Annotated in this window: 395 protein-coding genes, 3 tRNA genes, 1 other RNA gene, 6 pseudogenes and 1 riboswitch (2 of these 406 only partly in view); of the genes and pseudogenes, 197 read left to right on the top strand and 208 right to left on the bottom strand. The window is 61.8% G+C overall.

All coding sequences use genetic code 11. The annotated features are described in order from the left end of the window. The 18 genes from mnmE to glmS all read left to right on the top strand — a co-directional run. Positions 1-1,141: the 3' portion of a tRNA uridine-5-carboxymethylaminomethyl(34) synthesis GTPase MnmE gene (gene mnmE / locus BUE09_RS04340; protein WP_073299441.1), read on the top strand. It extends 227 nt beyond the left edge of the window; the window shows 1,141 of its 1,368 coding nt (coding positions 228-1,368); the start codon falls outside the window, past its left edge; it ends in the stop codon at positions 1,139-1,141. Between the two features lie 606 nt (positions 1,142-1,747). Continuing rightward, complete coding sequence (gene mnmG / locus BUE09_RS04335; RefSeq protein ID WP_073299440.1) at positions 1,748-3,640, top strand: tRNA uridine-5-carboxymethylaminomethyl(34) synthesis enzyme MnmG; 1,893 nt, start codon at positions 1,748-1,750, stop codon at positions 3,638-3,640. Next, positions 3,640-4,287 carry a 16S rRNA (guanine(527)-N(7))-methyltransferase RsmG gene (gene rsmG / locus BUE09_RS04330; protein WP_073299439.1) on the top strand — a complete coding sequence of 216 codons (648 nt, stop codon included), beginning with the start codon at positions 3,640-3,642 and terminating at the stop codon, positions 4,285-4,287. The genes mnmG and rsmG overlap by 1 nt, the downstream gene beginning before the upstream one ends. Positions 4,288-4,305: 18 nt before the next feature. Further along, the gene (locus tag BUE09_RS04325) at positions 4,306-5,094 is read left to right on the top strand and encodes a ParA family protein (RefSeq protein WP_073299438.1); all 789 of its coding nucleotides are present in this window, start codon (positions 4,306-4,308) and stop codon (positions 5,092-5,094) included. Positions 5,095-5,103: 9 nt separating this feature from the next. Next, complete coding sequence (locus BUE09_RS04320) at positions 5,104-5,976, top strand: ParB/RepB/Spo0J family partition protein (RefSeq protein ID WP_073299437.1); 873 nt, start codon at positions 5,104-5,106, stop codon at positions 5,974-5,976. Positions 5,977-6,111: 135 nt separating this feature from the next. Then, positions 6,112-6,510 (top strand): F0F1 ATP synthase subunit I, encoded by a 399-nt coding sequence (locus tag BUE09_RS04315; protein ID WP_073299436.1) that lies wholly within the window; start codon positions 6,112-6,114, stop codon positions 6,508-6,510. Positions 6,511-6,524: 14 nt separating this feature from the next. After that, positions 6,525-7,397, top strand: a complete 873-nt coding sequence (gene atpB, locus BUE09_RS04310) for a F0F1 ATP synthase subunit A (RefSeq protein ID WP_073299435.1) — start codon at positions 6,525-6,527, stop codon at positions 7,395-7,397. Between the two features lie 69 nt (positions 7,398-7,466). Next, positions 7,467-7,694, top strand: a complete 228-nt coding sequence (gene atpE, locus BUE09_RS04305; RefSeq protein WP_019340921.1) for a F0F1 ATP synthase subunit C — start codon at positions 7,467-7,469, stop codon at positions 7,692-7,694. Positions 7,695-7,787: 93 nt separating this feature from the next. Beyond that, positions 7,788-8,258, top strand: coding sequence for a F0F1 ATP synthase subunit B (locus tag BUE09_RS04300; RefSeq protein WP_019340922.1), 471 nt, complete (start codon positions 7,788-7,790; stop codon positions 8,256-8,258). Positions 8,259-8,270: 12 nt separating this feature from the next. Further along, positions 8,271-8,807, top strand: a complete 537-nt coding sequence (locus BUE09_RS04295; protein WP_073299434.1) for a F0F1 ATP synthase subunit delta — start codon at positions 8,271-8,273, stop codon at positions 8,805-8,807. A gap of 15 nt (positions 8,808-8,822) precedes the next feature. Beyond that, positions 8,823-10,367, top strand: coding sequence for a F0F1 ATP synthase subunit alpha (gene atpA / locus BUE09_RS04290; protein WP_019340924.1), 1,545 nt, complete (start codon positions 8,823-8,825; stop codon positions 10,365-10,367). 50 nt (positions 10,368-10,417) lie between these two features. Further along, the gene (gene atpG / locus BUE09_RS04285) at positions 10,418-11,281 is read left to right on the top strand and encodes a F0F1 ATP synthase subunit gamma (protein ID WP_073299433.1); all 864 of its coding nucleotides are present in this window, start codon (positions 10,418-10,420) and stop codon (positions 11,279-11,281) included. 30 nt (positions 11,282-11,311) lie between these two features. After that, positions 11,312-12,688, top strand: a complete 1,377-nt coding sequence (gene atpD / locus BUE09_RS04280) for a F0F1 ATP synthase subunit beta (protein WP_019340926.1) — start codon at positions 11,312-11,314, stop codon at positions 12,686-12,688. An 80-nt stretch (positions 12,689-12,768) separates the two neighbouring features. Continuing rightward, positions 12,769-13,197 (top strand): F0F1 ATP synthase subunit epsilon, encoded by a 429-nt coding sequence (locus tag BUE09_RS04275; protein WP_019340927.1) that lies wholly within the window; start codon positions 12,769-12,771, stop codon positions 13,195-13,197. Between the two features lie 122 nt (positions 13,198-13,319). Beyond that, positions 13,320-14,684 (top strand): bifunctional UDP-N-acetylglucosamine diphosphorylase/glucosamine-1-phosphate N-acetyltransferase GlmU, encoded by a 1,365-nt coding sequence (glmU, locus tag BUE09_RS04270; RefSeq protein WP_073299432.1) that lies wholly within the window; start codon positions 13,320-13,322, stop codon positions 14,682-14,684. Positions 14,685-14,800: 116 nt separating this feature from the next. Further along, entirely contained in the window at positions 14,801-16,948 is a 2,148-nt protein-coding gene (locus BUE09_RS04265; protein ID WP_073299431.1) for a methyl-accepting chemotaxis protein, read from the top strand. A gap of 75 nt (positions 16,949-17,023) precedes the next feature. Next, positions 17,024-17,806: a DeoR/GlpR family DNA-binding transcription regulator gene (locus BUE09_RS04260; RefSeq protein ID WP_073299430.1), complete on the top strand. Its 783-nt coding sequence runs from the start codon at positions 17,024-17,026 to the stop codon at positions 17,804-17,806. 2 nt (positions 17,807-17,808) lie between these two features. Next, complete coding sequence (glmS, locus tag BUE09_RS04255; protein ID WP_073299429.1) at positions 17,809-19,659, top strand: glutamine--fructose-6-phosphate transaminase (isomerizing); 1,851 nt, start codon at positions 17,809-17,811, stop codon at positions 19,657-19,659. Between the two features lie 50 nt (positions 19,660-19,709). Here glmS and BUE09_RS04250 read toward each other — a convergent pair whose 3' ends face one another. The 4 genes from BUE09_RS04250 to BUE09_RS04235 form a co-directional block, all read right to left on the bottom strand. After that, positions 19,710-20,252, bottom strand: coding sequence for a biliverdin-producing heme oxygenase (locus tag BUE09_RS04250; protein ID WP_073299428.1), 543 nt, complete (start codon positions 20,250-20,252; stop codon positions 19,710-19,712). Continuing rightward, positions 20,252-22,651: a hybrid sensor histidine kinase/response regulator gene (locus BUE09_RS04245; RefSeq protein WP_073299427.1), complete on the bottom strand. Its 2,400-nt coding sequence runs from the start codon at positions 22,649-22,651 to the stop codon at positions 20,252-20,254. Before BUE09_RS04245 ends, BUE09_RS04250 begins: the two co-directional genes overlap by 1 nt. Before the next feature lie 68 nt (positions 22,652-22,719). Further along, positions 22,720-23,205 carry a response regulator gene (locus BUE09_RS04240; RefSeq protein ID WP_073299426.1) on the bottom strand — a complete coding sequence of 162 codons (486 nt, stop codon included), beginning with the start codon at positions 23,203-23,205 and terminating at the stop codon, positions 22,720-22,722. Between the two features lie 13 nt (positions 23,206-23,218). Beyond that, entirely contained in the window at positions 23,219-25,477 is a 2,259-nt protein-coding gene (locus BUE09_RS04235) for an ATP-binding protein (protein WP_073299425.1), read from the bottom strand. 211 nt (positions 25,478-25,688) lie between these two features. On the opposite strand from BUE09_RS04235, the gene BUE09_RS04230 reads away from it, so the two are divergent. Further along, positions 25,689-26,096 carry an SMI1/KNR4 family protein gene (locus BUE09_RS04230; RefSeq protein ID WP_073299424.1) on the top strand — a complete coding sequence of 136 codons (408 nt, stop codon included), beginning with the start codon at positions 25,689-25,691 and terminating at the stop codon, positions 26,094-26,096. Between the two features lie 76 nt (positions 26,097-26,172). After that, the gene (locus tag BUE09_RS04225; RefSeq protein ID WP_073299500.1) at positions 26,173-26,547 is read left to right on the top strand and encodes a DUF3301 domain-containing protein; all 375 of its coding nucleotides are present in this window, start codon (positions 26,173-26,175) and stop codon (positions 26,545-26,547) included. 8 nt (positions 26,548-26,555) lie between these two features. Here BUE09_RS04225 and BUE09_RS04220 read toward each other — a convergent pair whose 3' ends face one another. Then, positions 26,556-27,518, bottom strand: a complete 963-nt coding sequence (locus BUE09_RS04220; RefSeq protein ID WP_073299423.1) for a CobW family GTP-binding protein — start codon at positions 27,516-27,518, stop codon at positions 26,556-26,558. A 90-nt stretch (positions 27,519-27,608) separates the two neighbouring features. On the opposite strand from BUE09_RS04220, the gene BUE09_RS04215 reads away from it, so the two are divergent. Further along, complete coding sequence (locus tag BUE09_RS04215) at positions 27,609-27,965, top strand: NADH:ubiquinone oxidoreductase (RefSeq protein WP_073299499.1); 357 nt, start codon at positions 27,609-27,611, stop codon at positions 27,963-27,965. Positions 27,966-28,008: 43 nt separating this feature from the next. On the opposite strand, the gene BUE09_RS04210 is transcribed toward BUE09_RS04215, so the two are convergent. Further along, positions 28,009-28,533: a DUF3617 domain-containing protein gene (locus BUE09_RS04210; protein WP_073299422.1), complete on the bottom strand. Its 525-nt coding sequence runs from the start codon at positions 28,531-28,533 to the stop codon at positions 28,009-28,011. Between the two features lie 131 nt (positions 28,534-28,664). Between BUE09_RS04210 and BUE09_RS04205 the strand changes: the two genes are divergently transcribed. The 4 genes from BUE09_RS04205 to BUE09_RS04190 all read left to right on the top strand — a co-directional run bounded on the left by BUE09_RS04205 (position 28,665) and on the right by BUE09_RS04190 (position 33,975). Beyond that, positions 28,665-29,180, top strand: coding sequence for a sigma-70 family RNA polymerase sigma factor (locus tag BUE09_RS04205; RefSeq protein WP_073299421.1), 516 nt, complete (start codon positions 28,665-28,667; stop codon positions 29,178-29,180). After that, positions 29,181-30,128, top strand: coding sequence for a FecR domain-containing protein (locus BUE09_RS04200; protein ID WP_073299420.1), 948 nt, complete (start codon positions 29,181-29,183; stop codon positions 30,126-30,128). It abuts the gene before it with no gap. 101 nt (positions 30,129-30,229) lie between these two features. Continuing rightward, complete coding sequence (locus BUE09_RS04195; protein ID WP_073299419.1) at positions 30,230-32,719, top strand: TonB-dependent siderophore receptor; 2,490 nt, start codon at positions 30,230-30,232, stop codon at positions 32,717-32,719. A gap of 71 nt (positions 32,720-32,790) precedes the next feature. Next, the gene (locus BUE09_RS04190) at positions 32,791-33,975 is read left to right on the top strand and encodes a PepSY-associated TM helix domain-containing protein (protein WP_073299418.1); all 1,185 of its coding nucleotides are present in this window, start codon (positions 32,791-32,793) and stop codon (positions 33,973-33,975) included. A gap of 77 nt (positions 33,976-34,052) precedes the next feature. Here the strand turns inward: BUE09_RS04190 and BUE09_RS04185 are convergent, their stop codons facing one another. The 3 genes from BUE09_RS04185 to BUE09_RS04175 form a co-directional block, all read right to left on the bottom strand. Further along, the gene (locus BUE09_RS04185; RefSeq protein WP_073299417.1) at positions 34,053-34,454 is read right to left on the bottom strand and encodes a DUF1850 domain-containing protein; all 402 of its coding nucleotides are present in this window, start codon (positions 34,452-34,454) and stop codon (positions 34,053-34,055) included. Continuing rightward, positions 34,451-36,484 carry a TRAP transporter permease gene (locus tag BUE09_RS04180; protein ID WP_073299416.1) on the bottom strand — a complete coding sequence of 678 codons (2,034 nt, stop codon included), beginning with the start codon at positions 36,482-36,484 and terminating at the stop codon, positions 34,451-34,453. The genes BUE09_RS04185 and BUE09_RS04180 overlap by 4 nt, the downstream gene beginning before the upstream one ends. Positions 36,485-36,654: 170 nt before the next feature. Beyond that, a complete protein-coding gene (locus BUE09_RS04175) occupies positions 36,655-37,608 on the bottom strand; it encodes a TAXI family TRAP transporter solute-binding subunit (protein WP_073299415.1) in 954 nt (317 codons plus the stop codon). A 376-nt stretch (positions 37,609-37,984) separates the two neighbouring features. On the opposite strand from BUE09_RS04175, the pseudogene BUE09_RS04165 reads away from it, so the two are divergent. Then, a pseudogene (locus BUE09_RS04165) lies at positions 37,985-38,413 on the top strand (DNA methylase). Between the two features lie 236 nt (positions 38,414-38,649). Next, positions 38,650-38,892: a hypothetical protein gene (locus BUE09_RS04160; protein WP_073299413.1), complete on the top strand. Its 243-nt coding sequence runs from the start codon at positions 38,650-38,652 to the stop codon at positions 38,890-38,892. Between the two features lie 13 nt (positions 38,893-38,905). Here the strand turns inward: BUE09_RS04160 and BUE09_RS20560 are convergent. Beyond that, positions 38,906-39,078 (bottom strand): annotated as a pseudogene (locus BUE09_RS20560) (phosphonate metabolism protein/1,5-bisphosphokinase (PRPP-forming) PhnN); the annotation flags it as partial. Positions 39,079-39,196: 118 nt separating this feature from the next. Here BUE09_RS20560 and BUE09_RS04155 point away from each other — a divergent pair. Together BUE09_RS04155 and BUE09_RS20830 are read left to right on the top strand one after the other, a co-directional pair. Continuing rightward, entirely contained in the window at positions 39,197-39,634 is a 438-nt protein-coding gene (locus BUE09_RS04155; RefSeq protein WP_073299412.1) for a YqaA family protein, read from the top strand. Positions 39,635-39,750: 116 nt separating this feature from the next. Then, positions 39,751-39,828 (top strand): annotated as a pseudogene (locus BUE09_RS20830) (hypothetical protein); the annotation flags it as partial. Here BUE09_RS20830 and BUE09_RS04150 read toward each other — a convergent pair. Continuing rightward, positions 39,825-39,977: pseudogene (locus BUE09_RS04150) on the bottom strand (helix-turn-helix domain-containing protein); the annotation flags it as partial. The pseudogenes BUE09_RS20830 and BUE09_RS04150 sit on opposite strands and share 4 nt — an antisense overlap. 338 nt (positions 39,978-40,315) lie before the next feature. Here BUE09_RS04150 and BUE09_RS04145 point away from each other — a divergent pair. Beyond that, complete coding sequence (locus tag BUE09_RS04145; RefSeq protein ID WP_143164616.1) at positions 40,316-40,510, top strand: hypothetical protein; 195 nt, start codon at positions 40,316-40,318, stop codon at positions 40,508-40,510. Positions 40,511-40,679: 169 nt separating this feature from the next. Here the strand turns inward: BUE09_RS04145 and BUE09_RS04140 are convergent, their stop codons facing one another. Beyond that, positions 40,680-41,048, bottom strand: coding sequence for a PH domain-containing protein (locus BUE09_RS04140; protein WP_073299410.1), 369 nt, complete (start codon positions 41,046-41,048; stop codon positions 40,680-40,682). Positions 41,049-41,186: 138 nt separating this feature from the next. Between BUE09_RS04140 and BUE09_RS04135 the strand changes: the two genes are divergently transcribed. Together BUE09_RS04135 and BUE09_RS04130 are read left to right on the top strand one after the other, a co-directional pair. Continuing rightward, entirely contained in the window at positions 41,187-43,307 is a 2,121-nt protein-coding gene (locus BUE09_RS04135) for a TonB-dependent siderophore receptor (protein WP_073299409.1), read from the top strand. Between the two features lie 57 nt (positions 43,308-43,364). Next, positions 43,365-44,090 (top strand): DUF4198 domain-containing protein, encoded by a 726-nt coding sequence (locus BUE09_RS04130; protein ID WP_073299408.1) that lies wholly within the window; start codon positions 43,365-43,367, stop codon positions 44,088-44,090. 279 nt (positions 44,091-44,369) lie between these two features. On the opposite strand, the gene BUE09_RS04125 is transcribed toward BUE09_RS04130, so the two are convergent. After that, a tRNA-Arg gene (locus BUE09_RS04125) sits at positions 44,370-44,446 on the bottom strand. Between the two features lie 329 nt (positions 44,447-44,775). On the opposite strand from BUE09_RS04125, the gene gabD reads away from it, so the two are divergent. The 4 genes from gabD to BUE09_RS04105 all read left to right on the top strand — a co-directional run bounded on the left by gabD (position 44,776) and on the right by BUE09_RS04105 (position 51,150). Further along, positions 44,776-46,224: an NADP-dependent succinate-semialdehyde dehydrogenase gene (gene gabD, locus BUE09_RS04120; protein WP_073299407.1), complete on the top strand. Its 1,449-nt coding sequence runs from the start codon at positions 44,776-44,778 to the stop codon at positions 46,222-46,224. Positions 46,225-46,649: 425 nt separating this feature from the next. Next, entirely contained in the window at positions 46,650-48,755 is a 2,106-nt protein-coding gene (locus BUE09_RS04115) for a 3-hydroxyacyl-CoA dehydrogenase NAD-binding domain-containing protein (protein WP_073299406.1), read from the top strand. 43 nt (positions 48,756-48,798) lie between these two features. Further along, positions 48,799-49,995 carry an acyl-CoA dehydrogenase family protein gene (locus BUE09_RS04110; protein ID WP_073299405.1) on the top strand — a complete coding sequence of 399 codons (1,197 nt, stop codon included), beginning with the start codon at positions 48,799-48,801 and terminating at the stop codon, positions 49,993-49,995. A gap of 12 nt (positions 49,996-50,007) precedes the next feature. Beyond that, entirely contained in the window at positions 50,008-51,150 is a 1,143-nt protein-coding gene (locus BUE09_RS04105; protein ID WP_073299404.1) for an acyl-CoA dehydrogenase family protein, read from the top strand. A 284-nt stretch (positions 51,151-51,434) separates the two neighbouring features. On the opposite strand, the gene BUE09_RS04100 is transcribed toward BUE09_RS04105, so the two are convergent. Then, complete coding sequence (locus BUE09_RS04100) at positions 51,435-52,337, bottom strand: alpha/beta hydrolase family protein (RefSeq protein ID WP_073299403.1); 903 nt, start codon at positions 52,335-52,337, stop codon at positions 51,435-51,437. 99 nt (positions 52,338-52,436) lie between these two features. On the opposite strand from BUE09_RS04100, the gene BUE09_RS04095 reads away from it, so the two are divergent. Further along, a complete protein-coding gene (locus BUE09_RS04095) occupies positions 52,437-53,018 on the top strand; it encodes a TetR/AcrR family transcriptional regulator (RefSeq protein ID WP_073299402.1) in 582 nt (193 codons plus the stop codon). 92 nt (positions 53,019-53,110) lie between these two features. On the opposite strand, the gene BUE09_RS04090 is transcribed toward BUE09_RS04095, so the two are convergent. Then, the gene (locus tag BUE09_RS04090) at positions 53,111-53,893 is read right to left on the bottom strand and encodes an IclR family transcriptional regulator (RefSeq protein ID WP_073299401.1); all 783 of its coding nucleotides are present in this window, start codon (positions 53,891-53,893) and stop codon (positions 53,111-53,113) included. Positions 53,894-54,524: 631 nt separating this feature from the next. On the opposite strand from BUE09_RS04090, the gene rpmB reads away from it, so the two are divergent. Both rpmB and rpmG read left to right on the top strand, forming a co-directional pair. Continuing rightward, complete coding sequence (gene rpmB / locus BUE09_RS04085; RefSeq protein WP_019339373.1) at positions 54,525-54,761, top strand: 50S ribosomal protein L28; 237 nt, start codon at positions 54,525-54,527, stop codon at positions 54,759-54,761. A gap of 11 nt (positions 54,762-54,772) precedes the next feature. Continuing rightward, entirely contained in the window at positions 54,773-54,928 is a 156-nt protein-coding gene (rpmG, locus tag BUE09_RS04080; RefSeq protein WP_025243687.1) for a 50S ribosomal protein L33, read from the top strand. Between the two features lie 186 nt (positions 54,929-55,114). Here the strand turns inward: rpmG and aptA are convergent, their stop codons facing one another. Next, positions 55,115-56,434, bottom strand: coding sequence for an omega-aminotransferase AptA (gene aptA, locus BUE09_RS04075; RefSeq protein WP_073299400.1), 1,320 nt, complete (start codon positions 56,432-56,434; stop codon positions 55,115-55,117). 204 nt (positions 56,435-56,638) lie between these two features. Between aptA and BUE09_RS04070 the strand changes: the two genes are divergently transcribed. After that, positions 56,639-58,132, top strand: a complete 1,494-nt coding sequence (locus BUE09_RS04070; RefSeq protein WP_073299399.1) for an aldehyde dehydrogenase — start codon at positions 56,639-56,641, stop codon at positions 58,130-58,132. Between the two features lie 327 nt (positions 58,133-58,459). On the opposite strand, the gene BUE09_RS04065 is transcribed toward BUE09_RS04070, so the two are convergent. From BUE09_RS04065 to BUE09_RS04020, 10 genes are all read right to left on the bottom strand, one after another. Beyond that, complete coding sequence (locus BUE09_RS04065) at positions 58,460-59,860, bottom strand: glycosyltransferase family 2 protein (protein WP_073299398.1); 1,401 nt, start codon at positions 59,858-59,860, stop codon at positions 58,460-58,462. Continuing rightward, a complete protein-coding gene (locus BUE09_RS04060; RefSeq protein ID WP_073299397.1) occupies positions 59,857-60,972 on the bottom strand; it encodes a HEAT repeat domain-containing protein in 1,116 nt (371 codons plus the stop codon). The genes BUE09_RS04065 and BUE09_RS04060 overlap by 4 nt, the downstream gene beginning before the upstream one ends. Then, positions 60,962-62,098, bottom strand: a complete 1,137-nt coding sequence (locus BUE09_RS04055; protein ID WP_143164622.1) for a YaiO family outer membrane beta-barrel protein — start codon at positions 62,096-62,098, stop codon at positions 60,962-60,964. The genes BUE09_RS04060 and BUE09_RS04055 overlap by 11 nt, the downstream gene beginning before the upstream one ends. After that, positions 62,098-62,487 (bottom strand): response regulator transcription factor, encoded by a 390-nt coding sequence (locus BUE09_RS04050; RefSeq protein WP_073299395.1) that lies wholly within the window; start codon positions 62,485-62,487, stop codon positions 62,098-62,100. Before BUE09_RS04050 ends, BUE09_RS04055 begins: the two co-directional genes overlap by 1 nt. After that, entirely contained in the window at positions 62,484-65,354 is a 2,871-nt protein-coding gene (locus BUE09_RS04045; protein ID WP_073299394.1) for an ATP-binding protein, read from the bottom strand. Before BUE09_RS04045 ends, BUE09_RS04050 begins: the two co-directional genes overlap by 4 nt. 175 nt (positions 65,355-65,529) lie before the next feature. Further along, positions 65,530-67,161 carry a diguanylate cyclase gene (locus BUE09_RS04040; protein ID WP_073299393.1) on the bottom strand — a complete coding sequence of 544 codons (1,632 nt, stop codon included), beginning with the start codon at positions 67,159-67,161 and terminating at the stop codon, positions 65,530-65,532. Continuing rightward, a complete protein-coding gene (locus tag BUE09_RS04035; protein WP_073299392.1) occupies positions 67,154-67,543 on the bottom strand; it encodes a response regulator in 390 nt (129 codons plus the stop codon). The genes BUE09_RS04040 and BUE09_RS04035 overlap by 8 nt, the downstream gene beginning before the upstream one ends. Next, positions 67,540-69,942, bottom strand: a complete 2,403-nt coding sequence (locus BUE09_RS04030; protein ID WP_073299391.1) for a PAS domain S-box protein — start codon at positions 69,940-69,942, stop codon at positions 67,540-67,542. The genes BUE09_RS04035 and BUE09_RS04030 overlap by 4 nt, the downstream gene beginning before the upstream one ends. Positions 69,943-69,975: 33 nt before the next feature. Beyond that, positions 69,976-70,362, bottom strand: coding sequence for a response regulator (locus tag BUE09_RS04025; RefSeq protein WP_073299390.1), 387 nt, complete (start codon positions 70,360-70,362; stop codon positions 69,976-69,978). 94 nt (positions 70,363-70,456) lie between these two features. After that, on the bottom strand, positions 70,457-73,411 hold the full coding sequence (locus BUE09_RS04020; RefSeq protein WP_073299389.1) for a PAS domain S-box protein: 2,955 nt from the start codon (positions 73,409-73,411) through the stop codon (positions 70,457-70,459). A 273-nt stretch (positions 73,412-73,684) separates the two neighbouring features. Between BUE09_RS04020 and desA the strand changes: the two genes are divergently transcribed. Then, positions 73,685-74,875 (top strand): delta-9 fatty acid desaturase DesA, encoded by a 1,191-nt coding sequence (gene desA / locus BUE09_RS04015; protein ID WP_073299388.1) that lies wholly within the window; start codon positions 73,685-73,687, stop codon positions 74,873-74,875. 141 nt (positions 74,876-75,016) lie between these two features. Beyond that, positions 75,017-76,015, top strand: a complete 999-nt coding sequence (locus BUE09_RS04010) for a GGDEF domain-containing protein (RefSeq protein WP_073299387.1) — start codon at positions 75,017-75,019, stop codon at positions 76,013-76,015. Positions 76,016-76,081: 66 nt separating this feature from the next. Here BUE09_RS04010 and BUE09_RS04005 read toward each other — a convergent pair whose 3' ends face one another. The 7 genes from BUE09_RS04005 to BUE09_RS03975 all read right to left on the bottom strand — a co-directional run bounded on the left by BUE09_RS04005 (position 76,082) and on the right by BUE09_RS03975 (position 82,457). Continuing rightward, positions 76,082-76,414, bottom strand: coding sequence for a hypothetical protein (locus BUE09_RS04005; protein WP_231975551.1), 333 nt, complete (start codon positions 76,412-76,414; stop codon positions 76,082-76,084). A 150-nt stretch (positions 76,415-76,564) separates the two neighbouring features. Next, positions 76,565-77,158 carry a lytic murein transglycosylase gene (locus BUE09_RS04000; protein WP_231975550.1) on the bottom strand — a complete coding sequence of 198 codons (594 nt, stop codon included), beginning with the start codon at positions 77,156-77,158 and terminating at the stop codon, positions 76,565-76,567. Between the two features lie 130 nt (positions 77,159-77,288). Next, on the bottom strand, positions 77,289-77,966 hold the full coding sequence (locus tag BUE09_RS03995) for a hypothetical protein (protein WP_073299384.1): 678 nt from the start codon (positions 77,964-77,966) through the stop codon (positions 77,289-77,291). 22 nt (positions 77,967-77,988) lie between these two features. Then, positions 77,989-79,104 carry an agmatine deiminase gene (aguA, locus tag BUE09_RS03990; RefSeq protein WP_073299383.1) on the bottom strand — a complete coding sequence of 372 codons (1,116 nt, stop codon included), beginning with the start codon at positions 79,102-79,104 and terminating at the stop codon, positions 77,989-77,991. Positions 79,105-79,242: 138 nt separating this feature from the next. Beyond that, a complete protein-coding gene (aguB, locus tag BUE09_RS03985; RefSeq protein WP_073299382.1) occupies positions 79,243-80,121 on the bottom strand; it encodes an N-carbamoylputrescine amidase in 879 nt (292 codons plus the stop codon). Positions 80,122-80,256: 135 nt separating this feature from the next. Beyond that, the gene (locus tag BUE09_RS03980; protein ID WP_073299381.1) at positions 80,257-80,913 is read right to left on the bottom strand and encodes a TetR/AcrR family transcriptional regulator; all 657 of its coding nucleotides are present in this window, start codon (positions 80,911-80,913) and stop codon (positions 80,257-80,259) included. A 167-nt stretch (positions 80,914-81,080) separates the two neighbouring features. Further along, positions 81,081-82,457 carry a glutamine synthetase family protein gene (locus tag BUE09_RS03975; RefSeq protein WP_019340805.1) on the bottom strand — a complete coding sequence of 459 codons (1,377 nt, stop codon included), beginning with the start codon at positions 82,455-82,457 and terminating at the stop codon, positions 81,081-81,083. 251 nt (positions 82,458-82,708) lie between these two features. Between BUE09_RS03975 and BUE09_RS03970 the strand changes: the two genes are divergently transcribed. The 8 genes from BUE09_RS03970 (at position 82,709) to BUE09_RS03935 (ending at position 92,087) form a co-directional block, all read left to right on the top strand. Next, positions 82,709-83,455, top strand: a complete 747-nt coding sequence (locus tag BUE09_RS03970; RefSeq protein ID WP_073299380.1) for a gamma-glutamyl-gamma-aminobutyrate hydrolase family protein — start codon at positions 82,709-82,711, stop codon at positions 83,453-83,455. A gap of 45 nt (positions 83,456-83,500) precedes the next feature. Then, entirely contained in the window at positions 83,501-84,859 is a 1,359-nt protein-coding gene (locus tag BUE09_RS03965) for a glutamine synthetase family protein (protein ID WP_073299379.1), read from the top strand. Between the two features lie 164 nt (positions 84,860-85,023). Then, complete coding sequence (locus tag BUE09_RS03960) at positions 85,024-86,382, top strand: aspartate aminotransferase family protein (RefSeq protein ID WP_073299378.1); 1,359 nt, start codon at positions 85,024-85,026, stop codon at positions 86,380-86,382. Between the two features lie 249 nt (positions 86,383-86,631). Next, positions 86,632-87,729 carry a polyamine ABC transporter substrate-binding protein gene (locus BUE09_RS03955; RefSeq protein ID WP_073299377.1) on the top strand — a complete coding sequence of 366 codons (1,098 nt, stop codon included), beginning with the start codon at positions 86,632-86,634 and terminating at the stop codon, positions 87,727-87,729. 226 nt (positions 87,730-87,955) lie between these two features. Continuing rightward, positions 87,956-89,041, top strand: a complete 1,086-nt coding sequence (locus BUE09_RS03950) for a polyamine ABC transporter substrate-binding protein (protein WP_073299376.1) — start codon at positions 87,956-87,958, stop codon at positions 89,039-89,041. 102 nt (positions 89,042-89,143) lie between these two features. Then, on the top strand, positions 89,144-90,295 hold the full coding sequence (gene potA / locus BUE09_RS03945; protein ID WP_073299375.1) for a polyamine ABC transporter ATP-binding protein: 1,152 nt from the start codon (positions 89,144-89,146) through the stop codon (positions 90,293-90,295). Further along, positions 90,292-91,188, top strand: coding sequence for an ABC transporter permease subunit (locus tag BUE09_RS03940; RefSeq protein ID WP_073299374.1), 897 nt, complete (start codon positions 90,292-90,294; stop codon positions 91,186-91,188). Before potA ends, BUE09_RS03940 begins: the two co-directional genes overlap by 4 nt. Continuing rightward, entirely contained in the window at positions 91,185-92,087 is a 903-nt protein-coding gene (locus BUE09_RS03935) for an ABC transporter permease subunit (RefSeq protein WP_073299373.1), read from the top strand. The genes BUE09_RS03940 and BUE09_RS03935 overlap by 4 nt, the downstream gene beginning before the upstream one ends. 200 nt (positions 92,088-92,287) lie before the next feature. Here the strand turns inward: BUE09_RS03935 and BUE09_RS03930 are convergent, their stop codons facing one another. The 6 genes from BUE09_RS03930 to BUE09_RS03905 all read right to left on the bottom strand — a co-directional run bounded on the left by BUE09_RS03930 (position 92,288) and on the right by BUE09_RS03905 (position 98,884). Further along, positions 92,288-93,544: an NnrS family protein gene (locus tag BUE09_RS03930; protein WP_073299372.1), complete on the bottom strand. Its 1,257-nt coding sequence runs from the start codon at positions 93,542-93,544 to the stop codon at positions 92,288-92,290. Further along, complete coding sequence (locus tag BUE09_RS03925; RefSeq protein ID WP_073299371.1) at positions 93,538-94,362, bottom strand: ABC transporter ATP-binding protein; 825 nt, start codon at positions 94,360-94,362, stop codon at positions 93,538-93,540. Before BUE09_RS03925 ends, BUE09_RS03930 begins: the two co-directional genes overlap by 7 nt. Further along, positions 94,359-95,150, bottom strand: coding sequence for an ABC transporter permease (locus BUE09_RS03920; RefSeq protein ID WP_073299370.1), 792 nt, complete (start codon positions 95,148-95,150; stop codon positions 94,359-94,361). The genes BUE09_RS03925 and BUE09_RS03920 overlap by 4 nt, the downstream gene beginning before the upstream one ends. Continuing rightward, positions 95,147-96,139 carry an ABC transporter substrate-binding protein gene (locus tag BUE09_RS03915; RefSeq protein ID WP_073299369.1) on the bottom strand — a complete coding sequence of 331 codons (993 nt, stop codon included), beginning with the start codon at positions 96,137-96,139 and terminating at the stop codon, positions 95,147-95,149. Before BUE09_RS03915 ends, BUE09_RS03920 begins: the two co-directional genes overlap by 4 nt. Further along, positions 96,139-98,202, bottom strand: coding sequence for a TonB-dependent receptor plug domain-containing protein (locus tag BUE09_RS03910; RefSeq protein ID WP_073299368.1), 2,064 nt, complete (start codon positions 98,200-98,202; stop codon positions 96,139-96,141). The genes BUE09_RS03915 and BUE09_RS03910 overlap by 1 nt, the downstream gene beginning before the upstream one ends. A gap of 112 nt (positions 98,203-98,314) precedes the next feature. Continuing rightward, positions 98,315-98,884 carry a DUF6436 domain-containing protein gene (locus BUE09_RS03905; RefSeq protein WP_073299367.1) on the bottom strand — a complete coding sequence of 190 codons (570 nt, stop codon included), beginning with the start codon at positions 98,882-98,884 and terminating at the stop codon, positions 98,315-98,317. An 86-nt stretch (positions 98,885-98,970) separates the two neighbouring features. On the opposite strand from BUE09_RS03905, the gene bipL reads away from it, so the two are divergent. Next, positions 98,971-99,909, top strand: coding sequence for a phospholipase BipL (bipL, locus tag BUE09_RS03900; protein WP_073299366.1), 939 nt, complete (start codon positions 98,971-98,973; stop codon positions 99,907-99,909). Positions 99,910-99,934: 25 nt separating this feature from the next. Here the strand turns inward: bipL and BUE09_RS03895 are convergent, their stop codons facing one another. Then, on the bottom strand, positions 99,935-100,687 hold the full coding sequence (locus BUE09_RS03895; RefSeq protein WP_073299365.1) for a hypothetical protein: 753 nt from the start codon (positions 100,685-100,687) through the stop codon (positions 99,935-99,937). A 107-nt stretch (positions 100,688-100,794) separates the two neighbouring features. On the opposite strand from BUE09_RS03895, the gene BUE09_RS03890 reads away from it, so the two are divergent. Continuing rightward, positions 100,795-101,403, top strand: coding sequence for a 2OG-Fe(II) oxygenase (locus BUE09_RS03890; RefSeq protein ID WP_073299364.1), 609 nt, complete (start codon positions 100,795-100,797; stop codon positions 101,401-101,403). A gap of 61 nt (positions 101,404-101,464) precedes the next feature. Here BUE09_RS03890 and dctM read toward each other — a convergent pair whose 3' ends face one another. From dctM to rfbB, 9 genes are all read right to left on the bottom strand, one after another. Beyond that, complete coding sequence (gene dctM, locus BUE09_RS03885) at positions 101,465-102,745, bottom strand: C4-dicarboxylate TRAP transporter large permease protein DctM (protein ID WP_073299363.1); 1,281 nt, start codon at positions 102,743-102,745, stop codon at positions 101,465-101,467. Beyond that, the gene (locus tag BUE09_RS03880; protein WP_073299362.1) at positions 102,746-103,372 is read right to left on the bottom strand and encodes a TRAP transporter small permease; all 627 of its coding nucleotides are present in this window, start codon (positions 103,370-103,372) and stop codon (positions 102,746-102,748) included. It lies immediately after the preceding gene. Positions 103,373-103,612: 240 nt separating this feature from the next. Then, positions 103,613-104,608: a TRAP transporter substrate-binding protein gene (locus tag BUE09_RS03875; RefSeq protein WP_073299361.1), complete on the bottom strand. Its 996-nt coding sequence runs from the start codon at positions 104,606-104,608 to the stop codon at positions 103,613-103,615. A gap of 382 nt (positions 104,609-104,990) precedes the next feature. Then, positions 104,991-106,382 carry a sigma-54-dependent transcriptional regulator gene (locus BUE09_RS03870; RefSeq protein WP_073299360.1) on the bottom strand — a complete coding sequence of 464 codons (1,392 nt, stop codon included), beginning with the start codon at positions 106,380-106,382 and terminating at the stop codon, positions 104,991-104,993. A gap of 1 nt (position 106,383) precedes the next feature. Continuing rightward, entirely contained in the window at positions 106,384-108,183 is a 1,800-nt protein-coding gene (locus tag BUE09_RS03865) for a sensor histidine kinase (RefSeq protein WP_073299359.1), read from the bottom strand. 107 nt (positions 108,184-108,290) lie between these two features. Then, positions 108,291-109,202, bottom strand: a complete 912-nt coding sequence (gene rfbD, locus BUE09_RS03860) for a dTDP-4-dehydrorhamnose reductase (protein WP_073299358.1) — start codon at positions 109,200-109,202, stop codon at positions 108,291-108,293. Further along, positions 109,199-109,744: a dTDP-4-dehydrorhamnose 3,5-epimerase gene (gene rfbC, locus BUE09_RS03855; protein WP_073299357.1), complete on the bottom strand. Its 546-nt coding sequence runs from the start codon at positions 109,742-109,744 to the stop codon at positions 109,199-109,201. The genes rfbD and rfbC overlap by 4 nt, the downstream gene beginning before the upstream one ends. Next, complete coding sequence (gene rfbA / locus BUE09_RS03850; RefSeq protein ID WP_073299356.1) at positions 109,741-110,613, bottom strand: glucose-1-phosphate thymidylyltransferase RfbA; 873 nt, start codon at positions 110,611-110,613, stop codon at positions 109,741-109,743. Before rfbA ends, rfbC begins: the two co-directional genes overlap by 4 nt. Beyond that, on the bottom strand, positions 110,610-111,680 hold the full coding sequence (gene rfbB / locus BUE09_RS03845; protein ID WP_073299355.1) for a dTDP-glucose 4,6-dehydratase: 1,071 nt from the start codon (positions 111,678-111,680) through the stop codon (positions 110,610-110,612). Before rfbB ends, rfbA begins: the two co-directional genes overlap by 4 nt. 331 nt (positions 111,681-112,011) lie before the next feature. On the opposite strand from rfbB, the gene BUE09_RS03840 reads away from it, so the two are divergent. Beyond that, positions 112,012-112,311, top strand: a complete 300-nt coding sequence (locus tag BUE09_RS03840; RefSeq protein ID WP_073299354.1) for a hypothetical protein — start codon at positions 112,012-112,014, stop codon at positions 112,309-112,311. Here the strand turns inward: BUE09_RS03840 and BUE09_RS03835 are convergent. The 7 genes from BUE09_RS03835 to BUE09_RS03805 all read right to left on the bottom strand — a co-directional run bounded on the left by BUE09_RS03835 (position 112,308) and on the right by BUE09_RS03805 (position 120,898). Then, positions 112,308-113,435 (bottom strand): ABC transporter permease, encoded by a 1,128-nt coding sequence (locus BUE09_RS03835; protein ID WP_073299353.1) that lies wholly within the window; start codon positions 113,433-113,435, stop codon positions 112,308-112,310. The two genes, BUE09_RS03840 and BUE09_RS03835, sit on opposite strands and share 4 nt — an antisense overlap. 1 nt (position 113,436) lies before the next feature. Beyond that, on the bottom strand, positions 113,437-116,178 hold the full coding sequence (gene rbbA / locus BUE09_RS03830; protein ID WP_073299352.1) for a ribosome-associated ATPase/putative transporter RbbA: 2,742 nt from the start codon (positions 116,176-116,178) through the stop codon (positions 113,437-113,439). After that, a complete protein-coding gene (locus tag BUE09_RS03825; protein WP_073299351.1) occupies positions 116,175-117,251 on the bottom strand; it encodes an HlyD family secretion protein in 1,077 nt (358 codons plus the stop codon). The genes rbbA and BUE09_RS03825 overlap by 4 nt, the downstream gene beginning before the upstream one ends. Positions 117,252-117,363: 112 nt before the next feature. Beyond that, complete coding sequence (locus BUE09_RS03820; protein WP_143164615.1) at positions 117,364-117,984, bottom strand: ABC-type transport auxiliary lipoprotein family protein; 621 nt, start codon at positions 117,982-117,984, stop codon at positions 117,364-117,366. Continuing rightward, positions 117,981-118,919: an MlaD family protein gene (locus BUE09_RS03815; RefSeq protein ID WP_073299350.1), complete on the bottom strand. Its 939-nt coding sequence runs from the start codon at positions 118,917-118,919 to the stop codon at positions 117,981-117,983. The genes BUE09_RS03820 and BUE09_RS03815 overlap by 4 nt, the downstream gene beginning before the upstream one ends. Next, on the bottom strand, positions 118,920-119,705 hold the full coding sequence (locus BUE09_RS03810; RefSeq protein WP_417779571.1) for an ABC transporter ATP-binding protein: 786 nt from the start codon (positions 119,703-119,705) through the stop codon (positions 118,920-118,922). Further along, a complete protein-coding gene (locus BUE09_RS03805) occupies positions 119,702-120,898 on the bottom strand; it encodes an MlaE family ABC transporter permease (protein WP_073299348.1) in 1,197 nt (398 codons plus the stop codon). Before BUE09_RS03805 ends, BUE09_RS03810 begins: the two co-directional genes overlap by 4 nt. A gap of 297 nt (positions 120,899-121,195) precedes the next feature. Here BUE09_RS03805 and BUE09_RS03800 point away from each other — a divergent pair, with 297 nt between their 5' ends. Beyond that, positions 121,196-121,603, top strand: coding sequence for a VanZ family protein (locus BUE09_RS03800; RefSeq protein ID WP_073299347.1), 408 nt, complete (start codon positions 121,196-121,198; stop codon positions 121,601-121,603). Positions 121,604-121,617: 14 nt separating this feature from the next. Here the strand turns inward: BUE09_RS03800 and BUE09_RS03795 are convergent, their stop codons facing one another. After that, positions 121,618-122,271: a DUF2238 domain-containing protein gene (locus BUE09_RS03795; RefSeq protein ID WP_073299346.1), complete on the bottom strand. Its 654-nt coding sequence runs from the start codon at positions 122,269-122,271 to the stop codon at positions 121,618-121,620. A gap of 140 nt (positions 122,272-122,411) precedes the next feature. Between BUE09_RS03795 and coxB the strand changes: the two genes are divergently transcribed. Genes coxB through BUE09_RS03765 form a run of 6 tightly spaced genes read left to right on the top strand, consistent with a single transcriptional unit; the run spans position 122,412 to position 128,889 of the window. Further along, positions 122,412-123,431 (top strand): cytochrome c oxidase subunit II, encoded by a 1,020-nt coding sequence (gene coxB / locus BUE09_RS03790; protein WP_083380606.1) that lies wholly within the window; start codon positions 122,412-122,414, stop codon positions 123,429-123,431. Further along, a complete protein-coding gene (gene ctaD / locus BUE09_RS03785; RefSeq protein ID WP_073299345.1) occupies positions 123,428-125,956 on the top strand; it encodes a cytochrome c oxidase subunit I in 2,529 nt (842 codons plus the stop codon). Before coxB ends, ctaD begins: the two co-directional genes overlap by 4 nt. Continuing rightward, positions 125,953-126,378 (top strand): hypothetical protein, encoded by a 426-nt coding sequence (locus BUE09_RS03780; protein ID WP_073299344.1) that lies wholly within the window; start codon positions 125,953-125,955, stop codon positions 126,376-126,378. The genes ctaD and BUE09_RS03780 overlap by 4 nt, the downstream gene beginning before the upstream one ends. Then, positions 126,375-127,004, top strand: a complete 630-nt coding sequence (locus tag BUE09_RS03775) for a cytochrome c oxidase assembly protein (RefSeq protein ID WP_143164614.1) — start codon at positions 126,375-126,377, stop codon at positions 127,002-127,004. Before BUE09_RS03780 ends, BUE09_RS03775 begins: the two co-directional genes overlap by 4 nt. After that, positions 126,985-128,277 (top strand): c-type cytochrome, encoded by a 1,293-nt coding sequence (locus BUE09_RS03770; RefSeq protein ID WP_083380604.1) that lies wholly within the window; start codon positions 126,985-126,987, stop codon positions 128,275-128,277. Before BUE09_RS03775 ends, BUE09_RS03770 begins: the two co-directional genes overlap by 20 nt. Positions 128,278-128,280: 3 nt before the next feature. Next, positions 128,281-128,889, top strand: coding sequence for a DedA family protein (locus tag BUE09_RS03765; protein ID WP_073299341.1), 609 nt, complete (start codon positions 128,281-128,283; stop codon positions 128,887-128,889). 35 nt (positions 128,890-128,924) lie between these two features. On the opposite strand, the gene BUE09_RS03760 is transcribed toward BUE09_RS03765, so the two are convergent. The 7 genes from BUE09_RS03760 to BUE09_RS03730 form a co-directional block, all read right to left on the bottom strand. Continuing rightward, positions 128,925-130,109, bottom strand: a complete 1,185-nt coding sequence (locus BUE09_RS03760; protein WP_073299340.1) for a polysaccharide pyruvyl transferase family protein — start codon at positions 130,107-130,109, stop codon at positions 128,925-128,927. Positions 130,110-130,117: 8 nt separating this feature from the next. Then, positions 130,118-131,176 (bottom strand): nitroreductase family protein, encoded by a 1,059-nt coding sequence (locus BUE09_RS03755; RefSeq protein ID WP_073299339.1) that lies wholly within the window; start codon positions 131,174-131,176, stop codon positions 130,118-130,120. After that, a complete protein-coding gene (locus BUE09_RS03750) occupies positions 131,173-132,501 on the bottom strand; it encodes a flippase (protein WP_073299338.1) in 1,329 nt (442 codons plus the stop codon). Before BUE09_RS03750 ends, BUE09_RS03755 begins: the two co-directional genes overlap by 4 nt. Before the next feature lie 980 nt (positions 132,502-133,481). Next, positions 133,482-133,557, bottom strand: a tRNA-Thr gene (locus BUE09_RS03745). Positions 133,558-133,632: 75 nt separating this feature from the next. Continuing rightward, entirely contained in the window at positions 133,633-134,865 is a 1,233-nt protein-coding gene (locus BUE09_RS03740) for a methyltransferase (protein ID WP_073299337.1), read from the bottom strand. Positions 134,866-134,958: 93 nt separating this feature from the next. Then, positions 134,959-136,335, bottom strand: coding sequence for a TRAP transporter large permease (locus tag BUE09_RS03735; RefSeq protein ID WP_073299336.1), 1,377 nt, complete (start codon positions 136,333-136,335; stop codon positions 134,959-134,961). Then, positions 136,328-136,873, bottom strand: coding sequence for a TRAP transporter small permease subunit (locus BUE09_RS03730; protein ID WP_073299335.1), 546 nt, complete (start codon positions 136,871-136,873; stop codon positions 136,328-136,330). The genes BUE09_RS03735 and BUE09_RS03730 overlap by 8 nt, the downstream gene beginning before the upstream one ends. A 194-nt stretch (positions 136,874-137,067) precedes the next feature. Between BUE09_RS03730 and BUE09_RS03725 the strand changes: the two genes are divergently transcribed. Next, positions 137,068-138,171 carry a TRAP transporter substrate-binding protein gene (locus BUE09_RS03725; RefSeq protein WP_073299334.1) on the top strand — a complete coding sequence of 368 codons (1,104 nt, stop codon included), beginning with the start codon at positions 137,068-137,070 and terminating at the stop codon, positions 138,169-138,171. A 58-nt stretch (positions 138,172-138,229) separates the two neighbouring features. Here the strand turns inward: BUE09_RS03725 and BUE09_RS03720 are convergent, their stop codons facing one another. From BUE09_RS03720 to BUE09_RS03705, 4 genes are all read right to left on the bottom strand, one after another. Then, positions 138,230-138,655, bottom strand: coding sequence for an OsmC family protein (locus BUE09_RS03720; protein ID WP_073299333.1), 426 nt, complete (start codon positions 138,653-138,655; stop codon positions 138,230-138,232). A gap of 101 nt (positions 138,656-138,756) precedes the next feature. Further along, positions 138,757-139,065: a DUF2388 domain-containing protein gene (locus tag BUE09_RS03715; RefSeq protein WP_073299496.1), complete on the bottom strand. Its 309-nt coding sequence runs from the start codon at positions 139,063-139,065 to the stop codon at positions 138,757-138,759. Positions 139,066-139,143: 78 nt separating this feature from the next. After that, positions 139,144-143,841: a PAS domain S-box protein gene (locus BUE09_RS03710; protein WP_073299332.1), complete on the bottom strand. Its 4,698-nt coding sequence runs from the start codon at positions 143,839-143,841 to the stop codon at positions 139,144-139,146. A gap of 223 nt (positions 143,842-144,064) precedes the next feature. Continuing rightward, a complete protein-coding gene (locus BUE09_RS03705) occupies positions 144,065-145,690 on the bottom strand; it encodes a L,D-transpeptidase family protein (protein WP_073299331.1) in 1,626 nt (541 codons plus the stop codon). A 237-nt stretch (positions 145,691-145,927) separates the two neighbouring features. Between BUE09_RS03705 and BUE09_RS03700 the strand changes: the two genes are divergently transcribed. Beyond that, positions 145,928-146,635, top strand: coding sequence for a murein L,D-transpeptidase catalytic domain family protein (locus BUE09_RS03700; RefSeq protein WP_073299330.1), 708 nt, complete (start codon positions 145,928-145,930; stop codon positions 146,633-146,635). 175 nt (positions 146,636-146,810) lie between these two features. Here BUE09_RS03700 and tfpB read toward each other — a convergent pair whose 3' ends face one another. Together tfpB and BUE09_RS03690 are read right to left on the bottom strand one after the other, a co-directional pair. Beyond that, entirely contained in the window at positions 146,811-148,595 is a 1,785-nt protein-coding gene (tfpB, locus tag BUE09_RS03695) for a type IV pilus assembly ATPase TfpB (protein WP_073299329.1), read from the bottom strand. A 264-nt stretch (positions 148,596-148,859) separates the two neighbouring features. Further along, positions 148,860-150,224: a CYTH domain-containing protein gene (locus tag BUE09_RS03690; RefSeq protein ID WP_073299328.1), complete on the bottom strand. Its 1,365-nt coding sequence runs from the start codon at positions 150,222-150,224 to the stop codon at positions 148,860-148,862. A 104-nt stretch (positions 150,225-150,328) separates the two neighbouring features. Between BUE09_RS03690 and BUE09_RS03685 the strand changes: the two genes are divergently transcribed. The 4 genes from BUE09_RS03685 (at position 150,329) to argA (ending at position 154,970) form a co-directional block, all read left to right on the top strand. Continuing rightward, positions 150,329-151,006 carry a TIGR00153 family protein gene (locus BUE09_RS03685; RefSeq protein WP_045164191.1) on the top strand — a complete coding sequence of 226 codons (678 nt, stop codon included), beginning with the start codon at positions 150,329-150,331 and terminating at the stop codon, positions 151,004-151,006. Positions 151,007-151,044: 38 nt separating this feature from the next. Then, positions 151,045-152,310 carry an inorganic phosphate transporter gene (locus BUE09_RS03680; protein ID WP_073299327.1) on the top strand — a complete coding sequence of 422 codons (1,266 nt, stop codon included), beginning with the start codon at positions 151,045-151,047 and terminating at the stop codon, positions 152,308-152,310. 101 nt (positions 152,311-152,411) lie between these two features. After that, entirely contained in the window at positions 152,412-153,566 is a 1,155-nt protein-coding gene (argE, locus tag BUE09_RS03675) for an acetylornithine deacetylase (RefSeq protein ID WP_073299326.1), read from the top strand. Between the two features lie 102 nt (positions 153,567-153,668). Then, positions 153,669-154,970 carry an amino-acid N-acetyltransferase gene (argA, locus tag BUE09_RS03670; RefSeq protein WP_073299325.1) on the top strand — a complete coding sequence of 434 codons (1,302 nt, stop codon included), beginning with the start codon at positions 153,669-153,671 and terminating at the stop codon, positions 154,968-154,970. Between the two features lie 28 nt (positions 154,971-154,998). Here the strand turns inward: argA and BUE09_RS03665 are convergent, their stop codons facing one another. The 4 genes from BUE09_RS03665 to BUE09_RS03650 all read right to left on the bottom strand — a co-directional run bounded on the left by BUE09_RS03665 (position 154,999) and on the right by BUE09_RS03650 (position 159,897). Beyond that, positions 154,999-155,178 (bottom strand): hypothetical protein, encoded by a 180-nt coding sequence (locus BUE09_RS03665; protein ID WP_073299324.1) that lies wholly within the window; start codon positions 155,176-155,178, stop codon positions 154,999-155,001. Positions 155,179-155,351: 173 nt separating this feature from the next. Then, positions 155,352-156,941, bottom strand: coding sequence for a glutamate--cysteine ligase (gene gshA, locus BUE09_RS03660; protein WP_073299323.1), 1,590 nt, complete (start codon positions 156,939-156,941; stop codon positions 155,352-155,354). A gap of 246 nt (positions 156,942-157,187) precedes the next feature. Next, positions 157,188-157,574, bottom strand: a complete 387-nt coding sequence (locus tag BUE09_RS03655; RefSeq protein ID WP_073299322.1) for a PaaI family thioesterase — start codon at positions 157,572-157,574, stop codon at positions 157,188-157,190. A 1-nt stretch (position 157,575) separates the two neighbouring features. Next, positions 157,576-159,897, bottom strand: coding sequence for a Tex family protein (locus BUE09_RS03650; RefSeq protein WP_073299321.1), 2,322 nt, complete (start codon positions 159,895-159,897; stop codon positions 157,576-157,578). Between the two features lie 230 nt (positions 159,898-160,127). Here BUE09_RS03650 and ompR point away from each other — a divergent pair, with 230 nt between their 5' ends. After that, positions 160,128-160,862, top strand: coding sequence for an osmolarity response regulator transcription factor OmpR (gene ompR / locus BUE09_RS03645; RefSeq protein WP_045423341.1), 735 nt, complete (start codon positions 160,128-160,130; stop codon positions 160,860-160,862). Positions 160,863-161,091: 229 nt separating this feature from the next. Continuing rightward, positions 161,092-162,411, top strand: coding sequence for an ATP-binding protein (locus BUE09_RS03640; protein ID WP_073299495.1), 1,320 nt, complete (start codon positions 161,092-161,094; stop codon positions 162,409-162,411). Positions 162,412-162,486: 75 nt separating this feature from the next. Here the strand turns inward: BUE09_RS03640 and rimK are convergent, their stop codons facing one another. Then, the gene (rimK, locus tag BUE09_RS03635) at positions 162,487-163,392 is read right to left on the bottom strand and encodes a 30S ribosomal protein S6--L-glutamate ligase (protein ID WP_073299320.1); all 906 of its coding nucleotides are present in this window, start codon (positions 163,390-163,392) and stop codon (positions 162,487-162,489) included. Continuing rightward, entirely contained in the window at positions 163,389-163,883 is a 495-nt protein-coding gene (rimB, locus tag BUE09_RS03630; RefSeq protein ID WP_143164613.1) for a retropepsin-like aspartic endopeptidase RimB, read from the bottom strand. The genes rimK and rimB overlap by 4 nt, the downstream gene beginning before the upstream one ends. Positions 163,884-163,957: 74 nt before the next feature. On the opposite strand from rimB, the gene BUE09_RS03625 reads away from it, so the two are divergent. From BUE09_RS03625 to BUE09_RS03605, 5 genes are all read left to right on the top strand, one after another. After that, a complete protein-coding gene (locus BUE09_RS03625) occupies positions 163,958-164,353 on the top strand; it encodes an RNA-binding S4 domain-containing protein (RefSeq protein ID WP_073299494.1) in 396 nt (131 codons plus the stop codon). 132 nt (positions 164,354-164,485) lie between these two features. Then, positions 164,486-165,379, top strand: coding sequence for an Hsp33 family molecular chaperone HslO (hslO, locus tag BUE09_RS03620; protein WP_073299493.1), 894 nt, complete (start codon positions 164,486-164,488; stop codon positions 165,377-165,379). A 153-nt stretch (positions 165,380-165,532) separates the two neighbouring features. After that, positions 165,533-167,074 (top strand): phosphoenolpyruvate carboxykinase, encoded by a 1,542-nt coding sequence (locus BUE09_RS03615; RefSeq protein ID WP_073299318.1) that lies wholly within the window; start codon positions 165,533-165,535, stop codon positions 167,072-167,074. A 305-nt stretch (positions 167,075-167,379) separates the two neighbouring features. Continuing rightward, positions 167,380-167,982: a nitroreductase family protein gene (locus BUE09_RS03610; protein ID WP_073299317.1), complete on the top strand. Its 603-nt coding sequence runs from the start codon at positions 167,380-167,382 to the stop codon at positions 167,980-167,982. Between the two features lie 283 nt (positions 167,983-168,265). Continuing rightward, positions 168,266-170,191, top strand: coding sequence for a RecQ family ATP-dependent DNA helicase (locus BUE09_RS03605; protein ID WP_073299316.1), 1,926 nt, complete (start codon positions 168,266-168,268; stop codon positions 170,189-170,191). Positions 170,192-170,207: 16 nt separating this feature from the next. On the opposite strand, the gene BUE09_RS03600 is transcribed toward BUE09_RS03605, so the two are convergent. Further along, positions 170,208-172,229, bottom strand: coding sequence for an FIST N-terminal domain-containing protein (locus BUE09_RS03600; protein WP_073299315.1), 2,022 nt, complete (start codon positions 172,227-172,229; stop codon positions 170,208-170,210). A 327-nt stretch (positions 172,230-172,556) separates the two neighbouring features. Between BUE09_RS03600 and BUE09_RS03595 the strand changes: the two genes are divergently transcribed. Further along, a complete protein-coding gene (locus tag BUE09_RS03595) occupies positions 172,557-174,191 on the top strand; it encodes a methyl-accepting chemotaxis protein (RefSeq protein WP_073299314.1) in 1,635 nt (544 codons plus the stop codon). A 28-nt stretch (positions 174,192-174,219) separates the two neighbouring features. Here BUE09_RS03595 and BUE09_RS03590 read toward each other — a convergent pair whose 3' ends face one another. After that, the gene (locus BUE09_RS03590; RefSeq protein WP_231975548.1) at positions 174,220-174,363 is read right to left on the bottom strand and encodes a hypothetical protein; all 144 of its coding nucleotides are present in this window, start codon (positions 174,361-174,363) and stop codon (positions 174,220-174,222) included. 311 nt (positions 174,364-174,674) lie between these two features. Between BUE09_RS03590 and BUE09_RS03585 the strand changes: the two genes are divergently transcribed. Together BUE09_RS03585 and BUE09_RS03580 are read left to right on the top strand one after the other, a co-directional pair. Next, positions 174,675-175,592, top strand: a complete 918-nt coding sequence (locus BUE09_RS03585) for an aldo/keto reductase (protein WP_073299312.1) — start codon at positions 174,675-174,677, stop codon at positions 175,590-175,592. Positions 175,593-175,624: 32 nt separating this feature from the next. Continuing rightward, positions 175,625-176,932 carry an NTP/NDP exchange transporter gene (locus tag BUE09_RS03580; RefSeq protein WP_073299311.1) on the top strand — a complete coding sequence of 436 codons (1,308 nt, stop codon included), beginning with the start codon at positions 175,625-175,627 and terminating at the stop codon, positions 176,930-176,932. 138 nt (positions 176,933-177,070) lie between these two features. On the opposite strand, the gene BUE09_RS03575 is transcribed toward BUE09_RS03580, so the two are convergent. Continuing rightward, complete coding sequence (locus BUE09_RS03575; RefSeq protein WP_073299310.1) at positions 177,071-177,778, bottom strand: succinate dehydrogenase iron-sulfur subunit; 708 nt, start codon at positions 177,776-177,778, stop codon at positions 177,071-177,073. Positions 177,779-178,045: 267 nt separating this feature from the next. On the opposite strand from BUE09_RS03575, the gene BUE09_RS03570 reads away from it, so the two are divergent. The 3 genes from BUE09_RS03570 to BUE09_RS03560 all read left to right on the top strand — a co-directional run bounded on the left by BUE09_RS03570 (position 178,046) and on the right by BUE09_RS03560 (position 181,075). After that, positions 178,046-178,468, top strand: a complete 423-nt coding sequence (locus BUE09_RS03570) for an HPF/RaiA family ribosome-associated protein (protein WP_073299309.1) — start codon at positions 178,046-178,048, stop codon at positions 178,466-178,468. A 143-nt stretch (positions 178,469-178,611) separates the two neighbouring features. Next, the gene (locus tag BUE09_RS03565; RefSeq protein ID WP_073299308.1) at positions 178,612-179,175 is read left to right on the top strand and encodes a histidine phosphatase family protein; all 564 of its coding nucleotides are present in this window, start codon (positions 178,612-178,614) and stop codon (positions 179,173-179,175) included. Positions 179,176-179,932: 757 nt separating this feature from the next. Continuing rightward, the gene (locus BUE09_RS03560) at positions 179,933-181,075 is read left to right on the top strand and encodes a sensor histidine kinase (protein ID WP_073299307.1); all 1,143 of its coding nucleotides are present in this window, start codon (positions 179,933-179,935) and stop codon (positions 181,073-181,075) included. A 369-nt stretch (positions 181,076-181,444) separates the two neighbouring features. Here the strand turns inward: BUE09_RS03560 and BUE09_RS03555 are convergent, their stop codons facing one another. Together BUE09_RS03555 and BUE09_RS03550 are read right to left on the bottom strand one after the other, a co-directional pair. Continuing rightward, positions 181,445-181,657 carry a cold-shock protein gene (locus BUE09_RS03555; protein WP_003281102.1) on the bottom strand — a complete coding sequence of 71 codons (213 nt, stop codon included), beginning with the start codon at positions 181,655-181,657 and terminating at the stop codon, positions 181,445-181,447. A gap of 729 nt (positions 181,658-182,386) precedes the next feature. Beyond that, a complete protein-coding gene (locus BUE09_RS03550) occupies positions 182,387-183,295 on the bottom strand; it encodes a LysR family transcriptional regulator (protein WP_073299306.1) in 909 nt (302 codons plus the stop codon). Positions 183,296-183,398: 103 nt separating this feature from the next. On the opposite strand from BUE09_RS03550, the gene BUE09_RS03545 reads away from it, so the two are divergent. From BUE09_RS03545 to BUE09_RS03530, 4 genes are all read left to right on the top strand, one after another. Beyond that, a complete protein-coding gene (locus tag BUE09_RS03545) occupies positions 183,399-184,637 on the top strand; it encodes a 3-hydroxyacyl-CoA dehydrogenase (protein ID WP_073299305.1) in 1,239 nt (412 codons plus the stop codon). A 2-nt stretch (positions 184,638-184,639) separates the two neighbouring features. After that, positions 184,640-186,430 carry an acyl-CoA dehydrogenase C-terminal domain-containing protein gene (locus tag BUE09_RS03540; protein WP_073299304.1) on the top strand — a complete coding sequence of 597 codons (1,791 nt, stop codon included), beginning with the start codon at positions 184,640-184,642 and terminating at the stop codon, positions 186,428-186,430. Between the two features lie 153 nt (positions 186,431-186,583). Beyond that, positions 186,584-187,747: an iron-containing alcohol dehydrogenase gene (locus tag BUE09_RS03535; protein ID WP_073299303.1), complete on the top strand. Its 1,164-nt coding sequence runs from the start codon at positions 186,584-186,586 to the stop codon at positions 187,745-187,747. 59 nt (positions 187,748-187,806) lie between these two features. Next, positions 187,807-188,253, top strand: coding sequence for an acyl-CoA thioesterase (locus BUE09_RS03530; RefSeq protein WP_073299302.1), 447 nt, complete (start codon positions 187,807-187,809; stop codon positions 188,251-188,253). Positions 188,254-188,357: 104 nt separating this feature from the next. Here the strand turns inward: BUE09_RS03530 and BUE09_RS03525 are convergent, their stop codons facing one another. The 5 genes from BUE09_RS03525 to yrfG all read right to left on the bottom strand — a co-directional run bounded on the left by BUE09_RS03525 (position 188,358) and on the right by yrfG (position 195,232). Then, the gene (locus BUE09_RS03525) at positions 188,358-188,819 is read right to left on the bottom strand and encodes a YMGG-like glycine zipper-containing protein (RefSeq protein WP_073299301.1); all 462 of its coding nucleotides are present in this window, start codon (positions 188,817-188,819) and stop codon (positions 188,358-188,360) included. Between the two features lie 201 nt (positions 188,820-189,020). Beyond that, positions 189,021-191,342, bottom strand: a complete 2,322-nt coding sequence (locus BUE09_RS03520; protein ID WP_073299300.1) for an FdhF/YdeP family oxidoreductase — start codon at positions 191,340-191,342, stop codon at positions 189,021-189,023. Then, positions 191,339-192,181, bottom strand: a complete 843-nt coding sequence (gene fdhD, locus BUE09_RS03515; protein WP_073299299.1) for a formate dehydrogenase accessory sulfurtransferase FdhD — start codon at positions 192,179-192,181, stop codon at positions 191,339-191,341. The genes BUE09_RS03520 and fdhD overlap by 4 nt, the downstream gene beginning before the upstream one ends. Before the next feature lie 105 nt (positions 192,182-192,286). Next, positions 192,287-194,383 carry a PAS domain-containing protein gene (locus BUE09_RS03510; protein ID WP_073299298.1) on the bottom strand — a complete coding sequence of 699 codons (2,097 nt, stop codon included), beginning with the start codon at positions 194,381-194,383 and terminating at the stop codon, positions 192,287-192,289. Positions 194,384-194,551: 168 nt separating this feature from the next. Continuing rightward, positions 194,552-195,232 carry a GMP/IMP nucleotidase gene (gene yrfG / locus BUE09_RS03505; protein WP_073299297.1) on the bottom strand — a complete coding sequence of 227 codons (681 nt, stop codon included), beginning with the start codon at positions 195,230-195,232 and terminating at the stop codon, positions 194,552-194,554. A gap of 121 nt (positions 195,233-195,353) precedes the next feature. Between yrfG and nudE the strand changes: the two genes are divergently transcribed. From nudE to BUE09_RS03490, 3 genes are all read left to right on the top strand, one after another. Further along, complete coding sequence (nudE, locus tag BUE09_RS03500; RefSeq protein WP_073299492.1) at positions 195,354-195,920, top strand: ADP compounds hydrolase NudE; 567 nt, start codon at positions 195,354-195,356, stop codon at positions 195,918-195,920. Continuing rightward, positions 195,917-196,738: a 3'(2'),5'-bisphosphate nucleotidase CysQ gene (gene cysQ, locus BUE09_RS03495; RefSeq protein ID WP_073299296.1), complete on the top strand. Its 822-nt coding sequence runs from the start codon at positions 195,917-195,919 to the stop codon at positions 196,736-196,738. Before nudE ends, cysQ begins: the two co-directional genes overlap by 4 nt. A 119-nt stretch (positions 196,739-196,857) precedes the next feature. Continuing rightward, entirely contained in the window at positions 196,858-199,734 is a 2,877-nt protein-coding gene (locus BUE09_RS03490; protein WP_073299295.1) for a hybrid sensor histidine kinase/response regulator, read from the top strand. Here BUE09_RS03490 and BUE09_RS03485 read toward each other — a convergent pair. Together BUE09_RS03485 and BUE09_RS03480 are read right to left on the bottom strand one after the other, a co-directional pair. Further along, positions 199,731-200,723, bottom strand: a complete 993-nt coding sequence (locus BUE09_RS03485; RefSeq protein WP_073299294.1) for an asparaginase — start codon at positions 200,721-200,723, stop codon at positions 199,731-199,733. The genes BUE09_RS03490 and BUE09_RS03485 overlap by 4 nt on opposite strands. A gap of 58 nt (positions 200,724-200,781) precedes the next feature. Then, a complete protein-coding gene (locus tag BUE09_RS03480) occupies positions 200,782-202,227 on the bottom strand; it encodes an alanine/glycine:cation symporter family protein (RefSeq protein ID WP_073299293.1) in 1,446 nt (481 codons plus the stop codon). Between the two features lie 151 nt (positions 202,228-202,378). Between BUE09_RS03480 and BUE09_RS03475 the strand changes: the two genes are divergently transcribed. Then, positions 202,379-203,200: a helix-turn-helix domain-containing protein gene (locus tag BUE09_RS03475; protein ID WP_073299292.1), complete on the top strand. Its 822-nt coding sequence runs from the start codon at positions 202,379-202,381 to the stop codon at positions 203,198-203,200. Between the two features lie 128 nt (positions 203,201-203,328). On the opposite strand, the pseudogene BUE09_RS03470 reads toward BUE09_RS03475, so the two are convergent. Next, positions 203,329-204,088, bottom strand: a pseudogene (locus BUE09_RS03470) (substrate-binding periplasmic protein). Positions 204,089-204,253: 165 nt separating this feature from the next. After that, positions 204,254-205,678 (bottom strand): aspartate ammonia-lyase, encoded by a 1,425-nt coding sequence (locus BUE09_RS03465; protein ID WP_073299291.1) that lies wholly within the window; start codon positions 205,676-205,678, stop codon positions 204,254-204,256. A gap of 192 nt (positions 205,679-205,870) precedes the next feature. On the opposite strand from BUE09_RS03465, the gene BUE09_RS03460 reads away from it, so the two are divergent. Next, complete coding sequence (locus tag BUE09_RS03460) at positions 205,871-206,767, top strand: LysR substrate-binding domain-containing protein (RefSeq protein WP_073299290.1); 897 nt, start codon at positions 205,871-205,873, stop codon at positions 206,765-206,767. A 68-nt stretch (positions 206,768-206,835) separates the two neighbouring features. On the opposite strand, the gene BUE09_RS03455 is transcribed toward BUE09_RS03460, so the two are convergent. Beyond that, positions 206,836-208,218, bottom strand: a complete 1,383-nt coding sequence (locus BUE09_RS03455) for a hypothetical protein (RefSeq protein ID WP_073299491.1) — start codon at positions 208,216-208,218, stop codon at positions 206,836-206,838. A 341-nt stretch (positions 208,219-208,559) separates the two neighbouring features. Here BUE09_RS03455 and purE point away from each other — a divergent pair, with 341 nt between their 5' ends. The 5 genes from purE to BUE09_RS03430 all read left to right on the top strand — a co-directional run bounded on the left by purE (position 208,560) and on the right by BUE09_RS03430 (position 211,758). Further along, positions 208,560-209,051 (top strand): 5-(carboxyamino)imidazole ribonucleotide mutase, encoded by a 492-nt coding sequence (gene purE, locus BUE09_RS03450; RefSeq protein ID WP_073299289.1) that lies wholly within the window; start codon positions 208,560-208,562, stop codon positions 209,049-209,051. Further along, on the top strand, positions 209,052-210,137 hold the full coding sequence (locus BUE09_RS03445; protein ID WP_073299288.1) for a 5-(carboxyamino)imidazole ribonucleotide synthase: 1,086 nt from the start codon (positions 209,052-209,054) through the stop codon (positions 210,135-210,137). Between the two features lie 101 nt (positions 210,138-210,238). Beyond that, positions 210,239-210,490 carry a GlsB/YeaQ/YmgE family stress response membrane protein gene (locus BUE09_RS03440; protein ID WP_019340909.1) on the top strand — a complete coding sequence of 84 codons (252 nt, stop codon included), beginning with the start codon at positions 210,239-210,241 and terminating at the stop codon, positions 210,488-210,490. 50 nt (positions 210,491-210,540) lie between these two features. After that, the gene (locus BUE09_RS03435; protein WP_073299287.1) at positions 210,541-211,071 is read left to right on the top strand and encodes a DUF3299 domain-containing protein; all 531 of its coding nucleotides are present in this window, start codon (positions 210,541-210,543) and stop codon (positions 211,069-211,071) included. A gap of 3 nt (positions 211,072-211,074) precedes the next feature. Then, positions 211,075-211,758 carry a uracil-DNA glycosylase family protein gene (locus tag BUE09_RS03430; protein ID WP_073299286.1) on the top strand — a complete coding sequence of 228 codons (684 nt, stop codon included), beginning with the start codon at positions 211,075-211,077 and terminating at the stop codon, positions 211,756-211,758. 5 nt (positions 211,759-211,763) lie between these two features. On the opposite strand, the gene BUE09_RS03425 is transcribed toward BUE09_RS03430, so the two are convergent. The 19 genes from BUE09_RS03425 to BUE09_RS03335 all read right to left on the bottom strand — a co-directional run bounded on the left by BUE09_RS03425 (position 211,764) and on the right by BUE09_RS03335 (position 230,768). Then, positions 211,764-212,843: an FAD-dependent oxidoreductase gene (locus BUE09_RS03425; RefSeq protein WP_073299285.1), complete on the bottom strand. Its 1,080-nt coding sequence runs from the start codon at positions 212,841-212,843 to the stop codon at positions 211,764-211,766. A 213-nt stretch (positions 212,844-213,056) separates the two neighbouring features. Beyond that, positions 213,057-213,953, bottom strand: coding sequence for a D-hexose-6-phosphate mutarotase (locus BUE09_RS03420; protein ID WP_073299284.1), 897 nt, complete (start codon positions 213,951-213,953; stop codon positions 213,057-213,059). Between the two features lie 171 nt (positions 213,954-214,124). Continuing rightward, positions 214,125-214,814 (bottom strand): ABC transporter permease, encoded by a 690-nt coding sequence (locus tag BUE09_RS03415; protein ID WP_073299283.1) that lies wholly within the window; start codon positions 214,812-214,814, stop codon positions 214,125-214,127. Further along, positions 214,811-215,506: an ABC transporter permease gene (locus BUE09_RS03410; RefSeq protein ID WP_073299282.1), complete on the bottom strand. Its 696-nt coding sequence runs from the start codon at positions 215,504-215,506 to the stop codon at positions 214,811-214,813. The genes BUE09_RS03415 and BUE09_RS03410 overlap by 4 nt, the downstream gene beginning before the upstream one ends. A gap of 62 nt (positions 215,507-215,568) precedes the next feature. After that, positions 215,569-216,324, bottom strand: a complete 756-nt coding sequence (locus BUE09_RS03405; protein ID WP_073299281.1) for an ABC transporter substrate-binding protein — start codon at positions 216,322-216,324, stop codon at positions 215,569-215,571. 16 nt (positions 216,325-216,340) lie between these two features. Next, positions 216,341-217,114 carry an ABC transporter ATP-binding protein gene (locus tag BUE09_RS03400; protein ID WP_019340445.1) on the bottom strand — a complete coding sequence of 258 codons (774 nt, stop codon included), beginning with the start codon at positions 217,112-217,114 and terminating at the stop codon, positions 216,341-216,343. Between the two features lie 276 nt (positions 217,115-217,390). Next, complete coding sequence (locus BUE09_RS03395) at positions 217,391-219,448, bottom strand: BCCT family transporter (protein WP_073299280.1); 2,058 nt, start codon at positions 219,446-219,448, stop codon at positions 217,391-217,393. A 155-nt stretch (positions 219,449-219,603) separates the two neighbouring features. Next, a complete protein-coding gene (locus tag BUE09_RS03390) occupies positions 219,604-220,368 on the bottom strand; it encodes a substrate-binding periplasmic protein (RefSeq protein ID WP_073299279.1) in 765 nt (254 codons plus the stop codon). 96 nt (positions 220,369-220,464) lie between these two features. Beyond that, a complete protein-coding gene (locus tag BUE09_RS03385; RefSeq protein WP_073299278.1) occupies positions 220,465-220,767 on the bottom strand; it encodes a DUF3325 family protein in 303 nt (100 codons plus the stop codon). After that, positions 220,760-222,277 carry a PepSY-associated TM helix domain-containing protein gene (locus BUE09_RS03380; protein WP_073299277.1) on the bottom strand — a complete coding sequence of 506 codons (1,518 nt, stop codon included), beginning with the start codon at positions 222,275-222,277 and terminating at the stop codon, positions 220,760-220,762. The genes BUE09_RS03385 and BUE09_RS03380 overlap by 8 nt, the downstream gene beginning before the upstream one ends. Before the next feature lie 5 nt (positions 222,278-222,282). Continuing rightward, on the bottom strand, positions 222,283-222,591 hold the full coding sequence (locus BUE09_RS03375; RefSeq protein ID WP_073299490.1) for a hypothetical protein: 309 nt from the start codon (positions 222,589-222,591) through the stop codon (positions 222,283-222,285). 42 nt (positions 222,592-222,633) lie between these two features. Further along, on the bottom strand, positions 222,634-224,766 hold the full coding sequence (locus tag BUE09_RS03370) for a TonB-dependent receptor (RefSeq protein ID WP_073299276.1): 2,133 nt from the start codon (positions 224,764-224,766) through the stop codon (positions 222,634-222,636). A 235-nt stretch (positions 224,767-225,001) separates the two neighbouring features. Further along, positions 225,002-225,781, bottom strand: a complete 780-nt coding sequence (locus tag BUE09_RS03365) for a substrate-binding periplasmic protein (protein WP_073299275.1) — start codon at positions 225,779-225,781, stop codon at positions 225,002-225,004. 233 nt (positions 225,782-226,014) lie between these two features. Beyond that, the gene (locus tag BUE09_RS03360) at positions 226,015-226,242 is read right to left on the bottom strand and encodes a hypothetical protein (protein ID WP_197675240.1); all 228 of its coding nucleotides are present in this window, start codon (positions 226,240-226,242) and stop codon (positions 226,015-226,017) included. 161 nt (positions 226,243-226,403) lie between these two features. Beyond that, positions 226,404-226,479: transfer RNA gene (locus BUE09_RS03355), tRNA-Phe, on the bottom strand. Between the two features lie 159 nt (positions 226,480-226,638). Beyond that, entirely contained in the window at positions 226,639-226,911 is a 273-nt protein-coding gene (locus tag BUE09_RS03350) for an oxidative damage protection protein (protein WP_019341951.1), read from the bottom strand. Continuing rightward, a complete protein-coding gene (gene mutY, locus BUE09_RS03345) occupies positions 226,908-227,990 on the bottom strand; it encodes an A/G-specific adenine glycosylase (RefSeq protein WP_073299274.1) in 1,083 nt (360 codons plus the stop codon). Before mutY ends, BUE09_RS03350 begins: the two co-directional genes overlap by 4 nt. Beyond that, complete coding sequence (locus tag BUE09_RS03340) at positions 227,987-230,212, bottom strand: AsmA family protein (RefSeq protein WP_073299273.1); 2,226 nt, start codon at positions 230,210-230,212, stop codon at positions 227,987-227,989. Before BUE09_RS03340 ends, mutY begins: the two co-directional genes overlap by 4 nt. 157 nt (positions 230,213-230,369) lie before the next feature. After that, positions 230,370-230,768 carry an acetyl-CoA sensor PanZ family protein gene (locus BUE09_RS03335; protein ID WP_073299489.1) on the bottom strand — a complete coding sequence of 133 codons (399 nt, stop codon included), beginning with the start codon at positions 230,766-230,768 and terminating at the stop codon, positions 230,370-230,372. Positions 230,769-230,998: 230 nt separating this feature from the next. Here BUE09_RS03335 and hisB point away from each other — a divergent pair, with 230 nt between their 5' ends. From hisB to BUE09_RS03305, 6 genes are all read left to right on the top strand, one after another. Further along, positions 230,999-231,592, top strand: coding sequence for an imidazoleglycerol-phosphate dehydratase HisB (gene hisB / locus BUE09_RS03330; protein WP_019341947.1), 594 nt, complete (start codon positions 230,999-231,001; stop codon positions 231,590-231,592). Next, entirely contained in the window at positions 231,592-232,230 is a 639-nt protein-coding gene (gene hisH / locus BUE09_RS03325) for an imidazole glycerol phosphate synthase subunit HisH (RefSeq protein WP_073299272.1), read from the top strand. Before hisB ends, hisH begins: the two co-directional genes overlap by 1 nt. Continuing rightward, positions 232,230-232,490 (top strand): DUF2164 domain-containing protein, encoded by a 261-nt coding sequence (locus BUE09_RS03320; protein WP_073299271.1) that lies wholly within the window; start codon positions 232,230-232,232, stop codon positions 232,488-232,490. The genes hisH and BUE09_RS03320 overlap by 1 nt, the downstream gene beginning before the upstream one ends. A 99-nt stretch (positions 232,491-232,589) precedes the next feature. Next, positions 232,590-233,333 (top strand): 1-(5-phosphoribosyl)-5-[(5-phosphoribosylamino)methylideneamino]imidazole-4-carboxamide isomerase, encoded by a 744-nt coding sequence (gene hisA / locus BUE09_RS03315; protein ID WP_073299270.1) that lies wholly within the window; start codon positions 232,590-232,592, stop codon positions 233,331-233,333. A gap of 98 nt (positions 233,334-233,431) precedes the next feature. Continuing rightward, positions 233,432-234,202 (top strand): imidazole glycerol phosphate synthase subunit HisF, encoded by a 771-nt coding sequence (hisF, locus tag BUE09_RS03310; RefSeq protein ID WP_073299269.1) that lies wholly within the window; start codon positions 233,432-233,434, stop codon positions 234,200-234,202. Between the two features lie 571 nt (positions 234,203-234,773). Next, positions 234,774-235,520, top strand: coding sequence for a substrate-binding periplasmic protein (locus BUE09_RS03305; protein WP_073299268.1), 747 nt, complete (start codon positions 234,774-234,776; stop codon positions 235,518-235,520). Positions 235,521-235,527: 7 nt separating this feature from the next. Here BUE09_RS03305 and BUE09_RS03300 read toward each other — a convergent pair whose 3' ends face one another. From BUE09_RS03300 to gpmI, 4 genes are all read right to left on the bottom strand, one after another. Next, positions 235,528-236,223 carry a divergent polysaccharide deacetylase family protein gene (locus BUE09_RS03300; RefSeq protein WP_143164620.1) on the bottom strand — a complete coding sequence of 232 codons (696 nt, stop codon included), beginning with the start codon at positions 236,221-236,223 and terminating at the stop codon, positions 235,528-235,530. A gap of 120 nt (positions 236,224-236,343) precedes the next feature. Next, positions 236,344-237,678 (bottom strand): S41 family peptidase, encoded by a 1,335-nt coding sequence (locus tag BUE09_RS03295; RefSeq protein WP_073299267.1) that lies wholly within the window; start codon positions 237,676-237,678, stop codon positions 236,344-236,346. 43 nt (positions 237,679-237,721) lie between these two features. Continuing rightward, complete coding sequence (locus tag BUE09_RS03290; RefSeq protein WP_073299266.1) at positions 237,722-238,990, bottom strand: murein hydrolase activator EnvC family protein; 1,269 nt, start codon at positions 238,988-238,990, stop codon at positions 237,722-237,724. A 117-nt stretch (positions 238,991-239,107) separates the two neighbouring features. Further along, positions 239,108-240,643, bottom strand: coding sequence for a 2,3-bisphosphoglycerate-independent phosphoglycerate mutase (gene gpmI / locus BUE09_RS03285; RefSeq protein ID WP_073299265.1), 1,536 nt, complete (start codon positions 240,641-240,643; stop codon positions 239,108-239,110). A gap of 141 nt (positions 240,644-240,784) precedes the next feature. Between gpmI and BUE09_RS03280 the strand changes: the two genes are divergently transcribed. The 3 genes from BUE09_RS03280 (at position 240,785) to secB (ending at position 242,037) form a co-directional block, all read left to right on the top strand. Beyond that, positions 240,785-241,198: a rhodanese-like domain-containing protein gene (locus BUE09_RS03280; protein ID WP_073299264.1), complete on the top strand. Its 414-nt coding sequence runs from the start codon at positions 240,785-240,787 to the stop codon at positions 241,196-241,198. A gap of 2 nt (positions 241,199-241,200) precedes the next feature. Next, entirely contained in the window at positions 241,201-241,455 is a 255-nt protein-coding gene (gene grxC / locus BUE09_RS03275; RefSeq protein WP_019341935.1) for a glutaredoxin 3, read from the top strand. A gap of 87 nt (positions 241,456-241,542) precedes the next feature. Beyond that, entirely contained in the window at positions 241,543-242,037 is a 495-nt protein-coding gene (secB, locus tag BUE09_RS03270) for a protein-export chaperone SecB (protein WP_073299263.1), read from the top strand. A 63-nt stretch (positions 242,038-242,100) separates the two neighbouring features. On the opposite strand, the gene BUE09_RS03265 is transcribed toward secB, so the two are convergent. Continuing rightward, positions 242,101-243,078, bottom strand: a complete 978-nt coding sequence (locus BUE09_RS03265; protein ID WP_073299262.1) for an NADPH:quinone oxidoreductase family protein — start codon at positions 243,076-243,078, stop codon at positions 242,101-242,103. A gap of 176 nt (positions 243,079-243,254) precedes the next feature. On the opposite strand from BUE09_RS03265, the gene BUE09_RS03260 reads away from it, so the two are divergent. After that, complete coding sequence (locus BUE09_RS03260; protein WP_073299261.1) at positions 243,255-243,659, top strand: flagellar basal body-associated protein FliL; 405 nt, start codon at positions 243,255-243,257, stop codon at positions 243,657-243,659. 26 nt (positions 243,660-243,685) lie between these two features. On the opposite strand, the gene BUE09_RS03255 is transcribed toward BUE09_RS03260, so the two are convergent. Continuing rightward, positions 243,686-244,135, bottom strand: a complete 450-nt coding sequence (locus tag BUE09_RS03255; protein WP_073299260.1) for an EVE domain-containing protein — start codon at positions 244,133-244,135, stop codon at positions 243,686-243,688. 196 nt (positions 244,136-244,331) lie between these two features. On the opposite strand from BUE09_RS03255, the gene BUE09_RS20320 reads away from it, so the two are divergent. Beyond that, complete coding sequence (locus BUE09_RS20320; protein ID WP_167369763.1) at positions 244,332-244,481, top strand: hypothetical protein; 150 nt, start codon at positions 244,332-244,334, stop codon at positions 244,479-244,481. Positions 244,482-244,562: 81 nt separating this feature from the next. On the opposite strand, the gene BUE09_RS03250 is transcribed toward BUE09_RS20320, so the two are convergent. The 4 genes from BUE09_RS03250 to BUE09_RS03235 all read right to left on the bottom strand — a co-directional run bounded on the left by BUE09_RS03250 (position 244,563) and on the right by BUE09_RS03235 (position 245,904). Beyond that, on the bottom strand, positions 244,563-245,165 hold the full coding sequence (locus BUE09_RS03250; protein ID WP_073299487.1) for a 5-formyltetrahydrofolate cyclo-ligase: 603 nt from the start codon (positions 245,163-245,165) through the stop codon (positions 244,563-244,565). A gap of 6 nt (positions 245,166-245,171) precedes the next feature. Next, positions 245,172-245,350, bottom strand: a non-coding RNA gene (ssrS, locus tag BUE09_RS03245) — 6S RNA. Between the two features lie 33 nt (positions 245,351-245,383). Next, on the bottom strand, positions 245,384-245,698 hold the full coding sequence (locus BUE09_RS03240; protein ID WP_019341929.1) for a cell division protein ZapA: 315 nt from the start codon (positions 245,696-245,698) through the stop codon (positions 245,384-245,386). After that, positions 245,695-245,904: a TIGR02449 family protein gene (locus BUE09_RS03235; RefSeq protein ID WP_073299259.1), complete on the bottom strand. Its 210-nt coding sequence runs from the start codon at positions 245,902-245,904 to the stop codon at positions 245,695-245,697. The genes BUE09_RS03240 and BUE09_RS03235 overlap by 4 nt, the downstream gene beginning before the upstream one ends. 124 nt (positions 245,905-246,028) lie before the next feature. Here BUE09_RS03235 and BUE09_RS03230 point away from each other — a divergent pair, with 124 nt between their 5' ends. From BUE09_RS03230 to gcvP, 9 genes are all read left to right on the top strand, one after another. Continuing rightward, on the top strand, positions 246,029-246,583 hold the full coding sequence (locus BUE09_RS03230) for a YecA/YgfB family protein (protein WP_073299258.1): 555 nt from the start codon (positions 246,029-246,031) through the stop codon (positions 246,581-246,583). A 13-nt stretch (positions 246,584-246,596) separates the two neighbouring features. Next, positions 246,597-247,928 carry a Xaa-Pro aminopeptidase gene (gene pepP, locus BUE09_RS03225; RefSeq protein ID WP_073299257.1) on the top strand — a complete coding sequence of 444 codons (1,332 nt, stop codon included), beginning with the start codon at positions 246,597-246,599 and terminating at the stop codon, positions 247,926-247,928. After that, a complete protein-coding gene (gene ubiH / locus BUE09_RS03220; RefSeq protein ID WP_073299256.1) occupies positions 247,929-249,107 on the top strand; it encodes a 2-octaprenyl-6-methoxyphenyl hydroxylase in 1,179 nt (392 codons plus the stop codon). Positions 249,108-249,267: 160 nt separating this feature from the next. Then, complete coding sequence (locus tag BUE09_RS03215; protein ID WP_073299255.1) at positions 249,268-250,488, top strand: 2-octaprenyl-3-methyl-6-methoxy-1,4-benzoquinol hydroxylase; 1,221 nt, start codon at positions 249,268-249,270, stop codon at positions 250,486-250,488. 110 nt (positions 250,489-250,598) lie between these two features. Further along, positions 250,599-251,600 (top strand): extracellular solute-binding protein, encoded by a 1,002-nt coding sequence (locus tag BUE09_RS03210; RefSeq protein WP_073299254.1) that lies wholly within the window; start codon positions 250,599-250,601, stop codon positions 251,598-251,600. A 138-nt stretch (positions 251,601-251,738) separates the two neighbouring features. After that, positions 251,739-253,355: an ABC transporter permease gene (locus BUE09_RS03205; protein ID WP_073299253.1), complete on the top strand. Its 1,617-nt coding sequence runs from the start codon at positions 251,739-251,741 to the stop codon at positions 253,353-253,355. Between the two features lie 137 nt (positions 253,356-253,492). Further along, positions 253,493-254,575 (top strand): glycine cleavage system aminomethyltransferase GcvT, encoded by a 1,083-nt coding sequence (gene gcvT, locus BUE09_RS03200; RefSeq protein ID WP_073299252.1) that lies wholly within the window; start codon positions 253,493-253,495, stop codon positions 254,573-254,575. A 78-nt stretch (positions 254,576-254,653) separates the two neighbouring features. Beyond that, positions 254,654-255,043 (top strand): glycine cleavage system protein GcvH, encoded by a 390-nt coding sequence (gcvH, locus tag BUE09_RS03195; protein WP_073299251.1) that lies wholly within the window; start codon positions 254,654-254,656, stop codon positions 255,041-255,043. A 104-nt stretch (positions 255,044-255,147) separates the two neighbouring features. After that, positions 255,148-258,024 (top strand): aminomethyl-transferring glycine dehydrogenase, encoded by a 2,877-nt coding sequence (gene gcvP, locus BUE09_RS03190; RefSeq protein ID WP_073299250.1) that lies wholly within the window; start codon positions 255,148-255,150, stop codon positions 258,022-258,024. A 62-nt stretch (positions 258,025-258,086) separates the two neighbouring features. Here the strand turns inward: gcvP and yihA are convergent, their stop codons facing one another. After that, complete coding sequence (gene yihA, locus BUE09_RS03185) at positions 258,087-258,743, bottom strand: ribosome biogenesis GTP-binding protein YihA/YsxC (protein ID WP_073299249.1); 657 nt, start codon at positions 258,741-258,743, stop codon at positions 258,087-258,089. Between the two features lie 276 nt (positions 258,744-259,019). Here yihA and BUE09_RS03180 point away from each other — a divergent pair, with 276 nt between their 5' ends. The 5 genes from BUE09_RS03180 (at position 259,020) to BUE09_RS03160 (ending at position 264,097) form a co-directional block, all read left to right on the top strand. Then, positions 259,020-259,652: a c-type cytochrome gene (locus tag BUE09_RS03180; RefSeq protein WP_073299248.1), complete on the top strand. Its 633-nt coding sequence runs from the start codon at positions 259,020-259,022 to the stop codon at positions 259,650-259,652. A gap of 188 nt (positions 259,653-259,840) precedes the next feature. Further along, complete coding sequence (locus tag BUE09_RS03175; protein WP_073299247.1) at positions 259,841-260,470, top strand: thiol:disulfide interchange protein DsbA/DsbL; 630 nt, start codon at positions 259,841-259,843, stop codon at positions 260,468-260,470. Positions 260,471-260,476: 6 nt separating this feature from the next. Beyond that, positions 260,477-261,346, top strand: coding sequence for an endonuclease/exonuclease/phosphatase family protein (locus BUE09_RS03170; protein ID WP_073299246.1), 870 nt, complete (start codon positions 260,477-260,479; stop codon positions 261,344-261,346). After that, entirely contained in the window at positions 261,346-263,172 is a 1,827-nt protein-coding gene (locus tag BUE09_RS03165; protein ID WP_073299245.1) for a GGDEF domain-containing protein, read from the top strand. The genes BUE09_RS03170 and BUE09_RS03165 overlap by 1 nt, the downstream gene beginning before the upstream one ends. A 148-nt stretch (positions 263,173-263,320) precedes the next feature. Then, entirely contained in the window at positions 263,321-264,097 is a 777-nt protein-coding gene (locus BUE09_RS03160) for an N-acetylmuramoyl-L-alanine amidase (RefSeq protein WP_073299244.1), read from the top strand. Between the two features lie 9 nt (positions 264,098-264,106). Here BUE09_RS03160 and BUE09_RS03155 read toward each other — a convergent pair whose 3' ends face one another. From BUE09_RS03155 to algB, 3 genes are read right to left on the bottom strand one after another with little or no spacing between them, the layout of a single operon-like run. Next, on the bottom strand, positions 264,107-264,514 hold the full coding sequence (locus tag BUE09_RS03155; RefSeq protein ID WP_073299243.1) for a DUF1330 domain-containing protein: 408 nt from the start codon (positions 264,512-264,514) through the stop codon (positions 264,107-264,109). Between the two features lie 35 nt (positions 264,515-264,549). Further along, entirely contained in the window at positions 264,550-266,337 is a 1,788-nt protein-coding gene (locus BUE09_RS03150) for a KinB sensor domain-containing domain (protein ID WP_073299242.1), read from the bottom strand. Continuing rightward, positions 266,334-267,680 carry a sigma-54-dependent response regulator transcription factor AlgB gene (algB, locus tag BUE09_RS03145; RefSeq protein ID WP_019341910.1) on the bottom strand — a complete coding sequence of 449 codons (1,347 nt, stop codon included), beginning with the start codon at positions 267,678-267,680 and terminating at the stop codon, positions 266,334-266,336. The genes BUE09_RS03150 and algB overlap by 4 nt, the downstream gene beginning before the upstream one ends. Positions 267,681-267,981: 301 nt before the next feature. On the opposite strand from algB, the gene BUE09_RS03140 reads away from it, so the two are divergent. From BUE09_RS03140 to BUE09_RS03125, 4 genes are all read left to right on the top strand, one after another. Continuing rightward, positions 267,982-268,425 (top strand): ferritin-like domain-containing protein, encoded by a 444-nt coding sequence (locus BUE09_RS03140; RefSeq protein ID WP_073299241.1) that lies wholly within the window; start codon positions 267,982-267,984, stop codon positions 268,423-268,425. Between the two features lie 181 nt (positions 268,426-268,606). Beyond that, positions 268,607-268,843: a hypothetical protein gene (locus BUE09_RS03135; RefSeq protein ID WP_073299240.1), complete on the top strand. Its 237-nt coding sequence runs from the start codon at positions 268,607-268,609 to the stop codon at positions 268,841-268,843. Between the two features lie 68 nt (positions 268,844-268,911). After that, positions 268,912-269,082: a DUF1328 domain-containing protein gene (locus tag BUE09_RS03130; RefSeq protein ID WP_003282841.1), complete on the top strand. Its 171-nt coding sequence runs from the start codon at positions 268,912-268,914 to the stop codon at positions 269,080-269,082. Between the two features lie 461 nt (positions 269,083-269,543). Continuing rightward, positions 269,544-270,773 carry a nucleoside recognition domain-containing protein gene (locus BUE09_RS03125; protein ID WP_073299239.1) on the top strand — a complete coding sequence of 410 codons (1,230 nt, stop codon included), beginning with the start codon at positions 269,544-269,546 and terminating at the stop codon, positions 270,771-270,773. Between the two features lie 55 nt (positions 270,774-270,828). Here BUE09_RS03125 and BUE09_RS03120 read toward each other — a convergent pair whose 3' ends face one another. The 5 genes from BUE09_RS03120 to BUE09_RS03100 all read right to left on the bottom strand — a co-directional run bounded on the left by BUE09_RS03120 (position 270,829) and on the right by BUE09_RS03100 (position 276,153). Then, the gene (locus tag BUE09_RS03120) at positions 270,829-271,851 is read right to left on the bottom strand and encodes an AbrB family transcriptional regulator (RefSeq protein WP_073299486.1); all 1,023 of its coding nucleotides are present in this window, start codon (positions 271,849-271,851) and stop codon (positions 270,829-270,831) included. Position 271,852: 1 nt separating this feature from the next. Further along, the gene (locus tag BUE09_RS03115) at positions 271,853-273,367 is read right to left on the bottom strand and encodes a tripartite tricarboxylate transporter permease (RefSeq protein WP_073299238.1); all 1,515 of its coding nucleotides are present in this window, start codon (positions 273,365-273,367) and stop codon (positions 271,853-271,855) included. Positions 273,368-273,369: 2 nt separating this feature from the next. Continuing rightward, positions 273,370-273,813 carry a tripartite tricarboxylate transporter TctB family protein gene (locus BUE09_RS03110; protein ID WP_073299237.1) on the bottom strand — a complete coding sequence of 148 codons (444 nt, stop codon included), beginning with the start codon at positions 273,811-273,813 and terminating at the stop codon, positions 273,370-273,372. A gap of 69 nt (positions 273,814-273,882) precedes the next feature. Then, the gene (locus tag BUE09_RS03105) at positions 273,883-274,857 is read right to left on the bottom strand and encodes a Bug family tripartite tricarboxylate transporter substrate binding protein (RefSeq protein WP_073299236.1); all 975 of its coding nucleotides are present in this window, start codon (positions 274,855-274,857) and stop codon (positions 273,883-273,885) included. A gap of 33 nt (positions 274,858-274,890) precedes the next feature. Beyond that, complete coding sequence (locus tag BUE09_RS03100; protein ID WP_073299235.1) at positions 274,891-276,153, bottom strand: OprD family porin; 1,263 nt, start codon at positions 276,151-276,153, stop codon at positions 274,891-274,893. 179 nt (positions 276,154-276,332) lie between these two features. Here BUE09_RS03100 and BUE09_RS03095 point away from each other — a divergent pair, with 179 nt between their 5' ends. After that, positions 276,333-277,004 (top strand): response regulator, encoded by a 672-nt coding sequence (locus BUE09_RS03095; RefSeq protein WP_073299234.1) that lies wholly within the window; start codon positions 276,333-276,335, stop codon positions 277,002-277,004. Beyond that, positions 276,997-278,415 (top strand): sensor histidine kinase, encoded by a 1,419-nt coding sequence (locus tag BUE09_RS03090; RefSeq protein WP_073299233.1) that lies wholly within the window; start codon positions 276,997-276,999, stop codon positions 278,413-278,415. Before BUE09_RS03095 ends, BUE09_RS03090 begins: the two co-directional genes overlap by 8 nt. On the opposite strand, the gene BUE09_RS03085 is transcribed toward BUE09_RS03090, so the two are convergent. After that, positions 278,404-280,323 carry a sensor domain-containing diguanylate cyclase gene (locus tag BUE09_RS03085; protein WP_073299485.1) on the bottom strand — a complete coding sequence of 640 codons (1,920 nt, stop codon included), beginning with the start codon at positions 280,321-280,323 and terminating at the stop codon, positions 278,404-278,406. The genes BUE09_RS03090 and BUE09_RS03085 overlap by 12 nt on opposite strands. Positions 280,324-280,839: 516 nt before the next feature. Between BUE09_RS03085 and BUE09_RS03080 the strand changes: the two genes are divergently transcribed. Together BUE09_RS03080 and BUE09_RS03075 are read left to right on the top strand one after the other, a co-directional pair. Next, entirely contained in the window at positions 280,840-281,805 is a 966-nt protein-coding gene (locus tag BUE09_RS03080; protein WP_073299232.1) for a TAXI family TRAP transporter solute-binding subunit, read from the top strand. Between the two features lie 125 nt (positions 281,806-281,930). After that, positions 281,931-284,483, top strand: coding sequence for a TRAP transporter permease (locus tag BUE09_RS03075; protein ID WP_073299231.1), 2,553 nt, complete (start codon positions 281,931-281,933; stop codon positions 284,481-284,483). 109 nt (positions 284,484-284,592) lie between these two features. Here the strand turns inward: BUE09_RS03075 and BUE09_RS03070 are convergent, their stop codons facing one another. Together BUE09_RS03070 and BUE09_RS03065 are read right to left on the bottom strand one after the other, a co-directional pair. After that, a complete protein-coding gene (locus BUE09_RS03070) occupies positions 284,593-286,281 on the bottom strand; it encodes a Na/Pi cotransporter family protein (RefSeq protein WP_073299230.1) in 1,689 nt (562 codons plus the stop codon). Positions 286,282-286,436: 155 nt separating this feature from the next. After that, positions 286,437-287,327 (bottom strand): cache domain-containing protein, encoded by an 891-nt coding sequence (locus BUE09_RS03065; protein WP_073299229.1) that lies wholly within the window; start codon positions 287,325-287,327, stop codon positions 286,437-286,439. A gap of 224 nt (positions 287,328-287,551) precedes the next feature. Here BUE09_RS03065 and recC point away from each other — a divergent pair, with 224 nt between their 5' ends. The 5 genes from recC to BUE09_RS03040 all read left to right on the top strand — a co-directional run bounded on the left by recC (position 287,552) and on the right by BUE09_RS03040 (position 298,020). Beyond that, positions 287,552-290,854, top strand: coding sequence for an exodeoxyribonuclease V subunit gamma (recC, locus tag BUE09_RS03060; protein WP_073299484.1), 3,303 nt, complete (start codon positions 287,552-287,554; stop codon positions 290,852-290,854). Further along, positions 290,851-294,399, top strand: a complete 3,549-nt coding sequence (gene recB / locus BUE09_RS03055; RefSeq protein WP_073299228.1) for an exodeoxyribonuclease V subunit beta — start codon at positions 290,851-290,853, stop codon at positions 294,397-294,399. The genes recC and recB overlap by 4 nt, the downstream gene beginning before the upstream one ends. A 307-nt stretch (positions 294,400-294,706) precedes the next feature. Beyond that, entirely contained in the window at positions 294,707-296,557 is a 1,851-nt protein-coding gene (gene recD, locus BUE09_RS03050) for an exodeoxyribonuclease V subunit alpha (RefSeq protein ID WP_073299227.1), read from the top strand. Between the two features lie 138 nt (positions 296,558-296,695). After that, complete coding sequence (locus tag BUE09_RS03045) at positions 296,696-297,151, top strand: hypothetical protein (RefSeq protein WP_073299226.1); 456 nt, start codon at positions 296,696-296,698, stop codon at positions 297,149-297,151. Positions 297,152-297,237: 86 nt separating this feature from the next. Continuing rightward, positions 297,238-298,020, top strand: a complete 783-nt coding sequence (locus tag BUE09_RS03040; protein ID WP_073299225.1) for a substrate-binding periplasmic protein — start codon at positions 297,238-297,240, stop codon at positions 298,018-298,020. Positions 298,021-298,052: 32 nt separating this feature from the next. Here BUE09_RS03040 and BUE09_RS03035 read toward each other — a convergent pair whose 3' ends face one another. Beyond that, complete coding sequence (locus tag BUE09_RS03035) at positions 298,053-298,961, bottom strand: AEC family transporter (RefSeq protein WP_073299483.1); 909 nt, start codon at positions 298,959-298,961, stop codon at positions 298,053-298,055. Positions 298,962-299,136: 175 nt separating this feature from the next. On the opposite strand from BUE09_RS03035, the gene BUE09_RS03030 reads away from it, so the two are divergent. Continuing rightward, positions 299,137-300,318, top strand: a complete 1,182-nt coding sequence (locus tag BUE09_RS03030) for a GGDEF domain-containing protein (RefSeq protein WP_073299224.1) — start codon at positions 299,137-299,139, stop codon at positions 300,316-300,318. Between the two features lie 6 nt (positions 300,319-300,324). Here the strand turns inward: BUE09_RS03030 and BUE09_RS03025 are convergent, their stop codons facing one another. After that, a complete protein-coding gene (locus tag BUE09_RS03025) occupies positions 300,325-300,726 on the bottom strand; it encodes an acyl-CoA thioesterase (RefSeq protein WP_045423569.1) in 402 nt (133 codons plus the stop codon). A gap of 219 nt (positions 300,727-300,945) precedes the next feature. Here BUE09_RS03025 and BUE09_RS03020 point away from each other — a divergent pair, with 219 nt between their 5' ends. From BUE09_RS03020 to phoU, 5 genes are all read left to right on the top strand, one after another. Beyond that, positions 300,946-301,914 carry a PstS family phosphate ABC transporter substrate-binding protein gene (locus BUE09_RS03020; RefSeq protein WP_073299223.1) on the top strand — a complete coding sequence of 323 codons (969 nt, stop codon included), beginning with the start codon at positions 300,946-300,948 and terminating at the stop codon, positions 301,912-301,914. Positions 301,915-302,125: 211 nt separating this feature from the next. Then, positions 302,126-304,402, top strand: a complete 2,277-nt coding sequence (locus BUE09_RS03015) for an ABC transporter permease subunit (protein ID WP_073299222.1) — start codon at positions 302,126-302,128, stop codon at positions 304,400-304,402. A gap of 54 nt (positions 304,403-304,456) precedes the next feature. Then, on the top strand, positions 304,457-306,127 hold the full coding sequence (gene pstA / locus BUE09_RS03010; RefSeq protein ID WP_073299221.1) for a phosphate ABC transporter permease PstA: 1,671 nt from the start codon (positions 304,457-304,459) through the stop codon (positions 306,125-306,127). Between the two features lie 80 nt (positions 306,128-306,207). Continuing rightward, positions 306,208-307,038, top strand: a complete 831-nt coding sequence (pstB, locus tag BUE09_RS03005) for a phosphate ABC transporter ATP-binding protein PstB (protein ID WP_073299220.1) — start codon at positions 306,208-306,210, stop codon at positions 307,036-307,038. A 303-nt stretch (positions 307,039-307,341) separates the two neighbouring features. After that, positions 307,342-308,067: a phosphate signaling complex protein PhoU gene (gene phoU / locus BUE09_RS03000; protein WP_073299219.1), complete on the top strand. Its 726-nt coding sequence runs from the start codon at positions 307,342-307,344 to the stop codon at positions 308,065-308,067. Positions 308,068-308,253: 186 nt separating this feature from the next. Here phoU and BUE09_RS02995 read toward each other — a convergent pair whose 3' ends face one another. Continuing rightward, the gene (locus tag BUE09_RS02995) at positions 308,254-309,168 is read right to left on the bottom strand and encodes a LysR family transcriptional regulator (protein WP_073299218.1); all 915 of its coding nucleotides are present in this window, start codon (positions 309,166-309,168) and stop codon (positions 308,254-308,256) included. A 79-nt stretch (positions 309,169-309,247) separates the two neighbouring features. Between BUE09_RS02995 and BUE09_RS02990 the strand changes: the two genes are divergently transcribed. Next, on the top strand, positions 309,248-310,195 hold the full coding sequence (locus tag BUE09_RS02990) for a DMT family transporter (RefSeq protein WP_073299217.1): 948 nt from the start codon (positions 309,248-309,250) through the stop codon (positions 310,193-310,195). A gap of 142 nt (positions 310,196-310,337) precedes the next feature. Here the strand turns inward: BUE09_RS02990 and BUE09_RS02985 are convergent, their stop codons facing one another. The 5 genes from BUE09_RS02985 to BUE09_RS02960 form a co-directional block, all read right to left on the bottom strand. Next, complete coding sequence (locus tag BUE09_RS02985) at positions 310,338-311,711, bottom strand: GTPase/DUF3482 domain-containing protein (RefSeq protein ID WP_073299216.1); 1,374 nt, start codon at positions 311,709-311,711, stop codon at positions 310,338-310,340. Between the two features lie 324 nt (positions 311,712-312,035). Beyond that, positions 312,036-313,430, bottom strand: coding sequence for a DUF2868 domain-containing protein (locus BUE09_RS02975; RefSeq protein WP_073299214.1), 1,395 nt, complete (start codon positions 313,428-313,430; stop codon positions 312,036-312,038). A gap of 62 nt (positions 313,431-313,492) precedes the next feature. Then, a complete protein-coding gene (locus BUE09_RS02970; RefSeq protein WP_073299213.1) occupies positions 313,493-314,971 on the bottom strand; it encodes a tripartite tricarboxylate transporter permease in 1,479 nt (492 codons plus the stop codon). A 24-nt stretch (positions 314,972-314,995) separates the two neighbouring features. Beyond that, entirely contained in the window at positions 314,996-315,496 is a 501-nt protein-coding gene (locus BUE09_RS02965) for a tripartite tricarboxylate transporter TctB family protein (protein ID WP_073299212.1), read from the bottom strand. Between the two features lie 13 nt (positions 315,497-315,509). Next, positions 315,510-316,487: a Bug family tripartite tricarboxylate transporter substrate binding protein gene (locus tag BUE09_RS02960; RefSeq protein ID WP_143164611.1), complete on the bottom strand. Its 978-nt coding sequence runs from the start codon at positions 316,485-316,487 to the stop codon at positions 315,510-315,512. A gap of 214 nt (positions 316,488-316,701) precedes the next feature. On the opposite strand from BUE09_RS02960, the gene BUE09_RS02955 reads away from it, so the two are divergent. Then, positions 316,702-317,892, top strand: a complete 1,191-nt coding sequence (locus BUE09_RS02955) for a CaiB/BaiF CoA transferase family protein (protein ID WP_073299211.1) — start codon at positions 316,702-316,704, stop codon at positions 317,890-317,892. 87 nt (positions 317,893-317,979) lie between these two features. Here BUE09_RS02955 and BUE09_RS02950 read toward each other — a convergent pair whose 3' ends face one another. After that, entirely contained in the window at positions 317,980-319,092 is a 1,113-nt protein-coding gene (locus BUE09_RS02950) for a glycerophosphodiester phosphodiesterase (RefSeq protein ID WP_073299210.1), read from the bottom strand. A gap of 154 nt (positions 319,093-319,246) precedes the next feature. Between BUE09_RS02950 and BUE09_RS02945 the strand changes: the two genes are divergently transcribed. Next, complete coding sequence (locus BUE09_RS02945; protein ID WP_073299209.1) at positions 319,247-319,762, top strand: dihydrofolate reductase; 516 nt, start codon at positions 319,247-319,249, stop codon at positions 319,760-319,762. 92 nt (positions 319,763-319,854) lie between these two features. Continuing rightward, positions 319,855-320,562 (top strand): YitT family protein, encoded by a 708-nt coding sequence (locus BUE09_RS02940; protein WP_231975546.1) that lies wholly within the window; start codon positions 319,855-319,857, stop codon positions 320,560-320,562. Between the two features lie 112 nt (positions 320,563-320,674). On the opposite strand, the gene BUE09_RS02935 is transcribed toward BUE09_RS02940, so the two are convergent. Continuing rightward, a complete protein-coding gene (locus BUE09_RS02935; protein WP_073299208.1) occupies positions 320,675-321,130 on the bottom strand; it encodes a metallophosphoesterase family protein in 456 nt (151 codons plus the stop codon). A 104-nt stretch (positions 321,131-321,234) separates the two neighbouring features. Here BUE09_RS02935 and BUE09_RS02930 point away from each other — a divergent pair, with 104 nt between their 5' ends. Then, a complete protein-coding gene (locus BUE09_RS02930) occupies positions 321,235-322,353 on the top strand; it encodes an NAD(P)/FAD-dependent oxidoreductase (RefSeq protein ID WP_073299207.1) in 1,119 nt (372 codons plus the stop codon). Here BUE09_RS02930 and BUE09_RS02925 read toward each other — a convergent pair whose 3' ends face one another. Beyond that, complete coding sequence (locus BUE09_RS02925; protein WP_073299206.1) at positions 322,354-323,742, bottom strand: uracil-xanthine permease family protein; 1,389 nt, start codon at positions 323,740-323,742, stop codon at positions 322,354-322,356. A 285-nt stretch (positions 323,743-324,027) separates the two neighbouring features. On the opposite strand from BUE09_RS02925, the gene BUE09_RS02920 reads away from it, so the two are divergent. Beyond that, on the top strand, positions 324,028-325,761 hold the full coding sequence (locus tag BUE09_RS02920; RefSeq protein WP_073299205.1) for a DUF4153 domain-containing protein: 1,734 nt from the start codon (positions 324,028-324,030) through the stop codon (positions 325,759-325,761). A 53-nt stretch (positions 325,762-325,814) separates the two neighbouring features. On the opposite strand, the gene ilvD is transcribed toward BUE09_RS02920, so the two are convergent. The 3 genes from ilvD to BUE09_RS02905 form a co-directional block, all read right to left on the bottom strand. Further along, on the bottom strand, positions 325,815-327,653 hold the full coding sequence (gene ilvD / locus BUE09_RS02915; protein WP_073299204.1) for a dihydroxy-acid dehydratase: 1,839 nt from the start codon (positions 327,651-327,653) through the stop codon (positions 325,815-325,817). A gap of 376 nt (positions 327,654-328,029) precedes the next feature. Next, positions 328,030-329,226: a class I SAM-dependent rRNA methyltransferase gene (locus BUE09_RS02910; RefSeq protein WP_073299203.1), complete on the bottom strand. Its 1,197-nt coding sequence runs from the start codon at positions 329,224-329,226 to the stop codon at positions 328,030-328,032. A 303-nt stretch (positions 329,227-329,529) separates the two neighbouring features. Continuing rightward, the gene (locus tag BUE09_RS02905; protein WP_073299202.1) at positions 329,530-330,069 is read right to left on the bottom strand and encodes a type 1 glutamine amidotransferase domain-containing protein; all 540 of its coding nucleotides are present in this window, start codon (positions 330,067-330,069) and stop codon (positions 329,530-329,532) included. A gap of 119 nt (positions 330,070-330,188) precedes the next feature. Between BUE09_RS02905 and BUE09_RS02900 the strand changes: the two genes are divergently transcribed. The 3 genes from BUE09_RS02900 to BUE09_RS02890 all read left to right on the top strand — a co-directional run bounded on the left by BUE09_RS02900 (position 330,189) and on the right by BUE09_RS02890 (position 332,387). Further along, positions 330,189-331,052 carry an HDOD domain-containing protein gene (locus BUE09_RS02900; RefSeq protein ID WP_073299480.1) on the top strand — a complete coding sequence of 288 codons (864 nt, stop codon included), beginning with the start codon at positions 330,189-330,191 and terminating at the stop codon, positions 331,050-331,052. Positions 331,053-331,108: 56 nt separating this feature from the next. Then, positions 331,109-331,921 carry a bifunctional DNA-formamidopyrimidine glycosylase/DNA-(apurinic or apyrimidinic site) lyase gene (gene mutM, locus BUE09_RS02895; protein WP_073299201.1) on the top strand — a complete coding sequence of 271 codons (813 nt, stop codon included), beginning with the start codon at positions 331,109-331,111 and terminating at the stop codon, positions 331,919-331,921. Positions 331,922-332,045: 124 nt separating this feature from the next. Beyond that, positions 332,046-332,387 (top strand): multidrug transporter, encoded by a 342-nt coding sequence (locus BUE09_RS02890; protein WP_073299200.1) that lies wholly within the window; start codon positions 332,046-332,048, stop codon positions 332,385-332,387. A 294-nt stretch (positions 332,388-332,681) separates the two neighbouring features. Here the strand turns inward: BUE09_RS02890 and BUE09_RS02885 are convergent, their stop codons facing one another. From BUE09_RS02885 to BUE09_RS02865, 5 genes are all read right to left on the bottom strand, one after another. After that, complete coding sequence (locus BUE09_RS02885) at positions 332,682-332,933, bottom strand: YfhL family 4Fe-4S dicluster ferredoxin (RefSeq protein ID WP_025243441.1); 252 nt, start codon at positions 332,931-332,933, stop codon at positions 332,682-332,684. 138 nt (positions 332,934-333,071) lie between these two features. Then, positions 333,072-333,554 carry a pantetheine-phosphate adenylyltransferase gene (gene coaD / locus BUE09_RS02880; protein ID WP_073299479.1) on the bottom strand — a complete coding sequence of 161 codons (483 nt, stop codon included), beginning with the start codon at positions 333,552-333,554 and terminating at the stop codon, positions 333,072-333,074. Between the two features lie 91 nt (positions 333,555-333,645). Beyond that, positions 333,646-335,241: a GMC family oxidoreductase gene (locus tag BUE09_RS02875; RefSeq protein WP_073299199.1), complete on the bottom strand. Its 1,596-nt coding sequence runs from the start codon at positions 335,239-335,241 to the stop codon at positions 333,646-333,648. A gap of 41 nt (positions 335,242-335,282) precedes the next feature. Beyond that, positions 335,283-335,819 carry a twin-arginine translocation pathway signal protein gene (locus tag BUE09_RS02870; RefSeq protein ID WP_073299198.1) on the bottom strand — a complete coding sequence of 179 codons (537 nt, stop codon included), beginning with the start codon at positions 335,817-335,819 and terminating at the stop codon, positions 335,283-335,285. Between the two features lie 24 nt (positions 335,820-335,843). Continuing rightward, positions 335,844-337,274 (bottom strand): coniferyl aldehyde dehydrogenase, encoded by a 1,431-nt coding sequence (locus BUE09_RS02865; protein ID WP_073299197.1) that lies wholly within the window; start codon positions 337,272-337,274, stop codon positions 335,844-335,846. Positions 337,275-337,406: 132 nt separating this feature from the next. On the opposite strand from BUE09_RS02865, the gene BUE09_RS02860 reads away from it, so the two are divergent. Then, positions 337,407-338,066: a TetR/AcrR family transcriptional regulator gene (locus tag BUE09_RS02860; protein ID WP_073299196.1), complete on the top strand. Its 660-nt coding sequence runs from the start codon at positions 337,407-337,409 to the stop codon at positions 338,064-338,066. A gap of 30 nt (positions 338,067-338,096) precedes the next feature. Here BUE09_RS02860 and BUE09_RS02855 read toward each other — a convergent pair whose 3' ends face one another. The 4 genes from BUE09_RS02855 to BUE09_RS02840 form a co-directional block, all read right to left on the bottom strand. After that, a complete protein-coding gene (locus BUE09_RS02855; protein ID WP_073299478.1) occupies positions 338,097-339,077 on the bottom strand; it encodes a hydrolase in 981 nt (326 codons plus the stop codon). Positions 339,078-339,194: 117 nt separating this feature from the next. Further along, positions 339,195-339,794 (bottom strand): 16S rRNA (guanine(966)-N(2))-methyltransferase RsmD, encoded by a 600-nt coding sequence (gene rsmD, locus BUE09_RS02850; RefSeq protein ID WP_073299195.1) that lies wholly within the window; start codon positions 339,792-339,794, stop codon positions 339,195-339,197. Then, positions 339,794-341,332, bottom strand: coding sequence for a M16 family metallopeptidase (locus BUE09_RS02845; RefSeq protein ID WP_073299194.1), 1,539 nt, complete (start codon positions 341,330-341,332; stop codon positions 339,794-339,796). The genes rsmD and BUE09_RS02845 overlap by 1 nt, the downstream gene beginning before the upstream one ends. Further along, entirely contained in the window at positions 341,325-342,677 is a 1,353-nt protein-coding gene (locus BUE09_RS02840; RefSeq protein ID WP_073299193.1) for a M16 family metallopeptidase, read from the bottom strand. Before BUE09_RS02840 ends, BUE09_RS02845 begins: the two co-directional genes overlap by 8 nt. 239 nt (positions 342,678-342,916) lie before the next feature. On the opposite strand from BUE09_RS02840, the gene ftsY reads away from it, so the two are divergent. From ftsY to rpoH, 4 genes are all read left to right on the top strand, one after another. Beyond that, positions 342,917-344,221: a signal recognition particle-docking protein FtsY gene (gene ftsY, locus BUE09_RS02835; protein ID WP_073299192.1), complete on the top strand. Its 1,305-nt coding sequence runs from the start codon at positions 342,917-342,919 to the stop codon at positions 344,219-344,221. Next, positions 344,218-344,889 (top strand): cell division ATP-binding protein FtsE, encoded by a 672-nt coding sequence (gene ftsE / locus BUE09_RS02830; RefSeq protein WP_073299191.1) that lies wholly within the window; start codon positions 344,218-344,220, stop codon positions 344,887-344,889. The genes ftsY and ftsE overlap by 4 nt, the downstream gene beginning before the upstream one ends. Continuing rightward, positions 344,886-345,896, top strand: coding sequence for a permease-like cell division protein FtsX (gene ftsX, locus BUE09_RS02825; RefSeq protein WP_073299190.1), 1,011 nt, complete (start codon positions 344,886-344,888; stop codon positions 345,894-345,896). Before ftsE ends, ftsX begins: the two co-directional genes overlap by 4 nt. Positions 345,897-346,003: 107 nt before the next feature. Then, a complete protein-coding gene (gene rpoH, locus BUE09_RS02820; RefSeq protein ID WP_073299189.1) occupies positions 346,004-346,858 on the top strand; it encodes an RNA polymerase sigma factor RpoH in 855 nt (284 codons plus the stop codon). Positions 346,859-346,965: 107 nt separating this feature from the next. Here rpoH and BUE09_RS02815 read toward each other — a convergent pair whose 3' ends face one another. Beyond that, a complete protein-coding gene (locus tag BUE09_RS02815; protein WP_073299188.1) occupies positions 346,966-349,518 on the bottom strand; it encodes a hybrid sensor histidine kinase/response regulator in 2,553 nt (850 codons plus the stop codon). Between the two features lie 221 nt (positions 349,519-349,739). Next, positions 349,740-350,450, bottom strand: coding sequence for a monofunctional biosynthetic peptidoglycan transglycosylase (mtgA, locus tag BUE09_RS02810; RefSeq protein WP_073299187.1), 711 nt, complete (start codon positions 350,448-350,450; stop codon positions 349,740-349,742). Between the two features lie 71 nt (positions 350,451-350,521). On the opposite strand from mtgA, the gene BUE09_RS02805 reads away from it, so the two are divergent. The 5 genes from BUE09_RS02805 (at position 350,522) to BUE09_RS02785 (ending at position 354,381) form a co-directional block, all read left to right on the top strand. Beyond that, the gene (locus BUE09_RS02805) at positions 350,522-350,896 is read left to right on the top strand and encodes a DUF423 domain-containing protein (protein WP_073299186.1); all 375 of its coding nucleotides are present in this window, start codon (positions 350,522-350,524) and stop codon (positions 350,894-350,896) included. A 104-nt stretch (positions 350,897-351,000) separates the two neighbouring features. Next, the gene (gene thiS / locus BUE09_RS02800; RefSeq protein WP_073299477.1) at positions 351,001-351,201 is read left to right on the top strand and encodes a sulfur carrier protein ThiS; all 201 of its coding nucleotides are present in this window, start codon (positions 351,001-351,003) and stop codon (positions 351,199-351,201) included. Between the two features lie 86 nt (positions 351,202-351,287). Then, positions 351,288-352,082, top strand: coding sequence for a thiazole synthase (locus BUE09_RS02795; protein ID WP_073299185.1), 795 nt, complete (start codon positions 351,288-351,290; stop codon positions 352,080-352,082). Positions 352,083-352,157: 75 nt separating this feature from the next. Next, positions 352,158-352,868, top strand: coding sequence for a tRNA (guanosine(46)-N7)-methyltransferase TrmB (trmB, locus tag BUE09_RS02790; RefSeq protein ID WP_073299184.1), 711 nt, complete (start codon positions 352,158-352,160; stop codon positions 352,866-352,868). A gap of 175 nt (positions 352,869-353,043) precedes the next feature. Further along, complete coding sequence (locus BUE09_RS02785; protein ID WP_073299183.1) at positions 353,044-354,381, top strand: DUF1329 domain-containing protein; 1,338 nt, start codon at positions 353,044-353,046, stop codon at positions 354,379-354,381. 71 nt (positions 354,382-354,452) lie between these two features. On the opposite strand, the gene BUE09_RS02780 is transcribed toward BUE09_RS02785, so the two are convergent. From BUE09_RS02780 to BUE09_RS02735, 10 genes are all read right to left on the bottom strand, one after another. Further along, on the bottom strand, positions 354,453-354,776 hold the full coding sequence (locus tag BUE09_RS02780; protein ID WP_073299182.1) for a DUF3392 domain-containing protein: 324 nt from the start codon (positions 354,774-354,776) through the stop codon (positions 354,453-354,455). A 9-nt stretch (positions 354,777-354,785) separates the two neighbouring features. Then, positions 354,786-355,973, bottom strand: coding sequence for a radical SAM family heme chaperone HemW (hemW, locus tag BUE09_RS02775; RefSeq protein WP_073299181.1), 1,188 nt, complete (start codon positions 355,971-355,973; stop codon positions 354,786-354,788). Beyond that, complete coding sequence (gene rdgB, locus BUE09_RS02770) at positions 355,970-356,566, bottom strand: RdgB/HAM1 family non-canonical purine NTP pyrophosphatase (protein WP_073299180.1); 597 nt, start codon at positions 356,564-356,566, stop codon at positions 355,970-355,972. The genes hemW and rdgB overlap by 4 nt, the downstream gene beginning before the upstream one ends. Then, on the bottom strand, positions 356,563-356,985 hold the full coding sequence (locus BUE09_RS02765) for a DUF4426 domain-containing protein (RefSeq protein WP_073299179.1): 423 nt from the start codon (positions 356,983-356,985) through the stop codon (positions 356,563-356,565). The genes rdgB and BUE09_RS02765 overlap by 4 nt, the downstream gene beginning before the upstream one ends. Before the next feature lie 25 nt (positions 356,986-357,010). Then, on the bottom strand, positions 357,011-357,610 hold the full coding sequence (gene metW, locus BUE09_RS02760) for a methionine biosynthesis protein MetW (protein ID WP_073299178.1): 600 nt from the start codon (positions 357,608-357,610) through the stop codon (positions 357,011-357,013). Between the two features lie 9 nt (positions 357,611-357,619). Continuing rightward, positions 357,620-358,759: a homoserine O-succinyltransferase MetX gene (gene metX, locus BUE09_RS02755; RefSeq protein WP_073299177.1), complete on the bottom strand. Its 1,140-nt coding sequence runs from the start codon at positions 358,757-358,759 to the stop codon at positions 357,620-357,622. Between the two features lie 81 nt (positions 358,760-358,840). Further along, on the bottom strand, positions 358,841-360,802 hold the full coding sequence (locus tag BUE09_RS02750) for a dynamin-like GTPase family protein (protein ID WP_073299176.1): 1,962 nt from the start codon (positions 360,800-360,802) through the stop codon (positions 358,841-358,843). A gap of 119 nt (positions 360,803-360,921) precedes the next feature. Continuing rightward, positions 360,922-361,512 (bottom strand): YggT family protein, encoded by a 591-nt coding sequence (locus BUE09_RS02745; protein WP_073299175.1) that lies wholly within the window; start codon positions 361,510-361,512, stop codon positions 360,922-360,924. Positions 361,513-361,521: 9 nt separating this feature from the next. Next, positions 361,522-362,349, bottom strand: coding sequence for a pyrroline-5-carboxylate reductase (proC, locus tag BUE09_RS02740; protein WP_073299174.1), 828 nt, complete (start codon positions 362,347-362,349; stop codon positions 361,522-361,524). A 13-nt stretch (positions 362,350-362,362) separates the two neighbouring features. Beyond that, entirely contained in the window at positions 362,363-363,076 is a 714-nt protein-coding gene (locus tag BUE09_RS02735) for a YggS family pyridoxal phosphate-dependent enzyme (RefSeq protein WP_073299173.1), read from the bottom strand. A 66-nt stretch (positions 363,077-363,142) separates the two neighbouring features. On the opposite strand from BUE09_RS02735, the gene BUE09_RS02730 reads away from it, so the two are divergent. Both BUE09_RS02730 and BUE09_RS02725 read left to right on the top strand, forming a co-directional pair. Further along, positions 363,143-364,177 carry a type IV pilus twitching motility protein PilT gene (locus tag BUE09_RS02730; RefSeq protein WP_073299172.1) on the top strand — a complete coding sequence of 345 codons (1,035 nt, stop codon included), beginning with the start codon at positions 363,143-363,145 and terminating at the stop codon, positions 364,175-364,177. A 76-nt stretch (positions 364,178-364,253) separates the two neighbouring features. After that, on the top strand, positions 364,254-365,399 hold the full coding sequence (locus tag BUE09_RS02725) for a PilT/PilU family type 4a pilus ATPase (RefSeq protein ID WP_073299171.1): 1,146 nt from the start codon (positions 364,254-364,256) through the stop codon (positions 365,397-365,399). On the opposite strand, the gene BUE09_RS02720 is transcribed toward BUE09_RS02725, so the two are convergent. Further along, positions 365,400-366,230: a TIGR03915 family putative DNA repair protein gene (locus BUE09_RS02720; protein WP_143164619.1), complete on the bottom strand. Its 831-nt coding sequence runs from the start codon at positions 366,228-366,230 to the stop codon at positions 365,400-365,402. Continuing rightward, the gene (locus tag BUE09_RS02715; RefSeq protein ID WP_073299476.1) at positions 366,227-367,438 is read right to left on the bottom strand and encodes a putative DNA modification/repair radical SAM protein; all 1,212 of its coding nucleotides are present in this window, start codon (positions 367,436-367,438) and stop codon (positions 366,227-366,229) included. Before BUE09_RS02715 ends, BUE09_RS02720 begins: the two co-directional genes overlap by 4 nt. Before the next feature lie 133 nt (positions 367,439-367,571). Here BUE09_RS02715 and BUE09_RS02710 point away from each other — a divergent pair, with 133 nt between their 5' ends. Continuing rightward, the gene (locus BUE09_RS02710; protein WP_073299170.1) at positions 367,572-367,976 is read left to right on the top strand and encodes an NINE protein; all 405 of its coding nucleotides are present in this window, start codon (positions 367,572-367,574) and stop codon (positions 367,974-367,976) included. 54 nt (positions 367,977-368,030) lie between these two features. Here BUE09_RS02710 and BUE09_RS02705 read toward each other — a convergent pair whose 3' ends face one another. The 7 genes from BUE09_RS02705 to gshB all read right to left on the bottom strand — a co-directional run bounded on the left by BUE09_RS02705 (position 368,031) and on the right by gshB (position 373,956). After that, positions 368,031-369,302 carry a dihydroorotase gene (locus BUE09_RS02705; RefSeq protein ID WP_073299169.1) on the bottom strand — a complete coding sequence of 424 codons (1,272 nt, stop codon included), beginning with the start codon at positions 369,300-369,302 and terminating at the stop codon, positions 368,031-368,033. Further along, positions 369,302-370,318, bottom strand: coding sequence for an aspartate carbamoyltransferase catalytic subunit (locus BUE09_RS02700; RefSeq protein WP_073299168.1), 1,017 nt, complete (start codon positions 370,316-370,318; stop codon positions 369,302-369,304). Before BUE09_RS02700 ends, BUE09_RS02705 begins: the two co-directional genes overlap by 1 nt. A gap of 10 nt (positions 370,319-370,328) precedes the next feature. Next, positions 370,329-370,841: a bifunctional pyr operon transcriptional regulator/uracil phosphoribosyltransferase PyrR gene (pyrR, locus tag BUE09_RS02695; RefSeq protein ID WP_073299167.1), complete on the bottom strand. Its 513-nt coding sequence runs from the start codon at positions 370,839-370,841 to the stop codon at positions 370,329-370,331. A gap of 19 nt (positions 370,842-370,860) precedes the next feature. Then, the gene (gene ruvX, locus BUE09_RS02690) at positions 370,861-371,289 is read right to left on the bottom strand and encodes a Holliday junction resolvase RuvX (protein WP_073299166.1); all 429 of its coding nucleotides are present in this window, start codon (positions 371,287-371,289) and stop codon (positions 370,861-370,863) included. Beyond that, entirely contained in the window at positions 371,286-371,855 is a 570-nt protein-coding gene (locus tag BUE09_RS02685) for a YqgE/AlgH family protein (protein ID WP_073299165.1), read from the bottom strand. The genes ruvX and BUE09_RS02685 overlap by 4 nt, the downstream gene beginning before the upstream one ends. Positions 371,856-371,937: 82 nt before the next feature. Beyond that, on the bottom strand, positions 371,938-372,834 hold the full coding sequence (locus tag BUE09_RS02680) for an energy transducer TonB (RefSeq protein WP_073299164.1): 897 nt from the start codon (positions 372,832-372,834) through the stop codon (positions 371,938-371,940). A gap of 162 nt (positions 372,835-372,996) precedes the next feature. Further along, positions 372,997-373,956, bottom strand: a complete 960-nt coding sequence (gshB, locus tag BUE09_RS02675) for a glutathione synthase (RefSeq protein WP_073299163.1) — start codon at positions 373,954-373,956, stop codon at positions 372,997-372,999. Between the two features lie 236 nt (positions 373,957-374,192). Here gshB and pilG point away from each other — a divergent pair, with 236 nt between their 5' ends. The 8 genes from pilG (at position 374,193) to BUE09_RS02635 (ending at position 387,316) form a co-directional block, all read left to right on the top strand. Beyond that, complete coding sequence (gene pilG / locus BUE09_RS02670; RefSeq protein WP_073299162.1) at positions 374,193-374,600, top strand: twitching motility response regulator PilG; 408 nt, start codon at positions 374,193-374,195, stop codon at positions 374,598-374,600. A 42-nt stretch (positions 374,601-374,642) separates the two neighbouring features. Further along, complete coding sequence (gene pilH, locus BUE09_RS02665; protein ID WP_021206021.1) at positions 374,643-375,008, top strand: twitching motility response regulator PilH; 366 nt, start codon at positions 374,643-374,645, stop codon at positions 375,006-375,008. Positions 375,009-375,046: 38 nt separating this feature from the next. Beyond that, positions 375,047-375,583 carry a chemotaxis protein CheW gene (locus BUE09_RS02660; RefSeq protein WP_073299161.1) on the top strand — a complete coding sequence of 179 codons (537 nt, stop codon included), beginning with the start codon at positions 375,047-375,049 and terminating at the stop codon, positions 375,581-375,583. A 79-nt stretch (positions 375,584-375,662) separates the two neighbouring features. Then, a complete protein-coding gene (locus BUE09_RS02655; protein ID WP_073299160.1) occupies positions 375,663-377,711 on the top strand; it encodes a methyl-accepting chemotaxis protein in 2,049 nt (682 codons plus the stop codon). A gap of 60 nt (positions 377,712-377,771) precedes the next feature. Beyond that, positions 377,772-378,638: a CheR family methyltransferase gene (locus tag BUE09_RS02650; RefSeq protein WP_073299474.1), complete on the top strand. Its 867-nt coding sequence runs from the start codon at positions 377,772-377,774 to the stop codon at positions 378,636-378,638. 11 nt (positions 378,639-378,649) lie between these two features. Continuing rightward, entirely contained in the window at positions 378,650-385,801 is a 7,152-nt protein-coding gene (locus BUE09_RS02645) for an Hpt domain-containing protein (protein ID WP_073299159.1), read from the top strand. Further along, positions 385,794-386,849, top strand: a complete 1,056-nt coding sequence (locus tag BUE09_RS02640) for a chemotaxis protein CheB (RefSeq protein WP_073299158.1) — start codon at positions 385,794-385,796, stop codon at positions 386,847-386,849. Before BUE09_RS02645 ends, BUE09_RS02640 begins: the two co-directional genes overlap by 8 nt. Further along, positions 386,846-387,316, top strand: coding sequence for a chemotaxis protein CheW (locus tag BUE09_RS02635; RefSeq protein WP_073299157.1), 471 nt, complete (start codon positions 386,846-386,848; stop codon positions 387,314-387,316). Before BUE09_RS02640 ends, BUE09_RS02635 begins: the two co-directional genes overlap by 4 nt. 57 nt (positions 387,317-387,373) lie before the next feature. Here the strand turns inward: BUE09_RS02635 and BUE09_RS02630 are convergent, their stop codons facing one another. Together BUE09_RS02630 and BUE09_RS02625 are read right to left on the bottom strand one after the other, a co-directional pair. Next, positions 387,374-388,102, bottom strand: a complete 729-nt coding sequence (locus BUE09_RS02630; protein ID WP_073299156.1) for a 16S rRNA (uracil(1498)-N(3))-methyltransferase — start codon at positions 388,100-388,102, stop codon at positions 387,374-387,376. Positions 388,103-388,171: 69 nt separating this feature from the next. Beyond that, positions 388,172-389,578: an adenosylmethionine--8-amino-7-oxononanoate transaminase gene (locus tag BUE09_RS02625; protein ID WP_073299155.1), complete on the bottom strand. Its 1,407-nt coding sequence runs from the start codon at positions 389,576-389,578 to the stop codon at positions 388,172-388,174. 168 nt (positions 389,579-389,746) lie between these two features. Between BUE09_RS02625 and BUE09_RS02620 the strand changes: the two genes are divergently transcribed. From BUE09_RS02620 to adeC, 5 genes and pseudogenes are all read left to right on the top strand, one after another. After that, the gene (locus tag BUE09_RS02620; protein WP_073299154.1) at positions 389,747-390,301 is read left to right on the top strand and encodes a cytochrome b; all 555 of its coding nucleotides are present in this window, start codon (positions 389,747-389,749) and stop codon (positions 390,299-390,301) included. A gap of 22 nt (positions 390,302-390,323) precedes the next feature. After that, the gene (locus tag BUE09_RS02615; protein ID WP_073299153.1) at positions 390,324-390,899 is read left to right on the top strand and encodes a YceI family protein; all 576 of its coding nucleotides are present in this window, start codon (positions 390,324-390,326) and stop codon (positions 390,897-390,899) included. 244 nt (positions 390,900-391,143) lie between these two features. Beyond that, a pseudogene (locus tag BUE09_RS02610) lies at positions 391,144-392,303 on the top strand (efflux RND transporter periplasmic adaptor subunit). A gap of 6 nt (positions 392,304-392,309) precedes the next feature. Further along, on the top strand, positions 392,310-395,444 hold the full coding sequence (locus BUE09_RS02605) for an efflux RND transporter permease subunit (protein WP_073299152.1): 3,135 nt from the start codon (positions 392,310-392,312) through the stop codon (positions 395,442-395,444). After that, positions 395,441-396,871: an AdeC/AdeK/OprM family multidrug efflux complex outer membrane factor gene (gene adeC / locus BUE09_RS02600; RefSeq protein WP_073299151.1), complete on the top strand. Its 1,431-nt coding sequence runs from the start codon at positions 395,441-395,443 to the stop codon at positions 396,869-396,871. Before BUE09_RS02605 ends, adeC begins: the two co-directional genes overlap by 4 nt. Positions 396,872-396,975: 104 nt before the next feature. Here the strand turns inward: adeC and rhlE2 are convergent, their stop codons facing one another. The 4 genes from rhlE2 to BUE09_RS02580 all read right to left on the bottom strand — a co-directional run bounded on the left by rhlE2 (position 396,976) and on the right by BUE09_RS02580 (position 402,933). Further along, a complete protein-coding gene (rhlE2, locus tag BUE09_RS02595; RefSeq protein WP_073299150.1) occupies positions 396,976-398,793 on the bottom strand; it encodes an RNA helicase RhlE2 in 1,818 nt (605 codons plus the stop codon). Between the two features lie 236 nt (positions 398,794-399,029). Beyond that, a complete protein-coding gene (metF, locus tag BUE09_RS02590) occupies positions 399,030-399,884 on the bottom strand; it encodes a methylenetetrahydrofolate reductase [NAD(P)H] (RefSeq protein WP_073299149.1) in 855 nt (284 codons plus the stop codon). Positions 399,885-400,001: 117 nt separating this feature from the next. Beyond that, positions 400,002-401,411 carry an adenosylhomocysteinase gene (gene ahcY, locus BUE09_RS02585; protein ID WP_073299148.1) on the bottom strand — a complete coding sequence of 470 codons (1,410 nt, stop codon included), beginning with the start codon at positions 401,409-401,411 and terminating at the stop codon, positions 400,002-400,004. A 23-nt stretch (positions 401,412-401,434) separates the two neighbouring features. Beyond that, positions 401,435-401,586, bottom strand: a riboswitch (S-adenosyl-L-homocysteine riboswitch). A gap of 93 nt (positions 401,587-401,679) precedes the next feature. Continuing rightward, the gene (locus BUE09_RS02580) at positions 401,680-402,933 is read right to left on the bottom strand and encodes a cation:proton antiporter (RefSeq protein WP_073299147.1); all 1,254 of its coding nucleotides are present in this window, start codon (positions 402,931-402,933) and stop codon (positions 401,680-401,682) included. A gap of 152 nt (positions 402,934-403,085) precedes the next feature. Between BUE09_RS02580 and BUE09_RS02575 the strand changes: the two genes are divergently transcribed. Both BUE09_RS02575 and BUE09_RS02570 read left to right on the top strand, forming a co-directional pair. Next, positions 403,086-403,520, top strand: a complete 435-nt coding sequence (locus tag BUE09_RS02575) for a hypothetical protein (RefSeq protein ID WP_073299146.1) — start codon at positions 403,086-403,088, stop codon at positions 403,518-403,520. 72 nt (positions 403,521-403,592) lie between these two features. Next, the gene (locus tag BUE09_RS02570) at positions 403,593-404,042 is read left to right on the top strand and encodes a c-type cytochrome (RefSeq protein ID WP_073299145.1); all 450 of its coding nucleotides are present in this window, start codon (positions 403,593-403,595) and stop codon (positions 404,040-404,042) included. Positions 404,043-404,063: 21 nt separating this feature from the next. Here the strand turns inward: BUE09_RS02570 and BUE09_RS02565 are convergent, their stop codons facing one another. From BUE09_RS02565 to BUE09_RS02555, 3 genes are all read right to left on the bottom strand, one after another. Continuing rightward, positions 404,064-404,444, bottom strand: coding sequence for a DUF1090 family protein (locus BUE09_RS02565; protein ID WP_073299144.1), 381 nt, complete (start codon positions 404,442-404,444; stop codon positions 404,064-404,066). Between the two features lie 59 nt (positions 404,445-404,503). Further along, positions 404,504-406,177 carry an NAD-dependent DNA ligase LigB gene (gene ligB, locus BUE09_RS02560; RefSeq protein WP_073299143.1) on the bottom strand — a complete coding sequence of 558 codons (1,674 nt, stop codon included), beginning with the start codon at positions 406,175-406,177 and terminating at the stop codon, positions 404,504-404,506. Between the two features lie 68 nt (positions 406,178-406,245). Beyond that, a complete protein-coding gene (locus BUE09_RS02555; RefSeq protein WP_073299142.1) occupies positions 406,246-407,577 on the bottom strand; it encodes a ferredoxin reductase family protein in 1,332 nt (443 codons plus the stop codon). 148 nt (positions 407,578-407,725) lie between these two features. Here BUE09_RS02555 and BUE09_RS02550 point away from each other — a divergent pair, with 148 nt between their 5' ends. Further along, entirely contained in the window at positions 407,726-408,655 is a 930-nt protein-coding gene (locus BUE09_RS02550) for an ABC transporter ATP-binding protein (protein WP_073299141.1), read from the top strand. Further along, complete coding sequence (locus BUE09_RS02545; protein ID WP_073299140.1) at positions 408,652-409,413, top strand: ABC transporter permease; 762 nt, start codon at positions 408,652-408,654, stop codon at positions 409,411-409,413. Before BUE09_RS02550 ends, BUE09_RS02545 begins: the two co-directional genes overlap by 4 nt. A gap of 295 nt (positions 409,414-409,708) precedes the next feature. Here BUE09_RS02545 and metK read toward each other — a convergent pair whose 3' ends face one another. The 4 genes from metK to BUE09_RS02525 form a co-directional block, all read right to left on the bottom strand. Then, on the bottom strand, positions 409,709-410,899 hold the full coding sequence (metK, locus tag BUE09_RS02540; RefSeq protein WP_073299139.1) for a methionine adenosyltransferase: 1,191 nt from the start codon (positions 410,897-410,899) through the stop codon (positions 409,709-409,711). Between the two features lie 14 nt (positions 410,900-410,913). Continuing rightward, positions 410,914-411,915, bottom strand: coding sequence for an ArsR/SmtB family transcription factor (locus tag BUE09_RS02535; protein WP_073299138.1), 1,002 nt, complete (start codon positions 411,913-411,915; stop codon positions 410,914-410,916). 75 nt (positions 411,916-411,990) lie between these two features. After that, positions 411,991-412,593 carry a LysE family translocator gene (locus tag BUE09_RS02530; protein WP_073299137.1) on the bottom strand — a complete coding sequence of 201 codons (603 nt, stop codon included), beginning with the start codon at positions 412,591-412,593 and terminating at the stop codon, positions 411,991-411,993. Continuing rightward, positions 412,590-413,486: a TauD/TfdA family dioxygenase gene (locus BUE09_RS02525; RefSeq protein WP_073299136.1), complete on the bottom strand. Its 897-nt coding sequence runs from the start codon at positions 413,484-413,486 to the stop codon at positions 412,590-412,592. Before BUE09_RS02525 ends, BUE09_RS02530 begins: the two co-directional genes overlap by 4 nt. A gap of 167 nt (positions 413,487-413,653) precedes the next feature. Here BUE09_RS02525 and BUE09_RS02520 point away from each other — a divergent pair, with 167 nt between their 5' ends. From BUE09_RS02520 to fba, 7 genes are all read left to right on the top strand, one after another. Beyond that, positions 413,654-414,574: a LysR substrate-binding domain-containing protein gene (locus tag BUE09_RS02520; protein ID WP_231975545.1), complete on the top strand. Its 921-nt coding sequence runs from the start codon at positions 413,654-413,656 to the stop codon at positions 414,572-414,574. Between the two features lie 96 nt (positions 414,575-414,670). Further along, on the top strand, positions 414,671-416,668 hold the full coding sequence (gene tkt, locus BUE09_RS02515) for a transketolase (RefSeq protein WP_073299134.1): 1,998 nt from the start codon (positions 414,671-414,673) through the stop codon (positions 416,666-416,668). Between the two features lie 120 nt (positions 416,669-416,788). Next, positions 416,789-417,832: an erythrose-4-phosphate dehydrogenase gene (gene epd, locus BUE09_RS02510; RefSeq protein ID WP_073299133.1), complete on the top strand. Its 1,044-nt coding sequence runs from the start codon at positions 416,789-416,791 to the stop codon at positions 417,830-417,832. A gap of 46 nt (positions 417,833-417,878) precedes the next feature. Continuing rightward, complete coding sequence (locus BUE09_RS02505; protein WP_073299132.1) at positions 417,879-419,039, top strand: phosphoglycerate kinase; 1,161 nt, start codon at positions 417,879-417,881, stop codon at positions 419,037-419,039. Between the two features lie 101 nt (positions 419,040-419,140). After that, positions 419,141-419,335 carry a hypothetical protein gene (locus BUE09_RS02500; RefSeq protein ID WP_073299131.1) on the top strand — a complete coding sequence of 65 codons (195 nt, stop codon included), beginning with the start codon at positions 419,141-419,143 and terminating at the stop codon, positions 419,333-419,335. A gap of 17 nt (positions 419,336-419,352) precedes the next feature. After that, on the top strand, positions 419,353-419,685 hold the full coding sequence (locus tag BUE09_RS02495; RefSeq protein WP_073299130.1) for an MliC family protein: 333 nt from the start codon (positions 419,353-419,355) through the stop codon (positions 419,683-419,685). A 170-nt stretch (positions 419,686-419,855) separates the two neighbouring features. Beyond that, positions 419,856-420,920 carry a class II fructose-bisphosphate aldolase gene (fba, locus tag BUE09_RS02490; RefSeq protein WP_073299129.1) on the top strand — a complete coding sequence of 355 codons (1,065 nt, stop codon included), beginning with the start codon at positions 419,856-419,858 and terminating at the stop codon, positions 420,918-420,920. A gap of 67 nt (positions 420,921-420,987) precedes the next feature. Here fba and BUE09_RS02485 read toward each other — a convergent pair whose 3' ends face one another. Further along, complete coding sequence (locus BUE09_RS02485) at positions 420,988-421,365, bottom strand: response regulator (RefSeq protein WP_073299128.1); 378 nt, start codon at positions 421,363-421,365, stop codon at positions 420,988-420,990. Positions 421,366-421,579: 214 nt separating this feature from the next. On the opposite strand from BUE09_RS02485, the gene BUE09_RS02480 reads away from it, so the two are divergent. From BUE09_RS02480 to BUE09_RS02460, 5 genes are all read left to right on the top strand, one after another. Further along, positions 421,580-422,200: a class I SAM-dependent methyltransferase gene (locus BUE09_RS02480; protein ID WP_073299127.1), complete on the top strand. Its 621-nt coding sequence runs from the start codon at positions 421,580-421,582 to the stop codon at positions 422,198-422,200. A gap of 201 nt (positions 422,201-422,401) precedes the next feature. Continuing rightward, positions 422,402-422,680, top strand: coding sequence for a DUF3509 domain-containing protein (locus tag BUE09_RS02475; protein WP_073299126.1), 279 nt, complete (start codon positions 422,402-422,404; stop codon positions 422,678-422,680). 110 nt (positions 422,681-422,790) lie between these two features. Further along, positions 422,791-423,264 (top strand): hemerythrin domain-containing protein, encoded by a 474-nt coding sequence (locus BUE09_RS02470; RefSeq protein ID WP_073299125.1) that lies wholly within the window; start codon positions 422,791-422,793, stop codon positions 423,262-423,264. Positions 423,265-423,557: 293 nt separating this feature from the next. Then, positions 423,558-423,863, top strand: a complete 306-nt coding sequence (locus BUE09_RS02465; protein WP_073299124.1) for a hypothetical protein — start codon at positions 423,558-423,560, stop codon at positions 423,861-423,863. Between the two features lie 76 nt (positions 423,864-423,939). Further along, positions 423,940-424,128: a hypothetical protein gene (locus tag BUE09_RS02460; RefSeq protein ID WP_073299123.1), complete on the top strand. Its 189-nt coding sequence runs from the start codon at positions 423,940-423,942 to the stop codon at positions 424,126-424,128. A 5-nt stretch (positions 424,129-424,133) separates the two neighbouring features. Here the strand turns inward: BUE09_RS02460 and BUE09_RS02455 are convergent, their stop codons facing one another. Both BUE09_RS02455 and yccS read right to left on the bottom strand, forming a co-directional pair. Continuing rightward, positions 424,134-425,309, bottom strand: coding sequence for a BaiN/RdsA family NAD(P)/FAD-dependent oxidoreductase (locus BUE09_RS02455; RefSeq protein WP_073299122.1), 1,176 nt, complete (start codon positions 425,307-425,309; stop codon positions 424,134-424,136). 120 nt (positions 425,310-425,429) lie between these two features. After that, positions 425,430-427,616, bottom strand: a complete 2,187-nt coding sequence (gene yccS / locus BUE09_RS02450; protein WP_073299121.1) for a YccS family putative transporter — start codon at positions 427,614-427,616, stop codon at positions 425,430-425,432. 194 nt (positions 427,617-427,810) lie between these two features. Between yccS and BUE09_RS02445 the strand changes: the two genes are divergently transcribed. Then, positions 427,811-429,292 carry a PhoX family protein gene (locus BUE09_RS02445; RefSeq protein ID WP_073299120.1) on the top strand — a complete coding sequence of 494 codons (1,482 nt, stop codon included), beginning with the start codon at positions 427,811-427,813 and terminating at the stop codon, positions 429,290-429,292. Positions 429,293-429,454: 162 nt separating this feature from the next. On the opposite strand, the gene dbpA is transcribed toward BUE09_RS02445, so the two are convergent. Beyond that, positions 429,455-430,834, bottom strand: a complete 1,380-nt coding sequence (gene dbpA, locus BUE09_RS02440) for an ATP-dependent RNA helicase DbpA (protein WP_073299119.1) — start codon at positions 430,832-430,834, stop codon at positions 429,455-429,457. Between the two features lie 144 nt (positions 430,835-430,978). On the opposite strand from dbpA, the gene rloA2 reads away from it, so the two are divergent. The 4 genes from rloA2 to BUE09_RS02420 all read left to right on the top strand — a co-directional run bounded on the left by rloA2 (position 430,979) and on the right by BUE09_RS02420 (position 434,843). After that, a complete protein-coding gene (gene rloA2 / locus BUE09_RS02435) occupies positions 430,979-431,497 on the top strand; it encodes a retropepsin-like aspartic peptidase RloA2 (RefSeq protein WP_073299473.1) in 519 nt (172 codons plus the stop codon). 691 nt (positions 431,498-432,188) lie between these two features. Beyond that, positions 432,189-432,452, top strand: a complete 264-nt coding sequence (locus BUE09_RS02430; protein WP_073299118.1) for a DUF4212 domain-containing protein — start codon at positions 432,189-432,191, stop codon at positions 432,450-432,452. 6 nt (positions 432,453-432,458) lie between these two features. Further along, positions 432,459-434,228, top strand: coding sequence for a sodium:solute symporter family protein (locus BUE09_RS02425; protein ID WP_073299117.1), 1,770 nt, complete (start codon positions 432,459-432,461; stop codon positions 434,226-434,228). Positions 434,229-434,321: 93 nt separating this feature from the next. After that, positions 434,322-434,843 (top strand): hypothetical protein, encoded by a 522-nt coding sequence (locus tag BUE09_RS02420; RefSeq protein WP_073299116.1) that lies wholly within the window; start codon positions 434,322-434,324, stop codon positions 434,841-434,843. 237 nt (positions 434,844-435,080) lie between these two features. On the opposite strand, the gene BUE09_RS20555 is transcribed toward BUE09_RS02420, so the two are convergent. From BUE09_RS20555 to BUE09_RS02365, 11 genes are all read right to left on the bottom strand, one after another. Then, positions 435,081-435,287: a hypothetical protein gene (locus BUE09_RS20555; RefSeq protein WP_073299115.1), complete on the bottom strand. Its 207-nt coding sequence runs from the start codon at positions 435,285-435,287 to the stop codon at positions 435,081-435,083. After that, positions 435,284-436,408 carry a PepSY-associated TM helix domain-containing protein gene (locus BUE09_RS02410; RefSeq protein ID WP_073299114.1) on the bottom strand — a complete coding sequence of 375 codons (1,125 nt, stop codon included), beginning with the start codon at positions 436,406-436,408 and terminating at the stop codon, positions 435,284-435,286. The genes BUE09_RS20555 and BUE09_RS02410 overlap by 4 nt, the downstream gene beginning before the upstream one ends. Positions 436,409-436,467: 59 nt before the next feature. Continuing rightward, the gene (locus BUE09_RS02405; protein ID WP_073299113.1) at positions 436,468-438,894 is read right to left on the bottom strand and encodes a TonB-dependent receptor; all 2,427 of its coding nucleotides are present in this window, start codon (positions 438,892-438,894) and stop codon (positions 436,468-436,470) included. Between the two features lie 123 nt (positions 438,895-439,017). Continuing rightward, positions 439,018-440,001, bottom strand: a complete 984-nt coding sequence (locus BUE09_RS02400; protein WP_073299112.1) for a FecR family protein — start codon at positions 439,999-440,001, stop codon at positions 439,018-439,020. Continuing rightward, positions 439,998-440,513, bottom strand: a complete 516-nt coding sequence (locus tag BUE09_RS02395) for an RNA polymerase sigma factor (RefSeq protein ID WP_073299111.1) — start codon at positions 440,511-440,513, stop codon at positions 439,998-440,000. Before BUE09_RS02395 ends, BUE09_RS02400 begins: the two co-directional genes overlap by 4 nt. A gap of 120 nt (positions 440,514-440,633) precedes the next feature. Beyond that, a complete protein-coding gene (locus BUE09_RS02390) occupies positions 440,634-441,338 on the bottom strand; it encodes a 3'-5' exonuclease (RefSeq protein WP_073299110.1) in 705 nt (234 codons plus the stop codon). Continuing rightward, on the bottom strand, positions 441,335-443,269 hold the full coding sequence (locus BUE09_RS02385; protein WP_073299109.1) for a putative nucleotidyltransferase substrate binding domain-containing protein: 1,935 nt from the start codon (positions 443,267-443,269) through the stop codon (positions 441,335-441,337). Before BUE09_RS02385 ends, BUE09_RS02390 begins: the two co-directional genes overlap by 4 nt. A gap of 196 nt (positions 443,270-443,465) precedes the next feature. Then, on the bottom strand, positions 443,466-443,870 hold the full coding sequence (locus tag BUE09_RS02380; RefSeq protein ID WP_073299108.1) for a phosphate ABC transporter substrate-binding protein: 405 nt from the start codon (positions 443,868-443,870) through the stop codon (positions 443,466-443,468). An 11-nt stretch (positions 443,871-443,881) separates the two neighbouring features. Further along, on the bottom strand, positions 443,882-445,042 hold the full coding sequence (locus tag BUE09_RS02375) for a hypothetical protein (protein WP_073299107.1): 1,161 nt from the start codon (positions 445,040-445,042) through the stop codon (positions 443,882-443,884). A gap of 20 nt (positions 445,043-445,062) precedes the next feature. After that, positions 445,063-446,685 (bottom strand): methyl-accepting chemotaxis protein, encoded by a 1,623-nt coding sequence (locus BUE09_RS02370; protein ID WP_073299106.1) that lies wholly within the window; start codon positions 446,683-446,685, stop codon positions 445,063-445,065. Positions 446,686-446,886: 201 nt separating this feature from the next. Beyond that, positions 446,887-449,067 carry a malate synthase G gene (locus BUE09_RS02365; RefSeq protein ID WP_073299105.1) on the bottom strand — a complete coding sequence of 727 codons (2,181 nt, stop codon included), beginning with the start codon at positions 449,065-449,067 and terminating at the stop codon, positions 446,887-446,889. A 294-nt stretch (positions 449,068-449,361) separates the two neighbouring features. Here BUE09_RS02365 and BUE09_RS02360 point away from each other — a divergent pair, with 294 nt between their 5' ends. Next, complete coding sequence (locus tag BUE09_RS02360) at positions 449,362-449,880, top strand: glycine cleavage system transcriptional repressor (protein ID WP_073299104.1); 519 nt, start codon at positions 449,362-449,364, stop codon at positions 449,878-449,880. Between the two features lie 249 nt (positions 449,881-450,129). Here BUE09_RS02360 and rarD read toward each other — a convergent pair whose 3' ends face one another. Beyond that, complete coding sequence (rarD, locus tag BUE09_RS02355; protein WP_073299103.1) at positions 450,130-451,017, bottom strand: EamA family transporter RarD; 888 nt, start codon at positions 451,015-451,017, stop codon at positions 450,130-450,132. 200 nt (positions 451,018-451,217) lie between these two features. On the opposite strand from rarD, the gene BUE09_RS02350 reads away from it, so the two are divergent. Beyond that, complete coding sequence (locus tag BUE09_RS02350; RefSeq protein ID WP_073299102.1) at positions 451,218-451,985, top strand: SDR family oxidoreductase; 768 nt, start codon at positions 451,218-451,220, stop codon at positions 451,983-451,985. Further along, a complete protein-coding gene (gene treF, locus BUE09_RS02345; protein ID WP_073299101.1) occupies positions 451,982-453,580 on the top strand; it encodes an alpha,alpha-trehalase TreF in 1,599 nt (532 codons plus the stop codon). The genes BUE09_RS02350 and treF overlap by 4 nt, the downstream gene beginning before the upstream one ends. Positions 453,581-453,766: 186 nt before the next feature. Here treF and BUE09_RS02340 read toward each other — a convergent pair whose 3' ends face one another. The 3 genes from BUE09_RS02340 to BUE09_RS02330 are packed head-to-tail and all read right to left on the bottom strand — an operon-like array spanning position 453,767 to position 456,406. Further along, the gene (locus BUE09_RS02340) at positions 453,767-454,264 is read right to left on the bottom strand and encodes an LEA/WHy family protein (RefSeq protein WP_073299100.1); all 498 of its coding nucleotides are present in this window, start codon (positions 454,262-454,264) and stop codon (positions 453,767-453,769) included. A gap of 9 nt (positions 454,265-454,273) precedes the next feature. After that, positions 454,274-455,035: a slipin family protein gene (locus tag BUE09_RS02335; protein ID WP_073299099.1), complete on the bottom strand. Its 762-nt coding sequence runs from the start codon at positions 455,033-455,035 to the stop codon at positions 454,274-454,276. 3 nt (positions 455,036-455,038) lie between these two features. Continuing rightward, entirely contained in the window at positions 455,039-456,406 is a 1,368-nt protein-coding gene (locus BUE09_RS02330) for an NfeD family protein (RefSeq protein WP_073299098.1), read from the bottom strand. 235 nt (positions 456,407-456,641) lie between these two features. Between BUE09_RS02330 and BUE09_RS02325 the strand changes: the two genes are divergently transcribed. Then, a protein-coding gene (locus BUE09_RS02325; protein ID WP_073299097.1) for an MBL fold metallo-hydrolase crosses the window boundary here: on the top strand, positions 456,642-457,232 show its 5' portion. Its footprint extends 243 nt past the window's final position; only the first 591 of its 834 coding nucleotides appear in the window; the start codon lies at positions 456,642-456,644; its stop codon lies beyond the right edge, outside the window.

The raw sequence follows: 457,232 nt of genomic DNA, 5'->3' as shown, positions 1-457,232 counted from the left end.
CGAGGATGTGCTGGAACTCCAGGGCCATGGCGGGCCGGTCGTGATGGACATGTTGTTGCAACGTTGCGTAGAGCTTGGGATCCGGCCGGCTCGGCCCGGCGAGTTCAGCGAACGAGCGTTTCTTAACGACAAGTTGGACCTGGCTCAAGCAGAGGCGATCGCTGACCTGATCGAGGCGAGCTCGGCGCAAGCAGCACGAAACGCGGTACGGTCGCTGCAGGGAGATTTTTCCCGTCGCGTACATAACCTCACCGAAAGCCTCGTGCAGCTACGCATTTACGTCGAAGCGGCGATCGATTTTCCAGAAGAAGAAATCGACTTCCTCGCGGACGGCCGGGTGCTCGCGCTGCTTGAGCAGGTTCGCGCTGAGTTATCCACAGTACTACGCGAGGCTGGGCAGGGGGCTTTGCTGCGTGACGGAATGAACGTGGTCATCGCTGGGCGCCCCAATGCCGGAAAATCAAGCCTGCTCAACGCCCTGGCGGGGCGGGAGGCGGCGATCGTGACAGATATTGCCGGCACGACACGAGACCTGCTGAAAGAACATATTCAGATTGATGGGATGCCATTGCACATAATCGATACCGCCGGACTGCGTAGTACAGAGGACCAGGTGGAGCGGATCGGGGTGGAGCGAGCGATCAAAGCCATACAGGATGCTGACCGTGTGCTGCTGGTGGTCGATGCCAGTGCGACCTCTGTCCTTGATGATGAGTCCCATTGGCCTGACCTGCTGCTAACGATGCCTGATCCTGCCAAGACTACGGTCATTCGCAACAAGGCCGACCTCACCGGCGACGTGGTCGCGCTCTCAGTCGACCCGGACGGGCATACGACGCTCAGCTTGTCCGCCCGCTCTGGTGAGGGCCTTGAGATGCTTCGTGGGCATCTCAAGCACTGCATGGGCTATGACCAGACAGCGGAAAGCGCCTTCAGCGCCAGGCGCAGGCACCTGGACGCGCTACGCAAGGCCGCTGAGCACTTGGAGCACGGTCATGCTCAGTTAACACAGGCAGGCGCAGGCGAGCTGCTGGCTGAAGACCTTCGGCAGGCGCAGCAGGCACTTGGCGAGATCACAGGTACATTCAGCTCAGACGATTTGCTGGGCCGCATCTTCTCCAGCTTTTGCATCGGCAAATAGTCAGCCAATAGGGTCCTCTTCTTCGAACATTCACCTCAGCGCTGTCCTGGCGTTGAGTCGGGCAGACGCGGCCTCCTTTCCAGACCCCGCCTGGAGACGTTTGGCTTGATTGCCATCACGCGCCCAGCTGCTTCGGGTGCTCAGCCTTATCCTCGCTCGTATTCTCTGATCGACTGATTGTTGCAGAGCGAGTGGTTCGGTTTAGCCAGCGAGCCGATTTAAGCTCTGTGGAAAACTCAAGACGAACCCGGTTAATAAACAGTGCGGAAACGCCAGGTTTCGTACCCTTGTGGATAACATCACGTTTCATGCACAGGGTGTTAACGGGGCGTCCACCGGCTATACCTCAGCTGAGCACAGTGTTTAGTTTGGCTGTAGCCCACTATTTGCAAGAACTACAGGAATGTATCCACAGATATTGCCTGCATAGTTATAAACATAAAAACAAGCTTTAAATAATTTCTTTGTTTTTTTATTTAATCCTTGGCTCCAGCAAGACAAGGTCATTACTGATCATTTTTTGTTCAGGAGGCCTTCTTTCATGCTCACCGAGTGCCTATACTGGCGAGCTTGCTGAGACTCAACCAAACAGGCACGAGGTGCGTGGTGGATTTCCCTTCCCGTTTTGACGTCATCGTTATCGGCGGCGGCCATGCCGGTACCGAAGCTGCGCTAGCAGCCGCTCGAATCGGCGTAAAAACACTCTTGCTGACCCACAATGTCGAAACGCTGGGGCAAATGAGCTGCAATCCAGCCATTGGTGGCATCGGCAAAAGTCATTTGGTGAAGGAAATCGACGCGCTCGGCGGCGTCATGGCGACCGCCACCGACCGCAGCGGAATCCAGTTTCGAGTACTCAACAGCCGCAAAGGCCCAGCTGTGCGGGCAACCCGCGCCCAGGCTGATCGCGTTTTGTACAAGGCCGCTGTTCGTGAGGTATTGGAAAACCAACCGAACCTGTGGATATTTCAGCAGGCGGCGGACGATTTGATCGTAGAGGCAGATCAGGTCAAGGGCGTGGTTACCCAGATGGGCCTGCGTTTTTTCGCCGAATCGGTTGTACTGACAACCGGTACCTTCCTTGGCGGACTTATCCACATTGGTTTGCAGAATTATTCTGGCGGTAGGGCTGGCGATCCTCCCTCGATTGCTTTGGCCAAACGTCTGCGCGAGCTCCCTTTACGGGTTGGCCGCCTGAAGACCGGTACACCTCCGCGAGTCGATGGTCGCAGCGTCGATTTTTCGGTGATGACCGAGCAACCGGGCGACACGCCGATCCCTCCCATGTCCTTTCTCGGTCACGCCGCGCAGCATCCGCGACAAGTGAGCTGCTGGATCACTCACACCAACGCGCGCACTCACGAAATCATCGCCGCCAACCTTGATCGATCACCGATGTATTCCGGTGTCATCGAGGGTGTGGGACCGCGCTATTGCCCGTCGATCGAAGACAAGATTCATCGTTTTGCCGACAAGGACAGCCATCAGGTCTTCATCGAGCCCGAAGGCCTGACCACCCATGAGCTTTACCCGAACGGCATTTCGACTTCGTTGCCCTTTGACGTGCAGCTGCAGATCGTTCAAAGCATTCGCGGCATGGAGCAGGCGCACATCGTGCGTCCCGGCTATGCCATCGAATACGATTACTTCGATCCGCGCGACCTGAAATACAGCCTGGAAACCAAGGTGATTGCGGGTCTTTTCTTCGCCGGACAGATCAACGGGACGACCGGTTACGAAGAAGCCGGCGCCCAGGGCTTGCTCGCGGGAGCCAATGCCGCGCTGCGCGCCAAGGGGCTGGAAAGCTGGTGCCCACGGCGGGACGAAGCTTATCTCGGCGTACTGGTCGATGACCTGATCACGCTCGGGACGCAGGAACCGTATCGAATGTTCACGTCGCGCGCCGAATATCGACTGATTCTGCGTGAGGACAACGCTGATTTGCGGTTGACCGAAAAAGGACGGGAGTTGGGCTTGGTCGACGACCTACGTTGGGCTGCGTTCGAACGCAAGCGCGAGAGCATCGTGCAGGAAGAACAACGCCTCAAGGGCACCTGGGTTCGCCCTGGAACCGAGCAAGGCGATGCGATCGCCGAGCGTTTCGGGACCCCGCTGACCCATGAATACAACCTGCTGAATCTCCTGGCGCGCCCGGAAATCGATTATCGGGGCCTCATGCAACTCACTGGCGGTGGTGCTGAAGACCCGCAGGTCGCCGAGCAGGTAGAGATCAAGACCAAGTATGCCGGCTACATTGACCGTCAGCAGGAGGAAATCCTTCGCTTGCGGGCCAGCGAGTCCATCGTGCTACCCGCCGAGCTGGATTACTCGGGCATTTCCGGGTTGTCGAAAGAGATCCAGCACAAGCTGTCCCAGGCCCGACCCGAGACCCTCGGGCAAGCCTCCCGGATTCCTGGCGTCACGCCGGCTGCAGTTTCGCTGCTGATGATTCATTTGAAAAAACGCAGTGCTGGGCAGAAGCTGGAGCAGAGCGCTTGATGGCAACGGAATTGGCCAACCTTGCTGATGAGCTAAGGCTAGGTGCATTACAGCTGGGGCTCGACCTGAGCAGCCTTCAGCAACAACAGCTGATGGACTATCTCGCGCTGCTGACAAAGTGGAACAAGGCTTACAACCTGACCGCTGTGCGCGACCCGGCGGAGATGGTCTCCAGACATCTGCTCGACAGCCTTAGCGTAGTGCCACAAGCCGAGCAGGGCGGTGCGCGCTGGCTTGATGTGGGGAGCGGTGGCGGCATGCCTGGCATTCCGTTGGCGATCATGTTTCCCGAGCGCAACTTCACCCTGCTCGACTCCAATGGCAAGAAGACGCGCTTTCTCACTCAGGTAAAGCTAGAGCTGAAACTCACCAACGTTGAAGTTGTCCACAGCCGCGTCGAGCAGTTCACTCCGCCGCAGCCGTTCTCTGATATCACCTCGAGGGCGTTTAGCTCGCTTGAAGATTTTGCAAATTGGACGCGCCATCTCAGCGATGCTGATACCCGCTGGCTAGCCATGAAGGGCGTGCATCCGGACGACGAGCTGCAGGCTTTGCCCACGGACTTCCAGCTGGACTGCTGTGCGGTTCTCAAGGTTCCAGGTTGCCAAGGGCAACGCCATCTGCTGATACTGCGGCGCACTTCATGACCCGGACAGACACTGACCATGGCTAAAGTATTTGCCATCGCCAACCAGAAGGGCGGTGTCGCCAAGACCACCACCTGCATCAATCTGGCGGCTTCGCTCGTGGCGACGCGCCGCCGCGTGCTGCTGATCGATCTTGATCCACAGGGCAACGCCACCACCGGCAGCGGTGTGGATAAGTTGGCGTTGGAGTATTCGATCTACGACGTGTTGATCGGCGAATGCAGCTTGGTCGATGCCATGCAGTTCTCGGAGCACGGCGGGTATCAGTTACTGCCAGCCAACCGCGACCTGACCGCCGCTGAAGTCGCCTTGCTGAACCTCCCGGCCAAAGAGAATCGCTTGCGCGAAGCGCTGGCACCGGTGCGCGAGAATTACGACTACATACTCATCGATTGCCCGCCCTCGCTCTCGATGCTGACGATCAATGCGCTGACGGCGGCCGACGGCGTGATCATTCCCATGCAATGCGAGTACTACGCGCTCGAAGGCCTCAGCGATCTGGTCAACTCGATCCAGCGTATTGGTCAGGCGCTGAATCCGGCACTGAAGATCGAGGGTTTGCTGCGCACCATGTATGACCCGCGCAGCAGCCTGACCAACGATGTTACCGAGCAGTTGAAAGCGCACTTCGGTGAGAAGCTCTACGACACCGTTATTCCACGCAACGTACGCCTGGCCGAAGCCCCCAGTCACGGCATGCCGGCGCTGGTCTATGACAAGCAATCAAAGGGCGCTTTGGCCTATCTGGCGCTGGCGGGCGAATTGTCGCGCCGCCAGCGCCGGGCCGCCCGCAGTGCAACCGCATAAGGAAACTTCATGGCGACCAAGAAACGAGGCCTGGGACGCGGTCTGGATGCCCTGCTCGGCGGCACCAATGTGGCGGTGATACAAGAGGAAGCGGCCCACGCCGATGTGCATGAGCTGCAACAGTTGCCGCTTGATGTGATTCAGCGAGGCAAGTACCAGCCGCGCCGTGATATCGATCCGGTTACGCTCGACGAACTGGCCAACTCGATTCGTACCCAGGGTGTGATGCAGCCGATTGTGGTTCGCTCGATCGGCTCTGGTCGCTATGAAATCATCGCCGGAGAGCGGCGCTGGCGTGCCAGCCAGCAGGCTGGCCTGGATCGGATCCCCGCTATGGTCCGGGATGTTTCCGATGAAGCTGCCATCGCCATGGCGTTGATAGAGAACATCCAGCGCGAGGATCTCAGTCCCATCGAGGAAGCCGTTGCGCTACAGCGGCTGCAGCAGGAATTTCAGCTCACACAGCAGCAGGTCGCGGACGCGGTGGGCAAATCACGTGTGACCATTAGCAATTTGCTGCGTCTGATTGCACTGCCGGAGGAGATCAAGACGCTTCTCTCGCATGGTGATCTGGAAATGGGCCACGCTCGGGCTTTACTCGGGCTTCCGGCCGATCAGCAGGTTGAAGGCGCGCGGCACGTTGTCGCACGCAGCCTGACTGTACGGCAGACCGAAGCGCTGGTCAGGCAATGGTTGAGCAAGCCGGAAAACGCCAAGGCTGAGCCGAAAAGTGACCCTGACATCGCCCGTCTGGAACAGCGCCTGGCTGAGCGCCTGGGCTCGCCGGTGCAAATCAAACACGGCGAGAAGGGCAAGGGCCAGCTGGTAATCCGTTACAGTTCGCTGGATGAGCTGCAGGGTGTGCTTGCGCACATCCGCTGATACAAAGTTTATGTAGTGCCCGTCAGAAAGTGCTACCTGACGGTTGAACGCAGGATGGGCTGCTCCTATACTCGCGGCGCTTTTTTTGACTGCAGTCAAGCTAAACGGCAAACGATTCTTGGCGATGGATGCACGGTGAATATACGCAACAAGACACCTCTCCATCGGTTGCCTGTAGTACGTGTGTTAGCCGTACAGGCGGTTGTTGCGTTAGGCGCTGGCGTCGCGTGCGGCTTGATTTTTGGTATTGTCGCCGGCTATTCGGGATTGCTGGGCGGCCTGATTGCGTTATTGGCTAATCTGTACTTCGCGTTCAAGGCGTTTCGCTATTTTGGCGCAAGATCGGCTAGAGCCATCGTGCAGTCCCTTTGGGCTGGTGAAATGGGTAAACAGATTCTGGCAGCAGCGCTTTTTGCGCTGGTGTTTGTAGGAGTGAAGCCGCTGCAACCGGCAGCCTTGTTCGTCGGTTATTTGTTGGTTCTTGGCGCTGGAGCGAGCGCCCTCCTGCTGATGAAAACTAATCCGAAGCATTGAGCACTGAGGCGTTTATGGCGAGTACCCCGGCGGAATATATCCAGCATCACCTGCAGAATCTGACCTACGGAAAACTGCCGGAAGGTTACGTGCGTGCGGACGGCTCAGTCGTTGATCAGGCTGGCTGGACCATTGCTCAATCAGGCCTGGAAGCGCGTGACATGGGCTTCATGGCCGTCCATCTCGACACGCTCGGATGGTCGCTGTTCATGGGCCTGGTCTTCATCTTGGTCTTCCGCATGGCAGCCAAGGGCGCTACGGCCGGTATTCCGGGGCGCCTGCAGAATTTCGTCGAGATGTGCGTCGAGTTCGTCGAAGGCGTGGTGAAAGACACCTTCCATGGCCGCAATGCGCTGATTGCTCCATTGGCACTGACCATTTTCGTCTGGGTGTTCTTGATGAACAGCCTGAAGTGGATTCCGGTCGACTACATTCCTGGCCTAGCCAGCTTGATGGGCCTGCCGTACTTCAAGATCGTTCCGACTGCGGACCCGAATGGCACCTTCGGTCTCTCGCTCGGCGTGTTTATTCTGATCCTGTTCTACAGCTTCAAGGTCAAGGGCTTCGGCGGTTTCACCAAGGAACTGGCATTCACGCCGTTCAACCATTGGTCGCTCGTTCCGTTCAACCTGTTCCTTGAGATCCTCGGTCTGCTGACCAAGCCGCTGAGCCTGGCTCTGCGTCTGTTCGGCAACATGTATGCCGGTGAGGTGGTGTTCATCCTTATCGCGCTGCTGCCGTTCTACGTGCAGTGGACCCTGAATGTGCCCTGGGCGATCTTCCATATTCTGGTGATCCCGCTTCAGGCGTTCATTTTCATGGTTCTGACCGTGGTGTACCTGAGCTCTGCGCATGAAGATCACGGACATGCCGAACTCACACCGTAACCGTTGATCCGGTTCAAACAGCTTCGCTTTACCCAAGAAAACCTTAACCCTTAGCTTCAGGAGCTTTACATGGAACTCGTCTACATCGCCGCCTCTATCATGATCGGTCTGGGTGCCCTGGGCACTGGCATCGGCTTCGCCCTGCTGGGCGGCAAGTTGCTGGAATCCACTGCTCGTCAACCCGAGCTGGCTCCTCAGCTGCAAACCAAGACCTTCCTGATGGCCGGTCTGCTCGACGCCGTACCGATGATCGGTGTTGGTATCGCGATGTACCTCATCTTCGTTGTCGCTGCTTAAGACTTTTCCGGTTCCTGATGGGGTTCGCCTGGCGAGCCCCGTTGCCGTGGAATTGACAACCGCGTCGAACGAGATAGCACGAGGTATATCGCTGTGAACATTAACTTGACGCTGTTCGGTCAAACGTTCGCTTTCGCTATTTTCGTCTGGTTCTGCATGAAGTACGTATGGCCGCCCATCACCAAGGCCATGCAAGAACGCCAGAAGAAAATTGCCGAAGGGCTGGACGCCGCAGGCCGTGCGCAGCAAGACCTAAAATTGGCTCAGGAAAAGGTGTCCAACACCCTCCGCGAGACCAAGGGCCAAGCTGCCCAGATCCTTGAGCAAGCCAACAAGCAGGCCAACGCCATCGTTGAGGATGCCAAGCAACAGGCGCGCGTCGAAGGCGAGCGACTGGTAGCCGGCGCCCGCGCCGAAATCGAGCAGGAAGTGAATCGTGCCAAGGAGCAACTGCGTAACCAGGTAGCCGTTTTGGCTGTCATGGGTGCGGAGAAGATCCTGGAGTCCCAGGTGGACGCCAAGGCGCACAACGATCTGGTCGAAAAACTGGCCTCCCAACTCTAAGCGAGGCAAGCGATGATCAATACCCAGACGCTTGCTCGGCCCTATGCAAAGGCCGCTTTCGAATTCGCCAGCTCGGCTGGCCGGATTGATGCCTGGTCGGGCATGTTGAGCCTGGCTGCGGTCGCCGTTGACGTTCCCCAAGTTGCCGAACTGCTGAAGAACCCGCGTCTTACCAGCGAAAGCAAGGTCAAGACGCTGGTTCAGCTGTTTGGTGGCGACATCGATGAGGCGTTCCGGAACTTCGTTACCACTCTGGGCGATAACGATCGCCTGGATGTGTTGCCGACTATTCGGGAGCTGTTCGAGGAGCTCAAGGCTGAAGCTGAAAAGACACTCGACGTTGAAGTGCAGACAGCCTTCGAGCTGACACCTGCGCAACTCCAAACCTTGGCTGCCGCCCTGTCGAAGCGGCTAGATCGTACCGTCAACCCCCAGCAGGTCGTAAACCCTGCGCTGATCGGCGGCGTTGTTATCCGCGCCGGCGATGTGGTTGTCGATGGTTCGGTCCGCGGCAAACTGAGCCAGTTGGCCGAATCGTTGAAATCCTGATTTGAGGGTCGTGGCATGCAGCAACTGAATCCTTCCGAGATTAGTGAAATTATAAAGCAGCGCATCGGTAGTTCCGACGTGTCTGCCCAAGCGCGTAACGAAGGCACCATCGTCAGTGTTTCCGACGGTATCGTTCGCATTTACGGCCTGGCCGACGTCATGTACGGGGAGATGATCGAATTTCCTGGCGGCGTCTTCGGTATGGCCCTGAACCTGGAGCAGGACTCCGTAGGTGCCGTGGTATTGGGCGCTTACCAGAGCCTGACCGAAGGCATGAGTGCCAAGTGCACCGGTCGCGTACTGGAAGTACCGGTAGGTCCGGAACTGCTGGGCCGCGTCGTCGACGCACTGGGCAATCCGGTTGACGGCAAGGGTCCGGTCAACGCGCAGGCAACTGACGCGGTTGAAAAGGTCGCGCCTGGTGTGATCTGGCGTAAGTCGGTCGACCAGCCGGTGCAGACCGGTTACAAGTCAGTCGACGCGATGATCCCGGTTGGTCGCGGTCAGCGCGAGCTGATCATTGGTGACCGCCAGATCGGTAAGACGGCCCTGGCCATCGATGCCATCATCAACCAGCGCAACAGCGGCATCAAATGCGTCTACGTCGCGATCGGTCAGAAGCAGTCGACCATCGCCAACGTGGTTCGCAAACTTGAGCAGCACGGCGCACTGGCTAACACCATCATCGTCGCTGCTTCGGCATCCGAATCCGCTGCGCTGCAGTTCCTGGCTCCTTACGCCGGCTGCACCATGGGCGAGTATTTCCGTGACCGCGGCGAAGATGCGCTGATCGTGTATGACGATCTGTCCAAGCAGGCCGTGGCCTATCGCCAGATCTCCCTGCTGCTGCGTCGTCCGCCAGGACGCGAAGCCTACCCAGGTGACGTGTTCTATCTCCACAGCCGTCTGCTGGAACGTGCTTCGCGCGTTTCCGAAGAGTACGTCGAGAAGTTCACCAATGGCGCCGTGACTGGCAAGACCGGTTCCCTGACTGCTCTGCCGATCATCGAAACCCAGGCTGGTGACGTATCCGCGTTCGTTCCGACCAACGTGATCTCGATCACCGACGGTCAGATCTTCCTTGAGTCGTCGATGTTCAACGCGGGCATCCGTCCGGCCGTTAACGCCGGTATCTCGGTATCTCGCGTAGGTGGCGCAGCGCAGACCAAGATCATCAAGAAGCTCTCCGGTGGTATTCGTACCGCATTGGCTCAGTATCGTGAACTGGCGGCTTTCGCCCAGTTCGCCTCTGATCTGGACGAAGCGACCCGCAAGCAGCTCGAGCATGGTCAGCGTGTCACCGAGCTGATGAAGCAGAAGCAGTACGCGCCGATGTCCATTGCCGACATGGCGGTGTCCCTGTACGCAGCCGAGCGTGGCTTCCTGCAGGACATCGAAGTAGCCAAGGTTGGTGCCTTCGAGCAGGCGTTGATTGCCTATTTCCATCATGAGCATGCTGCTCTGCTGGACAAGATCAACGTGAAGGGCGACTTCAACGACGAAATCGACGCGGGCATCAAAGCCGGTATCGAGTCGTTCAAGGCCACCCAATCCTGGTAAGCCGCAGCGGGAGCCGCGAGGCTCCCGCTTGCTAACCCGATAGGTGTCAAATGGCAGGCGCAAAAGAGATTCGCAGCAAGATTGCGAGCATCAAAAGCACGCAGAAGATCACCAGCGCCATGGAAAAGGTGGCGGTCAGCAAGATGCGCAAGGCACAGATGCGCATGGCTGCCAGCCGTCCTTATGCGGAGCGGATCCAGCAGGTGATTGGCCATTTGGCCAATACGAACCCTGAATACCGTCATCCGTTCATGGTTGAGCGTTCGGTCAAGCGTGTCGGCTACATCGTCGTCTCGTCCGATCGTGGCCTGTGCGGCGGCTTGAACACCAACCTGTTCAAGGCGCTGATCAAGAACATGAAGGAATGGCACGACAGTAAAGTCGAAGCCGACCTGTGCGTGATCGGTAACAAGGGTGCGAGCTTTTTCCGCAGCTTTGGCGGCAACGTGGTCGCGGCAGTCAACGGGCTTGGTGAAGAGCCGTCGATCAATGATCTGATCGGTAGCGTCAAAGTCATGTTGGATGCATTCGATCAAGGCCGTCTGGACCGTCTCTACCTGGTGTCGAACAAGTTCATCAACACCATGACGCAGAAGCCGACCGTAGCCCAGTTGCTACCGTTGGCTGCGAGCGACGATCAGACCGCGCCGAAAGGTAAGTGGGACTATCTGTACGAACCCGACGCTCGCTTGTTGCTCGATGCGCTGCTGGTTCGCTACGTCGAATCCCAGGTCTACCAGGCCGTGGTCGAAAACGGTGCCGCCGAACAGGCTGCCCGGATGATCGCCATGAAGAACGCAACCGACAACGCCGGTGAGCTGATCAGCGACCTGCAACTGGTCTATAACAAGGCCCGTCAGGCTGCGATCACCCAGGAAATTTCGGAAATCGTCGGCGGCGCTGCCGCGGTTTAAGAACGGTTCAAATATTCAGAGGAACCAAACATGAGTAGCGGACGTATCGTTCAAATCATCGGCGCCGTTATCGACGTGGAATTTCCGCGCGATCTGGTACCGAACATTTATGACGCGCTGAAAGTCACAGGCGCCGAAACCACCCTGGAAGTCCAGCAGCAGCTGGGCGACGGCATTGTCCGTACCATCGCCATGGGCTCGACCGAAGGCCTCAAGCGTGGCTTGGACGTCAGCAACACTGGCGCTGCCATCTCCGTACCGGTGGGCACTGCCACACTGGGCCGGATCATGGACGTGCTGGGTAATCCCATCGACGAAGCCGGTCCGATCGGTGAAGAAGAACGCTGGGGTATCCACCGCGCGGCGCCGAGCTATGCCGAACAGGCGGGCGGCAACGAGCTGCTGGAAACCGGCATCAAGGTTATCGACCTGGTTTGCCCGTTCGCCAAGGGCGGTAAGGTCGGTCTGTTCGGTGGTGCCGGTGTGGGCAAGACCGTAAACATGATGGAACTGATCCGTAACATCGCCATGGAGCACAGCGGTTATTCAGTGTTCGCCGGTGTGGGTGAGCGTACTCGTGAAGGTAACGACTTCTATCACGAGATGAAGGACTCCAACGTTCTGGACAAAGTTGCTCTGGTCTACGGCCAGATGAACGAGCCTCCAGGAAACCGTCTGCGCGTGGCACTGACCGGCCTGACCATGGCCGAGAAGTTCCGCGACGAAGGCAAGGACGTTCTGCTGTTCGTCGACAACATCTACCGTTACACCCTGGCCGGTACCGAAGTGTCCGCGCTGCTGGGTCGTATGCCGTCTGCGGTGGGTTATCAGCCGACGCTGGCGGAGGAAATGGGCGTTCTGCAGGAGCGCATCACCTCCACCAAGAGCGGTTCGATCACCTCCGTTCAGGCCGTTTACGTTCCTGCGGACGACTTGACCGACCCGTCCCCGGCGACCACCTTCGCCCACTTGGACGCCACCGTGGTTCTGTCGCGTGATATCGCATCTCTGGGTATCTACCCGGCGGTCGACCCGCTCGACTCCACGTCGCGCCAGCTGGACGCCAACGTGATTGGTCAAGAGCACTACGACACCGCTCGCGGTGTTCAATACGTGCTGCAGCGTTACAAGGAACTGAAGGACATCATCGCAATTCTCGGCATGGACGAGCTGTCCGAAGCCGACAAGCAGCTGGTATCGCGTGCTCGTAAAATTCAGCGCTTCCTGTCCCAGCCGTTCTTCGTGGCCGAAGTCTTCACCGGTTCGCCTGGTAAGTACGTTTCGCTGAAAGAAACCATCCGTGGTTTCGCCGGCATCCTCAACGGTGATTACGATCACCTGCCGGAACAGGCGTTCTACATGGTTGGCGGTATCGACGAAGCCATCGAAAAAGCCAACAAACTGTAACTGGCGCGCCCGTTCGCGGGCGCCAATAAGCTCAGCTGGCGGCCACCGTTGCCAGCCAAGCTCATTACCGAGGCATAAGTATGGCTATGACAGTCCACTGTGACATCGTCAGTGCGGAAGAAGAGCTGTTCTCGGGGCTGGTGGAGATGGTTGTCGCTCATGGTCACCTGGGTGATCTGGGTATTCTGCCGGGCCACGCTCCACTGCTGACCGACCTAAAGCCCGGTCCGGTGCGAGTGATCAAGCAGGGCGGCGGTGAGGAAATCTTCTACATTTCCGGCGGCTTCATTGAAGTCCAGCCGAACATGGTGAAGGTACTTGCCGATACCGCTACTCGCGCGAAGGACCTGGACGAGGCGGCGGCGAAAGCTGCTGTTACAGCCGCCGAAAAAGCGTTGCACGAGAAAGGTGCCGAGTTCGACTACGGCTCCGCTGCTGCGCGCCTTGCCGAGGCTGCAGCCCAGCTGCGAACGATCGAGGCGATGCGCAAGAAGTACGGCCGCGGTTGATCCGTTAACGACTTCATCGCGCACGAGTAAAAGGGTAGCCTTGGCTACCCTTTTTCTTTTCTTGCATTTCGAAAATCAAACTCTCGCGCTGACCTCAAAGTCACGATTGTTCAGGATCTGCCATGTCTCTCGATATCGTCATTCTTGCAGCCGGTCAGGGTACGCGCATGCGTTCTGCCCTGCCCAAAGTGCTTCATCCGATCGCCGGACAATCCATGCTCGGTCACGTCATCGACACCGCTCGTGGCCTTAAGCCGAAGGCCATCCATGTGGTGATTGGCCATGGCGCCGAGCTGGTACGCGAGCGGCTGGCGTCGGATGATCTGAACTTTGTCGTCCAGGCCGAGCAGCTAGGCACCGGACACGCCGTGGCTCAGGCACTTCCGGCCCTCACAGCCGAACGAGTCCTGATTCTTTACGGCGACGTACCGCTGATCGAGGCCGCAACACTGGATCGTCTTCTGCATAAAGTCGGATCGCAGCAACTGGCGCTGCTCACGGTGAGTCTCGACGACCCGACCGGTTACGGTCGCATCGTCCGCGATGAACGGGGCCTAGTCCAGGCGATCGTCGAGCACAAGGATGCCAACGCCGAGCAGAAGCAGATCAGTGAAGGCAATACCGGGATTCTTGCAGTGCCGGGCGAGCGGCTCGGCGAATGGCTGGGAAGGCTGTCCAATAGCAACGCCCAAGGTGAGTACTACCTGACTGACGTCATCGCCATGGCCGTGGCTGATGGTCTGACGATCGCCACCGAACAACCGCAGCATGCCATGGAAGTACAGGGTGCCAACGACCGCATCCAACTGGCCGATCTCGAGCGACATTATCAGCAACGCGCTGCGCGCCATTTGATGGCCCAAGGCGTGACATTGCGGGATCCGGCTCGCTTCGACCTGCGCGGCGAGGTCACCGTCGGCCGTGATGTACTGATCGACGTAAACGTGATTCTCGAAGGTAACGTCGTTATTGAGGACGGCGTCGAGATCGGACCGAATTGCGTGATTCGCAACAGCACGCTGCGCCGCGGAGCGGTGGTCAAGGCCAACTCCCATCTGGAAGGCGCCGAATTGGGCGAGGGTGCAGACTGCGGACCGTTCGCTCGCTTGCGTCCCGGTGCGGTACTGGGCGCGAAGGCGCACGTCGGAAATTTCGTCGAGGTGAAAAACTCACACATGGGTGAGGGCGCCAAGGCTGGACATCTGGCTTATCTGGGCGATGCGGAAATCGGCGCGCGAACCAATATCGGCGCCGGCACCATCACCTGCAACTACGATGGAGCCAACAAGTCCCGCACGGTCATGGGCGAAGACGTCTTTATCGGCTCCAACAGCTCATTGGTAGCTCCGGTGAACCTTGGGGATGGCGCTACCACCGGTGCCGGATCGGTGATCACTGCTGACGTGCCGGCTGGCAGTCTGGCCCTGGGCCGGGCCCGCCAGACATTGATCGAGGGCTGGCAGCGACCGCAGAAGTTTCGTAAGTGAGCCACAGCCGTCGAGCACTCCGGTGCCCGACGTACGGCGATGCGTTTGTCCTGGAGGCGCTCAAGAGATCGTACATCTAGCCGATCTAGTAGGGCATAACAAAACAGGACGCGCCTATGCTCTCCCTCAATCGACTGTCTATCCAGTGGAAGCTCACCCTGCTGGCTGGTCTCTGCCTGCTGCTGATCGTTGGCCTGCTAATTGGTGCTTCACTTTATCAATCGCGCCAGACCGTGGCTCTGGTCAGTGCTTCGAGCGCTGCCATGCTCGAAGAGTCGGCGCGCGACAACCTGCAGGCACGCGGTTTATCTCAGGCCTTGCGAATCGAGCGTCAGTTCAACGATGCCTATCAGTATGGTCAGGGGTTCGCCCGCCAGGTGTTGTCGCTGCGCGCGCAATCCATCGAGCGCATGTCCAACGCCTTCGAGCTGCGGGAAGACCTGCATCGTCAGGTCAAGACCGCCTTGGAGACGAACCCTGATCTGATCGGTATTTACGTAGTGTTCGAAACCGACGCGCTGGACGACAAGGACGGCATGTTCATCGATAACCCGGAAATGGGCGGCAACGACAGCGGCCGTTTCTCGCTGTACTGGTCGCAACGCACGCCTGGCCAGCTTACGGCCGAAACCATGAGCGAAGAGGTGCTTGCCGACACCACGCCGAGCATCAGCGGCGCACCCTACAACGCCTGGTACAGCTGCGCTCGCGACAGTGCTCGGGCCTGCCTGCTGGACCCTTATTTCGATGACATCGAAGGCCAGCAGCTATTGATGACAAGCGTTGCCTTTCCGTTGATCGTGGGTGACAAGGCGATTGGCGTGGTCGGCGTCGACATCAGCCTGGCGTCGCTCCAACAACTCAGCGAACAGGCACATCAGGAGTTGTATCAGGGCGAAGGCCAGCTCAGTGTTATCAGTCCGGCAAAGCTGCTGGGTGGGCACAGCCGCGACGCCGGTTTGCTCGGCAAATCCTTGGGTGCTGCTTTTGGCCCAGAAAGCGAGGCAATTGGTCGCGCTGTCGATGCGGGCCAGAAGGCGATGCTCGAAAGCGGCGACATGCTTCGCGTGCTGCAACCCGTGCAGCCGATACCCGAACTTGCTCCCTGGGCGATCTTGCTGGAGGTACCACGGCAGGTGCTGCTCGGTCCGGCACAACGTCTTGAACAGGCATTGCAGGCGCAGAGCCGCAAGGACAGCATGATCGCACTGGCCATCGGGCTTGGCGCGGTGCTGTTGGGCCTGGCGCTGATGTGGCTGACCGCGCGAGGCGTCACCCGGCCAATCGAAGGGGTGGCGGCGATGCTCAAAGACATCGCCAGTGGAGAAGGCGATCTCACGCGCCGGTTGGAATACAGCCGTGATGATGAGCTCGGAGCCCTGGCGGGATGGTTCAATCGCTTCCTCGACAAGCTGCAGCCCACCATCGCCGATGTGAAGCGCTCGGTGCAGGATGCCCGCAGCAGCGCTGACCAGTCGGCTGCGATTGCCAGCCAGACCAGCGCCGGCATGCAGCAGCAATTCCGCGAGGTTGATCAGGTCGCGACGGCGTCGCAGGAGATGAGCGCCACCGCGCAAGACGTCGCGCGCAACGCCGCGCAAGCCGCTGAAGCGGCACGGGACGCGGACCAGGCCACCCACGAGGGGCTTAGCGTGATCGACAACACCACGCAAAGCATTGGCAGTCTGGCGGATGAGCTCAACCGTGCCATGACTCAAGTGGAGAGTCTGGCAGCCAGCAGCGAGCAGATTGGATCGGTACTGGAGGTGATCCGCGCGATTGCCGAACAGACCAATCTGCTGGCCCTGAACGCGGCGATCGAGGCAGCACGGGCTGGCGAAGCCGGGCGCGGATTCGCCGTCGTGGCCGATGAGGTGCGCAGCCTGGCCCGGCGCACCCAGGAATCCATCGAAGAGATCCGCCAGGTTATCGAGCGCCTGCAGAGCGGTACCCGCGATGTGGTAACAGCCATGCAGGGCAGCCGTAGTCAGGCTCAAGGCAGCGTCGACCAGGTGGGCAATGCTGTCGCGGCGTTGCGTAAGATTGGGGATGCGGTGGCGGTGATTTCCGACATGAACCTGCAGATCGCCAGCGCCGCTGAGGAGCAGAGCGCGGTCGCTGAGGAGATCAACCGTAATGTGGCGGGGATACGGGACGTTACTGAATCGCTTTCCGGACAGGCGGATGAATCTGCGCGGGTCAGCCAGGCGCTGAACCAGCTGGCGAACCATCAGCAGAGTCTCATGGGCTATTTCCGCGTTTGACGCCTCACGGCGGTTGACGAGCGCGACAAGATAAGTTTTGATTCGCGGGTTATCTTTCGAATCGAAACTTACGCAATGTCGAAACGCAACACACCGCAACGACGCCACGCCATTCTCGCCTTGCTCAATGGGCAAGGCGAAGTGAGCGTCGATGAGCTGTCCAAGCGCTTCGAGACGTCCGAGGTCACCATACGCAAGGACCTCGCTGCGCTGGAAAAAAATGGTCTTCTGTTGCGCCGTTACGGCGGTGCGGTGCCCTTGCCGCAGGAGCTGATTGGCGACAGCGCCCAGCCCGTCTCGCCCTGGAAGCAAGCCATCGCTCGAGCGGCCGTTAGCTGCATCCGCGAGCACGCCCGCATCATCATCGACAGCGGCACAACCACGGCCGCGATGATTCCCGAACTGGGCCACAAGCACGGCCTGTTGGTCATGACCAATTCGCTGGGTGTGGTCAACGCGCTGCGCGAGCTGGAACACGAACCCACGCTACTGATGACCGGCGGCACCTGGGACCCGCATTCCGAGTCTTTCCAGGGGCAGGTGGCCGAGCAGGTGCTGCGTTCCTACGATTTCGATCAGCTGTTCATCGGCGCCGACGGCATCGACTTGCAGCGTGGCACCACGACATTCAACGAATTGCTCGGCCTGTCGCGCGTCATGGCTGAAGTGGCGCGCGAGGTCATCGTGCTCGCCGAGTCCGACAAGATCGGCCGGCGCATACCCAATCTGGAATTGCCCTGGGCCGACATTCATACCCTCATAACGGATGATCGCCTCACCGTCGAGGCGCGTTCAAGCATTCAGGCCCGCGGCGTCAAGCTGATCTGCGCGGCCGTCGAAACCCATCTGGAGACCTGAACATGTGTGGCATTGTTGGCGCCGTCGCCGAACGTAACATCACTCCAATCCTGCTTGAGGGTCTCAAGCGCCTCGAATACCGCGGCTACGACAGCGCCGGTATTGCGGTGCTGGATGGCCATGGCACGCTCAATCGTTTGCGCCGTTCTGGCAAGGTTGCCGAGCTGGAACAGGCGCAACAGCAGGAACAGCTCAACGGTCGTCTGGGCATCGCTCATACCCGCTGGGCCACCCACGGCGCACCCTGCGAGCGCAACGCACACCCGCATTTTTCCGGTGAAGATCTGGCCGTTGTGCATAACGGCATTATCGAAAACCACGAAGCCTTGCGCCATCAATTGAAGGGTCTGGGCTACGTTTTCGTCTCCGACACCGACACGGAGGTCATCGTCCACCTGCTGCGGCACAAGCTCGACGAGCTCGGCGATCTGACTGTCGCGCTCAAGGCGGCGGTCAAGGAGCTGCATGGCGCTTACGGTCTGGCGGTGGTCAGCGCCAAGCAACCGGATCGCCTGCTCGCCGCGCGCAGCGGCAGCCCGCTGGTTATTGGTCTCGGAATGGGCGAGAACTTTCTCGCATCCGATCAGCTGGCCTTGCGCCAGGTAACCGACCGTTTCATGTACCTGGAAGAAGGTGACATCGCCGAGATCCGCCGTGAGAGCGTACAGATCTGGGATGTGAATGGTCAGCCGGTGGAGCGCGAAAGCGTGCAGTACCACGAGGGCGCCGAAGCCGCTGACAAGGGCGAGTATCGCCACTTCATGCTCAAGGAAATCCACGAACAGCCCAAGGTCGTCCAGCGCACCCTGGAAGGCCGCCTCGGAGAGCATCAGGTGTTGGTGCAGGCGTTCGGGCCGCAGGCTGCTGAGTTGTTTGCCAAGGTGCGTAACGTGCAGATCGTCGCCTGCGGTACCAGTTACCACGCCGGCATGGTGGCCCGTTACTGGTTGGAAGAACTGGCTGGCATCCCTTGCCAGGTCGAGGTCGCCAGTGAGTTCCGCTACCGCAAGGTGGTGGTGCAGCCCAACACCCTGTTCGTGACCATCTCTCAGTCCGGCGAGACCGCCGATTCGCTCGCGGCGCTGCGCAACGCCAAGGCGCGTACGGACGAGGAGGGACGCTATCTCGCCAGCCTGGCGATCTGCAACGTTGGGATCAGCTCATTGGTGCGCGAGTCCGACCTGACCCTGCTGACCCAGGCCGGGCCCGAAATCGGGGTGGCTTCGACCAAGGCCTTTACCACGCAGCTGGTCGGCCTTCTGCTGCTGACGCTGTCGTTAGGGCAAGTGCGCGGCACCCTGGCCCCGGCACTGGAAGCGGAGTTGATCGACGAGCTGCGCCGACTGCCGACCCGTTTGGGCGAGGCGCTGGCAATGGATACCACCGTCGAGAAAATCTCCGAGCACTTCGCCGAGAAGCATCACACGCTGTTTCTGGGCCGTGGCGCGCAGTATCCGGTGGCGATGGAAGGCGCGCTCAAGCTTAAAGAGATCTCCTACATCCATGCCGAGGCGTATCCAGCCGGTGAGCTCAAGCATGGCCCGTTGGCGCTGGTTGATGCGGACATGCCGGTGGTGACGGTGGCGCCTAACAACGAGCTGCTGGAAAAGCTCAAGTCCAACCTGCAGGAGGTCCGTGCCCGGGGCGGCGAGTTGATCGTATTCGCCGATCGAGAAGCCGGCATCGAAAACGGCGAGGGCACCTTCATCGTGAGCATGCCGCACATTCACGATGTGCTGGCCCCGATCCTCTATACCCTGCCGTTGCAGCTGCTCTCCTACTACGTCGCGGTGCTGCGCGGAACCGATGTCGATCAGCCCCGCAACTTGGCCAAGAGTGTGACGGTGGAATAAAGGCGACAGCGGTTGAAGTCAGAAGAAAAGCCCGAAAGGGCTTTTCTGCGTTATGGACGTTGGGTTTTTGCGGCGGCGAGGAAGCGTTCGAAGGTATCCATCGCGCCGGCCCGCACATCCTCCCACGGGTGGGTTTTACCGTGCCGCTCGAGCTGCTCGAGGAAGTCTGCCCATGACGGCGTCGTGCCGTGGCCAGCCAGATAGCGCAACGGCGCGTTGGGGTTGCTGCTGGCGACGCGTTTAGCCAGCACGCGCCCGCCTAACCGTGACCCTTCAATGACGTAGGCCGCGCCCAAACACCAGCCAGGCCGAAGTGGATAGGAGATTGATTCCGTTACCGGTGGCCGGCCTTCCAGCTCCGCCAGATCCGCAGACAGCGCGTGGCGTCGTTGACGCTGGGGCCAATCGTTGACCATGGCCTCGATATCGGATGCTTCGAGCGCGACTTCTAGCGGGTCAACGACCTGGGCATGTGCTCGAAGAAAGTCACGGTAGCCGTCGATTTGCTCCAGCGGGAACGCAGAAAAGGCGGCATCGACGCGCTGATGGTGCGGTGCGGTAGCCGCTCGCAGGCGAGAACGGAGCAACTCCATCAGGCCGGCACACTTTCTTTAAGGGCCATATTGAGCTTTGCGGCCAGATGCTCCTCGCGGAACGGCTTCTGAATAATCGTCGAGGTACCCATGCCGAGTTCACCGAGCTCGGCATAACCGGTGACGAATACCACAGGCAGCTTTGGATAACGCGACAAGACAGCGCGTGCCAGTTCGCCGCCATTCATGCCCGGCATGGCGAAATCGGCCAATAGCAGGTCCACGCTTGCGCCATCTTGCAGCAGGTCCAATGCCGCCTGGCCACTGTCAGCCTGGATGACCAGGTATCCGAGGTTGCCTAGCATCTGTGCGGTTACTTCTCGCACGCTGTTATCGTCGTCGACCAGTAGCACCGTGTGGGACGCGTCGCCGATGGGCGTGCTGTGATCGGGCTCGGGCGTACCGGTCGGCAGTTCCGGTGCCATCACGCGGGGCAGGTACACCTTCACCGTCGTGCCGACACCCAGGTCGGTTTCGATGCGTGCGCCGCCACCGGACTGCTTGGCGAAGCCAAACACCTGTGCCAATCCGAGTCCCGAACCTTTGCCCACCTCTTTTGTGGTGAAGAAAGGTTCGAATGCCTTCTGCAGGACCTCATCGCTCATGCCTGTGCCCGTGTCGGTGACGGACAGGACCACATACTCGCCCGGGGCGGGCTCTTCGGCGCGCAGGGCGGGTATGTCCACCACCGCATTGGCCGTACCGAGGGTCAACTTACCGCTGGAGCCCATGGCATCGCGGGCATTGATCGCCAGGTTGAGGATGATCATCTCGATCTGGGTTGGGTCGACCAGCGCATGCCAGAGCCCGGCGCGGGTATCGGTCTCGATGGTGACGGCGCCGCCGAGCGTGCTGTGCAAGAGGCTGAGCAGACCCACCAGTGTGTCGTTGAGATCTACCGCTTTAGGAGCCAGTTGTTGGCGGCGGGCGAAGGCCAGCAATTGGCTGGTCAGGGTTGCGCCACGCTCGCCGGATTCCTGGATGTATTGCAGGCGGCTCAGTGATTTGGCGATCGGTGCGCCTCGCTCAAGGTCGTTCTTGAGGAAGCTGGCGCTGGTGAGTATGACGGTCAGGAGATTATTAAAGTCGTGGGCGACCCCGGCGGTGAGCTGGCCGACCGCCTCGAGACGCTGCATCTGCTGCAGGGTAGCTTCGATGCGCTCGCGTTCTTTGATCTGCTCGGTCAGCTCGCGATTCGCAGCGGCGAGCCGGTCGACCGCTGCGATCTCACTGGTGATGTCACGCCCGGCGGCATACATCCGATCGCCTTCAGGCACCGCCGTCCAGGAGAACCAGCGATAGCCACCGTTGCTGTGCTGCATGCGATTGACGAAGCGATCCGTCACGTTGCCCAGGCGGATGCGGTCGGTTTCCTCGAGCGTGGCACTGAGGTCATCGGGATGCACCAAAGCCCACAAAGGTTGATCTACCAGCTGTTTACGGGGCCAGCCGAGGGTGGCTTCCCAGACGGGGTTGAGGGCGACGACGGTCGTATCGAAGCGCATCACTACGAGCAGGTCGCGTGATAACTCCCACGTTCGGTCGCGCTCCCGAGTGCGCGCCTCCACGCGCTCGCCAAGCGTCTCATTCATCCGCTTGAGCGCCTCGGTGGCCTGCTTTTGCTCGGTGACATCCATCACCACGCCAATGAAGCGTTTGCCTGTTCCGCCTTCGTAGAAGCCCTGACCACGAATTTCCACCCAACGCACCTGCCCGTCGTCGAGCAGGATCCGGTAATCGACAGTGAACTCCTTGTCGCCGGCGTAGGAGAGGGTGGCCCAAATCTCTTCGCGGATGCGCTGTAAATCATCCGGATGGCAGAGCGCTTCGAACTCCCGAATATTGACGGGCACATCGCCTGCCAGACCAAACATTGCGCGGCAGCGTCGATCAAGGATCATCGTGCCGCTCTCCGGCTCGCAATCCCACATGCCCAGGCCGGCAGCATCGATCGCCAGACGAGCGCGCACCTCCACTTCCCGCAGGGCTTCTTCGGCGCGCAGGCGGCCTCGGCGCTCCGTGACTTCGCTGAGGGCACGCTCGACGGCCTTGGGCAGGAATCCGAGGTTTTGCTTGAGTACATAGTCGATGGCGCCGGAGCGCATCATGTTGACGGCATGTTCCTCTCCGAATACGCCGGATAGGAAGATGAAGGGTGTGTCAGGGGCCAGCTGTCTGGCTTCCTGCAACGCCTGGCTACCGGAATAGCCTGGCAGGATGTAATCCGAAAGAATCAGGTCGAAGCGCCGACGCTGCAAGGCTTCGACGACACCTGCGCGGTCGAAGACGATCTCCGTGTCGATGGTGTAACCACACCGCTCGAGGGTCAGCAATGCCAGTTCGGCATCGTGCGGGCTGTCTTCGACGAACAGGACGCTGATAGTAGTTTTCGGCGGCATAACCATCCTGTCGCGGGAGTCGCACGGCGTGTCGTGGTTCAGTTGAGATCGTATGAAGCGCAGGCTTCTCAGTCAGCGGTGTCGTCGTCTGGACGGTCGCGGCGTTGGCGCTTCAGCCGAAACGAGCCCGGTGGCGGTTCGTTGAGCACCGCCCAAAAAATCCCCAAATCCGAAATGGCCGCTACGAAATCCCGAAATTCGACCGGCTTGACGACGTAAGCGTTCACCCCGAGTTCATAGGCTTTTGCCAGGTCGGGTTCTTCACGCGAAGAGGTCAGCATGACCACGGGAATACTGCGCAGCTCGGCGGTCTCACGTACGGTCTTGAGCACTTCCAGGCCATCCACCTTGGGCAGCTTGAGGTCGAGGAGAAGCACGGCCGGGTTGCCACCGGCGCGGCTTGCATAATCTTCACGACGTAGCAGGTAGTCGAGCGCCTCGGCACCGTCACGCATGACGATCACCTCATTGGCCAACTGGCTGCGCTCAAGCGCGACCAGTGTCAGCTCCAGGTCGTGAGGATTATCCTCGACCAACAGAATGGGTTTGAGCATTTAGGGTCCCGTACTAAATGGATGACGCGTAGCTGAGTCTGGGCAGCGAAAAGAAGAAGGTTGCGCCGTGGCCGACCTCACCGTTGGCCCACACCTGACCATCGTGGCGTTCGATGATCCGGCGCACACTGGCCAGACCGATGCCGGTGCCCTCGAATTCTTCCATTCGGTGCAAGCGCTGAAACACACCGAACAGCTTGTTGGCGTACTGCATGTTGAAGCCCACACCGTTGTCACGGACATAGACGATAATTTCTTCGGCACGCTCTTCGGCGCCGATCTCGATGACCGCGTGTTCGCGTTTGCGGCTGTACTTGATCGCGTTGGAGACCAGGTTGCGCAGGGCCATATGAATGAAGGCGGCATCCGCTACCACAATCGGCATCGGATGGACCTGCCATTCTATCTGCCGGCCCTCGCAGTCCGGAGCCATCTCCTGACGAATGGATTCGACCAACGCATAGAGGTTCACGTCAGACAGGCGCAGCGCGGCGCGGCCCATCTGGGAAAAACTCAGCAGGTTGTCGACGAGCGTCCCTGCGAACCGAGCCGCGTCACCAATGTTGTCGAGAAAGCGCAAGCCGCGTTCGCTGAGCTTGCTGCCTTCAAGCTCGCCCAGCAGTTCCGTGTAGCCGGCGATGTGCCGCAACGGGGCGCGCAGATCATGCGAAACGCTGTAGGAAAACGACTCCAGCTCCTTGTTGCTTTCGCGTAGCTCCCCAGCAAGCTGCGCCATTTCCTCGGCCTTGCGCAGCACGATGCCGAGCACGGCGGTACGCAGCTCGAGGGCGCCTTCCAGTTCGACCTGCTGCCAGGGCTCGGCGTAGCCACGGACGGTCTCGCGCCAGCTTTCGAAGCTGTCGCGTGGTGACAACCGGCCGTGCGCGTCACTCTGCTTATCCGCCTGGCCCGCCCAGTTCACCGTCTTGATCTGTTCCGGGCGGAACCAGAGCAGGTAGTGCGGGTGCAGGCGCGAAATCGATACCGCCAACAGGCCGGCACAGTGCTCGGCCAGTTCCGGAATAGCGGCGATATCGCGCGAGACGCAATCGGTGCTGAACGACAGCCGCTCATGCTGCTGCGACAGCCACAACGTCAAACGGATAAGCAGCTCGGACGGCGGAGTCTCACCGACCGTTTCGTGACTTTCGCCGGAAACGATTGCAGCGCCAGTAGCGCCGGCAAACGCAAGCGCCACCGAGGGCAGGCTTTTGAAGCCTTCGATGACGCTGTCGCGATCAGCCATCGCCGAAAGCAGCTCGACGATCTGCCGCCGCAGTTCCAGCTTGCGTTGAGCCAGTACCGCACCTTCCTTGGCCTCGATCTGCAACGAAAGAATTCGCCCCAGCAGCTCGCAGGCCGTGCGGGTCTGGTAGCTCACCGCGCGCGGCGAGGCGTTATGGCAGGAAATCATGCCCCAGAGCTGGTCGCGAATGACGATGGAAATCGACATGGAGGCGAGGGTGCCCATGTTGCGCATGTATTGCAGATGGACGGGCGACACGCTGCGAAGCGAGGCGAAGCTCAGGTCCAGCGGTTTCCCTGTGTTCGGATTGAGCGGCGGAGCCAGCGGGGAGGGCTGGTAGTTCGCGTCCTGAATCACCCGGATCAGGTTGCTCTTATAAAGCTGACGTGCCTGTGGCGGAATGTCTGTGGCCGGAAAGCACAGCCCGAGGTAGCGCGGATAACCCTCGTCAGCATCTTCGGCCAGCACCAGACCGTTGCCTTGTGCATCGAAACGGTATGCCTTGACCCGGCCGAAGCCAGTGATGCGCTTGACCTCGCGCACGGCCAGCTGACAAATGAGCTCGAGCTCCTGCGCCTCCTGGAGCTGCACAACAAAGGTGCGCATCAGTGGATAAAGCGTATCGTAGGCTTGGCCGGAGCTGCCTGCGGATTCAAATTCGACGATCAGTTGCCCAGCAAAGCGGTGAGCCATCAAGGCAAACGAGGGACGATCGGTGCGATCCGGCAGCGTGAAGCTGATATCCCTTAGATGAAACGGATTGTGGTCATCCTCGGCCAGGGTGGCCAAGCGATCGGCAAAGCCGCACTCGCCGATGAGGTCGGTCAAAGGGCGGCCGAGCAAGGCCTGGGCATTGACGCCGAGCCACTTCGAAACGTTCTCACTGGCTTGGATGATGGTCAGCTGCGGCTCGTCAAGCACCAGCAGAAAGCCATGGGGTTGGATACTGCCGGGGATATGGATGGGCTCTTCACCGCATTGGGCGTAAGCCTCCGCGAGCCGTTGTTGTTCTACGGTGGATGCCACGTTATCTCCTCGTCAGGCTCGAGCGACTGAGCGCTACGAGCCGGCATCCGTGCGGCTGTTGTCCAGGTTGGTGCCTGCGGCGCTGCGTTTGCAAGGCGTGAGAAACGCCGTTTTTTCGTGCGGCCGCCACTTTAGCGCGACTGGTACTGGCTAGCCAATGCGAGGGCTTGTATAAACGGCGCATTCTCAAGACCGTCGAAGGGGGACTGTCATGGAAGAAGTAATCGAGCAGCTACGGGAGCTAAACGAACCGGTTCCGGTGCCGCTGGAGCTGCCAGACGACGACCGGTTGGTCGAGGTCGAGGAAGAGTTGCTGATCAACTTACCGTTCGGCCTGCGCGAATTTCTGCTCACGGTCAGTGACGTGGTTTACGGGCGTCTGGAGCCGGTGACCGCGGTCGATCCACAAGCGCACACCTATCTGCCCGAAGTGGCCGCCAACGCCTGGGACGCCGGTGTAGAGCGAGACCTGCTGCCCATTTGCCAGGACGGCCCGGATTTCTACGTAGTGGATCTCGAAGGCGAGGTCATGCTGTTCGATGGCAGCGAGCATGAGATGACTGAGGAGAGCTGGGAGTCGGTCTGGCACTGGGTGCGCGACGTGTGGCTAGAGAGCTGATGCGCCGAATTCCTGTTGCGTCGCGGTCGGCGCTTGATGGTTCGTGCTGCGTGCGGATCTGCCGGCAGTGTCAGGCATGGTGACCCTCGGTAATGTATTCATCTTTCTGGTGCTGCTCAGCATAGGCGCCTGGCTGTGGCACTCCTATGGCATTCGCGAGCGGGCGCTAACGGCTGTGCGGCAGCACTGCAGCAAGATGGATGTAGAGCTGCTTGACGGCAACGTTGCCTTTCGTCGCCTCGGGTTGATCCGGGACGCCCGCAGCCAGCGCCGCTTTGCACGGGTATACGGCTTCGAGTTCACCGTTACCGGTGAGCAGCGGCATCAGGGCAGCATCGTGATGTTTGGTGTCCGACCGGGCCCGATAGAGATGGATGCTCATCCGTTTCCGGCCCGTCAGGACTCCGGGCAGGTCGTTCAGATGGACGATTGGCGGCGTCGCGGCGAATAGCCGCCAGCTCATAGCCGGCACGTAACCAGCGCATCGTTCAGACCTTTTTCAGTCTGCGGCTCAGCGAAGATCAGCTCGAGCCGTGAGTCCTTGCGCCATTCGCTGGGATTGAATGCGAGAGGGTGGCCGTCTAGTGCGTTGGCTGACTGCCAGCCGTGAGCGCCGTGCATGACCAGTTTGGCGCGTCGCCAGTCGAGCGATTCCAGCCATTCCTTGATCCGCCTTAGATCGAAGCGCTGGCTGGGGTGCCAGCGCCAGCCGATGCTCCAGCCCTCGGCGTTACCCTGGCTCTGGCACTGCGGTTGTAGCGGGTCCAGCCAAACACTGCCAAGGCTCGCCTTGGAAGCGGTCAGCGGTAGGGCAGTTTCAGCATTACCAGCGCGCTGATCGATGCCTGGCAAATCCCGGATCGGCAGCTGGCCCTGGTGCGTCCAGCAGACCGGTATCGGTGGCAGCAGCGCTTGCAGTGCATGTCGCTCGGTTGGGTTCAGGCCTTCGCTCTTGTTTATCACCAACAAACCACAGTGGTTCAGTGACTGCTGCTGGCTCTCAGTGAGCGGTTCACCACGGAGCTGTGCCGGCCCGTCAATGACGGCCACACAGGGCTGCACGGCGAGCACATCTTTCCATGGTGGGCATGAGAGCTGATTGAGCAGCTCGGCAGGATGGCCCAGGCCCGAGGGCTCGATGAACAGCCGATCGGGTTTGGATTGGCGCAGCAGTCTGCCCAGGCCGACCTGGAAGGGCACCCCGTTTACGCAACACAGGCAGCCCCCGGCGACTTCTGTAAAGCTGACACCTGAGTCGTCGGTCGTTAGCAGCGCGGCATCGAGCCCGATCTGGCCGAACTCGTTGATCAGCACTGCCCAGTGCTCGTTTGCCGGGCGCTGCGCCAGGAGCGCACGGATCAGGCTGGTCTTGCCGGCGCCGAGTGAGCCGCTGATGAGATGGGTCGGGATTTTGGAAAGCATGGCGGTATGGTGCGCATTCTGCTGAGCGGAGGAAAGCGGTTTTCAGGCTTGCGTGCTAGAGTCGCGGCGTTCGAACCGGAGGAGCTGGTGATGCGTTCGCTGTATGTGCTGCTGATGATGATGGGGCTTTGCGCAGAGGCGCTTGCAGAAGGTTGCATCGTTCACAGCCAGGATGACCGGATCGAGGTAAAAATATGCCAGCAGAATCGCAGCATTCCCGGTGAGCTGTTCCGCACCGGCTTCTGCCAACCCGCCCTCAAGGACCAGAAGGTCGAAGTGACCTTCATCGAGCAGTGCCCGACCGGCGCGTTCGGCATCTGTCGCAATGCCCAGGTTTCGAACATGCCGTATCGCCAGGACATCCATTACTACGGCGTCGCCAGCGATGCACGTTTTCTGCAGCCCGCCTGCGAGCAGAACAGTGCGGGCGAATGGACTACCGAGTAGCTGTTAGCGATCGCGTTGGGTTCCACGTGAAACGTTGCGCTGGTCAGTTCTGAGGCTGCAGTGGGCCGCAGTCTTCGCCAACCCAATGACCGCGCGATTGCATCCGACTGGTGCCTTGTTGCTCGCCCACTGAGTACGACGTCTCGATGGTGTTGGCCACTTCTCGTTCGTTGATGACCTTGGTCTCGCCGTGACCCTTAGCATCCGGGCACTCGAAGCGGAATCGCCACAGGCTGTCGGTTTGCTCAAGCACTTCTTGCGTGCAACCGGGCTCGTCCTGAAAGGGCAGCTTGCGTGATTCGACCTGAGCTTCGCTCAGGCAGATGCGGATGCCGCCGGAACCCAGCTCGACGCCTTGCTCGGCGAGCATGCTTTCCATCATCTTGCGCTGTTCGGGTGGCAGCTCCTTCATCTGCGCCAACATTTCGGACATGCCAGGCATCTGCATGCCATCGACTACCAGCTCTTCGCTGGTGAACTCCCACAGCCCAGGAAGTAGCTGAGCTGCCTGAGCAGGCAAGGAAGCGGCAACCAATGCGACCAGGGTGAGTCGGGCGAAACGGGTCATGAAAGTCTCCTGCCGATCAGTTATTCGATAGCCTAGTCCAGCCGGCCGAAAAGATCAGAGCAAAAAACCCCATAGGACTTTATTGTTGAGAAGCGTTAGCATTCGCGTCTTATATTAAAAGGCGGCGAGTGATGGCAGCTGATGGATTGGCCCGGCAACAACTGGTGCATCGACTTTATGTCGATCATCAGGGCTGGCTGAACGGTTGGCTGCGGCGTCAGCTCGGCTGCAGCCAGAGGGCGGCTGATCTTGCCCAGGACACCTTCGTCCGGGTGCTGAGCAAGGATCGGGGGCTGGATGCGATCCGTGAACCGCGTGCGTATCTGCACATCATCGCCCGCGGCCTGCTGATCAACCATTGGCGCCGTCGGCAGATCGAGCAGGCGTATCTGGAAGCCATCGCGCTGCAGCCGGAGGCGGTTGCACCATCGCCGGAATCCCAGGCGCTGGTAATCGAAACACTGATGCAGGTCGACGCCATGCTGGCTCGACTACCGGACAAGGTGCGACGTGCCTTCCTCCTGTCACAACTGCATGGCATGACCTACGCCTCGATCGGGCTGGAGCTGGGCGTGTCCGAGCGGATGGTCAAAAAATACATGGCGCAGGCCATGTTGCACTGCCTGACCCTGATTGAGGACGACTAGGTGCTGGACTACCAGGTGCTGCAGGCCGCCGCGCAGTGGTTCGCTGTGCTGCAGTCGGACAGTGCCAGCGATGACGACCGCGAGGCGTGGCAGCGTTGGCTCAGCAACCCCGAGCACGCGCGCGCATGGCAACGCGTTGAACAGATCAGAGGTCGATTCGAGCCGCTCTCCCGCGATCCGTTTGGCGCCAAGGCGAGCAGTTTAATGCAGCGCCCTCAGCCGACTCGACGACAGGCACTGAAAAGCCTTTCCGTCATTCTAGGAGGCGGCGTTCTGGCTGTGGCGGGTGGTGTCATGCCCTGGCGCAGCTGGACGGCTGATGAACGCACGGCCGTGGGCGAAGTGCGTGATTGGCCATTGCCCGAGGGTTCGCACCTGTGGCTCAACACCGACAGCGCCGTGGACGTCGTGCTCGATGATCAGGTTCGCCAACTGTCGCTCTACCGTGGCGAGCTGCTGGTGCAGGCAAGCAATGAACCGCGCCCCCTACTGCTGCGCACCGCCGAAGGCAGCGTGGAAACCCACGAAGCCGCTCGTTTCTCGGTCTTGCAGCGTGACGGCAGTACGCAGCTCAGCGTGTTCGATGGCTCCGTTGAGATCCGACCCGTCAATGGACGTGCGCGTATGGCCCTGCAGGGCCAGCAAATCAGCTTTGGCTCCCGACACGCCGAGCCCGAACGGCCGGTCCACATGGGGCGTCAGGCCTGGGTTCGTGGCGTGCTCCTGGCTGACAACCTGCGGCTGGATGAATTTCTCGCCGAACTCAGCCGTTATCGCCAGGGCTATCTGGGCTGTGATCCCCGCATCGCTGGCCTGCGCGTGGTGGGTGCTTACCCGCTCGCGGATACCGAACGCGTGCTGGATGTGCTGGTGAGCACACTGTCGCTGCGGGTCAGCCGGCGCCTGCCGTGGTGGGTCAGCCTCGAGCCGGCGCAATCCGAAGCCTGAAAGCATCCACTAAAAAATTGGCGTTTGCAGTTCCCTTTTTAGCCGGGTCGCTGGGCATAACCGCAACGATCACGAATTTGCTCACGCAAAAAGGATGAATCATGCGCTCCACTGCCTTGCCCGTTTGCCGTCCCCGTTCGCTGTCCCAGGCCATTCGTGCCGCGATGCTCTGCCTGCCTTTGGCCACCGTTGGTGTCGCGCCGATGGCATTGGCGCAATCGATAGAGCAGCAGACTGAACGCACTTATGACATTCCCGCCGGCTCACTCTCCACTGCCCTGAGCCGCTTTGCCGGCGAGGCCGGAGTGATGCTGTCGGTCGATGGCCGCCTGGTCGACAACCGCCAGTCCAGTGGTCTGCACGGCCAATATGGCGTTGCAGAGGGCTTCGATACCTTGCTACGCGGCAGTGGGCTGCGGGCGGTACGGGACCAGCGCGGTGCCTATTTGCTGGTGCCAGCGCCCTCTGGCGAGCAGGCTGAAGCGGTCGAGCTGAAGCCGATGGTTGTGGAGGGCTTCGCCCTGGGCAATGCGCTGGGGGCGATGGAAGGCTACAACGCCACACACAGCAGCGTGGCGACCAAGACGAGCATGCCGTTGGCCGAGACCTCGCAGACTGTCTCGGTGGTGACGCGTCAACAGATCGAAGACCAGGGCTCACGCTCCATTGCCCAGGCCGTACGCTATACGCCGGGCCTGATGAGCTCACCTTACGGTGCCACTACCCGTTACGACTACGTCGCCATGCGCGGCATCACCGATGGCGCGGTGGATAACCTCTACCTCGACGGTCAGAAGCTGCTGGGAGATAGCGGCACCTATAGCAGCCTGCAGGTCGACCCGTATTTCATCGAGCGTATCGACATTCTCAAGGGACCGTCCTCGGTGCTCTACGGACGCAGCCTACCGGGCGGGCTGGTGGCTATGACCAGCAAAAAGCCGCAATACGAGACGCGCCGACAGATCAGGCTGTCCTATGGCAGCGAGGACAACAAGCAGGCCGCCTTCGACTTCACCGGCCCGCTGGATGACGAGCGCATCGCCTATCGTCTGGTCGGTGTCGCGAGGGATGCCGACAACCAGGTCGATGGCATCGAAGAGCAGCGCTACGCCGTGATGCCCTCGCTGAGCATCGACTTCAGCGAAGACACCCGGCTGACGCTGCAGGCCATGCTCCAGCATGACCCCGAAAGCGGCTACCACGGCGGCCTGCCGGCGGACGGCACCGTCACCTCGCACAATGGCCAGCGCATCTCACGCAGCTTCTTCGAAGGCGACGAGGACTACGAAAAATTCGAGCGCGACCAGCAGATGATCGGCTATCAGCTGGAACACCGCTTCAACGATACGGTGTCGGCGCGGCAGAACTTCCAGTACCTCGATTCGACCGTGGAGTCCGGCCAGGTCTACCAGTACGGCTATGCCACGCAGGACGAGCTGGTGCGCTATTACACGGGTGCCGACGAAGTGCTGCACGCCTGGACGCTGGACAACCAGCTGCAGTTTCTTTTTGACACCGGCGCGCTGAGCCATACCTTGGTCACTGGCTTGGACTACCAGCGGCGCAAGGCGAAGGTCGATTACAGCGCGGCCACCGGCGTCGGCACGACCAATCCCTACAGCGGCGCCGCCAACCCGAGCAGCTTTGCCTTCTATCACCAGTACGACGAACTACGCGAGCTGGAGCAGACCGGCCTCTACGTGCAGGATCTGATCAGCCTCGGCAAGTGGCGCTTCTCGCTGGGCGCGCGGCAGGACTGGGTGGACGTTTCCTTCGAGCAGACCGAGTCGATGTACGGTGACCAGGCGGATCAGTCGAAACTTGAGCAGTTCACCGGGCGCGTCGGGGTGCTCTATGCCTTCGACAATGGCCTGTCGCCTTACGCAAGCTATTCGGAGTCCTTCAATCCGAACGCGACGGGTGCCTACAACTACGACTCGGGCACCGGCGCCTATGACATCACGCTGCTCGACCCGACCGAGGGCGAGCAGTACGAGCTGGGCCTGAAATATCAGCCGCTGGGCACCGACGACCTCTACACCATCTCGTACTTCGACCTGAAACAGTCGAACCTGGCGAACAAAGATTCCAACGAGAGCTTCTATCGCGCCGTTGGCGAACTCACGTCCAAGGGCGTGGAAGTGGAGGCGCGCCTGCGTCCGCACGACAACCTCAACGTGATCGCCAGCTACACCTACATGGATGTCGAGTACTCCAGGGATTTCACCGGTGCTGCCGGGGTCAACAACCGCGGCAATACGCCCAACGCGGTGGCCCGCAATATGGCGTCGCTGTGGACTGACTACCGCTTCGAACAAGGTTCGCTGGCCGGATTGCAAGTCGGCGGCGGCGTGCGCTACTTCGGCAAGAGCTGGGCTGATGCGGAAAACATGCTGCGTATTCCGTCCTACACCCTGTACGACGCCATGCTCGGTTACGACCTGTCGCGTGTCGGGTTGGACGGCCTGAGCGCACAGCTGAACCTGAACAACCTGACGGACGAAAAATACGTCGCCGCCTGCAATAGCCTCAACCAGTGTTACTACGGCGAAGCACGAAACGTCATGGCCACACTGACCTACGACTTCTAAGAACCAGGCGAAAAGCCGCTGGCCTGTAATGGGCCGGCGGCTTTGTGCTTTCTGCAAGACGGACCCCAACCATGCGTTCGATCCTCGTACTGCTGCACCGCTACATCGGCCTGGCGACGGCGCTGTTCCTGTTTCTCGCCGGCATCACTGGCAGCGTATTGGCCTTCCATCATGAACTGGATGAATGGCTGAATCCCGAGTTCTACCACACCGCCAGCCAGGGCCCGGTGCTGGCGCCGGGGGCGCTGGTCGAGCGGGTCGAGCAGGCCAACCCGCGCATGCAGGTCTGGTACATGGAATTCCCGGACGAGCCGGGACACGCGGCGTTGATGGCGCTGGTGCCACGTAACGATCCGGCCACTGGCAAACCCTATGATGAACAGCCGGTGGTGCAGTACCTGGATGCGGTGACCGGCGAGCTGGTGGGTACACGCTACTGGGGCGAGTGCTGTTTTTCCCGGCGAAACCTGGTGCCTTTTCTGCTGGAATTTCATTACAACCTGACGCTGCCGGGCAACTGGGGGCTCTGGCTGATGGGCATCGTCGCGATCTGCTGGACCCTAGACTGTTTCGTCTCGCTGCTGCTGACCTTCCCTCGAGCGCAGCCATTCTTCGGTAAGTGGTGGACGGCCTGGAAGATCAAGCGGCAGCGGCTCAACCATGACGTGCATCGCGCCGGCGGATTGTGGCTGTGGTTGCTGCTCACGCCGGTTGCCATCAGCAGCATCGCCATGAACCTGCCGGAGCAGGTGTTCAAGCCGGTGGTTTCGCTGGTATCGGAGGTCGAGCCGAGCGTCTACGAGGCGCGCGGCCGGCTGCCCAAGGACGAACTGGGCACGACCCAGTACGACTTCCATCGCGCTTACGACTACGCCATGCAGCACGCCGCTGAGCTAGGCCTGACCGAAACGATCACCGAGCTGTACTACAGCTTCGAATATAACTTCTACGGCGCCGGCTTCGGCGAGCACGACAGCAACCAGGGCAATGCCTGGCTGTTCTTTCATGGCAGCGATGGCACGCAATTGCTGGGGCAGGAAATACCCGGGCAGGGCACCCTGGGCGAGCAGTTCCATATGTTGCAACCGGCGATTCATGGTGGGCGGATTCTTGGAATGCCGGGGCGCATCCTGATTGCGGTACTTGGCGTGGCGATTGCCGTGCTGTCAGTGACCGGCGTGGTGATCTGGTGGCGCAAGCGGCGCGCCAGACAAGGAATGGCGAGCAAGCGCAGAGAAACGGTGCAAACGGCCTGACTGACAGCTAAACAGCTGGGCTAACGTAGGGCGGATCACGCGTCACCGATCCGCCACGCGGCAAGCCTCAGACAGAGTTAGGAGGAGCTGTCCGTCGAAACGGTGCAACTCCAGAGTTCCAGCGCGGGCTGCTCCGCTTTTGGCGGGCCGAGCCATTCGCTCATCGCGTGGCAACGCTGGTCGAAACACAGTTGATAATCCCCTGCTTCGGGGGTTCGCCCCATTCGCAAGGGTTGTAACGGCGGCATCTGGCGCTGGTAGTGCCAGGCCCCGTCACGCAGTTCGGCGTCATCCGGAATTTCCATCCCGGCACCTGAACCCTTGACTCGCGCTTCGCCGAGCAGCAGCCCGTCCGGCGTCACGCGGTAATCCTCTTCCCAGCGGATCTTCTCGATCGTGTGGTTCCAGGCCAGGGTGAAATCGGCTGTGGGCACCTCTGCCCACACCACCCCGGCCAGTCCCAGACAAAGACCGATCACGCCAGTACCGGGCCGGCCCGGCGGGCCCGCACGATGTGCTGAGCCAGCAGCAGGATGCCGATACCAAAGCCGATTTCATCGGTGATCGGCATGGCCATGATCAGCGTCGCACCGGCGGCAAATCCGAGCACGCGTTCCCACCAGGCCAGTGGCCGCTGCAGATAGCCAATCGAGGCGATGCCCCACAAACCAATGGCGAAGGCCGCCTTTATCACCATGTAGGCGGTCATCCAAAGACTCTCGCCCTGCATCATCAGCGAGGGGTTGTAGACGGCCATGAACGGCACCACGAACCCGGCAACGGCGATGCGCACCGCCCACATGCTGATCTTCAGCCCGGTCTCCTTGGCGATTGGTGCCGCAGCAAAGCAGGCCAATGCGACGGGAGGCGTCAGGTCTGCGAGGATGCCGAAATAGAACACGAACATGTGCGAGACGAGCAGCGGTACACCGAGATCCAGCAATGCCGGCGCGGCGATGGAGCTGGTGATGATGTAGTTGGGGATGGTCGGAATGCCCATGCCCAACACCAGGCAGGTCGCCATGGTCAGCAGCAGCGAGAGGAACAGGTTGTTCTCGCCGACGGCCAAAATGTAGCCGGCAAAGGTCGAGGCCACGCCGGTCAGCGACACCACGCCGATGATCACGCCGACCAAGGCGCAGGCGATGCCCACCGGCACAGCATGGCGCGCGCCTTCCACCAGCGCATGAAGGCACACCAGCAGCGTGTCGCGCCCGCCCTTGATGAACCAGCAGACCGCTACCAGCACGGCAATGACGGCAAAAATCACACCGATGCCGAGCTGGAAGAATCCGGCGCAGAGCACGCCCAAGGCGATCCAGAAGGCGATGCGCAAGCCAAATGACGAGACCCTGAGGATGATTGCCGAGCCAAGGATGACGATGGCTGTCAGCGCTAGACCGACCATCCCGGAGAACAGTGGCGTGCGCCCGGAAAACAGCAGATAGACCAGCACACCCAGCGGAATCAGCAGGTACCAGCGCTGCTTGACCGCGGCCATTGCGCTGGGACATTCCTCTTTCGGCAGGCCTTTCAGATTGGCGCGCTTGGCTTCCAGATGGACCATCCAGAACACCGAGCCGAAGTACAGCAGGGCCGGGATCAGCGCTGCCTTGGCGACTTCAATGAAAGGCACGTTGATGGTTTCGGCCATGATGAAAGCCACGGCGCCCATCACGGGCGGCATCATCTGGCTACCCATCGAGGAGGTCGCCTCGACGCCGCCGGCAAAGGCGGCCTTGTAGCCGAATCGCTTCATCAGCGGGATGGTGAACTGGCCGGTGGTTACGACGTTGGCCACACCGGAACCGGTGATGGTACCCATCAATGCCGAAGACACCACCGACACCTTGGCCGGGCCGCCCAGCTTGTGGCCGAACAGGCCCATGGCGAAGTCGGTGAACAGCTTGATCATGCCCGCCTGTTCGAGGAAGGCGCCGAACAGAATGAACAGGAAGATGTAGGTCGCCGATACGTAAGTCGGAGTGCCGTACAGGCCTTCGGTGCCAAAGGCCAGCTGGTTGACCATCTGATCGATGGCGTAACCACGGTGCGCCAGATCGCCGGGCAGGTACTGGCCAAGCAGGCCGTACGCAAGAAACGTGGCGCAGATGATCGGCAGGGCGATGCCCATGACCCGGCGAGCGGCTTCGAACACCAGAACGATCAGCAGTACGCCGACAGCGAAATCGAGGGTCGTGAGGTCACCGGAGCGCTGGATCAGGTCAGCTTCGAAATACCACTGGTAAAACGCAGTGCCCATGCCAGTCAGGGCCAGAACCCATGCGAGCGGCTGCCAGGGGCGACCTTTGCCCGCAGCGGGAAAATACAGAAAAACGACCATCAACAGAAAGCCGACATGCCCTGCTCGCAGCACCTGGCTGGATACCGGGTGAAACGCGGCCATGACGATCTGGTAAATGGAAAACAGCAGGGCCACATAAAACAGTGCCTTTGGCCAATCGGCCGCATTGCCCGTCAAGCCTTGTTCTTGTTGTAGTTCGCTCATGAAATGCCTCGAGCTGGATAAAACGTGGTCGCGTAGAGCCGCTAACAAAACCTGCCGTGCCTGCACGCTGGTTTTACTAGCGCCTCTTCAGATTCGGATTGGGCGAGCCGCAAGCGTCAGGACCGACGCCTGCGGTTCAGACCGGGCAGCAGGGGCTGCCCGGGGCGTAATCAGAGTACGCCGGCTTCCTTGTAGTAACGCTCGGCACCCGGATGCAGCGGGATCGGCAGCGCCTTGGTAGCGTTTTCCAGCTTGATGTCCTTGGCAGCGGAGTGCGCGTTGCCCAACTGATCGAGGTTCTCGAACAGCAGCTTGGTCATCTGGTAGGCAATGTCATCCGGCACGTCTGAATGGGTCACCAGGATATTGGTAATGGCTACGGTCGGCACGTCGGCTTCCTGGCCATCATAAGTACCGGCTGGAATCTTGGCGGCCTGGTAGGCGTCGTTACCAATCTTGGCGACTACATCTTCCGGGATTTCCACGTAGTTCAGCGGCATGGTGGAGGACAGGTCGCGGATCGCGGCCATACCCAGGCCTGCGGACTGCAGGGTCGCGTCGAGCTGGCGGTTCTTGATCAGCTCTACGGATTCGGCAAACGGCAGGTATTCGACCTTGCCCATGTCCTCGTAGCTCAGGCCTGCGGCCTTGAGGATGGCGCGAGCGTTCAGTTCGGTGCCGGATTTCGGCGCGCCGACGGAGATCGACTTGCCCTTCAGATCAGCCAGCGTCTTGATGCCGGATTCCTTGCTGGCAACGATCTGAATGTAGTTCGGGTAGCTGCCGCCGATGGCGCGCAGCTTCTTCAGCGGTGCCTTGAAGCCCGCGTCTTCCACGCCATTCCAACCATCAGCCACGGAATCACCGAGCGCAAAGCCCAGTTCGCCACGCCCGGCTTGCAGCAGGTTGAGGTTTTCGACCGATGCCTTGGTTGCCTGCACGGAGGTTTTCGCGCCGTCGATGCCTTTGCTGTACAGCTGGGAGATGCCTACCCCGATTGGGTAGTACACGCCACTGGTGCCGCCCGTGAGGATGTTGATGAAGGTCGGCGCGGCCACTGCGGCGGTGCTCGCGGTGAAGGCCGCTGCGGCAGCAAGCAGGCTGAAGCGTTTGGTCAATCTCATGGTGTATCTCCGTTTCGTTGTTATTGGTTTTGCAGAACTGACGATAGACGATCAGCTACAGCGCCAGGGCTGCATGCAACGACAAGAAAAGAGAGACGGCGTCGGATGTGCTTTCACATGGAGAGCAGGAGTGCTGTGCGGCTTTTCTTGTCGTTGGTCGTCGCATCGGGCATTTCAGACATAGCACGAGCTGTGCCATAAACGCTGAAGGCTCTGTTTCGGCGGGTTTCTGGCTGATTACAGCGTCCATTGGCAAGAACCCGCTCATGATCGAAGGCTTCGTAGGCAGATTCTTGCCGATCATCCGGCATATCCGAGCGAACCCTGAGCTGTTGCTGGCGTCGCAACAAAAGAATACGGCGAGCGAGGCGCAGCAATGGCCAGAGATATCAGTGCGAAAGAACTCGGGATCGATATCAACCAGGGCGAAGGGGAGCTGTTCAAGTGGTTCATCGCCAGCTTTCTATTCGGCAAGCGCATTCAGCAGGACATCGCTGCCGACGCCTATCGTGTCATCGTCGAAAAGCACAAACGCGACACGCCGAGAAAGATCGGCAACTGCAGCTAGCAAGAACCGGTGGACATGCTGGGGGAGGGCCACTACGTGCGCTACGACGAGTCGACGGCCGAGCGACTGCTCAAACTGTGCAACAAGCTAAACAGCGAATACGGCGGCAAGCTCGGCAACATCCGCGAGCGAAGCAAGGATCGCAAGGAGCTGGAAAAGCGCCTGGCCGAGTTCGAAGGCATCGGGCCTAAGACCGTGGAAATCTTCCTGCGCGAGGCGGAAACGGTCTGGTGTTGATCAGGGCTTCGACCATGTTACACGTGCCAACCAGCGTTGAACCCAGTCCCGTTGCGCCACGACTGGTGCAGGAGCTAGCTTGCTGACGATCACACCGCGGCGTACCGGATTCTGCTGCGCGGTCATCCCTTGACGGCTGCCCCGCGCGGTTGGCCCTAGCCATCCCGACCGGCCGCGCTTGTGCTACCAAACGATCCGGCTAAAGTGGCGCCAGATACCCAGAGAAACCCAGCCCTATGCGTGCTGTATTGTTCGCGCTCATCGTATGCCTGCCTTTATTAGCCACCGCTGGCCCGGCGCCGTATTACCAATGGCAGAGCAAGGCCGATGGCACGTTGATCTGCCGCCAGACCTCGCCTGGGCATGGCTGGGAACTGCTCAACGGCCAACCTTTCCGCGACCTCAACTGCACCCTGCCAGCTGGCCGCATAGAAAGGCCCAACGCCGTGCCGGGCTTTCATCCGCAGCCCGGCCGGTGAACCGTTAGCGGGCGAACGCATCATGAGTGACGACCTCGGCGGATTCGCCCAAGGCTTCGGCGGAGCGCGTGATGATCCGCCGTGCGACACGTAAGCCGCGCTCGGCCAGGCTTCGCGCGCGGCATCGAGCACGCTGTCCTTGCCCGAGCCCGAGAGGGCGATGAGATAGATCAGCCTGCCTTTCATCGAATGCTCTGTTACTTTGCCTGGCGCGTTGTCAGTGCCGTGCAGCCTCCAGATTTTCGTTGGTATCTGCATATCTCGCCGCTGGCGCTACCTGAGCCCGACACTCCGTACCTTTTAGATGTTTGATCTTTCCGCCTATTTCGGCCTGTTCGGTGCCGCCTTCGCCGCAGCGACCCTCGTGCCCGCACAATCCGAAGCCGTGCTGGTGGGGTTGCTGCTGCATGGATCACAGCCTGCCGCGGCACTGTTGCTGGTCGCCACGGCAGGCAATGTGCTCGGTTCGCTGGTCAACTGGCTGCTGGGCCGCTCGGTCGAACGGTTGCGTCACAAGCGCTGGTTCCCTGTTAGCGATCAACAGCTCGAACGCGCGCAGCGCCGTTACCACCGCTACGGCCGCTGGTCGTTATTGCTGAGCTGGGTGCCGATCATAGGCGACCCGCTGACCGTGGTCGCCGGTACCTTGCGCGAGCCATTGTGGAGCTTTCTGCTGCTGGTCACCCTGGCCAAGGGCGGGCGTTACCTGTTGCTTGCCAGCGTGACGCTCGGCTGGCTTTAAGGTAGTCCAGCGGCATCGTTAACCTCAGCGTAACGAAACGCCTCTGCGCTTGATTGATGACCCTCCGGTCGTCTCCCTACTGTGCGCTCCACAAGCGGAAAAACTGTGGAGTCGCCATGACAACAATAATCTCCCCACCGCCGCAGTGGTCGCGCCGTCGAGCCGAAAAGGCCCGTCGTCTCGATCAGGTGCAGCGCAGGGCGCTCTCCAGTGAGTGAATGGCACGGTGCACGCTGACGTTGCTGGTGTTCAACTCCGCGGCCGCTTTGCTGAGATTGCCGCTGCGCATGAAGGCCAGAAACACCTCCAATTTTTTTAGCGTGAGTTCTTCGTCAATCTGCATGGCGCTTGCTCGAGGGCCGGGCAGTCGAGTATGCCAAAAGGGTCTCCCGGCTGTTTATCTCAGACATCGAGCGAAGCCTGGTGCCGATCATCAGCTCGGTGCCGGTTGTGACCTGCTTCAAAAATCGGCAGACATGCACATCGCAAGGGTGCATTTGGCGAATCGTGCATCATGCAACACAAGGTGAAACCGCGTTACGTATAAGTATTTGATATTTAAGAATAAATTGCTTTCAAGAGATTGGCACGTCGTATGCTCCAGTTGCGTATCGTGACAGGCGTAACACAACAATTCGATCAGCATGGCTGAGCGGCGCGCCAGCCAGGAATATGGAAAGCATGAATAACAGACTGAACGGCAAAACCGAGATATGGGCCGATGGCTATTCATTCATGGAAATGAGCGAGACGTTGCTGACCGCGTTAGGTATCCGCGCAGAAGAACCTAAACCTCCCGAGCCAAGTTCGCGCCGTGCCGACCTGGCGTCTTCAACTGCAAAAGCAACCTGTCCCGGTGTGGAAGTCGAACGGTAACGACGGCCGTTTCGTTTCTGCAGTTGGAATCAAGCTGCTCGCTAACCCAATGCTAGCGAGCCAGGGCTGCTGTCGTTACGTCACCTGATGCACAAGCACAACGAGTCGAACGGTGCACCGCGAACCTGCGGTAAAGCCGCTGCGGTGCAGCCTGCAGTCAATTAACAGTTCAGAGCACGTGTTTGGATATGTACTTCGATATTTCAACGATCGAGGTCCTGCCGGTGAACTCGAACTTGACCTTCCCCAGTGACGAGAAATACACCTCCAGCTCCGAGTCCAGATCGAAGGTCCCGGACGTCTCCACCGAATAGGCGACGATGTTGTTGTAGGGCAGGGAGGTGAAATCCTTCTTGCTGCCGGTAATGCCCTGCACATTGACCGCGATGATCCGCTTGTTGGTAAACACCACGCCGTCACGCATGGACTTGTAGGAATCGATCACCTGTTCGTCGTCCAGTAGCAGCGAGCGGACCCGCTCTGCGTATTCATCGTTCTGCTTTAGCTTGAAGAAACCCTTGTTATCAAAATCGATCATCGCTGCGTTCCTCGTCATGGATCGTTGTCGCTGCATGCTGCCCTAGCTGAACGCGGCTTGCCAGAGCGCCTGCGGCCTTGACAGTGACAGACCGATTCCGATCAAATGTTACGGTATAACATTTGATCGGAAGCGGGCATGAACAGCAGTAGCGTTGCAGCAAGCATTTTGGGACTAGCCGCCGCGGCAGGTTTGGCCAGCATGTCAGCGTTGGCGCAGGAGTCAGACAGCGCAGTTCTTGAAGACGTGGTCGTCACGGCAGACCGGGAACAAGTCTTAGCAGAGGGCTACCGGACTCGGCGTTCAGCGAGCGCCACCAAGACGGATACGCCGCTGGAGGAGGTTCCCCAGGCGGTCAGCGTGATCCCCGCCACGGTGCTTGAAGATCTGGATAGCCCGCGTATCGAAAAGGCGCTGGATTATGCGGGCGGCGTGGCGCGGCAGAACGACTTCGGCGGCCTGACCATGTACGAATACAGCATTCGTGGGCTGACGACCTCTGAGTTCTACAAGGACGGCTTCAGCGTCAACCGCGGCTACATGAACCCTCAGGACCCATCCAACGTCGAGCGCATCGACGTGCTCAAGGGGCCGTCGTCCAGCCTGTACGGTCGCGGTGACCCAGGCGGTACCATCAACATCGTCAGCAAGCGCCCGCAGAACGACAGGTTCGCCCGGCTGGACCTGAGCGCTGGGCGCTGGGATCGCTATCGCGGCAGCCTGGACGTCAACACACCGTTGGATGACGAGGGCAAGATGCTCTACCGCATGAATCTAGCGGTAGAGGACAGCAAGCGTTTTCGCGATTACCGCTCCGGCGAGCGCCAGTTCTTCGCGCCTGCGTTCAGCTGGGATCTGGCGCCGCAGACGCGCCTGCTGGTGCAAGCCGAAGTCATCCGCAACAGCCAGGTGTTCGACCGTGGTGTGGTGGCGCCAAATGATCATCTCGGAAGCGTCTCGCGTACGGAGTTTTTCGGTGAGCCCGGCGACGGTGACATCGACAACAACAACGAGAGCCTGCAGGCTGAGATCGAGCATGATCTGAACGCCAGCTGGACCGTCCGCCTGGCCAGCCACTACAAGCAGGGTCGCCTGAGCGGTGGTGCGACTGAAGCGAGCAGCCTTGCGGCTGACACGCATACCCTCAACCGAGAATACCGCTACCGCGATTTCGATTGGCAGGACAGCATCACCCAGCTGGAGCTGCGCGGTCTGGTCTATACGAGCGACATCGAACACAACCTGTTGATCGGCACCGAATACGAGCGTTACGTCAAGAACGAACGCCTGATGCGCTCCCGTCCTGTCTCGCAAATCGATATCTACGAGCCGGTCTATGGGCAGCTAAGACCGCCGTTTAGTGTTGGCCCCGATGGGCGCAGCACCCACCGCCACGAACGGGTCCATTCCCGTTCGATGAACCTGCAGGATCAGATGCGTTTCAGCGAAAAATTCTTCGGTGTTGTTGGCGCCCGTTACGACCATTACGAGCATCGGCTGGACAACGAAGTCGTCAGCACGCGCATGGAGCAGACCCATGAAAAGGTCACGCCACGCATTGGGGCGCTGTATCAGCTGATGCCTGAAGTTGGCGTGTTCGCCAATGCCTCGCAGTCGTTCAAGCCCAATGGCGGCATTGATGCGTCAGGCACGGCATTCGATCCGGAAGAAGGCGTTGGTTACGAAGCGGGCTTCAAATTCGACCTGCTCGACAGCCGTCTGGGCATGACCGTCGCTGCCTTTCACCTCACCAAGGAAAACGTACTCACTGCCGATCCGGTCGACTCCGCGTATCAGATCGCCGCGGGCGAGGTGCGTAGTCGCGGCATCGATTTCCAGCTGACCGGCCAGCTGACCGACGCGATTCGGCTGATCGGCGCCTACGCCTATGTCGATGCCGAAGTGACGGAAGACAACACCCTCGCGCGCGGCAGTCGCTTGCTCAACGTGCCCGAGCACAGCGGCAGTCTGCTCGGTGTGTATGAGTTTCTCGACGGTGGACTGCGCGGTTTGGAGCTTGGCGGCGGGGTCAATTACGTCGGCGAGCGCTCCGGCAACGTGGCGGACAGCGGCTTCGAGCTGCCGGGTTACACCACCATAGATCTGCTGGCGCGCTACAAAGTCACGCCGGACATGACCTTAGGCGTGAATCTCAATAACGCCTTCGACCGCACCTACTACGAGCGCTCCTACAGCAACGTCTGGGTGATGCCTGGCGAGCCGCGCAACCTGAGCCTGAGCCTGTCACTGAACCTGTAACGCAGAGCCGGCTCGCCCCGGGCCGGCTCGTCACTCACTAGTCCAAAAGGATGGAAGATGAACAAGCACCACGCGAAATACGCCATGACTTTGATCGCTGCACTGATGGCAGGGCAGGCCGCGGCCCACGGCATGTGGACCGAAGAGCGTCGCGGCAACATCGAGGTGATCTACGGTCATGGTGCCGAAGACAACGCCTTTGACCCGAAGAAAATCTCCGGCGCCTGGGCCACAGACCGCCACGGCAGCCGAATCCCTGTCACAGTCGAGCGGCTAGAGAACCACGCACGGCTGAAGCCGATTGAATCGCCGGCGGTGCTCAGCGTGGCGCTGGATAACGGTTACTGGACCCAGGCGCCGGACAAGCAGTGGCTCAACGTCGGAGAATCGAAGGTTCCCGGCGCGCTGGATTCCGGGCGTTACTACAAGTACAGCCTGGCGGTGCTGCATGAGGGTGCGGAACTGCCGGCGCTGGACAAGCTCAAGCTGGCCATCGTGCCGCAGCGTGATCCCTTATCGGTTGAAGTAGGCGAGGCGCTGGAGGTTCAGGTCCTGGTCGACGGCAAACCGGCCGCCGATGTCGAGTTGATCGCCGATCACGTGAACAACCCGGACGAGGTGGCTGCAACCACCAACAAGCAGGGCAAGGCGAAGATCACCGTGCGCAACCACGGCCTTAACGTCATCGCCGCCTCCACCACGGTCCCGAGCGAAGACCCGGACGCACGCGTGCGCGGCATGTTCTCCTCGCTGAGTTTCGTCAGCGCGAAGCACGAGCACTGACCGCGTCGACCTCACAGCGAAACGAGATTGCTCAAAACATAACCACCAAGGGCTCGTTGGTGGTTAGCGACACGGCCTGGGACCGGAAAAGCTCGCTTCAAACGGCCAGCTTGAACGCGATATACGCTTGGATCGTAGAGCTCCAGGCCACACCGCGGCTCGAATGGCCTCAGGTGCAGCACCGATCAGGTTGAGGTGCAGCGCAAATACCTGGCTTCTGACCAGCCGCCCCGAAACGAAAAAGCCCCGGATTTTCATCCGGGGCTTTTTCTTTGGAGGTGGCGCACCAGGCGGGATTCGAACCCACGACCCCTGCCTTCGGAGGGCAGTACTCTATCCAGCTGAGCTACTGGTGCGTTGCGGGCGCAATCATACGCATGTCGTCTGCGGTCGTCCATGGCGCTTCGGCAGCTGCTCAGCGCGCAGTGCTGTGGTTCTGATAGCCGATCGCGGCGTCATCAGGTCTGGTTATGGTGCGTTAATTTTTCCGAACAGGGTGTTGCCCGATGCCAGCCAGCAGGCCTAGCATGCGTTCGATATCTCAAACGCTTTAGCTCACGGCAGGAACCCTGGGGCTGTCCCTTGCTCTGACTTAACTCGAGCAGTTCCACTGCCAATCGCCTTTCCAATCGGCCAGATGGCCTCGGTCCAATCCCGGCACCCTGCCGGCTCTCAGGAGACTGCCATGCAACTCAAAGACAACAAGCTGTTCCGCCAGCAGGCTTATATCGACGGCGCCTGGCAGGACGCGGACAGCGGCCAGACCATCAAGGTCAACAACCCGGCCAGCAACGAGATCCTGGGCAGCGTGCCGAAAATGGGCACCGCGGAAACCCGTCGCGCCATCGAAGCGGCCGAGCGCGCACTTCCGGCCTGGCGTGACCTGACCGCCAAGGAGCGCTCGCAAAAGCTACGCCGCTGGTTCGAGCTGATGATGGAGAACCAGGACGACCTGGGTCGGCTGATGACGCTGGAGCAGGGCAAGCCGCTGGCCGAATCCAAGGGCGAGATCGCCTATGCCGCCTCCTTTATTGAGTGGTTCGCTGAGGAAGCCAAGCGTGTCTATGGCGACACTATCCCGGGCCATCAAAAAGACAAGCGCATCATCGTCATCAAGCAGCCGATCGGCGTCACGGCGGCCATCACCCCGTGGAATTTCCCGGCGGCGATGATCACCCGTAAGGCCGGTCCAGCGTTGGCGGCGGGTTGCACCATGGTACTCAAACCCGCGAGCCAGACGCCTTTTTCCGCGCTGGCGCTGGCCGAGCTGGCGGAGCGTGCGGGTATCCCGAAAGGTGTGTTCAGCGTCGTCACTGGTTCGGCGGGTGACATCGGCAACGAGCTGACCGCGAACCCGACGGTGCGCAAGCTCAGCTTCACCGGCTCGACCGAAGTTGGCGCGAAGCTGATGGAGCAGTGCGCCGCGGGCATCAAGAAGGTGTCGCTGGAGCTGGGCGGCAACGCGCCGTTCCTGGTGTTCGATGACGCGGACCTCGACGAAGCAGTCAAAGGCGCCATGCAGTCCAAGTACCGTAACGCCGGCCAGACCTGCGTCTGCGTCAACCGCATCTATGTACAGAACGGCGTGTACGACGAGTTTGCGAAGAAATTCCAGGCTGCGGTCGAAAAACTGAAGGTTGGCAATGGACTCGATGAAGGCACCGACATCGGCCCGCTGATCGACGACCGCGCGGCGGCCAAGGTCAGAGAGCACATCGAGGACGCCGTCGCCAATGGTGCACAGGTACTCACCGGCGGTAAGGCGCACCAGATGGGCGGCAGCTATTTCGAGCCGACGCTGATGGTCAGCGTGCCGCACCATGCCAAGGTGGCGAAAGAGGAAACCTTCGGGCCGCTGGCGCCGCTGTTCCGTTTCGAAGACGAGGCCGAGGGTATCGCCCTGGCCAATGACACCGAGTTTGGGCTGGCGGCCTATTTCTATGCGCGCGATCTGGGTCGGGTGTTCCGTGTGGCCGAAGCAATCGAGTCAGGGATGATCGGCATCAACACCGGGATGATTTCGACCGAGGTGGCACCCTTCGGTGGCGTGAAGTCGTCCGGTCTGGGCCGTGAGGGTTCGAAGTACGGCATGGATGACTATCTGGAAATCAAATACCTCTGCTTGGGGTTGTAAGGCTTTAGTTCAGCTGCCCGGGGGATCGCTTTCGCCCCGGGGGTTTGCGGTTGCCACGGCTGATTGCTGGGCCGTCAGTTGTTACGTCTTCCGGGTGCCCAGCAGCCTGGAGCGACGAGTCGTCAAGAATTCTGAGCTCATCGCGCGGACGATTCGCCACTGCGATGTTCATTTGCCGCTCCCTGTTCGCCGCCACCCTTAGTGTTGAGCCGCTTGTCGCATTCGATCTTATTGCATCCTCTCTAACGGGCATCGCCCCAGATCTCACTTATGTTTCGAGCGCTGTCGTGGTTATGGCGGTTGTCAGTCGAAGCGATTATTGCCAGTCTCTCGACATGCGGAAATGACTCGACTATTCTGCTGTGCGAAACATGATTCCGTGAAATAACAACTCCAATCATTCATTTCACAAGCGGAGGCCAGCCATGACGGATGCCGTACGGCTCGAAATTCAGGGCGAAATCGCTCTGATCACGGTCAACAACCCACCGGTCAATGCGCTCGGGCACGCCGTGCGCGAAGGCTTGCTGCAAGCCTTTCAAAACGCTGAAACGGACTCGCAGGTGCGCGCCGTGGTGCTGGTCTGTGAGGGCAATACGTTTATTGCCGGGGCCGACATCAAGGAATTCGGTAAGCCGCCGCAGGCGCCGAGCCTGCCGGAAGTGATCGAGGTCATCGAAGGCAGCAATAAGCCGAGCGTGGCGGTCATTCATGGCACCGCTTTGGGTGGCGGGCTGGAAGTCGCGCTGGGCTGTCATTACCGGATCGCCCGCAAGGACGCCAAGGTCGGCCTGCCCGAGGTGAAGCTGGGTCTGTTACCCGGTGCCGGTGGTACTCAGCGGCTCCCGCGTCTGGCCGGTGTCGAGAAGGCGCTGGACATGATTGTCAGCGGCACGCCGATCAGTGCTGCTGAGGCGGTCGAGCACAAGATTGTCGACGAGCTGTTCGAGGGTGATCTGGTGGACTCCGGCCTGGCCTATGCCCGCCGTATGGTCGAAGAAGGCCGCGCACCGCGTCGCACCGGCGAGCAGACCCGCGGCTTGGAGGGTGCCGACAACGAGGCACTGATCCGCGCCAAGCACGCTGAAGTCACCAAGCGCATGCCCGGGCTGTTCTCGCCGCTGCGTTGTATCGCGGCGGTGGAGGCGGCCACCAAGCTGCCGCTGGCCGAAGGTCTCAAGCGTGAGCGTGAGCTGTTTGCCGAGTGCCTGAACTCGCCGCAGCGTGGCGCCTTGGTTCATTCATTCTTCGCCGAACGCCAGGCGGGCAAGATCAACGATCTGCCATCCGATGTGAAACCGCGGCCGATCAAGACCGCCGCGGTGATCGGCGGCGGCACCATGGGTGTCGGTATCGCTTTGAGCTTCGCCAATGCCGGTGTGCCGGTGAAACTGCTGGAAATCAATGACGAAGCGCTGCAACGCGGCCTGCAGCGTGCCCGTGACACCTACGCGGCGAGCGTCAAGCGCGGCAGCCTGACCGAGGAGGTGATGGAGAAGCGCCTCGCGCTGGTCGAAGGCGTGACCGAGTACGCCGCGCTGGCCGATGCCGACGTGGTGGTCGAGGCGGTATTCGAGGAGATGGGCGTCAAGCAGCAGGTGTTCCAGCAGCTGGATGCGGTGTGCAAGCCCGGCGCGATTCTCGCCTCCAATACGTCATCACTCGATTTGAATGCCATCGCGGCTTTCACCAAGCGCCCTGAAGACGTAGTCGGCCTGCATTTCTTCAGCCCGGCCAACGTCATGCGCTTGCTGGAAGTGGTGCGTGGCGAGAAGACCAGCAATGAAGTGCTGGCCACCGCCATGGCCATCGGCAAGCAGCTGAAAAAGGTCTCGGTGGTGGTTGGCGTCTGCGACGGCTTCGTCGGCAACCGCATGGTCTTCCAGTACGGCCGCGAGGCGGAATTTCTGCTGGAGGAGGGCGCCACGCCACAACAGGTCGACGGGGCGCTGCGCAACTTCGGCATGGCCATGGGGCCGTTCGCCATGCGCGATCTGTCCGGTCTCGATATTGGCCAGGCGATCCGCAAGCGCCAGCGCGCGACGCTGCCGGCGCATCTGGATTTCCCCACCGTCTCCGACAAGCTGTGCGCCGCCGGCATGCTCGGGCAGAAGACCGGTGCTGGCTACTACCGCTACGAGCCGGGCAACCGCACGCCACTGGAGAACCCCGAACTCGTGCCTATGCTGGAAGCAGCGTCGCAGGAGAAAGGCATCGAGCGAAAGGCGCTGGACGAGCAATACATCGTCGAGCGCTGCATCTTCGCCTTGGTCAACGAGGGCGCGAAGATTCTCGAAGAGGGTATCGCCCAGCGGTCCAGCGATATCGACGTCATCTACCTCAACGGCTATGGCTTCCCGGCCTTCCGCGGCGGGCCGATGTTCTATGCCGACAGCGTTGGCCTGGACACCGTGCTGGCGCGAGTCAAGGAGCTGCACGCACGGTGCGGCGACTGGTGGAAGCCGGCACCACTGCTGGAAAAACTGGCCGCCGAAGGCCGCACCTTCACCGAATGGCAGGCCGGACAATGAACGCGACCCGCCTGCAATCCGAACGCACCATGAGGACCTTCCCATGAACGTCAACTACACGGCCGAAGAGCTCGCCTTCCGCGATGAAGTGCGCGCCTTCCTGACAAACGAGCTGCCCGCGGACATCGCCGCCAAGGTCAAGCTCGGCAAGCACATGTCCAAGGAAGACCATCAGCGCTGGCAGCAGATCCTGGTCAAGCGCGGCTGGTACGCGCCGGGCTGGCCGGTGGAGCTGGGCGGCACCACCTGGGGCCCGGTTGAAAAGCACATCTTCGACGAGGAGTGCGCCGCCTTTGGCGCGCCGCGCAGCGTGCCCTTCGGCGTCAACATGGTCGCCCCGGTGATCATCAAGTTTGGCACCCAGCAGCAGAAGGACTATTACCTGCCGCGCATTCTTTCCGGTGAAGACTGGTGGTGCCAGGGTTATTCCGAGCCGGGCGCCGGCTCCGATCTCGCCAGTCTCAAGACCCGCGCCGTGCGCGATGGCGACCACTACGTGGTCAACGGCCAGAAGACCTGGACCACCCTCGGCCAGCACGCCAACATGATCTTCTGCCTGGTGCGCACCGACCCCGAAGCCCAGCAGCAGCGCGGCATCAGCTTCCTGTTGATCGACATGAGCACGCCGGGCATCAGCGTGCGGCCGATCATCACCTTGGACGGCGATCATGAGGTCAACGAAGTCTTCTTCGACAACGTCCGCGTCCCGGTGGAAAACCTCGTCGGCGAGGAAAACCAGGGCTGGACCTGCGCCAAGTACTTGCTGACCCACGAGCGCACCGGCCTCGCCGGCATCGGCGCCTCCAAGGCTGCGCTGGCGCATCTGAAACGCATCGCCATGAAGGAAGTCTGCGACGGCAGGCCTATGCTCGAAGACCCGCTGTTCCGCGCTCAGGTCGCGGAGGTCGAGATGCAGCTGATGGCCATCGAGATGAGCACCCTGCGCATCCTCGCAGCGGCGAAAGAGGGCGGCGTGCCCGGCGCGGAGTCCTCGATCCTCAAGGTCAAGGGCACCGAGATCCGCCAGGCCATCACCAGCCTGCTGCGCAAGGTCATCGGTCCTTATGCGTTGCCCTTCCTCGAGGAGGAGCTGCAGCTGGACTACGAAGGCGATCTCTTGCACGCCGACTACAGCGCGTCGCTCGCCGGCGACTACTTCAACATGCGCAAGCTGTCGATCTTCGGCGGCTCCAATGAAATCCAGAAGAACATCGTCTCGAAGATGATTCTCGAGCTGTAAGGGGGCACCGCAATGGACTTCAAACTGACTGAAGAGCAGCAAATGCTGCAAGACACCGCGGCGCGTCTGGTGCGCGACGCCTACCCGTTCGAGCAGCGCGAGAAATTCAGCGAGTCGGAGCTGGGCTTTTCCTCCGAGTTCTGGGGGCAGCTGGGCGAGCTAGGCCTGACCGCCGTGCCGTTTGCCGAGGAGATCGGCGGCTTTGGCGGCGGTGGGGTGGAAACCATGCTGGTGATGACCGAGCTGGGCCGCGGGCTGACGCTCGAACCCTACCTGCAATCGGTGATCTATGGCGGCGGCTTGCTCAATCAGCTGGGCAGCGACGCGCAGAAAACCGATCTGCTGCCTCAGGTCGCGGCCGGTTCGCTGCAGCTGGCGGTGGCTTTCGACGAGCCGCAGAGCCATTACAACCTGCACGATGTACAGACCAAAGCTGAAGCGGTCGACGGCGGTTATCGCCTGAGCGGACGTAAGGCCGTGGTGATTGGCGGACACAGCGCCGGCAGGATCATCGTCTCGGCGCGCACTGCCGGCGACAGCCGCGACGAAACCGGCATCAGCCTGTTCCTCGTCGATCCGAACGCTCAAGGCGTCAGTCGCCGGGTGTACCCGACCATCGACGGGCGCAAGGGCTGCGAGCTGTTCCTCGACAATGTGCAAGTGGGCTCCGACGCGCTGCTCGGCGAAATCGGTAATGCGCTCCCGGCGCTGCGCTACCAGCAAGGCCGCGCCATCGCCGCGCAATGCGCCGACGCGCTGGGCAGCATGGACGAGGCCTGCAAGCTGACCCTCGACTACCTGAAAACGCGCAAGCAGTTCGGCGTTCCAATCGGCAAGTTCCAGGTGCTGCAACACCGCATGGTGGACATGCAGACCGAGCTGGAGCAGGCCACCAGCATGGCGATCCTCGCCGCGACCTTTGCCGATGGCGAAGACAACGACGACCGCCGCCGCATCATCGCCGCCGCCAAGTACATCTGTGCCCGCGCCGCACGCAAGGTGGCCGAGGAAGCGATCCAGCTGCACGGCGGCATCGGCATGACCTGGGAATACAACCTTGCCCACCACGCCAAGCGCCTGGTCATGATCGCCCACCAGTTCGGTGACGATGACCATCATCTGAAGGCTTATGCGAAGCTGATGCAGGTGGCATAACGCACCAATCGCGACACCACGACCGGGCCTTATGGCCCGGTTTTGCTTTGCAGGCATCCCTCTATGAGACGGGCTGGCCGGCGCTCCGCTTTAGCTCACCGTTGTGGTGAAGGTGGTGACGAAGGGCAAGCGGACCTGCCACCCGAGCGCGATGCAAGGCGAAGAGAGCAGCGCTTAAATTGCTGCGTAGGGTGGGGCTTTAGCCCCCCGAGATGGTGTTGGTGGTGGGCTGAAGCCCACCCTACGGGGGGAAGTGCCTTCCTCTGGCCAGTGCGCCTCTTAGCCTAACTCGCGTTGACGAGCGCATCAGGCGGGTTGTGCTGGCATTGTTCAAGTTCTGGCAGCAAATAGCCCGACCAGAGCGTCGGTGCGAAAGCTTCACGGAAGAAGCCGAAATGACCGATACGATCCGCGCCCACTTCACTCGGGGCGATGCGTTGCATGCTCTTCGGTGCGCCGGTATAGAAGCCGTGCAGCGATTCGGTATTGCGCGCCGACATCATCTCGTCATCAGTGAATGACAGCGACGTCAGCGGGGTCCGTACCGCGGCGAACGCCTGGTGCATGGGTTCGCCCTCCACGCCGACCAGATATTCCGGATGCAGGCACCAGCGGCGCCATTGGCGGATGACGCCGGCCGGCAAGTCACCCACTGCGCCGATGCGGTCGCCGGGAAAGTAGCCGGCGATGGCGGTTAGGGCCGGGGCAAGACCGTACCAGAGCAACCAGGCCTTGTGCTTGATCTGCGGGCTGTTTTCGCGCCAGTAACCGCTGCCGGCCGCAATGGTGACGATTCGGGTAAGCCGCTCGTGGCCTTTGACTAGAGGCAGGATCTGCGCGCCGACGCTGTGGCCAATCCAATAGAGCGGTAGCGCGCCAGCCTCCTCTGCAACTGTTGCCAATACCGCGCTGCAGTCGTGGCGAGCCCAGTCGAGGATGTCCACCTTGAGCTGGCGCAGCGGAATCTGGCGCGAGCGGCCCATGCCCAGATAATCGAACGTGACGACCAAATAGCCACGGTCGGCCAGCCAACTGGCGAACGCGGCGTAGAAGCGTTGCTTGACGCCCATGGCCGGTGCAATCAAAACGGCGCCGCGTGGCGCACCGCTCGGTGGGTACCAGTAGCTGGACAAAAGGTGACCATTGCCGTTATCGATCCAACGCTCTCCAGCCTGTATCGTCGCCATCTTTTTGTTCTCCGCACTTTTTGGATTGCCGCGATCGGTGCAGTATACGAACAGTGGAAGATAATTCTAGAAAATAATTCTAGTTACGTTGGAGGTCGGATGGCCCGTAGTAGCCGCAAGCAGGAAATCCTCCAGGCCGCGCTCGCCTGCTTCACCGAGTTTGGGGTTGAGGCGACGACCATCGAGATGATTCGCGACCGTTCCGGGGCCAGCATCGGTAGCCTTTATCACCATTTTGGTAACCGCGAGCGAATCATCGCCGCGCTTTATCTGGAGGGCATCGGTGAATACGCCGCGCGGCTTGAGGCCGGGCTGATCGAAACGCTGGATGCCGAGGCGTGTGTCAGGCTGTTCGTCACGAGCTACATCGATTGGGTCACAGAGAATCCCAACTGGGCACGCTTCGTTCTGCACAACCGCGGACGGGTCGAGGCGGGGGAAATGGGGGAACGACTGCGTGAGGTCAATCAGGCCCATGGCGAGCGGGTCAGCGCCATCTTGCGCCGGCACCGCGATAGCGGCGCCTTTCGACGGATGCCGGGTGATTGCTTTCTGGCCGTGGTGATCGGGCCTTGCCACGATATGGCGCGCAACTGGCTGGCTGGACGATCACGCACCGCGTTGGCGGATTGCCGCGAACTGCTCGCGGACATCGCCTGGGCCAGCGTCAGGGCGCAGTGACGGCGGTCTGATCGCCACCTTTGTGGAGTCGATGAGCGAAAGGTCGGTGAAGCCTACGCGTCCCGCTTGACTGGTTGCCGCTTAGCCAATGATCAGACGCCCAGGCTTTCGATATCGCGTGCGAGCATTTCCAGCTGGTGTGCCAGCGAGCCGCGTAGGGTTTCTTCACTGAGCTGGAACGAGGGCGCGCCGCAGGTCAGCGCCATGATGCTGCCGTCGGCCAAATGAAGCGGTACGCCAGCGGCCATCACATTGCGGTCCCAGTCGCCGAGCGACAGGCAGAAGCCATGCTGGCGGAACTCGGCGAAGGATTTTTCCAGGGATTGCTCCATCGTGGCCCACTCGTCGCCGTATTTGGCTTCCAGCGCGGCCATCAAATGCGCGCGCTCCTTGTTCGGGGTGCCGGCGAGAAAGGCGCGGCCTGCTGCCGTGGTGGCCAGCGGCAGGCGCACACCAGCGTCCATGCGCAGTGTGGAAACCTCAGCCGGCCGGCAGTTTTCGATATAGATCATCGACAACCGGTCACGGCAGGTCAGCCCAACGGACGTATTGGTGCGACGCGAGAACTCGTCCATGTACGGCTTGGCCAGCTGGCGCACGCGCAGATTGGAGACGTAGGCATAACCGAGCGCCAGTACGCCGGAGTCGAGCTGGTACTTTTCCAGCTGCGGCGAGTAGCTGAGGTAACCGAGCTTGGTCAGGGTATAGGTCATGCGCGACACCGTTGGTTTGGGCAACCCGGTGATGCGCGCAATGTCCTGGTTGCCCATCACCACCGAACCGTGGGTGAAGGCACGCAGTACATCCAGCCCGCGTGATAGCGCCTCGACGAATTTTCGGTCCTTGGGAGTATCGGTGTCTTCGATGTCGCTCATGGTGGTGTCGGTCTGTCCGGTGGTAGGGCGGCGGCGCGCACGATAGCAGATCGCCCATCGCTCGGCAGGGGGCTTTAGCTAATGCGCAAGTTGCTTCGGTGGCTGTCCACGACCACGGTCGTTTAGCGCCAATTGGGTCATCATAGCTGATAATAACGGTTCTGCATTTCGCACAGTAAAACCATTGTTCGCTTTTAATGCGAGGCTAGGCGACAAATATGGCTCGTCTCATCTCGTCGTAGGCGGGAGAGTAGTTACAGCGATACGATGGCAGCCCGGCAGCCCGGCAGCCCGGCAGCCCGGTTCGTTGCAACTGACGGCTCTGATTGGTCTCACTGTATAGAGTGGGCAGATGCGCAGGCGACGAACGGTTTGCGGCGGAAGGCCTCGCCAGGCTTGGGTCGGAAAGAAATCGAGGCAGTGAGCGTCGACGCTGTAAAGTCACACCGCGCTTGTTGCCTGGGGGACTTTCTGATATAAAGCAGCGCTCTTTTCTAGGGGCCCGGTTTCTTCGCTTGCCGCGTAGCCGGTAAGACCCCAACGAAACGTGGCGCTGAGCGCCAAAATAGACATTTGAATTCAAGCGGCCAACCCATGCCGGGTTGGGCATGTGGTTTTAGAGGGCTGAGGCATGTCGAGAGTCTGTCAAGTTACCGGTAAGGGTCCGGTAACCGGGAACAACATTTCCCACGCGAACAACAAAACCCGTCGTCGTTTTCTGCCGAACCTGCAGCATCATCGCTTCTGGGTCGAGTCCGAGAACCGCTTCGTACGTCTGCGCCTGACTGCCAAAGGCATGCGCGTTATCGACAAGCGTGGCATCGACGCCGTTCTGGCTGAACTCCGCGCTCGCGGCGAAAAGGTTTAAGGAGAACTATCATGCGTGACCTGATCCGTTTGGTGTCCAGCGCCGGTACCGGCCATTTTTACACCACTGACAAGAACAAGCGCACCACCCCCGACAAGCTCGAAATCAAGAAATTCGATCCTGTCGTACGTAAGCACGTGATGTACAAGGAAGCCAAGATCAAGTAATTGATCGGCCCTTGAAGAAAAACCCGCCAATCGGCGGGTTTTTTCGTTTATGCAGCTATGGCAGTGGTGTTCCAGTAGGGCACCCGTGCTGCCCGATGCGGACTCGGTGAGCCGTTCGTGGCGGCAAATTGCTCGTCCGGCTTTGGGCCGCTCACCGACACGGCCGCCTCTACGGTCATCGCTCTGTCAGGCTGCCTTGCGGATGGCGTCGGCGAGGCGCTCGATCATCGCGTCGATATGCTCGCGCTCGACGATCAGCGCGGGTGACAAGGCAATGGTGTCGCCGCTGGCGCGCGCCAGCAAACCATCCTCGAAGCACTGACGAAACACTTCGTAGCCACGTTTGCCGACGCCGTCCGCATGGGCCGCGAACTGGATGCCGGCCACCAGCCCAACCGTACGGATATCGGTCACGTTTGGCAGTCCCTGGAGGCTGAACAGGGCGTCCTGCCAGTAACCTTCGATCTCGATGGCTTTCTGGAAGAGGTTCTCCCGCTGATAGATGTCCTGGGTCGCCAGAGCGGCTGCGCAGGCCACCGGGTGGCCGGAGTAGGTGTAGCCGTGGAAGAACTCGATGGTGGCTTCCGGGCCTTGCATGAAGGCCTCGTGAATCTGCTCGTCGACCAGCACCGCGCCCATGGGGATCGCGCCGTTAGTCAGGCCTTTGGCGCAGGTGAGAATGTCCGGCGTGACGCCCCAGCGCTGGGCGGCGAAGGCCTCGCCGACCCGACCGAAGCCGGTGATCACTTCGTCGAAGATCAGCAGGATGCCGTGCTTGCGGGTGATCTCACGCAAGCGCTGCAGATAACCCTGCGGCGGCAGGATCACCCCAGCGGAGCCGGACATTGGCTCGACGATCACGGCGGCAATATTTTCCGCCCCATGCAAGGTGACCAGTCGTTCCAACTCGTCGGCTTTTTCCACGCCGTGCTCAGGCAGGCCGCGGCTGAACGCGTTGCGCTGCAGGTCGAGCGTATGCGGCAGGTGGTCGACGCCTGGTAACAGCGCGCCAAAGGCCTTGCGGTTGTTGGCCATGCCGCCGACCGAAATACCGCCAAAGCCGACGCCGTGATAGGCCAGCTCGCGGCCGATCAGGCGGGTGCGACTGCCCTGGCCGATCGCGCGCTGGTAGGCCAGTGCGATCTTCAATGCGGTGTCCGCCGACTCCGAACCCGAGTTGGTGAAGAACACCCGGTTCAGCCCGGCCGGGCTGATCTGCGCCAGCCGCTCAGCCAGCTCGAAGGGCAGCGGGTGGCCCATCTGGAAGGTCGGTGCGAAATCCAGCTGGGCGATCTGCCGGCTCACCGCCTCGGTGATCTCGCGGCGGCCATGGCCGGCGTTGCAGCACCACAGCCCGGCGGTGCCATCGATCACCTGACGGCCATCGGTGTCTGTGTAGTACATGCCCTCGGCGCGCTCCAGCAGACGCGGGCTGCCCTTGAACTGACGGTTGGCAGTGAAGGGCATCCAGAAATGTTCGGCAGAGGTGGCGCGATCGTGGGCCATGGCTAGCTCCGGCAAGGTGACGGGTTCGACGGCTATGCTGTAGCGCGATATCACCCGAGCGCCCAGCGGTTTTGGCGAGTCTATGTTTAATAAAACGAACAAAACAAGGCGGGAACCGGCTGCAGCGTAAAAAATATTGATAGGCCTGGTGCCGCTGGTTTAGGGTGCCTTTCTGATTATTTGACAGACTACCGAGGACGCCACATGACCACCCTGACTCTTGCCGATTGGCAACAGCGTGCCCGCGACCTGCGCATCGAAGGCCGGGCCTTCATCCAGGGCGAATACACTGCGCCCAGCGCCGGAGCCAGCTTCGACTGCATCAGCCCGGTCGATGGGCGGGTGCTGGCGCAGGTGGCGAGCTGTGACGAGGCCGACGCCGACCGCGCCGTGATTAGCGCGCGCATGGCTTTCGAGTCCGGCGTCTGGTCGCGCATGGCCCCGGCCAAGCGCAAGGCGACGATGATTCGCTTCGCCAATCTGATTCAGGCTAACGCCGAAGAACTCGCGCTGCTGGAAACCCTGGACATGGGCAAGCCGATTGGCGATTCGCTGAACGTCGACATGCCGGGCTCGGCCAATGCACTGCGCTGGTCTGGCGAGGCGATCGACAAAATTTACGACGAAGTGGCGGCCACGCCCCATGATCAACTGGGCCTGGTCACGCGCGAACCGGTGGGTGTCGTGGCGGCCATCGTGCCGTGGAATTTCCCGCTGATGATGGCTTGCTGGAAGCTCGGGCCGGCGCTGGCAACGGGCAATTCGGTAATCCTCAAACCATCCGAAAAGTCTCCGCTCACCGCCATTCGAGTCGCGCAGCTGGCGATCGAAGCGGGCATTCCGCCGGGCGTGCTCAACGTGCTGCCGGGCTACGGCCACAGCGTGGGCAAGGCGCTGGCGCTGCACATGGACGTCGATACGCTGGTGTTCACCGGCTCAACCCGGGTCGCCAAGCAACTGATGATCTACGCCGGCGAGTCGAACATGAAGCGCGTCTGGCTGGAGGCCGGCGGCAAGAGCCCGAACATCGTCTTTGCCGATGCCCCGGACCTGGAGGCCGCAGCGAAGTCTGCGGCTGGCGCCATCGCCTTCAACCAGGGCGAGGTTTGCACCGCTGGCTCGCGGCTGTTGGTCGAAAGCTCGGTCAAGGAGCGCTTCCTGCCGATGGTGGTCGAGGCGCTCAAGGGCTGGAAGCCCGGTAACCCGCTGGATCCGGCCACCAACGTCGGCGCGCTGGTCGATACCCAGCAGCTCGACACCGTGCTCGGCTACATCGAAGCCGGTCGCAACGACGGTGCGAAGGTGCTGATCGGCGGCCAGCGGACGATGCAGGACACAGGCGGCCTTTACGTTGAGCCGACCATCTTCGACGGCGTCAGCAATGCCATGAAAATCGCCCGCGAAGAAATCTTCGGACCGGTGCTGTCGGTGATCACCTTCGACACCGCCGCCGAGGCGGTGAGCATTGCCAACGACACGCCGTACGGCCTTGCCGCGGCAGTGTGGACGGCTGATCTGTCCAAGGCGCACCTGACGGCGAAGGCGTTGCGGGCGGGTAGCGTGTGGATCAACCAGTACGACGGCGGCGACATGACGGCGCCATTCGGCGGCTTTAAGCAGTCCGGCAACGGCCGCGACAAGTCGTTGCATGCCTTCGACAAGTACACCGAGCTGAAGGCCACTTGGATAAAGCTGTAAACCATCAGCATGCCGAGGCCGGGTGTCGCTTTTTACGTCCGCCTTGTTTTGCGACCGCGGTGGATCGGTAAAGCGCGATCCACCCTACGAGCGTGCGTCCTCAAAGCCTCAATGAAGACCTGGCCATTGTAGGGTGGATGTCGCCTTTTACATCCACCGATGGCGGCACGCGGCACTGCGGTGGATCGGTAGAGCGTGATCCACCCTACGAGCCGTGCGTTCTCAAAGCGTCGATGAAGAGCTGGCCATGCGTAGGGTGGATGTCGCCTTTTACATCCACCGATGGCGGCACGCGGCACGCGGTGGATCGGTAGAGCGCGACCCACCCTACTGCCCCCAGGTTCCGCTGCGGCGCATCGTTCCCCATTGATGCTTGCGCCGCGAAAACCATTGCCACAGCCCGCGGCAACGCCAGAGCGTATTCAGCTGGCGATAGCCGACGTTTTCCAGCACGGCCATGAGAAACAGCCGCAGCATGTCGCGGCGGCGTTCGTAGACGCGAAACGACATGGTTTCCAGCAGCAGGCCGTTGACAGAGAGCAGGATGCCCATGCCGATCGCGACTAGCAGGAACGCGGCCAGCGCGGCGTAGGACACGACGCCGACCACGAAGCCGCCAATCATGAAGCCGTAGCCGACCAGTTCGATCAGCGGTCCGATCCATTCGAACAACGCCATGAACGGCCAGGCCAGCCAGCCCGGTGTGCCGCCGCGCAGGCTGAAGGCGAGGCGTGCGTGGCGGCTCAGGCTCTCTGCCAGCCCGCGTTGCCAGCGACTGCGCTGACGGCCGAGGGTGCCAAGGTCTTCCGGGCATTCGGTCCAGCAGATCGGGTCGGGTAGGTAGCGGATGCGGTAGGGAATGCGCTTTTGCCGGTGATAGCGATGCAGCCGCACCACCAGTTCCATGTCCTCGCCCACCGTGTCGGTGCGGTAGCCGCCGACGGCCATGACCCGTTCCTTGTCGAACAGGCCGAAGGCGCCGGAGATGATCAGCACGGCGTTCATCGGTGACCAGCCGAGGCGGCCGAACAGAAAGGCTCGCAGGTATTCAACGATCTGAAAGCGTGCCAGCCAGTTGCTCGGCAGTGCGGCACGGATCAAAAAACCACCGCGCACCTCCGAGCCGTTGGCGATGCGGACCGTGCCGCCAGCGGCGACCGTGCGTTCGTCTTCGAGGAAGGGTTGGACAACGCGCAACAGGCTGTCGCGCTGCAGAATAGAGTCGGCGTCGACACCGCAGAACAGCCCGTGCCGCGCGGCATTGATGCCGGCATTAAGTGCGTCGGCCTTGCCGCCGTTGGCCTTGTCGATGACCCGCAGATTGGCGTAGCGCCGTGAGCGGTAGATCGCCTGCACCGGCTGATGCGCCACGGCCTGGCGTAGCGGCTCGGGATGCGGCACCAGTTCGAATTCCTCGATCAGCACGGCGAGGGTGTTGTCCTTCGAGCCGTCGTTGATCACCACCACTTCGAACTCGGGATACTGCAACTGCAGCATCGAGCGCACCGAGGTACGGATCGTCGCTTCTTCGTTGAACGCGGGCATCAGCACCGAGACCGGCGGCTCTACGCCTAGATAGGGTGCGATCTCGCCGGTTTCGGCACGCTGGCGGATATAGCCTATCAGGCTGACCATCGATAGCACGTTGAGCAGGAGGTACATGCCGTTAAGCAGCAGGAAATAAACAATGAAGCCCAGTTGCAGCCACCACAGCCAGTCGATAGTCACCGCTTGAGCTCCGCCATGGCGCGACGCAGGGCGTCTTGCCCGTAGCGATCATGCACTTGCTGGAACAGCGCCAGCAGCCGTTCCGAGGTGACACCCGGTAATGTTGCCAGGCTGTCTGCAGCGGCCTGGCGGACCCACCAGCTGGGGTCGCCCAGTAACGGCATGAACAGTTCGCTGTCGTCAGCGCGGGCTTGTTTATGCAGGGCTTGCAGGGCAGCCAGGCGCACATTCTCATGGCGGTGTTGCAGAGCTCGCAGCAGGCGGCCGCGGTCACGCGGATCGCCCAGTTCGCAAAGGCAGCGTAGCGCGACCTGCACCTGCTCAGGCGCCGCGTCCTCTTCCAGCCGCGCGCGGGCCCAGGGCGCGGCGTGACGGGGGTCGCCATGCACCAGCAAAGGCACCAGTCGCTCGCGGCGCGGATCTTCGGAACCGGAGAGGGTGACCAGTAAAGGCAAGGTCACCGCCTGCTCACCGGCCTGCTGACAGAGGCTCGCCAGGCGCGGCAAGGCCCAGTCGGGGCGGGTTACGGCGGTTGGCAAGATCAGCTGCATGGCGCGGGCCGTGTCCATCGCAATCAATGTCTGCGCGGCGGCCAGTGAGACGGTCACGTTGCGGTTCATCAGCAGTGGCTGTACGGCTTGCCAATAGGCGGGGTCGGCCAGATGACGCAGACAGGTCAGGCCGATCAGCTTGCTGCGGACCCGACCGCGCAGCAGCGCCAGGGCCTGTTGGTCCATGCCCAGCGAGATCAGCGCGTGATTCATGCGCTCACGCGCCGCGCCGCGCAGTTGCAGCTGAGTGCGGTTCCACTGCAACAGGAACCACAGCCGGCGGCTGCGAGGCAATGCTGGAACCGGATCGGGCAGCGCGTCACCCAGGCTGCACAGTGCGAAGAACGGCCGCCATTGGTCGTTGAAGGTTTGCCGCCGCGCTGAGCGGCGGCGAGCGACCTCACCGAGCAGCATGACCTGGAACATCACCAATAGCGTCAGCGCGCCCAGGCTCAGCGCGCAATAAAGCGCCAGTTGCAGCATGCCGTCTTCGGGCCAGATGGCCAGCCAGGCTCTGCGCGGTGCCTCGCACAGCCAGACCGGGCAGAACTCAGAAAGCATGACGCAGGCCGAGCTGCAGCCAGCGCCGCGTGTAGTAGTCGCCCTGACGATGCTGGCCGACTTCCCAGGTCATCGCCCAGCGGGTGTCCAGCCAATGGCGGCCCTGCAGACTGAGGGCACGTACATCGCTGGTGATCAGCTGCTGTTCCTCGACCGCTTCCTCTTCACCGATGGTCAGGCGCAGGCCAGCATAGCTGAGGCCTGCATAGTAGTAGTCCAGCGCCAGGTCGTGTCCGACCGGCGTGCCGGCATTGGCTACGTCGGTGATGTTCAGTGTGTAGCCCGCACGCCACGCGTTCCAGTAGCGTTCGGCGCTGAGGGCCAGCCGCTCGACGCGGGTGGTTTCGTATTCGGTGCGGCGCACGCTGACAGCGCCGAGGAAGCCCGCCGACAGTCGCCGTTGCAGGCGTAGATCGGCATGCCATTGGGGCAGGAAATAGGGCGAAGGCTGATAGCCGACTTCGGGTTGCAGCGTCCAGTTGTCGTCCAGCGCGATCACCGCGCCCGCCTCGACGCCCTGGTCCCATTCGCCAAAGCGCTGCTCGCGCAGCAATGCGCCGTACCAGCCGAGCCCTTCCGGTTGCGTCGAGGCGTAATCCAGCCGTTGGCTACGCCAGTTGTCGAAACCGCTGTCCAGCCAGTCCTGGCGGGCTGAAAGCTCCAGTTCATGTCGCCGTTGTGCCGTGGTGGCGCTGGCAGCCGGCGCTGTGGTCGTGATGGGCGAGGTCAGCGATGCCCGTGCTTGCTGCATCGCCTGCTGGACGTCGGCATAGTCCGGTGCGATCTCCACGGCGCGCTCCAGCGAGACTAGGGCGGCCTGGGGGCGACCTGCCCACAGCAATGCCTGGCCCTGCCCGAGCAGGTAGTCGGCGTTATCCGGCTCGCGTTCCAACAGCTGCTCATACAGTGGCAACGATTGCTCGGGTTGTCCTTGCCAGGCGCGCACCCGGGCCAGCAGGTACAGCGCCTCGCTGTCGCCGGGTTGCCTTGCCAGTTGCGCTTCCAGTGTCGCTGCTGCGGCGCCGAGTTGCTGGGCATCGACCTGGCGTTGGGCGGTCGCGACGTCGGCCAGTGCCATCGAGGACAGCAGCCATACGGGCAATGCCAAGGTAAATGACGTTCGCATCATCGTGGACGCCTCAGCAGACGACGGATACGCGCCAGCAGTTCCTCCGGCTGGAAAGGCTTGGTGACGTAATCGTCGGCGCCCAGCTCCAGCGCCCGAACGATGTCCGCCTCGCGTGCCTTGGCGGTCAGCATCAATACTGGCACCTGTTCCCAGCCGGCTTCTGCGCGGAGCCGCTCGATCAGCTCCAATCCGTCGTGGTAGGGCAGCATGATGTCCATCAGGGTCAGGTCTGGTGGGCTCGATGTGGTGATCTTTTCCATGGCCTGGCGGCCGTCTGCTGCGTGATCGACGACAAATCCGTGCCGTTCGAGCATGAAGCGAATAAGGAAAGCAATATCCTCCTCGTCCTCAATCATCAAGATGCGCTGGCTAGTGGAGTCGCTCATGCATTGACCTCTTCGGAAACCTGGGTTTGGCTGGGCGGCCATGTCTGCAACAGCTGCTGGATCAGCTCGGCGAGCTCGTCGCCGTCATGGCGAGACTTGACCAACTGGCGCAGGGCCAGGCGGCTGTCGTGCACCGGTGAATCCAGCGCGGAGAATATGATCACGGGCGGGGGCGGAACGCTCTGGGCCAGCTGGTCGAACAATTCGCTGCCGTCACCGTCGGGCAGCATCAAGTCGATGATCGCCAGATCGAAGTGTTGCTCGTCGATCAGGTGACGGGCCTCGGTAAGCGTAGAGGCGCCGTGAATATCAATCGCCAATGGCTCGACCAGCCGGGCGAGCAGAACGCGCAGATCTTCGTCGTCCTCAACATGAAGAATTCGCGGGTGGGCGCCGTTGGTTCTGAGGCATGCCTGCACCACTTCCATGACCCGTGACGGGTCGACCGGCTTGTGCAACCAGTCGATTACACCGACAGCCCCGCCGCGCAGGGCGCCATCGTCATTGTCACGACGTTGGGGCTGGAGGCTGACGATCAGCACCGGCAGATGGCGATAGGCATTCTGGCTGCGCAGATTCTGCAGAAAGGCGATGCTGTCCCCGTCGCTGAGCGCGGGGCTCAGCGTTAGCGCCTGGACACTGAACTCGGCCAGCATTTCTCGCGCTTGGGCAGCCGTGTCGGCGATCAAGGTGCCGTAGCCGTGTTGCTGCAGTGCGGTCGCCAGTTGTTCGGCGGCAGCTGCGTCGGGTTCAAGGATGAGGATACGCTCGACCGGTCCATCCTTGCCTGCGGCCTGCAGCGCTGGCGCGACCGTTGGCGTATTGGCTGGCGGAGTCGACGCGACAGGCAGGCGGAGCCAAAAACAGGTGCCTTGGCCTTCCTGCGAGTCGAAGCCAATCCGACCGTGCATCTGCTGCACCAGGGAGCGGGTGATCGCCAGGCCAAGCCCGGTGCCGCCACGCTTACGAGCATCGGAGGAATCGGCCTGGGCGAACCGTTCGAATATGCGTGAGCGGAAGTCTTCTGGAATGCCTTGCCCCTGATCCTGAACGCCGATCTCCAGGTTGTCGCCGTGGCGACGTACATCGACAGTGACGACACCGCCAGCCGGTGAGTGCTTGATCGCATTGGACAGCAGATTGGCCATCACTTGCGCGAAGCGGTCCGGATCGAGGTTGGCTTCGCCCAGGTGCGTGCCGTTTGGCGTCACGAGAACAAGACGGACGCCGTATTCATCGCCGTATGGCTTGAGGTCGACCAATGCCTGTTCAACCAGGGTTAGCACCTCGCAGCGGGCAAAATGGAAGGGCAAGCGCCCTGCTTCGAGCTTTTCGATGTCGAGAATGTCGTTGATCAGGCGGACCAGGCGCTCGCTGTTCTTGTGCGCGATGTCCAGCAGCGGCCGGACGCCGTCACTGATCTCGCCAGCAATGCCACCGACCAGCATGCCCAATGCGCCACGGATGGCGGTCAGCGGGGTGCGCAGTTCATGGCTGACGGTGGAGATGAATTCGGTCTTCATCTGCTCCATGCGGCGTCTGAGCGACATGTCGACCGCAACGGTCACGACATAGCAGACGTTGTTGGACATGGTCATGGGGCGCTTGACTACTTGGAGCCAGCGCTCCTGGCCGTGCGTATCCATGAGCCCGACCTCTGTGATGCGCAGTTCGCCACTGCCACACAGCAGCTCGGCTTCGCCCTGCAACAGAGGCAGCAGCAGTTTTGCCCCGGCGATTTCCTCGGCCCGGCGGCCTTCGATGGCTTCGGGCCGAGCGTCGAGCAGTGCGGTGAAGGCACGGTTGCACAATAGAAAGCGGCCCTGTTCGTCGCGCACGAAGATCAGGTTCTCATCGGTATCGACGACCCGCCGCAGGAAAATTTTCTGGTCCTCGAGCGTGTCGCGGCTACGTTGCAGCTCGGTCACGTCACGGGCTATCGCCAGGTGATCACCGAGGCCGGTAGGCACCAGACGAACCTCGAAGGTCCGCTGCCGGCTCATCTCGCACCAGGTGGTCTGGCGCAGTTGTAACGAGTTATCGGCATGGGGAAGCAGCCCCAGCAGCAGCGACTCGATGGCTTCGGGCGCCGGAGCCTGAACCGCGCTTCCTTGGGACAGGGCGGTGATCCGACGCTGGCCATCAATGGCATACAGGTTGTCGGGAATCGCCTGCAGCAGGGCGCCCAGACGCGCTTCGCCAGCTTGCGCCTTGATCGCCAAGGCCTGACGAATCTGCAGGTTACGGCGAATGGCCCAAAACGCGGCTAAGGACAGCGCTGCAATCAGCAGGCTGCCGATCAGTGCCAGTCTGCGGCTGTGTGCGATAGTGTCGGCCACGGCCTGGTTGGCGGCGGCGAGCTGCTTGCGCTCCTGTTGTTCGACCGCATCGAGCAGGGCCCGCAGACGATCCATGATCAGTTTGCCGCCGGCCTGGTGCAGGCGTTCGGCCGCCGGTTGCAGACCCACGGTGCGGCGGGCCTGGATGTTGTTGGCGGAGATCAACAAGCGATCGGCGATGTTGCGGTCAAGCTGCTCGAACCAACTCTGGTCCGGGAAAACCTGATCCTCCAGCAGCCGTTGCAACCCACGACGGTGTGCTTCGATCTGCCGAAGGCCGAGCTCATAAGGCTCAAGGTAACTGGGATCGCCGGTCAACACGAAACCACGAGAACCGGTTTCAATGTCCTGCAGCGAAGACAGCATCGCCTGGGTCGCGGTGATGACTTCCAGGCTATGGCTGACCGAGAGGTTGGTCGCCAGAACCTGTTGCTGGGTTTGCTTGCCCTGCCAGCCTAATGCGATGAGTAGAATGAAGGCGATCAGGAACGCGAGCCAATGCCAGCTGATCTGGGTTCTTGCGGGCAAACCGGAACTCCTTTCGCCGGTTGAACGATTTGGGACGGCCTCGGAGGCTGGAGCCAGCCCATGCGTGCCGCCGCCTGCCAGCGCCTGCGAACCGGCCGCGACTGCTATGCAGTGTAGTTGGAGTCCTCAATCGCGTGACGGTTCGCTCGTTTTTCCCGCCAGCCAGCTCGGTTCGTTAGGCGATCTGCACCTGGTTTCGACCGTTGTGCTTGGCGACATAGAGCGCCTGGTCGGCCAGTTCGAGCATGGCGCCAGCACCGGAGTGGCCGTCGGTCTCGCTGATTCCGGCGCTGAGCGACACGCTGAAGGTGCGAGCGCCGGCGTGGAAGCTCAAGGCGGCGAAGCGCAGGCGGATCTCGTCGAAGATCCGCTTGGCCTGTTCTGCCGGGCAGTCCGGTAGCACCGCGACGAACTCCTCACCACCGTAACGGCCGATGCTGTCGATGCGGCGCAGACGCTGGCGCATCAGGTTGGCCAGCGAGCGGATGACGTTGTCGCCCGCAGCATGCCCGTACTGGTCGTTGACCTGCTTGAAGTGATCAAGATCGAGCATCACCACGCTGGTGGGTTTGCCACTGCGTTGCGCGCGTTCCACCTCCAGCGCGACTTGTTCCTTGATGTCGGCGTGCTTGAGCAGGCCGGTGAGGCTGTCACGCGACAGCGCCATGCTCAGTGCGCGCGCCCGCTGCACGCGCGAGAACACGGCGGCGGTCAGTGCATTGTCGCTGATGGGTTTGGTAATGAAGTCATCGCCGGCCTTGAGCAGGGCGGCCATCTGCCGATTGATGTCTGTTTCAGCCGACAGGTAGATGATGGGCACTCGCAGCCACTCGTCGTTCAGGCGAATCATCTGCGCCAGCTCAATCCCGGTGAAATCCGGCATGTTCATGTCGAGCAACACCATTTCCGGATCGAAATCGCGCATCACCTCGAACAGTTGACTGGGGTCGCTCAAGGTCTGCACCAGCATTTGCGAGTTACGCAGGACCAGGCTGTAACGCGCGGACAGGTCGTCGTCATCGTCGACGATCAGCACTCGGTACGGCTCGCTCAGCTCCAGGTTGAGGATGTTTTCCAGACTGTTCTCCAGCTGGGTGACGTCCAGTGGCCGAACGAAAAAGCCTTTGGCACCGGCCCGCACGGCCGCCAGCTGGCTGTCAAAATCGGCTCGGTGGCCAATGACCAGCAGCGGTAATGGCATATCCAGGCTCTGCTGCAGCGCGCTGATGGCTTCCAGTTCGCCGTCATGCTGGCTGACAATCAGGGCGTCGGGCAGTTGACCCTGGATAGCGCTCTGCAGCAGTGGGACGTCTGGAAAAATCAGCACTTCATAGCCGAAGTTGCTCAGGGTCTGGCACATTTTCTGGCCAGCATCTGAGTCCTTTTCGAGCAGATAGATCCGGCACCCGGCAGGCAGCGCGTCGGGCATGCCGCTGTGCATCTCGCCATGGTGGTCAGCTTCCCCGGCGCGCTCGGCCGAGGCCATTTGGTTGACCGCCCGAACAAACGCGGAGAGCGCCTGCCCGCTAGGCTTGGCCGCCTCAAGCCAGCGCTCTGCGCGTTGCTCGAGCAACCGCGACTGCTCGCCCAGGGTGGAGAAACCAAAAGTGCCCGCCGTGCCGGCCAGGCGATGCAGGCGCTCATGCAAGTCGAGCATCAGTTGGCGCCGCTGTTCCTGCTCGCGGACCGACAGCAGCTGCTCGGCGGATTGTTCGAGTGCCGCCAATTCCTCGCTTAAACGTTCAGCAAACTTTTCGTTGAGTGCCTGCAATTGGCGTTGCAGCGCTTCGTTGGCGCCTTCATTCATGCTCGGCATTCCATATTTCGTTCAGTTTCGCCGCCAGTTGCAGTGGGTCGAATGGTTTGTGCAGCAGTTTGCGCACGCCCAGGCGTTGCAGTTCCTCAGGGTCCGCCGGGTCGTCCGACTGGCCGGTCAAGAGCACCACGGGGGTTTGCTGCAGGTCGATCAATGGTGCGAGCTGACGCAACAACTCGATGCCGCTGATCTCCGGCAGCATCACGTCGAGCAAGATCATGTCCGGCTTGAATCCTGTTGCCTGCCGCAGCGCTTCCTGAGCGGAGGCGCAGCTGAGCACCTTGAAACCGCCCAGTTTCTCAAGCGCGATGCGGGTCACCACTTGGATGGAGGGGACGTCCTCGACGTGCAGAATACGCAGCAAGGGCCTCACTGGGCTGCCTTATTCAGCGCATGGCAGGGCAGCTCGAACCAGAAGCAGGCCCCGGCACCCGGCGACGAATCGAAGCCGATCTCGCCGTCCATGTGTTCAATCAGCTCCTTGCTGATGGCCAGGCCCAGGCCTGTGCCGCCTTGCTTTCGCGTATCGGAGGAATCGGCCTGCGCAAACTTGCCGAAAATTCGTTTGCGGAAGGCTTCGGTGATGCCTGGTCCTTTGTCGCAGACGCTAACCCGCACCCGTTGCGGCGCGACCAGCCGGGCGCTCATGGCGACGGTTTCACCGGCCGGGGAGTACTTCGCCGCGTTCGACAGCAGGTTGCTCAGCACCTGTTCCAGGCGCATCGCATCGACGGTGATCGACACGGCAGGGCAGTCTCTCAGCTCGATGCTCACGGCATGGCTTTCGGCATAACCCTGATTGCTGCGCAGCGCCTGCTCAAGCAAGGGTTGCAAGGGCTGCGCCCGCAACTCGAAACGCATCTTGCCGGCGTACAGCTTGTCGATGTCCAGCAGGTCATCGATCAATGTGCTCAGGCGTTTGCTGTTCTGGTGGGCGATGTCCAACAGCTCCTGCAGATGTTCGGGCACCTCGCCCATGACCCGACCGCAAATCAGCCCCAACGAGGCGGTGATGGACGTCAGTGGGGTGCGCAGTTCATGGCTGACGGTCGAGACGAAGTCCCGTTGCAGAATTTCGATCTGCTTGCGCTCGGTGATGTCGTGCAGCACGACCACCGCACCGTTCTGCTGACCGTTCGAGGCGTACATCGGATCGGCGTTGGCCAGCACGTATCGGGGTGTGCCATGCAGCACGATGGTCATCTCCAGATTGCGGATATGCTCGCCACGCAAGGCGCGCAACAGCGGGACCTCCTCAGGGCACATCGGCGTGACGCCGTCCGCATGATAGAGATGATAGACACCCGGCCACTGCTCCGGTGCGATCTGCTGGGCATCAAGCCCGTGCCAGCGGCGGGCGGTGTGGTTGAACAGGGTGAGGTTGCAATCGGCATCGCAGGCCACAACCGCTTCAGACAGCGCTTCGAGCAGGCGCCGATTCATTTCCTGCTGCTTGTCCAGCTCCAGCTGTTCGGCCTTGCGCTCGGTGATGTCGGTCACCAGCCCGTGCCAAAGTACCGAACCATCCGCCTGACGCATGGGTGTTGCGCGAGCTTCGACCCAGATCAGGCCTTTGCGCGGATGGTCGATTCGGTGCTCGAAGTACCATGGCGTCAGGGTTGAAGCCGCGTGGCGGATACTCGCCAGCACATGCTCACGGTCGTCGGGGTGAACGCGTGCGTAGATCGGTCCGATACTGGGCTCTATCTCGGCAGCACTCAGACCGTAGATGTCCTCGACACCTTCACTGAGGTAGGGGAACGAACTGTCGCCGTTGGGGCGCCAGCAAAACTGGAACAGCAGGCCCGGAACCTGTGCCGCTATCTGCTGCAGGCGCAGCTGCAGGTGTTCCTGGTGCGCCAGGTCGTAGGCGCTGACGATGTAGCCGCGCAACAGCTCGCGCTCATCGTGGATCGCCGAAATATTCAGCAGCACCGGCACGCCGCTGCCGTTGCGATGCAACAGGCGCCACTCGCGCGTTTCGCGGCGACCTTCGAACAGCGGTGCGGTGAGTACGGCAAATCCCGGCTCGATGGGTTCGCCCAGCTCAATGCCGAGAATGGTTGCGCGGCGCTGCAGCGCTTCCTGCGGGAATAGCGCCGAGGTCAGCGGTTGCCCGATCAGCATCTGCTCGGAATAGCCGAACAGGCGCTCGGCGGTGGGGTTGACGCCTGATATGTGCCCGTCGGCCGTGGTCACCAGCATCGCGCTCGCGGCGCTGTTGAGTAGCGCCTGCTGCAGCGCCGCTTGCTCGGCGTAGCGGTGGGCCTGCAGGCGTTCTTCGAACAGCCGCATGATCTGTCGACTGAGCCTTGTCAGCGCGCCGCGCTGCGCTTCGTTGAGCTGTCGCGGCTGGCGGTCGATGACGCAGAGGGTGCCGAGGTTGTAGCCGTCCGGCGATGTCAGCGGCGCACCGGCATAGAAGCGGATGTTCGGGTCGCCGGTGACCAGGGGGTTATCGCGAAAACGTGCGTCGCGCTGCGCATCCTCGACTTCGAACAGGCCCTGGCCTTCGATGGTATAGGTGCAGAACGACAGTTCGCGTGGGGTCTCGTTGACGTCGAGGCCGAGGCGGCTCTTGAACCACTGCCGATGGTCATCGACCAGAGAGATCAGCGCGATGGGGGTGTCACAGATATAGGCTGCCAGTTGGGTGAAATCGTCGAAGGCCGATTCATCAGGCGTGTCGAGAATCTCGTAGCGCAGCAACGCGGCGAGTCTGGACAGCTCGCGGGGCGGGGCGGGGGCGGGTATCGATTTCGATGACTCCATCTGGCTGGGCTCTCTCGGATTCAGGGCAAGCGGCTACGCGCCGCGGGCCTCCCAGATGGCCTGGATCTGGCTGGCCAGGCGCATCGGATCGAAGGGTTTGACGATCACATCGCGAGCGCCGAGCTTGCGCAAGTGCTCAATCTCGCTTGGCTGGACCTTGGCGGTCATGAACACCACCGGGACTTGTGCCAGATCGATTCGCTCGCTGAGCCGGGTAAGGGTCTCGGGGCCGCCCATCCCAGGCATCATCACATCCAGCAGGACGAACTGCGGAGCGAAGGCTTCCACTTCTTCGAGCGCCTGCTGGCCGGACGAGCACGACTGCACCTTATAGCCGCCGATCGCCTCCAGGGAGACTTTGACAACAGCCTGAATAGACGGATCGTCCTCGACATGCAGAATCCGTTTTAGCTCGCCCATGCGAGACCTCCAACAAAGCGTGCCCAGCGCGCTCGAAAGAAACAGTTTGCCAGCTTGCTCGTCGGCTGACGCGGCACACTGGAAAAATAGTCGGCTAGCCCGGTTCCTGCACGGGCAGTTCGAACCAGAAGCAAGCGCCCTGGCCCAGCTCCGAATCGAAACCGATGCATCCGTTCATGTGCTCGATCAGCTCCTTGCTGATGGCCAGGCCAAGGCCAGTACCGCCTTTTTGACGCGTATCGGACGAGTCAGCCTGGGAAAACTTCTGAAAAATGCGCTGCCGGAAACCCAGTGGAACGCCGGGGCCGGCATCGTCGACGCTTACGCGGATCTGATCGCCGCGGCGCTGGCTGCTCAAGCTTACGACTGCACCCGCCGGGGAGAATTTCGCCGCGTTGGACAGCAGGTTCGCCAGAACCTGCTGCAGACGGTGTGCGTCGACGTTCACGGTTGCCGCGGCTTGCTCGCCCAGCTCGATACGCACCCCGAGCTGTTCGGCGTAGGCTTGGTTCGACTGCAATGCGTCCTCCAGCAGAGGTGCCAGAGACTGCGACTGCAGCTGGATATTCATCTGCCCGGCGACCAGCTTTTCCATATCCAGCAGGTCGTCGATGAGTAATCCGAGGCGCTGGCTGTTCTGTTGCGCGATACCGAGCATTTGCCCCATGGCCGGCGGAACCTCGCCAAGGGCGCCACCGAGGATCAGGCCCAGTGCGCCGGAAATCGACGTCAACGGCGTGCGCAGTTCGTGACTGACGATGGAGACGAACTCGCTCTTCATTCGATCGACACGCTTGCGCTCGGTGATGTCGCGCACCAGGCCGATGAACTTGCGCTCACCGCGGTGGCTGATCTCCGAAACGCGCAGTTCAATGATGAACACTTCGCCATTGCGACGAACCGCCTGCAATTCGCGGTTCTGCTCAAGGCTGCGGCCTTCCCCGCGTTTTTCGTAGTCCTCCAGATAACCGTCATGGGCGGCGCGATGAGGCTCGGGCATGAGAATCGACAGGTTGCGCCCAAGCACTTCCTCTTCGCTGTAGCCGAAGGTGCGTTCAGCGGCGTGGTTGAAGGTCTCGATCAAGCCGCGCTGGTTGATGATGATGATCGCGTCGATGACGTTGGCGATCAGCAGGCGCACGTAACTCTCGCGCTCATGGGCTTCGCGCTGGGCCAATGCGCGGGCGGTGACGTCGCCGATGAAACCGTCGTACCACTGCAGCTGTCCATCGCTGTCTCGCAGTGCGCGGCGGTTCTCTTGAACCCAGAGTGTTTCGCCGCGGGCGTTGATCAGACGGTAGGTTCGCTCGAGCGTGTCCGCGGCGTCGTCCTCCAGACCTGCGCGGTCATCCGGATGGATCAGGCTGCTGTACTGGCGCATAGCCGGCGCCATGAAATCGCTGGCGGGATAACCGGTCAGGCGCTCGATGCCGTCGCTCAGATAGCTGAATGTGCGTTCGGTATCGACGCCGCGGCGGTAAACCACGCCCGGCAGATTACTGACCATGCTGCGAAAGCGGCTTTCGCTGTCACGCAGGGCCAGGGTCGCGCTCATCAGCGGGGTGATGTCGGCGATGAAACCATGCCAGAGGACCGATCCGTCCCGCAGGCGTTCGGCGTATGCGCGTACTTCGACCCAGATCAGCCCGTTGTTCGGATGCTTGATGCGATAGCGTGTGGTGCCAGAACCCAAGGTAGCGGCCGAGCGATCAATCGCCGCTCTGAGACTGGGGAGGTCTGGGTCATACACGGCGGCAAAGGCAATGGCTGAGTTATCGACCAGCCGTTCCGGGCTGACCCCGTAAAGTTCGCGGCAACCTTCGCTGGCGTAGAGAAAGTTGTACCTACCATCCTCGGAGCGCTTCAGCTGATAAACCATGCCCGGCAGCAGGCTGGTGATTTTCTGGCCGCGTTCGAGCAGACGCCGGCGGGCGCGCTCCTGCTGCGTCGAACGGCTCTGGTGAAGTCGCTGCACGATGCCGCGCCGGTGCAGCATGAAAACCAGCATGAGCAGCAATGCCTCGGCGATGAGCCATGCCAGGCCCCACTTCAACAGCACGTGGCGTTCAGCCTGTTGCTGCTCACGAAGCGTCGGGGTGATGTCGCGCCAGACCAGCGCAACGGCCATGGGTAGGCGACCGGGGCTGTATTCAGCCCTGACGTCATGCAACGGAATCTGGTTGAGCAAAAAACTGCGGCCGTCGGACTCGAGCATGCGCAGCGCCTGTCCTGCTTCGGGTGCGGGTAGCGACTGCTGCTCGGCCCATTGCAGGATCTGCGGTGCCGACTGTGTGTCGAGCAACCAGTTGCCGAGTCCCTTGAGCTGAATGCCGACCGGGCGCGCCCAGAGCACCTCTTCCAGTTCGGCTCGGTTGACCAGCAGACCCAGACCGGCATTCAGCTGATCGCCGAGTTCGGTCAGATCCGGAAGAATGTCGAACCCCACCTCCAGAGCGCCGATCACTTCGCTTTCCAAGCTGCTGCTGGCGCGTATCGGTACGATTGCCCGGTTGCCTGCGCTGTGATGGCCGATATCCAGGCCAGACACGGTCTGCCCCTGGGATAGGGCCTTGTAGAGCAACGGCCTGCGGTCGGCCACCGCGTCACCGAAGGCGTCCAGATCCTGCATGCGCAACAGGACGACCCCGGCGTCGCCCCAGTAGAGCTGCAACTGACGAGCACCGTGAGCCTGCATTGCCGTCCAGGTGGGCGTCAGCGACTGGGTCAGCTGCTGGCGTATGCGCGTCATGCGCGGGCCATGCCACTGGGCCCCTGCTCTGATGGTCCGGTCCGCTTGGCGCACCAGTCGCAAGGTGTCGGGGCTGGCGCTGAGCGTACGGGCAAGCAATCGGGCCTGTTTTTCCAGCCCCTGCCTTGCGCTGTGCAATGCCAACGCCTGCACCTCGCCCTGTTGCGCTGTCTGCAATGACCAGACGGTATCCCGAGCTTTAAATCCATTGAATGCCAGGCCGCCGAACAGCAGGGCCAACAGCAGGCTGCCGATGCCAAGTAGCCATCGAGGACTGGTTGAAAGGGGATAGGTGCTCATGGCTCTGTACTGGGGGCAATGATCGGCGCGCCTCACGCGGCTCCGCGTGCGGCAAACGTGCTAATGGATGAAGAAAAGGGTGATGGCTATATGCTATCTCGAAAGCGTCGTCCGTTGCTTCGCTGTATCGACCGCACGGGCCGTTTCTGTCAGACCCTGAAACGAAAAAGAACCGCTGAACGACAGGCGGCGGCTCATCCAGCCAGGCAGCGTAGATAATGAGGCAGGTCCGTGTTTGCGGATCGGCTTTTTACACCGCGAGGCAGCGACACTATGTGGTACACCGGTTTTCTCGACCTTTCCGCCTGGCACGTCGTGGCGTCCACGCTGGTTCTGACTCATGTCACCATCGTTGCGGTCACCGTCTATCTGCACCGTTATTCGGCTCACCGTTCACTCGAGCTGAATGCGGCGCTCAGGCACTTCTTCCGCTTCTGGTTGTGGCTGACCACGGCGATGAATACCCGCGAGTGGACCGCCATCCACCGCAAGCATCACGCCAAGTGTGAAACCCCGGATGATCCGCACAGCCCCGTGCAGAAGGGGCTGGGTACCGTGCTGCGTCGCGGCGCCGAGCTGTATATGGAAGAAGCGAAGAACGAGGAAACCTTGCGCATCTACGGCAAGAACTGCCCGGATGATTGGGTCGAGCGCAACCTGTACTCCCGCTTCCCCAACCTCGGCATCGTGCTGATGCTCGGCGTCGATCTGGCGCTATTCGGCGTGATCGGCCTGACCGTCTGGGCGGTGCAGATGATCTGGATTCCCCTGTGGGCCGCCGGCGTGGTCAACGGCTTGGGACATGCAGTGGGTTATCGCAACTTTGAATGCCGTGACGCGGCGACCAACCTGGTGCCCTGGGGCATCCTGATCGGCGGTGAAGAGCTGCATAACAACCATCACACCTATCCGAACTCGGCCAAACTCTCGGTGCGCAAGTGGGAGTTCGACATGGGCTGGGCCTGGATCAAGCTGTTCAGCCTCTTTGGCCTGGCGAAAGTGAATCGCACCGCACCCATCGCGCACCGCGTCACGCCCAAGCATCAGCTGGACATGGACAGCGCCATGGCCATCCTCAACAACCGTTTCCAGATCATGGCGCAATACCGCAAGCTGGTGATCAAGCCGCTGGTACAGCTGGAACTGCAGCGCGCCGATGCCTCTGTGCGGCATCAGTTCCGCCGCGCCAAGCGGTTGTTGTCGCGCGAGCCTAGCCTGCTGCAGCACGATCAGCAGGCGCGCATCGAAGTGATCCTGGAGCAGAGTCAGTCGTTGCGGGTGATCTACGAGCAGCGCCTGGCGCTGCAGCAGATCTGGACCCGCACCAGTGCCAACGGGCATGAGATGCTGGCCGCGATCAAGCAGTGGGTGCAGGACGCGGAAGCCAGCGGTATTCAGTCATTGCGCGAGTTTGCCGAGCATCTGCGAACCTACTCGCTGCGGCCGGCTGTCGCCCATGCCTGACCTCTGATCGGCGCGAGCTGTGACGCGCGCGCCGCCCGGAACTTTGCCTGCCTGCCACTCTCTGAACTGCATTCTGGTGCTCTTGCGACAGTTACCCAGCGGGTCTCCGCCGGTGCCTGACGTCATGTTTTGGAAGCGGGTATGAATCTGGTGAAGCAGCGAAGCGAAACGAGAGGAGGGATTCTGCCGCCGACCGAGGCGCAAACCCTTTTGGCACTGATGCATGCGCGTGCCGAAGTCGAGCGCTTGAGTGAGCGCGAGCAGCTGTTTAGCACCCTGATGGGAGCTGTCAATGCGGTGCTTTGGGCATTCGATTGGCAGGCGCAACAGATGATCTACGTCAGCCCGGCTTACGAGCAGGTCTTCGGGCGCTCCGCCGCCTTGCTGCTGTCGGACTTTGGCGAGTGGCGCAACAGCATTTACCCGGATGATCTGGAATATGCCCAGCAGAGCATGCTCGACGTGCTCGACAAGGGGGCGGTCGAAGCGCGCGAGTACCGCATCATCCGCACCGACGGACAGCTGCGCTGGCTCAGCGACAAGTGCTTCATCGCACGTAACGCGGACAGCTTGCACGGGCCGATCATCGTTGGCATCGCCGAAGACATCACGGATAAGAAGCAGCTCGAAGGTGAGCTGCAGCGTCTGGCCACCGTTGACGTGCTGACCCAGAGCAGCAACCGGCGGTACTTCTTCGAATGTGCCCAGCGTGAGTTCGATCTCGCCCGGCAGTACGCGACGCCGATGGCGTTCCAGCTCTTGGACATCGATGATTTCAAGCGAATCAACGATACCCACGGACACCAGATGGGTGATCAGGTACTGCAGCGCGTGGCCCAGTGCGGCTCGTCGGTGTTGCGCCGGGGAGATCTGTTTGGCCGGATCGGCGGCGAGGAATTCGCGTTACTGCTTCCAGGCTGTCAGCCCGATCTCGCCGAGCAGATCGCCGAACGCTTGCAGCGCGAGATTCAGCGGCTGGTCTTCACCAGCCCTGATGGGCAGCGTTTTGGCGTCACGATCAGCCTGGGCGTGACCTACCTGAGAGCCAGCGACCCCGACCTCAGCGCCATGTTCGCGCGAGCCGATGCGGCGATGTATACCGCCAAACGTTTGGGCAAGAATCAGGTCATCGTGTCCTGAGTTGCTTTATGAAAGATTGAAGCCGCCCGCCGTGACCGATGATACATCCACCGGCCGCGGGCGCAGTCATTGTGTGAATTGCCGCCCTAACGCTTCCATCTCTTGTTTGAACTCGTCGCATTTCGCCTGATGTTCCGACGCCGGGATGGCTGCCCATTTCGCCGTCGCCTTTTTTTCGCCGGCATCGAAGGCTTCGTCAAAAGCGGCTGCTTTCATGCCGCTCTGGATCGAAAGGGCTCTTTGCTTCTCTTTTTGCTCGGCCAGCTGGTTGTCTGAATAGTCTCCGCAGACCTTGGCGGTTGCGTGCATGGCGCCGCCGAAGTTGGCCAGTTGGGTGTGCATGTTCGGCATGATCTGCTGGTTCGGCTCTTGAGCCTGCCCACTGAGGCTGACCAGCATGAGTGCGCCGGCCACCGACAGCGCTTGCAGACCTGTTGCTAAAGACATGTTCGCTCCTTTTGTTTGGATGTTTGTCAGTACTGAGTTGATGATTCACTGCGCTGGCCAGCGCCTGATGTGTTTAACGTCGTTATCTCGACTTCGCGAACTTCAACGAAGCATGTTGTGAACGGCAACCGCACCTCTGATCGCCTGGTCGTTGGTGATGCCCTGCATGCTCTCGACCTTCTGCAGCGCGACGCCGCCTGCCGCAACGGTAATGGTGACGCGGCCGACAACTACCTGCGGGCCGATGATGCTCAGCTGGGCAGCGGGATCCAACTGCTTGCTCAGATCTATGACGAATCCGCCGATGTGTTCGACCCTGTGATCGTCATAGACCATCCCCATCTGCCGAAGCAGCGTGGCGTCCGACGGCTCCTGGTCAACACTGATCGCAATCGTTAAACCGCCCCCCTTTACCATCTCGAACGCGTTACCAGACTGCATTTCCGGAGATAGCCAGGTACAGCCGATGCCGTAGACACTCACATTGTCGTAGCGCCCACCGCCTTCTTCTTCGACTAGTTTCATGCCTTCGACCATCGGCCCAAGCGTGGCGGCGATCGTGTCGCAGTCCGGAAGCTGCTCCAGGGACGGCGGGACGTATCCAGTGCTGGGATCGGAGCCTGGGTCGCTTTCGTCATCGCAACCGCTGGTGAAAAGCGCAAGGAGCAGCAGAGCCGGCAGGGCAGAACGAGGCATCAGCACAGCAGGTTTTCCTGTTTGGCGGGGTGATCGGCACGGGTGGTTGCTGGGTCGGTCTCGAGATCACTAAAGCTCTGAACTCTAGACCAAATCGGCTGCGCTTCAAGCACGCGACAGTGCGAAGCGCTCAGGGGGTTTTGCGGTAGACGTCGTCGAAACGCACGTTCATTCCGCCGCAGTGGCTGTTGTCGGTGACGACTAGGTTACCGGTAACGTATTGCAGGGTAACGCTGCAGTCGTAATCACCATCGCCCTCGGCGACCTGCAGCAGATCGCCTGCGGGCCAAGCCCTGCCTGAGAAGGCGCCGAGGTGCACGACCCGCTCGCCGAAGCCGTTAAGCCCGCCTTGCCAGATGGCCTGCCCTTCGACGGCTAGTGGCGCATCAGGCGAAGGCTTGGCAATGACAATGGTGTTGCCGCCGGCGATGGGCTCCCAGCGGCCGGTCCAGTCGTCAGCCGTGGGCTTAGGCGCCGGAGGATCGACAGTAAGGTTACGCACCGGCAACCACCCGACGAACTCGCGCTTCTCGGCGAAGTACCAGACGCAGGCCCAGCCGGCCGTCTGTTTGCCGAGCAGCAGCCTGTCGCCATCTATGAGATAGGCTTTCTGTACGCAGGACGCGTTATCAGGGCAACCGGCGGCATCGTCCCTGAAGTGCACCCGTTCGCCCGCATCGGCGGTTATTTCAGCGTGGCGCACCTGACCGGCAAACGCCGGGAAAAAGCCGTTGCGACACGAATAGGCCTCAAGCGCCTGGACGGAGGGTGCCAGCAACACGCACCACAGAAGGGTTGCGAAACGCATGCAAGGACTCCAGTGCTGATTGTTACGTCGACGTACGGCTCGATGCGGCGGGCTGCTGCTGAGTGATGCAGTGGATGTTGCCACCGCCAAGCAGGATTTCGCGACCCGGCACCATGACCACCTGATGCTGCGGAAACAGTCGGCCGAGAATAGCTTCGGCTTCGGCATCGAGCGGATCGTCGAACGAGGGTGCGATGATGCCGCCGTTGACGATAAGGAAGTTCACGTAGCTGCCGGCCAGACGAATCGATGGATCGCGCGGCTGGCTGCCGACCAGCGGGACCACGCCGGCGCATTCGGCTTCGGTGGCATGCAGCGGCCCCGGAATCGGCATCTTGTGCACGATCAGCGGACGGTCCCAGGCGTCGGTTGCCGCCTCGAGCACCTGCATCGCGGCCTGGCAGCGTTCGTAGTTGGGATTGTCGCGGTCGTCGGTCCAGGCGAGCAGCACTTCGCCCGGGCGAACGAAACAGCAGAAGTTGTCCACATGGCCGTCGGTTTCATCGTTGAACAGGCCGTGCGGCAGCCAGATGACCTTGTCGATCGCCAGATGATCGGCGAGCGTCCGTTCGATCTCTTTACGAGAAAGATGCGGGTTGCGATTGTGGTTGAGCAGACACTCTTCGGTGGTAATCAGCGTGCCTTCACCATCGACATGAATCGAGCCGCCTTCGAGGACGAAGCCCTCGGTGCGGTAGCGGTCGCAGCGTTCGATTTCGAGGATCTTCTGCGCCACCTCGTCGTCGCGCTGCCAATCTTCATAGAGCCCGCCGTTCAGCCCACCCCAGGCGTTGAACGTCCAGTCGACGCCGCGCAGGCCGCCCTTGCCATTGATCACGAAGGTCGGGCCGGTGTCACGCACCCAGGCATCATCGCTACTGATCTCCACCACGCGGATACGCGGATCGTCGAGTTGTTCACGCGCCGCCACGTACTGCTCGGCGGTGGCGCAGACCGTAACCGGCTCGAACCGCGCGATGGCTTTGGCTACTGCGGTAAAGGCCGCCTGCGCCTGCGTGCCTTGGTCGCGCCAGTTGTCCGGGCGCTGCGGCCAGACCATCCAGGTCTGGCTGTGCGGCGCCCACTCGGCAGGCATGTGATAGTCGTCGGCACGCGGCGTCGTGGTCAGAGTGGTCATTGGTCTACCTGGAGGCGGCAATCTGTCGTGGCCGGATGTGAACGGCCGTTTATTGGAGGCGATATATGTGACCACGGCAGATGGCGTTCAGCCGCAACGTGTGGTGCGGCTGAAGCCTTTACCGATGAGAGGCCAGGCTCAGGACTCCAGCGAACCGTCCAGCGTCTTGATCGGGCTATACAGGTTCGGGCGGCGATCCCGGAACACACCCCAGGCGCTGCGGACATGCTCGAGCTGATCGAGATCGAACTGGTGCACCAGCACGCCTTCACTGGTCTCGTCCATCTCCTCGACCTTGGCGCCAAACTGATCGGCAATGAACGACGAGCCGTAGAAGGTAATGTCGTAACCGTCCTGCTCTTCGCGGCCGATGCGGTTGCTGGCAATCAGCGGCATCAGGTTAGCGCCGGCATGGCCCTGTTGTACACGCTGCCAGTGGTCGCGCGAGGTGATGCTCGAATCGTGCGGCTCGCTGCCAATCGCCGTCGGGTAGAACAGCAGTTCTGCACCCATTAGCGCCATACTGCGCGCGGTTTCGGGGAACCACTGGTCCCAGCAGATGGCCACGCCGATCTTGGCGTAACGGGTGTTCCAGACCTTGAAACCGGTGTCGCCCGGGTTGAAGTAATACTTCTCGTGGTAGCCGGGACCGTCCGGGATATGGCTCTTGCGGTATACCCCGAGCACCTTGCCGTCGGCGTCGATGATGGCGATCGAGTTGAAGCGCGCGCGTCCGGACAGTTCGAAGAAGCTCACCGGCAGCACCACTTGCAGCTCCGCCGCCACCTTCTGGAAATGCTGGACGGCCGGGTTGTCTTCCACCGAAGTGGCCAGCTGCAGGTACTCAGGATTCGGCTTCTGGCAGAAGTACGGCGTCTCGAACAGCTCCTGAATCAGGATCACCTGTGCGCCCTTGGCTGCTGCCTCGCGGACCAGCTTCTCGGCATTGGCGATATTCGCTTGGCGATCCCAGGAACAGGCCATCTGGGTAGCGGCAACGGTGACGATACGGGACATGAAGAACCTCGCGGATGCTGGCGTAAGGGCAGCCCAGGTCGGGCATGGCGAAATCTATTCGATAGTTATCGGGATGAAAAGTGCTTTTTGTCGATATGTGGTGATCTTGGCGCTTTTTAGACCGATAAATATCGATTAAATCGGTGCGACTCGCTTTGGGAGAAAAGGCGGCAGATACAGACCCAGATACGCGTCGAATACCCGCATGCCTTCCTCGGCCATGCGTGGCGTGATGGCGCCATGCAGGAGCACCGAGCGCGCATAGACGCGATCACCAAGCTCTATCGCCAAGGCGAAAACCTCCACCTCGCTGGGCAGCACCGGCAGCTCGAAGTGTCGTTCAAAGAGGACCCGCATCAACCCGGCGAGTTCGATGTCGTGCTGACGGTCAGCCTGGGTGACTTCTGCCAGACCGTGCTGCGCAAGGATCAGCTGCCGAGCTGCGGCATCGGCCTGATAGATGGCTAGCATGCGTTGCTCGATGAGCCGCGAGAGGTCGTGCCAGCTATTGAGAGCATTGTGCTCCACCGGCTCCTGCAGGCTGGCACGGAAGGCGGCGTGAATATCAGCGGTGAGCGCCTCGAGCAGAGCCGGCACGCTGGCAAAGAAGTGGTAAACCGATGAGGGTGGAATCGCTGCGCGATCAGCCACGCTATAGATCGAAAGCCCGGCCACGCCTGCATCGGCGAGCAGTTCTCGCGCAGCCGCAAGAATCTGCGCAATCCGCGCCTGACTGCTGGCGCGAGGTTTACGGTTGGGCGGTGTACACGGGGTTGATTCGGCTGTGCTCATGACCGTATTGGATGCCAGCCTGCCAACAGATGCAACGGCCTGAAGTGTGCGGTTCACGCCTGCCACGTTGCGGCAGGCTCGCGTCACTCGGCTGAGCGACCGCTGAGCTAGAGCGACTGCTGTTCCAGATCCGACCGGCCCCGCACCCAGCGGTACGGGGCGAGGCATTAGACGGTGTGCAGGTACCAGTTGTATTCAAGGTCGGAGATCGAGTGTTCGAACTCGGCTAGCTCGCTTTCCTTGCAGGCGACGAAAATGTCGATGTACGTGGAGTCGATATAGCGCGCCATGATCTCGCTGTCGTCCAGCTCGCGCAGCGCATCGCGCAGGTTGGATGGCAGGCTCGGTTCGACCTGCTCGTAGGAGTTGCCCTCGATCGGTTCGTCCGGCGCGATCTTGTTGGTAAGCCCGTGGTGAATGCCGGCCAGCACGCTGGCCAGCAGCAGGTAGGGGTTGGCGTCTGCACCGGCAACCCGGTGCTCGATGCGCACGGCGTCGGCGCTATCGGTCGGCACGCGCAGCGCCACGGTGCGGTTGTCCAGGCCCCAGCAGGGCGCGTTCGGTACGTAGAACTGGGCACCGAAGCGGCGATAGGAGTTCACGTTGGGGCAGAGGAAGGCCATGGAGGCGGCCATGGTCTGCTGAATGCCGCCTATGGCGTGGCGCAGCGTTTCGCTTTCCAGCGGATTGCCGGTGGCGAAAATATTGTTGCCGTTCTTGTCCAGCAGCGAGATGTGCACGTGCAGCCCGTTGCCCGCCTGGCCCGGGTAGGGCTTGGCCATGAAGGTGGTGTCCATCTCATGGTCGTAGGCGATGTTCTTGATCAAGCGCTTGAGCAATACGGCGTAGTCGCAAGCCTTGATCGGGTCAGCGACGTGATGAAGGTTGACCTCGAACTGCGCCGGCGCGCTTTCCTTGACGATGGCGTCGGCGGGGATGCCCTGCTCCTTGGCACCCTCGAGGATGTCCTGCAGGCAGTCGACGTATTCATCCAGATCGTCGATCAGATAGACCTGAGTGGAGTGCGGGCGCTTGCCGGAAATCGGCGAGCGCGGTGGCTGCGGTCGGCCGTTGATGTTCTCCTGATCGATCAGGTAGAACTCCAGCTCGAAAGCGGCGCAGATCGTCAGGCCCAGTTCATCGAACTTGCTCACGACCTGGCGCAGCACTTCCCGTGGGTCGGCGAAGAATGGCGAGCCGTCACGCTCGTGCATGGTCATCAACAGCTGGGCGGTCGGGCGTTTCTGCCAGGGCTCGTTGCTCAGCGTGTTGGGAATGGGGAAACAGGTACGGTCAGAGTCGCCGATGTCCATCCCCAGCCCGGAGCTCTCCACGGTGATGCCATTGATGTCGAGGGCGAACAGCGAAGCCGGCAGATTGATGCCTTTTTCATACACCCTGTGCAGGCTGGCGCGCTCGATGCGCTTACCCCGGACGACACCGTTCATGTCTGCGATCAGCAGGTCGACGTACTGGACCTCCGGGTGTTCCTTTAGAAATGCGTTCGCTTCGTTGAGCTGAACGGCACGCGGCGGCGGAAGCATGATGAAGCACCTTAATTGTTAAAAATTTCAATCATCAAACAGCTTGCCTTGGAGTCAATCGAAAAGCCCTGCCGCTGTCAATAGCGCCTCGAAATGCCCCTTCGAGGCCCGCAATGGGCGTTTTCGGGGCAATCCGGCGAACGATCCCGAACCGCTTACATGGCTTTGCGAAGCGGCAACCCTCGGCTATTGTCTATAAAAACGAACAAGACTACTCTCCGACGAGCCCCATCTGGAAAGACGAGTATCCCATGCCTCGCGTGCCATTGATCGGCGTTTCCGCCTGTACCAGGCAGATCGGCCACCACAGCTTCCACATAGCCGGTGATAAGTACCTGCGCGCGGCGGCTGTAGCCGGCATGCCGTTAGTCATCCCGGCGCTCGGCGATCTGATCGACCCTGCTGCGCTTTTAGATTGCGTAGACGGCCTACTCTTTACCGGCTCACCCTCCAACGTCGAACCGCACCATTATGGAGGCCCGGCCAGCACCGAGGGCACGGCCCATGACCCCTTACGTGATCAACTGACGCTGCCGCTTATTCGTGCGGCGGTGGATGCGGGTGTTCCAGTATTCGGCGTCTGCCGCGGGTTTCAGGAAATGAACGTCGCTTTTGGCGGCAGCCTGCATCAGAAGGTTCACGAGGCCGGGCCTTATGCCGATCACCGTGAGCGCGCCGAGGATCCAGTCGAGGTGCAGTACGGTCTAAGTCATCCGTTGCACGTCCAACCGGGCGGATTGCTGCAGCGCCTCGGGTTACCCGCGCAGATTGATGTCAATTCGGTGCACGGGCAGGGCGTCGAGCGGCTCGGCGAGGGCCTGCGCATCGAGGCGCTGGCACCCGATGGGCTGATCGAGGCGTTTTCCGTCGACGGTGCGCGAAGCTTTGCCCTCGGCGTGCAGTGGCACCCGGAATGGAAGGTGCATGAGCATCCTTATTACCTGGCGTTGTTCAAGGGGTTTGCCCAGGCTTGCCAGGAACGCGCAGGACGGCGCTGAGCGCGGGCCGGTTCGGCGCTCGTTTCATTAATTTCTGAGGTCGATATGTCCAGCAAGCTCGACCAGCTTACCGGCTGGCTGAAAGAACGCAAGATCACCGAGGTGGAGTGCCTGATCAGCGACCTGACCGGCATCGCCCGCGGCAAAATTTCACCCACCAACAAATTCCTTGGTGAGAAGGGCATGCGTCTGCCGGAAAGCGTGCTGCTGCAGACCGTGACCGGCGACTACGTCGAGGACGATATCTATTACGAGCTGCTCGACCCTGCGGATATCGACATGTTCTGCCGTCCCGATCCCGATGCCGTGTTCCTGGTGCCCTGGGCCATCGAGCCGACTGCGCAGGTGATCCACGACACCTATGACAAGATGGGCAACCCCATCGAGATCTCGCCACGCAACATCCTCAAGCGGGTGTTGAAGATGTATGCCGATCGGGGCTGGCAGCCTATTGTCGCGCCAGAGATGGAGTTCTACCTGACCAAGCGCTGCGAAGACCCGGACCTGCCGTTCCAGCCGCCGATCGGGCGTTCAGGCCGGCAGGAGACGGGCCGACAGTCGTTCTCCATCGACGCGGCCAACGAGTTCGACCCGCTGTTCGAAGACATGTACGACTGGTGCGAAGCCCAGGGGCTGGATCTGGATACGCTGATCCACGAAGAAGGCACCGCACAGATGGAAATCAACTTCCGTCATGGCGAGGCGCTGCACCTGGCCGATCAGATTCTGGTGTTCAAGCGCACCATGCGCGAGGCGGCGCTCAAGCACAACGTGGCGGCCACCTTCATGGCCAAGCCCATGACCGGCGAGCCGGGCAGCGCCATGCATCTGCACCAGAGCGTGGTGGACATCGAAACCGGGCGCAACATCTTTTCCAACAGCGACGGCACCATGAGCCAGCTGTTCCTGCACCACGTCGGTGGCCTGCAGAAATACATTCCCGAGCTGTTGCCGCTGTTTGCGCCGAACGTCAATTCGTTCCGCCGCTTCCTGCCGGACACCTCGGCGCCAGTCAACGTCGAATGGGGCGAGGAAAATCGCACCGTAGGCCTGCGGGTTCCGGATTCTGATCCGCAGAACCGCCGCGTCGAGAACCGTCTGCCGGGCGCCGATGCCAATCCGTATCTGGCCATCGCGGCGAGCCTGCTGTGCGGCTATATCGGCATGGTCGAGGAGCTGCGGCCGAGTCAACCAGTCAAGGGTCGCGGCTATGAGCGCCGCAACCTGCGCCTGCCGCTCACGCTCGAAGCGGCACTGGAACGTATGGAGAACTGCCGCTCGCTGGAGAAGTACCTGAGCCCCAAATTCATCACCGGCTACATCGCGGTCAAGCGCGCCGAGCAGGAAAACTACCACCGGGTCATCAGCTCGTGGGAGCGGGAATTTCTGATGCTCTCGGTGTAAAGGAAGTCGTAGGGTCGATGACGCTTTTCTCATCCACCGTGGCTCCGTAGAGGGGTTCGCCACCCGGTGGATCGATGAGGCGTGATCCACCCTATGTTTCGCCGAAGGCTTCTGATGGATGAGATTTTTCACCATCGAAAATTACGAATTAAAAGAGGTGACTGATGAGCGATTCGCAAACCCTGCAATGGCAAGCCCTGAGCCGCGACCATCACTTGCCGCCGTTCACCGACTTCAAGGCGCTGAACGCCAAGGGCACGCGCATCATCACGCGGGGCGAGGGTGTCTACCTCTGGGACAGCGAAGGCCACAAGATCCTCGATGCGATGGCCGGGCTCTGGTGCGTCAACCTCGGCTATGGCCGCGAAGAACTGGTCGAGGCGGCCACCCGGCAGATGCGCGAACTCCCTTATTACAACCTGTTTTTCCAGACCGCCCACCCGCCAGCGCTGGCATTGGCCAAGGCTATCGCCGAGATCGCGCCGGAAGGCATGAACCATGTGTTCTTTACCGGCTCCGGCTCGGAAGCCAACGACACCGTGCTGCGCATGGTGCGTCATTACTGGGCAATCAAGGGCCAACCACAGAAGAAAGTCGTAATCGGCCGCTGGAACGGCTATCACGGCTCGACCATCGCCGGCGCCAGCCTTGGCGGTATGAAGGCCATGCACGAGCAGGGCGATGGCCCGATCCCGGGCATCGAGCACATCGACCAGCCCTACTGGTTCGGCGAGGGCGGTGATCTGGATCCGGAGGAATTCGGTGTCCGCGTCGCCCAGCAGTTGGAGCAGAAGATCCTCGACGTCGGCGAAGACAAGGTCGCCGCCTTTATTGCCGAGCCGATCCAGGGCGCCGGCGGCGTGATCATTCCGCCGGACAGCTACTGGCCCAAGATTCGCGAAATCCTCGCCCGCTACGACATCCTGTTCATCGCTGACGAAGTGATCTGTGGCTTCGGCCGCACCGGCGAGTGGTTCGGCAGCGACCATTACGGCAACGCACCGGACTTGATGCCGATCGCCAAGGGCCTGACGTCCGGTTATCTGCCCATGGGCGGCGTGGTAGTGCGCGACGAAGTGGTGCACACGCTCAACGAAGGCGGCGAGTTCTACCACGGCTTCACCTACTCCGGGCATCCGGTAGCGGCCGCGGTGGCGCTGGAAAACATCCGCATCATGCGCGAGGAAAAGATCGTCGAGCGGGTGAAAAGCAAGACGGCACCTTATTTGCAATCTCGCTGGCGTGAGCTGGTCGAGCACCCGCTGGTAGGTGAGGCCCGAGGCGTCGGCATGCTTGGCGCGCTGGAACTGGTGAAAAACAAGAAGACCCGTGAACGCTTCGCTGACCCTGGCGTGGGCATGCTCTGTCGCGAGCACTGCTTCCGCAATGGTCTGGTGATGCGCGCCGTGGGGGACACCATGATCATTTCACCACCGCTGGTGATCAACGAGGAGCAGATCGACGAGCTGATCGGCAAGGTCAAGCTGTGCCTGGACGCGACCTTGAAAGATGCGCGAGGTTAGTGGGGCGGGCGCCGGCAGGATGCTACTGGTGCCTGATAGGGCGTTGAACGCATGTAAGCGAAGCGCATGCAAGCTGTTGAAAAACTGCCATCGACCTTGCCAGACTGCGCGCGTGCTTGGCCTGACCTACCGAGGGTGTGTCGATGCCGGCATAGCCACTAGCTGCACCAGGCGCAACAGGACGGCATAGACGCCGGCCAGTGTGAGCTGCCCACAGCCCAACAGATGACTACAACAGGAGCTGCACGGATGAAAACCTTTGCCAAGACCCTACTTGCGATGACGCTGGCTGGAGCGGTCGCCGGCGCTGCCCAGGCCGAAGAGAAGGTGCTGCACGTATTCAACTGGTCCGACTACATTGCCGAAGACACGCTGGACAACTTCACCAAGGAAACCGGCATCAAGGTCGTCTACGACGTATTCGACAGCAACGAAGTGCTGGAAGCCAAGTTGCTGGCCGGCAGCTCAGGGTATGACGTCGTCGTACCGTCCAACCCGTTCCTGGCGAAGCAGATCAAGGCCGGCGTGTTCCAGAAGCTCGACAAGAGCAAGCTGCCGAACTGGGAGAACCTCGACAAGGACCTGCTCAAGGCACTGCAGCCGAGCGATCCGGATAACTTGTACGCAGTGCCGTACATGTGGGGCACCATCGGCATCGGTTACAACCCGGAGAAGGTGAAGGCCGCATTGGGCGAAGACGCGCCGGTCAATTCCTGGGATCTGGTGTTTAAACCGGAGAATATGGAAAAGCTGAAATCCTGCAGTGTCTCATTCCTCGATTCGCCCACCGAAATCCTTCCCGCTGCGCTGCATTACCTGGGCTACAAGCCTGACACCACCAACAAGGACGAGCTGAAGAAGGCCGAAGAGCTGTTCATGCAGATCCGTCCGAACGTGGCGTATTTCCATTCTTCGAAGTACATCTCCGATCTGGCCAACGGCAACGTCTGCGTCGCCATCGGCTACTCCGGTGACATTTACCAGGCCAAGGCGCGTGCAGAAGAAGCCGGCGACGAGGTCAAGGTCAAATACAACATTCCCAAGGAAGGCGCCGGCACCTTCTTCGACATGCTGGCGATCCCGGCTGATGCGAAAAACGTCGAAAACGCCCATGTGTTCCTCAACTACCTGATGAAGCCGGACGTGATGGCCAACATCACCAACTACGTGCAGTTCCCCAACAGCAACGCGGCAGCGACCCCGCTGGTGGACGAGGCAATCCGCACCGACCCGGGCATCTACCCCAGCCAGGCCGTCCTGCAGAAGCTCTACACCTTCCCGGATCTCGACTCGAAAACCCAGCGCACCATGACTCGCAGCTGGACCAAGATCAAATCCGGTCGTTGATCCAGCCGCCTCGCCAGGCCTGCTTGCGGGCATGGCGAGGCTTCACAAACCTTTGCAAGAGGCGAAGTACGGACCCGCAACGCTGGCTTGCGGTCCGCTGTGGTGCCACCTTTGGGCGTGACCGTCTCGTTTGTTGCGCCGTGCCAGTTGATTTTTAGAGGTTTTTCCAATAAATAGCCCGCCTTTCGCCCACTGATCGCGCGGTCTGCACCAAGAGGACACTCTCATGCGTTCGACATTGAAGTCGCTTCTTATCGCCGCTGCGGTCAGCGGTGCTGCGTCCGCTCAGGCTGCCACGGTGCATATCTACAACTGGTCCGATTACATCGGCGAAACAACGCTGGAAGAGTTCGAGAAAGAGACCGGCATCAAGCCGATCTATGACGTGTTCGATTCAAACGAAACCCTTGAAGGCAAACTGCTCGCTGGCCGGACTGGCTATGACGTGGTGGTGCCTTCCAACCATTTCCTCGGCAAACAGATTCGCGCTGGCGCTTTCCAGAAACTGGACAAGAGCAAGTTGCCCAATTGGCAACACCTGGACCCCGCGCTGCTCAAGCAGCTCGAGAAAAACGACCCGGGCAATGCCTATGCCGCGCCCTATCTTTGGGGCACCAATGGCATCGGCTACAACGTCGAAAAGGTGACGGCTGCGCTGGGCATCGAGAAGGTCGATTCCTGGGCGGTGCTGTTCGAGCCGGAAAACGCCAAGAAGCTTGCCGGTTGCGGCATCGCCTTACTCGACTCGCCTGATGAAATGATCCCGGCGATGCTCAACTACCTTGGCCTGGACCCCAACAGCACCGATCCGGACGATTACGCCAAAGCTGAAGCCAAACTGCTCGAAATACGCCCCTACGTCCGCTATTTCCACTCATCCAAATACATATCGGACCTGGCTAACGGCAACATCTGCATAGCCGCGGGCTTCTCCGGAGACATCTTCCAGGCGGCGGCGCGCGCCGACGAAGCCGACAAGGGCATCGACATCGCCTACACGATTCCTAAAGAGGGCGGCAATCTCTGGTTCGACATGCTGGCCATCCCGGTCGACGCTCAGAATGTCGAGGAAGCCCATGCCTTCATCAACTATCTGCTCGAGCCCGAGGTGATCGCGTCGGTCAGCGACTATGTTGGCTATGCCAACCCCAACATCAAGGCGGGTGAACTGATGGACCAGGAGGTTCGCAATGATCCGTCGGTCTATCCGCCGCAAGCGGTGCTGGATCGCCTGTACGTCTCGGCCGAGCTGCCGCAGAAGATCATCCGCCTGATGACCCGTACCTGGACCAAGATCAAGTCCGGTCAATAGCCACACCGGGCGACACGGATCGCTATTCGGCGCCCGTGTTGCCCGCGCTCCATGACATTTCCGGGTTGTCCGGGTCCATTATTTTCAATCGGGAGTTCGCGCATGGCCGTTGCCTCCAGCGCCTACAAAAAGGCCCTCACCGGTGAGAGCCAGAACAAGCAGGTGCTGCTGAAGATCGACCGCGTCACCAAGAAGTTCGACGAAACGGTGGCGGTTGATGATGTCTCGTTGAGCATTCACCAGGGCGAGATCTTTGCCCTGCTTGGAGGTTCCGGCTCGGGCAAGTCCACTTTATTGCGCATGCTGGCTGGCTTCGAACGGCCCACCGAAGGGCGGATCTTCCTCGACGGCCAGGACATCACCGATATGCCGCCGTACGAGCGGCCGATCAACATGATGTTCCAGTCTTACGCGCTGTTCCCGCACATGACCGTAGCGCAGAACATTGCCTTCGGTTTGAAGCAGGACGGGCTGTCAAAGGACGAAGTGCAGACCCGCGTCGATGAGATGCTCACACTGGTGCAGATGAGCCAGTACGCCAAGCGCAAGCCGCACCAGCTCTCGGGCGGTCAGCGCCAGCGTGTCGCCCTGGCGCGCTCGCTGGCCAAGCGACCCAAGCTGCTTTTGCTCGACGAGCCCATGGGCGCGCTGGACAAGAAACTGCGCTCGCAGATGCAGCTGGAACTGGTCCAGATCATCGAGCGGGTCGGGGTCACCTGCGTGATGGTCACCCACGATCAGGAAGAGGCCATGACCATGGCCGAACGCATTGCCATCATGCACCTGGGTTGGATTGCCCAGGTCGGCAGCCCGATGGACATCTACGAGACGCCGGCCAGTCGGCTGGTCTGCGAATTCATCGGCAACGTCAACCTGTTCGACGGTGAACTCATCGAAGACCTGGAAGATCATGCCGTGATTGCCTGTCCTGGCCTGGAAAACCCGATCTACGTCGGCCACGGCATCAGCACCCGCGCCCAGGACAAGCAGATCACCTATGCGATACGCCCCGAAAAGCTGCTGATCGGCACCGAGCTGCCCGACCTGCAGCGACCCGGTTACAACTGGGCCAAGGGCATCGTCTACGACATCGCCTATCTGGGCGGACATTCGGTTTATTACATCCAGATGCCGTCCGGCGGCATTCTGCAGGCATTCATGGCTAACGCCGAACGCCATGTGAAGCTGCCAACCTGGGAGCAGGAAGTGTTCGTCTACTGGTGGGACGACAGCGGCGTGGTGTTGCAGGCATGAGGCGCTCGCGGCTGAACCCGGGCCGTCGGCTGGTCATCGGCGTTCCCTTCCTCTGGTTGGCGCTGTTTTTCCTGCTGCCGTTCGTGATCGTGCTGAAGATCAGCTTCGCCGAAGCCGATGTGGCGATTCCGCCCTATACAGAGGTGTTTGCTTATGCCGAGCAGCAGCTGCAGATCATCATCAACCTGGGCAACTATGTGTTCCTCAGCGAAGACGATCTGTACTGGGCGGCCTACGCCGGTTCGCTGCGCATCGCCTTCTTCAGTACGCTGATCTGCCTCCTGGTCGGTTATCCGATGGCCTACGCCATCGCTCGGGCGCGCAAGGATCTGCAGACCGTGCTGCTGCTGCTGATCATGATGCCGACCTGGACGGCGATCCTGATTCGCGTCTATGCCTGGATGGGCATCCTCAGCAGCAATGGCATTCTTAACGGACTGCTGCAGGGCCTGGGCCTCATCGACGAACCGCTGCGCATCCTCAACACCGATCTCGCCGTCTACATCGGCGTGGTGTATTCCTACCTGCCGTTCATGATCCTGCCGCTTTACGCCAATCTGGTGAAGCATGACCTCAGCCTGCTGGAGGCCGCGTCTGACCTGGGCGCGCGCAACCTGACCAGTTTCTGGAAGATCACGGTGCCCCTGTCCAAAAACGGCATCATCGCCGGCTGCATGCTGGTATTCATTCCGGTAGTGGGCGAGTTCGTCATTCCGGAGCTGCTTGGCGGGCCGGAGACGCTGATGATCGGCAAGGTGCTGTGGCAGGAGTTCTTCAATAACCGCGACTGGCCGGTAGCGTCTGCACTGGCGGTGGTGATGCTGGCGATCCTATTGGTGCCGATCATTCTGTTCAACCGCAACCAAACCAAGGAACTGGAGGGCAAGCTATGAAGCGTTACAGCTTTTCCAACCTGATCCTGGTGCTCGGGCTGTTTTTCATCTACCTGCCGATGGTGCTGCTGGTGATCTACTCCTTCAACGCCTCACGGCTGGTGACGGTGTGGGGTGGCTGGTCGCTGAAGTGGTATGCCGGGTTGCTGGACAACAGCCAGCTGATGGGCGCGGTCATGCGTTCGCTGGAAATCGCGTTCTACACCGCCATTGCTGCAGTCGCGCTGGGCACCATGGCCGCCTTCGTGCTGACGCGAATCCCCAACTTTCGCGGGCGCACCCTGTTTGGCGGCCTGGTCACGGCGCCGCTGGTGATGCCGGAAGTAATCACCGGTCTGTCGTTGCTGCTGTTATTCGTGGCCATGGCGCAGCTGATCGGCTGGCCTGCCCAGCGCGGCATCGTCACCATCTGGATCGCCCACACCACCTTCTGCTCGGCCTACGTCGCGGTAGTGGTGATGGCGCGCCTGCGCGAGCTGGACCTGTCCATCGAGGAAGCGGCGATGGACCTCGGAGCGCGGCCGTGGAAGGTGTTCTTCCTGATCACCATGCCGATGATCGCGCCCTCGCTGGCGGCCGGCGGCATGCTCTCCTTTGCCCTCTCGCTGGACGATCTGGTACTGGCCAGCTTCGTCTCCGGTCCCGGCTCGACCACTCTGCCGATGGAGATCTTCTCCGCCGTGCGCCTGGGCGTGAAACCGGAGATCAACGCGGTGGCGAGTCTGATCCTGCTCAGCGTTTCGCTGGCTACCTTTCTCGCCTGGTACCTCAGCCGCCGCGCCGAGAAGCGCCGTATTCGTGCGATGCAGCAGGCGATGGATGAAACCGCTGGCAATCCCACCTGGCGTCAGGTGATCGACAGCCGCAAGGTGCTGGTGCCGCCCTCGGCACATACCTGATGATGGTTTGAGCCGCAAAACGAAAAGGGCGCATCGATGCGCCCTTTTCGTTTCAGATGAATTGTCCCCTGCCGCAGAGCGGTAGGGTGAATAACGCGAAGCTTATCCACCGCCGCGCCTTCTCCGTCCCCGAGCCCGCATTCACGGCTCGGTTGTCTGTTCGCCTGCAGCGAATACCGCGTCCGGTTGCCGATCACCGCTCAGGTCCGGCAGCCCGAACCCGTGCTGTGTTCATCCATCGGTTCTTCACATCCCGTACCACCGTCCGGGCGCGGGCGCAGCCAGATCGGTGCCAGGTAGCGCAATGCCAGGCCGAAAGCAGCCAGCCAACCGAGCCCGGCGAGCATGTTCAGCAGCGGCACCGGTGCGCCAGGCAGGCCGGCGCTTGCGCGCAGCAGCGCGGCAAACATCAGCAGGCCGGTGGCGGTCGGCACCCAGCGCCGCTGATCCAGTGTATAGCCACTGTGGGTACGCCCGGCGATGCACAGCACCGCGAGAATCGAGACGCCCATGGCCCCGAGTGTCAGCAGATGGCGGCCGGCGCTGCTGACAAAGCCGTCCGCTAGCAGCGAGACACCCAGTGCGCCATAGCCCAGCGCCATCAGCCAGTAGACGCTGTAGAGCATCAGCGACCAGCGCTCCAGCAGCGCCCGGCCGATGTGCCAGTCGTTGAGCAGATTGAACAGGGCGGCGGCTGTGGCCAGGGCCAGCCAGCCGTTCAGCGGGGCCGGCAGTGCCAGCCATTCGGCGAGAGTGAACAGGCTGATGCAGAAGATCGCCAGGTTGCGTCGTGGCGGACGCGCGCGGTAGTCGTCGTCCACGTCGTGCCCGGCATTCCGGCGTGCCTGGATGGCGTCGTTGAGAATGCGCATGGAGATTCGGCTCATGGCGACCACGATCAGCACCATCATCACGCCGATGCCAGCGTACAGCCAGCGCATCGGGTATCGGCCGCCGACGGCATCGAAATGAAAGCCCACGGTCACCAGCGCCAGCGCGCCGAGCCCGCCGAAGAAGCCGTACTGCCGACGCAGCGGGTCGCCCAGCAGGCGCGGTGTGAGCAGCACAAGCAGAGCGATGGCGAAGGCACTGTTGAACAGCGCCGCCGGCCACGGCCCCATAACGCCGGAAAGCCAGAAGCTCAGCCTGGCGGCTAGCCACAGCAGCAGAAAGCCGAAGCCCACACGCCGACCGAACGCTGCGGTAGCAGTGAATTCCGGCACCGCGGTGAGAACGAAGCCGGCGACCGCCGCCAGGCCGAAGCCGAGCAGCATTTCGTGGGCATGCCAGACCATTGGTCCACCCGGCACGCCTGGCAGCGGCAACCCGAACCCGAAAAAGCCCAGCCAGAGTGCGATGCCGGCCACAGCCAGCAGCACGGTGGCGAGAAACAGCGGGCGGAAGCTGCACAGCAGCAGCGACCAGTTGGCGAGTCGCGGCGATAAGGTTTTCAGCATCGTGAGCGTGCTCTGCTGGCGAGGGGTAAGGGTGCCGCCTCGCGAATCGCGAATTTGGCGGCGCCAGGCAAGGTCTGCGGCGCGCGGGTGGCCAGGCCGAAACTCTCACGTACGGCCGGCAACTGCAGCAGCTCGGCGGTGTGCTGGTAGATCCAGGCATCGTTGCGCTGTACGGCTGGCAGATCCAGCTCCAGGTGGCTGACGATGCGCCCCGGCGCCGCCGCCATGACCAGGATGCGGTCAGCCAGGCGCACGGCTTCCATCAGGTCGTGGGTGATCATCAGCACGCCCATGCCGCGTGCGGCCTGCTCGGCCAGCAGCAGGGCGTAGAGGTCTTCCTTGAGGCCGATATCCAGCGCGGCGAAGGGTTCGTCGAGCAGCAGCAGGTCCGGCTGCAGCACCAGTGCCCGCGCCAGCGACACGCGGCTCTGCATGCCGCCGGAAAGCTGATGCGGAAACTTGCCGAGATCGCCGCTGGCGAGGCCCAGGCGCAGCGCCAGGGTACCGGCCTGCTGCAGACGTTTCTGTCGCGGCATACCTGCCGCCTTGAGCCCCAGGGCGATGTTGTCGAGCGTGGTTTTCCACGGCAGCAGCCGCGGTTGCTGGAACATGCTGGCGGGGTTGCCGAAACCGTTGTCGATGCGACCTTCCTGCACGTCCAGCAGCCCCGCGCAAAGATGCAGCAGGGTGGTCTTGCCGCAGCCGGAGGGGCCGACCAAGGCGACCACTTCGCCCGCGGCCAGGTTGAAGTTGATGCCGCTGAATATCTCGTCGCGGCCGAAGGCGTGGGCCAGGCCGTGGATGTGCAATTGCGTCATGAGGACACCTCGCGCCAGCGCTCGACTTCGCGCTTGATCGGTTCCAGCAGCAGGTACTCCACCGCCAGCAGCAGACCGACCACCGCGGTGATCCAAGCCATGGTGGCGCTGGTATCAAGGTGCGAGCGCGACACCGCCAGCGCGGCGCCGACACCATCCTGGGTGGCGAGCAGTTCGGCCATCACCACGATTTTCCAGGCCATGGCGAGTGCGGTGATCCAGGCGGGGAACAGGTAGGAGACGACGTGGGGCAGATAGACATCGAACAACAGCATCTTCCGTGGCAGGCGAAATGCCAGGGCCATGTCCTTGAGTTGGTTATCCAGTGTGCGGGTGCCTTGCAGCGCGCCGACGAATACCAGCGGAAAGCTGGCGATGAACACGGTGAACACCGGGGTGCCGTCGCTGGCGCCGAACCAGAGCATTGCCAGTACCAGCCAGGCGATTGGCGGCATGCCCATGAGTACGGTGATCAACGGCCGCGCCATCATCGAGGCGGTCATGGAAACCCCGGCGGCAAGCCCCATCACGCTGCCGACCACCACGGAAAGAGCGAAACCAAGCAGGGCCCGGCGACTGGTGGCTAACAGCTCCGGCCAGGCGGCACCTTCATCGATCAGTTGAAGTAGACGGGAAAAAGTGTCCAGCGGCGCCGGCAGAACCAGCGCGCCATAGTGACTGGCGACTGCCTCCCAGCCCGCCAGCAGCAGAAACAGGCTGGCCAGCGCGCCCCAGCCGCTCCACAGATAGCCGGGCAGGCTGGTCAACCAGCTGCGCAGCAGGCTCATGGCTGATCGCTGACTGGCGAGTAGAAGTCATCCGGAGGCAGCTTGCCGCCGATCAGCGCCGGATTCTTTTGCAACAGCAGCTCGAACAGATACTCGACTTCCGCCCGTGCCTCGGCAGCGGACACTGCTTCCATCTGTGCCACCGCCAACGAATCGATTACCGCTTCGGCGCTGAGCATCGGCAGATGACTGGCGACCAGCTGGCCGCAGCGCTCGGCGTTGGTGCTGCACCATTGCAGCGAGTCGGCGTAGGCCTGGGCGATCCGGGCGGTGATCTGCGGCTGGTCTTTCACGCTGGCCATCAGCGCGATGCCGGCCTGCGGTATACGCGCTTCGCGCTGTAGCAGGCGGCCCCATTCCTGTTGCAAATTGACGCTGCGATACAGGTCCGGCGCGATCAGTCTCAGCGGCCCTTCGCTGGCCTTACGCAGCGCCATGGAAATGGCCGGCTCGGCCAGCAGCGCGTGATCGGTACGGCGCATCAGCAAGAGCTGCATGGCGTCGATGGGGGTGGCGACGTAGCGCAGGCGCAGGTCCTTACGCACATCGATGCCGGCACGCTCGGCCAGCAGGCCGAAAAGAATGTCCGGCATGTCGCCACGGAACGGCATGGTGATTTCCTTGCCGCGCAGGTCGTCCAGGGTGGTCAGGCCCTGTTCGCGGGACACCAGCCAGAGCAGACCCCAGGTCGACACGTTGAGCATGCGCAGCTTGGCGCCGCGGTTGTAGAGGTTGGCGGCGACGTTGACCGGCATGGCCAGCACGTCCGCCTGCTGGTTCAGCGCCAGCAGGCGCAGCTGGTCGGGATCGCGCCAACTGACAAACTCCACCTTGTCCGCCAGGTCGTCCAGCGCACCGGATTCGACCATGTGGATCAGCGGATTCGACACTGAAGAGGAGGGGCCGGCCAGGACCAGGCGCGGCAGCTTGTCTGCCAGTGCCGGCGCGCCAGCTACCAGCAGGAGAACCATCAGTAGGTGGCGGAGCATCAGAAGCTCCCGCTCAGTGCAACGGTGATGCCGCGTCCGGGAGCTTCCAGTTCGTTACCGCTGATGCCATCAGCCAGATGCTCGTGGTAGGCCTTGTCGAACAGGTTGCTCAGGCGCGCATCGAGGTTGGCGCTCTGCAGCACGCCGATATTGCCGAAGCCCCAGCCGAGGCTGGCATCGGCGGTAACGAAGCCTGCGGTACGGTCCTCGCCGCCGCGGGTGAACTCGGTCGCTACACGATCCTGCTCAGCGACGGCACGCAGCTGCGCATGCCAGTAGAGGCCGCGCTCGGCTGGCTGGCCGATGCCCAGGGTCAACTCGTGGGCTGGCATCTGGTGCAGTGGTTCGTCGTCCTGTTTGTTCTCCCCGCGCAGCCAAGTGAAGCTGCCGTCCACCACGAAAGCGCCGACGCCCTTGCTGGCGCTGCCTTCAAGGCCATAGATCACCACTTCATCGAGGTTCTCGGTGCGCTTGATCGGCAGCCCGTTGGGCGCGTTGGTGCCGGTCACACGGCCGGCGATGTAATCGTCGATGCGGGTGTGGAAGGCCGCCAACTGATAAGTAAAATCACCATCGTCGCCCTTGAGCCCGAGCTCGAAGCTGGTGGAGCGTTCGGCATCCAGCTGCGGATTACCGAGGTGAAAATAGCCGTCACCGCGCGGCGCGTCGTCGTAGCGCTCGCGCATGTCGGCGGCGCGGTAGGCCTGGCCGATGTTGGCATAGAGGTTGAGGGTGTCTGTCAGCGGGTGCAGCGCGCCCAGCGACCACGACAGGTTATGGTCGGTGCTGTTCAAACCGCTGGTTTTCAGCGATGGGCCGTTGCCCTTGACGCGGGCATCGGCGCTGATGCGGTCGTAGCGGGCTCCCGCGGTGAACTGCGTCTGGCCAATGTCGAACTCGTCCTGTAGGAACAGTCCGTAGGATTCGATCTCGGCGTCCTTGAAGGGGTCGTTGCGCTGGTTGTTGTTGAAGGTCGGCGGGCCATCCACGTAGCGCTCTGGATCGCCGGTCATTTTCCAGCCGTCGACGCCCACCGTCAGTAGGTGATCGGCGATCGGCACTACCCAGCTCGAGCGCAGCCCGTGGGTGATGAAGCTGACGTTGTTGCGTACATAGTCGCGATCGAGCCGCTCGGAGTAGGCACGTATCTCGCGGTAGACCTCCTGCCGATAGAGTTCGGTGGCCAGAGTGCCTTCACCGAGGCCATTTTCCAGGCCGATCTGGAATAGCTCGCGCTGCTGTTCCGGCGAATGGATGGTCGCGGTGCCGAGTGGGACCGGGATGCCGGCGCCGCCCGGCTGCCCGCCGGTACGCGCCGAGCCCGGGTACCAGACGTCGCGGTCGGTGTGGCGCTGGACATTCAGGTTGACGCTGACATCCTCGGCCAGGCGTTGCTTGTACTTGAACAGCAGGGTGTCGGAGCTGTACCCGGTGTTCTTCTCGGTGCCACTGGGGCTCTTGTAGTCGCTGACCTTGCGCCCGGCAACGCCCAGCACCAGGGCATGATCGGAGCTGGAGTCGCGCAGCAGCGTAGCGCCGGTAAAGCCTTTGTCGACGCTGCTGGCGCTGGTGGAGAAGCGGCCGCTGCGTTCGTCCTGCTCGGTGAAGCGCGCCTGTGGCGTGATCAGGTTGACCACCCCGCCCATGGCGCCGCTGCCGTACAGCACCGAGCCCGGACCCTTGACCACTTCGGCGCGTTCCAATAGCCCGAGATCGAGCTGCGAGGCCAACGAGCCTTGCGGCTGGCCGGAGTTGACCCGTACGCCGTCAACCATCAACACCACGCTTTCCTTCTTCATGCCGCGTAGCACCGGATTCTGCCCCCAGGCGCCGTCGCTGTGCACGGCGAGCCCGGGCTTGCCGCGGAACAGGCTGCCGGCCGGCTCGGCCCCTTGCGCCGGGTGTGGCTGCAGCACTTCGATGGCCTGAGGAATGTCCTGCGCCGCGGCCTCGTAACCTTTGGCGGTGACGACGGTTTCCTGCAGCTCCAGCGGAGCGGCGAGGGCCGAGGTGGTGCTGACGGCCAGGCAGGCCAGGGCGAGCGGGTGAAGGCGGAGGATCATCAAACGGCTCCCGAATGGTGCGTCGGCAGCGATGCCGACTTGAATGGGAGCGATTCTCTTTCAGGTGATAATAATTATCATTTGATCGTGATCAAGTTTGCGGAACATGCCGCTACTCTTGCCAGTCGCAGAAACAGGCCACCGCCAGCGAATGGGTAGCGCGGACCTTGCGCCCGGTGAGTACTGCATCGAGGATCGGCTCGACGAAGCTGTTGTCCGAACTGCACACCGCACCCTCACTGTAGGGGCCGATATAGACCAATTCACCCCGTTGGTCCCAGATGCCAACGGCGGGGCTGGCGGGCAGCAGCTCGGAGCCGGGCGGGGCGCCCAGCGGTTTCAGTGCCGCCAGCGGCTGCGGCAGGCGGCCCTTGCTGCCCGGCTTGCGCACTTCATAGAATTCGACCGGCTGCCCGGCGAAGCGCTTGATCAACTCCTCCAGATGCTGCTGATTGCCGACGTTGCACGGGCAGCTCGGGTCCCAGAAGTGGACGAAGCGCACCGGTCCAGGGCCCTGCAGCTCGGTTGGCAGGCGCAGCACATCGCCGGAGAACAGCTCGGCGCGCTCGTTCTCGAACGTTCGTAGGTAGCGCGCCTCGAACCACCAGAAGGCGGCCAGCATGGCGCCGCCCCAGAGCAAGGCAACGAGCGCTGCGATCAGATACTTGTTGCGTACGGACATGATGGCGCTCTTGGATGGATGCGCCAGCTTGCCACGTCGCGCTGCAGAGCTGAATATCCCGCTTACCCTTAGCAAGAAAACCGTTCATGCCTTCGCGAATCGATCCCGACGCGCTCCGCGCGCAATTAAGCCCGCTTCGCCACGTAGCCGAGCTGACCGCCGATGCACGTTTCTATCAGACCTACTACGGACTGGATCTGCCTCACCACGGCGGTATCCAACGGCGTCTGGGGCGGTTTCAGGTACACGGTTACGAACTGGTGGCGCAGAGTTGGTGCCCCGAACAGCCGGTCGCGACACTGCTGATCTTTCACGGTTACTACGACCATATGGGCCTGTACCGACACGTGGTGGATTGGGGGTTGCGCATGGGCTTCGCCGTGCTCGCCTGCGACCTGCCGGGGCATGGGCTGTCCAGCGGGCCACGCGCCAGCATCAACGAATTCGATGAATACCAGGCGGTGTTGCAGGGCCTGTTGCATGAAGCCGCTGCGATGAATCTGCCGCAGCCGTGGCATCTGCTGGGCCAGAGCACGGGCGCTGCCATCGTGCTGGATTATCTGCTTTGTCAGCCGATGCACCCAGCGCTGGGGCAGAGCGTTCTGCTGGCGCCGCTGGTGCGGCCGCGCGCCTGGGGATGGTCACGCCTCAGTTACGAAGTGATGCGGCGCTTCGTCAAGCAGATTCCCCGAAGTTTCAGTGAAAACTCAGGCGATCCGGCGTTTCTCCAGTTCATCCAGTCCAGTGATCCACTGCAGCCGGATATCTTGCCAACCGCATGGGTGGGCGCACTGTCGCGTTGGATTCAGCGTATCGAAGGCGCGCCCGCCAGCCCGCTCAGTCCGTTGATTGTCCAGGGTGAGGCCGATATGACGGTCGACTGGCAACACAACCTGCCGGTCCTGCAAGACAAGTTCGCCGCCCCGGAAATTCTTCGGCTACCGACGGCGCGGCATCACCTGGTCAACGAGCAGGAAGCCCTGCGCCATGAATATTTCGGATTTCTCAGCGAGCGCTTGAAATAGCTCGGCGCGCTCGCTGAAAGGCCGCTTAAGCCTGGGTCTCGTTGCCGCTCAATCCCACCGCAAGCCCGGCACGCAGAGCTTGCAGCGCTGCGCTGTAGTATTGCTGGCCGGCTTCCGACTGGGCGAACTGAACGAACTCCTCCAGTTCGGCATCAGAAAGGTCGCGGTAGATGTACAGCAGCGTGTTGTCCAGGTCGCTCTCGACCTGCTGCTGCAGACGTTCGCGCTGGCTTTCCAGCAAGCCCTGCGCCTGGCCACCGCCGAGCAGGCCCGGAATCATCTGGCTGAGGCTGTCGGCCGCGACGCCGGCCAGCGCCAGGCTGACCTCCGCACCCGCTTCGGCAGCCGGTATCGCCTGGGCCAGATGACGGATCAGCAACTGCCGGTTGCTGCCGGCTTCGATGCGCGGAATGCCGTTTTCATATCGCGCCAATTGCTCGCGGCGCCCGGCCAACGTCTCGGCCGCCACCACCTTATGGCCTACTGGTGACTGGAAAAAATCCAGCGCAGGTTGCGGGTTGGCGAGGTTGTCACGCAAGGCCTGCTTGGCCCGCTGATCGATGGCGTTGACCGCGAAACGGCGATTGCTGTTGGTTACCAGCGCCTGGTACACAGCAGGTGGCAGAGTGTTCTTGTAGCGCTGCTGGGCGGCGGTCAGGGCATCGCTGAAATTGGCGCGTTGTTCGGTCCAGCCTGCAGTTTCGTAAAGCTCGTCATAGGTATCGGCGAGGGTGCTGCAGCTGAGGGCAAGTAATACACAAGCGATTAAAGCGCGCATGGAAGCTCCTGTTGGCGGGCCGTTTATTTTCAGCGCCCTGACGGCTGCTGTCGAGGCGCGAAAGCGCTGCTGCTAGACTCCGAAACAATCCTTTCGGAGTCTCTTCCTTGCAGTTCGATCCCATCATTGACGACCTTGCCGAGCATGGCTGGTCGCTGCGTCATTCATTCCTGTCAGACGATCTGACCCTTGGTTTGGCAGCGGAGTGCCGCAAGCGCGAATTACAAGGTGACCTGGCCCCGGCCGGTATTGGCCGCGGCGACGCGCTGACGATTCGCGAAGGTATCCGGGGTGACCAGATCCAGTGGCTCGAACCGGGACAGTCGCAGTTGTGTGACAGCTACCTGGAGCTGATGGATGGGCTTCGACAACGTCTGAACCAGACGCTGTTTCTTGGCCTGGAAGAGTTCGAATGCCATTTCGCCCTGTACCCGCCGGGTGCCTTCTACAAGACCCATCTGGATCGCTTCCGCGATGACGACAGCCGCTGCATCACCGCAGTGGTCTACCTCAACCCGGACTGGCAACCGGCTGATGGCGGTGAGTTGCGCATGCATTTCGCTGACGGTTCGCAGCGCGACATCCCGCCGCTTGCGGGCGATTTGCTGGTTTTCCTGTCGGGTGACTTCCCTCACGAAGTCTTGGTCACCCGTACCGACCGCCTCTCGCTGACGGGCTGGTTTCGCCGGCGTCCCGCGGATGTACTCGCCCTGTAGCGCAGAGCAAAAAAAGCCCGGCGCGAGCCGGGCTAAAGGGAAACGGTGTTGCCGACGCGCGTTACATGCCGAGCAGGTTTGGCAGCGCCAGGGAAATTGACGGCACGTAAGTGATGATCATCAGGAAGGCCAGCAGCAGCGTGAGCCACGGCATCACGGCGCGGATCACCTGAGTCACCGGCATGCCCGTTACCGCGGAGGCAACGAACAGGTTCAGGCCCACCGGCGGCGTAATCAGACCGATCTCCATGTTGACCACCATGATGATGCCCAGGTGGATCGGGTCGATGCCCAGCTGCACGGCGATCGGGAACAGGATCGGCGCCAGGATCAGGATGATCGCTGACGGTTCCATGAAGGCGCCGGCCACTAGCAGCACGATGTTCACCACCAGCAGGAACATCCACGGTTGCAGTCCGGCTTCGAGCACCATGGCGGTGATCTGCTGCGGGATCTGCTCGGTGGTTAGCACATGCGCAAAGAGCATGGCGTTGGCGATGATGAACATCAGCATGATGGTCAGCTTGCCCGACTCCAGCAGTACCTTGGGGCAATCACGAATCGTGATGTCCTTGTAGACGAACAGCGCGATGAAGGCCGAGTACACCGCGGCTACCGCCGCCGCTTCGGTCGGCGTGAACATGCCGGAATAGATCCCGCCGAGGATGATCACCATCAGCAGCAGGCCCCAGATGGCCTTGCGTGCGGCAGACAGCCATTCGCGGAACGTCGCTCGCGGCAGCGCCGGCAGGTTCTTTTTCACCGCGATGATGTAGATGGCGATCATCAGTCCGAGCCCCAGCAGCAGACCCGGCACGACACCCGCCATGAACAGCTTGCCCACGGAGGTCTCGGTGGCGGCGGCGTAGACCACCATGACGATCGACGGCGGGATCAGGATGCCCAGCGTACCGGCGTTACAGACGATGCCGGCGCCGAATGCTTGCGGGTAACCGGAGCGGACCATACCGGCAATCGCGATCGAGCCCACCGCGGCGACCGTTGCCGGAGAGGAACCGGACAGCGCAGCAAACAGCATGCAGGCCAGTACGGCCGCGATGGCCAGGCCGCCGCGGATATGACCGACGCTGGCGTTGGCGAAGTCGATGAGTCGCTTGGCGACACCGCCGGTGGTCATGAATGCGCCAGCCAGCAGGAAGAATGGTATCGCCAGCAGCGTGTAGTGCTCAGAGGTCTCGAACAGCTTGATCGCCAGCGAGGTGACCGAATCCGGGCTGAACAGGAGGATCGTCAGCGAACCGGCCAGGCCGAGGGAAACGGCCACTGGCACACCGATGAACATCAGCGCGAAGAGCGCGACAAAGAGGAACAGGATGGTCATTTATTTCGGCTCCTCTGCGCCCAGTTTCGCGGCTTCGGCGGCTTCGTCTGCCAGGCCCAGGCCGGTTTGCTCGTTACGTACGATGCGCACGAAGATTTCAGCGAAACGGATGAAGACCATGGCGAAACCGATCGGCACGATCATGCCGATGTGCCATTGCTTGACGCCGAAATGACCGAGGTCTTCCGCGCCGATGTTGGCGGTGAACAGTGCCGAGATCCAATTGAAGCTGGCAAACGCCAGCAGGCCTGCATAACCGAGGCAGAACAGGCAGGCAACAAAGCCGATGTAGCGCTGGACGCGGCGCGGCGCCAGTTTGACCAGCGCATCGATGCCGATGTGGCCAGCGGTACGCACTCCGTATGCCAGGCCGGAGAAGATCAACCAGGCGAACAGCGCCTTGGTCAGTGCCGTGCTCCAGGTCATCTCTTGCGCCAGACCGATGGTGAAGTCACCCATGGCGAAGAACAGATCGCTGGCACCTTCATAGCGATCGCCGAGGCTGTAGAACACGGTGTAGAGGTTGTTCAAGACCACATAAACGAAGGTCACCAAGGTCATGGCGGCCAGAAGGAAGGCGATAAACGCTTCTTCGAAGTGGTCCCAGACGCGCCAGAGGGCGTTCATGGATGACATCTCCTGATGGATTACAGTGTTTCGGTGGGCGTACAGAACGTGCGCCATGGGCCGGTCGGGTGACCGGGTGACAGAACAATGAAAAAACTCTTGTTTTACAGGCATCTGGCTCGGGATCACCGCGCCGTAGGTGTCGCCTGGCTGGGTTGTCTTTTCACTGGTCTGTCGATGTGGCTGGTATTGCTCTAGTCGGAACGCGGAGGGCAGCTTGTGGCTGCCCTCCGGCAAGGCTTACTTAGCCTTGTTGGCTTCTTCGGCGGCCTGGATCAGGTCGGCACCGATGTCGTTCTCGAACTTGCTCCAAACCGGCTTCATGGCTTCGCGCCACTTGGCACGCTCTTCCGGAGTCAGAACGAGGATTTCGGTAGTGCCGGCAGCCAGAATGTCCTGCTTGGCTTTCTGGTTCAGGTCATCGGCCTGCTTGTTCACCTCAACGGTGACCTCATCGATGATCTGGTCGAGCTCGGTGCGCACGTCTTCCGGCAGACCTTCCCAGAACTTGGTATTGGTGATCAGCATGTAGTCGAGCAGACCGTGGTCGGACTCGGTGATGTGCTTCTGCACTTCATGCATTTTCTGCGAGTAGATGTTCGAGTAGGGGTTCTCGGCACCGTTTACAACGCCAGTCTGCAGGCCCTGGTAGACCTCGGCGAAGCTCATCTTGCGCGGGTTGGCGCGCAGGGCCTTGAACTGCTCGTCCAGTACGGCGGAAGCCTGTACGCGGAACTTCAGACCACGGGCGTCTTTCGGCTCACGCAGCTCTTTGTTGGCCGACAGCTGCTTCATGCCGTTGTGCCAGTAGGCCAGGCCGGTGATGTTCTTGTCTTCCATCGAGCTCAGCAGCTTCTGGCCGGCATCGCTCTGCTGGAAGCGGTCAACCGCCTGGATGTTGTCGAACAGGAACGGCAGGTCGAACACCTGTACGCCCTTGGAGTAATGCTCGAACTTGGCCAGCGACGGCGCGATCAGCTGTACGTCGCCCAGCAGCAGTGCTTCCATTTCCTTGCCATCGCCGAACAGCGAAGAGTTCGGGTAAACCTGCACTTCCACCTTGCCGGGCAGACGCTCTTCAACGAGCTTCTTGAACAGGTTGGCACCCTGACCTTTCGGGGTGTTCTCGGCGACCACGTGGGAGAACTTGATCAGGATCGGATCGGCGGCCTGGGCCAGGCTTGTGATACCAAGGGACAGAGCGCAGGCAAGCGCTGTGGCAGTCAGCTTGAACATTGTTGTGTTTCCTCTTGTTGTGGAGTGAGCCACTGCACCGGGGCAGGCAGCTCGGCTGTAACCAGCAAGACAAGTCTAGGCGTCATTGAATAAATCGCTGCGCCAGACGACGACTCGGCTTGTCGGTCCATGGAATAGCGGGAGCAAGTGCTGTGCCAGAATGGCTGCCTGCCTCCCGTGACGCGGCAGTTTACTCGCATGATGGCAAAATACTGACGAATGCTTCTCAGCTGATCCGCTCTAGCCCGCAAGCTCTACCCATATTCTCGTGACGCGGATGACGGGATTGAATGCAGTCGCAAAGCTGTTTCGGCAGCATGTCCGCAGGCGGCGAAAAGGCAGATGTTCTGAACGTCGTCCAAGATTGGCGGAAAACCGCCAGCTATTCGCCATCATCAGGCGGGGTTCCGCCAGCATCATTGAATGCCAGGCCGTGCTTGCGCAGTTTGTCGTGCAGTGTCTTGCGTGGCAGGCCCAAGGCTTCGGCAACGCTGCGCAGCGAGCTATGAGGTCGCGCCAGTTCGGCTGCGATCAAGGCACGCTCGAAGGCTTCCACCTGCTCACCCAGCCCACTGGCTCCAACGGCACCGCTGTCGTCGGCGGCGCGAGCGGAATCATCGAGCCCCAACTCGAGACCCAGCGCGAAGCGTTCGGCGGTGTTCTGCAGTTCCCGCACATTGCCTGGCCAGGCATGCCGAAGCAGCTGAGCCCGCTGCTCCGCACGCAGTTCACGGATCGGCAGGGCGTGGCGGTTGGCGGCGGTTTCAGCGAAATGCTGGAACAGGAACAACAGGTCTTCGCTGCGTTCACGCAGCGGTGGGATACGCAGCGGCGCGACGTTCAGGCGGTAGTAGAGGTCGGCACGGAAGCGGCCCTGGTCAGCGGCCTGGCGTAAATCCTCCTTGGTCGCAGCGATCACCCGGATATCCAGCGGGATCGATTGGTTACCGCCCAGTCGCTCGACCACGCGCTCCTGCAGCATGCGCAGCAGCTTCACCTGGACATCCAGGCTCATGCTCTCGATCTCGTCGAGGAACAGCGTGCCGCCGTTAGCGAACTCGAACTTGCCGATGCGGCGCTTCTGCGCGCCGGTGAAGGCTCCGGCTTCGTGGCCGAACAGCTCGCTTTCGACTACCGACTCGGCCAGCGCCCCGGCATTGATCGCCACGAATGGCCCGTTGCGACGGCTTGAAAGGTCGTGCAGCGCACGGGCTACAACCTCTTTGCCTGCCCCGGTTTCGCCAAGAATCAACACATCGGCCTGGGTTCCGGCAAGCGCGCCAATCTGCTCACGAAGGCGTTGCATGGCGGCAGATTGGCCAAGCAGGCGGGTCGACAGTTGTTGGCGGTCGGCGAGCGCCAGCCGCAGGCTGCGGTTGTCCAGCACCAGTTGGCGCAGGGCAAGGGCGCGGTGCACGCTATCGAGCAACGCCTCGCTGGGAAAGGGCTTCTCGAGAAAGTCATAGGCGCCGGCCCGCATGGCTTGAACCGCCAGCTGGATATCGCCATGGCCGGTAATCAGCAGAACCGGCAGCTCGCGGTCGATCGCGTGCAGCTGTTGTTGCAGTTCCAGGCCGTCGATGCCGGGCATGCGGATGTCGCTGACCACCACGCCGCCCCACTCCACGGGCAGTATGCCTGGCAAGCCGCGCGCATCGCTCAGACTGAGCACCTTGAGCCCGGCGAGGTCAAGCGTCTGGCTCAACGCCTTGCGCAGATGCGGATCGTCATCGACCAGGATGACCTGAGTCTGCGGGTCGATCGGGTGGGTCATGCTAGTCCTCGCTCGGAAAGGCGACGCCGGGGTCGGCGCAATGCAAATAGAGACTGATCTGCGCGCCGCCTTCGGGATGGTTGGCCAAGGTCAGTTCACCGTCCAGGGCGCGGGCCAGGGTATCGCAGATGGCCAATCCCAAGCCCAACCCCTGAGCGCTGGTCTTGGTAGTGAAGAAAGGCTCGCGGGCACGCTGCATCGCCTCGTCGGAAAAGCCCGGGCCGTTATCGCGCAAGGTCAGCAGCACACCCTCGCCCTGGCGCTCCGCGCGCAGCCAGATGCGCCGCACCGGCGGGCGCTCCACCAGGGCGTCCAGCGCGTTGCTCAAGAGGTTGGAGATGATCTGCCGCAGCCGCGTCTCGCCGGCCTGCACCCAGAGCGTGGCGTCGGGCAGGTCGCGAATCAGTTCGACGCCCATGGCCTGGCGTCGCTTGGCCAGCAACGCCAGCGCGTCGTCCAGCGCCGGCTGTAACGCGACCCGCTCCGGTGCATGGCGGTCGCGCCGGGCAAACGCGCGCAGATGAGCAATGATCGAGGCCATGCGTGCGGTCAGCTCACTGATCAGCTTGAGATTGTCGCGTGCCTCGTCGTTGCGCTGCTGGTCGAGCAGGACGCCGGCATTGTCGGCATAGCTGCGGATCGCTCCAAGTGGCTGATTGAGTTCATGGCTGATGCTGGCGGACATGGTGCCGAGTGCCGACAGCTTGCCGGCCTGCAACAGCTCGTCCTGTGCACGGACCAGCTCCTGCTGGGCTTGCTCGCGCTCCAGTACCTCCTCCTTGAGTCGGCTGTTCAGGGCTTCGAGGTCCTGTGTCCGCTCCTGCACACGGCGCTCAAGCTGTTGGCGCGCCTTGGCATCCAGGGCGATGCGCTCGAGGTAATGGCGGCGCCGTTGCATCAGCAAACCAAGCAACAGCAATAGCGCGGCGAGGGTGGCGGCGCCAATCGCGACGACCGTCTGCACGGGACGCTCGACCAGGCTGATCGGCGCCAGGATGCGCACCGTCCAACCGGTTTCCTTGAGTTCACGGCTCTGAATCAGCCAGGTATCGATATCGAGGGTCAGGTCACGGGGTTCGAGCGTGGGGTAGGGGCGGTCGGAGGCAATCTGCTCACGCTCCTCGGCATCCAACGCGCGGCTGGCGCGGAACCGCCATTCCGGCTTGGAGGTAAGAATCACCACGCCGAAACCGTCGGTCACCATCAGTTGCTCGGGCGTGCTGCCCCATAGCGTCTCGGTATGGTCCAGGTCCACCTTGACTACCAGTACGCCAAGGGTTTCGTCGCCATCACGTACCGCAGCCCCGAAATAGTAGCCGCGCTTGCCAGACGTGGTACCGAGGCCGAAGAAGCGGCCCAGCTCGCCGGCCATGGCTTCCCTGAAATAGGGCCTGAAGGCGAAATTGCGACTGACGAAGCTGTCTTCCTCGTTCCAGTTCGACGCGGCCAGAGTATTGCCGTCAGGCGCCATCAGATAGATCACATCGGCGCCGGTTTCCTTGCGCAGCTGATTCAGCAGGCGGTTGGCCTGGTCCTTGGCGGCTGGGTCGTCAGGCTGGCGCAGCGCCGTACGCAGGGTCGGCAGATCGCCGAGGATGCGCGGCAGCACTTCATAACGGCGCAACGAGCCGAGCAGGTTGGCGACGTAGAGGTCGAGGGTCTGGCGGTTCTGTTCGATCAACTCGTTGCTGTAATAACGCTCCGCCAGTTGTTGCAGCGGCCATAGCAGCGGCGCCAACAACAGTGCAACCAGCGCAAGGTTGCGCCAGCGAGGACGGCGGGGGGAATCGGGTGAGGTCATGCAAATGCGCCTGTGGTTCGGGCGCCATTATGCACGTCCGGCCAACGTCGGTGCTTACTGCCGGGTGAACGGGACGGTTGCCTGCGAGTTCGGCACTGTCGGTGAGATCAGACGCTTTGCGCAGCCGCTGCGGCGTGATCTGCCTGGACACGGGACACACTGCCAAGACACTGGTGCAGGGCGGTTTCCCAATCGGGCAGCGAAATCTGCCAGTCATGCTGCAAACGCGTGCAGCTGAGGCGGGAATTGAGCGGACGCTGAGCTGCCGTGGGGTAATCGGTGGACAGTATCGGCTCGACCCGTGCGCGCAACAGGCCCTGGCTCTGCAGGTGCTGGGCGATATGGCAGGCGAACCCATACCAGGACGTCTCGCCGCTGGCGGTCAGGTGGTAGAGCCCACCAGGCCCACCGCTACCAGAGCGTCGTTTACGCACTATCTCGGCGGTGACTCCGGCGATCGTGCCCGCCCAGGTGGGCGCACCGATCTCATCATCGACCACCGACAGCGCGTCGCGCTCCTGCAGCAGGCGCTGCATGGTCAGCAGAAAGTTGCGCCTGTGCAACGAGTAGACCCAGCTGGTGCGCAGGATCAGATGGTCACCGCCGACGGCCTGAATCGCTTGTTCACCGGCCAGCTTGCTCGCCCCGTATACGCTCAACGGAGCCGGCAGATCCTCTTCCGTGTAGGGTTCGGTCTTGCTGCCGTCGAAAACATAATCAGTGGAGTAGTGGATCAGCGGTACATCCAGGGCTGCCGCCTCCTCGGCGAGTACACCAGGGCCGGTAGCGTTCACGGCGAAGGCTCGTTCGGGGTCGCCTTGCGCCGAGTCGACGGCCGTATAGGCGGCTGCGTTGATGATCAGATCAGGGCGTAGCAGACGAACCTGTCGACGGATCTGTGTCGGTTCGGCCAGGTCCAGCAGCTTATGACCGAGCGCAAGCACCTTGCCTTCACCGGCAAGCGCCAATTGCAGCTCACGGGACAACTGCCCCGTACTGCCGGTGATAAGGATCTTCATGCGAACAGCTCCGCTTCGCTGAGTACCTTGCCGTCGATGTCTTTCTGCGACAGCTGAGGCGGCTCGGTGAATGGCCAGTCGATGCCGATCTGTGGGTCGTTCCAGAGCAACGAGCGTTCGTGGGCGGGTGCGTAGTAGTCGGTAGTCTTGTACAGAAACTCGGCGCTTTCGCTGAGTACCACGAAGCCATGCGCGAATCCTTCCGGAATCCACAGTTGGCGCTGATTTGCGGCACTCAGATGGACGGCAACCCAGCGCCCAAAGCTCGGCGAACTGCGGCGCAAATCCACGGCTACGTCGAACACTTCCCCGGCCACCACCCGCACCAGTTTTCCTTGCGGCTGCTGGATCTGATAGTGCAGCCCCCGCAGCACACCACGCTGGGACTTGGAGTGGTTGTCCTGAACAAAGCTGCGCTTGACCCCCGTCGCGGCCTCGAAAGCCGCGGCGTTGAAGCTCTCGTAGAAGAACCCGCGCTCATCACCGAACACCTTCGGCTCGATGATCAGTACGTCAGGGATCTCGGTTTCGATGACTTTCATGCATCTTCACCGGCGAGCTTGAACAGGTACTGGCCGTAGCCGGTCTTGCCCAGCGCATCGGCGCGCTGCAGCAGCTGCTCACGGTCGATCCACTTGTGCTGGTAGGCGATCTCTTCCAGGCAGGCGACTTTCAGGCCCTGACGGTGCTCGATGGTCTGCACGTACTGTGAGGCTTCCAGCAGGCTATCGTGGGTGCCGGTATCGAGCCAGGCGAAGCCGCGACCGAAGCGCTCGACGTTGAGGTCGCCGCGCTTGAGGTAGGCATTGTTGACGTCGGTGATCTCCAGCTCGCCGCGCGGCGAAGGCTTGATCGACTTGGCGATCTCGACCACGTCGTTGTCGTAGAAATACAGGCCGGTCACCGCGTAGCTGGACTTCGGCTTGGCCGGTTTCTCTTCGATCGACAGCGCCTTGCCGTTTTCGTCGAAATCAATGACGCCGAAGCGCTCCGGATCCTTGACCCAGTAACCGAAGACCGTAGCGCCCTTTTGCTGGGCCGAGGCGCGCTGCAGCATTTCGGTGAAATGCTGGCCGTGGAAGATGTTGTCGCCGAGGATCAGGCACACCGGGTCGTTGCCGATGAACTCTTCACCGATCAGGAAGGCCTGCGCCAGACCGTCCGGTGATGGCTGCTCGGCATAGCTGATGCTCACGCCGAATTGGCTACCGTCGCCGAGCAGGTTCTTGTACTGCGGCAGGTCCTGCGGCGTGGAGATCAGCAGGATGTCGCGGATCCCGGCCAACATCAGTACCGAGATCGGGTAGTACGCCATCGGCTTGTCGTAGATCGGCAGCAGCTGCTTGGATACGCCCAGGGTGATGGGGTGCAGACGGGTACCGGAGCCTCCGGCGAGGATGATTCCTTTCATGCGTTCTCCAGCGCGCCAAGGCGCTCACGTTGATAGCTGCCGTCCTGAACGCGACGGCACCATTCCAGATTGTTCAGATACCACTGTACGGTCTTGCGCAGGCCGGTCTCGAAGGTTTCCTGCGGGACCCAGCCCAGCTCGCGTTCGATCTTGCTGGCGTCGATGGCGTAGCGCAGGTCGTGGCCTGGGCGATCCTTGACGAAGGTGATCAGGTCTTCGAAGCGCTCGATGCCGGCAGGCTTCTGCGGCGCCAGCTCTTCGAGCAGCGCGCAGATGCCGCGCACCACGTCGATATTCTTCTGCTCGTTGTGACCGCCGATGTTGTAGGTCTCACCGACGGTGCCTTCGGTCACGACCTTGAACAGCGCACGCGCATGGTCCTCGACGAACAGCCAGTCACGTACCTGGGTGCCGTTGCCGTAGACCGGCAGCGGCTTGCCATCCAGCGCGTTGAGGATCACCAGCGGGATCAGTTTCTCGGGGAAGTGATAGGGCCCGTAGTTGTTCGAGCAATTGGTGATCAGTACCGGCAGCCCATAGGTACGCTGCCAGGCCCGGACCAAGTGATCCGAAGAGGCCTTGCTAGCGGAATAAGGCGAGCTGGGCGCGTAGGGTGTGGTTTCGGTGAACAAGTCATCGACGCCGTGCAGATCGCCGTACACCTCATCGGTGGAGATATGGTGGAAGCGAAAGGCTTCGCGGTGCTCTGCTGGCAGCGACTGCCAATAGGCACGCGTCGCCTCAAGCAACTGATACGTACCAACGATGTTGGTCTGGATAAACTCAGCCGGGCCGTCTATCGAACGATCGACATGGGATTCGGCGGCCAGATGCATGATGGCGTCCGGCTGGAATTCCAGCAGCGCTTCGCTGACACGGTCGCGATCGGCGATATCGGCTTGCAGAAATTGGTATCGGTCGCTGTTATGAACTTCGGCCAGCGACTCGAGATTGCCGGCGTAGGTCAGCTTGTCCAGGTTGAGCACGCTGTGCCCGGTGTCTTGGATCAGATGGCGGATCAGAGCAGAGCCGATGAATCCGGCTCCGCCGGTAACGAGAATGCGCATGATTGAGTGGCTTCCTTGGCGCGCTACAGAGCTACAGGCTCTTGGCATGTCGGCAGGATAGACCCGCCGAAAATACAAAAATTCCCGCTCACGACGGTGAGCCACGAGTGGGTGTGAATGTGCCGGCCGGCGTGGTCCCGCCAAACCGCTGGACAGAGCCTTGTTCCCCCGGCACGGGCTGGTCGTCATTTTCCCGCTGGATTGCCGTGCGTGCCTCACGCTCGTCAGCGGTCAGCCCAGACGCCGCGATTATTCGACCAAAGCGGCGATGCAAAATGGCCGCAAAAATGCAGTAACATCACGGCGATATCAACCCTTGGGTGGCAATGGAATGCACACTTGTAACGATCAACTGGCCGAGCTTCTGAGCTTGACCGTACGCAGTCTGTCGCAACTGAGCGACGCCCTGACCACCCATTCATTCGAAATGATGGCCAGCGAGGACCCCGGCGTACGCATCGCCAGCCGCCGCATGGTGTCGCGGGTGGCGCAGATCCAATCAAGCTTCGACCGCCAGCTGCAGTTGGTCGGCGCCCTGACCGGGGTAGAACCCGCCGCGGGTGGATCAGTGTTCGAGGTCGAATTGCAACCGTCGCCCGAGGTTGACCCGTCTACCGGCTACGACCGCTAACGCAACGACTGACGCAAACGTGACAACGCACCGACGAAAAACACCGCGCCGATAGCCAGCAGCGCCAGCAGTTGTGGCCAGATCACCGAGACGCCGGCGCCGCGGAAAAGAATGGCCTGCGCCAGTTCGACGAAATGGGTGGTCGGTGCCGCCAGCATGATGTGCTGGATCAGCGCCGGCATGCTTTCGCGCGGGGTCACGCCACCGGAGAGAATCTGCAACGGGATCAGCGTGAGAATCACCAGCAGACCCAGTTGCGGCATGGAGCGCGCCACCGTGCCGAAGAAGATGCCCATGGACGTGGCAGCAAACAGATGCAGCGCGGCGCCGCCGGCAAACAGCAGCAGCGAGCCCTGAATCGGAATGTCGAGCCAACCCTCGACCACGAAGCGCAGCGCGAACGCCGCGGCCGCCAACACCACCAGTCCCATCGCCCAGACCTTACCGACCATGATCTCGAACGGCGTCACCGGCATCACCAGCAGGTGCTCAATGGTGCCGTGTTCACGCTCGCGAATCAGCGCAGCGCCAGTGAGGATGATCGCCAGCATGGTGATCTGGTTGATCACCTCGTTCACGGCACCGAACCAGGCGCGATTCAGGTTGGGGTTGAAGGCCGTGCGCACGACGGCTTCGACCGGCAGGGCATCAACGCTGCGGTAGCGGCGGACGAAGTCAGCGGTCTCGCTGGCGATGATCTGCTGAATCTGGCCGGCGCCGGTGAACGCCTGGCTGACCTGGGTGGCGTCGACATTGAGCTGGATTGTCGGCTGGCGACCGGCCAGTAAATCTGCCTGGAAATTCGGCGGGATGTTCAGGGTAAAGGTGTAGAGACCCGCATCCATGCCGCTGTCCATCCGCTGCAGGGTGATGGCCTTGGGCTCAATGAAGTAGGGCAGCTGGAAGGCGTTGACGATGCGCAGCGAGGCCTGCGAGCGATCCTCATCGACTACGGCGATGCTGGCACGGTGCGGTGCCTCGGGCACGGCGGTGGCGCCTTCGTAGATGGCCAGGGTGAACGAATAGATGATCAGCACCAGCATTGCCGGATCGCGGTAGAGGCTGCGCAGCTCTTTGAGGCCGAGCTGGATGATGTTGCTGAGCTTGCGGCGGACATTGGCCATGCTATTTCTCCTGCTTGCGCAGGCCGGCGACGCTGAGCAGGGTCAGCAGCGGAATCGCCAGGAGCATCGGGATGAAATACGGGTACAGGTCGGCCAGGCCCAGCGCCTTGGAAAACACCCCGCGGCTGATGATCAGAAAATGGCTGGTGGGATAGAGTTTGCCGATAAAGGCGCCGAACCCTTCCATTGCCGAGGTTGGGTGGATCAGCCCGGAAAACTGGATCGCCGGCAGCAGGGTGACGATGGTGGTGCCGAAAATGGCCGCGATCTGGCTGTTGAGGATCGACGACATCAACAGGCCCAGCCCGGTGGCGCAGGCCACGTAGAGCAGGGCGCCAAGGCAGAGGGTGAGGATGCTGCCCTTGATCGGGATACCGAAGACGAACACTGCCAGCAGTGCCAGGGTGGCGAAGTTGAACATGCCCAGGGCGATGTAGGGCAGCTGCTTGCCGAGCAGGAACTCCAGGCGGGTGGTCGGGGTGACGTAGAAGTTGGTGATCGAGCCCAACTCCTTCTCGCGCACGACACCCAAGGCGGTGAGCATCGCCGGAATCATCATCAAGAGCAGCGGAATCATCGCAGGCGCCATGGCTGGAAGGCTTTGCACGTCGGGGTTGTAGCGGTATCGGATGGCAACGTCGGCTGGCGCCAACCTCCCGTCCACGCCGGCTTCGCGGGCCAGTTGCTGCAGGTAGGTCAGATGAATGCCCTGCACGTAGCCTTTGATGGTGTCGGCCCGCATGGGCATGGCGCCATCGATCCAGAACGCGACCTGAGGCACGGCCCCGCGTTTGAGGTCGCGGCCGAAATTGGGTGGGATTTCCACCGCCAGACTGATATCGCCGCTGCGCAGGCGTGCATCCAGTTCCGCATGGCTGGCCAGCGCCGACTTTTCCAAGAAGTAGCGCGAGCCGGCGATGTTCTGCAGGTAATGCTGACTGGTGGTGGTCTGGTCCCCGTCGAGCACGGCATAGGTCAGGTTTTCCACATCGAAACTGACCCCGTAACCCATGATGAACATCAGCAGCACGCTGCCGAGCATCGCCAGCGTTGCGCGGATCGGGTCACGGCGCAGTTCCATGGCCTCGCGGCGGGTGTAGCTGAGCAGCCGACGCAGGCTGAAGCGGGCCGGGCGGACGCTATTGCTGGACGCTTCGATCTGGCCGTGCGTAGCGGTTGATGTGGCTGCCGGCTGTTCGCCGGCGTGCGCCGCGGCGGCTTCTTTCAGGTAGGCGATGAAGGTCGCTTCGAGCGTCGGCAGCCCGCGCTTGGTCATCAGCGCTTGTGGCGTGTCGCTGTCGAGTACCCGGCCGGCGTGCATCAGCGAGATGCGGTCGCAGCGCAGTGCCTCGTTCATGAAATGGGTCGAGATGAAAATGGTCACGCCGTCTTCCCGTGACAGCTGCACCAGCAGCTCCCAGAAGCCGTCGCGGGCGACCGGATCGACGCCGGAAGTGGGCTCGTCGAGAATCAGGATTTCGGGATTGTGGATCACCGCCACCGCCAGCGACAGGCGTTGACGCACGCCTAGCGGCAAGCGACTGGGCAGGCTGTCGGCGTCGCCGGTGAGATCGAAGCGTGTGAGCATTTCCTGCACCCGCGGCCCGCGCCGTTCGGCCGGCAGGTGGAACAGCCGGGCGTGCAGGTCGAGGTTCTGCCGCACGGTCAGCTCGCTGTACAGCGAGAACGCCTGGGACATGTAACCCACGCGTTGGCGGGTCTGCACGTCGTGCGGGTCCACCGGCTTGCCGAACAGCAGCGCCTCGCCCTCGCTGGCCGGCAGCAGGCCGGTGAGCATCTTCATGGTGGTGGTCTTGCCGCAGCCGTTGGAGCCGAGGAAGCCGAAGATTTCGCCACGGGCGATGCGGAAATTGACCTGGTCCACCGCGACGAAATCGCCGAAGCGCATGGTCAGACCATGGGCCTCGATCGCAATGCTGTCGCTGTGCGGCGGCGGTGGGATGACCAATTCGCGATGCTGATTGCGTTTGGCGTCCGGCAGCAGGCGGATGAAGGCCTGCTCCAGCGAGTCGCTGGTGGTGCGCGCCAGCAATTCGGCGGGCGTGCCGGTGGCCAGCACGCGGCCGGCGTCCATTGCCACCAGCTGATCGAAGCGCTGCGCCTCATCCATATAGGCGGTGGCCACCAGTACGCTCATCTGTGGGCGCTCGCGGCGGATGCGCTCGATCAGCTCCCAGAACTGTGCACGTGACAGCGGATCGACGCCGGTAGTGGGCTCGTCGAGGATCAACAGATCCGGGTCGTGGATCAGCGCGCAGCAGAGGCCGAGCTTCTGCTTCATGCCCCCGGACAGCTTGCCCGCCGGCCGCTGGAGGAAGGGAGCGAGACCCGTGCTGCGGGTCAGTTCAGCAATGCGCCAGTGGCGCTCTTCAGCCGCCTGGCCGAACAAGCGGCCGAAGAATTCGAGATTCTCGAAAACGGTGAGCGTTGGATACAGATTCTTGCCCAGCCCCTGAGGCATGTAGGCGATGCGCGGGCAGACCCTGCGCCGGTGGCCGGGATCGGCGATGTCGCCGCCGAGTACGCCTATCGTGCCCTGCTGCAGCTTGCGCGCCCCGGAGATCAACGCCAGCAGGCTGGACTTGCCCACCCCATCGGGGCCGATCAGGCCGACCATGCATCGCGCGGGCAAGGTCAGCGTCAGCTCATCCAGAGCACGCGTCTTGCCGTATTGCAGGCTGACCCCGGCAACCTGCACCACCGAATCGAGCGGCTCGCTCATGGCGTTACATTGATCTGCAGATCGGCGGGCCACTCGCTTTCAGCGTCGAGCTTCAGATAGGCCATGCCCGGCAGGCCGGTCTTGACCTGCTCCATGTGACGCTTGAGCAGTTCCGGATCGATGCGCGCCTTGACCCGGAACATCAGCTTTTCGCGCTCGCTTTCGGTTTCCACGGTCTTGGGTGTGAATTGCGCCACGCTGGCCACATAGCTGACCTTGGCCGGAATGACGTATTGCGGGGCGGCATCGATGACGATGCGCACCTCCGAGCCGATGGCGACGCGACCAGCCTGACGCTCTGGCAGGAAGAACGTCATGTAGACATCGGCCAGGTCGACCAGATTGAGCAGCTTGCCGCCCGCGCCGAGCACCTCGCCGGGTTGCGCCACGCGGTATTGCACCCGAGCCGTTCGGTCACTCTTTAACTCGCTGTCTCGGATATCCGCCTGCAGGCGTTCGACGCCGGCCTGTGCCGCTTCGACGGCTGACTGCGCTTCGATCACTTGGGATTTCGCGGCGGCAATCCCTGCGTCGACGGAGATGACCTGCGAGCGCGCCGCCGCCAGCGCCGCCTGGGCGCTCTGCATTGCGGCGAGATCATCATCCAATTGCTGGCGCGCCATGGCATTGCGCGCCACCAGCGTTTCGGTGCGCTGATGACGTTTCTGCGCGGCCGTCAGCTCGGCACGGCGCTGGGTGACGACGGCTTCGGCGGTGGCCCGTTCGCTCTCGCGCTGGGCAACCATGGCCTGTGCGGTAAGGATGGCGTTCTCGCCCTGGCGGACCTGCGCGCGCGCCTGGTTCAGCTGCGCCTGCAGCACCTCGGTGTCCATGCGCGCCAGCACTTGGCCGGGCTGGATGAAATCACCCTCGTCCACCAGGATCGCCAGCACGCGGCCCGGGCTCTTGGTGGCGATGTCGATTTCGGTGGCTTCGATGCGACCATTACCGCTGGCGAAGCCGTCGCCCAGGCCGCTGGGGCGCAACTCTGTCCACATCAGCACGCCGATCACAGCGATCGCGGCAAGGATTGCCATGGCCTTGAGTGCAGTTCGGGTGCGAGGCTGACTCATGGGTGTGCTCCGGCTGTTGTGAAGTCCGGAGCCATCTTAAGCGCTCTACCACGGCGATTATGTGTATCTGGATCAAGTCCGGCGTGAATAGCGACAAGCGTTGCGCGTCAGCTCATTGCAGCGTGCGGGCGTGGCTCAAGGTCCACTCGAGGATTTCGCCGCTGAGCTGATCGCTGGCCTTGCCGAACGCCTCGACCACGCTTTCCACACTCGGGTCGGCGCTGGGTTGGCGCACCTCGAAGCGGTGGTTGGCGAGGGTGTGCTGGTCGTTGCGGTTGACCAGGCGCGCGTCGAGCGTGATGACCACGACTGGCTTGTCGTCGACATACACCGTCTGGAAGGCGCGCAGGTCGCTATGCAGGCTGAGGTCGGCGTAGAGGTTGATGTCCTCGTTGCTCACCGACGGCATTCGGCCGTCGCGCTGAAAGGCTTCGATCAGGCGATCACGCAGCAGCACCGGCGCGGCGTCGCTCCAGCGCGCGCCTTGATAGGCGCTGATCTGGTTGCCTTGCGGCACCACGGCGATGCGCTGGCTCGAAAGGATGCGGCTGGCCTGGGGCGTATTGATGCGCAGTGCATGCTGGAGCGCGGGTGTGCTGGCCTGCTGCGGCGTGGGCGTCGTGGGCAGCAGGTAGATACGAAGGGTTTCGGACTCCGGCAGGATCGAACACGCCGCGAGCGTCGCGAACAGCCCGAACAGTGCGAGGCGGGACAGGGAGTGGCGAAGGTTCATGGGTTGAACTCCTGCAGTTTGTCGCGGCCGAGCAGAAAGCCGCTCGGGTTGTCTTCCAGGCGCTGAGTCACGCGGCGCAGCGCGCCAAGGGTGGTGCGCAGCTCGTTGATGGCCGGGCCGAGCTCGTTGAAGCCCTGCATGCCGTTGCTCAGCGCGCCTTCGTTGTCCTCAAGCAGTTTGTCCAGCCGAGCCGTGGCTTGGTCCAGCGTGTCCATCGACTGCGCTGCGCTGGTCAGCACGCTACGGCCCTGATCATCCAAGAGGCCGTTGGCGTTGCGCGCCAGGCTCGACAGTTCACCCATCACCGTGTTGGCCTGCTGGCTCAGCTGATTGAACTGCTGCAGCGTCTGCGCCAAGTCGCCACGGTGCTCGGAGAGCACACTGGTGGCCTGCTCCAGATGCTCAAGCGTGCGGCTCAGCCGACTGGTGTTCTCCTCGGAGAAGATCTGGTTGGCGCTGAGCAGGAGGTTGTTGATGTTGCTCATCAGATCTTCGCCGTTTTCCAGCAATGCGCTGAGCGACGACGGATCGGCGATGATCAGTGGCGGATCATCGCGTTCGCCTTCGAGCCGCGGGGCGTCCGGGGTGCCGCCGTGCAGCTGGATGACCATGCTGCCGGTGATATTGGCCAGGGCCAGGCGCGCCTGGGTGTTGGTCTTGATCGGCGTGCCGCCATACACGCGGATGCGTGCGCGGACCTTGCGTGGGTCATCCGGCTCCAGCCACAGCTCGGTGACATCGCCGACCTTGATGCCGCTGTATTCCACCGAGCTGCCACTGGACAGACCGCTGACGGCCTGGCTGAAGCCGATGTCGTAGTAACTGTATTCGCGATCCATGCTGGATTTACCCAGCCACAGGGCGAAGAGCAGCGCGCAGCCGACCGCGACCACGGTGAACAAACCGATCAATACATGATGGGCACGGGTTTCCATTTAGGGATTCTCCAACCGTTGCGCGGCGTCGTGCGCGGCGCGGCCACGCGGGCCGTGAAAATATTCGCGAATCCATTCGTCGTCGGTCGCGGCGACCTTTTCCAGCGTGTCGACCACCAAGACGCGTTTCTGCGCCAGGACAGCAATGCGGTCGCAGATGGTGTACAGCGTGTCGAGGTCATGAGTGACCAGAAACACACTGAAGCCCAGCGCATCGCGCAGGGTCAGAATCAACTGATCGAAGGCGGCGGCGCCGATCGGGTCGAGGCCGGCGGTGGGTTCGTCGAGAAACAGCACCTCCGGGTCTAGCGCCAGCGCACGAGCCAGGGCAGCGCGCTTGACCATGCCGCCGGACAGCTCATCGGGATATTTGCAGGCGGCTTCCGGCGGCAGGCCGGCCAGCGCCAGCTTCTGCCGTGCCAGGTGCTCGGCATCGGCGCGCTTGAGGCCGATGTGCTCGATCAGCGGCAGGGCGACGTTTTCCTGCAGGTTGAGCGAGGTAAACAGGGCACCGCGCTGGAACAGCACGCCGAAGCGTCGCTCGACTTCCGATCGGCGCTGGGTTGAGAGCTTCAGCAGGTTTTCGCCGAACACCTTGACGCTGCCGGCGTTGGGCTGACGCAAGCCGACAATGCTGCGCAGCAATACCGATTTTCCGGTACCGGAGCCGCCGACCACACCAAGAATCTCGCCGCGGCGGATGTTCAGGTCGAGATTGACGTGCACCGCCTGATTGCCGAAGCGGTTGACCAGCCCCTGAACCTGAATCACGGGATCGTCATTCACCAGCCCATCTCCATAAAGAACAGCGCGGCGATTGCATCGAGCAGGATCACCATGAAGATCGACTGCACCACGCTGGAGGTGGTGTGTTCGCCTACCGACTGGGCGCTGCCGCTGGCCTTGAAGCCCTCCAGGCAGCCGATTACCGCGATCAGGAAGGCGAACACCGGTGCCTTGCCGATGCCGACCAGGAAGTGATTGAGCGGAATATCGCGCTGCAGGATGGTGAAGAACATCGCCGGCGATATGTCCAGCGCCAGCGAGCAGACCACCAGCCCGCCGACGATGCCGCTGAGAATGCCGATAAAGGTCAGGATCGGCAGGGTGATCAACATCGCCAGTACCCGCGGCAGCACCAGCAGCTCGATGGGGCTCAAGCCGAGGGTACGAATGGCGTCGATTTCCTCGTTGGATTTCATCGCCCCGATCTGTGCGGCGAAAGCGCTGGCGGTGCGCCCGGCGAGCAGGATCGCCGCCAGCAGCACGCCAAATTCACGCAGAAAAGAAAAGGCGACAAGGTTGACCGTATAGATGGTCGCGCCGAAATCCGCCAGCACCGTGGCGCCGAGAAACGCCACGACCGCACCGACCAGAAAGGTCAGCAGGGCGACGATGGGGATTGCGTCCAGCCCGGTCTGCTCGATGTGCACCACCAGCGCGGTGATCCGCCAGCGCCGTGGATTGAGGATGACGGTAAAGAGTGTCTGCAGGGTCAGGCCGATAAAGCCGAGCAGGGTGCGTTGCTGATTCCAGACCCCGGAAACGGTGCGGCCCACGTGTGCCAGTACATCGGCCAGGCCGTTGGTTTCGGGCGCCTGTTCGGCTTCCGGTTGGTCGAGCGCCGCGGCGACGGTCGTCAGCAGCGCGCGTCGTTCCGCCGGCAGCTGCGGCGCCCAATCGCTCAGGCGAGCCACCCGCGCCGGCCCGATCAATTCCACCAGCAATCCGGCGCCAGCAGTGTCCAGCTTGCCAAGTGCGCCGAGCTCGATCCGGTCGGTTTCAGTCACCTGACGGCGGGTGCGTTCGATCTCCCGGCGCAGCGTCGCGTAGTGCTGCAACGTCCAGTCACCGCCCACGCTGAGCGTGGCGGCTCGCGCGTCCTGTGTCGGTTGCCGCTGCAGACTGCCTGGCAGCGAAGTGGGGTGCGTCAAAGGTGGTATCCCGTTTTGCTGGTAGCAGAGCGCGGCACTCGCCATTCTCCACGGCATCGGCCCTGATCGTAACAGTTCGGACCTCAATCCTGAGGTTACGTTTAGGCTGGCCTCTGTTGCGCAGAGGCAACTGATCGACAACTGCGCAATTTGTTACATGGCCGCACGAACTATCGATGGCTTTGGACCTCCATAGCGTGCACTCCGGTGATCATGCTCGGTACGCGCCACGTCGAGGGGCTGATATGTTACGCCGCCTTTGCTGACGTCTTCATCCTGCCCGTAATCCGGGCCCTGCCAATTTAACTACTTTCCGATCCCAGCGAGAGCTACCGATTGCCTATGAATTACTTGCGCATCCTGCCGTTCCTCGCGGTGCTAGCAATTATCCTTTTCAGCGGGCTGCGGCCCGAGCCGGTCCCCCAGGTCTTCGATCAGCAGGACAAGCTGCACCACATGCTTGGTTTTGCCGCGCTGATGTTCTCCCTGCGCCTGGCTTTTCCGCAGTGGAGCGTATTCTGGGCCGTGGCGGTGAGCCTGGTCGCAGCCACGCTGATCGAGGTCGGCCAGAGCTTGTTGCCTAATCGGCAGGCGTCGCTGGGCGACATGCTTGCCAATACTCTCGGCGTTCTGCTCGGCTGGGGTTGCTCGTACCTGGCATACCAGTGGTATCTGCGTCGGATTGGGGTGACCACCGACTCCGAAACATCCGACGCGCCCGAGCGGCTCGGAGACGCCGCCCGACCCTGAGGCGGGTGCCGTCGTCACGCCTGCGATGCTCTACGCGGGCGTCGTACCCGGGCCATGATTCCAGTGACGATCATGGCGATCAGCGCACCGCCGGCCGCCAGCGCCATGTCCTTTTGCGGGTCCCAGCGGTCGTTCTGGGTGGCAAGAAAGGTGCGTCCGAGGCCACCGCCCAGCATTTCCGCGCCAAACCATTCGATCAGCTCGTAGATCGCCGAGGTCGACAGCACGATGTCTATCGGCAGAATCAGGCTCCAGATTCCTGGGCGTAGGCCCAGGCGGATCAGCACCTCACGCATCGGATAAGCCAGCAGCAGCCCATAGCTGAAGTGCGCCAAGCGGTCGAACTGATTGCGTTCCCAGCCCAGCTGTTCATTCAGCCCTTCGCCGGTGAGTGCCTGCCACCAGTCGTTGTAGGGCACGTTGGCGTAGGTGTAATGAGCGCCGAGCTGATGGATGCAGAGATACAGAAAAATCAGCGTCGCGGCGCTGTGGGAGGGCAGGTAGTGCTTGTGGCCCAGCAACAAGGCGGCGGCCAATCCCACGACTAACAGATTCTCCAGCAGCCAGTCGTGGCGGTTGAAGGGATCGATTGCCAGCGCGCCCCAGATCAACAGGAACAGGCCGGCCAAGGTCAAAAGGTAGCGTCGGTGGCGTCTGTCTGTAGCCATGCAATCTCCTGAGTCGTTCTCCTGCTAATTGTTGGGACAAGCGCAACGACTCAAGGGTCCGCCGATTACGAATTCGCCTGGATACCCAACTTTTTCCGCCCGTGGAGTGTCACAAAACGTGACCCACAGCGAGGCGGACCATGCGGCTGACCCTGACAAACGTCCTCACCACAGCACGCGTTCAGCCGCGTGGCGTCGGCCTGTTGCTGCTCGCTGCGATGCTGGTGGGGTGTGACGGCCAGCAGTCAGCGTTGAACCCGGCCGGGGTCGGTGCGCAGAGCATCGCCACGCTGTTCTGGTGGATGGCCGGCGGTGCGCTGGTCATCTGGCTGGTGGTGATGGGCATCGCCCTGTATGCCACCCAGGCCCACCCGGAAGCCCACGGCATTCGCGGGGCGCGGTGGTTGATCATTGGTGGCGGAATCATTTTTCCGGTGGTGGTTCTGACCGGCCTGCTGATCTACGGGCTGATGCTGATGCCGCAACTGAGTTCGTCGGAAAGCGTTGCCCTGCGTGTCGACGTGTCGGGTGAGCAGTGGTGGTGGCGGGTGCGCTACCAGACCGATGCGGGGGACGCCGTCGAGCTGGCCAACGAAATAAGACTGCCGGTGGGCGAGCGGGTGGCCTTCAGCCTGACCAGCCCGGACGTGATCCACTCGTTCTGGATCCCATCGCTGGGCGGCAAGGTCGACATGATTCCCGGTCGGGTCAACGAGCTGGTGCTGGAGCCGACCGAGACCGGCACCTTCCGTGGCGCCTGCGCCGAATACTGCGGCACCTCCCATGCGCTGATGAATTTCGCCGTAGTAGTGATGACCCGTGAGGCGTTCGATCAGTGGCTAGCCGAACAGGCAGAGCCCGCGCAGCAACCGGAAACGGAACTGCAGCAGGCGGGCCAGCAGGCCTTTCTCGCCAATGGCTGCGGTGCCTGCCATCAGGTGCGCGGCACTGCCGCCGACGGCACGGTCGGGCCCGACCTGACCCACGTCGGCAGCCGCCTGACCCTGGCAGCCGGCACGTTGCCAGCCGATGTCGACGCCTTCCGACGCTGGATCGGCCATAGCAGTGAGATCAAGCCGGACGTGAGAATGCCTGCCTTCGGCATGCTGCCCGAGGCACAGCTGAACGCCATGGCGCATTACCTGAAGGGCCTGAAATGAGCGAGCCGATTGCATACCGCGACCCGCAGGACGAGGCCCGTGCCAAGGCCCAGGCTGAACGCCTCGCCGCCGCCTGGAAGACGCCCACCGGCTGGCGCTACTGGTCGGCGGTAAACAACACCGAGGTCGGGCTCTGGTACACCGGCGTGTCCTTCCTGTTTTTCCTTTTTGCCGGTGTGCTGGCGATGCTGATCCGTGCGCAGCTGGCGGTGCCGGATAACGATCTGCTGTCCGCCGAAACCTACAACCAGGTCTTCACCCTGCACGGCTCGGTGATGATGTTCCTGTTCGGCGTGCCAATCTTCGAAGCCTTTTCGATCCTGATCCTGCCGCAGATGCTCGGCGCGCGGGACCTGCCGTTCCCGCGGCTGTCGGCCTATGGCTTCTGGTGCTTCATCATTGGTGGCGTGTTTGTCTGCGGTTCGATCTTTTTCGGCGTCGCGCCCCAAGGTGGCTGGTTCATGTACCCGCCGCTCACCACCACCTATCAGGACGGGCTCGGTGCCGATATCTGGCTGCTCGGGCTGTCGTTCATCGAAGTGTCGTCGATCGCCGCCGCCGTGGAGCTGATCGTCGGCGTGCTGAAGACCCGGCCGCCGGGCATGCGCATCAACCTGATCCCGCTGTATTCCTGGTACATCCTGGTCGTGGCCGGAATGATCCTGTTCGCCTTCCCGCCGCTGATCGCGGGCGACCTCCTGTTCGAGCTGGAACGCGCCTTCGACTGGCCGTTCTTCGACCACACCCGCGGCGGCGATCCACTCTTGTGGCAGCACCTGTTCTGGATCTTCGGCCACCCCGAGGTCTACATCATCTTCCTGCCCGCCGTGGCGTTGGTGGCGACCATCGTGCCCACCGCAGCCGGGCGGCCCATCGTTGGCTACAGCTTCATCGTGCTGGCTGCGGTGGGCACCGGGTTCATCAGTTTCGGGCTGTGGGTTCACCACATGTTCACCACGGGGATGCCGGGGATTTCGCTGGCCTTCTTCTCGGCAGCGTCGGAGGCGGTGGCGATCCCGACTGGCGTGCAGATCTTCTGCTTCCTGGCAACGGCGCTGGCGGGACGCTTCGTCAAATCGGTGCCGATGCTGTTCGTCGCCGGTGCGCTGGCGATCTTCGTGCTGGGCGGCCTGACCGGTGTGATGGTGGCGCTGGCACCGTTCGACTTCCAGGCGCACGACACCTATTTCATCGTCGCGCACCTGCACTACGTGCTGATCGGCGGCATGCTGTTCCCGGTGATCGCCGGGCTCTATTACTTCTTCCCGCTGGCGCGCAGTAAGACGCTCTCCGATCGGCTCGGACGCATTGCCTTCTGGCTGATGTTCATCGGCTTCAACATCGCCTTTCTGCCGATGCACTTCACTGGGTTGCTGGGGATGCCGCGACGCGTCTACACCTACGCGCCGGACATGGGCTTTGACGTGCTGAATATGGTGTCGACCGTGGGCGCCTTCATCCTCGCCGCCGGCGTCGCGGTGCTGGTCTGGGATGTGTTGCGGCCCAAGGGCAAACAGCCCTACAGCAAGCGCAATCCGTGGAACGCCGGGACTCTCGAATGGCTCGCGGAAATGCCTGGCATGCCGTGGGGGGCGCGCTCGATTCCGATCATCAAGAGCCGCTACCCGCTGTGGGATCAGCCAGACCTGATGCGCGACGTCGACGCCGGGCGCTATTACCTGCCCGATGCCGAGGAGGGCAAACGTGAAACGCTGATCAGCAGCATCATCGACGCCGAGCCGATCCAGTGCCTGCGCGTGCCCGGCCCGACCTTCCTCAGCATGTGCGCGGCGATCTTCACTGGCGGCCTGTTCATCTTCGCGACCTACAGCTGGTACGTCGCGGCGCTGGTCAGCGGTGGCCTTGCGCTGATCACCATCCTCATCTGGCTCTGGACCGGCACGGCGGTGATCCCGGAGAAGCCGAAAAAAGACATCGGCCTGGACGTGACGGTGCCGCTCTATGCCTCCGGCGCCAAGTCGGTGGGCTGGTGGGCCACCTTCATCACCATGATTGGTGACATGAGCGCTTTTGGCAGCCTGGTGTTCGGCTACTTCTTTTTCTGGACCGTTCACGAGGATTTTCCACCGGCCGATGCGGCCGGCCCCGGTGTGTTCTGGCCGGTATTGGGGCTGGGGTTGATTGCCGCCTCCTGGGGGCTGACGCTGTTGGCACGGCGCTGCAACGTCCGTGATCAGGCGGCGGGCTTCTATGGCGCGCTGGGGCTGGCGGCGATCTGCACACTCGGTGGCGCCTACTCGCTATGGGCCGGGCCGCATTTCAGTGGCCTGGACCCGACCACTAACGTGTACCCCGCCACGGTCTGGGTATTGGTGCTCTGGTGCCTGATTCACTTGTCCATCGGCCTGATCATGCAGCTCTATTGCCTCGCGCGACGTGCGGCTGGGCGGATGACGGCGGTGCATGACATCGATATCCGCAACATCGCGTTGTACTGGCATTTCATGCTCATCACCGTCGGTGTGACCGTCGCCGTCATCGCCGGCTTTCCGGAGGTGCTATGAGTGAAGACCTGAGCGAACAGCAACGCAGCGGCGATCAGCAGGCGCCTGAAGCCCCGCCGCAGGTGCGCGACACGCTCTGGCTAATCACCCTCAGCCCGACTATCTGGGCGGTGCATTTTCTGCTGTGTTACGTGGCGACGGCGGTGTGGTGCGCGAAGGTGGCGGGTCGCAGCGGCGAGCTGGGCGATATCCGCCTTGCCATCGGTGTGCTGACGCTCGTGGCGCTGGCCGGAATCGCCCTGACCGGCTGGCGTGGCTGGCGAAAGCACTCGTTTGGCCACGCCACGGCGCCGCATGACTTCGATACGCCCGCTGATCGCCATCGTTTCCTTGGCTTTTCGACATTGCTGCTCAGTGGCCTGAGTTTCGTGGCAACGATTTTCGTCGCCTTGAGCGTGGTGTTCATCAGGAGCTGCGCATGATCTGGCGTCCGCTCTCGTTGCTGCTCGGCCTGGCCACGCTGGCGGCGGTCTGGCTCGGCCCGTTGCCGGACATGGCGGATCGGTTGTTCGTCGGCCATATGCTGATGCATGTGATGGTGGTAGCGGTGGCGGCGCCGCTGTTAGCGATTGGACTCGCTGGCGGCAGGTTCGACTTCTCCAACCGCATCCCCTTTCTGTTCTCGCCGATCTTGGCTTCGGTGATCGAGTTGTTCGTGGTCTGGGCCTGGCACATGCCAGCGCTGCACCATGCGGCGCGCACTTCGCAAGCGGCGGAACTGCTGGAGCAGGGCAGCTATCTGTTTGTCGGTCTGTTGGTGTGGCTCGCCGCGTTTGGCGGCGTGCGTCATCAACGCGCCCTGGCCGGCATCGCCGGGTTGCTGCTGACCTCAATGCACATGACGCTGCTCGGCGTGCTGCTGGCAATGTCGAGCCGGCCGCTGTTCGAGCACACCGGGTCTCCGCTCTCAGGCATGAGCCCACTGGAGGACCAGCAAATGGGTGGCGTGATCATGCTGGCCTTCGGCGGCAGCGCCTATTTGATCGGCGGTTTGTATCTGCTGTTCGGACTCTTACAGGACAAGCGCCATGCCGTTTCCAGCAGCTAGGCGGATTCTGCGGCGATACTGGGCGCCGTTGCGGCGTTGGCTCGGCTGGCTCACAGGCGGCTCATGGAAACGCGTGCTGGCGGCCGTGGCGTTGATGGGCGCGCTCGCCGGTGTCGGCGGCTTGACCCTGGTATCGCTGGGGCTGGTACCCATCAGCGCCAGCTCGGGCCATTGGACGGCGACCGGCTGGGTGTTGCATTACGCCATGCGCCGGGCCGTGAGCACGCAGTCGATGGGCATCACGGTGCCGCCGCTGGACGATCCGGCGCTGGTGCTCAAGGGGGCCGGGCACTATCACACCGGCTGCCTGGCCTGCCATGGCGGTCCGGGTCAGGAGCGCTCGTTGATCGTTCAGCAGATGACACCCGAGCCGCCCTTCCTGCCGCCGCGCATCGAGCGCTGGGAGCCGCAGGAGTTGTTCTGGATTGTGAAGAATGGCGTGAAATTCACCGCCATGCCGGCCTGGCTCGCGCAGAAAAGGGACGATGAGGTCTGGGCCGTGGTGGCATTCCTCCAGGCGATGCCGAGCATGTCGCCAGAGCGCTACACGCAACTGGCGCTGGGTGGGCGAGCCGACCAGCCCGCCAAACCGGTAACTCCCGATCATCTGCGTCCGTTGCAGGATCCACTCGGTCCGGTGTTGGCCAACTGCAACCGCTGTCATGCCGAAGACGGCGGCGGTCGGGGCGAAGGCGCGTTCCCCCGATTGGCCGGGCAGAGCGAGGCGTATCTACTCGGAGCGTTGCAGGCCTATGCGAGTGGCAAACGCCACAGCGGAATCATGCAGCCAATCGCCGCGGGTCTGGAGCCGGACGTGCTCGAAGCGCTGGCGCAACACTACGCTGAATTGCCGCCCATTAGCCGAACGGACGCCCCGGAACCGCTACCCGACAGTCTTGCCCGGGGCCTGTCGCTGGCCGAGCGCGGCGTGCGTGAACGCGGCATCCCGTCCTGCGTGCATTGCCATGGGCCCAAGGAGGGTCCTCGCAATCCGATGTACCCGAACATTGCCGGCCAGTACGCGGCCTATCTGAAGTTGCAATTGGAGCTATTCACAACCGGTAAGCGTGGCGGTACGGAGTACGCCCATATCATGCACAGCGCCGCGCAGCAGCTCACGCCGGAACAGATGCAGGCACTGGCCGATTACTACGCGTCGTTGCCGGCAGAGGAAACCGCGGCACTTGGTAAGCCTGCGCTGACACTAAACAGGCGAGAGCCAATCCGCACCGAGCCCTCGGCGCAGGATTCTTCACCCCCACAGCAGAGGTAACCGATGTTCGACAAGATCGTGGAAATCGTATCGGCGTTCGGCTACATCGGCGTGTTCTTGCTGATGTTGCTGGAGAACATCTTCCCGCCGATTCCCTCGGAGCTGATCATGCCGCTGGCGGGCTTCGTCGCGGCGCGGGGTGATCTCAACTTCATTGTGGTGATTCTGGTCGGCACCGCTGGCTCGGTAGTGGGTGCGCTGCCCTGGTACTACGCCGGCGCCAAGCTCGGCCAGGAGCGCATGAAACGGCTGGCCAAACGTTGGGGGCATTGGCTGACGCTGTCGCCGGAGGATGTCGACAAGGCGAGTGGCTGGTTCGATCGGCACGGTAAGGCGGCGGTGTTCTTCGGCCGCCTGATTCCGGCGGTGCGCACCCTGATTTCGGTGCCTGCCGGTATCGCCGGCATGTCGATGACCAAGTTCCTGATCTACTCGACACTGGGGTCGTTGATCTGGACGGCACTGCTGGCACTGGCCGGCTATCTGCTCGAGTCACAGTACGAGAAGGTCTCGGAATACCTCAACCCGGTTTCCACGGTGATCGTGGTGCTGATGGTGCTCTACTACCTGTACCGGCTGATTCGCCAGCGCTTCGCCGGTAAGAAACACTAAACCGTGGCGCCGGCTCGCGGCGCCACGGTGGTCACTCAGGCCGCGCCAGCGGTGTGGTGCTGCGCCTGGTGGGTACGCTGACACTGATCGATTACGGCGAACACCTCCTGCCACATCTGCTCGGATTGTTGCTTGAGCTGAGCGGTACGGGCCTGAATCAACGCCTGGATCCGCGCAGCATCATCCGTCACCAGATCGATCTTGCGCTTGATTTCCGCCTCATCGGTGGTGACCTGAACCAGCCCTTCGGGGAAGCCATAGTCTTCGAACAGCATCTGATACTTGTGGCTCCAGCCGGTGGCCAGCGCCGGCACGCCTTGGGACAGCGCGCTGACCAGTCCATGAAAACGGCTGCCCAAGGTGCCGCTACAGGCGCCAAGGATGCCCTTGATTTCCAGCGCGCCGCTCTCCTTGACGATTGGAATGCCGCCCACCGCGGCCGACAACTCGTCAGCCAGGCGCTGATCGTCCTTGCCTTCATGCACCAGCACGAAAGGCTTGGCGCCCTTTTCCAGCAGGCACCGCGTGCAGGTGATCAGGAAGGGCAGGTAAGCCTCGCGCGTCTTCTGGTCGGTCTTATCGAGCATTCGGCAGTTGGGCACGATGCAGAAACGGTTCTGCTCTATATCGAAGTCTTGCGGCAGCACGCCGGTCATAAGGTTGGTGAAGTCTGGCGACTGCTTGATCTTGGCCTGCTCACCCACCAGTTCGGTCAGGTGTTCGTAGGACACGCGCTCGCGCGGGAAAATCAGGTCAATGTTTTCGACCACCGTTTTCATTGCCGCCCGGTTTTTCTCCGATTTGAACGGCCCCAGCGCTTGCGGTAAGAGGATCACGCGGGTGCCGTTTTTCTTCCAGCGTTTGGTCGATTGCGCCAGTTCTGCACAGGGATCCTCGCCCCATTGATCGCTGTAGGCGAAGCCCGCCGCGTCGATGACCACGTCGACTTCCTTGTCCAGTACCACGCCGTACATTTCGCGCAGCGGACGTGGCGCGAAGTTGGCCAGCGTGCCCCACTGGATGCCATAGCGCCATAGCCAGGCCTTGGGGTAGAAGCCCAGCTGCACCAGCTTGCGGAACGGCTGTTCGGCTTTTTTCTGGGTCGGGGCCATGACGAAGGTAGCGTCGGGATACCGGGTCCTCAGCTTCTGCAGCGCCGCGTGCAACATCAGCTCAGCGCCTTTATTGACGAACCCTGCCTTTCTGATCTCGATAATCATCGCTTACCTCAGTTGTATACAATCAAGTCTTTCTCGGTCTTCTTGTCCGAATAAGGAATCCCTCCCGTTGGATCGGCATAGCCCACCGCGAGCAGCATCACAGTGCGTTCCTGATAGGCCAGGCCCAGTATTTTCGACAGTTGGCGCTCTCGCTCTTCCACGTCTGGCCAGTTGATCGAGCAGCTCGACAACCCCAGGCTTTCCAGAGCCAGCATCAGCTGCATCGCTGCCAGCGAGCCATCGATATAAACCACGTGGCGGTCACGTGCTTCCGGGTAGCAGCCGAGGTCGCCGACCACGGCAATCACGCAGGGCAGGTTGTCATGGAAACCCGCGGTGCCGCCGGCGCACTTGGCGACTTCGGCGGCCTTTTCCTTGCCATTGCTGACATAGAAACGGAACGGCTGGCGGTTGCAGGCCGATGGCGCCAGCGCGGCGGCCCGCACCGCCTGTTCGAGCAACGCGTTGCTGACCGGCTTGTCCTGATACCAGCGCACCGAGCGACGGCGACGGAACAGCACCATCAGCTCGTCATAGCTGACCGGGCACTCCGGCAGATCGCTGTGCGGGTAGGGCACGCATCGGTTGGTGTTGCCAGGCGTCTGGGTGCTGGTGAAGGCGCGCTTGGCCGAGTCGATGCGCGGCGTGCTGCCAACGGCGGAGAAATAGTCGGTGAGCACATCGTTGGCCCAGCGTTGCTGGCCGTTTACGACGCCCGCCTGGGTTGCATCGGCATAGCAGCGAACCGTCGGGCCGATGTAATCCTCGGCAAAGGTGCTGCGCCGAGGACGCATGATCAGGCCCTTCTCCAGGCGATGCACGTTGCGCCGCAGAAAGGCATCGTTTTCGCCCTGTCCGCGCATCCGTTTGGCGAAATTCAGTCGGCCAAGCAGCACTGCGCGGTGCTCACGGTCGAACTCGCGGCTGATCAGGCAGTAATAAACCGACGACAGGAATCCGCTGGATGAAAACAGGCGGACCAGGGCAATGCCAGTGTTGTCGCGGGTGGCCTTGATCGCGTTCTTGACGGGATCAGGCAAGGCTCTGGCGAGCGACATCAGGCTCATCGGGCGGCTCCTACTGCGTTGAATGCGTAACGGACGGGGCTGAACATCGATTTGGTCATCATGTAGAACACCGGGCGGGTCTTCTTGTGCACCAGCAGGGCAGCGTACGAAGCCACCGCGTAAGAAATGAGCGTGGCCATGGCGGCGCCTTCGCCGCCGTAGTGAGGAATCAGCAGCAGGTTGATGCCGATGTTGGCCAGCGCGCCGAGACCCTGAGTGATCAGTGAAAACATCAGTGCGCCCTCGATCAGGATCCAGCGGCTGAACGCTGCGCGCATGAAGATGAACACGCCTGCCCAGATATGGATGGTGAGGATCGAGGCGGAGTTCTGGTACTCGTCGCCAAACAACAGGGCGATCACGGGTTCGGCGACGAGCGACACCAGCACCGCGACAGCGATGGCAAGGATGAACAGGACATCGAACAGCTGCTGGAAGCGCTTGTTGAAGAGGTCTGGGTCGGCGGCGTGCAGCTTGATCAACTTCGGGAAAAACGACGCGACAATCGCAATCGGCAGGAAGTACCAGGCCTCGGAGAGTTGCGCCGCAACGGCATAGACGCCGACTTCCTCGGCGCCCACCATCCACTTGAGCATGACCTGATCGATCTTCATATAGACGACCGCGAAGATCGAACCGAGGTACAGAATCCAGCCCTGGCTGAGCAACTCCTTGGCCTTGGCCAAGCTGGCTTTCCAGCTCATCAGCGAGACAGTGGTGGTGCCTTTATAGAGCAGCGCGAGAATCAGCGCGGCCATTGCGAATTGCGCCGTGTGGGCAAAGGCGAAGGCGATGACGCCGGCGCCGCTGAACACCATCAGCAGTTTGAGAGCCGCTGACAGCAGGATCGCACTGGACTTGGCGATGGCCGGGTAGCGGGCCTGCACCTGCGACTGGAACCAGTATTCCACCACGTCGAAGGTCTGGAAGAAGATGGCCGAGGCGACGATCAGCAACATCCAGAACTCGGTGCCGCCCACTTCTTCGAACAGCGATGCGTAAACGAGCACCAGGACGAAACCAATGGTCATGCCGGTCAGCTTAAGCATGAACGTGGTACCCAGCGTCTCCGGAACCTTGTTCGGCTGCTTCACCACCTCGCGCACCACCAGCCCTGCCAGACCCATGTGACCGGCCGAGGCGAAGATCGCGGTCATGGAAATGGCGTAGGCAAGAATCCCAAACTGTTCCGGTCCCAGATAGCGGGCCAGCACGATCGCCATGAGAAAGCCCACGCCGATGTTCAGCAACCGCTCCGCCATCATCCATGAAGCATTGAACAGGTACAGCTTGAGTTTGTGGAAGAGGGTGGTGATTGCGCTCATCGAGTGGCTCGGTTCCTCAAGGCTGGCTCCGGGGTGGCAAGCATTGCCTTCAGTTGCGCTGGAGTGGCGACGCACAGCAGACCGTGTTTTGCCTGGCATGTTCCAGGTACAAACAATTGGAAATGAATCGCAGGTCAGCCTTGCAAGGCGCTGGCGAAAGGCCGTTAGAGCAGGTCGGTTTGCAGGAAACTGGCGGGCTGACAGCAGGTGAAACGGTCGGCTGGAGGCTCAGCTAGACGAGCCTGACCCATGGCGGTTCCGACTGACGGTTGCGCTGGTCTTTCCTGGTTTGTACTTAATCTGATGGCCTTTTCATTTCAAAAGTGGAACTTTTGCCATCACGCCCGTTCTTAACCCTGCTGCCGCTGCTGGCCGTTCCCTGACCCATCTCGATGTGCCATGGAGCGCCTAGCACGGCGACCAGCCCTCCGCCTTGGGGCTGGTGCAAGGCTGCCGCGAAGGATCTCGCGAAACGTCAGGACTGACGCAAGGAATCGCTGCTGGGAGCGGCCGAAGGGACAGGACTCAGCCTATACAGAAAAGCCCCGCATCGTTTGATGCGGGGCTTTTTTGCGTCTGGCTATGTGACTAGGTTCGCTGACTCATGCCGTTTCCGGGTGGTGCTGTTCCTGCAGGCGCGAAATGGACGATTTCGCCAATGGCGGCGCCAAAGATGCAGCTGAGCACCAGAACAACCGAGGCGACAACGATTGCGAAACGAGCCTGTAAGCTGCGTAAGGAGTGGCAAGCATCAAGCGTAACCGTGAGAGATAAGACGAAATGCCAGCATCCGCCCGGTGTAACACGCCGCCGCTATGTTGGCGTCGCGTCTGGATTCTTCCATCGAATCAATCGCAGCGACCGGTTAACGGGACTCTCGCACAAAGCGACGGCAGCCATCGATCCGGATCATTTCGTGCCGAGCTTCGTATGAAACAAAAAAGGCCCACCTTTCGGTGAGCCTTTTCTGTTGTTTCGTATGGTGCCGGCACCAAGAGTCGAACTCGGGACCTACTGATTACAAGTCAGTTGCTCTACCAGCTGAGCTATACCGGCTAAAAGATGGGCGCCATTATAGCAATTGCTCGCGGCGAGTAAACTGTTTGTTGCCAGTTGTTTGCATGAGTTTTCTCATGTGCTTGCGCTCGGGTGCTGGAGCTCGGCAATCAGCATCAGGTTGCGTGGGGTCAGCTCGGCTGGACAGAAGGTGCCCAGCCGCACCGCATAGCCGTTTTCCGCCAGCAGTAGCGCACGGTCGAGCAGCAGCCAGAGCTCCAGCGGCCGCCGAAACAAGCCGCGCAGCAGTTCCAGATTGCGCACTTGGGCAAGCCGCTGCCAGCCACGTTGCTCCAGCGCATTCCAGTCCTGCTCCTGCGGTTCGGGTAGCTGCTTGAGGGTCGCCAGGTCGCGGCAGTAGTGGGCGAAGCTTTTCTTCAGCCAGCTACTGGGAAGCGAGGGTGTGGGCAAATAATCGTTTTTGCCGCGCAGCTCACGTTGGAGCAGATCGAAACCCAGGCGCCAGGCCATCGACTGGTCGCGCTGGCGGCGTTCGCGCGTACCGGCAGTGACGGTTTCGCTGAGTGGCAGGCCGAGGTCGTCACGGGAGAGCTCAAGACTTGATTGCCGCCCAAGCGTCGATAAGGGCCGGTAACGATCTGTCTGGGTCCGGTTGTAGCAGCAGGGTGCGATTGCCAGTTGCTGGCAGCGTTGCGCGATGCTCAGGTTGATCATACGAATGTGCAGATCGCCACAGGCATGTAGCGCTATCGGTGTTGTGGTGGGGTTGAGCTGTGCAGCCACATCGCCGGCCATCACGTCCTGCTGTCGGTGGTCTGCGTTGATGCCCAGCTTCTGACTGAGGTGGGCGCCGGCTGTAACCAAAGCCTGATCCCACTCAAGGCACGTCAGCTCACCCCCGCGCCTGACCAGCTGGCGCCCTAGATGACCTTTGCCCGCGCACCAGTCGACCCAATGGTGCGGGACTTCATTGAACGTCAGGGCCGCGTCGAATGCCTGGATCTGCAGCCACTTGCGTCCGGGCACGTCGGCCAGCTGGCGCGTGTCAGTGTTTCGGATGGGTGAGGAGGGCAGCTCGTCCATACAGCTCAGGGCGAGGGCCCGTGCAGCCAGCTGTTGAAACGGGGCGGGTGCGAGCAGCTGTGCGGGCTGGTTGTGCGCGGCTTCAGCGTCTTTCAGTGAGCGGCCGCGAAGCCAAAGGGCCAGTTCTGGATGTTCAGATTCCCAGCCGAGACGCATGTGCGTGAACGGGCGCGGACGCCACAGCGCCTGGTGCTGCAACAGGAATTCGTCGAGTTGCCGAAAGCGTTCGGCCAGTTGTGCGTAGCTGAATGGGGCGCTGGACATGGGGGCTCGGCAATGGCGGCTTCGTGGCTATGATCGCGCCGAAAGCCCCTGCCGAAAAGCGAGACGCCCGTCGAAACGGGCGTCTGGACAGGGCTACTTGCCGTAAATCTGTTCGGGTAGCCAGGTTACCAGCCCCGGGAACTGGTAGGCGATCACCAGCAGAAGTAGCTGGATCATGATGAACGGCACCACGCCTTTGTAGATCGTGCTGGTGGGCACTGATTTCGGCGTCACACCGCGCAGGTAGAACAGGGCGAAACCGAACGGCGGGGTAAGGAACGAGGTCTGCAGGTTCAGCGCGATCATTACGCCGAGCCACACCGGGTCAAGCCCCATGGCCAGCAACACCGGACCGACAATCGGGACCACCACAAAGGTGATCTCGATGAAATCGAGGATGAAGCCGAGCAGGAAGATCACCAACATCACCAGGAAGAACGCGCCGAGCACGCCGCCTGGCAGCTGAGCGAAGATGTCCTCAATCAGCACTTCACCGCCGAAGCCGCGGAATACCAGCGAGAACAGCGAGGCGCCAATGAGGATCAGAAACACCATGGCGCTGATTTCAGTGGTGCCATAGGCGACTTCACGCAACTGACCGAAGTTGAGTTTGCCCTTGTAGAAAGCCAGGATCATTGCGCCGAGCGCACCCAGCGCGGCGGCCTCGGTAGGCGTTGCGTAGCCTGCCAGGATCGAGCCGAGCACCGCGCTGATCAGCAGCAGCGGCGGCACCAGTGCATTGATCAGCTTGCCCCATTCGATCGGCCCGAGCTCTTCCTGCGGCAGTGCCGGCAGTTTCTTCGGTTGGAAGATGGCTACTGCAATGATGTAGAGAATGTACATGCCGACCAGCAGCAGGCCGGGGAGCAAGGCGCCGACGAACAGATCGCCGACCGAGACGGTCTTCGGCGAGAAGATACCCATCTTCAGCTGCGCCTGCTGATAGGCGCTGGACATCACGTCGCCCAGCAAGACCAGCACGATCGACGGTGGGATGATCTGGCCCAGGGTGCCGGTGGCAGCGAGTGTGCCGGTGGAGATGGCCGGGTCATAGCCGCGGCGAAGCATGGTCGGCAGCGCGAGCAGACCCATGGTTACCACGGTGGCGCCGACGATGCCGGTGCTGGCGGCGAGCAAAGCGCCGACCACGCAAACGGAAATCGCCAGGCCGCCGCGCAGGGTGCCGAATAGCCGCGACATGGATTCGAGCAGATCCTCGGCCACCCGGCTTTTTTCCAGCATCACGCCCATGAACACGAACAGCGGCACCGCCAGCATCGTCTGGTTGTTCATGATGCCGAACAGGCGGTTCGGCAATGCGCTCAGGAAGCCGCCATCGAACGTACCGGTAAGCATGCCGATACCGGCGAACAGCAGTGACACGCCACCCAGCGTAAAGGCAACCGGATAGCCGGCCATCAAGGCCGCGCAGATGCTGACGAACAGCAGAATCGCCATCAACTCAGCCATGCTTCACCTCCGGCTCCGGCAGGCGTCCAGCAACGATGTAGGCGGCCTTGATGATTTCAGAAATGCCTTGCAGTACCAGCGTGAAAACCAGAACCAGGATGATGCTTTTCTGTATGAAAACTACCTTCAAACCGCCCGTCTCGCTGGAAGCTTCCAGCGTCGCCCAGGAGTTGGCAACGTAATCCCAGCTGGCCCAGCCGAGGAACAGGCAGACCGGAAGCAGAAACAGCAGCGTGCCGAGTACTTCGACCAATGCCTGGTAGCGAGCGCTGAAACGCTGGTAGAAGATGTCGACGCGAACATGGCCGTTGCGTTGCAGGACCCAGGCTGCAGTACCCATGAAGACCAATGCGTGAGCGTAGAGAACGGCTTCCTGAAGTGCGGTTGCGCCGATGCCAAAACCATAGCGCAGCACTACTACAAGAGCGGTCCCGAGGACCAAAAACAGGGTCAGCCAGGCGCAGGCCTGTCCGAAGCGGGCGTTCACGGCGTCGATTACTCTGGCGAGACCGAGCAGTGGAGGGGCATGTTTCGACATGGCAGATCCTTTATTGTTATGGCCAGGCGGCCGGCGATTCTAGGCGGCTGTGCGAGCGTGTCGCAACCGGCAGTACTACGTACGTAGTGGGTGTACGTAGTCACGGTGCTTGAGCGAGAGATAGCCATATGATAGCTAGAACCACCTGATATCGGGGCTTCCGATATCAGCATTACAACAACAAGGAGTGACTCATGAAACGTCGTCAAATTCTGGCCGCCGCCGGTGCGGGCCTGGCTGCAGCCGCACTGGCGGGTTGCAACAAGGAAACCGAGACAACCGCAGCCAAATCCGAAGGCAGCGCAAGCGCTGAGAAATTCCAATGGAAGATGGTCACCTCTTGGCCGAAGAACTTCCCGGGCGTTGGCGTTGGCGCCGAGAACTTCGCCAAGCGTGTCAACGAGATGAGTAATGGCCGGTTGACCGTCAAGGTCTACGCTGCAGGCGAATTGGTGCCGGCACTTGAAGTCTTCGATGCGGTATCCCGCGGCACAGCCGAAATGGGCCATGGCGCCCCTTACTACTGGAAGGGCAAGGTTCCGGCCGCACAGTTCTTCTGTGCCCTGCCGTTCGGTCCGAATGCGCAGGAAATGAACGCCTGGCTGCACTACGGCGGCGGCATGGAGCTGTGGGAAGAGGTCTACAAGCCTTACGGCGTTCTGCCGATGGCCTGTGGCGCAACCGGCGTGCAGACGGCTGGCTGGTTCAACAAGGAAATCAATTCGGTCGACGATTTCAACGGCCTGAAGATGCGCACCCCCGGCCTCGGCGGCGAAGTACTGACCAAAATGGGCGGGACCGTCGTCAACATGCCGGCCGGCGAGATCTTTACGGCGCTGCAGACCGGTGCCATCGACGCTACCGAGTGGATCGGCCCGTACAACGACCTGGCGCTCGGTCTGCACAAAGCCTCCAAGTACTACTACACGCCGGGCTGGCAGGAGCCGAACGTTACCTTCGAGCTGGACGTTAATCTCAAGGCCTGGGATACCCTGCCGGACGATCTCAAGGCCATCGTTCGTGCCGCTGCCCGTGCAGTGAACGGTGACATGCTCGACGACTACAACGCGAAGAACATGGAAGCATTGGAGCAGCTGCGCGAGCAGGGCGTCGAAGTGCGTCGTCTACCTGACGAGGTGCTGGCCCGCCTGAAGGAAGTTGCGGCCGAAGTGGTCGACGCCTCCGCCGCTGCCGATCCGGTGGCCAGCAAAGTCTGGGAACAGCAGAGTGCCTATCTCAATCGCTTGTACGAATATGCCGAGCTGAACGAGAAGGACATCTACAACATCCGCGGTTGACCCAAACCGCACGAGCAAAAACGCCGCCCGATGGGGCGGCGTTTTTGGTTGCGTGGGATCAGCTTTCCAAAGTCGCGTTCAGGCTGATCTGCGCATTGAGCACGCGCGATACCGGGCAGCCTTCCTTCGCCTGGTTGGCGATCTGCTGGAACTGCTCGTTGTCGGCGCCAGGCACCTTGGCCTTCAGCGTCAGGGCGATCGCAGTGATGGCGAAACCTTGGTCGTCCTTGTCCAGGGTGACTTCCGCGGTGGTGTTGATGCGGTCCGCAGTCAAGCCCGCCTGACCCAGCATCATCGACAGAGCCATGGAAAAGCAGCCGGCGTGTGCGGCGCCAATCAGCTCTTCGGGGTTGGTGCCAGGCGCACCTTCGAAGCGGGTGTTGAAGCCGTACGGGTTTTCCTTAAGCGCGCCACTTTCGGTGCTGATGGTGCCTTTGCCGCTTTTGAGATCGCCTTGCCAGACGGCGGATGCGGTTTTCTTCATGGAGTTCTCCGAATGCTGCGAGTGGACGGGTGCTGACGCGAATTGCCGCTTGTAATGCATGCGGAGCGACATCACCGGCCGGCTGGCCGGCGTTGCGTCACCTAGTGTTGTTCGGCTGCGAGGATCGCGCTCGCCAGCTGCATGTCGCTGGCCTGTAGTTGCGGTTGCTCGCTACGCAGTTTCACCAGCATCGCTTCGAGATAGGGGCCACGGATGGCGCCGTCGCTGGCCACAAAACTGCTGGCGTCTTCGCGTGCCGCAGCGACCAGCTTGTCGTCGCGGAACGTCATGTAAGTGGAAGCGGTAGTCGCGCCGGATGACAGAATTTGTCGGACGAACCCGTTATCGGCCATTGCCGCGCCAAACGGGATACAGCTCAGGGTAACGGCTGTCAGGATTGTTCTGCGCATGATGGAAGCCTCTGCTTGATCCTTCACTAGAGAGTGCGCAGCGCTCGGCAGAGTTCCTTGGGGCTATCCGTCTTAGAGCTATCCGCTGCGCTCGATCAGTTGACGAACCTTGGTGCCGAGCATGTCGATGCTGAAGGGTTTGGCCAGCATGTCCATTCCGGGACCAAGGAATTCGCCACGTACCTGAGCATTCGGCGCATAGCCGGTGATGAACAATACGCGAAGGTCGGGTCGATGCTGGCGCGCGATTTCTGCCATCTGCCGCCCGCTGATGCCGGGCAAGCCAATATCGCTGACCAGCAGGTCGATACGTCTATCACCCATCAGATGCGGCAGTGCACTGCTGCTATCCACCGCTTCGAGGACCTGATAGCCGAGCTCTTGCAGCACTTCGACCACCAGCATGCGCACCGCGGCTTCATCCTCGACCACAAGCACCGTTTCGTCGGTCTGGGCGCCGCTGACGGCCACCGGTTTGCTGGCTTGCTCTTCGATGTGCGCAATCTGTGTCCGGTTGCGCGGAAGGAACAGGGTGATCAGGGTGCCTTGCCCCGGCGTGCTGTCGATGCGTACGTGGCCGCCGGTCTGCTTGACGAAGCCATAGACCATCGAAAGCCCGAGGCCGGTTCCCTGGCCGATAGGCTTGGTGGTGAAGAACGGGTCGAATGCTTTAGCCACTACTTCAGCGGGCATGCCCGAACCGTTATCGGCCACGCTGAGCGTGACGTATTCGCCGGGTTCGGGGCTGTCTGGCTGCGAAGTGTTGATCTGTACCGAGCCGGTTTGAATGATCAGCTTGCCGCCCTCGCTCATGGCATCGCGGGCGTTGATGACAAGATTAAGCAGGGCGTTCTCGAGCTGGTGCGCATCGGTATAGGCCAACCATGGGTCTTCCTGCAGGCGGGTATCAAACTCGATGTGCTCGGCCATGGTGCGGCGCAGCATGTCTTCCATCGACTCGACCAACAGGTTGACGTTCACCGGTTGTGGGTCCAGCGATTGGCGTCGCGCGAAGGCCAGCAGCCGGTGGGTCAAAGCTGCGGCGCGGGTGGCTGAGCTCGCGGCCGCGTCGACATAACGACCGAGATCGTTTACCTGGCCGCTGGCGACCCGGCGCTGGATTAAATCGAGGGCGCCGAGCACGCCGGTCAGCATGTTGTTGAAATCGTGTGCGAGGCCGCCAGTCAACTGGCCGATGGCTTCCATTTTCTGCGCGTGGCGCAAAGCCTCCTCGGCGCGTTCACGCTCGCCCATTTCCAGATGCAGCAGGTGGTTGATCTCGGCCAGCTCGCGGGTACGCTCGGCAACCCGCCGTTCGAGGTTGTCGTTCAGTTCCCGCAGCGCTTCCTCGGCGGCGACCTGAGCGGTGATGTCGGTGTTGGTGCCGAACCAGCGGGTCACCTGGCCGAAATCGTCACGGATAGGTACGGCGCGCGCCAGGAACCAGCGGTACTGGCCGCTCTTGCCACGCAGCGGGAAAGTCTCCTCCCAGATCGAGCCGATTGCCACGGCGCGTTTCATCGAGGCGCTGACGCGCTCGTGATGGTCGGGGTGATGCACTGAGCGCCAACCCAGGGCTCGCATGGCTTCCAGCGTGGTGCCGGTGTAGTCGTACCAGCGCTTGTTGTACCAGTAGATGCGGCCCGCCGGGTCGGCCATCCAGGCGAACTGGCTCATGTTGTCGGCAAGGGTGCGGAACTGCTCCTCGCTGGCGCGCAGTGCACTTTCGGCGCGCATCCGCTCGTCGGCCGTCCAGGCGCGATCAGCGACTTCGCGGATAAAGGAAATGTCTTCTTCGGCCCATTGTCGCGGCCGATCCTGCAGCAGAATCAGAGCAGCGCTGAGGACGCCCTGCTCCTGCAGCGGTACGCAGACCAGGCTTTGAATGCGCCGTATCCGCAGGCTCGATGCCTGCGCGGCGGTCCGGGGATCATGCTGCACGTCTTCGACCACCACCAGCTCGTCGTGCTGCAGGTCGTAGATGAAATCACCGTAGTCGGCAAAGCACATGCGTTCGCTGTAATCACCCAGGGCGCCGTCGCTCCAGTAGCGTTCGACGCTGGCGTATTGCCCGCCCGGGTCGATGGACAAAAAGGCGGCGCGGGTCACCTGCAGCGTGGTGCCCAGCGCGCGCACGGCAGCCGTGACGATGCTGACGCTATCGGGTTGTCCGCGCAGCAGATCGCCCAGCTCCATCAGCACCGACTGGCGCTGTTCGGTGATCTGGCGTTCCTGTATCTGTTCCTCGAGCAGCGCATTCATACGCAGCAGTTTCAACGCGGCGTTGCGCTCGGCAGTGATGTCTCGGGCGGTGCCGAGCAGGCGGACCTTTCCGTCAGTGTCGAGCAGCCGTCGGCCGCGGTTGGTCTGCCAACGGAACTGGTCGTTGCGCTCATCATAGACTCTGTATTCGAGGTTCAGCTCGCCACCACCGACGCCGTCGAACGCATTTCGGAAAGCATGCAGTAGGGTTTGGCGGTCGTCGGCGTGAACCCGTGCGAGAAACTCATTGACCGATAGCGCCGGCTCGCTCGGGGCGATCCCTGCGAGTGCCTTCAACTGTGCGTCCCAATGCAGCGAGTTGGTTTCGAGATCGTATTCCCAGACGCCGATCGCAGCGATTTCGTTGGCCAGGCTGACGCGCTGTTCGGCTTCGAGCAAGGCCTCGCGCGCGCGGGCCCGGTCGGCAGCGGCACGGATGCGTTCGGCCACTTCGCGCACCAACGAGATATCGGCCTGGCTCCAAGGGCGCGGCTGCTGACTGCCAAACAGCAGAAAGCCGCAATGGGCTGTTTGCCCCAGCAGTGGCGCCAGCAGCAGACTGCGATAGCCGAAATGCTCATGCAGTGCGCCGTAACCGCCGTGGCAACCAGCCTCGTCGAGAAGGTCGTCGAACGGTACGATGAGGCCCTGCGACAAACGTAGGCGCAACGGCTGCGCGCAAGCGCCCAGCATGTAGGTGGCGAGCGGCTTGGCGAAACCCTGCGACCAGTGTCCAGCGACGATCAGGTTATCCAACTCATCCAGGTGCCCCTGATAGATGCACTCCGCCCCCATCAGTGGGCCAAGCTGGTCGGCCATTATGTCGGCCAGCTCGATACGGCTACCGCTGTCCTGCAGATGGTCGCTGAGTTCGAGCAGGTAGGATTGCTGGGCTTCGCCGCGGGTTCGCTCGCTGATGTCGGTGAAGGTGCAGATAGCGCCATGCAGCACATTGTCTCGGTACAACGGGGCGACCCGGTATTCGACCGGCAGGCTGCTGCCGTCCGCTCGATAGAACAGCTCGTACTCGACGTGCGCCGGCTCGCCGTTTGTGGCGGTGCGCAGAATCGGGCATTCCTCGAGCGGATAAGGTGAGCCGTCCGGATGGCTATGGTGAATGATCGGGTGCAGCTGCCGGCCAAGCACTTCTTCCTTGCTGGCGAATCCGAGCAGTTTGACGAATGCTTCGTTGCAGAGCGTCACCAACCCCTGGGTGTCAATGGAGTAGAAACCTTCGCTGGCCGCGTCCAGCAGGCTGCGGGTGAACGCCTCGCTTTCCAGTCGCTTGATCTCTGCCAGGCGTCGCTCGTGGACATCCTGCGCCACCAGCACCCAATGCAGCAGCCGGCCATCGCGGTCATAGACGGGGGCCCCGCTACCCTGGAACCAGCGCGGCCCGCCGTCGGCCGCAAGCAAGGGTACTTCAAAGCTGCCAGCGTGCCCGGATTTCAGCGCACCTTGCCATTGCTTCAGCGCCGCGTCGCGGTGCTCCGGCGCCACCGCCTGCAGCCAGCCCATGCCGGCCGAGGCTTCGGCACTCAGGCCGGTAAAGTCACACCAGTAGCCGTTGCAGAAGATCAGCTGCCCGCCGGCGTCGCACTGCCAGATGACCTGAGGGCTCAAATTGACAAGCGCCCGGTAGCGCTCTTCGGCTTCGCGAATGGCTGCCTGCTCATGAAGGCGTTCAGTCAGATCGCGCAGGATTTGAACGAATCCGAGATGCTGGCCGCGATTGTCCTTAAGCGGCATTTGCACGCCGCTGGCCCAGAACCGACTGCCGTCCTTGCGCACATGCCAGCGTTCGTTCATCGCCGATCCGTCGCGCGCGGCAATGGCCATTTCCTTCTCAGGCACACCGCCCGCAAGGTCTTCCTCGACATAAAATTGCGATGCCGGGCGGCCGATGGCCTCGTGCAGTTGCCAGCCGAGGATGCGTTCGGCGCCCTGGTTCCAGCTGGTGATGAGGCCCTCGGCGTCAGTGGTGAGAATCGCGTAATCCACCGCGCTATCGATGATCTGTCGGTTGCGCTCGTTGGCTTCGCGGCTGCGCCGCAGCTCCAACAGCGCCATGACCTGACGAGCCAGCGCCTCCAGATGGGCGCATTGGCGCTCCGACAGCTGCCGCGGCTGGCTGTCCAGAACACAGAGTGTGCCGAGCGGCAGGCCATCGGCGGTGCGCAGTACTGCTGCGGCATAGAAGCCGGTCATGCCGTTGGCCAGCGGCTCGCTGCTCAGGTCCTCGATGATCAGTGGTGCGGTGCACTCAATGGCGCGGGAACAGAGCGCTTCGTCCCGAGGGCGGTTGCCGTTTTCGATGTTGACCGAAGCCTTTACCCACTGGCGGTCCTTGTCGACGAACACGATGGCGGCGCTGGGCGTCGCACACAGCTCGGCAGCAAGCAGCACCAGATCATCGAAGGCTGCCTCGGCGGGGGTGTCGAGGATGCGGTATCGGGCCAGGGCTGCCAGTCGGTCAGCTTCGTTCCAAGTATTGTTTGTGTTTTTCTTCTTCAAAACGTCTGCTCGGCTATCCGTGGCGGCAACGATCTTGGTGTTTCAGGCTGCGGCGACCGAGCGCTTGCAATTGCGAGGCAGCGGCGCGAATGCAGACGGTTGATGCTGTGCAAGATACCTGTGCAGGCCTCTATGGCAAGTAGACCTCGGTCTACGGGCAATCTGCCAGAGCCATCGGTCTGGTCTTGGGTGGTAGCTCCCAACTCGTCGCGGTGGCTTGGCGTCAGTGCGGATTGACGGCTGGGGCAGCGGCTTGCAACGCTGCCAGCAGCCGTTGATCACGATGGTAGACGTCGGGGCGATAGCGCGGCAGACCGCTGCTGTCCGCCTCGGCTGTCCAGTAGGCCAGCAGTATAGGCGTGGGCTGTGCCAGCCGGTACTCGTAGGTCTGCCCGGTTTCAAGCAGTTCGGCGACACGCTCGCGCTCGTCTCTGCTCAGCAACAAGTCGACCAGCTGCATTACCGATTCGACCCTAACACAGCCCGAGCTGAACGCTCGCTGCGAGCGTGCGAACAGGCTTTGGCTTGGCGTGTCGTGCAGGTAGATGGAATAAGGGTTGGCGAAACGGATAACCAGCCGCCCAAGTGGATTGTCAGGTCCGGCGGCCTGGCGCAGCAGGATCCGCCCCGGATTGCTCCAGTCGATCGTGGCCGGATCGAGCACCTGGCCCTGATAGTTCAGTACCTGCATGTTGTGTTGCGCGAGGTAGTCCGGGTTTTCGCGAATCTGTGGCAGTTTGTCCTTGCGCAAGATGGTTGGCGGTACCGTCCAGGTCGGGTTGAGGGTGATTCGTGTGACCGTCGACTTTATGGATGGGGTTTGCCGCGTATCACGGCCTACCTGGGTACGTGCTTCCCATCGAGGACTGCTGTCGCGGATGTAGATCACCCGTCCGCCCGCGATGTCGACCAACAGCGAACGCGGCTCGATGTCAGCGGACAACCAGCGGAATCGCTCCAGATTTACCCGCAGCTGATTCAGCCGGTCGGCTGGCGTGGCGTTCAGTGCGGTCAGGGTACTGGCGCCGAGAAGGCCATCGTCCTGCAGGGCATGGCGACGCTGGAAAGCCTTGAGTGCGTCCACCAGTGGGTCGCTGTAGCGAACGTCGCTGGCGCCCGGCACGACAGCCGCAGCGGGCAGGTAGCCGTCTGCGCTCAAACGCTTTCGCAGCAGGGGCACACGCGGGTCCGACATGCCTGGGCGCAAGGTCTGGCCGGGGGGGATCGGCTGCCACACTGGCGCGGGCTGATTGCGCAGTCGCGCATAGGCCTTGCGCAAGTTGTTGTACTGCTCAAGCGACGGACGCGCTTTATTGAAAGCGTGCTCCAGTTGCTTCAGTCCATCGCTCGCTATCGACATCAGCTGTGCTTCGGCCTGCGCCGTCTCGGCTGCATCAGGGCTGTGCCAGACGGGTTCGATGCGGTCCTGCGACAGGCGGCCCTGCGCCAGGTGGCCAAGGGCTGACAGGTACCCATGGCTGGCCAGTACATCGCTGCAGGCGCGGTGCAGCGGATCAGCTGTCGCGGTGTGCATCGCCCGACGAATGGTTTCAGCGTGGTAAGTGGCAGGTTCGAGCCCATCGTCGGTCAGCGCTTCGAGCTGCTCCAACAGCGCGTCAATATGTGCATAAGAGGTCCATAACAAGTCGTAGTGTTTGCGTTGGTAAAGCTCGGAGAGCCGCGCCAGAGCGGTTGCGTTTAGATCAGACAGTGGCTGGCCGCAGGCATTTGGGAGGTTCTGCAAGATTTCCTGAACAGGCCTGACGGGGTTCGCTACGGGTTCCGCCATCGCCAGCCATGGCGCCAGCAACAGCGTGCAGAACAGGGCAAATGTATGTTTTTTGTACAACGCTTCACTCCTGGCGGTCCCGCCGACTGCTAGACTCCGCCGCTGAACAAGCCACGGTGCCTGGAAAAACAAGGCCCGTTCAGGCTACTAAAACATGATGTATCAGACGACGTGGGAGCGATTCAGGTCCCGTCTGATTTAATTTCGCTACTTTACTATTGCTTGGACCTGTAGCGAGCAGGGGGCGTCGGTCGGCAGGGACGATCGGCTTTGGCGCTCACCGAGGTTAATGCACGAATGATGGTTTCGCTTCGACGCCTTTTTCTGGCTGCCGGCTTGCTTGTGTCTATGCCGCTGCTGGCCGCTCCGCCTGCTCATCAGCCGCTGGTGGATAATCTATCCCGCGTCGCGCCGACACTCGATCCTGTGGTGTTGACCCATGCTGTCGCGGCCATGCAGTGTGCTGTGAATCATGGCGCGGCGCCGGCTAGACGTTTGGCGGTCATCGATTTCTCCCTGCCTTCATCAGAGCGCCGACTATGGATTTTCGACCTGCAGCGCGGGCGTTTGTTGCTCAAGGACTTTGTCGCGCACGGCAACGGCTCGGGTGAAAACCGGGCCACCCGTTTCTCCAATGTGGAGGGTAGCCACCAGTCGAGTATCGGTCTGTTCCGTACCGCCGAGAGTTACAGCGGCAAGCATGGCTACTCGCTGCGCATGGATGGCCTCGAGCCCGGCGTGAACGACTTGGCGCGCGAGCGGGCGATCGTCATCCATCCGGCCGATTACGTGAATCCCGCCTGGATCGCGACTCAGGGCCGCATCGGCCGCAGCCAGGGCTGTCCGGCGGTGCGCCCGGAAGTGGCGCGCATGGTGGTCGATAGCCTGAAGGGCGGGCAGTTCATGTTCTCCTGGTACCCGGACCAGCAATGGCTGCAATCGTCGGCCTATCTGAACTGCGAGCCGTCGCGGGTCGCGGGGATATTGGCGGCGAGAGAGGGATAAGCGGCCGACAAGAGCGCTGGAGACTGAAAGCTGAACGAGAAAGGCGCTCCGAGAAGCCGGAGACGTCCAGTCTGCGGCTGGCGTAGGGTGGAATCACGATCCACCGATCCACCGGGCGGAGTTGAGCTGAGGTAAAAAGCGGTATCCACCCCTGAATCGCCTTCAGCCTGTTTTTTTACTTCTGCTCACTCTGCGGCGTTACGCGTAGCACTTCTTCCAGTGTGGTCAGCCCCGCGGCAATCTTCTGCGCGCCGGACAGGCGCAAGCTGTGCATGCCGTCCTTGAAGGCCTGGCGGCGTAGTGCGATGAGGTCGGTGTCGGCAGTAATCAGTGGCTTGATCGCATCGTTGAGCAACATGATCTCGTAGACGCCGGCACGGCCCCGATAGCCGGTGTCACGGCACTCGATGCAGCCGACTGCCTGGTGAGCATTGCTCGGCAGCGGGGCGTTCCAGGGTTTGGTCAGTGCCTGCCAGTCATCGGCGTCCAGCTTGATCGGCGCCTTGCAGTGGGGGCACAGCGTGCGCACCAGCCGCTGGGCCATCACGCCGAGCAGTGTGGCCCGCAACAGGTAGTGCGGCACACCCAGCTCCAGTAAACGGGTGATGGCGCTCGGGGCGTCATTGGTGTGCAAGGTCGAAAGCACCAGGTGGCCGGTCAGCGCCGCCTGGATCGCCATTTCCGCCGTTTCAAGATCGCGGATTTCGCCGACCATGATGATGTCCGGATCCTGGCGCATCAGGGCGCGCACGCCGCTGGCGAAGGTCAGGTCGATGTTGTGCTGCACCTGCATCTGGTTGAAGGCGCCTTCGATCATCTCAATCGGGTCTTCGATGGTGCAGACGTTTACTTCCGGCGTCGCCAGTTGCTTGAGCGTGGTGTAGAGCGTCGTGGTCTTGCCCGAGCCGGTAGGGCCGGTGACGAGGATGATGCCGTTGGGTTGGCCGGTCATGGTCTGCCAGCGACGCAGGTCTTCGGCGGAAAAACCCAGCTGATCGAAGCCCTTGAGCAACACTTCGGGGTCGAAGATTCGCATCACCATCTTTTCGCCGAAGGCGGTCGGCAGCGTCGACAGGCGCAGCTCTACCTCGCCGCCATCCGGCGTCTTGGTCTTGACCCGCCCGTCTTGCGGCTTGCGTTTTTCGGCGACGTTCATCCGCCCCAGGGTTTTCAGCCGGCTGACCACCGCCATCGCCACCTGCGGCGGGAACTGGTAGACGTTGTGCAGCACGCCGTCGATGCGAAAGCGTACGCTGCCCTGTTCGCGCCGCGGCTCGATGTGGATATCGCTGGCACGCTGGTCGAAGGCGTACTGAAACAGCCAGTCGACGATATTGATGATGTGCGAGTCGTTGGCATCCGGCTCCTGATCGCTGGCCCCGAGATTCAGCAGTTGCTCGAAGTTGCCGGTGCCGCTGACCTTCTGATCCGTCGCCGTGGCGCCGCTGACCGACTTGGCCAGCCGGTAGAACTCGACGGTGAAGCGCTGCAGATCGACCGGATTGGCCACCACCCGCTTGATCGGTCGCTGCAGCACATGGGTGAGGTTGGCTTCCCAGCTCTTCACGAAGGGCTGGCTGCTGGCAATGGTTACCGCCGAACTGTCGACCGCCACTGCGAGGATCTTGTGCCGTTGCGCGAACGCGTAGGACATCAGTGGGGTGACTGCTGCGACGTTGATCTTCAGCGGGTCGATGCGCAGATAGGGTTGTCCCGCCTGTTCGGCGAGCCAGACGGTGAGGGTTTCAAGATCGAGTTTCTTGCCGGGGCGCGCCAGGTCGTCGAGTTGTTGCGCGCCGAGGAACTCCAGCGGGTGCTGCTGACTGTTCGCCGCACTACGCCGCAGGGTCATGCACTGCTCGGCCGTTTCCTGCAATAAGCGGCCCTGCGCGACCAGGTCGCGTAGCAGGTCATTGAGGTCGAGAAAGCGATCCTGGGCAGGCGAATTCAACACGGACATGGGGTCCTTCGGTCATGACTGAAACGAAGACCAAGCTTGCCGTTAAATCAGCACGCTGTCTGCCGGAGTGTTTCCACTTTGCGGATCGTCCGTAATTGCCGAATCGTGGCGCCGCGCCACCCCAGCCGCTTGTTCACCAGCTTCAGTAGGGTGGGCTTCAGCCCACCAGTGTGTGCGGTGGGCATAACTGGGCGTTGGGGTATGCGGTAAACAGTGGGCTGAAGCGGAGCGCCGCCCCGCCCATCCTACGCCAGGCACGGCCCGCTATTTGGTCAGCAATTTCCACGGCTTGAGTGTCCAGACAGTGCGCGCCTGGACCACCCGCGCATCGAGCAGCTCGTCGGTCAGCGGCAGCCCGGCCAGCTCATAGAGCTTGGCCAGTTCGCCGTAGAGACGGTCGGCTTCCGGCAACTCCAGCGTGGTGCGAGCCAGGTGCAGCCAGACCAGCAGCCGTTCCATGCGCGGACGTTGTTCGGCGAGGTCTTCAGGTTGCTGCTGATAGCGGAGTAACTGCAACGCCTCAGCTTCTTCGCCCAGCAGGCGCGGTAGCCAGTTACCCAGCTCGGCAGCACCCTGGCGATTGCCACGGTTGTTGCGTCCGACGGTCCAGCCGCGTTGCAGCAACCAGAGCGAGGCCTTGAGCGAAAAAAGCCCCCAGCGCGGCGCGGCCAGTTCTGCGGCAAACGCGTCGGGCGCAGCCTTACGCGCGCTTTCATCGTCCTGGCCGGCTTCGATCCGTGGGCGCCAATCTTGGATCAGCGCATCGAGCTGTTCGCGCAGTTCACGGCTGGTCGCACGCGGGGCCGCCTGGCCAAGGCTGCCGAGCAGGGCGCGCAGCTCCACCAGTTGCTGCAGCCACTCGCCCAACAATTTCCAGTGGCCATTGAAACGGTACTGTTCGGCCAGCCGCTGGCTGTTGCCCAGCAACTGCCAGGCCAGCGCGGCAAAGGCGTCGTCCAGCGGCATGCTCGCGTCCAGCACCGGTGCGGGCACGCTCAGCGAGTAGCTGTCGGCGTCATGCAGGCGGTAGCCGCGCTCGGCTTTGCTGATGTCGCAGGGCATCAACGGAAGGTCGGCGGCCAACTCGGCGGCCAGTTCCAGCAGGGCCTCGGGCTCGCCCTGGCGCAGCTCCAGCTCCAGCTCGCAGATTTCCTCGCTCTGCTTGCCGACCACGACCTTGCCCAGATCCAGCGCCGCTTCAATAACCACCTTGGCCTTGCCGCGACCCCAGGCGATTTCGGCTTTATCGCGGACGAAGTCCGTGGTGAAAATCGGCTTCAGGGTTTTCTTGTCCAACTCAGCCAGGCTCGCGGGCCAACACTCGTCGTCGAGTTTCTTCAGGTCGAGCTTGGCCTTGTCCAGGTACCAGTCCCACTCGTTGCGTTCGGAAAGGCCGGCGACGCTCTGGCCACGGCTCTTCAGGGTCTGGATGAGCTGGTCGCCGTCGCGGCGCAGGCGCAGCGCGACCTTGGCTTGGGCAAGCTCGCGCTCGGGCGTGTCAAAGTACTGGTTGAGCAATTCGTGCCGCTCCCAGCCGCTCTTGTTGCGCTTCTTCAGCAGCGGATGCTCACGCAGGGCCGCCAGGGTTTCGCGACTGACGCGCAGTTTGATTTCGGTTTCTTTCTGCATGGTGCCGAGATGATGCCTATGTTTGAGTGTGACCTACGTCACTTGGTAGCGGCCCTTTGAGGTCATCCGTATACTTGCCGCCTTCTGAAGCCGGGGTGTTCCCTATGCCAATCAATCCTTTCGTCAGCCTGTTCGGACGTTCGCCTATCGGCCCAATGCAACAGCACATGGCCAAGTCTCACGAATGTGCCGCCAACCTGGTGCCGCTGTTTCAAGCGATCACGGCCGAAGACTGGGAACGCGTCGAACAGATCCAGAAAGAGATGGCCCGACTGGAAAACGAGGCCGACAAGCTCAAGAAGAGCGTCCGTCAGCACCTGCCTAAAAGCCTGTTTCTGCCGGTTCCGCGCTCGGATCTGCTGGAGCTGCTGAGTGTACAGGACAAAATTGCCAACCGTGCCAAGGACATCGCGGGTCTGATGCTGGGCCGTTGCATGACCATTCCGCCGGCCCTGCAGCCGGAAATGATGGCCTTCGTGCAGCGCAGTGTCGACGCCAGCTGCCAGGCGCTGAAAGCGCTGAAGGAGCTGGATTCGTTGTTGGAAACCGGCTTTGCCGGCCGTGAGGCCACGCTGGTTGAGAAAATGGTCGAGGAGCTCGAGGAAATCGAGCGCGAAACCGACCGCATGCAGATCACGGTGCGCCGTGCGCTGTTCAAGCTGGAAAAGGAATTGCCTCCAGTCGACGTAATGTTCCTCTACAAGATCATCGAATGGATCGGTGACGTAGCTGACCGTGCCGAGCGAGTCGGCAACCGTCTGGAACAATTGCTGGCGCGCTGAGGCGCCAGCGTCTTTTCTGGTTCAACAGGTAATTCCTTATGTCCTTTATCGCGGAATACGGCTTCGTACTTCTCGTGCTCGCCTGCGCTTTCGGTTTCTTCATGGCCTGGGGCGTGGGCGCCAACGATGTCGCCAACGCCATGGGTACCTCGGTGGGCTCCCGGGCGCTGACGATCAAGCAGGCCATCATCGTAGCCATGGTCTTCGAGTTCTGCGGCGCCTATCTGGCGGGCGGCGAGGTCACCGAGACCATCAAGAACGGTATTGTCGATGCAGAAGTCATATCGCCCGATCTGATGGTGCTGGGCATGATGTCGGCGCTGCTGGCCGCCGGAACCTGGCTGATGATTGCCACCATGAAAGGCTGGCCGGTTTCCACCACGCATTCGATCATCGGTGCGGTGATCGGCTTTGCTGCGGTCGGCGTGTCGACGGATGCGGTGCACTGGGATGCCATCGGCCCCATCGTGGCGAGCTGGGTGATCACGCCGATGCTCTCCGGCATCGTTGCCTTTGGCCTGTTCATGAGCGTGCAGAAACTGATCATCAACACCGATGATCCCTTCATCAACGCTAAGCGTTTCGTGCCGCTGTACATGTTTCTGACGGGGTTCATGGTCGCGCTGATGACCGTCACCAAGGGCCTCAAGCATGTCGGTCTGACCCTCAGTGACGGTCAGGGCATCCTGTTGGCGTTCGCCATCGGTGTGCTGGTGATGCTGGCGGGGATCGCGCTGCTGTCTCGGATCAAGCTTGATGTCGAGGCTGACCGTACCTTTCATTACGCCAGCGTTGAAAAAGTGTTTGCCGTGCTGATGATCTTTACCGCCTGCTCCATGGCGTTCGCACACGGTGCAAACGACGTGGCCAATGCCGTCGGCCCGCTGGCCGCCGTGGTTGGGGTCATTCAGTCGGGCGGCGCGGCCGAGATCGCCGCCAAGTCGGCGGTGCCGGGCTGGGTGCTGCTGCTCGGCGCGGTGGGTATCGTCATCGGTCTGGCCACCTACGGCTACAAAGTGATCGCCACCATCGGTAAGGAAATCACCGAACTGACCCCAAGTCGTGGCTTTGCCGCCGAGCTTGCGACCGCCACCACCGTTGTCGGTGCGTCCGCTATCGGCCTGCCAGTCTCCACCACCCATACGCTGGTTGGCGCCGTCCTCGGCATCGGCATCGCGCGTGGTATCGGTGCGCTGAACCTCGGCGTGGTCGGCTCGATCTTCATGTCCTGGCTGATCACCCTGCCGGCCGGCGCAATCCTTTCGATCATCTTCTTCACCATCCTCCGGGCGATCTTCGTCTGATCTGCCCGTCGCCGCAGTTTTTACCCCAGCGGTAAAACTGCGGCGGCACGTTTCATGTTTCACTGGGTGCCTTCTCTTCCCCGTCTTTCAGGAGGCTGCCGGTGCCTATTCCCTCGCTTAAAGACCAGTTCGCCGCGCTTATTGCCGCGCCTTCGGTGAGTTGCACCCAGGCTCATTGGGACCAGAGCAACCGCCCGGTCATCGACCTGCTTGCGGGCTGGCTGGGCGACCTTGGTTTCAGCTGTGAGGTGCAGGAAGTAACCCCTGGCAAGTTCAACCTTCTCGCCAGCTACGGCAGCGGGCCTGGCGGCCTGGTGCTCGCCGGCCATAGCGATACCGTGCCCTTCGATGCCGAACTGTGGACTGCCGAACCACTCCAACTGCGCGAAGCCGATGACCGCTGGTACGGCCTTGGCGTTTGCGACATGAAAGGCTTCTTCGCGCTGATCATCGAGGCGGTGCTGCCGTTGCTCGACAAGCCGTTCCGCCAACCGCTGCTAATTCTCGCCACCTGTGATGAGGAAAGCTCCATGTCCGGTGCCCGTGCGCTGGCTGATGCCGGGCGACCGCTGGGACGGGCGGCAGTGATCGGCGAACCAACTGGCCTGCGCCCGGTGCGTTTGCACAAAGGCATCATGATGGAAGGCATCGAAATCCACGGGCAGAGCGGACACTCGTCCAACCCCGCTTATGGACACAGCGCCCTGGAAGCCATGCATGACGTGATGAGTGAGCTGATCGCGCTGCGCCGGGAATGGCAGAACCAGTACAACAATCCGCTGTTCGACGTGCCACAGCCGACCCTGAACCTCGGCTGCATTCACGGCGGCGACAACCCCAACCGTATCTGCGGCCAGTGCTCGCTGGAATACGACCTGCGACCCTTGCCGGGGATGGAGCCTGATCAGCTACGCGATGCAATCGCTGGGCGCCTGCGGCCGATCGCGGACAAACATCAGGTAAAGATCGACTTGGCGCCGCTGTTCCCCAGCGTACCTGCCTTCGATCAGCCGGCCGATACCGAGCTGGTCAAACTGGCCGAACGCCTCACCGGCCATGTCGCCGAGGCGGTGGCCTTTGCCACCGAAGCGCCTTATCTTCAGCAGCTTGGCTGTGAGACGTTGGTGCTCGGCCCGGGTGATATCGCCTGCGCCCACCAGCCGGACGAGTACCTGGACCTGGACCGAATCGAACCCACCGTGAGGGTGCTGCGCGGAATGATCGAACACTATTGCCTGCAACCGGGCCGAGGATAGGAGTAGGTCTGGCGACCTGATCGCAGCGTGAACCTGCTCCCTGTATTTCCATCCTCGACCCGGCTACCGGACTGAATAAAGCTGTTATCTAAGGTTTGCGCAATGCACAACTACGTCACCTGGCTTCGCGACTCATCGCCCTATATCAACGCGCACCGTGACCGCACTTTCGTGGTCATGCTGCCGGGCGATGGTCTGGAAGATCCCAATTTTGCCAACATCGTTCACGACCTGGTGTTGCTGCACAGCCTCGGTGTGCGGCTGGTGCTGGCGTTCGGCTCGCGTCCGCAGATCGAGGCACGGCTGGCCGCACGTGGCATCGAGCCGCGCTTTCACCGCGACCTGCGCATTACCGATGCAGCCACACTGGAATGCGTGATCGATGCTGTCGGCAGCATGCGTATCGCGCTTGAAGCCCGGCTTTCCATGGACATGGCGGCCTCGCCAATGCAGGGCGCGCGGCTGCGCGTGGCCAGCGGCAACTTCATCACCGCGCGGCCCATCGGCGTGCACGATGGCGTCGATTACCAACACACCGGCGAAGTGCGCCGTGTCGACCGCAAGGGCATCGGCCGGTTGCTGGACGAACGCACCATCGTGCTGCTTTCGCCGCTGGGATATTCCCCTACCGGTGAAATCTTCAACATTGCCTGTGAAGACATCGCCACCCGCGCCGCCATTGATCTGGAAGCCGACAAACTGGTGCTCTACGGCTCCGAGCGCGGCCTGCGCGATGAAAGCGGCAAGCTGGTGCGCGAGCTGCGTCCTCCGCAGATCCCGGCCTATCTAGAACGCCTCGTCGGCACCTACCAGGCTGAGTTGCTGGATGCCGCCGCGCAAGCCTGCAAAGGCGGCGTGCGCCGCAGTCACGTGATCAGCTATGCCGAGGACGGTTCGCTGCTCAACGAGCTGTTCACCCGCGACGGCGGCGACGGCACCCTGGTGACTCAGGAGCAGTTCGAGCAATTGCGCGAGGCAACCATCGAGGACGTCGGCGGGTTGATCGACCTGATTACGCCGCTGGAAGAGCAGGGCATTCTGGTGCGCCGCTCGCGCGAAGTGCTGGAACGCGAGGTCGAACAGTTCAGCATTGTCGAGCGGGACGGCTTGATCATTGCTTGCGCGGCGCTCTATCCGATCGCCGATTCGGACTCCGGTGAGCTGGCGTGTTTGGCGGTGAATCCCGAGTACCGTCACGGCGGGCGCGGCGACGAACTGCTCGAACGCATCGAGGCACGGGCTCGCAAGCTGGGGCTGAAAACCCTGTTCGTGCTCACCACCCGCACGGCGCACTGGTTCCGCGAGCGCGGCTTCGAGCCCAGCGGTGTCGAGCGACTGCCGGCCGCACGGGCCTCGCTCTACAACTTCCAGCGCAACTCGAAAATCTTCGAAAAGGCGCTGTGATCGAGCGGCGGCCCTGCGCCGCCTCGATTCAGTCCGGCGTCGGGTAGGGGCTCGCTGAGCGCACCTCGACCGCATCGCCGGTCAGGCGAAGCGCGGGGTCTGGGATAAGTCCATCAATCTGCAGAATCAGCCCGATCAGCAAGGCAATGGTGATTGCCGTGGTCAGGCTGCCCTTGCGGGCGGACACCAACAGGTCCAGTAGCGACATGAATGCACCTCTCTTCTTCTTGTTCTTTTGAGGCTTCGGCGCGCTGCATCGGCGCGGCGAAGACACACATTGGAACCCTGAGAAGGAGGGGAAAGTTCACATCTTGCCGCAGCATATCCGGCGCCCCGCCCAATCCGCCGGACTAGAGCGATCCGCCGGACTGCTGATGAGGACTAGGCTCCGCCGAGGCTGGTCAGGCTGCGCTGGTAGTCCTCGACGAAGCTGTCGAAGTCTTGGCTATCCGCAGCTTCCATCTCCGCCTGCTGTGCCAGCGAGCTGCGCGCCGCTTCATCGAACCAGGCCATGTCGGCGTCGGACAGCGTTCGGCTGCGGAAGTCTTCGGCGTGCTGACGGGTCTGACGCAGCGCGAACTGGCTGAAGCTTTCGCCGTTGCGCTGTAGCTCCTCGAGCACGCGGGCCGAAGGCGTCAGGCTGCTGTCGTCGACCTTGGCCTGTTGCGCGGCGATGGCGCGAGCATGCTCGTCACCGCCATGGCTGCGGTCCAGCAGTTTGGCGACCTGGCCGATTTGCTCCACCAGCTCACTCGCCCATTGCTGCAGGCTGACAGTTTCACCGCAGCGGCGCAGCTCAAGCCCGGGTTTGCGCCCTTCCTTGACGACTTTGAGGAAGTTGTCGCTGCTGGTCTGGCATTCGCCCTCAATCAGGCAGGGGCTCTGCTGCAATGTGCAGAACAGCAGGAAGGCATCGAGGAAGCGCGCTTCGCTGAGGTCGATGCCCAGCGGAAGGAAGGGATTGATGTCCAGACAGCGCACCTCGATGTACTGAATGCCGCGCGAGCGCAGCGCATGTAGCGGGCGTTCGCCGGTGTCCGTCACGCGCTTGGGGCGGATATTCGAGTAGTACTCGTTCTCGATCTGCAGAACATTGGTGTTGAGCTGCTGCCAGTTGCCCTCGGCATCTTTGGTGCTCAGCGCTGCGTAATCGGGATAAGGCGTAGACACTGCCTTGTGCAGGCTGCTGGTGTAGCTCAGCAGATTGTCATAACAGGGTGTCAAGCCGGCCTGGGCGTTGCTCTGATAACCCAGATCGCTCATGCGCAGGCTGGTGGCGTAGGGCAGATAAAGGGTGTCGTCGTCGAGCAGCTCAAGCTGGTGCGAGCGGCCACGCATGAAGCTGGCATCCAGCGCTGGCGAAGCGCCGAACAGATACATCAGCAGCCAGCTGTAGCGGCGGAAATTACGGATCAGCGCAATGTAGCGAGAAGACTGGTACTCCTGCGCGGATCGCTGGTCGCCGTCGTCGGCCTGCAACGTCGCCCACAACGCCTCTGGAAGCGAAAAGTTGTAGTGAATGCCGGCGATGCACTGCATGGTTTTGCCATACCGCAGGGCCAGGCCCTGGCGGTATACATACTTGAGCCGGCCGATATTCGAGCTGCCGTATTCGGCAATCGGAATCTGTGACTCTTCCGGCAGCTGGCCGGGCATTGACGGGCTCCAGAGGAATTCGCCGCCCAACTTGCTGTAGGTGTACCGATGAATGGCGTCCAGCTCGGTCAGCGTCTTTTGCGGATCGGTCTCGGTGCCGGTGATGAACTCGAGCAGCGCTTCGGAATAATCGGTGGTGATCTTCGGATGCGTCAACGCCGACCCCAGCGCTCGTGGATGCGGCGTCAGTGCCAGTTGGCCATCGTTGTCGACGCGCAGGCATTCACGCTCGATCCCATGCAGGCATTGCGAGAGCAGCGACAGGTTTTGATGCTCGGCCAGCAACGCCAGGCGGTGGGAGAGAAGATCGCTCAATTGGGAATTCCTTCACGCGTCAGTCGGCACAATATGGGGGTGGATCGCACGCTCTACAAGAGGCCATTAGCGTTGGACCGCGCACCGCTGCAGGGCGTTTCGGCGGGCTCGGCTTTTGGATTGTTCCGGGCCGCGCGCCGACGTCAGGCGAGGCCCAGCCATTGCCTGCGCGCGACTTCACGACATGGGCTCTGCACCGCAGCGAGGAATTGATCGCCAATCGACCCTGGGCTGCGACCCGATGACTCACATGACCGAAAAGGTCGCCTGCGCCTTGGCTATCAGCTTTTCACCCTGATGAACGTCGGCTTCGAGCACCTGAGTGCGTCGGCCGCCATGTACCACCCAGGCGCGACAGGTCAGCTCGCCTTCGGTCACCGGGCGAATGTAGTTGACCTTGCATTCCAGCGTGACGCTGTTCGGTTCGCCGTCGTTAAGGCTATGGCTGGCCTGGCCCATGGCGGTATCGATCAGCGAGAACAGCGCGCCGCCATGCAGCTTGCCGTGCAGGTTGCGCAAGCCATCGTGCATCGCGAGGCGCAGCAGCGCCTCGCCGTCTGCGGCTTTGATGATTTCCAGGCCCAACAGCCGCCCGAAGGCGCTGCTGCTCCCCACTGCTTCGACTTCGCGCACCTTATTTCCTCAGGTTCTTGGCGTTGGCGAACAGCGCGGCCATGGCGTTGTTGGCCGGAGCCGGCTTGGTGTCCGGCTTGCTCGGCTTACGCTCGCCACGCGCCTGGCCGCTGCGATTGTTGCTGCCGCCGCGCATGCCGTCCGCTTTTTCGCCAGGGGTATCGCTCATGCGCATGGACAAGCCGACGCGCTTGCGCGGGATATCCACTTCCATGACCTTGACCTTGACGATGTCGCCGGCCTTGACCACTTCATACGGGTCTTTGACGAATTTCTCAGATAGCGCCGAGATGTGCACCAGACCATCCTGATGCACGCCGATGTCGACGAAGGCACCGAAGTTGGTCACGTTGGTGACCACACCTTCGAGCACCATCCCGGGTGTCAGGTCGCTCAGCTTTTCCACGCCTTCCTGGAATTCGGCCGTCTTGAACTCGGGGCGCGGATCGCGACCGGGTTTTTCCAGCTCCTGAAGGATGTCGCTGACGGTGACCAGGCCGAAGCTTTCGTCGGTGAACTGTTTCGGGTCCAGGCGCTTGAGAAACGCCGAGTCGCCAATCAGCGAGCGGATGTCGCGGCCTGTGTCGGTGGCGATGCGTTTGACCAACGGATAGGTTTCCGGGTGAACGGCCGAGGCGTCCAGCGGGTTGCTACCGTTCATCACGCGGAGGAATCCAGCGGCCTGTTCGAAGGTCTTGTCGCCCAGACGTGGCACCTTCTTCAACTCGTTGCGTGCCTTGAACGCGCCGTTGGCGTCGCGGTAGGCCACGATGTTCTGCGCCAGGGTGGTGTTCAGGCCAGAAATCCGCGCCAGCAGCGCCACCGAAGCCGTATTGACGTCGACGCCGACGGCGTTCACGCAGTCTTCCACCACGGCATCTAGCGAGCGCGCCAATTTGAGCTGGGACACATCGTGCTGGTACTGGCCGACGCCGATGGCTTTCGGTTCGATCTTCACCAGTTCGGCGAGCGGGTCTTGCAGGCGGCGCGCGATGGATACCGCGCCGCGGATCGAAACGTCCAGATCCGGGAATTCCTTGGCGGCCAGTTCCGAGGCCGAGTACACCGAAGCGCCGGCCTCGGAGACCATCACCTTGGTCAGCTTGAGGCCCGGCACCTGCTTGATCAGGTCGGCGGCCAGCCGGTCACTTTCACGGCTGGCGGTGCCGTTGCCGATGGCGATCAGGTCGACAGCATGCTTGGCGCAGAGCTTGGCCAGCACGGCCAGGGTGCCGTCCCAGTCGTTGCGCGGCGCGTGTGGGTAGACCGTAGCGGTATCCAGCAGCTTGCCGGTGGCATCGACCACCGCGACTTTGCAACCGGTGCGCAGGCCCGGGTCGAGCCCCAGCGTGGCACGTGGGCCGGCCGGCGCGGCCAGCAGCAGGTCATGCATGTTGCGGGCGAAGACGCCGATGGCATCGTCTTCGGCCTTGTCGCGCAGTTCGCCGAGCAGGTCGGTTTCCAGATGGGTGTAGAGCTTCACTTTCCAGGTCCAGCGCACCACTTCGCCGAGCCACTTGTCCGCTGCTCGGCCGCGGTTGGAGATACCGAAGCGCTCGCCGATCATCACTTCGCCGGGGTGCATGGTCCCGGGCGCCTCGTCGCCGACCTTCAGGCTGACGCTGAGCACGCCTTCGTTGCGCCCGCGAAAGATCGCCAGCGCACGGTGTGACGGCGCGCTCTTGAGCGGTTCGTCGTGTTCGAAATAGTCGCTGAACTTGGCGCCTTCGTTTTCTTTGCCGGGCACCACGCGCGCGCTCAGGGTAGCGTTGTGGGTGAGGAAGTCGCGCAGCTTGGCCAGCAGGTTGGCGTCTTCGGCGAAGCGCTCCATCAGGATGTACTTGGCGCCTTCGAGCACCGCTTTGGTATCGGCGAAGCCCTTCTCGGCATCGACGAAGCGTGCGGCCTCGCTTTCGGGATTGAGCTCGGGATCGGCAAAGATCGCGTCGGCCAACTCGCCGAGGCCGGCTTCCAGGGCGATCTGGCCCTTGGTGCGGCGCTTCTGCTTATAAGGCAGGTAAAGGTCTTCGAGGCGGGTCTTGGTATCGGCGAGGTCGATCTCGCGCTTGAGCTCGGGCGTGAGCTTGCCCTGTTCCTCGATGCTGGCAAGGATCGAGGCGCGACGGTCGTCCAGCTCGCGCATATAGCGCAGGCGCTCCTCGAGCAGGCGCAGCTGGGTGTCGTCGAGGCTGCCGGTGACTTCCTTGCGGTATCGGGCGATGAAGGGGACGGTGGAGCCTTCGTCAAGCAGCGCCACGGTGGCGGCGACTTGTTGCGGGCGCACGCCCAATTCAGCGGCAATGCGGGAGTTGATGCTGTCCATGAACCTACCTGGGTCAGTCAAACCATGCAGGCCGTGCCTGCGCGAGAGGGCGCGATTATAAGGGCAGCGGCCGGCTTGAGGCGGGCAGTCGGACGAAAAAGCCAGTGGTGGGTACGCCGACTCATTCCTTTGGCTCTCGGCTTCCCCCCGCAAAATCTGCTAACAATGGCTGTCAGTTGCGTTTACAACACTGCGCGCATAATGCGCCGTCGATCATTCCGGGAGTTCTCATGAGCAGCACTGCACCCGCCAGCGAAGGCGAAAAGATCCTGATTGTTGACGATGACGCCCGTCTGCGGCGTCTGCTCGAGCGGTTTCTTGATGAGCAGGGCTATCGCGTACGGACCGTGGAAAGTGCCGAGCAGATGGACCGTCTGCTCAGCCGCGAGCTGTTCCATCTGGTCGTGCTGGACCTGATGATGCCGGGCGAGGATGGCCTTTCCGCCTGCAACCGGTTGCGCACCGGTGGCAACCAGATCCCGATCATCATGCTCACCGCCAAGGGCGACGAGGCCAGTCGCATTCAGGGGCTGGAGCAGGGCGCCGACGATTACCTGGCCAAGCCCTTCAATCCACGCGAGCTGCTGGCACGTATCCGTGCGGTCCTGCGCCGCCAGGCGCCGCAGGTGCCGGGCGCGCCGGGCAGCGAAGACGAGACCGTCACCTTTGGCGACTACGAATTGTTCCTCGGCACCCGTGAGCTAAAGAAGGGCGATCAGGTGCACATGCTCACCACCGGTGAATTCGCCGTGCTCAAGGCGCTGGTACAGCACGCTCGCGAGCCACTGACCCGCGACAAGCTGATGAACCTGGCCCGCGGTCGCGAGTGGGACGCGCTGGAGCGTTCCATCGATGTGCAGATTTCCCGCCTGCGCCGCCTGATCGAGCCGGACCCGTCCAAACCGCGTTACATTCAGACGGTCTGGGGTGTGGGTTATGTGTTCGTGCCCGATGGAAACAAATAGCCGCCGGTACATGCGTGCGGCGCTGAACCGAATTGGGGTGCAGTGCTTGTCTCGGTCTGCATCACTGGGTGGCTCACGGATCTCGTCGTTTTTCCCAGCGTCGTAGGATGGGCTTCAGCCCACCACGATTCGGTTGGCTAACGCGGCGCAGCGCCCGACCTCTCCACGCGGCAGTCCCTCATCGCTGTGCTTGTTCGCACAGCCTCCTGCGGTCTACATCGGCTTGTTTATGAAAACCCCGCTCTGGTTCCCGCAAAGCTTCTTCGCCCGCACCCTGTGGATGGTGCTGATCGTCGTGCTCTTCTCCAAGGTACTGATGCTCGTGTACCTGATGATGAACGAGGACGTCATGGTCGATCGTCAATACAGCCACGGTGCGGCACTGACCTTGCGTGCCTACTGGGCCGCCGACGACCAGAACCGCGAACGGATTGCCGAGGCCGCCGGCTTGCAGCGGGTTGCTGTCGAGGACGTACCGCCCAGCGAGTACCACTGGCCCTACACCGAGATCTTCCAGAGACAGATGCAGACGGAGCTTGGCGCCGGCACGGAGGTACGGGTACGTATCCAGCCACAGACAGCCATCTGGGTACGGGCGCCCGAGTTAGGACCGGATTGGTTACAGGTCCCGCTCTACGCCTACCCGTTGCGCGGCCAGCGCATCTGGAGCGTGCTGGGCTGGTTTCTCGGGATCGGCCTGTTGTCGACTGCGGCGGCCTGGATTTTTGTCAGTCAGCTCAACCTGCCGCTCAAGCGTCTGGTCTATGCGGCGCGGCAGATCGGCAAGGGACGCAGCGTGCGGCTGCCCATCAGCGATACGCCGAGCGAGATGACCGAGGTGTATCGCGCGTTCAATCAGATGGCCGAAGACGTCGAGCAGGCTGGCCGCGAGCGTGAGCTGATGCTTGCTGGCGTGTCTCATGACTTGCGCACGCCGCTGACGCGCCTGCGTCTGTCGCTGGAACTGATGACCAGTGAAGCCGAGCTCACTGAGGATATGGTTCGCGATATCGAGGACATGAACGCGATCCTCGACCAGTTTCTCGCGTTCGTGCGCGACGGCAGTGACGAGCCGGTGGAGAGCGTCGATCTCGGCGAACTGGTGCGTGAAGTCGTGGCGCCCTACAACCAGTACGGCGAAAGTGTTCGCCTGTGTGTTGAGCCCATGCCGCAGCTAGCGTTGCGGCGGGTTTCGATCAAGCGGCTGCTGGTCAATCTGATCGAAAATGCGTTGCGCTACGGCGGTCATGCGGTTGAGGTTGCCGCCCATGTTTCGGGCGACAGCAATGCACCCTATGTGGTCCTCAGCGTGCTCGACCGAGGTGCCGGCATCGATCCGCGGGAGCTCGGCGAGATATTCAACCCCTTCATCCGCGGCGACAAGGCTCGTGGCGGGCAGGGCGCCGGCTTGGGGTTGGCGATCGTCAAGCGGATCGCTTCGCAACATGGTGGCGTGATTGAGTTACGCAACCGCGAAGGCGGCGGGCTCGAGGCGCGGGTGAGCCTGCCGTTGGGGTTGTTGTTGCCGAGGGATGCGATAAAGCCATAAACGCCGAGAGGGCGCTTGAGGCTGGGAAGCTTGATGAGGTTTTAGTGCTGGCTCACTCGCTGTCCAGCGTCCAGCTCAGCCTTTCCCCTTCGTACGTGTCAGGTGCGGGCCGGCGTTCTTCTCCAGATACTGGATGATCAACCCAGCCACATCCTTGCCCGTGGTTTCCTCGATGCCGGCAAGACCCGGCGACGAATTCACTTCCATCACCAGCGGCCCGTGGTTGGAGCGCAGGATATCCACGCCAGCAACGCTCAGGCCCATGACCTTGGCGGCGCGGATGGCCGTCATGCGTTCTTCCGGAGTGATCTTGATCAGGCTGGCGGTGCCGCCGCGGTGCAGGTTGGAGCGGAACTCGCCGGGCTTGGCCTGACGCTTCATGGCGGCGATCACCTTTTCACCCACCACGAAGCAGCGGATGTCCGCGCCGCCGGCTTCCTTGATGTACTCCTGAACCATGATGTCCTGCTTGAGGCCCATGAAGGCCTCGATCACCGATTCGGCGGCGGTGGCGGTTTCGCACATGACCACGCCGATGCCCTGGGTGCCTTCCAGCACCTTGATCACCAGTGGTGCGCCGTTGACCATCTGGATCAGGTCGGCGATATCGTCCGGTGAGTGGGCAAAGCCGGTCACCGGCAGGCCGATGCCGCGGCGCGACAGCAGCTGCAGTGAACGCAACTTGTCCCGTGAGCGAGCGATCGCCACTGATTCGTTGAGCGGGAAAACGCCCTGCATTTCGAACTGGCGCAGCACCGCGCAGCCATAAAAGGTAACCGAGGCGCCGATTCGCGGGATCACCGCATCGAAGCCCTCCAGCGGGCGGCCCCGGTAATGAATCTGCGGCTTGTGGCTGGCGATGTTCATGTACGCGCGCAGGGTGTCGATGACGACCACCTCATGGCCACGTTGCTGGCCGGCCTCCACCAGACGGCGGGTCGAATACAGGCGTGGGTTGCGCGACAGCACGGCGATTTTCATTGGGCACCGGGAGAGGTAAGGGTTTGGGGTTTTTCCTGCACGTACGTGCGTGCAGGGTCGACCAGCCATTTGCCATCCATCAGGGCTTTTGATCCCAACAGCAGGCGATAGCGCATGGTCTTGCGGCAGGTAAGGGTGAATTCCACGGGCCAGAGATGATCGCCCAGCGCCAGCAGTGTGCGTACTACATAGCGGGTCTGCACATGGCCGTTGGAGCTTTTGATCGTCTTGCGTGCGATGACCGGCGCTTCGCAGCGGTGGCGACGCTGCACCAGCGTGCCCAGATGCGCCGTGAATCGAACCCAGCGCTTGCCGCCGCGTTCGAATTCACTGATGTCAGTGGCATGCAGGGCCGAGGTGCTGGCGCCCGTATCGATCTTCGCGCGCAGCCCGACCACGCCGAGCTCGGGCAGGGCGATCCATTCGCGCAAACCGATGATTGTCTGGAGGTCGGGACTGTTCAAAAGTGTATCCAGTAGATTTCGGCGCATTCTAGACAGGCTGCATGACAACCGCATCTCCCTGTTCCAACCTATGACAACGAGACGCTAGGCAGAGTTGAATGATGAGCGAGAAAGACGACGGCAAAGTCCGGCTGGACAAGTGGTTATGGGCGGCGCGCTTCTTCAAGACGCGCGCCTTGGCAAAAGCGGCCATTGAAGGCGGCAAGGTGCATTGTCGTGGTGAGCGGTGCAAGCCGGGCAAGGAGCCGAAGATCGGAGAAGAGCTGGTAATCCGCGCCGGTTTCGACGAGCGCACGGTGGTTATCCAGGCCCTGTCAGCGGTGCGCAAGGGTGCACCGGAAGCACAGCTGCTCTATGCCGAGACTGCCGAGAGCCTGGTACGCCGTGAGAACGCTGCGGCTATGCGTAAGGCCGGTAGCCTGGGTGTGGAAACCGACGGTAAACCCAGTAAGAAGCAACGCCGTGCCTTGCAGCGCTTTCGCTCTGACGCAGGCTGACGCTGGCGGTTGGACGGTCGCCACTTTCATCCTAGAATGCGGTCCCTTCTCTCAGGCACCGGCAAAACGTAAGGCTCGCCGAGCCTCGCGTCGTCTTACCGGCCTGATCGCCAACCTGCTCTGGTCATGCCCATGCTCGATTCCGATTACACCCAACGTTTCCTTTTCGATGACACCGACGTGCGCGGCGAGTGGGTCGGGCTTGAACGCAGCTATGCCGAAGTGCTGGCCAAGCACAGCTACCCGGAACCGGTCGCTCAACTGCTCGGCGAACTCCTTGCCGCAGCGGCGTTGCTGGTCGGCACATTAAAGTTCGATGGTCTGATGGTGTTACAGGCGCGTTCTTCGGGGGCGGTGCCGCTGCTGATGGTCGAATGTTCCAGCGATCGGGAAGTACGCGGCATTGCCCGTTATGACGAGTCGCTACTGACGCCTGGCGCGACCTTTTCGGAACTGATGCCCGATGGCGTTATGGCGATGACCATCGATCCGGCCAACGGGCAGCGGTATCAGGGCATCGTTGCGCTGGACGGCGTGACCCTGGCCGACAGCCTGTCGAACTATTTCGCCTCCTCCGAGCAGTTGCCGACGCGCTTCTGGCTAGCCGCCGATGGGCGTCGCGCCTGCGGCATGTTGCTGCAACAACTGCCGGCCGATCGCATCCGCGACGGCGAAGAGCGTGAAGCCAGCTGGCAGCATCTGCGGACCCTGGCCGATACGCTGTCCGCCGAAGAGCTGCTCGGCCTCGACACCCAGACGGTATTGCATCGCCTCTATCATGAAGAGCAGGTGCGTCTGTTCGAACCGCGCTCGATTGTCTTCCGCTGCAGTTGCTCCCGCGAGCGCTCGGCCAACGCGGTGGTCAGCCTGGGTCAGCAGGATGCCGAACGACTGCTGGAGGAGCAGGGCGGGGCCATTACCATCGACTGCCAATTCTGCAATCACAGCTACCGCTTTGATGCAGCTGACATCGCGCAACTGTTCGCTGGTGCTGGGACGACTGGCCCCTCCGGTACGCGCCACTAAAAGGAAGGGGGCGTAGAACCTTTTCGCCATTACGCCCTCATACCCAGCGCAGCGTCATTTCTGTCATAATCGCGCGCACTTTTTTTCGGTGTAGTCCACTACTCTGTGGGCTACAAAGCATGGAGGAATCGGCCCAGGGCCGACGGGAAACTCATGACGCAAGCCACTAACGCCGTATACATCGACATCAGCACCGCTCAACTGGTCGAAGAAGCCATCAAGCGCGGTGAAGGTGAATTGGCCGCCACTGGCGCGCTCGTCGTGAAAACCGGCCACCGGACCGGTCGTTCGCCAGCTGACCGCTATATAGTCGAGGAGCCCAGCACTCAGGCCTCCATTTCCTGGGGGCCGATCAACCGTCCGTTCCCGGCCGACAAGTTCGACGCGCTGTGGGATCGCGTCGAGGCGTTCAACCGCGACCAGGACTTCTTCGTTTCTCACGTGCATGTTGGCTCCGCCGAGGATCATTACCTGCCGGTCAAGATGACCACCGCCACCGCTTGGCAGAATCTGTTCGGTCGCCAACTGTTCATCAACCCGGAAACCTACAACCCGGCCGGCAAAGAAGAGTGGAAGGTACTCAACGTGGCCAACTTCGAGTGCGTGCCCGAGCGTGACGGCACCAACTCCGATGGTTGCGTGATCATCAACTTCGCCGCCAGGAAAGTGCTGATCGCCGGCATGCGCTACGCCGGCGAGATGAAGAAGGCCATGTTCTCGGTGCAGAACTTCCTGCTGCCGGAGAAAGACGTACTGCCGATGCACTGCGCCGCCAATATTGGCGACGATGGCGACGTGACGCTGTTCTTCGGCCTCTCTGGCACTGGCAAGACCACCTTGTCGGCAGACGAATCGCGTCATCTGATCGGCGACGACGAGCACGGTTGGGGCACGGGCGTGGTGTTCAACATCGAAGGCGGCTGCTACGCCAAGTGCATCGACCTGTCCGAGAAGAACGAGCCGGTGATCTGGAAAGCCATCCAGTTCGGTACCGTGCTGGAAAACGTCGTACTCAACGACGAGCGCGTTGCTGATTACACCGACGACAGCCTGACCCAGAACAGCCGCGCCGCCTACCCGCTGGAGTACGTCGAGAAGCGCTCGGAGAAGAATCTGGGTGGTGAGCCGAACGCGGTGATCTTCCTGACGTGCGATCTGACCGGCGTTCTCCCGCCCGTCTCGATCCTCAATGAAGAGCAGGCGGCCTACCACTTCCTCTCCGGCTACACCGCACTGGTCGGTTCCACCGAAATGGGCTCGGGCAGCGGCATCAAGTCGACCTTCTCCACCTGCTTCGGCGCGCCGTTCTTCCCACGTCCGGCTGGGGTCTATGCCGAGCTGCTGATCAAGCGCATTCAGGCGTTTGGCTCCAAGGTCTACCTGGTCAACACCGGCTGGACCGGCGGAGGCTACGGCGTCGGCAAGCGTTTCAACATCCCGACCACACGTGCCGTGATCGCTGCAATCCAGAGCGGTGCATTGGCTGGTGCTGAAACCGAGCATCTGCCGATCATCAACCTCGACGTACCTAAGGCCGTCGAGGGCGTCGATACCCAGCTGCTCAACCCACGTAACACCTGGGCCGACGGCAACGCCTATGACGAAGCGGCAAAGGAACTGGCGAACAAGTTCATCGAAAACTTCAAGAAGTTCGATGTATCCGAGTCGATCAAGGCCGCCGGCCCGCAGCTGTAAGCTGTAAGCCGTCGCGTCAGAATCAGCCGCCTTCGGGCGGCTTTTTCGTGGCTGCTCACCAAAAGACGTGTGTTAGCGTTCGTAGTCCGTAGGGTGGGCCGCGCGGCGCTCCGCTTCAGCTCACCGCCTGCGACATCGGTGGGCTAAAGCCCACCCTACGGCCTATACAGAACTACGCGTCTCAAGCCCACCTGTACCTTCCAAAGGATCGACGACTGCGATAGATATCATCAGCAAAGACGCATGGATTCGATCATTCCGTCGACATAGCATGGCAGCCACACTTTCAACCCGTGGAGCCGTTCATGCAGATCGAAGAAGCCATCCAGACCCGCCGCGCCGTCAAGGCTTACGACGCGAGCTTTCAGCTCAGCCGCGAAGAGAAGGACGAGTTGTTTCAGCTGGCCCTGCTCGCGCCGTCTGCCTTCAACCTGCAGCACGTCCGTTTCGTCGAAGTCAGCGACCCGGCACTGCGCGCGCAGATCCGCGAGGTGGGCTGGAACCAGGCGCAGATGACCGATGCCTCAATGTTGGTGGTGGTCTGTGCCCAGGTCGATAGTTGGGAGAAGAACGTCCGCCGCGTCTGGGACGGTGCACCGGCCGAAGTGCAGGATTACATGGCAGGCGCCATCGACAACTATTACCGCGACAAGCCCCAGGTTCAGCGCGACGAGGCCATGCGCAGCTGCGGCCTGATGGCGCAAACGCTGATGCTTGCTGCACGTGGCAAGGGCCTGGATTCCTGCCCGATGGACGGCTTCGATTTTGACGCGGTGGCCAAGCTGATCAACCTGCCGGACAACCACGTCATCGCCCTGATGGTTGCGATCGGCAAGCGGGCCGTCGAGCCCAAGCCGCGTATCGGCAAGCTGCCGTTCGACGAAGTGATCATCCGCGACCGCTTCTGATCGTCTAATGAAGAGCGCGCGATGCGTCGTTCCGCTCGGCCCGCTGCGCTTACGCGACGATAGCTGTGCGGGTCGTGGCGCTGGCGCGCTTCCCACGCCCCGCCACGCACGCGATACCGCTTGGCTCGCCTAGGTTTCGCGACTCGTCAGGCACCGCGTTCACGCCGGTATGCATACCGTTGATTGTGCTTCGCGGCACAGCTGGCCCCATGTGCCGGTCGCTTTGCAGTACCGTCCCCCTCCTTTTGCTACCCTCCGGCCTCCAGTCAAAGGAGTGACTCGCATGATCGAACAGACGCTTAACCAGACATTCGGCTACGACGGCTTCCGTCCCGGCCAAGAACAGGCCATTCGCGCCGTGGTGGCCGGGCGCTCGGCCGCCGCTATCTTTCCCACTGGGTCGGGCAAGTCCCTGTGCTACCAGTTGCCGGCATTGTTGCTACCGCACTTAACCCTGGTCGTTTCGCCGCTGTTGGCGCTGATGCAGGACCAGCTGGCGTTCCTGCACCGGCACGGCATCGCCGCAGCCAGCATCGACTCGGCGCAGAGCCGCGAGCAGGCGAGCGAAACCATGGCCCGCGCCAAGTCCGGTGAACTGAGGATCCTGATGATTTCGGTGGAGCGACTGAAGAACGAGCGTTTTCGTAACTTCATCAGCCAGGTGCCGATCTCGCTGCTGGTCGTTGATGAAGCGCACTGCATTTCCGAGTGGGGGCACAACTTCCGTCCGGATTACCTCAAGCTTCCCGACTACCAGCGCCAATTCAACATCCCGCAGGTGCTGTTGCTGACCGCCACGGCGACGCCGCCGGTGATTGCCGACATGCAGGCCAAATTCTCGATTGCGCCGGACGACGTCGTGACTACCGGCTTCTACCGGCCCAACCTCAATCTGCTGGTGGAGCCGGTCAGCGGCTTTAACAAGCAGCGCCGGCTGGTGGAATGGCTGGCCGACAAGAGTGGTCAGCCGACCATCGTCTACGTCACCCAGCAGAAGACCGCCGAGCAGGTCGCCGAGCATCTGGCGCAGCGAGGCTTTCCAAGCAGCGCCTACCACGCCGGCATGGCCCATGAGCTGCGTGAGTCGATCCAGCGCCGCTTCATGGCCGGCGAGCTGAACTGCATCGTCGCCACCATTGCCTTTGGTATGGGCATCGACAAATCGGACATCCGCAACGTGGTGCACTACGACCTGCCCAAGTCGGTGGAAAATTACAGTCAGGAAATCGGTCGGGCAGGGCGCGACGGTAACGCTTCGGACTGCCTGGTGCTGGCCAATCGCGACAGCCTCAGCGTGCTGCAGAATTTCGTCTATGGCGACACGCCGGAACGCGAGGGCATCCGCTGCGTGCTGGACGAGCTGCTGCAGTCCGGCGCGGGCGGGCAATGGGAGCTGATGCTCAACCAGCTGTCGGACCAGAGCAACATCCGCCAGTTGCCGCTGAAGACCTTGCTGGTGCAGCTGGAGCTGCGCGGCATCATCGCGCCGCGTTTCGCTTATTTCGCCGAGTACCGCTTCAAGTACCTGCTCGAACCTGAAGCCCTTGTGGCGAAGTTCGAGGGCGAGCGGCGCCAGTTCGTCGAGGCCATCGTGCACACCTCGGCGCGGGCAAGGACCTGGTGCACGCTGGATTTCGACGCGCTCTATCAGCAACACGGCGCCGACCGTGGCCGAGTCGTCAAAGCGCTGGAATACTTCCAGGAGAAGGGCTGGATCGAGCTGGAGAGCAAGCAGATGACCGACGTCTATGCGCTGCTCGATCCAGCCTTCGACGCAGAGGGCTTGAGCATCGAACTGCATGAATACTTCAAGCAGCACGAAGCGAGCGAGATCACCCGCATCGACAACATGCTGGCGCTGTTCGAATCCAGCGAATGCCTGAGCCAGCGGTTGGCCGGGTATTTCGGTGACTTGCAGGCGCCGCAGCACTGCGGGCATTGCTCTGTCTGCAACGGACAGGTCGCGAAATTGCCGGAACCGCCGCCATTAGCGCCGCTGGGCGAGATGGAGGTCGGCGCCCGCTGCGCCGAATTCAGTCAGCGCTACACGCAGCTCAAGGGCGATGCGCCCAGCGCCGAATGCCTGACGCGCTTTCTCTGCGGCATCAGCGTGCCGGTGTTCACCAAGCTCAAGGCGCGGCAGATCCCCGGTTTCGCCTCGCTGGACGCCTATCCCTACGCCGAGGTGCGTGCGCGCCTGACGCGCTAGCCGTCGGCGAAGAGCCTCAGCGCGCGGTCAGGCCAATCAGCCGGTCGGCGACGCCCTTGGTCTGGCGTGAGGTGCCGGCGGTGAGGTTGCTCGAATTTTCCAGCGCATCGAGCAGCCCGGTCAGCGAGCCGACACCGGCCGACTGGGTCTCGATATGCTGCGCCACTGCGCGAATCTCGCTGGCCAGGCGGTCGATGTCGGTGCCAATCTCCTCGGCGTTCTTGCCGGTGATCTCGGCCAGCTTACGTACCTCATCCGCCACCACCGCAAAACCGCGGCCCATGTCGCCGGCGCGCGCCGCCTCGATCGCCGCATTGAGCGCCAGCAGGTTGGTCTGCCCGGCGATCTGCTGGATGGTCTGCACCACCGACTGGATGCGCTGACTGGACTGCGCCAGGTCGCGGGCGCTGCTGACCACCTCGTCGGCCTGGTTGACCATCTGCTTGACCGAGCTGCCAGCCTGTTCGATGACGGTACCCTGCTGGTTGATGTTCAGCGTCAGGTCGTCCATCGACCCGTGCAGCTCGTTGGCGCACTGGCTCAGCTGCTCGGACATGGACTTCCGCTCATGGTCGGCCTGAGACAGCACCTGGCCAAGGTCGGCCAGGCCGCGGAATACCGGGCGGATGTGTTCGTCGAGGCCATTGATGTCCACCGCGCTGCTGTAGTCCTGGCGCTTGAACTGCTCGATCTGCTTGACCACCACCTGGCTCAGGCCGGTCAGCTTCTTGATCTGCCGGCGCAGGAAGAACGCCTTGAACTCGCCGTGGTAGGCGATGAAGTTGTCGGTGTACTCGTCGTGGAACTCGTCCTTGCCGTTGGTGCGGAAGAAGAACACCGCGGTCAGGGTCTGGTTGAGGTTGAGGCCGAGGATCTCGCCGAAGGTCGAGTAACCGGCCACCGGTACGTCATCGAACACCGGGTCCATGCCGCCCAGTGCCTGCTCGTTGTTCAGCCGGCGCAGGATGCAGTCGTTGAGGATGCCCACCAGTGGCTTGCCGGGCTTGTTGCGCATGAACTGTTGATAGTCGCGGCGGGTGGTCTCGGCCAGCGGGGTGCGCTTGACCATGATCAGCTCCTCGCCGGGCGCCACGTCGCAGAACAGGTGCACGCGCTCGTTGGCGAAGTCGATCTGCGAGATCGAGCGGACGAACACTTCCTCGCCGACGCGGATGGCGAAGGAGTAGTCCGAGAGCCGCTGCTCCAGCTCTTGCGGCGCGCATTTGAGCGCTTCGCATAGTGCCTGGACCATCGTTCGAATGTTGCCGCGAGAGTCGACCACCTGGCTGATGTAGCGGTCTTCCAGAGAGGCGCTGAGCACGCTCAGGCTGAGCGGCGTGGGCTCGAAGTTCTGGCTCTTGAACACGCCGAAGCGTACGTCCCGCGCGCACTTGAGGAAGACGATCAGCGCGTGGTTCTGGTAGCTGCGTTTGCCGTCATGCAGCTGGGTCTTCTGAAAATCCAGCTTGCCACCGGCCGAGCCGCCGACGAAGAGGCAGGGGAAACGACCGGACTCGTACAGCGCCTCCATGAAGAAGGATTCCGAAGCGGAGAGGCCGTCGAAGAAGATGTTCGCCAGCGTGTCGCGGTAATCGATCTTCATCGACACCTGCACTCGCTTGATCGACGCCGTGAGGCGCGCGATGCGCTCGCCCATCGACAGCCGCTGGCCCTGGCCACGGATGTCCTCGCACTCCAGCGGCACACGGACGATCTCGGCGGCGGCGATGACGCTGGCGTCGAACAGCTGCAATACCACCCGATCCCACTGCGCGCCGGTGGCACAGTAGAGCCGCTGACTCTCGCTGGAGAGTTCGCCCGCCGTGGTGCACAGGCTGATCGTCGCCTGCGGAAAGCGCTGCAACACCTGTCTGGCCACGTCATCCAGATTCACATGCGGCGAGACGAAGCCGGCAATGTAGGTCGGGTTGAAGCGCAGGGCGGCGAGCTGCTGAGCCAACTGCTGAGCCGCGCAGAGCAAACTTGCCGTGCCGGTGGATTGGGTGTGGCCTGGCTTGAATCGGGAGAGCGAAATCATGGGCGTTACTCGCTTGAGGAAGGGCAGCGGGAAACTCGGCCGCTCCCGCACTGATCAGCCGTCGATCAGAGGCTACATTTTTGTTATCGGCGCCCCGGCCGCGAGCTGCATGCCCGTTCGGCGCCGTCACCGTCAGCCACGTTATCGGCCGTCGGATCGAAGATCGCCATGCAACCATGGTCTTCATCCGGAAGTACGGGGTGAGGCGGCGATTCCTCTTGATGTGGCGCAACGGAAGTCGCGCGCGGCTGTGCAATTGTCGACCGGTGACCTGTTGCCGCAGTTGTTGTAGCCGATAGCAAGGAAAGCCTCTCGAGGAGCGACGCCATGCCCCGCCTGTTCACCGATCTCGGATTCCGCTGGAAGATCACCTTGCCCATTGCGGCGCTGGCCCTATTGCTGGTGCTGATGGGCGTTTTCGGGATGCGCGGCATCGAGCGCGTCACCGGCTCCAGCGAGGTCTTGGCCACGCGCCATCTGCCGGCCATCGGTCTGCTGCTCAATGCCGATCGCGACCTGTATCAGGCCTTCGTCGCCGAGCGCAGCCTGCTCGACAGCGATGCTGGCGAGCATGTGCAGGCTCTCAGGGCCAGCCATGCGGAAAACCTCAAGCAGGCCTACGACCGCGTGCAGAAGTACGCAGCCATGCAGCCGGGCGCCGAGGCACTGGCGCTGGTCGAGCAGTTCAATGGCGGCTTTCAGCAATGGTCCGCGGTATCGCAGCGGGTCATCGAGCAGGTCGATCTCGATCCTCAGGCCGCCAGCGCGCTAAGCTTTGGTGACAGCGAGGCGCGCTTCGATGCCATGCGCGATGCCATCGACAAGCTCGGCGAACTCGAAGGTGCAGCCGCCGAGGCCGAAGGCGCGGCGGCGATTGCTGAAGGCGCCGCCACATCCAGGCAGCAGACCGCGGTGCTGATTATCGGCCTGCTGGGCTGCGTGCTGTTGATACTGGGTTTGCCGATGGTGGTGTTGCATCCGATGCGCCGACTGCTCGATCGCCTGAAGCAGATCGCCGATGGCGATGGCGACCTGCGCGCCCGCCTGGAGGTGCATTCGGCTGACGAGCTGGGCCAGCTCGGCAATGCCTTCAACCGCTTTCTCGACAAACTGCAGCCGCTGATTGCCGAGGTAGGACGGGTTACCGCAGAAGTCGATGTGGCTGCGCGTGAAATGGAGCGGATGGCGGCGACGAATGATCAGCTGATCAGCAGCGAGCATGCCGCAGTGGATCAGGTCAGCACGGCGGCGACGGAAATGAGCGCTGCGGTGCATGAAGTTGCGCTGAACGCGCAGAACGCCTCGGATGCGGCGCGGGATGCGCAACAGCAGTCAAGCCAGGGTGCAGCGGTGGTCAGCAGCACCGTCCAGTCGATCCGTCAGCTGGCTCAGGAAGTGGAAAGCACCTCGCGAACCATCGAGGCACTGGCTGAAGAGACCACCAGCATCGGCGCGGTGCTCGAAGTGATTCGCGGCATCGCTGAGCAGACCAACTTGCTCGCGCTCAACGCCGCCATCGAGGCCGCGCGCGCCGGTGAGCAGGGTCGCGGTTTTGCCGTGGTGGCGGATGAGGTGCGGGCGCTGGCAGGCCGTACCCAGGAGTCGACCAAGGACATTCAGCTACGCATCGAGCGGTTGCAGGGCGGGGTCGCCAAGGCCGTGCAGGCGATGCACGCCGGCAGTGACAAAGCGCGCGACAGTGTGGAGCGTGCTGCTGGCGTCGATCAGGTGTTGGCCGACACGGCGGAGTCGGTTCAACGCATCAATGACATGGCGGCGCAGATTGCCACGGCCTGCGAGGAGCAGAGCAGTGTGACCGAGGAGATTGCGCGCAACATCAACGATATCCGCGACCTGTCCGATGATGCAGCTGCCAATTCGTCGAAGAGTATGCAGGCCAGTCAGCAATTGTCCGGGCTGTCGCAGAGTCTGGCGACGCTGGTTGGGCGTTTTCAGGTCTGACATGGCTCAGCGCTGACGTAACGCTCGGCTAGCCGGCTCCGTGTGCGCTCCACAGCAGCTTGCCTAGCCCAGCGTCGTTCGGTAGCAACAGCAGGCTGAGCACAAATACCAGCAGCAGCCCGAGCGCATAGACCAGGCTGATCAGGCGCTGCCTTCGGTGGCGCCGTTTCACGGGTGCTGCGCCGGTCGGTTGTTCGCGGGAGCGTGACGGGGTTGGGTGCATCATCATCTCGATAGATGGCAGGCCGCGGCTCATTTGGTGGCGCGGAGCCGGCGTGTACCTTTCTGTCGCGGCGAAGTAGACCCGAAATGAAGTCATAATGCCACCATTGCGGGACCGCCTCAGTGGGCGGTCCTGTTCCAGGTATCCGCCACCGCAGCGCTGTCACAATCGGAAAAGCTCTAGCGTGGATATCAGCCGGGCGCGCCGGGCGGTGTCGACCATACTCAAAGGTCGCCGCCGCCCAACCTGGAGATCTGCTCATGCCGACTCGCCGACAGCTGCTCAGTCGTTCCGCCCTGTTAGTTTCTGTCGCCGTCCTCGGGCCGCTGCTGCCATTGCTGGCAAGAGGAGCCGAACCGTTGCGCCAGCGCGCGATTCCCGCGAGCGGCGAGATGCTGCCGGTGATCGGGCTGGGTACTTCGCGGACACATGACGTTCAGCTCGACGATGACGAGATGCGAACCCTGCTTGAGGTGCTGCGGGTGCTCGTCGAAGGTGGCGCTCAGCTGATCGACACGGCGCCCAGCTACGGCAATGCCGATCGCGTAGTGGGCGAGCTGGTCCAGCGCGGCGATGTGCGAAAACAGGTGTTTCTAGCGACTAAGGTGTCTGCCACGGGGCGCGAGCGCGGCATGGCGCAGATCGAAGACAGCTTCAAGGCGTTGCAGACCGACACCATCGACCTGATGCAGGTCCACAACCTGCAGGACACCCGCACTCAGCTCGGCCTGCTGCGTGAACTCAAGGAGCAAGGGCGCATTCGCTACATCGGCGTGACGCACTATGTCGAATCGGCCCACGACCGCCTGCTCGACGTGCTCAAGCAGGAGCCTGTCGATTTCGTTCAGTTCAACTATTCGGTCAGCGAGCGAAACGCCGAGAAGCAGCTGCTGCCGTACTGCGCCGACAACGGCATCGCGACCCTCATCAATCGGCCATTCACGCGCGGCAACCTGCTCTCGCGGGTCAAGGGCAAGCCACTGCCAACCTGGGCGGCAGAAATCGACGCCAATTCCTGGGCTCAGCTGTTGCTCAAGTTCATCCTCGCCGAACCGGCGGTGACCACGGTGATACCCGCCACGTCCAACCCGCGTTATATGGCCGACAACATCCTGGCCGGGCAGGGCCGTCCGCCGGATGCGCGTCAACGGGAGTTGATCGTCGAAGCGTTCCAATGAATGCCGTGTCGCATCGTTCCTTGGGAGGCTGAATGGCACTCGCATTCGCGGCCCGTTCAGCGGCGCTGATCAACGCCCGTCCGGGCGAGTTGCCTGCGGCGCTGGCTGGGTTCGGTTTGTTCTTCTGCTTGTTCGCGGGCTATTTCATGTTGCGGCCCATTCGCGAGTCGATGGGCATCCAGGGCGGTGTCGATAACCTGCAGTGGCTGTTCACCGCGACCTTCTTCGCCATGCTGCTCGCGGTGCCGCTGTTCGCCTGGCTCAACTCACGTGTGGCGCGCATTCATTACATCGACTGGGTGTACGGCTTCTTCTGCCTCAACCTGCTGCTCTTCGCCGGGCTGTTCTTCATCTTGGATGACAGTATCTGGCTGGCGCGGGTGTTCTACGTGTGGATCTCGGTCTACAACCTGTTTGTGGTCTCGGTGGCCTGGAGCCTGATGGCCGATGTGTTCGACGCGCCACAGGCGCGCCGGCTGTTCGCCTTCATCGCTGCTGGTGCCAGCGTGGGCGGGCTGGTCGGACCGGCGACGAGCGCGCTGTTGGTCGGCGTGCTCGGTCAGTTCGGTCTGATGCTGCTAGCGGCGCTTTTGCTGGTAGCCGCGGTCGCGCTCAAGCACTACCTGATGGCCTGGCGCGAACTGCGGGGTGCCGGCCGGCCCGGCGCCGAACAGGCCGAAAGTCCGCGTCGTCCGGTGGCCGGCAATCCCTTCAGCGGCCTGACCCGGGTTTTGTGGTCGAGTTATCTGCTGGGTATCGCGGCCTTTGTGCTGCTACTGACCACCGCCAGTACCTTTCTCTACTTTGAGCAGGCGCGGCTAGTCGCCGAGCTGTTTCCCGACCGTGCCGAGCAGGTGCGGGTCTTTGGTGCGATCGATTTCGTGGTGCAGGCCGGGGCGCTGCTGTCGCAGCTGTTCATCACCGGACGCATCGCCCAGCGGCTGGGCGTTCGCGCGCTGCTCACTGCCGTGCCGGCGCTGGTCTGTCTCGGCTTTATCGGGCTGGCGCTGGCGCCGACCTTCGCTGTGCTGGCTGCCGTGATGATTCTGCGACGAGTCGGGGAATACGCGTTCGTCCGCCCAGGCCGGGAAATGCTGTTCGCACCGCTGGATGCCGAAAGCAAATACAAGGCAAAGAACTTCATCGACACAGTCGTCTATCGCGGTGGCGATGCGTTGAGCGGCTGGGCCAAGAGCCTGCTCGACAGCCTTGGTCAGGGCGCGGCGCTTGTCGCCCTGGTTGGCGCCGCCTGTGCCGCCGTCTGGGGTGCTGTCGGCTGGTTCCTCGGTACTCGTGCCGATCGTCTGAAGAACCCACGCACGAAGGGGGGGAGCAACTGAACGCGTGTTGCCGGGGCCGGGCGGTAAACCCGCTCGCATCGCGCGTCGCTGCGTGTCCGGTCGGTTGCGTCAAGGAGGCCGATGCCTGGTGGGCTGAAGCCCACCCTACGGTTAGAGATCTCGCCTGCCGCTGAGTTGCTAGGTGCCTTGCTGCGTCAGTTCGCGACGGATGTGGCCAATGGCGCCCATGGGATTGAGCCCTTTAGGGCAGACCCAGCTGCAATTTCCGATACTGCGGCAGCGAAAGACACTGAACGGATCATCGAGGTCTGACAGGCGTTCGGTCGTTGCGGTGTCTCGGCTGTCCACGATAAAGCGCCATGCCTGCAGCAGACCCGCCGGGCCGATGTATTTTTCAGGGTTCCACCACCAGGACGGGCATTGCGACGAGCAGCAGCCGCAAAGGATGCACTCGTACAACCCGTCGAGTTGCGCGCGCTCTTCGGGGGATTGCAACCGTTCGATACTGGGCGCCGGCTCGTCGTTGATCAGCCAGGGCTTGACGCGCTCGTACTGTTTGAAAAACAGGCTCTGATCCACGACCAAGTCGCGTATCACTGGCATGCCGGGCAGCGGGCGGATAACCAGCCTGCCGGAACCGCCTAGCGCCTCCGTAACCGAAGTAATGCAGGCGAGCCGGTTTTTGCCGTTGATGTTCATGCCATCCGAGCCGCAAACGCCTTCGCGACAGGAGCGCCGATAAGCGAGAGAGGGATCCATTTCGCGCAGAAATTCCAGTACGTCCAGCACCATCCGTTCACGGAAATCGTCTGGGACCTGCATGGCTTGCATGTAGGGTTTTGAATCCTGCTCTTCGTTATAGCGGTACACCTGGACATCAAGCATCTGTTTCTCCCGGCGGCAAAAAGCCGACTCCGCAGCGACACGCGCCCCGGTGCGGCACATGGTCAAGCCTGAAAACGCACCCCAGCACTATAACGGCTTTGGCTCGTCATTCCAGTTCTCACCGCCTGACGCTCCGCTTTGCTGACCTGGGTCAGCCGGCATGGCGATAGCTCTGGCCACAATCGAGCCAGACCCAACCCCCGCTGAACCTCGGCGGTAAAGACGCCTCGAAGCCTAGTAGGTACGTCATCAATCAGGAGTAGTCGTATGCATGTCCAAGTCAACAGCCATCACATTCCCGGTAGTGTCGAGCTGCACGAGTGGGTCGGTTCGACCTTAGAGGAGCGGCTGGAGCGCTTCGACGATTTCCTCACCCGCATCGAAGTGCATATCAGTGACGAAAACGCGCAGAAAGCTGGCGCGGACGACAAGCGCTGCCAGATCGAGGCGCGACCCAAGGGCCATCAAGCCGTGTCTGTAACGCACAAGGCCGAGTCGGTGCAGCTGGCGGTTGATGGCGCTGCGGAGAAAATGCGCCACGCCTTGGAGCATTTAATGGGCAAGCTGGATGCCAAGGTGCTGTCGGGCGGTGAACTCAATGACCCTCTGCTGGACGAGCAGCCTCAAGCGGTGAAAGACGCCATGCTCGAAGAAGAATTTCTGGAAAAGCAGGACGAGCTCGACAAGTAATACGCCAAGCCCCGGTGTCCCGCCGGGGCTTCCTGCCGTTTCTCCAGCCGCCACATAGGCTCGTTATCTTTCATGCTGCACGGAACCCGCCACTGCCGGTGCGTTTCCAAGCAGCATCGTTCCCCCGCCGGTCACCCGCTCTCATGCACATCATCCTGGTCCGTCACGGACGGCCCGATCACCGCGCCGCGTCATGGAGCACACCGGCTGGCATGAAGACGTGGGTCCAGCGCTACAACGCAGCCAATGTCGTAGGTCACGAACGGCCAGAGCCGCTGCGGCGGCTTGCCGGCTCGGCAGGCATCGTCGTCTGCAGTTCGTTGATGCGCTGCGTGGAGTCGCGCACGTACTTGGGGTGCGACTGTATTCATCTGCCGGATCCATTGTTTGCGGAAGCCCATCTCCCCTATCTGGACCTGAATTACCCGTTGATGCCTGCGCGCGTTTGGCGGCTCACGTTCCGCACCGCATGGTTTCTCGGTTTCGCCAACCACTCCGAACCGGTCGCCGAGTCGAGGAAACGGGCCGGCGCGGCCGCTGACAGGCTCATCGAGCTCGCGGAAACCCACGGTACCGTGCTGTTGATGGGGCACAAGATCATGAACGCGCTGATTGCCGCGCAGTTGCGGCGCCGGGGTTGGCGCGGACCGGCCCTGCCGCTGATGGCAACGTACTGGGGCGCCAGTCACTACCGCAAGGAAACGTGATCCTCATGGCCAGGTTTTGGCGAACGGGGACTAATACATACAACGCGCAGGGTGGGCGCTGATCTCTGGACATGCCGGCGTCGCGGCTGGCGATAGTGTCCGCAGTAAGGGTGTTCATCGCAACGCCAACGGCCTGCGAGCCTCGCGTTAGAGACTTTCGAGCTATTGGTCACTGCTGACTGGCGTGCCCGTTCTCCGTCGTGTCGGCACCTCGGTTGTGTGCAGGTATAGCCAAAGGCTTACACAAGGGCGCGTGCATCACCTCTTTGGAGAGCGCCGAGGAGTGATTAATCTACACCCACTCTGAAGCGCAGGACGTGCTCAGGATCAGGATGATCGACCACTGCCAGGATGGCACTCGAAAGGATTCGATACGGTCAGGGAAAAACCCGCTTCGGCGGGTTTTTTGCATTCTGACGTCGCCTCATGACGTCTTTCAGCAAAGCTGAGCAACAGGATGTGTTGGCAGTCTCGGCAATACCGGTCGCCGCGTTCTGCATCGTCAAGCGATCTCCGCAGCAGTCCCACCGTTGATGAACTAGCCTATACACATGGGGCGCCAGACTGCTGTCGGTGCGGATTGTTTCCGTCGGTCGGCGCCGTCGTGATAAATCCACGCGTGTAATGGCGATGCGCTATTGTGCGCTGCCCCCAGTCTCAACGGCGAGGGTTTTGATCCCGCCTCCGGCAAACCCCGCCCAGTTTGAAAACCCTGCGCCGAGTTGACCGCCCATTTTTGTGGAGCACTAATAACTTCATGCGCCTTGCGACCTTCATTACCAACAACCTTGAGCCGATTCTGCAGGCATGGGAAGACTTCGCTAAAACCATCACGCCGGCGACCAAAATGATGGACTCTGCTGAGCTACGCGATCATGCCGAACAAATGCTCAAGGCCATTGCAGAAGATTTGCAGACCCCGCAGACGACGGCTCAGCAGATCGACAAATCCAAGGGCAACGGGCCAGGAAAGTCGGCCGAAACGGCCGCGGAAACCCATGCGGTCACCCGCTTGGTGGCGGGCTTTACCCTTGATCAGATGGTTTCCGAATACCGCGCCTTACGCTCTAGCGTGTTGATGCAGTGGCTTCAGCAAATCAAAACCGGCACGGATTTCGAAGTAGAGGACATGACTCGGTTCAACGAGGCCATCGATCAAGCGCTCGCAGAGTCGATCAGAAGCTATTCGCGAGCCGTGGACGCGTCGCGAAATGTTTTCCTCGGTATTCTGGGGCACGACCTGCGGACACCGCTGGGCGCGATATTGCTCGGCTCGGAGGTGCTTCTCCGCGCTGAGGAAATGGGTATCCGCCAGACCAAGATTGCGTCGCGCATCTACACCAGCGTCAAGCGGGCCAACAAGATCGTCAGTGATCTGCTCGACTTTACCCGCTCGCAGATCGGTACGGGCATTCCCGTGCAATTGTCAGAAACCAACCTGGCGCTGATCTGCGAGAGCATGGTGGAAGAAGTTCGGGCCTATCACCCGGAATGCAACATCGTTCTTGAGTCAAACGCCGAGCTGATCGGCCAGTTCGATGGCGCTCGCATGGAGCAGGTGTTTTCAAACCTGATCGGTAATGCCGTTCAGCACGGCAACGAGACCGCACCCATCACTGTCAGCCTGCTGGCCGACCAAGGGTTTGCGGTGTTTTCAGTACGCAACCAAGGCGAGCCGATTGCGGAAGAAGCGATCCCCCATATCTTCAATCCCATGAGCCGGCACTCTCAATACGCGGCCGGCGAACATGGGCCCAGTTCGGGGTTAGGGCTTGGCTTGTATATCGCCGGTGAGATCGTCGCCGCGCATCAGGGACGTATCGAGGTGGAATCGAGAATTGACCTCGGCACGGTCTTTACCGTCAGGCTGCCGATGGTTGTCTGCGCTACCGAGGGCTGACGATCTGCAAAGGTGAGCACTCCTGCCATTCAGCAGATGCCGCCATTCGATGCGTGCCCGCCTAGCTGATTCCCCATCCGGCAGCATCGGCATGTCGGTTCCACACCTCTGCTAAATTGACACGCTCGTTTGGCAGGGAATACACGCGGTCCAGATGCATGCCGCTTGAATATGTCCGGGATTATCGATAGGGCGTTTACAAGCATGCAATAACACCAGCGAGTGGCTGGGGGTGCTTGCCTATGATTGACTCGGTAATTCTTACAGGCAAAAAAATGCCCCGAACCAGTCGGGGCATCTTTTTATCTTTTACTGTCTAGTCGGCTTTTTTATATAGCCGGCGAAACAGTATCGATCGAGTCAGGCGTCTTAAGAGACTTGTACCTGATCGGCCTGCATGCCTTTCTGACCTTTAGTGGCCATGAAAGAGACTGCCTGGCCTTCGCTCAGGCTTTTGAAGCCGGCGCTTTCGATCGAGCGGTAATGGACAAAAAGGTCTTCGCTGCCGTCGGTCGGCGTAATGAAGCCAAAACCTTTTTCATCGTTGAACCATTTGACAGTGCCATTTTGACGAGTAGACATGAGTATCTCCAAGGTGTTTTAAGGCTACAGCGCAGAACCGTTCGGCGCCGAGACTGAGAAGCGAGAAGCAAAACGAACCGAGGAGATGAAACAGAGAAACATCAAGCCGGGTGTCGAAGTGTTAATTGCGAAGCAGTGGCCGTCAATATACGCAGATAGAGATATAAGTACAGCGTTGTTTATATTTAAGTGAATAAAGACTCAGGGTGAGCCCGCTGATATCCGGCGTAAACGGTTGTTAATGATGACTAATTAATGTCTGGAACCGTTCATCTATCAGCTTTATTCGCATGGCTTGGCCGATACGCACAAGGATCGGCTGAACCAGCACCTTCTGAACTTCCTTGAGCAGTAAAGGCGGTTACGGGCGGTCCCCTGGTCTGGACCGCCCGCGTTTGTATGCGTGGCTGGTCTGGCCTTCGGCTCGTAACGCTCTATACGCCTCATGGCGGTGCACGCACGACAGCGTTACGGTGCGTTTGTTTCAGCTATAGCCAAAGGCTTACACGGATCCCAGTTATTGGCTCTTTAGCGTCGACACGCCTGTGATTAATCTATGCCCACCTCTGAAGCGCAGGACGCGCTCAGGATCAAGGAGGATCGACCATCGCCAGGACGGCAACCGGAAGGATTCGGATGGTTAGAAAAACCCGCTTCGGCGGGTTTTTTGTTGCCTGTGAAAAAGCACGGGCTGGCCTGCCCGCGAGGTTGAAGCCCAACCGTCATTACTCACTGGGGCGGTTTCTCCACAACGGCCACGATCTGCTCGATGAGCCACTGCAAAGCCGCATCCCGCTCCCGCTGAGCGACACTGACGATATCCAGCTGGAAGGTGCCGAGATCGAAGGGCAGATCGAACAGTTGCAGGGGTAGCAGCCCGGCGAAATGCCGAGCGAGCCCGGTCGGGAGTACTGCGGCGAGGTCGCTGCTGGCTACGATGTGGGCGGCCTGCAGGTAGTTGGGGGTGGTGTAGACCACATCCCTGGCAAGATCATGATCCTCCAGCCACTGATCGACCATGCCCCGGGTCTGGCCGCCATGAACCCAGAGATGGCGCAACCGCAAAAACGTAGTCAGGTCGAGATCGCCGTCTATCAACGGATGTTGTTTACGCAGCGCGACCTGCAGCGTTTCGCTGGCCCAGCGGCGGGTGTGGAAACGGGTCGGAACGTCTAAAAACCGGCCGACCGCGAGGTCGATCGCGCCGTTATCCAGCGCCTCCGCTGGCAGGGAAGGGGTCAGGTGCTGGATGCCCAGCTGGATCCCAGGCGCTAGCTTCGCCAGATGGGCCATCAACGGCGGCATGCAGATCAGCTCGACATAGTCGGTCACCGCAATTACGAAGCGCTGGCGGCTGGTAGCGGGATCGAAGAAGTCACCGGCATTGAGCGTGTGCTCAATCTGTTGCAGCGCATCGCGGATCGGCGCTTCCAGGCTCAATGCGCGCGGGGTGGGTTGCATGACCCGGCCCACGCGTACCAGCAGTGGATCATCGAGCAGTTCACGTAAACGATTGAGCGCATTACTCACCGCCGGTTGGCTGAGCGACAGGCGCTCGGCGGCACGGGAGACGTTACGTTCGCGCAGCAGGGCGTCTAGCACGCGGAGTAGATTGAGATCGAAGCTGTAGATATTCATCTAATGAATTTGAATCATCACAAGACTAAATTTCAAAAATAGTACCGTCTTCATCTAAGGTAGGTCTTCTGATTTTTTCTGCCTTGCGACGAGGACTGCTGCAATGAGCCAAGACCGCTTCGATATCCAGACCGCCGCCGTGATCGGCGCCGGCACCATGGGCCGCGGGATCGTCATGAGCCTGGCCAACGCCGGCGTGCAGGTGCTGTGGCTGGACAACAACCCCGAGATGCTGGAACAGGCGCTGGGCGTGGTGGCTGACACCTACGCGCACAACGTGCGCCAGGGTCGCATCGACGAGGCTCAAGCGGCGACGCGACGCGCCTGCATCAGCAAGGCGGCCGATTACCAGGCGCTGGCCGATGTGGATCTGGTGATCGAGGCGGTGTACGAAAACCTCGAACTCAAGCAGAAGATCTTCCGCGAGCTGGACGGCATCGTGAAGCCGAGCGGCATCCTTGCAAGCAACACTTCGGCGCTGGATATCGACGCCATTGCCGCGGTCACCAAGCGCCCCGAGCAGGTTGTGGGTCTGCACTTCTTCAGCCCGGCGCACATCATGAAACTCCTGGAGATCGTCCGCGGCGCGAAGACTTCCAAAGCGGTGCTCGAAGCATCCACCGCGCTCGGCAAGCGCATGGGCAAGGTCAGTGTGGTCGCCGGCAACTGCCCGGGCTTCATCGGCAACCGCATGCTCGCCACCTATGTGCGCGAGGCGCGGATGATGCTGCTCGAAGGCGCCTATCCGCATCAGGTGGACGCCGCGCTGCAGGGCTTCGGTTTCGCCATGGGCCCGTTCCGCATGTACGACGTGGTCGGTATCGACCTGGAGTGGCGCGCCCGTGAACTGTCCGGCAAGGGCCAGGATGAGCCTGAGGTGCAGGTCGACAATCGTCTCTGCGAGCTGGGCCGCTTCGGCCAAAAATCGCGCACGGGCTACTACCGCTATGCCGAGGGCAGCCGCCAGGCCGAGCAGGATCCGGAAGTGGACGCGCTGGTGCAGCGTGAGTCCGAGCGGCTCGGCTATGAGCGTCGCGAGATTGGCAGTGAGGAAATCCTCGAGCGCTGCCTGCTGGCGCTGGTCAATGAGGGCGCGAAGATTCTCGAGGAAGGCATGGCTGAATCCAGCGCCGACATCGACACCGTCTATCTCAATGGCTACGGCTTCCCGGCTGAAGTCGGCGGGCCGATGACCTGGGCCGATCGTCAGGGCCTGCCGGCCATTCGTGATCGCCTGAATGCTCTGGCCGAGCAGCACGGCGAGCACTGGAAGCCTGCCGAGCTGATCGACAGCCTGGCCACCCTTGGCGGCCGCTTCGCCGACCACAAGAAGGAGGCGTGAGCATGGAATACAAGGCCCCCCTGCGTGACATGCGCTTCGTGCTGCACGAGCTGTTCGACGCCACCGGCCATTGCGAGCTGCTCGGCAACGGCCTGGACCGCGAGCTGATCGACGGCGTGCTGGAAGAAGCGGCGCGCTACACCGGCGGCGAGATCGCACCGCTCAATCGCAACAGCGACGAAGAGGGCGTGACCCTGGAAAATGGTGAGGTGCGCACGCCGCAGGGATTCGTCGAGGCCTACAAACAGTACGTCGACAACGGCTGGGCGAGCATGACCGGGCCGACCGAGTACGGTGGTCAGGGCTTCCCGCAGCTGGTCGCCAGCAACTTCCACGAGATGTTGATGGGCGCATCGCTGTCGTTTCGCATCTACTCGGGGCTGACCGAAGGCGCGGTACTGGCCCTGTACAAGCACGGCAGCGAGGAGCTGAAGAACGCTTACTTGGAAAAACTGGTCAGCGGCCGCTGGAGCGGTACCATGTGCCTGACCGAGCCCCAGGCTGGAACTGACCTGGCGTTGCTGCGCACCCGCGCCGAACCCCAGGCGGACGGCAGCTACACCGTCAGCGGCAGCAAGATCTTCATCTCCGGCGGCGAGCACGACATGAGCGAGAACATCGTGCATCTGGTGCTGGCGCGCCTACCGGATGCACCGGCCGGCGTTAAAGGCATCAGCCTGCTGCTGGTGCCCAAGTTCATTGCAAATGCCGACGGCACGCCGGGCGAGCGTAACGCGCTGTCCTGCGGTGCCATCGAGCACAAGATGGGCATCAAGGGCGCGGCCACCTGTGTGATGAACTTCGATGGCGCCACCGGCTGGGTTGTCGGCGAGCCCAACCAGGGCCTGGCGTGCATGTTCACCATGATGAATGACGCGCGTTTCCAGGTTGGGCTGCAGGGCCTCGGGATCGCCGAGCAGGCCTATCAGGGTTCACTGGCCTATGCCCGCGAACGCTTGCAGTCGCGCGGGCTGGCGGGCGCGCAGCACCCGGACAAAGTGGCTGACCCGATCATTGTGCATCCAGACGTGCGGCGCATGCTGCTGACGCAGAAGACGCTGGTCGAAGGCAGCCGCATGCTGGCCGCCTACTGCGCCCGGCAGTTGGACCTCGAACACGGCCATCCCGAGCCGAGTTATCGCAAGGCGGCGAGCAAGCGGGCGGCGCTGCTGATTCCGATCGTCAAAGCGTTCTTCACCGATATGGGCCAGGAAGTCGCCAGCCTCGGCGTGCAGGTCTACGGTGGCCACGGCTATATCCGCGAGTGGGGCATGGAGCAGTTGATGCGCGACAGCCGCATCACCCAGCTCTACGAGGGCACCAACGGCATTCAGGCGCTGGACTACATCCGCCGCAAGCTGCTCGGCGATGGCGGCGCGGAGTTGTCGGCGTTCCAGGCGGAGTTCAGCGAGGTGTGTGATCGCCAGATCGACCGGCCGGCACTGCATGACATGGCCAGCAAGGTGCAGGCGCGGATCGGCGAGTGGCGCGAGCTGAGCGCCGAAATCATTGCCGCGACCGGCCGTGATCCGCAAGAGATCGGTGCGGTGTCGGTGGATTTTCTGCAGTACTCGGCCTATGTCTTGTTGGCGGGCTTGTGGTTGCAGGCGGCGGCGAGGGCGCAGGATGCGCTGGAGCAGGGCAGCGGTGAAGAGGCGTTCTACCAAGCCAAGCTGGCCAGTGCGGATTTCTATCTGCGCCGTGTGCTGCCTCGCGCGAGTGCGCATCGCGAGGCGATTAAGGGTGGGGCTGAATGTTTGATGGCGCTGCCGGAGACGGATTTCGCGTTTTGATTTTGCGCTGGATGAGGGCACCCGCCGTGCATCCTTGTCGTTGTGGCGGGACGCGTAGTCGGGGTTTGCGAGCTTGCTCGCGAAACGAGGCGAGGAACGACAAAAAAACGTAGTTGCGTTCCGTAGAGACCCATACCTATCAAGAGGATCACCATGCATCCGTTCAGCTTTGCCACAACCGCACAATTGATCTGCGAGCCCGGCTCGTCGCGCCGGCTGGCCAGCCTCTGCAAGGAGCGCGGGGCGCGCTCGGTGCTGGTGGTGACCGATCCGGGCATTACCCGCTTTGGCCTGCTCAATGAGGTCTTGCCGGGCTTCGAGACCGAAGGCTTGCAAGTCGCGGTCTACGATCAGGTCATCGCCGATCCGCCAGAGCACATCGTCACGGCTGCGGTGGAGCAGGCCAGATCGCTCAAAGCCGATCTCATCATTGGCTTCGGTGGCGGCAGTTCGATGGACGTCGCCAAGCTGGTGGCTTTGCTGGCGCATCCGGCCTGCGAGCAATCGCTGCAGGACATCTACGGTGTGGGCAACGCCAAGGGCCAGCGCCTGCCGCTGATTCAGGTGCCGACCACCGCTGGCACCGGTTCCGAGGTGACGCAGATCGCGATCATCACCACTGGCGAAACAACCAAGATGGGCGTGGTCTCGCCGTTGCTGCTACCTGATCTGGCGCTGCTCGACGCCGACCTCACGCTCGGTTTGCCCCCGGCGGTCACCGCAGCCACCGGCATCGACGCCATGGTGCACGCCATCGAGGCCTATACCAGTGCATTGAAAAAGAACCCGATGTCGGACCTGCTGGCCCGTGAGGCGCTGCGTCTATTGGCGGCTAACCTCGACGAGGCGGTGCACAACGGCAGCAACCGGGAGGCGCGCCAGGCCATGCTGCTCGGCGCCTGTCTGGCCGGTCAGGCTTTCGCCAACGCGCCAGTGGCGGCCGTGCATGCACTGGCCTACCCGCTGGGTGGCAATTTCCATATCCCGCACGGGCTGTCGAACGCACTGGTGCTGCCGCAGGTGCTGCGCTTCAACGTCAGCGCGGCGACCACGCACTACGGTGAGCTGGCGCCGATCATCCTCGGTGATCGGCTGCGCACGGACGACCCGTCGACCTACGCCGACCAGCTGATCGAGGAATTCGAGCAGATGAGCGCCCGCGTCGGGCTACCGACCCGCCTGCGCGACGCCGGTGTACCGGAGGACATGCTGCCGCAACTCGCCAAGGAAGCGATGCTGCAGCAGCGCCTGTTGGTCAACAATCCGCGCGAAGTCACTGAGGCCGATGCCTTGGCCATCTACCGCGCCGCGTACTGACCCCATGGGCGCGCCGCGTCGCCTGCGGTGCGTCGGTTTGCTCAACAAGGATTACTCGAATGGCCGAACAACCGCAGCACTTGCGTGCCGACTACCGCCACTTCCAGCCCATCACCACGCGCTGGCATGACAATGACATCTACGGCCACGTAAACAACGTCGTCTATTACAGCTACTTCGATAGCGCGGTGAATGCCTATCTGATCGAGCGTGGCGGGCTGGACATTCACGAAGGCGAGGTGGTGGGCTTTGTCGTCAGCTCGTCATGCGATTACTTCGCGTCCATCGCCTTTCCCGATGTGCTGGAAGTCGGCTTACGGGTGGGCAAGCTTGGCAACAGCTCGGTGCAGTACGAGCTGGCCATCTTCAAGGCAGGCGAAGCGCAGGCCTGTGCGGCGGGGCGCTTCGTGCATGTGTTCGTGGACCGCGCCAGCAATCGACCGACGCCGATCCCAGCTGGCTTGCGTCAGGCGCTGGAGGCGTTGGCGGTCGAGGCTGATTGCTGAACGTAGCGAGCGGCTACATCGAGATTGCGAGATAAATGCAGAGACGCTGGCGATAGCGCCCCTGCAGTTGGGCTGCGGATAAGCCCGGCGAACCGGCATCCGGCTCAGCGGTGATGCTTGTGTTTGTGCTTCCAGTGTCCCTTGGCTTTGCCCGGATGGCCGTAGTAGCGGCGGTCGTCACGGTAGCGGCGGTCATTGCGATAGTCGTCATCGTCGCCGTAAGCATTGCCGATCGCGCCGCCGGCGCCGCCACCCACGGCTGCACCAATCAGGCCGCCGGTGCTGCCACCGACGCGCTGGCCGATCACGTTACCGCCCGCTGCGCCAAGGCCGCCGCCGATGGCCGCTTCGGTACGGCTGCGCTTGTCGGCGCCGACCATGCCGCCCGCAGCGCCGCCGACACCGGCCCCGATGGTGGCGCCTGTCGAGCCGCCAAGGTGCTCACCGACGACGGTGCCGAGCGCACCGCCCAATGCACCGCCAACGGCGGCTTCGGTGTTGCTTCCGGCGCAGGCGGCACCGCTCAGCAGGCCCGCGGACAACAGCAGAATCGAGGAATACTTCATGGTGAAACCTCTCAGTGAATGGCGCCGCGATCCTCACGCGCGAAGGCGGTCTTTCGCAAGGCTCTAGCGATGAAAGGTGTGATGTGTTTCGCTTTTCGTAAGTATTTGATTTGGCGGGGGAACTAGCATCAAGCGAGACGGTCTGAATGCGCTTGTGCAGACGCTTTCAGGTGCACTTTCCGGGCATTCCGAAAGTGCTGATCAGACGATAACCGGGCTCGGTTTCGCTGCATGCAGCCGAATCGCGACCGCCTTGGATGTCGGGGTATGGCTGCCGATCCCGACGCTGGTCAGCGGCACCAGCGGGTTGGTTTCCGGGTAATAGGCGGCGGCCTGTCCGGTCGGGATGTCGAAGGCCAGTAGGGTGAAACCCTCCACCCGGCGTGCGACGCCATCATTCCACAGCGACTCGATGTCGACCTTCTGCCCCGGCTCATGGCCCAGCCGGCGAATGTCGTCGATATTGGCGAAGATGACCCGACGCTGTCCCTTCACACCGCGATAGCGATCATCCAGACCGTAGATCGTGGTGTTGTACTGATCGTGCGAGCGCAGGGTCTGCAGGATCAGGTCCGGTTGTCTAGCGCTGTCACGCAGCGCTTCGCCGAACAGGTCGGCCGGCAACGGGTTGGTGATGAAATTGGCGCGGCCACTGGTGGTCTTCCAGCGGCGGCCCGCCGCTGGGTTATCCAGATGAAAGCCACCGGGCTGTCGAATGCGCTCTTCAAAATCGGAGAAGCCGGGGATGATCTCGGCGATCAACTGACGGATGCGCGCGTAGTCCAAGACCAGCGCATGCCAATCCACGGGGCTGGCGCCGAGCGTTGCCTGTGCAATGCCGGCAATGATTGCAGGCTCCGAGCGCATCAATGGCGAAATGGGCTCCAGCTGGCCGTAAGAGGCGTGGATCATGCTGAACGAGTCTTCCACCGTGACGGCCTGCGGGCCGCTGGGCTGATGATCGATATCGGTACGGCCAAGGCACGGCAAGATCAGCGCATCGCGTCCGGTAGTCAGGTGGCTGCGATTGAGCTTGGTGCTGATCTGCACGGTCAGCGCGCAATTGTGCAGCGCCTGATGAGTTCGCCGGCTGTCGGGCGTGGCCTGGGCAAAATTGCCGCCGAGGCCGATAAAAACCTTCGAGCGACCGTCGAGCATCGCCGCGATGGTTTCCACCACGTTGTGCCCGGATTGGCGTGGCACGGCGAAACCAAAGTGCTTTTCCAGTGCATCGAGCAGCGCAGCGGGCGGCCGCTCGTTGATGCCCATGGTGCGGTCGCCTTGCACGTTGCTGTGGCCGCGCACCGGACAGAGCCCGGCGCCCGGCTTGCCCAGGTTGCCGCGTAACAGTTGCAGGTTGGTGATTTCCTGGATCGTCGCAACGGAATGGCGGTGCTGGGTGATGCCCATCGCCCAACAGATGATCACCCGCTCGGCATCACGGAAAATCCGCGCTGCCTGTTCCAGCTCGGCGAGGCCCAGGCCCGACAGTTCCTCGATGGTTTCCCAGCGTGTGGCGTCCAGGGTCGCCAGATAGCTGTCGATACCACGGGTGTGCTGCTCGATAAAGGCATGGTCGAACACGGAGGGATTGCCTTTGGCCTGGGCTTCGCGCTCCCAGAACAGCAGCAGTTTGGCGATGCCACGTATGGCGGCCATGTCGCCGCCCAACGCCGGGCGGAAGAAGGCGGTATTGAGCGGTGCCGAGCCGTTGGCGAGCATTTCCAGCGCGTGTTGCGGATGCTGGAAGCGCTCCAGCCCGCGTTCTTTCAGCGGGTTGAAACACACCACCTGCGCGCCCCGCGCTACCGCTTCGCGCAACGGCTCGAGCATGCGCGGGTGGTTGGTGCCGGGGTTCTGGCCGAGTACGAAGATGGCATCGGCCAGGGCGAAATCCCCGAAGGTAACGCTGCCCTTGCCGACCCCAATACTTTCGCCGAGCGCGACTCCGCTGGCCTCGTGGCACATGTTCGAGCAATCGGGGAAATTGTTGCTGCCGTAAGCACGGACGAACAGCTGATAGAGAAATGCGGCTTCGTTGCTGGTGCGGCCCGAGGTATAGAACTCCGCTTGGTCGGGCTTTTCCAGCGCGTTCAGGTGCTCGGCGATCAAGGCGAAGGCTTCGTCCCAGCCGATGGGAAGATAATGGTCGCTGACCCTGTCGTAGCGCATCGGTTCGGTCAGACGGCCCTGGTACTCGAGCCAGTAGTCGCTCTGTTCGCGCAGCTGGGTAACGCTGTGACGCGCAAAGAAGGCCGCATCGACACGCCGCCTGGTGGCTTCCCAATTCACCGCCTTGGCGCCGTTTTCGCAAAACTTCACCGCGCCGTCGTCCGGCGAATCGCCCCAGGCACAGCCAGGGCAGTCGAACCCGCCGTTCTGGTTGGTCTTCAGCAGGGCACGGATGTTTTTCAGTGGCTGCTTGCTGTCCAGCCAAACGCTGGCGACGCTGCGCAGCGCGCCCCAGCCTGCTGCCGCGCCGGTGTAAGGCCGGTAACGGGGTTTTTCCGGTTGCAGGCTCATCCCTGGGCTTCTTCTGTCTGGCCCGCCGGGCTGAACACCCGCGGCGGGCTACGGTGGGGAATATGAATGAGGTTGAGGTTGTGCTGTTGCGCCCATTGCGCAGCCAGGCCTGTCGGCGAAGAAAAGCTGACCAGCGTGGGAATGCCTGAGCGCTGGACCTTGTGGATCAGCTCCAGGCTGCAGCGGCTGGTGACCACCGCCACGCCGCCAGTGACGTCCTGCCCGGCTCGGCTCAGGGCGCCGATGAGTTTGTCCAGCGCGTTGTGTCGACCGATATCCTCGCGGCCCATGATTATTTGTCCCTGGGCATCGATGAACAAGGCCGCATGCACGGCGCCGCAGCGTTGCGCGAGGGGCTGAAATTCGGCGATACGCTGGCGAAGATCGTTCAGCCAGTGCACGGGGGGCAAAGGCGCGACGGGCATCGCTGGCAGCTGTGGCAGCGCTTGTTCCAGCGCCTCGACGCCGCACAGTCCACAACTGGCGTTGCCGGGTAGCTGTCGGCGTTGCTCCTTGAGCTTCCAGAATGCGCGGCTGGCGATCTCCACCTCGGCGTGGCGGCCTTGGCCGGCGCCGCTCATGCGTATGTCATAGATGTCAGCTGTGCTTTCAACGATTCCGGCGCCAAGGCTGAAGCCGACGACAAAATCTTCGAGGTCCGCCGGGGTGACCATCATCACTGCCTGGCTGAGCCCGTTATAGGCAATCGCCAGGGCACATTCCTCGGCCAGCTCCACCGGCTCTAACCGCGGCTCGTTGACCGCCTGGAAGTGGTAACGACCACTGGCGTCGGTTGGCGCTTCGATCAGTGATTGAAGAGGGCGGCGTGACGCAGTCATGGGCAGGCTCGACAGATCTTGCGGACAGGTTCCCAGTGACTGTGCGCGGCTGTGGCTGGATTTTCAATGTTCTTGCGACACGCGCCGATTGTCAGTACGACAGACTCAGCCGGGCGGCGTGTCTGCGAGCATGTCGCGTATGCGCGTTGCCAGATCATCGATAGCGAACGGCTTGCTGATCATGTCCATGCCAGCATCGAGAAACCCGCTGCTGATCGCCTGTTCCGCATAGCCCGTCATGAATAGCACACGCAGGCCAGGGCGGTGCTCGCGTGCGATGTCTGCCAGCTGCCTGCCGTTCATGCCCGGCAGACCGACGTCGGATACCAGCAGGTCGATGCGCTCGCTGCTCTGCAAAATATTCACTGCAGCGTTGCCTTCGGCAGCTTCCAGTGTGCGATAGCCGAGCATCGTCAGTACGTCCAACACCAGCAGGCGCACAGCCGGATCATCCTCGACCACCAGCACGGCCTCGCCATGCACCGCTTCGCCACGCAGGGCTTGCTCCGGCAGGTCGCCATTGAGACTGGGCTGGGTGTCCGCCAGCTGCGTCTCCAGAGAATGGTGGGCGGGCAGGTACAGGATGACTTCGGTGCCGTTTCCGGGCTCGCTGCGCAGCTGAACATGACCACCAGCCTGTCGGGCGAATCCGTAGATCATGGAGAGCCCGAGGCCGGTGCCTTGGCCGATGGGTTTGGTCGTGAAAAAGGGCTCGAACGCGGCAGCCAGTACCTTGGGTGTCATTCCGCAACCACTGTCGATCACGCTTAGGGTGACGTAGCGACCAGGCGCCAGCTCGCCGATTTCGCCGTGCTGCAGTGTCACGTTGGCGGTCGCCATGTACAGGCTGCCACCCTTGGGCATCGCGTCGCGGGCGTTGATCACCAGATTGAGCAGGGCACTCTCCAGTTGGTTCTCGTCGCTGTTGGCCGGCCACAGGTCCGGCTGCAACAGCGCGTCGACCATGATGTGGCTGCCCAATGTCCGTACGATCAGGTCGCGCATCGACTCTACAAGCTCATTGAGGTCGACGCGCTTGAGGTTGAGCGGCTGCCGTCGGGCGAATGCCAGCAGCCGGTGGGTCAGCGCTGCGGCGCGGTTTGCCGAGGTTACGGCGGCATCGATGAAACGCTGCGTCTCGCCATGACGGCCTGACTGGTTGTACCGCTGGATCAGATCCAGGCCGCCGATGATACCGGTCAGCATGTTGTTGAAGTCGTGCGCAATGCCGCCGGTGAGCTGGCCAACGGCATCCATCTTCTGAGCCTGGCGCAGCGCTTCCTGTGCCTGCTCGCGGCTGCTCATCTCGGTCAGCAGGCGCTCGTAGACCTCGGCCAGCGCGGTGGTGCGCTCCTGAATTCGGCTTTCGAGCGTATCGTTGAGCTCGCGCAGCGCCTGTTCTGCCTCCCAGCGCTCGGTGACATCCTGAGCCAACACCACGAAGCCCCGTACATCACCGTTGTCGTCACGACTCGGCAAGTAGTGCATGAGCGACTGTCGCAGGCGGCCATCCTGATGCGGCATGAAGGCCTCGAAAGTCACGTCTTCGCCGGCGAGTGCCCTGGCTATCTCGTTGGTCCGTGCATCGACCGCCGGCTTGCCAACCACATCCTCCAGATGCTTGCCGTATAGCCAGGCGGGGGGATGGCCGAACCACTCTTCGTAGTGACGATTGTTGTAGCGGTAACGCAAGTCCTTATCCACGAAGCCGATGAGCACTGGCAGCGCGTCGGTTATCAAGTTCATCTCGACTTCGCTGCATCGAAGCGCTTCGTCTTTGCTGGGCCGTAAACACAGCAGCTGGCCCGCAATGCGGTCGCCTTCGCGAATGGGGCTGATCGCCAAGTCGAACCCCGGATAGGCCCCGTACAGGCCGCTTCCTGGAAGGTGCTGATGACGAAGCAGGCAGGCTTCGTCACGGCTGACTTGCCGGTAGGCATCCAGCATTGCCGGCATGCCTAACGCGCTTGGGTGGTGATCCCCAATTGCAGCGGCATGTGCGTCGTTGTACAGCTGCACGCCGGCTTCGCCCCACAGGATGCACATCGGCAGCGGCGCCTCGAGCAAGGTGTCGAGCAATACACGCAGGGTCGTCGGCCAGTGCTCGATCGGGCCCAGCGCCGTTGCGCTCCAGTCGTGCCGGCTGATCAGTCGGCCCATTTCGCTGCGTTCGAAAGGCCAGAATCCTGCGTCTACAGCCATAGTTCATCCATTTGGGCGAGCCGGGTGCGTTTTACCCGCATCGCACTTAAGCGTCATTCATGTGCACGGAGGGCAGCGGTAGCGTCGATTGCCGCTTCATCATCAGCACGCCATCTCTTGTAAGGCGGTTACACCTGCGCCTGAGCTAAGTAAGCCCGACTGTTTCGGTCAAAACGAGAAACCCTGCAGGTTGCGTATCAACTCGAGGTAGTCGTCGACCGCGGTGAATTCTTCAGTGTTCTTCCTGCCTCGGCGACTGTCCGGTTCGCTGATCGCCAATAAATGGGCAATGCCGTAAGCCCGGGCACTACGCAGGACGGGTAGGCTGTCGTCGATGAACAGCGCGGTCGTCGGATCGAAATCCAGATCCGTTTTCAGTGCGTGCCAGAACTGCGCCTGCTCCTTGGGAAAGCCATAGTCATGAGAACTGATCAGACGATCGAACCAGGGTGCCAGTTCGATGCGTTCGAGTTTCAGCGATAGCGAATCGCGGTGCGCATTGGTGATCAGCACCACACGCTTGCCGGCGTGGCGCAGGGCGGCGAGAAATTCGTCGGCGGCCGGGCGCAAAGCGATCAGGTCGGCAATCTCACGCTTCATCTCGCGAATCGGCAGGTTCAGCTCGCGGGTCCAGAAGTCCAGGCAGTACCAGGTGAGCTTGCCCTCGTGTTCGTTGAACAGCGGAGCCAGCTCTAGCTCGGCCATTGCGCGGCTGATGCCGTGCCGCTCGGCGTAGCGCTGCGGCAGCAGGTCGAGCCAGAAATGGTTGTCGAAATGCAGATCCAGCAGGGTGCCGTCCATGTCCAGCAGGACGGTGTCGATCTCGGACCAGGGCAGTGAAGCGATCATGGCGGGCTCTTGTTCGGCGGTTGGCACCAATGGTGCGACAGCGGTCGGCTCGATGCAAAGCGTTCGCGGCGATCACAAAAAGCCGGGTTATGATTGGCCTTCGCGTTCCAAGGATATCCCCATGCGCCAGAAACCTACCGTACTTGCCCGTGAGATCGTCGCCAGCAGCCGCCTGTTCCGTGTCGAGGAGCTGCAGCTGCGGTTTTCCAACGGCGTGGAGCGTACCTACGAGCGGCTGGTCGGCAGGGGGACCGGTTATGGCGCGGTGATGATCGTTGCGTTGGAAGCCGACGGGCGGGCCTTGCTGGTCGAAGAATACTGCGGCGGTACCGACACCTATGAGTTGTCACTGCCCAAGGGGCTGATCGAGCCGGGTGAAGATGTACTCGACGCAGCCAACCGTGAATTGAAAGAAGAGGCCGGCTTCGGTGCCCGTAGCCTGGAGCTGCTCACCGAGCTGTCGCTGTCGCCGGGCTATATGAGCCAGAAGATCCAGGTGGTGTTGGCGCGCGACCTCTACCCCGAACAGTTGCCGGGAGACGAGCCGGAACCGATGCGCGTCGATCGGGTGGATCTGCGCGAACTGTCCAGCCTGATCCAGAATCCGCAGTTCAGCGAGGGACGTGCCCTCGCAGCGCTCTACCTGGCGCGCGATCTGCTCAGCCAGCGCGGGGAGCTCGTTCAATGAGCCATCCCTATCTGGCAGCCGTCATCGACCTGGTCCGCGCCGCGGGCGAGGCTATCCTGCCGCACTGGCGCAACGATGTGCAGGTGCATGAGAAGACCGATGCCTCGCCCGTCACTGCTGCTGATATGGCGGCGCATCACCTGCTGGCCGATGGCTTGCGCGCTCTGGATCCCAGCATCCCGGTGCTGTCCGAGGAGGACTGCGGGCTGAGCCTCGCCGAGCGCGCGGGCTGGACGCGCTGGTGGCTGGTCGATCCGCTGGATGGCACCAAGGAATTCATTGCCGGAAGTGCAGAGTTCACCGTCAATGTCGCTTTGGTTGAGCAGGGGCGAGTGCTGTTCGGTGTGGTCGGAGTGCCGGCCGATGGTCGCTGCTATTACGGCGGAACCGGATTTGGTGCCTGGCGTACTGACTCCGATGGTGCGGCGCAGCCCTTGCGGGCGCGGCTTCAGGCGGAGGGCGGCTTCACCGTTGTTGCCAGCCGGCGCCACTCGAGCCCAGCGCAGGAACGTTTGCTGTATGGCTTGCGGCAGCGTTTTGGTGAGCTGGCATTGGCCAGTGTCGGCAGCTCGCTGAAGTTCTGTCTGTTAGCCGAGGGGGCCGCCGACTGTTACCCGCGGCTGGCGCCGACTTCGCAGTGGGACACGGCGGCCGCTCAGGGAGTACTTGAAGGTGCCGGCGGCGAGGTGTTGAGCACCAGTGGGGATGCCCTGACCTACGAAGCGCGGGAAAGCTATCTCAACCCGTCGTTTCTTGCGTTGCCACGAGACGTGGAATGGCGCGCCGCACTGATCGAGCTAGCAAGCAAGCAGGCATAGTGCTGCACGCGCAGATTCGGCTCGGGCTGTCAGTAGTCAGCGGGCCTCCGTAGCGGCCGTGGTAGGATTTCCTGCTGTGACCAAACCGAGCGCCTGAGTCGGAACGCTGGAGCTGCGCTGTGTCGAGAAACCCAACCGGGATACGCCAATGGATCTGGCGCGCCTTCGTTCAGACTGCGCTGATCCCACTGGTGCTGGTCGAGGTCGTGCTGATCGCGGCCTACCTGCTGACCAACAGCGCCATCCGCGATGCGCAAATCGAGCACCTGCGCGAAACGGCACTCTCCGAATTGCGGACAGCGGCTGCTCGTGAGTCGCGGGTCATCAGCCAGCAGCTGCAGGAGGTCGCGAAAGCGACCACGCTGTTTCGTAACTTCACCGTCGACGCGCTGGAGGATGACAGCCCCGCAGCGCCGGTGCCGCTTGAGCTCAACGCCGATGGGGTTCGCTATAGCCCGCGCGATCTGGGCGGTGCCGCCAGCTTTTACTCCGGGCTTACACCGCCAGAGCGCCACGATCTGCAAAAGGTTGCCAGGCTTCATCGCCTCGACCCGCTGATGAAGGCGCTGCACACCAGCAACCCATTGATCGCCAGCCTGTATTTCAACAGCTGGGACAGTTACAACCATATCTATCCCTGGTTCGATACCGCGCAGCAGTACCCCTCGGACATGAACATCCCCAGCTACAGCTTTTTCTACCTCGCCAACGCCTGGCAAAACCCGGCGCGTGCTGTGGTCTGGACTGATGTGTACCTCGATCCGGCCGGGCAGGGCTGGATGATGTCGGCCGTGGCGCCGGTTTACCGAGGTGGCATGCTCGAAGGCGTCAGCGGTATCGACATCACGGTGAGCAGCATCCTGGACAAGATCAGCCGTCTGCGGGTGCCCTGGGGTGGCTATGCGCTGCTGGTCAGTCGCGACCTGAGCATCATGGCACTGCCCGAATCGGGCGAACGGGAATTCGGACTCAACGAGCTGACCGAGCACTACTACGACGACGCGGTGCGCCGGGAGACGCTCAAGCCTGAAGATTTCCGCCTCTATCGCCATGGCCAGACCCGCGAACTGGCCAAGGCGGTCGCTACCCGGAATGAAGGGGTCATGGGCCTGGAGCTCAATGGCCAGCAGCGGCTGGTCGCCTGGGCAACGGTGCCGCAAACCGGCTGGCACCTGCTGGCAGTGGTCGACGAAACCGAAGTCTTCAGCCAGACCAATGCACTGGCCAGCCACTTTCGACAGATCGGCTATCTGCTGATCGCCGGGCTGGTGCTGTTCTACCTGCTCTTTTTCGCCTACATGTGGCTGCGTGCGCGGCAGCTCAGCCAGCCACTGCTCAAACCGATCGCGGGTATTTCGCAGATGATGGGGCAGATCGGGCTCGGTCGCTGGCAGCCTGAAGCCGTCTCGTCAGAGATCCGCGAGCTGGATGATCTGGCGCAGCATACCCAGGCCATTGGCGCCCAGCTGGAAGATAGCGAGGCCCAGCGTACGAAGATGCAGGAGCGTCTTGAGCTGGTACTCGAAAGCGCCACGGAAAGCCTTTGGGAAAACGACATGCGCCGCGGCGTGATGCAGCTTCGTGGGCGCCTGCCGGCGCGCTTCGGGTTGCCTTCGGTGCAGCTGAGCGAGGCTCAGTTTCTGCAGCGTATCCATCCGCTGGACGTCGCTCAGGTACGTGCCGAACTGGATCGGATGCGTGGCGGCCAGGCGTTGCGTTATGAAAGCGAGTACCGCTTTGCCGACGGACTTGGTGAATATCACTGGCTGCTCAGTCGCGGTCGGGTGCTGGAGCGTGACCCTCAAACAGGTGAAACGATCCTGGTGGCCGGCACCCATGTGGATATCGATGCCATCAAGCGGGTCGAGGACGATCTGCGTCAGGCCATCCAGCAGGCGCATGCGGCCAACGAGGCCAAAACCCATCTGATATCCAGCATCAGCCATGAACTGCGTACCCCGCTCAATGCCATCCTTGGATTCGCCCAGCTGATGCGCATGGACTGCTCGCCGGAGGCGCAGCCGGAAGCCGCGGATTATCTCGATGAAATCCTGCTGGCCAGCCGGCATCTGAACCAGTTGCTCAGTGACATCCTCGACTGGTCGAGCCTGCAGGCCGAGCGGCCGCAGCTGACACTCAAAACCGTCGAAGTCACTACCTTGATGCATGAGTGTGCCGAGCTGGTGGCGCTTGATGTGCAGCGCCACGGGCTGCGGCTGGAGTTTGATCTGCCGCCCGGGCCCGTCGAGGTGCAGGCCGAGCCGCGTCGGCTGCGTCAGGTGCTGCTCAATCTGCTGTCCAACGCAATCAAGTACAACAAGCCAGAGGGGCGAATTGTGCTGCAAATCGAGACGGTCGCCGGGCAGGTCAGGCTGATGGTCGAGGACACCGGTCTGGGAATCGATGAAAGCTTGCAGGCGCAGCTGTTCGAGCCGTTTCGCCGGCTTGGCCGCGAAAGCTCGAACATTCAGGGCGCGGGCATCGGCCTTTCGCTGTGCCTGGAGTACGCCAAGCTCATGGGCGGAAGTATCGGGGTGAAGAGCGCGCCCGGGACCGGCAGCCGCTTCTGGATTGCACTGCCTTCGGTCGGTACGCACAGCGCCCAGCCGCTTCGTCAGCGTCCTAGGATCGTTTATGTCGAAGATGACCCGGCCTGCCAACTGCTGGTGCGCAAGGCGCTGGCTGATCTGGCTGATGTCAGTGTAATCGGCAATGGGCGGATGGCCTTGGAGCACCTGCTGGCCGACCCGCCGGAATTGCTGCTGCTGGATATCGATCTGCCGGAACTGGGCGGCGCGCAGCTGTTGCGTGTGTTGCGCCAGGCTCCCGGCACGCGATGGCTGCCGGTGATCGCGCTGAGTGAAGCAACCGAGATGGAGAACGGGCTCGACTTCCAGGGTTGGCTGAGCAAGCCGCTGGACCTCGACGAGCTGCGCCAGCGGGTCCGCGAGTGTCTCCAGGAGCTCGATTTCAGCCCGAGCTGCATTGCGCGCTAATCGACGCGTTCACCGCAGAGGTCGAGGGCAAACCAGTGTTCAACCTCGGTTTGCGATAGCCCGACACCGAGCAGGGCGAACAACTTGCCCAGCGCGGCCTCACGGGTCATGCCGCCGCCTGACCTCAGTCCGTTGGCTTCCAGCTTGCTGCCCGCAGCGTAGATGCCGAACTCGACGTGGCCCTGCGGGCACTGGCTGATTGCGGCCAGGACGACGCCGCGTTGATGGGCGTCCTGCAAAGCTTTCAGCAGATCGGCATCATCGGCAGGGCCGGTGCCGCTGCCATAACACTCGAACAGCACGCCTTGTACGCCGCTGGACAACAGAGCATGCACCTGCGCCGCCTGGATGCCTGGATACAGCGGTAGCACCGCCAGGTTCACCTGCTGACGTGGGTGGCGATAGTCGAGCGCTGCGGGAATGCTGGGTGCGCGTTGGCCCTGACGCAGGCGCGGCAGCACGCCGAACGCATCGAGGCTGGCGGTGCCCAGTTTGCTGACCCGCGCAGCGTGCATCAATTTGCCGGCGAAGTAGAGGTGCACACCCGGCTCGACGCCCGTGTGCAGCGCCTGCATCGCACCGAACAGATTGTTCCAGGCATCGCTACCGGGTGCGCCGGCCGGCAACATCGCACCGGTCAGCACCACCGGCACCTCTAAACCCAGTAGCAAGAAGCTCAAGGCAGCAGCGCTGTAGGCGAGGGTATCGGTGCCATGCAGGACCAGCACGGCGTCGCAGTTGTCCTGCTCGACGCCCGCCCGAATGGCCTCGACCATCGCCAGCCAGTGGGTCTGGTTCATGTTGGCGCTGTCTATGGGTGGCAGCAGTTCGCGGAACTGCCAGTCCGGCACGGTCAGCCCGGGCTGCTTATCCTGCTGTTCGCGCAATCGGCTGGCGAAGCCGGACGCAGGCATCAGCCCTTCGGCGCTCTGTTGCATGCCAATGGTGCCGCCGGTGTACAGCACCAGGGTGTTTCTGGAAGCCGGCATAGGGGTCTCCTAATGAAAACAGGGGCCAGCGGCCCCTGTTCAAGCGACGCGGACCAACTTAACGCTGAAGGGCCTGGCCGGCTGCAGTAGCGGTGGTGGCTGGCGATTCACTGCCAACCCTGGCTGGCCAGACGCTCGGGTCCAGATCCAGGTCGGCAAAGTTCTTCGGGTCGAGCACTGGAGACTCTACACCGGCCTTGCGCTGGCTATCGTAATCGCGCATCAGGCGCAGGCCTACCTTGAACAGTAGCGCCAGGGCGATCAGGTTGCAGATTGCCAACAGACCCATGGTGACGTCGGCAAAGCCGAACACCGTGCCCAGGTCCTGGATCGAACCCCACATCACCAGGCCGATCACCATGACGCGGTAAACCTGGACCGGCCAGCGCTTGCCGGTAAAGAAGCCCAGTGCGTTCTCGCCGAGGTAGTAGTTGTAGATCAGCGTAGTGAACACGAACAGCAGCAGCGCGACGCTGATGAACACCCGGCCCCACTCGCCGACGACTGCAGCAACCGCGGTCTGCGTCAGCACCACACCGGCCATCTCGCTGCCCGGCTCGAAGACGCCGGACAGGATGATGATCAGCGCGGTGCAGCTGCACAGCACGATGGTGTCGATGAACACGCTGAGTGACTGCACGATGCCCTGTGCAACCGGGTGCTTGACCTCAGCGACCGCTGCCACGTTGGGCGCACTGCCCAGGCCTGCTTCGTTGGAAAACAGACCGCGCTTGACGCCCATGATGATCGCCGCGCCGATGCCGCCGGCAAAGGCTGGTTCAAGGCCGAAGGCGCTGCGGAAGATGGTGCCGAAGGCTTCTGGTATGGCGCCGGCGTTGCTGCCGATGACAAAGATGGCCATGGCGATGTAGGAGAACGCCATGATCGGCACCAGTACATCGGCGAACTTGGCGATGCGCTTGATGCCACCAAAAATGATCAGGCCGATCACCACCATCAGCGCGATGCCGCTGACGAAAGTGGGCACGCCGAATGTGTCGTTCAGCGAGCTGGCAACGGTGTAGGACTGCACGGCATTGAAGCCGAAACCGAAGGTCACCAGCAGCAGCAGCGACACCACGATGCCCAGCCAGCGCTGGCCAAGGCCGTGCTGAATGTAGAACGCCGGGCCGCCACGATAGCCGCCATCGGCTTCACGGCGCTTGTACAGCTGCGCCAGCGAGCATTCGAAGTAGCTGGTGGCCATGCCGACCAGCGCGACGATCCACATCCAGAAGATCGCGCCTGGCCCGCCGAGCATGATGGCGACCGAGACGCCCGCGATGTTGCCTGCACCGACGCGACCGGCGACGCTGAGCATCAGCGCCTGGAATGAACTGAGTTGGCCCGGCTGGCGTTTAAAGGCTTCGCCGAAGATCTGGAACATGCTGCCGAAGTAGCGGAACTGGACGAAGCGCGAGGCGATGGTGAAGTACAGGCCGAGGCCAATCAGCATCACGATGAGCAGTTTGCTCCAGATGAGATCGTTCAGGAGATCGAGCATGAGGGAAGAGTCTCTCTTGTTGTTTTGACAAATGTTGAAACACAGGGCCGGAATGGTTGGCCAGACTCGACGGTCATGCAATTGCGCGGGTCGCGGCGATCTGGCGCAAGTTGATGCTAGAATCGCGTCGCTCGCATCACAGGGATCGATCATGCACGACCATCTCGGCGCCAATCTCAAGCTGCTTTGCAGCCACTACCGTTCGATAGCCGAGGTCTGTCGCAAACTGTCGATGAACCGGGCGCAGTTCAACAAATACCTCAATGGCCAGAGCCGACCGACCGCGCACAACCTCAAGCGGATCTGCGACTTCTTTGGCGTCGAGGCCTACGAGCTGAGCCTGCCCAGCGACCAGTTCACCCAGCTGATCGGCATGCGCGGCCACGACCAGGAGCGCGTCGCTGCCAGCGATCCGCTACTGGAGCTGTTCCAGCCCATGCGCGACAACGCCAACAGCCTGTCGCGCTATTGCGGTTACTACTTCGAATACGCCAACTGCATGTCGGTCCCCGGACAGATCCTGCTGTCGCTGGTGCATCTGCGTGAGGACCGTGGCAGCTTCGTCTTCGAGCGTCAGGAGCGCCAGGAGCAGTCGCGTGCCGACAACCCCAAGGCCGAGGACTGGGTGGTGCGCTGCCGGTATCTGGGCGCTGCCTTCTATCTGCAGGATCGTCTGTTTCTGATCGATTACGAGTCGCTGACGGGAAACGAGATGAGCCAGACCATCCTCATTCCCAGCTTCAAAAGCCGAATCAGCCGCCTCAACGGCTTGAAGACCGGCGTCTCCAGCGGCGATCGCCGTACCCCGGTCTGCACCCGTGTGGTCTGGGAGTACCTTGGTAGCGATATCAACCGGGTCAATGCCTACCGGCAGGTGATGCTCTATGACCTGGATGACCTGCGCATTGATGCGGAAATCCGCGAGCGCCTGGCTTCGGTGTCGTTGCGGGATGGGTTGTTCGAGATCGAGTGAGGGTAGAGTGTGGCCGGGCGATGGATCAGGGTTGATCGAAACCCGGAGTGAAACTGGAGCGAAGAGCAGCAGGGAGGCGTGCGCCGCGCCGCGATGGCGCCGCTCGCACCATTGCCCCGGTGGCAGGTTCAGCAGAGTTCAGGATGCTTGACGCAGGTGCCGTAACCTTCGGTCTTCATCTCGTCCAGCGCGTTCTGCAGGCGGGTAACCACCTCATCAGGCGTGTCCTTGTTCAGCGCCAGGTACAGCGGGGCGGAGTTGAACACCAGCACGGTGTTCAGGGCGCCCACGCCTTCCTGTCGGGCGTAATAGCGCCATACCGGGTCGGAGGTGGCCCAGAGGTCGATTTTTGCCGGTGAGCAGCTTCTGCAGATTTTCCTGGTCGCGCAACGAGTTGATTGGGGTGAGTCCCTGGGCTTCGACGCGCTGGCTGACTGCACTGCTCTTGTAGGCGCCGATCGTATAGCCCTTCGCCTGTTCCAGGCTGGTCAGCTTGAGGGTCGAGCCGGGTGCCGAAAGCAGGACGCTTTCGTACTGGGCGATAGGACCCACCCATTTGAACAGCGGGCGCCGGGCATCGGTCATCGATGTCGAAAACAGGCCGTGATTCGGCGAGTCCAGGGTCGCCTGGTAGATGCGATCCCACGGAAAGCGCAGCGTCATCGAGTAGGCGATGCCGGCGCGCTTGAACATTTCCTGAACGGTTACCGCGCTGATGCCCTGGATGTGCTCTTCCTTGGCGAAGTTCTTGCCACCGTCGGCCATGTTGAAGGGCGGGAAGTTCTCGGTCTGCAGCACCACTTGGTAGCCTTGCGGGAGCTCCGCATGAGCCAGCGGTGTGCCGATGATCGTGCTGAACAACAGGGTGATGGCAAGTAGTCTGCGCATGGGGCCTCCGTGAAAGCGGCGGAGTCTACGCAAGGGACGAAAATCGCGGCATGTGCCGCATCACGCTTTGACCGGTGCAAAAGCGCCGCCTCGCACGGAGAGCGGCGCTTTGGGTCTTCACTGACGAGCATCGTGGCTCTGGTGCCGCTGGGCTGTCCTCTGGCGTTACGCCTTCAGCGGCACCAGTCGCGGCGCGATCATGTTTTCCGGGCGCAGGATGTCGTCGAGGGTGGCGTCGTCCAGCAAGCGTTCTTCACGCACCAGTTCCAGCACACCGCGACCGCTGAGCAGTGCCTGGCCGGCGATGCGGGTGGCGTTCTCGTAGCCGATGTAGGGATTGAGTGCGGTGATCAGGCCGATGGAGCTTTCCATCAGCTGACGGCAGCGATCCTCGTTGGCGGTGATGCCAATGATGCAATGCTCGCGCAGCATGTCCATGGCGCGCTGCAACAGGCGGATCGAGTCGAACAGTTTGAAGGCAATCAGCGGCTCCATGACGTTGAGCTGCAACTGTCCGGCCTCGGCGGCCATGGTCAGCGCCAGGTCGTTTCCGATCACCTCGAAAGCCACCTGGTTGACCGCCTCGGGTATCACTGGATTGACCTTGCCCGGCATGATCGAGCTACCCGGCTGGCGCGCCGGCAGATTGATCTCATTGATGCCGGTTCGCGGGCCGCTGGAAAGCAGGCGCAGGTCGTTGCAGATCTTCGACAGCTTTACCGCCAAACGCTTGAGCATGCTCGAGAAGGTGACGAACGCGCCCATGTCCGAAGTGGCTTCGATCAGGTCGGCAGCGGGCTTGAGCGGATGCCCGCTAATGGTGGCCAGGCGTTGCACGGCTAGGGCCTGGTAGTTGGGGTCGGCATTGATGCCGGTGCCGATGGCGGTGCCACCGAGGTTCACTTCGACCAGCAGTTGGGGCGCGATCAGGCGCAGGTGTTCGAGGTCTTCGCCCAGCGTTGTGGCAAAGGCGCGAAACTCCTGGCCGAGTGTCATCGGCACCGCGTCCTGCAATTGGGTGCGGCCCATCTTGAGGATGTGCGCGAACTCGGCGGACTTACCGGCGAAGGCCTGCACCAGGCTGTCGAGGCTGGCCAGCAGGGTGTCGTGACCCAGCAACAGGCCGAGACGGATAGCAGTGGGGTAGGCGTCGTTGGTCGACTGCGCCATGTTCACATCGTTGTTCGGGTGCAGGTGGCGATACTCGCCCTTGGCGTGGCCCATGTATTCCAGGGCCAGGTTGGCGATCACCTCGTTGGCGTTCATGTTGGTCGACGTGCCGGCGCCGCCCTGAATCATGTCGACGACGAACTGATCGTGGTGCTCGCCCCGAACCAGGTGCGCGCAGGCCTGGCTGATGGCGACGTGCTTGGCGTCGCTGAGGTGGCCGAGCTCGCGGTTGGCGTCTGCGGCCGCCTGCTTGACCATGGCCAGCGCCACGACCAACTTAGGGAAGTGCGACAGCGGCACGCCAGAGAGGTGAAAGTTGCGTACCGCACGCAGGGTCTGAATGCCGTAGTAGGCGTCAGCGGGTATTTCAAGGGAGCCAAGCAGGTCTTTTTCCAGGCGGAATGATGCAGCGGAGGACATGAGGGTTCTCATCCGAGAGAAAAGCGGTATTAGCCGCGAAGGCCGCTACCATAGGGGCTGAGCGGCATCTGCGGCCAATGCTGTTCAGCTCTGGGGCATGCAAGATCGGCATACAACTCATGTGACGTCGTTTCGCTGCGAAGCGTTACACGGCATCATGATCATCCTTCGCCAACCGCTTCGGGAGCGCGCATGAACATCGAAACCAAGTGGTTGGAAGACCTCGTTGCACTGGCCGCGACACGCAGCTTTTCGCAAGCGGCCGAACGACGATTCGTCACCCAGCCGGCGTTCAGCCGACGCATCCGCAGCCTGGAGAACACCCTAGGGCTGACGCTGGTGAATCGCTCACGCACGCCCGTGGAGTTGACCGAGGCTGGCCAGCTGTTCCTGATCACCGCGCGCAGCCTGGTCGAGCAGCTGGGCGAGGTGCTGCGACACCTGCATCACGTGGACGGCCAACAGGGCGAAGTGCTGCAGATCGCCGCGGCGCATTCGCTGGCGCTCGGTTTCTTCCCGCAGTGGATCGCCGGGCTGCGCGCGTTGGGCCTGAACCCCAGCACGCGCCTGATGGCGACCAACGTTGGTGATGCGATACACGCGCTGCGCGAAGGAGCGTGTGATCTGATGCTGGCTTTTCACGATCCCGATGCCGCGCTGCAGCTGGACCCGCAACTGTTTCCTTCGCTGCACCTGGCCAATAGCGAAATGCTGCCGGTGTGCGCCGTCGATACGGCGGGCGCTGCGCTGTTCGACCTGAACAACGGGCAAAGCGTGCCGCTGCTGGCCTACAGTGCCGGAGCCTTTCTTGGTCGCTCGGTCAATGGTCTGCTGCGCCAGCGCCGGCTGCGCTACACCACGATGTACGAAACCGCCATGGCCGACAGCCTTAAAAGCATGGCGTTGCAAGGCCTCGGCGTCGCCTGGGTGCCGCGCTTGAGCATTACGGCAGAACTGCAGCGAGGCGAGCTGGTGGAATGTGCCGACGAAAGCTGGCGTCTGCCGCTGGAGATTCGCCTGTATCGCTGCGCGCTGCTGCGCAAGGCGCCGGTGCGGCTGCTCTGGCGTCGATTGGAGGGCGGGGGGTAGCGGCAAGATCTGCGTCCTAGTCTGTCAGCGACCATGCATGCGGGCATTAACGAGCACCAAGCGTGTGGTCAGGCCCGCCGCCACAGGCGTCGTTTGGGTGGCTCGGGCCAGTTCACTGATTTGTTAACACAGCGCACGATGCCCCCGGCACCCAGGCGCAGCGTCCAGCGTTGCGCCACGGTAGCTTCCTGTCCTGGCTGGTGATGCACCAGCAGCATGTTGTAGTCGTGCTGCTTTTCGATGGTATGCGCCTGGATGGCCACCGGCTGGTCCGCTGCTTCTGTCCACTCGAACAACTGCTGATGGCTGGCCTGGATCATTGCGCACAGCGGCTCGCAATCGAGAATCAGGCGTTCCTGGAGCTCGTCCTGTACCAGCGCCGCCTTTTCCAGGTGCAGCCATGAGCGGTAGCAGACGATCTGCCGCTCCTCGTTGGCGGCCCACTTGCTGGAATGCTCGCGTACGGCTTTGCTCAGCTCGGAGAGCTTGCGGTAATCGAGCCAGACCAGCTGTTGGGCCATGGACGCCTGTGTGTAGGGCATCAGCAGACGGATCTTCCAGCGCGGCTTGCCCTTGCGCAGCCAGCGCGTGACGGTGTCGATCAGGTCGTCGCGCAGCAGGTCGCGCACCGCGTAAACCAGCGCGATACCCGCCAGCAGCGCCAGGGACATTTTTTGGCTGGCGTCGCGCACGTTGAACAGGAAGTAAGTGAACAGCGACATGATCAGCATGGTGGAGGCCGCCTTCACAAGCTTGCGGGTACCGGCGCCCAGTGCGGTGAGCTGTTGGCGCAGCACCACCGGGTATTCCAGCAGCCGGTGATAAAGGCTCATGCGGTTCCAGACGCGGGTCGGACCCCCCCGGAAGTCGCTGAGATAGCCGCGTTCGGCGCGGTATCGGTGCTCCTGGTGCAGAAAGTCGCGCACCGCCTGTTGCAGCTCTTCGTCGAGGTCTGCGAAACCTTCCAGGGTCATGCTTTCCAGCAGGAACTGCTCCGCAAGCCAGGAAAAGTAGATATCCAGTTGGCGAAAGTAGCGCGATTGCTTGCTCTGTTTCGGCTCGGCCTTGCGCAGGCGCTGGGCGTAGTTCTGGCTGAGCCGCAGGGCACGCGTCAGCGGCTCAGCTGTCGCATTGCCCTGCAGCTGCTGGCGCAGCCGATCCAGAGACGCCTGGAACTGGGAGAACGAAGCCCCATGCATGATTTCGTAGTGCGGCGACAACAGTGAATAGGAGGTATCCAGCTTGCTGGCCCGGTCCTGGGCCGGCAGGCCCAGCAGCCGAAAGCGGTGGGTCAGGGCGCTCTGAAAAAATTGCTCTTCGGTCAGGGCACGGCTGGAAAAGGTGGTCTCATGGGGGGTAAACAGGTACAGCTCGACCTGATGACGCCCCGGCTTGGTCAACGTACGGCTCAATTGCAGGCGAAAATCGCCCTGGCGTTTCAATGAGAACACGGCACCTCCGATACGGTACGCGAGGAGCATACCAAGCCTGGCCGAAAGCGGTGCTGGCCATCATGAGGCTGGCTTGCGTACCAGCGTTCAGGGCGGCTCGACATTGGCGTGGCAGGCGTGCAGTGTTCAGCTTAGGGGCATTCGCTACGGCATCGAAGGTGCACGGCCTTCATCCAGCCGCCCGGCTGTCAAGCCGCAGGCGCGACATGCGTGGCTTTCCGGTATAATGCCGCGCCTTCGAACCAGCGCCTTCGCTGGTTTGCCCTGCATGCAAGCCACGCTCCCGATGCGTGGCTTGTCGTTTTTGTAGCGCTGCGCAGCGCACGACGAGAGGCACGACGATGACCGCACTGGTAGGCGTGATCATGGGCTCCAAGTCCGATTGGTCCACCTTGAGCCACACCGCAGAGATGCTGGAAAAGCTCGGTATTCCGCATGAAGTCACCGTGGTGTCCGCACACCGCACGCCCGATCTGCTGTTCCAGTACGCCGAACAGGCCGAATCACGCGGCGTACGCGTAATCATCGCCGGTGCCGGCGGCGCCGCGCATCTGCCGGGCATGTGTGCTGCCAAGACCCATCTGCCAGTGCTGGGTGTGCCGGTGCAATCTTCGATGCTCTCCGGTGTGGATTCGCTGCTGTCGATCGTGCAGATGCCGGCGGGTGTGCCGGTCGCCACGCTGGCCATCGGCAAGGCGGGCGCAATCAATGCCGCGCTGCTGTCGGCCAGCATCCTGGGTCACGAATTCCCCGAGTATCACGTCGCGCTGAAGAAATTTCGCGACGAGCAGACCCAGACCGTGCTCGACAACCCAGACCCGAGGGACGCGTAAATGAAGATCGGCGTGATCGGTGGTGGCCAGCTGGGCCGCATGCTTGCCCTGGCGGGAACCCCGCTGGGCATGAACTTCGCCTTTCTCGATCCGGCGCCGGATGCCTGCGCCGCGGCCCTCGGCGAGCATTTGCGTGCGGACTACAACGACCAGGATCACCTGCGCCAGTTGGCCGATGAAGTCGACCTGGTGACCTTTGAGTTCGAGAGCGTGCCGGCTGAAACCGTCGCCTTTCTCTCTCAGTTCGTCCCGGTGTACCCGAGCGCCGAGGCGCTGCGCATTGCCCGTGATCGTTGGTTCGAAAAATCGATGTTCAAGAATCTCGGCATCCCGACGCCGGAGTTTGCCGACATCCAGTCCCAGGCCGATCTCGATGCCGCGGCCGCCAGCATCGGCCTGCCGGCCGTACTCAAAACGCGCACCCTGGGTTATGACGGCAAGGGCCAGAAGGTCCTGCGCAAGCCATCCGACATCATCGCCGCCTTCGCTGAGCTGGGCAGCGTGCCGTGCATCCTCGAAGGCTTCGTGCCTTTCACTGGCGAAGTCTCGCTGATTGCCGTGCGCGGTCGCGATGGTGAAGTTTGCTTCTACCCGCTGGTTCATAACACGCATGAAGAGGGCATCCTGCGGTTGTCGGTGGCGAGCAGCAACCATCCGCTGCAAGCGCTGGCCGAGGATTACGCGCGGCGCGTGCTGACACAGCTGGATTACGTCGGCGTGCTGGCGTTCGAGTTCTTCGAGGTCGACAGCGGGCTCAAGGCCAATGAGATCGCGCCACGCGTGCACAACTCCGGCCACTGGACCATCGAAGGCGCCGAGTGCAGCCAGTTCGAAAACCACCTGCGCGCGGTAAGTGGTTTGCCGCTCGGCTCGACGGCCAAGGTTGGCGAGAGCGCCATGCTCAACTTCATTGGCGAAGTGCCCGCTGTGGCCAAGGTCATCGCCATCGAGGATTGCCATCTGCACCATTACGGCAAGGCGTTCAAGGTTGGACGCAAGGTCGGTCATGCCACGCTGCGTTGCCCGGACCGTTCTACGCTGGATCGGCAGATCACCGCCGTCGAGTCGCTGATCGCACACGATTGACTGTCCGGCCGTCTGGCTTGCTGCTTTCAGTGGCGAACTGGCTGGCTATCCTCAGGTCCGAAAATACGTAACGCCTATTTTCGGACTTGAGGAGATTGCCCATGGGCATCATCGGAACCATCATCATCGGCCTGATCGTAGGCCTCATCGCTCGCTTCCTGAAGCCCGGCAACGACAGCATGGGCTGGATCATGACCATCCTGCTGGGTATCGGCGGTTCGCTGCTGGCCACCTACGGCGGGCAGGCGCTCGGCCTGTATAGAGCGGGAGAAGGTGCGGGCTTTATCGGCGCGGTCGTCGGTGCGATCATCCTGCTGGTCATCTACGGCATGGTCACCAGCCGTAAACACTGATCTGCCTGGGGCCGTGCCCTGCGGCCCCGTTCTCTCATCTTCCGGTTGTCATGCGCCTTTTAATTCTGTGCCTCCTGCTTTGCTGTGCTTCCACTGTCCATGCCGCCCCGGCGGAGCTCGACTGGCTTGAGCTGATGCCTGCCGAGGATCGTCAGGCGTTGGAAGAAATGCCTGAAATCGAGCATGACTCGCCGGAGAACGACGGTTTCAGTGATCAGGGCGGTCTCAAACAAGGTACAGGTCTGCCCGCGGTGATGTATTCGGCCAAGACCGTGCCGACGCTCAACGGCAAGCTGATTCGCCTGGGTGGCTATCCGGTTCCGCTGGAGACTGACAGCCGGGGTCGCAGCACCGAGTTCTTTCTGGTGCCCTATCCGGGCGCCTGTATTCATGTCCCGCCACCACCGCCCAACCAGATCGTGATGGTCCGCTATCCCGCCGGGATCATGCTGGATGATATCTATGCTCCGCTCTGGGTCGATGGCACGCTGCAGGTCGAAGCCGTTAGCAACGACCTGGCCGACGCCGCCTACGCGATCTCGGCGGCTGAAGTGAAGCTGATAGACGAAAGCGACCTCTAGTCGATGAAACGACCCGCGCCGCTCGACCCTTCTCATCGCCAGGCCTTCAGAGAGCTGGCGGAGCAGACCGAGGGCATCGATGAGGCGGTATACAGGGCTTTCGATAAGGATCCGTTGGAGCCGATCATCGGGCTCGGGCCCGCCGATGCGCCCATCGCATTCTTTGGCCGTGATCCGGGGCGTGAAGAGGTGCGTCACGGTGAGCCGTTCATTGGCGGTGGGGGCCAGCTGGTTCGACGTGCGCTCTATCGGCATGTTCATGGCGAAGAAATGCCGGATTTCGAGGCCAGTCAGGCGATCGGCGATGGTTTTTTCTGGATCAACACAGTGCCCTACAAGCCGCTCGGTAACCGCGCCTGGTCAATGGCAATCAAACGCCGATTTCATCCGCTGATGCGCCAGCTGCTGCTCGATCACTGGCAGGGCCGCGACGTCATCACGCTCGGTCGTGAGGCGTTTCTCTGGTTTGGTCTGGAGCAGCCCCGCGAAGTGCGCCAGCAACTTGAGGCATTCTGGCAACGCGAGGACCGCTTCACTGCGCATTTCGACCTTGAGCTGACGGAGGAAGCGGGAATTCGCAGAACGTTTCGCCTGCATCCGCTGCCGCATCCATCGCCACGCAACCTGACCTGGTTCAAGCGTTTCCCTGCGTTGCTGGAGGCGCGCCTGCAGCAGTTGCTCGACTGACACCCTCAGCTCTCAGCCCTGTGACGCCGCACGAAGCGGCGGTCGAAATGGTCCTTCAGGCTGCCAAGCATCCGGCCTTCGGCCGCCACTGCGCCCCAACTCAGCAATGCACCATGATGGCCGTCAGCCAGTAGGGCAAGGCTGTGGGTTTGCGGATGGTAGTGGCGCAGCGGTTGGCCAATCGAGGCTCTCATGAGATTGGTCGCCAGCACGCTCGCCTGACGCACCGCGTGTACGCCGTTGTGGATGGCGCCGGGCAGGCTGGCGCAATCACCGCTGGCGAATACATGGGGGTGCGAGCGGCTCTGCAGGGACGGGGATATCTCGATGAAGCCACGACCGTCCACGCGCAGGCCCGACTCGCGCAGCCAACCCAGCGGGCTGGGACCTGTCGCGATAACCAGGCGTCTTCCGCGCCAGCGCACCTGGCCTTCGCCGACCAGGGTGTTGCCGTGGACTGTCTGGATCGGGGTGTGCTCATGGACCTGCACCTTGGCATCCTGCAGGTGCCGAAGTGCCAGCCGCCTGAGGCGAGGCGGGTGGCCGGCGAGCAGGTCGTCGGCGCAGAACAGGTCGATCGACGGCACCCGTCCAGCCATGGCCAAGGCCAATTCGACGCCAGCTGCACCGCCCCCGACGATGCCCACGGACTCGGGAATCTCCTGCCACTGTTGCCAGCGGCGGATGAAGTCGGCGAATGGTTTAACCGAGAGCAACTCCATGCCGTCATCGGTCTGCTCCGGCAGCCAGGGCAGCGAGCCCAGGTTCAATGACAGCCAGGTGCTGCGCAGCGTCACGCCGGTCGCCAGAAGCAGTTCAGGCGTTTCGGGAAGCAGTGCGACCAGCGTGCCCTGGATGAATTCCACCTCGGCTGCGGCACACAGCTTGGGCAGTCCGACGCGGCAGTCGCGCGTCTGGTAATGCTCGGCGACCAGGCCGGGCATCATGCCGGAATACCAAGCGTGAGGTTCGGCCGAGACCAGCCCGATCCGGCCCGCTGGGCGGTCGCGGCTGGCCCACTGGCGCAGCACCCCGAGGTGGCTGTGCCCGCCCCCGGCCAGCAGGATGTCGAAATCAGCGTTCATGGTGCATCAGAACCGGACTGATGCAGATGCGGCACGGATTGGCGGGGTCAGTTTTTAGCGGGGTGGCTTCCATGGCAAAGTCCTCCATTGCAACTGGCAGGCAGGCTTGCATTAGCGCCCCTTCACCGATTGATGGGGATGGCGCCCGCTTGCAGTATAGATTCAATGCGTCTGGTTGCCTGGATCTGGGTCAACGGCACGCTGCCGGACGGGTCAGGCCGTTTCGACGCTGATCGAGACGCTCAGCGTGTGGCTTGCAGCGGACTCGAGCCGAACCACATCGTCCATGACGTTCGCCGTTTCGATGCACAGCATGCGTTGCCAGGCATCGTCGGCGAACTGCGACAGCCGTTGCGCCTTGGCGATCCAGGGGTTCCACAGAACGGCAGAGCGTGAGCCTTGCGTCTCGAGCACAATCCGCCGCTTGAGGCCCGGGTCGCGTAGGCTCAGCCTCGAAGGCAGATCCAGATAGATGCGGTCGGTCTCGCCGACGAACGCCAGGTCGCCCTGTTGCTGTCGCTGCTGCCAGTCTTCCAGGGTTTCGATATAGGGACGCCCGTCCAGGCCCTCGACCGTGACCTGATGGATATCGCTGATGGCGAAGTAGCTGTGCAAGGCCTGGGACAGTGCAACTGCCTTGTCGCCGCGGTTGTGACTGGTCAGCGACAGGTGCAAGCCTTTGCTGTCCAGGCAGACCTGCAGACTCAGCTCGACAGCATGCGGCCAGCCGGGCAGCCCAGCATTGGTGTTGCAGCTAAACAGTAGCCTGACGCTGCCGGGGTTGCTTTCGCTGCGCGCCATCACCCAGTCGATGTTGCGCACCAGCCCGTGTGCCGGCGCGGGCTGACTGCCTTGGTAGCTGTCTTGAACCGACTGCGGGTTGCGCGCCAGATCGCCGAACCAGGGCCAGCAGACCGGCACGCCACCCCGTACGGCCTGGCCGGTTTGAAATGCAGCTTCCCCGCTGAGCCAGAGGATCGGCGTCGCTTCGCCCTGGCGATAGCTGAGGATCTGGGCGCCTTGCTCGGCGACGATCACTTCTGCGTCTCCATGACGAAGGCGCCAGCAGGCGAGTTGGTCCTTTTCGATGCGCTGAATGTCGACGGGCATGAGCTTTCTCGTTGGCAAGGGGATGGTGTGTTGAGACCCTGTCGCTGCTCAGGGATTCCACAGCCGGGCCAGCATGAACCTGGCCGGCGGGTAGCGCAGGGCTAGTGGTGGTGCGGCGTTAAGCGGCCCGCGGCGCAGAGCGACGCGGGCTCAGGTGAATGCTGTACCGGTTCAGCGCCCTTGGCAGGCGTCGACGCGCAGCCAGCGTTCCAGCAGCTTGAAGCCCTGCATCAGCACGAACGCGATGATCAAGTAGATCAGGCCGGCGGTGAGGAACATTTCTTCGTGCATGTAGGTGCGCGCCGCGATCTTGCGCGCCATGCCGGTCAGCTCCAGCAGGGTGATGGTGCTCGCCAGGGCGCTGGCCTTGAGCATCAGGATCACTTCGTTGCTGTAGGCGGGCAGGCCGATGCGGGTGGCGCGCGGCAGGATGATATGGCGCAGGGCCTGATAGCGCGACATGCCCAGCGCGCGGGCCGCCTCGACTTCACCGGCCGGCACGTTCTGGATCGCACCGCGCAGGATCTCCGCGATGTAGGCGGCGGTGTGCAGGGTCATGGTGATGATCGCGCACCAGTAGGGATCGCGCAGGAACGGCCACATCCAGCTTTCGCGCACGGCCTCGAATTGGGCCATGCCGTAGTAGACGAGGAACAGCTGCACCAGCAGCGGCGTGCCACGGAAGAAGAAGATATAGCCATAGGGCAGCGCGCGCACTGCAAGCAGGCGCGAGGACCGTGCGATGCCCAGCGGCAGCGCAAGAATCAATCCGGCCACCACCGAAACGCCGACCAGCTGCAGCGTCAGCCAGGCGCCTTCGAGAAAGTCCGGCAGCCACTTGATGAACAATTCCCAGCTCATGCGGCGCTCCTGACAAAGCCGCGACCGGCACGTCGTTCAAGAAAATACATGCCCGTCATGGCGATCACGGTCAGGCCCAGGTAGATCAGGGCAGCGACGACGAAAAAGGTGAAAGGCTCCTTGCTGGCCGTCACCGCAATTTGCGAGGTGCGCATGATCTCTTCCAGGCCGATTACCGAGACCAGCGCGGTGTCCTTCATCAGGATCATGAACAGGTTGCCGAGGCCAGGCAGGGCCAGGCGCCACATTTGCGGCAGGATCAGCCGCAGGAATATCCGCCGTTTGCCCAGGCCGAGCGCCAAGCCGGCTTCCCGATGGCCTTTGGGAATGGCCAGCAGCGCGCCGCGAAACACTTCGGTGGCGTAGGCGCCGAAGCACAGGCCGAGGGCAATGGTACCGGCCGCGAAGGGGCTCAGCGCCAGGTTGTCGATGCCGAAGAGCTCGCCGATGCCGCGTACCAGGCCGATGGTGCCGAAATAGATCAGCAGTACCCAGAGCAGTTCGGGTACGCCGCGAACGATGGTCGAATAGGTGCCGCCCAACCAGCGCAGGGTGGCGAGTGGCGATGTCTTGGCTAGTGCGCCGAGCAAGCCGAGCACCAGGCCCAGGGCCAGGGATGCTAGGGCCAGCTGAATGGTCATCCAGGTACCGGCGATCAGCGCCGGACCGAATCCATGAAGGTCGGGAATCATATGGGCTCAAACACCAAAGCCCGACCTACCTGTCCAGGCGGCCGGGCTTTGATTCAGACGGATCAATAAATGTCGAAAGGGAAATACTTGGCGTTCAGCTTCTCGTAGGTGCCGTCAGCTCTGATTTCATCCAGCGCCTTGTTCAGCTTCTCACGCAGTTCGTCATTGCCCTTGCGTACGGCGATGGCGATCTTGTCGTTGTCGAACACCGGCTCACCCTTAAATTCGAAGTTCTTGCCAGCATCGCTCTTGAGCCACTCCCACTGCACAAAGGAGTCAGCCAGGATGCCATCGACACGGCCCGAGGCCAGGTCGAGGTAGGCATTTTCCTGGGTGTCGTAGAGCTTGATGTCGACGACGCCGTCCAGGTTGTCTTCCAGCCAGGTCCCGGCGATGGTAGCGCGCTGGGCGCCGATGGTCTTGCCTTCCAGGTAGCTTTCGTCAGTCTTGAAATCAACCGACTTCGGCGCGACGAACTGCAGCTTGTTGGTGTAGTAGTGATCGGTGAAGTCGACAGCGTTCTTGCGTTCCTCGGTGACGGACATCGAAGCCGCGAGGAAATCGAACTTGCCGGCGTTCAGGGCGGGGATAATGCCGTCCCAATCGGAGGTCACCACTTCGCATTCGACTTCCATCTTGGCGCACAGGGCGTGGGCGATGTCGAGGTCGAAGCCGACCACTTGGCCGCTGGCATCGATCAGGTTGAAGGGAGGGTAGGCGCCCTCGGTACCGATGCGCAGCTTGTCAGCGGCGAAGGCGTTGGCGCCAAGCATCAGGGTGGCGGCGGCAGTCAGCAGAATCTTCTTATAGCTTTTCATGCGATGTGTTGCTCCATTAGCGATGGCTGGACATGAACTGTTTACAGCGTGCCGATTGGGGGTTGTCGAACACCTGCTCCGGCGTTCCTTGCTCTTCGACCAGGCCCTGGTGGAGGAAGACGACCTCACTGGAGACCTGCTTGGCGAAGTTCATTTCATGGGTGACCAGCAGCATGGTACGACCCTCATCGGCCAGCGACCGGATCACTGCAAGCACTTCTTGGACCATTTCCGGATCGAGTGCCGAGGTGGGTTCGTCGAACAGGATCACCTGCGGTTGCATCGCCAGGGTCCGGGCTATCGCAGCGCGCTGCTGCTGGCCACCGGACAGCTGGTTCGGATAGACGTGACGCTTGTCGGCGATACCCACCTTGGCCAGCAGTGCCTCGGCCGTTTCGGTGGCTTCGGCCTTGCTCTGGCCCAGCACGCGACGTGGCGCCTCGATGATATTGTCGAGCACGCTCATGTGCGGCCAGAGATTGAAGTTCTGGAATACGAAGCCGAGCTTGCTGCGCATCTGGTTGATCTGCTTGGCATCGGCGGCGACCAGATCGCCGTCTTTGGCGCGCTTGAGGCGCAGCTGCTCGCCCGCGACGATGATCTCGCCCTCGTTGGGATTTTCCAGCAGATTGATGCAGCGCAGGAAGGTCGACTTTCCTGAGCCGGACGAGCCGAGGATCGAGATGACATCGCCGTCGCGGGCGGTCAGCGAGATACCCTTGAGAACTTCCAGATCGCCGTAGCGCTTGTGCAGATTGCGGATTTCCAGTGCAGGTATGGCCTCAGCCATAGAGCTTCCTCTTCTCGGAACAGGGGGCTGCTCCTGCTCCGTTTCTATGTAAATTGCGCTCCGGCCAACTGCTCGCCATCCTGGCGAGGCGCAAACCTAGCATGGGTGGGGGCATGCGCCAAGCGCGGCGCGGCCCCGAGCGCAGTGACCGGCTGGTCACTTCCTCTGCCGAGGCCAATGTGCCCTTATCTATATAGATGAAATTGACGTTGCTCGCCGGATATGACATCCGGCTCGGATAAAAAATTGTCCGGCCGGATGTCGTTTGGAGCCCGGTTAAGTTGGATCGCTCTTGGGCAGATCGGAATCGCCAGTGAGCATCTCGTCGTGCTCGCCCATCTTCCAGGGCAGACTGCCGGGCGAGATGTGCAGGAAGTGCAGGTACTTTTCGAACTGGTCGAGTATGTCGCTGATGATGTCGGCCTGGTCGTAGCCATAAATATCGTAGTGCTGACCCCCGCGGCGCAGGAAGACCTCGGCGCGGTAGTACTGCTCATCCGTGTCCGGCCCCTCGGACAGGGCGAACGCCGGCATGGCGTACCCGACCGCGCGGATTTCATAGACGAAGTCCACCTGATCCTCCTTGATCACTTCCAGATACACCCGCGAATTGGCCTCGTCGGCGTGCACTTCGGCCGTCCATTCCTGGCCGCCGAGTTCGCGCTGCACACGGCGCATGGCCTTGAGGACGGTGCTGCCCATGAACGCGTCGACCTGCTCTCGATCAGGAAAACTGACCAGACCGGCCAGGCGCTTCTTCCACAGGCCGGGACCGGCATTGCTCGCCAGTCGGCTGCTCTGCATATGGTTCTGCAGACTGGTTTCATGGTGCCCTTCGATCACCAGTGCGCGCCACATGCCCAGCGCCGCAATCATCATGATGATTGCGAAGGGCAGGGCACTGGCGATGGTCATGGTTTGCAGCGCGCTGAGCCCGCCCGCCAGCAACAGCGCGGACGCCACCACGCCCTCGATGCTGGCCCAGAACACCCGCTGCCAGACCGGCGTGTAACTTGCGCCGCCTGCCGCCAGAGAGTCGATCACCAGCGAGCCGGAGTCGGACGAGGTGACAAAGAAGGTGATGATCAGCACCACCGCCAGGAAGGAGGCGATGGAGGTCATCGGCAGCAGCTCGAACAATTTGAACAGGGCGATGGCATTGTCCGCCTGCACGTCGGATATCAGCGAGGTGTAGCCCTCGACCATGATCAGGTGCAGCGCGGTATCGCCGAATACCGAGAACCAGAGGAAGGTGAAGATGGTCGGCACGAACATCACGCCGAATACGAACTGGCGAATGGTCCGACCGCGGCTGATCTTGGCGATGAACAGGCCGACGAAGGGCGACCAGGCGATGGTCCAGCCAAAGATGAATAAGGTCCAGTTGCCGATCCAGTCACTTCGCGAATAGGCCTGGAGGTTGAAGGTGCGTTCGATGATGTTGTTCAGGTAGCTGCCGGTGTTCTGCAGAAATGTTTCAAGAATGAAGATGCTCGGACCAACTAGAAAAACGAACAGCATCAGGCCGATCGCGAGGATCATGTTCAGCAGCGACAGGTTCTTCACGCCCTTGTCGAGGCCGGCGACCACCGAGCAGATCGCAAGGCCGGTGATGATCGCGATGGCGATGATCTGCACGTTGATACTGATCGGAATCGAGGGCCAGAGGTAGTTGATACCTGCATTGATCTGGGTGACCGACAAGCCGAGCGTCGTGGCAATGCCGAACAAGGTGCCGAGAATGGCGAACACGTCCACCACGTGACCGATCGGGCCATAAATTCGCTCGCCAATGATCGGGTACAGCGCCGAGCGCATGGACAGCGGTAAGCCATGGCGAAACGAGAAGTACGCCAGCACCAGCCCCGTCAGCCCGTAGATGGCCCAGATGTGGAAGCCCCAGTGAAAGAACGCGATTTGCATTGCCTGTTTGGCGGAGTCGACGGTTTCCGCCGCACCGGCCGGGGGCGAGGCATAGTGCAACACCGGTTCGGCGACACCGAAGAACAGCAGGGCGATGCCGTAGCCCGCGGAAAACAGCATGGCGAACCAGGCCGGGAAGCTGTACTGCGGCTCGGCGTGGTCCGGCCCCAGCTTGATGCTGCCCCAGGGCGTCATGGCGATGCCCACGATGAACACCAGAAAGAACGCCACCGAGAGCATGTAGAACCAGCCGAAGTTGGTGGTGATGAAGGCCAGCGTGGAGCTGAACACTTCGCCGGCCAGCTCCGGGTTGCTGATCGTGCCGATCACCAACAGCAGGGTGACGACCACGGCTGGAATGAAAACGGGAAAAAGAATGATGGACCTGGGCATTTTCTTGGCGGCATCCATGGGCGGTCAGCCTCCCTTGTCGAATGGGTGATGAGCGGGATGTACGCGGCGAAACCTTCGGATTGCCCGAACGCTGCCTTCTGGGTAGACGGCCCGAAGCGCTGAATGATTCAGCGAAAACATGAGCAAGCTGCAAATTGACCCTGGCGCTGGCGCTAGAACGCGGGCTCCAGGCCATGGCGCTTCAGGATGGCGGTAACGCTGCGGTCAGCGATCAGTGCCTCAAGCGCTGCGTTGAATTGATCAAACTCGGCTTCGCTGACAGAGGCCCGGGAAAAGCCGATTGCGTAGGAAACGGGCTGCATCACGCCCGTTTCGTGAATGTCGGCGATTCGTTCCTGATCGATCAGATGCCAGGCGACATCCTGGTTGACCACGGCGATGCCTTGCTCGCCAAACCTGCCGGCCGCCAGCATGCGCAGCAGTCGCCGGTTATTCGCCACCAGGCTCACGGTCACGTTATCCACCGCAGTCAGCTGCTGGCCAAGCACGAATGAAGTCCCGGAAGGTCCGTACACGGCTACGGTGCGTCCGGCCAGGTTCTCCGGGCGGTGGTAGACGAGGCGATTTGTCGAACGTGCATAGACGCCGTAGCGCGAAGTGACCAGCTCGCGAGTGAGGTAGAGCGCCCGCTCGCGGTCCGGCGAGCGGATCACGGTGAATATCCCCTGCGCAGCGCCGTCTTCGGCCTCGGCCAATGCCCGACGCCAGGGCAGCAACTGCACCGGACAGTCGGTGTGCAGCCGAGCGCACACCGCCGCCACGATCTCAACCAAAGGCCCGGCTGCGCCATCGGGGTCGGTAGGTGATGCATAGGTGAACGGCGGGAAATCTTCGGTGACGAAGCGCAACTCACCGGCCTGACAGTTGCCCATGACGGATACCAGACCGATGACTATCGCAATCCATCGAGTGCGCATGCTTCAAACTCCAGACGAACTACTGGAGCGGCCACACGCTCCGTGCCCTCGCAGGCTAGCGTGTTGTCAGCTGCAGCGCGACCCTGCAGCCGCGGTTCAAGGCAGCCAGCGCAGCAGGCCCGGCTTCCAGCTAAGCGTCAAGGCGACTGCTACAGCGGCTGCGCTCATCAGGCAGAGCCAGAGCAGTACGGCGAAGCCCGGCACCTCCACTGTCATCAGCAACGCAGGTGCCCCGGCCAAGGAGATCACGGCTGCGTTGCGACGTAACTGTCGCCCGCGTGCGGTTGGAGGCGCCGCTGATCGCCAGACCTTCTGGCGATGGGCTTGCTGCAGGAGCGCGAGCTGGGCGAACGCCAGGTAGCACAAAACGAAGACGCCCAGCTGCATGAGCTCAGGCATCGGCAGCGCGTCGGTTCAGGCGTCGTGCCGTGGTCAACGCCAGAAGCGCCAGCATCATGAGCATCAGATCCATGCCGGCAACCGCATGCAGCCCGTGCTGGACGCTGAAAAGCAGATGATCGCCGGTGGTCAACCAGTTCAGCAGCACCGCTGCTAGCGCAGCAGCGCCGATGGCCAGCAACTGCCCGCGCCAGGCTGCCGCGCCACGAATCAGCGCATGGACCAGGGTCGACGCCCAGATCAGAAAGAACGCCCAGCCTTCGAGGGCGGCGCGGTCTATCTCGAAGCGGCCAACGTCGGTCGGCAACGCGCGATTGGCGATGAAGAAGCCGAGCGTGGCGAGGATCAGCCCGCTGCAGCTACAGACGCAGATCGCGTCCAGCAGGTGCGCGCCGGAGTGTCCCTGCCGCTGATGTCGGGCGCGGCGGGTGCCGGTCCAGAACAGCAGTCCGGTGGCGATCATCACCCAGCCGGACAACCCGCCGAGAAAATACAGCCAGCGCAGCGTCCAGTGTTCGAATTGCACGAAATGCAGGCCGCTGAAGAACCGCTGGATGGCGGCTATTGGACCGGTCCGGTGATCAAGCAGGAGGGCGCCGCTACTGCCATCGAAGGTCATGCGATCGACGTTCATGGTTACCTGATGAGCGAACGTGCGGCGCACCTCCACGTACGCCTGCGCGTCTCCGGGATGCCAGACCCGTAGCATGTAGGGCTCATCACCCCAGGTATCGCGTGCACGGTCGCGCATGGTGTCCAGCGAAGCCAGCGCGGCGGGCTCGCCGGATGCCTGTCGTGTGTAGGTGCCAAATGCCGCGGTACTGAAGGCAGCCGGATTGCCGGGGTAGATTCGTTCGATGACCGTCGGGAAGTAGATGGCAAAAAAGATGATCAACCCGGATAGGCTGATCAGAAAATGAAACGGCAATGCGACGACGCCGGTCAGGTTGTGCAAATCCAGCGTCGCACGTTGCGTGCTCTTGTGCGGCCTGAAGCTGAAGAACTCGCGAATCAGTTTACGGTGGATCACCACGCCGGACACCAGCAACAGCAGCATGCCCATACCGGCGATGCCCAGCAGCCAGTAGCCGAGATCGCGCCAGCGCAGATGCAGGCTGTAGTGGAACGGGAAGAGGAACCCGGTGGCTGCCCAGCTGCCATGGTCTGGTAACAGCTCGCCGCTAGATGGATCGATGAAGCGACGCGTTGATACGCCCGCAACATCGGGATATTCCAGCTGAATTACCGGTGTGCGCTGGGTTGGCAGGGTGATGCTCCAGCGCACAGCCGTGCCGGCCAGTTGCTGTGCATGCGGCACTACCAGGCGATCCAGGGAAAGATCGGTAGGTGGTGGGCCGAGCCGCGTCGACGGCAGCATCCAGCGGTCGATCTCGCGATCGAAGACCACCAGGCTGCCGGACCAGAAGACCGCCAGCAGCAGGCCGCCGAGCAGCACGCCGGCCCAGGTGTGCAGCCAGCTCAGCGAAGCGCGGAATCCACTGCCGGGCATCGTCGTCAACCTGCACCCGTGATCGGCAGCGATGCCGGTGGGCCGAACTGCAGCGCTAGGTCACTGGCGATGCCAAGCAGCAAGAGCAGGCACAATCGCCACAGCCGTGGTTCGACAAACGCCCAGAGCAGCAGGCCGAGGTAGATGACGAAACCCAGCATGCAAGCGATCAGCACCGCCTCGTGACCCGCCAGCCCGATTAGCTGCACCAACAACCGAGCGCTGGCCGAAGCCAGCGCTACGGTACAGGCGAAGCCGCCGCCGATGCCTGCAAGAACCCGCAGCGCGAGACTGGCGTGGTAGCGCCAGTCCATCTGGCGCTGCTGCCGCCCATGCTTGGCCGCTGAGTGCATGCCTTAGAAGCTGACCTGATAGCCGACAGTGAACGTCCGTCCACGACCATTGAACACGCGCCCATTGCGGGTTGCGGGTGCGCCGGTGTTGGCGGCCTGCGAGTAGTAGGTCAGGTAGTCCTCGTTGAACAGGTTCTCGACTCCCAGGCGGGCTTCGCCGACCGGCAGGCGATAACCCAGCGAGGCATCGACCAGGGTGTAGCCGTCGAAGTCCAGATCCGGCTGGTCGAAACCCCGGCTGGCATAGTGGTTGGCCTGCAGCAGGCTGTGCAGCTTATCGTTCCAGTTGGCCTGCCAGCTGATGCCGTAACGATCCGGCGAGATGTTCGCGCCATCGAGGTCGGTATCGACCTTGCCGTCATCGTCGGTATCGGATTGGCCGTTGACCTGGGCATACATTAACTTCAGGCGGTGCGCCTTGTTGATCTGCCAGCCGCCGGTGAACTCGATGCCATCGATTTCGGTGCGCTCGCGGCGAACCTGGTAGACCCCGCCCACGCTGTCCAGGCGCGAGCCGAGGTCGGCATCCGACTCGTAGTAACTGATCTCTGCGTCGAACGGCCCGTGGTTCAAGCGAAAGCCAATCTCGCGGTTTTCGGTAACCACCGGTTGCAGGTCGAGGAAGTTGTCGACGCTGGTTCCCGGCGTGCCGATGCCTCGCAGCACGCGACCGACATCGGGCATGCCGAAACCTTCCGAATAGTTGGCGAACAGTTGCGCCCAGTCGCTCATCTGCCAGACCAGACCGGCGTTGTAGAGCGTTTCCTCGAACGTCGGGTTGCCGCCTTCCACATCGACACTACCCACCGGTTGAGTCGAGGCAATAGTGCGGAAGCTGTCGACGTCGAGATCGGCGAACTCATGGCGCACACCGGCATGCAAGGTCAGCTGGTCGAGCGTGCGGATCTCGGCCTGGAGGAACGGGGCATAGTTGCGGAAGACCGTTTCCGGCACCCATTCCCGATCAGTGAGAATCAGCTGCTGGCTGGTGGTGTCCTGCAGCACATCGAGTCCGCCGGTGAGCATCAGGCGGTTGTCGAGCATGCCATCGCGGCTGATCGTCAGCTTGCCGCCGATCTTGTCCGACTCGTTCTGCGACTGGTCGAACAGCGTTCCCGCCGGCGCGATGCTGGGGTCTTGAAAGGTGGCGTTGGTGCCGCCACCAAAGCGGGCGCGAAATCGCTGGGTATAAAGCTGCAGGCCCAGTTCATTGCCGTAGAAATCGGCGTGCTTGTAGGACAGGCTGGTGGCCAGCGTTTCGTTCTGAGGGGCCTTGCCCTGCGGGTCGCCTTTACGCGAGGTCGCGGGAAGCTCAGCGTTGGCGTCACCCGGCACGTTGACGTATTCGTGTTCGCCTTCAACCTCGTAGCGATTGATCATCAGGCCGATGTTCTGGTTGTCATCCAGCCAGTAGCCGAGCTTGAGCAACAGATCGGTGCCGGTCGAATCCATCACGTCGCCCTGGGTGTCGTCGACGCCGATCAGGTCCCCAGTGGCATCGTAGAACATGCCCTGGGTCTGCCAGCTGGTCCCGAGAAGGTAGTCGAAGTTGCCCTGCGTGCCCTCGACGCGATAGTCCAGCTTGTAGCCGAATCCTTCGGACTCATAGTCGCCGGGCGCGGTAAAGCTGACGCCCGCGTGCTGGCGCAGCGCGCCGCTGGCCGGGCGGCGGGTCACATAGTTGATGATGCCGCCCGTAGCGCCAAGGCCGTGCTCGGCACTGGCACCGTGGATAACCTCAATGCGTTCGACCATCGACAGGTCGATGACATAGCCGTCGCGCTGGCTGTCACGCAGCGGTGTGGACTGCGGCACGCCGTCGATGAGAATCAGTGCCGAGCGACCGCGAAAGGTCTCGCCAGCGCTGCTCATCTTCTGCCTGCTCGGCGAGTACGACGGAATCAGGTTGCTCAGGATCGCGCCTTGGTCCGAGGTAATGGCCAGCTGTTGTTCGATCTGCTCGCGACTGATTACAGTGATTTTTTGCGGCGTCTTGCCAGCCTCGCTGCGGGCACGTGTCGCGCTGATCGTGACTGCTTCGAGCTCTGTCGCTTCATCTGCCGCAGCGACTGGCAGGGACGAGAGGGAAATGGATGCAAGAGCGATAGACAAGCACAGACTGGTTTTGCGAAACACGTGAAGCTCCCGATGTTGGATTTGTTCAGGGAGCGCAAATGTAAACTAAGTGCGAATTACTTTCATTAGCTGTTGGCTTTTCTGTATCCCTTGCTGCGGTCCCGCGGCAGTTGTTGTTCGGTCTTTTGCAACGACCACAGGCCGCGCTACTCCTGACCATTTCCGAATTGACGTCGATGTTTCCAACGCTGAAATACGCCGAACCGCCGCCAGATTGCCATGGTGTGCGCAACGATCAGAAGGCGGCTTCGAGTTGGTGTTGGCGCAGGATTTTCGGCACCGTGCCATCGGCTATAGCCGCGTCCAGCGCCTGCTCGAAAGCTTCGAACTGTGCTGCACTCACAGTCTTGCGCGAGAGACCGATGCCATAGCTGATCGGGCCCATCTCGCCGGCTTCACGCACTCCGGCGAGGCGCTCCTCCTCAATCAGGTGCCAGGCGACATCCTGATTGAGCGCTGCCAGACCGTCCACGCCGAAACGGCCTGACTGCAGCATGCGCAGGAGCCGTCGATTGTCTGTAGTCATGTACAGGCGTACGTCAGGCACCGACTTGAGGCGCTCGGACAGCACATAGGAAGTACCGGACGGACCGTAGACGCCAACCAGTCGCCCCGCGACGTCACCTGGTTGGTTGAAGACGAAGCTGCTCTGGGTCTGGGCGAAAACACTGTAGCGAGAAGTGACCAGCATCCGGCTGATGTGAAATATCTGCTCGCGTTGCGGTGAAGATGTGAGCGTGAATATTCCGTCCACCTGTCCCTGCTCGGCCAGGTGGAAGGCGCGCTGCCAGGGGTACAGGGTGATCGTGCACTGGTGCTGCAAGCGTGCGCAGATCGCATGTACCACCTCCACGAACGGGCCGGCCGCGCCAACGCCTTTGGTTTCGCTGACCGGGGCGTCAGCCGGAAAGGTGAACGGGGGGAAGTCCTCGGTTACGAAGTGCCACTGCGCCGCGCTGGCCGGGGCGGCGTTCGACAACAGCCAGATCAGCAGAATTGAGAGAACCCTGTGCACCGTTCGGCTCCTTGCGCTGTGCAGCAATCCTTGGCAGTTCGACGTAGCCGAGCAACATCCCGCTCAGGTCCGCCCAGTTGGCATCAGCCTAGCGCAGAATGAAGCCGGAGCTATGAAGAGATAAGGCCTGGCCGTGCATGCGTGGCGATTCGTCCAGAGATACTTTCTGCGGTGACCTGGATTCAGGCTTGTCGGCTCGCGCGGAGCGCAGAGGAATATCACGTGATGCGTCGCTATGTTTGCGAATTGCTCCCTTGCGCACCATCATAAAGATGCTTCTGAAAGCCTAAAAACAGACTCTTGATCAGTTCCGGCCTACCCAGATCTGCAGCTGCATCGTTAATTGCATTCCAGTAGCGAAGCTTCAGCAAAGGAGGAAAGCTTTTCCTGCCCCTATTCGCCACTCTCTCCGTCACGTACTGCGGCAGTACAAAGTCAAGAAAGGCTTCTTGCTTGACCAACGGATCATCCCGAATCCGTCCAAACTGGGGTTCCACCAGATATACCCCAATTGTTTGGGCCTACAGGGGAAGGGTAGGGAAGTGCAGACAACAAAAAACCCGCACTAGGCGGGCTTCTTGTGGGCTTTCGGGTGGTTTTGGCACCACCTGAAATGAATAGATGGTGCCCAGGGACGGAATCGAACCGCCGACACGGGGATTTTCAATCCCCTGCTCTACCGACTGAGCTACCTGGGCAACGGGGCGCTATTAGACGGATTTGGCTTTTGTCTGTCAAGCGCGGGTTTGAAAATATTTAGCTAGATCGGGCATTTAGCGATAAGTGCGAGCGGTTTGCAGCCTCGCCGTCGCGGCAGGCCTTGGCGCCTGCTAATGCTGCGCCAAGGCTGCGAATGTTTACTCGCTCGGCGGCACGTAACCTTCGGCCTGGGCGTATTCCTCGCCGGAGAAGAACTTGTCCATCTCGGTCTGCAGGAACTTGCGATCCTCGGCATTCATCATGTTCAGGCGGCGCTCGTTGATCAGCATGGTCTGGTGCTTTTGCCAGTCGTCCCAGGCCTTCTTCGAGACGTTGTTGTAGATATCTTCGCCCTTGGCGCCAGGGTAAGGCGGGCGCTCAAGACCGGGCAGTTCTTCTTTGTATTTGCGGCAGTTCACGGTGCGGGTCATGACATCTCTCCTGCGTTCAATTCAGCGGCGGCACGCTTGAGCAGCGTCTTCACCGGGGCGGCGAGCCCCAGCCGCGGCGGGGTGGCGAGGTTATACCAGAGCCAGTCTGGCTCGGCCACGGCGTGAGCTTCGGACTTGACTCTGATCAGCCAGGGCTCGATGGCCAATTGGAAATGGCTGAAGGTATGGGTCAGGCCCGGCAGCTCGCGGCGCCCTTGGAGCTGCAGCGCGTGGCGTTCGGCGAGCGGGTCGAGGGCGGAAATATCGTCCAGTTCCGGCAGGCTCCAGAGCCCGCCCCAAAGGCCCGTCGACGGGCGGCGGTAGAGCAGGATGGCGCCCTCATGGTTAGCCAGCAGCGGCATCAGGGTGCGCTTGCGCGGTAATGTCTTGCGCGGCTTGGGCGTCGGAAATTCGGTTTCGCGGCCCAGCAGATGCGCGCGGCAGCCCGCTTTCAGCGGGCAGAGCAGGCAGCTGGGCTTGCTGCGCGTGCAGAGTGTCGCGCCCAGGTCCATCATCGCTTGGGTGTAATGGTTGACTCGTGTTTGTGGGGTCAGTTGCTCGGCCAGGTCCCATAGCTGCCGGGCGACTTTTGGCTCGCCGGGGTAGCCGTCCAGTGCAGCAAAGCGGGCCAATACGCGCTTGACGTTGCCGTCCAGAATCGGTGCCCGCAGGCCCATGCTCAGGCTGGCAATGGCGCCGGCAGTGGAGCGTCCAATGCCCGGCAGCTCGGCCAGCTGTTCCACATCTTGCGGAAATTCACTGCCATGCTCGGCAACAACCAGTTTGGCGGTCTTGTGCAGGTTGCGGGCGCGGCTGTAGTAACCCAGGCCGGTCCATAGATGCAGCACTTCGTCCTCTGGCGCGTTGGCCAGGGCTTCGACGGTGGGAAGCGCTTGCATAAACCGGTCGAAGTAGCCGAGCACGGTACTGACCTGGGTCTGTTGCAGCATGATCTCCGACACCCACACACGATAGGGCGTGATGCCTTGCTGCCATGGCAGATCCTTGCGCCCGTGGCGGTCGTACCAGTCGAGAACGGCGACGCCGAACTGCGCGTCGCTTAGCGCTTGCGGGATCATCGATTGAACAGGCCCTTCAGTGCGTCCTTCAGTTCGGGACTGACCTTGTCGCCCAGCTTCTCTTTGATGGTCTCGTTGAGTTTGTCACCGGCGAGTCGGGCCGCGATTTTGCCGAGGCCGTCTTTGTCGAAGCGACAGGCTTTGGCTCCCAGCTCCAGCGGGCCGCGGCAGCGCAACGGCCATTCGATGCCTACATAGCGTTCGTTGACCGCGCAGGCCGGGTCGGGCATTTCGCCCTTGTCACCCTCGATGGCAATGCCGATGCGGTAGTCCATGCCCAGCACACGCAGGTCCACATCGCCGTTGCCGTTCACCGTGAGGCCGGGAATGCTGACTTTCAGGTCCGGGTTGCTGGCCACGCCGTTGCTTAAGGTGAGGTTGCCCTTCAGTTCGCGGAAAGGCGTGTCCTTGCCGCGCGGCTCACTGGTCAGCGGCTTGCGGTTGAGCGTGGCGATGGCGCGGCAGAGCTGCTGCTCGAGGTTGGCGTCGACAAGAATGCCGTTGTCGATGATGAAGCCGATCTTGCCGTTTAGGTTGTCGATCCAGGCTTGCTGGCTGTTGCCCTGGGTACTGATATCGCTGTCCAGGTTGATCAGGCCCTTGATCACCACCTGTTCGCCTTGGCTTTGCAGCAGGCCTTCGATGGGGACACGGGCCAGACGGGTCTGAGCGGTGATCAATGGCACCTGCGGTCGGACATCGAGACTGGCTGAGGCTTCAATGCGGCCGTTGTAGAGCCGTCCGCGTAACTGCTCCAGCGTCAGCATCCCGCCCGCTGTGCGCGCTTTGAGGGTGAAGTTGTCGACCGGCAGCTTCATTGCGATGAGGCTGTCGATATTCAGGCTGACGCGCGTATCCAGACTGCGCAATGCGCTGATCGGCAGGACGGAGGCGCTGCTCCAGGCTTGCTGAGTTGGCTTGTCGGGTAGCGGGGTGGTGCCGCTGCCGATCACTGCCGCTTCGGTGGCTTTGACTTCGCTCTGACGCGCGGCGCTGGCCGGGTCTTCCTTTTCTGGCGGCGGCAGATAACGATCAAGATTCAACTCGTCGCCTTTGAGGTCGGCGCGCAGGGCTTGTCTGGCAAAATCGCTGACTGCGATCTGGCCGGTAAAGGTGCTGCCGTCCAGCTTCAGGTTGATCTCTTCGAGGGTCAGGCTGGTCGCGGTGCCGGCCAGACGGGTGACCAGCTCCGCTTCGCTCAGGGCGGTGCTGTCGGCCATGGCTGGGAGCTGTTGGCCAACGCCCTCGAGGAATTCCCGCAGGTTGAATTCGGCAATTGACAGTGCGCCGCTAAGCTTTGGTTGGTCCTGCAGGTTGCGGGCTTTCAGCTCGCCAAGACCGCGCAGCTGGTTGGCTGTGAACTTTAAACTGGTCCACTCGGCGATATCGGCAGCCAGGTCGACCAGCAATTGGCCCTGCGCGCTAAAAGAAAGGGTTTTGCCCTGTAGTGGTTCGCCAGAGGCCTCGCCGCTCAGGCGCAGGTCTTCCAGCTGATAGCGCTGCAGCTTGGTATCGAAGCGCAACGCGCCCTGCAATTCGGTGCGCGCGCGCATTACCGGCTTGTTGCTGCCGAAAAAGGCGTTGAGCTTGATCGGAATCGATGTGGCTTCGCGGATGGCTCCGGTGGTCAGCTCGATGCCTTCGGCGCTGAACTGCTGTCCGCTCTGTGCGTCATGGTAGGTCACGCGCGCATCGCTGATGGTGAGGCTGTCGATGTCCAGTTGCAGCGGACGTCTGGCGCTGTCTGCAGTCTGCTCGTCTTCCTCGGGTTCGACCGGTTCTGCGGGTGGCGTCTCGGCTGGCGGCGTTTCGCTAGTCGCCGGACGGCCCACGCCTTCCCAGTTACCACGCCCCTTCTCGTCGCGGTTGAGCGTCAGGTTGAGCCCATTGAGCGTGATGTCGCTCATCTCCACTTCGCGGCTCAGCAACGGCAGCACCCGGACCGACAATCCCAGCATGCGTAGGTCTGCGAAAGGTTGTTCGGGTGTTTGCACGCTGGCCAGGGTGGTGTCGTGCAGTTCCAGGCCGAGCCAGGGAAACAGGCTCCAGCCGATGTCGCCGGCGATGTTCAGTTCGAGGCCGGCCTTTTCGCGAGCAAGTGCGCGGATCTCATCTTTATAGTCGTTGGGGTCGAACAGATGGGTCAGGGCAAAGCCCAATGCGACGATGAGGAGCAGCAACCCGAGGATTACCAGGCCCAGGATCTTGCCGAGCGATTTCATGGACAGGTCCTTTGTGTTTGGCATTTCAAAAGCAGCGAGTATAGCGTCACGAACCCCGGCTTTTGCCGTGGCTGGCGTTGGAGTGGCTACCTGCGCCTGGGTTCCTGTGGGAGACGATGGCGCGGTCGATCGCAGCTTCGTGAAACGACTGTAGAGCTTAGATTGGATCGAGCGGTAGATGCGCCCGTGCGGCCAATGCTTGGGCCTCCAGCTGTTCAGCCGGTGCCGCCAGGCGCAGATCCTGTCCGGCTTCACTGGCCAGACGTCGACTTTCTTCGAGGATTCGCGCACCTACGCCGCGACGGCGAGTGAGCTTGCGTACGCACAGGTGCGAAAGACGCCAGTTGGACGAGCCTCGTTGCAGCAGGGCGGCGCCGAGCAGCCGGTCATTGAAACGGCCCGCGATCAGGCTGCGGTTGGCTAGGCCGGCCTCAATCAGGGCTGCGGCATCTGCGTAAGGCGTCAGGAGCCAGGCTGGGGCGTCGGCGAAGATTTTCGCCAGATCGATGCGGTCCTGCGGGCTGGGCTCGGTTACGGCTTCAACGAAAACGGGCATGTTGACCTGGCTGTTGTGGTGAGTGACGGAAGCATAACCGTGCCGGCTCTGCGGCGCACGATAGCGCAGCCGATAGGCCGGCCGGTGAATCGTTGAGCAGTCAGCCTCTGTGCTGCTCGACCAGCCAGCCGGCGATTTGCAGCAGCCGGGCCGCTGGGCGCGTATCGACGAGGGTAGGTTTGGGCCTATAATGCGGCTCATTTTTCGCCCCACGATCAGCGGAGCTGTTGATGTCCGAACGTACGGCTTGCGTAGAGCGCAACACCCTGGAAACCCAGGTCAAGGCCACCATCAACCTGGACGGCACCGGCAAGAGCCGCTTCGCCATCGGCGTGCCGTTTCTCGAGCACATGCTCGACCAGATCGCCCGCCACGGATTGATCGATCTGGACATCGAATGCCAGGGCGATCTGCATATCGATGATCACCACACCGTCGAAGACGTTGGCATCACCCTCGGTCAGGCCTTCGCCAAAGCCGTTGGCGACAAGAAAGGCATGACCCGCTACGGGCATTCCTACGTGCCGCTGGATGAAGCGCTGTCGCGCGTGGTGATCGACTTTTCCGGACGTCCTGGTCTGCAGATGCATGTCCCCTACACCCGAGCCACCGTGGGTGGCTTCGATGTCGATCTGTTCCAGGAATTCTTCCAGGGCTTCGTCAACCACGCCTTGGTCACTCTGCACATCGACAACCTGCGTGGGCACAACACCCATCATCAGATCGAAACCGTGTTCAAGGCCTTCGGCCGCGCGCTGCGCATGGCGGTGACGCTGGATGAGCGCATGGCTGGGCAAATGCCGTCGACCAAGGGTTGCCTGTAATGCAGACCGTCGCAGTCATCGATTACGGCATGGGCAATCTGCATTCGGTCGCCAAGGCGCTCGAGCATGTAGGTGCCGGCCGGGTGCTGATTACCAGCGATGCCCAGGTCATTCGCGAAGCCGATCGCGTGGTCTTTCCCGGCGTCGGCGCGATTCGCGATTGCATGGCTGAAATTCGCCGGCTGGGCTTCGATGAGCTGGTCCGTGAAGTCAGCGTCGATCGGCCGTTCCTCGGTATCTGCGTGGGTATGCAGGCATTGATGGAGCGCAGCGAAGAGAACGGCGGCGTCGATTGCATTGGCCTGTTCCCGGGCCAGGTGCGTTTCTTCGGCAAGGATCTGATCGAGGACGGCGAGCGCCTGAAAGTGCCGCATATGGGTTGGAACCAGGTCGAGCAGGCTGTCAGCCATCCGCTCTGGCACAACATTCCCGCCGATGGCCGCTTCTATTTCGTGCACAGTTATTACATCGAGGCCGGTAATCCGCGCCAGGTGGTTGGTCGCGGCCATTACGGAAAGGACTTCGCCGCGGCGCTGGCCGATGGCTCGCGCTTCGCCGTGCAGTTCCACCCCGAGAAAAGCCACACTCACGGCCTGCAGTTGCTGCAGAACTTTGCCGCCTGGGATGGTCGCTGGTAATGAGCCGGGCGAAGCTCAAAGCGCCGGTTCTGACGCTGGATCCAGCTCAGGAACAGGCCGCACAGCAGCTCATCAAGCGCTTTCTGGAAGATCGTTTCGAATTGGAGCTGGGTTCATTCGAGGCGCAGGAAGTGCTCGATCTGTTCGCTCGCGAGATTGCGCCGCTGTATTACAACAAGGCGATCTTCGACGTGCAGACGCACCTGAAAGAACGCTTCGAAAGCATCGAAAGCGACCTGTGGGCGCTCGAGAAAAATTAGCGGCAGCGGCAGGCTTCTGCCAGCGTTGCCAGAACTGGATATGCAGGCTGCCCGCCCTACTGGCTTGCAGCTTGCCGCTCGTTTGACGAAGGAAAAAGCATGCTGATCATCCCCGCCATCGATCTCAAGGACGGCGCCTGCGTGCGTCTGCGTCAGGGCCTGATGGACGACGCCACGGTGTTTTCCGATGATCCGGTGGCCATGGCTGCCAAATGGGTCGAAGCCGGCTGCCGTCGCCTGCACCTGGTTGACCTCAACGGCGCCTTCGAAGGCCAGCCGGTCAATGGTGAAGTGGTCACCGCCATCGCCAAGCGTTATCCAGACCTGCCAATTCAGATCGGTGGCGGCATCCGCACCCTGGAAACCATCGAGCACTACGTTCGCGCTGGCGTCAGCTACGTGATCATCGGCACCAAGGCGGTCAAAGAGCCGGAGTTCGTCACCGAGGCCTGCCGCGCCTTCCCAGGCAAGGTCATCGTCGGCCTGGACGCCAAGGATGGCTTTGTCGCCACTGATGGCTGGGCTGAAGTCTCGAGCGTCCAGGCGGTTGACTTGGCGCGTCGCTTCGAGGCCGATGGCGTCTCGGCCATCGTCTACACGGACATTGCCAAAGACGGCATGATGCAGGGCTGCAACGTCGAAGCTACTGTGGCGCTGGCCAGTGCCAGCCGCATCCCGGTGATCGCTTCTGGCGGCATTCACAATATTGGCGACATCCAGAAGCTGCTCGACACCAACACCCGTGGGATCGTCGGTGCCATCACCGGTCGGGCGATCTATGAAGGCACGCTTGATGTCGCCGAGGCGCAGGCGCTCTGCGATCTGAAGTACAAGGACGAGTGATTCGCAGAACTGCGGTGGATCGGTGAAGCGCGATGCACCCTACACGCTACCTGTAGCTTGAAGCCTGCGGCTTGAAGAAGCCGCTTTCGGAGAAAGCCATGGCCTTGGCCAAACGCATCATTCCCTGCCTCGACGTGGACAACGGCCGCGTGGTCAAGGGCGTCCAGTTTGAAAACATCCGCGACGCTGGTGATCCGGTGGAAATTGCCCGTCGCTACGACGAACAGGGTGCTGACGAGATCACCTTCCTCGATATCACAGCCAGCGTCGACAACCGCGACACCACGCTGCATACGGTCGAGCGCATGGCCAGCCAGGTATTCATTCCGCTGACCGTGGGCGGCGGTGTGCGCAGCGTGCAGGACATCCGCAACCTGCTCAATGCGGGCGCCGACAAGGTCTCGATCAACACTGCCGCGGTGTTCACACCGGAGTTCGTCGGTGAAGCCGCTGATCGGTTCGGCTCGCAGTGCATTGTTGTTGCCATCGATGCGAAACGTGTATCCGCGCCGGGTGAGACCCCGCGTTGGGAAATCTTTACGCACGGTGGGCGCAAGCCGACCGGGCTCGACGCGGTGCTGTGGGCGCAGAAGATGGAAGCGCTGGGTGCTGGTGAAATTCTCCTGACCAGCATGGACCAGGACGGCGTCAAGAGTGGCTACGACCTGGGCGTCACTCGAGCGATCAGCGAAGCGGTGCACATTCCGGTGATCGCCTCTGGTGGCGTCGGCAATCTGCAGCATCTGGCTGATGGGATTCTGCAAGGCAAGGCCGATGCGGTGCTGGCCGCCAGCATCTTCCATTTCGGCGAGTACACCGTGCCGGAAGCCAAGGCCTACATGGCCAGCTGCGGCATCGTGATGCGCTGATCCGACACGTCGCAGGCTGCTCGAAGCTGCGCTTTGAGTCATCCAAGGACATAGCCGCGACATGCCGCGGCAGTTGCATCGAGGAACCATGCCTTGTTCAAGAACACGCTGTTAACGCTGTCGCCAGCCTCTCGCTGATTTTCTTATCTCGGCCTCAATAAAGGCGTTTCCGAAGACACCGTAGCCAAGCCGAAGGCTGCGATGGAGCAGACGCGTGCTGACGCTCTCCAAAGTCGCTATCTGTAAGCGGCCGGTCTGGAAGGCAGCTCAGCTCAGGTTGTCCGAATCGTAGCGTTGCGGCGCGGCGGCGCGATGTTTCGGAACGCTGTGCTGGTTTTCATTCTAGCTTGCCGATAAGAAGCTCTTTCCATGTGCTCCGTCGCACAGCCGCAACTCTGTAGTGATGGCGATATGATCGCTAATTTTGTGCGCCTCGTCCCATTTCGGGCGTCGCCCCCGCTACGTCTGGTTCGCAAGTTGCTAAACATAAAGGTGCGACGTACGTCGGAAGCCTGCTTGGCAGTTGTCAGTGCGGTGTCGCCTAGGATGTCTGCACACGGGGGAGGGAGCGATGAGACGAGTTCTAGTGGCCGGGCTGTTGCTGTTGATGGCCGTCTCGGCCAGGGCAGCACTCCCAGATGACTACAAAATGGTGCTGCTGACCGAGAATTTCCCGCCGTTCAATATGGCGGCGGACGGCAAGAACTACGCAGCAGACCACAACATCAGAGGGATCAATGCCGAGATCGTGCGCGAGATGTTCAAGCGTGCCGAGATCGATTACAGCCTGACGCTGCGTTTCCCCTGGGAGCGTATCTACAATCAAGTTTTGGAGCACCCCGATCAGGGGCTGTTCTCTACCACCTACACGCCCGAGCGTGAGCCGTTGTTCAAATGGGTCGGCCCGCTGGCCAGTACCGGATGGGTGCTGCTGGCCCCGGCTGGCAGCCCGATGCGGCTGAGTTCGCTTGAGCAGGCTAAGGAGTACCAGGTCGGCGCCTACAAGAACGACGCGGTTAGCCAGCATTTGGAAAGCAAAGGTTTCGAGCCGATCAACTCACTACGTGACCAGGAAAACATCGGCAAGCTGCTCAAGGGGCAGATTGACCTGTGGGCGACAACCGATCCAGTCGGGCCCTATCTGGCCAAGCAGGAAGGGATAAGCGGTCTGACTACGGTATTGCGCTTTAACGACGCGCAGCTGTTCCTTGCGTTGAGCAAGCAGACGCCGGATGAAGTGGTTACGCGCTTGCAGAGCGCGCTGAATGAGATGAAACGCGACGGTGCGATTGACGCCATCATGCGGCGTTATCTCTGACCAGGCCTCATCGATACAGGCCGTTCGCGCCGTGGGCGACCATGGCGCGGTTGCCTCGCGTGGCGATCATCTGTCCGATGCCCACCCAGTCGATGCCCTGAGCACTCAGCTTCGGCAGCTCGCGCTCCAGCAAGGCCAGCGTCGCCGGGTGGGGATGACCGATCACGACTACTGAACCTTGCTCTCGAGCCAGTTGTACGGCGGCGCGAAACTGTGCGCCAACGGCTTCGGGGCTGGGATCGTCGTCGAGAAAGATATCGCGAGACAGGCTCGCCAATCCGATGCGTTGCGCGCTTGCGGCTGCAACGGTAGCTGCATTGGTACGGCTGTCGAGAAAGAACAGGTGGCGCCGTTGCAGCTCACGCATGAGTGCGGCCATGGGCTGTTGACGGTCGGTCATTTGGCTGCCCATGTGATTGTTAACGCCGCTGGCATGCGGCACTTTCGCCAAGGCGTTGGTCAGCCGTCGGTCAAGCTCCGCTGCAGGCAGTTGCGGTTTCCAGGCGTAAGGCCCGTCAGCGGGTGCCATGGGCAGATGCAACATGACAGTTTTATTCGCCGCCTTGGCTCGCTGGGCTAGCTCCGTGGCATATCGGGTGTCCGGCAATATCGCCATGGCCACCGGGCCAGGCAAAGCCAGAACGCGTGCATCCCGCGCGGCATTCTGGCCTAGGTCATCTATCACCAGCGCCAGCTTTGGCATTCGTGAAACGGACGCCAGATGATCTGCTTTGCCGTTGTGATGGGGAGCACTATCCGTTGCGCCAATGGCCGCCAGCGGAACCAATGCCCCCAACAGCAAAGCGAAAACCCAGGGCATCAGCTACTGGCCGCGAGTGAGGTTCAACCCCTTGAGCAGATTGAACGCCTGACCGAGTTGGTAGTCCTCGTCCTGAGGGCGTGGAGATTCACCGATCGGCGCCGTTGTGGGGCGGTCTTCGCCCCCGTTGCCATTACCAAGGTGCCCGGCCAGGTCGGCCTCGCGAATACCCTCCGCAGCTTGCTCGCGCGTCAGTTTGGCGCGGGTGACGCGAATATCCGGCTCGATTCCCTGGGCCTGGATTGAGCGTCCATTAGGCGTGTAATAGAGCGCGGTGGTGAGCTTCAGCGCACGGTCGTTGTTCAGTGGAAGTACTGTCTGCACCGAGCCCTTGCCGAAGCTGTCAGTTCCCATGACCACGCCACGCTTCTGGTCCTGCAGGGCACCGGCAACGATTTCCGACGCCGAGGCGCTGCCGCCATTGATCAGCACGACCAGCGAAACGCCTTCGCTGGCATCGGCCGCGTCCGCGTTGAAGCGCAGCTCGGAGTTGGCGATACGGCCTTTGGTATAGACGATCAAGCCGTCTGTCAGGAAATGGTCGGACACTTCCACCGCAGCCTGGAGCACCCCACCGGGGTTGTTGCGCAGGTCAAGCACCAGCCCGTTGAGCTTCTTGCCATTTTCCGTGCGCAAGCTCGCCAGAGCCTTGCCGACTTCCTCGCCGGTATTGATCTGGAACTGCGTCACGCGCAGGTAGCCATAGCCGGGTTCAAGCAGCTGACTCTTGACGCTCTTTACCTTGATCACCGCGCGGGTGATCTTGACCGTGAAAGGCTTGCCGCCCTCGCGCACCAGTGACAGTGAGATGTCGCTGCCTGGCTTGCCGCGCATCATGCTCACCGCATCCATCATCGACATGCCCTTGGTCGGCTTGCCGTCGATCTTGACGATCAGATCGCCGGCCTCGATGCCGGCCTTGGATGCTGGGGTATCGTCGATTGGCGATACCACCTTGATGAAGCCATCTTCGATCCCGACTTCGATTCCCAGGCCGCCGAACTCACCGCTGGTGCTCTCCTGCAGTTCGGCAAAGGCATCGGGCTCGAGGTAGGCGGAATGGGGGTCGAGATTGCTGAGCATGCCCTTGATGGCGTTTTCCAGCAGTGTCTTGTCGTCGACCGGCTCCACATATGCGGCCTTGATCCGGTCCAGCACTTCGGCAAAGGTCCTCAGTTCTTCCAGTGGCAGCGGGGCTTTTTGGGTTGCGGCGTTCAACTGGAGCGGTTCCGGCGCGATCTCGGCGGGCGATTGCTGCGCCCAGGCACTACCGTACATCCCCAGCATGATGGTCAGGGCCAAGGTGGAGGGTTGGGCGAAACGGCACAGGTGCAGCATGTCTGACTCCAATTATGAGGGGCGCGCTAACGACCTGATCGGCCTATCCCTGCGCACGACACCATTGTGCCGGATCGCTCGGGCGACCCTGTTGGCGAATGGCGAAATACAGTGCGGCGGCGTCTTGTCCGCCGCTGGTTCCTACGGTGGCGATGGGGTCGCCTGCTTTGACGATGTCACCTGCATCACGCAGCAGGCTCTGATTGTGCCCATAGAGGCTGAGATAGCCGTTGCCGTGGTCGAGAATCACCAGCAGGCCGGCGCCACGCAACCAATCAGCAAATACTACGCGGCCGCCATGCACAGCCCGGACTTGCGTACCAATGTTGGCGCCGATCAGCACACCGTCCCACTTGGTTCGAGCATCGCCACCGCGCGGAGTGCCGTAACGTGCCACCAATCGTCCGTCTACCGGCCAAGGCAGTTTGCCCTTGGCCTTGGCGAAAGGACCGCCAAAATTGCCGCCCGCGCTCGAGACAATCGGGCCCGACGGTGCTGACGACGGGCTGCCGGCCTGCTGTTGACGGGCCTGTTCCTGCTCGCGTTCGCGGGCCAGGGCCAGTGCGCGTTGGCGCGCTTGTTCCGCTTCACGGGCCTGGCGCGCAAGGGTTTCTTCAATGGTCTGGAGCACCCGCTCCAGCTGCGCCTGCTCCTGCTTGCGTGCTTTGAGCTTCTGGTCGCGGCTGGACAAGTCTTTATCGAGCTTGGCCAGTGCCAGTTGCCGCTCCTCGCGGACTTCGGCCAGTTGCGCTCGCCGTTGTTTGAGGCCGTCCTGCTGCTCGGCCAGCGTTGCCTGCTGCTTTTCAATGCCCGCTTCTACGCCGGCCAGCTGGCGCAGCGTTTCATTGAAGCTTTCGAGCTGCTCGAAGCGGGCTTTGCTGAGATAGTCGTAGTAGGTCAGGGTGCGGCTGAATTTTTCCGGATTTTGCTGGTTGAGCAGCAGCTTGAGGTATTCCTGGCGGCCGCTCTGATAAGCCGCGCGCGCCTGAATGCCGATAAGGCGCTGTTGTTCGATGCGAGCGCCTTCGAGCGTGGCTTTCTCGTCATTCAGTCGTTCCAGCTCGGCCTCGCTGCGATCGATTTCCTGTTGCAAGGAATCGACCTGCTTCTCCAGTTGGCCCATTTCGCTTTCGGTAGTTTGCAGTTGCTTCTGGACCGTGGATTTCTCCCGCTCGATCTGCTTGAGCAGCTTCTGCAATTCGGCGACGTCCTGGCGCGCTGCTTCGATCTGCTTGTGCGCATCCGCGCGCTCATCGGCCATGACTGGGCCAAGCAGACATAAAAGCGCTAGGGCGAAAAGAATACGAGGCATGAGAGGGCGTAACCGTGAGTTCAACGACTGCCGTAGTATGCCTAAAAAACAAGCTGGAAGCTTGAAGCCCAGAGCGGGCAGCAACCGCCTGGCTTTCAAGCTTTCAAGCTTCCGCCTTCAGCTCAGTTCGACAATTGAGCGCCCGGTCATCTCTGCGGGTACCGGCATGCCCAGAAGCGCCAGCATGGTCGGCGCCACATCAGCGAGCACGCCGCCTTCGCGGATGGTCAGGTTGCGCTTGCCCACATAGATGAAGGGTACCGGCTCGCATGTATGAGCGGTGTGTGCCTGTCCCGTCATGGCGTCTTCCATCTGCTCGACGTTGCCGTGATCGGCGGTGATCAACGCTTCGCCTCCGACCTTTTCCAACGCTTCAACGATCCGTCCGACACACGTGTCCAGGCATTCCACCGCCTTGACCGCGGCCTCGAACACGCCGGTGTGGCCAACCATGTCGCCGTTGGCGTAGTTGACGATGATCACGTCGTAACGCTGGTTTTCGATAGCATCGACGATGCGATCAGTCACCTCTGGCGCGCTCATCTCTGGCTGCATGTCGTAGGTTGCGACCTGCGGAGAGGGAATCAGAATGCGTTCTTCGCCGGCAAAGGGTTCCTCGCGGCCGCCCGAAAAGAAGAACGTGACGTGGGCGTACTTCTCTGTCTCGGCGATACGTAGCTGGGTCTTGCCGTTATTGGCCAGGTATTCACCGAGCACATTGGTCAGGCCTTCCGGGGCAAAGGCGCTTGGCGCCGGGATGCTCGCGGCATACTGGGTCAGCATGACGAAATCTGCCAGCGCTGGCACACGGGCGCGCTGGAATTCGCTGAAGCCAGGCTCGACGAAGCAGCGCGTCAACTCACGTGCGCGGTCGGCGCGGAAGTTCATGAACACCACGGCATCGCCGTCCTCGACACGTACCGGCTCGCCAATGGAGGTGGCCTTGACGAACTCGTCGCTCTCACCACGCTCGTAGGCGGCGATCAAGCCGTCGACTGCATACTCGGCGTGGTGCTCAGCTCTTCCGTCAACAATCAGGCTGTACGCCTGTTCGACCCGGTCCCAGCGATTGTCACGGTCCATGGCGAAGTAGCGGCCAATCAGACTCGCAACGCGCCCCTTGCCCAGGCGGGTAAAGGTGGCCTGCATCAGTTCGATGGAATGCTGTGCGCTCTTCGGCGGCGTGTCGCGGCCATCAAGAAAGGCGTGCAGGTAGATTTTTTCGGCGCCGCGCTTGGCGGCTAACTCGGCCATGGCAACCAGATGGTCCTGGTGGCTGTGCACGCCTCCATCGGAAAGCAGGCCGAGGATATGTACCGCCTTGCCTGCGCTCGCGGCCTTGTCGACGGCGGTGCAGATGGTCGGGTTCTCGAAGAAGTCGCCGTCGCGGATCGACTTGGTGATCCGCGTGAAGTCTTGGTACACCACCCGACCTGCGCCTAGATTCATGTGGCCGACTTCAGAGTTGCCCATCTGGCCGTCCGGCAAACCGACATCCATGCCGCTACCTGAAATCAGCCCGTGCGGTTGGCTGGACAGCAGGTGGTCATAGACGGGCTTGTTGGCGGCGTGGATGGCATTGAATTCGGCACTGTCGCTGTGTCCGAAGCCATCGAGGATGATCAATACCAGGGGTTTGGGCGCGGCGGGCATGTGTCTGGCTCCTTGCACGGGGTCGCGAAAAAAGGCGGCCAGTCTAATTGTTGGCCGGTTGGGCGTCACGATTCGCAGGGTTCAGCCTGGTGGGGGGGCTGTGTATACTGGCCCGCATTTTATCCTCCGGGTACCCTTTAGATGGTCGCTAACCTGATTGAATTTGTCTCTAACCACTATGTTCTGGTCAGCATCTTTCTGGTGTTGCTAGTTCTCCTCGCCATCACCGAGTCGCTCAAGGGTGGCAAGAGCCTGAGCAACCGCGAACTGACCGGCCTGGTCAACCGCGACGAAGGCGTGGTGTTGGACGTGCGAGCAAAGAAGGAGTTCGACGCCGGCCATATTGTCGATTCATTGAACATTCCGCACGAGAAGCTGGTCAGCCGACTGGGCGAGCTGGAAAAGCACAAGGGCAAGACATTAGTAGTCGTCGATGCCATGGGCCAGCACGCCGGAACGGCCTGCCGTGAGCTGCAGAAGGCGGGCTTCACTGCCGCGAAGCTGTCCGGAGGGATTTCCAGCTGGCGCGGCGAAAATCTGCCAGTGGTCAAATAACTATGTCCAAAGTCGTCATGTACACCACCGCCTGGTGCCCGTTCTGTATCAGAGCCAAGAGCCTGCTTGATCGCAAGGGCGTCAGCTACGAGGAAATCCCCGTCGACGGTAAGCCTGCCTTGCGCTCTGAGATGGCGGCGAAGGCCGGCAGGACCTCGGTGCCGCAGATATGGATCGGTGATGAACACGTCGGTGGCTGCGACGAGCTGCACGCATTGGAGCGGGCTGGCCGCCTGGATGCGATGCTCAAGGCGTGACTCGACCAATTAGGACTGTAGGCAGTCGGCAAACGCAGCTACCTGCAGGACGATTCAAACACGACATGCACAACAAGAAGGCTTCACATGACTGAACAAGCAAACAACGGTGCCGCCGCGGGTCAGGAAGAGCAGGGCGCGCAGTTTTCCCTGCAGCGGATCTATGTCCGCGACCTCTCTTTCGAAGCCCCAAAGAGTCCGGAAATCTTCCGCCAGGAGTGGAATCCGAGCGTTGCATTGGATCTGAACACCAAGCAGAAGTCGCTGGAAGGTGATTTCCACGAGGTGGTGCTGACGCTATCCGTAACGGTCAAGACCGGTGAAGAAGTGGCGTTCATTGCTGAAGTGCAGCAGGCCGGTATCTTCTTGATCAAGGGTCTTGAAGCACAGGCCATGAGCCACACGCTTGGCGCGTTCTGCCCGAATATTCTGTTCCCCTATGCACGGGAAGCGCTCGACAGCCTGGTCACGCGCGGTTCCTTCCCGGCGTTGATGCTGGCGCCAGTGAACTTCGATGCGCTCTACGCTCAGGAAATGGCGCGCATGCAGCAGGGCGGCGAAACGCCGGCCACTGCCCACTGATCGATCCCTTGTTTCACCCTACCGCGGGGCGCCCTCGCGTCCCGCGGGTAGTCTCGACCGCGCTTAGCGTACCTTTACGACCAACTTGCCGACCGCCCTGCGCTGCGCCAGCGTAGTGATCGCGTCAGCGGCCTTTTCAAGCGCGAAGGTCTGCGACACCAGAGGTTTGAGCTTGCCCTCGGCGTGCAACTCGAACAGCTGCTTAAAGTTGGCGGCGTTGTCATGCGGTTGGCGCCGCGCGAAGCTACCCCAGAAAACTCCGATCAGTGACGCGCCCTTGAGCAGCGGTAGGTTGGCTGGCAGCGATGGGATCTCTCCAGCGGCGAAGCCGACCACTAGCATGCGGCCGTTCCAGGCGATGCTACGAAATGCTTCTTCGAACAGCTGGCCGCCTACCGGATCGTAAATCACATCCACGCCCTGGCCCGCAGTGAGTTCCTTCAAGCGCTCCTTGAGGCTGGTCTCGGTGTAATTGATCAGCTCATCGGCGCCGGCCTGTTTGGCAACCTCAAGCTTTTCAGCGGTAGAGGCTGCGGCGATCACCTTCGCACCCATGGCTTTGCCAATCTCCACGGCGGCCAGACCAACGCCGCCGGAGGCGCCAAGCACCAGTAAGGTCTCACCGGGCTGCAGGTTGGCGCGCTGTTTCAATGCGTGCATCGAAGTGCCGTAGGTCATGCTGAACGCCGCAGCCGTATCGAAATCCATCGTTGGTGGAATCGGCAGAACGCTGTCCCCAGGTACTGCAACTTGTTCGGCAAAGCTGCCCCAGCCGGTCAGCCCCATCACCCTGTCACCGACTTTCAGATGGGTAACCTTTTCGCCAACTGCGGCAACGACGCCTGCCGCTTCACCACCGGGGGAGAACGGAAAGGGTGGTTTGAACTGGTATTTCCCTTCGATCATCAACGTATCTGGAAAGTTGACACCGGCTGCATGCACGTCGAGCAGCACTTCGCTCTTCTTGATCTGCGGGCTGTCGACTTCTTCGATGACGAGATTTTCGGCCGGGCCGAATGCTTTGCACAGGACAGCTTTCATCGGGTTACCTTTATTGTTGGAAATGGGGCCAAGGCCGCTATTGCGTTCGGTCAGTCTAGGAGCCTGCCCGTCGGGCGCAACAAGCATGGTCCGCCCTGATGGCAGGCCATAAGGCCGGGCTTGGGTCCGTGCCCGACACTGGTTATGCTGAAGGTCGCAATGTCCGGAGCTGTCTTGTGAAACGTATTTTCTGTCTGTTGTTCGTTCTGGTTATAGCGCTGCCGGTTGTTGCCGAAACGTCTGAATCCGAAGCTGCTGCTAAGAAAACCATCTATTACGCCCTGGTGCCTGCGCTGGTGGGTAATTACGGTTCGGAAGGCCGGCTGAAGTATTACAAGGCCGACATCGCTCTGCGTGTCAGTGGGGCTGAGGCGGAGGCGAAGGTCAAGCATCACGAACCGTTGATTCGCAACCAGCTGGTGACGCTTTTTTCACAGCAGACCGATGCCAGCATCGGCACAGTCGAAGCCAAGGAGGCGCTGCGGCAGGAGGCGCTCAAGCAGGTGCAGGTCGTTCTCTCCCAAGAAGAAGGCCAGCCTCTGGTGGACGATCTGCTGTTCAACAACCTGATCGTGCAATGAGCTGCTTCGGCTAGCGCAAGGTTGACTCAGCGCATGGCCAGTATCGCGTGCCATTCGTCTTCGCTGACGGGCATCACCGAGAGCCGGCTGCCCTTCTGCACCAGGGGCATCTGCACGAGCGCCGGTTCTGCTTTCAATCGAGGCAGCGCGATGACGGATCGCAGGCTCTCGACGAAGTCGACATCGACCGCACTCCAAGGATTGGTCACGCCGTTGGTCCGGGGATCGAAATAGGGGCTGTCGGGGTCCGTTGCAGTCGGGTCCGGGTAGGCAGTGCTTGCGATGCGGCCGATTCCTGCAATGCCGGGCGTGGCGCAGCTGGAATGGTAGAAGAAGAAGCCATCCCCGTCGGCCATCTGTCGCATGAAGTTCCGCGCCTGGTAACTACGCACACCATCCCAGCGACTCCTGCCGAGTCTTTCCAAATCTTGGATGGAAAATTCGTCCGGCTCGGACTTCATCAGCCAGTACGGCATGGTCTTTGCTCTCTGCTATCTGCTTGGAAGGATTCTCTAACGCGAAGTCCCCGACAGTCGGTCGCAGCGCTGGTTTGCGCTGGGCCGAGGCATGGCGGAGAATGCCGCGCTTGAGGTTGGCCGTGTTGAGTCTGAAAAAACACAACGATACTGACTCGACGAACGATTATTCGCCTGGCAGGGGGAGGCGAAAACTATGAAACGTAAACCAGATATTCTTTGGGTCCTAGTGCTGATTTTCGGTCTCGGCGTGGTGACTACGGGCTATACCCAAGGATTGTGGGAACGACCGGACGACATCTCTTCGGCAGTTCCGGTCAGTCACTCGCAACAACTTCAGCGTTGAGCTGATTCGCCGCACGGATGCGGCCTGCTACGCGCGCTCTAGTGCTTACGCGTATTTCTATCCGTTTTACTTCTGCCCCGCTTAGTTCGCATACCAGCCGTCATCAGTCACCGTAGCCTGCAGGCGAACATCCCAGCTGGCCAAAGGAAGACAATCAACCTTCTGACACTCGTGAGCTAGCCCTAATAGTGTCGGTTTGTGACCATTTTTGCGCCTGCCGCGATACGCCAGGCTGCGATCATAAAATCCGCCGCCCATGCCCAGGCGTCCGCCGCTTTCATCAAATCCCACTAAAGGCATTAGCACTAGATCAAGCGTCCAGATGCGTCGCTGTCTTGCCGGGCGAAACGCGGGCTCCGCGATGCCAAAGCGATTCGGCTTCAATCGTTCGTTCGGCATTATTCGTTGAAAGACCATGCGCGTCCGCGGCCAGGCGTTGACAACCGGCAGGTAAGTCGCCTTGCCTCGTCGCTGTGCTTCTTGCAGAAGCGGACGAGGGTCAATCTCGCCATCATTGGGCAAGTAGAGGGCAATATGACGAGCACGACGAAGGATCGGATGCTGGGCAAGTTGTCGGTAGAGATCCAGTGCTGCCCGACGCTGCTGGGTCGGAGACAGCTTGCGACGCGCCTGGCGCAGTTTGCGTCGCAGCGCCGGGCGAGAAAGGCCTTCGGCTACGATCATGAAATGAGGCTCCCCAGCATGCCGCTGCCCGCGTAGGCCCTTGAACCCGAGAGTTCAAGGTGGCGACTACAGAGTACCTTAAGGCTTTCCGTCAGGCGGACATGCACACCGGCACTACGTGTAGCCTCCATGGTGTTGCTTATCGGGAGAGGGTCATCGCCGACTGGCGAACATGCCAGGGAGTGGGCGGGATTATAACGCAATCTGCCTGCCGTTCATCAGTTGCCGGAAGGGTTTGGATCGGCGGCCAGGGCGCTATCGACCCTTTCCAGCAAGGTGCGAACGTGTTCGCGGGCGCTGTTTGCTTCGGCATCCAGACGGTCATGCTTGTGAAGCAGTTCGTGAGTGATATTTAGCGCTGCCATGACCGCAACGCGATCGGCGCCGATGACTTTGCCGCTGCTGCGAATCTCGCGCATTTTGCGGTCCAGATAATGCGCGGCGCCTTCGAGATTGCTGCGCTCTTCGGACGGGCAGGAAATACAATATTCCTTATCCATAATGTGCACGGTAACGGTGTTCGGCTGGGTCATGAGTCCTGCTCCAGAGCTTTCAGGCGCGAAATCATTGATTCGACCTTCACGCGGGCCATTTCGTTCTTTTCAATCAGATGGGCGCGCTCCTCGCGCCACGCCTGCTCACTCTGGCGCAGGAGGCGATTCTGCGCCTTGAGTTGCTCGGTGCGCTGAATCAGCTGCTCAAGCTTGACTGTCAGCAGTTGCAGGTCGGCGTCTTCCATGGGATTCCCGGGTCAATGGCGCGAGCGCTGGGTGGGCCGGCTTCGATGGTCTTGGCTCGTATGCCGATGCTAGGATACAAGGCCTTCATTCTAGACATTAGCGCCTCTGCGCGCCTAGCTACCAATGCCCATTCAGAACTCGCCTTACGCTGCTTTCGCTACATTGCTGGCCAGCAGTGCCCAACCCGTCACACCCGCCGAGCTGCATGGCCTGTTGCTCGGGCGCAGTTGCGCCGGCGCTGGCTTCGACGCCGAATCCTGGCTGATCGATGCGGTCGAGCTGCTGGGTGCTGAACCTGACGAGCCGGTGCGCCAAGCGCTCATCGGCCTACAGGAAATGGTCAAAGGCGAACTCGCCGGCGACGACATTGCCATTGTGCTGCTGCTGCCCTCCGATGATGCGCCGCTTGCCGAACGCGCACTCGCGCTGGGGCAGTGGTGTCAGAGCTTCCTGGCCGGCTTCGGACTGATCGCCGGTGACCGTGCGCTGAGCGGTGAGGCCGTCGAAGTCCTGCAGGATATGGCCGCCATAGCGCAGATACAGGATTCGCTGGACGAGTCCGAGGACGGCGAAAGCGACTACATGGAAGTCATGGAATATCTGCGCGTCGCGCCCTTGCTGTTGTTCACTGAGTGCGCCAAGCCCGTGCCGCCGATACCCAAGCCCTCCCTGCATTGAGGACCGTCTGTCCATGACCCGCATCCCCAGAACCGAATACGTTCGCCGGCGCAAGGCGCTGATGGCGGAGATGGAGCCCAACAGCATTGCCATCCTGCCGGCAGCGCCGATGTACATCCGCAATCGAGACGTCGAGCATATCTACCGTCAGGACAGCGATTTTCAGTATCTATCGGGATTCCCCGAGCCTGAGGCTGTGATTGCGCTGATCCCGGGCCGGGAACACGGCGAATACGTGCTGTTCTGCCGGGAGCGCGATCCTGCCCGGGAATTGTGGGATGGCCTGCGCGCGGGTCAGGACGGCGCCATCGCCGAGTATGGCGCTGACGATGCCTTTCCCATTGGTGATATCGACGACATTCTTCCCGGTCTGATCGAGGGGCGTTCACGGGTCTACTACGCCATCGGCAGCAATCAGGAATTCGACCATCGGTTGATGGAGTGGATCAACACCATCCGTTCCAAAGCGCGCCAGGGCGCGCAGCCGCCGAATGAGTTTGTCGCGCTCGATCACCTGCTGCACGACCTGCGCCTGTACAAATCGGCGAACGAAGTGAAGGTGATGAAGCAGGCGGCCGACATTTCTGCACGTGCCCACATCCGTGCCATGCAGGCCAGCCGGCCGGGGCTCTACGAATACCACCTTGAAGCTGAGCTGGATTACGAGTTTCGTAAGGGCGGGGCGAAGATGCCCGCTTATGGGTCGATAGTCGCGGCTGGAAAGAATGCCTGCATCCTGCACTACCGCGAGAACGGTGCGCTGCTGAAGGACGGCGATCTGGTGTTGATCGACGCTGGTTGTGAAATTGACTGCTATGCCAGTGACATCACCCGAACGTTTCCGGTCAACGGCCGCTTCTCGCCCGAACAGAAAGCGATTTACGAACTGGTGCTGGCCGCTAATGAAGAAGCCTTCAAGCACATCGCACCTGGTAAGCATTGGAACGAGGCCCACGAGGCGACCGTGCAAGTCATTACGGCCGGGCTGGTCGAGCTGGGGGTGCTCCAGGGTGACGTCGACGAATTGATTAGTGCAGAGGCCTACAAGCCTTTCTATATGCATCGCGCCGGCCACTGGCTGGGTATGGATGTGCATGATGTCGGGGATTACAAAGTCGGCGGCGAATGGCGCGTGCTTGAGCCAGGCATGGCTATGACCGTCGAACCGGGCATCTATATCGCGCCTGACAATCAGGACGTGGCGAAGAAGTGGCGCGGCATCGGCGTGCGCATCGAAGACGATGTGGTGGTGACTCGCAATGGTTGTGAAATTCTTACTGGCGGCGTACCTAAGGCGGTTGCCGAGATCGAGGCCTTGATGGCGGTTTCCGCCGAGGTCGCGTAGATGGCAGCGCTGGCGATCATTGGGGGCGGGCTGGTTGGTGCCAGTTTGGCGTTGGCCCTGCAATGTGGCGCGAAAGCGCGCGGCTGGACGATCGAGCTGATTGAGCCGTTCGAGCCGGGCAACGACTACCAGCCCAGCTACGACGCACGTTCTACGGCGTTGTCCTACGGGACCCGGCTTATCTACCAGCGCTTGGGCGTATGGGATCTGATTGCCGAGCGTGCAGAGCCGATCACTGATATTCATGTCTCCGACCGTGGTCGCGCAGGTTTCACCCGGCTCGATGCCGCCAGTCAGCGTGTGCCGGCGCTGGGCTACGTTGTGGAAAACGCCTGGATCGGTCATTGCCTCTGGCAGGCACTCGATGATGATGTGGTGATTCGTCACTGCCCCGCGGAAGTCGAGCGCATGCGAGCCGTGGCGGGCGGCTATCAGCTGTCGCTGACTGACGGTGAGACGCTCGACTGCAATCTCGCGGTTCTGGCCGATGGTGGCCGTTCGGGGCTACGCGAGCAGCTCGGCATCGAGATCAAGCAGTCTCCTTATGGGCAGACGGCGTTGATCGCCAACGTCACGCCCGGCACGCCTCACGGCGGTCGCGCGTTCGAGCGCTTCACCGATGAAGGGCCGATGGCCTTGCTGCCGCTGCCGGACAATCGCTGCGCCCTGGTTTGGACGCGCCCGGAGCGGGATGCGGCGCGTCTTGCTGTGATCCCTGAAGCGGAGTTCCTCGAGGAGCTGCAGCAGGCATTCGGCTATCGGCTCGGTGGTTTCCAGCAGGTTGGCGCGCGGCACCTCTATCCGCTGGCGCTGATCGAGGCGCAAGAGCAGGTGCGCTCCGGTCTGGTCGTGCTGGGCAATGCTGCGCACAGCTTGCACCCTATCGCCGGGCAGGGTTACAACCTGTCCTTACGCGACACCGAGGCCCTAGCGGCCGCGCTGTTGAGCAGTTCGGCGCTGCCGGGCAACCTGGGCGTGCTGCAGGCTTACCATCGACAGCAGCGTTCGGATCAGCGCCTCACGGTGGGTTTTTCCGACCAATTGACCCAGCTGTTTGGCGATTCGGCGCGCCTTTCCATTGCCGGGCGAAATCTCGGGTTGCTGGGGCTGGATGTGCTGCCCCCCGCCAAGGCCTGGTTCGCACGGCAGGCGATGGGAATGGGTGTACGCGAGCGCTAGGCGTGTCGAATGCGCCGCCTCGGCAGGCATCGCATACCGAAACAGCAGTATTCCGAACCAGCAGCGGCCATGCTGAGCCGTAGGGCACGATGCTTGAGCGCGTCAGCGCAGACGAGTAAACCGGCCAGATATCCAGGCTAGGTGAACAGGAGAACAGTTAATGCAAGCGGACCTCATCATCGTTGGCGCTGGGATGGTTGGCAGTACCTTGGCCCTGGCCCTGCAGGACTCCGGCCTCACCATCAAACTGGTCGACGGCGGACCGCTGGAAGTGCAGCCGTTCAAATCCTCGGACTCCTTTGAACCTCGCGTCAGTGCCCTGTCGGCTGCCAGTCAGCGAATTCTCCAGCGTGTGGGCGCCTGGCAGGGGATTGTCAGCCGACGCGCCAGCCCCTATCTCGACATGCATGTTTGGGATGGTTCCGGCACTGGCCATATTGATTTCTCCGCGGCCGCGGTGCATGCCGATGTATTAGGTCACATCGTCGAGAATCGGGTCGTGCAGGATGCTCTGCTGGAGGCGCTGAAGAACCACGGTGCGGTAGAACTCAAGGGCAATGCGCGTCTCGAGCAACTGCAGCAGAGCGAGGACGGATGGACTCTGACGCTAACTGACGGGCAGCAGCTGAGCGCCGGCCTTGTAGTCGCGGCGGACGGCGCCAACTCTACGGTCCGCCAGCTGGCCGGCTTTGAAACCCGCGAATGGGATTATCTGCATCACGCCATAGTCACCAGCGTGCGCTGTGCCGAGCCGAACCAGCAGGCCGCGTGGCAGCGGTTCACCGACGAAGGACCGTTGGCGTTCCTGCCTTTGCAGCGGGAGGGCGACACCCACTGGTGCTCCATCGTCTGGTCTGTCACCGAGGCCGAGGCACAACGGCTGATGATGCTGGACGATGTTGCGTTCCGTCAGGCCCTTGGAGGAGCGTTCGAATTCCGTTTGGGCGAGATCGTCGAGGCCGATCCGCGGCTGTGTATCCCGCTGCGCCAGCGCCATGCCAAGCGTTACGTGCAGCCCGGTCTGGCATTGATTGGTGATGCGGCACATACCATTCATCCGTTGGCCGGGCAGGGCGTCAACCTTGGGTTGCTCGACGCAGCGGTGCTTGCAGAAGTGTTGCAGGCCGCTTTGGAGCGCGGTGCCCGGCTGGGCGATCCGCGGGTGTTGGGGCGTTTCGAGCGGCGACGGATGCCACATAATTTGACCATGATGGCGACAATGGAGGGGTTCGAGCGCCTGTTCCAGGCCGACCCGCTGCCGCTGCGTTGGTTGCGCAACGCCGGCCTCAAGGGCGTTCAGTCACTGCCGGCGGCCAAAGCGCTGTTCGTTCGCCAGGCGCTGGGTTTGAGCGGAGATGTGCCGGACCTGGCTCGGCTCTGATCGATCGGTTGCAGGCTTCGCCATCGACGGACGCGCGAATTGTCGCGTTGAGAAAGTAAATGACATTCACTACTATTCAGCCTCTTGAACTATTTCTAAGAGGCTGATCCATGCAGGCAAGCAAAGGTTTACTCGCCGTTCTCGCGCTCACCGCGCTGTCGAGTGCGGTACAGGCTGCCGAGGAAGTAGTGGTCTACTCTTCGCGGATCGATGAGCTGATCAAGCCGGTTTTCGATGCCTACACGGCCAAGACGGGCGTTGACGTCAAGTTCATCACCGACAAGGAAGCACCGCTGATGGCCCGCATCAAGGCGGAAGGCGAAAATACGCCGGCGGACCTGCTCCTGACGGTCGACGGCGGCAACCTCTGGCAGGCCGAGCAGATGGGTATCCTGCAGCCGATGAGCTCGGCGGTAGTGAACGACAACATCCCTTCGCAGTACCGCTCTTCTACCGACGGCTGGACGGGTTTGTCGTTGCGGGCGCGGACCATTGTCTACTCGCCTGAGCGTGTCGAAGAGGGCGAGCTGACGACCTACGAAGCCCTGGCCGATAAGAACTGGGAAGGCCGCCTGTGCCTGCGGACCAGCAAGAAGGTTTACAACCAGTCTTTGACCGCCACGCTGATCGAAACCCATGGCGCCGAGAAGACTGAAGAGATCATCAAGGGCTGGGTCAACAACCTGGCGACAGACGTGTTTGCCGACGACACTGCGTTGATTCAGGCAATCGATGCCGGCCAGTGTGATGTAGGTATCGTCAACACCTACTACTACGGGCGCCTGCATGCGCAAAACCGCGATCTGAAAGCCAAGCTTTTCTGGCCGAATCAGGACGGTCGTGGTGTGCACGTCAACCTGTCGGGCATCGGCCTGACCAAGCACGCGCCGCACCCCGAGGCTGCACGCAAGCTGGTCGAGTGGATGACCACCCCCGAAGCGCAGAGCATCTTTGCCGATATCAACATGGAATTCCCGGCGAACCCCGAAGTGAAGTCGTCGGCTGAGGTCTCTGCTTGGGGTGACTTTAAAGCGGACACCATCCCGGTCGAAGTCGCCGGTAAGCGTCAGGCTGAAGCGATCATGCTGATGGACCGCGCCGGTTGGCGATAAGCCGCTATCGGCTGGCCGCGTAGATAGGCAGCAGGCTCCGTACATGTCTGAAAGCCTGGCTTTGCTGTTTGCAGCTACGGCTATAATCGACGCCCCCGCATGCCGGGGGCGTCGTCTTTTTTGCTTTTTGAGGCTTGCGTGTCCCACCCCGTCGAGCGCCGTTGGTATCCCATCACTTTGGCAGTTGCCGCGCTGGTATTGCTGCCGCTGAGCGTCCTGTTGTTCAGTTGGAGCGATATCGATACCGGCATCTGGTCGCATCTCTGGCAGACCCAGATGCCGCGTCTGCTGGGCAATACGCTAACGCTTGTTCTGGGCGTTTCGGTGGGTGTAACCGTGCTCGGAGTCAGCCTCGCCTGGCTGACCTCCCTGTGCGAATTTCCAGGGCGGCGCTGGCTGGATTGGGCGCTGATGCTGCCTTTTGCCATTCCCGCCTATGTGCTGGCGTTCGTCTTCATCGGGCTGCTCGATTTCGCCGGGCCGGTGCAGACGCTGGCTCGCGAGTGGTTTGGCAGTGGGGTGCGCTTTCCGCGGGTACGGTCCACTGGCGGTGTGATCACCGTGCTGGTGCTGGTTTTCTACCCGTATGTCTATCTGCTTGCCCGCTCAGCCTTCATTGCCCAGGGCAAAGGCTTGATGGAGGCGGCGCGAGTTCTCGGTAAATCCCCCTGGAAGGCTTTCTGGAGTGTCGCATTGCCGATGGCGCGGCCGGCTATTGGCGCTGGCTTGGCCTTGGCGTTGATGGAAACACTGGCCGATTTCGGTGCCGTGGCGGTGTTCAATTTTGATACGTTCACCACGGCTATCTACAAGACCTGGTACGGGTTTTTCAGTCTCACCAGCGCGACCCAGCTGGCCAGTTTGTTGTTGTTGGCAGTGATGCTGGTGCTCTACGGCGAGCGGCGTGCGCGCGGTGCGGCCAGGCCGGCGAACGACCGGGCGCGTTCGGCCGTCCTTTATCGCCTCCGCGGCTTCAAGGCTCTGGCCGCGAGCAGCTGGTGTGGTCTGGTGTTTCTCTGCGCCTTCGTCATACCCGTGCTGCAGTTGCTGGTCTGGCTCTGGCAGCGTGGCCGCTTTGATCTCGATGAGCGCTACACCGGCTTGATCCTGCACACGCTCTACCTGGGCGGCCTGGCGGCCCTGATCACGGTAACCGTGGCGCTGTTGCTGGCTTTTGCGCGACGTCAGGCACCGCTGCGTCCGATAAAAATGGCTGTAGGCTTGGCGAATCTGGGTTATGCCCTGCCGGGGTCGGTGTTGGCCGTGTCGATCATGCTCGCGTTCAGCTACCTGGATCGCGAACTGGTGGTTCCGCTGTCCGGCTGGCTCGGAGGAGCGGAAAAGCCGATCTTGCTCGGAAGTCTCGGTGCCTTGCTGCTGGCTTACCTGATTCGCTTCATGGCGGTAGCGTTCGGTCCACTGGAAAGCGCGCTGGCACGCATCCGACCGTCTTTGCCGCAAGCGTCGCGCAGCCTGGGTGTCGGCGGGCCGGCATTATTCTTCCGTGTCTATTTGCCGCTGCTGCTGCCCGGCACGCTGAGCGCCGCCTTGTTGGTATTCGTCGATGTGCTCAAGGAAATGCCGGCCACGTTGCTGATGAGGCCGTTCGGTTGGGACACGCTGTCGGTGCGGATCTTCGAGATGACCAGCGAAGGCGAGTGGGCGCGTGCGGCCCTGCCGGCGCTGACACTGGTGATGGTTGGACTGTTGCCGGTCATTCTGTTGATCCGTCGCTCTGCTCGGCGAGTCGGTTGAGCGCTCCATCGCCTCACCGTGACCTGTCACGGCCTTGGGGCTACAATGCGCGCCATCCAAAAAACGTCGGGCCTGTTGCTCGGCCCTAATAAGCTCTACCCACGCCGCTTCGGCGACCTGCCCGGAAGGAGAAACCCATGGGTCAGCGTACTCCCCTCTACGATCAGCACCTTGCACTTGGCGCCAAAATGGTCGACTTCGGTGGCTGGGACATGCCGCTGCATTACGGCTCCCAGGTTGAAGAGCATCATCAGGTGCGACGTGATTGTGGCGTGTTCGACGTCTCCCACATGACGGTCGTCGATGTCGAGGGAGCGGATGCCAAAGCCTATCTCCAGCGCCTGCTGGCCAACGATGTTGGCCGCCTCGGACAGGTGGGCAAAGCACTTTATTCAGCGATGCTCAACGAGCGTGGCGGCGTGGTCGATGACCTGATCGTCTACCTCACCGACTGGGGTTATCGCCTGGTGGTCAACGCCAGTACCCGCGACAAGGATTTGGCCTGGATGCAAGCGCAAACCGAGGGGTTTGCTGTGGATGTGACCGAGCGACCCGAGTTGGCGATGCTGGCTATCCAGGGTCCCCACGCACGGGTGCGCACTTCGGAGCTGGTCAGCCAGGCCCGAGCTGCGTTGATTCACGAGCTCAAGCCGTTTCACGGCCGCGCCGTCGGCGATTGGTTCATTGGTCGCACGGGCTATACGGGCGAGGACGGCTTGGAAATCATCCTGCCGGCCGAGCAAGCTCCGGATTTTCTCAGCGAACTGGTCGGTGCCGGAATTTCACCTATCGGACTGGGCGCACGTGACACGCTGCGACTGGAGGCTGGGCTGAATCTGTACGGCCAGGATATGACTGAGGACGTTTCGCCGCTGCAGGCCAACATGGCCTGGACCGTGGCATGGGAGCCGGCCGAGCGTGACTTTATAGGTCGCGCCGAGCTGGAAGCTCAGAAGGCGCAAAGCGATCTACCGAAACTGGTAGGGCTGGTGCTCGAAGAGCGTGGCGTTTTGCGTGCCCATCAGACCGTTCGCATCAACGGCGTCGGCGAAGGCGAGATCACCAGCGGCAGTTTTTCGCCTACGCTTGGCAAAGCCATCGCGCTGGCGCGGGTTCCTGCCGGGGCGGGTGACCGGGCAGAGGTGGAAATTCGTGGTAAGTGGTATCCCGTGCGTGTGGTGCAACCGACGTTCGTGCGTCACGGCAAAGTACTGGTGTAAATTCGGCCAACCGCTATCCGCTAGTGAGCCGCAGAGCTTGCTACGCACGCAAACCGACAGCTTTATGAGGACATACGAATGAGCGACATCCCCAGCGATCTGCGTTACGCCGCCAGCCACGAGTGGGCCCGTCTCGAAGCCGACGGAAGTGTGAGCGTTGGTATCTCCGATCATGCCCAGGAAGCCCTGGGTGACGTGGTATATGTGGAGCTGCCAGAGGTTGGCCAGCAGCTGACCGCCGGGCAACAAGCGGGTGTGGTGGAGTCGGTGAAGGCCGCTTCGGATATCTATGCGCCAATTTCCGGAGAAGTGGTCGCGATCAACGAACAGCTCACGGATTCGCCGGAAGGTGTCAACAGCGAACCCTATGGCAGCTGGTTCTTCCGGCTTAAGCCGAGCGACGCCTCGCAACTGGAAAATCTGCTCGACGCAGCGGGCTACAAAGCCGCCTGCGACGCCGAAGCCTAAGCGTTCCAACTCAAAAGCCCCGCAACGCAGACGTGTGAAAATCGAGCATCGTTTTTCACAGCAGTCCGATATGCCGGGGCTTTTCTTTTCCGAGAGAAGCAGTGATGTCTCAAGTGCCGCGCCTTTCCCAGCTCCAGCAACCTGACGCCTTTCTGCGTCGTCATCTCGGCCCTGATGCGACGGAACAGCAAGCCATGCTCGAAGCGCTCGGCTTGTCCAGCCGTGAAGAGTTGATCAAGCAGACCGTGCCGCCGGCGATTCGTCTGCAAGACGACCTGGCGCTGCCGGCCGCGCTGGATGAACAGGAAGCACTGGCGCGCTTGCGAGGCTACGCGCAACAGAACCAGCTCTGGACCAGCCTGATTGGCATGGGTTACCACGGCACCATCACGCCGCCCGTTATCCTGCGCAACGTGCTGGAGAACCCGGGCTGGTACACCGCTTACACGCCCTATCAGCCGGAGATTGCTCAGGGGCGGCTGGAAGCGCTGTTGAATTTCCAGCAGTTGACCATCGACCTTACCGGTCTCGACCTGGCCAACGCCTCGCTACTCGATGAGGCAACCGCTGCAGCGGAGGCCATGACCCTGGCGCGGCGCATGGCCAAGAGCAAAAGCAACCGCTTCTTCGTCGATGAGAACTGTCATCCGCAGACGCTCTCAGTGGTGCAGACGCGTGCCGAAGCTTTTGGGTTCGAGCTGGTGGTCGGCGCGCTCGAGGATATTGCGGCGCAGGACGTCTTCGGCGCGCTGCTGCAGTACCCCGATACTCACGGTGAAATTCGCGATCTGCGCCCGGCGATCGAAGCGCTGCATGCCCAGCAAGCGCTGGCTTGCGTTGCGGCTGACCTGCTTAGCCTGCTGCTGCTGACTCCGCCCGGCGAGCTCGGTGCGGATGTGGTGCTCGGTTCGACTCAGCGTTTCGGTGTGCCGATGGGCTACGGTGGTCCGCATGCAGCCTATTTCGCTACCCGCGATGCCTTCAAGCGCGCCATGCCCGGCCGCATCATTGGCGTATCCAAGGATGCCCGAGGCAACACGGCGCTGCGCATGGCACTGCAAACGCGCGAGCAACATATCCGTCGCGAAAAGGCCAACTCGAACATCTGTACCGCGCAGGTGCTGTTGGCCAATATTGCCAGTTGCTTTGCGGTCTACCACGGCCCTGAAGGGCTCAAGCGCATTGCCCAGCGTACCCATCGACTGACCTCGATTCTGGCCGGCGCGCTGGAAAAGAATGGCATCAAGCGTCTCAACCAGCACTTCTTCGACACGCTCAGTCTGGAAGTCGGCGGCGCGCAGACTGCGATACTCGAGAGTGCACGTGCCGCTCGGATCAACCTGCGCATCCTCGGGCGCGGCAAGCTGGGCGTCAGCCTCGACGAGACGTGCAACGAGCAGACCGTCGAGCAGCTGCTGACGATCTTCCTTGGAGCAGATCACGGGTTGAAGGTGGCAACGTTGGATGCCAGCGAAATTGCCAGCGGTATCCCGGCGGCTCTGCAACGCAGCAGCGGCTACCTGGCGCACCCGGTGTTCAATAGCCACCACAGCGAAACCGAGATGCTGCGCTATCTCAAACAGCTGGAAAACAAGGACCTGGCGCTGAATCAGGCGATGATTCCGCTCGGTTCCTGCACCATGAAGCTCAACGCCACCAGCGAGATGATCCCAATCACCTGGCCGGAATTCGCCAACCTGCATCCGTTCGCGCCGCAGGAACAGGCTCAGGGTTACAAACTGATGATTGACGAGCTGGAAGCCTGGCTCTGTGCGATCACCGGCTTCGACGCGATCTCCATGCAGCCCAACTCGGGCGCTCAGGGCGAATACGCCGGCCTGGTAGCGATCCGCAAATATCATGAAAGCCGCGGCGAAGGTCAGCGGGATATCTGCCTGATTCCGTCGTCCGCCCACGGTACCAATCCGGCCTCGGCACAGATGGTCAGCATGCGCGTGGTCATCGTCGAATGCGACAAGGCCGGCAACGTAGATCTGGAAGACCTCAAGCGCAAGGCCGCCGAGGCGGGTGACAAGCTGTCGTGCCTGATGATCACCTATCCATCGACCCACGGCGTGTACGAAGAAGGGATTCGCGAGATCTGCGAAGCGATCCATGCCCAGGGCGGCCAGGTGTACATGGACGGCGCCAACCTTAATGCCCAGGTCGGCCTGGCACGGCCGGCGGATATCGGCGCCGACGTCTCGCACATGAACCTGCACAAAACCTTCTGCATTCCGCACGGCGGTGGTGGTCCGGGTATGGGGCCGATCGGCATCAAGGCGCATCTGCAGCCGTTTGTTTCCAATCATCCGGTCATCGAACTGCAAGGACCCAACCCCGAAAATGGCGCCGTTAGCGCAGCGCCTTGGGGAAGCGCCAGCATTTTGCCGATCAGCTGGATGTACATCGCCATGATGGGCCCGCAGCTGCGCGATGCGACCGAGGTTGCGATTCTAAGTGCCAACTACCTCGCGATGCGTCTCGGTGAAGCTTTCCCGGTGCTCTACAGCGGTCGTAACGGCCGCGTAGCACATGAATGCATCATCGACCTGCGACCACTCAAGGCGCAGACCGGCATCACCGAGGAGGATGTCGCGAAGCGACTGATCGATTACGGCTTCCATGCGCCGACCATGTCCTTTCCTGTCCCCGGCACGCTGATGATCGAGCCGACCGAGAGCGAGTCGAAAGCTGAGCTGGATCGTTTCGTCGAAGCGATGCTGAGCATTCGCGCAGAGATCGCCAGGGTGCAGGATGGCGGTTGGCCTGCAGAGGACAATCCGCTGGTGCGCGCGCCGCACACATTGGCCGACGTAACCAACCTGTGGGACCGTCCGTATAGCATCGCCGAAGGGGTGACACCGAGTGCTCACACTCAGGCGCACAAGTATTGGCCTGCGGTGAACCGGGTCGACAACGTATTTGGCGACCGCAACCTGTTCTGCGCCTGCGTACCGGTTGACGATTATCGCGAGTAAGTGCGCTCCGCCCGTTCTGGCCTTGTGTCAGAGCGGGCGGCATCGCTCCCTGAGGTTCAGCCTTATCGCGAAGGCTCGTTGAGAGACTCGTCGCCTTCTTCCCCGATCATCCCAAGCAGCTGCGCCAGTACTAGTTGGGCTTCCTCAACACCCTGACGTTTCGGTGCCGAGAACAACTGGACGCTGACGCCGTCTCCCCACCCTTTGCGAATATCGCGCTGGATCGCCAGGAGCGCATTCTTCGCCGCGCCAAAGGCGAGCTTGTCCGACTTGGTCAGCAGGATATGCAGCGGCATCTCGCTGGCGTTGGACCAGTCGAGCATCATGCGGTCGAATTCAGTCAGCGGATGGCGAATATCCATCATCAGGAACACGCCAGCGAGACTCTCGCGACTGCTCAGATAGGCCTCCAGATGACGCTGCCAATGCTGCTTGAGAGGGATCGGCACTTTCGCATAGCCGTAGCCGGGCAGGTCGACCAGGCGGTGGTCGTCGTCGAGGCTGAAAAAGTTAAGTAACTGGGTTCGCCCCGGCGTTTTCGACGTGCGGGCGAGGCTGGCATGGGTGAGCGTGTTCAGCGCACTGGATTTGCCCGCGTTCGAGCGACCGGCGAAAGCGACTTCCAGGCCCTCGTCAGCCGGGCATTGATCGACCTTGGCGGCACTGGTCATAAACGTGGCTTGCTGGCAGAGGCCTAGAATCGGGTTTTTTGGGAGCATGGGCTTTCCGGTGAGTGCGCGGGGTGCGGCAATGGTTCATTTCCGTTTCAGGAGCGCCAGTATATAATGCCGCAGATTTTGTGTGCGCTTTGGTCTAAAAACGAGATCGGGCGCCCGCTCCGTTGACTGCTTTTTGCCTCGGATCGGGAGCGACCCAGGCGTTGCTAAAGCGCCAGATCAGTGTCACCCCGTTTATAACGAGCGTCGCCATGGCCCTAAGCGGTCGGACTGCCGAATAAGATTCCTTTAAACCCTTAGCCGTAGTTGGATGAGCTGATGAACAAAGTACTCGTGAGTCTGCTGTTGACCCTTGGCATCACCGGTATCGCCCACGCGGCTGGAAATGCAGAAGCCGGAAAAGAAAAGGTTGCCGTCTGTGGTGCTTGCCACGGTGCCGACGGAAACAGTGCCGCACCGAACTTCCCGAAACTCGCAGGCCAAGGCTCGAACTACCTGTTCAAGCAGCTGCAAGATATCAAGTTGGGCAGCAGCCCCACAGCCGAACCGGGCGTTGGCCGTAAGGTGCTGGAAATGACCGGTATGCTCGATCCATATAGCGATCAAGATCTCCAGGACATCGCCGCCTATTTTGCTAGCCAGAAGATGAGCATCGGCACGGCCGACCCTGCTCTGGTCGCTCAGGGCGAGCAGCTTTACCGCGGTGGCAAGCTGGAACAGGGCATGCCGGCTTGCTCCGGCTGCCACGCACCGGACGGCGTTGGCAATAACCTGGCGCGTTTCCCGCGTCTGGGTGGTCAGCACGCAGCCTATACCGCCAAGCAGCTCACCGACTTCCGCGAGGGTGATCGCACCAACGATGGCGATACGGCAATCATGCGTACCATCGCGTCGAAGCTGAGCAACAAGGATATCCAGGCCCTTTCGAGCTATATCCAGGGTCTGCACTGATCGTTAGTTAAACCGGTCAGCCTGCAAAAGGGCGTTCAGGGCTAAAGCTCGGACGCCTTTTTTTGTTTTTGGCCTCGCTATAATGATTGTCAAGATATTGAAAAGCGGCGGAAGGCGCTGGCGAGCACAGATGAATTGCTGCAGCCTGTGGCGCTATCGGTCAGCCGTTCATTACCAAGGGAGTCACCATGCGTAAACTTGTTCTCAGCGCCCTGCTCGTTACCGCCAGTCTGTTCGGCTTTTCAGCCAGTGCGGCAGATTTCCAGGCTGGAAAGGAATATGTCGAGCTGAAGAGTCCGGTACCGGTTGCCGAGCCGGACAAGATCGAGGTTGTCGAACTGTTCTGGTATGGCTGCCCGCATTGCTACCAGTTCGAGCCGGTAATCAACCCATGGGTCAAACAACTGCCTGATGATGTCGACTTCAAGCGCATCCCGGCGATGTTCGGCGGCGTTTGGAACACGCACGGACAGATGTTCCTTGCGCTGGAATCCATGGGCGTCGAGCAGAAGGTCCATGACGCCGTGTTCAACGCCTATCATCGCGACGGTAACAAGCTCGAAACCCCCGAGAAGATGGCCGGGCTCCTTGAGGAGCAGGGTGTCGACAAGCAAGCTTTCCTCAAGGCTTATAACTCCTTCGGCGTGAAGAGCCGTGCCGAGCAGGCGAAGAAGCTGGCGATGGCTTATCAGATCACGGGCGTTCCGGTGATGATCGTCAACGGCAAGTACCGCTTCGACATCGGATCCGCCGGCGGCCCGGAGCGCGCCCTGGAAGTTGCTGACTTCCTCATCGAAAAAGAACGCGCAGCCCGGTAAGCGCGCGTGCTTCGTCGCTGGAGTTCACCACGCCTTGCCGGCCCCGGTCAGGCGCAGGTCAATCCACTTTGCCTAGACTCCAGCGGCCTGCCCTGCGACGGCCGGCTGCGCCTGCTGAGTTTCAACATTCAGGTCGGCATCAGCACCGAGCGTTATCACCATTACCTAACCCGTAGCTGGCAACATCTATTGCCGCACACTGGACGCGCGCGGAACTTGCAACGCATTGGCGAGTTGCTCGGCAACTACGATCTTGTGGCGCTGCAGGAAGCGGACGGGGGCAGCCTGCGATCGGGCTATATCAACCAGGTCGAGCACCTTGCGCAGCTGGGGGCTTTTCCCTATTGGTATCAGCAGCTCAATCGTAACCTGGGGCGCTTCGCTCAGCACAGTAACGGCGTGTTGAGTCGACTGGAACCGCAGGGGCTGGAAGACCATCCATTGCCGGGACCATCCGGGCGCGGTGCGATTCTGCTGCGCTTCGGACAGGGTGAGAATGCCCTTGTCGTGGTGGTGATGCACCTGGCCCTGGGCGGCGGCGCGCGCACCCGTCAGCTGGCCTATATCCGCGAACTGATCGGCGGTTACCGCCATCAGATTCTGATGGGCGACATGAATACCCATGCCAGCGATCTGCTGGAGAACTCACCGCTGCGTGATCTCGGTTTGCAAGCACCGCAAATTGAGGCGACCTTCCCCAGCTGGCGTCCGCAACGCTGTCTTGATCACATTCTGCTGAGCCCCAGCCTGACGCTCGAACGTGTCGATGTGCTGGCCCAGGCGACTTCGGATCACCTGCCGGTGGCGGTGGAAATCCGCTTGCCAGATGCGCTGCACGACGCTGACGCGTTGCCTGTGCCTACGGTTGGGACTTGATGAGCGACGACGCGCAACGCTGGAAAGACAAATATCTGCACCAGTTGGAGCAGCAGGAACAGCTCGAAGGGCGCTGGAATACGCGGCTGGATCTGCTGCGTCGCAGTCTGGTCCGCAGCAGCTTCGCTGTGGATGACGCCGATCCGGCCGTTGAACGCTGCATGCGCGAGCTGCGCGATGTCCTGCGTGACGATGTGCAGGATAATCGTCTGGGTGCGCTGGTTCCTCGGCTGGAACGCGCGGTGCTCGACACTGAGCGCAGTAAACAGGAGCGTCTCGAGCGACTGACCGAGGCGCTCGATCGACTGACCTCGCAACTGCTCGAGCTGCCATTGCCCAGCGAAATCCGCAAGCCGTTGAAGCAGTTTTCACGGCAGCTGGACGAACGGGCTGCCCAATCGCGCGAGCTGCCCAGGTTATTGGCGGAGCTTGGTGAGTTGCAAAGCCTGGCCTTGAGTGCGCAGCGGTCGTCGGCGGGAACCAGTTCGGTAGGCCTGCTTGGCCGCTTGTTTGGCCAGCGCGAGCGTGCAATCAAGACCGCCTCGAAACCTGACGACGATTCGTCATTGTTTTCGGCGGAGTCAGTGGAATCGCTCATTCAGCAGCCGGAAGCGCCTTCACAGCCATTGGACACTGCGGATTGCGCTTCGCAAGCGCTGCAGGCTGCCATCGATATCGCCGGGCCACACCGCGAGGCGGTCATCGATGTGACGTTGCCGGAACTCGCGGCGGAGAACCAGCCGAATGACTCGTATCGGTTGCCGCCCTCGCCGGAGCAGGCCTACAGCGCGATTTCCGAGCGTGTTGAGTCGACCCTGTTCGGTCTTCTCGAGGACCTACATCTTCCCGAACACCAGCAGGCGCAGGCTCAGGCCTTGCGCGATCGGATTCAGCGTGGCCTGAACTGGTATGAGCTCGTGCCGGTGCTCGATGATCTGGCTCAGTTGATGTTGGCCGTGGCAGATCAGGGGCAGCGTGAATTCGAAAGCTACCTGAGTCTGCTCAACGAGCGTCTTGCCACCATGCAGGACAGCCTCTTCGCCGCCCGCGAAGGGCACGTGCAGAGCAAGGAGACGGCCCAGGCGCTTGACGAAGAGCTGCGCCAGCAGGTAGGCGGTCTGCAAGACAGCATGCTCGGCGCCAACGACCTGCCAAGTCTGAAGCAGACGGTTCAGTCGCGTTTGGACGGTTTGCTGGAAACTGTCGATGCGTATCAGCGTCAGCGCAGTGAACATGAGCAGGCCTTGAGCGACCGCCTCGGCACCTTGGTTGAGCGGGTGGCAAACCTGGAAAAGGCGGCCACGGGAATGCGCGAACACCTCGAAGAGCAGCGCCAGAAGGCGCTGCAGGATCCGCTTACCGGCCTGCCCAATCGAGCTGCCTGGGACGAGCGCCTGCAGCTCGAAGTCGCGCGCCATCAACGTTATGGCGGCCAGCTGCTGCTCGCGGTTCTGGACGTCGATCACTTCAAGCGTATCAACGACAGTTTCGGCCATCTGGCGGGCGATCGGGTGCTGAAGATCATTGCCAGCGAGTTGCGCAAGCGGTTGCGCAAGACCGACTTCATCGCCCGTTTCGGTGGCGAAGAGTTCGCGCTGTTGCTGCCCGAGACGCCTGCTGCTGCCGGGCTTCAGCTACTCGATAGCTTGCGCACAGGTATCGAGCGTTGTCCTTTCCACTTCAAGGGCGCTGGCATCCAGGTAACCCTGTCGGGAGGGCTTGCAAGCTTCGCTGCAGCCGATCGAGGCGAGCAAGTATTCGAGCGCGCAGACCGAGCGCTTTACCGGGCCAAGGATTCCGGTCGCAACCGTATCGAAGCGGACTGACGGGGCGCGCTGGGAGCCCAGGGCTCGCAACGGTATAATCCCATCCTTTGCGCTGGCGTCGATTCTCTCGGCGCTCCCCTGCGGGCCGCCGTCTGGCCCGATCAGCTGTTCCAGTCTGCGTCATCTTGCTGTCGACCAGAGGTCCTGTATGAAAGCCTTGATCCTCGCCTTGTTTGGCCTGTTGCTTGGCGGCTGCGCCAGCGGTCCGCGTATCGATACCAGCCATACGTCGTTGGGTCAGGACAGCCGAGCGCAGTTCATCGTGCTTCATTACACGTCGAGTGACCTGCAGCGGTCGTTGGAGATTCTCAAGGGCGACGGTGTTAGCAGCCACTACCTGATCGGCGAGGCTCCCGCGACCATCTACCGTCTGGTCGATGAGGATCGTCGTGCCTGGCACGCCGGGGAAAGTCAATGGAATGGGCGGACCTGGCTTAATTCCAGCTCCATTGGTATTGAGCTGGTTAATCGCGGCTATATCGAAAGCGCCAATGGACGGCTCTGGTATCCCTACTCCGGTGAGCAGATAGACGCTTTGATCGTGCTGCTCAAGGACATCATGCAACGTCACGGACTGAAGCCTGGCGCCATCGTTGGGCACAGCGATATTGCTCCGCAACGCAAGGTCGATCCGGGACCGCTGTTCCCCTGGAAGCGGCTGGCGGACGCCGGCCTGGTGCCCTGGCCGGAGACCCAGGCCGTAGCCCGCCAGCGCAGGCTTTTCGCGACTGCTATACCGGACGTGGCCTGGTTCCAGTCACAGCTGGCGGAGCAGGGTTATCCGGTACCTGAGCACGGCTATCTCGATATGGAAACGCGCAACGTCATTGCCGCGTTCCAGATGAAGTATCGTCCGGCACGTTTCGATGGCGAGCCGGATGCGGAAACCGCAGCGCTGCTTGCGGTGCTGAATGCAGCAGGCTGAGGCGTCGACTTAACTGCGCGGGCTGCAGCCGATCAGCCTCGAGTCGGCGAACGCTGCAGTGCGGTGGACGGTGGCGGCGCGGTATTCCGGGTCCGCCAGCATTGCCAGAAACGCTTCAGGCGAGGGGTAGCGCACCAGCAGTAGCTCATCCCAGTGCTCTTGCTCCGGCGCAATCAACGCAACGTGGGCATTGGCCATGGTCTCCACCTGACCACCGGCTGCGCGCACCTTCCTGATGGCCGTGCGGCTGTAGATTGCGTAGGCTTCGCGGCCGGAACAGGACGGGTGGCCGCTCTCGGCAGGGTAGGTGGCTTGATCGTGAAAACGCAGCAAGTTGAGCATGAGGATCGGCTCGCCAGCAGGCATCTGCTCGGCGAAGCGTTGCAGCTGCTCCTGGCTGGGGTTGAGGCTGGGCATGGCGGCTCCTTGTTATTCGCGCCGCCCTGCCGGACTCAGATGGGCAGGGCGATGTAGAAGATGGTGCCGTGGCCGATCCGCGAATGCACGCCGATACGACCACCATGCAGCTGAGCGATTTCCTTGCATAAGGCAAGTCCCAGTCCGGCGCCGCCGCGGCGTCGGCCGATCTGCACGAACGGCTCGAAGATGCGCGCCTGCTGACTGTAGGGAATGCCCTCGCCGTTGTCCTCGACGCTGAGAATCACCCGTTCGCCGTGATGCCGCGCCAGCAGGCGGATTTCGCCGCCGTCCGGTGTGTGCCGTAGTGCATTGCTGAGCAGGTTGTCTAGCGTCCGGTCCATTTGCTGTTGGTCCAGCAACAGGCTTGGCAGTGGCGTCTGCAGTTCCAGCTTGATTTCGATGTCGTTCTGCGCGGCACTTGCCTCGAAGCGCTGCCGTGCCTGCTCGAGGAGCACCGCCGGGTCACAGGGCACGCGCTCGAGCTTTTGCTGGCCACTCTGGTAGCGCGAGAAGTTGAGCAGATCGTTGATCAGTGTGACCAGGCGCTGCATCTCTTCATGCACAGTGGTGAACAGGTCGGCTTCGCGGCTGTTGTCCGGGTAGTGCGTTCGTTCGCGCAGCAGACTGAAGGCCATCTGCATGCCCGTCACCGGCGTGCGCAGTTCATGCGAGGCACGCAAGACGAACTCGTTGCGCACGCGCTCGAAGGTGCGCTGGTCGGTGACGTCGTGGAGCACCATCACCGCGCCACTGATGCGGCCGTCGTGATGGTTCACCGGACTCATGCGCCACGACAACAAGCGACGCTCGCCATCAGCCTCGATCACCAGATCCTCCGGCGGGCCGGATAGAGGCGTGTCGGCCAGCACCTGACGCGCGGCCTCGTCCAGTTCCGGATAGCTGAGGGCTTGGCCAAGCGTCGAGCCCAGATGTTCTGTCTCCCAGGCCAGCTGCCGTTGCGCGACTGGGTTGGCATGTTCCAGGCGGCCCTGGCGATCGATGATCAACAGGCCATCATCGATGCTGTCGAGCAACGCTTGCAGCCGTTGCTGACCATCAACCAGCGCTTCGACATTGGTTTGCTTGAACTGGTGCAGCGCCTGCGCCATCAGACCGAAGCGACGAATCAGCGACGACAGCTCAGCAATGGGCGAGCTGGGCAGATTGATATTGAAGTCGCCGCGGCCGATCTGGTCGGCAACGCTGGACAGTTGCTCGATGGGGTCACCGAAGCGCCGGGCGAAACTGTGCGCGGTGACGAAGCCGATCAGCAGCACCGCAATACCGGTCAACCCGAGCAGCCCGGCGAGCAACTGTGCGCGTTCGCGGCTGCGAATCTCGGTATCGCGAATCTGGTTGTAGGCGGCCTGTTGCATGTCGACCATCAACTCGCGGACGCGGTTGAAGGATTGGCTGAGAGGATTGTCCTCGAGCAGTGTTGCGTTCAGGTTGGACGGTGTACCCAGCTGCGCGGCAAAGTGCGCGTAAGCCTCGTCGATGGCTTCATAAGCGTTACGGTCCTGCTCGTCGGTGGCGTTCGCCATACCGCGCGCCAGTGCACTCACAAATATATCGCGAGATTCGTTCAGGGCTTCAAGATCGCGCTCTTCACGGACCAGCAGCAGCAGTTGATTGCCCAGCGCCTGGCGCAGCTGCTGGTTGACCTCGATGACACCGAAGTTGTCACGAATGAGGTTTTCCTGGCTTTTTGCCATTTGCACGACGCTGACCAGGGCCAGCAGCAGCCCAAGCAAGGCCACAGTCATTAATGCGGAGAACCCCAGAAACAGTCGGGTCCTCAGCTTCATCTGGATTTTCATAGGCCGTATTGCTTGCGTTTCCGGTAGAGCGTCGAGGCGTCGATACCAAGGATTCGGGCGGCTTGTTCGAGGGTGTCGCTGGTGCTCAACACGCCTGAGATATGCGCTTTTTCCAGCGCCTCCAGGCTGAGCGGCTCACCGATCCGCGGCGCATTGCTGACGGCCTGATCGGCCAGGCCGAGATGGCTGACTTCGATCATGTCCTGCGGACAGATGATGCTGGCGCGCTCGACCACGTTGCGCAATTCACGCACGTTGCCTGGCCAGCGGTAGGCTTTCAGCGCCCCAATGGCGCTGTCGCTGAAGCCGCGCGCCGGTCGCCCGTAGCTTTTCACGAAGAACGCCAGGAAGCGCTCGGCGAGCGTCAGTACGTCTTCCGGACGTTCGCGCATGGGCGGCAGGTTCAGGGTGATGACATTCAGGCGATAGAGCAGGTCTTCACGGAATTTCCCTTCACGAACCATTTCTTCGAGGTTGAGGTTGGTGGCCGCAAGGATGCGCACGTCGGCCCGTCGGGTGACCGGGTCACCGACGCGCTCGTATTCCTTGTCCTGAATGAAGCGCAGCAGTTTCGGTTGTAAAGCGAGAGGAAAATCGCCGATCTCGTCAAGGAACAAGGTTCCGCCGTCAGCCTGATTGACGCGGCCCAGGGTGCTTTCGGTGGCTCCAGTGAAGGCACCGCGATTGTGCCCGAACAGCTCGCTTTCCATCAGATCCGCGGACAGGGACGGGCAATTGATGGTGATGAACGCCTTCTTAGAGCGCCTGCTCCAGTTGTGGATTGCGCGCGCCAATTCGCCTTTGCCCGTGCCTGATTCGCCGAGGATGAGGATGTTTGCGTCGGTATCGGCGACCTGGCGCGCGGTTTCAAGCACGTTCATCATTGCCGGGCTGTACGAGCCCAACGCATCACTGCGTTTTTGCACCTCGCCTTCCAGCGCTTCCAGGCGCGCGGCCATCTGCCGGACTTCCAGCTGCTTGGCGGCCGACAGGCGCAGCTGCTCGGGGCTGCATGGCTTGACCAGGTAGTCCGCGGCGCCCGCTTGCATTGCGTCCACCGCAGTGTCTACCGCCGAATGGGCTGTGACGATTACCACACGCATCCAGGGTGCAAGTACGCGCATCTGCTGCAGGACATCGAGACCGTTGTCTTCACCCAGGCGAAGATCCAGAAAGCACAGGTCAAACACCTGCCGCTGCAGGATCGATTCGGCCTGGGATGCACTGGCCGCCGTAACCACCGTGTAGCCGCGGTCCTCGAGGCAATAGCGGAACGTGCGCAGAATCGCTGCTTCGTCGTCCACTAGCAGGATGCGGCCGCCGGTGTCGGTCGTTTGGTCCATGAATGCTCCAGTCAGGCAAAAGCGGTGAATGAATGGCGAGTCGTTGGGGGAGATCCCGTTGCTGTGTCGCCGCGAGGTCGCTCAGCGCCAGCGTTAGTCTACGCAAAGCCATGCAAGTTGCACGGTGCGCAAAGGTCTTTCCTGCAGCCTGCAATCAAGCGCGAAGCGGAACGGCTGTGCAAGTCGCTGATTATAGGGATGTTTGGCTGTTTTTAGTGCTGGCATGGGGCTTGCGGTCGTTTTCTCGCACGCGCGTCTTCGACAGCAGTCGAGGCGCATCGCATTTGTATTCGGAGGCCCCATGAACCAGAACATGAACCAACTCAACGAGCTCATCGAAATCACCCGCGACGGTCAGCATTTCTATCAGCATGCGCTTGACGAGGTGAAGGACGTCGACCTGCAGCACCTGTTCCGCGATATGGCCCAGGCCAAGACGCACATCATTCAGGCGCTCTCGGTAAAGGTGGCGGCCAATCAGCAGCAGCCCGCCAAAGGCGGCACCACAGCCGGCAAACTGCGTGAAATGTACGCCGACACCAAGGCGCAGCTAGGCGACACCGACGCGGTGTACATCGACCAGCTGGACCAGACCGAAGAGCGCATCCTGGCCGCCTTCGAGGATGTGCTGAAAACAGCAGACCCGGATGTGAAGGCGTTGCTGGCCATTGAACTGCCAAAAATCCGGGCCTGCCACGAGCGTATTCACACGCTCAATCACAGTGGCAGAAGCAACAGGGATTAGTCCGTCGTGCAAATCGCCCGGCGCGCCGCATGGGCATCGTGCAATATAAATTGGCGCGGCTAAGTTTGTTGTATATAAGTCATTGAAATTATTGGTTTTATTGCAAATCTAACGAATGGCACGGGCCCTGCAACATAACCGCTAAGACAGACATGCCCCGCATGCTTAGAAGGAGTTGAGGATGAATCGTCAAGCACGCTTCCTACTGGTTGGAAAAGGTTTCCTGACTGCCGCTGTGGTCACGCTGATCATGGGCGCTGAACAGCCGTCATCGGAGCCGTTCAGCCGGACGCAGCACGAGTCGGCGGAACGAATCCACATGTACGACGCTCAACCTGTAGGGATCGTGCAAACCGGACCTGCTCCGCAGACGATTGATTATCTGCAAGGGCGGTCGGAACAACGCTGGGTTTTCTAGTTGGAGGTCGGCGAGCTGATCCAGATCGGTCCCGCTGAAGATGTCCTGAACCGAAGAGGAGTTACACCATGCTGAGTTGGGCTATTACGTTTCTGATCATTGCCATCATCGCTGCAGTACTGGGCTTCGGTGGTATCGCTGGCACTGCGACGGGCATCGCCAAGATCCTGTTCGTGGTTTTCCTGGTGCTGTTTGTAGCTTCGCTGATTTTCGGACGGGGCCGCGGCCCGCGAGTCTGATGCATAAAGCCGCTCATTGGGGCGGCTGCACTCGATTAAGGAAGCGGCAGCGGCTGGATGCCTTTATTCAAGCCTTCGCCAAAAGCGGAGTGCTGATACCGGGGGTGATTCGTCGGTGATCGCCCAGCCCCTGCAACGGGGGAGCCAAGGGGTTGGGACGCTCTTCAACGGAGCGACCTAGGGGTACAGGGGGTACCTCCGTCATGGACCGGGCTCGGCGAAAGGCAACCGAAGGTGGGATGCCACCTTCGGTTTGCGGTTTCTCCAGCGCTTCACGCCCTGCTCGATTTGTACTCCCCCAAACGGTTCATAGCCCGGGTTGAACCCGCCTCACGCGCAAGGCCGTTTCCCTCCGTATTCCGCCGGTTCGCTGCATCCACCTTCGCTTCGTCCTGCTTGGTTCATGGCCGTTCTCCCGCCGCACCGCTATCATCGCGCGCAGTCATTTGTTGGAGAACCCCATGCTCAACGGCCTCTGGCTGGGCTTTTTTCTGATCGCTGCAGTTGCCGCGCTGGCGCGCTGGTTGCTGGGCGACGATCCGGCTGTATTTGCCGCGCTGGTCGAGAGTCTCTTCGCCATGGCCAAGCTGGCCGTGGAAATCATGATCGTGCTGTTTGGCACGCTGACGCTTTGGCTCGGCTTTTTGCGTATCGCCGAAAAGGCTGGGTTGATCGAGCAACTGGCGCGGTTGCTCGGGCCGTTGTTCAGGCGTTTGATGCCGGAAGTGCCAGCCGGACACCCGGCCTTGGGGCTGATCACCCTCAACTTCGCGGCCAACGGGCTGGGCCTGGACAACGCCGCCACGCCGATCGGCCTGCGCGCGATGCGTGCTCTGCAGGAGCTCAACCCGAGCAAGACCGTCGCCAGTAATGCGCAGATTCTGTTTCTGGTGCTCAACACCTCGTCGCTGACGCTGCTGCCGGTGTCGATCTTCATGTATCGCGTGCAGCAAGGCGCTGAGGACCCGACCTTGGTGTTTTTGCCGATCCTGCTGGCCACCACCGCATCGTCACTGGCCGGCCTCATGGCCGTCGCTCTGGTTCAGCGTCTGCGCCTGTGGGACCCGGTGGTGCTGGCCTATCTGGTTCCGGGAGCGTTGCTGTTGGGCGGCTTTATGGCGTTGCTGGCGGGACTGTCGGCCACCGCGCTGTCCACCCTGTCATCGCTGCTGGGAAATCTGACATTGTTCGGTTTGATCATCGCGTTCCTCGTCATCGGTGCGCTGCGCAAGGTGCCGGTGTACGAGAGCTTTGTCGAAGGGGCGCAGGAGGGCTTCGATGTTGCCAAGAGCCTGCTGCCCTATCTGATCGCGATGCTATGCGCGATCGGCGTATTCAGAGCATCCGGCGCGCTGGATTTCGGGCTCGATGGTATCCGTTGGTTGGTGGATGCGTTGGGCTGGGATACCCGTTTCGTCGACGCGCTCCCCACTGCGTTGGTCAAACCGTTCTCCGGCAGCGCCGCGCGCGCCATGCTGATCGAGACCATGCAGAGTCAGGGCGTGGACAGTTTTGCGGCGCTGGTTGCTGCGACCGTGCAAGGCAGCACCGAAACCACCTTCTATGTACTGGCCGTTTATTTTGGTGCGGTGGGCATCCAGCGGGCGCGACATGCGGTGGGCTGCGCCTTGGCGGCGGACTTCGCCGGCATCGTTGCGGCGATTCTGGTTTGCTACTGGTTCTTCGGTTGAGTCGGTGCAGAAGGGGTTTCGAGCAGAGCGAAAAAAGAACCCGCCAATTGGCGGGTTAAAGCGTGGCTCGTTGCCAGAGCCGAAATAACGGTTCGGCGAGGAACATCACCAGGAACAGCCGCAGCACCTGCAGCGCCGTGACCAGCGCGACCGACAACTGCAGCGCCTCGGCTGTCAGGCACAGCTCGGTAATCCCGCCAGGCATCATTCCCAGCATCAGCGACGTCTGGTTCAGCGTAGCCGCCCATCCCAGCGCTTCGGCGAGGCCCGCTGCAGCGAGCATCGCCAGCAGGGTGAACAGCAGGATACGCAGCATGAATCGCGGCGCGCTGCGAAAGAATGGCCGATCGAAGTGACAGCCCAGCGAGCAGCCAATCAGCCACTGGCCGAACTGGCCAACACCTTCAGGCATGCCCAATTGCAGGTCGAAAGCGGCACTGGCGACCGCACAGACCGTGAGCGGCCCCAGCATCCAGGGGTTGGGTTGGCCGAGCCGCTTCCAGAGCAGCGCCAGCAGCCCGCCCGCCGGCAACAGCACAGCCAGCCAAGGCCAGCTGACCGGCGCCGGTGGCGGGGCATCCACTGGCGGGAGGCTCCAGGTAAACAGGGCGGGGATGATCAGCACCACCAGCAGCAGTCGCATGCTATGAGCAGCGGCGACCATAGCCGGCTGGGCCGCGTGGCGACCGGCCAGGTTGACCATCTCGCTGGCGCCGCCCGGCATGCTGGAAAAGAATGCCGTGGCGCGGTCCGTGCCGCTGCGCAGGAGGATGTAGATGCCGATCAGGCTCAGCAGCAGCGTGCCGAGCGCGCCGGCGAGGATTACACCGAAGTGCTCAAGCACCTGCTGCATGACCTCGCTGGTGAAATGCAGGCCGATGGCGCTGGCGATCAACCATTGCCCGGCCTGCCGACCGTGCGGGACTTCATTGACCAGCCAGCCACTGCAGCGAACCGCAATGACTGCCAGCAGCGAACCGACCATCCACGGCAGCGGCCAGCCGGCCAGGCTGGCCAGCCAGCCACCGAGGGCGCCGACAACGGGTGTCGCCCACCATCCCGGAAGTCGGCGCAGCATCTCAGGCATGCGCCTCGTTCAACTTGGTGCGGCGGCGCTGGCGCCACCAGCGCAGGCCCGGCATAGCCAGCATCAATGCCGCCATCGCCCACAACACCAGCGTGATCGGGCTGCCCCAGAGGATGCCGAGATCGCCTGCGGAGATCGACAGCGCCCGGCGCAGGTTGTCTTCCATCATCTCGCCAAGCACGAAGCCGAGAATCAGCGACGACAGCGGAAACTCCAGCTTACGCAGCAGGTAGCCGAACACGCCCAGGCCAACCATCAGCACCAGGTCGAATGTCGTGCTGTGCACGGAGTAGACACCGACCACGCTGATCGCAGTGATCGCCGGAACCAGCACCCAGTTGGGCACGCTGAGCATCTTGGAGAACAGGCCGACCAGCGGGATGTTCATCACCAACAGGATGACGTTGCCGATGAACAGCGAGGCGATCAGGCCCCAGACCACGTCAGGCTGTTGCTCGAACAGCAGCGGACCGGGCGTGATGTTGTACAAGGTCAGTGCGCCGATCATCACCGCCGTGGTGCCTGAGCCGGGCACGCCGAGGGTCAGCATCGGGATCAGCGAGCCGCAAGCCGAGGCGTTGTTGGCAGCTTCCGGCGCGGCCAGACCACGCAGGTCGCCTTCGCCAAACTTGCCGTTGTCGCCGGCCATGCGCTTTTCGCTCATGTAGGTCATAGCACTGGCGATGGTCGCGCCGGCGCCGGGCAGGGTGCCGATGACGAAGCCGGCCAGGGCGCTGCGAACCATGGTCCAGAAGGTGAAGCAGAACTCCTTGAAGTTGAACAGCAGACGTCCGCTGGCCTTGACCGCTTTCTGCCCGCTGTGGGTTTTTTCCAACATCAGCAAGACTTCGCTGACGCTGAAGAAGCCGATCACCACGATCACGAACTGGATGCCGTCCGACAGGCTGACGCTGCCGAAGGTGAAGCGATAGACGCCGGTGGTGGAGTCCACGCCCACGGTCGCCAGCCCCAGGCCAATCAACGCGGCCATCAATGTCTTGACCGGCTTGTCACCCACCATGCCGCCCAGACAGGCAATGGCGAAAATCATCAGCACGAAGTATTCCGCCGGGCCAAACGCCACCGCCCATTTCGCCAGCAGCGGGGCGAACAACACCACCCCACAGGTAGCGATGATGCTGCCCATGAAAGAGCTGACTGCCGAGAGCGACAGCGCGATGCCCGCCTTGCCCTGGCGTGCCAGTGGGTAGCCGTCAATCGTGGTCATGACTGCAGCGGCGTCGCCGGGCACGTTGAGCAGGATTGCTGAGATACGGCCGCCGTACTCGCAGCCCAGATACACGGCCGCCAGGAGGATCAGCGCGGTTTCCGGCGGAAGACCCAGGGCAAAGGCGAGCGGCAGCAGCAGGGCCACGCCGTTGATCGGGCCGAGACCCGGCAGCAGGCCGACAATGGTGCCGACAAACGCGCCGAAAAGCGCCACCAGCAGGTTGGTCGGTCGCGTCGCGACATCGAAGCCCTGCCACAAGAAATTCAAGGTTTCCATTTTCAGCTCTCCAGCAAGCGCAGCACACCGAGCGGCAGCGGCACGTCAAGCGACAGGTCGAACAAGCCGTAGAGCAGCACGCCCATCAGCACACCACTGATCAGGCACGGCCATAAGCGTCCGTTGAACAGCAGGCCCAACGCGAAGGTGGCCAGCGCCGTGGTGATGACGAAGCCAAGCTTCTCGAACAGCAGGGCATACGCCAGCAGGACCAACACGCAGAGGGCCGCCCGGCGGGCCATCGCCCAATTGAACGGCGGCGTCGGCTCACCGTGTGGTTTGCAGAGCAGCCAGAGTGAGCCGCAGCCCATCAGGAGCAGCAGCAACAGCGGATAGGCGCGCGGACCGACCGGGTCGTAGGCGAAGGGCGCCTCAAAACCCCAGGCGAGCAGCGCGAGACCGGCGCAGGCGAGCAGCCAGGCCGCGGCAAAGACACGAACGTACATGGTGGTGACCTCGGGAGAAGCCAACCGCGGCCTCCGGTCCGCTGGACCGGCCGCCGCGGGCAGCGGGTGTTACTTGACCAGACCGAACTCGCCGGCGAGTTCTTTGTAGTCGGCGACCTGCTTGTTGACGAAAGCGGTGAGCTCATCGCCGGTCATCGACAGCGGGAACAGGTCACGTTGTTCGCGAAGCGTGGCGAAATCCTCGTCAGCCAACAGCGCATCGAACTGCGTTTTCCACCAGTTGAAGTCTTCATCGCTGACTTCCGGGCCCATGTAGAAGCCGCGGATCACCGGCCAGCTGATGTCGTAGCCCTGTTCCTTGGCAGTCGGCAGCTCCGACAGCTTGCCGGGCAGGCGATCATCGGACAGCACCGCGAGCACTCGAATCTTGCCTGCTTCGAGTTGCGGCGCGACTTCGCCCAGCCCGCTGCTGGTGACCTGGACATGGCCACCGAGCATGGCGGTGAGGGTTTCGCCGCCGCCTTCGAACGCGACGTAGCGCAACTTCTTCGGATCGACCCCGGCTGCGCGCGCGATCAGCGCAGTCTGCATCCAGTCCTGACCACCAATGGTGGCGCCGGCACCAAAGACAACGCTGGCTGGATCTTTCTTCACCGCCGCGATCAGGTCGTCGAGGTTCTGGTAGGGCGCATCGGCGCGTACCGAAATGGCGCCGTAGTCGGTGCCGATACCGGCCAGCCAGCGCACGTCGCTTTCGTCATAACGACCGAACTTGCCTTGCGCCAGGTTCAGCAGCGAGCCGCTGGAGAACGCCGTAATGGTCGCGGGGTCGTCGGCGCGCTGGGCGATTACCGCGTTGTAGGCCACTGCGCCGACTCCACCAGGCATGTAGGTGACGCGCATGGGCGACTCGAGCAGACCTTTGTCTTTCAGGCCGCTCTGGGCCAGCTTGCAGGTCAGGTCGAAGCCACCGCCGGGTTTGGCTGGGGCGATGCATTCAGGACGCTTGGGCTCGGCGAACAGCTGGCTGGACAGAACCAGGCAGGACGAGAGCAGGGCGATACGACGGATTGCTGTCTTCATGGGTGTCTCCTTTGATTCTTATTGTGGACGGCTTTACCAGATCGGCAGGCTGTAGCTCACGATCAGGCGGTTTTCGTCGGCGTCACGGGCGAAATCGGAACGGAACATGGCGTTACGCATGCGTACGGCGACGTTCTTCAGCGGCCCTGTTTGCACGACGTACTTGAGCTCGATGTCGCGCTCCCACTCGCTGCCATTGCTGCCGCCGTTGTACTCGGCGTTATCACCGGAGATGTAGCGGGTCAGGAAGGTCAGCCCAGGGATGCCAATCGAGGCGAAGTTGTAGTCGTAACGGGCCTGCCAGGAGCGCTCGTCCGCGTTGGCGAAGTCGTTGATCTGGACAAAGTTGACGAGGTAGGGATCGCCGCCATCGATGTAGGCGTAGCCGGTGTCGCCGTTCATCTGTTGATAGGCGAGGCTCAGCTTGTGACCGCCGAGGCTGTAACCGACCATGCCGTTCCAGGCCTGGTTGTCGATCTTGCCGGCATTGGCCGCGCCGGTGTCGTCACTGATCATCAGGCGCAAGTCGGCGGTCAGCGAGGATGTCTCGCTCAGCGGGTGCACGGCCTGCAGGTTGAAGAAGTGCTGGCGGTAGATGTCGTCCAGTTCGGCGGCGTAATAGGTGCCGATGAGCTTTTCGCTGAAATCATACCGGGCACCGGCGAAGGTCAGATGGTCGGCTTCGGCGGCGCTGTCGAAACGACCGTTCTTGTTGTTGATCTGCAGTTCCTGGGAATTGGTCGACGCGCGATCGATGACCTTGTCCAGGCGGCCACCGGTCAGGGTCAGGCCGGACACGTCCTGAGAAACCAATATCGCACCTTCGAAGACCTGGGGCAGGGTGCGGCTGTCACTGGCTTTTACCACGGGCGTTTCCGGGATATGGCTGCCGTAGCGCAGCTCGGTCTCGGAGATCTTGGCCTTTGCGGTCAGGCCGAGACGGCTGAACTCGTCCGGCGTGCTGCCGTCGTCATGTACCGGCAGCAGATCGGTACCGGTGCGACCCGCGCCGGAGTCCAATTTGATACCGAGCATGCCCGTAGCGTCGAGGCCAAAGCCGACGGTGCCTTCGGTGAAACCGGACTCGATGTTGAGCAAAAAGCCCTGCGACCATTCCTCGCGTTTGGACTGGCCGCTGCCTTCGCGGAAGTCGCGATTGAGGTAGATATTCTGGGTTTGCAGGGTCGCGCTGCTGTCTTCGATAAAGTCGGCCTGGGCCAAGGGCGCCAGGGAGGCAGCCGCGACGGCGAGGGCAAGACGAGCAGGGGTGGGTTTCTTTCTGACGGCAGTCAGCATCCTTCAATCTCCACTATTGTTTTTGTTGTGGCGGCTTAGTGCCGCGCCAGGTGGATCGAGCCACCTGATCCCGATCCTAGGCGGCGAAACTTTCGCCAGGCTTTCAAGGGTGAAAGCAGCGTGCGGCGTGCCGTGTCGCTACACTGGCGGCCCGTTCCGTACGTGGCAGAGGACAGGCAATGCGGATTCTCTTGGTCGAGGACCATCCCCAGTTGGCTGAAAGCGTGGCGCAGGCGTTGCGCGCGGCCGGATGGACGGTTGACCTGCTCAACGATGGGGTGGCCGCTGATCTGGCGTTGTCGACCGAGGACTACGCGCTGGCGATCCTTGATGTCGGCCTGCCCAGGCTCGACGGCTTTCAGGTACTGTCGCGCTTGCGCAAACGCGGCAAGACCCTGCCGGTGTTGATGCTGACGGCGCGCAGCGAGGTGACCGATCGGGTGCACGGGCTCAACTTGGGCGCCGATGACTACCTGGCCAAACCCTTCGAGCTTTCCGAGCTGGAGGCACGGGTCAAGGCGCTGTTGCGGCGTAGCGTGGCCGCCGGCGAACGTCAGCAGAGCTGCGGTCCGCTGGTCTATGACCTGGATGCAAGGCGCTTCTCCCTCAATCAGCAGGCACTCAGCCTGACTTCACGCGAACAGGCGGTGCTCGAGGCGCTGATCACCCGGCCTGGGCGGGTCATGAGCAAGGATCAACTGGCGGCTCAGGTGTTCGGCCTCGATGAAGATGCCAGCGCCGATGCCATCGAAATCTACATTCACCGGCTGCGCAAGAAACTCGAAGGCAGTTCGGTGCGCATCGTGACCTTCCGAGGGTTGGGCTATCTCCTGGAGGCAGCGGATGCCTGACGCACTACAACCGCGCGCGGGCAGTTTGCGTGGGGGGTTGCTGCGCAGGCTGGCCATGTTGCTGACCCTGTTGATGTTGTTCAGTGGCTGGAGCGCTTACTGGAACGGGCGTGCAGCGGCTGACTCGGCGTATGACCGCACATTATTGGCCTCTGCCCGGGCCATCGCCGATGGTCTGGTCGCCAGTGATGGGCAGCTGCGCGCCAATGTGCCCTACGTGGCGCTCGACACCTTCGCCTACGACAGCGCCGGGCGCATCTACTACCAGGTGCTGGATACCGAAGGCCGGCTGGTCAGCGGCTACGAGCATCTGCCGGCGCCAGGCGCTGACATCCGTCGCACCGATGACTATCCCGCGCTGGCTCGCTTCTATGACGGTGAGTTCCGAGGCGAGGGCGTGCGTCTGGTAAGTCTGCTGCAACCGGTGAGCGAGCCGGAGCTCAACGGTATCGCTGAAATCCGTGTCGCTGAAACACTCGGCGCGCGTGAGCGTATGGCTCGCAGTTTGCTCGTGGATACGCTGTGGCGTGTCGGATCGCTGGCGATCGCAGCATTGATGCTGGTGTGGCTGGCGGTCAGTGCGGCGCTGCGCCCTTTGGGTAAGCTCAGCGAGGCCGTGGAGGCGCGCCAGCCTGACGATCTGCGGCCGCTGCCATTGGTGGCCGTTCAGCGCGAGCTCAAGCCTTTGGTAGTGTCGCTCAATCATTTCACCGAGCGTCTGCGCGGCCAGTTCGAACGGCAGGCGCAGTTTATCGCCGACGCCGCGCATGAGTTGCGTACGCCGTTGGCGGCGCTGAAGGCGCGTATCGAGCTGGGTCAGCGCGAGGTCCAGCCACAGCGCTGGCAAGAAACCCTGGAAGAGGCTGGCGCGCATACCGACCGGGTCATTCACCTGGCCAATCAATTATTGTCACTGGCGCGTATCGAGACCGGTGCGCAATCGATCGCCGAAGGCAATGCCCAGCGCCTCGACCTCAGCCAGCTGGCTCGGGAATTGGGGTTGGCAATGGCGGCGCTGGCGCACAAACGGGGCGTTGCGCTGGCGCTGGAAGCCGAACAGCCGGTGTGGATCGACGGCGAGCCGACGCTGCTGACGGAGCTGCTCAGTAACCTGCTGGACAACGCTCTGGCGCACACGTCGAACGGCGGCAACGTGGTGCTGCGCGTGCTGGATGAGGGTGTGCTGGAGGTCGAGGACGACGGGCCGGGGATTGCCGAGGCGGAGCGCGACAAGGTCTTCGCCCGTTTCTACCGTGTGCAGCAGCAAGGGCAGGGTGCAGGGCTTGGTCTGGCTATCGTCGGCGAAATCACTCGTGCCCACCGGGCCATTATCGAGCTGGGCCAGGGCGAGCTGGGCGGGCTGCTGGTCAAGGTGCGCTTCCCACCACCGGTTTCCGATTCAGCTGACTGAAGGCTCGAAAAGCTCGTCCGGCTTGGCAACGGCGACCTGATTACGGCCGTTGTGTTTGGCTCGGTAGAGCGCTGTGTCGGTGGCCGCCAGCAGTTGTGTCGGGGTGCAGTTCGCGGGCGGCTGCAGGGTCGCCACGCCAATGCTGATGGTCAGCTCCAGGCGCTTCTCGCCATGAACAGGCCTTAGCACCGCTACCGCTGCGCGGATTCGCTCGGCTTGCTCGCGGGCCTCGTGACTGTTCATGCCCGGTAGCGCCATGACGAACTCTTCACCGCCATAGCGTGCCACGACATCGCCCGCTCGTTGACCGTATTGCCTGAGCGTGTCGGCTACCAGCCGCAGGCAGTCGTCGCCGAATGGATGGCCATAGGTATCGTTGACTTGCTTGAAATGGTCGATATCCAGCAGCAGCACGGACAAGGGCGTTTCGGTGCGCTGTGCGCGGCGGATTTCTTCGTCGATCATCAGGTCGAAATGGCCGCGGTTGGACAGCTGGGTCAACGCATCGGTGACGCTCAGGCGAGTGAGCTGTTCGTTGACCAACTCCAGGCCGCGCTTGGCGTCCTCCAGTGCACGGGTGCGCTCGTAGACCCGCACTTCCAGTGCTTCGTTTGCGCGCACTTGCGCCGCCAGGGCCTGTTGTTGGGCCTGCAGGCGCTGTTCGCGCTCATGAGCAAGCGCCTCGGATGCTTGTAGCAGGCTCTGCTGGGCCAGAACGCGACGGTCCCGCTCCTGATTGATGCGCTGGGCAAGCGCCATGGAGAGCAGCACGAACTCAGCGAACATCCCAATCAGCTGGCCATGCAGGGTTAATGCGTTCAGCGGCAGAAGGCCTTCCAGCGCGAGCAGATGGACGACAGTGGCGATCAATAAAGTCGACCAGGCAATTGTGAACAATTTTGCCGAGCCGTTGCCACGAAGCCACAGGTTGATAACGGCGGCCATGGTCAGGACGCAATGTACGAGGGCGACTGGCTCGGCCATCAGGTAACGACCCAGCGAGGGCGCGAACAGGGTGACCAGAATCACCACGGCCCAGTACCCCATCAGCACCCAGGTGACCAGCCAGGGCCAGCCGCCATAACTTCGGACCTTGAGAAAGCGACTGGCGAACAACAATGGGGTGAAAAAACATAGGGCTGCCGACAGCGCATAGAAGCGGCGGGTGAAAACAGGCGTGTCGGGCCACAGGAATAGCTGACCGAAGCCGGTTATCGTAAGCACGTAAAACAGCGCGCTGAGCAGATAGAGGACATAGAGCAGATAGGTCGTGTCGCGGGTAAACACGAACAGGCTGCTGTTGTAGAGAAGGATCACCAGCATGCCGCCGAAGAACAGGCTGATCATCGCGACGTCGATGATCTTCTCGGCAGCGAACCCCGTTTCATCATAGATGCTCAACGGCAACGCCATGAGTTCATGGGCCTGTACCTGCATGTACACCACGGCGCGTTCATCGCCGCGGAGCTCCAACGGGAACACCAGGTTGTGGACTGCCAGTGGTTGATCGCGCTTGGGTATGTAGTCTCCGGCCCGCATCAGCGGTCCCCACTCGCCTTTGGCGGGGTAGAACAGGCGCATCCGCACCGCGTCGAGGACAGGCCATTTCACGCTCAGGTACCAGCGGCCTGAGTTGGCTGATGCGCTGTCAAGGCTAAAGCGCAGCCATACGCCGTTCCGCTGTTTTTTAAGATTGGGCTTTGCCAAGGGTTGCCACGACCAGGGCGCGTCATGAGCCGTCGGAAAATCAGCGTCCTGATTGCCCGCTACCCACTCAAGCGCGCCCACCTGAAGCTTTGCACCGCTTTTGCTGACCACGCCTGGAACGACTGCAGCAAAGGCCTGGCTCGACAGAAGCCCGGTAAAGGCTGTTAAGAGGCAGCAGAGCAAAAGCTGACGGAGTCGCATCAGATAGTAAGTCTCGTCCAATGGCCCATCGCAGCGCATGGCATAGCGCAAGGGCCAAAACTGTGGTTTGGCCACCGAAACGATACGACCAATATCGTTTTGATACTACAACCAGGTTACTAACGGCTCACCCATCCATCGGAACGTCTGGCTGGGTACATTGCTGTTCGAGCATCGAGGCATGCGGCGGGCTTATCCAGCACCATCCGAGCACGGATAAGCCGGGGTTGCTCAGCCTGCTCAAGATTTCCATTGCTGTTCGCGGCTGCGTTGTACCGTTCAGTCGTCCCAAATGTAAGGCAGGCGCAGATGCTGTGCTGAGCGATTGAGGGCTTTTTTAGCGACGGTTCGCAACCCTTGGTGGGTGTCTCTGTCCTAACCATGACGTTGAAGATCGCCTCTTAAGGTTGCGGCTCCGTGCTGTTACCGAGGCAGTGGCCTGCTAGACTCCAAACGTTCTGCGTGGCTCACGAGGCCAGCAGGGCAATTCGAAAACAACCAATAAGGAGTGGATCCATGAAAGGCAAATCCTTGGCATGGATATTTTCCGCCGCGTTGGCGGGGACTGGTCTGAGCGGTATGGCTCAGGCGCAAGAGCAATTCGTCACCATCGGTACCGGTGGTCAGACGGGCGTTTACTACGTCGCGGGTCAGTCCATCTGCCGCTTCGTCAACCGTAACGCCGAGGATCTGAAGTGCAACGCTCCGGCCAGTGGCGGCGGCGTAGCGAACGTCAACGGTCTGCGCAGCGGTGAGTTCAACTTCGGCATCATGCAGTCCGATCACCAGTACAAGGCGATGGAAGGTCTGGAGCCGTTCAAGAGCGAAGGCGCGATGGAAGACATCCGTGCCGTGTTCTCGCTGCAGAGCGAAGTCTTCACCGTGCTGGCGCGCCGTGATGCCAACATCAAGAGCCTGGACGATCTGAAAGGCAAACGCGTCAACATCGGCAACCCAGGTTCCGGTCAGCGTGACACCCTTGAAGAGATCATGAAGGAAAAGGATTGGGATCAGTCGGTCTTCAGCCTCGCCGCCGAACTCAAGCCGGCCGAGCTGGCCAGCGCACTGGGCGACAACAACATCGACGCCATGACCTACTTCGTCGGTCACCCCAACGGCGCGATTCAGGAAGCCACCACCACTGTCGACGCAGTTCTGGTTCCGATCACCGGCGCGGAAATCGACAAGCTGCTGTCCGAGAAGAGCTACTACACCAAGGCTGAAATCCCGGGTGGCATGTACAAGGGCAACGATCAGGCGACTCAGTCGATCGGGGGCAAGGCGGTGCTGTCCACTACCTCCAAGGTTGACGACGAAGTGGTCTACAAGCTGGTCAAGTCCGTGTTCGAGAACATCGAGCGCTTCCAGCGTCTGCATCCTGCGTTCAAGGACCTGAAGCCGGAGGACATGATCAAGGTAGGTCTGTCTGCACCGCTGCACGACGGTGCCGTGCGTTACTACAAGGAACGAGGCTGGATGTAACGGCCTTTACGGCTCGCTGCATCGTTGTGGGCGGTGATTCGTCCGCAACGTTCGCCTGAAAACCCGTGTGCCTCGTGCCACGGGTTTTCGCGGTTTCCGTTCCCTGAAAAAACAGGCCACCTTTCATGCAAGACAACCAACTTTCCACTGAAGAGCTGATCGCCAAGGACGTCGGCGCGCGCATGCCCGAAGGCGGCATGGCCAAGCTGATCGCCGGCCTGGCACTGCTCTGGTCGCTGTTCCAGTTATGGATCGCTTCGCCACTGCCGTTCATGCTGCGCTTTGGTGTGTTCAACAACACCGAGGCACGCTCGATTCACCTGTCCTTCGCCCTGCTGCTGGCGTTTCTCGCCTACCCGGCATTCAAGCGTTCACCGCGCGACCGGGTGCCATTGATCGATATCGCGCTCGGGCTGATCGCTGCCGCCAGTGCCGGCTATCTGTTTCTCGTCTACGAGCAGCTGGCACAGCGTCCTGGCAACTTGACTACCATGGATCTGGTCACCGCCTGCATCGGTATTCCGCTGCTGCTGGAAGCCACCCGCCGCGCCCTCGGCCCGGCCCTGGCGGTGATTGCTCTGATATTTCTCGGTTACAGCCTCGCCGGCCCTTACATGCCTGGCCTGCTGGCTCACCGAGGGGTGAGTTTCACCGCGCTGGCCAACCACCAGTGGATCACCACCGAGGGTGTGTTCGGTATCGCACTGGGCGTCTCCACCAGTTTCGTTTTCCTCTTCGTGCTGTTCGGCGCCCTGCTCGAGCGCGCAGGTGCAGGCCATTACTTCATTCAGCTGGCCTTCAGCTTGCTGGGTCACTTCCGGGGCGGGCCGGCCAAGGCCGCAGTCGTGGCATCGGGCATGACCGGCTTGATCTCCGGCTCGTCGATTGCCAACGTGGTGACCACCGGCACATTTACCATCCCGATGATGAAGCGCACGGGTTTCTCGTCCGAGAAGGCGGGGGCGGTCGAAGTGGCTTCGTCGGTGAACGGCCAGATCATGCCGCCGGTAATGGGCGCGGCCGCGTTCCTGATGGTCGAGTACGTCGGCATTCCCTACGTTGAAGTGATCAAGCATGCGTTCCTGCCAGCGCTGATCTCCTATATCGCATTGGTCTACATCGTTCATCTCGAGTCGCTCAAACTCGGCCTCACGGCACTGCCACGGGCAAACGTGGCCAAGCCTTGGATGCAGCGCCTGATCGGTTTCGCCTTCGGCGCCGCGTTGATTTCCGGTGTGTCGCTGGGCGTTTACTACGGCCTCGGTTGGCTCAAGCCGGCGCTTGGTGATGCGGCGATCTGGGTGATTGGCGCCCTGCTGACGGTGATCTACCTGGCATTACTCAAGATCGCGGCGAGCAACCCGCCTTTGCCAGCCGAGGACCCTGACGCACCGCTGGAAAAACTCCCACAGACCCGTCCGGTATTGCTCTCCGGCCTGCATTTCCTGCTGCCGGTGGTGGTGCTGGTCTGGTGCCTGATGGTCGAACGTCTGTCACCTGGCCTTTCAGCTTTCTGGGGCTCAGTGATGCTGATCATCATCCTGCTGACTCAACGCCCCTTGCTCAGCTGGATGCGCCGTGATGGCAGCCACCAGCACGGCGGTTTTATGGACGGCGTGATCGACCTGCGCGAAGGTCTGATTGCCGGCGCCCGCAACATGATCGGCATCGGTATCGCCACGGCGGCGGCTGGGATCATCGTCGGCGCAGTGTCACAGACCGGTGTAGGTCTTGTACTTGCCGATCTGGTCGAGCTGTTGTCCATGGGCAACCTGATGCTGATGCTGTTGCTGACGGCATCCCTCAGCCTGATTCTCGGCATGGGGCTGCCGACCACCGCTAACTACATCGTGGTGTCCAGCTTGCTGGCGCCGGTGGTCGTAGCGCTTGGTCAGCAGAACGGGCTGATCGTGCCACTGATCGCAGTGCATATGTTCGTCTTCTATTTCGGCATCATGGCGGATGTCACCCCGCCGGTTGGGCTGGCCTCGTTCGCAGCGGCAGCCGTGTCCAAGGGCGATCCGATCAAGACCGGTGTGGTGGCGTTCTACTACAGCCTGCGTACCGCGGCGCTACCGTTCCTGTTCATTTTCAATACCGACCTGCTGCTGATCGACGTGGACTTCTGGCACGGCGTAGTGATCTTCATCATTGCGACCGTGGCGATGCTGATCTTTGCGGCTGGCACCCAGGGTTACTTCCTGGTGCGTAGTCGCTGGTACGAGAACGTCCTGCTGCTGCTGGTCGCTTTCACGCTGTTCCGACCCGGTTTCTGGATGGATATCGTGTACGACCCGTACCGTGACATGCCGCCTACCCAGCTGGTCCAGGCACTCGAAGCAGTCGAAGAAGACAGCCAGCTGCGCTTGCGCATCCGCGGCGAAGACGCGGTCGGCGACGTGCGCGACTTCAGTCTGCTGGTGGCGATTCCCAATGGTGATACCGGCGAAGAGAAGCTGGAGAAGCTCGGTCTCATGACTTATGAGGAAGGGGGCAAAGTGCTGATCGACAGCGTGACCTTCGGCAGCCCAGCCGCCGAACTGGGGCTGCAGTTCGATCAGGAGATCCTTGCTGTGCGGGCACCCACCGATCGCATGCCGAAAGAGTGGATGTGGATACCGGCTCTGCTGCTGTTTGCTCTGGTGGTATGGCTGCAGCGACGCCGCAAGCGGGACTGACCATTCCGCATCGCTGACCCGACCCCGGCCATGCCATGCATCGCCGGGGTTTTTGTTTCTGCTGAACGCGACAATCGAAGGGGGCGAGCAGCCCCAAGCTTTGCACCGATCAGGCTGGCTTGCCGGGGAGCGGTTCGGCGTTCGGCAATTCCCGAGCGGTCGACGTCTCGCCAGCCGCGCGCTGTTTGCCGGTGTTGGAACCTTCCAGCGCCGCATAGGCGGCGCTGCAGAACAATGAGTTCAGGCGTTTCATGTCGGCGATCAACTCCAGGTGTGCAGCGCTGGTTTCGATGCTCTCTACCACCTGCTGGTGCAGGCGGTGAACATGGGCATGGGCGAGTTCGCGTTCACGCTTGCGGAACTGGCGCTTGTGCTGCAGCAATTGACGGGCGCTGTGCGAATCTCCAGACAGAAATACCGACAAGCCCAGCGCGAGATTGGCTGTGAGCAGGCTGTGCAGCTGGCTGAGCTCATCCCGTCCACTGTCGGAGAACGAGCGACGCTGGGAGGTCTTGAGGTTCTGCACCTTGCCCAGCATATGCTCGATGATGTCGCCGGCCTGCTCCAGATTGATCGCCAGTTCGATTATTTCGGCCCAGCGCCGGCTTTCCTGTTCGGCCAGGTCGTCACGTGGCATCCGTGCCAGGTAGAGCTTGACCCCGCTGTACAGGGCATCCACGTCATCATCCAGACGACGGATGTCCTCGCCGGGCTCCGGCCGGTCTTCGCGCAGTACTTCGAGCAGGCGCGCCAGCATCGTTTCCACCAGGTCGCCAATACGCAGGGTTTCGCGCGTGGCATTGGCCAGCGCAAGGGTTGGCGTATCCAGCGCAGTGGGGTCGAGATGGCGCGGTTGTGCGATGCCATTGTCCTGCGGACGTTCGGGTAGCAGCCGCTCACAGAGCCCGGCCATCAGCCCCACCGTGGGCAGCAATAGCAAACAGCGCAGCGAGTTGTAGGCCAGGTGAAAGGCGATGACTTGCGTCTGTGCACCGAAGCCAAGGGTCGCCATCCACTCGACCAGCATTGGTAGAAAGGGTAGCGCCAGCAGACCAGCGAGCTTGTAGAGCAGGTTGCCCAAGGCTACCCGGCGGGCCGGCGCCGGCTGCGGCGTGGCGTTGAGCCAAGCCAGAACGCCGCTTCCCACGTTTGCGCCGATGACCACGCCCAGCGCCACTGGCAGGCTGATCAATCCAGCGCTGGCCAGGGTTGCGGTGAGCAGCACGGCGGCGAGGCTGGAATACGCGAGCACTGCAAACAGTGCACCCACGACCACGGCGAGCAGAGTGTCGCCGGCCAGCGATGAGAACAACACCTGCATGCCGCGTGCTTCGGTGATCGGCGCAGCCGCGGTCACGATCAGTTGCAGCGCCAGAATGATCAGGCCGAGGCCGATCAACACCCGCCCGAGCTGCCCGGCGCGGGTCTGCTTGCGCGATAGAAAAAGAAAGACCCCCAGTAGGGTAAACAGCGGCGACAGCCAGGACAGGTCCAGCGTCAGCACCCGCGCCATCAGCGCCGTGCCGACATCGGCGCCGAGCATGATCGCCAGCGCGGTGGGCAGCGCCATCAGGCCTTGGGCAACGAAGGAAATGGCCAGCAGGGCAGTAGCGTTGCTGCTCTGCACCAGCGCGGTAACGCCAATCCCGGCGGTAAAGGCCATCGGTGCGTTGGCCATGCTGTGGCCGAGCAGCCGACGCAGATGCGAGCCGTACACCCGCATGATCCCGGTACGCACGATATGCGTACCCCACACCAGCAATGCGATGGAGGACAGCAAATGCAACAGCGTCAGCATCAGGCACGGCCTCCGGTGTGGATGGTCAACGGGCACAGCGGCCTGCGCCTAGCGCGGCAGAGAGCTGTGGGTTATGTAAAGTTGACCATCGCCGGTAGCCGGCCGTTCACCAGATTGTCATCAACCGTGACGCCCGCTGTTGGCTCACGTGGCGCTCAGTTGGGCGAGTAGTAGCCCACACCCAGCAGGACGTCATCGACCCGACGGATCAAGGTGTGTTTTTTCTCCACCGCATTGGTGGCCGGATTGCGCCACACGTAGTCGACGCTCCCGATGCCCTTGTCCTTGGCCAGTTCGATCATCTGCTTGAACAGCGGTGTCCCGGCGGCGTCGGTGATTTCGCGAACGTCGACGCCCACCAGATTGGGTGAAGCGCCGCTGGCGCGGTACTTGCCGTCCTCCAAGCCAATGGCGAACACGTACTCGTCGTTCGTCACGAAGCGGCCCTGCGGATCGTTGAAGGCCTGGTACGCGGCCTTGTCACCCGAGCGCTTCACCAGCGCTACGGCTTCATCCAGCATTTTCTGCGCGTGCTCGGCGGAAGAGCGCGGGATGTAATACCCCACCGCGAGGATCTGATCGCCCACCTTGCGGTACAGGCTGGTCTTGTTCTCGACCTTGTTATCGGTCGGGTTCAGCCAGTGATACTCGACCTGGCCGTTCTGGGTCGCCTTGGCGCCTTCGACTATTGCGCGGATGAAGGGCTTGCCGGCGGCGTCCTTCAGGTCCATCACGTTGAGCCCGACCAGCGCTCGGGAAGCGCCGTTGCTGGCGAGCATGGTCCCCGCCGTGTCCAGGACAAAAACATAATGCTGGCCGTCAACGAAGTCGCCGTTGCGGTCATTGAACGCTGCCAGGGCCTGCTCCGGCCCCGCTTGCTGCAGATGTGCCGCGGCACGATCAAGCAGTGCGTTGGCCTGTCGCGCATGACTGCGTTCGACCGAGCCTTTGGCTTGGGTGCCATCCGTGGCGGAATGCGCCAGGGGGGAGGCGCAGATAGCCGCGCCCAGTGAGAGGATCAGCAGGTTCCGGTGGTTCAGTTTCATCGGTTGCTCCTAGCCTGAGGCAGGCGACAGGTTGCTGGGGGCATGAGGGCTGCCTGCGATGAAATATCCTACGGCCCTTGAGGTGATTGATATTGAACACAAGGACCGTTGGCTTCGTGCGAAAGGACTAGGTTGAAATGCCGCAGCGGTCGTCTCAGCGTTTTGCAAGGTCGCTGTACGAGGATCTTGCTACCCTTGCCGCTGACCCAGCCGAAGCCGCTCACATGCTCAGCCTTTATCACGCCCCTGACCTCGAAACCCTCGGCGAACTGGCTACGCGCCTGCTCGCCCAGCCGCTCGCCGATCCTTTCGCCCCGGCGCTGGTGGTGGTACCGAGCCAGGGCATGGGCCGCTGGCTGACGCTTGAGCTGGCGCGCAAGCAGGGCATCGCCATGCAGCTGGAGATGCAGCTGCCGGCCAGGTTCGTCTGGGACCTGAGCCGCACGGTGCTGGGCAGCCTGCCCGAGCAGTCGGCGTTTTCCCCGACCACCTTGACCTGGCGGCTCTACGGCTGGCTCTGCGAGCCGTCCAATCTCGAGCTGGCGCCGCGTCTGGCGCAGTACCTCGACGGTGGCGATGAGCGCCGGCGGCTGTCGCTGGCGGCCAAGATCGCCGACGTCTTCGACCAATACCTGCTCTATCGCGACGACTGGCTGGCCGCCTGGGAGCGTGGCGACACCTTCGATCTCGGCCCGGATGAAGGCTGGCAGGCGCTCCTCTGGCGCGAGCTGACCAAGGACGGCCATCCGCACCGCGCGCGGCTGCTCGACGATCTGCTGCAGCGGCTCTACAGCGACGAACCCTTGCCCGGCCTGCCCGAGCGCCTGCTGGTGTTCGGCATCAGCAGCCTGCCGCCGCACCACCTGCGCGTGCTCGATGGTCTGGCGCGACATATCGACGTGGTAGTCTGCGCGCTCAACCCAAGCCGCGAAGCCTGGGGCGAGATTCGCGATATTCGTGAATTGGCGCGCCAGCCCGAGAGCGGCGCTGATGATTGGTATCTCGATGTCGGCCATCCGCTGCTGGCCAGTCTCGGCAAGCAGGGCCGGGACTTCTTCGATTCCCTGTTCAGCCTGACCGCCAGCGAGGGCAGCCAGGAGTTCGGCCTGTATTCCGAAGATGAAGACCTGCGCGACGACAGCCTGCTGCACGCCCTGCAGAACGACATCCTGCGCCTGCGTACCCGGCAGCCCGATGAGCGCATCACGCTGACCGAGAAAGACCGCTCGCTGGAAGTGCATATCGCCCACTCGCCGCTGCGCGAGGTGGAGATCCTGCATGACCAGCTGCTGGCGCGCTTCGCTGCCAACCCGGCGCTGACGCCCGATCAGGTCGTGGTGCTGACCCCGGATATCGAGCGCTACGCGCCCTTTATCGAAGCCGTATTCGCCCAGCGCGAGGGCAGTCCGCGGATTCCCTACAGCCTCGCTGACCGCAGCCTGCGTGCCGAAATGCCGCTGATCGAGGCCTTCCTTGAATTGCTGATGCTGGCGCAGAGTCGTTTTGCCGCAGAGGAAATCCTAGCCTGGCTGGAGCAGCCGGCCATCGCGCGTCGCGCCGGGATCGAAAGCGAAGACCTGCCGCTGCTGCGCGACTGGCTACGCGAAGCCGGCGTGCGTTGGGGTCGTGACGGCAGCCAGCGAGCGCGTCTCGGCCTGCCGGACGAATCGGCCTTCACCTGGCGCCAGGGGCTGGACCGCCTGCTGCTGGGCTTTGCCGCGCCGCCGCAACTGGCTGGCGACCACGCGCCACTGCTCGGCGAGCATTGGCCATTGGATGCCCTGGAAGGGGCACGCGGGCAGTTGCTGGGGCGGCTGGTGGAATTCGTCGATCGGCTCGGCACGCTGGCCGACCAGCTCGCCCGGCCGCGTCCGTTGGCCGAGTGGGCGGATGACTTGCAAGTCCTGATCGACACCCTGTTCGACGAGCGCGAAGCCGGCGATACGCTGCTCTTGTTGTCCCAGGCCTGCGCGGCGTTGCGCGATCAGGCCCAGGCCGCGGACCTGACGCGACCCATCGAGCTAGAACTGGTGCACCAGCAGCTCAGCGCCGCCTTGCAGCAGGGCGGCGGCGCCTCGGGCTTTCTTACCGGCGCGGTGACCTTCTGCACCATGGTGCCGATGCGCAGCCTGCCGTTCCGTGTGGTCTGCCTGCTCGGCTTGGACGACGGCGCCTTCCCGCGGCGCACACCGCCTTCGGGCTTCGATCTGATCGGCCGCCACCCGCGCCGCGGCGACCGTGCGCGACGCCTCGATGATCGCTACCTGCTGCTGGAAACCCTGCTCTCGGCGCGAGAGGCGCTGTACCTGTCCTATGTCGGCCGCGACCCGCGGGACAACGCGGTGCTGCCGCCTTCAGTGTTGCTCAGCGAAGTGCTCGAAGCGGTCGATATGACCGCCGTGTTGCCGCCTGCTGCTCTGGCATCCAAGAGCGCCAACGAGCCTGCGCCTAAGACGGTTAGCCAGAAGATCCTTGTCGCCCACCCATTACAGCCGTTTTCTCCACGCAATTTCGGCGACGCGCCCTGTGCGGGTTTTTCGCTGCCCTGGTTCCGCGCCGCCCAGCGCCTGGCCGAGCCGCCGCAGACTCAGCCGCAACCCTTCGCCAGCCTGCTCGCCGAGCCGGACGAGGCCTGGCTGACCATCGAACCGTCGCAGCTGTTGCAGTGCTTCCGTCATCCGGCGCGCTTTCTGCTCGAGCAGCGCCTCGGTTTGCGCCTGGCTGACGATCAGGAATCGCTCGCCAGCGACGAGCCCTTCGATCTGGAGATGCCGGCCTGGAACGGCCTGCGGCGTCTGTCACTGCAGGCGATGGAGCACGGCTGGAGTGATGAAGACGAACGACGTATGGCCTGCGCCGCAGGTTGGTTGCCGACGGGCGAGTTGGGCCAGGCGCTGTGGGGCAAGCTGCGCGGGCCGGTGCGTGCCTTCGCGCCGCGCCTGTTCGAACTGCGCCCGGACGCGGTGCCCGAGCCGCTGCCGGTGGACATCACCCTGGCCGGCGTACGCGTGCATGGCTGGCTCGACGGCGTGACCCCGGCCGGGCTGTTCGGCTGGAAGCTCGGCCGCCTCGGCGAGTGGGATCTGCCGCCGTTCTGGCTGCGCCATCTGCTGCTCAACCTGTCCGCCACGCCCGGTATCGAGCGCCACAGCCTGATGCTATCGCCCGCCGGTGACTGGCAGCTGGGGCCGTTGTCGAACGCGGCCGAACTGCTGGAACCCTGGCTCGCCGCCTATCGCTGCGCCATCCGCGAACCGCTGCCGTTGCTGCCGCGTAGCAGCCATGCCTTCGCCAAGGGCTATCGCAAGCCGGCCCGCGGCAGTGAACCGCTCGACTGCGCCCGCAAGCGCGCCCGCGAAGCTTGGCTCGGCGCAGAATTCAGCCCCATCGCCGCCGAAGCCGAAGACCCCTGGAACGCCTTGGCCTTCCGCGACCGCGATCCGCTGGACCAGCGCTTCGAAACACTGGCTCAGGAATTGATCGGCCCTGCGCTGGATGCCTTGGCGCAAGACGAGGAGGAAGCATGAAACTCGACCTGCTCGACTCGCCCTTCGACGGCCGCTCGCTGATCGAGGCCAGCGCCGGCACCGGCAAGACCTGGACGCTCACCGCGCTCTACGCCCGCCTGCTGCTGGAGCGGCAGCTATCGGTGGGGCAGATCCTCGTGGTCACCTACACCAGCGCCGCCACTGCTGAACTACGTGAGCGCATCCGCGCGCGGCTGGCCGACCTGCTGGCGGTCTATGAAGGCACGCCGAGCAGCGACGATTTCCTCAACTGCCTCCACGCCCGCTACCCGGACGAAGCCTCGCGCCGTCGCCTGTTGCTGGCGGTGCATGGCTTCGACGAGGCGGCGATCTTCACGATTCACGGCTTCTGCCAGCGCGCCTTGCAGGACGCCGCCTTCGAGGCCGGGGGCGATTTCGACAGTGAGCTGACCGCCGATGACCGCGAGATTATTGACGCGCTGCTCGCCAACGCCTGGCGCAGCGAATTGGCCGATGCCGACCCGGCCTGGGCGCGCTTCCTGGCCAAGAGCCGGATCACGCCGCTGTGGTTACGTCAGCGCTTGCGTAGTCATCTGGGCAAGCCCTATCTGCGCGTCGAGCCGCAGGGTGCGCCGGTCGCCGCCGACCTGCGTCCAGTCGAGGCCGCCTGGCAACGCGCCGCCGATTTGTGGAAGCAAGCGGGTACCGCCTGGATCGCCGAGCTTCAGGCCCACGGTGGGCTCAGCCAAAGCACCCACAAAGGCATTAAGTTCGAGCCCTGGCGGAGCGAGCTCGACGCCTATTTTGCCGACCCGGCCGTGATGTTCGATCTACCCGATGGCGCGGCCAAGTTCGGCGTGCGCGCCTTGAGCAAGGCCTGCAAGAAGGGCTTCGACGCGCCGGTGTGCGAGTTGGCCCATGCGCTGGACGAGCTGGCCGATCAGGTGGCCGAGGCATTGCCAGCGGGCAAGCAACGGCTGATCGCCTTGCAAGTCGCACTGCTGGAGCGGCTCAACCGTGAGCTGCCCGAGCGCAAAGCGGCGCAGCGGCTTTTGGCCTTCGATGATCTGCTCAATCGTCTGGATCTGGCACTGAAAGGCCCGGTCGGGGAAGACCTGGCGGCCTCGCTGCGCATGACCTATCCGCTGGCGCTGATCGACGAATTCCAGGACACCGACCCGATCCAGTACGCCATCTTCAACCGCATCTATGCCAAGGCGGGCGAGGCGTCGCTGTGTTTCGTCGGCGATCCCAAGCAGGCCATCTACGCCTTCCGCGGGGCGGATCTGGCGACCTATATGACGGCCAAGCAGCAGGCCGATCGCGAGCCCTTCAACCTGCCGACCAATTACCGCTCGACGCCGGAGCTGATCGCCGCGCTGAACCAGCTGTTCGACCACCCGCAGCCGTTCGCCCAACCTGATCTGCGCTATCCAGCAGTAGGCGCGGCCGACAAGCCGCGTGCGAGCTTGCGGCTGGTGGAGGAGGGCGAGGCGGCGCCGCTGTCGCTGGTATGGCTGGGCGACGATCCGTTGGGCAAGGGCGAGGCCGCGCAACTGGCGGCGAGCGACACTGCCCGGCGTATCGCCCTGCAACTGGCGGGCGCTGCAGAGGGCCGTGCTGGTTTCGAAAAGGACGGCGTGTTCACCCCTCTGAAAGGTGGCGACATTGCCGTGCTGGTGGCCAACCACCGCCAGGCCGGGATGATCGCCGACGAGCTGGCGGCGCGCGGTGTGCCCAGCGTGCGCCGCGGGCGTGACAGCGTCTGGCGCAGTGAGGAAGCGGCTGAGCTGGCCGCGGTGCTGGCCGCCTACGCCGAGCCCGGCCGCGAAGGGCTGCTGCGCTATGCACTGGCCACGCGCCTACTGGGCCGCAGCGCTGCCGATCTCGCTCGTTGCCAGGACGATCAGCAGCAGTGGGACGCCGAGCGCGAAGCCGCCGAGCGCTATCACCAGCTCTGGCAGCAGCAGGGGTTCATGCGCGTATTCCGGGCCTGGCTCGACGAGCAGGCGGTGGCCGAACGGCTGCTGGCGCGTGTCGATGGCGAACGTCGGCTGACCAACCTCTTGCATCTGGGTGAACTGTTGCAAGCCGAAAGCCTGCTGCGCCCGGGTCTTGAGCCGCTGCTCGCCTGGTTCAACCTGCAGCGCGGCAGCGAAGGCGCCGGCGAAGAAGCCCTGCTGCGCCTGGAAAGCGATGCCGAGCGGGTGCAGATCGTCACCATCCATACCAGCAAGGGCCTGGAATATCCGTTGGTGTTCTGCCCCTTTCTCTGGGACGGCAAGCTGCTCGGCAAGAACCGCGACAGCGCCCGTTGCCACGATGCTAATGGCCAGCCGCTGCTGGATCTCGGCAGCGACGCGCTGGAAGACCACCTCGAACGCGCCCGTCAGGAGGTGTTTGCCGAGCAGCTGCGCCTGGCCTATGTCGCCCTGACCCGCGCGCGCGACCTGCTCTGGTTGCACTGGGGGCCTGTGAATCTCTGCAAACCAAAAAAGGATGGCAGCCTAGCGGACGAAGGTCTGCACAGCAGCGCCCTGGCCTGGCTGCTACACGGCCGCGAACTGCCTGGCGAGCAACCGTTGAGTGAGCTGGGCAATCATCTGGCCGATCTCAACGGCGGCAGCCTTCGCCTGGCCATCGAGCGACTGGTGCACGGAAGCGACGGTCATATGGCCTGCCTGCCGCTGGAGTCGCGCGAAGCCAATGCACAGGGCCCCGGCCGCGCCGCGCCGCCTCAGCAGCTGTCGCAGCTCAATCGCAGCCTGCACAGTGCCTGGCGGATCGGCAGCTTTTCCGGACTTGCCGCCGGCATGCATATGGAAGCGCCCGACCGCGACGCCCTGGCCATCCCCGATGCCGGCGAGCCGGGCAGTGGCTTCTTCGCGTTTCCCCGGGGCGCGCGCGCCGGCACCTGCCTGCACGCGATCCTCGAAGACTGGGCGCGCGGCAAAGGCGAGCTGGAGGCGCTGGTCGAACCCGCTTTGCAGGCCTACGGTCTGCCGCTGGAGTGGAAGGAAATCGCCATCAGCCATCTGCAAAAGGTGCTCGACACCGATATGGATGGCGCCGGCCTGACCCTCGCTGCGTTGCAGTCGGCCAGACGCCTGCCCGAACTCGGCTTCACCTTCCCGGTACGGGACCTGGACGTGACGCGGCTGCGCAGCCTGTTGGTCGATCCGGCCAACGGCCTCGCCGAACCCTTGCGCGAAGCGGCGGCGCGGCTGGAGTTCGACAGCCTCAAGGGTTTCCTCAAGGGCTTTATCGACCTGACCTTCGAGCACGACGGCTGCTGGTACATCGCCGACTACAAATCCAACTGGCTCGGCCCGGACGCCAGTTACTACGGCGGCGAACGGCTGCTGCAGGCGCTGGCAGGCGAGCATTACTACCTGCAATACCTGATCTACCTGGTGGCGCTACGCCGCTTCCTGCGCCAGCGTCTGACTGATTTCACAAATGATCAATTGGGCGGCGCTTTCTACCTGTTCTTGCGCGGCATGCCTGAAGCCGGCGTTTATTTCGCGCGACCGGATGATGCGCTGCTCGACGCACTGGATCGTTTGTTCGAGGAGGGCAAGTGATGTTTGCTGCTATGCCAATACCTGGCGTTGCCTTCCCGCACGCTTGGCGGGTTGCCCCCGCCCTACGATCGGCCCGATGCGCTGTTCGAGGAGGGGCGGTGATGCGCGTGGGGTTTGTAGAAACCGTCGGATTGCAGTTTGCGTCAGTTCAATACGCTTATCCTGCCGGGCATATCGGTGGGCTGAAGCCCACCCTACGAGCGGTGCGCCCGGATATCTTCGTAGGGTGGGCCGGGCGGCGTTCCGCTTCAGCCCACCCTTGGGACCGCCGTCTGGGTCTGGCACCTTCTGTATCGAGGCCTACCCGATGACGCTTCGTTCAGAGTTACCCCTCGGCCCCCTGGAGCGCGCCTTCGTCGCCAGCCTGCAACGCCTTGAGCCTGATACTCCTGAGCCTGTGCTGCTCGCCGCCGCCCTGTGCTGCGAGGCGCTGGCGTCCGGGGATGTCTGCCTGCCGCTCGAACGCCTGGCCGGCAGACGGCCCTGGCCCGACGCCGATCTCAGCATGCCCTCGCTGCCCGTTTGGCGCGCACAGCTCGAAGCCTCTTCGCTGATCGGTGCGCCTGACGACTACGCGCCGCTGACCCTGGTCGGCAACCGGCTTTACCTGGCCCGTTACCAAGCCTATGAACAGCAGCTGGCGCAACAGCTGCTGACTCGGGCGGTGGACGCGCCTGACGTTGATGAGGCTCGGCTGAGCGACAGTCTGGCGCGGCTATTCGCCTTCAATCAGCAGAGCCCCGATTGGCAGCGCCTCGCCGCGGCCCAGGCGGTACGCCGCCGCTTGGCAGTAATCTCCGGCGGGCCCGGCACCGGCAAAACCACCACGGTTGTGCGCCTGCTGGCCGCACTGTTGGAGCAGCCCGGTGGCGAACGCCTAGCCATTGGTCTAGCGGCGCCGACCGGCAAGGCGGCGGCGCGCATGGCCGAGGCAATCCGCAACGCCAAGGCCGATCTGCCGGTCAGCGATGCCGTCAAGGACGCCCTGCCGGACGAGGCGCGCACACTGCACCGCCTGCTCGGCAGCCGCGGCGACAGCCCGAAGGTCCGCCATGACGCGGCCCATCCGCTGGCGCTGGATGTGCTGGTGGTGGATGAGGCATCGATGGTCGATCTGGCGCTGATGGCCAAGTTGGTCGCTGCGCTGCCGCCGAAGGCGCGCCTGATCCTGCTCGGCGACAAGGATCAGCTGGCCGCCGTGGAGGCCGGCGCGGTGTTCGCTGAACTCTGTGAGGGGCGCGGTTTCGATAGTCAGGCCGCGACCGATCTGCAACGCATTACCGGGCAGGCCGTACCGGTCGAGACGCCGCGCTCGCGCCTCGGCGATGCGGTTGTGCTGCTCACCCACAGCCACCGCTTCGCCGGCGACAGCGGTATCGGCGAGCTGGCGCGGCGAATCAATGGCGGCGATGCCAAGGGCACGGTAGCGCTGCTGCAGGATGGGCGCGCCGATCTTGCCTGGAATGCCACGCCAACGTCCGCCGCATTGATCGAGCGACTGGAGCAGGGCTATTCGACCTATCTGCAGGCCGCACGCCAGACCGATCCATCCGCCGCGTTCGAGGCCTTCAACGGTTTCCGCGCGCTGACTGCCCAGCGCGAAGGCGCCTTTGGCGTCACCGGCATCAGCGAGGCATTGGAAGCGCGCTTCAAGCGTCGCCTCGGTGTGCCCGCCCGCGAACGCTGGTACCCCGGCCGCGCGGTGATGGTCCGGCAGAACGACTACGCCCTGGGCCTGTTCAACGGCGATATTGGCCTGTGCCTTATAACCGAGCAGGGCCTGCGGGTGTTCTTCGAGGGCGACGAGGGCTATCGCGGCTTTGCCCCGGCGCGCCTGCCGAGCCATGACAGCGCCTTCGCCATGACGGTACACAAAAGCCAGGGCTCGGAGTTCACCGAGGTGCTGCTGGCGTTGCCGGAACAGCCCAGCCCGCTGCTGACGCGCTCGCTGTTCTATACCGGCATCACTCGGGCCAAACGCAAGGTGGAGATCTGGGCTTTGCCGGTGCGTCTGGGTGAGGCCGTAAGCACCCGCGCCGAGCGCGCGGCCGGACTTGCTGAAAGGCTGAGCTCAGGCGACACGAAGCGCACAGGCGAGGGGAATGGCCTGCCGATGCCGGCCAGCGAGCCGGCGGGCGATCAGCTCAGTCTGTTCTGATGCGTGCGCCGCTGCGCGTAGAGGGCATGATCGCAGCGCATCGCGGCCAGTTTCGTGAAACGGTTGCGCGTATCCACGTTCGGTTTCTGTTCCGATGTGGGTTCGCCGTCAACCGATAACCGACAACCGGGACATGCGATGAAAATCTTCTTTCTTCTGGTCTGGGGCCTGCTCAGCTTGTCGTTCACTGGAGTCATGGTGCGTGAACTGTGGATTGCCCCATCCTGGAGTGGCGCGTTCGTCTTGTTGCTAGTCGCCTACTACAGCTTCTGTTTCTTCCAGCTGATCCGCACGGCCTACCGGCCCTGGGGACTGTTGGGGCCAAGGCGGCGCAGCGGCTACTGGGTATGCCAGGTGTTGCTGCCACTGACGCTGTTGCCGCTGAGGTCCGCCTATGACATTTGGCTGGCGGGCGCCTACCGGCTCGATGCGGACGCAGCGGGGCCAAGCCTGAACCTGATGATCGTTCGCCAACTGCTCGCCTGGCTGCAGGAGTTGGTCGGCTATCTGGGCCCGACGCTGGTGCTGATCGCCGCTGGAGTCGGCATGGCATTGCTGTTGTTGCGGTTATCGCGCGGCCAGGTCGTCCGCTAGCGGCACCCGATGCGTTGATGGTTGCTGACTTTGATATTCGCTAGGTTGCGCTTCACTCGTTTTCGCAAGGATGGCAAAAGGTGGTGATGAAAGGTTTTTGTAGCCGGGGCGCTCTGCTGAGCCTGGCGGTCAGTCTTGGGGCGCATGCCGCAGATGTGCGCCTGGTGACAGGCGATGGCTACGCCCCGCTCACTGACCGCGCACTGCCTCGAGGCGGCATACTCTCGGCGGTCGCACAGGCGGCGTTCGAGCGCAGCGGGTTAGCGTCGTCGCTTGCCTGGCAGCCCTGGAATCGAGGCTATCTGATGACCCTTCGCGGCGAATACGACGCGACTTTTCCCTACATCCGTGCTGAGCAGCGCGAGCATGATTTCCTCTACTCGGCGCCGCTCTATGTTTCCGAACAACACCTGTTCAGTCGCGCCATGGACGCAATCGAAGCCAATGACCTCGCGGGCGTCAGCGGCAGGCGGCTGTGCCATTCGCTGGGCTGGCAGCTGCCTGTTGGAGTCCAGGCGCTGGTTGACCGGGGTGTACTGGTCCGACATTCGCCGCCGAGCCTGAGCGAGTGTGCGTTGTTGCTATTGCTTGGCCGAGATGATGTGTTTCTGGCTGACCGCCTGCTGGGCGTGCACGCCGTGCAATCAACCGAAGTGGATCGGCGGCGTTTTCATGTTTCCGGTTCGGTGTTGAGCCGTCAGACGATTCACCTCATCGTCCCGCGCAGCCGACCGGACGCCGGACAGCTGATCGAGCGGTTCGACCGAGGACTCAGAACCCTTCAGGACAGTGGCGACTATCAGCGCTTGATCGAGTGGTTCGCTGCCGACAGCGTTTCAGTGGACCGCCGCACCACGACAGCGCGATAACGGCCGCGATGGCTGGCGCGCGGTCACGGTTTTCAGCGTTCGAGCAGTGTCAGCACCAGTGGCAAGCTGGCCGCAGCGAGCAGTGTTTGCAGGGTGATGATGCCGGCCATCAGGTGGCTGTCACCACCGAGCTGCCGGGTTAGCACGTAGGCGGTAGGCGCTGTAGGCAGGGCAAAGAACAGGACGATGATGGTGGTTTCCATGGCAGGCAGCTGGAGCAGGTGAGCAACGGCAAAAGCCAATAGTGGAACCGCCAGGAGTCGCAGGGCGCTGTTCCAGCCCAGTGCAGGAATTTCACCACCGAGCTCCTTCGGCTTCAGCGCGGCGCCGACACAGAGCAAACCCAAGGGCAAACTGGCTGCGGCCAGCAGACCCAGCAGCCGGTCAGTGCCGCCAGGCAGGCCGAGCCCGGACAGGTTGATCAGGGCGCCCGTGACGCAGGCGACGATCAAGGGGTTCTTCGCGATTGGCAGCAGCAGGCCGCGCGCGCTGACGCCGCGTTCGGCGGTCAGCGCCCACACCGACATCACGTTAACGGTCGGCACCATCAGCGCCAGCATCAGCGCGGCCATGGCCAGGCCATCCTGGCCGAACAAGCTGCCGACAGCCGCAAGGCCCAGATAGGTGTTGAAACGCAGGGTACCCTGGGCAAAGGCGCCGAAGCGCGCCGCCGACCAGCCGCGCAGGCGCTTCATGATCAGCAGTACGACCCACGCCAATCCCAGGGCCAGCAGCACGGCAGCAGCCAAGCGGGGCAGCGCCGGGTTGTCCAGGGGGGCGGTGGCCAGGCTGCTGAACAGCAGCGCCGGGAACAGCACGAAGTAATTGATTCGCTCGGCGCCAGGCCAGAAGGCTTCGTTGGGGAATTCGCGCAGGCGCAGAATGTAACCGGCAATGATCAGGGCAAACAGAGGCCAGAGGGCGAGCAGAAGGCTGGTCACGCGATACATCCAACAGTGTAGGTGAGCCGATAGTGGCGTCTCCTGACAGGGTCGGCAAGGGCCGAGCAATGCGGATTGCCCCGTCCCAAGAGCGTTTGCTGCGCGTTCATCGGGAAAGCCGTCGAAATGATGTCCAAGTGATATCATTGCTTGCGCCAGAACACGAGCAACGTCGATGCAACCCCTAGAACAGCAGTCCGCCGAAGATTTCCGCGATACCCCGCATGGTAGACAGCTGCTCGGGGGCTTTCGTGGTTTGCTGTTTGCGCCGGACCTGGAGCGCGAATTTCGTCGTTACCTGGGACGACAGGCGCGCTTCGCACAGGTTCTGGGGGCCTGCCTTCTGCTGATCGTGGTTGCCGGCTATCACTCTGTCGAATGGCAGCTGTATGCCGAGTCGGACCCGAGGTGGCTGCGAGAGTTGACCCTGCTGCGTTTGGTGGAAATGGCGCCGGGTGTAGCGATCCTGATCATGTCGGTCTTTCACCGGCGGGTCCGTCTGGTTGCCAACCGACTGTTTCCGTTGCTGCTGGTGCTGGTTGGCATCGTTGCGGCGCGCATCGATATCCATTATGAGGTCTCCCAGACAGAACTGGCGTTCCGCTACGGTGCGGGTCTGTTGATCGTCTGTTCGTTCTTCTTTCTCGGCATCACCTTTTGGCGAGCGCTGATCAGTGCGGCGTCGATCATCCTGATCGATATCCTGATGGCGGCGCTTATCCTTTCCTCCGGCGAAATGCAGGTGCATTGGATCTCGGTCAGCTATTACGTGTTGTTGTTGACGATCGGAGCGATCAGTCGCTACATCCATGAATACTCGCAGCGTGAGCAATTCCTCGTACGCCAGCTGCTCGGCTGGGTCGCGCAACATGACTCGCTGACGGGCCTGGCCAACCGTCGCAGCTTCGACGCTGCCCTGCGGCAGACTTTGTTGCAGGCCCGCCGGGACGGTCAGCCGCTCGCCCTGCTGCTGCTCGATCTGGATGATTTCAAAGCCTATAACGACTGCCTGGGACACCCGGCCGGTGATGCGTTGATCCGGGATTTCGGCGAGCTGTTGAGCCGTTTCTCACGGCGGCCGATGGATCTGGCAGCCCGGGTCGGGGGGGAAGAATTCGCCTTGCTGTTGCTCAACTGCGATGCGAACTCGGCGCAGGCCATCGCGGCGCAGCTGCTGTCCGAATTCACCGAGCGTGCCATACCTCATCCGGCATCGGCGCAATGCGGATGCGCTACGACGAGCATTGGCATCGCGATGTGGCAGTCAGGCCAGACTGCCGAGCAGCTCTATCAGGCTGCCGATGCGGCGTTGTACCAGGCCAAGCGAGCCGGAAAAAACCGCTACGTGGTGCGCTGATCTCGCTCAGCGGCGCGGCGTGACCGGGCGGGTGCGTCCGCTGCCATCGATGGCGACAAAGACGAATACCGCTTCGGTGACCTTGCGCCACTCGCTCGATAGCGGGTCATCGCTCCACACTTCTACCAGCATGCGGATCGAGCTGCGGCCGACATCCAGCGTCTGGGTATAGAACGACAGCTGCGCGCCGACTGCCACCGGGACCATGAAGGCCATGCGATCGATGGACACCGTGGCCACACGGCCTGCGGCGACGCGGCTGGCCATGGCGGTGCCAGCCAGATCCATCTGTGACACCAGCCAGCCGCCAAAGATATCGCCGAAACCGTTGGTCTCACGCGGCAGGGCGGTCAGCTGCAAGGCCAGGTCGCCCTGCGGGATTGGGTCTTCCTGTTCGTATTCGTTCATCGGTTGGACTCACGGCGCGTTTGTTTTTTTTTGCGCGAATGGCCCGCAGCAGTGCGGGCGGGGGGCGAGTATAGCGGCTGTAGATAGTGACAGCGACCGGGCAGGCCTAAAGTTCAGTATCGTCACCAGATTGTCATATTCGGTTCATAGAGTGTTCACACGGCCTGCAGACAATGGCCCCCGATCCAAACACTGACACACCCTTGCTAGGAGCATGGAATGAAACTGAATCGTTTGATGGCGGCCCTGACCTTCGCTGCCGCTGGTGTAGGCGCTGCTAACGCAGTCGCCGCAGTTGATCCGGCACTGCCGACCTATGAGAAGACCTCCGGCGTTTCCGGCAACCTGTCCAGTGTCGGTTCCGACTCCCTGGCCAACCTGATGACCCTGTGGGCCGAAGACTTCAAGCGCGCCTACCCGAACGTCAACATCCAGATTCAAGCTGCCGGCTCCTCGACCGCTCCGCCCGCGCTGACCGAAGGTACGGCCAACCTCGGCCCGATGAGTCGTCCAATGAAGGACAACGAAATCCAGGCCTTCGAAGAAAAGTACGGCTACAAGCCGACTGCGGTGCCGGTCGCTATCGACGCTCTGGCCGTGTTCGTTCACAAGGACAACCCGATCAAGAGCCTGGACATCGAGCAGGTTGACGCGATCTTCTCCAGCACCCGTCTGTGCGGTGGCGAAAAGGACATTACCACCTGGGGTGACGTCGGCCTGACCGGTGAGTGGGCGAGCAAGCCGATCCAGCTGTTCGGCCGCAACTCGGTATCCGGCACCTACGGCTACTTCAAGGAAGAAGCACTGTGCAAAGGCGATTTCAAGCCTAACGTCAACGAGCAGCCGGGCTCCGCCTCGGTGGTGCAGTCGATCTCCAGCACCCTGAACGCCATCGGCTACTCGGGCATTGGCTACAAGACTTCCAGCGTCCGCGCTGTGCCCCTGTCCAAGGGTGGCGAAGCCTTCGAAGCCAACGAAGAGAACGCTCTGGCTGGCAAGTTCCCGCTGGCTCGCTTCTTCTACGTCTACGTCAACAAGGCGCCGAACAAGCCGCTGAGCCCGATCGACGCCGAGTTCCTCAAGCTGGTGCTGTCGAAGCAGGGGCAGGAAGTCGTGGTCAAGGACGGCTACATCCCGCTGCCCAAGAAAGTCGTCGACAAGACCATGCAAGAGCTGGGTCTGAACTAAGACCTCACGCCAGCCTCGCGGCGCTTGTCGCGAGCTGTAGCAACGCCCGCCACGCCCCGCGCGTTGGTGGGCGTCGTCGCGTCACCTCGCTGTAATTTTTCTGTCACACGGCTGCATTAAATTAGGCGCCCGAGCGGCCGAACAAGCCAGCAAACGGCTCGCGCCAAAGCGGCGCAGCAGTTTAGTGGCCTGAGCGGCCAGGAACCTTCGCATGAACGATATCGAGACCATGACCGCGAATTCCGATGTGCAACGGCTGGACTTCAACACCCCGGCTCTGCAACGCAAGCGCCGTATTCGCGCGCTGAAAGACAAACTGGCGCGTTGGTATGTCTCCATTGGGGGCCTCGCCGTGCTCGGCGCGATCTGCCTGATCTTCTTCTACCTCGCCCAGGTCGTAGCGCCCATGTTCCAGGGTGCTGAACTGGAGGCGCGTGATGCCCAGCAGCCGACCTGGTTGGCCGATGCCGGTGCCCCGCTGCTACTGGCGGTCGAAGAGCAGAACAAGGTGGCGATGCGCCTGGGCAGCGATGGCGCCGTGCGCTTCTTCAGCGTACCCACGAGCGAGCTGCTGCGCACTGTAGAGCTGCCGCTGCCGGCGGACAGCGAGATCGTCTCGGTCGGCCAGGACACGCCGGGCAATCGTCGCATGGTGCTGGGGCTGAGCAACGGGCAGGTGCTGGTTGCCGAGCACAACTACAACGTCAGCTACCCGGATGGCAAGAAGACCATCACGCCGCAGCTGGACTATCCCTTCGGCGAAGAACCGCTGAACCTTGATTCGCAAGGACGGCCCATCGAGCATGCTGCCATCAGCCTCAACGGCTCGACCCTGATGGTCGCTGGCGCTACGAATGGCGCTTTGCATGCCTTGAAAATCGTCTCCACCGAAAACCTGATGACCGGCGAAAAAAGCCTGGAAGAGGAGCGCATGGACCTGCCGCAACTCTCCGAGCCGATCAAGGCGCTGCGTATCGACCCGCGGCACATGTGGTTGTTCGCAGTGAGCGGTCGCGCCAGCGTCGATGTCTTCGATCTGCGCCGCGAGCAACTCAACGGTCGCTACAAGCTGCTCACCGGCAACGGCGAGATCACCACGGTGGCCTCGCTGCTGGGCGGCATCTCGCTGATGATCGGCGACTCGACGGGTGGCATCGGGCAGTGGTTCATGGTGCGCAGCAATGACGGCCAGGCCGAACTGAAGAACGTCCGCAACTTTCAGCTGGCTGATCAACCAATCACGCAGATTCTTCCCGAAGAGCGTCGCAAGGGTTTCCTTGCCCTCGACAGTGCCGGCACCCTGGGCATCTTCCACAGCACAGCGCATCGCGAACTGCTGACCGAGCAAGTCGCCGACGGCGCTGCGGTCGCCGCAATGTCGCCGCGTGCTACCCGCCTGTTGGTGGAATCGGATGACCAAGTGCAACGCTTCGTGATCGATAACCCACACCCGGAGATTTCCTGGGATGCGCTGTGGGGCAAGGTCTGGTACGAAAGCTATCCCGAGCCGGATTACGTCTGGCAGTCCACCTCCGCAACGGGCGACTTCGAACCCAAGCTGAGCCTGTCTCCGCTTGCCTTCGGTACCCTCAAAGCGGCGTTCTACGCGATGTTGCTGGCTGCGCCGCTGGCCATCTGTGCGGCGTTCTACACCGCCTACTTCATGGCGCCGACGCTGCGCCGCAAGGTCAAACCGATCATCGAGCTGATGGAAGCGCTGCCAACGGTGATCCTCGGCTTCTTCGCCGGCCTGTTTCTTGCGCCCTATCTGGAAAACCATCTTCCGGGCATCTTCAGCCTGCTGTTGCTGATGCCGTTGAGCATCCTGTTCGCCGGCTGGTGCTGGAGCCGTTTGCCGGAAAACCTTCGCCTGAGCGTCCCCGAAGGCTGGGAAGCGGTGCTGCTGATCCCGGTGATCCTGTTCGTGGGCTGGGGTTCGCTGGCGGTCAGCGGGTACCTGGAAAACTGGTTCTTTGGCGGTGACATGCGCCTGTGGCTGTCCAATGATCTGGGCATCCCCTTCGATCAGCGCAACGCGTTGGTGATTGGTATCGCGATGGGTTTTGCGGTGATCCCGACCATCTATTCGATTGCCGAAGACGCCGTATTCAGCGTGCCGAAGAGTCTTACCCTGGGTTCGCTGGCGCTGGGCGCGACGCCCTGGCAGACGTTGACCCGCGTGGTGCTGCTGACTGCCAGCCCGGGCATCTTCTCCGCATTGATGATCGGCATGGGCCGCGCCGTCGGCGAAACCATGATCGTGCTGATGGCCACCGGCAACACGCCGATCATGGAAGCCAACATCTTTGAAGGCATGCGCACCCTGGCGGCCAACGTGGCGGTGGAAATGCCCGAATCGGAAGTGGGCAGCACCCACTACCGCGTGCTGTTCCTCGCCGCGATGGTGCTGCTGATGTTCACCTTTGTGATGAACACCCTGGCCGAGCTGATCCGTCAGCGCCTGCGCCGCAAGTACGCCAGCCTGTAATACAGAACGCAGCCGGCGACGGCTGCGACAAGTTTTCGACAAAGGTATCGATCCGTGAAAAAGGATTCGCTGAAAACCTGGATCAAGAGCGGCAGCCCCTGGGTCTGGATGAACGCCGGCGCTGTGTCCATCGCCGTGATCATGACCCTTGGCCTGCTGGCGGTGATCGCCGTGCGCGGCCTGGAGCATTTCTGGCCGGATGATGTCATCGTCGCTGACTACCAGATTCCGGGTGCCGAGCCGCGTGTGATGGCTGGCGAAGTGGTACAGGCCGAGGAGGTGCCGCGTGCACGTCTGGCGGCCAGTGGCCTGCCGGTGGACGTCGAAGGCGGCGAGTTCATGACCCGTGAGCTGCTCAAGGTCGGTAACCGCGAGGTCTACGGTGCGGACTTCTCCTGGGTCGTCGGCGAGTGGCTGAGCAATCCGCGCAAGCCGGTCGATCTGGTGGCGCTGGAGCGCCGTGAGTGGGGCAACTTCTATGGCGAGTTGTTGAACGTCAAGGAAAGCGGCCAGCTGGTTGCCGAGGGCGAGGCGGCATGGTCAGAGCTGCAAAAGCGGATTGAACGTATCGACGAACTGCATGCTGATATCAACAAGCTGGAGAAGGTCGACATCGGCCGCATCAACCATGGCCTCGAGCGCCTGCGCCTGAAAACCCGCAAGCTGGAACTGGACGACCAGCTCGATGCGGCTGCCCAGGCCGAACTGGATGCCGAGCGTGCGCAGTGGGACGCCGAGTACAAGGCGCTTGAGGGGGAATTGACCTCGCTCTACACCGGCTTCAATCGCGACAGCATCACCATGCGCACCATGGACGGTCAGGAAAAGGAGATCAGCCTCGGCAAGATCGTCCGTGCCTACCGCCCGAACGCCATGTCGACGCTCGACAAGCTGGGCTTCTACTTGGCCAAGGTGTGGGAGTTCGTCAGCGACGAACCGCGTGAGGCAAACACTGAAGGCGGCATCTTCCCGGCGATTTTCGGCACTGTGCTGATGACCATCATCATGGCGGTGATCGTCACCCCGTTCGGCGTGATTGCTGCGGTCTACCTGCGTGAATATGCCAAGCAAGGCGTGCTGACCCGCATCATCCGCATCGCGGTGAACAACCTCGCCGGCGTGCCATCGATCGTCTACGGCGTGTTCGGCCTGGGCTTCTTCGTCTACGTGCTGGGTGGCTCGCTCGACCGCATCTTCTACCCGGAAGCGGCACCGGCGCCGGTGTTCGGCACGCCGGGCCTGATGTGGGCATCGCTGACCCTGGCGATCCTGACCTTGCCGGTGGTGATTGTCGCCACCGAGGAAGGTCTGGCGCGGATTCCGCGGATCCTTCGCGAGGGCTCGCTGGCGCTGGGTGCGACCAAGTCCGAGACGCTGTGGAAGGTGGTCCTGCCAATGGCCAGCCCGGCGATGATGACGGGGCTTATCCTGGCCGTGGCCCGTGCCGCCGGTGAGGTAGCACCCTTGATGCTGGTCGGCGTGGTCAAACTGGCGCCGAGCCTGCCGCTCAACGGCAACTACCCCTACCTGCACCTCGACCAGAAAATCATGCACCTGGGCTTTCACATCTATGACGTCGGCTTCCAGAGCCCCAACGTCGAAGCGGCGCGGCCACTGGTCTATGCGACGGCCTTGCTGCTGGTGCTGGTGATCGCGACGCTGAACCTCAGTGCCGTCGTGATCCGTAACCACCTGCGCGAAAAATACAAAGCGCTCGACCACTAATAGCCGACAGACCCGCTGGAGGCCCGGCGCTGCAACGATCGCAGCCCGCGCTTCTAGCCTCCAGCGATACGGAGACATTCATGTCACAAGCAAAGACGCATTCCATCGATATTTCGGCGCTGGGTCGCGACAAGCGCGCGCTGAGCCTGGCCAACGAAGCCGTGGCCATCGAAGTGCCTGACCTGAGCCTCTACTATGGCGAAAAGCAGGCGCTCTACAATGTCAGCATGAACATCCCGCGTCAGCGCGTAACGGCGTTCATTGGCCCATCCGGTTGCGGCAAGTCGACCCTGCTGCGCTGCTTCAACCGCATGAACGACCTGGTGGACGGCTGCCGCATCGAAGGCGCCATCAACCTCGACGGTCATAACATCTACCGCAAGGGCGAAGACGTGGCCGACCTGCGTCGTCGCGTCGGCATGGTGTTCCAGAAGCCAAATCCGTTCCCCAAGAGCATCTACGAGAACGTCGTCTACGGCCTGCGCATCCAGGGCATCAAGCAGAAGCGCGTGCTCGACGAGACCGTCGAATGGGCGCTCAAGGGCGCGGCGCTGTGGGACGAGGTCAAGGATCGCCTGCACGAATCGGCGCTCGGTCTCTCCGGCGGTCAGCAGCAGCGTCTGGTCATTGCCCGCACCATCGCCGTGCAGCCGGAAGTGCTGCTGCTCGACGAGCCCAGTTCGGCGCTCGACCCGATTTCCTCGCTGAAAGTCGAAGAGCTGATCTATGAGCTCAAGGCCAAGTACACCATCGTCATCGTCACCCACAACATGCAACAGGCCGCGCGGGTATCGGACTACACGGCGTTTATGTACATGGGCAAACTGATCGAGTACGGCGACACCGATACGCTGTTCACCAATCCAGAAAAGAAGCAGACCGAAGACTACATCACCGGCCGCTACGGTTGATGCCATGGGAAATCTCCTCTGGCTTCGTCGGGCGCGTTTGTCGTACTACTCGTACTGTCAGCGCGCGCCCTCCGCGCCAGTGAAGATTTCCCAAGGGCCTCAACGTTAACTCGACTATTTCCAGCGCGCTGCGCACCAGAGCCGCCTAGCGGCAGCCTCCTCGGGGCGAGAGCAATGATCAGCTGCGTAGGGTGGGCTTCAGCCCACCGGACTCACTGTCTGCGCGCCGCCTTCTAGCGCAGCACGATTTGCCAAAGGCCGGACCGTCCGGCGAGAGAACAACCGTTTCGCAAGGGTTCGCACATGATCAGCAAAGACAGCCACACGCAACACATCTCCCAGCAGTTCAACGCCGAGCTGGAAGAGGTTCGTAGCCACCTCCTGGCCATGGGTGGCCTGGTGGAAAAGCAGGTCAATGATGCGGTCACCGCGCTGATCGATGCCGATTCCGGGCTCGCGCAGCAGGTGCGCGACGTGGATGACCAGATCAACCACATGGAGCGCGACATCGACGAAGAGTGCATCCGCATCCTCGCGCGCCGCCAGCCAGCGGCCTCCGACCTGCGCTTGATCATCAGCATCTCCAAGTCGGTCATCGACCTGGAACGCATCGGTGACGAAGCCACCAAGATCGCCCGTCGCGCCATCGAACTGTGCGAGGACGGCGAGTCGCCGCGCGGCTATGTCGAGGTCCGCCATATCGGTGATCAGGTCCGTCGGATGGTGCAGGAGTCGCTGGACGCCTTTGCCCGCTTCGATGCCGAGCTGGCGCTGTCGGTGGCGCAGTACGACAAGACCGTCGATCGCGAGTACAAGACCGCGCTGCGCGAACTGGTCACCTACATGATGGAAGACCCGCGCTCGATTTCCCGCGTGCTCAGCGTGATCTGGGTGCTGCGCTCGCTGGAACGTATCGGCGACCACGCGCGCAACATCGCTGAAATGGTGATCTACCTGGTGCGCGGCACCGACGTGCGCCACCTGGGCCTGACCCGGATGGCCGAGGAAGTGGCCAACAAGCGCAGCTGATTCGATTGCTCGGCGGCCCTGGCTGGTGGGCTGAAGCCCACCCTACATGGAGTGTGAGCCAGTGGCTGGTTGCCTATCGGCTGCAGAAGGACAGATGGGGCGCGGCGCTCGGCTTCATTCTTAGTCCAACCACCCCGCCGGTAGGGTGGGCTTTAGCCCACCGAGGGCCTGCCCGCTGTCGAGTGCTCAGCGCGGGGCCAAGGTCTCGCTCAGGTAATCGATCAGCACCCGCTGTTTGGGCGGTAAATGCAGGTTCTGTCGCCACAGCAGCCAAGCCGCGCCCTGATAGGATCCGGTGTAGCGCCATCGCGGCAACACCTCGCTTAATCTCCCTTGTTCCAGCGCCCGCGCGGCGGTGAATTGCGGCAGCACCGTGATTCCGATATCGCCCAGCGCCGCCTCCAGCCGCGCTTCGCTGTGGTTGCTGATGTAGCGACCGCGCACCGTCACCACTTCCTGCTGTTCGCCGTTGCTGAAGTGCCAGCGGTTGTCGCCCGCGTTCTCGCCGAGATACAAACAGCTGTGCCGCAACAGCTCCTGGGGGTGTTGCGGCGTGCCGTGCTGTTGCAGGTAGGCCGGGCTGGCACATAACAATTGACGGACGGGGCCGAGTGGCTTGCCGGCCAGCCCTTCGGGCGGTTGGTTGGTCACCTGGACCAGCAGGTCGAAGCCTTCTTCGATCAGGTCCGGGCTCTGATCGCTGATATGCAGCTGCACATCGACATCGTCGTAGCGCCGGAGAAATTCAGGCATCAAGGGGCTGATGACGAATTTGCCGTAAGCCTTGGGTACGCTCAGGCGCACCAGCCCGCGCGGGCTGCTCATCAGGCGCTCGCCGACGGCCAGTGCCTGGTCGGCAGCGTCCAGCATCGTCCGGCAATGCGCGTAAAACTCGCTACCGGCTTCGTTCAGGCGCAGTTGTCGCGTGGTGCGCTCCATCAACCGTAACGACAACGCTTGTTCCAGCCGCGCCACCTGGCGGCTCACCGCTGACGCGGTGCTGCCCAGCTGCCGGGCCGCTGCGGAAAAGCTTCCGGCTTCAACCACTCGCACAAAAACCGCCATGCCCGGCAGCAGCGAGGCCTTGTCATTCGTTCCCATGCTGAACAAATCCTTTTCCTAGTCGGTGGATTATCGATCTCCGCGTAGCAATGGACAATCAGCCCGTTCGGATTGGGGGATGAAGGGCATGAACAACTGGCGAAGTGGGGCACAAGGCAACCTCTGGCTGGCCGATGCCATGCTGCTAGCGGTGGCGATCATCTGGGGCAGCAGCTACGCAGTGGCCAAGCAGGCGCTGTGGTTCTATCCGGTGCTGGGATTTCTGGCGATTCGCTTCGGGCTGACGTTCATATTGCTGTTGCCACAATTGCGCGGAGAAAGGCTACGCGCGATTCGACCGGGCTTGCCGCTGGGTGGGGTAATGCTGGGGATCTTTCTCTGCGAAACCTGGGGCGTGATGCTGACAACGGCCAGCAATGCCGCGTTTCTTATCAGTTTGTGCGTGGTGTTCACGCCTTTTGTGGAATGGGCAATGCTGCGCCAGCGCCCGAGTAATCTGTTGTTTGGCGCCTGTGGGCTGTCGCTGGTCGGCGTCTGGTTGCTGACGGGAGGGTTGGCCATCTCGCTCAACCTTGGCGACGGGTTGATGCTCGCGGCGGCGCTGCTGCGTGCCGTGCTGGTCTGCTTTACGCGCCGGCTGACCGCCGATCTGCAGGTTCCAGCATTGGCGCTCACGGCAGTGCAGAGTGGTGTGGTGGCGTCAGGTTGCCTGGTACTGGGCCTGGCGTTACCGGGCGGCATGCCGGCGTTGCCGCAGAGCCCCACATTCTGGGCCGCGACCCTCTATCTGGTGGGCTTCGCCACGCTGTTCGCGCTCTACGCACAGAACCTGGCGCTGGGCCGCACCAGCGCCACACGTGTTTCTTTGTTGATGGGGTCCGAGCCGCTGTTCGGCGCGATTATCGCCGGGCTCTGGCTGGGGGAGCGGTTGACGCTGACGGAATGGTCCGGCGGCCTGCTGATCATGCTGGCGACGCTGGGCACCTTGCGTTTCGGTGATGTGGCGGCGCCAGTCGTGGGTGAGGGCAGGGAGCCGGCTGCCTGCCCGGCAACGTCCAGGCATTAGGGGAGGTGAAGCACCTATGCGGTAGCGCTATGGTGGGCTGAAGCCCACCCTACGGCCGAGCATGGTGTCTTCATGTAGGGTGGGCTTCAGCCCACCAGAAACCCCCAAGGCTCCTCCGCGCATCAGGGACTGCCGCAGCGGCTTAGCTGCGCTGAAGACTCTGGATCAGCTCAGCGAGTTGCTGCTGCCGTTCGGCCTGCTCCAGCCGCGCACCGGGGTTCAGAGAAGACCATTCCGGATGGGCGCGGCAACGATGCAAGGCCTCGGGCAGCTTGCCTTCGCGCCACGTCTTGTCGTCCGGTGCAACGAGACGGATCGCCTCCATCGCGGCATGCCCACGGGCGGCGAGGGCGACCAGCAGCTGTCGCTGACGAAGCGCGAGCAGGCGCAGCACGGCATCGTCGACGGTGAGTTCGCGTTGCCCCTTGAGCTTGCCCAGCAGGCGATTGCCATAGTGTCTTGCCGTTTGCGCGCCGCCGCCGGCAAGTGCGCCCAGCAGTGCGGCCGCGCCCAGGGTGATGCCGCCAACCATGAGGTCGACCCCAGCACCGGCGGCCGCGCCGGCCGCCATCCCACCGCCGATCTTGACCCCCAGCTCCTTGAGCGTTTCGGGATTAAACAGGTCATCACCCCAGCGGCCGTCGAGCAGAGGCAAATCGGCAGCCGCCGCATCCTGGGGGCGGAAGCCGTATAGCCGCAGTAATGCTTCGACGCAGCGTTGCTCGCGGGAACGCACGGCGTCGTGCAGTTCACGGATGGCGCCGCGCTCCAGGTCTGACTGCGCCGCAACGCTGCGGCGGCAGGCGGCCACATCGACCAGCAGCTCGGCGATCAGCCGGTTGCCTTCGCTCAGCCGCGCGGCTGCCTGGGCTTCGTGGTCGTCGATCAGCCGCTGCAGTTTGGGCCGCGATTGTTCCAGTAGCAGCGCCAGGCTTTCATACAGTCGACGCTCGCCATCGATCGGTGGTGCCACGCTGTCGAAGCGCACCAGCGCATGCAGTCCCAGCCGCGCCAGCGCTTCGCGCCATTGCTCTTCGCGGTGTCCGGTTTGCGCGACGAAGTTGAGCACCGGCAACAGCGGCTTGCCACAGCCGGCCAGCACCGCCAGCTCATCCTTGTATTTCGCGAGCACCGGTTCGCGGGCATCGATCACGTATAGCCCGGCATCGCTGGCCAGCAGTTGGCGCAATACCTTGGCCTCCTGTTCGAAGCGCTGGCGCGCCTCGCTGCCATCGAGGAAACGGGCGGTGCGGGCGGGCCCGTCGAGGCGCTCGCCGGGGCGTTCGATCCGCTCGAGATGATCGAGCAGAGCGATGGCGTCCTCCAGGCCGGGCGTGTCGTAGAGCTCCAGTAGCGGTTCGCCGTCGACGGATAGCCGCGCGCCTTCGACGTGGCGGGTGGTACTCGGCCGATGCGACACCTCACCGAAGCTGACGTCGCGGGTCAGGGTGCGCAGCAGCGAGGTCTTGCCGACATTGGTGTGACCGACCAGCGCGAGTTTCAGGGGCGCGCTCATGGGCGTGGTCTTCCGGGCGTTTTGATAAGTCTCGTCTGGTTTTCCGCCACCCTGCGGTTGCAACCTGCGTAATGGTTTGCACGGCAGTGGAGCGAGTGCTCCTCGCCAGGATTGTCTAGCGAAAGCTCCCAATCAGCGAATTTCACCCGCCCTGCGATGGGTGAGCGGATTTGCTCCGCAGGGGTCGCTCCGGCCGCGTAGGGTGGATGGCACTTTACCCATCCACCTTCGGGCAGGCCGCCATTTCGGTGGATGAAAAGAGCGTCATCCACCCTACGGATGATTCCCATGCAGCTCACGGTCTGGAGCGTGTTGCCCGCGTACTCAATCATGGCCAGTCTCCAACCAAGTCATGGGTGCGCTGCCCGAATGAGGTAGACCGAGGCTATCGAGCGCCTGATGCCAATCTTGCAACCGATGACTATCCAGCGCTTCGCCAGCCGGAGGTTGCAGCAGCCAGACGCGGCTCTGGGCCGCGCAACGGCTCAGCTCACCGATCAGGGCCAGGGTGCCGCGGTCCGGCGAACGACGCGGATCGCAGGCGATGGCCAGGCGTTGCGGTGGGAAGCGGGTCAGCTGCTCGAGCAGTCGCCGACGTTGCTCGCGGTCATCCAGTACGCCCGCATCAGCAACGGTTTTTGGCAGCTTTGGCGGCCACGGTTGGCTCTGGTCCAGTTCGATGGCGACCAGCACGGCGCCCTCGCTGCCGTCCAGTTGGGCGCCGGCGCTTGGCGCATGCAGCTGGGCCGGCGCTGCGTCGCTGACACCGAGGCGCTCGCTCGATGGTTGCAGACGTTCGCGTAATAGGCGGTAGGCCGGTAGTTGCAGGTCGAGCCGCAGCTGTGCCCGCCCACGTCGCCAACGCCACAGGCAGAGCAATGCCAGCAGCAGGCGCGGCAGCAGGCCGTAGATCAGCACCACGCCAACCAGCCAGCCCGCCCAGCTTTGACGCGCGCTTTCTACTCCGTTGGCCAGATCACCGCTGGCGCGGATCTGCGCCATGTCCGGCACACTGAAACCCAGTAGCGACGGCAGCACGCCGAGCGCCTGCGTCAGGCTGACAAACGCACCTTCACCGAGAATGGTGGTTTCCCAGACGAAGCCGTAACGTCGCGTGGCGAGCAGCGCGAGCAGCGTCACCAGGGCGCTGCTCATGGCAACCAGCCATAAGCCGTGCACGCCCAGCCCCAAGAGCCAGCGTCCGAGCCGTCGCTGTTCCAGCACCGTCAACAGGGCCGGCGCCAACTGCACCGCGCGGGCGTCGCGGGCCAGCTTTTCGCTGAGCCAGAGCCACAACCGACCCAATGCACCGCCGGCGTCGCCCGCGAAGAGAAAGCCCAGCAACCAACCCAGCAGCGTCAGTAGATTCAGCCCGAGCAGGCTGCCCAGCGCCCAGAACACATTGACCGGCCGTATTCCGTCACCCAGCGTCGCCAGCGCCAATCCGGCCCCGGTAACCAGCGCCAGTAGCATCAGCGCATAACCGGCCAGCTTCGCGCCCTGCCGCCAATGACGCAGCGCGTCGAACAGCCCGTCGCGGCGCGCCAGCCACAGCGCCCGATGTTCGATCAGGTCTGGCAGTGCCCCCCCTTGTACACGGGCTTGCCGGTTGGCCTCGGCATCATCGAGCGGGCCGGCATGTTCTTCCCGCAGACGCACGGCTTCGGTCAGCCAGAGGCGGTCGAGGGGATTCGGTGAGGCTGGGAGAGGTGCAGGCACACGGTTTCTCGTAGAAGAGCTCGCCCTGAGGATAACCGCTGCCGGTCACAAGGGTGAAATGGTCAACGAGCCCGGATTCGCTCCTGCCAATAACGCCGAACGGCGAAGAAAAGCGACAAGCCGGTGAGCGCGATGAAGATCCAGGTAATCGGCCCGCGGAAGAAAATCATGGGGTCGCCGCGGCCGATCAGCAGCGTGCGCCTGAGGTTGTCCTCAAACATTGGCCCGAGAATAAAGCCGAGGAGGAAGGGCGCTGTGGCGAACCCGGTACGGTTGAACAGATAGCCGATCACGCCGAAGAGCAGCATCAGGCCAATGTCGAACAGGCTATTGTTCACAGCAAAGGCACCGTAGACGCAGAACATCAGCACGATGGGGAGCAGGATGGCTTTGGGGATCTCGGCGATCAGTGAGAAATACTTGATCACGCCGTGGCCGACGAAAAGCAGCACCGCCGAGCTCAGCATGATCCCGCAGAACAGCGCGTAGATCAGCGTCAGGTTCTCCTGGAACAGCACCGGGCCGGGCGTCAGCCCATGGATCATGAACGCGCCGAGGATGATCGCGGTGATCACGTCACCCGGGATGCCCAGCGACAGCAGCGGAATGAGGGTTGCGCCCGCTACGCCGTTGTTGCCTGACTCGGCGGCTGCGACGCCTTCGAGTTCGCCTTTGCCGAAGTTCGCCCGGTTGGCCGAGCGCCGTTTGGCTTCGCTATAGGAGATGAAAGACGCCGCGGTGGCGCCGGCGCCTGGAATGGCGCCGATGATCACGCCGATAAAGGAGCCGCGCACGATGGTGACGAGGCTGGATTTGAGTTCACCAAGCGTCAGACCAGCCCCGCTGGAGGCGGCGCGGATATGCGGGCCGGCCTTCTTCAGGTAGAAATCGATCACTTCGGGGATCGCGAACAGGCCGATCAGCAACGGCACGAAGGAGACCCGGTCCATCAGGTTGTAGTTATCGAACGTCAGGCGTTGGCTGCCGTATACCGCATCCATGCCGATCATGGACACGATGACGCCGAAGCTGGCAGCGATCAGACCCTTGACCGGAGAGTCGCCTGCGATGGAGACGATGATGGTCAGCGAAAAGCAGATCAGCCAAAAGAACTCTGGCGGCCCGAAATTGAGCGCGACCTTGGCCAGGTAGGAGGCGAACAGGATCAGCGCCAGGTTCGATAACACATCGGCGATGCATGACGAGTAGAGCGCCATCTGCAGCGCCTTCTTCGCCTTGCCCTGTTGCGTCAACGGATAGCCGTCGAGCAGTGTGCAGGCGGCGGCCGGCGAACCGGGCGTGTGAATCAGGATAGCGGTGATCGAGCCGCCGTACATGCCGCCCTTGTAGATGCCCACCAGCAGCAGGATCGCCGTTACCGGCTCCAGCGAGAAAGTGAAAGGCAAGGCCAGCGCCACGGCCATGGTCGCGGTAAGGCCGGGAATCGCGCCGATGACTACCCCAATCAACACGCCGATGAAGATGGCGATGAAATTGTCGACGCTGAGAAACAAGTCCAGGACTTCGGAAAAACCTTCCATTCGGTTACTCGCGTAAGGGCGCCGTCAGTTCCATAGCGTGCCGGAGGGCAGCGGGACATTCAGTACGTGGATGAACAGCAGGCTTACCAGCCAGGGCAAGGCGATCGCCAGCAGATAGAGCCAGGGCTTGCGCACCGGATGAGCGGCAAACAGCAGCAGCGTGCCGAGTATGCCGGCGGCTATGGCACCGAGCAGATCGAACAGCAGCCAATAGGCGCCCAGCCCGGCTAACATCAGCAGCCAGCGCCGGGCCGGCGCACGTTCGGATTCGACGGCTGAGGACCGGGTCGGCGGCCGCAAGCAGCCTTCAACGATCAATGCCAGCGACAACGCCGCGATCAGCCAGCCCGCCACGCTGGGAAGCCAGCGTGGCGACTGCATGGGGTTGTCGACCATCGGGGCTTCGTCGATATGATTCGGCACCAGGTAGAACAGAAACACCAGCGCCGCGATCAGCCAGAACGCGCCCAGCCAAGTGTTGAGATTGGCCCAGCGCGGGCGGTTCACCGCAGCATCGGTGCTCATCACGTGCCTCCGATCAGTTCAGCTCGGCCTGACCGGCTACACGCTGCCAGCGCTGAACGTCCTCGGCGACGTAGTCACGGAAATCATCGCCTTCCTCGGTCGCCGGCTCGCCACCGATCTGTGCGGCGAAGTCCTTGAAGCTCTGATCCTCCATGACTTTGTCCAGTGCGGTCTGCAGCGTCTGGACGGCCTGGTCGGGCATCTGGTCATCAGCGATCAATCCGAACCAGGCGGTGGTGACGAAATCACCCAGGCCCTGGTCCGCGCCGATCTTCGACAGCGGCTCGACATTCGGCAGGTACGGAGAGGCCTCTTTGGAGGTGACGGCCAGCGCCTTGAGCTTGCCGGACTGAATGTGCGAGAGCACGGTCGGCATGTTTTCGAAAGAGACATCGACGTCACCGCTGAGCAGTGCAGGCAGTGCTTCGCCGCTTCCGCGGAAGGGCACGTGAGTCATCTGGGTGCCGGTCATGGTTTTGAACAGCTCGCCGGACATATGGATCGAACTGCCGATGCCGGCGGAGCTGAAAGTCATCTCCTTGGTCTTGGCCGCCTCGATGAATTCTTCTACCGAGTTGTACGGGCTGTCGGCCGGCACCACCATCACGTTGGGGATTTCGATGATGTTGCGGATGAATTTGAAGTCCTTCACCGGCTCGTAGGGCAACTTCTTGTAGATCACCGGGCCGATGGTATGCCCGGGAGAGGCCATCAGAATGGTGTGATCCGCGCCACGCCCGCCGCGGGCCAGTTGTCCGGTGGCCATGGTCGAGCCAGCGCCCGGACGGTTTTCGACGACCACCGTGCCGATCTGTTGCTGCAAGAGGTCCGCGACTTTGCGTGACAGCACGTCCGTCGTACCGCCGGGCGCATAAGGCACCACTAGGCGGACGGTGTCGGTCGGCCATTCGGCAGCCTGGGTCAGCGAGGCGAGGGGGAGTGTGGCGGCCAGCAGGAGCAGGCTGAAGGTGCGCTTCATAGTCAGGGGCATGGCGATGTTCTCTTCTTGTAATTGTTGAGGCGATGCAGCCGGTCGGCATCCAGACGACCCCGACACCTTAAAGGATCGAACGCGGGCTAACCCATGCTGAACGAAAAACCGGTTCGGTAATCGCACAGATGTTTGCGGGCCATCTGTTGTGGTTTCGACCCGCGTGCGCCAGTTTCGATTCCATCGATCATTCAGTTAATAAAAAGGAGGAGCGATGAGCGTTCTGCAAGGCATCAAGGTATTGGACCTGACGCGGATTCTCGCCGGGCCCTGGTCGACCATGGCGCTGGCCGACCTCGGCGCCGAGGTGTGGAAGATCGAAAGTCTGGAGGGTGATGACACCCGCAGCTGGATGCCGCCGGCCAAGGCTGGGATTTCCACCTACTACCTCAGTGCCAACCGCAACAAGCAGAGCCTGGCGGTGGATATGCGCAAGCCCGAGGGCCGCCAGTTGATCCTCGATCTGGCCGCGCAGGCCGACGTCGTGGTTGAAAACTTCCTGCCGGCGAGCCTCAAGCGCCTCGGGCTGGATTACGAGACGCTGGCAGCGGTCAATCCACGACTGATCCATTGCTCGATTACCGGCTACGGCCGCGGTAACCCGATGGAGAACCGTCCCGGCTACGACTTCATCATTCAGGCCGAGAGCGGCTTCATGTCGATCACGGGCGAGAAGAAGGGCGAGCCCATGCGCCTGGGCGTGGCTTTCATCGATCTGGTCACGGGCATGAATGCAGTTCAGGGCATTCTGGCGGCGCTGTTCGAGCGCGAGAAGTCCGGGCTCGGTCAGTCGGCGGATATCGCGCTGTCCGACAGTGCGCTGCACTTCCTGGCCAATGTCGCGTCCGGCTACCTCAACACGGGTAAGGTGCCGCAACGCTACGGCAATGCTCACGCCAGCATCGTGCCCTACCAGCTGTTCAACACCGCCGATGGCAGCATCGCCTTGGCCGTGGGCAACGACGAGCAGTATCGCCGCCTGTGTCTGGACGTGCTCAAGCGTCCGGAGCTCCACAGCGATCCGCGCTTCGCCCAGAACAAGGGCCGCACGGAGAACCGTGAGGTGTTGCTCCCGATACTGCAGGACGCGTTTGCGGGCTGGAACAACGAGGCGTTGATCGGCGCATTGCGCGCGCAGGCGATTCCGGTCGGTGAAGTGAAGGATGTCGCTCAGGCGCTGGAGTCGGAAACGGCGGGCTATCGCAACCTCGTCGTCAGCGCCGAGCATCCGGTCGCCGGGGAAGTGCGCATGGTGCGCAGCCCGCTGCGCTTCTCGCGTACGCCAACGGTTGTCGCCAAGGCGCCGCCGCTGCACGGTCAGCACACCGATAGCGTGCTCACCCGTGTGCTCGGCAAAAGCGAAGCGGAACTGGCCGAGCTGCACCAGACGGGCGTTATCGGCTGACTCGCCCGCTCAGCGCCGATCACTTGGCATGACAATCCGGACGTAAGAATGCCCGGCCATCCTGGCCGGGCGGGGTAGCGCTGGGTATTACTGCCCGCGCACTTTTACCGCAATGTCCGGCTGATCGATGAACAGCCCGTCGATGCCGGCGTCGAGGAAGGCCTGTATGTCAGCTTCGATATCGCCGCGCTCGGCTGGGGAGTCGCCGTTGCGCAGATTGGTCGGGAGGAACACGTTCTCGGCGCGGAAGGTGTACGGGTGCACCTTCAGGCCAGCGGCGTGGGCGTTCGGCACAAAGTCGGTGGGCTGGGCGAGATTGCCGTTGGCGTCACGCGGAATGATGTAGCTCTTTTCCGGACCGACACCCGCGGCGTAGCGCGAGATCGCCTTAAGGCCTTCGGCGGTCGCCATCTGTGCGTAGGTCAGTTTGCTGCCGCGTACCTGTTGATCGTAGGGCTGTCCGCTGCTGAACAACTGCACCAGGCGCAGCTGAGTCATGCGGCTCAGGGTTTTCAGGTTCTCGACTTCGAACGACTGGATGTACACCGGCGCATTACGGCTTGCGTAGCCGTTGCGGTGGAGCACGCGCACCAGCGGCTTCTCCATGGCCAGGCCGAGCTGCTGGAAGTGCGTCGGGTGCTTGGTTTCCGGGTACAGACCGATGCGGCGGCGCTCGCTCAGCTGCAGGGTCTTCACCAGATCGATGATCTCCTGCAGCGTCGGGATTTCCAGGCTGTCGTCGAGCCGCGCGTTACCCGGGCGAATCGTCGGGATGCGCTCGATGGCACGCAGCGTTTTCAGTTCGGCCAGCGTGAAGTCCTCGCTGAACCAGCCGGTTAGCTCTACGCCGTCGACCATCTGCGTGCGCTTGCGGTCTGCGAACTCGGGGTGCTGCGACACATCGGTGGTCAGCCCCAGCTCGTTGTCGTGACGGGCAACCAGCTCGCCGTCACGGGTCATGACGAGATCCGGCTCGACATAGTCGGCGCCCTGCAGAATGGCCAGCGCGTAAGAGGCAAGGGTGTGCTCTGGCACGTAGCCACTGGCGCCGCGGTGGGCGATGACCAGCGGATGAGGCTCTTCACGGCCGTTCTTGGCGGCGACCGAGGCGTCGGGCGTGGCGGCAAACGCAGCGATTGGCAGCAGCAAGCTGCAGGCGGTCAACAGGTGGCGCAGGGTAGGGCGGCTGTGGCGGGCCATTGCGGGCGTCTCCATGGAAGGGGAGCAGTTAGCCTGAAGCCTATCAATGACGTCAGCTTGACGCTTCGATAAACCGGATATGACCGTTTGATGATGTTGACGTGTATCTGGCGGCGCTTACCGTCCTACACCGCCCTCTGATATCCTCGCGGCCATGACCCAGTTTCAAATTCCCCTCGCTATGATCGCCGCGCTCGCGGAGCAGCATGTGATCGGCCGTGACAACATCATGCCGTGGCATTTGCCTGCAGATCTCAAACACTTCAAGGCCATGACCCTGGGCAAGCCGATCATCATGGGTCGCAAGACCTGGGATTCGCTGGGCCGACCACTGCCGGGCCGCTTGAATCTGGTGGTCAGCCGTCAGCCCGATCTGCACCTCGAAGGTGCCGAAACCTTCACCACGCTGGACGCTGCACTGGTGCGCGCCGAGCAATGGGCGCGCGAGCAGGGCGTCGGCGAGCTGATGCTCATCGGCGGCGCGCAACTCTATAGCCAGGCACTGAGTCAGGCGCAGCGGCTCTATCTCACCCGCATCGAAGCCAATCCCGCGGGTGATGCCTTCTTCCCGGCCTATGACGAAGCCGAATGGGAGCGCATCGACAACCAGCCACATCCTGCCGAAGGTGAAGCGCCGGCTTACCGCTTCGAGATCTGGCAGCGGCGCTGAGCCGAAAACCCCTGGGTTTTCCTTGACCGACGCCAAGTCTTCGCCTGGCGTCAGCTTCTATGCTGTCCCTCCGCTTTCACGAGACACCTTTCATGCAGAACGACAAGCTGAGCGCTGCGCAACGTGGCCAAGCGCACGCGGACGCCAGGCCGCATGAGGCAGAACGCGCAAACAGCGGCCAGGCGGAAACCATTGCAGCGTTATTCGTCCGCCACCCGCTTTGGGAGGATGCGCTTGCGCTGCTCCTGGGCACCGCTATGGTGGCGTTGGGCATCGCCTTTTACAGTCACGCAGGGCTACTTACGGGCGGCACGGTCGGTCTGGCCTTCCTGCTGAAGTATTTCGCCGGGTGGCCCTTTGGGCTGGTGTTCTTCATCCTTAACGTTCCGTTCTACCTGCTGGCCATCTGGCGCATGGGTTGGAGCTTCACGCTGCGCACCGTGATCGCGGTGGGGTTGGTGTCGCTGCTGGCCGAACTGACGCCGCATTGGGTGCGCTTTGCCGACCTGAACATCTATTACGCGGCGCTGTTCGGTGGTGTTGCCATGGGCATCGGCTTGCTGATGCTGTTCCGCCATCGCGCCAGCCTCGGTGGCGTGAACATCCTTGCGCTGTTCCTGCAGGAGCGCGTCGGTCTGCGCGCCGGGACCTTCCAGATGGGCATCGATGCGTTGATCGTGCTGACGGCGGTGTTCATCGTGCCGCCGGAAAAGGTTGCGCTGTCGGTGCTGGGTGCCGTGGCGCTAAATCTGGTACTGGCGATCAATCACCGCACCGACCGCTACATGGGCGTGAGCTAGGCCTATTCGCGCAGGATGACGTTAAGCGAAGCGAAACCCATCAGGAGCATGCGCCAAGCGCGATGGGTTCGCAGGCCTAACCCATCCTAAGGAGCGCGCGACGCTTCACTGCTCAACCCAGCGTAACCAGCTGCGCGCGTGGCTGGCCGTCTTCGATGTCGAGTAAAGCCAGGCTGATCGGCAGCGTGAAGCGTCGACGGCCGGCACTGCCCGGGTTGAGGTAGAGCACGCCGTTGACCTGCTCGATCTTGGGTTGGTGCGAATGGCCGGCAATCACCACGTCGACCTGCTCTGCAATCGGGTCGATGCCTATCGTCTTAACGTCATGAGTGACGTAAATGCGCAGCCCGCCGATCTGCAGGTCGAGATGCTCCGGAATCGCAGCAGCCCAGTCGCCGCTGTCGACATTTCCACGTATCACCTCGAGCGGCGCCAGTGCTCTTAACGCGTCCAGTACCTGTGGTTTACCGATGTCGCCGGCATGGATGATCCGCTCGCAACCCTGCAGCGCGGCGAGCGCTTCGGGGCGCAGCAAGCCGTGGGTGTCGGAGATGATGCCGATGCGCATGGTGGCTCCCGTTTTCATGTGTGTATGGCTGTTGGGCAAGCGAGGCTTGGCCGCGGTTCGATCTTGCGGCAGTCTGGCGCTCGCCTAATTGCAGGGGAACAGGAATGGAGCAGGTCGATTGCGTGGTCATCGGCGGCGGTGTGGTGGGGCTTGCGGTCGCGCGGGCACTGGCCCAGGCCGGACGCGAGGTGGTGATACTGGAAGCCGAAGCGGCCATTGGCACGGGCACCAGTTCGCGCAACAGTGAGGCCATTCATGCCGGCATCTATTATCCGCAAGGCTCGTTGAAGGCGCGGCTGTGCGTGGCCGGGCGCGATGCGCTCTATGCATTCTGCGACAGTCACGGCGTCCCTTACCGGCGCTGCGGCAAGCTGATCGTCGCCACCGATGAATCCCAATTGGCGGGGCTCGACGCGCTACAGGCTCACGCCATCGCTAACGGTGTCAACGATCTGCAGCGGCTCGATGGCGATGAAGTGAAGGCGCTGGAGCCGCAACTCAATGCTCTGGCCGGTCTGTTGTCGCCCAGTACCGGCATTGTCGACAGCCATGGGCTGATGCTGGCGCTACAAGGGGATGCCGAGGCCGCGGGTGCGTTGCTGGCGTTGCATGCGCCGGTAGCGTCCATTGAGGTGACCGACGCGGGGTTGTGTGTCGAGGTGGGCGGTGAAACGCCGATGACGCTGCTGGCCAGCGGCGTCATCAACTGTGCCGGCCATGTCGCGCCAGAGATCGCCGCGCGCACGGCGGGGCTAACCGCTGAATCGGTGCCGCCGCGCTATTTCGCCAAGGGTAGCTACTTCAGCCTGGCGGCGGCGACGCCGTTCCGGCACTTGGTCTATCCGCTTCCCGAGCCCGGCGGGCTGGGTGTCCACCTGACCCTGGATCTTGGCGGGCAGGCGCGTTTCGGCCCGGACGTGGAGTGGGTCGAGCGCCTCGATTACACGATGAATGAGAGCCGCGCGGATGGTTTCTACGCCGCCATCCGCCGTTACTGGCCGGGATTGCCCGATGGTGCGTTACAACCGGCGTACACCGGCATTCGCCCGAAGATCAGCGGCCCCGGTGAGCCGACGGCGGACTTCCGCATCGATGGGCCTGCGGAGCACGGTATCGCTGGGTTGGTGAATCTGTTCGGCATCGAATCGCCCGGACTTACCGCGGCCCTGGCGATTGCCGATGAGGTCTGTCAGCGGCTCGCCCAAGGCGCTCGAATCGGCTGATCAGGCTGGATCCTGCTCCGAGCCTGCGGGCGACTCGGGCAGGAACCAGTTCATTACCAATGCGCAGATACCGCCGGTGGCTACGCCCGACTCCAGCACGTTGCGCAGCGCTACCGGCAGATTGGCAAGGAACTCCGGCACCTGAGAAAAGCCCAGGCCCAGTGCCAGCGAGACCGAGATGATCAACAGCGCGCGGCGGTCCAGCTTGATGCCCGCGAGAATGTTGATGCCCGCGGCCGCCACTGCACCGAACATCACGATCGCGGCACCGCCCAGCACCGGCTCGGGCACCGCCTGAAGCACGCCTGCGACCGCCGGGAATAGTCCGAGGATCACCAGCATGACGGCGATCCACATGCCGACGTAGCGGCTGGCGATCCCGGTGAGCTGGATGATGCCGTTGTTCTGCGCGAACACCGAGCTGGGGAAGGTGTTGAAGAAACCCGCCAGCAGGGAGTTGGCACCGTTGACCAGCACGCCGCCCTTGATCCGCTGCATCCACCGCGGGCCTTCCACCGGTTGGCGCGAGAGCTTGCTGGTGGCGGTGATGTCGCCGATGGCTTCGAGCGAGGTGACCAGATAGATCACTACCATCGGAATGAACAGGCTCCAGGAGAAGCCTAGGCCGAAGTGCAACGGCATCGGCACCTCGAACAGCTCGGCTTCGCGCATGCCGGTGAAGTCCAGACGTCCCAGGTAGGCGGACAGCGCATAACCGATGGCCAGCGCAATGATGATCGCGCAGCTGCGCATCCACTGCACCGGCAGGCGGTTCAGTACGACGATGGCGCCCAGCACCACACCGGACAGCAGCAGGTTTTCGCGGCTGGCAAAGGTCCCGTCGCCCATGGCCGCGTAACCACCGCCCATGCTGATCAGACCGACCTTGATCAGCGTCAGGCCGATCATCAGCACGACGATGCCGGTCACCAGCGGCGTGATCAGCCGCTTGATGAACGGCAGTACGCGCGAGACGCCCATCTCGATAAAGGAACCGGCAATCACCACGCCGAAGATGGCCGCCATAACGCCTTCGACCGGCGTGCCTTGCTTGACCATCAACACGCCGCCGGCGATCAGCGGGCCGACGAAGTTGAAACTGGTGCCCTGCACAATCAGCAGCCCCGCACCGAGCGGGCCGAAGCGCTTGCACTGGACGAAGGTGGCGATGCCGGAAATCACGAGGGACATCGAGACGATGATGTTGGTGTCGCGTGGCGATACGCCGATGGCCTGGCAGATCAGCAACCCGGGCGTGACGATCGGCACGATGATCGCCAGCAGATGCTGCAGGGCAGCAAGAAAGGCGATCCAGAGACGGGGCCGGTCGTCGAGGCCGTAGACCAGATCGTTACGCAACTCGTCAGGGGAAGACTTCAGCGCGCTCATGGCAGGCTCCATAAAAAAAGAGCGCGATTCTACGTCGCGTCGACGATAACGCACAGCTGAACCGGTCGGCTGGCGAGGCGGCCACCCATTCAATGATCAACGATTGGCAGTAAGCGCAGGCGGTGAGACGGTGCCGGCACATCTGAACGCAACCACCGATCCAGTCACAGCCCGGCGGGCCTTGCGTTGCGGTGCCCTGGTGCGGCTCACATACTCGGCTGCCTTGCGATTCAATGGACGCGGCCTTGCTGGCAGCGGCCTAGCCAACGAGAACTGAAGGACACTATGCAAAAAGTGATTGAACAGCGAACCCTGGCGGTCTTCATGTCGTTGGGGCTCCTGCAAGGATTGACGCTATGGCTGGCCAGTGAAAGCTGGCCGCACGGGATGCTCTGGCGCACTCTGTTTTCCGCGCTGATCGTCCTCGTCGTGGTGGGTGGCTGGCAGCTGCAGATGCTCTGGGGCCAACTGCGCGAAGCTGAGCGCTGGAAGCTGCTGCTGCCGGCTGTTCTGTTGCCCGCCGTGTTGGCGGCATGGCTTGGGGCTCAGTTCGATCAGCCGCGCTGGTATTACTTCGATGAAACGACCGGCACGCTGTTGCTGTGGAGCCAGCTGGCATTGGCCTACATCCTCACGCCGTTTATCCAGGCGCGGGACGCTGCTCATCGCTGGCGCTTCGACTACAGCGCGCTTTATCGGAACGCTTGGAACAACGGGCTGCTGTTGTTCATGGCGCTGGTCATGCTCGGCGTCTTCTGGCTGCTGATATGGCTCTGGTCCGGCCTGTTCAGCATGCTCGGGGTCGATCAGTTCAAGCGGTTCTTCGAATCGTCCGGCTTCGCCTGGGTCGCCAGCGCTACGGTTGCCGCCGTCGGGTTGCACATTGGGCGCGAGCGCGGTCAGGTCATCGATGCGCTGCGCAACGTGCTGCAGGCGATGTGCCGGTTTCTGTTGCCACTGACGGTGGTGATCCTCCTGCTGTTCGTGGTGTTCCTGCCGTTCACCGGCCTGGCTCCGCTGTGGGCGACACGCCATGCAACGCCGATCCTGCTGACGCTAGTGTTCGCGCATGTCGCTTTGCTCAACGGGGTCGTGCAGGACGGCCTGCAGACCGCCCATTACCCCCGGCCCTTGCGGCTGCTGGCCGACGCGAGTTCGCTGTGCCTGCCACTGCTGGCCGGGCTCGCGATGCATGCGCTGTGGCTGCGTATCGATCAGTACGGGCTGACGCCGGATCGTGTATTGGCTGCGCTCCTGGCGCTGGTGGCGATGGTGCATGGCCTGGCACTGGTGAGGGCGGTGCTCCGGCGTGACCCCGCCTGGCTAAGCGGGCTCCGGCAAAGCAACCCGCCTTTGGCGCTGCTAGTGGCCTGCCTGCTGGTGTTGATGCATGTGCCGGCACTGAGCCCGCTGCAACTGAGCGCGGCCAATCAGTATCAGCGGCTGCTAGATGCCTCGCTACCAGCCGAACGTACCGATCTCGGTGCGCTGCGCTTTCAGCTGGGCGAACCTGGGCGGCGCTATTTGCAAGCACTGCGTGAGGCGCTGGACGAGCCTTGGGAGGACGAGGCGCTGCGCACGCGGCTGAAGGGCGATCTGCAGCGACTGGATCGTGCGGACCACTATTGGGCCTGGAAACGCGAACAAGAGGTCGCGACTGCGCCGCCAGTGCCCTGGATTGGTGAGGCTATAGCGGATGAGGATGGCTCGCTGGCGCGTACCGTCAGCAGTCAGGGGTGCGTGGATGAGTGCCGGTTGTTTGCGGCGGATCTGGATCGGGACGGCCAATCCGAAGTCTTGCTGCTCCGCGGCGAGCCCAAGGTGGTGCCGGTGATGGGACGTGTTGCGGCGGGAGGCTGGCGTTGGCTTGGCCAGCTGCGCGTCACTGGAGGCGCGCTTCCGGCCAGCGCTGCGCTTGGCGAACTTCTGGAACGGGGTGAATTTGAGCTGGTCGCGCCCCGCTTCAAGGCGATTGAGATTGGCGGAGTTCGCCTGGAACCGGCCATCGGCGAACCATGAAAAAAGCCCGACACGATGGTCGGGCTTCCGTGTGCAGCTATTAGCCGGAACGATTAGCCGTCCAGCATCGCCTTGTTGCGCACCGCGCCCTTGTCGGCGCTGGTGGCGAGCAGGGCGTAGGCCTTGAGCGCCGTGGTCACCTTGCGCGCGCGCGGGGCGGCCGGCTTCCAGCCTTTCTTGTCCTGCTCGATGCGCCGGTGGGACAGCTCTTCATCGCTGACCTGCAGCTGAATGCTGCGGTTAGGAATGTCGATCAGCACCTTGTCGCCGTCCTGAACCAGGCCGATGGCGCCGCCCGCAGCCGCTTCCGGCGAGGCATGGCCGATGGACAGGCCCGAGGTGCCGCCGGAGAAGCGACCGTCGGTGAGCAGGGCGCAATCCTTGCCCAGTCCCTTAGACTTCAAATATGACGTCGGGTAGAGCATTTCCTGCATGCCCGGGCCGCCTTTCGGGCCTTCGTAGCGAATGATGACGATGTCGCCGGCTTTCACTTCGTCATTGAGGATGCCCTTCACGGCGCTGTCCTGGCTTTCGAAGATCTTCGCCGTGCCCTCGAAGACATGGATGGATTCGTCCACGCCTGCGGTTTTCACCACGCAGCCATCGAGCGCGATGTTGCCGTAGAGCACGGCCAGGCCGCCTTCCTGCGAGTAGGCATGCTCGACGCTGCGAATGCAGCCTTCGGCACGGTCCAGGTCCAGTGTGTCCCATCGGGTCGACTGGCTGAATGCCGTTTGTGTCGGGATGCCGGCCGGGCCTGCCTTGAAAAAGGTGTGGACTGCCTCGTCCTGGGTCTGGGTGATGTCCCACTGGGCGATGCCTTCGGCAAGGGTCCGGCTATGCACGGTGGGCACATCGGTATGCAGCAGGCCGCCGCGAGCCAGTTCGCCAAGGATCGAGAAGATGCCGCCGGCGCGGTGCACGTCTTCCATGTGGTACTTCTGGATGTTCGGCGCCACCTTGCACAGCTGCGGCACCTTGCGTGACAGGGCGTCGATGGCGCGCAGGTCGAAGTCGACCTCGGCTTCCTGAGCCGCAGCCAGCAGGTGCAGAATGGTGTTGGTCGAGCCACCCATGGCGATGTCCAGGGTCATTGCGTTCTCGAACGCCTTGCGGCTGGCGATGTTGCGCGGCAACACTGACTCGTCGCCTTCGCCGTAATAACGCTGGCAGAGCTCGACAATGGTGCGGCCGGCGCGCAGGAACAGCTGCTCGCGGTCGCTGTGCGTAGCGAGGGTCGAGCCGTTGCCGGGCAACGCGAGGCCCAGGGCTTCGGCCAGACAGTTCATCGAGTTGGCGGTGAACATACCGGAGCAGCTGCCGCAGGTCGGGCAGGCGCTGCGCTCATATTCGGCAACCTGCTCGTCGGAAGCGGTTTCGTCCGCTGCGATGACCATGGCGTCGACCAGGTCCAGGCCGTGGCTGGCGAGCTTGGTCTTGCCGGCTTCCATCGGGCCACCGGAGACGAACACCACCGGGACGTTCAGGCGCAGCGCCGCCATCAGCATGCCGGGGGTGATTTTGTCGCAGTTCGAGATGCAGACGATGGCGTCGGCGCAATGCGCGTTGACCATGTACTCCACCGAGTCGGCAATGATCTCGCGCGAGGGCAGCGAATAGAGCATGCCGTCGTGACCCATGGCGATGCCGTCGTCGACCGCGATGGTGTTGAATTCCTTGGCCACGCCGCCGTGCTTTTCAATTTCGCGAGCGACCAGCTGGCCCATGTCCTTCAGGTGGACGTGGCCGGGTACGAACTGGGTGAAGGAGTTGGCAACGGCGATGATCGGCTTTTTGAAGTCTTCGTCCTTCATGCCGGTGGCGCGCCACAGCGCACGGGCACCAGCCATGTTGCGGCCGTGCGTGGAGGTTTTCGAGCGGTAATCGGGCATGACGGTTCCTGCGGCTAATCAGCGATTCGAATAGTGCTTATGGTGAGCGTCACCAGTGCCGCGTGCAACGGTAGGTGACCGTGCGTGCGGTGGGGCCGGATCGAGGCGGGGTATCGCTCGGGCGGCCTGGGCTCATGGCCCGCCTGGGGGTGATGGCGAGGAATGGGACCGATTCTACGCGCGGTTGCGGCACCGGGAAAGGTTGATGGTCGGGCATGCGTCATCGCCGGGAGCAGGCAAGCTTGCAAACAGTGCCAGGTTTCGCGGGCATGGCCCGCGCCCAGCAGTGTTGTGTCACCTTGGCTGCCTACTTCGACCGCTCGGCGTGACGCAGGATGGATGCTTTTACAACCACCGTCCGCCATTCGCTCCGCCGTCAGCTGTTAGGCAGGATGCGACAGGTGATGCTCTTGATATAGCGGGTCTCGGGGATCGCCGGATGTACCGGGTGATCCGGGCCCTGTGATCCACGCTCGAGCAGCTGGATGTTGCGGTCCAGATGACGCGCGCTGCCGAGCAGGATGTTCTGAAGATTGTCTTCCTCCAGATGCATGGAGCAGCTGGCACTGACCAGGATGCCGTCCTTGTTCAGCAGGCGCATGGCGGCTTCGTTCAGACGCCGGTAGGCAGCTTCGCCGTTCTTGATGTCCTTCTTGCGCTTGATGAAGGCGGGCGGGTCGGTGATGACCACGTCGAAGCGCTCCTCGGCGTTCTTCAGTTCCTTCATCGCCTCGAAAGCATCGCCCTCGACGCAGGTCATCTTCTCGGCCACTCCATTGAGCGCGGCATTGCGCTCGACACCGTCCAGGGCGAAGGCCGAGGCATCCACGCAGAACACTTCGCTGGCGCCGAAGGCAGCGGCTTGCACGCCCCAGCCACCGATGTAGCTGAACAGGTCCAGCACGCGCTTGCCCTTGACGTAGGGTGCCAGGCGCGCGCGGTTCATGCGGTGGTCATAGAACCAGCCGGTCTTCTGACCTTGCAGCACCGGCGCTTCGAACTTCACGCCGTTCTCTTCCAGCGCGACCCATTCCGGGACCACGCCGAACGCGGTATCGACGTAACGCTCCAGACCCTCGGCATCGCGGGCACTGGAGTCGTTCTTCCACAGCACGCCGCGGGGCTTGAGCACCTGGACCAGCGCTTCGAGCACGGCATCCTTGTTGCGCTCCATGGTGGCGGAGGCCAGCTGAACCACCAGATGGTCATGGAAACGGTCCACCACCAAACCGGGCAGCAGATCCGAGTCGCCATAGATCAGGCGATAGCAGGGTTGATCGAACAGGCGATCGCGCAGCGACAGCGCGACCTGGATGCGATGCACCAGCAGCGACTTGTCCAGGCTGTGCTTGAGGTCGCGAGACAGCAGGCGCGCGCAGATCAGGTTGTTCGGCGAGACGCCGACGATGCCCAGCGGCTTGCCTCCCGCCGCTTCGAGGATTGCTTGATCACCGGCGGCAAAACCGCTGAGCGGTGTGGCGGCGGTGTCCACCTCGTTGCTGTAAACCCACAGATGGCCGGCGCGCAGGCGGCGGTCGGCGTTGGCTTTGAGGCGCAGGCTGGGCAGGCTCATCGGGAGGGCTCCGGGAAAAGGGCGGGATTATAGGGATAAAAGCCGATAAAAGCGCTGGACGATAAAAGCGCTGGACGATGGTCGGGGCTGGGACGGAAAGGCGTTGAAGTGTTCCTGTGCAGAGGCTGGCCGGCGTTTGGCGTTAGCAAGTCAACGAATCCAGACCGCAACGGTTCGGTGATCGCAGCCCCTGCCATGACCGATGTGTGTTGTGCCAATGCTCGGGTTTAGGTGACGACCAGACCCGCGTAACGGTGGATCGATGAAGCGTGATCCACCCTACGTCCATCCTCCCACTTTCCGTCAGGCCGCGAGGGCCTTGATCAGGGCTTGGCTGAAGGCCGGAATGTCATCCGGCTTGCGGCTGCTGATCAGGTGTCCGTCGACCACGACCTGCTCATCCACCCAATCGGCGCCGGCATTTTTCAGGTCGTCGGTCAGCGAAGGCCAGCTGGTCATGCGCTTGCCTTTGACCAGGTCGGCGGAGGCCAGTAGCCAGGCGCCGTGGCAGATCACAGCGATGGTCTTGTTGGCCCGGGCCGCATCGCGAACCAGCTCCTGCGCCATCTCGTCGGTGCGGATGTTGTCGGAATTCACCACGCCACCGGGAAGCAGTACGGCGTCATAGTCGTCCATGCGAATGCTGTCGAACGTTTTATCGACGTGAAATTTGGTCGCGGGTGTGGTGTGGTTCCAGCCGGTCACTTCGCCATTCGATGAAGAAATGATCTCGGCGGTCGCACCGGCTTCTTCCAGCGCCTCCTTTGGCCCAGTCAGCTCGACCTGCTCGAAACCGTCCGTTACCAGGATCGCGATGCGTTTGCCTTTCAGGGATTCGGCCATTTCGTTTTCCTCCTCGTCGGTTTGCAGATGGGTCTACTTGAAATCCGACCATGAACTCGGCCAAAGTTCGCATTCTCCCTTTGATGGCCTTGTGCCAGTCGCCAGGTCAGGCCAGTCCAATGTCCATCGAACTCACCGACGAGCAGATCCGCAGCGTGCTGCAGGGGGTCAGCGTGCCGCCGCAGCCGCAGATCATGGTTGACCTTCAGATGGAGCAGGTCATGCCTGATCCTGACCTGCGTGCCATCGCACGGCTGATCAGCCAGGATCCAGGGCTGTCCGGCGCTTTGCTGAAAACAGTCAACTCGCCATTTTTCGGCCTCGCCAACCGCATCGCCTCGATTCAGCAGGCCGTTAACCTGCTGGGCTGCCGTTCGGTGATCAACCTGATCAACGCGCAATCGATCCGCGGCGAGCTGACCGATGCGGCGATCGTCACGCTCAACCGCTTCTGGGATTCGGCGCAGGACGTGGCCAGCACCTGCCTGGCGCTGGCAAAGCGCATCGGGCACCCGGCACCGGACGAGGCTTACACCCTCGGGCTGTTCCACAACTGCGGCATCCCGCTCATGCTGACCCGCTTCCCTGGCTATATGACGGTGCTGGAGGAGGCCTACGCCAGCGTCGATGCCGTGACGCGCGTCACCGATATCGAAAACCGGGTGCTGAACACCAATCATGCGGTGGTCGGGTATTTCGTGGCGCGCTCGTGGAAGCTGCCGCAGCACCTGTGCGAGGCCATCGCCAATCACCACAACGCGCTGGCGCTGTTCAACGACGAGTGGAGCGATCCCCAGGTCAAGACGTTGTTGGCGATCCTGAAGATGGCCGAGCACATCTGCGCCTGTCATCGCGTACTGGGCGACCAACCAGAAGACCATGAGTGGGACGCCGTGGCGCAGCTGGTGCTCGAGTACGTCGGCCTCTCCGAATACGATTTCGAATGTCAGCGCGACATCATCCGTGAGCTGGGTGTCGGCTGACCCGAGCGTGTGTTAGCTGCTAAGGTCGCCTCCCGGTCCACTACCGATTCGCTCGTATGCCCGAACTTCCAGAAGTCGAAACCACCCGTCGCGGCATTGCCCCGCATCTTGTCGGCCAACGTGTCAGCCAGGTCATCGTGCGCGAGCGCCGGCTGCGCTGGCCCATTCCAGATGACCTCGACGTGCGGCTGTCCGGCCAGCGGATCGAGGCGGTGGACCGGCGCGCCAAATACCTGCTGATCAAGGCTGAAGTCGGCACCCTGATTGCGCACCTGGGCATGTCAGGCAGCCTGCGGCTGGTGCCGGCGGATCTGCTGGTGGGCAAGCACGAGCACGTCGACATCGTGCTGGAATCCGGCATGGCGCTGCGCTACACCGACCCGCGCCGATTCGGTGCACTGCTCTGGAGCGATGATCCGCTGAGCCACGTGCTGCTCGCCAGCCTGGGTCCGGAGCCGCTCAGCGACGCGTTCGACGGAGAGCGTCTGTATCAGATGTCACGTGGACGCAGCATGGCGATCAAGCCCTTCATCATGGATAACGCGGTGGTGGTGGGCGTCGGCAACATCTATGCGAGCGAGGCGCTGTTTGCCGCCGGGATCGATCCGCGGCGGGCCGCTGGCGCCGTATCGCGGGCGCGCTATTTGAAACTGGCCGTGGAGATCAAGCGCATCCTGGCTTATGCCATCGAGCGCGGCGGCACCACGCTGCGCGATTTCGTGGGTGGCGACGGCAAGCCGGGCTATTTCCAGCAAGAGCTTTTCGTCTACGGCCGAGGCGGGAATTTTTGCAAAACCTGCGGTTCAACCCTGCGCGAAATTCGCCTCGGCCAGCGGGCCAGCGTCTATTGCGGACGCTGTCAGCGATGAAAAACCGATCTGCCATGCGCTGCGCAGGCATTGACGGTGTTCACGATCAACAACCGGCGGCCACTGCTATAGTGACGCTCACTACAATTATCTGCCTCGTTTCGCCCAGCTGAAGGACCACACCATGAATCTGTTTCGCTCCACTGCTGTTGTCTTGGCCCTGAGCACAGGCCTGCTGACGATGCCCGCGCAGGCGCAATCGGTACAGCAGAACGCCAGCGGCGATCCGATGTACACCGTAGAAGCCCCCAAAGCCTTTGCCATTGTTGGCGACCTGCTAATCGCGCGTCCGCTGCTGATTGCCGCGACTGCCATCGGTGCCGGTCTGTTCGTCGTCAGCCTGCCGTTCACCGCCATGGGCGGAGGGATCGGGGTAACGGGTAAGGCGCTGGTGGTCGAACCCGGCGCTGCTGCGTTCGCTCGTTGCCTGGGCTGCACCCGCGTGGGTTACAACCGCCAAGACTGATAATTCGGTTCCGCGCCATCGGATCGGCGAACCGTACGATCTGCCTTCACGGCCTCGCCGCTTCATCGCGTGCGGGGTCGTGTCGTTTTCGGCTGTTGCATTTCTACCGTGCGCGTGCAACCGCAAGGTTCGCGATGCGATGACAGGTCGGGTTTGCACCCATGAAGTAGCAGCTACGGTCGACCTGAACCCTTACGCACGGCGGGGCGAACGCTTTGCTGCAGCGTGGAGGATGGATGGTAGTCTGTACTCGGTAGGGGTGACCTCATCCTCGCAGCGAGGTCGGAAGGACTATCAGGCCTTGCCAGTAATGATCAGGTACTTCTGCATCAGCTCATCCTTGCTCTCGACATTGCTTTCATCGAGCGGGATGCAGTCCACCGGGCAGACTTGTTGGCACTGCGGTTCGTCGTAATGGCCGACGCACTCGGTGCAGAGGTTGGGGTCGATGACGTAGATTTCCTCGCCTTGGGAAATTGCGCTGTTCGGGCACTCGGGCTCGCACACGTCGCAGTTGATGCAGTCATCGGTGATTATCAGGGACATCCAGCTGGCTCCAGCTGCGGCATCTGCCGCAGCGCAAGTAATAACGACGCGCCAATTTTGCCGCATCGACTCGCCCGGTGCACGCGGCAGTGATCACCCTTCTGTCGGTAAGCCTTTGCCGGGCAAAGGCTGGGTGCTTCAGCGCCAGCCGTAGCGCTCGGTCAGCGCCTTCATCACCGAGGGGTGAACGAACTTGCTGACATCGCCGCCAAGCCGGGCGATCTCGCGGACCAGGGTCGAGGAAATATAGGAGAACTTTTCCGAGGGCGTCAGAAACAGGCTTTCCACGTCCGGAACGAGCTGGCGGTTCATGTTGGCCAGCTGGAACTCGTATTCGAAGTCTGAAACCGCCCGCAGGCCGCGCAGCAGCACGTTGGCCTTTTGCTCGGTGACGAAGTGCGCCAGCAGAGTGGAGAAACCCATGACCTTGACGTTCGGCAGGTGCGAGGTCACTTCCTTGGCCAGCGCGACGCGTTGCTCCAGCGGGAACAGCGGATTCTTGTTGGGGCTGGCAGCGACGGCAATGATGACTTCGTCAAATAGGCGCGAGGCGCGCTCGACCAGGTCGGTGTGGCCCATAGTGATCGGGTCGAAGGTTCCCGGATACAGCACTCGATTCATCGCGGCGTCCTGACGCATGCGTGGGGGGTGGATGGTAGCGGCTCGGTAACCGCAGCGTAAAGCATCAAGGCGGAAGGCCCCTTTGTCGTGGTCAGGCTCGGTTCAATCGTTCGGCGAGTTGGCTGGACAGCTTCGCGGCCAGCGCATAAATCGATAATTGCGGATTAGCGCCAATGCTCGTCGGGAAAAGTGAGCCGTCGTGGATAGACAGGTTCTCCAACTGATGGTGCCGGCCTAGGCTGTCGGTGACTGCCTGGCGCGGGTCCTCACCCATGGCGCAGCCGCCCATGACATGGGCGCTGCCGAGGCGCGTGCGATACAGCTCGAGGCTCAGTTCATCGATCATTTCCCGGGTCTGTTTCAGGCTGACGGCATAGGTCGCATCGCTGTGCAGCGGCAATACGGCCTTGGCACCCGCCGCGAACTGAATCTCCGCCATGCTGTGGTAGGCGCGGCGAATGCCATCCCAGGTGTAGGGTGTCATACGGTAGTCGAGCGTGGGGGTGCCGTCACTGCGCAACTGCACCTGGCCTTCGGCGCTGTCCGGATGAAACCCGTCGCGCATCAGCGCAATCATCGCGTTGGTATGCGGCAGCTGCTCCATGCGCAGGGCGTTGTCGATACCGGCGCGGCCAAGCAGCGTCGCGGCCAGGGCTGGATGAATGGGCGGTACTTCAAGCTTGTAGGACATCCGCCCGCGGGTGCCATCGTCCCATTGGAAGTGGTCGGAATAGATCGATTGGGGCGCGCCGTAGAACGGGTTGATCACCTGCTCGAATTGTGCGGCGGAAAAATTCACCAGGTGAAGAAAGGTGCGTTTTCCGACGCGCTGGTGCGGGTCGGGCGCTTCCGAGCGCAGCAGGATGGCGGGCGTGTTGATACCGCCCCCGGCGAGGATGTAGTGGCGTGCACGTACTTTAATCTTGCGACCTGTTGGCGCAACGCTGCGCGCATCCATGGCGAGGCACTCCAATGCGGTGACGCGCCCCTTGTCCACCATCAGACGGTCGGCGCGGGCGAGGAAGAGCAGCTCGCCGCCGGCATCCAATGTGGCCGGGATGGTTGTCACCAGCATTGATTGCTTGGCATTGGTCGGGCAGCCCATGCCGCAATAGCCCAGATTCCAGCAGCCTCGCACGTTGCGCGGGATTACCGCCCAGCTGTAGCCGAGTGCGGCGCAGCCGTCGCGGATCACCTGATTGTTGGCGTTGGGCGGCAGTGGCCATGGCTCGATGCCCAAGCGCTGCTCCATGCGTTCGAACCAGGGCGCCATGGATTGTTCGGAAAGCCCTTTGACCGAATGTTCGCGAGCCCAGTGCTCCAGTGTGGCGGCTGGCGTGCGGAAGCTCGACGTCCAATTCACCAGGGTCGAGCCGCCGACGGCGCGGCCTTGCAGGATGGTGATGGCGCCGTCCTTGCTGGTCCGTCCGATTGCCTCCTGGTACAGCGAGGCGTAGGCGGCGGGTTCCTGCATGTCGAAGTCTTGGCTGCTGCGCAACGGGCCTTCCTCGATCAACAGCACCTTGTAACCGGCCGCGCTGAGGAACTCGGCGCTGGTGGCACCACCGGCCCCGCTGCCAACGATGGCGATATCGGCGTCGAGCGTGATGTCCTTCTCGAGCCGTGAACCGTCATGGGTTTTCCAGCCGCGGGCGATACCTTCGGCAAAGGGGTCGGTGACAGGCATTTCGGTTCCTCAGGTCGGGCGAGCGGTCTTCGTGTTCATCGCTAGATGACCGGCGGCCCGGGATACCCGCAGTGGCGCCAGGATTCCGGTCGGCCATACCACGCCATCAGAATCATCTGCTGAAGCGAGGCATGACCCTGCCGCAATAATGCAATCGGGCTGTTTTCCCAGCGCTGCAGAAACGCCTGAATCTCGCCGTCGTGCGCCTGCTCCCAGGCGCCCCAGACACCGGTCAGCGGGCCGCGGGTGAGCGGCAGGCTCAGTAGATCGAACAGCTGCGAAACTTGTTTTGATACGGCGGGTGTCAAGTGGGCGAGCCCCTCGTCAAGGCTCGTCAGAGTGCCCTGCACGGCGCTGGGCATGCTCGATGCCGGGACGGCGCCTTTCAGGATGATTGGCGTCAGGCGACGCAGCACCGGCAGATCGCTTTCGCGCAACTGTACGAAGCCAGCAGCAGAATGCTCGGCACTGCAACCGGACAAACTGCCAATCAGGCCAGCGCCCGCGAGCGCCGCGCTGCCAAACAGGCTGACCCTGAGGAGGCTGCGGCGGGAAAATGGTCGCTCGGTATTGATCATTGTTGTTGTCACCGGCTGCGCTTTTCAGCGCACGAAGAGCTTGTAGACCAGCTTCTGCAGCGCCTTGCCGTAAGGGGGATAGATCATTCGCGCGGCATTGAAACGTTGCTTGATAAAGACGCCTTTGGCCTTGCTGAAGGTGAGGAATCCATCGTGCCCGTGGTAGTGGCCCATTCCCGACGGACCAACGCCCCCAAACGGCAGATCATCCTGGGCGACATGCAGCAGCGTGTCGTTGAGGCAGACCCCACCGGAATGGGTGTGACGCAGCACATGGCGCTGCTCGGCTCGGTCGTAGCCGAAGTAATACAGCGCCAGCGGCCGGGGGCGTGCGTTGACATAGGCGAGGGCCTGACCGATCTCGTCGTAAGGCACCACCGGCAGCAGCGGGCCAAAGATCTCGTCCTGCATGACTTGCATCTCGTCGGTGACGTCGAGCAGCAGGCAGTGCGGCATGCGCCGGTCCTGCCCCTGCTCGAACAGCGGCAGCAGGCGCGCACCCTTGGCCTGGGCGTCGTCCAGATAGCCCTGCAGTCGGGCATGCTGGCGCCGGTTGATGATCGAGGTGTAGTCGGGATTGCCTGCCAGCTGTGGATAAAAGCGCCGAACCACCTTTCGATAGGCCTCGACGAATTCTTCGATGCGCGGCCGGGGTACCAGCACGTAATCCGGCGCGACACAGGTTTGCCCGGCATTGAGCGTCTTGCCAAAGGCGATGCGCTCGGCCGCGTCGGCGAGCGGCACGTCAGTCGAGACGATCGCGGGCGACTTACCGCCCAGTTCGAGCGTCACTGGCGTCAGGTTTTCCGCGGCCGCACGCATCACGTGCCGGCCAACGCTGGTGCTGCCGGTGAACAACAGGTGGTCAAAAGGCAGCTTTGAAAAGGCGATACCCACATCTGCCTCGCCAAGAACAACCGCGACCTGGTCCTCAGGAAAGATCTGCGCGAGCAAGTCCTTGAGTAGTTGACCGGTGGCCGGTGTCGACTCGCTCATCTTCAGCATCACCCGGTTGCCGGCAGCCAGCGCGCCGATCAGCGGGCCGATAGCCAGGTACAACGGGTAATTCCACGGCACGATGATGCCGACCACCCCGAGTGGCTGGTAGACGACGCGGGCGCTGGCGGGCTGAAAAGCCAGTCCTACACGACGTCGAGAAGGCTTCATCCAGCGCGGCAGGTGGCGTTTGGCGTGGCGAATGCCATCCAGGCTGGGCATGATCTCGGCGAGCCGCGTCTCGTCTGCCGAGCGGTTACCGAAGTCCTCACTGATGGCATCGATCACCGGCTGCTGATGACTGGCGAGCAAGTCATGCAGCGCCTCCAGCCACTGCAGGCGATCCGCTGCAGTAGGGCTGGGGTAGGCCTGAAATGCACTGCGCTGACGCTCGAATAACGCCTGCAAACGCTCGGTTTCGAGATGGGTGGGATGCGAATACATAGCGTCGGCAAGCATGAACGATGCTCCGGAAGGGCGACAGAATGAGGATTTCTAGAGTAAAAACTCTAAACTGTCAAACCTGTGCGCATCCACCGCAACCGGGTTACCTTTGCGCTCCGGCCAAGAACGACGAAGTGGCTTTACGCGATGTCCCCAAAACCAAGCACCCGCGAACGTATCCTGCTTGCCAGCCTAGAGCTGTTTAATGCACAGGGCGAACGCAGCGTGACCACGAATCACATCGCTGCGCACTTGGAAATTTCGCCGGGCAACCTCTATTACCACTTCCGCAACAAGCAGGCGATCATCGCTGAGCTGTTTGATCGCTATGAGCGCAATGTCGATGGGTTTCTACAGCTGCCGGAAGGCCGAGCGCTGACCATCGACGACAAGACCGGATACCTCGAAGCGCTGCTCTCGGCAATGTGGGATTACCGTTTCGTGCACCGTGATCTTGAGCATCTGTTGAGCGGCGACGACCAACTTGCCGAGCGCTATCGGTGGTTTGCCAGGCGCCACTTGCTGAGCGCCCAGAAGATCTATCAGGGTTTTGTCGATGCCGGAATTCTCCAGATGACGCCTCCTCAGGTCGAGGCGCTGGCGGTCAATGCCTGGATCATCATGACGTCATGGGTGCCCTTTCTCTGCACCGTAGACGGTTCCGAGGACAAGCGCATGGATAGGAACATGCTGCGTCGAGGAATCTTTCAGCTGCTGACGCTCGAGGAAGGGTTCGTGACGGACGCTGCACGTCCCGGCGTTTCAAGCTTGTTGGCGCAATTGCACGCGCCGCTAATCAACGGGTGAGGTGTCAGCCAACGAGACCGGGCTTGACTGCTATGGCTCCGCCAACCACTCCGGTATCCGCCGTTCCAGGTAATAGCGAGGTTTGAGCGGCGAGCCTTCGACGAAGCCAACGTGCCCGCCGGTCCTGTGCAGTTCCAGGGTGGTGGTTGCGGATAGCTCATCAGGCTCGGGCACGCTGTGGCGGAAGACGAAGGGGTCGTCTTCGGCCTGGATCAGCAGCGTTGGGATGCGGATGTCCGGCAGGAAGTAACGGCTTGAGGCGCGGCGGTAGTAATCGGTTGCATCGGCATAGCCATGCAGTGGAGCGGTGAAGCGGCCGTCAAAGTCCCAGAAGGTGCGCATGCCTTCCAGCGAGCCCAGGCGCCGCAGTGCCGAGAGGTGCGCGTCATCACCCGTGCTTGCGAAGAGGCGCTGCTTATCCCTGACATAGGCGACCATCTCGCGCATGAAATGCGCCTGGTACACCCGCGAGAAGCCCAGGCCGATACGGTCGGCGCACTGGTCCAGGCGAAAGGGCACGGACACCGCCACGGCCTTTTGCAGCGGTGCTGCCTGGCCGGTTTCGCCGAGGTATTTGAGCAATACATTGCCCCCAAGCGAGTAACCCACGGCATACAGCGGCGCCAGCGGCCGTGCGGCCTGTAGGTGAGCTATGACTTCGCTCAGGTCATCGCTCGCACCGGAATGATAGGCGCGGGGGAGCAGGTTCGGCTCGCCAGAGCAGCCTCGCCAGTTGATCGCGACGCTCGCCCACTTCCGACTCGCCAGTTCTTGTTGCAGGCCGAGCACATAGAGCGAGCTCGATGAGCCGGTCAGGCCATGCAATACCAGCACGAGCGGTGCCTCGGGATCATGCGGCCCGTGCCAATCGAGATCGATGAAGTCGCCGTCAGCGAGCCACAGCCGCTCACGACCGCGTGGCAGGAGAGGCGCGCGGCGGCAGAACGGGTTCCAGAGTGTTTGCAGATGGCCGCCGGGCAGCCATCTGGCCGGGGCGAAGGGGTGTTCCATTTCGAGTGCGGCGCTGATATCTGGAATGGTGGTGGGCATGGTCACCCAGGCTTGATTGCAATGCGGGTCCGTATTGCTGGCCGGCTTTGCCCGGCCAGAAGAGCGCTGCTCTGAGGCTTAGTCTGCGCCGCTGCGCTCCCACAGCGCATAGTTCACTTTGCCCGCCTGCTTTTCACGGTGCAGGCGCCAGTTGCCAGGTAGGCCAAGACTGGAGGGGGCAGCTTCGCTCTCGGTATAAATCCAGGCGTGCTTGGCCAACCAGCCTCGGACTTCCAGCAGCTCGCAGGTGGGCTGCAGCAGGTTCTTGTTGAACGGCGGGTCCAGGAACACCAAGTCGAATGGGGTTGGGTTCTGGGTTTCGAGATAGCGCAGGGCGTCGCTTTGCAGCAACTGGCCCTGGCCGCACTTGAGCGTGTCCAGATGCTTGCGCAGATTGGCAATGGCATTGGCGTTTACATCCAGCGCGAGGGCCATGCTGGCACCGCGCGACAGGGCCTCAAGATAAAGTGCGCCACTTCCGGTGAAGGGGTCGAGCACTCTCGCGCCAGAGAGGTACGGCGCGAGCCAGTTGAACAGTGTTTCGCGGACGCGATCAGGGGTCGGTCGCAGGCCATCGGCGTCGGGAAAACCGAAGCGTCGGCTGCGCCACTCACCGCCGATGATACGCAGCTGGCCCTGGCCCCCATGGGCGGAGGGACGGACGGGTGGCTTGGCCATCAATGCTCCGGAACGCTGCTGGGTTGTTCGAGGGGCTTCGTGCTGGGCGGTGGCAGCGGCTTCTGCTCAACCTGCGGGCCCGCGGTGACGATCACGAAGCCGTCCGGGCTCAAATGCTTGTTCATCGCAGCCTTGACGTCTTCGACCGACAACGCCTGGACCTGTTGCATGAAGTCTTCAAGGTAGGTCAGTGGCAGGTCATAGAATCCGATGCTTCCCAGCTGACCGACGATGTCACTGTTGCTGGCCGTGGACAGCGGAAAGCTGCCGGCGACTTCGCGCTTGCTACGTTCCAGCTCAGCGTCGGTTGGGCCGTTCTGCAGGAAGTCGGCTACCAGCCGCTGAACCAGCTCCAGCGTCCCTTCAGCCAGCTCGGCGCGTGTCTGCAGGCTGATCATGAACGGGCCGGCGACCTGCATTGGGCTGAAGCCTGAATAGACGCCGTAGGTCAGGCCGCGCTTTTCGCGGATTTCCTCCATCAGGCGAGTGCCGAAGCCACCGCCGCCGAGAATCTGGTTACCCAGATACAGTGCGGCGTAATCCGGATGGCCGCGCGGAATCCCGAGTTGCGCCAGCATCAGATGAGTCTGGTTGGAGGGAAACTCGATGTGCTGGGTGCCGGCCGTTGGCTCGCTGGGTAAAGGCGGAGGCGGAAGGGCAGGGCCTTGCGGCAGCGCTGCGGAAGCCTGCGCGGCGATGGCTTCGGCCTCCTCGCGGCTGAGGTCGCCAACCAGTGCGATCACGGCGTTGCCTGCGGTGTAGCCTTTTTTATGAAACGCGCGCAGTTCCGCGACGCTGATGCCTGGGATCGACTCGGGCGTGCCTTCGCTGGAGTGAGCATAGGGGTGATCGCCATACAGCTGCTCGAAGAGTTCGAGGCTGGCCAGCTTGCCCGGGTTCTGTTTCTGGAATTCGAAGCCAGCCAGGACCTGGTTCTTGATTCGCTGCAACGAGTCTTCGGGAAAGCTCGGTTGGCCCAAGACCTGGCTGAACAGCTGTAGCGCTTGCTTGCGCTTGTCCGGCTCGCTGAGGCTGCGCAGGCTGGCGACTGCCATGTCGCGGTAGGAGCCGTTGCCGAAATTCGCGCCAAGGCCCTCGAAGCCTTCGGCGATGGCGGTGACATCCTTGCCTTCGACGCCTTCATTGAGCATGGCGTTGGTCAGCATGGCCAGGCCGGGCACGCCGTCATCGTGGCTGCTGCCGGCGGCGAAGGTCAGACGCAGGTCGAACATGGGCAACTGGTGCGCCTCGACGAACAGCACCTTGGCGCCGCCGTCGGTCTGCCAGCTCTGGATGTTCAGTTCACGGCGGGCCAGTGGTTTATCGCCGAGCTCGGCCAACGAGTTCAGCTGCATGCTGGCAGCTTCGGCCTCAATAGCGATGGCTTGTCCGGACTCGGCTGGCGTAGCGACGGTTCCCTCGGTGGGCACCGGGATGGATGCTGCGGTATCGCCGCCCTCGTTGCAGGCGGCCAGGGCGAGGCAGGATGCCAGCGTCAGGCCGAGCAGGCCGCGACGCAACAGGTGGCGATCACTCATCGCTGGACTCCTCGGGTAGCACATGGGCAACGCTCAGGCGTGAGCGGGTGAAATAGGTACGAGCGGCTTGCTGGATCTCTTCCGGGGTAACAGCCTCCAGGGCGCTGAGTTCCTCGTCCATCAGCCGCCAGGAGAGCCCAACGGTTTCGAGCTGGCCGATGGTGGTGGCTTGCTGGGTGATGGAGTCGCGCTCGTAGACCAGTCCGGCGATGACCTGGGCGCGGACCCGCTCCAGCTCCTCGGCCGACGGCGCGCTCTGCTTGAGCTGTTCCAGCTGCTCCCAGAGGCCGGTCTCGACTTCTTCCAGCGTTCGGCCTTTCTGCATGTTTGGCGCAGCGCTTAGAACGAATAGCGTGTCGCCACGGGCGTAGGCGTTGTACCAGGCCGAGGCACTGGTCACCAGTTCCTCGCCGCGTTCGAGCTGCTGGGACAGACGTGCGCTATAGCCGCCGTCGAGCAGCGCGCTGATCAGCCGCAGTGCATGGATCTGATTCGGGTTGTCGCTGGTGGCCAGGCTCGGTGTGTTGAAGGCCATGATCAGGCTGGGTACCTGAGTCTGCACATGCAGGCGTAACCGGCGCTCGCCAGGCTCATCCAACTCCAGAGGTCTCTTGGCGACCGGCAGCGCCTCCTTTTCGATCGGCCCGAAGTAGCGCTCGGCCAAGGTCCGGACTTCGTCCAGCGTGACATCACCGACCACCACCAGGGTTGCGTTGTTGGGCGCGTACCAGCGCTCATACCAGGTGCGCAGCTCCTCGATGGTCATCCGCTTGAGGTCGGCCATCCAGCCAATGGTCGGGATGTGATAGCCGCTGGCGGGGTAGGCCATGGCCTTGAAGCGTTCGAAGGCCAGCGCGCTGGGCTTGTCATCGGTGCGTAGGCGACGCTCTTCCATGATCACTTCGATTTCGCGCTCGAATTCTTCTGGCGGTAGCTTCAGGCTCGCCAGGCGATCGGCTTCCAGTTCGAAGGCGACGGCCAGGCGATCGCGCGCCAGAACCTGGTAATAAGCCGTGTAATCGTCGCTGGTGAACGCATTCTCCTCGGCGCCCAGTTCGCGAAGAATGCGAGAAGCCTCGCCAGGGCCAAGCTTGCGGCTGCCCTTGAACATCATGTGTTCGAGCGCGTGGGACAGGCCTGTCTGGCCGGGCGACTCATAGCTGGAGCCGACCTTGTACCAGAGCTGAGAAACCACGACCGGCGCACGGTGATCTTCGCGCACGATCACCTTTAAGCCGTTATCCAGGAAGAATTCATGGGTGGGTTGGGCTTCGGCAGCCAGGAGCAGCGGTAGGTACAGGGTGCCGAGTAGCAGGGCTGCGGCGCGGCGTAGCATCAGAGACATAGGAAGAAAGGCTCGTTCAGTGATCGATCCCGCCCGCGAGGACGCCGGCTGGTGAGGACACGCGGGCCATGGTACTGGGGGCTTTGTGTCAGGGCAAAGGCATATGGAGGTGCTGTGCTGGTGCGGCAGGCTGGGCGGATGGCCACGCTTAGCGAAGGCCGATGCTCAATGCTAGGATAGCGCCCGTCTGGCTGGTGGCATGTCTACCGGCGTATCGCCCTCTTGAGAAAATCTTCTCCATGTTTGGTTCAAACGACGATAAGAAGGCGCCGGCCGAGGCTGGCGAGAAGAAAGGCTTGTTTGGCTGGTTTCGCAAGAAGCCACAGTCACCCGCGGCCGAGCCGCCGCCTGCCGAGCCTCTGGAAGACAGCCAGCCGTTCGCCGACGAGCCCGATACCGCATTGCCCGACGAGGCAGAGACGGTCGAAGAGTCCCCGGCTGCGGAGCCGGAGCCTGCCCAGGTGCAGCCCGACGAGGAACCGCAGATCAAGCCGGCCGCTGAACTGCCGCTTGAACCCGAGGCAGAGCCCGAGTCGCCAGTGCTCGCCGAGATTGCCGTCGAGCCTGCACCTGCACCGGCCGTGCAAGAGGTTCCAGCCAAGCTGGGCTTCTTCGCCCGGCTCAAACAAGGCCTGTCGAAGACCAGCGCCAGCATTGGCGAAGGCATGGCCAGTCTGTTCCTTGGCAAGAAGGCCATCGATGATGACCTGCTCGATGAGCTGGAAACCCGCCTGCTAACTGCCGATGTTGGCGTTGAGGCCACCACCGCCATCATGCAGAACCTGGCGCGCCGAGTCTCGCGCAAGGAGCTGGCAGACAGCGGTGCGCTGTACAAGGCGTTGCAGGAAGAGCTCGCCGGCCTGCTCAAGCCTGTCGAGCAACCGTTGCTGATCGACGGCAGCAAGCATCCGTTCGTGATCCTGGTAGTAGGTGTCAACGGCGTTGGCAAGACCACGACCATTGGCAAACTGGCGAAGAAGCTGCAGCTCGAAGGCAAGAAAGTCATGCTGGCCGCAGGCGATACCTTTCGTGCGGCGGCCGTCGAGCAGCTGCAGATCTGGGGTGAGCGCAACAACATTGCTGTGATCGCTCAGCACACGGGCGCGGATTCCGCCTCGGTGATCTTCGATGCGGTGCAAGCGGCCAAGGCCCGGGGCATCGACGTGCTCATCGCCGATACGGCCGGGCGCCTGCATACCAAGGACAACCTGATGGAGGAGCTGAAAAAGGTCCGTCGGGTGATGGGCAAGCTCGACGACACTGCGCCGCACGAAGTGCTGCTGGTGCTCGACGCCGGAACCGGTCAGAACGCGATCAACCAGACCAAGCAGTTCAATCAATCAGTGGAGCTGACTGGCCTGGCACTGACCAAGCTCGATGGCACCGCCAAAGGCGGCGTGATCTTTGCGCTGGCCAAACAGTTCGGCACGCCGATCCGCTACATCGGTGTCGGTGAGGGCATCGATGACTTGCGAACCTTCGAGGCGGACGCCTTCGTCAACGCGCTGTTCGCCGAGAAAGGGACGGGCGGAGCCTCGTCATGATCCGGTTCGAGCAGGTGGGCAAGCGCTATCCCAACGGCCACGTCGGATTGCACGAGCTTTCCTTCCATGTGCAACGCGGCGAATTTCTCTTCGTTACCGGGCACTCCGGCGCCGGTAAGAGCACCTTGTTGCGTTTGCTGCTGGCGATGGAAAGGCCCAGCAGTGGCAAGCTGCTATTGGCCGGCCAGGACCTGTCGCGTATCAGCAATGCGCAGATCCCCTTTCTTCGTCGGCAGATCGGCGTGGTATTCCAGAACCACCAACTGCTGTTTGATCGCACCGTGTTCGACAATGCCGCATTGCCGTTGCAGATCCTCGGGCTTAACAAGCGCGAAATCGGCCAGCGCGTGATGACCGCCCTAGAACGCGTCAGTCTGAAGGATAAAGCGCTGCAGTATCCCTCGGACCTTTCCACCGGTCAGCAACAGCGGGTCGGCATTGCCCGCGCCGTGGTGCATCGCCCGGCATTGCTGCTCGCCGACGAACCGACTGGCAACCTCGACCCGCGTCTCGCGGCTGAAATCATGGGCGTATTCGAAGACATCAACCGCCTCGGCACCACGGTGCTGATTGCCAGTCACGATCTGGCGCTGATTGCCCGCATGCGTCATCGCATGCTCACGCTGCAACGTGGCCGATTGATCGGCGACGGGGAGGCCACCCGATGAGCGCACCCGAGCAGAACCCGAATCCAGCCGAACGCGCGGGCGGTGTACGCAACAAGCCCGACCAGCCAAAGAGCGATGAACCGGACTTCAAGACCCTCTTTCATGCCTGGGTGGAAAGCCACCGAGCCAGCGTGGTCGACAGCGTCGGCAGGCTGATCAAGCAACCGATCGGCAGCTTTTTCACCTGCCTGGTCATGGCGGTCGCATTGAGCTTGCCGATGGGCCTGGCGCTGTTGCTGGACAATGTCGAGCGACTCGGCGGCTCCTGGCAACGGGCGGCGCAGATTTCGCTGTTCATGCAGCTGGATGTGGACGGGGCGCAGGGCCAGGTGCTGCGCGAGCAAGTCCGGGCGATGCCCGACGTGTCCGAAGCCAGCTGGATCAGTCGCGAGCAGGCGCTGGAAGAGTTTCAACAACTGTCGGGGCTCGGCGAGGCCTTGCGAGAACTGCCGGAGAACCCGCTGCCTGGTGTCATCCTGGTGACGCCCAACGAGGTTGATCGCGATAACCTCGAGGCGCTGCGCCAACGCTTGGCGGAGCTGCCCGGCGTCGAGCAGGCGCAGCTGGACCTGCTTTGGGTGGAGCGGTTGACTGCGATTCTCAAGTTGGGTGATCGGTTCGTGTTTGGCCTTAGCCTGTTGCTGATCGCCACGCTGCTGCTGGTCATCGGTAATACCATCCGCTTGCATATCGAAAACCGGCGCACCGAGATAGAGGTGGTGAAGCTGGTCGGTGGTACAGACGGTTACGTCCGCCGCCCGTTCCTCTATATGGGCGCGTTGTACGGCTTGGGTGCTGGCCTGATCGCCTGGGTCTTGTTGGCGTATGGGCTTGGCTGGCTGAACGAAGCGGTCGTTGGGCTCGCGGGCTTGTATGGCAGTGATTTCGGTTTGGCAGGCGTGCCGGCCGATGATGGTCTCTCGCTCGTGCTCGGTGCCGTGCTGCTGGGTTACATAGGCGCCTGGTTAGCCGTTGCACGGCATCTAAGTGAGCTTGCTCCGCGATAAGCTGTTGATTTTATTGGTCTTATATTGCTGTAAGGAAACTTTTCCGCAGACTTGCAGTCTCATGCGGCAGTGCTAAACTGCTGCAGCTTCATTTTTGGAGGACCTGCATGACATCTAATCTCCAGCCTGTTCAAGCCCTGGTCCCGGGAGGCAATCTCGAGGCTTATGTGCAGACGGTCAACAGCATTCCGCTGCTCACGGTCGAGCAGGAGCGCGAGTTGGCTGGCCGTCTGTTCTACCAGCAAGACTTGGAGGCCGCCCGTCAGATGGTGCTGGCCCACTTGCGTTTCGTTGTACATATCGCCCGTAGCTATTCCGGCTACGGCCTGGCACAGGCCGATCTGATCCAAGAAGGCAATGTCGGTTTGATGAAGGCAGTCAAGCGCTTCAACCCGGAAATGGGTGTGCGCCTGGTTTCCTTTGCCGTGCATTGGATCAAGGCCGAGATTCACGAGTTCATCCTGCGCAACTGGCGCATCGTCAAGGTCGCCACGACCAAAGCGCAACGCAAGCTGTTCTTCAACCTGCGTAGCCAGAAGAAGCGTCTGGCCTGGCTGAACAACGATGAGGTCGAGCGGGTTGCCGACAGTTTGGGCGTTGAGGCCCGTGAAGTCCGCGAGATGGAAAGCCGACTCACCGGGCACGATATGGCTTTCGATCCCTCTGCCGATGCGGATGACGACAGCGCCTATCAGTCGCCCGCGCATTATCTCGAGGATCATCGCTACGACCCGGCGCGGCAACTTGAGGACGCCGATTGGAGTGATAACTCCAACTCGAACCTGCACGAGGCGCTGGACACGCTGGATGAGCGTAGCCGCGATATCCTTCAGCAGCGCTGGTTGAGCGATGCCAAAGCGACTCTGCACGATCTCGCCGCCAAGTATGGGGTTTCTGCTGAGCGGATTCGTCAGCTTGAGAAAAATGCGATGAACAAGCTCAAGGGTTCCATTCAGGCTTGATAGTCCTAGCCTAAATCTTCATCCCGAGCCCAAAGGCGCTGCAACTGCAGCGCCTTTTTTTTGCTTTCGACCTTGCGGTGGGGTTCACAGCCCGATGATCGCTGGCGTCAGCGGCAGTGCCTGGAGCTCTCCAGGCTGTCGGTAAGGGCAATCAACAATTGGGCCGCGCTGATGGGTTTGTGTAGCCAGGTGATTCCCGTGTCTTCGGCGTTTTGCTCGAAATGGCTGGCCGCCGATATCACGATGATCGGCAGGTCACGCGTGTCAGGGTTGTTACGCACTTCGTCAATCAGCTCGCGTCCGCTGCCGTCAGGCAAATGCAAATCGAGCGTCATCGCCTCGTAACGGGTGCTGGCCAGCTTGTCGCGAGCCGCGTGCAGGCTCTGCGCGCGGTCAACCGCGTAACCGGCATCGCGCAGCATCAGCAGCAGCAACCGGCCGGTATCCGGTTCGTCTTCGATTACCAGCAGGCGAGGCCGGCCCAAGTCGGGAACCACGGTGGTCGATTCAAGTATGGGCAACTCACACCAGAACGTTGTGCCTTGACCTTCGGCCGTATCAAAGCCGACACGACCTCCCATCCGCTCGATGAATTCCCTGGTAATGGCAAGCCCCAGGCCGGTGCCGCCCTTCTGGCGACTGTCGGAGGCATCAGCTTGCGCAAATTTCTCGAACACCCGCGTCTGGAAGCTTGCCGGGATGCCCGGGCCCTGATCGGTAACGCTGATGCGGACATGGCTGGCGTTGGGCCGGCTGCAGTGCAGGGTGACCTGGCCACCTTCTGGCGTGTACTTGATGGCGTTGGAGAGGAAGTTGGTCAGCACCTGCTGCAGGCGCACCCCGTCGACCCAGACATGCACGTTGGCCGGATCGCGAAGTATGCAGTCCACCCCGAAATGTGCGGCGAATGCCTGGTTGCTGACTAGCGCCTCGTCCAGCAATTGGCGCAATGAGTGCTCGCGCATATCGAAGGCCATCTTGCCTGCGGTGACTTTTTCCATGTCCAATAGATCGTTGATCAGGTAACCCAGCCGCAGACTGTTGCGGTGCGCGATCTCGAGCATCTGCTGCATGGCAGGAGGCGTATCGCCCATGGCGCCACCGGTAATCAGGCCCAGGGCACCGCTGATGGATGTAAGCGGGGTGCGCAGTTCATGGCTTACCGTCGAGACGAACTCGTCTTTCATTTGCTCGATGCGCTTGTGCTCGGTCAGGTCCATGCTGGTGCCGCTGACGCGCAACGGCTGGCCATTGCGGTCGCGCTGAATGTAGCCGCGGATCAGCACAGGCGTGATCTTGCCGCTTTTATGCTGCAGGCGTAGCTCGGTGGTGAAGTGATCGGCGGTCGAGCGCATGGTCTCGGTCAGTTGGGCTCGTCCCTGAGGCAGATCCTCGGCTACGATGAGTCGCTCCCAGAGCTTGAGATCTGAACTCAACTCGCCGGGACGGTAGCCGAGCATGTGCCAGGCGCGCGGCGATGCATAGAAGGTGCCTGCATCCATATTCATGTCCCACAGCCCGTCATTGCTGCCTTTGAGCGCAAGGCTGAGACGCTCTTCGCTGAGCTGAAGGGCGCGTTTGTTTTCCCGGATGTCTTCGGTCATCTGCTGCGCCAGCGCCTCGGCACGGCGGTGTCTGAGCGACAACGAAAACGTCAGCAGAAACAATAACGCGCTCAGACCGGTGCCGAGGCCCGCTATCAGTCCCTTGTTGGTATGGAAAAACTGCTCGAAGGCTGGGCGACTCTCCAGGCGCAGTGTCCATGTCTGGCCATAAAGGTTCAGCTGTACGACCTTGCTGTATTTGGACTGCCCGATATCAGGGGCATCTTGACTGGCAAAGATCAGCTGCTCGGTTTGCTCGGAATCGCCTGCGTAGATGTGCAAACTGAGGTTTGGATTGGCTGCGCCGAGGATGCCTCGCATCAAGTCGTCCAGCCGATAGGGGCTGTAGACGAAGCCCTTTAACGCCTGCAGGCGTTGTGTCACCGAGGTGAGCGGCTCGTCAGAACGGTACAGCGGTACATACATCAAGATGCCTGCTTGTACTTTGCCGTGGGTCTCCTGGCGTAACGTGACTTTGCCTGTGATCTGGGTTCTTCCGGTTTCGGCAGCGCCAAGCATGGCCTGCCGGCGAACCGGCTCGGAGAGCATGTCGAAACCGAAAGCGGCCAGGTTGCGATCGCGGAAGGGCTCGAGGAAGACGATGGGGGTATATAGCGGGCGGTCCGCCCCTTGCGGGTGGACAACGTATTGGTCGTAACCTTCAGCCCGGACGCTCCGCACATGGTTTTCGAGATCCGACGGCAACACGGCCTTGGCGAAACCGACGCCCTGTATGCCGGGGTAGCGCTCGGCCAGTTGCAGTCGCTCGTTGTATTCACGCCAATCCGCGCGTGATATCTCTCCAGAGGCATCAAACAGTCCAGCCGCCCCGAGCAGGATCTGCTCGTGGTCCGTCATGCGTTTATGAATGGCCTCAATAGTGGTGTTTACCAGCAGGTCGAACTGCTTGAGCGCTGCCCGCTCCTCTTTCACCTGCAGATGATTGAGAAGGGCCAGCTGTACCAACAGCGCTACCCCGAGGACGAGCCAGGCGATGCTGTTACGCCAGTGAAAGAATTGCCGCACCTTACCGAAAGGTGCACTTGTTTCTCTCATACTATCTGCCGTGCGTGAGTGATAAATGGCGAGAAGGTATCGTCGGCCGGTTTTGGCGCCCTTCCTCACATGCGGAGCGTAGCCCGGCATTCACCCATGTATTCATCGCAGCTTACTCGCTGGAATGGCGTACTGCCATAACGCCCCGACAGAGCGCACCGGCTGTTGCGTTGGTCTTTGGACGGGCGCTAAAGCCGGCCCGTCACCGTTCCGGGTTACCGTCAGCGTGACTCACTCGTCCGTAGTTTGTTCAGGTATCCGCTGCCGCCCAGTTGTCTCACCTGCTTTCTTATCCAGGCGGCGCGACTGCGCACATGCGGACCGGGTCGACCCGCATTCCATTCGCGGGGGTTGGGCAGCACAGCGGCCAACTGACTGGCCTGGCTGGCAGACAGGTAAGGCGCGCCAATACCGAAGTGATGCTGCGCAGCTGCCTCGGCACCGAATATTCCAACGCCCCATTCGACACTGTTCAGATAGACTTCCAGAATCCGCTGTTTCGGCCACAGCAGTTCGATCCAGCCGGTGAACCAGACTTCCAGGCCCTTGCGCAGCCAGCTGCGCCCGGACCAAAGAAACAGGTTCTTCGCCACCTGCTGGCTCAGCGTGCTGGCGCCACGGAGCGAACCACCGCGTTCGTTATGCTCGAACGCGGCGCGAATCGCCGCGATATCGAAACCCCAATGGCCAGCAAACTTCTGGTCTTCGGCCGCGATGACGGACATCTTCAGGTCGTCCGGCAGTTCTTTCCAGGGTCGCCAACTACGCTCCAGGTCGATGCTTTCACCACTGGTCCAGGATTCGATCTTGCGTTCAACCATCAATGCAGTGAAGGGCGGTGGCACCCACCGCAATACCAGCACCAGTAGCACGGACAGTGCGGTCAGCCATAGCAGCAGTTTGGTGAGTCGGCGTAGCAGGGCTCGAAGCATGGGGCGTGGTCGCAGCCGGGGAGAACGGGCATTATAACGGTGCATACAGTCCCTGACCGGAAGGCCCCCGAATGATTCGCCCGTTTCTTATGCTCGCCGGATTCTTCGGTTTGACCGGCGTCGCGCTTGGCGCCTTTGCAGCCCATGGATTGAAAAGTCGTCTGGCTGCTGACTACCTCGCCGTGTTCCAGACCAGCGTGCACTACCAACTGATCCACGCCCTGGCGTTATTCGGCATCGCCTTGCTGGCGCTGCATGCGCCGAGCCGTTTGCTGATCGCAGCAGGTAGCCTGTTCACGCTGGGTGTCCTGTTGTTTTCCGGCAGTCTCTATCTGCTGGCTCTGACGGGCATCGGCAAGCTTGGAATCATCACGCCAATTGGTGGTACGGCGTTTCTGGCCGGCTGGATCTGTTTGATGGTGGCGGCCTGGAACCTGCGCGTCTGATCGGTCGTACGCTTGCGGCGGGGATGAATGGTGGCTGCGGCTGCCTTGGTGGACCGAGTCGATCGGGCTAGAATGCTGGCCCTTTCGCAATGGTGGCGATCACTATGCACATCCAGTTGAACGGCGAGCGCTACGAGCTCCCTGACGGTCAGTCGGTGGCCGATCTGCTGCAGCGCCTGGAGCTGACTGGGCGCCGACTGGCGGTCGAGCTCAATCGCGAGATCGTGCCGCGTAGCCAACATGCCGCGACGGAGCTGGTCGAGGGCGACCAGATCGAAGTCGTACATGCGATTGGTGGCGGCTGACACGAGCCCCGCCGCGTCGATATTCCCGGACGTCGCCCGTGCAGCGGCGTAATTCACGCTTCATTTGATCTGTACAGGATGGTCGCATGAGCCCAGTTCCGCACGACAAACCCTTCACGCTTGCTGGCCGCACCTATCAGTCGCGCCTGCTGGTAGGCACCGGTAAATACAAGGATCTCGACGAGACCCGAGCCGCCATCGAAGCGTCCGGTGCGCAGATCGTCACCGTTGCGGTGCGCCGTACCAACATCGGCCAGAACCCGGGCGAGCCTAATTTGCTGGATGTGATCTCGCCGGACCGCTATACGATCCTGCCGAACACTGCCGGTTGCTATGACGCCGAAGAGGCTGTGCGCACCTGCCGCCTGGCCCGTGAACTGCTCGACGGGCACAAGCTGGTCAAGCTGGAAGTACTGGCAGATCAAAAGACCCTGTTCCCCAACGTGATTGAAACCCTCAAGGCAGCAGAAGTGCTGGTCAAGGACGGTTTTGACGTCATGGTGTACACCAGCGACGACCCGATCATTGCCCGCCAGCTGGCCGAAATGGGCTGCATCGCGGTCATGCCGCTGGCCGGCCTGATCGGTACGGGGTTGGGTATCTGCAACCCCTACAATCTGCGCATCATTCTTGAAGAAGCCAAGGTTCCGGTTCTGGTTGACGCCGGGGTCGGCACGGCATCCGACGCGACCATCGCCATGGAACTCGGTTGCGAAGCTGTGCTGATGAACAGCGCCATTGCACACGCGCAGAATCCGGTGCTGATGGCTGAGGCCATGAAGTACGCGATCGACGCCGGCCGTCTGGCCTATCTGGCTGGCCGCATGCCGAAGAAACTCTATGCAAGTGCCTCTTCGCCGCTGGAAGGTCTGATTCGCTAGTTCTTCCTTTCCTGTTTCTGGCCGCGTGATCGCTCGATCACGCGGCCGGTCTTTTTTTAATCTGTAGGTTCGTTCATGAGTGACATTCCAACCCCGGCCGAAGGCCAACGGCGCATGCGCACCATCAAGAGTTTCGTGATGCGTGCCGGTCGCATGACCGAAGGTCAGCAACGTGGCCTGGATCAAGGCTGGCCGCGGTTCGGCCTGGAGCTGGCGGACGGCCTGCAAAATTTCGATGAGGTGTTCGGGCGGCAGGCGCCACGTACCTTCGAGATTGGCTTTGGCATGGGCCACTCGACCCTGGAAATGGCCGCGGCGGCGCCTGAACAGGACTTCATTGCGGTCGAAGTGCACTCGCCGGGCGTTGGGGCGCTACTAAGCGGACTTTTGTCACAAGATCTGAATAACGTACGCATCTACAGTTGCGATGCACTCGAAGTGCTGCGTGAATGCGTCCCCGATGCAAGCCTGGACCGGGTCCTGCTGTTTTTCCCCGATCCCTGGCACAAAAGTCGCCACCATAAGCGGCGCATCGTCCAGCCGGCGTTCGCCGAACTGGTGCGGCAAAAACTCAAAGTCGGCGGTGTGCTGCACATGGCGACTGACTGGGAAGCCTATGCGGAGCACATGCTCGAGGTCATGAGCGTTGCGCCTGGCTATCGTAACCAGTCGACGAGTGGTCAGTACATCGAGCGCCCCTCGGAGCGTCCGACGACCAAGTTCGAGCGTCGCGGTGAACGACTCGGTCACGGCGTCTGGGACCTCAAGTTCGAGCGCATCGACTGACCGACTGAAATACGTATCACCGCTGCATCCACCAGAGCCGCGACCCAGCGGCCCAGGGACGATCCAATAACGACAAATGCCAGGAAGGCACGGATCCCCAACATCTCTACTAGCGCTCTGCCTGCGGTTCAGAGCCGTCATCTGCCGCGCCAGCCGCGCTGCAAGGAGCAAACAGATGTATAGAAAATTCGGAATTCTGCTGCTGGCGGCCTGCGCCAGCCAGGCTCAAGCCAAGGTCGACGACCTGCAGGCCGTACGCCTGGGCCAGGACCTGACCCCGCTGGGTGCCGAGCGCGCGGGCAACGCCGCTGGCACCATTCCTGCCTGGACCGGCGGTGTGCAGCCACCCGCAGGCTACGAAGTGGGTATGCACCACCTGGACCCTTACGCGGCCGACGCGGAACTCTACCGAGTGGATCAGAGTAACGTTGGTCAGTACGCCGCATTGTTGCCGGACGGGCTGCGTGCGCTGGTCGAGCGGTATCCCGACTTCCATCTGCGGGTATTCCCAACACGTCGTAGCGCTAACAACCCGCAGCGCATTTATGACGCTACGCGGCTGAACGCGGTCAACGCCGAGCTGATCGCCAACGGCAACGGAATCCAGGGCGCGTTCGCTGGCATTCCGTTCCCCATCCCGCAGGACGGGATGGAAGTAATCTGGAACCATGTCCTGCACTACAAGGGCGACCAGACTCACTTCATCAACAATCAAGCTGTTGTCATCAATGGCAGCCCGACCTATATCAAGCGGGACCGCGAGGTCTACTACGTCTACAACCGTGAAGGCATGACCCAGGCCGATCTGGACAATACCTCGCTGTATTACAAATACCGCGTCACTGCGCCGGCCAAACTGTCAGGTACCGCCCTGGTGGTCCAGGATCCGCTCGATCAGGTGCTGGCGGTGCGCAAGGCCTGGCGCTACAGCCCGGCTGACCGCCGCGTACGCCGATTGCCTTCGCTCGCCTACGATTCACTGCAGCCCGACACCAGCGGTCTGGCCACGGCCGATGTGGTGGATTCGTTCAACGGCGCACCGGACCGCTACGAGTGGAAGCTGGTCGCCAAGCGCGAAATGCTGGTGCCTTACAACAGCTACGCGGTCCACCAGCAGGGCATTGCCTACGACACCATCGTCGGTCGGCGTACCTTGAATCCGGAACTGCTGCGCTATGAGTTGCATCGGGTCTGGATCGTCGACGCCACACTGCGCAAGGGCTTCAGTCACCCCTACGACAAGCGCCGGTTCTATGTCGATGAAGACAGCTGGTCGATTCTGGCTGTGGACCTGTTTGATGAAAAGGGCGAGCTGATCGGGCTGCAGGAAAGCCATCCAATCAGCTATTACGACGTGCCGATGTTCAACAGCACCGTCGAAACGCTCTATCACCTGAAAGACGACAACTACTTTGTTGACGGTCTGGATAACAATGAGCCGATGTATGACTTTGGCGTCAGGCTCGGCCCGCGGGACTTCTCACCGGCAGCGCTGCGGCGTGGTGGCAACTGACAGATTCGCAGCAAACAAAAAGCCGCCTGATGGCGGCTTTTTTTGCATTTGGATTTAGGGGGTGTGCTTGATCAGTTGCGGTCGGCGACGACGCCGATGATGAACAGCACGAGCAGGAGCACCGGCGCCAGGGTGTAGTTGTTGAACTGCCCCAGCCCCTTGGCCAGCCAGGGGCTGAGATAGATGATGCCAAGACCGTAGACCAGTGCGCAGAAGACCACGAAAGCCAGGGTGCGAAGGACGAAATTGAGTCCACCGATGTTCTTCTGTACCCACGCGTTCAAGGTGGGGCCGAACAGGACAAACAGCGTGGCCATGATCGCCAGGGAAATATCGAACAGGTGGTGGCGGCTCCAGCGCGACAGGGTGGCGATGAGGTCGAGTACTAGATCCATGCAGGGTCCTTAGGGCAGAAAAAGTTGCAGCAGGTCATTTAGGAAAAGCTGACCTTTGGCGGTAGCCACCAGCCGCTGCGGGTCAGGTTCCAGCAGCCCGCGCGCTTCAGCATCGCGTCGTCCGGCGGCCAGCAGGTCCAACGAGAGGCCGGTGCGTTGAGTGAACAACAATGAAGGCACGCCGTCGGTGAGGCGCAGCACGTTCATCAGAAACTCGAACGGTAATTCGTCCTGCGCCAGCCGCTTGTGGCCCGCACGGAAGCGTTTGTCCGGGTCGAGATAGTCTTTTGGTAGGCGGGTCTTCCAGTGTCGGTAGATCTCGCCGTCTGCTGCGGTCCACTTGCCATGGGCACCCGCGCCGAGCCCGAGAAAGTCGCCGAAGGTCCAGTAATTGAGGTTGTGCCGCGCCTGCCTGCCCGGTTGCGCATAAGCCGAGGTTTCATACTGGCGATAGCCGTGTGTGGCGACCAGCGCCTGTCCGGCTTCCTGAATATCCCAGAGCGTTTCGTCTTCCGGCAATCGGGGCGGCTTGCTCCAGAATTCCGTGTTCGGCTCGACCGTAAGCTGGTACCAGGACAGGTGCGTAGGCTGCTGGGCGATGGCGATGCGCAGGTCGCTCAACGCATCTTCCAGGCTCTGCTCAGGCAGACCATGCATCAGGTCGAGGTTGAAGTTGTCGAAGCCCGCGGCGCGCGCCATGTCGGCGGCCCGAATCGCTTCGTTGCCATCGTGGATGCGGCCAAGGGCCTTCAACTTGGTGGGCTGAAAGCTCTGAACACCGATCGACAAGCGGTTAATCCCGAGGCTGCGATAGTCGCGAAATTTCGCCTGTTCGAAGGTGCCAGGGTTAGCTTCCAGGGTGATTTCGATGTCGTCAGCGAACCCGACCCGCTGCCGCATGCCGTCAAGGATTCGCTCCAGCGCGCTGGCGGAGAACAGGCTCGGCGTGCCGCCGCCGAAAAAGATCGAGGTCAGCCGGCGGTGCTGTATCTGCTCCAGATCGGCATCCAGGTCCGCCAGCAGTGCATCGATATAAGCGTCTTCGGGCAGCGAGGCACCGGCAGCATGGGAGTTGAAATCGCAGTACGGGCATTTGCGCACGCACCAGGGGATGTGTACGTAAGCCGCCAACGGCGGCAGTTCCAGGCGCGATACCGTAGGCGGCTCGGGAGCGCCGCCGTTGGAAACAGCGATCATGCGATCCCCAGGCGCTGCTTGAGCAAGGCCATGGCACGGGCGCGGTGGCTGAGCTGGTTCTTGTCCTTTGGCGCCAGCTCAGCGCTTGAGCAGTCACGTTCCGGCACCCAGAACAGGGGGTCGTACCCGAAGCCATGCTCTCCTTGGGCGCTGTGCAGAATACGGCCCTGCCAGAGTCCTTCACAGAGAATCGGCAGCGGATCGTCGGCATGCCGCAGCAACGCCAGCGCGCAGACGAACTGAGCGCCGCGCTCGGCGTCCGGCACGTCTTTCAGGGCATCGAGCAGTTTGGCATTGTTTGCCGCATCGCCCTGGCCATTGGCGTAGCGCGCCGAGTAGATGCCGGGTGCGCCGCCCAGATGATCAACCGCTAACCCCGAGTCGTCTGCCAGCGCCGGCAAGCCGGATATACGCGCCGCGTTGCGTGCTTTGAGAATGGCGTTTTCGACGAAGGAAAGCCCGGTTTCCTCCGGCTCGATGTCGCTGAATTCGCCAATCGAGCGCACGTGCACGGCGTCGCCGAGCATGGCCTGCAGTTCCTTGAGCTTGCCGGCGTTGTGGCTGGCCAGCACCAGTTCTTTAAAGAGCATCATTCGTCCGGGAAGAATTCTTGGCTGAAGTCGAAACTGATCGCCGCGGCGCCGGCAGGCTGCACATTCAGGTTGAAGCGCAGGGTTTCTTGCGAGTCGAAGGGGAACTGTGCCAGGTAGTAGATGGCCTGCTCTCCTTCTTTCAATTGCTTGAAACTCAGCGGGTAGTCCTGTCCGAGCAGGTTCTTCACCGTACCGCTGACCTGCGCTGCGGTCGGTTTGCCAGACTTGAGCACCGATATGTTGACCACACCTTGAGTCTTGCTGCGCACCAGGCCGGCTGCGGCGGCAATCTCAGGCTGCAGAAAGCCGGAATTGAAGGCGATGTAGTGCACATCGTATTCGCCAATGCTGTGTTTGCGCTCGGCCACGGCGGGCAGCGTAAAGAGCAGGGCGAGCAGGCAAATCAAGCTAGATTTCATGGGGGTTACCTCCAGCGATGAGCGGTCAGCGGACAGCTCCGGTGACACGATAGATACCGATTTCACCAATCAGATTAGGCCACAAGCGACTCGCCATGCCGTGCTTGTGATGGCGATCCACGGCCAGACGCTCAAGCACCCGGGCGCCGAGCTCGTGGGACAGCCTTTCGAAGTCCTCGAAGGTGCAGAAGTGAATGTTCGGCGTGTTGTACCAGGTGTAGGGCAGGAAATCCGATACCGGCATGCGGCCTTTGCTGGCCAGGTACCAGCGGCAACGCCAGTGACCGAAGTTGGGAAAGGTGATGATGCATTCGCGGCCGACCCTTAGCATCTCCTTGAGCAGCTTGTCAGGGTAGTGGACCGCTTGCAGCGCCTGGGTCATGACCACCATGTCGAAGCTGTCGCTGGCGAAGTTGCCGAGGCCCTTGTCGAGGTCCTGCTCGATGACGTTGACGCCTTTATCGACGCAGGCAGCAATGTTGTCCGGGTCGATTTCCAGGCCATAGCCGCTGACCTGCTTGTTGTCCCGCAGCCAGGCCAGCAGGTCACCGTTACCGCAGCCCAGATCGAGCACGCGGCTCCCCGCCGGGATCCAATCTTGGATGATGTCCAGGTCGGCGCGCATATGGGTTCCTTATACGGTGATGCGGTTCATGTAACCGCGAAAGGCCTGTAGATAACGGGGGATTGGAATCAGAAAGGCATCGTGGCCCTGCGGAGCGTCAATCTCCAGGTAACAGACGTTCTTGCGCGCCGCCATCAGCGCGTCGACGATTTCGTGCGAGCGCTCAGGCGAGAAGCGCCAGTCGGTTGTGAACGATATAACGCAGAAATCCGCCTTCGCCGTCGACAGTGCCTGGGCCAGGTCATCGTCGTAGGCTGCGGCCGGGTCGAAATAGTCCAGTGCCTTGGTCATCAGCAGATAGGTATTGGCATCGAAGCGGCCGGAGAACTCTTCGCCCTGATAACGAAGATAGCTTTCGACCTGAAACTCGACGCTGTTGAAATCGTAATTCAGCTTTTCGCTCTTGAGCCCGCGACCAAATTTGGTGCCCATGGCGTCGTCGGACAGGTAAGTGATGTGGCCGACCATGCGCGCGAGCATCAGGCCCCGCTTGGGAATCACACCCTTCTCTTGAAAGTGGCCGCCATGAAACTCGGGATCGGAGAGGATGGCCTGACGCGCGACCTCATTGAACGCAATGTTCTGCGCTGACAGCTTGGGTGCAGAAGCGATTGCCACGCAATGACGCACGCGCTCCGGATAACTCATGGTCCATTGCATGGCCTGCATGCCACCGAGGCTGCCACCCACTACAGCAGCCCACTGCTCGATGCCGAGCATGTCGGCCAGGCGGGCCTGGCTGTTGACCCAGTCTTCCACCGTGACGACCGGGAAATCTGCGCCATAAGGTTTGCCCGTGGCTGGGTTGATGCTGCTGGGACCCGTCGAACCATTGCAGCCGCCGAGGTTGTTCAGGCTGACCACAAAGAAGCGGCTGGTATCGATGGCTTTGCCCGGACCGATACAGCTGTCCCACCAGCCCGGTTTGCGGTCGTCAGCGTCATGGTAACCGGCCGCATGGTGATGGCCTGACAGCGCGTGGCAGATGAGCACGGCATTGCTGCACGAGGCATTCAGCTCGCCGTAGGTTTCGTAGATCAGCTGGTAATCGTTCAGCGTGCGGCCACAGGCGAGTGCCAGCGGCTCGGCGAAATGCGCGACCTTCGGACTCACCAGACCAACGGAATCGGCTGGAATAGCTGTGGGCATCGACCCTGGCTCGTGCTGGAAGAAGGCGGCAAAGTCTAAAGGTTAGCGCGCTTCAATTCATCCTCAATCGCAACGCCGGTGTCAGCCGAGGCTGGCGCTGGTAAGGCTGACGACCTTGCCTTGGCGCCGGATCGGTGCCGGTTTCCGTAGCAGCCGTAGCATTTCACCGGCCTCGGCCAGTTGTTGCTCCAGCTCAAGGCTGTAACGTGCCAGCAGGCGACCGCGTTGGCTGCTTTGCTGACTGTCCTGCGCCAGACTCTTGAGGCGCAGCATATGCGCTTCAAGTTGCTGCTTGTGCTCCAGCGAATGCTGCATCAACGGCAGCAGCGCTTCGTTGGCCCAATGCCCGGCTTCCTGGCGCAGCCGCTGATGCATGACAACCACTTCTTGTACAAGCGTGGCGAAGAAGCGTCGGGTCAAGGTGCGCTGCTCGGTGAGCAAGGTCTTCAGCTGCAGACGGAACTGGTCGGCCTTGCTTTGCAGGTCTTTGAGTTCTTTCTGATATTTCGCCAGACGGAACAGCGGGGCGTCCACGCCGTGCAGCGGGTTTTCGTCGTTATGGCGGCGGTAGATGGCCGAGACCATCTTGTTGGCCAATGCCGCCTCGTGCTCAAGCGCACCGAGATCCTGCTCTACGGAGCGGAAGAAATGCACGATGCTCAGGTTGATGCCCAGTGTGGTCAGGCTGCCTGTGAGGCTGCGGCGCAGGCGAGAGAGGTGCTCCTCAAGGCGTTCTGGGCGCACCGTCGACCGCAGAAGCTCGCCCTGGCGTTGCAGTAGGCGCTGGTTGGTTTTCAGTTGCAGCAGGCGCTTGTGGTGCTGGTTATGGTCATGGCGGGTGCGCGCTGTCAGCTCCATGAGCATCTGGCCGCTGTCCTGTCGATGGCTGTCGAGCAGTTGGCATTGCTCGCGGACCTTGGCCAGTCGCTGGGTCAGAATGTGCTGGCTGTTTTGCAGTAGCGCGAGCACCTGGCGCACCACCTGTTGTTCCAGCAGATGTTCCTTCTGAGCGAGGATCCGCTCGCTGAGCAGGTGCTCCAGTGCCACCAGTTGGCTGCGCTCCAACAGCTTCTGATCGCCGCGAATCTTGGCCAGCAGCGCCTGCTTGGCCGCGAGTGGAAGCACATCCTCGACGGCAATTCCCAGCTGTTGCGCCGTGGCGGCCTGCATCCGTTGGATTGCGGCATTGACGAAGGCTTCGCCGGAGACGTCGTCCCACAGGACATCGATCTTGTTCAGCACGGCGAACAGACGGTTTCGTCTGCCGTCGTCGAGTTGGCGAATATGCTGTTGCCAGATCCCCATGTCGCTGGCCGTCACACCAGCGTCGGCAGACAGCAGGAAAATCACGGCATGGGCGTTAGGCAGCATCGACAGGGTGAGCTCCGGCTCGCTGCCGAGCGCGTTGAGGCCGGGCGTATCGAGGATGCGCAGGCCCTGGCGGAGCAGGGGATGGTCGAAGTTGACCATGGCGTGTCGCCAGGCCGGCACCATCACCTCTCCGTCGACATCGGAGCCCTCTAGCGCGTCGGGATGGAAGCCCAGCTGGATGGCCTCCTTCACGGGCATCGACTTGGTGGAAGCCACCTGGCCGAACGCTTCGACCATGGCGTCAGGGTTGGCGGGATCCAGCGCAATATTTGTCCATAGGCGTGGCGCGCGCTTGAGCTGAGCGATACTGGTGTCGTCCAGGCGGGATTCGATCGGCAGCAGGCGAATATACGAGCGGTCAGCACGCGGATCGAAGAACAGCTCGGTTGGGCACATGGTGGTGCGGCCAGCGCGCGACGGCAGGATGCGCTGGCCATATTCCGAGAAGAACAGGCTGTTGATCAGCTCCGTCTTGCCGCGAGAATACTCGCCAACAAACGCGAGGGTTATATGGTCGGTGCGCAGCAGCTTCAGCGCGCGGTCGAGCCTGGTTTCAACCACCTCCGAGTTCAGCCGGTTGTGCGCCAGCCAGCTGCGGTAACGCGTTATTTCGCGGATAAGGTCGCGTTTCCAGGAGACGTAGGCATCCACTTGCCGGTCGAGTCGTTCCATGGTCGTGGTGCTTCCTGAAAGGCGTAAGGGGCGATTATCCCTGTCGCCTGGTGTGGGTCAATCGAGCCTTTTGTGAACCACCGCCCAAAGACGGCACAAGACTTTAGGCGGTTTCGGTCTCAGATCAGCGAGCGCAGAATGTTGGGCATGTGAGTCATCATTGCCAGGTTGCCGATCACCAGCATGTCGATCAGTTTGATCGCCAAAAACGCGAAAATTGGCGAGATGTCCAGCCCACCCATGCTTGGCAGCAGCCGGCGGAAGGGTGCCAGTGCCGGCTCGCAGATCTGGCTGACCAGTTGGGCGCCCGGGTTGTGACTGCCAGGTGCAACCCAGGACAGGATCACGCTGATGATAAGCGCGTAGAAGAAGATGTTGATAAACAACCCGGTCACGCCAATGACGGCCCAGACCAAAAGCTGCAGCGGATTTCCGATGGTGCCGAACGCAATCATCAGGATGGCGGCCATCAGCAACACTTGGACGATGATCGCCAGTACCAGCGACGAGAGATCGAGTCCGCCGATACTGGGAATCACGCGACGCAGCGGCTTGAGCAGTGGGTGCGTGGCGCGGACGATGAACTGGCTGAGCGGATTGTAGAAGTCTGCGCGGACCAGCTGCAGGATGAAACGCAGCAAGACGATCAGCAGGTACAGGCTGCCAAGCGTCTGGACGATCAGGATCAGGGCTTGCGAGAGTTGCGACATGAAGGCTCCTTAGTTGCCCAATTGTTCGGCGAGTTCGGCCGAGCGTTTCGCGGCTGCAGTCATCGCTTGCTCAACCAGGCTTTCGAAACCGCCCGCTTGGAAGGCTTTGATCGCCGCTTCGGTGGTTCCGTTCGGCGAGGTGACACGACGTCGCAATTCGGCGGCTCCAACATCGCTTTCACAGGCCATTCGCGCAGCCCCCAGGGCGGTATGCATGGTCAGTTGTGCGGCCGTATCGCGTGGCAAACCCATTCGCTCTCCCGCAGCGGTCATCGCTTCGATCATCAGGAAGAAATACGCCGGGCCACTACCGGACACGGCGGTCACTGCATCGATCAGTGATTCCTTGTCCAGCCAGAGCGCCAGTCCAACCGCCGAAAGCAGTTGTTCGGCCTGCTGTTTTTGCGTGTCGGTCACTTGATCGTTGGCGAACAACCCGCTCACACCCTGGCGCAGCAAGGACGGGGTATTAGGCATGCAGCGCACGATCGCGCGCGGGGATTGTTCGCCTAACCACGCCTGCAGGCTGGCGCAATCGATACCCGCTGCGATCGAGACAACCAACTGAGTCGCTTGTAGGCTGGCGGCCAGATCACGGCAGACTGCTTGCATCACCTGCGGCTTAACCGCCAGTACGACTACGTCTGCGCCTGCGATGGCCTGGGCGTTGTCGGCAAAAGTGCCGATGCCATGGGCTGCTTCGAGTTCGCTGCGTTTATCGGCGCCGGGATCACTGGCGCAAATCGCGGAGGCTGGGAGGCCTTGGGCGCGTAGGCCGCCGATCAGGCTTGCGGCCATGTTGCCGCCGCCGATGAAGGCGATACGGGGAGTGCTCAAAGTACAGTTCCTTTTATTCATGCGGTGGGGCGTCTGCGGCTGCTTTCGAAGGATAAGCGCGGGCACCGAACAGGGCAGTGCCGATCCGAACCCAGGTTGCCCCTTCGGTGATGGCAGCTTCGAGGTCCTGGCTCATGCCCATGGAAAGCGTGTCCAGATCCAGCTGCAGTTCGGACTGCCGCTGGCGCAGGCGGGCGAAGGCAGCGCGCTGCTCGGCTGGGTCATCGGTCGGTTCGGGGATCGCCATCAGGCCACGTAGACGCAGACGGGGCAATGCGGAGATGGCGTGAGCCAGTTCGTGAATATCCTGCGGCTCGCAGCCGGACTTGCTGGCCTCACCGCTGACGTTGACCTGCAGGCAGAGGTTCAACGGAGCCAGGTGCTCGGGACGCTGATCCGAAAGACGTTGGGCGATTTTCAAGCGGTCCACCGAGTGCACCCAGTCAAAATGCTCGGCGATCAGCTTGGTCTTGTTCGACTGGATGGGGCCAATGAAATGCCAAATCAATGGCAGGTCGGCGAGTTTGGCCTGTTTCTCCAGCGCTTCCTGCAGATAGTTTTCGCCGAAATCGCGCAGGCCCGCTTCGCTGGCCTCGCGGATAGCCTCGGCCGGTTGGGTCTTGCTCACCGCCAGCAGGAGCACCCCGTCAGGATCACGCCCTGCAGCTTGCGCCGCCTCACGGATGCGCGTTCCGACCTTTGCAATATTCGTCGCTATCGTGGACATTACCTGCGCCTGCCACCTTAGGGTCTGCGCGGCATTCTACCTGCTTGCATGTAATTGGGGAGTCCCATGGATATCACAGAGCTGCTGGCCTTCAGTGCCAAGCAGGGTGCGTCGGATTTGCACCTGTCTTCCGGCTTGCCGCCGATGATCCGCGTCGACGGCGATGTACGCCGGATCAATCTCCCTGCGATGGACCACAAGCAGGTACACGCGCTGATCTACGACATCATGAATGACAAGCAGCGCAAGGATTTCGAGGAGTTCCTCGAAACCGACTTCTCGTTCGAGGTGCCTGGCGTAGCCCGCTTCCGGGTCAACGCGTTCAATCAGAATCGCGGTGCTGGTGCAGTATTCCGGACCATTCCGTCCAAGGTGCTGACCATGGAAGACCTCGGCATGGGCGAAGTCTTCCGCAAGATCACCGACGTACCGCGCGGGCTGGTGCTGGTGACCGGGCCGACCGGTTCGGGCAAGTCGACCACCCTGGCGGCGATGCTGGACTACCTGAACAGCACTAAGTACCACCACATCCTCACCATCGAGGACCCGATCGAATTCGTTCATGAATCGAAGAAGTGCCTAGTCAACCAGCGTGAAGTGCATCGAGACACGCTCGGCTTCTCTGAAGCACTGCGTTCGGCGCTGCGTGAAGACCCGGACATTATTCTCGTCGGCGAGATGCGCGACCTGGAGACCATCCGCCTGGCGCTGACCGCCGCCGAAACCGGCCACCTGGTGTTTGGCACCCTGCACACCACCTCGGCGGCCAAGACCATCGACCGGGTCGTAGACGTGTTCCCGGCTGAAGAAAAGTCCATGGTCCGCTCGATGTTGTCGGAATCCCTGCAGGCCGTGATTTCCCAGACCCTGCTAAAGAAGGTTGGTGGTGGTCGGGTGGCGGCGCACGAGATCATGATCGGCACCCCGGCAATCCGTAACTTGATTCGCGAAGACAAGGTGGCGCAGATGTACTCGTCGATCCAGACCGGCGGTTCGCTGGGTATGCAGACGCTAGACTCCTGTCTTAAAGGCTTGCTGGCCAAGGGGCTGATTTCGCGCGACGCTGCCAAGGAAAAGGCCAAACAGCCAGAAAACTTCTAGAACCTATTGGGCCTGGCGCTAAGCAGGGCCTTTTCGCATTGCTATAGCGCGGCTACGCCGGACTACGAGAACGACGATGGAATTCGAGAAACTGTTGCGCCTGATGGTCGAAAAGGGCGGCTCCGATCTGTTCATCACCGCTGGCGTGCCGCCGTCGATGAAGGTCAACGGCAAGATCCTGCCAGTCAACAAGACGCCGATGTCGCCGGAGATGACCCGCGAGACGGTCCACGCCGTGATGAACGAGCAGCAGCGTCGAGAGTTCACCGAGAACCACGAATGCAACTTTGCGATCAGCGCTCGCGGCATTGGTCGTTTTCGGGTCAGTGCCTTCTATCAGCGCAACCTCGCCGGCATGGTATTGCGCCGTATCGAGACCAACATTCCGACGTTGGAAGACCTGAAACTTCCTGAGGTGCTGAAGAAGCTGGCGATGACCAAGCGCGGCCTGGTGCTGTTCGTCGGTGCGACCGGTACCGGCAAATCGACCTCGTTGGCCGCGATGATCGGCTACCGCAACAAGAACTCCAGCGGCCATATCATCTCCATCGAAGACCCCATCGAATTCATCCATCAGCACCAGAGCTGCATCGTCACCCAGCGTGAAGTCGGGATCGATACCGACTCCTTCGACGTGGCGCTGAAAAACACCCTGCGCCAGGCGCCGGATGTGATCCTGATCGGTGAAGTGCGGACGCGCGAGACCATGGACTATGCCGTGGCCTTCGCTGAAACCGGCCACCTCTGCCTTGCGACTCTGCACGCCAACAACGCCAACCAGGCGCTGGACCGAATCATCAACTTCTTCCCGGCTGATCGGCAGCAGCAGGTCTGGATGGACCTGTCACTGAACCTCAAAGCCATCGTTGCCCAGCAGCTGATCCCGACGCCCGATGGCAAAGGCCGCCGCGCGGTGATCGAGGTGCTGATCAACACGCCGCTGGCGGCTGATCTGATCCGCAAGGGCGAGGTTCACGAGCTCAAGTCGTTGATGAAACGCTCCACCGACCTTGGCATGCAGACCTTCGATCAGGCGCTGTACAACCTCTATGTCCAGGGCGAGATCACGTACGAAGACGCCTTGGCGCATGCCGACTCCTCCAATGATCTGCGACTGATGATCAAGCTGGGGTCGGAAACCGACGGTGAACACCTCACCAGCGTTTCACAAGGGCTGACGCTGGAAGTCAGCGACGACGATACGGGTCGCAGCTTCCGCTGATCATGCCTGTCCGGGCCGTTCGATGCGCTTGCCTGGACGGGTGGCGACACGCTCTGCCTGGCCGTCACGTTGCGCTCCAGCCCGGGCACGGCTCATCAGTTGCGGAATCAGTGGCCCTTCCGGCAGGTTTTTCCAAAAACGCACCGGCAAATTGGTCTGCAGCACGTCGCGGTTGAGCCGCGCCGGATTGAAGGTGCTTTCGTAATAGGTCTTCCACAGTTCGCCCCCGGGATCCTGTGCGGTCTGCGCCAGCTCCCGCCAGGTGGGCGGGCAAGGGTTGGCGTAGTGCATCACCTGGCCATCCCACAGCACTGCATCATCGGGCGTTGCGATCATCCATGAATGCAGGCCCATCCGTTCGGCGAAATGCGGCGCCGCGCTGATCAAGATGTCGTGTGCCGGCTCGAACCAGGCCACATAGCCCGACGCGCTGCCTCGATCCGTTGGGCTGAAGCGCAAGAACGCATGCATATGATGTGCTTCGCGGCGTACCGCCTTGATCCTGGCATGGAGCTCGCTGCCATCAGCATCGCCGACTAGTCGGGCCGTGCGATCACCCTTGGCGACTCGCCAGAGAATGCGGTACAGCAAGCTCCAGCGGTCAGCTGTACGAAAGCGCGCAGCACTTTCCAGCTCGACGAGCAGCGGTCGGGGGATGCGTATGGGTGGCCTGGGCTTGATTGGTTCGGGCGCAACGGACTCGCCGAACAAGCCACCTAGCTCGCCCTTGCCAAGCCACTCGACTTGATGCGGCGCGACGCCGGTTTGGAGCAATCCGCGGGCCCTGTCGCGCCAGTCATCGAAGCTCCCATCAAACCGTACCTGCATCACCACAGGCCCATCTGTACCGGGCCGTCACTGAGGCTCCGGCGCAAGGTCGCAGACTCCCGATTGGCAAGGCTTGGTCGGTAGTCTTGTGTGATTACAAAGAGTTTAGCCTTTTCAAGCGAGCAGCGAAGCCGGGTCAGGTCTTCAAAACGGATGCGCTTCTGCCGACGCAGGGCGACCAGCCGTTTGGCGCTCAAGATCCCGATACCGGGAATCCGCGCGATCAGCGTCGGCTCAGCGCTATTCAGGTCAACTGGAAAATACTCACGATTGGACAGCGCCCAGGCCAGCTTCGGATCAATGTCCAGCGGCAGGTTGCCTGGGCCCGCCAACAACTCGCTGGCCTTGAAGCCATAGCCGCGCATCAGGAAGTCCGCTTGGTACAGGCGATGCTCGCGCAGCAGCGGCGGTGCTTCGAAGGGTACTGTCTTGGGGCTGTGCGGGATTGGACTGAAGGCAGAGTAATAGACGCGCCGCAGTCTGAAGTCGCCATACAGTGATTGGGCAGTGTGCAGGATGGTGCTGTCATCGGTAGCGTCAGCCCCGACAATCATTTGCGTACTCTGGCCGGCTGGTGCGAAGCGTGGTGCGCGCTGTTCTGCTTTGGCTTCAGTCTCGCCTTCATGAATGGCGTGCATCGCCTGCTTGATCGTCACTACCTGCTTTTCCGGCGCCAGGCGGATCAGGCTTGCCTCAGTTGGCAGCTCGATGTTGACGCTGAGGCGATCGGCGTAGCGGCCGGCTTCGGCGATCAGCAGCGGATCGGCGTCCGGTATGGTCTTGAGGTGAATATAGCCGCGGAACTCGTGCTCTTCACGTAACAGCCTGGCCACACGGTTGAGCTGCTCCATGGTGTAGTCCGCCGAGCGGATGATCCCGGAGCTGAGAAACAGGCCGCTGATGCAATTGCGGCGGTAGAAGTCCAGTGTCAGCGTTACCACTTCTTCTGGAGTGAAGCGTGCCCGCGGAACATCGCTGGAGCGCCGGTTGACGCAGTACTGGCAGTCGTACAGGCAAAAGTTGGTCAGCAGAACCTTCAGCAGCGCCACGCAGCGACCGTCCGGGGTGAAGCTGTGACAGATGCCCATGCCATCCGTGGCGCCAAGTCCGCTGCGGCCTTTTGAGCTGCGTTTGGGCGCGCCGCTGCTGGCACAGGACACATCGTATTTGGCGGCGTCCGCCAGGACGCTGAGCTTCTCGATCAACTGCATAACGATCACCATGATGCTGGTTGGATATACAGTATCATGGCGACTCTGGCGTGTGGTGTCCGCTCGGCAGGCGCTGCGATTGAGTGTGAATCGGATAAGCTCACGAAATACCAAACCGGACTGCGAGGCTCAGATGCGTCAGAACACCCATAGCACCCTGATTGGCTACCTCTTATGGATATTCGGCTTTCTCGGCTCGCACCGCTTCTACTATGGCAAGCCGATTACCGGCACCATCTGGTTCTTCACGCTCGGGTTGTTTTTCGTTGGCTGGATCATCGACCTGTTTCTGATTCCGTCGATGGACCGTGAAGCCGACATGCGCTTCCAGCCTGGCCCCATCGATTACACCGTCGCCTGGATTCTGCTGACCTTCCTGGGTGTATTCGGTGTGCACCGGATGTACCAGGGCAAGTGGATTACCGGGCTGATTTATCTCTGCACGGGCGGGCTGTTTTTCATCGGTGTTCTCTATGATTTCTGGACGCTGAACAGCCAGGTGTCGATGCAGAACATGGAAAAACGCATCGATCGGTAATCGTGCGCTGACCGTTCGCAGTCCGGTTCGGCTGCGAACGACCGGTGACGGGCGCTAGCCGACGAAGGCAACCCGTCCATCAACCAGGGTGTAGCGCACCGCCCCGGGCAGGCAATGTCCGATGAAGGGGCAATTGCGGCCTTTCGAATGCCAGCGTTCGCCCGCGACGGTGGAGCTGCTCGGGTCGAAAAGAACCAAATCTGCGGCTCCGCCAATCGACAGCTGACCGGCCGGCAGCTGTAGCGCTGCGGCCGGACCGCTGCTCAGGCGAGCCAGCAGCGTCGGCAGGTCCAGCAGGCCGTCTTCGACCAAGGTCAGGGCGAGAGGCAGGAGGATTTCGGCGCTGCTGATGCCCGCTTCGGTCTCGCCAAACGGGGCCTGCTTGGCATCCGCTTCATGCGGTTGATGATGGCTCGAGATCACCGAGATGACACCGCTCTTCACCGCTTGGCGAAGACCGTCACGGTCGGCAACACTGCGCAGCGGCGGCTGCACATGGTAGAGACTGGAGAAGCCGTGCAGCGCTTCGTCGGTGAGGATCAGCTGATACATCGCCACGTCGGCGGTGACCGGCAGGCCACGAGCTTGCGCATCGGCAATCATCTGGGCGCCGCGGGCCGTGGTGAGCTGGCTGAAGTGCGCGCGTACGCCGGCCTGTTCCACCAGCAACAGGTTGCGCGCCAGCGCAATGGTTTCCGCTGTTTCGGGAATCCCGGCGAGGCCGAGAAAGGCCGCCGCCGGGCCCTCATGGGCCAGGCCGCCCTCGGACAGGTCGCTGTCCTGAGAATGGATGACAACGGTGAGGTCGAAGGTTGCAGCGTATTCCAGCGCTCGGCCCAGGTTGCGGTTGCTGGTGAAGTTGGCCAGGCCATTGCCGAAGGCAACGCAGCCTGCGTCTCGTAGGGCGACCAGTTCCGACAGTTGCTCGCCCGCCAGGTTGCGCGTCAGTGCGCCGATCGGGAAGACCTTGGCATGGCCGGACTCGCGGGCGCGGTCGAGGATCAGTTCGGCAACTGCTGCGGTGTCCAGTACCGGCTTGGTCTGCGGTGGGCAGCACAGGCTGGTGATACCGCCAGCCGTTGCCGCAAGCGTCTCGCTGGCGATGTTGCCTTTGCGGCTGTAGCCCGGTTCGCGAAGTGCCACCGATAGATCGACCAGACCGGGCGCAGCAACCAAGCCGCGTGCATCGATGGTCTTTGCCGCGCTGAATCCCGAAGGCGCCTGGCCGAGCGCGATGATCTTGCCGTCCTGACAGTAAATATCAGTGATTTCGTCGCGTCCGTTGGCCGGGTCGATCAGGCGAGCACCGAGGATGTGGGTAGGCATCAATTCTGTTCCTCGGCTATGTATTCCTGTTCGAGTTGCCGCTGTGCGGTCTGTCCGCTCATTGCCATGGACAGCACCGCCATACGAATCGCGATGCCATAGGTGACCTGATTGAGAATGACCGACTGGGCACCATCGGCCACTGCCGATTCGATCTCGACGCCGCGGTTGATCGGGCCTGGATGCATGACGATGGCGTCCGGTTTGGCCAGCGCCATGCGCTGGGTGGTCAGGCCATAGAGGCGATAGAACTCGCCTTCGCTAGGCAGCAGCCCGCCCTGCATGCGTTCGCGTTGCAAGCGCAGCATGATCACTACATCGACGTCGCGCAGGCCTTCGTTCATGTCGTGGTAGACGCTCACGCCGTACTGCTCCAGGCCGACGGGTAGCAGCGTCTTCGGGCCGATGACACGAATATCGGGGCAGCCCAGTGTTTTCAGCGCGAGCATATTGGAGCGGGCTACGCGCGAGTGCAGGATGTCGCCGACAATGGCCACTGAGAGTTTTTCGAAGGCGCCCTTGTGCCGGCGAATGGTGAGCATGTCGAGCATGCCTTGGGTCGGATGCGCATGACGCCCGTCGCCGCCATTGATGACCGCTACATCCGGGCAGACATGTTCAGCGATGAAATGCGCGGCGCCGGAATCGGCGTGGCGCACGACGAACATGTCAGCGGCCATCGCCTCGAGGTTGCGCAAGGTATCGGTAAGTGTTTCGCCCTTACTGGTCGAGGAAGTCGAGACGTTCAGGGTGATGACGTCAGCCGACAATCGCTTGGCCGCCAGCTCGAAGGTGGTGCGCGTTCGCGTCGAGTTTTCGAAGAACACGTTGCAAACGGTTTTGCCTCGCAACAGCGGAACCTTTTTTACCGCTCTGGCCCCGACCTCGAGGAACGAATCGGCAGTGTCGAGAATTTCCGTTAGCAGGGCACGGGGCAGGCCATCCAGCGAGAGGAAATGGCGCAATTGACCATTATCGTTCAGCTGTAGCGGGCGCTTGGCGTCGGTTGGCGTCATCGCGAGAGTCTCAATTGGCGGAGGCGAGGGTCTGGAGTTCGAGCGTTAGCGGGCTTGGGCCAAGCAGCTTTACCCGTTGGTCAGGCGCCAGTGAGAGCGTGGCGCCAACCACGTCCGGCCTGATCGGCAGCTCGCGGGCATTGAGGTCCAGCAGGCACACCAGGCTGACGCTGGCTGGCCGGCCGTAGTCGAACAGCTCGTTCAGTGCAGCACGAATGGTGCGGCCGCTCATGAGCACATCATCGACCAGGATCAGATGCTGTCCTTCGATTTCGAAGGGTAGCTCCGAGGGGCGGACCTGGGGATGCAGGCCGTTCTGGGTAAAGTCGTCGCGGTAGAACGAGACGTCCAGAATTCCCAGCGCTTCGTTCTTGGCCCGTTGTTCAAGCAGCGCCTGGGCGACCCAGACGCCGCCCGTGCGGATGCCGATGAAGCGAGGCTCGCTTATGCTCCGGCTCTTGAGGTGCTGATCCAGTATTGCAGCCATTTCGGGGAGCAACTGGTCGGGGTTGGGCAGGGTCATGATTTCTCCTGGGACCGCTTCAGGCGGTTTGCTGGGCACTCAGCCAGCCTTCAAGTAAAAGAGCCGCGGCCAGGGCATCGACGGGGCGTTCACGATAACCACCGCTCTGGCCGCCACGCAGGCGCTCGCCTTTGGCTTCGTATGTGGTGAGACGCTCGTCATGGGTGTGCACTGGCAGGTTGAAGCGACCATTGAGGCGGCGTGCGAACTTCTCGGCGCGAGCGCTCATCTCGCTGGCACTGCCGTCCATGTTCAGAGGCAGGCCAACTACCAGTGCATCCGGTTGCCACTCACGCAGCAGCGCCTCGATCTGCAACCAGTCGGGTACTCCATTTTGCGCCTTGAGCACGCAGAGCTCGCGGGCTTGGCCTGTGATCGCCTGGCCGACGGCAACGCCGATCTGTTTGGTGCCGTAGTCGAAGCCGAGCAGCAGACGTAGCGTGCTCATGCGTGGCCCACCTGGCTGCTGAGCAGTCTCAGATCGACCCCCAGCGATGCTGCAGCAGCATTCAAACGCTGACCGTAGGGCAGGTCGAACAGAATCTCTGGCTGTGCCGGGCAGCTCAGCCAGGCATTTTCGGCCAGCTCCGCTTCCAGTTGACCGGGTTCCCAGCCCGCATAACCGAGGGCAATGAAATGCTGCTTGGGGCCGTAGCCGTCAGCAATGGCGAAAAGAACGTCCTGGGAGGTCGTTACGCCGAGCGGACCCAAGTCAAGCGTTGCCTGAAACTGGGCGTCGGCAGGATGCAGTACGAAGCCTCTATCGGTCTGTACCGGACCGCCCGAAAAGGTTGTCAGTTGCTGGCTGCTGGCATCGCCAGGCTGATCTGGGCGGAGCTGCTCGAGTATGTCCCCCAGGCTCAATCCGCTCGGGCGGTTAACAATGAGCCCCATCGCGCCGTCCCGGTTGTGTTCCACCAGATAGATCAAGGCCTGGGCGAAATTGGGGTCCGCCATATGCGGCATGGCGATCAGAAAGTGATGCTTGAGGTAGCTGGGCGAGGTCGCGTTCATGGCTGCTAGCTTAAGCGTTGCGGGCTGGGCCGTGAAGCGGCTGCGCGAGATGCTGTGACTGATACGGTGTGCAGGTTTACGGCTAGCGGCTGGACAGGCGGTCGCCGCGCTCGAACCGCCAGGTTCTGATGATTTCCACTTGATCGAAGTTCTGTGCCAGCTCACCCGAAAAAGGCGCGAAAGGTGCGGCAAGCCTGACAATGCGCATGGCGGCCTCGTCGAGCATTGGCTGGCCTGAGGATTCGAGCACTCGAAGTTCCTGTACCGCGCCGTTTCGGTCAACGACCACCAACATGCGCAAGCTGCCGTAGATACGTTGACGGCGCGCCTCGTCGGGGTAGTTCAGGTTGCCGATGCGCTCGACTTTCTTGCGCCATTCGTCACGATACCAAGCGCTGATGTCGCGCATGGTGGCAGCGCTGTTCTGACGACTGACACGTGGCCGCTTGGCATATTGCTCGACCTGTTGCGCGAGTTCGGCTTCAAGGCTGGCGATTTCCGCGCTGAGCTGCGAGCTGTCGTAGACGGGCGCCGGTTGCGCCTGCGGCTGCGGCTTGTTCTTTTGTGGCTTGGCCGGTGTCTTGTCAGGTTGCGGGGTGCGCGTCGCTACGGATGTCTTAGGCGCCTCGCTAGGGTTACTTGGCGGGGGCGACGAAGCGGGCGAGACCTTGCGTACCTGAGTGTCTTGAAACGGCGCTTGCTCGGTTGTTTTTGGCGAGGCCTTATGCTCCAGCGTGCCGCTGCCCTGCTGATTGTCCTGGGCCAGGAAATCTGCGTCCTTCGGCTGCTCTTCGCTTTTGAAGGTGGACAAGGTTATTTCGAGCGATTTGCTGGTCTGCTTTGGTTCGGACAGGGTAAATCCGAGCCCAAGGATAAGCGCGCCGTGCAGCGCGGCTGCAAGAAAAATCGTAAAGCCGAGACGGTCTGCCGGACGGACTCCGGTAGGGGCAAGGGAAGGTTGGCGTGTAGCAGCGTTCATCGCATTTCAGTCGGCTTGAAGTGCGCGCAGTCTGCCCAGCGTGACTGTAAAAGTCTATGAACCAGGCGGCAGCTTTGATGGGTGGCTACGACGAGGCGTCGACCGAAGCGCAGCAGGCAATTTGAGCGAGAGGCGGTTGGCCCTGCGCCAACCGCGCTGGAGCTAAACGTTGGATTCGCTCAGTTTCGCTGCGATAGCATCCATCAGACGCGCGCCGATGCGGGTATCGAAGGCATTGTCGATCTCGCGGATGCAGGTCGGGCTTGTGATGTTGATCTCGGTGAGGAACTCGCCGATCACGTCCAGGCCGACGAAAAGCAGCCCGCGTTTGCGCAGCTCCGGACCCACAATCGCGGCGATCTCCTTGTCACGCTCAGAAAGCGGCTGAGCGACGCCGCGTCCCCCGGCAGCGAGATTGCCCCGGGTTTCGCCCACTGCCGGGATACGCGCCAGGCAGTAGGGTACCGGCTCGCCGTCTATCATCAGGATACGCTTGTCGCCTTCCTTGATGGCCGGTATGTAACGCTGCGCCATAATCTGACGACCGCCATGCTCGGTTAGCACCTCGAGAATTACCGACAGGTTCGGGTCGCCTTCGCGGTGGCGGAAAATCGACGCGCCGCCCATTTCATCCAGCGGTTTGAGAATGATGTCACGCTGCTCGCGAGCAAACTCCCGCAGAATGTCGGACCGCCTACTGACAAGGGTCGGTGGGGTGCATTGCGGAAACTGGGTGGCAAAGAACTTCTCGTTGCAGTCGCGCAGACTCTGCGGGCGATTTACCACGAGTGTGCCGGCCTGCTCAGCAAGCTCTAGCAGATAGGTGGCGTAGACATACTCGCTGTTAAAAGGCGGATCCTTGCGCATCAGGATGACATTAAGGTCGGCAAGAGCGCTGTCTTCTTCTTCCCCTGTTTCGTACCAGCGCTGGGAATCGTTGAAGACCTGGATCGGGCGCATGCGGGCGCGCGCCTCGCCGGCGAGCTGGTAGAGATCGCGTTGCTCCATGTAGTAGATCGTCCAGCCGCGGTCCTGGGCTGCCAGCAGCATGGCCAGGGAGCTGTCTTTCTTGAAGGCGATCTGCGCGATTGGGTCCATGATGATCCCGACGCGAACAGTCATGTTGTGGTCTCCAACGAGGGGCAGGCAAGCGCTGCCAGAGGCTTGAAATATCGACGCAGAGTGGCCGCGGTTGTGCGCTGGGTCAAGGAAAATCCCGCTGCTCCGGCGGCGGATAGCTTGCATTTGATGAGTGTGCTAAAAAGGTCCGGCGATTGGGTGCAGCCCATCGATGACAGGGCCTCCGGCGCACTGACATAACGATAAACTACGACTCACCGAGGCGATGGTAGGGCGAAATGGAACAGCACTCCGAGGGCTTGAAGGTCATGGTGATCGACGATTCGAAAACGATTCGTCGCACCGCCGAAACGCTACTGAAAAAAGTAGGTTGTGATGTGATCACGGCGGTGGATGGCTTCGATGCGCTTGCCAAGATCGCGGATAGTCACCCGCGCATCATCTTCGTCGATATCATGATGCCCCGGCTTGATGGTTATCAGACCTGCGCGCTGATCAAGAACAACAGTTCTTTCAAGTCCACGCCGGTGATCATGCTGTCCTCAAAGGATGGTTTGTTTGACAAGGCCAAGGGGCGGATCGTGGGGTCGGATCAGTACCTCACCAAGCCGTTCAGCAAAGAAGAGTTGCTCGGTGCTATCAAGGCTCATGTGCCCGATTTCGCACCGGTAGAGCACGTATCCTGAAGTTCGGCCCTGTGCCGCTGAAGCCTTCCCCACGGAGTAACCATGGCTCGCGTTCTGATTGTTGATGACTCGCCGACCGAGATGTACAAGCTGACCGCCATGCTGGAAAAGCATGGTCACGTCGTTCTAAAGGCCGAAAACGGTGCCGATGGTGTAGCGCTTGCGCGCCAGGAGAAGCCGGACGCGGTGTTGATGGATATCGTCATGCCCGGCCTGAACGGTTTCCAGGCCACCCGTCAGCTGACCAAAGATGCTGAAACCAGTCACATTCCTGTGATCATTGTGACCACCAAGGATCAGGAAACCGATAAGGTCTGGGGCAAGCGCCAAGGGGCCAAGGATTACCTGACCAAGCCGGTGGACGAAGCGACACTGCTGAAGACCCTGAACGCGGTACTTGCCGGTTAATCGACGTTTTCGGGATTCGGACAAGGGAAGTTGCCAGCATGTCGGATACGCCTACGCCTTTTCAGCGACTTCTGGAAATTGATGCCCGCTGCCGAGCGTTGGCGGCCGGCCTGCCTTCGCAGCAGGAAGCCATCCAGACCTGGGCTGGCATCGGTTTTCGAATGGGGGGGCGTTTGTTCGTTGCCCCGATGGGGGAGGTTGGCGAAATACTCCACGAACCGCGCTATACCTTGCTGCCCGGTGTTAAATCCTGGGTGAAAGGTGTGGCCAACGTCCGCGGTAGGCTTTTGCCTGTCATGGATCTGTGCGGCTACCTGGGGCTGGAGTTGTCGCCGCTACGCAAGCAGCGCCGTGTGTTGGTAGTGGATCATCAGGAAGTGTTCGCGGGATTGACGGTCGATGAAGTGTTCGGCATGCAACATTTTCCGGTTGATGCTTTCTCCGAACAGTTGCCTCCAGTCGAGGCATCGATTCAACCCTTCATTCACGGTGTCTTTCAGCGTGAGCAGCCCTGGCTGGTCTTCAGTCCGCATGCGCTTGCCGCGCACCAGACATTTCTGGACGTGGCGTATTGATTTAGGTGGGGTCGGCTGATGCCGGCCTTTTGGTTCTTGGAAGGAAACGTACGGGTGGTCCAGGCGGGGGCCGGAAAAAATGAAAAAAATGAACGCTAATGCTTTGCTGGCAGGGGTACGTAGCAATACGTTGATCGCCGGACTGTTTATCCTCCTGATCGTTTCGATGGTGTTGCTGTTCGTGAACTTCGCGTACATCAATACACAGGCCGACTACGATAACGAGTACGTTGGACACGCCGGTGAGCTGCGAGTTCTCTCCCAGCGCATTGCGAAGAACGCGGTTGAGGCGGCTACCGGAACTCCCGAGGCATTCGACTCGCTGAAAGATGCCCGTAACGACTTCAGTGAGCGTTGGAGTTATCTCTCCGTTGGCGATGAGCGCATTGGACTTCCAGCAGTGCCGGAGTCGCTTCAGTCTGAAGTGGCGGCGGTGCAGCAGGATTGGGATACGCTGCGGCAGAACACCGACGCGATCCTTGCGAGCGAGCAAACCGTACTGTCCTTGCATCAGGTTGCTGCCACCCTCGCCGAAACCATTCCGCAGCTCCAGGTCGAGTATGAGGAGGTTGTGGACATCCTTCTCGAAAGTGGCGCGCCAGCCGCTCAGGTTTCCGTGGCACAGCGTCAATCTCTGCTCGCCGAACGGATTCTGGGTTCGGTCAACAAAGTGCTTTCTGGCGATCAGGACTCTGTGCAGGCGGCAGACATGTTTGGTCGCGACGCCAGCCTGTTCGGTCGGGTGCTCAGCGCCATGCTCGAAGGCAACGAGGCCATGGGGATCAGCCGGGTCAGCGATGTCGAAGCACTGGACCGACTCGCCGCAATTTCCGAGCTGTTCCAGTTCGTTTCCGGATCGGTAGACGAGATTCTGGAAACCTCGCCGGAGCTGTTCCAGGTACGAGAGTCGTCGAACAGCATTTTCGAGGTCTCGCAGACCTTGCTCGACAAGACATCTGAGCTGACGCAGGGGCTTCAAAGCCGTGCCGAAGCCCGCTACATCAATACACTGGCTGGCTATGTCCTCGGTGCCTTGGCGCTTGCCTCGATTCTGTTGATCGGCTGGGTCATGGTTCAGGTCACTCGTCGCCGGTTGAGCGAAACCGCGGAAAAGAACGAGCGTAACCAGACAGCGATTCTGCGTCTGCTTGACGAAATCGGCGACCTGGCTGACGGTGACCTGACGGTAGCCGCCACGGTTACCGAAGACTTCACCGGCGCCATCGCCGACTCGATCAACTATTCCATCGACCAGTTGCGTGACCTGGTGGAAACGATCAACCAGACCGCCGTGCAGGTGTCGGGTGCGGCCCAGGAAACCCAGGCGACCGCAATGCATCTGGCCGAGGCGTCCGAGCATCAGGCTCAGGAAATTGCGGGTGCATCGGCTGCGATCAACGAAATGGCTGTGTCGATTGACCAAGTATCGGCCAACGCCGCGGAGTCCTCGGCCGTAGCCGAGCGTTCGGTAGCCATTGCGAACAAGGGCAACGAGGTGGTGCATAACACCATCACCGGTATGGATAACATCCGGGAACAGATTCAGGACACCTCCAAGCGAATCAAGCGTCTCGGCGAGTCCTCACAGGAAATCGGCGATATCGTCAGCCTGATTAACGACATTGCCGACCAGACCAACATCCTCGCACTGAACGCCGCGATCCAGGCATCTATGGCTGGTGACGCCGGTCGAGGATTCGCTGTGGTTGCGGACGAAGTACAGCGTCTTGCAGAGCGTTCCTCCGCGGCAACCAAGCAGATCGAAGCGCTGGTCAAGACCATTCAGACCGACACGAACGAAGCCGTTATCTCGATGGAACAGACCACCTCCGAAGTGGTTCGAGGTGCCCGCCTGGCCCAGGACGCAGGGGTCGCTCTGGAAGAAATCGAAAAGGTATCCAAGAGCCTAGCGGCGCTCATCCAGAACATTTCGAACGCAGCTCGCCAACAGGCGTCCTCGGCTGGTCACATTTCCAACACCATGAACGTCATTCAGGAAATTACCTCGCAGACCTCGTCGGGTACCACCGCTACTGCGAAGAGCATTGGTAACCTCGCCAAGATGGCCAACGAGATGCGGCATTCGGTATCCGGCTTTACCCTGCCGGATGCGCAGGATCAGGCCTGACTTGAGAGCGCAGCGGCCTGAAATGGGCCGCTGCGGAAGTTCATGGATAAGGGGCAGGGCATGCAGCCAGGCGTTGATTGGTCACTGAGACCCTTGGCTGATATGTCGGCTGCAGAGTTCGACGACTGGCAGGCCCTGCTCGAGGAACGCTCTGGCATGGTCGTAACCGAACAGCGTCGGACCTTTCTTCAAACCAACCTGAGCAGCCGCATGCGCGAAGTCGGGGCGCAGGACTACGCGAGTTATTATCGTCAGGTCACCGACGGCCCTCGGGGCGCTGTGGAATGGTCCACCCTGATGGACCGTCTGACGGTACAGGAGACTCGCTTTTTTCGTCACCCTCCGTCATTTGCAATGCTTTCCGCTTACATGAAGCAGCGTGTCGAGTCGCGAAGCGCTACGCGGCCCTGGTCGTTGTGGAGCGTCGGTTGCGCGAGCGGCGAGGAAACCTACTCATTGGCGATTTGTGCAGCCGAGGCGCTTACCTGCACCAGCGGCGAAACACACTTTGGTGTGATAGGAACCGATATCAGTCTCAGCGCCTTGAACCGTTCGCGCGACGGCCTCTATGTTCGTCGTCGGCTCGAGCAGCTGGACCCCGACTTGCGCGAGCGGTATTTCCAAGCGCTGGCGGATGATCGCTTCCGAGTGGTGCCCAGCCTGGCAGCAAGGGTGTGCTTTGCCCGACTTAACGTGCTGGAGCTGGCCAGTGCGCCAATGTCCGATGTGGACGTCATTTTTTGTCAGAACCTATTGATCTACTTCCGTCGCTGGCGCCGCCGCGAAATCCTCAATCGTCTTGCCGAGCGCCTAGCGCCGGGAGGGTTGTTGGTTATTGGTGCGGGCGAGGTGGTCGGTTGGCAGCACCCGGAGCTGGTTCCGGTGGCTGATAGTCAGGTTCTGGCCTTTACCCGGAAATGTTTATGAGCGGAGTCGCTATGGGTGATCGGCACGATTATGTCGCCCTGGAGTGGGTGAAAGGCGAAATTGCCGAAACGCTGAAGCAGGCACGGCAGGCCTTGGAAGCGTTCGTCGAAAACCCGCAAGACTCGACGCGGATGCGCTTCTGTCTGACCTACGTGCATCAGGTGCAAGGCACCTTGCAGATGGTTGAATTCTACGGCGCTGCACTGCTTGCCGAGGAAATGGAGCAGCTTGCCCGTGCGCTGTTGGACGAAAGCGTCGCCAGCCAGACCGAAGCGCTTGAAGTACTCATGCAGGCGATTCTGCAGATGCCGGTTTATCTGGATCGTATCCAGAGTGCTCGGCGCGATCTGCCCATGGTTGTGCTGCCGCTGCTCAACGATCTCCGGGCGGCGCGTGGCGAGAAGCTGTTATCCGAAACCAGTCTGTTTTCACCAAACATGTCCGCGCGGGCGCCGGCCTTATCGGGCGAGTTTTTGGCGCAGCGGCAGACCGAGGATTTGCCAGGTCTGTTGCGAAAGCTACGGCAGATGCTGCAAGTCGCCTTGGTCGGAGTCATTCGCAATCAGGATCTAGCTACTAATTTAAGCTACATGGCGCGAGTATTCGCGCGTCTGGAAATGCTTTGTAAGGATGCACCTTTGGGCGCGCTGTGGCAGATCGCGTCCGGTGTGGTCGAGGGGCTGGCCAGTGGCGCTGTCGCAAATGGCACCACGGTTCGGAACCTGTTACGCCAGGTCGACAAAGAGCTGAAGCGTCTGGTTACGCAGGGCGCTGAGGGCATCAATCAGGCAGCTCCTGACGAGCTGACCAAGAATCTTCTTTTCTATATCGCCAAGGCGCCTGCCCAATCGCCGCGCATCCAGGCGTTGAAGGCTGAGTACAGCCTGGATGATGCGTTACCCGACAGCACTCTGGTCGATGAAGAGCGGGCACAGCTGGCGGGGCCGGATCGCGGCGCCATGCGCTCGGTTGTGGCTGCGTTGTGCGAGGAGCTGGTTCGGGTCAAGGATAGCCTGGACCTGTTCGTACGCAGCGACCGTATGAGCCTCGCCGAGGTGGGTGCACTGCAGCCGCCGCTGAAGCAGATTGCCGATACGCTCGCCGTGCTCGGTTTCGGTCAGCCACGGCGGATCATTCTGGAGCAGATCAGTCTGGTTGAAGCCTTGGCCAATGGGCAGCAGGAGCCTGACGACGCGGCGTTGATGGATGTCGCGGGTGCCCTGTTGTATGTCGAGGCGACGCTCTCCGGCATGGTTGGCGGTACTGCGGTCGAGCATCGAGGCGAAGAAAGTCACCTCCCGACCACCGATGTCGGTCAGATTCATCGCTTGGTTATCCGCGAGGCGCGTACGGGACTGGAGCAGGCGAAAGACGCGATTATCGAGTTCATTGCCTCCCAATGGAACCATCAGCATCTGGCCCGCGTTCCTGAGCTGCTGACCCAATCCCGTGGCGGACTGGCAATGGTTCCTCTTGCCCGCGCCGCGGCGTTGCTGGATGCCTGTAACCGCTACATCGAGGAACAGTTGCTCGCGAAGCAGGCGATTCCGGACTGGCAAAGCCTGGATACGCTTGCTGATGCAATAACCAGCGTCGAGTACTACCTCGAGCGTCTCAGCGAAGATTGCGGCTCGCAGGGCGACCTGATTCTTGACGTCGCCGAAGAGAGTTTGCAGGCGTTGGGCTATCCGCTCAGCGTGCAGCCTTCGAGTGAGGTTGAAGAAACCAACTCTGAGACCGCTTTTGAACTGTCCGATCCGCTCGATGAAATCGAGGTGCTGTCCTTCGAGCCAGCTCCGGAGTTCGAGCCTGCCCTTGAGATACACGACCAGCGCTCGACCCGATCAGACTTACCGCAGACTGAACTGCATTCGTCAGCGCATGCCGAGTTGACCGGCCAAGATGGGTTGGGTGACGACGATGTGACCGAGGCTGAAGCGTTCGACTGGTCTGGAGAGACCATTGAACTGACTGAGCCAGAAGCCACGCAAGCAAATATCGCTGGGACGCAGAACGTTACGCGCGACTCCGAAGGGCTGCCTACCAGTGGTTCGCTGGGCTACGAGGTGGAGTGGAGCGAAGCTGAAATGGCGGCGCTCGATATGCCTGAAGTCGTGCTGCCCGGCCCGATGGCGCAGTCGGTTCCCGACGAACCGGCGATGACCATGCAAGACGTAATGGCTGCGCCTGTTACTGCGATCAATCCTCCGGCGCGGGATGTTCCACCGAGTCTGCTGCCGCCTCCTGAAGGTGAGGAAGCAATCGACGATGACTTGCTCGAAGTGTTCATCGAAGAAGCAGCCGAGGTTCTCGAAACCATTACCGAGTACCTGCCACGCTGGTGTGAAGACCCTTCGGACAAGGGCGCGCTTGGCGAGGTGCGGCGCGCCTTCCACACACTGAAGGGAAGCGGGCGCATGGTCCGCGCGTTGGTTATTGGCGAACTAGCCTGGGCTGTCGAAAACCTGCTCAATCGGGTTCTTGACCGCAGCATTGATATAGGCGAGCCGGTCAAGAAGCTGGTGAGTGATGTGGTAGCGCTGATGCCAGTACTGGTCGAAGAGTTCGCCGCCAAGGCACAACGCCAGCGCGACGATGTTGATCGCTTGGCTGCCACCGCCCACGCTTTGGCCCGAGGGCAATTACCCGAACCTGACCCGGAGGGCGATGTCGCGCTTGCGGAGCCGGCCCGGGAAGAAGTGAGTGAAGACGTACTGGATCCGCAGTTGCTGGAGATATTCCGCAATGAGGCTGAGGCGCATCTGGCTACACTCGTCGACTTTCTCGCCGATTGCGCGCAACGCCTACCGCAACCAGTAACCGACCCTTTACAGCGTGCGCTGCACACCCTCAAGGGTAGCGCCCATATGGCCGGAATTCTGCCAATGGCGGAAATCGCCACGCCATTGGAAAGGATGGTCAAGGAATTCAAGGCCAACCTGATTCAGATGGATATGGCCGAGGCTGAGCTTCTACACACCGCAGAGCAGTTGCTCAGACGCGGGCTGGAAAATCTCGAGCATAAGCCGCTGGCGGCAATCGAGGGAGCCGAAGAGTTCATTGCTCGCGTGCATGAGTTGCATCAGGCCCGACTGGCGGATGCCGGTGAGCGAGGTGACAGAGAGCACGGCGAGCCACGCGACCCTGGCATGATTGCCCTGTTTCTGTCGGAAGGCATGAACATCCTGCTTGACGCTGAAGCGCTTCTGCAGAGTTGGCGCGAGCATCCTGCCGAGCGGCAGGAATTGACCGCGCTGTTGGAAGAATTGACGACGCTGGGTCTTGGCGCCCAGATGGCCGAGTTGCCACAGATCGACACGCTGTGTCAGGTGCTACTTGATCTCTATGCCGTTGTGCAGGAAGGCCGTCTAGCAGTCAGCGCTCGGTTCTTCGACGACGTTGAACAGGCACATGAAGCCCTGGTCGGCATGATGGATCAGGTCGCGGCAGGTCTGCAGGTGACCGGCCAGCCCGAGCTCGTGGCCAGGCTTGAGAATTTGCTTGCCGAGGCGATTGATCCGCTTACGTTGGAACAGCTGGCCGACGGAATCTCCGCAGAGACCTATGCCACTGTTGCTTCGGCAGAAAGTGCCCCCGAGCCTCTAGCCGAAGCCGAAGCCGAAGCCGAAGCCGAAGCCTGGCCTGTCGAGCCTGTCTTGGAGAACGAGCTGGACGAAGAGATGGTCGAGATTTTTCTCGACGAAGCCGTCGACCTGCTAGAGAGCGCTGGCGGTGCACTGGAGCGCTGGCTAGGAGACCCGTCTAACCAGTTGGCGTTATCGGCCTTGCTGCGCGACTTGCATACACTCAAAGGCGGCGCGCGCATGGCTGAAATTCGGCCGATTGGCGATTTGGCGCATGAGCTCGAAACGCTCTATGAAGGGCTTTCAGACGGGCGCTACGTTCACACGAATGACCTCGCCACGCTGTTACTACGCAGCCATGATCAGCTAGCGGTGCAACTCGAGCAGCTGCAGGCGCACCATCCAATGGATGCCGCTATGCGGCTCATCGAGCAGATTCGCGCGTATCGGCAAGGTGTTGCGCCGAGCTTCGACCCGGCTGTTTCGTCCGACGACGAAATGCCAATGGCCGAAGAGGCCCCGCAGGGAGAGCTCATTGCCGATGCGCCTGAGCAGCTTGACGACACTTTGAGTGGGCTTGATACGGACTCCGATGGCCTTGGTGCGACCCTTCCAGCGGACGATGCGCTCGTGTTTGAAGCGTTGGATCAGCCATTGGCGCAGGTTGCCGCGGAGCTTTCTGAAGAGCCCGAAGAGCCCGAATCAGCCGAGTCGCAGGAGCTAACCCCGGCGGCCAAGTCTGGCAAGACCGGAGAGGGCCGTTGGGAAAGCCGAGATCCCGAGCTGGTCGAGATCTTCCTTGATGAAGGCTTCGACATCATCGAGCGTGCCGGAGCATCGCTTCAGCGTTGGATGGAAGATGTCGACAATAGCTTTGAAATTGAAGCGCTGCAGCGGGATCTGCATACCTTGAAAGGCGGCGCGCGGATGGCCGATATCCGTGAGATCGGCGATCTAGCCCATGAACTGGAGTATCTGTACGAGGGACTCTGCGCTGGTCACTACCGCGCCAGCGAGACTTTGTTCACCCTGCTACAGACCTGTCATGACCGGCTCGCGGCGATGCTCGATGCCGTACGCGCATTCCGCGAACTGCCGGACGGACAAGACCTGATCGCGACCATTCAGCGATTCCGGGCGAACCCTGAAGAGCAGTTGAGCATGCCCAGCAGCGTTGCTTTGAAGGCAGCGGAGGAGGCTGCTCAAGATGCCGCCGAAGCTGAGATTCTGGACATTTTCGTCGAGGAAGCGGACGAGCTACTGGAGGAAATGGAGACCGCTCTCGGGCGCTGGGAAGCCACACGAGATAGCGCGGGACCCCTGGCCGACATGATGCGTGTGCTCCATACGCTGAAGGGCGGTGCGCGGTTGGCGGCGCAAGGTCGCCTTGGCGATATGGCGCACGACCTGGAACAGCGTCTCAGCGAGGCGCAGCTGCAGGATAACCCGTGGACTGACAGTCTGTTCATGGATGTGCAGGGCGGCTATGACGCGTTGCTCAAAGAGGTCGAGTCGATGCGCTCGCGGCTTATAGCTGAGCCTGAATTTGCAACAGACCGAAAGCTGCAGGAAAGCCAGCCGGACGACTACGCTGAGTCGTCGGTGATCATGCTCGAAACCCCTATTGTAGCCGCCAGCGCTCAGGCTACGGTCAACAGCTCGCCGGCCAAGGTCCTGCCATTCATCCGGCGCGCTGAACAGGCCGCACTGGATGCTGCATCACGCCGCGCACCGCAGGAGCTGGTGAAAGTACCTGCTGAGCTCTTGGAAGGATTGGTCAACCTGGCGGGCGAAACCTCGATTTTCCGCGGACGGGTCGAGCAGCAGGTCAGTGACGTTGGCTTCACGTTGAGCGAGATGGAAGCCACCATCGAACGCGTACGCGACCAGCTGCGGCGGCTGGATACCGAGACCCAGGCGCAGATTCTCAGCCGCTATCAGGCCGAGGCGGAGCGTGCGGGATACGACGATTTCGATCCGCTGGAAATGGACCGTCACTCGCAGCTGCAGCAGCTGTCACGGGCATTATTCGAGTCCGCATCTGACCTGCTGGACCTGAAGGAAACCCTGGCCGCACGTAATCGCGACGCCGAAACCCTGCTGTTGCAGCAGGCGCGGGTCAACACGGAACTGCAGGAAGGCCTCATGCGCACCCGCATGGTTCCCTTCGATCGCTTGGTGCCGCGGTTGCGCCGCATCGTTCGTCAGGTGGCTGGTGAGCTGGGTAAACAGGTCGAATTCCATGTCGGCAACGCCACGGGTGAAATGGACCGCAGTGTGCTTGAGCGTATCGTTGCGCCGCTGGAGCACATGCTGCGCAATGCCGTTGACCACGGAATTGAGGTAGGCACCAAGCGTGTTGCGGCCGGCAAGCCCGAGCACGGCAACATTCGTCTGGATCTGAGCCGCGAGGGCGGCGATATCGTTCTGGCGTTGAGCGATGACGGAGCGGGTATTAATCTCGAAGCGGTCCGCCGCAAGGCGATTGAGCGCGGCTTGATGCAGCCCGGTAGTGAACTATCGGACCATGATGTGCTGCAGTTCATCCTGGAGGCGGGATTCTCCACGGCCGAACAGGTGACCCAAATATCCGGGCGTGGCGTCGGTATGGATGTGGTGCACTCTGAAGTCAAGCAGCTCGGTGGCTCCATGAGCATCGAGTCGACGCTTGGCAAAGGAACACGCTTCCTGATCCGCCTGCCATTTACCGTGTCGGTCAACCGGGCGCTGATGGTGTACTCCGGTGAGGATCTGTATGCGATCCCGCTGAACACAATCGAAGGTATCGTGCGTGTATCGCCGTACGAACTCGAGGCCTATTACCAGCCTGGGGCGTCGCGCTTCGAATACGCTGGCCAGACCTATGAGTTGCGCTACCTTGGCGAGCTGCTGAACAACGGTCACCGACCCAAGCTGGTCGGGCAAAGCTTGCCATTACCGGTGATCCTGGTGCGTTCGAACGAGCACAGTGTGGCGGTACAGGTCGATAGCCTCGCCGGCTCCCGCGAAATTGTGGTGAAGGGACTGGGTCCACAGTTTGCCACGGTCCCGGGTATTTCCGGCGCGACCATCCTCGGCGATGGTCGGGTGGTGGTGATCCTTGACCTGCTCGCGACGATTCGAGTCCTGCATGCGCACCTGCTTACCCAGCAGCAGCCATTGCGCCTCTTGGGCGACGAGGAACAGGCAGAGGTTGAAGTCGATCGGCCGACCTTGGTGATGGTGGTGGACGACTCGGTGACTGTGCGTAAGGTCACCAGCCGCCTCCTCGAGCGGAACGGAATGAACGTGCTGACGGCCAAGGACGGTGTCGACGCGATTACACAGCTGCAGGAGCGTAAGCCGGACATCATTCTGCTGGACATCGAGATGCCGCGAATGGATGGCTTCGAAGTGGCAACGCTGGTGCGCCACGATGAGCATCTGAAGGACCTGCCAATCATCATGATCACTTCGCGAACCGGTGATAAACACCGGGATCGGGCCATGGCCATTGGCGTCAACGAGTATCTGGGCAAGCCCTATCAGGAGTCGCTGCTGCTTGAGGCGATCCAGCAGTTGGTCACACGTCATGAGTGAAGTCAGTCTCGCCCGCATCGGGGTGATCGCAGACACCTCGCTGCAACGTCATGTGCTGCAGCAGGCCCTGAGCGCAAACGGTTATACCGTCGTACTCAATTGCGACCCGGCACGGATTCAGGAAGCCGACCTCATGGCGGCGCAAGCTGACCTGTGGCTTGTCGACCTGGCGCAGACGGAAGACTCCCCGCTGGTCAATGCCTTGCTCGAGCGGGACAGCTGTCCGGTGCTGTTCGGCGAGGGGCACGCGCCGGAGCGGCACTCCGAGCATTATCCGCGCTGGGAACGGCGCATGTTTGGCAAGCTGAAGCGGTTGGTCGGCGACCCTTCCCGGGTAGTGGGCCCGCGTCTAGAAGTGCTTCGCGGAGAAGCGGAACGTGCCACTCGCCTGACGTTGCCTGGCGCGCTACTGGCTGCGGCTGATTCGGTGTCCGGCGAGCCCGCTCGCGAGGTGTGGTTGTTGGCTGCGTCGCTGGGCGGCCCCGAGGCGGTAAAAGCTTTTCTCGATGCCCTGCCGGTAGGGCTGCCGGTTGGCTTTGTCTACGCCCAGCATATCGAGGCAAGCTTCGAGTCGGCCCTGTCGCAAGCGGTGGGGCGGCACAGTGAGTGGAGCGTCAATCAAAGCCGGGCAAACGACTCGATTCGTTGTGGCGAAGTAGTGGTGGCACCTGTCGGCGAAGAAATGCGCTTTGGCAAGGACGGCGCCATGCTGCTCTCCGGGCGCAGCTGGCCGGAGCCTTACAGTCCGTCGGTGGATCAGATGATGCTCAATCTGGCTCAGCAGTTCGGTAACCGCTGCGGTGCCATCGTCTTCAGCGGCATGGGCAGCGATGGCAGTGCTGCAGCCGCTTATGTTCTGCGTCAGGGCGGCAGGGTCTGGACTCAGCGTGCCGACTCCTGCGTCTGCTCGAGCATGCCCGACAGCCTGCGCGAGGGCGGCTATAGCTCGCTCAGCGGCGATCCGCGCGAACTGGCTCAGGCTATGGTCAATCACTTTGCGCAGCAGGCCAGCCGGCCTGTTGCCGCTCTGCAACTGGATAATCCATGAGCCAACCCGCTATTACTCAAGATACCTCTACCAGCCTGACGGGGCTGCTGGTTCCCTTGGTCGACCGTACGCTGCTGTTACCCAACGTTGCGGTTGCCGAGCTGATTCCATATCGTGCTCCTAACTCAGCGCACGGTAACCCATCCTGGTTTCTCGGGCAGGTGTCCTGGAGAGACCTGACATTGCCCCTTCTGTCGTTCGAGGCGGCATCCGGCGGTCAACCTGAAACGGGCTCAAGGGCACGTGTAGCCGTGCTCAACGCGTTGGGCGGCCGCGATCACGTCAAATTCATCGCATTGCTCGTTCAGGGCATTCCGCGCTCGGTCAAGGTTGATCCAAGCTTGGCGCGCTCGGACGTCACACTGGCGCCTCTGGAGTTGGACGCGGTCAATCTCGGCGACGTTCAGGCGCGCATACCGGACCTCATCGCGCTGGAGCAGAAACTGGCGGATGCTGGCCTGATCTGAGTAGGGTCAAGCCGGTGGTGCCGAAAGCCGCCTGGTCAGCCACCATCCGTATTTCACTCAGGCGCCAGGCTGGAAATCGCCCCAAAGGTGCTGCGCGAGACTAAGTGCCACCGCTGGTGCGGTCTCGGTGCGTAGCACTCGTGGTCCAAGTCGGGCCGGTTGAAATCCGACGCTACCCGCCTGCCCGATCTCCGCGTCATTCAAGCCACCTTCGGGGCCGATGAGAAACGCTAACGTCGCTGGTGGCTTATGTGCCGACAGCGGTTCAGCCACCGGGTGCAAGACCAGCTTCAATTCCGCTTCCAGCTTGATCCACTCCTGTAGCGGTGTTGGCGGATGGATGATCGGAATGACCGAACGACCGCACTGCTCGCACGCGCTTATGGCGATCTGACGCCAGTGAGTCAGGCGCTTATCGGCCCGCTCATCCTTCAGGCGGACTTCACAGCGCTCGCTAATGATCGGTGTGATCTCCGCAGCCCCTAGCTCGGTCGCTTTCTGGATTGCCCAGTCCATCCGTTCGCCCCGCGACAGGCCCTGGCCGAGATGAATGTGCAACTTCGACTCCGGCAGCCCGGCGAATTGTTCCCGCAGTGTTACCGCCACCTGCTTCTTGCCCACCTCGGCGAGTTCGCCGCGATATTCCGTGCCGCTGCCATCAAAGAGCTGTACAGCTGCACCAACGTTCAGCCGTAGTACTCGGCTAATGTAATGAGCGGAGGCCTCCGGTAGCTGCTGGAGGCCAAGCGATAATGGCGTGTCGATGAAAAAGCGGGAAAGGCGCATGGCTGGCTACGGGATAGAAAGAGAGAGGGAGTTTAATGGCCAACCGGGCGCGCCGGTAACCTCAACCGGTTAACCGGGATCACGAAATTCATCCGGCGCGCCTGCTGGGACCGTAACGCTGATAGCTGCTCGTGTCGCAATGTCGATGCCCTCGGTTGCCACCTCGGCAAGAAATTCGATCTGTTCCTCAGTAATGGTGTACGGCGGTAGAAAGTACACAACGCTACCCAGCGGGCGCAGCAGCGCGCCTCGCTGTAGCGCGTGTTGGTAGACCTTTAGCCCGCGACGCTCCTGCCATGGGTAAGGCGTCTTGCTGGCTCGGTCCTGGACCATTTCGATGGCGAGCGCCATTCCGGTCTGGCGTACCTCAGCAACCTTCGGATGATCGCTTAGGTGAGCCGTGGCTGTTTTCATGCGTGCTGCCAGTCGCTTGTTGGCTTTGATGACATTGTCTTGCTCGAAGATGTCCAGCGTGGCCAATGCCGCTGCGCAGGCCAGCGGGTTGCCGGTATAGGTATGCGAATGAAGGAAGGCGCGCAAGGTAGCGTAGTCGTCGTAAAAAGCCTGGTACAGCTTGTCTGTAGTCAGCACCGCTGCCATCGGCAGGTAGCCGCCGGTCAAGGCTTTGGACAAGCAGAGGAAATCCGGCGTGATGCCGGCCTGCTCACAGGCAAACATGGTGCCGGTGCGGCCGAAGCCAACCGCGATCTCGTCATGGATAAGGTGCACATCGTAGCGGTCGCAGGCCTCGCGCAGCAGCCTGAGATAGATCGGATGGTACATGCGCATACCGCCTGCACCCTGAATCAGGGGTTCGACGATCACCGCAGCAATCTCGCTATGATGCTCGGCCAGCGTCTGTTCCATATGGGCGAACATGGTGCGCGAATGTTCTTCCCAACTGACGCCCTCGGGGCGCAGGTAGCAATCCGGGCTCGGGACCTTGAAGGTGTCCAACAAGAGCGGCTTATAGGTGTCGGTGAACAGCGCGACATCGCCCACAGACATGGCGGCAACCGTTTCGCCGTGGTAGCTGTTGGTCAGGGTGACGAATCGCTGCTTGTCCGAGCGTCCGATATTGCGCCAGTAGTGGAAGCTCATCTTCAGCGCAACTTCGATGCCGGTCGATCCATTGTCGGTGTAGAACACTCGATCAAGGCCGGCAGGCGTGATGCTTACCAGTCGCTCCGACAGTTCGACGACCGGCTGATGACTGAAGCCGGCAAGCATGACGTGTTCGAGCTGATCGAGTTGGTCTTTAATGCGTTGATTGATGCGTGGGTTGGAATGCCCGAACACATTGACCCACCAGGAGCTGACGGCGTCCAGATAGCGCTTCCCGTCGAAGTCCTCGAGCCACACACCGTCGCCGCGCCGGATCGGGATCAGCGGAAGTTGTTCGTGATCTTTCATCTGGGTGCAGGGGTGCCAGAGCACGGATAGGTCACGCTGCATCCAGCTGTCGTTCAGGCTCATCATTGCTCCTTGGCATAGGCGTCGGCGCAGCCTAGCAGAAACAGCACGGCGGTCCGTTCAACGGAAGCGGATCTATCTACCAGGCCGATATTTTGAAACGAAAAAATGCGATTCATTTCGATCTGTTAGCCGTTAGGCTAAGCGCGTTCATCATTTGGGGCTTCAGCGATGCAATGGCGGAATTCTTCCAGTAACTACGGTCTGGTCAGTATCACGATGCACTGGGTGGTGGCGGTCGCTGTTGTAGTGCTGTTCGCGCTGGGTTATTGGATGGTCGGGCTGACTTATTACAGCAGCTGGTATCGGACCGCACCGGACGTACATAAGAGCATCGGCCTGCTCCTGCTGGCCTTGATGGTCCTGCGCGTCATTTGGCGCTTCCTCAATCGTGGGCCAGCGCCACTCGCGAACCACGGGCAAATGACACGGCTGGCGACCAAGGTGGGTCATGGCGTTCTATACCTCGGCCTGTTCGCGGTCATGATCTCCGGATACCTCATATCCACCGCGGATGGCCGCAGCATCAGCGTGTTCGGCTGGTTTGAAGTGCCTGCGCTGGTCACCTCGATTCCCGATCAGGAAGACATAGCCGGCCTGATCCACGAATACCTCGCCTGGGGGCTGGTGATCTTCTCCGGTCTGCATGCCCTGGCGGCTCTGAAGCACCATTTCATCGATCGCGACTCGACGCTCAAACGAATGTTCGGACGCGCCGATGCCTGACAAACCTCAAAAGGAGTATTCCATGTTGAAAAAACGCTTTGCTGCACTGGCCCTGGGCTCGATGATGCTTGCTGGCCAGGCGCTTGCCGCTGACTACGCGATCGACACCAAAGGCCAGCATGCCTTCGTCAATTTCAAGATCAGCCACCTTGGTTACAGCTGGCTGTGGGGTTCGTTCAAGGAGTTTGACGGCAGTTTCAGCTTCGATGCCGAGAAGCCAGAAGCTAGCAGCGTGAAGGTCACGTTGCAGACTGACAGCGTCTTTTCCAACCATGCCGAGCGTGACAAGCATCTGCGCAGCGAAGATTTCCTGAACGTCTCTGAGCACCCAACGGCGACTTTCGAGTCCACTTCAGTCAAGCCAACCGGCGATGGCGCTGCTGATATCACCGGCGACCTGACACTAAATGGTGTTACCAAGCCCGTGGTCATCGCGGCCAAGTTCCTCGGCGAAGGCAAGGATCCATGGGGCGGCTATCGTGCAGGCTTCGAAGGTACAACGACGCTCAAACTGAAAGATTTCGACATCAAGATGGACTTGGGTCCAGCTTCGCAGACTGTTGATCTGATCATCTCGGTGGAAGGCGTGCGTCAGTAAGCAAATGCAGCTCATCGGGCGCCGGCGTAAGCCGGCGTTCTGGTTTCTGCAGCTCCTGCTACTGTCGTTTTCGAGAAGCCGGGCTGGTCACTCGACTGGCTTGTGCGATCAGCACAATAGAGCACTGGAGCGGTGATCGACTGTTTACAGACAGTCTTGAATGTAAGTATATTCCTCGCATTCTGCCATTCGAGTCCGCCCGGGCTGCTCTGCCCTGGGCTACCTGTTCAAGAGGTCGCTTTCGATGTCTATAAAGTCAGCCCGTGCTGCTGTGCTCAGTTTCTCTATTGCTGCGGCACTGCTCAGCGGTTGCCAGGAAGAACAAGCGGCGGCGCCGGCAGAGCAGCCGGCTCCTCAGGTAGGCATTGTGACGCTCGGGGCCGAGCCGTTCGAGTTGACGACGGAACTGCCAGGCCGAACCACAGCCTTCCGCGTCGCCGAAGTCCGTCCGCAGGTAAACGGGATTATTCAGAAGCGCCTGTTTAACGAAGGCAGCGAAGTGAAAAAGGGACAGCAGCTCTATCAGATTGATCCGGCGGTCTACGAGGCTGCCTTGAAAAGCGCTCAGGCGAAGCAGGCCTCGGCCAGGTCGCTGTCGGATCGCTATGCGTTGCTGGTCGAGGAGCAGGCGGTAAGCCAGCAGGCCCATGATGAGGCTCGGGCCGCGTCGTTGCAGGCACAGGCCGAGCTCGAGCGGGCGAAAATTGATCTGCGTTATACCAAGGTACTGGCGCCCATCTCCGGACGCATCGGCCGCTCTGCTGTGACAGAGGGTGCGCTGGTCAGTAATGGCCAGGCGCAGGAACTGGCGACTATCCAGCAACTTGATCCGATCTATGTCGATGTGACCCAGCCGGTGCAGGATCTGATTGCCCTGCGGCGTGATCTGGAAAGCGGCCGGCTGCAGCAGGCCAGTGACAGCGCGGCGAAGGCTCGTTGATCCTATCAGACGGTTCCGAGTATCCGCATGACGGCACGCTGGAAGTTGCCGAGGTGGCCGTAGACGAAGGCACGGGCTCGGTCACCATCCGCGCCAAGTTCCCAAACCCTGAAAAAAACCTGCTGCCCGGAATGTTTGTCCATGCGCGGCTGCTCGCGGGTGTACGTGAGCAGGCTTTGCTGGTGCCTCAGCAAGGCGTTACCCGCAACGCTCGTGGCGAGCCGACGGCGATGGTGGTGGGTGCCGACAACAAGGTCGAGCTGCGCAAGATCAAGACCGAGCGCGCAGTGGGCAATCGCTGGCTGGTCAGCGAAGGCCTGCAGCCAGGTGATCGCGTGATCACCGAAGGCCTGCAGTTCATTCGCCCTGGTGTTGAGGTCAACCCGCAGCCAGCCGGTAATGTCCAGCCGGCCGGGCAGAGCGGTGCTCAGGCTGGCACAGCCGCTGCTGGCCAAAAGGAATAACCAGACATGTCCAAGTTCTTCATCGATCGGCCAATCTTCGCCTGGGTAATTGCTCTGGTGCTGATGCTCGCCGGTGCGCTGGCGGTCCTTAATCTGCCAGTCAACCAATATCCGAGCATCGCACCGCCGAACGTATCGATATCGGTCAACTATCCGGGCGCTTCGGCGCGGACCGTCCAGGACACCGTCGTTCAAGTCATCGAGCAGCAGCTCAATGGCCTCGATGGGCTGCGCTACATCTCCTCGGAAAGCAACTCCGATGGCAGCATGAGCATCAACGTGACGTTCGAGCAGGGCACCAACCCTGACATCGCCCAGGTGCAGGTCCAGAACAAGCTGCAGCTCGCCACCCCGTTGCTGCCCCAGGCAGTTCAGCAACAGGGCATACGTGTGTCGAAATCGGCGCGCAACTTCCTGATGGTCGTGGCGCTGGTGTCGAAGGATGGACAGCAGACCAACTTCGACCTGGCCAACTACATCGTCGCCAACGTGCAGGACCCCATCTCGCGTACGCCGGGTGTCGGTGACTTCCAGGTGTTCGGCGCGCAGTACGCCATGCGCATCTGGCTCGACCCGGCCAAACTGCAACAGTACCAGCTGACGGCAGTGGACGTCCGGTCCGCGGTACAGGAGCAGAACGTTCAGGTTTCATCCGGCCAGCTTGGCGGCTTGCCGGCTGTAGAAACGCAGCAGCTCAACGCCACGATCATTGGCAAGACACGCCTGGAGACGCCGGAACAGTTCGAAAGGATTTTGCTGAAGGTCAATGCTGACGGATCACAGGTACGCCTGCGCGATGTCGCAAAAGTTGAGCTCGGTGCCGAAAGCTATGCGATCCGCGCCGAATATAACGGCCGTCCAGCAGCGGGCTTGGGGATACGTCTTGCCGCAGGCGGCAATGCACTCGATACCGCAAATGCGGTGCGCGCAACCATTTCCGAGCTGGAGCCCTTCTTCCCGCCGGGCGTCGAGGTGGTTTACCCCTACGACACCACACCGGTGATCTCGGCCTCCATTGAAGGCGTTGTGCATACGCTGATTGAAGCTTTCGTGCTCGTGTTTCTGGTGATGTTCCTGTTCCTGCAGAACCTGCGGGCGACGCTGATCCCGACGCTGGCTGTGCCCGTGGTGATCCTCGGCACCTTTGCGGTCCTGCTGACATTCGGCTACAGCATTAATACGCTGACGATGTTCGCTATGATTCTGGCCATTGGCTTGCTCGTGGACGATGCGATCGTAGTGGTGGAGAACGTCGAACGGGTGATGCGCGAGGAGGGGCTTTCCGCACGGGAGGCCACTCGCAAGTCGATGGGCCAGATACAGAGCGCGCTGGTGGGTATCGGCGTGGTGCTTTCCGCCGTGCTGTTGCCGATGGCGTTCTTTGGTGGCTCCACTGGGGTTATCTACCGGCAATTCTCGATCACCATCGTCTCGGCCATGGTGCTCTCGGTGCTGGTCGCGCTGATCTTCACGCCGGCGCTGTGCGCGACCATTCTCAAGCCGCACAGCGGCGATCACGAGGGCAAGCGCGGTTTCTTCGGCTGGTTCAACCGCACCTTCGAGCGCGGCACGCTGCGCTACGAGCGTGGCGTGGTCGCTGTGCTGCGGCGCAAACTGCCCTACCTGCTTATGTATCTGGTCATCGTTGGCATCATGATCTGGATGTTCACGCGCATTCCTACTGCGTTCCTTCCAGAGGAGGACCAGGGTGTGTTGTTCGCCCAGGTTCAGACACCGGCTGGTTCGACCGCGAATCGGACTCAGGAGGTCGTCGAGCAGATGCGCGATTATCTGCTGACTGAGGAGGGCGAGACGGTCCGCTCGGTATTCACCATTACCGGCTTCAACTTCGCCGGTCGTGGCCAGAGCTCAGGTATGGCCTTCATCATGCTCAAACCCTGGGAAGAGCGGACTGAGCCTGGGCAGGGCGTATTCGACCTGGCGGAGCGTGCGCAGGGCTACTTCTTCAGCCTTCGTGACGCCATGGTGTTCGCCTTCGCGCCGCCTGCGGTCATGGAGTTGGGCAATGCCACCGGTTTCGACGTGTATCTGCAGGATCAGGCTGGGCTTGGTCATGAAGCGCTGACCAAGGCTCGCGACCAGTTCATGCAGCTCGCCTCCGAGGACCCGACGCTCACCGGTGTTCGCTTCAACGGGATGCGTGACGAGCCGCAGTATCGGCTGATCATTGACGATGAAAAAGCGCGTGCGCATCAGGTCTCGCTTGCGGCGATCAACGATTCACTCTCCATTGCCTGGGGCTCGAGCTACGTCAATGACTTCATCGATCGGGGTCGGGTCAAGCGTGTCTACATGCAGGGCGAGCCGACCTCGCGGATGAATCCGGAGGACCTTGGGAAGTGGTACGTGCGTAACGCTGAGGGCGAGATGGTGCCGTTCACCGCCTTTGCCACGGGAGAGTGGACTTATGGCCCACCAAAGCTGACGCGTTTCAATGGCGTGCCGGCGATGGAAATTCTGGGCGCGGCTGCACCAGGTTACAGCTCCGGCGAGGCCATGGCAGCGGTTGAGCGGATCGCCGAACAGTTGCCGGCGGGCATCGGTTACTCATGGACGGGGCAGTCTTATGAGGAACGTTTGTCCGGGTCGCAGGCACCGGCGCTCTATGCGTTGTCGCTGCTGGTGGTATTCCTTGCCCTCGCGGCACTGTACGAAAGCTGGTCGGTTCCGCTCTCTGTCATGCTGGTTGTGCCGTTGGGCATTGTCGGTGCGCTGGCCTTCACCATGGGCCGCGGATTGTCGAACGACGTCTTCTTCCAGGTCGGGCTGCTTACCACTGTAGGCTTGTCGGCGCGTAACGCGATCCTGATCGTCGAGTTCGCCAAGACCCTGCATGAGCAAGGCATGACACTGACCGCTGCCGCGATTGAAGCCTGCCGTATTCGTTTGCGTCCTATCGTGATGACGTCCCTGGCGTTCATGCTCGGCGTGCTCCCGCTGGCAATCTCCAGCGGGGCGGGCGCAGGCAGTAAGCATGCAATCGGTACCGGCGTGATCGGCGGCATGCTCAGCGCCATGGTGTTGGCCATTTTTTGGGTGCCGCTGTTCTATGTCCTGGTGTCGTCGCTGGGTAAGCGAAAAAAAGCCGGCGATGACGAGCAAAACGGGGAGGCGCAATGAACAAGTCACTACTGAGCCTGGCACTGATGGCAGCATTGAGCGGTTGCTCGTTAATGCCGGATTACCAGCGGCCTGGCGCACCTACGGCTGCCAGCTGGCCAGAGGGTGAGGCTTACATCGGTTCTGCCAGTGCGGCGAAAGGGGCGCAGATGGAGATGGACTGGCAGACCTTTTTCAAGGATCCGGCGCTGCGTCAGTTGATCACCGTGGCGCTGGAGAACAACCGCGACCTCCGTATCGCGGCGCTGAACGTCGATGCCTATCGCGCCCTTTACCGCGTACAGCGAGCCGATGTACTGCCGCTGGTAAGTGGCGACGCAGCCGGCAGTCGTACTCGAACGCCGGGTGATCTGAACCAGACCGGCGAAAGCGCCATCAGCAGCCAATACAGTGCGACGCTCGGGGTGTCCTGGGAGCTTGATCTGTTCGGGCGCCTGGGCAGTCTGCGCGAACAGGCATTGCAGGAGTACTTCGCCACGGAAGCGGCGCAGCGGAGCACGCAGGTCAGCCTGATTGCCAGCGTTGCCAACGCCTGGCTGACCTTGCAGGCCGATCAGGCTCTGCTACAGGTGAGCCGTGACACGCTGAAAACTTATGAGGAGAGTCTCTCGCTTACTCAGCGCAGCTTCGATGTTGGCGTAGCCTCAGCACTCGAATTGAGCCAGGCGCGCAGCGCAGTCGATACCGCACGAGTCGGGATCGAGCGTTATACCCGCCAGGTGGCCCAGGATCGCAACGCCCTGACGCTGCTGCTTGGTCGCAATATTCCGCTGGAGTTGCCGGCTGATGGTCGGCTGGAGCGCGACCTGCTGGCGGCGGTTCCGGTGGGGCTGCCGTCGGACCTGCTCTATAAACGTCCGGATATCATTCAAGCTGAATACCAGCTGCGTGCTGCCAACGCGAATATCGGCGCGGCGAGGGCGGCGTTCTTTCCGCGCATCAGCCTCACCGGTGCGGTGGGTACTGCGAGCAGTGAGCTGTCCGGGCTGTTCGATGGCGGCTCCAGCTACTGGAACTTCGCCCCGAGCATCAGTGTGCCGATCTTCAACGCCGGGCAGCTGCGTGCCAACCTCGACTATGCCGAGATCAGCCGCAACATCCAGGTGGCGCAGTACGAGCAGGCAATCCAGACAGCCTTCCGTGAAGTGGCGGACGGACTGGCCGCTCAGGCCACCTACGTTCGCCAGGTGCAGGCTCAGCGCGATCTGCTGGAGACCAGTGAGGACTATTACCGCCTTGCCGAACGCCGTTACCGCACCGGGATAGACAGCTACCTGACCCTCCTCGACGCACAGCGGCAGCTGTTCGAAGTTCAGCAGCAATTCATCAGCGACCGTCTGGCGCAGATGGTCAGCGAGGTCGAGCTGTTCAAGGCATTGGGCGGCGGTTGGGACGCCCAGGGCGAGGCTATCCCAGGGCAGGGTTGAGGATGTTTTGCGGCGCTTGCCGTGGTTCGATGATGTTCTTGCCGAGCTAACGCTCTAACAAAAACGCCGCCTCTGAGGGCGGCGTTCTTGTTTATGCTACGTTTTCAGCGGTTGCGGGTCAGCAATGCCGGCTTCTCACCACGAGGCTTGGTCGGAAGCTGTTCCAACTGCTCAATGCTGGGCAGTCGGTCCAGCTTCGACTCCTTGTGGATGATGACCGGCTGCTTTTCCTTCGGCTTCTCCGCCATGTCTCGACGGGCCCCACCGCTATCGCCGTCGATGCGGCGTCCTTCATTCTTGCGGCGTGGCTGACCGCCACGGGCCGATTGGCCCTGGCGCTTGCCTTTGCCCTGAGCGCCTGCTCCGGCAGTGCCGCTGCGTGGAGCTGCCGCGGCACGTGGCTGGCTACCGGGTTGAGCCGGGGCGCCGGGGCGACGGCCACGCCCCTGCTTGTTCTGGTAGGGGCTGACATAGTCGACGCTATTGCCGAAATTATCGACTTCGTCATCAAGAAATACGTCCGGAGCGCGATCGCTCGGCAGGCGAGGCGGACGGCTCACTGGCGCCGCAGCCGTCTGCTCTGCCGAGCCCGGCGCAGGACGCGCATTGCGCGGCTTGTTGCGTCCACGACGGTTGCGGTCTCCCGCTTTCGGCTCGCTGGCTGCAGCTTCGGTGGTTTTGGCGGCGCGCTCGCCGCGAGGTTTGCGTTCACTGTTGCGAGCAGGACGTGGCTGGCGCGGCTCACGGACTTCCGGCTTTTCCGCTTCGATTGTGCTGGCGTCGAAGCCCAGCAAATCGCCGTCCGGAATCTTCTGCTTGGTCATCCGCTCGATGCCCTTGAGCAGCTTTTCCTCGTCGGGTGCAACCAGCGAAATCGCTTCACCGCTGCGGCCAGCCCGACCGGTACGCCCGATCCGGTGAACGTAATCTTCCTCAACGTTCGGCAGCTCGAAGTTGACCACGTGAGGCAGTTGATCGATATCCAGGCCGCGCGCGGCGATATCGGTGGCGACCAGGATACGTACCTGGTTGGCCTTGAAATCCGCCAGCGCCTTGGTACGCGCGTTCTGGCTTTTGTTGCCGTGAATCGCGACGGCAGGCAGGCCGTGCTTGTCGAGGTATTCAGCCAGGCGGTTGGCGCCATGCTTGGTGCGGGTGAACACCAGCACCTGTTCCCAGGCGCCCTGAGTAATCAGGTGGGCCAGCAGGGCGCGCTTGTGTGTAGCGGGCAGGCGGAATACCCGTTGCTCGATACGCTCGACTGTCGTGTTGGGCGGGGTGACCTGGATTTTTTCCGGCTCGTGCAGCAGCTTGCTGGCGAGGTCGGTGATGTCCTTGGAGAAAGTCGCCGAGAACAGCAGGTTCTGGCGCTTGGTCGGCAGCTTGGCCAGTACCTTCTTGACGTCATGGATAAAGCCCATGTCGAGCATGCGGTCGGCTTCGTCGAGGACCAGAATTTCGACATGCGACAGATCGACGGCTTTCTGGTTGGCCAGGTCGAGCAAACGGCCAGGGCAGGCGACGAGCACGTCGAGACCCTTAGCAATCGCCTGAACCTGTGGGTTCATGCCTACGCCGCCGAAGATGACCGCACTTTTCAGCGGCAGATCGCGGGCGTAGACCTTGAAGCTGTCATGAACCTGGGCGGCCAGTTCGCGCGTTGGCGTCAGTACCAGTACGCGCGGCTGGCGTGGACCGTGACGGTGTTCGCGATCGGGATGGCCACCCGGGAAGAGAATTTCGAGAACGGGGAGCGCGAAACCACCGGTCTTACCGGTTCCCGTCTGTGCAGCGACCATCAGGTCGCGGCCTTGCAACACGGCGGGGATGGCCCGCTGTTGCACGGGTGTAGGCTGGGTGTAACCGGCGGCCTCGACGGCACCGGCCAAAGCCTCGGAGAGACCGAGGGAAGCAAAGGACATGAGTAATCCTGTCTTGTATAGGGCGATGCCCTGGATGGTCATGCCTGGCTCGAATCGCGACTGGCGTGCGATCCCGTCCGGTCCTGCCGCATCTCGACGATAACGACATCCGGGCGTAAGCCTGGCGGAAGCGCGGAGTATAACAGAGCCTGTTACCACCGCATTGGTAGGACAGTGTGGCAGTTCGCAGGTTCATTGACCAGCTCCCTGTTTTTGCAGGGAGCTGGATCGATGATTTAGCGGCCCAGCTTGAGGTTATCCCAGATCGCCAGGCTGGGTTCGGCCTGGTTCAGCGTATAGAAGTGCAATCCCGGCGCACCGCCAGTCAGCAGTTCCTCGCACATCTCGCTGATTACCTGCTCGCCGAAGGCCTGGATGCTTTCCATGTCATCACCATAGGACTCCAGCTGCTTGCGAACCCAGCGCGGAATTTCGGCGCCACAGGCGTCGGAGAAGCGCGCGAGCTTGCTGTAGTTGGTGATCGGCATGATGCCCGGAACGATCGGCGTCTCCACGCCCAGCTTGCGCACGCGCTCGACGAAGTAGAAGTAGCAGTCGGCGTTGAAGAAGTACTGGGTGATGGCGCTGCTAGCGCCGGCCTTGGCCTTGCGCACGAAGTTGGCCAGGTCGTCCTCGAAGTTGCGCGCCTGCGGATGCATCTCCGGGTACGCTGCGATCTCGATGTGGAAATGATTGCCCGTTTCGCTGCGAATGAACTCCACCAGCTCGTTGGCGTAGCGCAGCTCGCCGCTGGCCATGCCCATGCCGGACGGTAGATCGCCGCGCAGCGCAACGATGCGTTTGATGCCGGCGTCCTTGTACAGATTGAGCAGCTCGCGCAGTTCCTGTTTGCCGTCGCCGACACAGGAGAGGTGCGGTGCGGTCGGCACCTTCACTTCGCCGTCGAGCTGCAGCACGGTGTTCAGGGTGCGGTCGCGGGTCGAACCACCCGCACCGTAGGTGCAGGAAAAGAAGTCCGGCTTGTATTCGGCCAGCCGACGCGCGGTGACCATCAATTTTTCATGCCCAGCGTCGGTCTTGGTGGGGAAGAACTCGAAGCTGATGGCGGGTTTCGATTGGGGTTTGCTCATGACAAATCCAGGGGCTGTCGGACAGCACGCTGCCCGAGACTTCCTTCATCGACAAAGACTGGAGGCTGGAGGCTGGATCATTTCGTCCAGCCTCCAGCCTTCCGGCCTCCAGCGGTCTTAGTAGCGGTAAGAGTCTGGCTTGAACGGCCCTTCGATCTCGACACCGATGTACTCGGCCTGGGTCGGCGTCAGGCGGGTGATGACACCACCGAAGCCCTTGACCATTTCGGCTGCGACTTCCTCGTCGAGCTTCTTCGGCAGCACCATCACCGTGACGTTCTTGGTCTTTTCGGTAACCGGCAGGTCGGCGAATTTCTCGTTGAACAGGTGGATCTGTGCGAGCACCTGGTTGGCGAACGAGCCGTCCATGATCCGGCTCGGGTGGCCGGTGGCATTGCCCAGGTTCACCAGACGGCCTTCGGCCAGCAGGATCAAGTAGTCGTCATTCTGTGCATCGAAGCTGCCAGCGCCGGTGCGGTGGATCTTGTGCACCTGCGGCTTGACCTCTTCCCACGCCCAGTTCTTGCGCATGAAGGCGGTGTCGATCTCGTTGTCGAAGTGACCGATGTTGCACACCACGGCGCGCTTCTTCAGGCCTTTGAGCATGCCGGCGTCACAGACGTTGGCGTTGCCGGTGGTGGTGACGATCAGGTCGATCTTGCCCAGCAACGCGGTGTCGATGCAGGCGTCAGTGCCGTCGTTCAGGCCGTCCTTGTACGGGGAGACCAGTTCGAAGCCGTCCATGCAGGCCTGCATCGCGCAGATCGGGTCGACTTCCGAGACCTTGACGATCATGCCCTCCTGACGCAGGGACTGTGCCGAGCCCTTGCCTACGTCGCCGTAGCCGATCACCAGCGCCTGCTTGCCCGACAGCAGGTGGTCGGTGGCGCGCTTGATCGCATCGTTGAGGCTGTGACGGCAGCCGTACTTGTTGTCGTTCTTGCTCTTGGTGACCGAGTCGTTGACGTTGATCGCTGGGATCTTCAGGGTGCCTTTCTTCAGCATGTCCTGCAGGCGATGCACGCCAGTGGTGGTTTCCTCGGTGACGCCATGCACGCGCTCGAGCACCTGCGGGTACTTGTCATGCAGGATCTGCGTCAGGTCGCCGCCGTCGTCCAGGATCATGTTGGCGTCCCACGGCTGGCCGTCCTTGAGAATGGTCTGCTCGATGCACCACTCGTACTCTTCTTCAGTCTCGCCTTTCCAGGCAAATACCGGGATACCGGCGGCAGCGATGGCGGCGGCGGCCTGATCCTGGGTCGAGAAAATGTTGCAGCTGGACCAGCGTACTTCGGCGCCGAGGGCGGTCAGCGTCTCGATCAGTACGGCGGTCTGGATGGTCATGTGGATGCAGCCAAGGATTTTCGCGCCTTTCAGCGGCTGCTCGCCAGCGTACTTGTCGCGCAGGCCCATCAGGGCAGGCATTTCCGATTCCGCGATGATGATCTCGCGACGGCCCCAAGCGGCCAGGGAAATATCGGCGACCTTGAAATCGTTAAAACCGGCAGGCGTCATGACAGCGCTCATTGAAGAGTTCTCCATTCGTTTTGTGCGAATGGGCGCCGTTGATGCGTATGGTTAACGCCCTGTCCGAGCCTGACAGGTGAAATCTGATTTGGTCCTGCTGCTGCGCGACAGATAAGCCGCGTGGCTTGCTAGATCCAAAACAGGCTTTCGCCCTGCTGCAGCGCCCCTCGGACAGGTGGCGGGCACGGCCGAACGGTGTCGGCGGTGTGAAACCCGGCGATTATAGCTGTGACTGCGGGCAATCCCAAGCCCGGCGCAGTGCTCTCGGTCAGTGAATGTCGCCGCTGGCGCGAGTGCAGATTTGGCGGACCAGCCGGCCGATGCTCAAACCCTGGACCAGAATCGAGAACAGCACGATCAGATAGGTGATGTTCAGTAGCAGATCGCGCTCGTCACTGGCTGGTAGCGCCAGCACCAGCGCCACCGAAATCCCGCCTCGCAGCCCGCCCCAGGTGAGGATGCGCACCGTGCCGTTGGGCAGTGCTCGGCCCATTTTGCGTAACAGGAAGGCTGCCGGGCCGACCGCCGCCAGGCGGGTGCCAAGGATGAGTAGCGTCACGCACAGCGCAATCAGCAGGTAATGCGCGCTGAATGGCAGCAGCACCAGCTCCATGCCGATCAGCACAAAGAGCACCGCGTTGAGGATCTCGTCGAGCAGCTCCCAGAAGTTATCGAGGTTCTCCCGGGTGTGATCCGACATCGCGTGCCGCCGACCCTGATTGCCGATGATCAACCCTGCTACCACCATGGCGATGGGGCCGGAGACGTGCAGGTGTGTGGCCAGGGTATAGCCGCCCAGGACCAGCGCGAGGGTCAGCAAGACCTCCACTTGGTATTGATCGATGCTCTTGAGCAGGGCGAAGGTCAGTGCGCCAAGCAAGGCGCCGAGCAAGATGCCGCCGCCGGCTTCTTCGAAGAACAGCCAGACGGCCTCGTTCGCCGCAGGGGCTTCTCCGCGGGCAAGCACGCCCAGCAGTACGGTGAACACCACCACCGCGACCCCGTCATTGAACAGCGACTCGCCGACGATGGTGGTTTCCAGCGCTTTTGGCGCTCCGGCCGAACGCATGATGCCGAGTACGGCGATGGGATCGGTTGGCGAGATAAGTGCGCCGAACAGTAGGCAATAGAGCAGCGGCGGCTGCTGCCCGAAAAGATCAAGAATCCACCAACTGCCGAAACCGATCACGGCCGTCGAGAACAGGACGCCTACGGTGGCTAGCAGACCGATCGACCAGCGCCGCGCACGCAGATCGGCCAGGTTGATATGCAGCGCGCCGGCAAACAGCAGAAACGACAACATGCCGTCCATCAGCAGGTGGTTGAAATCGATCCGACCAACCAGGGTTTCGATCTGTGCTTCCAGCAGCGGCAGGCCCAGCATGGTCAACCCATGCAGCAGCAGCGAAAACACCAGCGCCGTGGCCATTACACCAATGGTTGGGGGCAAACCGATGAAGCGGTAGTTGAGGTAGGCGAGCAGCGCCGTAAGGCTGATGAAAATCGCCGAAATTTCGAGCATAGAGTCCTCAGGTCAGCACCATGGGATGCAGAGTGGACTAGGTCGCGGTGCAAATGGTGCCGGGCGAATCGCGAACTCAGCCAAGGACCGACGGGTCGTACTTTAAGGTTCGGTGAACCTCGCCGGGCGAGAGACTTTCAGGAGCTGCCAACATGAACCTCTTGTTTCGTTCTGTTCTGCTAGCCATTGCGGCCGGGTTGAGTCTGCCGGCTGCCGCCAATTCCTGCTATGTCAGCGCCGAAACCTCCGGCGCGGTGCCGCCGCCGGTGGTGACCGAAAAGTGTTTTCGCTACGAAGGCATGGAAGACAACGACATCGATTGGGTCTGCCAAAACAACGAGGCGGTGAAAAACTCTCGTCGTGAAATTCTCGACAGTTGCCCGTCCGGCCATTTCGGCGTTTGTACGGCAGCGTTGACGCCCGAAACGCTCGCCAACGAACGCGCCACCGGTAGTCAGGCCAACAGCACGCCCGCGCCGACCACGGTGCCTGAACAGGCGCGTATCGTCACTTACCACTACAAGGCAACGGATCAAGCCCAGGCCAAGATCGACTGCGAAACCGCGGGCGGTGAATGGTCGCAGTAGATGGACGCGGTTTGGCGATACGGCTGGCAGGGACGATAATCGCCGGCCGTCTGTATTCCGAGTGATCGAACCATGAAGTTGTTGCCGTTGAGTATGTCGCTGGTCGCCATGTTGGCGTTGTTGGCTGGCTGTGATCGCATTGATCCCAATTCTCCACTCGGCAAACGCAAGGCCATCTACCAGCAAATGCTCGACGTCAAGGAAGACCTGGGTGGCATGCTCCGTGGGCGCCTGCCGTTCGACCCGGAAGGCTTCACCAGCGGAGCGGCGAAGCTTGATCAGCTGTCGCGTCAGCCTTGGCAGCATTACCCGGAGGTCAAGGAAGCGCTGAGCGATGCCCGTGACGATGTGTGGCAACAGCAGGAACGGTTCAACGAAATGGCCCGTGAGCTTGAAGCCCGAACTGCCGCGCTGGTTGCCGCGACTACGCAGGTGCCGGTGACGCCCGAAAGCATCGCGCCGGCGTTTCAGCAGGTAGAAGACGCGTGCGAAGCGTGCCACAAGGAATTTCGCGCCTATTGATCAAGGCGGTGCGCTACGCCGTCAGTGCTTGGCTGCCTCCAGTTGCTTGCGAGCCTGATCCAGGCGCCGCTTGCTCACTTCAATCACCTGCGGATCGCCCGTCCCCAGTGCCTCGCGCAGTTGCGCCTCGCGTGTCGTAGCCAGACGCATCGCCCGTTCGATCTCGGCGTGGTTGGGCTGTAGCGGGACGACGCCCTGGCAGCGCTCGGTCAGGTTTTGTAACTGAGCCTCCAATAGCGCTCGTTGACTGCTGTCGCCCTTCAGCCGCGCGTCCTTGATCTGCTGACTGATGCGCTCGCGCTGGTCGCTGCAGGTGGCGTCCGTCTCTGCGGCAACCGTCGTTAGTTGAGTGCCGCAAAGGCAGAGCAGCATAAAAGCGAGGAAATTGTGCTGGCCGGCCATGCACAGGTCCTTTTTCTTGTTGTGTTGTCATATGACTGGAGACGAGCGGTGAAGTGCCGCTAAAAGCCGACAATCCCGACCTCATGCAGCTGCTGACGTAGCCGGAGTACATCCGGCGCCGTGAAGAAGGCCCGCAAGTGCTGGGCGCGTGTTGCGCCAATACCGGGTTCGGCCTGCCATTGCGCCAGGCTGATGTTAGCCAGCGCGTCCCAGCTCTCAGCGGGGATTGCATCAGCGCCAGGTGGCGCGCCGAGCGCCCGTAGCCAGCTGCCGAGGGGGCGCTTGCGTGCCAGCTGGAAACTGACGATCAGGCTGCTGGCGCTGGCTTCGCCGATGCCTGGAACCTGTTGCAGGCGCCGCTGATCGAGCTGCAGCCAGTCAAGCAGATCGACGACCAGCCCAGACTCCACCAGCGCCTGCCAGGTCGCCGGACCCAACTGTGGCAGGTCGAGACCGTGCTTGCCGCTGAGCCAGGCGAGCCGTGCAACAAACTGCTGTTCGCAGCCGGGGCTGGCTTGCCAGCAACTGAGGAAATGGTAGTCGCCCGGTTTAGGCGCCTCGACTCGCCGCCGTTGCTGCATGCGCCAGACGACATGTTCGAAGCGCGGAATAGTCAGGCCGGCCAGGGCGATGGCGACCTGATCGTCTGGCCGTACGTCTTCCTGCTGCCAGCGCCTCAGTGAGCCGAGACTGACGCGGCTGACAAGGCGGTCATCCAGCTGCACCGGCTCAAGCTGCAATACCGGCGTGATTCTGCCGCTGCGACCAATGTTGAACGTGACTTCGCGCACCTGGGTGACTACTGTACGCAGCGGGTATTTCCAGGCGACCGCCCAGTGCGGTGGTTGGGCCTGCCAGCGGGAAGCGTCCGGCCGTTGGCCTTGGCGCAGCACGATGCCATCGCTGGCGAACGGCAGTCGGTGGCGATACCAGTAGTCGCGCCAATGCCCGGCTTGCTCGGTGGTTTCCAGCGGCAAGGTCAGTGCGACGCTTTCGCCGAAGCCCATTGCGACCAGGCCCGCGAGGCGTGTCTGCATGTCGATTGGGCCGTTGGGCCAGTCCCAGACGAACAGGCCGATCTGCGTCGCGGTCGCCTCATCCAACACCTGCCTCGCCATTGCTCCGGCGACACGGCTGCGCGCCCCGGCGCTGCCGGCTTCGGCCTGAACATGCTCCTGCAGGCGCCAGTACAGCTCACCTTGCAGGATCAGCTCTTCGCTTATCGGGAGTCGAAGCGGTATGGCCGGTAGCTTCCGGGCCCGGTCGGTCCAGTCCTGCCCGTGGCTGCCGTTGCCACGACTCACCATCCGGACCAGCGAGCCATCCCGGTAGTGCAGCGTCACCGCGACGCCATCCACCTTTGGCTGCACCCAAACGTCCGAGCGAGTCGCGAGCCAGTCGTTGACCGCCTCGGCATCTGCGAGCTTGGCCAGCCCGGTTTGGGCGACCGGATGAGCAACGGACCCTCCGGCGCCGTCAAGCGGGCCCGCCGCAGGGGTTGTGCTGATTGCAGCAAAGCATGCTTGCCATTGCTCCAGGCGCTGTCGGGTCTGGTCATAGATTTCGTCGTCGACCAGCGAGAGGCCGCGCCGATGGTAGGCGTCGTCCCACTGTGTCACTTGATCGGCCAAGGCTGCGATTTCGGTTTCGGCGCGGCGGTTTGGCCAGTCGGGGCAATCGGCTATTGCCAGGGAAGAGAGGGTGCAGAACGTGAGCGCGATGAGGCGTTGCATTGATAGAGCATCCTTGCTCGTTGGCGGCAGAACCCATTCTGCCCAGTTGGGGCAGCTCGGGCCGTGCGCTAACGCATGTTGAACAGTTCCTGGTGGAAATCGCCAGCTGGCAGGCCGTGCTCGATCAGATCCTGGCGCAGTTCACTGCCGAAACTCGCCGGCCCGCAGAACCAGACGTCACGTTGCCGCCAGTCCGGAATTACCTGGCGGACCTGGCTAGGCGTGAGCCGACCATGCTCCGCTGCCACCTGTATATGCAGGCGTATTCGCGCGGACCCTGCGAGCGCTTGTAGCTGTGCGATGAAGCGTTGGTCCGGTGCGCTGGTGCAATAGAACAGATCGATGTTGTTGTTCTTGTCGCTGCTCGCCAGCGTCTGCAGACGGCTGATGAAGGGGGCGATGCCGATGCCGCCTGCTACCCAGATCTGCCCCGGCTTATGTCCGCGGAAGTCAAAGCAGCCGTAAGGGCCTTCTACCGTAACTGCATCGCCGTTGTGTAGGGTTTGCGGCAAGCGACGGGTGTAGTCCCCGAGTCCCTTGATCGAGAAGGAGAGCTTGCCGTCGTTCTGCCAAGCGCTGGAAAGACTGAAGGGATGTGGTCCTTCCTGTTGGTCGAAGCTGGCAAAGGCGAATTGTCCAGGTTTGTGACCGGGCCAGGGCCCTTCCAGCGCCACATCCACACGCAGGACCTGGTTGTCGGGGTGGTAGCTCAGGCCATCGACGCGGCCGATGACCTGATGTGCGCGTCCGACCTGACGCAGCAGCGAGACACAAGCGGCGAGGGTCCCGCCAATAAGCAACGAAGCTATCACCACACCCAGTGGTGAGGACCAATAGGCGGGCGGCATCAGCAAGAGGCTGTGTACGACCAGCACCAGATAGACCAGCGCCAGCCAACGATGGGTTTTGAAGAACCAGCGGTACGGGAACTGTTTGATCAGCGCGAGAACGATCAGTAACGCCGCTAGATAGAAAGCCCATTCGCCGATGTCCTCAGCGAACCCCCGCTGTGCATGTAACCAGCCGAGCAGGCCGTCCTCGGCTCGGCCGGCGCCGCGCCGAGCAGGGCCGGCGAGCCAGCCAAATTTCACCAGCCATTTCGGAATCTGCGCCCAGCCCCAATGCACGGTTGATACCACCAACGCGCCGATCCCCAGCCATTTATGCAGCCGGTAACTCTTGTCCAGGCCGCCCAGCAGGCGCTCCAGCCACTGGGGCCGGATGGCGAGGTAGATCGCTACGCTCATTGCAGTGATCGAGAGGACACCAGTGTAGTGAACCATGTCCGCGCGCAGCGGCCAGAAACGGGAGTAGTCGCCTGGGACGACGCCAGCGGTCGTGAGCCATAAAAGGGTCACGATTACGAATAGCGTGACGAAGGCCAGTCTGATCCGTTGCATGCTCTGCTCCTCCTATTGTGCTGACGGCTCGAGAAGCATGCGCTTGCGATGCAGTGGTGGGCATGATCGTTATCAACGGCATTGATTAGTGAGCTAATCAACTGCACCGTACAATCGTCAGCCAAATGTCTTGCGGAGTGATTCATCAGTGCAACCCGTGATCACCATCGAGCACCTCACCAAGACCTACGCCTCGGGGCATCCAGCGCTCAAGCAGATCGATCTGGAGATCCACAAGGGCGAGATCTTCGCCCTACTCGGGCCCAACGGTGCAGGCAAAACCACGCTGATCAGCATCATCTGCGGCATCGTCAATCCCGGTAGCGGTCGAGTGCGGGTCGATGGCTTCGACATCATCGACGATTACCGCGCCGCACGATCCAAGATCGGCCTGGTGCCACAAGAACTCTTTAACGAAGGCTTCGAGAGTGTCTGGGCGACGGTGCGCTTTTCCCGCGGACTGTTCGGCAAGGCGCCGGATGACGCCTATCTGGAAAAGCTGCTGCGTGATCTCTCGCTGTGGGACAAGAAGAGCGCGCGCATCATCGAACTGTCTGGCGGCATGAAGCGACGAGTGATGATCGCCAAGGCGCTGTCGCACGAACCGAGCATCCTGTTTCTCGATGAGCCCACCGCAGGGGTCGACGTTGAGTTGCGGCGCGATATGTGGGAAATGGTGCGCGGCCTGCGCGAGCGCGGCGTGACCATCATCCTCACCACCCACTACATCGAAGAGGCCGAGGAGATGGCCGACCGCATCGGGGTGATCAGCAAGGGCGAAATCATCTTGGTCGAGGATAAAAAGGCATTGATGCAGAAGCTCGGCAAGAAGCAGCTGACCCTGCATCTGCAACGACCGCTTGCAGAAATTCCTACGGATCTGGCCGATTATCCGCTCGAGCTGGTCGATTCCGGCAATCAGTTGGTGTTCACCTTCGATGCCCAGCACGAGGACACCGGCATTGCCGAACTGCTCAGGCGCCTGGCGGTACACAAAATCGATTTCAAGGATCTGCAGTCGAGTCAGAGTTCGCTGGAAGAAATCTTCGTCAGCTTGGTAAAAGGCAGCCGCACATGAATTTCCACGCAATTCGCGCCATCTACCTGTTCGAGCTGGCGCGCACCTGGCGCACGCTGCTACAAAGCATCGCCACGCCGGTCATATCCACTTCGTTGTATTTCGTCGTTTTCGGCTCGGCCATCGGCTCGCGGATGGAGGCCATGCACGGTATCCCTTACGGTGCCTTCATCATTCCCGGCCTGATCATGATGGCGCTGCTTACCGAGAGCATTTCCAATGCCTCCTTCGGCATCTATATGCCGCGCTATTCGGGGACCATCTACGAAGTGCTCTCGGCGCCAGTGTCGTACCTTGAGATTGTCATCGGCTATGTCGGCGCCGCGGCGACCAAATCGATCATTCTTGGCTTGGTGATTCTGCTGACGGCCCGCTTGTTCGTCGATTACGAGATTGCGCATCCGTGGGTGATGGCGCTGTTCCTGGTACTCACCGCGGTGACCTTCTGCCTGTTCGGTTTCATCATCGGCATCTGGGCGGACGGGTGGGAAAAGCTGCAGATCGTGCCGTCGCTGATCGTTATGCCACTGGCCTTTCTCGGCGGCAGCTTCTATTCCATCGAAATGCTTCCGCCAGTCTGGCAGAAGGTCACGCTGTTCAATCCGGTGGTGTACCTGATCAGCGGCTTCCGTTGGAGCTTCTACGGGGTTTCCGACGTCAACGTCGGGATCAGCCTGGCGATGACGCTGGGCTTCCTGGCGCTGTGTCTGGGCTTGATCTGGTGGATCTTCAAGACGGGTTATCGGTTGAAGAACTGAGCCGGGCGGGGTTTCTCCATTCGCTGGCGCAGGTCCGTGGTGGTGGGCTGAAGCCCACCCTACGGGTTGTTGGTGCGGGTCGAGGCCGAAGCGGTGCTGGGGGGGCGTCGGCCTTGTCGGGGTGGCAGATAACCGTCACACCTGTAAAAAAGCCCCGTCCGGCTTTCGCTGGCGGGGCTTTTTCATGTGGTTGGCCGTCTCGTAGGGTGGGTCGGGCGGCGTTCCGCTTCAGCCCACCGAGTTGGCGACAGCTCCGTAGGGTGGGCTAAAGCCCACCCTACGGATTGGAGGCGGGTCAGAGCCCGGCAGCGGCGCGCAGGGCCTCGGCCTTATCAGTCTTTTCCCAGGTGAAGGCGGTGAAGGTGTCGCCACCTACCGTCATTTCATATGGTTCGCGCCCGAAGTGACCATAGGCTGCTGTGGCTTTGTACATCGGGTGCAGCAGGTCGAGCATGGTGGTGATCGCGTAGGGACGCAGATCGAAATGCTCGCGGACCAAGGCAACGATTTTTTCGTCGCTGAGCTTGCCAGTGCCGAAAGTGTTGATCGAGATCGAGGTCGGCTGGGCCACGCCGATGGCGTAGGAGACCTGGATTTCGCAGCGTTCGGCCAGACCGGCAGCAACGATGTTCTTCGCCACATAACGGCCCGCGTAGGCAGCTGAACGGTCGACCTTGGACGGGTCCTTGCCGGAGAAGGCGCCGCCGCCATGACGGGCCATACCGCCGTAGGTGTCGACGATGATCTTGCGCCCGGTCAGGCCGCAGTCGCCCACCGGGCCGCCGATGATGAACTGGCCGGTCGGGTTGATGTGGAACTGGGTGTCCTTGTGCAGCAGTTCGGCCGGGATCACGTGCTTGACGATCAGCTCCATCACCGCTTCCTTGAGGTCGGAATGCTTGACCTCCGGGTTGTGCTGGGTGGAGAGCACGATGGCGTCGATACCGACGACTTTGCCGCCTTCGTAGCGGCAGGTGACCTGGCTCTTGGCGTCCGGACGCAGCCACGGCAGCAGGCCGTTCTTGCGCGCTTCAGCCTGGCGCTCGACCAGTGCATGGGAGAAGCGGATTGGAGCCGGCATCAGCACGTCGGTTTCGTTGCTGGCGTAGCCGAACATCAGGCCCTGATCGCCGGCGCCCTGGTCTTCCGGCTTGCTACGGTCGACGCCCTGGGCGATGTCCACGGACTGCTTGCCGATGATGTTGATGATGCCGCAGGTGGCGCCATCGAAGCCGACTTCCGAGCTGTTGTAGCCGATGTCGACGATAACGTCGCGCACCAGCTGCTCGAGGTCGACCCAGGCGCTGGTGGTGACTTCGCCGGCGACGATGGCGACGCCGGTCTTGACCATAGTTTCGCAGGCCACGCGGGCGTGTTTGTCCTCAGCGATGATGGCGTCCAGCACCGCATCGGAGATCTGGTCGGCGATCTTGTCCGGGTGCCCTTCGGACACGGACTCGGAGGTGAAAATCGAATATTCGCTCATCTATCGGTTCCTAATTACCGGTGGGTGAGTCGGCTGTCAGGAGCTGGCCGGGAAAAGTACCGGGCCTGGATCTGAAAACCGTTCTTCAAGCCAATGTAGAGGCTCTCGCCGGGCGTGAGCCCCGCGGCATCGGCCCAACGGGCCAGATCGTCCTGTTCGAAACCCAACCACAGATCGCCGCAGGCCTCCCTGGCCCAACTCTGGTTATGGCTGCACAGTTCGGTGATCAGCAGGCTCCCGCCCACGTTCACCAGCCGTGCCAGTTGCTTGAGTGCTTCACCCGGCGCGGCCAGATGATGCAAAACCATGTTCAGCACAACGCAATCGGCCGACGGACATTCGTCCTGCAATGCGTCAGCAAGTTTCAGCTCGACATTGCCCAGTGCGTCGCGCTCGCAGCGCGACCGAGCCAGTTCGAGCATGGCCGGGCTGTTGTCCACCGCGACCACTTGGGCGAATCGATGGGCCAACTCCGGCAGAAAGCTGCCGTCGCCCGGGCCGACTTCGAGCGCTGTGGAATCCGCTGACACATTCAGCGCATCGAGCAGCGCGACCACGCTGTCGCGGTACTGAGGCAGGCCGGCAATCAAGTCCTGCCGTGCCTGAAAGCTGCCGGCCATCCGTGCAAAGAAGTCTTCGCTGGCGGCGCTGCGCTGGGCATGCACCGCCCCGATGCGCGCCTGCACATCGAGTGGCAGGCTCAGCTGGTCCACTTCGTCCAGCAGCGCGGCATGCAGCTTGCCGCCGAGGCTGTCGGGTTGGGGCAGGGCGCGGCGGTAAAAGATCGCGTTGCCTTCACGGCGGGTTGCCAGCAGGCCGGCTTGAGTCAGCACCTTGAGGTGATGGCTGATGCCGGACTGGCCTGTGGCGAAGATCTGCGCCAGTTCGAGCACCCCGAACGAATCGCTGGCTAGCGCGCGTAGAACGTTCAGGCGCAGCGAGTCGCCGCCGGCCTTGCACAGGGCGGCGAGCTGATCGCTGTCATCGAAGGAGATCTGGGGAATACGCAGGCTCATAGGCCGCGCAGTCTAGTCGGTCGTTTTTCGTCCAGCAATGGCAATATCAAAAAGTTTTGATATTGGACAAGCGGGTCAGTTCACCAAGCTGGTGATGCCCATGCCGCACGACACCAGCCCGAGGGCCAGCAGGAAGAAGCTCGGGAGTAGATCGAGTACGCGCTGTAACCGATCGAGATTGGACAGGCGTCTCGAAACCAGGCTGTAGGTAACCAGAATCGATATATCGACCAAGGCCCAGATGGCGATCAATGCCACCGCCTGCGGCGCAAATGGCTGGGTGGGCAGGATGAAGCCCGGCAAGAACGCGAGAAAGAACAGGATGTCCTTCGGGTTCGAGAGACCGACCGCCATGGCCCGCCAGAAATAATGAGCGTGTGGGCGTTCCTGCTCCGGCGCTTCGTCATTCCCGCCGCAGAGACCGTCTGCGCCAAGCCAGATCAGGTAGAGCCCACCGATCACCTGGCCCCATTCGAGAATGACTGGCTCCAGATCCAGCGCCAGATAGATCATTACCAGCGCGACGATCATCAGCACTTGCGCAGAAATCACTCCGCCGAGAATGGTCCACGCGGGCCAGCTGCGCCGCGCATCGGCAATTACCAGCGCGACGACCGGGCCCGGTGAGGCAATCAGGAGCGCGACCGCCGCGGCAAAGGCTAGATAGGTGGCGTTCATAGTTCGGTCACTAATTCGAATATGCGTGACGCTTTGCCCAGTCGCTCGGTATAGAAACGCAGGTTGCAGGTGGCGAAGGTGCGTTGCATCCAGCGGTCATTGCCATCGAAGTGGGCAGTGAAGGGGCTGCGTGCATGGGCGGTGCGACGGTTGTCGATGATCAGCAGATCGCCGCGGCTGAGCCGCACCGGCTCGACCACCTCCCAGGCAACGCCGCGCAAGGTATCCAGCGCGCGTTGGGCACGCTCGCTATAGGCGACCATGAAGTGCGGGTCGAAGCGAAAGAAAGGGGCATCGGGGTCGCCGTACAGAACGGTCTGATGCTTGTTGATATCGATGCGCTGGTTCTTCTCGCTGGCGCCGTAGTCGGAGAAGAAGTTGTACGGCTCATTGAGCAAGAACGCCTGTTGTTCATAGCTCAACCGCTCAAGGATGCGGTCGACCGAGGCAATGTAGGTGATCGCCTCGGCTGCGGGGTCTTGGCGCAGACAAAGCAGCAGCAGGTAGTCCGGCTGGATCGCGTGAAAGGCGTTCTCGGTGTGCAGGTCGAGCTCGGTGTCGAAGCTGTCCGAGGTGGCGGCACGCGATTGCATCTGCTGGGGGAAGAAGTTGTTGACGATGGCGCCACCGGATTCCTGTACATAGCCGATCGGCTCGCCGAGCAGTGCGGTGGCCTGCAGCAATAGCCGTTCGCTGGTGTCGTCCGGCTTGCGGAGCTCGGAGCGGGAGGCTGGGGTCGAGGGAATCTCACCGATTGCCGTGCCGTCCAGCAGCAGGTAGCCGCTCGGATTGCCGAACAGCTTGAACTCGAGAATCCGCGCAATCTGCTCCTGGCTCAGGCCGCCGTTTCGGATGCTGGCAGACAAAAGTAGGTCAAAGTCGCGATTGGACATGTCATTCTTCCCTGCACATGTATACGAGGCGCGTGCCTCTTCTTATGAGTCGAAGCCACTGCATTGCTGGCCCGCTTGCTGGCGCAGTATTGGTGGGGTTCGGAGGGTTGCAAAATGGAAAAAAGGTCCGTCTGCGATGAGTTTTACTCATGCCGGAGCGGGGCAGCATGACGCTCAGGATGCCACCCCTGTACGCATTGCGGGCCTTCGAGGTGGCGGCGCGATTCGGTTCTTTCACTCAGGCGGCCGAAAGCCTGTGCATCACTCAGAGCGCAGTCAGCCGGCACGTGAAAACACTGGAGGAAAACCTTGGCTGTCAATTGTTCGAGCGGCGCGGCTCGCGTCTCGCGCTCACCGACACCGGACGGCTGTTGGCACAGGAGCTCAAGGTTGGTTTCCGCACCCTCGAAAACGCCTGCATTGCAGTCAATCGTCAGCAGGACGCGCTCCGGCTGAAAGCGCCGTCCACCTTGACCATGCGATGGCTGCTGGGCGCGCTGGAAGATTTTCAGCTCACACACCCGCAGAATCGGGTGCAGCTCACCAGTGCCTGGATGGACCTGGATGCGGTGGATTTCCATAACGAGCCGTTCGATTGCGCGATCCTGTTGGGCCACGGTGGCTTTCCGGCCGACTGGAACCGGGTCAAGTTATTCGATGAGTGGCTGGTGCCGGTGTGCTCACCGGAGGTGCTTGGCGATACGCGTTGGACCGCTACCCAGCTGGCCTCTGCTGAACTGATCCATCCATCACGCGACTGCCGCGATTGGCGGCGGTGGCTGCAGCGGGTCGGGCTGATCGATGCCGTCGCCTGGCAACAGGGCAAGCTGTTCGATACGTTGGAACTAGGCATTTCCGCTGCAGCGCAGGGGCATGGCGTTTCGATCGGTGACCTGGCGCTGGTCGCTGCCGAACTGCACAAGGGCTCGCTGATGCTGCCATTCGACACAGCGGTACGTTCCGGTGACAGCTACTACCTGGTCTGGCCCGCCGCCGGCGAGACGCCGATAACCCTGACCCATATGAAGAATTACCTGCTTGAGCATCTGCCGGATATCGGCAGTCGTGGTGTCAGCCTGCTCGACTGATTGGTGGAGCGACTTATTTCAGTCATTGCCCCGCCACCCTCGGTAGGGGAAAATGGCCGCCTTTTTCCAAGTACACCCCCCGCAGGAGATTCAGCGATGCCCAGCCGTCGTGAGCGAGCCAATGCCATCCGCGCCCTCAGCATGGATGCTGTGCAGAAAGCCAACAGCGGCCACCCGGGTGCCCCCATGGGCATGGCGGACATCGCCGAGGTTCTCTGGCGCGACCATCTGAAGCACAGCCCGACCAACCCTCTGTGGGCGGACCGCGATCGTTTCGTGCTGTCCAACGGCCACGGCTCGATGCTGATCTACTCGTTGCTGCACCTGACCGGCTACGACCTGTCGATCGACGACCTGAAAAACTTCCGTCAGCTGCACAGCAAGACGCCGGGCCATCCCGAGTTCGGCTACACCGCAGGTGTCGAGACCACCACCGGCCCGCTGGGCCAGGGCCTGGCCAATGCCGTTGGTTTTGCCCTGGCGGAAAAGGTCATGGCTGCGCAGTTCAACCGCGACGGGCACAAGATTGTCGACCACCACACCTATGTGTTCATGGGCGACGGCTGCCTGATGGAAGGCATTTCCCATGAAGTCTGCTCGCTGGCCGGCACGCTGGGCCTGAGCAAGCTCATAGGCTTCTATGACGACAACGGCATCTCCATCGATGGCGAAGTGCATGGCTGGTTTACCGATGACACCCCGCGCCGCTTCGAAGCCTATGGCTGGCAGGTGATTCGCAACGTCAACGGTCACGACGCCGAGGAAATCCAGATCGCTTTGGAGACCGCCCGCAAGAGCGACCGTCCGACACTGATCTGCTGCAAGACCGTCATCGGCTTTGGTTCGCCGAACAAGCAGGGCAAGGAAGAGTCCCACGGCGCCGCGCTGGGTGATGCCGAAATCGCCCTGACCCGCGAAGCGCTGGGCTGGAACCACGGCCCGTTCGAGATTCCGGCCGAGATCTACGCCGAGTGGGACGCCAAGCAGAAGGGTGCTGACGCCGAAAACGAATGGAACAAGCGCTTCGCTGCCTACGAGTCCGAATTCCCGGCGCTGGCGTCCGAGTTCAAGCGGCGCATGGCGGGCGAGCTGCCGGCTGACTTCGCCGAAAAGGCCTCCGAGTTCATCCGTGAAGTCGCTACCAAGGGCGAAACCATCGCCAGCCGCAAGGCCAGCCAGAATTGCCTGAATGCCTTCGGCCCGCTGCTGCCTGAACTGCTCGGCGGTTCGGCGGACCTCGCCGGTTCCAACCTGACCCTGTGGAAGGGCTGCAAGCCGGTGGTGGCCGAGGATGCCTCGGGCAATTACATGTACTACGGCGTGCGCGAGTTCGGCATGAGCGCCATCATGAACGGTGTTGCTTTGCACGGCGGGCTGATCCCTTACGGCGCGACCTTCCTGATGTTCATGGAATACGCCCGCAACGCCGTGCGCATGTCGGCGCTGATGAAGCAGCGGGTGCTTTACGTCTTCACCCACGATTCCATTGGTCTGGGCGAAGACGGCCCGACTCACCAGCCAATCGAGCAGCTGACCAGCTTGCGCACCACGCCGAACCTGGATACCTGGCGCCCGGCTGATACCGTCGAATCCGCGGTGGCCTGGAAGCACGCGGTCGAGCGCAAGGACGGTCCGAGTGCGCTGATCTTCTCGCGTCAGAACCTGCCGTATCACATCCGCGACAACGAAACCGAAGCGTCCATTTCCAAGGGTGGCTACATCCTCAAGAATTGCGTCGGCGAGCCTGAGCTGATCCTCATCTCCACCGGTTCGGAAGTCGGTCTGGCCGTTCAGGCGTACGACAAGCTCACCGAGCAGGGCCGCAACGTGCGTGTCGTCTCGATGCCGTGCACCAGCGTCTTCGACGCCCAGGACGCGTCCTGGAAGCAGCACGTGCTGCCGGTTGAAGTCGGCGCGCGCATCGCGATCGAAGCAGCGCACGCGGACTACTGGTACAAGTACCTCGGGCTCGACGGTCGCATCATCGGCATGACCACCTACGGCGAGTCGGCCCCGGCCGGTCAGCTGTTCGAGGAATTCGGCTTTACCGTCGAGAACATCCTCGCGGTTGCCGAAGAGCTGCTGGAAGACTGATTCCAGCTGCCGCGGTTGGTCTTCAATCAGTAGGGGCGGGCTTACTCGCGAGGCGTCCATGACGCGCTCGCGAGCAAGAACCAGGCGTCTCTCTCGCGCCTACGAGACAGCGGAAGCTATATGTCCAATCGTCCCTATCGCATCGCGCTCAACGGCTACGGCCGTATCGGCCGCTGCGTGCTGCGTGCATTTTACGAGCGCGATGCCGCGTTCGATTTCGAAATTGTCGCCCTCAATGACCTCGCCGATATGGCGAGTCTCGAATACCTCACTCGCTTCGACTCCACGCACGGCCGCTTCCCCGGAGAGGTGAAAGTGGAAGGCGACTGCCTGCATATCAACGGTCATTGCGTGAAGGTGTTGCGCCACTCGACGCCGGAAGCGGTCGATTGGCGAGCGCTAGGTGTGGATCTGGTGCTGGAATGCTCCGGTGCCTATAACACCCGCAGCGAAGCCCAGCGATTCATCAACGCCGGAGCACCGCGCGTGCTGTTCTCTCAGCCCATGAGCGGTGCGGCGGACGTCGACGCCACGGTGGTCATGGGCATCAATCACGAGCGTTTGAGTGGAGCGGAGCGGCTGGTGTCCAACGCATCCTGTACCACCAACTGTGGTGTGCCGCTGCTCAAGCTGCTCAATGATGCGATAGGGCTCGACTACGTTTCGATCACCACCATCCATTCGGCAATGAACGATCAGCCGGTCATTGACGCTTATCACCATGACGATCTGCGCCGCACCCGCTCTGCGTTTCAATCCGTGATTCCGGTGTCCACCGGGCTTGCGAAAGGCATTGAGCGACTGTTGCCGGAACTCTCGGGGCGGATTCAGGCCAAAGCGGTGCGGGTGCCCACGGTGAACGTGTCCTGCCTGGATATCACCTTGCAGATGTCCCGCGATACCGATGCTCAGACGATCAACCGGATCCTGCGCGAAGCCGCGGAGTCCGGGCCGCTACATGGCCTGCTTGCGTACACCGAGCTGCCCCATGCCAGTTGTGATTTCAACCACGACCCGCATTCGGCAATCGTCGATGGCAGCCTGACGCGCGCGTCCGGACCTCGATTGGTGAATCTGCTGGCCTGGTTCGACAATGAATGGGGTTTCGCCAATCGTATGCTCGACGTGGCCGATCACTACCTGCGTGTTGCCCACCGCGCCTAGCGGGCCGCCGTTCACAATCGCCGTTCTTGAACTTAAGGAAGATCACATGACCGTTTTGAAGATGACCGACCTCGACCTCCAGGGTAAGCGCGTGCTGATCCGCGAGGATCTCAACGTGCCGGTGAAGGACGGCGCGGTGAAAAGCGATGCACGCATCCTGGCCTCGCTGCCGACCATCAAGCTGGCGCTGGAGAAAGGCGCTGCCGTGCTGGTTTGCTCGCACCTGGGTCGCCCGGAAGAGGGTGTCTACAGCGAGGAAGACAGCTTGAAGCCGGTTGCCGACTACCTGAGCAAGGCGCTAAACCGCGAAGTCCCGCTGATCAAGGATTATCTCGAAGGCGTGCAGGTGCAGCCCGGCGAGCTGGTACTGCTGGAGAACGTTCGCTTCAACACCGGTGAAAAGAAGAACACTGACGAGCTGGCGCAGAAGTACGCGGCGCTGTGCGACGTCTTCGTCATGGATGCCTTCGGTACCGCCCATCGTGCCCAGGGTTCTACCCATGGCGTGGCTAAATTCGCCAAGGTCGCCTGTGCCGGCCCGCTGCTCGCCGAAGAGCTGGATGCGCTGGGCAAGGCGCTGAAAAGCCCGGCCCAGCCAATGGCCGCCATCGTCGCCGGCTCCAAGGTGTCGACCAAGCTGGACGTGCTCAACAGCCTGAGCCAGGTCTGCAACCAGCTGATCGTCGGTGGCGGCATCGCCAATACTTTCCTCGCGGCTGCTGGTTTCCCGGTCGGTAAGTCGCTGTATGAAGCCGATCTGGTCGACACGGCTAAAGCCATCGCGGCCAAGGTCAGCGTGCCGCTGCCGGTCGATGTGGTGGTCGCGAAGGCCTTTGCAGAAGATGCCGAAGCCACCGTCAAGGCGGTCGCCGACGTCGCCGAGGACGACATGATTCTGGACATCGGCCCGCAGACCGCAGCCAACTTTGCCGAGCTGCTGAAGTCGTCGAAGACCATCCTCTGGAATGGTCCGGTCGGCGTGTTCGAATTCGATCAGTTCGGCAACGGCACCAAGGTGCTGGCCCAGGCCATCGCTGAAAGCCCGGCGTTTTCCATCGCCGGTGGCGGTGACACCTTGGCAGCGATCGACAAGTACGGTGTCGCTGAGCAGATCTCCTATATCTCCACGGGCGGCGGCGCTTTCCTCGAGTTCGTCGAAGGTAAGGTTCTGCCAGCTGTTGAAGTGCTGGAGCAGCGCGCGAACTAAAACCGCTAATGGCCTTTTGTCGCTACAAACGTAACGGCAGAAGCAACCCCTGCGACTGGTTGCTGTCTCTGTTCTGTCCAGACGAGGAATGGAGACTCACCATGCGTTACGCCGCAATAGCTGTTTGCTGCATTGGCCTGGCCGGTTGTGCCGGAGGTTCGCCGGACTCGCTCTGCGAAGTAATCGACCCACCACCGGTACAGAGCCCGACTGCGCAAAACGATCAACGCATCGAAATGCAGAGCACGGGCGACCCAACTGCAGGCACCGCCGCGGATGTGCAGGATTGTTCCTGAGCCAGCAAGGAGGACCCATGAAAGGTCTGCTCATTCCGATGGCTGCATTACTGCTCGGCGGGTGCGGGCACTGGCAATCCGGACCGGATGCACCCTTTGTAGTTTGGAAGTGCCAGAGCGAGCAAAACATCGCGTGGCGCTATGCTGATGAAAGCCACCAGATGGTGGAGCTGAAAATTGGCGACAGCCAGCAGGTTCACAGGTTGCGCAAGGAACCGGTGACCCGTGGTGCTTTCTATAGCGATGGTGTTGTTGCCTTCCACGACAAGGGGACTGGCGCGCTGGTTTATCGGCTGGCTGATGACAAGCTGCTCGCCCATGGTTGCAGCGCGTCGCTGATCAATATCTGATCCAAAAAAAGCGGGCGAATCCTCTGTTTTAAGGCGTTTTTACCGGGTCTGATGGCTTTTGAGCCGTCCACCACTACAATGCCGCGCCATACCGCGCGGTGCTTGAACACCGTCAGCCCCTGCGGCAGGCTTTACACGATTAATCGACCCTAACCGGGAGAAAGGAAAACATGGCACTCATCAGCATGCGCCAGATGCTCGACCACGCCGCCGAATTCGGCTACGGCGTGCCGGCCTTCAACGTAAACAACCTCGAGCAGATGCGAGCCATCATGGAAGCGGCCGACAAGACCGACTCCCCGGTGATCGTCCAGGCTTCGGCCGGTGCTCGCAAATATGCCGGCGCGCCGTTTCTGCGCCACCTGATCCTTGCCGCGGTGGAAGAATTCCCGCATATCCCGGTGGTTATGCACCAGGATCACGGCACCAGCCCGGACATCTGCCAGCGCTCGATCCAGCTGGGCTTCAGCTCGGTCATGATGGATGGCTCGCTGCGTGAAGACGGCAAGACGCCGTCCGATTACGAATACAACGTCCGCGTCACTCAGCAGACCGTCGCTTTCGCCCACGCTTGTGGCGTGTCGGTAGAGGGTGAGCTGGGCTGCCTGGGTTCGCTGGAAACCGGTATGGCCGGTGAAGAAGACGGCGTCGGTGCAGAAGGCACCCTGGATCACAGCCAACTGCTGACCGATCCGGAAGAAGCCGCTGACTTCGTCGCCAAGACCAAGGTCGACGCCCTGGCCATTGCCATCGGCACCAGCCACGGCGCCTACAAGTTCACCAAGCCGCCAACCGGTGACACGCTGTCGATCCAGCGCATCAAGGAAATCCACCAGCGCATTCCCGATACCCACCTGGTGATGCACGGCTCCTCCTCCGTCCCGCAGGAGTGGCTGAAAATCATCAACGAGTACGGTGGTGACATCAAGGAAACCTACGGCGTGCCGGTCGAGGAGATCGTCGAAGGCATCAAGTACGGCGTACGCAAGGTGAACATCGACACCGACCTGCGTCTGGCGTCCACCGGTGCGATTCGCGAGTTCATGGCGAAGAACCCAGCCGAATTTGACCCGCGCAAATACCTGGCGAAGACCGTGACCGCCATGCGCGACATCTGCATCGCGCGTTATGAAGCCTTCGGTACCGCCGGCAATGCATCTAAGATCAAGCCGATCTCCCTGGAAGGGATGTTCGAGCGTTACGCGCGCGGCGAGCTGGACCCCAAGGTCAACTGAGTCGCTGCGTTGAATAACAAGCCCGCCTAGTGCGGGCTTGTTGCGTTTGGTCGCGCAGCTCCTGCGGTCAGGCGAGCAGCTGCTGAATCCGGCTGCGCAAGGAGTCCAACGAGAATGGCTTGGCCAGAATCGGCGCGGAGTGCGCGATTTCGCTGCCAGATTCGTGGATCTCGATCGGGTAGCCGCTAATGAAGATCACCTTGAGGTCGGGGCGCAGCTTTAATGCGGGCTCGGCGATCTTTACGCCGGATACGCCCCCAGGAAGACGAAAATCAGTCACCAGCAGATCGAGTTGCGGCTTTGTCGCCAGGATCTTAAAGGCTCGCGGCGCATCTGCCGCCTCCAGCACCTTATAGCCTTCGTCAGCGAGGTAATCAGACAGCAGGGAAAGGATGTGAGGTTCGTCTTCGACGAGTAGAACGACTTTCTTATGTGCTTGGCTCATCGGAGCGATTCTCGATGTGTTTCATAAACATAGTGCGGTAGGGGTATTAATTCACGCGGATCAGCGTTGGAGCGAGTGCCGCTGCGCAAGTTCAGCGATGTGCAGCTGCTCGTCAACCGTTTGCCGCGATTTAGCGAGCTTTTCGCGATGCCCCATGCATTGGCAACCGACAGACGAGTAGTTAGGCTCGCCTTTTCATCGCTGGAGTTCCCTCATGCCTGACGAAAATCATCGCGCTATTTCGGAACTGACGCTGGACGACTATCGCGCCAACGCCGAGGCCTTTCGCGATGGGACTCGAGATCACGACGTCAGCCAGAACATCGATGCTTTACTGCGGCACATCGAGGGCAAGGCGCCGCTGCGTATTCTCGATCTCGGCTGTGGGCCAGGGCGGGATCTCAAAGCCTTTACTGCGCGTGGGCATATTGCGGTCGGCCTTGATGGCGCAGAACCGTTCGTGACAATGGCACGTGCCGAAACGGGTTGTGACGTGCTGCATCAAAACTTGCTCGAACTGGATCTTCCCGCCGATTCGTTCGACGGTATTTTTGCCAATGCCGTGCTGTTTCATCTGCCCAGTGGCGAAATTGCCAGCGTCTTGTCGAAGCTGCGCGAGGCACTGCGTTCGTCCGGCGTCCTGTTTTGCTCCAATCCACGTGGCGATAATCAGGAAGGTTGGAGCGGCGCACGCTACGGCAGCTGGTATGACTGGCCGACGTGGCAACGCTTGCTGCAGTCAGTCGGGTTCATCGAACTGGAGCATTACTATCGCCCGTCAGGGCTGCCGCGCGAGCAACAGCCGTGGCTTGCAAGCGTCTGGCGCAAGGCTTGAGCGCTCGACAGCGAACTTCGTTTTTTGTTCGTCAGCAACGCAGAATGCATGCCGTAAGCGTAACCGTCATGCGTTTTGCATGCGTACAAAACGCTATTATGTGACGCAAGTCGCTGAAATGATGCGGATTTTTATGGTTGCTCGGTTGGCATGATCGATGCTCTAGCTAGGTACGCTGGAACATAACCGGAGTACACAATAATGATTGCCGCTGAAAAAGTTCTCTCTGCCGCGTTTCCCGAGTTCGAAGTCGTCACCGCGCCCCGGCCGGATGGCGGGCTCCTGCTAACGCTTCGTAACGATGATCGGGACGTCATCAAACGGGCTCTGTCCAAAGGACAGACCCAGACGAACATCCAGCTTGAGTGGGTCATCAGTTCGGTCCGCCGTGACCTGGCGCTGGAAGCGGGAATGTCGCCGGCCATCGCCCGGTTGCAGAGCCAGAGCCGCACTGGACTGCCCACCTACGACTACGCCTGAATCAAGCGGCAGGTCTGCACCGCTGCAGATCTGCCGTTTCAGACGCGCCCCCGTGCTGACGATCCGGCCGAAGAGCCCTAATGCAGCGCAAACCTGATAGAGGAATCCCCATGAACGCCATCGACCTGTTGATCGACGATCACGAGAAAGTCAAAGACATCCTGACGCGCCTCACCGATACCACTGAGCGTGCAGTCAAAACCCGTACCGAACTGCTGCAAAAGCTTGAAATGGAAGTATCCATCCATACCCAGCTGGAAGAGCAGATTCTCTATCCAGCTTTCAAGGAAGCAGGCGGCAAGGAGGAAAAGTCAATGTATCACGAGGCCAAGGAAGAGCATCGCACGGTCGATTCGCTGGTATTGCCAGACCTCAAAGCGACTGACCCCTCGACGCTTGAATTCTCCGGGCGTGCAAAGGTCTGCAAGGAATTGCTCGAACACCACATCGAGGAAGAAGAATCCGAGATGTTTCCCGCAGCGCGTGAGCTGTTCAGCGAAGACAAGCTGAAGGAGATGGGGCAGCAGATGGAAGCACTGAAGAGCCGCTTGAAAAAGGAATTCGCTTCCAAACAGGCCGCCTGATCGAACGGTGCCGGGGCGAAATGCCCCGGTGTAGTCAGATCGACCCAAAGCAGCAGGAGCTGCGCTCCGCGCGCCGCTGATCTGCATTAGCTTTTACTGCCAGATTCGATGGTGCTAGTGCCTGGTGCGCTTGGCTGCCCGTCGTTGGTCAATGTATACGCACGCGGTCACTCGGAACCGCCGGGCGGCCCAGGCATCGGGGCGTGGCACTCCAGGCTGCCTATAGGGTCAGTTTTCATAAGGATTGACTCTCCCCCGCAGGCTACTTGCGGGATAGACGCTTGGAGGTATTGATGCGATTGGCCTATTTATGCGCCCCTATCATCGGTCTGGTTCTGGTGGGTTGTGGACCGGACGAAGCTGATCGGGAGGTGGCGACACCCGAGCCTGAAATCGAAAAGCCTGAGGCACCTTTCACGGGCGCACCACCCTCCAACGACGAAGAGGGTGCCGGTCCCGAAGCGGGTGCACCGTTGGCTACCGGTGCAGAGGGCAACATGGACACAGCGCCAGCGGACAACGGCAGCGGGCTGGGGACAGCATCCGGCGCCGGTACCGCGCCCAACACCACACGCGGTGCGTCAGGCGCCGCTCAGTAAATCCCGGAACTAACCAGATGCACGTGCCGGTCTTCGCCATGCATTGGCGTAACGTACCGCACGGCAGGAGACTGAGATGACATCCAGACTGATCGCCATGACAGCGGCACTTCCACTGGCACTGACATTGGTCGGCTGCTCGCCAGACGAAGAACCTTCAGCGCTGCGCAACAACGAACGAAACCAGCAGGAATACCAGAACACCGCAACCGACCCGGCTGGTCCGCGTGAAGTCTCGCCGCCGTCCAACATGACCAATCAGTAATCGGGCTAGACGAACTGCGCCGCGGCGTAGCCCGAGGCCCAGGCCCATTGGAAGTTGAAGCCGCCGAGGTGACCGGTGACGTCCAGTACCTCGCCGACGAAATACAGCCCAGGCGACTTCTGTGATTCCATCGTCTTGGATGACACCTCTCTCGTATCGACGCCGCCGAGTGTCACTTCGGCGGTGCGATAGCCTTCGGTGCCAGCCGGCACCAGGCGCCAGCTAGCCAATCGCTCAGCGATCATGGTCAGCTCGTTGGCTGAATACTGCTTCAAGGGTTTAGAGACGAACCAGTGTTCCGCCAGCAGCCCTGCCATTTTGCGCGTAAACAGCTCGCCGAGCAGGGTCCTCAGTTCGGTATTGGCGCGTTCCTGACGCTGTTCGTCCAGCCACTCGCTCAGATTCAACTGTGGCAACAGGTTGATTTCGATGGCGTCGCCCGGCTCCCAATAAGAGGACGCCTGCAAGATCGCCGGGCCGGACAGGCCGCGATGAGTGAACAGAATGTTTTCGCGGAAGCTCTGGCCGTTGCAGCTGACCAGGCAATCCTCAACTGAGGTGCCAGACAAGGCCTCGCACATCGATTTCAATTGCGGCTCGGTGATGGTGAAGGGCACCAAACCTGCACGGGTCGGCAGCACGCTATGGCCGAACTGCCGCGCCACTTGATAACCGAATCCGCTCGCGCCGAGTGTCGGAATCGACAAGCCGCCTGTAGCGATAACCAGTGACTTACAGGCTACCGGTCCCGCACCGGTCTGTAGCTGGTAGCCATCGTCCGTCTTGTCGATGTTTTGTACGGCCGTCTCGAGGCGCAGGTCGACGCCGGCCTGCTCACACTCCTCTAACAGCATGCCGAGGATGTCGCTTGCCTTGTTATCGCAGAACAACTGGCCCAGTTTTTTCTCGTGATAGGGCACGCCGTGACGGCTGACCATCTCGATGAAGTCCCACTGGGTATAGCGGGCGAGCGCGGATTTGCAGAAATGCGGGTTGCCGGAAAGGAAATTGGCCGGTTCGGTGTAGAGATTAGTGAAGTTGCAGCGGCCACCGCCCGACATGAGGATCTTCTTGCCGGCCTTGTTGGCGTGGTCCAGCAGCAGCACCTGACGGCCCCGCGCCGCCGCTGAGAATGCGCACATCAGCCCGGCAGCACCCGCGCCGATTACCACCACGTCCATTCGCACCACCGCGCACCTCAAGCTGAAAAGGCGAGATGGTACTCTTGCCGCCGCACCGCTGCAGCCAGGGTTGAGAGCATCCGACGAGACGTCCCCGCTCTCGGCTCACTTTGTGCTTTGTTATCGCTGCGCCTGCCGCTGTTGTTTGATCAGATGCGCGGCCATGCTGCGTAATGGCGCCAGCTGACGGCAGATCAGGCCCAGTTGGGTCTGTAGCAGTCGGTGACTGTCATCGATGTCCTCCGAGGTCTGCTCCAGCTGTTGCGCCAGCGCTTCTTCGGCCTCGCTGTAAACAGCGACCGGTTGGTTGTGTTGCAGTCCGTTGGCCAGCTCGTCGAGGCTGCTCGCCAGTTGCTGTGCGGCGCTTTCCAGCATGTCGTCACGGGCATCGACCGGCAGGCTCTCGCGGTGCGCACCCAGGCCTGACAAATAGTTGAGCAGCGTGTGTGAAAGGATCAGGAAGCGAAAGCCGGTTTCGGCGTCCTTGCGAAAGTGCCCAGGCTCCAGAAGCATGTTCGACAAGGTGGTTGAAAGTGCCGCGTCGGCGTTGTGCGCGTTGCGCCGTGCCAGTCGATAGGCCAGATCATCGCGCTTGCCGCTTTCGTACTGGGTCATGATTTGCCGTAGATAGTCGGCGCTACGCGCCAGTGTATTGGCCACGACCTGATTCAGGCGTCGGCCCTGCCAGTCCGGCAACACAAAGAATACGGCGACCGCCGCAATCAAGCTGCCCAGCAGCGTATCGACCAAGCGCGGCCAGAACAGCCCGTAACCGTCACCCACCTGATTGAAACAGAACAGCACCAGCAGTGTGATCGCGGCGGTCGCCAGGGTGTAGCGGCTGCTGCGAGTGGCGAAGAACACGACGCCGGCGATCACCGCGAACAGTGCCTGTATCTGCTGGCTCGGAAACAGATCGAACAGTGCCCAGCCAACCGCCAGGCCAAGCGCTGTACCCGTTACGCGCTGGACCAGCTTGATCCGCGTGGCGCCGTAGTTGGGTTGGCAGACGAATACGGTGGTCAGCAATACCCAGTAGCCCTGTTCGGGGTGAATCGTGTGAAGCACGGCATAGCCGCAAAGCAGCGCCAGGCTCATGCGCAAGGCGTGGCGAAACAGCAGTGAGGTCGGTGTCAGCTGCAAGCGGATACGGTTGAGCGCATCACGCAATGACTGCGGCTGTCGATCCAGCAGGCTGCTGTCCTGCTCGCCTTCAAGCGCGTCAGGGTTGGTTGCCGTGGACAGTTGGCGCTGCATTGTCGACAGATTGCCGGAAAGCGCGCGCAATGAACGCAACAGCCCGCGCCACGCCGGGTTGCTCTGCATTCGCAGGTGCTCGAGTGATGACTCCAAGTCTCCCAGCGCTTGAGCATTGGCTTCGCTGTAGCGAAACGGCTGGCGCAGCTGGACGGCGTTTGCCAGATCCGCGCACGCGACGCCTTGCAAACGCAGCAGCCTGCCGCAACGAAACAGCACATCACTGTGGAAGAACGCCTCGGCCAGCTCCTGGTAAGGGTAGTGCGAGGAGCTGACGCGCTCATGCAGGTCCTGTGCAAGGAAATAGAGCTTGAGGTAGTGGCTGATCTTCACTCCAGGCCGACCATTGCCCAGGCGATGCAGAAGGGTTTCCTTGGTGGCATTCAGTGCGCTCACCACCCGACCATTCTGCTGTGCCAGTTGCAGGCGACGTTCTTCGACATCCAGCTGGCGCACCGGCTCGAAGAGGGCGGCCTTGAGCTTGTAGTACTGCCCCAGCTCACGGTACAGGCGGGCCAGGCTCTGCTGTACGGGCTGGTGCGCGAACAGTGCGTTCCAGAGCACCGAAAGCAAGCCGTACCAGGTCGCGCCGGCCAATAGCAGCAGCGGGTCGCGCCAGGGATGCAGCGCCTCGCTGCCTCGCTGGTCGGCTGCGATCATGCTGTAGATCGAGAGAATCAGGGTCGCCTGGGCGATGGTCGCGTAGCGCTCGCCCAGCGCGCCGAGCATCACCAGACTGAACGCTGAGGCGGCCATGCCGAGCGCGAATAACAGCGGATAGGGGAACAACAACTGCACTGAAGCCGCGGCGATGCTGAAGCACAACAGCGTGACCAGCAGCGCCGATAAGCGCCCTAGCCAGCTGTCGTCGGTTTCTGCCAAGGCGCTGGCAATGACGCCGAGGAACAAGGGAATCGCCATCGTGGGCTGGGCGACGTACCAGCTCAACCCCATGCTGCCGGCGAGCGCGATCAGTACGCGGAAGCTGTAGCCGAACTTGTCCAGCGCCCAGAGCTGGCGCAGGGAATGGCTGAGCAAGGGTGAGCGCATATAAATGAGTCGGACCTGGCTGCGAGAAGAAGGTTGGACGTCGGTCGTGCGCTGACGTCACGGCAATCGAAGCAAAGCTTATACCGTCCATCCGTCTCGCATCACCGGAACGAAACCGCACGGTCATCGTTTAGCCGCATTCGTCAGGCTTCATTCATGCCGCCCCCTCCCATTCCTATAAAAGAGGACACCGCATGAACCGTGAACACGATGCCAGCCGCCGCAGCCTGCTCAAAGGTGGCGCGATCACTGCCGCCGTCGTCGCCAGCACGCCGTTTCTCGGCACGCTGGAAGCCTTCGCTGCACGTAACGCACGAGGTCGCGGTGCCGGCCTGGTTCGTAGCAGCTACGGCCCGCTGCGTCCGACCAAGGACCTGAGCACCGGTCTGGAATTGCTCCAGCTGCCCGATGGATTTCAATACAAGAGCTTTTCATGGACGGGTGACCTGATGGAAAACGGTCAGCCTGTACCCACGTCGCATGACGGCATGGGCGTCATCGAGGTGCGTCGCGGCCAGCATGGCCCGGAAATCGTGCTGGTGCGTAACCATGAAGCCAGTACCGGTCCGCTGATCGACGCCACCGGCGTTTACGACGATGTGACCCTGTCCAATGGCCAGCGTCCGGCTGGCGGCACCACCAACCTCTACGTCTCCCGCGACATCATGCAGCCGGTGCGCACCTTGCCGAGCCTCGGCGGAACCCGTACCAACTGTGCCGGTGGTGTCACCCCTTGGGGCACCTGGTTGTCCTGCGAAGAAACCACGGCAGATTACAGCAGCGTAGGTGGTCGCGCCCACGGCTACGTATTCGAAGTCACTGCCGATCCAGCCCTGACGACGGGCGAGCCCATCATCCAGATGGGACGCTTTGCCCATGAGGCGGTTGCGGTCGATCCGCGCAACAGTTACGTCTACCTGACCGAAGACGCCCGCAACCGCGCCGGTTACTACCGTTACATTCCCACCGATGCCAGTCAGCAGCCAGGCTCGCTGGCCGTTGGCGGCATCCTGCAAGCCGCGCGGGTTCGCAACCTTGCATCGGCCGATTTGCTGGCACCGAAACAAGGCGACAGCTATCAGTTGGAATGGGTCGAGGTGCCGAATCCAAACCTGGAGCCGCAGCCCGAGGGCAGTGGGCCGTTCGCGCAGGCGCGTCGTGCCGGTGGTTTGAGCATGAGCCGTGGCGAAGGCATCTGGTACAGCGAGGGCAAGCTCTACATCGTCGACACCAGTGCCGGGACCGATAGCCAAGGGCGTGCCGGTTACGGTAATGGTGCAGTTTGGGCGCATGACCTGGCCAATGACCGCTTGACCTGCATCTTCGCTTCCACCGACGCCGAAATCGCCAACAACCCGGACAACATCACCGTCAGCCCGCGTGGCGGTGTGCTGCTCTGCGAAGACGGCGGTGGTGTGCAGGATACCTATGGTTTCGGTGAACGCTTGTTGGGCCTGACCACGGCCGGGGAGGCGTATATCTTCGCCAAGAACAACGTGGTGTTCGATGACGTCCAGGCCGCTGCGGCCGGCAAGAACGTATCCGGTGGCGACTACCGCAGCCGTGAGTTCTGCGGTGCCTGCTTCGATCCGACCGGACACTTCCTGTTCGTCAACATCCAGACCCCCGGCATTACCTTTGCCATCTGGGGTCCTTGGGCTCGCGGTTCGCTGTAATCCGCTTTGATAGGTGAGCCGAGCGAAGGGAGCTTGCTCGGATTGCCAGCATTGCCGCTCGCATCTATGTAACAAGTGAGTCGGCATTGATCGGGACGGGCAATCCGTCCCGCCACGAGCCTGTACGCGAGGACGCGTCAGGCTCGTTTTCTCCCGCTTCGACTAGAGCGTGCGGACCTTCAGCGAGCGGCCTTTGATCTTTCCGGAGTTGAGGCGATTCAGGGCCTGCTTGGCCACGTCGCGCTCGACAGCAACAAACGCCTGAAAATCGAAGATCGCGATCTTGCCCACCTGCTTGCCGGGAATCCCCGCATCGCCTGTCAGCGCACCGAGGATGTCGCCGGGGCGCAGTTTGTCCTTGCGGCCTGCGCCGATGCACAGCGTCACCATCGGCGGTTGCAGCGGTTCGCCTGGCTGCACTTTCAGATCGCTCAGGGGCTGCCAATTGAGCGGCGCTTTCTGCCGGTCCTCGATGGCCTGGGCGCGATGGCCTTCAGCCGGGGCGACGAGGCTGATGGCGATGCCTTTCTTGCCGGCGCGACCGGTACGCCCAACCCGGTGAATATGAATTTCGGAATCGCGTGCCAGCTCGACGTTAATCACCATGTCCAGCGCGTCGATATCCAGTCCGCGGGCCGCGACATCGGTCGCGACCAGCACCGACAGGCTGCGGTTGGCGAACATGGCCAGCACCTGGTCGCGGTCACGCTGCTCCAGGTCGCCGTTCAGCGCCATGGCAGAGATCCCTTTTTCGGTGAGGGCGTCGACCAATTCGTGGCATTGCTGTTTGGTAAAGCAGAAGGCCACGCAGGTCTCGGGTCGGAAGCTGGCGAGAACACGAATAACCGCCTGCATGCGCGCTTCCGGATCGATCTCGTAGAAGCGCTGCTCGATCTGGGTGTCATCATGCAGGGCTTCGACTTTTACCTGTTGCGGATCGCGCATGAAGGTCGATGCGAGTTGCTTGATGCCGGCGGGGTAGGTCGCCGAGAACAGCAGGGTCTGGCGCTTAGTCGGGGTCTGCTCGATGATCTCGGCAATCGCATCGTAGAAGCCCATGTCGAGCATGCGGTCGGCTTCGTCGAGGATCAGCTTGTTCAGGCCGTCGAGTTTCAGTGAGCCCTTTTTCAAATGCTCCTGAACGCGCCCGGGCGTGCCGACGATCACATGCGCGCCGTGTTCCAGCGAACCGATCTGCGGGCCGATGGACACGCCACCGCACAGCGTCAGGATCTTGATGTTGTCTGCCGAGCGCGCCAGTCGGCGCAGTTCCTTGGCAACCTGATCGGCCAGCTCACGGGTCGGGCACAGCACCAGCGACTGACAGCCAAAGTAACGTGGGTTGATCGGCTCCAGCAGCGCAATACCGAAGGCGGCGGTCTTGCCGCTGCCGGTCTTCGCCTGCGCGATAAGATCCATACCTTTAAGCATGACCGGCAAGCTTTGCGCCTGAATAGGCGTCATTTCGGCATAGCCGAGCGCGTCGAGGTTGGCCAGCGTTGCGGGGCTGAGGGGCAGTGTGGCGAAGGCTGAACTGGGCACGGTAATGATCTGCTGGAAAAAGTGAGGCGCAGTCTAACAGGCGACCAACTCTCACGCGTGACGCCCGTGGCCCGCTAAGTCGGGCGGAACGGATCGTGGCGACGGCCGGTCCCACTGATGTCAATACTGATTCAGGAGGCCGCTTTGTCCCGTTTGTTGTTGCTGTTAAGCGCGTTAACCCTTCCCGCCGTAGCTGCTGAGCCAACCTTGTTCGGCCGCTATGAGCAGATCAAGATCGAAGACCTCGGCAAGACCCTCAAAGCCAAGATGGACACCGGCGCGATGACTGCCTCTCTGTCAGCGCGTGACATCGAGCGGTTCGAACGCGATGGTGAGGACTGGGTGCGATTCCGCCTGGCTGTCGAAGGCGCTGGAGACACCTTCTATGAACGCCCGCTGGCGCGTATCGCTGAGATCAAGACGCGTGCAGAGGAGGCTGATCCCGACGATGACACCGATCTCGAGCGTGGCCCCGATGTCGCTGAGCGGCCAGTGGTGGAAATGCAGCTGTGCATCGGTGATCGGTTGCACGAAGCGGAGGTCAACCTCACCGACCGCAGCCATTTCCGCTACCCCTTGCTGATTGGCGCCACGGCGATCCGCGACCTTGAGGCCGCCATCGACCCAGCGCAGAAGTACACGGCAGGGCGACCTACCTGTTGAGGGGCTCCGGTCGCGAACGGCGCTGGGGTGAGGTGAGTTCCTAGCGCACTCACCGTCACGCCGTGCGGCAAAGGGTTGTCGGGATCGTATTGGCGCCGCTCAACCCCTTTCTCCTGTCATGTCTCGTTCAAGTGCTCTTATAGCAAGTCTGCCGAGAGATGGCGTTGATAGTTAGAGCTGTTAAACATGAGATTAAGTAACGACGCGTCGGGCTATAACAGTCGAAATTAGATATGTCTGTTGTTGGTAGTGTTTATTGATCCTCGCACATCGAGTAGCTGTGATTTATATGCGCCAAAGTTAACTTGATCGTGCGGTGATAGTTTGAAACTAATACCTGTTGTCCCAGCGCAGCAGCTCACATTCTTGTACTCCGGGTTGTTCGTGACCGACAAGTCAAAAAGGGGTTGGCAGGATCCGCTCTGGCATCGGGCGTCAGGAGCCAAGCAGCGACGCCTCCATGGGGCGAAAGAGCGGACAGTCAGGCGCACTTCCGCATCGCTGTCTACAACGAATACAGATCCTTAGTAAGGCCTGCCATGCAGCGGTCTTGCAGCTTTGTATAGGCTCAGTCGGCATGTGACGTTAGCGGCAGTCAGACTAAAGTCGGGGCTATCTTTCTGTAACACATCCTTGGTAGATTCACGATGTAGTTCCCTTCACCCGTAATAAAAATAAGACGGAGAACGTCATGGCCGACGCCGATAGAACAAATGCTGATGCGTACTGGAAGGCGAATGTTCGCCTCATAACATGGAGCTTGATAGTTTGGGCTCTAGTCTCATATGGCTTCGCCATAGTCCTGCGTCCAATGCTCTCCGGCATTGCGGTTGGGGGGTCGGACTTGGGGTTCTGGTTTGCTCAACAAGGATCCATTCTGACGTTTCTAGTTATCATCTTCTTCTATGCGTGGAGGATGAACAAACTGGACCAGAAATTTGGTGTTGAGGAGTAAGCCAGCATGAGTCAATTTTGGATCAACATGTTGTTTGTGGGCGCATCCTTTGCGTTGTACTTCGGTATCGCATATTGGGCCCGTGCTGGATCGACTAAAGAGTTCTATGTCGCCGGTGGTGGCGTTCATCCCGTCACAAACGGTATGGCGACCGCGGCGGACTGGATGTCTGCGGCGTCTTTCATTTCCATGGCGGGTATCATCGCTTCCGGCGGTTATGCCACATCAACCTATCTGATGGGTTGGACGGGTGGCTACGTTCTGCTGGCCATGCTGCTGGCACCGTACCTGCGTAAGTTCGGCAAGTTCACCGTGCCTGACTTTATCGGCGATCGCTTCTACAGCCGTGGCGCGCGCCTGGTCGCTGTTGTTTGCCTGATTCTCATCTGCGTACCTTACGTAATCGGACAGATGTCCGGTGCCGGTGTAGCGTTCTCGCGCTTCCTGGAAGTAAGCAACAGCGCCGGTATCTGGATCGCTGCAGGTGTCGTGTTCTGCTACGCCGTATTTGGCGGCATGAAGGGCATCACCTACACGCAGGTTGCTCAGTACGTCGTACTGATCATCGCCTACACCATCCCTGCCGTGTTCATTGCCATGCAGCTGACCGGTAATCCGATTCCTGCGTTCGGCCTGTTCGGTACTCACGTCGAGTCCGGTATGCCCCTGCTGGAGAAGCTGGATGCCGTAGTAAATGACCTGGGCTTCCAGGACTACACTGCTGACGTCGACAACAAGCTGAACATGGTTCTGTTCACCCTGTCCCTGATGATCGGTACTGCTGGTCTACCCCACGTTATCATTCGCTTCTTCACCGTACCGAAGGTTGCTGACGCTCGCTGGTCAGCTGGCTGGACGCTGGTGTTCATCGCGCTGCTGTATTTGACTGCTCCAGCCGTCGGTGCAATGGCCCGCCTGAACCTGCTTGACACTATTTATCCGGAAGGTCCGCAGGCCGAAGCAATTCGCTTCGAAGAGCGTCCGGAATGGATGAAAACCTGGGAAGAGACTGGCCTGATCTCTTGGGCTGACAAAAACAGCGATGGTCGTATTCAGCTGTACAACGATGCTAACGCTGACTTCGCTCCGACCGCTGCTGAGCGTGGCTGGAATGGCAGTGAGCTGACCGTTAACAACGACATCATCGTTCTGGCAAACCCGGAAATTGCCAACCTGCCAGCTTGGGTCATCGGCCTGATCGCTGCGGGTGGTATTGCAGCTGCGCTCTCGACTGCTGCGGGTCTGTTGTTGGCGATCTCCTCTGCAATCAGTCATGACTTGATCAAGAACATCATCAATCCGAAGATCAGCGAGAAGGGCGAGATGATGGCTGCCCGTATCTCGATGGCGTGCGCGATCGTTCTCGCAACCTGGCTGGGTCTTAACCCGCCTGGCTTCGCGGCACAGGTGGTGGCATTGGCGTTCGGTATTGCCGCTGCGTCCCTGTTCCCGGCGCTGATGATGGGTATCTTCTCCAAGCGGGTGAACAGCAAAGGCGCAGTAGCAGGCATGGTCGTGGGTCTGTGTTCCACACTGGTCTACATCTTCCTGTACCTCGGCTGGTTCTTCATCCCGGGCACGGCGTCCTTCGCCAACACGCCTGACAACTGGATGCTGGGCATCTCCCCGCTGTCCTTCGGTGCAGTAGGTGCGATCATCAACTTCGCAGTGGCCTACGCTGTGTCGATGGCCACCGAGGCCCCGCCGCAAGCGATTCAGGATCTGGTCGAAAGCGTTCGTACCCCGAAAGGTGCTGGCGTTGCGCTTGATCACTAATGTAGCCAAAGGTCAGATGTTGCATCTGATCCGCGGTTGAGGCACAAATCGGGCTTCCATCTGGAAGCCCGATTTTTTTTAAGGAAGCAGTACATGTTCTGGCATCTAATCGCAGCAATCGTTGCCGCATTGGCAGGCGCGGGGATCGCGCTGTTGCTGCGCAATCTGTCTCGCAAGAAACTGCCGAAGTGGATCGTCCCGGCATTCGCCGGGCTGGGCATGCTCGCCTACACCATCAACTATGAATACACCTGGTTTGAAACCAAGCAAGCGCGGTTGCCCGAAGGCTCTGTGATCGTTGCAAGTGAGGAGGGCGAGATGTTGTGGCGGCCCTGGACCATGATGTTCCCGATGCCGCTGGGCTATACGGTACTGGACGGCGCCAATGTGCAAGTCGAAGAGACGAGCGAGGGGCGCGTTGCCCGTTTCGTTCTATACCGATTCAAAAAACAGCATCTGATGTCCACCGTGACGAGCGGCCCACATCAGTTGCTCTGCGATGAAAAGGCGCTGTTCAGGTTGAATGAGGCAGGCCAGGCGAAGTTCGAGACAATGACTGTGCTGGATGCTGATGCGCCGCTTTATCGGGTCATCTGCGCTGGCGAAAAGCTGTAGTTCTCACAAGTGGGAGTTGCGGCTCTGCAGGTGTGGACAGCGTTGCCGGTGCGCATCTGAACGGATGCGCACCGGCCTGAATCAAGCTACGGGCTCAGGACGTGCGCTCGCAACAGGTAGCCTGGGGATTCGCAGCGACTACCAAGCGTGGCGGACACCGCAACGCTATCACCTGAGCTAAAACCCATCTCGCAGAGCGCTGTTTTCAGCGATTTACTCACCGCAGAACCCGCATTGCTACCGCGCGGCACGGGGGCTCGGTTTTTCGCTAACCGCGTCTCTACGACGAGGCAGAGCCCAGGCGCTTAGTAGCGCGGGTAGACCGAGGCCAAGCCAGGCTGCCACATCCCACCAGCCATCACCGAGCAAAGCAGCAAAGAGACCGGCAAAGCCGAGCATGGCAATTAGCGTAGGCAGAATGAAGGTCGACTCTCGCCAGCTCATGCGGCCACCTCGCGCATGGCCGTTTGCGTTCCTCGACGACGAACCCACCACAGATACAACCCGCTACCCAGCACGATGATCGTCAGCACGTCGAGAATGGCCCAGAGGATCTGCATCGGCCGACCGCCGTAGTCACCGAAGTGCAGGGGTTGTGACAGGCCCAGCGCATCCATATACCAAGGCCGCTCGCCCACAGCAGTGACGTTCAACGTCTGCGCATCGATCAACACGGATGTGAGCAGATGCGAAGTCAGATGACTGCTTCCATTCATGAATACGGAGTAGTGGTGCTCACTGGAAAAGCGAGTGCCTGGAAAAGCAATGAAGTCCGGCTGCATACCGGGCGCCGCCTGAGCGGCAATTTCCAGAAGGCTGCTTGCGGGCGCACGAGACGTCAGCGGTGGCGCGTCACGGTAGGGCTCGAGCATCGCTGTCAGGGACTCCGCACGCCAAGCCTCGATTAGCAGGTCTGCGCAGGCACTGACGACACCGGTGATGCCAACCACCAGCGCCCAGCTGAGCGTGACTACACCGATCAGGTTATGCAGGTCCAGCCAACGGGTACGACTGGAGCGATCATGCCGGACCTGAGCGAACTCGAGACGGCGCATGAACGGCGCATAAAGCACGACGCCGGAAATGATCGCCACGACAAATAGAATACCCATGAAGGCCAGGAACAGTTTGCCGGGCAACCCCGCAAACATGTCCACATGCATGCGCAGGAAAAACATCATCAGGCCGCCGTTGGCCGCGGGCATCTCAACCGCTTCGCCGGTGCGGGCATCGAGCATGAAGGTATAGGAGGAGTTCGGTTCGGTGCCCGCCGTTGCCGCGGTAATCGCCACGACGCCATTGGGCTCGTCCGCTTCCCAGCCAAAATACTGCACCACCTCGCCCTCGCGGTGCCGCTCGGCGGCGGTCACCAGTTGCTGCAGATCCAGATGCGGCGTATCGGGCGCCATCTCGCGCAACTCCGGAGCGTCACCAAGCAGATGCTCCAATTCGTGGTGGAAGATCAACGGTAATCCGGTGACCGCCAGCAACAGTAGAAACAGTGTGCAAATCAGGCTGGCCCAGGTATGGACGAAGGACCAGCGGCGGATGGTTTTGCTTTGCATCGGGTAAATCCTGTAAAGACAAAAGCCGGCCTAGAGGCCGGCCTTGAATTGGCGCTGAGTCAGAACTCCAGTTGCGCCGAAAGCTCGATGGTGCGAGGCGCGCCAAGGTAGTGGCTGCTCAGCCAGTATTCTTCGTCGGTCAGGTTGCTCAGATTGGCGCGTAGTGTCAGCGCACGTTCATCCGCCAGTGCGACGCGATAGCGACCGCCCAGGTCGAAGGTGGTGAACGAGGGAATGGTGTTGTCGTTGGCTTCGTCGGTGTATTGCTCGCCGGTATAGAAGGCGCCTCCTGTGAGCGTCAGGCCGGGTACGGCAAAAATTGAGTACTCGCCATACAGTTTGGCCAGTCTCCGCGCGACGTCGGTCGGACGGTTGCCCTCGTTGGCGGCGACGGCAGAGTCTTCGACGACCGGATCTAGCAGGGTAACGCCGCCGACCAGTGTCAACGCCGGGCTGATGTTGCCGGTTACGGTGAATTCCAAACCCTTGTTGTTCTGCATGCCGTCTTGGACGAAAACGTTGGCGGCGTTTCTGAAGGTGTTGGGTTTGTCGATTTCGAACAGCGCGACGGTAAACAGGGCACCGCCGAGCTCGGCTTTCGCGCCAATCTCATACTGTTCGCTGACGATCGGCGCCAACGCCTGGCCGGCGTTGTTGGTGCCGCTTGGCGCCACGCCGCCCGTCTGCAGGCCTTCGATGTAGGTCGCGTAAGTGGTCAGCCACTCCACCGGTTTGTAGACGAGCGAAACGTTGGGCGAGGTTTTGGTTTCGCTGTAATCCTCGATGGCCGGAGCGCTGCCGAACGCCTCGACCCAGACGAAGTTGTCGCTAAAGGTCTTGATGCGCGAGTGGGTCACGCCAAGGATCGTCGACCACTGTTCGTTGAATGTGATGACATCGCCGACCAGCACACTGTCGGACTGGGTGCGGCTGGATAGATGGTAATCACCATCGCCCAGGTCGTAGGCTGGTTTGGCTGCCTGCGGCTGCTCGCTGAAGGGCACGGCGGGTGTGACCGACACGTATTGCGGGCCGGGGAAAGGGATGTAATCGGTGTTGTAACGCACCCGGGCGATGTTGCCCTGATAGCCAAGGGTCATCTTGTGGCCGATGCCGGCGGTGTCGAAGGCTGCATCAAGGAACAGGTTGCCGGAGGTCTCTTCGGTCTCTACCGGGGCGAAGGCATACAGTGGCTGCGTGTAAAGGCCAGCCGAGTCGACCGTCGGCCCGGTGTAGGCGTACTCGCTGGTATATTGGCTGTAGCCCAGCGCGCCGCGCAAGCTGAACACATCATTCAGGTGCCAGTGGAACCGGCTGCCGATGCGGTCATGCCGGCTGTCGTTATAGGCCCAGCGCTGACTGTAAAGCTCGTCGTTCTTCAGGTCATCGGCGTCGGGTCGAAACGCCTGGTCCTCAAAGTACCAGTAGCTGGTCAGGCCGCGCGTCTCGCTGAGCTTGTGCGAGGCATCGAACTGGATGAGCAGATCGTCGCTGACATTCCAGTCCAGCGCGACGCTGGCCATGTGGCGGCGTTCGACCTGGCCGTCAATGGCAGTTTCACCATCCTGGGCGAGCAGGTTGACGCGGTAGGCGAAGCGACCTTCGCTGTCGATCGGTTCGCCGAAGTCGCCGTGCAGATACTGGTTCTCACCGCCGGGTGTGCCATAGGTCACGCTGTTGTAGCGCTCGGTAGTGGGGCGCTTGAGCACGTAGTTGACCAGTCCGCCGGGGCTGGCCGGACCATAGAGGAAACCGGACAGGCCGCTGAGGATTTCAAGCCGCTCCATTTCCTCGATGAAGTTGCCGCCATCGTAGCCGTTACTGAAGCGCAGGCCGTCATTGGCGATGCTCAGGTTGCCGACGCCGCTGAAGCCGCGGATGGCCACCGCGCTGGCGTAGCCGGCGCTGGTCGGGGAGGTGAACTGTGTAGTCGGGCTGAGCTTGAAGATGTCATCGCTGGAGGTGGCCTGAATGTTGTTCATCAGCTCCGAGGAAATCACCGTGACCGAATAGGGCGCATCCTCAAGGTCCATTCCTCCCAAGGCGCCGACGTTTCGTACGGCGCTGGCGCGATAGCCGCTTTCTTCGTCACCGTTGGCCAGCGCCTCGGTTGCCGTCACGGTCACATCCGGCAGCGCCGTTGCATTGGACGCAGCAGGCTGCACGCTGTAGCTACCCGCTGCGCTCTGGCGCAGCTCAAGCCCGGTCCCTCGCAGCGCTTCGTGCAACGCACCCTGACCATTGAAGCGTCCTTGTACCGGCTCGGCCATGCGCTCGTGGGTCAACGTCGGGTCGATGCTGAGCACCAGTCCTGCTTCGGCGGCGATGCGGTTCAAGGTCGAGGCCAGAGGCGCGGCAGGCAGGGAGTACTCGCGGACCTCGCCAATAGCCGATTCGCTGTTGGGCGTCTGGGCCAGAAGTGGCAGCGGCGTGACGGCAATAGCAACGGCCAGAAGGCTCGGGCGGAGCAGTGAAAACGATGGCATTTGTGAATAACTCCCGAATAGGAATATGTCTCAGTTATTCATCAGGCCGGACGAGAAGTGAAAAGTGATAGGGGCCGCTAAAATTTTCTTGAAGTCTGCAGGACCGCAGCGGTGCCGCTGCCGCTACCTGCCCGGACCGCCGGCGGGTTGTGCTGGAACCACCTTGACCCACCAATCGGTGTGCCGCTCGATCCGCACAGGCAGACTGGCTGGCAGCGCTGCCAGCGCACGGTCAGTGTCGTGCAATGGAAAGCTGCCGCTGATGCACAGGGATTCGAGGCTCGGATCGAGACCAAGATAGCCCTGGCGGTATTCGCGGATTTTTGCCAGCAGCTCACCCAGTGGAAGGTCTTCCGCCACAAGCATGCCCCGGCTCCAGGCGTCTGCGGCGACGGGTGCTGCCTGGTTCTGGTCAAGATGATCGCGGTGCATCAGGACCTGCTCACCAGCCTGCACAGCGCGACCGTCCTGCAGGTCACCCGGAAGCGCTGCCACAGCGGATCGGAGCACGACCAGACGGGTCGCATCACCTTCTCGTCGAACGATGAATCGCGTACCGAGCGCGCGCAGATCGCCTTGTTCGGTTTCAACGATAAAGGGTCTCGGGTCGTTGCCCGGTGCGGTTTCAACAAGCACCTCGCCGCCGTGCAAAAACAGTCGGCGCTCTCGTTGATCGAAGCGAATATCTACCGCGCTGCGGCTGTTCAGTTGAATTTGGCTGTTGTCAGCCAGCGCAATGCTCCGCTGTTCTCCAGCACCGGTGCGCTCGTCGGCGATCCACGCTGAGAGCGGCTGCGATTGCAGTGTTAGCCCCACACCCAGGGCGCACAGCACTGCCAGGCCGAGAAAGGCACGACCAGCTGTTCGTCGTCCGGAATGCGGGTTGATTTGCAGCGCGCGCCTCGCGGGGGCGGAATTAATGCTGCCCAGCTGCTGGTCTATGCCGCCTAGTTGCGCCCAGGCTTTGGCGTGCTCGGCACTCTGATTCAGCCAACGCTGTAGCTCCTTTCTGACCTGAGCGCTTACGGCACCATCGCCAAGACGCAACTGCCAGGCGATAGCCTCATCGAGTACCGGGGCCGAGACCGGTTGCCGGTCGATACTCATTTTGGTTCACCGTAAACAGCGATATAGCACTGGCGCAGCGCCTGAGCGAGGTACTGACGTACGCGTGGAACCGATACGCCGAGACACAATGCGATTTCAGCGTGAGTCAGGCCGTCCAAGCGGTTATAGAAGAAGGCTGCACGCGCGTTGGCCGAAAGCTCGCCAAGCATCAGGTTGACTTCGCGCAGTGCCTGAAGCGCCTGCAACTGTTCTTCGGCGCCGGGCTGCGTTTCTTCCGGCTGCAACGCCAGTTCATCGAGATAAGCACGCTCCAGCGCGCTGCGACGAAAATGATCGATTAACAGGCCGCGGGCGATCGTCGCCAGCAAGGTGCGTGGCTCACGCAGCTCGCCCATATCGTCACGCTTGAGCAACCGCAAAAAAGTGTCCTGGCTCAGGTCCTCGGCGCGGTGAGGGCACGCCTGATGGCGGCGTAGCCAGCTCAACAGCCAATCGCGATGATCGCGATACAGCGAGCCCACGAACTGTTGATGGGTCGACCCAGCCGACAAGCGAATGCTCCAAGGCCGATGGTCGGCCAGTAACGAGAACTATTCGCACATGATCGCAAGTTGCCGTCAATGGCGCAATGTGGATATCGCACGGAGCTGTTCCACGCTGCTTGGCCAGCGTTACATAAACTGAGCCTGTTGCCGCTTGCGCCAGTTCGCCAAGCGCTGGTTAATGGCGTCCAGGCTATCCAACCCCTGTCGGTGTGCCTTGCTGAACAGGATCAACGCCAGCTCGGCCGTGGCCAGCGCATCGGCGCTGGCGTGATGGCGCTGCAGCACATGCAGACCGAAATGCGCGCACCAGTCGTCCAGACCGTTCTGTCTCGGACGGTTGTCGGGGCAGAGCATCGGCGCGAGTTCGGCGATATCGATGAAAGGGTGACGCAGCTTGTAACCGAGCGTCTTTCTCAATGCCCGGGTCAGCATGCGCTGGTCGAAACCTGCATGGAACGCCAGGATAGGGCTATCGCCGACGAATTCCATGAGATCCAGAAGCGCTTCGGCGGGGTCTTCACCGGCTTCGAGTTCGCTTGGCGCAATTCCATGGATCAAGACGCTTTCGTTGACCTTTTGCGCCGGGCGCAACAAGGTCGATTCAAACTGATGTCCCAGCTGGATGCCGCCCTGATCGATCACCACCGCGCCAATGGACAGGACGATGTCGCGGCGCATATCCAGGCCGCTGGTTTCCAGATCGAGCACGACCATGCGCTGCGTCTGCAGCGGACAAAGGCCCAGCGCGGTCGGCGCCGCAAGCTGATCGCGCCGTTGCAGTTGTTGCAATTCGAGGGTCGGGCCGCGATGTTTGAACCAGGGCATATTCATAGCTGATAGCGAACCGCCAGACTACTCTGCAGGCGCTGTGCCTGGCGAAAGGATTCCCGCAGGATACGCCGATCCAGGTGATTGAGGGTGTCGGGGTCGAGTCGGTTTGAGTAGGGCTGTCCGTCGCGTGCCTGCTGTTGGTGCTGCTGCATGCGGGTCTGCTGGATGAACTGGTAGGCCTCTTCATAGGCCGCGCCGTCTTTTTCGTCGACGATGTCCTTTTCGACCAGCTGACGCAATCGGTCCAACGTGTTGCACGCGGTGATGCCGTGGCCCAGCGCCAGCAGGCGAGCGCCGTCGACGAAGGGTGTCAGACCCTGCACCTTGAGATCCAGAGTCGCCTTGCCGTCACCTTTACGGGTCACCACGAAGTCGCGGAAACGCCCAACAGGCGGGCGATGACGCAGCGCGTTTTCCGCCATCATGCGCTGGAACAACCGGCTCCCGCCAACTTCCTCAAGCATGTCGCTGCGCAGTTGCTCGCAGCCCTCACTGGGCCCCCAGACCGCACGTAGGTCGAAATAGATGGTGCTGCTCAGCAGGTTCTCCGGCGTGGATTCCCGGACGAAGGTGCTGAAGCGCCGCCGCCATTCCAGCCGTGACAGGCACAGCTGCGGGTTGCTGGCCATGATGTTGCCCCTGCACAGGGTGAAGCCGCAGGTGTCCAGATCTCGGTTGATGCGCTCTGCGAGCGGCAGCAAACGACCGCGGATATGCGCGGCTTCGGCCGCATCGGCGGCCTCGAAGAGAATGCCGTTGTCCTGATCGGTATGCAGGGTCTGTTCGCGACGCCCTTCACTGCCGAAACACAGCCAGGTGAAGGAAATGCCCGGGTCGCCGAGTGCTTCGATGGCCAGTTCGATTACGCGACACACCGTATGGTCGTTGAGCAAGGTGATGATGTGGGTGATCTGTGTAGAGGACGCGCCGTGGGCCAGCATGTTGTCGACCAGCTGTAGAATCCGGCTGCGAATGATCACCAGCGTCTCGACGCTGTCGGCGTGGGAGATCGCCTGCGCCAGGTGAACCAGATCGACGCGCTGCAGCGAGAACAGATCGCGCTCGGAAATAACGCCGCATAGAGTGCCCTTCTCGACGATGCAGACGTGGGCGATATGCCGTTCGGTCATGGCGATCGCTGCGTCGAACGCGCTGGCGTCTGGCGGCAGATAGAAGGGGTTATGCGTCATGAAATTGGAGATCGGCACGGATAGCTCTGTAGTGCCGGTGGCAATCACTCGCCGAAGGTCGCGCAGCGTGAAGATGCCTAGCGGATGCAACTTTTCGTCGGTGATCACGATGCTGCCGACATTGGTTTCATTCATCAGGCCGACTGCTTCGGGAAGCGGCGTTGTGGGTCGGCATGCGACCGGATGGTGCAGCGCCAGCTCGCCGATGCGGGTCTCTAGTGAATACTGTTCCCCTAGATTTTCTACCGCTCGCATTTGCGCCTGCTGGTTGACCAGGTCGAGCAGGCTGCTGACACCACGCATGGCGAAGTCACGAAATGCTGCGGATTTAGACACCAGCTTGACGAAGGCGGGCTTGCTCAGCAGATAGCAAAAGGTATCTTCGGCGGCGAAGTGCCCGGTGCGGGTAGCGCGCTCGCCCATCAGTGCGGCCATTGGAAAACATTCGCCGACGATCACTTCGAAGGTGGTGTCGGTGCCGCGCTTGCTGGAGTGAGGGCGTTGGCCGTGCACGCGGCCCTGCTTGATGATGTAGAAGTGTTCGACGACACCGTCATCAGGCGAGATGATGCAATCGCCTTCGCTGTAGAAGCGCAGCTGGCAGTTCTCTACCAGGTAGGCGAGGTGTCCCGGCTCCATCTGGTTGAACGGCGGGTACTTGCGCAGAAACTCCATGGTTCCGTGGATGTTCTGCAGCACAGCGGTCTTGCCTGCCTCGGCGAAAGCATCGGCTTTGCTCATGGTTCGGTTCCATTTTTGCGCCCAATGGTGGGCTGTGGGTCCGGCGTGGCACATTGGACGTAAGTCTAGTCGCGCGGACGCTGCACTGGGCTGATACGGGTCAGCTCATGAAACCGGGGTGTTGCAGGGTTTTTCGCTCAAAAAAAAACCGCCCGATGCAGACGCAAGGGGCGGTTCCATCAGTGGCAGGAGGTGATCACGGCAGCGTGAACAACACCTTTACCGAATCGTTGACCGCAGCGCTGTCGACATAGCCGATCGCGTCGGCTTCCGCCGCGACCTTGGCGACCACTGCCGCTTCGTCGGCCACGCTGGTCATCGGTTGGCCTTTACCGGTGAACACCAGGCCGGACCAATACGACTTCAGCTGCGACTCGTTCTTGCTGGTGACCGCGGAGTAGAAGCGCTCCTTGGCCGGTGTCCAGTCCTTGAGGTCAACGCCTTTCATGGACTTGTCCTTGCCCAGGAAGATGTTGGCAACGTCAGACTGCGATGGCGCTTTGGCCGCGCCTGGATTGACGATCACGGCGACCTCGGCCTGAGCCAGGGAAGCCATGCCGAGCAGTGCGGCGCTGCCGAGGATGCGAAGGGATGTTTTCATCTTGACGCTCCTCAGAATACGAAATCGACGCCGACGGAAACGATGTCGCCGTCGTAGTTGCGGGCCGGGGCGCCAAGGGTGCCAGCGCTGAGGTCGTACACAGCGTTGTTGAAGACCTCCTGCGCACTGCGGGTGAACACGCCGTCATAGCCATTCTTGGTGTCGACGCGCTTGTACTCACCCTTGACCACGACGGTCGGGGCGGCTTGGTAGTTCAGGCCCAGGGTCCAGGAGGATTGGCGACCACCGTTGTCATCCAGCTGCGCATAGGTCACATGCGGCAGGAAGTCACCGAAGCGACGACCACCCATCAGGTAGAAGGAATCGATCGACTCCATGTCGTCGTTCTCGATCATGCGCGAGGTCCACTCGTTGCTACTGACCCAGGTGCCGTTGTCGTACTGGTAGCCGATCGAGGTGAACTTGCCCTTCTCTTTATCGAGACTCAGCAGGCTGAGGGGCATCATCATGCCGCCGCCGACATCCACCGTGCCGCTGATATCGGTCTTGATGTCCGCTTCGACATAACCGATACGCAGCGTGCCGAAATCGTTCGTGGCCAAACTCACGCTGGCACCGAACAGCTTGTCGTAGTCGATATCGAACCGCTCGTCGTAGGCGTAGTAATCACGGTTCTTTGACTGACCACCTGCTACTTGGAGCGTCACTGAACCATAGGACAGCGGAACGGTGTAGACCGCGTCGACGCCCTCGTAACTGGTCACCTGGACCTGGCTATACACCTCGTCGGGCAGACGTAGCCAGGGGTAGCTGTAGCCGACGTCGAGGCTTTCGGAATACATATAGACCGGGCTGCGCAGGCGGCCGGCGCGGAGCATCAACTGGTCATTGGTCTGCCAGGACAGGTACGCCCACTCGAGGTTGGCCTTCCACTCATCCTGCTGCGCCTTGGCGGTGGCCTGAACGGTCACGCCGACGGTATCGGTAATGCCATAGCTCAGCTGCGCGCCGAACTTGGACAGCTGATCGCCGCGCCAGGAATCGTTGGTCTGGCTCTGGACGCCATAACTGCGGCCGTCGTCTTCGCCACCCAGGTGGGTGAAGCCTACGGTGCCGAAACCGTTGAAGCGGTGCTCGCCTTGCTCAAGGGCGAAGGCTTGGGTGGTTGCCAGGCAGACGGCTGCCAGGCCGATAACACGTACTGCGGTCATCAGGATGCTCCTAAAGCTGTTTAAACGCGGAATTGGGCCGTGGCCGCACGCAGATGATCGCCTGTGCTGACCAGTTGCTCGCCCAGTCGGGCAGTAGCTTCGGCGCCGTTTGCGGTTGCTTGTGCGTCCTGCTGCAACACTTGGGTTTCTTGTTGGATGGAACTCGACAGGCCGATCTGCTCCTGAGTGAACTGGGCGATACCGGCGTTGAGTTCGTCAATCTGGTTGACGGTGCGGGCGATGGTTTCCAGCAGTTGGGTCGCCTCGACCGAGCGCTCGATGCTGGCGCGCGATTTCTCGCTATTGCTGTTCATCACGTTGAGCACGGTGTTGGCGCTGCTTTGCAGTCGCTGGATGATCTGTTGAATCTCGGCAGTGGAGGAGGAAGTCTTCTGCGCCAGGTTACGCACCTCGTCAGCCACCACGGCGAAGCCGCGGCCCTGTTCGCCGGCGCGGGCGGCTTCGATGGCGGCGTTCAACGCGAGCAGGTTGGTCTGTTCGGCAATGCTGCGGATCACGGTGAGCACCGAGCCGACTTCCTGGGTTTCCTCCTCCAGCTGTTCCATGGCCTTGACTGCGCCTATTACGCTGTCGCCCAGGTCACTGATCCCGCTCGACAGGCTGCCAACATGCTCACGCGCGGTAGCGGCCTGACGTGCAGCGGAGTTGGCTTCGTCCGAGGCCTGCTGAGAACGCTGCGCGACCTCCTGGATGCTGCCGGTCATGGTGAGAATGTCGCGGGTGATGGAGTCGGTGTGGTGCTGCTGCGACTTGGCGTTCTCTTCTGAACCCTGAGTCAGCTTGTACAATTCCTTGGAGACGTGGCCCAGAGGACTGGCAGCCTCGATGATCTGGCGAATCGTGTGCTGCAGCTTGTCTAGAAAGCCGTTGAATAACTCGATCATGGCGCCGATCTCATCATTCGACTCGACATTGACGCGCTGGGTAAGGTCGCCGTCTCCACGCGCGATGGATTGCAGCGAGGCAATCACGCCGCGCACGTTCGACATCACGCTGCGAATCACCAGCCAGGCGCCGAGGCCCACAACCACGATCAGCACCAGACTCAGGATGATTCCCAGTCGAGTGGTGTTTTTGTTGGCTTCGCGGGTTTCGGCCAAGGTCTGTTGGAAATCCTGGTAGGCGCCGGTGCGGAAGTCAGTGGCCAGTTTCTGCGCTTGGGCAAGGTCACTGGCCATACGATCAAGACTGGGGCGTAGATCATCGAACGAGGCACTGCCGTCGATCAGCTTGGCGGAAGCGTCGAGCGCGTTGTCGGCGTAGGCCTTGACCGCCTTGCGCCAGTCGTTGAGTGCCTGGAGCCGTTGCGGCTGGGTATTCAGAAGCGTGGCGAGCGCCTGCTGCTGCGCATCAATTTCACTGAGCCCTTCGCGCGCTTCGCCGAGAATGCCCGACTCTCCGGCAGCCACGGCGTTGTTCAACAGGCCGGGAATACGGGAGAACTGAAAAATCACGGCGTCAGTCTTTTCCAGCGTGGGATAGCTTTGTGTCTCGATGCTGACCAGGCGCGAATCCGTCGCAGACAGCTGCAGCGAGGTATAGCCGACATACAAGATCAGCCCGAGCAGGGCGACGGCGGGGACCAGCGACAGCTTCGCAGTGAGCGAGAAATTCTTGAACATGCATCGACTCCACAATGGGTGGCGGATACTACGTAATGGCCACTAGAGGCGCATTGCCATCTGTCGGATAAATTGTGACTTGTTTTGACAATCCGGTCATGTTATCGGTTGTCGCAGGCGGAACTTGAGCGCCGTTGAGCGGCAGACACGCATAAAAAAACCGCCCCGGAAGGGCGGTTTTTTGTGCAGCAGCGGTGCGGGTTACAGGCCGTTCTTGGCCTTGAACTCGCGGCGACGACGGTGCAGGACCGGCTCGGTGTAGCCGTTGGGCTGCTTGGTGCCTTCGAGGACCAGCTCCAGGGCGGCCTGGAAAGCCACGCTGTTGTCGAACTCCGGCGCCATCGGGCGGTACAGCGGATCACCTTCGTTCTGACGGTCGACTACCGGCGCCATGCGCTTGAGGCTTTCGACAACCTGTTCCTGAGTGACTACGCCGTGACGCATCCAGTTGGCTACGTGCTGGCTGGAGATGCGCAGGGTGGCGCGGTCTTCCATCAGCGCGACGTCATTGATGTCCGGCACCTTGGAGCAGCCGACGCCCTGTTCGACCCAGCGCACCATATAGCCGAGGATGCCCTGCGAGTTGTTGTCCAGCTCGTTGCGCTTTTCCTCTTCGGTCCAGTTGGTGTCCTTGGCCAGCGGGATGGTCAGGATGTCATCCACCGAAGCCTTGGTGCGCTTGGCCAGCTCGGCCTGACGGGCGAACACGTCGACCTTGTGGTAGTGCATGGCGTGCAGGGTGGCGGCGGTCGGCGACGGAACCCAGGCGGTGTTGGCGCCGGCCATCGGGTGACCGATCTTCTGCTCCAGCATGCCGGCCATCAGATCGGGCATGGCCCACATGCCCTTGCCGATCTGCGCTTTGCCCTGCAGGCCGCAGGCCAGACCGACATCGACGTTGTTGTCCTCGTAGGAGCTGATCCACTTCTCGGCCTTCATCGCGGCCTTGCGCACCACGGGGCCGGCTTCCATGGAGGTGTGGATCTCGTCGCCGGTGCGGTCAAGGAAGCCGGTGTTGATGAACACCACACGCTCGCGCGCTTCCTTGATACAAGCCTTGAGGTTGATCGAGGTGCGGCGCTCTTCGTCCATGATGCCGACTTTCAGGGTGTTGCGCGGCAGCTTGAGCACGTCTTCGACGCGGCCGAACAGTTCGGTAGCGAACGCCACTTCTTCCGGGCCGTGCATCTTCGGCTTGACGATGTAGACCGAGCCGGTGCGAGTGTTCTTGCGGCTGGTGTTGCCGTTGAGGTTGTGCATGGCGGCGAGGCTGGTAAACAGGCCGTCCATGATGCCTTCCGGCACTTCGTTGCCTTCCTTGTCGAGGATGGCGTCGTTGGTCATCAGATGACCGACGTTACGAATGAACAGCAGCGAGCGGCCATGCAGGGTCAGCTCGCCGTTGCCGTCGGCCTGGGTGTAGACGCGGTCCGGGTTCATCGCGCGGGTGATGCGCTTGCCGCCCTTGTCCAGCTCCTCGACCAGATCGCCCTTCATCAGGCCGAGCCAGTTGCGGTAGACAATGGTCTTGTCGTCGGCGTCGACAGCGGCGATGGAGTCTTCGCAATCCATGATGGTGGTCAGGGCCGATTCCATCAGGATGTCCTTCACGCCGGCGGCATCGGTCTGGCCGATGGGGCTGGCCGGGTCGATCTGGATCTCGAAATGGATGCCGTTGTGCTTGAGCAGTACAGCGATCGGCGCGCCGGTGTCGCCCTGGAAGCCCAGGAACTGGTCGGGGTTCTGCAAGCCGCTGGTGCTGCCGTCTTTCAGTGAGACGACCAGCTTGCCCGCGTCGATGCGGTAGCCGGTGGCGTCGGCATGCGAGCCTGTCTGCAGCTGCGCGGCTTCGTCAAGGAAGGCGCGTGCATAGGCGATGACCTTGTTGCCGCGGACTTCGTTGTAGCCCGGGCCTTTGCTGGCGCCGTCTTCTTCGGAGATCGCGTCGGTGCCGTAGAGCGCGTCGTACAGCGAGCCCCAACGCGCATTGGCGGCGTTCAGGGCGAAGCGCGCGTTCATGATCGGCACCACGAGCTGCGGGCCGGCCATACGGGCGATTTCTTCGTCGACGTTCTGGGTGGTGGCCTGGAAGTCTTCGGCTTCCGGCAACAGGTAACCGATTTCCTGCAGGAAGCTTTTGTAGGCCGCTGCATCGTGTGCCTGACCGGCACGCGCCTGATGCCAGGCGTCGATCTGCGCCTGCAGGTCGTCCCGCTTGGCCAGCAGAGCGCGGTTCTTCGGCGCCAGGTCGTGGATGACGCTGGAAGCGCCGGCCCAGAAGGCATCGGCATCAACGCCGGTACCGGGAATCGCTTCGTTGTTCACGAAGTCGTACAGGACTTTGGCGACCTGCAGGCCACCGACTTGAACGCGCTCAGTCATTACTCGCCTCACTTGGTTCTTCTTCAAATCCGTCGGACTGTTCTTCTTGTAGTCCGGGTCGACGGATACTACATGAAGCCGTGCGGAAAATCAGTCCGCCGAATGGGCGCCTCCGGGAGGCCGGGGAGCAGAGGATGAACGCCGTATCGTCGATCTTTTCGGCGTGTTTTGGCCCGGCGCGCGCAGTGGTTTGTTCTATACCTATGGAGCCGGACGCCGTGAACATGGTCCATAGCGTTCATGGCCCGCACGGCCCATATCGGGCGCCGTCCACCCCACGTTAAGGAGTCACAGATGGATCATCTCGTCCTAACCGTCATTGCAGAGGATCAGCCGGGGCTGGTCGAGCGAGTGGCCAAATGTGTCGCCGAACACGGTGGCAACTGGCTGGAGAGTCGCATGTCACGTATGGCTGGACAGTTCGCCGGCATTCTCCGTGTCGCAGTGCCCGCCCAGGCGCATTCCGGCCTGATCGACGCGTTGCAGCAGCTGGAGCAACAGGGCATTCGTGTGCTGGTTGCGCACAGCGGCACCGAACCCGAGCGCCGTTGGCAGATGATTCAGCTGCAGCTGGTGGGCAACGATCGCGCCGGGATCGTCCGTGACATCACCCAGTTGCTAGCCCGCCACGGTGTGAACCTGGAAAGCCTGGATACCGATGTGATGCCCGCGCCGATGACCAACGAATTGCTGTTCCGGGCCGATGCACGGCTGGCGGTGCCCTCCGAGCTGTCGCTCGATCAGCTCCAGCAGCATCTGGAAACCCTGGCCGACGACCTGATGGTCGAGCTTGTGCTGCAACCGGTGGACTGAGTGTAGGCGGCAGGCACGGCAGACACCCCAGCCTGTGGGAGTGGTCTTGATCGCGAAGCTTCCAACCAGCCAGCGGAGACAGGGGGCCGCTGGCCAGCACCTAAAGCCAGACGAAACGCATCTCCGACCACGGCGCCGCCGCATCGCGGTCAAGACCGCTCCCACAAAGAGCGACTAGGCACTTACCGCTTGAGGTTGGTGCCCACTAAAGCCGGCGCAGTCCAAGCCTGAAGCGCGGCGCCCGCTGCCTCAACCCGCCTTACGCATCAGTCGCCAGGCGTCGAAGCTGTACACGGCGAGCCCGGCCCAGATACAGATGAATGCCAGTTGGCGGTCCGAGGGGAAGGGCTCGTTGAAGACCCACACCGCGAGGATCAGCACCAGCGTTGGCGTTATGTATTGCAGAAACCCCAGCGTCGAATACGGCAGATGCCGTGCTGCAGCGTTGAAGCACAGCAGTGGCAACAGGGTCACCGGTCCGGCGGCCACCAGCCATAGGGCCTGTGGTTCGGTCCAGAGCGACCACTCGGTGCTTGGGCCGGTGCCAAAGAAAAACAGCCAGCCCAGCGCAATGGGTAGCAGCAGCCAGGTTTCCACTACCAAGCCTGGCAAGGCGGCGACCGGTGCCTGCTTGCGCAACAGGCCATAGCTGCCAAAACTCAACGCCAGCGCGATCGACACCCAGGGAAAATCGCCGAGGGTGATCAACTGCAGCAGCACGCCGACCGCAGCCATCGCCACGGCAACCCATTGCAACGGCCGCAGCCGTTCACGCAATACGATCAGCCCCAGCAGCACGTTGACCAGTGGGTTGATGTAGTAGCCCAGGCTCGCTTCGACCATGTGACCGTTATTCACCGCCCAAACGTAGATCAGCCAGTTGCTGGCGATCAGCACGCTGGAAATCATCAGCACGCCGATTCGTCGCGGATGGGCCAGCAACTCCTGCCACCAGCCGGGGTGCCGCCAGAGGCTCAGCACCAGCGTGCCGAACAGGGCCGACCAGATGGCGCGCTGAGTGACGATTTCCAGCGCCGCATACTGCTCGATGGACTTGAAGTAGAGCGGGAACAGGCCCCAGATGGAAAAGGTCAACAGACCCAGAAGGTAACCCTTGCGCAAATCGACGGTGTCCATGGACGTCCTGAAAACGGGGGCGGTGGAGAGCCGGCCATTTTGCGCTCGGCGATCCGCTTTGTCTGCCGTTGAGCCTGTATTAGAACGATGCCCGAAGCATCCGCAAACAGCCTTCGTTGAACGCGTCCGGTCACTGCCCGTCTCACCTTGGGAGGACTCAGCGGTCGCCGCTGCGGCCCGACAGCCACACGAGGTGTTCGATGAAATTGCAGAACAAGGTCGCCCTGGTTACCGGCAGCTCCCAGGGCATCGGCCGCGGCATCGCCATACGCCTGGCCAAAGAAGGCGCCGATCTCGTGATCAACGGGCGGCACGATGACGAGCAGGCGCGTGAAACGCTCGAGCAGGTGCAAGCCTTGGGGCATAGGGTCTGTTTCATCGCTGCTGACGTTGCAGAGCCCGCCAACTGCTATCGACTGGTCGAGCAGGCTGTCGAGCAAATGGGTCGGCTGGACATTCTGGTCAATAACGCCGGGGTCCAGAGGCACGACGCCTTCCTCGATGTGAGCGAGGCGGATTACAACCAGGTGCTGAACGTCAATCTGCGCGGCCCGTTCTTCCTGTCTCAGGCCTTTGCCCGTCACCTGCGCGACACCGGGCGGGGCGGGCGGATCATCAACAACAGCTCGGTTCACGAAGAGCTGCCATTCCCCAACTTCAGTGCCTACTGCTCCAGCAAGGGCGGTCTGAAAATGCTGACGCGCAACCTGGCGATCGAGCTGGCGCCGCTGGGGATCACGGTCAACAACGTTGCCCCTGGTGCGATCGAGACGCCCATTAACCAGACCCTGATGAACGAGCCGGAGAAGCTTGCCGGGCTGCTCGAAAACATCCCGGCCAAGCGCCTGGGGCAGCCGCACGATGTTGCCGGTGCGGTGGCCTTTCTCGCCTCGGACGACGCCGACTACGTCACCGGCACTACACTGGTGATTGATGGTGGACTGCTATGGAATTACAGCGAGCAATGACCGATACCCCTTCGAGCGACTTCGATTACGACACTCGTGCGGTGTCAGCCGCCGATACCCTGACCCCCGCCGATCGTTACCAGGAACTCTTCGTGGCGGTGCAGATGCAGCGAGTGTTTGCCGACAGCAAGACCTTTGTCGACTGCGCCCCGCGGCAGCATCCGGAGCGCATCCTCGAAGCCTATCGGGCGCAGAACAGCGAGCCGGGTTTCGATCTGCGCGGCTTTGTGCTTAAGCATTTCGAGATCTACCAGCGACAGCCAACCGAGTTCGTCGCCAACCCCGACGATACCCTGGCTGAGCACATCGACCGGCTCTGGCCGGTGCTGACCCGCCACCCGCGCCAGCACCCGGAATTCTCCTCGCTGCTTCCGCTGCCCCACGATTACGTAGTGCCGGGCGGTCGTTTTACCGAGCTGTACTACTGGGATTCCTACTTCACCATGCTCGGCCTGGATGAGAGTGGGCATTGCGAGTTGCTGCGGGCCATGGCGGACAATTTCGCCTACCTGATCGACACCTACGGCCACGTGCCCAACGGCAACCGTTCCTACTACCTGAGCCGCTCGCAGCCGCCGGTGTTCGCGTTGATGGCCGACCTGTTCGAGGAGACTGGTGTGCACCCCGCCAGTGCTTACCTGCCGCAGCTGCGCAAGGAACATGCGTTCTGGACCGACGGCGATGATCAGCTGCGGCCCGGCGAAGTGCATCGACGCTGCGTCTGTCTGGCCGATGGCAGTGTGCTGAATCGCTATTGGGATGAGCGCGACACGCCGCGCGAGGAGTCTTATCTCGAAGACGTCGAAACGGCGCGCTCCTCCAGCCGGCCGGCGCATGAGGTCTATCGCGACCTGCGCGCCGGTGCCGAGTCCGGCTGGGATTTCAGTTCGCGCTGGCTGGCGGACCCTCAGCGCCTCTCGAGCATTCGCACCACGCAGATCATCCCAGTGGACCTGAACAGCTTTCTCTACAACCTCGAGCGGCAGATCGCCCGTCTCAGTCACGCCAAGGGCCAGCATGATTGCGCCGAGGCGTTCGATCGGCGTGCCAAAAAACGTCTGGCTGCGATCGATCATTACTTGTGGAGCGAGCAGCACGGTGCCTATTTCGACTACGACTGGTGCCTGGCGCAGCCGCGGGAAAACCTCACCGCCGCGACCCTGACGCCGCTGTTCGTCAGGCACGCCAGTGCCGAGCAGGCAGCACGGGTGGCTGGGGTTGTCCGTGAACGGTTGCTGGCCCCCGGCGGACTTTCCACCACGGAAGTCAGTGGCAGCGGTGAGCAGTGGGACCGCCCGAACGGCTGGGCGCCGCTGCAATGGATGGGCATCCGCGGGCTTCAGCACTACGGCCACGATGCGCTGGCGCTGCAGATCGAAGAGCGTTGGCTGAAGATTATTTCACTGCTGTTCGAAAGCGAGAGCAAGCTGGTCGAGAAGTATGTGCTGCGACCGTGCACCGAGCACGCCGGCGGTGGTGAATACCCGCTGCAGGATGGCTTCGGTTGGACCAATGGTGTGACCCGCAAACTGATGCAGGCAGACCCGACTCATGAAGCTCACCGTTGCCGCGCCGGCCGCTGCCGGGTGGAGTGAGCAGGGCGAACAGCTGCCGCAACTGTGGCGGGTCGGCAGCCCGTCGTTCGCAAGCAAGCGTTCCTGCTCAACGAGACAGCAAATACTGATTTGTAGGAGCGAGCTTGCTCGCGAAACGTTGGGAGATACCGGCGGCTAAATTACCCGCTGGCAAGGGCGCGTCTGCCGGCTGCGTACGCTAGCGATCTACCGCCGATACGGGCTCGGCAGTGCACCTTCCAGATCCAATGTGCCCTTCTCGACGAAACGCTGCGTGCCGATCAGCCCGCCTGCCAGTTTGCCGCGCAGCACATAAGGCACTTTGTCCATGCCAATGTGATCGGCCAGGCCCAGCGCCTGACGCGCGGCGGAAAAGGCCGAGATGGTGACCGGTACGCTCAGCACGGTTTCGCCAAAGCGCGGTACGCTGCCCTGCGCATCACTGACGCCGCTGGCCAGGCGCCGTCCATTGATCTCTAGGTCCAGTGCTACACCGTCGTAGTCCAACGCCCTGTCGTTAGGGTTCTGAATCCGTAACTTGACCGCCATGCGCAACTCCAGGCCCTCGCCGGGCAGCGGCTGGATGCCGGCGACCTGCACGTTGAGCGGGTCGCGCTGAGAAAAGGCCGCGCAGGCGCCAAGCGTGAGCGTCAGCATGAACAACGTGAGCAAGCGAACAACGGGTACGGCGGAGCGCAAGGGCATAGGAAGTCTCTACTCGGTTTTCTTAGTGAGGTTACCCATGCCCTGCAGCAGCTCCATGGGCAGCGGGAAGACGATGGTCGAGTTCTTGTCGCCCGCGATGTTGCTCAGCGTCTGCATGTAGCGCAGTTGCATGGCGCCGGGTTGGCGCCCGAGCATCTCGGCGGCCTGCATGAGTTTTTCCGAGGCCTGCAGTTCGCCCTCTGCATGAATGACCTTGGCGCGCCGCTCGCGTTCCGCCTCGGCCTGCCGGGCAATGGCGCGAATCATTGATTCGTCGAGGTCCACATGCTTGATTTCGACGTTGGCGACCTTGATTCCCCAGGCGTCGGTTTGCGCGTCGAGTACCTGCTGGATGTCGTTGTTGAGCTGCTCACGTTCGGCCAGCATGTCGTCCAGGTCATGCTTGCCGAGCACCGCACGCAGCGTCGTCTGCGCCAGCTGGCTGGTCGCCGAGTGGTAATCCTCGACCTGGATGATCGCCTTTTCTGCGTCCAGCACGCGGTAGTAGACGACCGCATTGACCTTCACCGAGACGTTGTCGCGGGAGATCACATCCTGAGTCGGTACATCGAGCACCAGGGTGCGCAGGTCGACCCGGACCATCTGCTGAATGCCGGGAATGATCAGGATCAGCCCCGGCCCCTTGACCTTCCAGAAGCGGCCCAGCTGGAACACCACGCCGCGCTCGTATTCGCGCAAGATGCGGAACGTTGACGCCAGCAGTGCAATTACCAGCACCGCGACGGCGACAAAACTCATTTCAAGCCCCATGCTTCACCTCTTCTCGGTTGACGGCCTGTCGGCCGCAGTCACATCCAGTCGCAAGCCATGCCGCGCCACCACGCGAACCTGCTGGCCCACCTGCAATGGCCCGGTTCCATGGACCTGCCAATGTTCACCGTGCAGCTGCACCCAACCGGTGTCCGGCTCATCCGCCTTGATGTCGGTAATCTGGATCAGTGTGCCGATCAGTTCGGCATCGCCGCTCACCACCGGTCGGCGTCGGGCTTTCAGCGCCATGCTGACGACGCCAAAGACCAGCAACGCGCTGATGACAGCAAGCGTGCCGATCAGCGCCAATGGAATGCCGAAGCCTGGCACCTCAGTGTCGATCAGGATCACTGAACCGGTGACAAAGGCGGCCACGCCGCCAAGGCCTAGCACACCGAAGCTGGGCACGAAGGCTTCGGCGACCATGAACGCAAGGCCCAAGAGAATCAGCGCAACCCCGGCATAGTTGATTGGCAGCAGTTGCAACGAAAACAGCGCCAGCAGCAGACAGATCCCGCCAATGACGCCGCCGGCGCCGGTGCCCGGGTTGGAAAATTCGAAGACCAACCCATAGATGCCGATCATCATCAGGATCAGCGCCACGCTGGGGTTGGTGATCACGGCAAGCAAGCGCACCCGCCAGTCCGGGTCATGGCGCTCAATGGCTGCGTCGGCAGTTTGCAACGTCCGCGTGCCAGCACGGGTCTCGACCGTTTTGCCGTCCAGCTGGGTCAGCAGGTCATCAAGGTCGCTGGCCAGGTAGTCGACCACGTTCTGCTCCAGCGCCTCGGTTGCCGAGAGGCTGACGGCCTCGCGCACCGCCCGCTCGGCCCATTCGGCATTGCGCCCGCGCAGTTGTGCCAGGCCGCGAATGTAGGCGGCTGCGTCGTTGACCTGTTTGCGGCTCATGGCGTCGCCGGTCTTTTCGTTTTCTTTCTCGGCCTCCGGTGAAGGCACCGGTGGGCCGCTGCCGCTGCCACCGATCTGTACCGGAGTCGCGGCGCCGAGGTTGGTGCCGGGGGCCATCGCGGCGACGTGGCTGGCATAGAGCAGGTAGGTGCCGGCACTGGCCGCCCGCGAACCGCTGGGGGTGACATAGGTGGCAATCGGCACCGGGCTGGCGAGGATTTCCTTGATCATGGCGCGCATCGAAATGTCCAGTCCGCCGGGTGTGTCCAGCTCCAGCACCAACAGCTGCGCATCAGCCTCCTGCGCCCTCTCGATGCCCCGGATGACGTAGTCGGCGCTGGCTGGGCCGATAACCCCGTCTACACGCAGCACCATGACCGAATCGGCCGCGTGCGCAGTACTGATGAAGGCCAGCAGCAGAGTCATCAGCCAGGCGAATCGGTGAGTGGAGCGACGACGCATCAGCGGTGACCTCCCCGGTGGATGCCAGGTGATTGATCGAGGCAGTCCTCAGAGGATAGTCCAGCCGGCCACAGGTTCACCGCGACCGTGCGGGACCGTGACACAGATCATCGGTCAAGGTCGCTGGCGCCTGAACTCTGCGCGGCTCGCAAGCCTCACAGCTGATAGAAGCTGAACATCGGCGCCTGCCACGGAGCGTGCCGATGTATGGCGTTCCGGGCCTGAGGAGACTTCCATGCGCGTTCATCATCTCAATTGCGGTTGCATGTGCCCGGTCGGCGGCAAGCTGTTCGACGGCTTCAGCAGTGGCTTGACCGCTAGCCTGGTGTGCCACCGTCTGTTGATCGAGACCGACGGGCATGGGTTGGTGCTGGTCGATACCGGCTTTGGCAACTGCGATGTGCTGGAGCCACGCAAGCGACTCAGTGCGTTCTTCATTGCGGTCAACAACATCAAGTTCGAGCGTCGCTTCACGGCGCTGGAGCAGCTTCGGCAGTTGGGTTTCAACGCGGATGACGTGCAGCACATCGTGCTCACGCATCTGGATTTTGACCACGCCGGTGGGCTCGCGGACTTTCCCAATGCCCAGGTGCACGTGCTGCAGCGCGAGATGGACGCCGCGCGCTCGACTCACAGCTTCCTCGGCCACCGCCGCTATCGCCACCAGCAATGGGATGAAGTGCGCCACTGGCAGTTCTACGAACCGGGCGGGGATACCTGGTTCGGTTTTCAGGCGGTACGCGAGCTGCGTGGCCTTCCGCCGGAGATCCTGCTGGTCCCGCTCACCGGGCACACCCATGGCCACGCCGGTGTCGCGCTGGATACT

Origin of the sequence: Stutzerimonas xanthomarina DSM 18231, assembly GCF_900129835.1 — a bacterium.
In the GTDB taxonomy this organism is placed as follows: Bacteria; Pseudomonadota; Gammaproteobacteria; order Pseudomonadales; family Pseudomonadaceae; genus Stutzerimonas; species Stutzerimonas xanthomarina.
This window is presented reverse-complemented; position numbering and strand designations above follow the sequence as displayed.

What these genes read in the sequence shown, in the direction of transcription:
- BUE09_RS04105 (WP_073299404.1), top strand. Translation starts at nt 50,008, where the DNA reads ATGGACTTCAAACTGACTGAAGAGCAGCAAATGCTGCAAGACACCGCG.
- BUE09_RS04180 (WP_073299416.1), bottom strand. Translation starts at nt 36,484, where the DNA reads ATGAGCGAACTACAACAAGAACAAGGCTTGACGGGCAATGCGGCCGAT.
- BUE09_RS02545 (WP_073299140.1), top strand. Translation starts at nt 408,652, where the DNA reads ATGAATTTCCACGCAATTCGCGCCATCTACCTGTTCGAGCTGGCGCGC.
- BUE09_RS03425 (WP_073299285.1), bottom strand. Translation starts at nt 212,843, where the DNA reads ATGAACGCTGATTTCGACATCCTGCTGGCCGGGGGCGGGCACAGCCAC.
- BUE09_RS02465 (WP_073299124.1), top strand. Translation starts at nt 423,558, where the DNA reads ATGCGATTGGCCTATTTATGCGCCCCTATCATCGGTCTGGTTCTGGTG.
- ilvD (WP_073299204.1), bottom strand. Translation starts at nt 327,653, where the DNA reads ATGCCCGATTACCGCTCGAAAACCTCCACGCACGGCCGCAACATGGCT.
- BUE09_RS02605 (WP_073299152.1), top strand. Translation starts at nt 392,310, where the DNA reads ATGTCCAAGTTCTTCATCGATCGGCCAATCTTCGCCTGGGTAATTGCT.
- BUE09_RS02660 (WP_073299161.1), top strand. Translation starts at nt 375,047, where the DNA reads ATGTCGGATACGCCTACGCCTTTTCAGCGACTTCTGGAAATTGATGCC.
- BUE09_RS04190 (WP_073299418.1), top strand. Translation starts at nt 32,791, where the DNA reads ATGCGTTCGATCCTCGTACTGCTGCACCGCTACATCGGCCTGGCGACG.
- ftsE (WP_073299191.1), top strand. Translation starts at nt 344,218, where the DNA reads ATGATCCGGTTCGAGCAGGTGGGCAAGCGCTATCCCAACGGCCACGTC.
- BUE09_RS04265 (WP_073299431.1), top strand. Translation starts at nt 14,801, where the DNA reads ATGCTCTCCCTCAATCGACTGTCTATCCAGTGGAAGCTCACCCTGCTG.
- BUE09_RS04250 (WP_073299428.1), bottom strand. Translation starts at nt 20,252, where the DNA reads ATGGAGTTGCTCCGTTCTCGCCTGCGAGCGGCTACCGCACCGCACCAT.
- tfpB (WP_073299329.1), bottom strand. Translation starts at nt 148,595, where the DNA reads ATGTCCGTGTTGAATTCGCCTGCCCAGGATCGCTTTCTCGACCTCAAT.
- BUE09_RS02500 (WP_073299131.1), top strand. Translation starts at nt 419,141, where the DNA reads ATGCGTTACGCCGCAATAGCTGTTTGCTGCATTGGCCTGGCCGGTTGT.
- BUE09_RS03765 (WP_073299341.1), top strand. Translation starts at nt 128,281, where the DNA reads ATGTTCGACAAGATCGTGGAAATCGTATCGGCGTTCGGCTACATCGGC.
- BUE09_RS02340 (WP_073299100.1), bottom strand. Translation starts at nt 454,264, where the DNA reads ATGCCCTTGCGCTCCGCCGTACCCGTTGTTCGCTTGCTCACGTTGTTC.
- hisH (WP_073299272.1), top strand. Translation starts at nt 231,592, where the DNA reads ATGCAGACCGTCGCAGTCATCGATTACGGCATGGGCAATCTGCATTCG.
- BUE09_RS03735 (WP_073299336.1), bottom strand. Translation starts at nt 136,335, where the DNA reads ATGGCTGAGTTGATGGCGATTCTGCTGTTCGTCAGCATCTGCGCGGCC.
- BUE09_RS03045 (WP_073299226.1), top strand. Translation starts at nt 296,696, where the DNA reads ATGAAAATCTTCTTTCTTCTGGTCTGGGGCCTGCTCAGCTTGTCGTTC.
- BUE09_RS04095 (WP_073299402.1), top strand. Translation starts at nt 52,437, where the DNA reads ATGGCCCGTAGTAGCCGCAAGCAGGAAATCCTCCAGGCCGCGCTCGCC.
- pepP (WP_073299257.1), top strand. Translation starts at nt 246,597, where the DNA reads ATGACCCGCATCCCCAGAACCGAATACGTTCGCCGGCGCAAGGCGCTG.
- BUE09_RS04130 (WP_073299408.1), top strand. Translation starts at nt 43,365, where the DNA reads ATGAACAAGCACCACGCGAAATACGCCATGACTTTGATCGCTGCACTG.
- BUE09_RS04175 (WP_073299415.1), bottom strand. Translation starts at nt 37,608, where the DNA reads ATGAGATTGACCAAACGCTTCAGCCTGCTTGCTGCCGCAGCGGCCTTC.
- BUE09_RS03160 (WP_073299244.1), top strand. Translation starts at nt 263,321, where the DNA reads ATGAAAGCCTTGATCCTCGCCTTGTTTGGCCTGTTGCTTGGCGGCTGC.
- BUE09_RS04060 (WP_073299397.1), bottom strand. Translation starts at nt 60,972, where the DNA reads ATGCTTTCTGAGTTCTGCCCGGTCTGGCTGTGCGAGGCACCGCGCAGA.
- aguA (WP_073299383.1), bottom strand. Translation starts at nt 79,104, where the DNA reads ATGACCACTCTGACCACGACGCCGCGTGCCGACGACTATCACATGCCT.
- rarD (WP_073299103.1), bottom strand. Translation starts at nt 451,017, where the DNA reads ATGGACACCGTCGATTTGCGCAAGGGTTACCTTCTGGGTCTGTTGACC.
- BUE09_RS03210 (WP_073299254.1), top strand. Translation starts at nt 250,599, where the DNA reads ATGCAGGCAAGCAAAGGTTTACTCGCCGTTCTCGCGCTCACCGCGCTG.
- BUE09_RS02615 (WP_073299153.1), top strand. Translation starts at nt 390,324, where the DNA reads ATGTTGAAAAAACGCTTTGCTGCACTGGCCCTGGGCTCGATGATGCTT.
- BUE09_RS03600 (WP_073299315.1), bottom strand. Translation starts at nt 172,229, where the DNA reads ATGATTTCGCTCTCCCGATTCAAGCCAGGCCACACCCAATCCACCGGC.
- aptA (WP_073299400.1), bottom strand. Translation starts at nt 56,434, where the DNA reads ATGGCCCACGATCGCGCCACCTCTGCCGAACATTTCTGGATGCCCTTC.
- BUE09_RS02935 (WP_073299208.1), bottom strand. Translation starts at nt 321,130, where the DNA reads ATGCGCATCGGCATCATCTCCGACACCCACGGCTTGCTGCGCCCCGAA.
- BUE09_RS02750 (WP_073299176.1), bottom strand. Translation starts at nt 360,802, where the DNA reads ATGGAACGACTCGACCGGCAAGTGGATGCCTACGTCTCCTGGAAACGC.
- BUE09_RS03960 (WP_073299378.1), top strand. Translation starts at nt 85,024, where the DNA reads ATGAGCGATTCGCAAACCCTGCAATGGCAAGCCCTGAGCCGCGACCAT.
- BUE09_RS02995 (WP_073299218.1), bottom strand. Translation starts at nt 309,168, where the DNA reads ATGGGAACGAATGACAAGGCCTCGCTGCTGCCGGGCATGGCGGTTTTT.
- BUE09_RS02780 (WP_073299182.1), bottom strand. Translation starts at nt 354,776, where the DNA reads ATGGATCTAGTACTCGACCTCATCGCCACCCTGTCGCGCTGGAGCCGC.
- phoU (WP_073299219.1), top strand. Translation starts at nt 307,342, where the DNA reads ATGATCAGCAAAGACAGCCACACGCAACACATCTCCCAGCAGTTCAAC.
- rfbD (WP_073299358.1), bottom strand. Translation starts at nt 109,202, where the DNA reads ATGAAGATCCTTATCACCGGCAGTACGGGGCAGTTGTCCCGTGAGCTG.
- atpB (WP_073299435.1), top strand. Translation starts at nt 6,525, where the DNA reads ATGGCGAGTACCCCGGCGGAATATATCCAGCATCACCTGCAGAATCTG.
- BUE09_RS02410 (WP_073299114.1), bottom strand. Translation starts at nt 436,408, where the DNA reads ATGCAAAGCAAAACCATCCGCCGCTGGTCCTTCGTCCATACCTGGGCC.
- BUE09_RS02930 (WP_073299207.1), top strand. Translation starts at nt 321,235, where the DNA reads ATGGAGCAGGTCGATTGCGTGGTCATCGGCGGCGGTGTGGTGGGGCTT.
- fba (WP_073299129.1), top strand. Translation starts at nt 419,856, where the DNA reads ATGGCACTCATCAGCATGCGCCAGATGCTCGACCACGCCGCCGAATTC.
- rimB (WP_143164613.1), bottom strand. Translation starts at nt 163,883, where the DNA reads ATGCGCCGAAATCTACTGGATACACTTTTGAACAGTCCCGACCTCCAG.
- ahcY (WP_073299148.1), bottom strand. Translation starts at nt 401,411, where the DNA reads ATGAGCGCTGTCATGACGCCTGCCGGTTTTAACGATTTCAAGGTCGCC.
- BUE09_RS04225 (WP_073299500.1), top strand. Translation starts at nt 26,173, where the DNA reads ATGGTGACCCTCGGTAATGTATTCATCTTTCTGGTGCTGCTCAGCATA.
- BUE09_RS03295 (WP_073299267.1), bottom strand. Translation starts at nt 237,678, where the DNA reads ATGCTGCACCTGTGCCGTTTCGCCCAACCCTCCACCTTGGCCCTGACC.
- BUE09_RS02390 (WP_073299110.1), bottom strand. Translation starts at nt 441,338, where the DNA reads ATGAATATGCCCTGGTTCAAACATCGCGGCCCGACCCTCGAATTGCAA.
- pilH (WP_021206021.1), top strand. Translation starts at nt 374,643, where the DNA reads ATGGCTCGCGTTCTGATTGTTGATGACTCGCCGACCGAGATGTACAAG.
- BUE09_RS03150 (WP_073299242.1), bottom strand. Translation starts at nt 266,337, where the DNA reads ATGAAAATCCAGATGAAGCTGAGGACCCGACTGTTTCTGGGGTTCTCC.
- desA (WP_073299388.1), top strand. Translation starts at nt 73,685, where the DNA reads ATGTGGTACACCGGTTTTCTCGACCTTTCCGCCTGGCACGTCGTGGCG.
- BUE09_RS04215 (WP_073299499.1), top strand. Translation starts at nt 27,609, where the DNA reads ATGCGTTCGCTGTATGTGCTGCTGATGATGATGGGGCTTTGCGCAGAG.
- atpE (WP_019340921.1), top strand. Translation starts at nt 7,467, where the DNA reads ATGGAACTCGTCTACATCGCCGCCTCTATCATGATCGGTCTGGGTGCC.
- BUE09_RS03780 (WP_073299344.1), top strand. Translation starts at nt 125,953, where the DNA reads ATGAGTGAAGACCTGAGCGAACAGCAACGCAGCGGCGATCAGCAGGCG.
- BUE09_RS02370 (WP_073299106.1), bottom strand. Translation starts at nt 446,685, where the DNA reads ATGTTCAAGAATTTCTCGCTCACTGCGAAGCTGTCGCTGGTCCCCGCC.
- BUE09_RS02535 (WP_073299138.1), bottom strand. Translation starts at nt 411,915, where the DNA reads ATGAGCCTGCGTATTCCCCAGATCTCCTTCGATGACAGCGATCAGCTC.
- BUE09_RS03030 (WP_073299224.1), top strand. Translation starts at nt 299,137, where the DNA reads ATGCAACCCCTAGAACAGCAGTCCGCCGAAGATTTCCGCGATACCCCG.
- BUE09_RS02335 (WP_073299099.1), bottom strand. Translation starts at nt 455,035, where the DNA reads ATGGGGCTTGAAATGAGTTTTGTCGCCGTCGCGGTGCTGGTAATTGCA.
- BUE09_RS02730 (WP_073299172.1), top strand. Translation starts at nt 363,143, where the DNA reads ATGGATATCACAGAGCTGCTGGCCTTCAGTGCCAAGCAGGGTGCGTCG.
- metW (WP_073299178.1), bottom strand. Translation starts at nt 357,610, where the DNA reads ATGCGCGCCGACCTGGACATCATCCAAGATTGGATCCCGGCGGGGAGC.
- BUE09_RS03115 (WP_073299238.1), bottom strand. Translation starts at nt 273,367, where the DNA reads ATGGAAACCTTGAATTTCTTGTGGCAGGGCTTCGATGTCGCGACGCGA.
- BUE09_RS03535 (WP_073299303.1), top strand. Translation starts at nt 186,584, where the DNA reads ATGCATCCGTTCAGCTTTGCCACAACCGCACAATTGATCTGCGAGCCC.
- BUE09_RS03940 (WP_073299374.1), top strand. Translation starts at nt 90,292, where the DNA reads ATGAGGCGCTCGCGGCTGAACCCGGGCCGTCGGCTGGTCATCGGCGTT.
- gcvT (WP_073299252.1), top strand. Translation starts at nt 253,493, where the DNA reads ATGGGTCAGCGTACTCCCCTCTACGATCAGCACCTTGCACTTGGCGCC.
- hslO (WP_073299493.1), top strand. Translation starts at nt 164,486, where the DNA reads ATGCTCGATTCCGATTACACCCAACGTTTCCTTTTCGATGACACCGAC.
- BUE09_RS02795 (WP_073299185.1), top strand. Translation starts at nt 351,288, where the DNA reads ATGAGCCCAGTTCCGCACGACAAACCCTTCACGCTTGCTGGCCGCACC.
- BUE09_RS02525 (WP_073299136.1), bottom strand. Translation starts at nt 413,486, where the DNA reads ATGTCCAATCGCGACTTTGACCTACTTTTGTCTGCCAGCATCCGAAAC.
- BUE09_RS03445 (WP_073299288.1), top strand. Translation starts at nt 209,052, where the DNA reads ATGAAGATCGGCGTGATCGGTGGTGGCCAGCTGGGCCGCATGCTTGCC.
- BUE09_RS02900 (WP_073299480.1), top strand. Translation starts at nt 330,189, where the DNA reads ATGTCCATCGAACTCACCGACGAGCAGATCCGCAGCGTGCTGCAGGGG.
- BUE09_RS03400 (WP_019340445.1), bottom strand. Translation starts at nt 217,114, where the DNA reads ATGGCTGAGGCCATACCTGCACTGGAAATCCGCAATCTGCACAAGCGC.
- BUE09_RS02425 (WP_073299117.1), top strand. Translation starts at nt 432,459, where the DNA reads ATGAGTCAATTTTGGATCAACATGTTGTTTGTGGGCGCATCCTTTGCG.
- BUE09_RS02745 (WP_073299175.1), bottom strand. Translation starts at nt 361,512, where the DNA reads ATGTCGCAACTCTCGCAAGCCCTGATCCTGATCGTCCAGACGCTTGGC.
- BUE09_RS03305 (WP_073299268.1), top strand. Translation starts at nt 234,774, where the DNA reads ATGAGACGAGTTCTAGTGGCCGGGCTGTTGCTGTTGATGGCCGTCTCG.
- BUE09_RS04230 (WP_073299424.1), top strand. Translation starts at nt 25,689, where the DNA reads ATGGAAGAAGTAATCGAGCAGCTACGGGAGCTAAACGAACCGGTTCCG.
- BUE09_RS03585 (WP_073299312.1), top strand. Translation starts at nt 174,675, where the DNA reads ATGCCGACTCGCCGACAGCTGCTCAGTCGTTCCGCCCTGTTAGTTTCT.
- BUE09_RS02940 (WP_231975546.1), top strand. Translation starts at nt 319,855, where the DNA reads ATGCAGAACGACAAGCTGAGCGCTGCGCAACGTGGCCAAGCGCACGCG.
- mtgA (WP_073299187.1), bottom strand. Translation starts at nt 350,450, where the DNA reads ATGCTTCGAGCCCTGCTACGCCGACTCACCAAACTGCTGCTATGGCTG.
- BUE09_RS02565 (WP_073299144.1), bottom strand. Translation starts at nt 404,444, where the DNA reads ATGGCCGGCCAGCACAATTTCCTCGCTTTTATGCTGCTCTGCCTTTGC.
- BUE09_RS03965 (WP_073299379.1), top strand. Translation starts at nt 83,501, where the DNA reads ATGTCCAGCAAGCTCGACCAGCTTACCGGCTGGCTGAAAGAACGCAAG.
- BUE09_RS03795 (WP_073299346.1), bottom strand. Translation starts at nt 122,271, where the DNA reads ATGGCTACAGACAGACGCCACCGACGCTACCTTTTGACCTTGGCCGGC.
- BUE09_RS02385 (WP_073299109.1), bottom strand. Translation starts at nt 443,269, where the DNA reads ATGAGCAAAGCCGATGCTTTCGCCGAGGCAGGCAAGACCGCTGTGCTG.
- recD (WP_073299227.1), top strand. Translation starts at nt 294,707, where the DNA reads ATGACGCTTCGTTCAGAGTTACCCCTCGGCCCCCTGGAGCGCGCCTTC.
- BUE09_RS04145 (WP_143164616.1), top strand. Translation starts at nt 40,316, where the DNA reads ATGAATAACAGACTGAACGGCAAAACCGAGATATGGGCCGATGGCTAT.
- BUE09_RS04020 (WP_073299389.1), bottom strand. Translation starts at nt 73,411, where the DNA reads ATGAGCACCTATCCCCTTTCAACCAGTCCTCGATGGCTACTTGGCATC.
- BUE09_RS03420 (WP_073299284.1), bottom strand. Translation starts at nt 213,953, where the DNA reads ATGCCCGTCGACATTCAGCGCATCGAAAAGGACCAACTCGCCTGCTGG.
- mutY (WP_073299274.1), bottom strand. Translation starts at nt 227,990, where the DNA reads ATGATCCCGCAAGCGCTAAGCGACGCGCAGTTCGGCGTCGCCGTTCTC.
- BUE09_RS03525 (WP_073299301.1), bottom strand. Translation starts at nt 188,819, where the DNA reads ATGAAGTATTCCTCGATTCTGCTGTTGTCCGCGGGCCTGCTGAGCGGT.
- BUE09_RS03760 (WP_073299340.1), bottom strand. Translation starts at nt 130,109, where the DNA reads ATGATTATCGAGATCAGAAAGGCAGGGTTCGTCAATAAAGGCGCTGAG.
- pyrR (WP_073299167.1), bottom strand. Translation starts at nt 370,841, where the DNA reads ATGACCCTGCCCAACCCCGACCAGTTGCTCCCCGAAATGGCTGCAATA.
- BUE09_RS03405 (WP_073299281.1), bottom strand. Translation starts at nt 216,324, where the DNA reads ATGAAAAGCTATAAGAAGATTCTGCTGACTGCCGCCGCCACCCTGATG.
- BUE09_RS04030 (WP_073299391.1), bottom strand. Translation starts at nt 69,942, where the DNA reads ATGGAGTCATCGAAATCGATACCCGCCCCCGCCCCGCCCCGCGAGCTG.
- BUE09_RS02430 (WP_073299118.1), top strand. Translation starts at nt 432,189, where the DNA reads ATGGCCGACGCCGATAGAACAAATGCTGATGCGTACTGGAAGGCGAAT.
- BUE09_RS03880 (WP_073299362.1), bottom strand. Translation starts at nt 103,372, where the DNA reads ATGAACGCCCTCTGGCGCGTCTGGGACCACTTCGAAGAAGCGTTTATC.
- BUE09_RS03230 (WP_073299258.1), top strand. Translation starts at nt 246,029, where the DNA reads ATGCCCATTCAGAACTCGCCTTACGCTGCTTTCGCTACATTGCTGGCC.
- BUE09_RS02865 (WP_073299197.1), bottom strand. Translation starts at nt 337,274, where the DNA reads ATGCTTGCCGACGCTATGTATTCGCATCCCACCCATCTCGAAACCGAG.
- BUE09_RS02890 (WP_073299200.1), top strand. Translation starts at nt 332,046, where the DNA reads ATGAATCTGTTTCGCTCCACTGCTGTTGTCTTGGCCCTGAGCACAGGC.
- BUE09_RS03650 (WP_073299321.1), bottom strand. Translation starts at nt 159,897, where the DNA reads ATGGACAGCATCAACTCCCGCATTGCCGCTGAATTGGGCGTGCGCCCG.
- BUE09_RS03565 (WP_073299308.1), top strand. Translation starts at nt 178,612, where the DNA reads ATGCACATCATCCTGGTCCGTCACGGACGGCCCGATCACCGCGCCGCG.
- rdgB (WP_073299180.1), bottom strand. Translation starts at nt 356,566, where the DNA reads ATGATGCTCTTTAAAGAACTGGTGCTGGCCAGCCACAACGCCGGCAAG.
- BUE09_RS02630 (WP_073299156.1), bottom strand. Translation starts at nt 388,102, where the DNA reads ATGCGCCTTTCCCGCTTTTTCATCGACACGCCATTATCGCTTGGCCTC.
- BUE09_RS03560 (WP_073299307.1), top strand. Translation starts at nt 179,933, where the DNA reads ATGCGCCTTGCGACCTTCATTACCAACAACCTTGAGCCGATTCTGCAG.
- BUE09_RS04025 (WP_073299390.1), bottom strand. Translation starts at nt 70,362, where the DNA reads ATGGGCGAGCTAAAACGGATTCTGCATGTCGAGGACGATCCGTCTATT.
- BUE09_RS04260 (WP_073299430.1), top strand. Translation starts at nt 17,024, where the DNA reads ATGTCGAAACGCAACACACCGCAACGACGCCACGCCATTCTCGCCTTG.
- BUE09_RS02555 (WP_073299142.1), bottom strand. Translation starts at nt 407,577, where the DNA reads ATGCAACGGATCAGACTGGCCTTCGTCACGCTATTCGTAATCGTGACC.
- BUE09_RS03075 (WP_073299231.1), top strand. Translation starts at nt 281,931, where the DNA reads ATGCAAGACAACCAACTTTCCACTGAAGAGCTGATCGCCAAGGACGTC.
- aguB (WP_073299382.1), bottom strand. Translation starts at nt 80,121, where the DNA reads ATGTCCCGTATCGTCACCGTTGCCGCTACCCAGATGGCCTGTTCCTGG.
- BUE09_RS03545 (WP_073299305.1), top strand. Translation starts at nt 183,399, where the DNA reads ATGAGCCAAGACCGCTTCGATATCCAGACCGCCGCCGTGATCGGCGCC.
- BUE09_RS03065 (WP_073299229.1), bottom strand. Translation starts at nt 287,327, where the DNA reads ATGAAACTGAACCACCGGAACCTGCTGATCCTCTCACTGGGCGCGGCT.
- BUE09_RS03410 (WP_073299282.1), bottom strand. Translation starts at nt 215,506, where the DNA reads ATGATTCCCGACCTTCATGGATTCGGTCCGGCGCTGATCGCCGGTACC.
- BUE09_RS03610 (WP_073299317.1), top strand. Translation starts at nt 167,380, where the DNA reads ATGCAGATCGAAGAAGCCATCCAGACCCGCCGCGCCGTCAAGGCTTAC.
- hisA (WP_073299270.1), top strand. Translation starts at nt 232,590, where the DNA reads ATGCTGATCATCCCCGCCATCGATCTCAAGGACGGCGCCTGCGTGCGT.
- BUE09_RS03480 (WP_073299293.1), bottom strand. Translation starts at nt 202,227, where the DNA reads ATGCTCGATCTCCTGAACGATCTCATCTGGAGCAAACTGCTCATCGTG.
- BUE09_RS02455 (WP_073299122.1), bottom strand. Translation starts at nt 425,309, where the DNA reads ATGGACGTGGTGGTAATCGGCGCGGGTGCTGCCGGGCTGATGTGCGCA.
- rfbC (WP_073299357.1), bottom strand. Translation starts at nt 109,744, where the DNA reads ATGAAAGTCATCGAAACCGAGATCCCTGACGTACTGATCATCGAGCCG.
- BUE09_RS04160 (WP_073299413.1), top strand. Translation starts at nt 38,650, where the DNA reads ATGCGTGCTGTATTGTTCGCGCTCATCGTATGCCTGCCTTTATTAGCC.
- BUE09_RS02640 (WP_073299158.1), top strand. Translation starts at nt 385,794, where the DNA reads ATGAGTGAAGTCAGTCTCGCCCGCATCGGGGTGATCGCAGACACCTCG.
- argA (WP_073299325.1), top strand. Translation starts at nt 153,669, where the DNA reads ATGCACAACTACGTCACCTGGCTTCGCGACTCATCGCCCTATATCAAC.
- ligB (WP_073299143.1), bottom strand. Translation starts at nt 406,177, where the DNA reads ATGCAACGCCTCATCGCGCTCACGTTCTGCACCCTCTCTTCCCTGGCA.
- BUE09_RS03975 (WP_019340805.1), bottom strand. Translation starts at nt 82,457, where the DNA reads ATGCTTCCGCCGCCGCGTGCCGTTCAGCTCAACGAAGCGAACGCATTT.
- BUE09_RS02445 (WP_073299120.1), top strand. Translation starts at nt 427,811, where the DNA reads ATGAACCGTGAACACGATGCCAGCCGCCGCAGCCTGCTCAAAGGTGGC.
- BUE09_RS03715 (WP_073299496.1), bottom strand. Translation starts at nt 139,065, where the DNA reads ATGCGCAGAACAATCCTGACAGCCGTTACCCTGAGCTGTATCCCGTTT.
- BUE09_RS03755 (WP_073299339.1), bottom strand. Translation starts at nt 131,176, where the DNA reads ATGAGCCTGATGTCGCTCGCCAGAGCCTTGCCTGATCCCGTCAAGAAC.
- BUE09_RS03430 (WP_073299286.1), top strand. Translation starts at nt 211,075, where the DNA reads ATGAAACGACCCGCGCCGCTCGACCCTTCTCATCGCCAGGCCTTCAGA.
- BUE09_RS02765 (WP_073299179.1), bottom strand. Translation starts at nt 356,985, where the DNA reads ATGAAATCTAGCTTGATTTGCCTGCTCGCCCTGCTCTTTACGCTGCCC.
- BUE09_RS04140 (WP_073299410.1), bottom strand. Translation starts at nt 41,048, where the DNA reads ATGATCGATTTTGATAACAAGGGTTTCTTCAAGCTAAAGCAGAACGAT.
- BUE09_RS03250 (WP_073299487.1), bottom strand. Translation starts at nt 245,165, where the DNA reads ATGATCGTAGCCGAAGGCCTTTCTCGCCCGGCGCTGCGACGCAAACTG.
- grxC (WP_019341935.1), top strand. Translation starts at nt 241,201, where the DNA reads ATGTCCAAAGTCGTCATGTACACCACCGCCTGGTGCCCGTTCTGTATC.
- BUE09_RS04205 (WP_073299421.1), top strand. Translation starts at nt 28,665, where the DNA reads ATGGCAGCTGATGGATTGGCCCGGCAACAACTGGTGCATCGACTTTAT.
- gabD (WP_073299407.1), top strand. Translation starts at nt 44,776, where the DNA reads ATGCAACTCAAAGACAACAAGCTGTTCCGCCAGCAGGCTTATATCGAC.
- BUE09_RS03130 (WP_003282841.1), top strand. Translation starts at nt 268,912, where the DNA reads ATGCTGAGTTGGGCTATTACGTTTCTGATCATTGCCATCATCGCTGCA.
- BUE09_RS03520 (WP_073299300.1), bottom strand. Translation starts at nt 191,342, where the DNA reads ATGAGCCTGCAACCGGAAAAACCCCGTTACCGGCCTTACACCGGCGCG.
- BUE09_RS04010 (WP_073299387.1), top strand. Translation starts at nt 75,017, where the DNA reads ATGAATCTGGTGAAGCAGCGAAGCGAAACGAGAGGAGGGATTCTGCCG.
- BUE09_RS02350 (WP_073299102.1), top strand. Translation starts at nt 451,218, where the DNA reads ATGAAATTGCAGAACAAGGTCGCCCTGGTTACCGGCAGCTCCCAGGGC.
- BUE09_RS03090 (WP_073299233.1), top strand. Translation starts at nt 276,997, where the DNA reads ATGCCTGACGCACTACAACCGCGCGCGGGCAGTTTGCGTGGGGGGTTG.
- BUE09_RS03720 (WP_073299333.1), bottom strand. Translation starts at nt 138,655, where the DNA reads ATGAAGAAAACCGCATCCGCCGTCTGGCAAGGCGATCTCAAAAGCGGC.
- BUE09_RS03080 (WP_073299232.1), top strand. Translation starts at nt 280,840, where the DNA reads ATGAAAGGCAAATCCTTGGCATGGATATTTTCCGCCGCGTTGGCGGGG.
- BUE09_RS03580 (WP_073299311.1), top strand. Translation starts at nt 175,625, where the DNA reads ATGGCACTCGCATTCGCGGCCCGTTCAGCGGCGCTGATCAACGCCCGT.
- BUE09_RS02715 (WP_073299476.1), bottom strand. Translation starts at nt 367,438, where the DNA reads ATGCAGTTGATCGAGAAGCTCAGCGTCCTGGCGGACGCCGCCAAATAC.
- BUE09_RS03255 (WP_073299260.1), bottom strand. Translation starts at nt 244,135, where the DNA reads ATGCCGTACTGGCTGATGAAGTCCGAGCCGGACGAATTTTCCATCCAA.
- BUE09_RS03540 (WP_073299304.1), top strand. Translation starts at nt 184,640, where the DNA reads ATGGAATACAAGGCCCCCCTGCGTGACATGCGCTTCGTGCTGCACGAG.
- BUE09_RS03240 (WP_019341929.1), bottom strand. Translation starts at nt 245,698, where the DNA reads ATGACCCAGCCGAACACCGTTACCGTGCACATTATGGATAAGGAATAT.
- rpoH (WP_073299189.1), top strand. Translation starts at nt 346,004, where the DNA reads ATGACATCTAATCTCCAGCCTGTTCAAGCCCTGGTCCCGGGAGGCAAT.
- pstB (WP_073299220.1), top strand. Translation starts at nt 306,208, where the DNA reads ATGTCACAAGCAAAGACGCATTCCATCGATATTTCGGCGCTGGGTCGC.
- BUE09_RS02485 (WP_073299128.1), bottom strand. Translation starts at nt 421,365, where the DNA reads ATGAGCCAAGCACATAAGAAAGTCGTTCTACTCGTCGAAGACGAACCT.
- BUE09_RS03980 (WP_073299381.1), bottom strand. Translation starts at nt 80,913, where the DNA reads ATGAGCACAGCCGAATCAACCCCGTGTACACCGCCCAACCGTAAACCT.
- BUE09_RS03265 (WP_073299262.1), bottom strand. Translation starts at nt 243,078, where the DNA reads ATGAAAGCTGTCCTGTGCAAAGCATTCGGCCCGGCCGAAAATCTCGTC.
- BUE09_RS04220 (WP_073299423.1), bottom strand. Translation starts at nt 27,518, where the DNA reads ATGCTTTCCAAAATCCCGACCCATCTCATCAGCGGCTCACTCGGCGCC.
- BUE09_RS03475 (WP_073299292.1), top strand. Translation starts at nt 202,379, where the DNA reads ATGCACGACCATCTCGGCGCCAATCTCAAGCTGCTTTGCAGCCACTAC.
- BUE09_RS03175 (WP_073299247.1), top strand. Translation starts at nt 259,841, where the DNA reads ATGCGTAAACTTGTTCTCAGCGCCCTGCTCGTTACCGCCAGTCTGTTC.
- coaD (WP_073299479.1), bottom strand. Translation starts at nt 333,554, where the DNA reads ATGAATCGAGTGCTGTATCCGGGAACCTTCGACCCGATCACTATGGGC.
- BUE09_RS02530 (WP_073299137.1), bottom strand. Translation starts at nt 412,593, where the DNA reads ATGAACGCCACCTATCTAGCCTTTGCCGCGGCGGTCGCGCTCCTGATT.
- BUE09_RS02650 (WP_073299474.1), top strand. Translation starts at nt 377,772, where the DNA reads ATGCAGCCAGGCGTTGATTGGTCACTGAGACCCTTGGCTGATATGTCG.
- BUE09_RS04195 (WP_073299419.1), top strand. Translation starts at nt 30,230, where the DNA reads ATGCGCTCCACTGCCTTGCCCGTTTGCCGTCCCCGTTCGCTGTCCCAG.
- adeC (WP_073299151.1), top strand. Translation starts at nt 395,441, where the DNA reads ATGAACAAGTCACTACTGAGCCTGGCACTGATGGCAGCATTGAGCGGT.
- gshB (WP_073299163.1), bottom strand. Translation starts at nt 373,956, where the DNA reads ATGACTGTTCGCGTCGGGATCATCATGGACCCAATCGCGCAGATCGCC.
- thiS (WP_073299477.1), top strand. Translation starts at nt 351,001, where the DNA reads ATGCACATCCAGTTGAACGGCGAGCGCTACGAGCTCCCTGACGGTCAG.
- BUE09_RS03690 (WP_073299328.1), bottom strand. Translation starts at nt 150,224, where the DNA reads ATGCAGAAAGAAACCGAAATCAAACTGCGCGTCAGTCGCGAAACCCTG.
- BUE09_RS03870 (WP_073299360.1), bottom strand. Translation starts at nt 106,382, where the DNA reads ATGACCCACCCGATCGACCCGCAGACTCAGGTCATCCTGGTCGATGAC.
- gpmI (WP_073299265.1), bottom strand. Translation starts at nt 240,643, where the DNA reads ATGCCCGCCGCGCCCAAACCCCTGGTATTGATCATCCTCGATGGCTTC.
- BUE09_RS02705 (WP_073299169.1), bottom strand. Translation starts at nt 369,302, where the DNA reads ATGCCTACCCACATCCTCGGTGCTCGCCTGATCGACCCGGCCAACGGA.
- BUE09_RS03110 (WP_073299237.1), bottom strand. Translation starts at nt 273,813, where the DNA reads ATGTACGTTCGTGTCTTTGCCGCGGCCTGGCTGCTCGCCTGCGCCGGT.
- atpA (WP_019340924.1), top strand. Translation starts at nt 8,823, where the DNA reads ATGCAGCAACTGAATCCTTCCGAGATTAGTGAAATTATAAAGCAGCGC.
- BUE09_RS03100 (WP_073299235.1), bottom strand. Translation starts at nt 276,153, where the DNA reads ATGCTGACTGCCGTCAGAAAGAAACCCACCCCTGCTCGTCTTGCCCTC.
- BUE09_RS03925 (WP_073299371.1), bottom strand. Translation starts at nt 94,362, where the DNA reads ATGACGCAATTGCACATCCACGGCCTGGCCCACGCCTTCGGCCGCGAC.
- BUE09_RS03615 (WP_073299318.1), top strand. Translation starts at nt 165,533, where the DNA reads ATGACGCAAGCCACTAACGCCGTATACATCGACATCAGCACCGCTCAA.
- BUE09_RS03095 (WP_073299234.1), top strand. Translation starts at nt 276,333, where the DNA reads ATGCGGATTCTCTTGGTCGAGGACCATCCCCAGTTGGCTGAAAGCGTG.
- BUE09_RS02845 (WP_073299194.1), bottom strand. Translation starts at nt 341,332, where the DNA reads ATGAGTGATCGCCACCTGTTGCGTCGCGGCCTGCTCGGCCTGACGCTG.
- BUE09_RS02365 (WP_073299105.1), bottom strand. Translation starts at nt 449,067, where the DNA reads ATGACTGAGCGCGTTCAAGTCGGTGGCCTGCAGGTCGCCAAAGTCCTG.
- BUE09_RS04090 (WP_073299401.1), bottom strand. Translation starts at nt 53,893, where the DNA reads ATGAGCGACATCGAAGACACCGATACTCCCAAGGACCGAAAATTCGTC.
- BUE09_RS03905 (WP_073299367.1), bottom strand. Translation starts at nt 98,884, where the DNA reads ATGTCCGTACGCAACAAGTATCTGATCGCAGCGCTCGTTGCCTTGCTC.
- BUE09_RS02875 (WP_073299199.1), bottom strand. Translation starts at nt 335,241, where the DNA reads ATGCCTGTCACCGACCCCTTTGCCGAAGGTATCGCCCGCGGCTGGAAA.
- BUE09_RS03840 (WP_073299354.1), top strand. Translation starts at nt 112,012, where the DNA reads ATGCACACTTGTAACGATCAACTGGCCGAGCTTCTGAGCTTGACCGTA.
- BUE09_RS03020 (WP_073299223.1), top strand. Translation starts at nt 300,946, where the DNA reads ATGAAACTGAATCGTTTGATGGCGGCCCTGACCTTCGCTGCCGCTGGT.
- BUE09_RS02950 (WP_073299210.1), bottom strand. Translation starts at nt 319,092, where the DNA reads ATGGCCCGCCACAGCCGCCCTACCCTGCGCCACCTGTTGACCGCCTGC.
- BUE09_RS02680 (WP_073299164.1), bottom strand. Translation starts at nt 372,834, where the DNA reads ATGAACGCTGCTACACGCCAACCTTCCCTTGCCCCTACCGGAGTCCGT.
- BUE09_RS03625 (WP_073299494.1), top strand. Translation starts at nt 163,958, where the DNA reads ATGAGCGAGAAAGACGACGGCAAAGTCCGGCTGGACAAGTGGTTATGG.
- BUE09_RS03820 (WP_143164615.1), bottom strand. Translation starts at nt 117,984, where the DNA reads ATGAACCTTCGCCACTCCCTGTCCCGCCTCGCACTGTTCGGGCTGTTC.
- BUE09_RS03385 (WP_073299278.1), bottom strand. Translation starts at nt 220,767, where the DNA reads ATGCCTGAGCTCATGCAGCTGGGCGTCTTCGTTTTGTGCTACCTGGCG.
- BUE09_RS02970 (WP_073299213.1), bottom strand. Translation starts at nt 314,971, where the DNA reads ATGGAAGGTTTTTCCGAAGTCCTGGACTTGTTTCTCAGCGTCGACAAT.
- BUE09_RS03725 (WP_073299334.1), top strand. Translation starts at nt 137,068, where the DNA reads ATGAAACGTCGTCAAATTCTGGCCGCCGCCGGTGCGGGCCTGGCTGCA.
- BUE09_RS04110 (WP_073299405.1), top strand. Translation starts at nt 48,799, where the DNA reads ATGAACGTCAACTACACGGCCGAAGAGCTCGCCTTCCGCGATGAAGTG.
- BUE09_RS03950 (WP_073299376.1), top strand. Translation starts at nt 87,956, where the DNA reads ATGCGTTCGACATTGAAGTCGCTTCTTATCGCCGCTGCGGTCAGCGGT.
- BUE09_RS02360 (WP_073299104.1), top strand. Translation starts at nt 449,362, where the DNA reads ATGGATCATCTCGTCCTAACCGTCATTGCAGAGGATCAGCCGGGGCTG.
- pilG (WP_073299162.1), top strand. Translation starts at nt 374,193, where the DNA reads ATGGAACAGCACTCCGAGGGCTTGAAGGTCATGGTGATCGACGATTCG.
- BUE09_RS02735 (WP_073299173.1), bottom strand. Translation starts at nt 363,076, where the DNA reads ATGTCCACGATAGCGACGAATATTGCAAAGGTCGGAACGCGCATCCGT.
- BUE09_RS03235 (WP_073299259.1), bottom strand. Translation starts at nt 245,904, where the DNA reads ATGGAAGACGCCGACCTGCAACTGCTGACAGTCAAGCTTGAGCAGCTG.
- BUE09_RS04325 (WP_073299438.1), top strand. Translation starts at nt 4,306, where the DNA reads ATGGCTAAAGTATTTGCCATCGCCAACCAGAAGGGCGGTGTCGCCAAG.
- gcvP (WP_073299250.1), top strand. Translation starts at nt 255,148, where the DNA reads ATGTCTCAAGTGCCGCGCCTTTCCCAGCTCCAGCAACCTGACGCCTTT.
- ctaD (WP_073299345.1), top strand. Translation starts at nt 123,428, where the DNA reads ATGAGCGAGCCGATTGCATACCGCGACCCGCAGGACGAGGCCCGTGCC.
- BUE09_RS02505 (WP_073299132.1), top strand. Translation starts at nt 417,879, where the DNA reads ATGACCGTTTTGAAGATGACCGACCTCGACCTCCAGGGTAAGCGCGTG.
- BUE09_RS03335 (WP_073299489.1), bottom strand. Translation starts at nt 230,768, where the DNA reads ATGCCCGTTTTCGTTGAAGCCGTAACCGAGCCCAGCCCGCAGGACCGC.
- BUE09_RS03350 (WP_019341951.1), bottom strand. Translation starts at nt 226,911, where the DNA reads ATGACCCGCACCGTGAACTGCCGCAAATACAAAGAAGAACTGCCCGGT.
- bipL (WP_073299366.1), top strand. Translation starts at nt 98,971, where the DNA reads ATGCCTTCGCGAATCGATCCCGACGCGCTCCGCGCGCAATTAAGCCCG.
- BUE09_RS04210 (WP_073299422.1), bottom strand. Translation starts at nt 28,533, where the DNA reads ATGACCCGTTTCGCCCGACTCACCCTGGTCGCATTGGTTGCCGCTTCC.
- BUE09_RS02620 (WP_073299154.1), top strand. Translation starts at nt 389,747, where the DNA reads ATGCAATGGCGGAATTCTTCCAGTAACTACGGTCTGGTCAGTATCACG.
- BUE09_RS02870 (WP_073299198.1), bottom strand. Translation starts at nt 335,819, where the DNA reads ATGATCAATACCGAGCGACCATTTTCCCGCCGCAGCCTCCTCAGGGTC.
- BUE09_RS03070 (WP_073299230.1), bottom strand. Translation starts at nt 286,281, where the DNA reads ATGCTGACGCTGTTGCATTTGCTGTCCTCCATCGCATTGCTGGTGTGG.
- BUE09_RS02655 (WP_073299160.1), top strand. Translation starts at nt 375,663, where the DNA reads ATGAAAAAAATGAACGCTAATGCTTTGCTGGCAGGGGTACGTAGCAAT.
- BUE09_RS02785 (WP_073299183.1), top strand. Translation starts at nt 353,044, where the DNA reads ATGTATAGAAAATTCGGAATTCTGCTGCTGGCGGCCTGCGCCAGCCAG.
- trmB (WP_073299184.1), top strand. Translation starts at nt 352,158, where the DNA reads ATGAGTGACATTCCAACCCCGGCCGAAGGCCAACGGCGCATGCGCACC.
- BUE09_RS03320 (WP_073299271.1), top strand. Translation starts at nt 232,230, where the DNA reads ATGAGCCGGGCGAAGCTCAAAGCGCCGGTTCTGACGCTGGATCCAGCT.
- yihA (WP_073299249.1), bottom strand. Translation starts at nt 258,743, where the DNA reads ATGCTCCCAAAAAACCCGATTCTAGGCCTCTGCCAGCAAGCCACGTTT.
- BUE09_RS03685 (WP_045164191.1), top strand. Translation starts at nt 150,329, where the DNA reads ATGCCAATCAATCCTTTCGTCAGCCTGTTCGGACGTTCGCCTATCGGC.
- glmS (WP_073299429.1), top strand. Translation starts at nt 17,809, where the DNA reads ATGTGTGGCATTGTTGGCGCCGTCGCCGAACGTAACATCACTCCAATC.
- BUE09_RS03595 (WP_073299314.1), top strand. Translation starts at nt 172,557, where the DNA reads ATGCCCCGCCTGTTCACCGATCTCGGATTCCGCTGGAAGATCACCTTG.
- BUE09_RS03895 (WP_073299365.1), bottom strand. Translation starts at nt 100,687, where the DNA reads ATGCGCGCTTTAATCGCTTGTGTATTACTTGCCCTCAGCTGCAGCACC.
- BUE09_RS03105 (WP_073299236.1), bottom strand. Translation starts at nt 274,857, where the DNA reads ATGAAGACAGCAATCCGTCGTATCGCCCTGCTCTCGTCCTGCCTGGTT.
- BUE09_RS04000 (WP_231975550.1), bottom strand. Translation starts at nt 77,158, where the DNA reads ATGCCTCGTTCTGCCCTGCCGGCTCTGCTGCTCCTTGCGCTTTTCACC.
- yccS (WP_073299121.1), bottom strand. Translation starts at nt 427,616, where the DNA reads ATGCGCTCACCCTTGCTCAGCCATTCCCTGCGCCAGCTCTGGGCGCTG.
- BUE09_RS04295 (WP_073299434.1), top strand. Translation starts at nt 8,271, where the DNA reads ATGATCAATACCCAGACGCTTGCTCGGCCCTATGCAAAGGCCGCTTTC.
- ubiH (WP_073299256.1), top strand. Translation starts at nt 247,929, where the DNA reads ATGGCAGCGCTGGCGATCATTGGGGGCGGGCTGGTTGGTGCCAGTTTG.
- mutM (WP_073299201.1), top strand. Translation starts at nt 331,109, where the DNA reads ATGCCCGAACTTCCAGAAGTCGAAACCACCCGTCGCGGCATTGCCCCG.
- BUE09_RS03875 (WP_073299361.1), bottom strand. Translation starts at nt 104,608, where the DNA reads ATGTTCAAGCTGACTGCCACAGCGCTTGCCTGCGCTCTGTCCCTTGGT.
- BUE09_RS04240 (WP_073299426.1), bottom strand. Translation starts at nt 23,205, where the DNA reads ATGCTCAAACCCATTCTGTTGGTCGAGGATAATCCTCACGACCTGGAG.
- BUE09_RS03165 (WP_073299245.1), top strand. Translation starts at nt 261,346, where the DNA reads ATGAGCGACGACGCGCAACGCTGGAAAGACAAATATCTGCACCAGTTG.
- BUE09_RS20555 (WP_073299115.1), bottom strand. Translation starts at nt 435,287, where the DNA reads ATGAGCTGGCGAGAGTCGACCTTCATTCTGCCTACGCTAATTGCCATG.
- BUE09_RS03815 (WP_073299350.1), bottom strand. Translation starts at nt 118,919, where the DNA reads ATGGAAACCCGTGCCCATCATGTATTGATCGGTTTGTTCACCGTGGTC.
- BUE09_RS03510 (WP_073299298.1), bottom strand. Translation starts at nt 194,383, where the DNA reads ATGGCTGTAGACGCAGGATTCTGGCCTTTCGAACGCAGCGAAATGGGC.
- BUE09_RS03805 (WP_073299348.1), bottom strand. Translation starts at nt 120,898, where the DNA reads ATGGCGAGTGCCGCGCTCTGCTACCAGCAAAACGGGATACCACCTTTG.
- BUE09_RS02925 (WP_073299206.1), bottom strand. Translation starts at nt 323,742, where the DNA reads ATGAGCGCGCTGAAGTCTTCCCCTGACGAGTTGCGTAACGATCTGGTC.
- ruvX (WP_073299166.1), bottom strand. Translation starts at nt 371,289, where the DNA reads ATGAGCACGCTACGTCTGCTGCTCGGCTTCGACTACGGCACCAAACAG.
- BUE09_RS03865 (WP_073299359.1), bottom strand. Translation starts at nt 108,183, where the DNA reads ATGACCTCACCCGATTCCCCCCGCCGTCCTCGCTGGCGCAACCTTGCG.
- rsmD (WP_073299195.1), bottom strand. Translation starts at nt 339,794, where the DNA reads ATGGCCAAGCCACCCGTCCGTCCCTCCGCCCATGGGGGCCAGGGCCAG.
- BUE09_RS02480 (WP_073299127.1), top strand. Translation starts at nt 421,580, where the DNA reads ATGCCTGACGAAAATCATCGCGCTATTTCGGAACTGACGCTGGACGAC.
- ftsX (WP_073299190.1), top strand. Translation starts at nt 344,886, where the DNA reads ATGAGCGCACCCGAGCAGAACCCGAATCCAGCCGAACGCGCGGGCGGT.
- BUE09_RS03395 (WP_073299280.1), bottom strand. Translation starts at nt 219,448, where the DNA reads ATGGATGCCGCCAAGAAAATGCCCAGGTCCATCATTCTTTTTCCCGTT.
- glmU (WP_073299432.1), top strand. Translation starts at nt 13,320, where the DNA reads ATGTCTCTCGATATCGTCATTCTTGCAGCCGGTCAGGGTACGCGCATG.
- BUE09_RS02905 (WP_073299202.1), bottom strand. Translation starts at nt 330,069, where the DNA reads ATGGCCGAATCCCTGAAAGGCAAACGCATCGCGATCCTGGTAACGGAC.
- BUE09_RS03465 (WP_073299291.1), bottom strand. Translation starts at nt 205,678, where the DNA reads ATGTCCTCCGCTGCATCATTCCGCCTGGAAAAAGACCTGCTTGGCTCC.
- BUE09_RS03440 (WP_019340909.1), top strand. Translation starts at nt 210,239, where the DNA reads ATGGGCATCATCGGAACCATCATCATCGGCCTGATCGTAGGCCTCATC.
- BUE09_RS02955 (WP_073299211.1), top strand. Translation starts at nt 316,702, where the DNA reads ATGAGCGTTCTGCAAGGCATCAAGGTATTGGACCTGACGCGGATTCTC.
- BUE09_RS03680 (WP_073299327.1), top strand. Translation starts at nt 151,045, where the DNA reads ATGTCCTTTATCGCGGAATACGGCTTCGTACTTCTCGTGCTCGCCTGC.
- BUE09_RS04155 (WP_073299412.1), top strand. Translation starts at nt 39,197, where the DNA reads ATGTTTGATCTTTCCGCCTATTTCGGCCTGTTCGGTGCCGCCTTCGCC.
- fdhD (WP_073299299.1), bottom strand. Translation starts at nt 192,181, where the DNA reads ATGACTGCGTCACGCCGCCCTCTTCAATCACTGATCGAAGCGCCAACC.
- BUE09_RS02470 (WP_073299125.1), top strand. Translation starts at nt 422,791, where the DNA reads ATGAACGCCATCGACCTGTTGATCGACGATCACGAGAAAGTCAAAGAC.
- BUE09_RS02375 (WP_073299107.1), bottom strand. Translation starts at nt 445,042, where the DNA reads ATGACCGCAGTACGTGTTATCGGCCTGGCAGCCGTCTGCCTGGCAACC.
- BUE09_RS02685 (WP_073299165.1), bottom strand. Translation starts at nt 371,855, where the DNA reads ATGAACGCGACCTCGCCCAGCTACCTCAAGCATCACTTTCTGATCGCC.
- recB (WP_073299228.1), top strand. Translation starts at nt 290,851, where the DNA reads ATGAAACTCGACCTGCTCGACTCGCCCTTCGACGGCCGCTCGCTGATC.
- BUE09_RS03910 (WP_073299368.1), bottom strand. Translation starts at nt 98,202, where the DNA reads ATGATCCTCCGCCTTCACCCGCTCGCCCTGGCCTGCCTGGCCGTCAGC.
- BUE09_RS03340 (WP_073299273.1), bottom strand. Translation starts at nt 230,212, where the DNA reads ATGAAATCGCTCGGCAAGATCCTGGGCCTGGTAATCCTCGGGTTGCTG.
- BUE09_RS02840 (WP_073299193.1), bottom strand. Translation starts at nt 342,677, where the DNA reads ATGTCTCTGATGCTACGCCGCGCCGCAGCCCTGCTACTCGGCACCCTG.
- BUE09_RS03155 (WP_073299243.1), bottom strand. Translation starts at nt 264,514, where the DNA reads ATGCCCAGCCTCAACCCCAGCCAGGAGCAGCTGCAACGCTTCGCCGAG.
- recC (WP_073299484.1), top strand. Translation starts at nt 287,552, where the DNA reads ATGCTCAGCCTTTATCACGCCCCTGACCTCGAAACCCTCGGCGAACTG.
- coxB (WP_083380606.1), top strand. Translation starts at nt 122,412, where the DNA reads ATGCGGCTGACCCTGACAAACGTCCTCACCACAGCACGCGTTCAGCCG.
- BUE09_RS02575 (WP_073299146.1), top strand. Translation starts at nt 403,086, where the DNA reads ATGAACCTCTTGTTTCGTTCTGTTCTGCTAGCCATTGCGGCCGGGTTG.
- BUE09_RS03215 (WP_073299255.1), top strand. Translation starts at nt 249,268, where the DNA reads ATGCAAGCGGACCTCATCATCGTTGGCGCTGGGATGGTTGGCAGTACC.
- BUE09_RS04050 (WP_073299395.1), bottom strand. Translation starts at nt 62,487, where the DNA reads ATGAGCGACTCCACTAGCCAGCGCATCTTGATGATTGAGGACGAGGAG.
- BUE09_RS03750 (WP_073299338.1), bottom strand. Translation starts at nt 132,501, where the DNA reads ATGAGCGCAATCACCACCCTCTTCCACAAACTCAAGCTGTACCTGTTC.
- BUE09_RS03825 (WP_073299351.1), bottom strand. Translation starts at nt 117,251, where the DNA reads ATGAGTCAGCCTCGCACCCGAACTGCACTCAAGGCCATGGCAATCCTT.
- purE (WP_073299289.1), top strand. Translation starts at nt 208,560, where the DNA reads ATGACCGCACTGGTAGGCGTGATCATGGGCTCCAAGTCCGATTGGTCC.
- BUE09_RS03435 (WP_073299287.1), top strand. Translation starts at nt 210,541, where the DNA reads ATGCGCCTTTTAATTCTGTGCCTCCTGCTTTGCTGTGCTTCCACTGTC.
- dctM (WP_073299363.1), bottom strand. Translation starts at nt 102,745, where the DNA reads ATGACCATCCTGTTCCTCTTTGTCGCGCTCTTCGCGCTGATGTTCATC.
- BUE09_RS02495 (WP_073299130.1), top strand. Translation starts at nt 419,353, where the DNA reads ATGAAAGGTCTGCTCATTCCGATGGCTGCATTACTGCTCGGCGGGTGC.
- BUE09_RS02330 (WP_073299098.1), bottom strand. Translation starts at nt 456,406, where the DNA reads ATGCGTCGTCGCTCCACTCACCGATTCGCCTGGCTGATGACTCTGCTG.
- BUE09_RS03140 (WP_073299241.1), top strand. Translation starts at nt 267,982, where the DNA reads ATGAACCAGAACATGAACCAACTCAACGAGCTCATCGAAATCACCCGC.
- BUE09_RS03375 (WP_073299490.1), bottom strand. Translation starts at nt 222,591, where the DNA reads ATGGACTGGCGCTACCACGCCAGTCTCGCGCTGCGGGTTCTTGCAGGC.
- BUE09_RS03290 (WP_073299266.1), bottom strand. Translation starts at nt 238,990, where the DNA reads ATGCCTCGTATTCTTTTCGCCCTAGCGCTTTTATGTCTGCTTGGCCCA.
- BUE09_RS02645 (WP_073299159.1), top strand. Translation starts at nt 378,650, where the DNA reads ATGGGTGATCGGCACGATTATGTCGCCCTGGAGTGGGTGAAAGGCGAA.
- metF (WP_073299149.1), bottom strand. Translation starts at nt 399,884, where the DNA reads ATGAGCAAACCCCAATCGAAACCCGCCATCAGCTTCGAGTTCTTCCCC.
- BUE09_RS03085 (WP_073299485.1), bottom strand. Translation starts at nt 280,323, where the DNA reads ATGCGACTCCGTCAGCTTTTGCTCTGCTGCCTCTTAACAGCCTTTACC.
- rpmB (WP_019339373.1), top strand. Translation starts at nt 54,525, where the DNA reads ATGTCGAGAGTCTGTCAAGTTACCGGTAAGGGTCCGGTAACCGGGAAC.
- BUE09_RS03955 (WP_073299377.1), top strand. Translation starts at nt 86,632, where the DNA reads ATGAAAACCTTTGCCAAGACCCTACTTGCGATGACGCTGGCTGGAGCG.
- BUE09_RS02990 (WP_073299217.1), top strand. Translation starts at nt 309,248, where the DNA reads ATGAAGGGCATGAACAACTGGCGAAGTGGGGCACAAGGCAACCTCTGG.
- cysQ (WP_073299296.1), top strand. Translation starts at nt 195,917, where the DNA reads ATGAGCCATCCCTATCTGGCAGCCGTCATCGACCTGGTCCGCGCCGCG.
- hemW (WP_073299181.1), bottom strand. Translation starts at nt 355,973, where the DNA reads ATGATCGCTGTTTCCAACGGCGGCGCTCCCGAGCCGCCTACGGTATCG.
- BUE09_RS02805 (WP_073299186.1), top strand. Translation starts at nt 350,522, where the DNA reads ATGATTCGCCCGTTTCTTATGCTCGCCGGATTCTTCGGTTTGACCGGC.
- BUE09_RS03935 (WP_073299373.1), top strand. Translation starts at nt 91,185, where the DNA reads ATGAAGCGTTACAGCTTTTCCAACCTGATCCTGGTGCTCGGGCTGTTT.
- BUE09_RS02380 (WP_073299108.1), bottom strand. Translation starts at nt 443,870, where the DNA reads ATGAAAACATCCCTTCGCATCCTCGGCAGCGCCGCACTGCTCGGCATG.
- rbbA (WP_073299352.1), bottom strand. Translation starts at nt 116,178, where the DNA reads ATGAGCGAGCCGCTCGATTCGGTGGTGCAGGTTGCCGGGGTCAGCCTG.
- BUE09_RS02855 (WP_073299478.1), bottom strand. Translation starts at nt 339,077, where the DNA reads ATGGAACACCCCTTCGCCCCGGCCAGATGGCTGCCCGGCGGCCATCTG.
- BUE09_RS04245 (WP_073299427.1), bottom strand. Translation starts at nt 22,651, where the DNA reads ATGCCGCCGAAAACTACTATCAGCGTCCTGTTCGTCGAAGACAGCCCG.
- algB (WP_019341910.1), bottom strand. Translation starts at nt 267,680, where the DNA reads ATGGACCAAACGACCGACACCGGCGGCCGCATCCTGCTAGTGGACGAC.
- yrfG (WP_073299297.1), bottom strand. Translation starts at nt 195,232, where the DNA reads ATGATCGCTTCACTGCCCTGGTCCGAGATCGACACCGTCCTGCTGGAC.
- BUE09_RS02815 (WP_073299188.1), bottom strand. Translation starts at nt 349,518, where the DNA reads ATGAGAGAAACAAGTGCACCTTTCGGTAAGGTGCGGCAATTCTTTCAC.
- BUE09_RS03570 (WP_073299309.1), top strand. Translation starts at nt 178,046, where the DNA reads ATGCATGTCCAAGTCAACAGCCATCACATTCCCGGTAGTGTCGAGCTG.
- BUE09_RS02710 (WP_073299170.1), top strand. Translation starts at nt 367,572, where the DNA reads ATGCGTCAGAACACCCATAGCACCCTGATTGGCTACCTCTTATGGATA.
- BUE09_RS02475 (WP_073299126.1), top strand. Translation starts at nt 422,402, where the DNA reads ATGATTGCCGCTGAAAAAGTTCTCTCTGCCGCGTTTCCCGAGTTCGAA.
- gcvH (WP_073299251.1), top strand. Translation starts at nt 254,654, where the DNA reads ATGAGCGACATCCCCAGCGATCTGCGTTACGCCGCCAGCCACGAGTGG.
- BUE09_RS03380 (WP_073299277.1), bottom strand. Translation starts at nt 222,277, where the DNA reads ATGCCCGGCAGTGGATTCCGCGCTTCGCTGAGCTGGCTGCACACCTGG.
- BUE09_RS02405 (WP_073299113.1), bottom strand. Translation starts at nt 438,894, where the DNA reads ATGCCATCGTTTTCACTGCTCCGCCCGAGCCTTCTGGCCGTTGCTATT.
- BUE09_RS03605 (WP_073299316.1), top strand. Translation starts at nt 168,266, where the DNA reads ATGATCGAACAGACGCTTAACCAGACATTCGGCTACGACGGCTTCCGT.
- rsmG (WP_073299439.1), top strand. Translation starts at nt 3,640, where the DNA reads ATGGCAACGGAATTGGCCAACCTTGCTGATGAGCTAAGGCTAGGTGCA.
- BUE09_RS03120 (WP_073299486.1), bottom strand. Translation starts at nt 271,851, where the DNA reads ATGCTGCGCCGACTTCCGGGATGGTGGGCGACACCCGTTGTCGGCGCC.
- atpG (WP_073299433.1), top strand. Translation starts at nt 10,418, where the DNA reads ATGGCAGGCGCAAAAGAGATTCGCAGCAAGATTGCGAGCATCAAAAGC.
- BUE09_RS04005 (WP_231975551.1), bottom strand. Translation starts at nt 76,414, where the DNA reads ATGCTGGTCAGCCTCAGTGGGCAGGCTCAAGAGCCGAACCAGCAGATC.
- BUE09_RS02920 (WP_073299205.1), top strand. Translation starts at nt 324,028, where the DNA reads ATGCAAAAAGTGATTGAACAGCGAACCCTGGCGGTCTTCATGTCGTTG.
- BUE09_RS03995 (WP_073299384.1), bottom strand. Translation starts at nt 77,966, where the DNA reads ATGCGTTTCGCAACCCTTCTGTGGTGCGTGTTGCTGGCACCCTCCGTC.
- BUE09_RS03730 (WP_073299335.1), bottom strand. Translation starts at nt 136,873, where the DNA reads ATGTCGAAACATGCCCCTCCACTGCTCGGTCTCGCCAGAGTAATCGAC.
- BUE09_RS02580 (WP_073299147.1), bottom strand. Translation starts at nt 402,933, where the DNA reads ATGCTCGAAATTTCGGCGATTTTCATCAGCCTTACGGCGCTGCTCGCC.
- BUE09_RS02725 (WP_073299171.1), top strand. Translation starts at nt 364,254, where the DNA reads ATGGAATTCGAGAAACTGTTGCGCCTGATGGTCGAAAAGGGCGGCTCC.
- BUE09_RS03280 (WP_073299264.1), top strand. Translation starts at nt 240,785, where the DNA reads ATGGTCGCTAACCTGATTGAATTTGTCTCTAACCACTATGTTCTGGTC.
- BUE09_RS03015 (WP_073299222.1), top strand. Translation starts at nt 302,126, where the DNA reads ATGAACGATATCGAGACCATGACCGCGAATTCCGATGTGCAACGGCTG.
- BUE09_RS02625 (WP_073299155.1), bottom strand. Translation starts at nt 389,578, where the DNA reads ATGAGCCTGAACGACAGCTGGATGCAGCGTGACCTATCCGTGCTCTGG.
- ompR (WP_045423341.1), top strand. Translation starts at nt 160,128, where the DNA reads ATGAGCAGCACTGCACCCGCCAGCGAAGGCGAAAAGATCCTGATTGTT.
- BUE09_RS02570 (WP_073299145.1), top strand. Translation starts at nt 403,593, where the DNA reads ATGAAGTTGTTGCCGTTGAGTATGTCGCTGGTCGCCATGTTGGCGTTG.
- BUE09_RS03770 (WP_083380604.1), top strand. Translation starts at nt 126,985, where the DNA reads ATGCCGTTTCCAGCAGCTAGGCGGATTCTGCGGCGATACTGGGCGCCG.
- BUE09_RS03970 (WP_073299380.1), top strand. Translation starts at nt 82,709, where the DNA reads ATGCCTCGCGTGCCATTGATCGGCGTTTCCGCCTGTACCAGGCAGATC.
- BUE09_RS02965 (WP_073299212.1), bottom strand. Translation starts at nt 315,496, where the DNA reads ATGAGCACCGATGCTGCGGTGAACCGCCCGCGCTGGGCCAATCTCAAC.
- BUE09_RS02860 (WP_073299196.1), top strand. Translation starts at nt 337,407, where the DNA reads ATGTCCCCAAAACCAAGCACCCGCGAACGTATCCTGCTTGCCAGCCTA.
- rpmG (WP_025243687.1), top strand. Translation starts at nt 54,773, where the DNA reads ATGCGTGACCTGATCCGTTTGGTGTCCAGCGCCGGTACCGGCCATTTT.
- rfbB (WP_073299355.1), bottom strand. Translation starts at nt 111,680, where the DNA reads ATGCGCATTCTCGTTACCGGCGGAGCCGGATTCATCGGCTCTGCTCTG.
- BUE09_RS04115 (WP_073299406.1), top strand. Translation starts at nt 46,650, where the DNA reads ATGACGGATGCCGTACGGCTCGAAATTCAGGGCGAAATCGCTCTGATC.
- BUE09_RS02985 (WP_073299216.1), bottom strand. Translation starts at nt 311,711, where the DNA reads ATGAGCGCGCCCCTGAAACTCGCGCTGGTCGGTCACACCAATGTCGGC.
- BUE09_RS03835 (WP_073299353.1), bottom strand. Translation starts at nt 113,435, where the DNA reads ATGGCCAATGTCCGCCGCAAGCTCAGCAACATCATCCAGCTCGGCCTC.
- BUE09_RS03930 (WP_073299372.1), bottom strand. Translation starts at nt 93,544, where the DNA reads ATGCTGAAAACCTTATCGCCGCGACTCGCCAACTGGTCGCTGCTGCTG.
- BUE09_RS04100 (WP_073299403.1), bottom strand. Translation starts at nt 52,337, where the DNA reads ATGGCGACGATACAGGCTGGAGAGCGTTGGATCGATAACGGCAATGGT.
- BUE09_RS02460 (WP_073299123.1), top strand. Translation starts at nt 423,940, where the DNA reads ATGACATCCAGACTGATCGCCATGACAGCGGCACTTCCACTGGCACTG.
- BUE09_RS04135 (WP_073299409.1), top strand. Translation starts at nt 41,187, where the DNA reads ATGAACAGCAGTAGCGTTGCAGCAAGCATTTTGGGACTAGCCGCCGCG.
- BUE09_RS03300 (WP_143164620.1), bottom strand. Translation starts at nt 236,223, where the DNA reads ATGCCAAAGCTGGCGCTGGTGATAGATGACCTAGGCCAGAATGCCGCG.
- BUE09_RS03915 (WP_073299369.1), bottom strand. Translation starts at nt 96,139, where the DNA reads ATGCTCCGCCACCTACTGATGGTTCTCCTGCTGGTAGCTGGCGCGCCG.
- BUE09_RS02420 (WP_073299116.1), top strand. Translation starts at nt 434,322, where the DNA reads ATGTTCTGGCATCTAATCGCAGCAATCGTTGCCGCATTGGCAGGCGCG.
- ftsY (WP_073299192.1), top strand. Translation starts at nt 342,917, where the DNA reads ATGTTTGGTTCAAACGACGATAAGAAGGCGCCGGCCGAGGCTGGCGAG.
- epd (WP_073299133.1), top strand. Translation starts at nt 416,789, where the DNA reads ATGTCCAATCGTCCCTATCGCATCGCGCTCAACGGCTACGGCCGTATC.
- rfbA (WP_073299356.1), bottom strand. Translation starts at nt 110,613, where the DNA reads ATGAAAGGAATCATCCTCGCCGGAGGCTCCGGTACCCGTCTGCACCCC.
- hisB (WP_019341947.1), top strand. Translation starts at nt 230,999, where the DNA reads ATGTCCGAACGTACGGCTTGCGTAGAGCGCAACACCCTGGAAACCCAG.
- BUE09_RS03775 (WP_143164614.1), top strand. Translation starts at nt 126,375, where the DNA reads ATGATCTGGCGTCCGCTCTCGTTGCTGCTCGGCCTGGCCACGCTGGCG.
- BUE09_RS03485 (WP_073299294.1), bottom strand. Translation starts at nt 200,723, where the DNA reads ATGCCGGCTTCCAGAAACACCCTGGTGCTGTACACCGGCGGCACCATT.
- BUE09_RS20320 (WP_167369763.1), top strand. Translation starts at nt 244,332, where the DNA reads ATGAAACGTAAACCAGATATTCTTTGGGTCCTAGTGCTGATTTTCGGT.
- BUE09_RS03025 (WP_045423569.1), bottom strand. Translation starts at nt 300,726, where the DNA reads ATGAACGAATACGAACAGGAAGACCCAATCCCGCAGGGCGACCTGGCC.
- BUE09_RS03460 (WP_073299290.1), top strand. Translation starts at nt 205,871, where the DNA reads ATGAACATCGAAACCAAGTGGTTGGAAGACCTCGTTGCACTGGCCGCG.
- BUE09_RS03920 (WP_073299370.1), bottom strand. Translation starts at nt 95,150, where the DNA reads ATGAGCCTGCTGCGCAGCTGGTTGACCAGCCTGCCCGGCTATCTGTGG.
- BUE09_RS04275 (WP_019340927.1), top strand. Translation starts at nt 12,769, where the DNA reads ATGGCTATGACAGTCCACTGTGACATCGTCAGTGCGGAAGAAGAGCTG.
- BUE09_RS03575 (WP_073299310.1), bottom strand. Translation starts at nt 177,778, where the DNA reads ATGCTTGATGTCCAGGTGTACCGCTATAACGAAGAGCAGGATTCAAAA.
- metK (WP_073299139.1), bottom strand. Translation starts at nt 410,899, where the DNA reads ATGAGCGAATATTCGATTTTCACCTCCGAGTCCGTGTCCGAAGGGCAC.
- atpD (WP_019340926.1), top strand. Translation starts at nt 11,312, where the DNA reads ATGAGTAGCGGACGTATCGTTCAAATCATCGGCGCCGTTATCGACGTG.
- BUE09_RS03665 (WP_073299324.1), bottom strand. Translation starts at nt 155,178, where the DNA reads ATGTCGCTACTGGACCTGTTGGTGTCCGCCCGCAAGGGCAGCCTGACC.
- potA (WP_073299375.1), top strand. Translation starts at nt 89,144, where the DNA reads ATGGCCGTTGCCTCCAGCGCCTACAAAAAGGCCCTCACCGGTGAGAGC.
- BUE09_RS03040 (WP_073299225.1), top strand. Translation starts at nt 297,238, where the DNA reads ATGAAAGGTTTTTGTAGCCGGGGCGCTCTGCTGAGCCTGGCGGTCAGT.
- BUE09_RS03800 (WP_073299347.1), top strand. Translation starts at nt 121,196, where the DNA reads ATGAATTACTTGCGCATCCTGCCGTTCCTCGCGGTGCTAGCAATTATC.
- BUE09_RS03640 (WP_073299495.1), top strand. Translation starts at nt 161,092, where the DNA reads ATGAAAACCCCGCTCTGGTTCCCGCAAAGCTTCTTCGCCCGCACCCTG.
- metX (WP_073299177.1), bottom strand. Translation starts at nt 358,759, where the DNA reads ATGCCCACAGCTATTCCAGCCGATTCCGTTGGTCTGGTGAGTCCGAAG.
- BUE09_RS03555 (WP_003281102.1), bottom strand. Translation starts at nt 181,657, where the DNA reads ATGTCTACTCGTCAAAATGGCACTGTCAAATGGTTCAACGATGAAAAA.
- BUE09_RS02885 (WP_025243441.1), bottom strand. Translation starts at nt 332,933, where the DNA reads ATGTCCCTGATAATCACCGATGACTGCATCAACTGCGACGTGTGCGAG.
- BUE09_RS02700 (WP_073299168.1), bottom strand. Translation starts at nt 370,318, where the DNA reads ATGACGCCAACCGACGCCAAGCGCCCGCTACAGCTGAACGATAATGGT.
- nudE (WP_073299492.1), top strand. Translation starts at nt 195,354, where the DNA reads ATGCGCCAGAAACCTACCGTACTTGCCCGTGAGATCGTCGCCAGCAGC.
- BUE09_RS03390 (WP_073299279.1), bottom strand. Translation starts at nt 220,368, where the DNA reads ATGCGCACTCGATGGATTGCGATAGTCATCGGTCTGGTATCCGTCATG.
- BUE09_RS03125 (WP_073299239.1), top strand. Translation starts at nt 269,544, where the DNA reads ATGCTCAACGGCCTCTGGCTGGGCTTTTTTCTGATCGCTGCAGTTGCC.
- secB (WP_073299263.1), top strand. Translation starts at nt 241,543, where the DNA reads ATGACTGAACAAGCAAACAACGGTGCCGCCGCGGGTCAGGAAGAGCAG.
- rhlE2 (WP_073299150.1), bottom strand. Translation starts at nt 398,793, where the DNA reads ATGTCCTTTGCTTCCCTCGGTCTCTCCGAGGCTTTGGCCGGTGCCGTC.
- BUE09_RS03700 (WP_073299330.1), top strand. Translation starts at nt 145,928, where the DNA reads ATGATGGTTTCGCTTCGACGCCTTTTTCTGGCTGCCGGCTTGCTTGTG.
- BUE09_RS04040 (WP_073299393.1), bottom strand. Translation starts at nt 67,161, where the DNA reads ATGAATGAAGGCGCCAACGAAGCGCTGCAACGCCAATTGCAGGCACTC.
- tkt (WP_073299134.1), top strand. Translation starts at nt 414,671, where the DNA reads ATGCCCAGCCGTCGTGAGCGAGCCAATGCCATCCGCGCCCTCAGCATG.
- BUE09_RS04070 (WP_073299399.1), top strand. Translation starts at nt 56,639, where the DNA reads ATGACCACCCTGACTCTTGCCGATTGGCAACAGCGTGCCCGCGACCTG.
- BUE09_RS04055 (WP_143164622.1), bottom strand. Translation starts at nt 62,098, where the DNA reads ATGCGAACGTCATTTACCTTGGCATTGCCCGTATGGCTGCTGTCCTCG.
- BUE09_RS04320 (WP_073299437.1), top strand. Translation starts at nt 5,104, where the DNA reads ATGGCGACCAAGAAACGAGGCCTGGGACGCGGTCTGGATGCCCTGCTC.
- BUE09_RS03740 (WP_073299337.1), bottom strand. Translation starts at nt 134,865, where the DNA reads ATGTCCAGCGCCCCATTCAGCTACGCACAACTGGCCGAACGCTTTCGG.
- BUE09_RS03180 (WP_073299248.1), top strand. Translation starts at nt 259,020, where the DNA reads ATGAACAAAGTACTCGTGAGTCTGCTGTTGACCCTTGGCATCACCGGT.
- BUE09_RS02635 (WP_073299157.1), top strand. Translation starts at nt 386,846, where the DNA reads ATGAGCCAACCCGCTATTACTCAAGATACCTCTACCAGCCTGACGGGG.
- BUE09_RS03415 (WP_073299283.1), bottom strand. Translation starts at nt 214,814, where the DNA reads ATGAGCTGGGAATTGTTCATCAAGTGGCTGCCGGACTTTCTCGAAGGC.
- rimK (WP_073299320.1), bottom strand. Translation starts at nt 163,392, where the DNA reads ATGAAAATCGCCGTGCTGTCGCGCAACCCACGCCTGTATTCGACCCGC.
- treF (WP_073299101.1), top strand. Translation starts at nt 451,982, where the DNA reads ATGACCGATACCCCTTCGAGCGACTTCGATTACGACACTCGTGCGGTG.
- BUE09_RS03530 (WP_073299302.1), top strand. Translation starts at nt 187,807, where the DNA reads ATGGCCGAACAACCGCAGCACTTGCGTGCCGACTACCGCCACTTCCAG.
- BUE09_RS03550 (WP_073299306.1), bottom strand. Translation starts at nt 183,295, where the DNA reads ATGAATATCTACAGCTTCGATCTCAATCTACTCCGCGTGCTAGACGCC.
- BUE09_RS02960 (WP_143164611.1), bottom strand. Translation starts at nt 316,487, where the DNA reads ATGCCCCTGACTATGAAGCGCACCTTCAGCCTGCTCCTGCTGGCCGCC.
- BUE09_RS02400 (WP_073299112.1), bottom strand. Translation starts at nt 440,001, where the DNA reads ATGAGTATCGACCGGCAACCGGTCTCGGCCCCGGTACTCGATGAGGCT.
- BUE09_RS02520 (WP_231975545.1), top strand. Translation starts at nt 413,654, where the DNA reads ATGACGCTCAGGATGCCACCCCTGTACGCATTGCGGGCCTTCGAGGTG.
- hisF (WP_073299269.1), top strand. Translation starts at nt 233,432, where the DNA reads ATGGCCTTGGCCAAACGCATCATTCCCTGCCTCGACGTGGACAACGGC.
- BUE09_RS03135 (WP_073299240.1), top strand. Translation starts at nt 268,607, where the DNA reads ATGAATCGTCAAGCACGCTTCCTACTGGTTGGAAAAGGTTTCCTGACT.
- BUE09_RS02910 (WP_073299203.1), bottom strand. Translation starts at nt 329,226, where the DNA reads ATGAGCCTGCCCAGCCTGCGCCTCAAAGCCAACGCCGACCGCCGCCTG.
- BUE09_RS02945 (WP_073299209.1), top strand. Translation starts at nt 319,247, where the DNA reads ATGACCCAGTTTCAAATTCCCCTCGCTATGATCGCCGCGCTCGCGGAG.